The sequence below is a fragment of the Prolixibacter sp. NT017 genome (assembly GCF_009617875.1).
Taxonomy (GTDB): domain Bacteria; phylum Bacteroidota; class Bacteroidia; order Bacteroidales; family Prolixibacteraceae; genus Prolixibacter.
The window spans coordinates 1,960,833-2,422,205 of the sequence record NZ_BLAV01000001.1 but is presented as its reverse complement, the minus strand read 5'-3'; the positions used below and the strand labels follow the sequence as shown (position 1 = coordinate 2,422,205).

Sequence of the window (461,373 nt, the reverse complement as noted above, 5' to 3'; positions counted from 1 at the left end):
TAGAAATATCATTAAACACTGTGAATGTTGATAATGGTAATTTTAAATGGACAACCAACTTCAACTTTGCCAGTAACAAAAACAAAATCGACAAATTATACGGTAACCTTGATGAAATTCAGTTTAATGTTCAAGGAACTAACCTGATTAACAAAGTAGGCGAACCTATTGGTTCAATTTACGATTATGTGTACGACGGAATTTGGCAATCAAATCAGGCTGCAGAGGCTGCCAAGTATGGACAAAAACCCGGACAGGTAAGGGTAAAAGACCTGAATGGCGACGGGCATATTACTCCCGGGAAAGACCGTAAAGTAATTGGTCAGGTAACTCCAAAATGGACCGGAGGTATGACCAGTTCCATGAATTACAAAAATTTTGATTTCTCCTTTTCGGTAATTACCAGCCAGGGAAATAAAATCTCGAGTACGTTCTACTCAAACACGGTATTCCCTTACGATGAAAATCCGTCAAGATTGTTTAATGCTGCAAAAGTAAACTACTGGACTCCAAATAACCCGACGAACGACTGGTATCAACCAGGAAATGGCGGGCCTTATTCCTGGGTATCTAAATACAAAGACATTTCTTATACAAAAATCGGTTACATAACTTTAGGCTATAAAATTCCTGACGACATTTTGAAACGTGCCCACATTGCTGGCTTAAGAGTTTATACAACCGTTCAAAATCCATTTATCTTCACGAACTACGGGGGATGGGATCCGGAGAATGCCGGTAGAAATTCATGGGGTGAAGCATTTATGTCCCGCACATATATGGCAGGTATCAACTTAAGTTTCTAAACACTAAACGATTCTAAAAATGAAACATACAAATTATAAAATACTATTGTTACTACTGGCTTTGAGTTTTTTCACAGCCAGCTGTACCAGTTTCCTTAATGAGAAGAATTACACCTCGCTATCACTGGAAACTGCAGCATCCAATCCGGAGACATTTGATCAGTTGGTAGCGCGTGTGTATGAATTATCACGTGAATATACTACTTACTATACTTCCGACATGTATTATAGCCTGGAGGATCTGGGTACGGACGTCGTAACACGCGGATCGCTAATTTTAGGAACCAGTGATTTAAACGATTATGTCAACCTTAACTCTACGAACTGGACAGTTAGCGTTTACTGGACTGACCAATATGCAATAATCGCAGCGGCCAATACGGCAATTGATAATGCCGACGTAATTGAAGGGATTGACGATAGCACAAAAACAGTTGGCATTGGAGACGCTAAGTTTTTCAGAGCTATGTCCTATTTTAATTTAGTGGTCAATTACGGAGGTGTTCCGTTAGTGGTTAACCAGGTTACAAGTGCCCAAAAAAAATATGTCAGGGCTACCGAAGAACAAGTCTACGCACAAATAATCAGCGACCTTACCGATGCATTATCGGCAGTACCGGAAGATCCTGCTCAATACGGAAGGGTTTCAAAAGATGCAGTAAGACATCTTCTGTCAAAAGTATATTTAACAAGAGCTTACAAATCATACGCTGCAAGTGACGATTTTTCAAATGCGGCCAAGTTAGCCAAAATAGTGATCGCCAATCACCCGCTGGTCCCTTCTTTTTCAAGTTTGGTTAGCATTAATAATCAACGTAATTCGGAAGTGGTATTTGCGTACCTGTTCGGTACCAACTCGGTAAGCAGAGGTTGGGGTAACTCAAAGCACATGATGTATAAATTCAGGTTTTACGATTATCCCGGCCTGTCAAGAACCGTGCAAGGCCTTGGCCCGATGCCCACTCCATTTTATTATTCCCTGTTTGACGACGCCGACCAACGTGCTGCAGCGACCTTTTCCAGGGTGCTGTATGCTACTAAAGAAGCAACAACTACATTAAACGGAGAAACGGTTAACATTCAAGTCGGAGACACTGCAATGTATTTCCCCAAAGTAGCCTGGAGTGATGCCCAAAGAGCCGCGGTACCTTATAAGGTTATCAATCCGGATGAATACTTCACAAGTGACGGAATTACCAATGTACACTATCCGATATTTAGAAAATTCGACGACCCGGATGTAGCGTTTACACAACCTGACCAACCTTCCAACGGAGAAAGGGACATGGTTATCATGAGAAGTGGTGAAGCTTATCTGATTGCTGCGGAAGCTTACCTTGGTATGAACGACAAGGCAACTGCAGCTGGTTATCTTACCACACTGCGGGCAAGGGCCGGTTTAACAACTCCTGTTTCTCCTGATGATGTTAATCTTGACTTTATCCTGGATGAAAGAGCTCGTGAATTAACCGGAGAAGTAAACCGGTGGATGGACCTGAAAAGAACCGGCAAACTGATAGAACGTGCTTTGGCACATAATCCACACGTTGCTTTTAACCATGCAATCGACGAACACGATTTGCTCAGGCCGATACCTCAGACCGAAATTGATAATAGCGGTGGTTCTATTACCCAAAATCCGGGTTATGAATAATATCTCGAATAACAATAAGCATTAAGTGTTATGAGAATATAGGCGAAGTATTTTTCACTTGCCTGTATTCTCTTTTAATTCGCTATTGCGAGACTTGTAGTCTTCCTGTCTAATAAAGCCAGCATGTATTTCAGTAAAACAAACTTTTTAATACGAAGCAAACTTCTGTTCTTAAGTTTATTTGCATTGGCATGCAATGAAAAAATACCGGAAACTGCTTCTAACGAATTTGTTGATAAAGTATATCCGCTACTCGACACTAGAAATTCGAGGTGGTTCTTCTTCTCATCAGCCTGCCGTCCGTTTGGCATGGTGAATCTGAGCCCCGACACTGAAATTAATGGAGCATGGAACAGTGGATACCGGTATCAAACCGATACCATTAAAGGATTCAGCCACATACATGCCTGGCAGATGTCTGGTTTATCAGTCATGCCCGTAACATTAGATAAAACAGAAAACACAAAAATATTTTCAGATTTTTACTCTCCTTTTTCTCATAAAACTGAGATCGTTACTCCGGGATATCATTCTGTTGTGTTAAACCGATATAACATCAAAGCCGGGTTAACCAGTACCAATCGAGTTGGTTTTCATAAATATACCTTTCCTGAAAAAGATATTCAAAAAGCGATTTTATTCAACCTGAATACCCTTTTAGGCCCATGTAAGAACACTGCCGGATATCTAAAAAAAGATAACAACAAGGAACTTTCCGGCAGCCTGGTAATGGCTCCGACACACCGACGTATAAAGCCCCTTACCCTGTATTTTAAAATTAAACTGGACAGCCCGATCACTCGAATTGAACAAGATAGTGCAACACACAATTACCTGGTTCTGTTGAAACCTTCAGTACAAAATGTACTCATGAAAGTAGGTATTTCATATACCTCTGCCGAAAATGCATCGCTTAATTTACAAACAGAACTGCCGGGCTGGGATTTTTCTGAAATTGTGAAACAATCTCAACAGGTATGGAACAAAATGTTGGGAAGAATTCAGATTGAAGGAGGAACAGCAACCGATCAAAGGAGATTTTACACGGACCTTTGGCATGCTTTGCAAGGACGAAGAATAATAAGTGATGTAAACGGGGCCTATCCGGATAATACGCAGAAACAATTCCGCATTGGGCAAATACCACCGGACAAGAACGGGCACCCCCAATTTAACATGTACAATTCCGATGCCTTTTGGGGTGCGCAATGGACACTTAACACGCTCTGGGGACTTGTTTATCCTGAAATCATGGAAGACTTCGTTCATTCGCTCATGCAATATTATAAAGATGGGGGACTGGTTCCACGGGGACCTTCCGGTGGCAATTATACGTTTGTTATGACGGGAGCTCCGGCAACACCATTCATTGTAAGTGCCATCCAAAAAGGAATTGTAAAAGACAGTTTAGAATTTATTTATCAGGCACTAAAGAAGAATCATCTGCCGGGAGGAATCATGGGCAAATCCGGTTACGAACATAAAACGGATAAGGGCGGAGGACTGAGTTTTTACATTGAAAAAGGCTATGTGCCTTACCCGCTTCCCTATAAAGAAAATTTTGGTGCTCATGAAGACGGGGCCGGACAGACTCTGGAATATGCGTATCAGGACTGGACTTTGGCGCAACTGGCAAAAAAACTTCATAAAGACGACGATTATAACTATTTTCTGAAACGCTCCTTCAATTTCAAAAATATCTTCAATCCATTGTTAGGATGGATCGTTCCGAAAGATGTAAATGGAACGTGGAAAGAAGACTTTGATCCTTACCAGTACGAAAATAGCTTCGTAGAATCCAACTCAGCCCAGTCAACCTGGTTTATACCTCACCATCTGAAAGAATTAGCCCGTTTAATGGGCGGCGATTCAATTGCGGTAAGAAAACTGAATACCCAATTTATGGAAGCCCAAAAGCTCGGATTTACTTCAGGAACTTCCCATGCGGCAGAACTTCATCCGGAATACAGCCATATTCCGATAAATTACGGCAATCAGCCTTCTATGCAAACGGCTTTTATTTTTGATGAATTGAACCGCCCCGATTTAACCCAGTTCTGGTCGCGGCAGGTTGTAAAAAGAGTTTTTTTCCGGTTTATCAGAAAATGTTGGATACAATGGCGACGAGGATCAGGGACTAATGGGAAGTCTGGCTGTGTTAATGAAAATTGGATTGTTTCAAATGAACGGCGGAACAGAAGAAAACCCGGCATACCAGATTGGAAGCCCCATTTTCGACAAAGTCATCATTCATCTGAATCCGGAATATTATCCGGGAAAAACCTTTGAGATCGAATGCAACAACAATACCCCTGACAATGTATTTGTGAGGACGATTCAGTTAAATAATGCGCCTGTAAAATTGTATGCAATAACACATGAGGATATTGTAAACGGAGGGATATTAAAACTGGAAATGGCTAATAGCAGGCCGCCAACGGAACTTGTACATAATTGACTTTATAACTGTGTGAAACAAGGTTATGAAAAATATAAAATACATTCTTTTAATTTGCTTTATCGCGCTTTTACAATTGGAGGCAAGAAGCCAAAACCATCAATTTGTAAATCCTCTGATTGGCTCTGAAGGGCCGGGAAATGTGTTCATTGGACCTTCGTGTCCTTTTGGAATGATTAAGCCCGGGCCCGACAACGATGTACATGCCAACAGTGGTTATTCAGCCGATACAACCAAAGCCATTTACGGATTCAGCCAGGTGCATGTAAGTGGCACGGGCGGAGGAGCCAAATACGGCAATGTTTCGGTAATGCCCATTTCCGGTAATTTCGAATCGGTTAAGCAGGAATCGTTTCGCGACGATGAAAAAGTTCAGTTGGGTTATTACGCTGTCCGGCTAAAAAAATGGAATATCAAAACCGAAATTACGACGTCCGACAGAGCCGCCTTTTACAAATTCAAATACAGCTCGGAAGGGAAGAATGCCGTAAAAATAGATTTGGGAAGATACCTGGATGAAACCGACATAAAAAATGGCCGCGAAACGCAGCAATTTGTCGGTTCCGAAGTGGAAGTAGTTTCCGATACCGAAGTGCGGGGCTACACAAAAGTCAGGGGCGGATGGAACAACGGCAGCGCCTATACCGTTTATTTTGCAGCTGTTTTCGACCAGCCATTCAGCAGTTTTTCTACCTGGAAACAGCAGAAATTCTTTCCCAATCAGGCAACGCAGGTTGACGACGGAAGCAAAACCGGGGCAATGCTCTTTTTCAATCATCTAAAAAACAAATCGCTGAATATGAAAATTGGCATTTCATTTATCAGCAGCCTGAAAGCGAAACAAAACATTGATAACGAAATTGCGGATTGGCAATTCGATAAAGTACTCACCGAAACGCAACAAAAGTGGGATAAGATTTTGCAACGTGTAGAGGTCGATAAAGATGCTTCGCCGGAAAAGAAAACCATGCTTTATACAGCATTGTACCATACTATGTTAATGCCGGTTGACCGCACGGGAGAGAATCCTCTTTGGGAAAACGATGGCCCGTATTACGACGACTTTTACGCTATTTGGGACACTTACCGGTCTTCGAGCCCGCTGATAACCTTGCTTGATCCGAAACGCCAGGTAGCTATTATTAACGCGCTGATAGATATATACAAACACGTTGGTTACATGCCCGACGCCCGAAGTGGAAATTGCAACGGAAGAACGCAGGGCGGCTCTAATGCCGAAATTGTGATTGCCGATGCTTTTGTAAAAGGACTGAAAGGCATCAACTACAAAGAGGCACTCAATGCCATGTTGAAAGATGCCATGTATCCTCCGGGTGGCAATGAGGAAAAAGAAGGCCGGGGTGGTTTGGTCGACTACAACCGCCTGGGCTATGTTTCCACTGACTATGTACGCTCCGGAAACCGCACGGTGGAATACTCTTACGACGATTACTGCTTAGCCATGGTTGCGAAAGGAATCAAGCGAAACGGTGAATACTGGCGTTTCATTAAGCAGTCGGACAACTGGCAAAACCTGTGGCGAGATATTGAGAACAATGGTTCGCGAGGCTTTATTATGCCGAAAGATGCGCAAGGTAAGTGGGTGGATAGTATTCAGTGTCGTGTTAATAATGGCCGTATTAATTATTTGAAATATACGCCTTTGTCGCAAGACTGGCCCAATTGTGTATGCTGGTGGTGTGGTATTTTTTACGAAGCCAGTTCATGGGAATATTCCCTTTCAATTCCGCACGATGTGGCTACGCTCATCAAAAAATCGGGAGGAAAAGAGGCTTTCTTAAAACGATTGAATACGTTTTTCGACAACGGGTATTATAATGTTGGCAACGAACCATCTTTTTTAAGTCCCGATTTATACCATTGGATTGGCAGACCGGACTTAAGCAACGAACGCATTCATCAGATTATCGATGCAAATTACAACAGCAGAAGAGACGGAATTCCCGGGAATGATGACTCCGGTGCCATGTCGTCGTGGCTGGCATTTCATATGATGGGCCTATATCCCAATGCCGGGCAATCGTATTACCTCATTAACGCTCCTTATTTTAAAGAAACAACGCTGCACCTACCTGATGGGAAAGATTTTACTATCAAAGCAAAAAACCTGTCGGATAAAAACAAATACATAAAAGCAGTAACACTTAACGGGAAACCTTACGAGAAAGCATGGATTGAACACAGCGATATTATAGCCGGTGGCACTTTGGTTATTGAAATGGGACGAACACCATCAGAAACATGGGGAAAGAACCAACTTCCGCCATCGAAACCGGATGACAACAAAATTTAAAGCAAACACTATGGTTAACAAATCTTTTCCTGTAAAAAAACGGCTGTTACGTGTTTTGCTGTTTCTTGCAATTATTAGCGGAACATCAGGATGTAAAAAAGATACTCCGACACAACGTGATTTGTCGCCTGCAGAAGCACTTATCAAGCGCGTTATTCCGAAATATGCTTCCGATTTCATTGCTGAAACGAAGGCGTCAAAAGGTGAAGAAGATTGGTTTGAAATTCAATCAAAAAACGATAAAATCGTTTTGCGGGGCAATAACGATGGTTCTGTCGCTTCTGCTCTTTATTATTACCTGAAGAATTATTGTCATTGCCAGGTAACCTGGAACGGGACCAACCTAAACTTGCCCGCTAAGTTGCCGAAGGTTGAAGGAACTATCCATAAGGATACGCCTTACGAGTACCGGTATTATTTGAACTATTGTACGTTCAATTACAGTATGAGCTGGTGGAACTGGGCTCGATGGGAAAAAGAGATCGACTGGATGGCTTTGCACGGAATCAACATGCCGTTGGCAATAACCGGCGAAGCCTATGTTTGGGACGAAGTTTATCGTTCGTATGGATTTACCGATGAAGATTTGAATCCGTTTTTTAGTGGGCCGGCCTATTTTTCTTGGTTCTGGATGGGCAACCTCGATGGCTGGGACGGACCATTACCCATGAGCTGGAAAGAAAGTCACCACGACTTGCAAAAGAAAATACTGCAACGCGAACGCGAACTGGGCATGAAACCCGTACTTCCGGCATTTACCGGCCATGTTCCGGCTTCATTTAAAAAACATTTTCCGCATGCAAAGCTAAAGCGTACCAACTGGGGAAACGGTTTCGGCGATACCTACATTTTGAATGCCAACGATCCGCTATTTGCTGAAATCGGGAAAGAATTCCTGGAAGCGCAACAAAAAATATACGGAACCAACCATTTATATTCTGCCGATACGTTTAACGAAAACGAACCACCTTCAGACAAGCCTCAATACCTTTCGGAATTAAGCAGTAAAGTTTTTGAAGGAATGAAAGAAGCCGATCCCGACGCCGTTTGGGTGATGCAGGGTTGGTTGTTTTACAGTCATCGCCAGTTTTGGAAAGCTCCGCAAATAAAAGCATTGCTTGAAGCTGTTCCCAACAATAAGATGATCATTCTGGACCTGGCTGCCGAAATTGAGCCGGTATGGAAGCGCACCCATGCATTTTACGGCAAGCAATGGATTTGGAACATGTTGCACAATTTCGGAGGTAATATCAGCATGTTTGGCCGTATCGAAAATGTAGCCACGCACCCTGCTGAAGCACTAAACGATACAACTTCGGGACAAATGAAAGGGATTGGCTTAACCATGGAAGGCATTGAGCAAAATCCGGTTTTGTATGAATTAATGATGGATAATACCTGGCGAAACACACCGATTGACCTGCAATACTGGCTGAAAAGCTATATCCGAAATCGTTATGGTGAGACGAACGCCGAACTGGAGAATGCCTGGAATATTTTAGTGAAAACGGTTTATAACGGAAAAGTAATACGCGACGGAGCCGAATCAATCATTGTAGCGCGGCCTACATTTGCAGGCTATCGTCGCTGGGCACGAACCAAACTGAATTATGCTCCGGAAGATCTACTTCCTGCCTGGGACTTATTCGTGAAACAAATTCCGGAATGCAAAAATTCCGACGGATTTCGATACGATTTGGTAGATGTCACGCGTCAGGTTCTGGCGAACTTTGCCTTGCCTGTACAACAGCAAATGGCGCTTGCGTACAGACACAACGACAAACAAAGTTTCAGGAAATACAGCATTCAGTTTCTGGATTTGATCGATGATATGGATCGCCTGCTTGCCACCCGCAAAGACTTTTTGCTGGGCCCCTGGCTTGCCGACGCCCGAAGCTGCGGACAAACTCCCGAAGAAAAAGCACTGTACGAAAAGAATGCCCGCGACCTGATTACACTCTGGGGAGACGACAACAGCCCGTTGCACGAATACAGCAACCGACAATGGAGCGGATTGTTAAGCGATTTTTATAAACCGCGCTGGATACAATTTATCGACAGTGTAACTAAAAACTGGGGACATTTCGACCAAAAGAAATTTGATGACGACATAAAACAATGGGAATGGAACTGGGTACAAAGTCACAAAGACTTTCCAACAGAAGCTCAGGGAAATGCAACCCAGGTTGTGAAAGAGTTATACAAAAAGTACCGCGCTCAAATTATTCCTTTAACAAAAATTCAACCTAAAATAGATTACAACTATTAATATGGAAAATACTATCACACAAAAACCGCAACGTTTCCTCTCGCTTGACGTTTTCAGGGGAATCACTATTTTTTTGATGATTATTGTTAATACTCCCGGAACAGGAGCCCATTTGTATCCATACCTCGTTCATGCCCATTGGTTTGGTTTTACTCTTGCCGATTTGGTGTTCCCATCCTTTTTATTTGCGGTTGGAAATGCCATGAGCTTTTCGATGCTGAAGATGCAAAAAATGGAGCCGTCGCAGGTATGGGCAAAAATTGTAAAACGAACTGTAATTATTTTCCTGTTGGGTTATCTCATGTACTGGTTCCCGTTTTTCACTTTTGGTGCCGATGGGCATTTTATGTGGAAACCCATTGACCAAACCCGTATAATGGGCGTCCTTCAGCGCATTGCACTGGCCTATTTCTTTGCATCAATTATATTTTATTACCTGTCAGAAAAAACGGCCTTAATTATTTCGGGCGTTATTTTGCTGGCGTATTGGGCTATCCTTTACATTTTCGGGCAACCCGGCGCCCAACTCGAAATGGCTTCCAATGCCGTTACCCGCTTCGATATGTCGGTTCTGGGATTGGGGCATATTTATAAAAAGGACAGCATTCCGTTCGATCCTGAAGGTTTATTGAGTACCCTGCCTGCTATTGTAAATGTAATTGGTGGTTATATCGCCGGTGTTTTCATTCAAAAGAAAGGGAAATCGTTTGAAGGTATTTCTAAACTTCTGATGGTTGCTTTCGGCCTGATTGCACTTGCCTTTTGGTGGAACCTGGTTTTCCCATTTGCTAAAAAATTATGGACCAGTTCATTTGTGCTTTACACCATCGGCTGGGATCTGGCGATTATGGCTGTTTTGGTTTATGCTATCGAAATCAGGAAAATCAAATTTGGTATTGAATACTTTACAATTTTTGGTAAGAACCCGTTATTCATTTACCTGTTCTCGGAGCTATTTTATGTCGTGCTGCGTATGATCCCGGTTAATGCGCATCAGGATGCATTTGAGTGGGTAAGTGAACAGATCTTTCAGCAAATTTTCCCCGGTCCGTTTGGAGCCCTGGTAACCGCGTTCGCTTATGTAATGGTATGTTGGTTATTAGGTTGGTGGCTGAATAAGAAACGCATCTACATTAAAATTTAATGTATTTGAAGTTTTTAAATTCCTTATGGAAATACATGTCGTGTGATTAGAAGATACCTCATATTCAGACATAATTAACCGGAACAAATGAGCTAAAATAATACTGAACCATGCAAAACATTTCAAAGTTCTATTTCATAATCATCCCGTTTTTACTTTTTCATACAGGCATTTATGCTTCTGATATTTCGGTACAATTATCAAATTCCAACAAGGGGTTTTCACTTTATCGTTCCGGGAAAAAGCTCGTTGAAGTTGAAAATATTCAATTCGATTTCAGAAATGCTGATTCGGTAAAGGTGATAAGTAAGACAGAGCAACAAATTGAACTGCTTACCTACTATCCGTGGATAAGCCCGAGAGGAACGGAAGAAACAGTTCAAAAGCAGGACACACTTTGGATGAACATTGATACGAACTTTATCCATGTTTTTGCAGCTCCGAAATGGGCACGAGAGGTTCAGATCGTTTTAAAGGATCTAGGCGGAAATTACTATGGTTTGCAGGAAACACTTTATCCCGACAATAAAAAATCGCCCAATCTGCGTCATACGACTATGGATGTGGAGATACAGCCGGAATCGTATCGTTACCACGAAAACTGCGCTTCAGTTCATTCTGCCTTTTTTTTCAATTCACTGGGATATGCCTCCTTTTTCGACTCGTTCAGTTCCGGGCAATACCGTCTGGCTCAGGAAGGAAAAACCGTTCTCACGCATAACACAGGAAAATTGAACTGGTACATTTTTACGGGCAATTACAAAACTATTTACAACGATTACTATTCAATTATTGGTACACCCAAATATGTGCCCGACTGGTTTTGCGGTCCGGTAATTTGGAGAGATGAAAATACGGGGAGCAAGCAAATTCTGGATGATGCCAAACGATTTACAGAGCTACACATCCCGATTACAGCAATGTTTGTGGACCGTCCGTACAGCGATGGCGCCAATGGATGGTCGAAAATGGATTTCAGCGCTCATTATTCTCATCCCGAAAAATGGATTAGCGAACTAAATAACAAATACGGAGTTGAGTTGATGACCTGGGTCGCATCTGCCACATTTGGAGATACAGATTTCCCCGGCTTGCTGGCAGGAAAAATGTGCTATTTCGATTTGACAAATAAAGACGCAGTTGCCGAATTTCACCGCAGGTTAGAAAGCAATCAGTATGAATACGGGGTAAAAGGACACAAATTAGACCGTGCGGACGAAACTTTTCCGCTTCCGGAAGATTGGGCTGACAAAACCGATGATTATTCAAAACGAAATAAATATCCCTATTTGTATGCAAGAGTTACCGATAGCCTGCTCAATCAGGCCTGGGGCCGCGACAATGCAAATTTTGCGCGTGCGGCTTATCAGCGGAGCCAGCCTTACCTGACAGCCGTTTGGGGTGGTGATGTACGGGCAAACTGGGACGGACTGGCATCGAACATATCCAATGCCATGCGCTGTAGCTTCATGGGATTTCCTGATTGGGGAACCGATGTGGGCGGTTATCTTGGCGAAGGATATATTTCGCCGGAGCTTTACACACGCTGGCTTCAGTTTGGTTTATGGACAGGATTTTACGAAATAAAACTTGACGGATCGGGTGGCAGAGGCCGGGAGCGTACACCCTGGCAATACGATGAGGCATTTCAAAAACGCTACGCGCAAATCCTGACTGAACGTATGAAACTTATTCCATACATCTATTCCATGCTGAATAATTCTGCTGAAACAGGCCCGCTAATGAAACCCATGGCCATGGTTTATCCCGAAGACAAACGTTTCACAAATACCTGGGATCAATACATTTTTGGGGAAGCTTTTTTGGTGGCCCCCTTGTATTCTGCCCAAAATAGCCGCAAAGTTATTTTACCCGAAGGCAATTGGTATGACTTTTACTCCCACAAAAAATACACCGGCGGGCAAACGATTGAAGTTACCAAATCCATGGAAGAATTTCCGGTATTTATGAAAGCGGGCTCAATACATGCCGAAGGCCAAATTATTGCGGGAAACAGTAAAAACTGGCAGAAAACAAAAAACTACGTTGATCTTTATGTTGTTGCCGGAGGTAGTTGTTCGTTCGACCTTCTCGACCCGGCGTCAAATACAAAAACGCACATTAGGGTAATAAAAAGTGGCGACAAAAATTACGAAGTTCACATTCCTGCAAATGCGTTAATTCAAAACCTGTACGTAATATCAAGCGATAAACTTAGCAGGGTAACCAAAAACGGGGAAAAGAATAAATTTGAACTGGCTGGTACAGCAAGTTACTGCATAAAAAATGTTTCCGGCTCTTCGCTTGTTTTAACGTTTGAATAAAACGAATGCACTGACTTTGTTATTGGCTAATTTTAAAACCACATTTATCGGGGATCGATATATTAGACAACCATGAAAAATAGCATTGATAAAATAAGACCATTCAACTTTCTGCTGACATTTCTATTCACTCTTAGTTTTATACCTGCCACGGTTAAAGGAAACGAAAAACAAGCTTTCCCAATTGTATCGAAGGGCAACACCACAAGTTTAGTTGTATTTGGGAATGAGCCCCAAGTGGTGCATATTGCGGCCCATATGTTTGCCGGAGATGTTCATAACATAACGGGAAAACACCCCGAAATCATTCATGATATACCACAAAAAGAGAACCGGATAATTATTGCAGGAACCATCGATAAAAGTAAATGGATTAACAAGCTGGTTACCGAAAAGAAAGTAGACATTTCGACAATTAAAGGCAAATGGGAAAGCTGGACAATGCAGGTGCTTGAGAAACCGTTTCCCGGGGTCAAACAGGCTTTGGTAATTATCGGTAGCGACCGTCGTGCCACGGCCTACGGAATCCTGGAGTTATCGCGAATGATGGGCGTTTCGGCCTGGGAATGGTGGGCCGATGTAACTCCAATCCATAAAAAAGAGATTGTACTGAACATGTCAAACAAAACCTACGGTTCACCATCAGTAAAATACCGTGGTTTGTTTTTAAACGACGAAGATTGGGGACTACAACCCTGGGCTGCCAAAACCCTTGAGCCTGAAACAGGCGATATCGGGCCAAAAACCTATGCCAAAATATTTCAGCTAATGCTCCGCCTCCGCGCCAACACAATTTGGCCGGCCATGCACAGTTGTACCAAAGCATTTTATACAATACCGGGGAATGCAAAAACGGCCGACGATTATGCCGTTGTTGTCGGAACATCACACTGCGAACCCATGCTTTGCAATATTAACGAAGAATGGAACAGCGAGAGAATGGGAGAGTGGCGCTACGATACAAATGCAGATGCCATTCGAAAACTGTTTAACCGCCGGGTTGAGCAAACTGAAAATTACGAAAGCATTTACACTATCGGGATGCGTGGCAAACATGATTCGCCGATGGATGCTAAGAATTTATCCGAGCAGGACCGGATTAAGCTGCTGGAAAAAGTAATTGCCGACCAACGAAACATGCTTGAAAAAGACAAGCACGAAAAAGCATCTTCCATACCGCAAGTATTTATTCCGTACAAAGAAGTGCTTGACTATTACCAACACGGGCTAAAAGTACCGGACGACGTAACAATTATGTGGACCGACGATAATTACGGTTACATCCGCCAATTGAGTACGCCCGGGGAACAGAAACGTGCCGGGGGAGCAGGAATTTACTACCATGCCTCGTACTGGGGGCGTCCGCACGATTATTTGTGGCTCAGTACCACACATCCGCTGCTTATTTGGGAAGAAATGCACAAAGCTTACCAAACGAATGACAACAATATGTGGATCTTAAATTGTGGCGATATAAAACCGATGGAGTACAATATTGAGTTATTCATGGATATGGCATGGAATATGAAAGCCTTTTCCCGTCCCGATTCTGTTGTAAACCATCTGGAAAAGTGGTTAGGAGATATATTTGCTCCGAAAAACGAAAAAGAGCTAACACAAATTATGCTCGATTATTATCATTTGTGTTTTATGCGCCGTCCTGAATTTATGGCGTGGAGCCAAACCGAACCGGTTACGAAGCCACAGGAAACGGAATTCACGCAAATAAGATATGGTGACGAATTAACCCGGCGTTTAAATGCCTGGACACAGCTGGCTGACAAAGTAAAGGAATTAAAATCGACGATTCCGGCCGACAGGCAGAATGCTTTTTTCGAATTGGTCGATTATCCGGTAACCGGAGCTTCATTGATGAACCAGAAATGGCTATACCACTACAAGAACGAGTTTGCAGCTCAACAGGGAAGAACAAGTGCAGGGCAATTCGCGAAAGCGTCAGGCAATGCTTATAAACAAATCAAAACGGAAACTGATTATTACAACAAAGGCATTGAAAACGGGAAGTGGAATAAGATGATGAGCATGGCTCCCCGTAACTTACCGGTGTTTTCCGAGCCCTCGTTCTCACTGCCGCAACCCGACGCAAAAGCTAGCTTAGGCCTGGCACTGGAAGGTTATCAAATGGAAGTAAACCAGGATATTCCCAACGGTTATTCCAATGTTTTGCCGGTTTTAAACGAATATTTAAAAGATTCGGCGTTTGTTGATGTTTTCCTGAAAGGCAACGGAATAATAAACTGGAAGGCTGTTCCGCAACAACCATGGATCCATTTATCTGTCAGCAACGGAACATTGTCAGGCAATGACAATAAAGGGGAACAACGCATCTGGGTAAGTATTGACTGGAACAAAGTTCCTCAGGGAGAAAACACCGATGAACCACCACTGGGGCATGATTATCAGCTTATTCCACCGTCATATAAAGTAAACGGCAGCATTCAGTTTGTAACAAAAGATACGACACTTGCAATTGGTGTTTCTCTGTTCAATCCCGAATTCAAATCGCTGAACGATTATAAAGGGTTCGTTGAAGCCAATGGCTACGTTTCAATTAATGCCGGAGACTGGACTGCCCGTTACCCCGGGAAAAATGCCAACTGGAAACCCATAAAGCACCTTGGTTACTCCGGAGAAGTTATGCTTGCTCTGCCATACCAGGCGGCATCTGTCTCCAATCCGGTGCAAATAAAAGAACAAAGCCCTTGTTTGGAATACGACTTTTACACATTCAACAAAGGTGAAGCAAACATCCGGGTACAGGCTTTACCCACTCACTCGTTATACAAAGGCAAAAGTGTTCGCTGTGCCGTTGCTGTAGATGATCAGGAACCTGTAATAATTGATTTTAAAACGGTAGGGCGCAGTGAAGAGTGGAAGCAAAATGTGCTGAAAAATGCAGCCGTAAAATCGGCACCACAAATCATTAATCAGCCTGGGAAGCACAAACTCAGGATTTGGATGGTTGACCCGGGAGTTATGGTCGACAGAATTCTCATTGACCTTGGCGGATGGAAAGAAAGCTATACGTTTCCTCCCGAAACAAAATCCAGAAATTAGTTAGTTTTACAAATCAAGTTGTTATTATGCTGAAATGAGACTACGAAATTGTTTATTCCTTCTTTTGTTGCTCCCGACAACTGTTTTTGCCGACAGAATAAAATTGGAGCATTATTCTGATGACCAGGGTCTGTCTCAAAATTCAGTACGGCACATTGTTCAGGACAATACGGGTTTGTTATGGATTGGTACTTTTCTTGGGTTAAATAGTTTCGATGGGAATACATTTACTGCTTACACCAGCGAAACTTCAAAGCATAACAGTCTTGAAAATAATGACATTACGGCTTTGGTAATGGATTCCGTAGCAAATCAATTGTGGATTGGCACCCGCAAAGGATTAACCTGCCTTGATTTAAAAAAACAGGAATTCACGACATTTTTGCACAACGAAAATGACTCCAATAGTCTTCCGGACAATGAGGTGAGGGCTTTGTTCTATGACAAATTCAACAGAATGTGGGTTGGAACAAAAGATAGCGGTCTTTGCATATTGAACAGAAAAACAAATGCTTTTTCGAGAGTTGACATAGACGGATTCAATTATGTAAAGTCTATTTATGAAGATTCTTACGGGTGTTTATGGATTGGAAGTAACGGTACAGGTGGTGTGGCGCAAATTCGTTTTAATAAAGACGGTTCTATCAATAAAATTAAAACCTATACCTTAACAATTCCGGGCTCAACAGAGATCAATCCGTATGTCAATTTTATTTACCAGGACCGCAAATCAGATATATTCGTAGGAACACGTGAGGGCCTTTACAAATTGAATAAACTGGAAGATAAATTTTATAATCTTTGGATTCCGGATGCATCAGTCAGAAATATCCTGGGGCCTTATTTTAATTGTGTAGCTCAATCCCCGCAGGGAAAATACTGGCTGGGAACCCTGGGCGGATTGATTGTTTGCGACCATTTGGAAGATATTACTACCGGAAATTACAGATGGTATTATTCTGACCTGTCTGACAATTCATCATTGGTCGATAATTCCGTTTCATCATTGTTCTTCGACAAATCCGGGGTTCTGTGGATAGGGACCGAAAATGGTTTGGATAAATTTGACCGATACAAAAATCAATTCAAAAATATTAGAAATATTTCTTATCTGATTAATAATAAAATACCAAGAATAAGTGGTCTGGCAGAAACATATGATAATCATATTATTGTATCAACCCACGATAATGGATTGTTCATTGGCAAAAACAACAAATTTTCGGTTCTGAGCCAACAAAACAAAAGCATTGCCAGCATTTACACTCCCGATGGAAAAGTATTTTATTGCGGTCTGTGGAATGGTAATATAATGATTTATAATTATCCGAAGAATAGTTATCGCACGTTGGATTTAGGCTTGGGAGAAACCCTCACGCTGGCTTTTGTTAAGTTAAAAGATGGAACAATTTTTATTGGTTCACATGGCAATAAAGCTGTTTTGCTAAATCCACATACGCTAAAGTACAAAACAATACTTCCCACATATTTCTCAAAAGTTATTAGTAACCAAGCCGTTTCTGATAGCACTGGAATGATATGGATAGCAACCGAATCGGGAGTTGTCAGATATAATCCTTATGATAATAAAGTTCGTACCTATTCTGAAAGTAAATCACCTGACGGAGTACTTTTTCATGATATTGCCAAAGATATAGCGATTGACCGTAACGGAACGATTTGGGTTGCCACTACAACCGGGTTGTGTTATTACAAGCCTTCCGAAGACATTTTTATACACATTAATTCGCCCGAAGAATTACGTGATGAATGGATTACCGACATTCGATTTAGGAAGAACAATGAAATGTGGTTGAATTTCAACAATAATAAAGTCGGGAAATATGACATAAAAACAAAACAATTGAATGTTTACCGGATTAACAGCGGAAACAGACTGGATATTTTCAGTAACAGGGGATTCTTATTGTTTAACGACTCTCTGATTTATGTTCCGGGTAAAGAAGGTATTATATATTTCCCTACAAATATTACAAACGTATACAAAACCGCAGGATTACCTTTTATTAGCGAAGTGAAAATTCATGGCAAAGTTATACATCCGGGAGATACCATTAACGGCCATGTGATTGTAAAAGAGAACATAAATTACTCGAGGAAAATGGTCCTGGATTATAGCAACCGTAATTTCTCGCTTTCATTTTCTTCTCCGTCATATGTTGATGTAAAACTGAATAAATTTCAGTTCATGCTGGAAGGCTTCGATAACAGCTGGATTAATGCCAATAATAATTCCCGGAACATTCAATATACCAATTTATACCCGGGTAAATATGTGTTTAAAATAAAAACACAAAACAGTAATGGGATATGGAGTCCGGTTTCATCATACGAAATCAGAATTAAACCGCCGTTTTGGCTAACTTATAAAAGTCTTTTGTTGTACCTCGTCGTTCTTGTTCTGACTTTTTATTTGATTCGTTCACAGACAAAAAAGAGAATGCTTCTGAAACAGGAATTAGTTCTGGAAAAGGTAAAACGGGAAAGAGATGACAAGTTAAACAACGAGAAGCTCCGCTTTTTTACCAATATTTCGCACGAATTACGAACGCCTATATCTTTAATTCTTGGGCCTGTCAAGCATTTGCTCGAAGAAAATAACTTGACTGATGTTCAGCGTAACAAAGCAGAGTTAATCCTGAAAAATTCGAACAGGCTGATGTACCTGATTAATCAATTGCTCGATTTCAGAAAGGCTCAAAATGGTGAATTCAAACTAAAAGTCATACAAACCGAAATCCTGCGACCTACCCGTAACGCCTTTAATTCTTTTAAAGGATTGGCTTTGGAGAAGCAGATAAGCTATAATTTCACGTGCGAGAGGGGCGAGGTAATTGGTTGGATAGACGTTGACAAATACGAAAAAATATTGTACAACTTGTTGTCAAACGCGATTAAATTCACGAATAAATACGGAAGTATCGATCTGTTTGTCGATGTAAAAGACGATGAATCGCAGCATTTGATCGTTGAAATCAGCGATGATGGAATCGGAATTCCCAGGGAGAGTCAGACGAAAATATTTAAACGCTTTTACCAAACGGAACAAAACAAAATTGAGAATACCGGGTCAGGGATTGGCCTGTCGCTGGTTGACTCGTTAATAAAAGTGCATAAAGCAAAGATATTTGTAAAAAGCGAGCCGGGTGCGGGAAGTACATTTACTATTGAAATACCGATAAATAAAGATAATTACGATGCCAGTGAAAGGTTCGATGTACAAAAAGATTTTATTGACGAAAGCCCGGGTAAGGCAAAGAAAATCGTACAGACAACGGACATAAAGAAGAAAATTCTGGTGATTGAGGACAACAAGGAACTCCGGCAATTTATTAATGAATATTTATCCGACACCTATAAAGTTTACGAGGCCGAAAATGGAGAACAGGGGTTACAGCTTTGCCGGCAGATAAAGCCCATACTGTGTGTTTCAGACATAAAAATGCCGGTGATGGACGGTTACAAATTCTGTGTCAATTTGAAAAAGGATACTTCAATCAGCCATATTCCGGTCATCCTGTTAACCGCATTATCAGATAATGAAAACGTGATGACCGGCTACAAATTAGGTGCTGACGGGTACATTACCAAGCCATTCGATCCCGCATTGTTAAAAATAAGAATTCAAAACATTATAAAATCCAGGATAGAGCTTAAAACAAAGTTTTCGGGCGAAATCGAAAGCAACATTGCAGTCCTTTCTCACTCACCGGTTGACGAGGAATTTATCACCCAATTAAGCAATATAATTGAGGAAAATATCAATAACCCCGACCTCAAAGTGGATATGTTATGTGCAGAAATGGGAATCAGCTCTTCCAAACTTTACCGAAAAATTAAAGAACTTACTGATTTAAGCCCGAATGAATTTATTCGAACATTACGTCTGAAAAAGTCAGCGCAATTATTAAAAACCAGGAAATATAATGTGTCTGAAGTGTCATATTTAGTGGGGTTTAACGATCCACTTTATTTCAGTCGCTGTTTTAAGAAACAGTTTGGTTTTTCACCCAGGAAGTATTTATAGATGTACGCTTCACTTTTTATGACAGGCAAAAACGGAATGAAACCAGAAACTGACTGTCATCCCATTTTAGGTACAGCAAAGTCCGTATGGGGTGAGTAGATAAAAACCCTGGCCAATGATTGTCTTTCACGCTGACAGGTCTACCGAGGTTGTCAGGTGTGGAAAAACGACAGAGAACCGGTCGTTTTATCCTGGCGGAGCCAGTCATTGTGGCCCCTTCAAACGAGAAGCGTTTCTCATCTCCGAAAGATGAAGAACTTTGTGCGGAAAGATGAAGAACTATCCTGACGGAGATGAAGAACTTTCTGTGGAAAGTTGAAGAAGTTTCTGTGAAAAGTTGAAGAAGTTTCCTGACAAAGTTGAAGAACTTTCCCTCGTGAGATGAGGAAGAAAACCCAGCGAGATAAAGTTTTCGTTGTTGTGAGAAGCTCATCTTAAAACAGGGAGAGCAAAAACGCAATTTTTTTTACAACAGAAAAGGCATATCGTGTCTTTGTTAGTTAGGTAGATCCGGTGAAATATTTTGTTAATTTGATGAGGGGTGACGACCAACAAAGCGAAAAACTGAAAACAGCTGTAGACATAGAAACAGCAAAAGAATTGAAGAAGTGGTTGAACGAGAATTTCCGGATGAATTTTAAAAAAAAGTAAACGCAAAAATAGTTTATGATGAGTCAATAAAGCCACTTTTCCGAAGAACACGGTAGAATTTTATATTTTAGCGTTGTTCTATGACAAATGGTGGGAAATTGGTCAATTCCTGTACATTTGTATGACTCAGAGGGCAATATGGTAGATTTTGAACAGAGAATCATCGCTAATTTAAGGAAAGGAGACGAAAATAGTCTTCGTGAGTTATTTGATATGTATTACAAGCCCCTGTGTATGTTTGCCTTGAAGTTTGTTGATTCCATAGAACAAGCTGAGGATATTGTTCAGGATACCTTTATTAATTTATGGAACTCCCGTAGCTATAGTAACATTCATTCCAACATAAAGGCCTATTTATTCGGGGCAGTTAGAAATAATGCGCTGTACTTTATCAGGAAAGAAACCAAATTTAGGTTTGAAGAAATTGATAATCATGTTCAGAAGCTTACAGAAGACGAGTTACCGGAGGATGAACTAACCGAACTAAAGGATCGTCTTTTAAAACAAATTGAACAACTGCCACCAAAAGGAAGAGAAATTTTCGAAGCAATTGTCTTCAAGGGTATGAAATACAGCGATGTGGCAGAGTTGTATGGTATATCTGTGAATACTGTAAAGACGCAATATTCAAGATCTTTATCTAAATTAAGAGAATTTCTCCATATTCTTATCTTTTTGTTCTCTTAAGAAAAAATGATTATGCTAATTAGTAAAAAAGGTCTGCGAGCCTACTGCATAATTGTTTCCTTCTTTTGTTGGAAGTTGCTAATCTTCCTGGGACTTGCCCTAAATTAAGCCATACAACTAATTTGCCCAGGGGAGATACCTGCATTTAAGATAATTAATTTTCAAATAACTTACATTGTGTAACGTCGACTGGTTTAATGGTTCTAATTTGAAATGAACTACTTTGCAATAATGCTGTCGAGACATCTATTGAATTATCTTTCGAATCGATGCAAGCATCGGAGTATTGAACTCATTTGTCCCGATATACTCTGTAACCAGGATTAGTTTGAATATCAAGTTGCAGTCCGCCATATTCCCACAATTCTTGTTCCACGGAATAAAAATTCAAATTTCATCTAAAAAAAGTCATGTTTTTGTCACCCAATTACAAAAATGTTGCATCCCTATTAAAAACGCATAAAGATGGTTCGACCAGATTCAAATATTTATCTGTTGATAACTAAATACAGCGAGGGAGACATTGCTGAAGAGGAATACCATGTTTTGAAAGCATGGATGGAAGAAGATGCTGACAATAAGAAAATCTTTTCAGAATACCTGATTTTCCTTAAAAATGCACGAAGAGTCCGTTTTTCTGACAGAGTTGATAACGAAATAGCATGGGGAGTCATTCAATCTCAACTCAGGAAACGAAAATCATTCAACATAAAATTATATCTTAGGTACGCAGCTGTGTTTCTGATGATGGTTACACTAACCGTTTCCTACCTGAAGCTGAATCAAAAGAATGCAATGGAATCAAAGATTGCCGATAATTCCTCGATACAGCCAGGAAAACCAAAGGCGATACTCGAATTGGGAGATGGTCGCATTGTTAATCTGGAAGAAATTGGCGATTCTGCAGCCATACTGGCTGCGGGAACTAAAATTCAGAAAAGGGATGAAGTTGTCGATTACCGCAATGCAAAACCTGAAACTGAAATGATGAATACGATTCGTATCCCGAGAGGTGGTGAATATCATTTAGTTTTATCAGATGGAACAAGGGTTTGGCTTAATTCTGATTCAGAGCTTACTTTTCCGATGCGATTTTCGGGTAAAACACGCGAGATTTCATTAAAGGGAGAAGCATACCTGGAGGTCGCGAAAAATAAAAATTTTCCTTTTGTGGTTGATGTAAAGGGGATCTCGGTGACAGTCCTTGGCACTTCTTTTAACATAAAAGCGTATGACAAAATTGAAACGACTTTAGTTGAAGGAAAGGTCAGTATCCATACCGATGCCTCACAAGATGTTGTTCTGACGCCCAACGAGCAGGGAGTGGTGTCTGAAGATCACTCCAAGGTAATAGTTAAGCATGTGGACACCAGGCTTTTCACTGCATGGAAAGATGGGGTATTTGCATTCAGGAGCATGACACTTGAGGAAATAATGAGAACCTTTGAACGCTGGTACGATGTGAAAGTCACCTTCGAATCAGACGATTTGCGAAATCGCCGTTTTACCGGAAACCTAAAGCGATATGAAGACATCACGCCTCATCTTGACATGATTGGTATGACAACTGATGTCGACTTTAAGATTTCAGGTAATAAAATAGTAGTCGTTAAGAAGAAATAAACATATAATTCTAATCAAGAGAAACGGGAAATGTGTCAGCATTTCCCGCTAAATAAATGCATTAGATTTTCTAATACAAATTGTAAAAACATCACAAATTTATGAAAAAACGATGTGTAATCAGCCTTCTGGAATATATTTCAGGGGTTAAAAGGCTGTTTTTATTTATGAAGTTAACAGCAATTATGACGCTACTTTTCTCCGTTACCACTATGGCATCGGTGTATTCGCAGAGTACAAAATTGTCTGTAGAAGTGCATAATACCACACTTGCAGAAGTATTTGAGAAGCTCAGCGCTCAAAGCGATTTCCAATTTATCTATAATGATGAAGAAGTGGCAGTCGTGAAGAATATTACCGCAAATTTTAAAAACCTTACCGTTGAACAAATTCTGGATAAAGTTTTAAAAAACTACGACCTAAGCTACAAAATTGTCAATAATGTAGTGGTTATTACACCTGCTCCCGGGAAAAACAAATCAAACAATAACAGTGAACCGGATGAGCAGAAAAGAATTAAATTTTCGGGTAATGTAAGGGATATCGAGGGCAACCCCATTCCTTTTGCGGCGGTGGTAATCAAAAATACGAATATGGGTACGGCCACTAACGAAATGGGTAGATTTGAATTTGAGGCCAAAGAAGGTGATTACTCAACATTGGTTGTGTCAAGCGTTGGATATCTGAAAAAAGAAATTGCAATCGGTAATAAAACCAATTTCGATGTGGTTTTAATGCGGGATGTAGCTGGTTTAGATGAGGTTATGGTAACTGGTTACCAGACAATATCGAGAGAACGTGCAACAGGTTCCTTTGTCAAACTGAAAAGCGACGAAATCGAACAAAAACGTTTAAGCAATCTGGGCACGGTGTTGGAAGGAGAGATTGCCGGATATAATAATGGACTGATCAGGGGAGTAACTTCAATGCAAGGACTGACAACCCCTTTGTACGTGATTGATGGTTTTCCTGTTGAAAATACGCGTTACACATCGAATGGAACTTTGGTTGAAAACCTTCCTAATCTAAACCTGGAAGATATTGAAAGCATAACAGTACTTAAAGATGCCGCCGCAACTTCAATTTATGGTGCCCGTGCGGCTAATGGAGTGGTTGTAATTATGACCAGGAAAGCAAAAAAAGGAAAAACGAATGTGAGTTTTTCTTCGAGCCTTACTATATCTCCTTATCATTACTATACCACAACCCTCACAGATGCCAGCGATATAGTTGAGCTTGAAAAAGAATGGGCGGCAGGCAATCCGCAGTTGCAGGCCACTGATGGAAGTGCCGCGTCTTATGCCCAATCGCTACTTTCCAATGCTGTATTTACAAGTCGGGGCATGCAATCAATTTTGAATTATTATGCTGGAAACCAATCCCAGGCTGAAATGAACAGTCAGCTCAATGCTTTTAAAGGCATGGGCTACCAGTATTATAAGGATGTTGAAAAATATGCCAAACGAAACAGATTCTTCCAACAATACAACGTTAGCCTGGGTAAGGCTACGGAACAGAATAATTTCATGGCATCGGTAACCTATAAGAACAACAAGTACGAGGATATCTATTCGAATGATGAATCCGTCGGTATTGATTTACGGAACACCACCGAGGTTACGAAATGGTTGACGGTAGATTTTGGGCATTATTTTAATTATCGAAACGGCAAAACTCAAACCTACGACCCACTGAATCCGGGTTTTGTTTATCAACCATATAATCGTTTGGTTAACGATTCCGGCAATCCTTTTGTCTCGACTGCTGAATCCCGTTTGAGCGAATCAACGATTGATGCCATTAACACATATGGTTTGTACAATATGGATATTAAACCGTTGGATGAATTGGGAATGAATTTGCGGAAAAGTAAAAATTTCTCCAACCGCAGTTATGCAAAATTGAATATCAAGCTTACCGATTGGTTAAAGTATACTGCCATGTTTCAGTACGAGTACGGGGTTGATCGGACGAACCAGCTGAAGAATAAAGAGTCGTACGCTGTTCGAAACCTGGTTAATCAAATGGCATCTTTAAATTCCGGGACATTAGTTTACAATCTGCCTTACGGGGATATTTACAACGAAGTTCAGCAGTACTCCAATGCCTACAATTTCAGGCAACAGTTGGACTTCAACAAAACTTTCGCAAACAAACACGATTTGACGGTGATCGCTGGAACAGAAACCAGAAATTCGAAACTGGAATATCGGGGCAATACCTTGTATAATTATGATCCGGAAATTTTGAGTTTCACTCCGGTTGACCAAAATACGCTGACTAGTTTGACTGGTTCAATTTTAGGGGGGACTAACATGAATTACAGCGATTTTGCCGTAATACGCGAATTGGTAAATCGATTTGTTTCCATTTACGGAAATGCCGGATATACTTATGACGGGAAATATACAGCAACCGGTAGTTTGCGTTGGGACCGTTCGAATCTGTGGGGTACCGACAACAAATATCAAAATAAGCCAACCTGGTCGGTTGGAGCTGCCTGGAATATTTTTAAGGAAAATTTCTTTCATGTTTCCTCTGTCGATATGCTAAAGCTGCGTTTTTCGTATGGAATTGGTGGCAATATTGCCAAAAATTCCGCGCCTTACATGACTGCAAGCTATTTTCCCAGCTCAACAGTAGGGGGCATATATGGTTATGTAAGAAGTCGTCCGAATCCGCAGTTGTCTTGGGAAAAAACTGCTACAACAAATATCGGAGTTGATTTTGCAGTAATGAAACAGCGACTTTCGGGGACGATTGAATTCTATAACAAAAAAGGTTCCGATTTACTAGCGAATACCCAGGGCGTTCCAACCGAAGGTTGGGGATATTCAACCTACACCATTAATAATGGTGAAATGCAAAATCGAGGGGTTGAGGTTACGCTTAACGGGGAAATCATTCGGACCCGAGATTTTGGATGGAACGCAACGATTCGATATGGTTATAATAAGAACAAAGTTACTTATGTGAATGTAGAAGCCCCTGTTTATTTCCTCCAACTGGATTATCCAAGTGAGTTCCCAAGAATCGGAACGCCATATAATTCAATTTACGGATATGAGTGGGCAGGTTTGAGCGAAACCGGGCTGCCACAGGTTTATGATAGTGAAGGCAACGCAGTTACGAATCAACCTTCCGATTTGGAGTCGATTAAAAATTTGGGAACCACTGTACCAAAGCACAGCGGGTCGTTTAGCACATCGTTTCGCTACAAGAATTTCGATTTATCGGCATTGTTCATTTATCAGTTGGGGCACAAAATCCGCAACACCTACTTGCCAATGTTGAATAATAGTTACAGCAGTGCAGCCGGTGGATACATTACCAATATTTCTGTTGGGAATAATCGGATTAATGAACGTTGGCAGCAACCTGGCGATGAGTTGACAACCGATGTTCCACGCACCGTTTTCGAATATGATAGCGATTTTAGCTATGCATTGTACTCCATCTATTCGTATTCCAGTGTGAATATTTTGGATGCGTCAAACGTTCGTTTGAGCAATGTTTCACTAGCATACCATATTCCGGAAAGCTTACTGACAAAATTGAAATTACAGAGTGTTCGTCTGAATTTCAATGTGGAAAATGTATTCACGCTCGCGAAAAGTAAGGATGCCAAATATATGCTTGGTGGATACAGTTCGCCAAATTACGTGTTGGGTGTCAACGTAAATTTTTAACCCTAAATTGAATTAATCATGATAAAGATATTTCATAAAATAACCTTGCTGAGCGCTTTGCTCCTAACTTTAGGATTCACAGCATGTGACGACTATTTAGGAGTAATCCCTAAGGGAGAAAAAATTCCTGAAACCTTGGCCGACTTTGAAGCGATGATTCGTTATGAATACGGGAATCATCGGGTTGATGTAACTCAAGCTCTAATCCTGTTGAACGACCAGTGGGTATCTTCTTCTTCCTGGTCTTACTATCCGCTGTATAAAGCAAATTATTTTTGGGACGAAGCAGCTGACCGTGTTGCCTTAAACAACTCAGATGAAACAACTTATTATGCTAGTTACTCAGCTATTAATTCATTCAACTTAATCATTTCAAATGCATTAACTTCAACCGAAGCGACGGAAATTGAGAAACAAGAGGTTTGGGCCCAGGCAAAGGTTCTTCGTGCTATGACCTATTTCAATTTGGCAAATTATTATGCTGACACTTATGATGCGGCAACCGCATCCAATAAATTATCGGTACCATTGATCACCAGTGCTGATGTCAATGCCCCTTATACCCAGGTGTCGATCCAGGAGATGTACGATTTTATCCTGAAAGATATGGAGGAAGCACTTCCTTACCTGCCCAAAGTAGCCGCTACTGCTTTACACCCGAACCTCGGTACTGCTTACGCATTTTATGCCCGGGTGTATTTGCAAATGAATAATTACAACAAAGCATTGGAATTTGCCAATAAAGCGCTAGGCGAGAACGATGAACTTTACGACTGGACAACTTATTATGAGGAAAATAAGGATCAGATTACAAATCCTGAATCATATATTCGCACTGCATCACCGATGGGGTACGATTATGTCGAAAACTATTCTTTTCGTCATGGGAGCACGTACTATTCCTCTTCAGAAAAATCACTTACAACCGAGCGTGCAGCCACGTTTGAACAAGGTGATGCACGTTTTCTTTCACGCTGGAAATTGCGTACAGTTGGGACCGATACCTACTATTACGGAACTTTGCAGGGATACTTCAACTATGGCGGAATTACTACTGTCGAGGTCTATCTGATCAAAGCCGAATGCCTGGCCCGAGCCGGCGATATCGAGGGGGCAATGGCTGCGTTGAACACAGTCCGGAAAACCCGTATTTTGCCGGAATATTATGCCGACCTAACGGCCACAAGTGAGGCAGAAGCGATGGCAAATATCATTCAAACAAAACGGAATGAATTAATTCTCACACTCATCCCCTTTTGTGATATCCGACGTTTGAACCAAGAAGGGACTTATACCACAACACTGTCGAAAGTGGTTGATGGAGAAACCTTGACTTTGTCGCCCGATTCTCACATGTGGACTATGCCTTTTCCCCAGGGAGCGATTGACAATCCCGGAAATGGGAGTATTGTTCAAAATGTGGAAAAATAATAGAGTTATTAATTAAACAGCGCAAAAAAGTTGCCTAACAGGTAAGTTAATTGACTTCCTGTTGGGAACTTTTTGATGTTACTAAAGTAAAAAAAGATGAAAAATTCATTTATAAAGGTCTGGTGTATTGTATTGATCGCGTTCCTCGCATCATGTCAACAATCGAATACTGGTTATAAACTCAGTGGTGAGCTAACAGGTGCAGATAATGGTACAAAAATAGCTTTAGTCCCTTTTGCCATGTATGATGCAAAGGCTGAAGCAGAAACCACTATTGAAAATGGTAAATTTAGTTTTGAAGGCGAAGTTCCTGAACCACGTGAATACTACTTAGTATTGGGAAATAAAGAAGATTATTACCGGATAATGATTGAGAATACCTCAATAAAAATAAAAGGCAAGGTAGTAAAACACCCCGGAAAGGAAGGAGCTCCTGAAACTTCAGCCTTTAGTGAAATGGAGGTTTCAGGATCAAAAAGCAACGATTATTTGTACAGCCAGCTTGACGTAAGAAATGAGTTGGATAGCATGTATAACGCTATACATAAAGACTTTGCAGATGTTCAGGCACTTGTAGCTAAAGCTAGTAGAGCCAGAAATAAGGCTCTGATGGATTCAATTACGTCTCTTCCCCGGTATGCAGAGTTTGCTAAAGCTGATAAAAATTTCATAAATACGGTTGAAAAACGATATAACGAAGTGTTTGATGCCAACAAAGAGACTTCCTGGGGACCACTGCTGATGTTGAACCTGTATTCCTATCTTACTCCTGATGCACGTCCGACTTTCGAAAACATGTCAAAAGAGGCCCGGGAGAGCTACTATGGCAAAATGGTTGCTGAAGATTTGTATCCGGCCAACCGCACAGGTGAAAAAGTTCCTGGCTTTACGACCATCGATATCAATGGCAATCAAGTGAGTTTGAATGACCTCATTAAAGACAAAAAAGTAATCCTGATCGACTTTTGGGCATCTTGGTGTGCGCCTTGCCGCAAAGAGCTTCCGAACGTAAAAGCCAACTACGAAAAGTATGCTCCAAAAGGATTTGAAGTACTCAGCTTTTCAATCGATAAAGACCCGAAAGCGTGGAAAAAGGCAGTGGCAGAAGAAAACCTGAAGTGGCCCAACTTCAATGATCTTAATATTTCTACACTTTATAAAGTAAAAGCCGTCCCCACGATTTATTTGATTGACAACCAGGGACGTCTGATTGCTGAGGATATCCGCGGAGAAAAACTGGGCAAAAAATTGGAAGAACTCCTTGGAGACTAGATCCAATTAGTTGATTAACCGTCAATCAGGCGGACAGTATTGTTCGATCACCTTATAAATTGGCAACTGGAATTTTGTGCCTTTTTCACGATAGAAATGTCCCGAAGTACCATATGTATTTCAACTACTCTTTTTGAATAGCGTAAATCGAATAGGTGATTTGTCCCGTTCATTCATCTGGACGTGGTGCATATTATGAGGATCGTTGCCATGATGAAGGTGCTTGTAAGAATGCTGATATTCAGGTAAAAGTGTTGTGTAAATTACGAAACAAACAAAAAATGTCACAAACAGAATATTCAGAATTGTTAGAGCTACTGCATCAAGAGGTCGTGCCGGCCATTGGTTGTACTGAACCTGTAGCAGTAGCATTGGCTGTATCAAAAGCGAAAGAGGTTATCGATGAAAAAATTATTCGGTGCGAGGTTTATTTAAGCTCGAACATCATAAAAAATTCAATGGGAGTTGGCATTCCGGGTACTGGTATGATTGGACTGCCAATTGCAATCGCATTAGGTGTTGTTATTGGTAATTCGGAATATGGGCTTGAAGTATTAAAAGATTTGAATGCCGAGAAACTGGAAGAAGCCAAACAATTCGTTGACAGTAAACAAATCTTTGTCCACCTGAAAGAAGATGCTCCTGATAAATTATATATCGAAGCTTGTTGTTTTGGAGAGAATGCTCAATCCAAAGCAATTATTTGTGGTACGCACACCCATATTGCCTACGTCGAAGCAAATGACACTGTTCTTCTCGATGAATTGTCAGATAATGATCAACAACAGTTGGATACAAATCAGGTGGAGTTGAGCTTCAACAAGATTTATGATTTTGCGACAACAGCTCCTTTGGAAGATTTGGAATTTATACAGCAGGCTGCTGTATTGAATAAATTGGCCGCTGATGAATCCTCAAACGGCATTTTCGGACATTCTGTTGCACGGGTTATTCAGAGTAAATCGTACTTGAACATCATGGGCGACAGCGTTTACAATAAACTGGTGGCGGTAACAGCAGCCGCATGCGATGTTCGGATGGCGGGGGCTATGGTTCCGGTAATGAGTAATTCGGGAAGCGGAAACCAGGGAATTACAGCTACGTTGCCAGTTGTTGTGTTTGCCGAGGAGATGGATAAGCCCAAAGATCAGCTCATCCGGGCCCTGACGTTAAGTCATCTGATGGTTATTTATATCAAACGTGGCTTGGGTCGGTTATCCGGACTTTGCGGAGTGACAGTAGCTGGAATTGGTGCAGCATGTGGTATAACTTATTTAATGGGTGGAAATAGAGAACAGGTCGCTTTTTCAATTAAAAACATGATTGGCAATATTGCCGGCGTCATTTGTGATGGAGCTAAACCAAGCTGTGCGCTTAAAGTTTCGAACGCTGCATCATCAGCGACTTTTTCGGCCATGATGGCTATGGATAACAAGGTCGTCAGTTCACTGGAAGGAATTGCTGATGAGGACGTCGATAAAACGATAAATAACCTTAGTGCAATTGGTTCTGAAGGTATGACGGAAACCGACAAGATGGTACTCAATATTATGCTCAACAAAAAATAGGAAGATAAAATGAAGTTATTAAAGACAGTTTTGTTCTCATGTATAATGTTAATTATTGCATTGAGAGCAAGTTCTCAAATAGTAGAACCTGTAAAATGGACTTTTTCACAGACAAAGGTTTCTGAGGCAGAATATGATTTGCATCTGACTGCAAGAATTGACAATGGCTGGCATCTTTATGGCACCGAGTTACCTGGCGGGGGGCCAGTTAAGACATCATTCCATTTTGAGAACCTGGAAAATGTTGAATTGTCGGGTGATATTGTGCCTGACAAAGAATCCATTAACATGTTTGACCCTTCATTTCATCTTCAGGTAAACTATTATGAAACAGAGGTTACCTTCTCTCAGCGGGTAAAATTGACGGGCGGTTCAGGTTCTGTTAAAGGTTATGTTGAGTTTATGAGTTGTAACGATGAGACCTGCACTCCGCCAATGGATAAAGAGTTTTCTTTTAAACTAAAAAAAGAAAATACTTCGGAAGTAAAAACCACGAGCGATGATACAACAATCAGAACAGGCACGGAACAGGAGCGTAATTACTGGAACATTTTTATCCTCGCATTTTTGGGAGGTTTGGCCGCCTTGTTAACCCCGTGTGTTTTCCCAATGATTCCGATGACTGTAAGTTTTTTCACCAAACAAAGTAAAACCAAGGCGAAAGGCATCCGGAACGGAATCTGGTATGGAATCTCCATCATCATTATTTATGTGGTCTTAGGAACTGTTGTTACCGCAATTTTTGGAGCCGAAAGTTTGAACAATCTTTCTACCAATCCGTGGTTTAACCTGTTTTTTGCATTGCTGCTTTTTGTGTTTGCCTTCTCATTCATGGGGGCTTTCGAAATTATTTTACCCAGCAAATGGGTAAATACAATCGATCGTAAAGCCGACAAAGGTGGTTTGGCTGGAATTTTCTTTATGGCTTTTGCACTTGCTCTGGTTTCATTTTCGTGTACCGGTCCCATTGTAGGTGCATTAATAGTTGAGGCAGCACTTCGCGGTGGCATGGCGCCTGTTATTGGCATGATGGGGTTCTCGCTTGCACTGGCCGTCCCATTTGCCTTGTTTGCGGCTTTTCCCGGCTGGTTAAACACCTTACCAAAGTCAGGTAGCTGGCTGAATTCAGTGAAAGTCGTTCTTGGCTTCCTCGAATTTGCTTTTGCGTTTAAATTCCTGTCGATTGCTGATATGGTACTAAATCTTCATATTCTGGAACGCGAAGTTTTCATTTCGATTTGGATTGCCGTTTTTGTTGGACTGGGACTTTACCTCTGGGGAAAAATTCAGTTTCCTCACGATTCACCTACAACCAATCTTCCTGTTTCAAGATTTGTGTTAGGAACAATTGTTTTTGCATTTGTAATTTATATGATCCCGGGTTTGTGGGGGGCGCCGGTAAAACTGATAAGCGGTTTTCCACCTCCGGTTGACTATGCCGAATCGCCGCTTGGAGTTGGCAAGTTGCAGGTTCAGGGAGTAGCACAGTCGACAATAAACATTGACCCGGAAAAACATATTGGCCCTCATGGAATACCTCTTTACGAAGATTATGACAAAGCACTGGATGAAGCAGTAAAATCAGGGAAACCTTTGCTCATCGATTTTACCGGAAAAGGTTGCACAAATTGCCGGAAAATGGAAGATAATGTTTGGGTCGATCCTGAAGTGAAGAAACTGCTTCTTGAAGATTATGTTGTAGTTTCATTGTTCGTTGATTTGAGGGAACAATTACCCGAAAACGAGAAATACATTTCTGAAACAACAGGGAAGAAAATACGAACAGTTGGAAATAAGTGGTCCGATTTCCAGATATCGCATTTTCACCGGAATACTCAGCCGTACTATGTTATTTTAAATAAAGAGGAAGAACAATTGTCTGATGGATATAGTTATAATCCCGATCCACGAAAATTTGCTGCTTGGTTAAAAAACGGACTTCAGAAAAATTGAAAACAAATCATTGAAAAATCTGGTGGAATAAGAGTATTATCTGCCACATCTAATAAATCGTATATGGAATCATTGGATAACTATCTTAGCTATTGTTGCCATGATTTGTGTCGTAAAAGATAAATTGGGTCCTGCTATTCTTTTATGCGAAAATTGACTTGCAGTAAAAAGTGGCTTCCAATAACCGAATATCGGGAGGTAAATTAATGAGGACAAAGAGAGTGATTTCATCACAACGCGAAGCGCATCTCACCTTCGCGTGATGAAGAACTTTCCCTCGTGAGATGAAGTTGAAAATCCAGTGTTCGTGAGTTAAGCTTCCTGCAGTCCTGAGATACGCATCTCAGGACTGCGGGAAAAATCCTTTACTACTACCAGCCTCGTGAGGTTGTAATGTTCTGCTTCTGGTAGTACTAACTAACTGACTCCGGTAGTACTAAGTATTTTCCACTGGTAGTTATAAGGTCCTGTTCCGGGTAGTTACCTTATCCTTCCACTGGTAGTTGTAAGGTTGGGTTTTGGTTCAGAAGCCCCGGTTTTTTCCGGTCCTTCTCCAATCCCCTGCGGTAAAAAAATATTTCCCTGCGCACTCGTTTCTCATCCATTGCGCACTCGTTCCTAATCCGCTGCGGTAAGGATTTTTTTCTTCCCGCAGAAAACCATCACAACAGCTTTCCCATTGCCTGCATCCCTTTAAATTATTTTGTTAATTTATGATGACTAAACTACTGACCAGGTTAGAACTGACAGCGGGTTGCATTTTGATAACGAAGCCAGTTGGTGTTTGGTACGATTAAGTCGCATCCTAACCTGTCAGGTTTTTTGTTGCAGCATCCAAGACCACTGTCGGGGTCTCCGACCACCAACAGGGTAGCGGCCCATTTCCCATCAGGGGACACCAAACCCTGATGGTGGTAAAAGAACCGTTCGCAGTCCTGTCTGGTGAGGGAAAACAGGCTGAAAGCCTGAATTCCAAATCGGGTTTTCGATGACTTTTTACAAGGTTCGAATACTTCAGGGTGTTGCCCTGACTCGTCAGCACAAAGAGAAACCAATAGCGGAGCAAAAGTTTGCGGCTACGCTACAGTATAATGCTGCAGGCCGAAATAACCACGGTTTCGGCTACAACAATCATAGATCTGACTACATCCGTTTTCTGATTACTCTACAATTTTGTAGAAACCAAAAACAGTAATCATGAATATTGTAGTAACAGGGTCATTAGGACACATCAGTAAACCGCTTACCCGGGAGTTAGTAGAAAAGGGACATTCAGTTACCGTTGTCAGTAGTAATCCGGAAAGGCAAAAAGTCATCGGGGAGATTGGCGCTTCAGCAGCTATTGGCTCACTGGAAGATATCAACTTCCTGGTCAATACTTTTACAGGAGCCGATAGCGTATATACTATGGTTCCTCCTAACAATTACTTCGACCACAATCTCGATCTGCTGGCATACTATCGCCGGCTTGGTCATAATTATGCACAATCAATCGAACAGGCAGGAGTAAAACGTGTGGTCAACCTCAGTAGTATAGGAGCTCATACGGAAAAAGGCAATGGAATTTTACGTAATGCTCATGATGTCGAAGGTATTCTCAACAAATTGCCTTTGACAACAACCATTACACATATTCGCCCCACTTCTTTCTATTACAATCTGTATGCTTACGCAGATATGATAAAAAACCTGGACTACATCGCAGCCAATTATGGAGACGATGATATCGTTCCCTGGGTTTCGCCAGGAGATATCGCAAGTGCAGTTGTCGAAGAACTTTTGGCATTGCCTTCTGCCAGGAGCGTGCGTTATGTTTGCAGTGAAGAATTAACCTGCAACCAAACAGCTCAGGTTTTAGGCGAAGCGATTGGGAAGCCAGGATTAAAATGGATGACAATTACCGACGAACAAATGGAAAACGAGTTGGTAGCAGCAGGAATGAATCCGACCATTGCAGCCGGTCTGGTCGAAATGTATGCCGGTCTCCACAGCGGATTATTAGCAGAAGATTATTACCGTAACCGCCCCCGGTTGGGGAAAGTGAAATTGACCGATTTCGCGAAGGAATTTTCGAAAGCTTATTTTCAGAACAAATAACAAATACCGGAAAGACAAAACCATGAAGACAGTACTCATAACAGGAGCAAACAAAGGAATTGGTTATGAAACGGCAAAACAAATGGCACAGTTAGGGTACTTTGTTTATTTGGGTAGCAGGGACAGGACGAGAGGCTTAAAAGCGATAGCCAAATTGAATGAACAGGGGATTTCCAATGTAGATTTCGTCGAAATCGATGTAACCGATATGCATTCGGTAAAAAAAGCGAAACAAGAGTTGGAGACCCAAATTGAGGCTTTGGATGTTCTAATAAATAACGCGGGCATTGCCGGAAAGCAACCGCAAAATATATCTTCCGGCGATATGGATAATTTACGAAACGTATTCGAAACCAATTTTTTTGGTGCCGTACAAACAACACAACAATTCATTCATCTTTTAAGAAAATCAGATGAACCCGTCATAATAAACGTATCGAGTGAATTAGGGTCCTTAACACTTCATAATCGCGCGCAGGATAATCCCAATTATTTCATGTTCGATGCGTATAGTTGTTCCAAAACTGCCTTGAACGCGTTCACCGTGATGTTGGCGAATGAACTGAGAAGTACGGTTTTTACGATAAACAGTGTTTCTCCGGGTTATACAGCTACTGATCTGAACCAGCATCAGGGAATACAAACTGTTGAAGAAGGAGCCAAATCGATTGTAAGATTTGCCACCATGGGTAAGAATGGCACCACGGGCAAGTTTTTCAAAGACAAAGAAATACCCTGGTAACACAAGTGAACAAAACCATTGTGTTGAACGTAAACAGAAAATCAGATAGATGAAAAAGCTCAAATAAAAGATGAGTAAGAGCCAGGTATATAAAATTAAAACCATTAGTGAGTTTCATGAGCTGAGAGGGTTGCCTAAGCCAGAACATCCGCTTATCAGCGTGATTAACATGGAATCGGTGAGTCGTATTCACCGGAGCGAGCCGGAAAGTTTGATATTTGATTTCTATTCCATTGCGCTGAAGAGGAATTGTAACGCCAAATTCAAATATGGTCAGCAGCAATACGATTTTGACGAAGGCACCATGTTCTTCATGGCACCCAACCAGATTTTTGGCATTGAATCCCGTAAAAATGGAGTGCACAAAAGCTCAGGCTGGATGCTGCTTATTCATCCCGATTTCCTTTGGCACACGTCTCTGTCTAAAACCATTAAGCAATACGAATACTTCGGCTATTCTGTCCACGAAGCGCTTTTCCTCTCGGAGAAAGAGGAAGTCATCATCTCAGGCATTTTGCAAAGCATTCAGCAGGAATATCTGACCAACATCGATCAGTTTAGCCAGGACATCATCATCTCGCAAATAGAGGTATTGCTGAACTATGCCGACCGGTTTTATCACAGACAGTTCCTCACACGAAAAATTACCAATCACAAAATTCTGGGTCAGCTGGAGGAGATTCTTAACAACCATTTCAACAATGATGACCTGATGGAGAGTGGATTACCGACGGTTCAATCCATTGCCGAAACGTTAAATGTGTCGCCCAATTATTTAAGCGGGTTACTGAAGGTGCTGACCGGACAAAGCACACAGCAACACATCCACAACAAACTGATTGAAAAAGCAAAAGAGAAACTGTCGACTACCGATATGTCAGTCAGCGAAATTGCTTATGAATTAGGGTTTGAACACCCGCAGTCTTTCAGCAAATTGTTTAAAACAAAAACCAACTTTTCACCCCTTGAATTCAGGCACTCGTTCAACTAAAAAGGTGAATGGGATAGTAGGTATTTCATATTTTTTGTACGGATTTCGAATGACGGATTGGGAACAATACCTGTTCATCAGGACATACGAAAAATTACCTTACTACCGAAGCAATTTGTTAGCGGCATACTTGACGCTACTGACTAGATATATGTATAGTCCTATAATAAGTAAAGCCAATCTAAATGAATTTACTTCTGCAAACGATTTTTATAAGTCGAACAGATATATGGTTTATGACCATTATGATTATGGATTATTTAAAGACTCGATTGAGATCGGCTATAAAGGCAAAATGTATGTTTTAGTTTACCCGACAATGCATAAATACTCAATTTGCAATGGAAAGCTGACAATCGACTTTAGCAACAACCAATGCTACGGATTTTCGCCGCAAAAAATGGAATATAAAAAAGAAAAATAAAAAGCAGGCGATATGCGCAACGACTGGTCAAAGTAACCCGGGCGCAGGCCCCGTGAAAATAGTTACCTATTTCATATGGCAGGAAAGAGCTGAAATGGTCGTGTGCGAGGCAGGGATGTGGCGCGCAAAATCAGGAAGCGATAGAAGGAACAATCTGGTTGGACCCGACAACCGTCAGAATTGATCCTTTCGTACCCAAATAAAAGAATACACATAATAATTATCAGTACGATAGCTGCATATAAAACCCCTGAAACACTTGGCTTCAGGGGCTGAACTAGGATCGCAATATTCCATTGCGGGGCAAAGGTTGCTTTTGTGAGAGCACCTTCCATTTCTTTATCGGAACGAAAGCAGATATTTACCGACTTGATATTCTTGTCGATGCGCTCTGCTTTCGTATCGGACTCAGTACTGTTAAAGGTGATATTGAACGTACCCCGGTAACCCCATTCGGACAGTGTAGCTAACCAGTACAAAGTCTATAATAACCGCCTGCAGTTCATCGACGACCAGGAAACCGCAGCTCAGCACGGTATCTTGGGTTGTCATATTCCACTTTTGATACATAAAGTGTTTATTTGAAAAACTAAGTATGAATATGCAGCATGTTGAGATGGGGTTGGCGGTTGTCCATTTTACATTATCTTAAATAATTTGTGAATATATTCTGTACTTTTTCTGAAACATGAGTTTTTTTCACCGCCTCAGGGATTAGTGCGTAATTAGTATTGAATGTTTTTATCAGTTTGGCAAAGTTCTCCGGATGATAATTAATCTCTTGATCGGTCTGGTTTGTCAAAGAAATAATACCGGGAAGGGCATCCCAATTGTTCCAGTGGTTCTTTAAATACTCAACAGATAATTTCAACCGGTTCATTTTGCCAATCATTCCATTCAGGTTTACCTTCTCTTTAGGGCACTTGACCACTACTTCCAATTTCCGATCACAAGCGAAATCCGGCACACTGATATGGACAGTCAGATCATCCCCAGTATACCACCATGTATTTGCTTTCTTAACCGATGAGTAAACAACTTCGTTTCCATTAACCCAGACAGTATCGGGCATAACAGAACCAGGAAATCTAATCTCATAATCTCTGGATTCCTCCATCCCGGGAAAGGAGCCACTGCGAGGCATAACCGTTACTTTTATCCTGTCATCTGGCAAAGATTCCTTCTTCATCGCTGTGAATGCGTATTCTCCCTTTTGATATCCTAAATCATTTCCTGCATCCTCATAAAATTTGGTTTCAGAGTTCGCTTTGCCCGGGAAAACGTTGACGACTAGTTCATGTATCTTTTTTTCCAGATTATTGACTTTAGGATACATTGGAATAATCGAACCAGCTTTAACATAAACCGGATATTCACTTAATAAAAACTGCCGTTCAACGGTCTGACCACCTTTGAGCATTGTTCCTGTATTCCACTCATACCAATCATTTCCTTCCGGTAGCCAAACATTGACAGAGGAAAAGTCATTTTGGGCAGGTGTAGTGATAGGTTGAACAAGCAAATTATCCCCAAACATGTATTCATTTTGAAACGAATAGGCTTCAGATTTTTCAGGGTAGTCATAATACATTGGCCGGCACAAGGATATGCCGGTGTCATAATCCTTCCGGGCCATGGTATAAATGTATGGTACTAGGGTATAACGCAAATTGATCACGTTAGTTAAAGTACGACTGTATTTGTATGGGAAATTCCAAACTTCCTTTTTGATCCGGGCATCTTTTGACGAATGAGTCCTGAATATTGGGCTAAATGCACCGAACTGCATCCAACGGACATATAGTTCCGGGTTAACTTTTTGCTCGTCCTTTGGTAAACCAGCGAAATAATGTCCCCCCAAGTCATGACTCCAGTAACCGTACAGTACATTGGAGGCCGTAGCCGTGAAATAAGGCTGATAAGCCAATGACTCCCATGAGATAACTACATCTCCGGAGAAGCCAATCTGATAACGATGGTTACCCAGACCTCCCCAGCGGTGATAAAGCATAGGACGTTTTTCTCCTTTTCGTTCCATGTCCGTAAAAAAGCAGTAGTTGAGCCACCATGTATTACTCAAACCATCATATTTTTTGGAATACGGCCATTGCTGCCAGTCCAGCCACCAGAAACTCACCCCTTTCTTTTCCAGGGGGTGCAGGACGATGTTGAACAAATTGGTCATGTACTTTTTGCTGGCCGCTTCGAAAGGGATTGGCTTGTGTGCTGTAGTATCAAAGTCCATGGCTTTGGCAAAAGCAGGATACTGTTTTTCATCGGCAGGTATTCCGGAAGCAGGATGCAGGTTCAATGTAACTTTCAAATTCTGCTTTTTAACCCAGTTCAAAAATTTGCCAGGTTCCGGGAACAGGCTTTTTTCCCAGGTATACCCTGTCCAACCCGCCATTTGGCCAAACTCATCTTTGTGATCCAAACCTTTGGTTTTATGCCAGTCCATGTCAATCACCAAAACGTCCAAAGGGATATGGTAATAATGAAAATTCCCTACCAATTTCCGTAGTTCATCATCGGAATAGTTCCAGTAACGGGACCACCAATAACCGAAAGCATAATGTGGGGGAACCGGAACCTTGCCAGCTATTTTAGTAAACTCTAACAGGGCTTTTTTATAATTTTTCCCATAACCGATAAAATATAAATCCTGCTCCTTATTCCGGCGTGGTTCAACCCAATTCCAATCACTGTTGTCAAATAAAAAATTGTTCGAGTCATCGATCACCGTCCATCCCTCAGTCGAAAGTAGTCCATTCTCGATGGGGAGAGCTTTTCCGGTATTCACGTTGTATTTTCCTTTGTATCCGTCCAGTGTCCGGTAAGTTCCTTTCAGATTACCTGTGTTTTTCATGCCCGGATGCCAAACTGTTTTGCTTTTCCCGTCCAGATACGTAATCTCAAGATTATCTGCTGTGAACCGTCCCGTCTCTTTTTTGTATTTCAGGATCAGTTTACCGGTTGTTATTGTTATGTATTTGCCTTTTTCTCTTTTCTTGAATTGAGGAACAGGTAAATTCCGGTTGACAATAAAGAGAGTTGCTTGATCCGTAAATTGCCCGGTGCTGTCCCATTCCATACGGATCAGTTCAGGGGTCAATACGGTGAAACGTGCATTTCCTGTTTGAACGACAGCTTGACGATTCGCCTTCGAATTCCAGGCTTCATGTCCATATAGCTGAATGCTTAAAAAAATAAATAAAGTGAATAGTGCTTTCTTCATTGGTTGAGTTGTTTTCCGTTTTAAAATATTTTATCGAAAAATATGCCTTTAATTATGTTCGTCATAGAATTTAAATTGAAAATGCTGAAGCCCCACGTCGTGTAAAGTGTTTAATTTAACACACCGAACCTTTATCTATACCAGGATTTTCTCTTTATGAACTAGCGACAACGTTGAATTTCCTAAACTGATGTTCGAAAATTTCTTGTCAATTACTAGTTGACTATCAGTTGATTTTAAATGGTTTTCTTCAATGTCAATTAAAAGAGATATCCCTCAAAAATAAATGTGACATACCAATTAAATCGATTAATTTTGCCGATTAAACATGGGGTATGTGTTTCGTATTCAATTGTTCTCGAGAGTTTTTACCTTGATCTGATTTTCATTTTTCCAGTTCGAATAGACAATCCCTTTCTCTGTAACTAACCCAATTCGATAAAAACGTTTGTTTTCGTGCATCTTGCCTTCCACTTTTGCACAAGTTACTGTTACTTCGTTGTTCCCTGTTTTTTCAGCTGAAAACGAATCGACCGCATACTGACCGTTTTTATATTCAAATCCATCTCCTGCATCATTGTATAGCGTTCCCTTTGCTTTCATCTCTTTATTTAAGCATACTAAAAGAGTTAGTGAATCCGTGTTGTATTCCACTGTTGACTGGATCACTTTCCCGACAGGGATGATCGTACCTCCACGTTGTTTCAAGTCAGGCTGATATTCGTTTTTTGCCGAATTTTCGCCGACTAAATCAATAGTCCGCCAAATCCCTCTTGGCAGCTTTGGATCATTAGCCCATTTAGGCACTACCAAAAGATCGGCCCCCAAGAGAAATGCCTGGTCTTCCCGACGCAGATTCAGGTCACGCACATCGGCAAAGAAGACAGGGCGCATCACTGGCATCCCATCAATTGAAGCTTCGTGAAACAGCGTGTACAGGTAAGGAAGCAAACAATACCTTCTTTGTAGGGCTGTGCGGGATACCTTTTCTATTTCCTCACCAAAAGCCCAGGGTTCCTGGTTTTTACTGCCATCAACGGTATGTGCCCTGCTAAAAGGATAAAATGCACCCGTGGCAATCCATTGTCCAAAAAGTTCAGGAGTAGCATTTCCCAGGAAACCGCCAATATCAGGTCCGCTGAATGGCTGACCGGACAACCCCAGGTTCAGAACCATTGGGACAGACATTCGCAAGTGCTCCCAGGAAGCACTGTTATCGCCCGTCCACGCCGCCGCATAACGTTGTCCACCCAGGTAATTGGCCCTACTTAAAACAAAAGGACGCTTATCAGGATTGGCTGCTAAAATACCTTCACGCGAGGCTTTGGCCATCATCATGCCATACACATCATGATAGCGTAGGTGTATATCCGCGGGGTGTTCCTTTCCCCCGCGGTGAACATTGTTCACGGGCATTGTCCCGTTTGGCCCTCCAAAGACGGAAGGTTCGTTCATATCATTCCAGACACCGTCAACACCATTAGCCATATAGTTTTTGTACAACGATGACCACCACTTTTGCGTTCGTTCCATCGTAAAATCAGGGAAAACGCAGTCGCCAGGCCAAACCTTCCCGACATAGTTTTTGCCGGTGGCCGTTTTCACCCAAACGTCCCGTTTTGTCCCGGAGTCATAAACGAAGTACCCTTCCTCTTTTTTTACGCCAGGATCGATCATCCAGACTGATTTAAACCCTTTTTGGTGAAGGTAATCATTGGTCTCCCCGGGATTGGGAAAACGGTTCGGCGAAAACGTAAAAATCCTGTACCCATCCATGTAGTGGATGTCCATCCAGATAACATCACAGGGGATTTGTTTAACCCGAAAGGTATCAGCAATCTCTTTTACCCTGCTATCGGGATAATATGAAAAGCGACATTGCTGGTAGCCCAGACTCCAAAGCGGTGGCAGCTCCATCGTACCGATAAGTTTGGCCAAGGACTTCATAACTTTCTGTGGTGTTTTTCCTTCAATCACCAGTACCCGAAAAGCAGGTCCCTCAGATGAGAATAGAATACCCTCTCCTAGAGAGATTTCCTGTTTCCAGGTATTGTCGGCCAGTACACCAAAGGCCGTCCCATCCTGACGGACGCCCAACACCCATGGCTGGGTCTGATACATCCGTTGATTGAGATCCCTATTACTATAGGCATTATCTGTATTCCACAACACCTTTGTCAATCCATTCTTTAATAAAGAGCCTGTTGATTCGCCTGTTCCGTACAAATAGGTATGAGGATCTGTTTTGATGTAAGCCATGGACTTACCAAATCCCTCACTAAATTCAACTCTGACCTTCCAACTGTCAGGCAACGTATCTTGCTCTTCTGGCTCCTTTACCAATGCAAACGATGGCAAGTTAGCTTTCGGGTTGAAATCGTCGGGGTAAAACACTGCCACATTGGGATTAATAAGGGCTGCCCGTTCTTGGCCATATACGGAATTTGTCAAAAGGAAAAATCCAATCGTCACCAATTTCCAATAATTTATTTTCATCATATTGCCATTCTATTTGTTTTTTATCAAAAAATGCATTGAAAAGCTCACCAATTACTCTAGCTGATTTATTAAAGATGAGGGGCGATACAATTTATTTGTTCCACCCGATAATGTATAGAACACAGGAAAAAGGCCGATTTTATTCAATCTTTTTCCCAACGAATGTTTTTATTGAAGGCAACAATATTACCATGTCATTGTAACCAACCTAACCTCCCTGCAATTCTGGTTTTGCAAACGACGCGTTGAAATATGTTCGCGGCCTCTATCTCTGAATCAAACCTCAAAGGAGAGGGCATTAACCAAGAAATCTCAATGTATTCAGTATTAGGGATATTGCTCTGTTTCCGGTTAACTTGTCCTTAGTGAACCTCGTCTTCAATCATAGTGTTGAAAAACTTTAATGTTCCTATTTCCTGTTCGCTAAGCTAAGTGTACTAAAATCAATGAAAGCCATAACGCATATATGATCATCTCATTGGATTTTTTGAGCAGAATGAGAATAATAGAACGTTTAGGCCGCAATCAGTTAAAAAATTCAGGACCGGACAACCAGCCCTGAATTTTGTTTAGCGTATTTATTGCTTTTCGAACATAATCGTATATGGCCCCGGGTCCAGAATATTGACCGCTATTTTATAATTGCCAGCTTCAGTAATCTTCCATTTTTTATCAGGATTTCCACCTTTTACCAGCTCAAGGGTAGTTTTTGAAAGGTCGGTTTCTCCATCTACAACCGGCATAAAATAATCACAGCCCCAGTTTCCTGTAGCGGTTGCGATCTTAAATTCTCCAACAGTTAATGGCCCGATCCATGTAAATACAAATGGATCATTCGGATCGACAGTCATTGGAGTGGGATTGTCAATATCCCAACCGGCAGGCGAAGCATCACCAACCAAATAGAGATTTTCATATAACGGGATGTTATACACTGGGATATCTTTGGATTTCTCGCATGCTGAAAAACCAATAACCATGAACAAAAGCATTGTCAGTGTCAATATTTTATTTCTCATATGAATAACGTTATCTATTAGACTTCAATAATCTTCATTACTTATTGATCGTACCCAGGATTCTGCTTTAGTTGAGGTGAAACACCCAATACAGTCAGACCAATAGGATATATTTCTGTATGATTATCTGGGTCTGCAGATTTATCCCACCAGGTCGAATTAAACTTACCGAAGCGAATCAGGTCAGTGCGACGACGCCCTTCTCCCAGAAACTCACGCCCCCACTCATCAAGCAATTCCGACTCCGTTAATTTGCTTCCATCTTCAGGATATAAACTAGCAGAACCTGCCGGATAATAACGTTTACGTACCACATTCAGAAGCTTTTCAGCTCCGGCTTTGTCTCCTTTCCTGAATTTACACTCGGCCAGGTCATAATAAATCTCAGCTAAACGAATTACTGCGTAATCAGATTCGATTTTATGAGAATCGGTTGTTTTATAGAATGGATATTTTGCGAAACAAATGCCTGAATTTTGATCGGCATGATTCATATTTGAAGTTAAATCTGCAGGAACTACCCCGGGTTTCAGATCATTAAACCAGCCAACCTGATCCCGAATGTAAAGGTTATAACCTTGGGATGTTGTGACAGTATCTTGTCCTTCATTATATGTTAGATAGCCATACAAAAACATCCCTTCACGGGTGTTATTTCCCAGATTTTTGTATAGTTTCAGGCGGACATCATCCGGGTAGGCCTGAAATTTCATAAAAGGCTGTCCCAGGTTCGATGTAAAGTCGTAAGGGACCCCGGATACATCGCGACCCGGTTGCAGCGTATACTTTGGATTGGAAGTTCCAAAATCTGTGAATTCAAAATATTTGTTAACATTATATGGGAACGCCCACCAATACATTCCTCCGTCGTATTGCCAGTGTGTACGACCAAATGACCCAGGGAAAGCAAAAATTGTCTCGTCACACAAATCATTGTTCCAGTCGTAAGGAGCATCCCATCGGTCTGCAATTGCATATGTTCCGTATTTGCCATCAATTATATCCTGGCAAACTTTCGCACAATCGTCAAAGTGATCAACTCCGATATAGACTTTTGCATTCAGGTAAAGACGTGCAAGTAAGGCCATCGCTCCTGCCTGGGTCCACCGGCTGGTAACGATCTCAGGATAGCCTTTTTTGCCTAAATCAGTTACCGACTCCTTAAGTTCTTTCTCGATGAAGGTGAAGGTCTCTTGAGGTGTGGCCTGCATAGGAGCCTGATCTGCACCTTTAGTTGTTTCGACAATGGGAATATTTCTGTAAAGATCGAACAACCTCAGATAATACCATGCCCGCATCGTTCGAAGTTCAGCAATCAGGCTTTTTTGTTCTGTGTTACTCATGTTGAATCGAGAGACATCCAATGCCTTTATATCTTCAAGGGAGTTATTCGCCAAAGAAATTCCAATAAAGAGGTTATTCCAGGCGTCGTTGCAGAAATCGTCCTGTGAAGTCCATGTGTGATTGTGTAGACGAATGTATTTACCTCCATCGTACCAATCTCCTTGTCGGTTAGGAGTCATAATCTGATCTGCAGGATTCTCCTGCATAAAATATTGAGTTCCTTGTATCGTCCAGTATCCATGTTCAAAACTCCTAAGGAATGAGCGGTAAACGTCATCCTTTGTCTGGTAAAAATTATCGGAAATAATTTTATCATAAGGTGTCTCCACCAGATCGGTACAGCTATTTATTAATATGCCCCCAAGCAGGAAAGCCAATAGCATATATGTGAATTGATTCTTCTTCATCTGTTTAAATATTAGTTGAGTTTAGAATGAGATTTGAGCTCCCAGCAATAACTGCATTGTTGTGGGATAATAGGATTTTGATGTGTTAACTCCTGGAGTTAGTCCATTGACCGGATAAATTTCCGGATCAATGCCGGAAAAGCCGGTGATTTTGGCAAGATTTTTTCCAGAAGCATACAACCGTATCGAATTAAAGTATTTTGAATTCGATTTTATGGTATATCCAATATTTACAATATCCAGCTTCACATAATCCCCTTTTTCAAGAAAATAGTCACACAACACTTTATCACCTTTGATTGCATCATTTTTTCCATAAGCCGATGGCAGTACGTTCGTATTAGGTGATGATTGGAGACCGTAGTAGAATTCGTGGATATTAAAAATATCGTATCCGAATGCGCCACGGAAGTAAAGGTTCAAATCCCAATTTTTATATCTAAAGGAATGATTCATGCTCGCCGTAAAATGTGGCAATCCATTTCCAACAACCTGTTTGTCATCATTGGTTGCTTTATTGGCCTGAATGATTTCGCCGTCTTCGCTGTAAACCAGCATATTTCCGTTTTGGTCAACGCCGGCAAATTTCCACATATAAAAATTACCGATTCGTTTACCTTCTTGCAATCTTTGTGCCGCGCCGGGGGTTCCAGGAGCCGGCAAACCTGCCATATCAACATAATCCTGTCCCTGAAAAATATTGTTGGAAAATGAGAGGAATTTATTATCGTTGGTTGCTCCAACGAGTCCTATACGGTAGCTAAAGTTCTTTTTGCTGATGGCTTTAACATTCAAATCAATTTCCAGACCGGTATTGCGCATGGAACCAACATTCGCATAAGTTTGGGCCTGCGGGTTGGGAGGTACCGGTGCATTATACCAGCCCAAAAGATCCTGTTGCGTTCTTCTGTAGTAATTAATACTTCCCTGAACGACGTTGTTAACTAAGGCAAAATCGAGGCCGATGTTCATATTTTTACCTTTTTCCCACTTTAAATCGTTATTGGTATTGTTTGCTGGCCCCCATACCTGGTAATATGAGCCGTTAAATAAATAATAACCATACCCGCCATAAGTTGATAAAGAAAGGTAATTGCCAAAATTTTGGTTTCCGGTAACTCCATAATCTCCTCGCAATTTGAGATCATCAATCCAGTCAATACCATCCATAAAAGGCTCTTTGCTGATTCTCCATCCTAAAGATATTGCGGGAAAATTTCCCCATTTATTGTTGATCCCGAATTTTGAAGAACCTTCACGACGCAGACTTGCTGTCAATAGATATTTGTCGGCGAAAGAATAACTGATACGACCAAAAAAAGCGATTAACTTCGAATCTTCCTTATAACTCCCCATGCCGTTACGGCCTTCAACCTGTTGGTAAAGCCCGTCACCCAGATTGTTGTAAGTAGTTGCATTTGACGTGAAATTCTTGTTATCAGCCGACATCCCCTCTTTCATGAAGTACTGGTAAGAATAACCCACCATCGCTTTTAATGAATGCTGATTTGCAGTGAAAGAATAATTTGTCAGCCATTCCAGGCTTCTTTGGTCATATTTGTTATAATTGCGACTGGCTTCTCCTTGATACCCATTCTGTATCTCAGTTGTCATGTTCGACGGTTTAAACCAAAAATCGAAGTAGTCTTTAGTGCTTTGGGCCAACGTAACTTGAGAGTTAAGTGTTTGTGTAATATTTAGTTTAAATGTTCCATCCCAGTCTAAAAATTTCGCTTCGGAGCCACTTTGTTCCAGTTTTTGTAATTCGACTGGGTTAAACTGTCCATCACTACCGGTAATTGAATAGTACATCGTTGGATCATCAGGATCTTTAACCGGGTAAGTTGGATTCAACGTTAAACCTTGGGTAAAAACATCGTTGTTTGCATTGTCAAATTTGACATAGCGAGGAGCTATGTTAAAAGAAATTTTGTAAAGGTTGTTTGGATTCATAAAGTTCAATGCAAGACGTGCTCCATATTCTTCACGGTCTGAACGAAGATCCAGTCCGTTGGCTTTACGATAATCTACTGTTCCCCGGTAGTTGGTATGATTGTTTCCACCGGATACAGACAGTGTATGACTTTGCGTAAATGAAAAATCCCGGGATACCTCTTTCAGCCAATCCGTACTTCCTCCATAATCAGGGCCTCGGTTATTTTTCAGGTAGTCTGCTGTTGTCAACGGTTTTAGCTGATTATTAGGCAGACCAATAGAACTATATCCATCGTAAGTTGTAGTTATGGCACCACTGTGACCTTTTTTGGTTGTCACCAAAATTACACCGGCACTACCCCTGGTTCCATAAATGGCGGATGCCGCTCCGTCTTTTAATACATCAATTGAGGCAATGTCATTTTGATTAATATTCTCCAGGTTTCCTCCTGGAACTCCATCAATTACAATAAGCGGGTCACTTCCTGCGTCACGTGACGAAACACCTCGAAGTTGTATGCTTGGATTAGCATTGGGATTGCCGTCTTGTGTGTTTGTAATCGAAAGCCCTGAAACCAATCCTTGAATAGACATGAGTGGATTGATATTTCCGCTTTGAAGCAACTCTGCACTATTCACATGGGATACAGCACTGGTCAGTTCTTTTTTGCTTATTGTACCGTAACCAATGGCTACAACTTCATCCAATCCAACGGTTTCTTCTGTCATTACTACATCGATGGTTTTCCTGCCGGAGACCGGTATTTCCTGAGCTTTCATCCCAATAAAAGAAAAGACCAGAGTCGCATCAGGTGAAACACTGGCAAACGAATAATTCCCATTAACATCGGTAATCGTGCCCTGAGTGGTGCCTTTAATGACAATGGTAACGCCGGGAAGAGGAGTATGAGAAGAGTCGGTTACTCGGCCAGAAATAGAAGTGTATTGCTGAACAGTCGCAGTTCGGGCATTTGAAAGTACAATGTTATTCCCGAAAAAAGTGTAATTAACGTTTTTACCTTGAAACAGGATATCAAGTACTTCTTTTACCGACTTATCTTGTAATCGTATATTCACACGAGAATCAAGATCGACCTTTTCCTTGTTATAAATAAATCGAAAATCAGACTGTTTTTCGATGTCCTGAAGTATGGATTCAATACTTGAATTTTGGACATCCAGAGACAGTTTTGTTGTTTGCGCGAGCGAATTACCCGCTAATGCCTGCATAAATCCTAAAAAGAACAAGAATATAGTTAGCTTCATGGTTTGCAAAATTTTCCTGGAGGGATTTGCATAACAATTCTCCCTCATCGGTGTTTTTTTCATAGATTTGAATCTTAGTTGAGTAAATAAATTCAGAATTTGGAACTCGCTAAAAGTTGGGGAAGTGGTTGTGACACTTCCCTTTTTTTTAGTTCTAATAATCTAGATTTAGTTTTAGTGATTTGTTACATAGGCAATTATTTATTTTGCTTTTGTGATAATAACCTTACGCTTGGATAAATGACCATCCTGGTCTATTTTCCTTTCCTGGATTGTGTAATCAATGCCCATTGTGAGTTTCATATAGCGAAGTATTTCATCCAGGTTCTCGTTTTCTAAAACAGCTCTGAATAACTGGTTTTTGTTTACATTATCATTAACTTCGAAATCAACGTTGTAAAATCTGGATAACTTCCGTATTACTTCATCGAACCTGTCGTTCATGAATATAAGTTTCCCCGATTTCCATGATATATAGTCCAGAACATTTACTGTAGACTTGATATAGGTGTTGCTTACCGTATTTAATGCTAATCTATCCGACGGAAGTAAAATCTCTTTTAATTTATGATCTTTCGCAGTGACTTCAACTTTGCCTCTGGCAACGATTACCTCGGCTATCGAATCGTTTTTGTAGGATATCACATCAAAAGCAGTCCCTAATACTTTTACTTTTATTTTGTTGGCGTCAATAACAAAAGGAGAATTTGGGTTTCTCGCTACATCGAAATAAGCTTCCCCGCTTAATGTAACATTTCTCTTGGCTCCAAACCGGACAGGATACTTAATCACTGAGCCGCCATTTAACCAGCCAATTGTTCCATCAGGAAGAGAAAACTGTGTTCTGGCACCCAACGGAGAATGGACTTCTACCCAAGCTCCATTGAGAATAATGTTGTTCGAGCTGAAATAGTACAGAGTAAAAAGTAATACCGGTAAGAGTAAAATAGCTGCCACTCTTGAATACAAATGCCATAATTTCTTCATCCGGCTCTGTTTGTTCAAATCGAGTAGGATGTGATGATTGATTCGATCTAATATAGGATCAAGATTTTGGGCGTTTGGGGGTGGTTTTGAGATTGTCTCGTCCCAAAATTCTTTTAGCGTTTCATTTAACCCGGAAGCATAGTGTATGTCGTCAAAAAACTCATCTACACGGATCTTGTCGTTTAATGAAAAACTTCCACTTAAATACTTTTTTAATACGTCAGCGTCGAACTTCACTGTTTTTTGTGTTTTCTTATAATATCCACAAACACAAAAAAAGTACTATTCGTGAATAAAATTAAAGGCGATAAAATAAAAGAAAGAACAAAAAACCAAGCTCTCCATTACTTTTAGCTGCTTCGGAACGGAGGAACTTCATAGCAGAAACGAGTTGGTTCTTTACTGTTTGCTCTGAAATATTGAGGAGTTTTGCAATTTCCGCATTCTTCAAACCGTCCTTCTTACTCATGATAAATATTTTACGGCGGGAAAGCGGCAGTTTTTCAATAATCCCGTCAACATATTCGAGCAGGTTCTGATATTCAAGAACGCTAAGAGCTGATGTGTGATTGGTATGGAACTCCAATACAATATCTTGTTTGTATTTCTCCTCCTGGAGTCTTTTCCGATAAATTTTCTTCGTTGTATTCAGTGCAATCGTATATAGGTAAGATTTAATAGACAGGGTCGGGTCCAGCTCTTTTCTTTTTTCCCATATTTTTAGAAAAACATCTTGTACAGCTTCTTCGGTCTGGTGTTCTTCTTTCAGTATACTAATGATGAATGAAAACAGAGAAGGACTATATTTTCGGAATAGCTCGTCAAAAGCATAATGGTCATCTTTTCTGATGGCAGCAACAAGCTTTGCATCTAATATGTGAGTTTTGTTTTGCAGGTTGGTTTACTATTGCTTTAAGTAGAGTTACTTGCGCGAAAGTACAAAAAAAAGTGGATCAATGATAATTTTTAAAATTTTACTTCAAGGTATAGTCTCTCCTCCAACGCATCCATATACTCACAAGTTCTTGAGTCAACAATCCTTGTATAAATTGGGATGTCTTGATTGAAATTTTTCTCAATAATAATATCATTTTCGCTGCCTTGTGGTTAAAAAGGATTTTTCTCTCGATTGTTTCCCGCGTATCACTATCGGGAAGTAATTGCTGATGTTTCCGGGGCCTTGTAGGATTCTTTGCCTTATTATTCATTCACTAAGTATTAAATACAGGCTTAGGGAATGAGTAATCATACTCCATTGTGAATTATACTGATGGATTGACAGCCCTTTCATCCATTTCGTCACACGGAGAGACACCTCTAGCGTGACAATACCATAGTGATGCGGTACCAATTCCTGAAATTTCCGGTTGATGCTAGGCCCAGATAAGGAACAATAAGCAAAATCTGCAATTTTCAAAGTTTTGTTTTCCAGTTTATTATACATATGTGCAGGTTTTTTGCACATACGGTAAGGTCGCGGTGGAGTAAAATGGACTAATTCGTTCAAGCTTGTTCTTTTACGCCGATTCAGCTGTAGAAAACTTGAAGATGAGAAATTCCGCGGTTCATCTCAAAACATTTCCTTAGTCCGAATCGGACCTTAGGACGGGGGTAGGGAAAATGATTTACAGTTATAGTGGAACTAAATTAGTAAGCGAAGATTAATCCTTCAGTTCAGTCCGGGAAGCGTACCCGAAGGTGATCGTGTAGGGCATTCTCCAACCGATGTCCGAGCAGGATAACAGAAGGATATAGTTCAAGCAGCAGTCCCGGGAATTTACCTTTTGGCAGAATGCAGGGACCGCAATGGTTCGTTTTATTTTACCTGTCGATCGTTGACCTGAGCGATGAATGTATGAAGCGCTTATTATGCTGTTGTGCTTTTCCGATAGACAGCTACCGGCATACAGAACCTGATTTTATGAAACATGTAACCTATTAAATTAACGATTCCATGAAGAACAAAGGAAGAAGATGCTCCCGTATCCGGGGGACTTTTATGCTTGTATTTTTACTGGCTTTCCTGGGGGTTGCACCCCTGCAGGCTGGAACTCCCGGTCAAATGGGGGAAAATGCTCAACAATCAGTCCAGACCGTTAGAGGGAAAGTGACTGATGCAAAAGGACAGCCACTCCCGGGGGTGACGATTGTGATACAAGGAACGACAACCGGGACAACGACCGACATCGATGGGAAATACGAACTGAAAGATGTTCCGGCTGATGCCGTTCTGGTTTTCTCGTTTATTGGAATGAAAACACAAAAACTTGCCTTGAACGGAAAGAGTCAGCTTGACGCCATGATGTCGGAGGATACTATTGGTCTGGATGAGGTTGTGGCTATTGGTTATGGTAGCGTTAAAAAAGGAGATGTTACCAGTGCTATTGCATCTGTAAAATCTGACGACTTTGTCAAAGGTGCGGTGAACGATGCCGCCCAGCTTATCCAGGGTAAAGTGGCCGGATTGACTATTACTACCCCATCAGGCGATCCAACCGAAGGCGCTGTTATCATGCTTCGCGGTAATGCTTCGCTATTGGGAACTTCCGATCCGCTGGTTTTGATTGACGGTGTTCCCGGAAGTCTGTCTACTGTTGCCCCCGAAGATATAGAGTCCATTGATGTATTGAAAGACGGCTCCTCCACGGCCATCTATGGAACGAGAGGAACCAACGGGGTGATTATTGTGACGACGAAAGAGAGTCACAAGGAAATGGCTCCAACTATTGAGTATTCTGGTTATGTATCCCTTTCAACAATTAGCCGTAAACTCGATTTTCTCAACGCTGATCAGCTCAGAGAGAAATGGAAAGAAGGCTATACGTTCACGGGAGCGAACCTGCAAGATTATGGTGCAAATACCGACTGGTTGGATCAAATTACGCGGAAGGGTATCAGCAATGTACACAACGTCATTTTCAGAGGTGGTAGCAAGAATACCAGCCTGACAGCATCGATAAATTACCGACACAATGAGGGAATTTTTATCCGGTCTGACAACGACAAATACACAGGACGAATTGCGGTCAACCATAGCATGTTTGACGGTAAACTGCAGGCCAACATTGAAACGATTGTAAGTGAACAAAAATACTGGACCGGAGGAGACGGTTACAGCTTTAATAAATACGTCTACCGTCAGGCACTGATCAGGAACCCTACCGAACCCGTAAAGAATGAAGATGGTACCTGGTTTGAAAGGGATGTTTATTTCTATGATAATCCGGTTGGTTATATTGAAGAGTCAGACGGTGAGAACCGATACCGAAATGCCCGGTTTACGGCAGGGCTGACATTCAAGCCGATCGATGGATTAGCACTTAAAGGAATGTATACGCGGAAAGGAAACTACAATATCCGTGGGTACTATGAGACGAAAAATCACGTGTCGAACACCAAGTATGGTGCCGGCGGTTATGCTTCCAGGGGAACAGACAACTATGTGGGCAATTATGCTGAGTTAACAGCTAATTACAAGAAGATTTTAGGCCTTCATACTTTTTCGGTTCTCGCCGGATATAACTATGAGGACAATATGAATGAAGGTTTCTGGGCTAACAATAAATATTTCCCAACCGATTCGTATACCTATAACAACCTGGGTATTGGTAGTGGATTGCCCAAAGGTGAAGCCGGAATGGGGTCGTACAAAAACTCAGATAAGCTGATTGCCCTTTTTTCGCGTGCAAGTTATAACTTCAATAACAAGTATCTGGTGATGGCCAGCATACGAAGAGAAGGATCTTCTAAATTCGGAAAGGACCACAAGTGGGGAAATTTTCCGGGCGTTTCAGTCGGTTGGAGATTAACAGAAGAAAGTTTCCTGAAAGACGTTACCTGGCTTAGCAATCTTAAGCTACGTGCCGGATATGGTATTACTGGTACCAATGTACTCGATTCATACAACTCGTTGAGTAGTTTGAACTATAGCGACTATTTCTATAATAATGGTCAGTGGGTACGCAAGCTGGTTCCTGTTCGGAATGCCAATCCAGATCTGCGGTGGGAGAAGAAAGAAGAGATAAATGTAGGTCTCGATTTTGCTTTGTTTAATGGTCGTGTTAGCGGTGCACTCGACTATTATCACCGTCTGACCAAGGATGCTTTGTGGGACTACAGTGTTCCAACACCTCCTTACCTTTACGGCACCATCACAGCAAACGTGGGAGAAATCGAAAACCAGGGATTTGAAGCGCTGGTTAACGTGATTCCCATTAAAACCAAAGGATTTAATTGGACTGCCGGTCTTACTTTTTCAACAAACAAGAATAAATTGGTTTCACTATCGAATGATAAATTCCAGACGACGAATGATTTCTTCTATGCTGGATATACAGGTGAGCCTATTCAGATTGAGACACACCGGATAAAAATCGGTGGTCCCATTGGTGATTTCTATGGATTGAAGAGTGTCGGCATTACCGACGATGGTATCTGGATTATTGAAAAACCTGATGGGACGCGTATTCCGGCAACCGAATCGTCCACTGACGACCGGCAAGTGCTTGGAAACGGTATTCCAAAGTATTATGCCAGTTGGAACAATACATTCAAAATTGGTCATTTCGACATTAGCGTGAACATGCGCGGTGCTTTCGGTTTCCAGATTCTGAATTTCTCCCGCATGTTCTATGAAAATCCGACCATCGGTTACAACACCCTGACTTCAGCTTACGATAAAGTATATGGAAAAGCAGTGTTGCAGGATGTCCAGCGATTTGTCAGCTATTATGTGGAAGATGGTGATTATTGGAAAATTGATAACGCGACATTGGGATATACCTTTAATCTGCACAACAAGAACGTAGTCAAGAATTTACGGGTTTATGTCTCCGGACTTAACTTATTGACCATAACCGGATATAAGGGGGTTGATCCGGAAGTGAAACAGACAGGCTTGTATCCCGGGGATGATGACAGGGACAAATATCCAACAACCCGAACCTATACTTTTGGTCTAAATCTTACTTTCTAATTCGAGTGTTATGAAGTATAAATATACAAAGTCAGAAAAATATCTGAGAAGAGGTGTCATCCTGTTCTCTTTAAGCCTGCTGCTCTTCACCAGTGGATGCTTCAATCTGGATGAGCAGGTTTATGACGAAGTAACAGAATCCACGTTTAGTGCAACAGACGATGACATCATCGCCCTAATGGCGTCGGGATATACCCCTCTTCGTTATATCATGGGGTGGCAGGGACTATTTGACCTACAGGAAGAGCCTGGCGATGTAATGGTCACGCCGACCCGTCCCAATGGATGGGATGATGGAGGAACCTATAAACGTATGCATTTTCATACATGGGATAATCAACAGTGGCAATGCCGGAATACCTGGTTGACTTCCTACGAGGCCATTAATAATATTAACCGGGTAATGATGCAGATCGACGGTGGTTCACTTCCTGTGACCGAAGCGCAAGCCGTTACTATCAAGGCAGAACTAAGAGCTTTGCGTGCATTGTGGTATTCTATCCTGTGCGATACCCATGGTAATGTCCCTCTTGTGATTACTTACAGTGATGAAGTGCCTGAACAGAAGAGTCGCAAGGAGGTTTACAATTTTATTATTAGCGAATTGAAGGAGGTTATTCCCAATTTGCCATCAGAAGTGAACCAAAGCACTTATGGACGCATGACGCAGTGGGCGGCCTGGCAATTGCTGGCCCGCATGTACCTCAACGCAGAGGTATATACCGGTACCGCTGAATGGGACAAGTGTATTGAGGCCTGTGACAAAATTATCGCCAGTGGAAATTTCGAATTGGAATCTGATTACCGAAATGTATTCAAGGTGGATAATGAAAATTCCAAAGAGATCGTTTTTGCTGTTCCGTATGACGACATCTATGGAACTGGTTGGAACCAACATATGAAGCAGTTGCTTCCAGTTCACCGATATGTATTCAACATGACGGCACAACCATGGGGTGGTTCCAGCGCCAATCCTCAGTTCATCAACAGCTACGAACCGGGCGATAAGCGTTTCGACGATACCTGGCTACATGGCGACCAGATCAATGCAACCGATGGTAGCGTCGTAATTACCCTGGTCAATAAAATGCCCAGTATTTATTATTGTGAATTCAATGAAGGATACCGTGTTTGTAAATATGAAATTGCTAACGGCTGTAAAAGCAATATGAGTAATGATTTCCCATATTTCCGTTATGCCGATGTATTGATGATGAAAGCCGAATGCTTACTGAGGACCGGAAAGAGCGATCAGGCAGCAACCATTGTTTCTGAAGTACGAGCACGTGATTTCGACGATCCGGAAAAAGCAACAGTTACCGGAGCCGAATTGGAAGGAAATACAACCATACAATATGGCACACTGGATGAAAACGGAAATATCGATAATCCGGGTGATCAAACACCGGTTCAGTATGGTCGTTTTCTGGATGAGCTGGGATGGGAGTTTGCAGCTGAGGCACGACGTCGTACCGATATGATTCGCTTTAGTGTGTTTACGACCAAAAGCTGGTACAATCACACTCCCCAGGGCGATTATACCAAGTTGTTCCCGATAGGTTTGGAAGAACTGAATACCAATCCGAACCTCAAACAAAACCCGGGATACTAAAAGAAATTCGTTGGATGTTTTTATAGGTTGGATGATTAGAGCAGATGAAATTGACCTGGTACCGGAATTCTGTGTATTAAATAGTACTTTTCATAAGTATCAGCCCATATTATTTTAGGAATAGCATCAATCATGTTAAGCTAAAAACTCAATAGCGTTTAATCGTTTGTTTTAGTTCTTTCCGGGCCAGGTCTTTTCTCTGTTTTAACTGTCCAATCGAAGCTTATTGTATTATAAGCGGATGATTATTAATTGTTTTGACGGGTACCTCTTAAGTAAGAGTAATTTTTAGGTTTATAACAATTTTCAAGAAGAACGGGAGCACAAGGCATATCCCGTCATTACTTACTTTGATGATCCAACTCACCTGATTTATTCAGATGGGTTGGCTGAATCAGCAACTAAAAATCTGTAGCATAATGAAGCAAAGACTAAGTCTGTATGTCGTTCTGGGATTTATCCTGGCATTGACTAGCCCGGGATATACACAAACCTATGTTCCTGAGGGGAATGACGGGAATGTGATGAAAATAAAGCCGGAGGTAGAAATCAAGGCTTATGCGTTTGATTTGAGAGATGTACAGCTCAAAGAGAGTATTTTCATGGATGCCATGAAAGCAGATGTAGCCTATCTGAAGGAACTGGATCCGGACCGCTTTTTATCTCAGTTCAGGACACATGCAGGCTTGAAGCCCAAAGCGGAAAAATATGGTGGTTGGGAAGATGCCGGATTGGCTGGTCATTCACTGGGACATTATCTGTCGGCATGTTCCATGTATTACGCCCTTTCGAAAGATTCGGTGTTCCTGAATCGGGTAAATTATATCGTCAGGGAGTTAGCGGCTTGCCAGAGAGCTCGCGGAACCGGCTATGTTGGAGCTGTTCCAAATGAGGACATGGTATTCTACAAGGTTGCGCTGGGCGAAATCAAAACCGGTGGCTTCGATTTAAACGGAGCCTGGGCACCTTGGTATACACTCCATAAAATAATGGCCGGATTGATGGATGCCTATATCTATTGTGGCAATCAGCAGGCAATGGATGTGGACGAGAAAATAGCAGACTGGACTCACCGGGTGTTGAGAGGACTGACAGAAGCAGAGCGTCAGAAAATGTTGCGGTGCGAGTACGGCGGAATGAGCGAGGCGCTGGTTAATCTTTATGCCTTAACAGGAAAAAAAGAGTATCTGGATCTTTCATACAAATTTCATGACAATTTTGTGCTGGATTCCCTTGAGGCGAAAGTGAATGTCATCCCAGGGAAACACTCCAACACCAATATCCCCAAAGTAATTGGTTCTATTCGACGTTACGAGTTGACCGGAGACAAAAAAGATAGCATCGCAGCTGGTTTTTTCTGGAATATGGTTGTACATCACCACACCTATGCTCCGGGAGGAAATGGAAATTATGAATATTTCGGTCCGGATGATGTACTACCGTTGACTGATAATACCATGGAAACTTGTTCGACATACAATATGTTGAAATTAACCCGGCACCTGTTCTCCCTTCGACCGACCGCAAGGTACATGGACTATTACGAACGAGCCCTGTATAATCATATCCTTTCTTCGCAAAACAGGAAAGATGGCATGACTTGTTACTTCACTCCGTTGAGGATGGGAACCAAAAAGGAATTTAGTGATGAATTCAACACGTTTACCTGCTGTGTGGGTACCAGTATGGAGAATCACGTTAAGTATGAAGGCGCGATCTACAGCCATGGTTCCGATGGGAGTCTGTTTGTCAATTTGTTTATTCCGTCAGTTCTTAACTGGAAAGAGAAAGATGCCCGGATCACGTTGAATACACGCTTTCCCTATTCCGACCAGTTTTCATTGACAATACAGACGAAGAAGAAACAGAATTTTCCGCTAAGGATAAGAAAACCGTATTGGGTGAAAGGTCAATATACCGTGAAAGTTAATCATCGAACACTGAAAAATCCGGTAGTTGACAAAGACGGATATATAACGATTACCCGAAACTGGAAAAACAACGATCAAATAACGGTAACCTATCCAATGGGAATTCATGCGATGTCACTTCCGGATAACCCGAAACGGGAAGCTTTTTTCTATGGTCCCATCCTTTTGGCAGGTGACCTGGGAAAGAATGAGCCCAATCCAACCGATGGAACTCCCGTGTTCCTATCGGGAAATGAGTCCCCGGCACAATGGATAAAGCCAAAGGACATCAATGACCTCACTTTTGTCAGTACAGGAACTGGGGAGCCTCACGATGTGACATTTAAGCCGCTGTACGATTTTACCAATGATTATTACAGCGTTTACTGGGATGTGTTTTCTCCTTCGGAGTGGGAAAAGCAAAAGAAAATATATAAACAGCAGGAACGTCATGCGCGCGAATTGGATGAGCGGACAATAGACTTATTCCGGGTAGGAGAGATGCAGCCGGAACGCGATCATCATTTCTCCGGCGAGCATATTTTTACGGGAGAGAATCATACTCGTAAATTCCGTCTTGCTCATAGTGGCGGTAACATGCGCTTTACCATGAAAGTAGATGATAAGCTTCCCAATCAGATTGTTCTGACCTACTGGGGTATGGATAATCGTTCCCGCCATTTCGATATTCTCGTTAACAATGAAAAAATTGCGACTGTCGATTTGAATAAATATAAGAAGAGCCAATTTTATGACATACCGTATGATATTCCCGAGGAACTGACGAAAGGGAAAAAGTCGGTGGAAGTTATGCTACAGGCCCATCCTAAACAGCAGGCGGGTCCGGTTTATGGAGTGCGAACTGTGAGAATGGAGTAATGATTTATCCATAAATCAAATACCTCAAATTTATTTATCCAATCATGGTGGGTAATCCAGGTGATTACTCATCATGATTTTGAATTTACCAGTAATTAGGGATGAATACCGAACATCAATATGCTTTTCGGCGAAGATTAGTCAACTACCAAATAAAGTAATGAAAAGTGCTATCCTTTACATAGAATTGGTTGCCATTTTCTTTCTCATTTCTGGTGGGACTGAGCCAGTTTCTTGGAGTAAGGGGATTACTACCGACACAGGCAATCCGTTGCTCCCCGGTTATTTTGCCGATCCGACAGTGAAGAAGTTCGGAGATACGTATTATATCTATGCCACCACTGATGGTATCAAACTTGCTTCAGGAGAACCCCAGGTTTGGATTAGTAAAGACTTTGTCAACTGGTACAACTATGAGATGGATATTCGGCTGCCGAAAGGACTGACAAACTGTTGGGCGCCGGATGTGGTAAAGGCGAAGGACGGACGGTACTATTATTTTATGGGAAACTGTCAACTCGGCTGTAATATTTACGGCTATGTGTCGGATTTGCCCGTTGGACCATGGAAACCGGTCAACCATGGCAAACCGGTTATTCCGATTGGTACGGGCTTAAAGAATCTGCCGGCACTGGATGCTCAGTTTCTGAGAAATGAAAATGGAAGTATTTCTGCCTTTTTCGGAACCTGGTGTAGTTCATTTGGTGGCATGGGCTGGGCTGACATTGATGCCACTACGATGGATTCAGTCTGCTCTGCGGGCTATATACCAATGAAGCAAATTCCCCACGCATTTGAAGCGGCGTGCCCGTTGAAGCGTGATAGTATCTGGTTTCTGATGTATTCTTCCGGCGATTGTCGTTTGAGCAGTTATGCTGTTCATTATGCATGGGCCCGTCACCCTCACGGACCCTATATCTATGGTCAGAATAATCCGATCTTGTCCACAAATGAAAAGAAGATGGTTGACGGACCAGGACATCATTCCGTATTAAAGGAGAACGGACACTATTATATTGTCTATCATCGGCACGATAACCCTCACAGCACCGGTGGAGAGTTTCGGCAGGTGTGCGCTGACAAATTGAATTTCACTGGCACCCATAGAATAGCAAAAGTAATACCTACTTCTGGCGGAGTTGGTTATTTGGGAAAAAATCAAGTTCCTTTTGCCAATTTGGCTAAGGGAGCTCGTGCTTCAGCGTCCTCTTTTTGTCATTTGGTCTCCCGCCCTACACGATACATGCCCGGGGGAGTTGATTACTCTTTCCGTCCCCAATATGCTATCGATGACAATAATGGAACAATATGGAAAGCTGGTAACGGGAAATTGCCTCAATCGCTGGTCATTGATTTAGGACGTGAGAAGCAGGTCAAACGAGTTATGACACAGTTTGAATATCCTACCTACTACTATCAGTATAGGCTTGAGGTTTCTTCAGACAGTATGGAGTGGAAGGTCTTTGCAGACCGGACCGACAACCGACAAAGCGGTTCACCGATGATTGATGACAATGATGAAAATGCCCGTTATATCAGGATGACTGTGACGGGAACAGAAAAAACAGGAATGTATGCTGCCATTTGGAATATAAAAGTATACGATCATCTTTTTGCTGTGCCGCCTTGTCAAAATGCGGAGAGCAAAGAAGGACCTGGAGTTGTCGGCAAAGGTGAGTTGCTGGTAAATCTTAGTGCAAACGGGGAAAAGCGAGGTGTACTTAAGTCCCCAATCAAAAATAAGGGAACTCTGTCCGGTCGATTTGAATGTGTCGGCCAACCTGAGGTTCGGAATATTGATGGAGTTAAGGCTTTTTTCCTGGACGGGGAAAGCTGGTTTACTCTTTCCCGCGAGGCTCCTGAGAGTTTGAATTGGAATGCACCTTTTACGGCCTCTGTTTGGATGAATAGTCCAGACATCGGTTTTGGAGAATGCCTTTTAACCTGGACCTCGCGCCGCAATATGTTACAGGCGTCATATGCTGCTTTGATGTATGGAAAAGGTTCTTGTGGTGCTGCGGCTCATGGTGACGGAGCTGTGGATTTGCCGTTTGATTCAGTTCCGGCCCGGGGAAAATGGCACAATTTGGTATTGACTTTCGACGGAATGTGCGAGTATGAATATGTGGACGGAAAGCTGAATAATCAGCAACCGATCTCACTGTTTGTCCGGAGCAGCAAGATTCTGATTGGTGCATCCGGAGATCCCGTTGAAAATTTTACCGGTGCAATGACCAACATTCGGTTGTACGACCAGTATTTTACGCCTAAAGAAATTGGCGCATTGATGGAGGAATCGAGACCTGGCGGTGTGAAGACTCGTTTTTCGGAGGCAGAAGACAATAATATTTAACCATAGTAAAGCAAACGACATGATTAAACCACGAATCAACAGGATGTTATTAATAGCTCAGGGGGTGGCGCTTTTTTCGCTTCTGGCAATAGGATGCTCTCAGGCGAAGAAAGAAAAGGAAAAAGCCGGTACATTAGGTTTGAAAGACGGATTTCTCGAGTATACAACGCCCACAATTAATTTTGAGTTGGTCAAGTCTTCTCAAACGATTTCAGAATTGAAGTCAGCAGGAGCAGAAGGTTTTGACTTCACTCCGCACGATCGACTGAAATCAAGAAACGGCGATGGTTTTTATCATTTGGGAGATATTACATTGCGGGTAAAATCAGATAGCTCAGCAACGTGGAACACGTATTCGTCAGCGTCGAGAAGAAAGCCGGTTGAGGCATTCACTACTTCGGATAAAAATATATTGGCTGCAGCCGATTTGAAAAAGAGCTTTCCGGCCGATTTCCCGCTAACCGTTGATCGTCTGTGGGAAAAGAAAGGTGACCACCTGTTGCTTCGGTTCGACTTGAAGAACAAAACAGACAGAGCTATCGAAATCGGAGCGCTCGGATTACCCATGATTTTTAATAATGATTTGACAAAGAAAACATTGGAGCAGGCTCATGCCGAAAATGTCTTCTACGATCCCTATATCGGAGAGGATGCCGGATATCTTCAGGTCACCCGTCTCAATGGCAAAGGGCCGGTATTGCTGGTTTTACCGTGGAAGAAGTCGCCGTTTGAGGCCTATCGTCCCTTATTGGATGACCCGACGCCCCGGGGAACAACCTTTGAGGGGTTTTATGAATGGACAATTCATAGCAAGGCTTATGCTGAAAAAGAATGGAAGAATGCTAAGCAGTGGAATCATCCTACATCAAAAGTTTTGAAACCCGGTGAATCGTATAGTGTCGGAGTAGAGTTTGTCCTGGCAAAATCGATTGAACATATAGAAGATGCTTTGCAGCACTATCAACGTCCGGTAGCCGTTGGGATTCCCGGTTATGTCATTCCGGAGGATGTGAAGGCCGAATTGTTCCTTAAAGCGAATGCAAAGGTGCAAGAAATTAATGTGGAGCCAGCCAATGCATTGGAGGTGAGATATGTGTCTACAACTTACGCCGGTTGGAAGAAATACAGCGTTCAGGGAAGAAAATGGGGGAGAGCCCGGTTGACGTTGACGTATGATAACGGAACCCGGCAGACCATTAATTATAAGGTTATTCAACCGGAATCTGAGCTGGTGGCTAATAACGGCCATTTTTTGATGACGAAACAATGGTACGAAAATAAAGATGACCTGTTTGGCCGAAGTCCTTCCGTTATAAGCTATGATAATGAAGCGCATCATCAGGTAACGCAAAACAGCCGGGCCTGGATTGCCGGCCTCAGCGATGAGGGCGGAGCGGGAAGCTGGCTGAATGCCATCATGAAGCAGCTGGTGGAGCCCGATCCTCAGCAGATTGCCAGGCTGGAGAATTTCGTAGATCATACCATATGGGGAGGAATTCAATATAGTCAAGAAAAACACAAGTATGGAGTACGAAAAAGCATGTTCTATTACCAGCCCGATTCCACGCCCGCCGGAACGTACAGTGATACGATTAACTACACAACCTGGGCTGCCTGGCCGAAGAAAGAAGCGGAGTCGGTAGGACGGTCGTATAATTATCCTCATGTCACTGCTGCTTATTGGGGCATGTATCGGTTGGCCCGAAATTATCAGGGGCTGGTAACGCAGAGAAGCTGGAACTGGTATCTGGAGCATGCATTTCATACCGCGATGGCGATGGTGGAACAGGCTCCCTACTATGCACAGTTCGGCCAAATGGAAGGAACGGTGTTTTTACTAGTGTTGCATGACCTGAAGGCTGAAGGAATGATGTCTGAGGCAGGTGAGTTGGAAAAGGTGATGAAAGCCCGCGCGGTACACTGGGATTCGTTGCAATATCCTTTCGGTAGTGAGATGCCATGGGATTCGACCGGGCAGGAAGAGGTATATATGTGGTCCAGTTATTTTGGTTTTACAAAGAAGGCCGTGGTGACCATCGACGCCATTCTGGCCTATATGCCTACGATTCCGCATTGGGCGTACAACGGTAATGCGCGTCGTTACTGGGATTTTCTTTACGCGGGAAAACTACAACGCATTGAGCGAATGATTCACCATTATGGTTCCGAATTGAACGCGATTCCCGTGTTGCATGAGTACCGGAAAGAACCTGACAACTTATACCTCCTGCGCGTTGGCTATGGCGGTTTGATGGGAGGAATTTCTAATATTACACAAGAGGGATTTGCTCCCTGCGCTTTCCACTCATATCCTTCAACTTTGAAGAATGACGGGCTTTCCGGTGATTACGGTTCTGGATTTTTCGGATATGCCGTGAATACAGGAACCTATATTGTCAACGATCAAAAATTTGGATGGCTTGCCTTCGGCGGAAATCTGGAGAAAAAAGACGACTGGATCACAACCGAAATTACAACAGCAGCGAAATCCCGAATTTTTATTGCTCCAGCAAAGCTGTGGTTGACGCTTGATGCGGGAACCTTCCGTAGCGTAAGCTACAACGTCAAAACCGGAACCGTTAAAGCAGAACTGGATGCTGCCAATGGCTTCACTCCAAAAGCATTTTTACGCGTTGAAGGTTCGAATGGAGAAAGGCGTAATGTGGGGAGATTCAACAAAAACAGTCGGGGAGCTTATGTTATTCCATTAAAAAATAACCCACTGGAAATTAGTCTGTAAACGGATGGAATAAATATGGAACAATGAAAAAGAACAATCTTAACTCAGGTTTGATATACGCTTTGGTATTGATACTGGCAATTGTCTCATCGGTTCATGCCCAGGATTCACAACCCGGAAAGCTGGCACTTACTCCACCTATGGGATGGAACAGTTGGAATAAATTCGGATGCAATGTCAGTGAAAATCTGATCATGGAGATGGCTGATGCAATGGTTTAGACAGGCATGCGGGATGCCGGTTATCAGTACATCGTTATTGACGATTGCTGGCAGGTAGGCCGTGACAGTGCGGGAAACATCATTCCCGACCCGAAGCGTTTCCCGTCCGGGATGAAAGCGCTGGCTGATTACATTCACATGAAGGGATTGAAGTTCGGAATTTATTCCTGTGCGGGATCTTTGACCTGCCAGGGGCGTCCTGGTAGCCGCGGTTATCAGTTTCAGGATGCTCGTCAGTATGCTGTTTGGGGGGTGGACTATCTGAAATACGACTGGTGTTCGAATGACGGTCAGGATCCGAAAGCTGCCTATAAAACAATGAGTGATGCGCTGAAGGCATCGGGAAGGTCCATCGTTTTTTCCATTTGCGAATGGGGCGAAGGTAAACCCTGGAAATGGGGAGAAGGAATAGGAAATCTTTGGCGTACAACAGCTGATATACGTGATTGTTACCACTGTACCTTCGACTGGGGAGGCCTGGGCGTGCTCGATATCATCGATAAACAGGCAGACTTGTGGCGGTATGCCGGCCCTGGGCACTGGAATGATCCTGATATGCTGGAGGTCGGGAATGGAGGAATGACTTACGATGAATACAAAACGCATTTTTCCATGTGGGCCATGTTGGCAGCTCCGTTGATGGCTGGTAACGATTTGACAAAGATGGATAAACAGACGCGGGAAATACTGACCAATTCCGATGTTATTGCTGTCGATCAGGATTCGAAAGGCGAACAAGCCCGCAAGTTTATGGATTTGGGTGAATATGAGATATGGGCTAAGCCGCTTAGCAACGGAGAGATTGCTGTTTGTTTTCTCAACCGGACTAACCAGCCCTGGAAACTCAATTACGACTGGACAAAGCAGACCATGTACTTTGTGCGGGACGTAGATTTACATCAGCGTGTATATGGCGTCTATGACCTTTGGGAGCACAAGACAATTGGGCAAACCAACCAGCGGCTAAAAAGAGAGATTCCTGCCCATGGGGTACTAATGGTGCGTCTTTCTCTAATGAAAAAATAAGTTACTTATTCGGATGATAAACAAACGATTAAATGAAAATATAATGAAATATTTACTGCTTGCTATTCTACTCGGCTTTTTATCTCTCGTGCCTGCAAAAGCTCAGGTAACAAAGGCCGATTATGCACGTGCTGATTCTGTTCGGGAATTTGCTCATATGGTCTACAATTCACCAACTGATGGAGGGTGGATAGGCAAATCGAACGTCTATTGGTACCGGGTAAGAACTAAAAACGGAATCGAATATAAACGGGTCGATGCTGAACATGCAGAAGTGTCTCCGGCTTTCGATCGTGCCCAACTTTGCGAGAAAATCAATGAGCTTTCTGATAAGTCTCATCACCCGGATTCGTTGGATCTCAGAAGGCTGAAGTTTGATGATGCCGGCAAATCTGTTTCTTTCCATCTGGATGGCTATACCTGGGAGTACAATTTGGACGATTATATGCTGAAGAAAACAGGAAAAGTTGAGACTCCGGAATCTCGTTACTGGGGGAATACCGATGGTGAGTTTAAGGCTGATCCAATTATTTCTCCTGATAGTAGCAAGGTGGCTTATATCAAAGAGTATAATTTGTATGTGAAAGACCGGAATACCGGGACGGAAGAGCAGTTAAGTTTTGATGGTTCTGCCGGCGAATTCTATTCAGAACACCTGGTATGGTCTCCCGATTCAAAGAAAATTGCAGTAAATAAGGTGCGTCCCAACAAGAAGCACTATATCTATTTTGTAGAATCTTCTCCGAAGAACCAGCTTCAGCCTATTCTGCATAAGCGGGAATATCTGAAAGCAGGTGACGCACTTCCCATCCGGAAACCTTGTCTCTTCAATGTTGAAAAAGGTCGGAAAATTCCGGTTAATTCGCAGCCATTCGAGAATCAATTCTCCATATCCAATTTAAAATGGTGGCCCGACAGTAAGGCGTTTACCTTTGAATTCAACCAGCGCGGACACCAGGTTTATCAGGTGGTGGAAGTCAATGCCGAAACCGGCGGCATAAAGGTTCTCATTAATGAGCAAAGCAAAACCTTTATTGACTACAGCGGTAAACACTATCTGTACGATTTGGACGGAACGAAGGAGATCGTCTGGGCTTCTGAACGAGACGGATGGAATCATCTTTACCTCATCGATGCAAATACGGGAAAGGTAAAGAACAAAATAACCAGTGGAGACTGGGTTGTGCGAGGCGTGGTCAGTGTGGACGAGAAGAACCGGAAAATTATTTTCGAAGGTAGTGGTAAAAATGAAGGAGAGGATCCCTATTTCATCCATTACTATTCGGTTAATCTTGACGGAAAAAAACTTAAGGATTTGACTCCGGAGAAATTGAACCATCATGCATCGTTTTCGTCGGATAATAAATTTTTAATTGATACCTATTCGACGGTTGATACTCCACCGGAAACGGTTCTTCGGAGGGCGTCCGATGGAAAGATTTTGAAGGTACTCGAAAAAGCTGATATCTCTGAATTGTTGGCGCACGACTGGAAAGCGCCGGAAGTATTTGTGGCCAAGGCACGTGATGGTAAAACCGACATCTGGGGAAATATTTATTATCCGACGAACTTCGATTCGACTAAAACATATCCGGTCATCGAATATATTTATGCCGGCCCTCAGGGATCGTTTGCGCAGAAAAGCTTTCGTCCATACATGTACGCATTCTCTGGTTTGGCTGAACTGGGATTCATTGTGGTGCAAATGGACGGTATGGGAACATCCAATCGGTCTAAAGCTTTTCAGGATGTTTGCTTTAAGAATCTGAAAGATGCCGGTTTTCCTGATCGGATTAGATGGATTAAAGCTGCCGCTGAGAAGCATCATTTCATGGATACAACTCGTGTTGGGATCTTCGGTGGTTCGGCGGGCGGTCAGAATGCGATGGCTGGTGTGCTTTTTCATCCCGAATTTTACAAAGCGGCTTCCTCATCCTGCGGATGCCACGATAACAGGATGGATAAGATGTGGTGGAACGAGCAGTGGATGGGCTATCCGATAGGAAAAGAGTACGGGCAGTGTTCGAATGTAGCCAATGCTTACCGTTTGAAAGGCAAGCTTTTACTGATTGTTGGGGAAATGGACGATAACGTTGATCCAGCCACAACCATGCAGGTTGCAGATGCATTGATCAAAGCCAACAAAGAATTTGAATTGGTTGTCCTGCCGGGAAGCAATCATACATTGGGAGGTGATTTCGGAGAACGGAAGCGGAGAGAGTTTTTTGTTAAAGCTTTTTATGGGGAACTACCACCCGATTGGAACCATGACTAAAATAGAGAATAAGGCGATGCTAACTCTTCTCAGGGAACCGGTCGTCTTATTCCACTTACGAACCTTTTTATAAATCAAATAGCATGAAAACAGATAAAAAACAAATGGGACGCAAACTCATATTCTTCATTCTTGTAATCGGGTTGGGTGGAATGTTATACGCAGCTGAAGGATGCCAGCAAAAGCAAGGTGACATGCCGGTAATTACCGCCCCTCCGAAATCATTAAAACTGGATCCATTTTATAAAAAATACATGGATGCCAATGGTATTCCCGTTATCAGTTCCTGGCGTGTGCCGGATTCAGCCTTGGTACAGGCATGGAATATCGTCAGGTTCATGACCAACGATTTACCCCCGGCTGTGCTAAAACAGATGCAAAAAGTTGGAGCCAGGGTAGGAGTGATGGCCCGGTATGAAGGGACAACCGATATTCCGGAACATACCCACTTGGCAAAAGATACAACACTTAACTGGGACTTGAGGGCACGTGGCCTTGGAGGTGATATGAATCTGCCGCTAACGACTTGTGCTGAAGAGAATTTATTATGCTACCAGATTGATAAATACCATGCTGAAGATATCTTAATCCATGAGTTTGCCCACGCCATTCACCTGATTGGTATCGCACCGGTTGACAGCACATTCAATAAAAAACTCCATAAATACCTGGACAATGCAGTCGCAGAAGGTCGGTTTGATAACACATATGCACAAACCGATATTTATGAATACTGGGCTGAGGGCGTTCAGGATTGGTTCAATGTAAACGCTGAGGTTGAGAAGCCGGATGGAAAACATAACCAGGTGAATACCCGGGAAGAATTGAGGTCATACGATCCGGATTTATACAACCTGATTCATCAGTATTTTTCTGATTTCAAAGGAAGTCCTTCCTGTCATGTGGCGCAAGATAAGTACCACGTGGAATAAGGTGTTAAAAGAACCGGGCCGGTTGAGTTTACTAGCAAATACAACGGGAGTGTTATCCGAAACAAATACGTGGTAATTCAGAATTGTTTTTACCGTGTTGATGATATTAAATTTTAATTTTGGTACTGAACAACGGCATTCCACTCAACTTAGGGGAGTAATACCGTCTTCACACGCAGTAGCATAAACTGAACTAACAGATGATACGCTTTTCCACATGGAGTGAAATGAACATTCGGAGGAAGAAAGGAAGAGTCTTTTTCAAAGGGCTCGTTTCTCTCTGTTGGTTAGCGTATGGGGTTTTTAGTTCCCTCAATGTTGTTGGAAACGATGAAACTCTGGATTTTTATCATTACACCAACGAGGATGGCCTGCCTTCCTCGTATGTAAAGAGCATTGTACAGGATGCAGATGGATTCATCTGGTTGGCAACGCGTATATCCATTTCCCGTTTCGATGGAAAGCACTTTCAGGAATTTCCGGCTTTTGACGAAAATGGGAAGCCGGTAAAGATTTTCAGTGACAAGCTTTTTCTTTCACCTGATTCCGTTTTAATTGCCCGGACTCTTCAAGGGCTGTATTACTATTACCATGAAGACAAAGAATTTTTCAGTCCTTGCCCGTTGTTGAATGATTTGGGAAGTACTCAGGCGCTGACTCCCGGAGTTTGCGGATACTGGTTCTGTCAGAACAACCAGGCCTTTTTCCTCGATCAGCGGACTGGAATGAAGGAGGCTTTGAGTGAAAAGATTCCTTATTTCCATCCGGACAAAAATACTGGGTTCTTGAATGTTTTCGTTCGAGGAAAGCGACTGGTTTTAATGTCGAATCAAGGATTGTTATATATCATCGATACGAATAAGCACCTTGTTCGCAGCCTCAAAATTCCCAAAGAACTAGGCCCTTACCAAACTAACTTGCTCTATGTCGATGCGGAATTAAATGCCTGGATAGGAGAGTCGGATTATGGCCTGATACGTATGAATCTGAAAAGCGGCGAGTCGTTCTTCTACTCTCAGCAAGAGAAAGGACAGCATCACTTACCTCACAATCTGGTTCATTGTGTTGCACAGGATCGGATGGGAAAAGTTTGGATTGGAACGGAGGCTGGTCTGGCGATTCATAATCCAAACAAGGATAAACTTAGCCTTTACAACTTCAATATATCTGATCCCAACGGATTAAATACCGATCCGATTTATGATGCCTTTTGCGATAGAAATGGAAATATGTGGTTGGGAACTTACTTTGGTGGCATCAATTTTTGGAGTGGTGAAAATAATTTCTTTCGTACCTGGAGTTCCGGACTAAACAGGTGGCAGCTTAATGGTAATGTGGTAAGTTGTTTAACAGAGGACTCAGAGCATAATCTTTGGATTGGGTTGGAAGATAAAGGACTGGATAAGTTGGACGTTTCGACTGGCGAGGTGACTCATTATTCGAAGAACAATGGTTTGTCGTATGAAAACCTACATGATCTGATCTTCCTGTCAGAGCATGAGCTTTGGATTGCTTCTTATACTGGCGGGATTAATATTTTGAACACCAAAACAAATCAATTCCGATACCTAAACCGAAACAACACGCCGGGACTACCTTCTGATGCGGTATATGCCTTTATGCGGGTCAGGGATTCATTGTATATCGGAACCTCCGAAGGCATTGTTATTTATGATATCCGAAATAAGAAGTTTTCACGACTAAAGCCCCGGATACTTGGGAGTATACAGTTTGAGAGTTTGGCACAAACCAACCATAAGCTGTGGTTTTCATCTAGCCAGGGTGTTTATTGTTATGAACCGTCACGGGATTCGCTTTATAAATTTGATAAGATCCCGGAAATGCAATATATCAACTTTGTGAAGACCGATTCGGAAGGGAGAGTATGGTTCGGCGATTGTTATCAGGGACTTTGCATGTATAATGAAAAAGATGGAGGAGTTACCTACTTCAATAAAGACACCGGTTTTCCGGTTTCGTGGATTTTTAGTCTGGAAGAAGGCAGGGACGGATGGTTCTGGGCAAGCAGTGACAACGGATTAGTCCGTTTTTCGCCGGAAAGAAATGAAAGTATTCTTTACGATAGTAATTCAGGAATTCCATTCAACCAATTCAATTACAGGGCATCTTTCAAAGACGGGGCTGGGAATATTTATTTCGGAGGTAACAACGGCATGGTTTCTTTTAACGAAAAGAACGATACCCGGGCGAATAGACCACTGCATGTTGTTTTTACTGGTATGCAATTATTCAACAAGCCTGTTCGTCCAAAAGAAGGCGGTGTTCTGGAGGAATCGATAAATAAAGTGCGTCGCCTTGTCCTGGATTATGATCAGAATGTCTTTACGCTGGAATACTCTGCATTCTGTTATTCTTCGGGAGGAAGCTGTCAATATGCCTATTATCTGGAAGGTTTTGAGAATGAATGGAATTATGTAGAAGGGCGAAACTTTGCAACTTATACCAACCTTAGTCCCGGAACTTACACTTTTCATGTAAAAGGGTCGCTCGATAATATCAAAGCTGCAACCAACGAACGAACATTGCAAATTATCGTTCGACCTCCCTTTTGGTTGACCAACTGGGCCTTCTTCGTGTATTTTCTACTTGCCATACTGTTTTCTTTTCTGGTATTCAAAGTTGGTAAGAACCTCGAGAAGTCAAGGGCAATGGTGGTGATGGAGCGTCGTGAAAAAGAACATGCCGATGAGATACATAAAGTCAAACTGGAATTCTTTACTAACATTTCACATGAACTGAAGACGCCGTTAACGCTGATTCTGGGGCCGCTTAATCGTATTATGGAGGAAGAGAAACTGAGTCCTGCGTTCCGGAAACGACTTATCGGCATTGAGAGGAATGCTAACCGGCTGTTCCAACTCATCAACCAACTTCTGGAATTTAGAAAAATCGAAAACGGGAAAGAAGCGTTAAAAGTAGCTCAGTGCGACATCCGGCATTTGATGGACGAGATTTCAAGTTCGTTTGATAGCACTGTCGAGTCCCGGGATATCGATTTTGTTGTCCTTCATCCGGAAAAGGAGGTGCCGGTTTGGATTGATGCGGAAAAAGTAGATAAGATTATTTTCAACCTTCTTTCCAATGCTTTCAAATTCACTAAAGAGGGAGGGAGGATTGAGTTTTCGGCCACGTTGAGAAAGCGTGGCAATCGGATGACTTCTCCGGATTATGACATGGTTCTATCGGTTTCGGATTCAGGCAAAGGTATTCCTCCCGGGATGTTAGACAGTGTATTCGATCGTTTCTTTCATGTCGATGGAGAGCATGTGGAACACGAAGGTTCCGGCATTGGTCTGGCGTTTGTGAAAAGTTTGGTTCTGTTGCATAAAGGCGAAATTCAAGTCGATAGTGAGTTGGGGAAAGGAACTGTATTCACTGTCAGGATTCCGATAATGAGATCGGACTACAGCGAAGCGGAAATTGTAACCTGTGAGCCGCAATATATTCCTCCGCATGGAGTTCAAATCAGCGTAAACGATAATCAACTGGAAAAAGATTTTCCCGGTGAAGAAGGTGGCAACCGGAAACCATTGATTCTCTTGGTTGAGGATAACATCGAGCTAATCAATTTTATGAAGGAAAGTCTCGAAATAAATTACCGTGTTATCACGGCTCTAAATGGTCGGGTTGCTATCAAACGGCTGGAAAGTACGACTCCGGATTTGATCATCAGTGATGTGATGATGCCCGAAATGGACGGTTTTGAATTTACTCACAGGCTAAAGACCAATCTGGCGACTTCACATATTCCTGTAATCCTTCTTACCTCGAAAAGTGGAACGGAAAACCGGCTAGCAGGATTAAAAACGGGAGCGGACTACTATATTGAAAAACCATTTTATCCGGCTATTCTCGAGCAAAATATCGGGAATATTTTAAGTACCCGGAAAAGGCTGATAGAGCGGTTTAAAGACGATGCCTATATTCAGGCCGGAGAGATGGTTCATTCGGAGTCAGACAAGATTTTTATCGAAAAACTGACCTCCATAATAAAGGCCAACCTTGGTGAGTCGTCTCTTGATGTATCGTTTCTGGTGAAAGAAATGGGGGTAAGTCGTTCGTTACTTCACATGAAGTTAAAAGGCTTGGTGGGGTGTTCTTCAACCGAATTTATCCGTGCGGTACGCTTAAAAGAGGCAGTCAAATTGATTGCCAGTGGAAAATGCAATATCTCGGAAGCGGCATACGAGACTGGATTTTCTAGTCCGACGTACTTTACCCGACGTTTCAGGGAGTTCTTCGGAAAGTCGCCAAGGGAATATTTCAATAGCTGACGGGGGGAGGAGAGCCGGAGGTTTAGGGATGCAAATTATTCGTCTTTTTATTTCCGATGTACTGGAGAAATATTTATCTTAAAAGCGCTTATTCATCGTGTAAATGAATGTACTAAAGATATATTCCACACTTTACCACAATTCAGGCAAATGCCTTTATGAATGTTGGATCAATTAGTCTCCCCGGCTAATCAATGATAGACATTTGTCTATTCTTCTGCTTCTTTATTTACCTGTAACGATCTAACATTCGACTCCAATGAAGGGGATCATTTTTGATATCAAGCGTTTTGCTGTGCATGACGGCCCCGGTATTCGTACAACTGTTTTTTTTAAAGGTTGTCCGCTGCGATGCCTGTGGTGCCATAATCCTGAGAGTATCGATCCGAATCCGGTTTGCGTCAGAACTACGGCCTTATTAAACGGACATGAGTTTACTGACGAAAAAATGGTGGGCTATGAAATTTCTGTAGATGAGCTATTCATTGAATTGCAAAAGGAACAGGTATTCATGGACGAATCGGGAGGTGGAGTGACATTTTCCGGCGGAGAACCACTGCTGCAAAATCGGTTTTTGGAAGAGGCGCTGCAACAATGCAAGAATCATGAAATGCGCACTGCTGTTGATACTACTCTATTTGCGCCGTGGAAGGTCGTAGAACCGGTTGCTCGTTTAGCTGACTTGTTTTTAGTCGATTTGAAACACATGAATGCTCGCGTTCATCAGGAATTTACGGGTGTATCCAATCGGCTGATATTGGAGAATATCAGAAAACTGTCAGCATTAAATGTACCGGTTCGCATTCGTATTCCGATGATACCTGAAATCAGCAATACAACTGAGAATATAGCACAGTGCATTGATTTCCTGAAAGCGCTGCCTCATCCGGTTGAAGCAGTCGATTTGTTGCCGTTTCACAATACAGCTAAAGAAAAGTATAAGCGATTTCATCTGGATAATCATTTTGTCGATAGTCCATCGATGCAGAAAGAGGAATTGTTCGATATCAGAAATCAGTTTGAGAAAGCTGGTTTTGAGGTAAAAATAGGAGGATAAAAACCGGACTCATCACCCGGTTCGATGAACGATTTAAAAACGTCTTATTTCCGAAAATAATTAAAACCGAATTTCATGACACCGAGAATAAAGAAATTACGAGAACAAAGTCTGAATGCCGTTAACCGAATTTCAGCCGAGCGTGCTTTGCTCATCACTGAGTTTTATCAAAGTCATCAGTCGTTGGGCGATTCCGTCCCGATGGAGAGAGCAAAGGCATTTCGTTATATTATGCAACGCAAGGCGGTCTGCATTAATGAGGACGAACTGATTGTTGGCGAACGGGGACCTGCGCCCAAGGCCACACCAACCTATCCGGAAATTACCGTTCACTCATTGCAGGATCTGGATATTCTGGACACCCGGGAAAAAGTGTGGTTTCGGGTGGATGAGGAAACGCGGGAGGCGTACAAAAACATCATCATTCCTTTCTGGGAAGGGAAATCGAATCGCGATCGCATCATGCAAAATATGCGCCCGGAATGGCATGATGCATTCAATGCCGGAATTTTCACAGAGTTCATGGAGCAGCGCGCTCCGGGCCATACAGTAGCGGGCGATAAGATCTACCACAAGGGAATGCTGGATATCATTCTGGATGTGAAAGAGAGTCTTGCGAAACTCGATTTCATGAATGATCCGAAAGCATTTGATAAACAGGAAGAGCTGAAGGCGATGCAGCATACCGCCGAAACCATTATAATTTATGCCCGGCGTCATGCCGATAAGCTGGAAGAGTTGTCGAAAGCAGAGACGAATGCGGTGCGAAAAGCAGAGCTGAAAGAGCTGGCCGGGATTTGTCGCAACGTACCGGCCAACGCCCCGCAAACATTTCACGAAGCGTTGCAATACTATTGGTTTGTTCACCTCGGAGTGGTAACCGAACTGAATCCATGGGATTCCTTTAATCCAGGACGTCTGGATCAGCATCTTTATCCCTTCTACCAAAAGGATTTGGCGGAAGGTCGTCTGACGAAAGACCGCGCGATTGAAATACTGGAATCGTTCTGGGTGAAATTCAATAATCATCCGGCTCCGCCTAAAGTGGGCGTAACAGCCCAGGAAAGTAATACATACACCGACTTTGCCCTCATTAATCTTGGCGGGGTAAAAGCAGACGGTTCCGATGCCGTGAATGAGCTCTCCTATATTCTCCTCGACGTCATCGAAGAGATGCGTATCCTTCAGCCGAGTTCGATGGTACAATTGAGTAAGAAGAATCCGGAGAGCTTCATCAACAGGGCGGTGAAGATTGTGAAAACGGGATTTGGACAACCTTCGATCTTTAATACCGACGCCATTATTCAGGAACTTACGCGGCAGGGGAAAGATTTGATTGATGCCCGGAATGGAGGCGCCAGCGGTTGTGTCGAGACAGGAGCCTTTGGAACCGAGAGTTATATTCTGACAGGATATTTCAACCTGCCGAAAATATTAGAGATTACCCTGCACAACGGTTTCGATCCGCGGACCCAAAAACAGATTGGTTTGCAAACCGGCGAGCCGCGCGAATTTCGCTCCATGGACGATTTAATGCAAGCCTTTGGCAAACAGGTTAACCATTTTGTCGATATCAAGGTCAAAGGGAGCAATATTATCGAGAAGATCTTCGCTACTCATATTCCCACGCCTTTCCTATCTCTGATTATCGACGATTGCGTGTCTTCCGGAACGGACTACATCAACGGAGGTGCCCGTTACAACACCAATTATATTCAGGGCGTTGGAATGGGAACCATTACCGACTCGCTGACCGCAATTAAAAAATATGTGTTTGAAGAGAAGACCTGTTCGATGGAGTATTTTCTTTCGGCATTAGAAAATAATTTCGGGGGAACCGAAGATTTCCACTATCAGTTGGTGTATAAGACACCGAAATACGGTAATGACGATGACGAAGCCGATGCCCAGCTGCGACAGGTATTCGAAATATATTACGGTGCGGTAAATGGACGCAAAAGTCCGCGTGGCGCTGATTACCGCATCAATTTATTGCCTACAACGTGCCACGTCTACTTCGGTAGCGTGATGCAGGCCAGCGCCGATGGCCGTATGGCCGGAACACCTGTTTCCGAAGGTATCTCACCGGTACAGGGGGCTGATCAAAAAGGCCCGACATCCGTGATCAAATCAGCGGCTAAAATCGACCATCTGCGAACCGGTGGTACCCTGTTGAATCAGAAATTTGCGCCTTCTTTTTTCGAAGATGAGGCGGCAATTCAAAAAGTATCGAGCCTGGTGCGTAGTTATTTCCGAATGGACGGACACCATATCCAGTTCAACGTAGTAAACGCCGATACTTTGCGCGATGCCCAAAAGCACCCGGAGAATTACCGCGATCTTATCGTGCGCGTTGCCGGGTACAGCGATTATTTCAATGACCTGGGAGAAGATCTGCAGAATGAGATCATCCGGAGAACAGAACATGAAACATTTTAATAACTAAAAATAGTAAGCGTATGACATTTCCCATTAAAACGTACACAAACAGACGAAAAGAGCTGGCCCGAAAGGTCGGTTCCGGTATTATCCTTTTATTGGGCAACGAAGAATCGCCCATGAACTACACCGATAATACCTTCCCATTCAGACAGGACAGCACCTTTCTGTACTATTTTGGTATTGACTTTCCCGGCTTAGCTGCAGTTATTGACATCGAAGCACAGCAGGAAATCGTTTTTGGGGATGATTATACGATTGACGATATTGTTTGGCGAGGGCCGCAGCCCACTATTGCCGACAGGTTGAGCAAGGCTGGCGTAAAACAAACATTGCCTTTGGCGAAGTTAGCCGGAGTGGTCGACGCAGCCATGAAGAAAAACAGAAAAGTCCACTTTCTTCCTCCTTACCGGCCGGAAAACAGGATAAAGCTGATGCAATTGCTTGGTTTGCCGGTGGCAGAACAGGAGGCCAACGCTTCTGTCGATTTGATTCGAGCCGTGGTTAGTCAGCGGGAGATTAAAACAGAAGAAGAAATTGGACAGCTGGAGCATGCGGTAAACATTTCGGTCGATATGCACATCGAGGCCATGCGAATAGCCAGGCCGGGCATGCAGGAGGCTGAAGTGGCTGCCCGTTGTCACGAGGTGGCTTTGGCGGCCGGAGGAGATATCGGTTTCCCAATCATTGCTACTATCAACGGGCAAACGCTTCACAATCACTATCACGGCAATACCATTAAAGAAGGCGACCTGTTGCTGCTTGATGCCGGAGCCGAAAATACCATGCACTACAATGGCGACCTGTCGAGTACTTTCCCGGTGAGCACCACATTTTCAGCTGAGCAGAAAGATATCTACCTGGCTTCATTGCTGGCATACGAAGCCGCGATTGCCGCGATTGCACCGGGCACTCCATTCCGTGACGTGCACCTGGCAGCTTGTCGTTCCATTGTCGATTCATTGAAACAGATGGGGCTCATGAAAGGCGACGTCGATGAAGCCGTTGAAGCAGGTGCTCATGCGCTGTTCTTCCCGTGCGGTACCGGTCACATGATGGGACTCGATGTGCACGACATGGAAGATTTAGGTGAAGTGTGGGTCGGATACGATGGTCAGCCAAAATCTACTCAATTTGGATTGAAATCGTTGCGATTGGCCAAACCGTTGCAGGCTGGTCATGTATTTACCATCGAACCGGGTATCTATTTTATTCCTGAATTGATGGACTGGTGGCAGGCGAGCGGAAACTGCAAGGAATATATCAACTGGGACATCGTTGGTAAATTCAGGCACGCCGGTGGTTACCGAAATGAAGAGAATTTCGTGGTAACTGAAGATGGATTCAGGCGGCTGGGGAAAGCCAAGCCGAAAACGATAGAGGAAATCGAGATGCTGCGGTATCAGTATTGAAAAGAAATTTTGATTGGAAGAAGGCTGTCTCAAAAGGGCGGCCTTTTTTTTGCAGCATACCTGTTTCTACTTGTGGCGCAAAGCATCTGCCGCTCGCAGATTGCTCCCGCATGGTGGCGGCATCCATCTGCCGCTCGCAGATTGCTCCCGCATGGTGGCGGCATCCATCTGCCGTTCGCAGATTGCTCCCGCATGGTGGCGGCATCCATCTGCCGTTCGCAGATTGCTCCCGCATGGTGGCGGCATCCATCTGCCGTTCGCAGATTGTTCCCGCATGGTGGCGGCATCCATCTGCCGTTCGCAGATTGCTCTCTCATGGTGGCGGCGTTCATCTACCGTTTGTAGATTGCTTTAGCATGGTTGCGGCGTTCATCTACCGTTTGTAGATTGCTCTTGCATCATTGCGGCGTTCATCTACCGCTTGTAGATTGCTCTTGCATGGCTGCGGCACCCATCTACCATTTGTAGATTACTCCCGCATGGTTACGGCGCCCATCTACCATTTGTAGATTGCTCTTTCATCGTTGCGCGAAGCATCTACCATTTGTAGATTACTCTCGTCTCTTCTGTATTTAACTAAAATGATTCGTTTTTACTAAAAAATGATGCGCATCTATGTTCGAAAATTCGTTGGTGAGCCTTAACATGAAAAATGGGTTATCCGTTGGAGCCGGCTTGTTGGTTTCGGAATTCGGTAGGCGTGCATTTTTTTATTTCCTTAAACTTCCGGTTAAAATTGGACAGATTGCTAAAGCCAACTTCCAGTCCGACCTGGGAAATGCTGGTATCTTTCTGTTGCAATAGTTTACATGCCTGGGCAATTCGCAACTCATTCAGGAACCTGATGTAAGATTTTCGCGTTCGTTTTTTAAAATATCGGCAGAATGAATTGACCGTCATATTCGATACTGCTGCCACCTCATCGAGGCCGATTTTCCGATGGTATTCGTTAATCGTAAAACGGTAAATCGCATCTAATCTTCTCCCGTCGTCTTCGTCGAAATCATGAAAGGTGCCGGCTGAAGCCAGGGATGCGTGGCCGGAGGAAAGTGACAGGACATCCAGTATTTTTAGCAAGATAATCAGTCGATCCACATTGTTGACCGTAAACAGCTCCTTCATCAATTTGGACACGGCCGTGCGGGCATCTCCTTTTATTCGCAAACCATTTTCAGATTCTTTGAAAAATTCATTGATGTTGCTCATTTCGGGAAGCGATAGAAACTTCTCGCCCCAAAATCCCCAGTCAAAAAATACCGAAATGGAATGCGCTTCCCGGATGCTGTTCGTGCGATAGTATTGCGGGTCACAACGAAATACATGAGGTAGATCGGGCCCTATCAGGAATAAATCACCAGGCTCGAAGGGGCCAATATAATCACCAACGATTAGTTCTCCTTCTCCTTTGAAAATTAACGTCAGCTGAAATTCAGGATGCTGATGAAGATTGTCGTAGAAATAAGGTTGACGATCGGTTTGTAACCGAAAGGATTCATGAACTGTTTTGGGAATTTTAAAAGGAAGAATCTTCATTGCCTGTAATATAAAATATTCCTTTAAATATACCCGATGTATTGGTAATTGCAAAAATAGTATTGATAGTGGTTAAGATATGTCTCACAAATCGGCTGATTGACGTCTAAGTTTGTGATAGATATAAATACCAATCAATTATGGAAGTTTCATGGAAAGGAGTTTATCCTGCGATTACGACAAAATTTGCCGGTAACGATGAGCTGGATAAAGACAGCTATCTGAAGAATCTCGAATTTCAACTGGAAGCCGGGATTGACGGAATCATTCTGGGCGGCTCTCTGGGAGAAGCCAGCACATTGACAAATGAAGAGAAAGATCAGCTGATTCGCTGGACCAAAGATGCGGTGGGTGACCGTATTCCGGTTATCATGAATATAGCGGAACAGTCTACCCGGGAAGCGATGAATGCGGCGGCCCGTGCAGAGGCGCTGGGAGCAGACGGTTTGATGTTGCTTCCTCCGATGCGCTATAAAGCCGATGGAATGGAAACTGTCCGGTACTTCAAACAGGTTGCTCATTCCATCACGTTACCCATCGTGCTATATAATAATCCGGTTGATTACGGCATTCTGATTACCATCGATATGTTCAGAGAGCTGGAGGAAGTGGAAAATATCAAGGCCGTGAAGGAATCGACCCGGGACATTTCCAATGTTACCCGCATGCGCAATGCTTTTGGTAACAGGTTCAATGTCCTCACCGGTGTAGACCCGTTGGCACTGGAAAGTCTTCTGATGGGGGCCGATGGCTGGATTGCCGGTTTAGTTTGTGCTTTTCCTCGTGAAACGGTCGCCATTTACCGGTTGGTGCAAGCCGGCCGATACGATGAGGCCCGAACCATTTACCAATGGTTTTTGCCCTTGTTGGAACTGGATATTTCACCCAAGCTGGTTCAAAACATCAAACTGGCAGAGTCGATGGTTGGGCTGGGCAGTGAATATGTTCGGGAACCCCGTTTACCGTTGACCGGAGATGAACGCAAGACCGTTATATCCGTAATCGAAAAGGCGTTGGAAGCAAGACCTGTGTTGCCAGACTACCTGAATCTTTAACCCATAAAAAAGTGATTATGTTGGATGGAAAAAACCGAATCGGCTTTCAGGCTTCTGCCGAAGGAGATCAAACATTCAAAGTATTTAGTCCGGTAAAAGGCGACCTGCTTCCGCAGCTTTTCTATGCTGCTACCGCGGAAGAGCTGAACAAAGCGGTTCGTAAGGCTAAACAGGCTCAAAGAGTTTATCGTACAAAATCGAACGAAGAGAAAGCTTCTTTTCTACGTGCTATCGCCGATGAAATAGATAATCGCGCAGAAGGAATTATTAATACCGCAGCATTGGAGTCAGGACTAACCAGAGGTCGACTAACCGGAGAGTGCATGCGGACCACGAACCAGTTAAAGTTGTTTGCACAGGTGGTTGAAGAAGGATCCTGGGTGGAAGCTACCATCGATCCGGCTGATCCGAAACGAGCAGCACCTAAGCCAGATATCAGGAAAATGTTGGTCCCGTTAGGAATTGTTGGGGTTTTTACCGCCAGTAATTTCCCTTTGGCATTTTCAACGGCGGGAGGCGATACGGCATCGGCTTTGGCTTCAGGAAACGCTGTTATTGTCAAAGCGCATCCGTATCACGCCGGAACCAATGAGTTGGTTGCCAATGCCATTTTGGAGGCTGCCAAAAAAACAGGCATGCCCGACGGAATTTTCTCGTCGCTAAACGCTGTGGATTTTTCTATCGGACAGGCTTTAGTTACTCATCCCGATATAAATGCGATTTCTTTCACCGGGTCTTTCAGAGGAGGAAGAGCATTATATGATTTAGCCCAAACCAGGAAAGATCTTATCCCGGTTTTTACAGAAATGGGAAGTATCAACCCGGTTGTTATTCTGCCGGAACAGCTGGAAAAGAAACCATTGGAACTGGCCCAAACCCTGGCTTCGTCCATTGTGCTGGGTTCCGGACAATTTTGCACAAATCCCGGTTTTATGGTAGTCATGAAAGGGAAAGGACTGGATGAACTGAAATTAAAGTTGAAAGAATCCATCGAAGCATGTATACCCCAGTTGATGTTGCATCCGAATATTCGTGTAGCTTATGGGGAAGGGCTGGATAAATTCAATGCTTTCGCGAATTTCAAAACATTGGCAACAGCGAAGACTGAACCAAAGGAAAACGAATCGGGTGCAGCGATAGGCTACATGGCTGCTAAAGATTTTATCCTCAAGCCTGCACTGGCAGAAGAGGTATTCGGTCCGTTTTCATTATTGGTCGAGTGTGATGATGAAGATGAAGTTCTGGAAGTCCTTGAGAGCCTAAAAGGTCAGTTAACGACTACCGTGATGGGGACGGACAATGATGTAAAGACATATCAGGATATTGTTGACCGTCTCAGAGATATTGGCGGACGATTGATCTTTAATGGAGTTCCAACCGGTGTTGAAGTTGGGTATGCCATGCATCATGGTGGCCCGTATCCTGCCACAACGGATGGCCGCTTTACTTCTGTTGGAGTGGATGCGGTTAAACGGTTTGCCAGGCCGGTGGCTTTTCAGGACGCCCCGGATGAATACCTACCTCCGGAGCTAAAGAACCGGAATGAGAGAAATATTTGGAGGAAGATCGACGGGCAATTGTCCCGGGAGTCCATTACATAACCCGTAAATTGTCTGTTATGGTTTCGAAAACCTTTTTTTGTGTGGATGCTCATACCTGCGGTAATCCCGTTAGGGTGGTAGCAGGTGGCGGCCCGGTATTGTCGGGAAAGAATATGTTTGAAAAACGTCAGCATTTTCTGGACGAGTTTGATTGGATACGTCAGGGACTGATGTTCGAACCCAGAGGCCATGATATGATGTCGGGCAGTATTTTATATCCTCCGTCAGATCCGGAAAACGATGGGGGGGTGTTATTCATTGAAACGAGCGGTTGTTTGCCGATGTGCGGACACGGAACCATTGGAACCGTTACGGTTGCGATTGAACAGGGACTGATTATTCCGAAACATCCGGGAAACCTTAACCTGGAAACTCCTGCCGGCCTTGTGAAGGTACTTTATACAATGGAAGGGAAAAAAGTACAAACAGTAAAGCTTGTTAACATACCATCTTTTCTGGCTGCTGAAAATCTGAAAGTATACTCTTCACATTTAGGAGAACTAACATTTGATGTAGCGTATGGCGGGAATTTTTATGCCATAGTTGATAGTCAGGAGAATTTTTCCGGGATACAAAACTTTTCTGCGGGAGAATTAATAACTATGGGAAGAGAAATCCGAAAAAGAATTAACGAAAGCTACCAATTTTATCACCCTGAGAATCCGCAAATATCAGGTGTATCGCACATTCAGTGGACCGGGCAAACGTTGACTGAAGAAGCTCACGGAAGGAACGCCGTATTTTACGGAGACAAGGCTATTGACCGCTCACCGTGCGGTACCGGCACTTCTGCCCGAATGGCACAGTGGTATGCCAAAGGAAAACTGGAGGAGGGAGACACGTTTATTCACGAGAGTATAATCGGCAGCAGGTTTATAGGAAAAGTTGAAGGTCTGTCTCAGGTAGGAGGCTTTTCGGCCATTATTCCATCAATCGAGGGGTGGGCCAGGATTACAGGCTTCAACACCATTACAATTGATGAGGATGATGATCCGTATGCGCTCGGCTTTCAGGTTATATAATCGAAGTTATCTTATCAGTTATAAATGAAGGGAAAAGTAATTGTTGCCGGTGGAGGAATTATTGGACTGTTTTCCGCCTATTATCTTCATCAGTCAGGTTACCAGGTTACTGTTGTGGACAAAAGAGACCTGTCCGATAGTTGTTCCTATGGTAATGCCGGTTTGATTGTGCCCAGTCACGTTATTCCGTTGGCATCGCCCGGAATGGTTTCTGCTGCCGTGAGATACTTGTTAAAACCGAATGCACCTGTGGGGGTGAAGATGCCCCCCTCAATGGATTTTTTGCAATGGTCGTGGCGCTTTCTGCTAACAGCGAACAAGCATTCCGTGAGAGAATCGTCGGTAGTTTTAAATGAGCTTACAACCTTCAGTCAGTCGTTGTATCAGCAGTTGTTCGACGAGAAAGCATTTCCTTTCCAAATGAATGAGAAAGGAGTGCTGATGATTTGTCAAACCCGGCGGGCATTAAAAGAAGAGACTGAAGTTGCTGAAGTTGCCAACGGACTTGGAGTAGTTGCAAACAAGCTGTCGGGTGAGGAGCTCCGAAGCATGGAGCCGTCGTTGTCTGTAAACATTCCGGGAGGAATATACTATCCCGGCGATGGAAATATTGTTCCTGGCGAGTTGATGAAAAGCCTGATTGCCTGTCTGGAACAGGCCGGTGTAACCTTTCTGCGTAATGCCAGCATAACCTCTATTGGGAGCGACCATGCCGCAGTAATCAACGGCGAGAAGCATGCATTTGATGCGTTGGTTATTTCAGCCGGTATTTGGAGTAACGAGCTGTTAGAGTTAATAGGTAGCAAAGTTCCGCTTCAGCCCGGCCGTGGCTATAGTTTTGACTTTCCCCATGATGCTGAAGTTGGTCATCCGGCCTTGTTGGTCGATAGCCGTATTTCTGTAACACCATTTCAGGGAAACATTACAAGATTCGGAGGTGTAATGGAATTGGGGTATTGGAATCACCGTGTCGTAAAAAGAAGATTTAGTGAGATGGTCCGTTCGATTCAACGTTGCTATCCTTCGTTACCTCCCATTGCCCCGGAGACGATTGATGTTTGGAGCGGACACCGCCCCTGTTCATTTGATGGATTACCATACATTGGGCGCATACCGGGAAATGAATGCGTCTTTTTAGCAACCGGTCATTCCATGTTAGGCATTACTTTGGCTCCGGCAACAGGTAAATTGATCAGCGAATTGGTCGATGGACAACAGCTTTCTTTAAATCTGTATCCATTTCGTGTTGGTCGGTAGACCACCGTTAAAGCTGTATTTATCAATCTTCCATTTTAATGTTGATTTTTATTGGAGTCCGATTGCGAATGGCATGTCTTTGATATGCGTTGTACAATTTTTGTTCTGTTGTAGTGAGTCGAGCGCAACCATAGATGAAAGTGAATTTGTAAGTGCTTGAACGATAGTTTTTTCTTTTTTTTCTTTGAGAGGGTGTCCATACGAAAGCCTCTTTGTTTGTCTTGCGCATCTTTTCGCGGTTTTCTGCCATGAAAAAATATTTTTCTAAGCACTTGTTTAAATTTTCACGCCAGGAAATTTACATCCTCTGGATTTTTTTGTCAGGGAAAACTACAAACTACACTATCATACACTGTGTCATGGTATGAACCTGATTAAATTGTCTGCTCAGAGAAGGTGGTATTCAAAAGTGCGCTAAGATTCTCTAAAAAATATTTCTATTTTTAAAGCTCAACTCATTCCAATCTTGAAATTCGGGGCTTTAGCAATGGTGCAAAGAATAAGGAACAAAGACTACTTTTTATGGAAACGGTTCAAGGATGGAGATGATGAAGCTTTTTACTGGCTTTATGATCAGAATATCGATGCGCTTTATTCCTTCGGCACCCGCATTTCGAAAGACACCGAGTTTGTCAAAGATTGCATCCACGATTTATTCCTCGATTTATACAAGTACAGACACCAGCTTTCCGATACCGATTCCATCCGGTTTTACCTTTTCCGCTCCCTAAAGCGGAAGATTCATAAAAAAGGAAAGAAGCTCCTCTCCATCATGTACAATGAAGATATTATTCCGACACGGGAACAGTTTGTCCCGGGTGCCGAGAAAAACATAGTCGAACAGGAGACAAAGGACGAAAACCACATGATACTGGGAAAGGCCATGGAGAAACTGACCCAACATCAGAAAGAAGCTCTTTTCCTTAAGTTCGATCAAAACCTCTCGTATCCCGAAATTGCCGATCTGTTGGGGATATCGGTCGAATCGGTGCGGACCAATATTTATCGGGCCTTGAAAACCCTTCGGGAATGTATTCAAAAGGAGAATCCTTCCTTTTACCTCATTCTTTTTGGAAAATTTTTCCCGTGTTAAAATATTGATATGTAATTGTTTGTTGGTGAACTTTTTGAAAAAGTTACATTTTTGTGTCTATGTTTTTGAGATTTCCTCCTTTGATTAAGTAAAGGACGAATATAAATGAAGGAAAAATCAAAAATAAAGGCAGAAGACATCCTGATGCAGGATGGCGAGCCTTCCGATGTACTTTACGGTAAAAACGCAGATGAAAGTGAGGAGGATGTTCGTGAGCGACAGCTGGCTCGACGGATATATCATTACCTCGTCAGTCATTCGAAAACATCGTTGCCGAACGATGAAAAAACTGTTTTAAAAAGTCAGATTGTTGATTCGGTCAACCGGTATCGCCGGTCCAGACGGGTTCGGGTTTGGTCGGCTGTAGCGGCCGTATTAATAATCGGTTTTGGAGGAGTGTTGTGGTACAATCAGGGAAATGAAACACCTGCTGTTGTCAAATTTGCTGAAAATACTTCGGTTACCCGGCCGGTAGGAGATACCCGTCTGATTTTGCAGAATGGTCAGGAAATTCGCATCGACAAAAAACAGTCGAAAATCCAGTATGGTCAAAACGGTAAGGATATTAGTATCGATGCCAGTCAAAATGTTAAGCAATCGCTGGAATCGAAAAAAATTGTGTACAACACCGTTGTTGTCCCGTATGGAAAAAGAACAGAAATCACCTTATCGGATGGCACCAATGTTTGGTTGAACTCCGGCACCCGATTGGTGTACCCGGCTGTTTTTGCCGAAAACAAGAGAGAGGTTTACATTGACGGAGAAGCTGTTTTTGAAGTGAAACATTCCGATGTGAAGCCATTTTTAGTGAACTCCCGTGACTTTACTGTAAGAGTGATGGGAACAGTATTTAATGTCAGTGCCTATTCAGATGACCAGTATTCAAGCGCTGTTTTAGAGCGCGGAAAGATCGAACTCAGTTACAAAGGAAGTTCCATTCTGCACAAGGAAAAGGCTCAACTTGCTCCAGGTGATATGGCGATTTACGATCCGAGTAAAAAGGAAATATCAGAAAAACGTGTGAACCCGGCCGATTATTTGTCATGGCGAATGGGATATTATGTATTTAGAAGTGAAAGGCTCGATAATATACTGAAGAAGCTGGCCCGATATTACGATGTGAAAATTATGCTCCAAAATACGGAGTTGGGAGAGCAAACATTCTCAGGTAGTTTGGACTTGAAAAAGACACCTGAGGACGTTTTGAAAGTAATCCAAAAAACGACTCCGATAACCTTTTCATGTACAAAAGATCAGATAATTATTAACTAAAAACTATATCGTATGACTTGATGAAATCAGAAAAAAAAGTTTGCGGATGCGCCAACACCCGCAAACTAGTAACTAACATCGCATAAGTAGATTAGCAATATTAATTTAATTCAAGGAGGTTAAATCTATGAAAAAAAACCACAACTGTGCGCATTTTTCTCATTTATGTGTACACGCATTTAGAGTTATGAAACTAACGATATTTATTCTTCTGTTTGGGATAGGAAATATTTATGCATCCAGCTCGTATGCACAAAATACGACACTATCGCTCCATTTGGAGAATAGTACAGTAGGTCAGGTGTTTGACCGAATCCAACAACAGAGTGAGTTTATTATTTTCTATAAGGATAATCAAGTTGATGTCAACCGAAAAGTTAATGTTAACACGGAAAATAGCTCAGTCAATAAAATACTGAACCAGGTTCTTGCCGGAACCGATTTAACCTATCATATTTTCGACAGGCAGATTGTCATTGGTCCCCGGGATGAGATGAAATCGAAGAGCGGAAACGAAGATATGCAATCGCCGCAACCTGAAAATAAAACCATTACCGGGAAAGTAAACGATGTAAAAGGTAAACCAATTCCCGGGGTAACCATTATTGTAAAAGGAACGACGCACGGAACAATTACAGATGCGGACGGAAACTATAGTTTGACCAATGTGCCGGTCGGTTCTACGTTGACTTTTTCTTTCGTTGGGATGAAGACAGTTGATGCAGCCCTGAACGGAAAAACCTCGCTGGATGTTGTGATGAAGGAAGAATCTGTAGGGCTGAATGAGATAGTTGCCGTTGGTTATGGTGTACAGAAAAAAGTAGATGTAACAGGAGCACTTTCCACAGTAGATGGTGATAATATTGTGAAAAAGCCGGTTGCGCAGGTGTCGAATGCGCTGCAGGGAGTTGCACCGGGTATTACCGTAACGCAAAGTAGCGGACAGCCGGGTGCCGATGCCGGTACCATCCGTATCCGGGGAGTTGGTACATTGAATAACAACGACCCATTGGTTTTGGTCGATGGGATGGAATACAACATCAATGATATTGACGCTAATGATATTGCTTCTGTATCAGTATTAAAAGATGCTGCGGCTTCATCTATTTACGGTGTGCGCGCCGCAAACGGGGTGATTTTAATTACAACCAAAAGAGGGAAAGACAACCAGATTAAAGTTTCCTACAATGGATATGTTGGGGTACAGAAGCCAACTAAGTTGCCGAATTTTGTAGGGGCACAGGACTACATGAAGTTGGTCAACCAATTAAGTTTGAACTCGGGTGGAAGTGCCAAGTTTACCGATGCAGATATTGCTGCTTACAATGATCCGAATCGAAATAAGGATCAATATCCGGATGTGTACTGGATGGATGAAATTTTACAAGGATCCGGAATTCAGGAGCAGCATAGCGTAGCGATTAGCGGTGGTAGCGATAAGGCGAAATTCCGTTTTTCGACCAACTACTTAAATCAAAAAGGCTTGGTGAAAAAGGCCAATTTTGAACGTGTAACGGTTCGCCTGAATTCGGATGTGACTATCAGCGATAAACTGAAATTCAATGCGGATGTATCAGGTAATTTCTCTGATCGTAGTGAGCCGCAGGGAAATACCGGAAATACCGGTGACGGTATTTGGTTCCAGTTTAGCCAGGCTATCATGTCCAATCCGACACTTCCGGTTAAATATTCTGACGGAACCTGGGGTGTAGCCCGAGGTGACGGCAACCCGGTTCGCCTTCAATCCGACGGAGGTTCTTATAAATACAATGATGATGTATTTAGTGGCAATTTCCGCTTGAGTTATAAGATATTGAAGGGGCTGGAGCTTTCCGGTAGTGCAATGCTGAATTATGACGTTACGAATAATACATACAACGATAAGGCATTAACCTACATTAATTTCTTTACCAAAAATGAAATCGTAAAAGGTTCAAACCAGATTAGCAAAAAAAACTATGGAGACTTTTACTATAATCTGCAGTCGCTGCTACGGTACAATGTTTCAGTTGGAAAAAGCAATATAGGATTGTTAGGTGGTATCTCCAAAATAGACGATAACACCAATTATCTGTACGGATACCGTAATAACGGCTCGTTGAATGTACTCTCCGAACTGGCGGGTGGCGATCCGGCTTCGCAAAAAAACAACGGGTATTCATATGGCTATGGCCTGCTTTCCTATTTTGGGCGAGTGAATTATTCGTATAATGATAAGTATTTGTTTGAGGCCAATATACGTCGCGATGGCTCATCCCGTTTTTCGAAGTCAAACCGGTGGGGAACATTTCCATCTTTTTCAGCTGGTTGGCAATTGTTGAAAGAGCCTTTCATGGATGGTATTAATTTCATGAGTGAGCTGAAACTCCGAGCATCGTGGGGACAATTAGGAAACCAGGAAATTGGTAATTATCCGTACCAATCAGTAATGGTCCTGGGATATGATTACCCGTTTGGCGGTAGTCTGAATCCGGGAGCCCGGATAGAAACAGCTGCCAATAGTAACATTAGCTGGGAAACAACAGAGATGAGCGATGTTGGTTTGGATGCCATGTTCATGAAGGGAAAAATGAATCTCACCTTTGATTACTATGTGAAGAATACTAACAATATTCTGTTAGAGCTACCGATTCCCCAAACGGTTGGTCAAAATGCACCATACCAGAATGCGGGTAGTGTACAAAACAAGGGTTGGGAATTCTCTCTCGGATACAAAGGTGCTATACAGCAGAAGTTTAAATACAATGTGCAGTTCAATATTTCTGATGTAAAGAATAAGATTACCGATCTGAAAAATGCAGATTGGGAAAGTTCGAACAATGACAATGTGATCCGGGCGTTTCATGTTGGTGAGCCTATTGGAGCATTCTACGGATATGTTTGTGATGGTATTTTCCAAAGCCAGGATCAGATCGATAGTCATGCCACCCAGCCGGGTAATGTTGCTCCCGGTGATTTGATTTATCGGGACCTGAACCACGATGGAAAAATCGATGCTTCTGATCGTACCGTTATTGGAAGTGATATTCCACGGTACACTTATGGATTGAACATCAATGCAACCTACAAGAATTTCGATCTTTCTGCCTTTTTCCAGGGAGTAGGAAAAGTCGATGTGACAACGGTTCAATCTAACAGAGCGCCCATCAGTCAGGACGGTAATTTCAAAAAGTTGCATCTCGACAGCTGGACACCGGGCAACACGAGTGCTTCATTTCCAAGGTTAACATCCTATTCTCATAACTATGTTTCTTCCTCATTCTGGATTAAAAGTGGAGCATACTTAAGACTAAAGAATCTGCAGGTTGGCTACTCTCTTCCGAAATCGTTCGACCGAACCGTAGGTATTGACAGATGCCGTTTTTATGTGTCAGGCCAGAATTTGCTTACCTGGTCGAAGCTGAACAAGTACGGCATCGACCCGGAGAATCCTGATGACAGTCGCTACTACCCTCAGGTAAAGGTATTTTCTTTAGGCGTTAATGTGGACTTTTAAAATTGACAATCATGAAATTGAATATATATAAATACAGCTTCATTCTGCTGAGCCTCTTTTTACTGGTTGCCTGTGATGAAAGTTTTCTGAACAAACAACCAACCGATTCTCTAACCACCGACACCTACTGGGTCAACTCCGATAATGCCGTGCAGGCTGTTACAGGCTGTTACCGCTTCCTGGGAGGTGACGATTGGTGGAGGACTTTTCTGACCTGTGCAACCGATGATAGCTATGCCTGGTCCAACTGGCCATGTGATATCATGTATGCCGGAAACGGAAGTGCAACAACAACGTTAGGTACTTTCGACCATTTTTGGAAATTCATGTATCAAAGCATTGCCAATACCAATAACGTTCTGGCCAATATCGGCAAAGTACCGGATATGAATGCGGACTTGAGAAATCAACTGATTGGCGAGGCCACTTTTATTCGCGCCTGGTCATATCAGCAATTGGTAGGTCTCTATGGTGACGTTCCGTGGATTACATCACCGCAAACCAACCCAGATCAATATGACGTCAGCCGAACCAGTGCCAGCGTTGTGATGGATTCAATCTCTGCGCAACTCGCGAAGATTGCAGACTATTTGCCGGTTTCTTATTCCAGCGATCAGTTCGGGCGGGCTACAAAAGGCGCAGCACTGGCATTGAAAGCGAGAATTGATTTGTATAATGGTAACTATTCCGATGCTGCAGCTACTGCCAAGAAGGTGATGGACATGAACGTGTATACGGTTGACCCGGACTACACGAGTCTGTTTAGCGGAACGAATGAGCATAGTTCGGAAATCATCCTTTCGGCCCAGTATACCGATAATTACAAGAGTGCTTTGGCCACATGGATTGGAGGCCCGACAATCGGAGGTTGGTCAGAAATCGTTCCATTACAGTCATTAGTAGATGCTTACGAATGTACCGACGGAAAAACGATCGATCAATCATCACTGTATGATCCTCAGCATCCGTTTGAAAATCGTGATCCCCGTTTGAAAATGACTATTGTGGTGCCCGGTGGCGTGCTGAACGGCGATACCATTGATATTACGGATCCGAATTCAGCCGATGGGCTGGGTAAGAACAATGCTTCCTATACCGGTTACTATTACAAAAAATATATTCCGGCAACGGTTGATGGCGGTTGGAGCGGAAACTCAACCAACGATATGATCATTCTTCGTTATCCGGAAGTATTGCTTACTTATGCCGAAGCAAAGATTGAGATGAACGACATCGATCAATCGGTTTATGATGCCATCGACCAGGTCCGGGGACGTGCCGATGTTAATTTGCCGCCGATTCCAACCGGCCAGTCGCAGACGGCGATGCGACAAATCGTTCGACAGGAGCGCAGAGTTGAATTTGCGGAAGAAGAACAACGTTTGTTCGATATTCGTCGTTGGAAAATTGCCGAAAACGTTATGCCTGGTGATGTGTATGGAATTTTGAACTACTGGAACAGTGCTCGTAGTGACTACCAAAAACATGTATTGGTAGAGAACCGGCAGTTCAATCCGCAACGCGATTATCTATGGCCGATTCCGCAAAGTGAAGTCGATTTGAATAAGAATCTGACGCAGAATCCTAACTGGTAATTTTTCTTTTTAGCATAACAACTGGTTCATCTCTGTTGCAAAACGGAGATGAGCCAATTGTCTTCACCGAAATGATTTAAAGTGAACAAGATGAGAAGACAATCTTCAAAAGAAAAGAACAAGCTCTCTTTCATATTTAGCCAATTAGCTGTCTCATTATTGCTGTTGGCATTGTTTTCCTGTCAGCAGGAAAAAGTAGTTCCACCCAAACCGGTGCTCCCGGTGCCGACTGAACGGCAACTGCAATGGCAGGAAATGGAGGTAAATGCTTTCATTCACTTTTCAATCAATACGTTTACCGATAAAGAGTGGGGATACGGAAACGAATCACCGAAGTTATTCAATCCGGTTGGTTTTAATCCCGACCAGTGGATGAAGGTGTTGAAAGAAGCAGGCTTCAAGGGAGTTATTTTGACGTGTAAACATCATGACGGTTTCTGTTTGTGGCCATCGAAGTATACCGACAGAAGTGTTAAGAATAGTCCGTTTATGGGAGGACACGGTGACGTTGTCAAAGCCGTCTCGGATGCTTGCAGGAAATACGGATTGAAGTTTGGTGTTTACGTGTCTCCCTGGGACAGGAGTAGAGCTGACTACGGGAAGCCCTCATATATCCAATATTATCGAAACCAACTAAAAGAACTCTTCACCAATTATGGCCCAATTTATGAGATGTGGTTCGATGGGGCCAACGGCGGTACGGGATATTATGGTGGTGCTAACGAGAAACGGGAAATTGATCGGGCTACCTATTATCATTGGCCCACTACTTTGAAGATGATTCGTGCCATCCAACCGAATGTGCTTTTCTTTAGTGATGCCGGGCCGGATATTCGCTGGTGCGGAAATGAACAGGGATTCATGGACACGACGAACTGGAATACCATCACCACAGATACCTTGTATGCCGGGAAAGCCGGTACAAGTAAGTTGTTGGAAACCGGTTCCCCGGATGGGACCAGTTGGGTTCCGGGCGAAGTGGATACATCGATTCGTCCCGGGTGGTTCTATCATCCGAAAGAAGATTCGTTGGTAAAAACACCAGAGCAACTGTTTCATATTTACCTGACATCCGTGGGGAGAGGTTCTAACCTGTTGCTGAATGTTCCGCCAGACAGGGACGGCTTGTTCAGTAAAAATGATGTTAAATCGCTTTTAGGCTGGAAGAAATTGATTGACCAAACGTTTGCCAACGACCTGGCTTTAAACTGCAAAGTAAAGGCATCAGAGGTGCGGGGCAACTCGTCGGAATATGCCGGCAAAAATGTAGTCGACGGAAATAAAGATACCTATTGGGCTACTGACGATGGAATAAAAACAGGAACGCTTACCCTCGATTTAGGCAAACCGAAAACAATCGGTTATGTCACGTTGCAGGAATACATTAAATTGGGGCAGCGGGTTAAATCGTTTACTGTTTCAGCATGGACTGACGGACAATGGAAGCAAATAGCTGAGGGAACAACCATCGGGTACAAGCGGATATTGAAATTCAAACCGGTAACGACAGACAAGGTGAAAGTCACTATCCTCGACTCGAAAGCTTGTCCGGTCATCTCCAGGGTAAGTGTTTACTAATATTACTCAGGTACCGGAACAGATAATTTTATGAAAATGAAAAATATAAGTCTTGCAGGTCTCATTGCGCTTCTCCTGCTATTAAGCAATTTCACTCGTGCCAGCGCCCAGGATGCCACGGTGACTATTCGTGGAGGGGAATTTATGCAGAATGGCCAGGTACTGAAGATTCATTCCGGAGAGATGCATTATTCCAGAATTCCGAAGCCCTACTGGCGACACCGGTTACAGATGCTGAAAGCGATGGGAATGAACACCGTTGCGACCTATGTTTTCTGGAATTACCATGAAACATCGCCTGGTGTGTGGGATTTTAAAACCGGAAATCATGATTTGGCAGGATTTATCAAATTGGCAGGTGAAGAAGGCTTGAATGTCATTCTTCGTCCCGGTCCGTATATCTGTGGCGAATGGGAGAACGGAGGTTTTCCCTGGTGGTTGCAGAATAATCCTGAATTGCAACTGCGTACCAATAATAAAGCGTTCCTTGATTCGTGTAAAACCTATTTTACGCATTTGCATGCGGCGCTAAACGGGCTGTTTGCCGATCAGGGCGGTCCCATTATTTTGGTACAAACGGAGAATGAGTTTGGTTCCTATGTTGCACAGCAAAAAGATGTGTCCGCAGCCGATCATAAAGCCTATAAGATGGCGATCTTTCATTTGCTGAAGGAGAGTGGTTTTCCTGCGCCTTATTTTACGGCTGATGGTGACTGGTTGTTCGAAGGCGGTGCCATTCCGGGTGTTTTACCGGCCGCCAACGGGGAGAATGATGTTGCTAATCTCAAAAAGGCTGTCAACAAATATCACGACGGTAAAGGTCCGTACATGGTCGCAGAGTTTTATCCCGGTTGGTTGGACCATTGGGGTGAACCGTTTGTCCGTGTTGCCACGACGAAGATTGTCGAGCAGACAAAGAAATACCTCGATGCAGGTGTGAGTTTTAACTTTTATATGGTTCACGGGGGAACAAACTTTGGATTTACCTCCGGGGCCAACTACAATGATAAGCATGACATTCAGCCGGATCTGACCAGTTATGACTATGGTGCACCGATTAGTGAAACGGGTTGGGCGACTCCGAAATACATGGCTATCAGGCAAACCATGCAGCAATATTTGCATCAAGCTTTGCCTCCGGTACCTGAAAGAATACCAGTAATGAAGTATGCTTCTCAGCCATTAAAGGCCCACATGGATGCTCTGAACTGGTTGACACAACAACAACCGGTTGTTGCCAATCAGCCCAAAACCTTCGAGGAATTGGGACAGGGGTACGGCTATGTTCTTTACCGAAAGAAATTCTCAGATGCTGCATCAGGGACACTGAAGGTAGATGGCTTGCGTGATTTTGGGGTGGTTTATGTAAACGGGAAGAAAGTAGGAGAGTTGAATCGCGTATTCAATAAATATGCGCTGCCTGTTCAGATTCCAGCTAATGGAACACTGGATTTATTAGTCGAAAACCTGGGGCGTATCAATTACGGCGCCGAACTGATTCATAATAAGAAAGGAATTATTTCACCGGTCAGTTTAAACGGCTCCGAGTTAACCGGACATTGGGAAATGTTTAAAATGCCACTGAACACTACTCCGAAGGTAGCAAACGAGCGGGTGGAAACAGGAAAACCGGCTTTTTATCGAACGACATTCAAAGTGGATAAACCGGCAGATACGTTTCTGGATATGTCCGACTGGGGGAAAGGTGTGGTATTTGTAAACGGTCATAATTTGGGACGCTATTGGCATATTGGCCCACAGCATACTCTTTATGTTCCCGGATGTTGGTTGAAAAAGGGAGCCAATCGAATTGTCATTTTTGAACAATTGGGCAAGAAGCCTCATTCAACTATTTCATTCACCGATAAGCCCATTTTAGGTGAGAAGCAGTGATGGGAATTCTGCCCCAATAGTGTGTGTGGTTAAAAAATAAAATATAAACAGATGAAGTTGATGATAAGGATGGTCTGGCTATTCGTAGTGGTAGCGGCGTTGAACGGATGTAGCACGAAAGAAGCTCCGCAGCCGGAAATAAACATTGTTCCCAAGCCTGCCAAGATGGTTCAGGAGAAAGGTGTTTTTGAGCTGAACGCAGAGACACCAATCGTGGTGAATGAAGACAGTGCAGAAATAAAGCAAATAGCTGGATTTCTGCAGACACATCTCATTGATTTTTACGGGTTAAAGAATAAAGTTGAGGTAGGAGATCTTCCGGTTGACAAAACTGTTTTCATTAGCCTGGATAAAAGTCTGAATTTGGGCAAAGAGGCCTATACACTTTCCATCAATCCAAAGGGCATCGTTTTGAAAGCGTCCGCGCCGAACGGTCTGTTCTATGGCGTTCAGACGCTCATTCAGCTTTTGCCGCATTCAAAAAAACAGTTGGCTCAGGTAACGTTCCCGGCGGTGCAGATTGACGATTCACCACGTTTTTCGTGGCGAGGTATGCATCTCGACGTTTCGCGTCATTTTATGCCGGTCTCATTTATCAAAAAGTACATCGATTATATAGCGATGAACAAGATGAATGTATTTCACTGGCATCTTACCGATGATCAGGGGTGGCGGATTGAAATCAAGAAGTATCCGAAACTGACACAGGTAGGAGCGTGGCGAAAAGAAACGCTGATCGGACATCCCGGAAAAAACAATAAATATGACGGAAAACGTTACGGCGGTTTCTACACGCAGGACCAGATTAAGGAGATTGTAGCTTACGCGAAGGCACGCTATGTAACGGTCGTTCCGGAAATAGAAATGCCGGGACATGCTATGGCCGCACTTGCTGCCTATCCTGAATTGGGATGTACCGGAGGTCCGTACCAGGTGGGGACCCGGTGGGGAGTGTATGATGACGTTTACTGTGCCGGTAAGGAGAAGACATTCAAATTTCTGGAAAATGTGCTAACCGAAGTAATGGCACTGTTCCCCAGTCAATACATTCATATTGGTGGCGATGAGTGTCCGAAAACACGTTGGAAAGCGTGTCCTTATGATCAGGCCCGGATGAAAAAGCTGGGGCTCAAAAATGAGGAAGAGCTGCAAAGCTATTTTGTGCAACGCATTGAGAAATTCCTGAATGCCCACGGGCGGAAGATGATTGGCTGGGACGAAATTTTGGAAGGAGGTCTGGCGCCCAATGCGGTGATTATGTCGTGGAGAGGTGAAAAAGGCGGAATTGCCGCAGCTCAGGCACACCACAGCGTGATTATGACCCCCGGCGGGTATTGTTATTTCGACCACTACCAAGGAAAGCCGGAATCGGAACCGATTGCTTTCGGTGGTTTTACGCCACTGAAGAAGGTGTACAACTATGAGCCGGTGCCCAAAGAACTGGCTCCCGATGAAGACAAATATATTTTAGGTTCGCAGGGGAATGTGTGGACCGAATACATGAAGACGCCGGCAAAAGTGGAATACATGATATTTCCTCGTATGGCAGCGTTGGCCGAAGTCCTTTGGTCGCCAAAGGCAAGCCGCAACTACGATGATTTCCTCAAGCGTATGCGGTCCGAGGTTAAGCTTTATGATGCCTATGGAATTAATTATTGTAAAGATGCTTTCAAGTAAAGCAGTTTACTTATTCGGATTTAAAAAATTATTCTTTCGCATAGAGTAATTACGATAGTATCGTAAACCAAACAGGCCCGTCAGGTTATTAATCTGGCGGGTTTTTTGTTGAAATAGGCGACTGTGTTTTTGGGGATTTGCCATTTAAAAACAACCAACTCAGGACGACAATCACGGAAAAATCAAACTTGGACTATTTATTTTCTTTTAGGATGATATCAGAAAAACGCACAAGAGCGAATTTTGATGCAATAGTACGTATATGAGTGTTATCTTTTTGTCTAATAATGCGGTAGGATGTAGGTCGTATGTTTCGCGAATGGCGAAAAGTTTCCCGTTCAAATAATTTCTCCACCCATTGAAAACATTTGTACTCCCTGTTTCTGCCTTTTTCTTGAGAATTTAGCTGGCCGAATATTCTTTTAAAAACCTAATTGACGATGAAAGGGAAAAACATATATCTAAGCCTGCTACTTGCACTTTTATTCGCTTCGTGTTCTTCTACACAGTATCAAAAGTTGAACGATGGCATTGTCGTGAATCTAAAACAGAACGGAAAAACAGCCACCCACAAGGTTCGTTTGCAGGTTCTGGGAGATGAGTTGATTCACGTTTCCGCTACTCCGGATAAAAACTTTCCAAAGGATTCGAGCCTGATTATTGTTCCCGGCTTGCATACTGTTCCTTTTACGGTGGACGATGAAGGGGATTCCATCCGGTTAAGCACGAAGAAATTAAATGTCATGGTCTCCAAAGCAGATGGGGGAATCAAATTCAAAGATAAAGAAGGCAAGCTTATTCTGGCCGAAAAGAAGGGGGGAGGCCGAACCTTTACCCCGATTGACGTCGATGGAACAAAAGGCTACACCATCCGGCAACTGTTTGATTCGCCGGCTGACGAAGCTTTTTATGGTCTGGGACAACATCAGTCCGACGAGTTTAATTACAAAGGGAAAAGCGAACAACTGTTTCAGTACAATACGAAGGTTTCGGTGCCTTTTATCGTTTCCAACAAGAATTATGGATTGTTGTGGGACAGCTATTCACTGAGCCGGTTTGGTGACAGTCGCGCTTACCAGCAGCTGAACCGGGCTTTTAAGTTATACGATGAAAATGGAAAGCCGGGAGGATTGACCGGAACCTATGTTTCGCTGACTAAAGCCAGACCCAACCTGGTACGCACAGAAGATTCCCTTTATTTCGAGGACATAAAAACCGTCAGGAATTTGCCGGAGAATTTCCCTTTAAAAAATGCCCATGTAACCTATGCCGGGGAAATTGAAGCACCACATAGCGGACCATATCGCCTCATATTATATTATGCAGGGTATGTAAAAGTGTACGTGGATAATAAATTGGAGGTGCCGGAGCGTTGGCGCACCGCATGGAACCCCAATAGTTACAAATTCACAGTCAACCTGGAAGCCGGAAAACGTGTTCCGATTCGTGTTGACTGGAGACCTGACGGAGGTAAATCGTATTGCGGGTTACAGGTGGAAACCCCACTTCCGAAAGATGAGCAAAACAGCCAGGTTTGGTGGAGCGAAATGAACAAGAAAATGGATTACTATTTTGTATATGGCAAATCCATGGACGAAGTCATCAAAGGCTACCGCACGCTAACCGGAAAATCACAGATCATGCCAAAATGGGCCATGGGCTTCTGGCAAAGTCGCGAAAGATATAAAACCCAAAATCAAATACTCAGTACCCTGAAAGAATTCAGGAAGCTCAAATTTCCTATTGACAACATTGTACTCGACTGGTTTTACTGGCCGGAAACAAAATGGGGAAGTCACCAATTTGATAAGAACCGTTTCCCGGATCCGAAGGCGATGGTCGACTCCATTCATGCCATGAACGCCCATATGATGATTTCCGTATGGCCCAAGTTTTATGCGACGACCAAGCATTTCAAGGAATTCGAGAAGCATGGTTGGATGTACATGCAGGCCGTAAAAGATAGTATTCGAGACTGGGTTGGCTCCGGTTATGTGGGGTCATTTTATGATGCTTATTCGGCCGGAGCCCGGAAATTGTTCTGGAAACAGATGTACGACAATTTATACCCGTTGGGGATTGATGCCTGGTGGATGGATGCCAGCGAGCCAAATATTCTCGATTGTACCGATATGAGGTACCGGAAAGAATTGTGTGGCCCGACGGCTTTGGGACCTTCCACCGAGTATTTCAATGCATATGCGTTGATGAACGCCGAAGCGATTTATAACGGACAACGCGGTGTCGCTCCCAACAAACGTGTTTTCTTGTTAACCCGTTCTGGTTTTGCCGGATTGCAGCATTACTCTACGGCTACCTGGAGCGGGGATATTGCTACCCGCTGGGAGGATATGAAAGCACAGATTGCAGCCGGAATGAATTTCTCCATCAGCGGTATTCCGTATTGGACGATGGACATTGGTGGTTTCTGTGTCGAAGACCGGTACGTAAAAGGTCAGATGGTGTACAACCGGACAGGCAAAGTAGATGCTGATTACAAAGAATGGCGGGAGCTGAATACCCGTTGGTACCAGTTCGGCGCTTTTGCTCCTTTATACCGGGCACATGGGCAATACCCTTATCGTGAACCCTGGAACATTGCTCCGAAAGGTACCCCTACCTACAATTCCATTTTATATTACACCCAGTTGCGTTACCGGTTGATGCCTTACATCTATACCCTGGCCGGGATGACCTGGTTCGATGATTACACCATCATGCGACCGTTGGTTATGGATTTTCCCGGCGACAAAAACGTTGAAAACATTGGCGACCAGTATATGTTTGGGCCGGCATTTATGGTCTGTCCTGTTTATACTTACCAGGCACGCAGCCGCAAGGTTTATTTCCCGAAAGGCACCAACTGGTACAATTTCTATACGGGAAAAATGATTCAGGGCGGGCAGTCTTTAACCGTGGATGCTCCGTACAACCGTATGCCTTTGTTTGTACATGAAGGGGCTATCATCACGGTCGGGCCTGCACTTCAATACAGCAATGAGACGCTGCCCAAAAAGATTGTCCTGTATGTTTATCGCGGGCAGGATGGACAGTTTACCCTTTACGAAGACGAAGGTGTCAACTATGATTACGAAAAAGGTGCTTATTCGAACATTTCGTTCAGCTACAACGATGCAGACGGAATCCTGACCATTGGAGAACGAGAAGGTCAATTCAAGGGAATGCTGAAGGAGCGGACATTCGTTATTGTCCCGATAGGAAAAGAGACCCCAAAAGCTTTTGACCCTGATGCTAAGGGAATAGAAGTAAACTACGACGGACACGAGCAAACCATCCAATTGTAGTGGGAGTCCGGTATTGAAATGAAAATTTAAAAGTCTTGATAGAATGAAAAAATTGATAGGGTTGAGTATTATCGGCTTCCTGGTGGTAATGTCTTCATGTACCCAAAAAGTAACCCGGGTAGTCTGCGTAGGCGATAGCATTACGGAAGGTTACGGACTGGCGGTTCAAAGTAAAACAGGATATCCGGTGGAACTCGACAGCATTCTTGGTCCCGGATATACGGTACTGAATTCGGGGCGAAGTGCTACTACGTTGCAGAAGAAGGGCGATTTCCCGTACTGGATTTGCAAGGAGTTTTCAAATGACTTTGTTTTTCGACCCAACATCATGGTCATTATGCTGGGGACAAATGACACGAAACCTCAAAATTGGAATGCCGTTCGTTACGAAAAGGATTACCAGGCTTTGATTGATACGTTCAGAACGATACCGACCCATCCGAAGATGTATTTGTGTTTGCCGGTTCCCGTGTTTAAAACGAAGTGGGGAATTAACGATTCGACCGTTGTGAACGGAGTGATTCCCATTGTTAAGAAGCTGGCCAAAACCAATCATCTGCCGGTGATTGACCTGTATCATGACATGTTGAATCAGGGGGCGAACTTTACTGATAGCATTCACCCGAACGAGCACGCAGCCAAAGTGATGGCCGGATTCATTGCAAAAGAGATTGAAAAGTAAAATTCCAAATTTACTTGTTGCGCAGAGGCCCGGAGAAATTTCATGTTTCTTCGGGCCTCTCTGTTAAGTCTCGTGTCCGACGAAACAGAAGAAATTGTTAAAGATGAATAACATCTGATGACAAAATCCGGTGAAATCAGATATTCAAATAACTTTGTGAGCCATCCGACGCTATGCAGGTATACTGTTGTAGCAGCCTGAGAAATATACTGCAAAACGAATTAAAAAAACGGCACCATGAAGTTGAAATACGGAATGAATCCTTACCAGGATTATGCGGAAGTTATTGATCAGTCAAACGCACTAAGCTTATTGAACGGAAATCCAAGTGTCATCAATGTGTTGGATGCCTTGAATTCCTGGCAACTGGTGAAAGAAGTCAGCCAGACACTGAATGTTGAGTGCAGCACTTCTTTTAAGCATGTAACGCCCTCCGGTGTGGCTATTTTTAAAGACTTAAGTGACAACGAGAAAAAAGCTTACCTGATCAGGAAACCTTTATCGAAACTGGCTGCGGCATATGCCCGGGCAAGAGGAACCGACCGGTTAGCTTCGTTTGGCGATTTTATTGCTTTGAGTCATTGTGTCGATAAAGAGACAGCGCAATTGGTCAAATCAGAAGTCTCCGATGGACTTATTGCACCGGAATTCACAGATGAAGCGCTGGAAATTCTGCGTTCGAAGAAGAAAGGCAATTATGTGATCTTCCAGATAGACAAAGATTTTGAACCCAGCGAAATAGAGTCACGGGAGATATTTGGAATCACCATCAAACAAAAGCGAAATAATCTAAAAATCAACGACGAGCAACTTTCCAACGTAGTAACCGAAAATAAGGACATTCCGTCGGATATTCTCACCGACTTAAAACTCGGAATGCTGACGTTGAAATATACGCAGTCGAATTCGATTTGCGTGGTGTCGAATGGTCATGTCATTGGTATCGGTTCCGGTCAGCAGTCCAGAATTCTCTGTTCAGGACTGGCATTGACGAAAGCAAATGTCTGGTACCAGAAGAGTAAAATTGATTATTCGTTTTTAGAGCAATTTGAAAACAAGAAACGAACGGATCTGGACCAATTGATTGAGCAGGAGAGGCAAGAGCGATTTGTAGATAAAATCCTGTTGAACGAACTGCCAAACACCTGTTTGCTTTCCGATGGATTCTTCCCGCAAAAAGACAATATCGAGCTGGCCCACCAGTATGGCATCAAATACATTGCTACTCCTATGGGCTCCATCCGGGACGAGGAAATCATTGAGACAGCCAACAAATACGGCATGACCATTATCAATACCGGGGTAAGATTGTTTCATCATTGATGGTTGACTGTAAAACCTTAAGGAGCAATAAGATACAGCGAATTCGCTAACTGAGACGGGGTACATCGAATGATGTTGACCCCGTTTTTTATTTTCTGAACTGTCGCAAACGATTGCTCTTGTATTGCAATGCATAGCGGTAATGGTCCCACGTTTTAGGAAACTTAAGGGCCTAACGGGAATTAATCATGTTAAATACCGGTTTTAACACAACTCTTTCGTCCCCTCTGCTGTTATCAAGAACAAGTATAAATAGCCAAGACCATTTTTCTTCAGTATTCTGAATGACCCCGTATTTTTCAAAGACTAGCCTAACGATAGGAACATTTAAAAACAGAGTTATGACAAGAAGAAAGATTTTAGTTTCGTTGATGACAGTCTCATTGGGCTTGTTTATTTCGATGAATGTGGCGAAAGCCCAGGTGGTCAGTAAAACAAAGATGGCAGGAAAGGTCTCTGTGACAATGAGGGTTTTACCGGCTGAAACCTATCAAGGCGCCAACGCGGAGATGAAATGGGATGGTGGTGCCAGTGCGGTAACTATGAATAGTACTCCAAAGCCCAATCACCATCTGGTTGCCTTTTTAAAAGAAGGGGGCAAACCTGTTGAAAACGCTTCGGTGATGATTAGTTACCGCGAGCTTTCTCCTAAGAAAAGTGATTGGAAATCATTACCGGTGTGTCGCATGCATGTGGCCGGAAAAGGGATGGAGACCGCGCATTTTGGTAATAACCTTTGGCTGGCAAAGGGCGAGTACGAAGCCCGTGTAACGGTCAACAAGAATCCGACGGTGACATTCCGTTTCGATTTAACAAAATAAAATTCGCGTGCATTCCACCCGGGGATGTAATTAACTTCGGATCGAGCATCTTCCAATATTTTTTCCAATCGCTTTACAGTTGAATATTGAGGTGGATTTGAAAAAGTGGTAGTCTGATTGATTTAAATACAAGGAAAGCTCCGACCAGTCATCTAGGTTGGAGCTTTTTTTATGCCAAAACATCACATTCATTTGCATTCGTGAAAAAAACTTGCCATTAACTGTTTTAGCAATTGTTTTCAGCAAAACAGAGATGGGGGGCAGAGGGCTCACTTTGAATTTGCTCATATCAGAATCATTGATTATACGGTCTTTTCGGCTTCGAGGTATGTGGCAAATGCCTCAATAATTTATCGGAACCGGGCCATCTATCTAAACACGATGTCACCCAAACACACGAAATGTGTTGTTGCCTCTACCTGTTAAAGGTGACTGTTTTTCAGTATTTTTTCTGGAGATAAAACCTGCTACCGCTCCCTATTTTCAAAACGTCTTGTCTCTAATTCGGAATAGAATACAATTCAGCAAGCAATTTTTACAGTTGAAAGGGTAAAATGCCGCTTCACGGAAATTCACTTTTGGATCTGTCTGGTGCACGATATTTTAGCGATGGAAACTGTAAACAAATGAATAATGGTTATTCCCAAAACAGTCTTTTTTATGGTGTTCCTGTGTTTATGCACAGAATTGTCGGCGGCTGATAGAAATAAAGACATGGGAGGCTGGAAACTTTCACGGGAAACAGAAGGCATCTCCATATATTATCGATGGCTGAATACCGATTCATTGAGAACACGTGAAATGCGTGCACAATTTTTTATTCACGCTAAAATTCCGGCGATTCTGCGGCAATTCACCAAAGTAGAAAATTATCTCTCCTGGGCCGTTGGAATTAAAGAGTGCCGGATAAAAATAATCAACGATTCAAGCTGGGTGACCTATGCATTAATGGACTATCCATGGCCGATGAAACAAAAAGATTTGGTGACACGGCACGTTGTTAAAAAAAGCAGGTCAGAAACTGAGATCATTATTTATGCTGAACCTAAGGCTTTTCCTCCCAAAGAGGGAATCGAGCGGATGCAGAATTATACCGGCGAATGGAAATTCGTTTCGGCAGGTGAGGGGAATACCCTAATTGACTACAGGGCTGTATCGTTCACTAAACCTGTTTTCCCAAGGTTTATACTGGATCCGGTTATTCAGAAACTTTTCATCGATTCTTTTCATGAATTAAAATATTTGGCTGAGACACAATGAAGATTCAAATGCTAAAAATAGATGGGTTAAAACGGTTGTTCGTTTTAGAGGGCGATCCTAAGGTTGTTGCGCGTGGTTTTGCACTTGGTTCATTTGTCGGGATGTTACCATTTCCCGGATTTCAAATGTTGATTTCGGCTGTATTGGCTTCTCTTTTGCGTTTCCATAAGGGGGCAGCTATTGTTGGGGTTTTTAATACAAATGTTGTTACCGGTGTATTTGTTTTTGCTTTCAATTATTGGTTAGGCAAGAAAATTCTCGGAATCGATTCTTCCTTTCACATTCCGAAGCATATAAATATAGGTTTTGCAAAAACAGTAATTGAAGCCGGTTCTGATGTATTTCTTTCACTCCTTCTGGGTGGGTTTATCACCGGTATTTTGGCCATGTTTTTAGGTTATTATGTTTCACTTTCCATTTTAACAAGAAAGATAAAATCCAAAAATGAAGATTGAAAAATATACGCTTATTACCGGTGCTAGCACAGGCCTGGGAAAAGAATTAGCCCTGGAGTGTGCCCGGTTGCGGAAGAACCTGATATTAACGGCACTCCCCGGTGAAGAAATTAATCAGATGGGACCGGATTTAGCCAGGAAGTACCAGGTACAGGTGAAAACGTTTGAACTGGATTTAACGCAAATTGGGGCAGTTGAATTTTTGGTGGATAGAATAGACGATCTCGAGATTGAGATCTTAATTAACAATGCCGGCGTTGGTGGAACACAATCGTTTTTGGAGGCGACACCTGAGTATATCGACCAAATTGTTATGCTGAATATGCGGGCGTTGGTTTTGTTAAGCCGGTTGCTTTTACCGGTTCTAAAACGACAACGGAAAGCGTACATTTTAAACATCGCAAGTATGGCTTCATTTGGGCCGATGCCGTTTAAAACGGTATATCCTGCATCGAAAGCGTTTGTATATTCTTTTTCACGTGGATTGGGAGCCGAACTAAAGGGAACGGGAATAACGGTAAGTGTGGCGCATCCCGGCGGAATGCGAACCAACGCCGAAGTTACTCGCCGGATAGACAGCCATAACCGGTTTATTCGTAGCACAGCGCTATCCACTGCAAAAGTTGCGCAAATATGTATACGGCAGCTGCTTAAAGATGATGAGTTAATAATTCCGGGGTTCATGAATAAATTAAGTTGGCTAATGTTCAAAATTGTTCCGGTTTGGATGCGTTTGAAAATAATGCGTATTTCACTACAAAATGAGATAAAAAGCACGAAACAAATTGCTGGAAATATTTGTAAATGAATGTACTTGTAACAGGAGCAAATGGATTACTTGGGGCACATGTTGTAAGGAAACTGGCCGAACAGAAATTTGTTGTGCGTGCGATGGTGCGTGAAGGCAGTAATCGTAAAGCGTTGGAAGGAGTAACCTGTATACTCTTTGAAGGTAAGATAACCGATAAGGGCGATGTGGAACGAGCGGTTAGTGGTTGCGATTATGTTATACATGTGGCCGCTAAAACTTCCCAGTCACCTTCAAATGTAGAGGCCTTTTACAAAACCAACATTGAAAGTACCCGCTACCTGATTGACGCCTGTTTGAGGTGCAAAGTGAAACGTTTTGTTTTTGTTAGTTCGGCCAATTGTTTTGGTAACGGTGCTAAAAGTGCGCCGGGTAATGAGCAAAAACCCTTTATGCCCTGGCTAAAAAAATCGGGCTATGCTTATAGCAAATTACTGGCACAGCAAATGGTTTTACAGGAAGCAAAGCAACAACTGAACGCAGTGGTGGTTAATCCAACTTTTATGATTGGAGATAATGATACAAAACCAAGTAGTGGCCGAATATTTTTCCATGTGCTAAAAAAGCCTGTAATCTTTTATCCTCCCGGAGGGAAGAATTTTGTAGACGTGGAGGCAGCGGCACAAGGAGTGGTGAATGCTATGCTTAATGGAAAAAGGGGAGAGTGTTATTTGCTGGCCGGCGAAAATCTTTCCTATCTTGATTTTTTTAAAATGGTTAAGGGTATCGTAAATCAAAAATCTGTTTTTATTCAGATTCCTTCCTGGGTACTTAAAACTGCCGGTTTTGTTGGAGATATTTTGGAACATGTATTTCATATCCCTAATCAACTTACCGGCGTTAACGCAAAGATGTTGTGTGAAGATAATTTTTACACCGCTCAAAAAGCGATGAATGAAATTGATTTTGAAATAACTCCAATACATCAATCAATAGAAAAGGCTATCTTGTGGTTCAGAGAAAATAACTATATCAAATAAATGAAAGGGATAAGGAAGTTTTGGCTTCGTTTTTGGGTGGTTTTTCTTATTCAAACCATTATAAAAAGTTTTGATGAGTCTTTCCCGTATGGACCCTTCGAATTGAATTTTCGCAGCCTGGTGTTTACCCTTTTTTTTGTGTTTTATGGCCTGATAATTTGGAAGATTGCCGATTATTTCAATGGCTTTTTTCAACACTGGACAAGAAATATAAAAAGAGTGGGGCTTAAAATAGTTATTATTACCTGTTTACATGCTGTTCTTGGTTTTATTCTTGTTGCTTCGTTAAACCATTTCTACCGCTTGGGTGATGTTTACTTCTTTGGAAATGCGGAGGTCTGGAGCAAAAACTCATTTCTGAATCCTGAACTAACTGTTCCGTTGACGAGTATTTACCTGTTAATTCTTGCATTCGATGGGTATTACGAAATGCAAAAAAACCTTCAGAATGAAATACTAAAAGCAAAAGAACTGGAGAAAGAAAATATTCTGGCCCAATACAAAGCATTGAAGGCGCAGATTGAACCTCATTTTTTATTTAACAGCTTAAGCGTGCTTTCATCACTCGTTTATGAAGATGCCGACCTTTCAGCCGATTTTATTGTGAGAATGTCCAGAACACTTCGTTATATTATTGAAAAGAATGAGTTTCATTTGGTAAAACTGTCAGAGGAATTGATGTTTTTGGAAGCCTATTTTTTTCTTATTAAAACACGGCTCGATGATGGTGTTTTTTTGGAAAACAGGCTGGACAAATCCTTTGCTGAAAATACTTTTCTTCCTCCCGTTACACTGCAGCTTTTGGTGGAAAATGCCATTAATCATAACAAATATAATCCTGAAAATCCGTTGAGAATTACGATTAGCAAAGAGAATGATTTTATTGTGGTAAGGAACAATTTGAATCCGCGCGATGCGAAAAGACTTTCCACACAAACGGGATTAAAAAATCTTTCAAAAAGATACGAATTGGTATCACAAAAGAGAGTAATCGTTAACAAAACCAACGGTGAATTTGAAGTTAAAATACCGGTGTTAAATTATTCCGATTATGAACGTTTTAATATTTGAGGATGAAAAACATACAGCACTCCGATTAATTCAATTGCTTGGGAAATATGATTCGGAAATAAAAGTGCTCGATGTAATCGGTTCGGTCAAAGAAGGTATACAATGGTACCGGAATAATGCTTTTCCGGACCTGGTTTTTCAGGATATTCTTTTAAACGATGGCGATTGCTTTGATATTTTTGAAGAGGTAAAAGTGAAAACACCAATAATTTTTACAACCGCGTACAATGAATATGCGTTGCGTTCCTTTAAGATGAATAGCATCGATTATATTGTAAAACCTTATGATTACGATGAAGTTAAAGATGCGATGGATAAGTTTCGGAATTTCAGGGAAATGTTTCTGCCGCCTGAAAGCGAACTGATTAAAAGGATCGTTCTCAATGAAAAACCGGAAATAAAAAAGAGGTTTTTGGTAAAACTTGGCGATCGCTACCGGTCGATAAAAAGCGAAGATATAGCCTGGTTTATTTATGATGATGGATTGACTTTTGCAGTTACTTTCGATAATACCCGTTTCCCGGTTAATTATTCCATCGACCAGCTTTCATCACTACTCGATCCTGCACTGTTTTACCAGGTAAACCGGAAATACATGGTAAATATTGAAAGCATCCGAAATATTCACACATGGTTTAACAGTCGCTTCAAAATCGAAATAACTCCCAATTCGGAGGAGGATGTTATTGTAAGCCGCGAGCGTGCTAAAGATTTTAAACTTTGGCTCGATCGTTGATTTTTTATTGAGAACCCTTCCCGCTCTTTCAATTATCCACATCATTTTTCATTCTCCCACATCGCCGGAGGCGATAAGTGTGAGAGACCATTTCCGGTTTCCATCAGAGGGCGTTCTTCCGGAACAGGCTAGAAGAAAGAGCAAAAACTTCCAACAATGAGCATACATACAACCAGATTTCAGTTCCGGTTCGCTATTTCTAGTTCATGTTTATTAGTTTTCGGGACCACGGTTGGCGGTATGCTGATAACAATGGTTCGGGTCAAGAACCTGCAACATTTTCATACCCTTTTCAGTCGAATAAAAGGTCAATCTCTTAAATAAAGACAGTCTGTAAAGATTGTTGTTATAGTACTGTAATAAAGGATAAGATCATGAATAGAAAATCATACTTTTTGTTGCTGGTGACAGTGTTTCTGATGAATGTTCACGGTTATTGTCAATATCATTTCCCGTTTAGGAATGACAAATCTTCGATATTAGCCTATTGGTACAATTGCAAGACCGATTCCGTTACAATATCAGCATTAAATGCAACTGGGTATTTTAATTCAACACTTCAGGTTTATGGCCCTGCAATGGCCGATTCATTTCAGGTGAGGGTAGACGTTTTTCTTTCCGATAGTACCGTGGCTTACACACATACTTTTCAGATAAAGGAGAATCTTTCGGCTATAGAAACAGGTTATAAAGTTGATTTCATAAATGGGCATTTCCGAATTATGTCTTCTGTAAAACAGCTGAAATCCCTACCTGCTTTGATCAAGGTTCGCATTTATTCATCTCGCACTACCCTGGAGAAAAATATATTTCCCTGTTATCATAAGGTGTATGGACATATAACAGATTTTAATGATAAACCTTTAAAATCATTTATCTTGATTAAACCTGATGCATTTGAAGATGCGTGTGGGGTTTGGAGTGACAAAAATGGGTATTACGAAATTGAGTTGCCGGAGAGGGTTTATAATGCGTTTTATATTAACGATGGAAATTATAAGTCAACTACGTTGGAAGCCTGGTCCTGGCATATGGTTATTGATAACGAACAACAACTGGACTACAAGATCGGAACCGGCGAAGTATATAATCTACATGTCTGGCCAAATAATGGCGGGTATAACTCACTTTTTTTATCCTTTCGGCCAATGGTTCTGAAAAGTAAAGACCCTTCGCATTTAAGCCAAATGGTAAATGAAAAGGAATTTAATTGTATCGATATTGCTCCTGAATTGAGTATAAAGGATTTTAAGATTACCATAAACGGGGAAGAAACAGAGATTTTCTCATTACAAAAATATTTTGAAACAGGTAAAAATATAGCAATGCCTGCTTATCTTATTCAGGTGAAAAGACTTAAACCTACTTTTGGGAAACAAACGATTTGCGTTGAGTACAATAAGCCACCAATAGAGAGCAATGGAAAAAAAGCAGTGCAAAACAGCATGGGGTACTTCCAGTTTTATCCTAATTATTCCGGAATGTCTGCTTATTATTAATTCAATATTCTTCATTGTGTTGACGCCCAGCATTACCGCGAAGAGATGAATGTGGCTCTCGTCAAAGTCGCCCGGGTAGGCCCTGTGAAATCAGTTGCATATTTCACTGGGCAGGAGCGAGCGGGAATGGTTTTGTGCAGGGATTAAGGCATGTGTGCCCGAAAAGACCAAACCATGACATGGGTAGAAGGAGCACTTTGATTTGTGTCCCAACGACCGTCGGGATCATTCTTTTGAAACAATTGTTCTCTTTCGTAATGTTCCGGTTGTATAATGAGAGAATACGCCCACGACGCTACTCCGGTTATCCGGTATTCGGCGCCGGTAGTTGTAACTACCCGTGTCAGGTACTTATAACTACCGGTCGAGGGATAAGGTAACTACCCGTGGCTGGTTGTTAGTACTACCGGAAGCAGATACTGGTAACTACCTACGGCTGGTAGTTAGTACTATCCACTGCAGATCCTTATAACGATTTTCCTCTGATCCTTATAACCTTTTTCGGAAAAGGGTTACTACCATCTGTTGCCGATCCTTATAAGGATCTTCATCTGATCCCTATAAGGGTTTTTTATGGGGGGGTTGTAAGCAGTTTAATGACCGGGATGCAAATTTGTTGTGCCGGATGTTGCCAAAAATGAAATTTTAATACCTTTGCCTTATCTCGTTAGGGGTGTCTGCCGGAGAAATGGCAGTCTGAGATTATACCCTTTAAACCTGAAATGTATCATAACAGCGGAGGGAAACGAGGATTGTATTTGTCGATTCATTTGATAGAATAGATACAAGCCGTTTCGCAGTTCTGCGGAGCGGCTTTTTTATTGAATGGATGGAGAGCAGACGTGCTCGGTTCAAATGCATTTTCCTGAATCCGGTTGTTAATGGTGCTCAAAAATTAAGAACTATGATTGATGCAAAATCCATTAGCACTGATTTGAAAGCGGTACGGGAGCAATCGCCCCTGGTACACAACATCACCAATTACGTGGTGATGAATAACACGGCCAATGCCTTACTGGCCGTAGGGGCTTCCCCGGTGATGGCCCATGCGCCGGAGGAGGTAGCCGATATGGTCCGAATCGCCTCGGCGTTGGTGATCAACATGGGAACACTTAGCCGGCACTGGGTCGACGCGATGCTGTTGGCGGGAAAAGCAGCCAGGGAAAAAGGTATCCCTGTTGTTTTCGATCCGGTTGGAGTAGGGGCTACACCTTACCGGAATGAAGTAGCCGCCCAAATCCTGGAACAATGCCGGCCGGATTTTATCCGGGGCAATGGCTCCGAAATTATGGCTTTGGCCCATGCCAAAGCACGGACGAAAGGGGTGGATAGTACAGCGACTAGTCGTTCGGCGCTCGATAGTGCCAACGAACTGGCCAGCCGGAATGGAGCAGTCGTGGTGATCAGCGGTCCGGAGGATTTCATCACGGATGGAATCCGTGTTCACACCATTAAAAACGGCTCCCTTCTCATGCCGAAAGTGACCGGGATGGGATGTACGGCAACAGCTGTGATCGGCGCTTTTGCAGCAGTTAACAGCGACGCATTGAAAGCGGCCACGCATGCCATGGCCGTGATGGGAATTGCCGGCGAACTGGCCACTGATAAGTCCTCCGGTCCGGGTTCATTACAGCTTCAATTTATCGATACGCTTTACCAGCTATCGGAAGCCGATATCGCACAAACTTTCCGGTTATGACTTCCTTCGACTTAAGTCTGTACCTGGTAACCGATCGGGAACTGTCCAACGGTCGCTCGCTTAGCTATATCGTGGAGGAAGCGGTAAAGGGAGGCGTGACCATGGTTCAGCTACGGGAAAAGGATGGCACGACCCGCGAATTCTATGAACTGGGAATTCGCATGAAAGCTTTGCTCGATCCTCTACACATCCCGTTAGTTATCAACGACCGGCTGGATATTGCCCTGGCCGTAGATGCAGATGGATTACACATTGGGCAAAGCGACATGCCCTGGCAGGTGGCCCGCGGGATTTTGGGTAAGAATAAAATCCTGGGCTTATCGGTCGAAACGATGCAACAGGTAGAGAAAGCCAACCGGATGGATGTGGATTATATCGGGATTTCACCGGTGTTTGCCACATTGACCAAAACCGATACGCTGCAGCCGTTTGGTTTGGAGGGGTTAAAAGAAGCGACCTCCCTGTCCCGGCATCCGGCAGTAGCCATCGGAGGGATCAATCTGCAAAATGCAGCGCAGGTAATGGATAGCAGAGCCGACGGTATTGCGGTTGTTTCAGCCATTTCGTCTGCCGATAATCCCCAACAAGCTGCCAGAGAACTAAAATTAGCCATTAAAAAAAGAGTACCCAATGAAATGGAGTGAACAGGCCTGGAAGGCCAGTGAAGAAGTATATGCAGCCATTTTAAAGCTGCCCTTTTTGCACGAATTGATGAACGGCACGCTGCCGAAAGAGAAATTCTTTTTCTACCTGCAGCAGGATGCGCTCTACCTGGCTGAATATGGTAAAATACTGGCGGGCATCGCGGCCCGGTTGGACCGGAAGGAATGGCGGGAAGCCTTTTTGCATTTCTCATCCGATACGGTAGCCATAGAACAAGCCCTGCATCAGCTTTACCTTAACGGGACAACCAATCATACCGAACCGACTCCCTCTTGCCAGCTCTATACCGGATTTATGTACGGGCAACTGACCGGGGCTTCCATCGAAGAAGTGGTGGCATCGGTCCTGCCTTGTTTTTTGGTATACAAGAAGGTTGGAGATTATATCCTGGTGAATCAAACGGCCGGGGATAACCCGTACCAGTCATGGATTGATACGTACGGAGGTGAGGATTTTGCCCTGGCGGTGGAACAGGCCCTTTCGATAGGAGACGAATTGGCTGTTCGGAGTACGGAAGAACGCAGGGTTGGTATGACAAGAGCGTTTATGAAAGGATGTCAGCTGGAGTGGATGTTTTGGGACAGTGCCTGGAGACAGGAAGCATGGCCCGTTTAGTGAATCATGAAAACCCATGAAAAATGAAACTCAGGGAAATAGGTGAATTCGGTTTTATTGAACGATTTTCACCGGAATTCAAATCATTGCTCACACAGAATGTCACCGGGATTGGTGACGACTGTGCCGTTCTGCCCATGAACGAATCGGAGGACCTCCTGGTCACGACGGATATGTTGGTGGAAGACATTCATTTTCTTCGGGAAGGGATCACTCCCCGGCAACTGGGATATAAATCGGTAGCCGTTAACCTGAGCGATATTGCCGCGATGGGAGGTGAACCGCTGGGAACATTTCTTTCCATTGCTATTCCTCCGGAAATAGAGGTCGAATACCTGGATGAACTCATGAAAGGGTATCGTGAAATATCGGCAAAATACAAGGTCCCGTTACTGGGGGGAGACACCACCCAGTCAGTCAAACACCTGGCGATTAATGTCAGTGTACTGGGCAAGTGTCCAAAGGGAATGGCGCGTCTTCGTTCGATCGCACAAACCGGTGATGTGATTTGCACCACCGGGTACCTGGGCGATTCGGGAGGCGGCCTGAAGGTTTTGTTGGAGAAGGTAGCACCGACTACTGACAGCAACTATTTACTGAACCGGCACCATTTGCCCGAACCACGTCTGCCCGAAGGGCGCTTCCTGCAAGATTTTCCCGGCGTACATGCCATGATGGATGTATCCGACGGGATTGCATCCGATTTGAAGCATATCTTAAAAGCTTCCGGTAAAACAGCCCGGGTTCATCTTGACAAGCTTCCTGTTTCCGAGAGTTTGAGGAAGGTTTGTGAAGATCAACGCTGGAATGTTGAGGAGCTGGCTACCGGTGGAGGAGAGGATTATGAATTGCTTTTTACGGTTGAGGGGGGACAGTTGGAAGAGTTGCAGGAAGAATTCCTCCGGAAATTTAATCAACCGGTTTACCCGGTCGGAACCATCGAAGAGGGAGAACCGGCTGTTCAATGGTTCCGGAATGGACAAGCAGTCACCTTTGCCAAAGGCGGGTTTAATCATTTTTTGTAATCCAACGTATGTGAAAACATGGAGTAACCTATGCAATACAAACGAGTTTTAACCATTGCCGGAAGCGACCCCAGTGGCGGGGCCGGCATTCAGGCCGATCTGAAAACCATGTCGGCCTGCGGATGTTTTGGTACGACAGCCATAACAGCTATCGTTGATGAGAATACAGTAGGTGTTTACGGAGTCCATCCGGTGCCCATCGATTTTGTGAAAGGGCAAATCAAATCGGTGGTGGATGATATCGGTGTGGATGCAGTTAAAATCGGGATGCTGCACTCTTCCGAGTTGATTTTAGCCGTGAAAGAAATGTTAGTCCGTTACGGGATCGCGAACATCGTCCTTGACCCGGTGATGGTGGCCACATCCGGAGATAAGCTTTTGCAGGATGAAGCCATATCGACTTTGCAAAACGAACTGATTCCCATGGTACGGGTGATAACGCCCAATATTCCGGAAGCAGAGATTCTATCCGGCAGAACCATTCGAAAACAATCGGACCTGCCGGAAGTCATTAAAACTCTTTCCTGTAACGGAACGGTTTCGGTCCTGCTCAAAGCGGGGCACCTGAGTGAGGAAGAGTTGGTCGACGTGTTTTATAATGCCGAAACGGATGAAATCATTGAGCTACGTTCGAAGCGCATTATGACCCGGAATACACATGGAACCGGATGTACTTTCTCCTCAGCTATTGCCTCTTTTTTGGCACAGCAGCTTCCACTGAACGAGGCCATAAAAGAAGCGAAGAATTACATGAACCAGGCCATTGCGGAAGGTTCAAAATACGAAATAGGGAAGGGACATGGTCCGGTTCACCATTTTTATCATTTTTGGAAATGAGTTATGAAGCAGAAAATTGAGGCAGTAATTTTTGATATGGATGGAGTCATCATTGATTCCGAAGCCATCTGGAAAAGGGCGGAACAGGAAGTCTTTTCATCGGTTGGCGTGGAATTGTCACCGGAGTTGTGTGAGTTCACCGAAGCAATGACCACGGCTGCTGTTACTCAGTTTTGGTACGAGCGGTTTCCCTGGAAGGAAAAGTCGTTGGCAGAGGTCGAGAACAAGGTCATTGAACGAGTGGCCGGTTTAATAAGGCAAGAAGGTAAGGCGATTGATGGTGTGGAGCGTTTTATCAGGAAAATAAAGCAACAGGGATACAAAATCGGGCTGGCGACCAATTCGCCTGCTCTATTAATCCCGGTTGTCCTGGAAAAGCTGGGGATCAGCGATTATTTCGATGCAATTGCCTCTGCCGAACATGAGCAGGAAGGGAAACCCAGCCCCGCGGTTTATTTATCAGTCATTGAGAAATTGGGACTAACACCGGACGCTTGTGTGGCCATTGAAGATTCCCCATCAGGACTGATGGCGGCGAGGAAGGCAGGAATGAAAACTATCGCCATTGTCAATGATGCCCATGCAAAAGCGGAGTTCGGAATAGCCGATTTGATTGTCAATCATTACGGTGAACTGGATTTAAAAACTGAAAATTATTGATTAGGAAGTCGAAGTCTCAGGTTCAAACCGTTTTTGTTGTTGGCAGTTTACCCGGTTGATAATTTTAACAGCATTTCTCCAACGTGAGTCTTGCTGAAACTTGTACAAGTTCGATAACGTAATTTAGAAAACCAGCACAGGCAAATGAACGTACTCGAATTTCCGGAACAGAAAATCCTCGACAGACTTACCAATGTGGTTCAAAATCAGAAGCGGGATATTGAGTGGCCGAATGTGGTGGCAACTTCGTCAAAGAAGCAATACGAGAAATCGGTATTTGAAAGTTCACTCAGCATTTTGGCTAACAAGAGAGGTACAGCAAATATTTATACAAACAGACGGAGTCTTAAGGTTTGCGAACAAACCTTTTATGTGTGTAATCCATTCGAATCGTTCGATTACAAGATTGACTCGGAAGAGCTTGTTGAAACATTTAATGTGCATCTGAATTATGATTTCTATACGGAGGCCATGCATGCTCTCTTGAGTTCAGACGAACAACTGCTGGATTGCCCTTTTGGGGAGAATACATCTTATCGGTTTATTAATCACCTGCATTTCAAAACTCCGCATATGAATCGGATGATTGATTCTTATCGGGAAGAGGAAGAAGAGACTTTCCTTGTCAACATTCTGTCGGGTTGCCTGCATTCGGACCATAAAGAGCGAAGCAAAAACGTCAATATTCCGGTAGCCAAAAAATCGACAAGAGAAGAGTTGTTCCGACGAATGCTTATTGCGAAAGACTATATCTACAGTCATTACAACAACCCTGGATTATCAGTAAATCACATCTCCAAATTAGTGGCGATGTCGGAATTTCATTTCTTGAGAACCTTTAAAAGCGTACATGGAATTTCTCCTTATCAATACATCAGGGGAATCAGAATCGAGAAAGCCCGGTATTTAATCCGGGAAACCGATATGCCCATTGCCGAAATAGCCTACTCTGTTGGTTTTCGCGAACCTAACGCCATATACCCGGTCCTAAAAAAGGAGTTGTCGAAAACACCGCAAAAATACAGGAGAGAAAATAGCAATTCTCAATAGCTACTTTGTTCTGGTCCGGCTTTACATTCGTGGAAAACAATGTAATTATGGATATTCAACTGATAAGAAATGCCACCGTAAAAATTAAATTTGGCGAAAAAACCTGGCTGGTCGATCCGTTCCTGGGCGATATGGGCAGTCTTCCTCCCTTTGCCGGGAAATCTCCTAACCCTGTAGTGCCTTTGCCTGTACCGATATCAGAAATACTGGAAGATGTCGATTATGTATTGCTCACTCATTTACATCCTGACCATTTTGATGAGAGGGCACGGCAGGCAGTTCCAACGTCAGTTCCGTTTGTTGTTCAGCCAGCTGATGCGGAAGCGATAAAAGAAATGGGATTTTCGAAGATAAACGTCATTGACCAGGAAGATCAATTGGGGATGGTAAAGATTTCGAGGGTAGGAGCTCAACACGGTGATGGCGAGATTTTAAAGGTAATGGGAGCAGTTTCGGGGTATATCCTGGAAACAAGAGATGAACCGCCATTATACATTACCGGCGACACCGTTTGGTGCGATTCGGTTAAAGAAACGTTGGACAGGTATAATCCGGGTGTGGTTATCTGCAATGCAGGAGGAAATGTTTTTTTACCCGAGGACAACCCGTTCAGAGAACAAATTTCCCTGAAACATATTCACCAGGTTATTATGGATGAAAAACAGGTATTGAAACTACTGACCTACAGGGAACAAATATCGGTAGTGGCTGTTCACATAGGAGCCCTGGATCATGAAACCGTTTCGCGGAAGAGTCTGAAGGAATACCTGCGGACCAGTGGAATAGATATGAGGCAGGTTTATGTGCCGGAAGACGGGGAAATGATTAAACTTAATTAGTATTTATGGATAACAAAAAAATATACATCATCGGAGCCGGAGCAATAGGAAAAGCTCTGGCTGTTTTTTTGCAGAGTGAGAACAGGGATGTGGCGCTTATCAGGGGGCGTGAAGATAATATACCTGCCAAAGTAGAACTCATCACAGTAACCAACGGGGAAAATCAGACGTTTCAGCAGCAAATAACCACCACCACCTTTAGCAACCTGTCTGCTATCGATGGTATTGTACTGGTTACAACCAAAGCTTTTGCCAATGAAATGCTTGCCGCGAAACTGAAGAACAAGAAGGGCCGTTTTTCGATTGTTTTGCTTCAGAACGGGTTGAATGTCGAAAAGCCTTTCGAAGATTTCGACCAACTCTATCGGTGTGTGCTGTTTTCTACCAGTCAGATCGTCAGTACCAATCAGGTGTCGTTTAAGTCGGTTACAGCTTCTCCTGTTGGAATCATCAATGGAAAGGAAACAGTTCTGAATTCCATCGTCGGGCAAATTAGTACTGTTCATTTTGCATTTAGAAGCGAATTCAATATTGTGAAATATGTATGGGATAAGGCCATTATAAATTGTGCCTTCAATTCAATTTGTCCACTGCTTGAAGTTGACAACGGAATCTTTCACACGAATCCGGAAGCCCTGGAATTGGCGGAAAGCATCATTGGTGAATGCGTAGCGCTGGCGGATAAATTGGGTATCGTAGTTCATTCGGGAGAGATAAAAGAAAAGCTGTTGCAGATAAGCCAGCGGGCAGAAGGACAACTTATTTCAACTTACGAGGATATCAGAAATAACAGGAGAACTGAAATTGAGAGCCTGAATCTTGAAATGGCAAGACTGGCTGACGAAGCAGGCGTACCCGGTCTGGTGACGAATACCAGGCTGCTGGGAGAAATGATACGCATAAAATCAAAAATCCGAATTGAACAGATAAAGACTATCTGAAGCGATGACCGTTGTGGTGGTACTCTGGGGACGAGGAAAAAGGACATATAAAAGTCCCTGAAAACGCTCTTCAGGGGCTGAATTAAGACCACGATACACTATTTCGGATGGTGATGGATATTTACCCTTACATTTTTCATGTGTTTATTGATAACAACGCAAATGTTCACGCATTTGGCATTTCCTGTAATAGTTCAATCTTTCTGTTTTTGTGCGGGAATCCGGGAAGTGGGCTGGAAAGAACAAAACCGTGAAGCGGACGGAAGGGGCACTTTGACCTGCCGTTTGTCAGGAGGACAGAAAACGAATTTATTACTGTTTTTTTTGCAGATATCGGGATTCAGAGTACCTAAATCCCGATATTTTTAGAGTTAAAATCTCTGCGGCTTCATGGCGAGGACTTCACGAGGTTTTGAAATTTTTCGGGTTTCGTTGTTTATGTATGGAATCCTTGCGTCTAGATAGTGTAGTAGTTTTGGCACATTCGACGTTGATGCCGCAAAATGGTGGTAGTAAATCAAAAAAAAGTATCGAACTGAGCATATTAATTAGTTTTTACTATTTTTGTATCGAATATTACAATAATAGATGAAAGGGAGACCGAGTATATTTCGAGACAAAGATATAATTCTGAAGGCCCAGGAAGTGTTCTGGGAACGAGGTTTTTGCGCCACTTCGTTATCGGACCTAAGTAAAGCGACGGGGGCTGGGGCAGGGAGTTTATATAATACGTTCAAGGGAGGGAAAAAAGAGCTTTTTAAAAAATCACTTCAACAACGGAGAGAAGATTTTAATGATTTCAAAACCAAGCTTGAAAACAGCGACACCCCGATTGAGCTAATCAAAGACTTTTTTCTTAGTGTGGCAGTGGCTTCCGAAAAGTCCCATTTAAAAGGATGTATCGTGGCAAATACAATTGTTGAAATGACTTTCGTTGACGATGAATTGGAAGATGAAGCAATTGGGATTTTGAGAGAAACGGAGGAGTTGTATACAGCTATTATTTGTGCGGAACAGAAGAAGGGAAATATCAAATCAAAATTACCGGCAGATTCTTTGGGAAAATTTTTAATTACGCTTTGGTGTGGAATTAATTCATTGAGAAGAATTTATCCGGACCAGGAGATACTAAGGCGACAAATTGAATTGCAATTACAACTAATCGAATAAAATTTTTTTATTTATTTTTTTAACAATCATTACAAAAGAAGAGATGGATTTACAACTTGAAGGGAAAAGGGCTTTTATTAGTGGCTCGACACAAGGCATTGGATTTGCGATAGCACAACAATTATTAAATGAAGGTGTTTCCGTAACAATTAACGGACGACAAGAATCTAAAACTGAACAAGCAAGGGAAAAACTACAGAAGCAATATCCCAATGCAAGTATTTCAGCGCTATCAGCAGACTTTTCAAAGAAAAATGAAGTTGAGAAATTACTCCAGGAACTGACCGGTGTCGATATCTTAATAAACAACGTGGGCATATTTGATGTGAGAAATTTTGAAAATATATTGGATGAAGACTGGTACAACGTTTTTGAAGTAAACGTAATGAGCAGTGTGCGTTTATCGAGACATCTGCTACCACAGATGCTCAGTAAAAAATGGGGGCGAATCATCTTCATCAGCAGTGAATCGGGTGTGAATGTACCTGAAAATATGATTCATTACGGAATGACAAAATCTGCAATGGCAGCTATCGCCAACGGACTTTCAAAACTGACGAAAGGAACAGAAATTACAGTTAATACGATTTTGGGAGGACCGACTTATTCCGATGGGGTAGCAGAAGTCGTTGAACAGATAGCAGAAGCTCAGAATATTGAGCTTGAACAAATGAAAAATGTAATTTTAGAACAATCAAATTCGCACATTTTGTTACAACGGTTTATTGACTCAACTGAAATAGCAAATTTGGCCACCTATTTATCGAGCCCTTTATCAATTGCTACAAACGGGGCAACTCTAAGAGCAGATTCGGGAGTGCTAAAAACAATATAACCCCGACCGCTAACATCCGTAAATAGCAAATAACAGGGGGGGAATAGTCGGAAACTGATAAGCACCGGATTGAACAGGGAAGGAGAAGGGCCCGCGCATTTATTGAAAACTGTGTTGGGTTTTTCCTTCCGACAAAGCTTCCCGGTATAACTGAGCCCCCGAGAGCGCCGTTAGACGAAAAATGAGTGGGCTCGTTCCCGATGCACACCGGGATAGACCGGGCAGCCCCTGTGAAATCAATCACATATTTCACAGGGCAGGAGTGCGCGGGAATGGTTTTGTGCGGGGATTCCTGGAAGTGGGCCGGAAAAGACAAAAACAATAAACATCACCATTTCGGCTTATAATTTTTGGCCTCGAAGTGTATGGCGGCAACGCCCCGAGACTTCGAGGAAAGCGGATTTTACTACCAAGGCCTGTAGAGCGATACCTGTTTTGAAGCCCACGGTAGGAGGCAAGTCGGCTTCGTAAACCTAAGGGATGTACATCGGAGGTAATTCTTTTTGTTGGAAAAACGAAAAGAATCGGATTAATTCATAAGAGATGGCCTGGACAATGTAATTAAGATTATATTAGAAAACCGGACATTGTTGAATGGGTAGAAAAGATTAAGTCGAAGTAGTAATCTTGAAATAACTCTAAATCGGACACTAAATCAATGCAAGAGATTTTAATTCATTACTTACAAGAGAGCTTTGAGTTGTCGGCGGATGAAACAGATGCCATCCAATCCTTGTTTACCCCTTTGAGCGTAAGTGAGGGAAGCATTTTATTGGATAAAGGGCAAATTGCAGATTTTATTGTCTTTGTTGCAGAGGGCGTCATGAGGATGCATGAATTTGATCAGAAGGGGAATGATGTAACGAAGTTCTTCTTCAAAGAAAACCAATTCGTTACCAACCTGGATAGCTATCATACCGGAAGGCCTTCAGAATTCTGTATACAAACCCTCACGCCATGCAGGCTTTTCATCATTAAAAAGAACGATACATTGAAAATCGCCAGATGGCCGGAAATTTTTAACAAACTCGTTCAGAAAGAGCTTCATAAAAAGGTTCAGGATCAATATTACCTGCGAAATCATAATGCCCGGGAAAAATATGAACGTTTCATCCGGCAAGACGGCGATATTGTGAACCGGGTTCCGCTACAGTATATCGCTTCCTACCTTGGTATCGTTCCCCAGTCTTTAAGCCGAATCAGACGGTCCGTTTGATTACTTCACATTTGTTCAGTAAGAAGGTTCAGCTGTTCTCTACTTTCGATAAAAACAATTGAAATTATGAAAGCAGCAATTTTGAAATCATTTGGTACACCTCTCTCTGTTGAACAAAGCGAAACACCAAAACCAGGAACCGGCGAAGTCATCGTAAAGGTCGTAGCAGCTCCTGTTCCGCATTACGCAAAAGAAGTTTTTAGCGGAGAACGCAGGTATTTATTAGGCCTGCCACTGGTTCCCGGAGCCGGAGCTGTAGGAAAGGTACTGGCTGTGGGGCCGGACTCTACCAGGTTGAAACCCGGAGACTGGGTTATATGCGACCCCACTGTTCGTTCCAGGGACGATGCTATTTCTCCTGATATTACATTGCAGGGCTTAAGTGCGCGGGGTGAAGGAGGCCTGAAGTTACAGCAATACTATCGTAATGGTTCATTCGCCGAGGAAATGATGGTTCCTACCGAAAATGCCATTAAAATTGGGGAAATAGCGCCTGACGAAGCTTCTGAATGGTGTGCGATCAACACGTTCCTTGTACCATTTGGCGGCTTGTTATCTATCGGGCTGAAGGCCGGAGAGACCATTGTGATTAGCGGGGCAACAGGCTATTTTGGAAGTGCTGCTGTGACATTGGCGTTGGCCATGGGAGCGGGGGCCGTGATAGCGCCCGGACGAAATCAGGCTGTTTTAGATGAATTGGTTACACGTTTTGGCAAAAGAGTAAAACCAGTTACCCTTACCGGGGAGGAAAGTTTGGACATCGGAAATATTCAGAAGGCTTCACCAAATCCAATTGATTGTGTGCTGGATATTCTGCCTCCTTTTGCTGATGCTAAAGCCGTTCGGACAGCAATAATGACCGTCAGGGAATATGGCCGGATTTCTCTGATGGGCGGAGTGGGTATGCTTGGTGGTGACGGATTAAATTTGTCCTACCCGTGGATAATGCGGAATTCAATCACAATAAAAGGGCAATGGATGTATCCGCGAGAAGCTCCGCAGCAATTAATTGCTATTGTCAAATCGGGTTTACTCTCCCTGGGGCTGTTTACCATATCCGAATTTAATCTGGACAATATTAATGAAGCGATTGAACACGCAGCAAATGAAAAAGGAGCATTCAGATTAACGGTCGTAAGGCCTTAAATTATATCGTATTTGGACTTTCGAATATTGTCAGAGCTCGATTTCATTTTCCGATGTTTGTATCATACCGTTGCGGTCGAAATCCAGGATGACATTCATTCCATCCTTTACAGCCTTACCAATTTCTCGATGATTCTTCGATGGCTAAATCGACTACCGGTGGATGTGAAACAAATAGGGATAGAAGCCGTTTAACTTGAGTAATAGTAACAATTGACCAATAGTCATCGACATAGAAAGGTCGCCATGGGAAGCAATCTTTGCTGGTTCCTTTAGTACAACCATTTTTATGTTAGCCGTTATTTACGGATTTAAGTGAAAGGAAGCTATTTTGAGATATATACGCTTGTCGACATTCATTTTTTGTATGGTGCCAGCCATGGGCCCCGCTATTGTCATTCGCCCGAATGTTCCGGACTCCAGGTATCTCATTCCCGAAAGCGTATTCCCGGCACTGGCCGATTTGCTTGGTGAGGGGCAGGGAACGCTGATCGCACCGCACTGGGTAGTGACTGCTGCACACGCTACGCAGGGATATTCCCTGAGCATGGTAAGGATAGATGGGAAATGGAGGGAGGTCTCTCATGTTTTTTTGTATCCAGGTTTTAAGGAAGAATACCACAAGGCTAATCAAGCAGCAGAGCATCCGACCCTGGAGAATTGGCCGGTCATCAGGTCGGCAATGGAGTCGATGCATAACATTGCTCTCATCGAGCTGTCGAAGCCTGTTGAGGATGTTGAGCCAGTAGCACTATACCTGGCTCCGGATGAAGAGGGTAAGATTGTCGAGATTATTGGCAAGGGTGCAACGGGGAACGGCAACGTGGGTGAATATCCGCACTCTCCAGATCGGGGGAAGTTACGTCGGGCCTACAATCGGATTACGAAGGCACACGGCCAGTTTTTGGACTATCGATTCGACTGCGACCCCGAGGCTCTGCCGCTTGAGGGCGTATTGGGCGATGGTGACAGCGGTGGTCCGGTTCTTATTCAGGCAGACGGAGAGTGAAAATTGGCCGGCTTGTCAGACTGGAAACACTGGCCTAAGGGCCATTCCACATTCGTAGCCGGTGTTTGGGGGGCAGGTCTTCTCAAATTCCCGCATTTCCTACTATGTAAAATGGATTAAGCGCATCATGAAAGCTCATTCAGACCATACAAGAAACAAAGATGTGAGTGATAAAGGCTAATGTTTAGCTGTGGAGTCAGGAATCATCAAATCATCAGTTCGAGGAAAATAAGGAGTCGATAAGGCAGACGAATGCCGTTGAAATGGTGCAAGGCCCTAATTGTTGAAGCGGGTTGAAAAGCAAAACAAGAATTAAAGATTTGGAAAGATGACAAAAATTACCGTGGGTGCTGATTGCGGAAATGCTCCGAAACGAGAGTTTCTTAAGGAGATAAATATCGCCTTTGCAAAAGGGAATGAAGATTTTCTAATAGATAGTGTAACCGACACGATTGTTTGGAACATGATTGGCGACAGAATAATTGAAGGAAAAGAAACTTTTAAGAAGGAATTAGAGAAAATGAAGGCGGAGAAAGTGTCAGAACTAATCCTCGATCGGATTCTGACACACGGGAAAGAAGGTGCTGTTAGTGGAGTTATGAAGATGCAGAACGGAAAAACATATGCTTTTTCGGATTTTTATGAATTTAGCGGAGCGAAAGGTGTCAGAGTAAAATCAATAAGCTCATACATAATTGAGATTTAATAAGAAAAGAATAAGAGTATGAACCCCAAAGGAATCTGGGCGTAAGGTCTCTTCACTCGTATCATAGTTTTGTGAGTGGATTAGACTGAAAAGCAATTCTTTTCAGTCCTTTAAAAGGAATAAGCGCATTACATTTACATCTGCGCAATGGGTAATTAAAGTAGAACTGTTATATATTAGAAAATTATGAGAGACATGATGAATTGGATTTTAGAAAACAGTTTTGATTTTGAAGGAAGAGAAGTCCGGTGGGGAGTAAAGGGAAAAGGGAATCCAATCATCTTTGTTCATGGCACCCCATGGTCATCCTTCAATTTGAGACATTTGATTAAAGGATTAGCAGAAAAATATCAAGTTTATTATTTTGATTTGTTGGGTTATGGACAGTCAGACAAGTCAAATGGTGATGTTTCCTTAGGTATACAGAACGAAGTTTTGACTAAATTAATTGATTTTTGGAAGCTCGAGAGCCCTATCGTAATTGGACATGATTTTGGAGGGACTACAGCATTGAGAGCTCATTTAATAAATAACAAACACTACGAAAAACTAGTAGTTATAGACCCTGTCGCGATTTCTCCGTGGGGTTCTCCTTTTTTTAAGCATGTAAATAAGTACGAGCAGGCTTTTGCCGGGATGCCTGACTATATTCACGAGGTTATTGTTGAGACTTACATCAAAACCGCTGCATATAATGATTTGAATAAAGAGACTATCAAAGGGATTGTGGAGCCCTGGCATGGCGAAAAAGGAAAAGCTGCATTTTACAGACAAATTGCTCAGGCCGATTCAAAATATACTGATGAAATACAAAATAAGTACAAGAACATAAAGATTCCGACTCTGATCTTATGGGGTGAAAATGATACATGGATACCTGTGGAAAAGGGCATAGAATTGAGCCGATTAATACCGAATAGTCAGCTAAAGACAATTGCTGAAAGTGGTCATCTTGTCATTGAAGAAAAGTATGAGGATTTGATCACAGAAATTATAAAATTTATCGATTAATGTTCCATGGCATTGGTTTATAAGAGATTTCGGGTGAATGCTCAACGCTAAGTTTGGTAATCCGCTCAAGCATCATCTCAGATTGAAAAGTAATACTCCTGCAAACCGCTACTCCTTGTAGCCTGGATTGTAGTCAATACCGAAAACTATTTCGAAATGAAGAATTTCATTATTATGACTAAAAAAATTAAGCGTTATGCCTACAAATGATGAAAAAACATATGTATTTATTCCTGGCGGATGGCATGGTGGATGGGCATTTGATCCAATTACTGAAAGATTAAGAGAGTTAAAAAAGAAATGCTATTCGTTGACGTTACCTGGACTCGAATTGGAACCGATTGAACAAAATAGGATTATTAATCTAACTACACATATTCAATTCGTAGCCGACTTTTTATTAAAAGAGAATATCAGTAATGTAATATTATGCGGGCATAGCTATGCAGGAATGGTTATTACCGGGGTCGCAGATAGAATTCCTGAAAGGATATATGCGCTTGTTTATATTGACGCGTATGTCCCTAAAAATGGAGATTCTTGCTGGAGTCTTACGAGTGAAGTATACCGACAAAGTTTTATAACTGGAGCGGCCAATGATGGCTTCACTGTTGCAGATCGACCGGGCGTAGATAATCGAAGAAGACCACATCCCTTGGCAACATTCATGCAGGGTTTACATTTGAATGGGAATTACGAACGAATTATTAATCGTACATTTATTTATCTCAGTGGGTGGGAAGGTACACCTTTTACAAAACAGTACGAATCTCTGAAAGATTCTCCAGATTGGCATGTCGAGACAATTAATTGTAGCCATAATGTGATGAAGGAGCGTCCTGACAGATTAACAGATATTTTATGCAAATTGGACGATGAAGGTGAGAATAGAAGTATTAGAAATCCTTGAAATAGAATACAACAAACCGCTAACAATGGTGTAGTGCATGCGGGTTTTAGCGTTAGCGAGCGATTAGTGCTCTATAAAAAATTGGTCTAACCAGATCGGAAATTACTTCGCACTCCTGCAGACACCATAATATAAAAGTGTCAGACTGTGCAAAAGCTTAATAGACTAATCAAACATAGTATGTTTAAAACAATTCCTGATAGCGGACATCTTGTCATTGAAGAAAAATACAATGAACTGCTCACAGCGATCAATGAATTTATAAAATAAGACCCTATAGCATTGAATCACGCAATATGCCTTCCGCAAGAGATAGACATATTTTCTTCCAACAGAAGCTCCCTGCGAACATCATTCAATCACGACAAAAGAAAAATAAAAGCACTACGGTTATAACCACGTTGGCATTATTGTGAACTAACAGGAATCAATAAGACCCAATAATGAAACGATATGTAACTTCCGATATGAACAAACGTATATTGTTCGTAAACGGTGCGGATGAGGTGTTTTTGTTGTGTGTAAATGTTGATAGTTAGAATTTAATTTGGTGCTGGCGGGGCTGCATATTCATTGCCCAACTATACCGGGATTTGCATACTTAGTGCCCGTTTGAGGGCGGCGAGAATTGGCTGTCGAAGGTTATGAGAGCCTGATGTTGCCAAAGGATACCGTCATAAGGTTCCCAATGCAGGCTAGGATCTTTCTTTGCATACCCGTGATGATGAAACAGTGCCTTTCGGTCATTCGACCCTACATAAAAGACTCCTTCCACAATCCACCTGAGAAAAATCGATAAGGGAGGTCATCAGACAAACAAAGCAATATTGCTCGTAGCTAAGGATATTGAGTTACTATGAAAATTAAAGCTTACGCTATAAGAAAGAAGAACGGAAAGGCAGAACCCTTTTACTATGAAAAGACAGTTGGTAAATATGAAGTTCTGGTTCGAATCACGTATTGCGGTATGGCAAGAGGTGATATTCAATCCATAAACGATGACTGGGGTGATACCAAATTTCCTTTGGTTCCGGGGCACGAAATTATTGGTGCAATTGAAGAGACCGGTGAGGAAGTAACAGGTTTAAAAAATGGCGACCGGGTTGGCATTGGTTATCAGCAAGCGGCCTGCTTTGAATGTGAATTCTGTAGACAAGGAAACGAGCAATTTTGTTCGAAGCAGAAAGTAATAGCAGTGGATTGCTACGGTGGCTTAGCTGAGCATATTATTGTTGACAGCCGGTTTGCGTTTAAACTTCCGTCAAAACTTGTTTCGGCAAAATCCGTCCCCTTGATGTCTTCAGGGCTGACAGTCTACTCGGGAATTGCCAAAGCTAAATTATCAGACAAATCAAAAGTTGCTGTTCTGGGAGTTGGCGGACTCGGTCATCTGGCAATTCAGTTTCTTTATAAAATGGGACATACCGTTTCAGCATTTTCCCACTCTCCCGGAAAAAAAGAGATGATAAACCGGCTCGGAGCGGAATATATCGATAGTTCGAACAAAGGAAGTTTATCAGATTATGATAAAAGTTTTGACTTCATCCTCTCAACATTAAACGTTGATTTTAATCCGGATACCTATTTGAGGATGCTCAAACCAACAGGAAAAATGTGTCTGGTTTCCCAACCTCCAAATAGACTTTCAATTAATGCGGGTTTATTATACGATTACGCCCAACGCACTGTTTACGGAAGTTATATCGGCAGTCGCAAAGAAACGATGGATATGTTAGCCTTTTCAGAAAATAACAATATCGAAAGCGTAGTCGATGTTATGCCGTTCTCAAGAATGAATGAAGCCATAGAAATGATTAAGAAGGGTAACGTTTCGATGAGATTAGTACTGGAAAATTGGAAATGAAGATGCAATCAAGGGAGAAGATAATAAAGTGCTATAATGGTACGGCGGATAACTATGCAGCTGAACGCATTGACGAGCTATCAAAAAAACATCTCGATCGTTTGTTGTTGCGTGAGTTTGCGTCGAAAAACAAAGATAAGGGGCCATGTGCCGACTTTGGCTGCGGACCAGGACAAACAACAAAATTTCTGTATGATTATGGCCTAAAAGATATCATTGGCATCGACATTTCCTCCGGAATGAATAACGTTGCCCGGGAACTTTTTCCGGAAATCAAATTCGAAATTGGAGATCTTTTGAACATTTCTTACCCTTCAAACTATTTTGGAAGTGCTCTCGCATTCTATTCGATTGTACATTTCGCCTATGACCAGGTCCGGATTGCGTTCAGTGAAGTTAACCGGGTGCTGAAAGAGAGAGGACAATTTTTATTCTCTTTTCATGTGGGAAACGAGACGGTACATTTTGATAAGGCAGGAGATGTGGAGGTGGATGTTGATCTGTTCCTCTTTCCGATCGAACAGATCATCGAATTACTCCATCAAACCGGATTCAACATTATTGACGCTTTGGAACGCCATCCCTACGAAGGAACAGAATGGGCAACCAGGAGAGCATATATCTGGACTGAAAAAAAGTGAAAAATAATCATTCAAAATGTCCAATCCGGAAAAGTGAGTCGTTACAAGGTTAAACAAGTTGTTCAACTTTAAAATTCAAAAAAGATGAAAAATTTCTTATTAGTGTTCAGGTACGATACTAAGGCATTGCCCAAAGGCTCACCGGAAGAAATGCAAGCCATGACAAAAAAATGGATGGATTGGATTGGCGGAATTGCGGCCCAAAACAAACTGGTCGACAGAGGCAACCGGCTGACGTTTGAGGGCAAGGTATTAAAGCCTAACAACGTAGTTACCGATGGTCCATATACCGAGGTCAAGGAACTGATTGGTGGTTACACCATTATCAAATCAGATTCGCTTAATGAAGCCACAAAACTAGCATCGGGATGCCCGATTTTAACGATTGGTGGCAGCGTAGAAATAAGGCCGATCAACGAATTATAGTATTTATAAAGTCGTAGCAAACCCAAAGCCTTTGTATTTCTACTTAGGCTTTATTCAATTATGGAACAGCAAGAATTAATACCACATCTGTTTCGGACAGAATACAAAAAAATCATTGCAGTACTCTGCAAACATTTTGGTATGGATCATATCGGGATGGCCGAAGATATTGCAAGCGATACATTTTTAACGGCATCCGAAATATGGAGTTTGAAAGGCTTGCCCGAAAATCCAACTGCCTGGTTGTACATGGTCGCCAAAAATAAAACCAGGGATCATTTTAAACATATGGCAGTTTTTACGACTAAAATTATTCCCGAAATAGGAAACACAAAATCCCAGCAAGGAACCAATGTTGATTTATCCCACAAAAACATAAGTGATAGCCAATTGGCCATGATTTTTTCCGTCTGTAATCCAATAATTTCAACGGAAGCACAAATCGGTCTGGCATTAAACCTTCTTTGTGGGTTTGGCGTGAAAGAAATAGCCAACGCATTCCTTACCAATAAAGAAGTAATCTATAAGCGACTTCAAAGGGCAAAGGAAAAGCTCAAAAGTGAGAATGTAAAAATTGAGGAACCGGCGTTGACAGAAATTGATGAGCGATTGGATACGGTTTTAACCACGCTGTACCTGCTTTTTAATGAAGGGTATTATTCGGCATCGCAAGACACCTCGATTCGGGCGGAATTTTGTGCCGAAGCGATGCAACTGAATAAGATGCTTTTGGAAAATGACATTTCAAATACCCCACCGGTAAATGCACTGTTTTCCCTAATGTGCTTCCAGGCATCGAGATTGGAGGCAAGAACAAATAAGAACGGTGAATCTGTTTTATATGAAGACCAGGACACTTCGCTTTGGGATGAAGCATTGATTGAAAAGGGCAAATATTATTTGAATGAAGCATTAAAAGGCAATCGATTATCGAAATACCAGTTAGAGGCTGCCATTGCTTTTTGGCATACCCACAAAGAGGACACACTGGAAAAGTGGGAAAATATTTTACAGCTTTACAACAAATTGCTTTTAATTGAATATTCGCCCATTGCGGCCTTGAACCGTACTTTTGCGCTTGCCAAAGCCAATGGAAAAGAAGAAGCCATAATAGAGGCTGAAAAGATAAAACTTACGGAAAATCATTTGTACCATTCTTTATTGGGCAATCTCTATACGGATATTGACCATTCAAAAGCATTAGAACATTATCAAACCGCTCTCAAATTGGCAAAATCAACTTCCGACCGAAAAACGATCGCAAAAAAGATTACCCAGTTGACCGGAACAAAAAATAACGACGATTACCAAAAATGATACAATGATGGCAAAAATGACAGTGATTTACAAAACACCAAAGAACATTGAATCTTTTGAACGCCATTATTTTGATGTGCATATTCCATTGGCAAAACAATTGCCTGGTCTCATAAAATATGAAATAAATGATGGAGCGATTTTCTCAACTACAGGACATTCGTCCTATCGAATTGCCAACTTGTATTTCGACTCAATGGAAGCAATGAAAAAAGCTTTTAGCTCAGAGGTTGGACAAAGGTGTGCAGCTGACAGAAAGGTTTTAGCGCCCAGTGGTGATGATGTTCAAATTTATGTTTACAATACAGTTGACGTATAATATATTCCTGCAGGTTATATAGTAAATAGTGGATTACAGACTAACAGAAGGGTTCCCAATGATAAGTATTCCAAATTCAAAAGAAGAAACGCTGCACTCGAAAGATAATACCATTATTAGTTACCGAACAATAGGCACAGGTCCTGCGGTTATTGTTATTCCAGGCGCGTTGGCTCTTGCTAAAGACTTTGATAAGTTTGCTTACGAGTTATCTCATCATTTTACGGTACATACTATCGACAGACGGGGCCGGGCCGAAAGTGGCCCCAGGGGAGAAGATTACAGTATTATCAAAGAATGTGAAGATATCGAGGCTTTACGGGAGCAAACTCAGGCTAAATATATTTTTGGTCACAGCTTTGGCGGATTTATTGCGCTGGAAGCTGCCAGAAATAACAAATACATACAAAAAGTGGCTGTTTATGAGCCTGGTGTGTCAATCGACCAATCGGTAGATATGAATTGGGCTTCAGAATGCGAAACCCAATTATCTCAGCAAAAATACCTGGATGCATTTATTTCGTTTGCACAGGGGATAAACCCCGAAACAACAGGCAAAGCACCAAGGTGGCTTCTTAAGATAATCCTGCCAATTGCCATAAAAAAAGCGGAACGACAACAAAAATATCATCTTCTAGCAGGTACTATTCTTGAGCATGGAGAAGCCGCCCGATTAGATAATACTTATGAGAATTACCAGGAAATTGGAGCAGACGTATTACTTATTTCGGGCAAAGATGGCAATGCAACTGGTGCCGGGCGTTCTGTTTCTCATTTAGCTACAGTCGTGCCCTCAGCAAAGATGGAATTATTTCCTAAACTTGACCATTTTGGCCCCGAGAAGAAGCCCAAAGAAGTTGCAAAAAGTGTTTCGTCATTCTTTTTGGGAATTTAGTGATACTGGTAATAAATGTAAAAGCCGTTTAGAAGCAGCATGAAAGATCGCTGGCAGACACTAAAAATGGAATTAATACAATTAAAAAAACGACCATATGCGAAGAATTGTTCCTAATATTTATTCAAACGACATAGAAAGAAGTAAGGAATTCTATAGCGGGTTCTTAGAGATGAAATTGGCGATGGATATGGGGTGGATTTTAACATTTGTATCCAAAGAAAATGCGACTGCCCAAATTTCCATTTTCCGAAATGATGAGAACAAGGCTTTAAATAACGAGGCAATATTTCTGTCAATTGAAGTTTCAGATATTGACGTGTGGTATGAAAAAGCCAGAAAACAAAAAGTAGAAATTGTATATCCGATTACGAACGAAAGTTGGGGAGTGAGGCGATTCTTTGTAAAAGACCCCAATGGAGTAACTATTAATTTACTAAGCCATATTAACACAAATTAGTAAGAGGCTTGAAAACAGGACGTAAATGAGTAAAATTAATTATGGAATAGATGCCCCTAAAGTGATTGCGAGACTTATTATTATTGGTGTTTTAATAATACTTATATCCATTTTATTCCCGGCTATCGACATTAATGGAATTAAAATCTTTACGCCCGGATTTATCTGGTGGGGAATTTCATTAGTCCTGACAGGGATATTAATGGTTTTGTACTCAAAATTTGGGAAGTTCAAGCATCGGGACCGTATCCTGAACAAGATAAAATGGAACGGAAACGAAAAGGTATTGGACGTTGGCACTGGCCGGGGATTATTGATGATCGGTGCGGCCAAAAAACTGACATCGGGCAAATCAATCGGTATCGATATATTTGATACAAAGGATCTGACCAAAAATTCCATTGAACGGACAAAAGCCAATGCGCAACTTGAAAGGGTGGATAAAAAAGTTGAAATCCTAAAGATGGATATTCTCAAAACTGATTTTCCGAATGACTATTTTGACGTAATTGTTTCAAACTTGTGTTTGCATAACGTTAAGAAATCCAGGGACAGGAAGGCAACCTGTGCTGAAATTTACAGGATTATCAAGCCAAAAGGAACAGTGATCATTTCAGATTTTATACACACCAGGGAATACACGAGAAAGTTTCGGAGTCTCGGTATGCACGTTCAAAAAGAAGGTCTCTATGTTTTTGACACCTTTCCACCTTTGACAATTATCAGAGCAAGTAAAAACTGAGTAGCAGCGTTAATACTTTGACAACGAGTTGATCAAATGACAATTCAATAAACAATAAATCAAAAATGGAAACAAAAATGAAATTAGAATTGATAGAACAAAACAGAAAAGTGGTTGACAATTTCTTTGTAGCACTCGAAACACAACAATTTGAAATGCTCAGGGATGTATTTGCTGAAAATGGAAGACAAATTAATCCCTATTCACCTGAGGGATTCTCCAAAAGTTTTGATGGCATAGATGCTATCTATAAACAATATAGCGGACTTGTTGCCAACTTTGGACAAATGCAGTTTCCCAGGCAAATTTTTGCTACGGAAGACCCGAATTTCTTTTTTGTACAATTTAAAGGCGTGATTGAAATTAAAGCTGGAGGTAAATATGAAAACGATTACCTGGGAACTTTCAAACTCGAAAATGGAAAAGTAATGGAATACACAGAGTATTTCAACCAGATAGTTATGGCAAAAGCTTTTCACATCGACCTTAAATAATAAAATTTTAAAAGTGAAGAGCAGGCACTAACAAGTTCTAAATTGAAAAGAGTAGACGAGTGGACAGCACCTTTGTAAAAACTGTTCTGATTTTGTTCTTTAAAGAACGGTTTTGTGTGAGGTGTCGGGGATTTGGGCAGGAAAGAGCAAAACCGTGGCGCGGGCAAAAGTACATGTAAAACCATATGTAACACCTTTCTACCAGAACATAGAAAAATTTAACCATGACAGTTCCAACTGCGTTACAGGCCATATTAAAAGACTGAATAGCCCGACTTTTTACCAAATGGTAAATCTTTACAAATAATGCTTGCTAACTTTGTATCAATGAAAGAATTGATAGACTATATATTGCAGTTTGGTACCTTGAACAAACAGCAGATCGAACTGATTTCAAGAAAAGCAACGGAAAAGGAACTTCCCAAAAATGAATATTTGGTAGAAGCAGGAAAGATGTTTAACGAGGTTGTCTACATTCGGGAAGGTATTGTGCGTATTTGTTATTACAACAATAAAGGCGATGAAATCACCAAGTATTTTATCGACGAAAATCACCTGTTTGCCAACCCGTACAAGGGCGAACCTATGACGGAATACATTCAAGCCATTACAGATTGTAAACTCATAATATTTTCTCAACCCGATTGGAACGAACTTTCCAATACAATAGTCGGTTGGGATGAGATTGTGAATAAGATACGTCAAAAAGGGTTAACGGAGAAATTGGATCGAAGAAGTTCCTTAGTTGCCCAAGATGCCACAACACGTTACCTGACATTTTTAGAGAAATTTCCCACGCTGACCAATCGTGTCCCGCTTTCATACATTGCTTCCTACCTGGGAATTACACAACAGTCATTGAGTAGAATAAGAAAGAATATCCACTAACATCGCTTTTTACCAAATGGTAAATGCTTTCATGATGAGCTGTGGCAACTTTGCGGTATCGAATTTTAAAACAAAATGAAATGAAGAAAGCATTCATAACAGGAGCGAATAAAGGCATAGGCTTTGAAACGGCCAGACAGCTATTACAAAAAGGATATTACGTTTACCTGGGAAGCCGAAGTTTTGAAAACGGACAGAAGGCCCTGGAACGACTAAAATCTGAAGGATTAACGAATGCAGAAGTTATTCCAATAGACGTGACCGACGAAGATTCAGTAAAGAATGCACGGTTAGAAGTCGGCAAAAAAAGCGAGATATTGGATGTTTTAATCAACAATGCAGGAATTAGCGGAGGCATGCCACAAACAGCGCTCAAAGCAAGCATCGACCAATTTAAAGCTGCATACGAAGTTAATGTTTATGGTGTTGTTAGAGTTACACAGGCTTTTATGGATTTATTGCAAAATTCGCATGAACCACGTATCGTAAATGTGAGTTCAAGTCAAGGTTCTCTTACCTTACATACCGACCCCAACTACAAATATTACACGTTTAAGGGCGCCGTATATCTTTCTTCAAAAGCAGCTCTGAATATGTATACCATCAATCTTGCTTATGAGTTGCGTGACACCAACTTTAAAGTAAATGCGGTAAGCCCGGGATTTACCAAAACCGATTTTAATAACAATCGGGGAATTGGCACTGTTGAAGATGCAGCAAAGCGAATTGTAAAATTTGCTGTGATTGACCAGGACGGACCGACAGGCAAATTTTTCTGCGAAGAAACAAATCCGGAAACAGGCGAAATTCCCTGGTAATTTAACATTAAACAATGTCTTAAGGGGAGACTACCTTTAGCGGAAAGGACGAATGGTTTACCTCCTGTAGTGCCCGGTACTTTTGGGCTTGTTCCAAAAGTACCGGGTATCCGCCTGCATCAGCTTCTCGCTCATCGTACTTTCCTAACAAATTTTTTTGCTAACTTGCTGGGACTGATAAAATGATGAAGTAAAATACTAATCCTTTAGTGAAAAATGGACAACGGACTCTGAATATAATGCTTTATAAATGTTATATACACGATCGTTGGCAAGCATTTAAAAGAGAACGCTGAGATGAGTAAAAAGAAGTTACCGGCAGGTCAGTCTTATCTGCTTATGTTGGGCTCGGCTGCTTTAATTGCTGTGCGATTTCAGGAAAGAGACTACAATGAGTGGGGAAGCTTTGATTATCTTATCGTAGCGGTGTGTACATTAACAATCATTTTCTCCATCATCTCGCTACTTGAGAAAAAGAATGAGCCCAGGGACTATTAAGAAAGCTGAACGGAGATTATCTAGCCGAAGAAAGCCAGTAATTAATAGGATTACATCTTGTAGGAAACAAAATATTTGCTCGCCTCCTACACGATCATTCTAAATTCTCTACGGTGCAAAATCAATCTTCAAGTACCGGTTGCTCATTTTCATGTTAGGAAATCCTCATCCTCTCGCGCAAGGATTTTTCCCACTTCAGGGGAACTTGTATTTATCTTTTGTGGAACTCAGGAATCAGATTCGTTCCCTGGTTTTTTGAAACCTATGGGATTGCGGGGGCCAGCTGCAAGTTTTTGTTTCATGGCCAGTTGGGTTAAGGCAATATAGATGTCATCGAACTTCTCTTCATTTTCTTCACTGATCTCTTCCAGGGCCTTTATACGTTCCTTAAATTCTGCCAATTCATGGGAAAGGGATGAAGGAGAAGCCTGGAGTATATATTGTCGGACAGAAACAAAGGCGCGCATTATGCCCATATTTATCTGAATTGCCATTTTTGAGTTGAGTACACTACTTAACATGGCTACTCCTAATTCTGTAAAAGCGTAAGGTTTACGTCTTAACCCCATATTAACAGAATTGGTTATCACAATTTGTGATTTCCAATTCATAAATTCTTCATCCGTTAATTGAAACATAAAATCTTCAGGAAACCTTTCGATATTGCGCTTAACGGCCTGATTTAGTACACGTGTTTCTACGCCATACATTTCAGCGAGACCTCTATCCAACATGACCTGTTGGCCGCGTATTTCGTATATTTTACTTTGAATAGCCTGTAATTCCATCTCTCAAAATTTTCCGCAGGCAATTGGGGGCCTCCGTCATGTTATATAGGGTGATTTGTCTCAAGTGTCTGTCTGTCAGTGGATGCTAATTTAACAAAAACTTTTAAATTTCAGTGTTTCCATTTGTGATTTTGCCTGAAACATATTAAGGTTCTGTATTTCTCCGGAACATGCTTTCTGAACTCAGCAATTCCCTACGGTAAAAAAAATCCCTGGTATCTCTTTCCAATCAATCTCCCTAAATCACCATAAGACGATAAGTGTGTGATCCTGTTCCCGAAGTCTCGGGATTGACAGGGCAGACCCCGTGAAATCAGTTGCATATTTCACAGGGCAGGAGAAAGCGGGAATGGTTTTGTGCGGGGATTTTGGAAAGCGGGCCGGAAAAAACAAAACCATGACGCGGGTAGCAGGAGCACTTTGACTTGTCTCTGCATAGGTCGGAAGAGCAGGGAACTATTTTATTAGAGTTTCTTATTTTGATGCAAATATTGGGATGCTGAATACCTAAATCTAAATATTTTTAAAGTTAAAATCCCTGCAGCTTAGTGACGAGTGCTTCAAAAAGACATCACGGACTAATAAAAATCAGAAATACAAGCTTGCTGTTTTATTCCGTTGTCGTTATCTATTCGAATAATGTTTTGATAAAGAATAAACCCAAATTATGGGGGTTTTTAATGAATAAAAGTATAATGGCGGGAAACATGTTAATAGGGAGCAAGTTTGCTTTTATGCTGTCGCTGGAGATTGTGAGAGTACAAACAATAACAGATGAAGCGTCATCCAAATGGAAACAATAAGTTTTACCAGGCAGTTACCTTGAATAGTTGATTGCCTCATTGGTGAAAAAATCATTTATTTTCTCAATGGCCAGGCTTTCATATCTTATTTGCCGGCCATTCCCTGCCTTATCCTGGTAAGTGTTTCTCTCGAAAGTCCAAGATAAGAAGCGACCATGTGTAGGGGAATCCGTTGGTAAATGTCGGGATGGGTTTCGATGAAGTGCAGGTATTTCTCCTCGGATGTTCCGCTAATAGTCATGTGCAATTGGTCTTGCAGTGTCAGAACACTCTCCTTAAAGAGGTCCTGATTATACTTGCCCAGGTGGGGAATTTGTTCGTTCAGATAATGAAAATCCGCGCGGTGAAACAATACTACCTGGGTGGGTTCAATTGCATCAATGTTGTATTTTGCCGGTTGTTCTTTGAAGTAGCTTTCCGGGTCGATGAGCCAGTTGCCGGCATCGATAAAACGCAGGATATGTTCGGCCCCGTTTTCTCCTACACTAAATGTACGGAACAGCCCTTTCGTCACGAATGCTTTTTCATTACATATTTCGCCTTCGCGCAACAGGAACTCTTTTCTGCGGAGCTTCCGAACGGAACATCGGCTTTCCATTAGCCGTATTTCGTCTTCCGTCAATTCCGGGATGGTTTTCTTAATGTATTGCTCAAACAGTTCAAACATAAACGCAGAAATGAAGGTGAAATATAAATTTTAATCCGATGGGAGCAAAATTGCGTCATATGACCTTGCTCCGAGGACCGGTAAAAAGGGAAATTTGTCTGTAGATTTCATTAACTAAAAAACAAAAGTATGAAAGTATTTGTAACCGGGGCATCCGGATTTATTGGTTCAGCCGTTGTGAAAGAATTGCTGGACGCAGGCCACGAAGTTTTGGGACTGGCCCGTTCGGCAGAATCGGCCCGGATGGTAGAGGAGGCAGGTGCCACCGTTTTGAGGGGGGCGTTGGAAGATCTGGATATTTTAAAAGAGGGAGCAACGCAAAGCGACGGAGTGATACACACTGCTTTTAGTCATGATTTTACCCAATTTGATAAATCGGCTGCAGCTGACAAGGCGGCCATCGAAGCAATGGGAAACGCCCTTAAAGGAACGGATAAACCGATTGTTATAACTGGCGGAACGTTAGGCTTACCACTAATTGACGGGTGGATTACTGAAGATTCAGTTGCGCCGAAAGAGTCGCCCCGTTTCTCCGAAAGTGCGATGATGTCGCTGGCCGAAGCCGGCGTTCATGCATCAATTGTGCGGTTGGCTCCGAGTGTACACGGCACTTATGACAGGGGATTTCGGGCAGGCTTTGGATTAATCATCGTTGAAACGGCTAAACAGAAAGGATTTGCAGCTTATGTGGGAGACGGAAGTAATCGTTGGTCGGCTGTACATCGGTTGGATGCCGCCCGGTTATTTCGTCTGGCACTCGAACAGTCGGCAGTCGGCGCCCGTTACAACGCAGCCGGCGATGCAGGAATCACGATGCGCGAACTGGCGCAACTGACTGGCGAAAAACTTGACCTTCCGGTAAAATCGATTTCACCCGAAGAAGCAAAAGAATACTACAGTTGGATGAGTTATTTTATCTCTTTTGAAAGTGCCGTAAAGATAGATGAAACACGCGAACAATTGGGATGGGAACCTGGCCATCCAGGTCTGTTGGAGGACTTGCGAAAAAACTATTTTTAGTTTTTCGTTGAATTTGATTAAAAAAGCCATACCAGATTTTAGGTATGGCTTTTTCAGTTTATAAAGCTTTTCGGGAATCAGAATTTATCGTGATTTCATTGCCAACCATCCGTGGAGACAGATATGACGAATCTGATTTGTAAAAAAGCCTCCCGGAAAAACACATAGAGCGCCTCCGTACGCCGGGTACATTCGTTGGAATATTTTGTTAATTTAGTCGAACTTAACGACAGTAGAAAGAACACCTTTCCATAACGATCTATAAAAAATATGTGCATTGCATTTACAGCTGCGTTACAACTCGTTGTGAAAGCAACATTATATAGAATGTGGATCTTTGAAAAAAGGTGAGAAATGAAAAATTTAACAAATTCAACTATTGATAGACAGAATATCCTGAATAACAGATTTGCACTTGGAAAAATTCAGGAATATATCGGTATTCCAGGAATGCTATTTGAAGGTGAATATAGATTTACTATCCAAATGGTTGCTGAATTTTATGGAGTTGATGAAAGAACTGTTAAAAGATATCTTGAAAATTTTGACCAGGAATTAAAGCACAATGGATATATTTTAAGTAAGGGTAAACAGCTAAAAGAATTAAAGTTACAATTTGATCATGTCATAAATGTCCCGAGCAAAACAACTCAATTAGGACTTTTTAATTTTAGAGCATTCTTAAACCTTGGAATGCAATTGACTGAAAGCGAAAATGCCAAACTTCTTAGGTCAAAGATATTGGATATTGTAATAGAAACTATCAATGACTGGACCGACAGGCACATTTTTCTGCGAAGAAACAAATCCGGAAACAGGCGAAATTTGTACCTGGCAATTCAATCAATGTTTTATTTAAAAGTTTATCGTAATGAAAGTCGTTAATAAGATTTATGTGAATGGAAAGTTTGTTGCCCCTCAGGGCAAAGAGACCATACAAAATGCCATACAATTATAGAATAAAACTGTCGACATTTAATAATAACTATATATCTCTAGGCCGATTTATCTGTATTCATTGGTAACATTAACAAACTCATCAATAGCATTAGAACTATCCTAAGCAAAACTGTTTCTCATCCGTAATACAAAGCCGTTATTTAATTAAGAGAGGAATTACAGAAATTCATTTCTTCTTTATTAGCTCTCTGTGCTGCTTTCCCCAGCTCTCCATTGCTTCCAATACTTCGGTAACACTAAGGCAGTAATCCGTAAGCGTGTATTCTATTCTTGCCGGATAGTCGTCATAAACCTTTCGGGAAATCAGTTCATTTTCTTCTAAATGTTTTAATTCTTTCGACAGCACCCGATTTGTTATTCTCGGAATAGATGACAGATTTTGAATAAATCCTGTATTTGAACACAATCCCATGAGATTGTGACACAGCCATGCTTTTTAAATGCCCCAACTTTGTTTCATAATTTAAAAACAATGAATATGAACAATCATCAGGAAGTTTTGGCTGTGGATTATCAGCAGCTAAAGGAAGGAAGAAACAGGGTTTATTTTATGAGCCAGGGGTATAAACTGGCCGGGGATTTGTATCTGCCAAAAGAATTTGACAGCGAACAAAAGTATCCTACCGTTATATACACACGTGTTGGCACACAGGTAAAAGAGCAAACCGGGGCAACTTATGGCAATAAACTCGCGGCAAAAGGTTATGCCTTTTTTGTTTTCGATCCCAGGAATTTTGGTGATAGCGAGGGCGAAATCAGAAACTACGAATCAATTCACAACATGGTTCCAAACACCACTGATGCGATAAGCTTTCTGCGAACTTTAAAATTTGTTGACAGAGACCGGTTTTATGGTCTGGGAGCCTGTGCCGGCGCGCCTTACATCTGCAATGTGGCCATTGGTGATGCCCGCATAAAAGCAGTGGCCACACTTGTAGGTAATTTTGATGCAGCAGCCAGTTTGTTTGGCGCTTACCCGAAAGAAGTACTTGATAAAATGCTTCAAACAGCAGCCGAAGCAAAACAGAAATATTACGAAACCGGTGAATATGAAACCGCGCCTATTTTTGGCGGAATGCCTTTACCTCCGCCTGAAAATGCACCAAAAGCAATGAAAGACGGATATGAGTATTATTTCCTTAGGGCAGGACAAGACAAATGCCCTAACTATTCGACTGATTATCCGACCGTAGGTTTGCCTGTGGACCCGTCAAGAGTATTCATGAATCAGGCAAAGTTCTTTACTACACCGTTTCTGGTTATTGCGGGCAGTGAAGCGTTTACGCGCGACATGGACAAAGAGGTGTATGACATGGCCGCAGGTGAAAAGGAATGGATGGTAATTGAAGGAGCATCACACATGGATTTGTATGATGTTGACAAGTACCTTGATCCTGCGATGGACAAAGTGGACGAATTTTTCAAAAAATACTGATAATGTAAAGAGCGGATTGTTTATACGAAATAATCCGCTCTCCAGTCATTGTTGCCACAATCATAAATTTCACACAAAAAATGAATTAATTGATATGAATAATCAAAGAGTATGGTTTGTCACCGGAGCTTCAAAAGGAATGGGATTATTACTAACAAAATTATTATTACAAAAGGGCTATAAGGTTGCGGCAACATCAAGAAACTTACCTTCCTTAAGGTCAAACGTCGGTATAGAAAGCGATCATTTTCTTCCCTTGAAATTAGATATTACGAATAGTGACGAAACGAAGCATGCAATTGATCGCACAGTTAAATATTTTGGTGGATTAGATGTTATCGTTAACAATGCTGGTTTCTCATATATCGGCAGTTTGGAAGAATTGACAGATGAAGAGTTTAGAAAAGCATTGGATGTGAACTTGTTTGGAACAGTAAACGTAATAAGAGCATCGATGGCACAATTCAGGAAACAGCGTTCCGGTCGTATTATAAATATAGCTTCTGCCGCGGGATATATTGCCGGACCCAATATCGGGAGTTATGTTGCATCTAAATTTGCAATGGTAGGGCTCACAGAGGCATTGGCTTTGGAAGCAAAGCATCTTAATGTCAAGCCTACAGTCGTATTGACAGGTTCTTTCAGAACGAACTTTTTAGACGAGGGTTCTTTGAATTATGCAAAAAATCCGATTCCTGAATATGAAAGTGGAAATACTTATAAAAGTTATGCTGAAAGAGCAGGGAGACAACCAGGTGATCCGGAAAAATTGGTTGGAGAATTAGTAAATCTGGCAAACATGGAGAACCCTCCGGTTCATTTAATTCTGGGACCCGACAGTTTTCAAATGATCATGAATAAGCGGGAAAATGATTTAGAGGAATTCGAGGCCTTTAAGGAAGTATCATTATCGACAAATTTAAAGTAACTTACCTACCCAAAGCCACGTTTTGGTTACCTACATTAAGCAATATGAAAATTGATAAACCATATAAAATAAAATCAATATCCGAATATTACCGGTTGTTAGGCGTTGGCAAGCCTCAGCATCCTTTAATCGGGCTGATTAACCATGAAGATATTCAGAATTATGCTGATGAAAAACTCAAAAATAAAACCTACGATTTTTTTACCATAAGCCGGAAAATTAATTATACAGGTACCATGAAATATGGCCAGCATTACTATGATTTTCAGGAAGGAGCAATGGTTTTTCATGGGCCTAACCAGGTAATTGTTTCTGAGTTGGCGGAAGATGTGAACCTACAGGGCTGGACGATGCTGATACATCCGGATTTTATAAGAACTTCACCATTAGCTGCGAAGATTACTAAGTTTGGCTTTTTTTCCTATATGGCCAATGAAGCGCTTCATCTCTCTGACAAAGAAGCAACGACTATTGAGGAGGTAATGGATACAATACGAAAAGAATACAGTTCAACGATAGACATTTACAGTCAGGACATACTTATCTCACAAATAGAATTGCTGTTGAATTACTGTAGTCGTTTTTACAACCGACAGTTTATTACAAGAAAAGCAGTAAACAATGAATTGCTGATCAAGTTTGAAAAACTGGTCAATGATTATTTTGAAGGTGACAACCTTTCTTTAAAAGGAGTGCCATCGGTTCAGTACTTTTCCAGCCAATTAAATATGTCTGCCAATTATCTGAGTGATATGCTTAGAAATCTGACAGGTCAAAGTACACAACAGCACATCCAGGATAAACTAATCGAGAAAGCGAAACAACTACTTACCACTACCAACATGACCATTAGTGAGATTGCTTATGAATTGGGTTTTGAATATTCGCAGTCGTTCAGTAAACTGTTTAAGGCAAAGACAAAACTTTCGCCTTCAGAATTCAGGCAGTCATTTAACTGACAATTGGGAAGTCCCGATTTTAATATGTTCGGTTCTAAAAACTAAGTTATTCCTGTCCATCAGCCGGAATACCCGCCAAAAACCGCTCCCACAACCCCTTCCCGGGTGACTTTGACGGGCCCACGCACTTTTCGCCTGCCGGGGCGTTCCGACCGCATCGGGGTGAGGTGTTCCATCGCATAAGGTGAGCATATAAGATATGCCGCATGGTGGACGCTCCACTTTTGCAGTTTTCCATCTTCACATTTTCCCGCCAACTGATTATGAAATCCTACATTACTTTGGGAGTAGGGGAAGGGCCTGACACTTTCGCCAACCTGCGGAGATCTCTCCCCAATTCCCTGCCGTGAAAAAATAATTCTCTAAGCACCGGTTGCTCATTTTCACATTAGGAAATTTACATCCCCTGCGGCAAGGATTTTCTTCCAGTAGAAAACAGTATATAGTCAGTATTTTAAACCCTTCGAATTCGAGGGGTTTAAAAAGGAGCCCGGCCTGTGAGTTGGCGTCGCGGGACAAAATACGGTTTGGGTACCCGTCGCCATACAATTCGCAAGCCTTGACCTGCCATATGTCGGGATTGGTACTTTTATGACAAGTCCCCGGAAGATTAGCATCTTCCAACAGAAGAAGGAAACAATTATGCGGTAGGCCCACAGGCCTATTTTTACTAATTAGCATAATCATTGTTTCTTAAGAGGTAAAAGGACAAGGAAGAGTAATAGTTTTCCGATGTTCGTGTCAAACCGTTGCGGTCGAAACCCAGAATGCTCTTCAATCATCAACATCACACGACCGCTGGAGGCACCCGGACCTTCATATCTAAAATGTCCATGTATTTGATATTTCCCGTAATAGTTTACTCTCCCTGTTTTTGTGCGTGAATTCAGTCGACGAGATGGAAAGAACACCTTTGCGTTCCGATATAAGAGAAATAAACACGCTACATATACAACTACGTTAGCTGCTGTACAGACAAGTCCATTGCAAATACAATACAGTTTTATATATTTGCACCTCGATAAAAATAAAAGGTATAATAAAAATGTGATTAATAATTTCTTTCAGACAAATTAAAACCAATAAGTCATAGACGGTTTGCTTATTTGCTTCATTCTTAAAGAAAGAAATTATGTTATACCTACAAAGCATTTCATATATACATCCTAATAAGGATTTACTTTTTGAGAATATATCTTTCTCAATTAACAGTCTTGAAAAAATCGCATTGATTGGCAACAATGGGGTTGGTAAATCAACATTGCTAAAAATAATTGCGGGTAATCTACAAGCCTCCGAAGGTCAGTTTAAAGTCGAGACTGAACCGTATTACATACCTCAAATATTTGGACAATTTAATCATCTGACTATTGCTCAGGCGTTAGGTGTTGAAAAAAAGGTTACTGCTTTTAGAGAAATCCTGAACGGAAATGTGTCGGAAGAAAACTATGCATTGCTTAATGATGACTGGACTGTTGAGGACCGTTGCAATCAGGCCTTGGAATACTGGCAACTAAACAATTTAGACCTGGACCAAAAAATGGAATCCCTAAGCGGAGGACAAAAAACAAAGGTTTTTTTGGCAGGTATTTCTATTCATCAGCCAGAATTGGTCTTAATGGATGAACCGAGCAATCATTTAGATATTATAGGAAGGCAACTATTATACGACTTCATTCAATCTTCAAAATGTGCTATGATTATTGTAAGCCATGATAGGAAGCTGCTTAATCTTTTGGGTTCGATTTATGAATTGAGTAAAAAGGGGATTGTTGTTTACGGAGGTAATTATGATTTTTATGTTCATCAAAAACAAATAGAAAACAATGCTTTGAACCAAGATATTCAAAGCAAAGAGAAAGCGTTGCGAAAAGCGAAAGAAAAGGAACGTGACACCATAGAAAGGCAACAAAAATTAGATTCGCGAGGAAAGAAAAAACAGACTAAGGCTGGCATGGGTAAGTCAATGATGGACAAGATGAAAAACGATGCCGAAAATAGTAGTTCCAGGCAAAAAAATGTCCATGCTGAGAAAATCGGTGGTATTTCTCATGAATTACATGAATTACGTTCGTCTGTTCCCGAGATTGACAAGATGAAATTTGGGTTTGATAACTCGAATTTGCATAAAGGTAAGATATTGATTACCGCTACGAACATTAATTATGGCTACGGGTCTAAATTCTTATGGGCAGAGGATCTGAATTTACAGATAACCAGTGGTGAGCGCATTGTGCTACATGGATTGAATGGTTCGGGTAAAACAACCTTAATCAAATTGATTTTAGGAGGTTTAGAACCTCAGACGGGGACAATTTACAGGGCAGACAGCAAGGCTGTATATATAGACCAGGATTATTCTTTAATAAATAATAGTCTGAATATTTACGAACAAGCCCAGGAATTTAACACCACTGCATTGCAAGAGCATGAAATAAAAATAAGACTTAATCGATTTCTGTTCTCAGCAGAGACCTGGAATAAATCATGCGGAGCGTTAAGTGGCGGAGAAAGAATGCGTTTAATGATTTGTTGTTTGACCATTGCAAACCAATCACCAGATATTATTGTTTTAGACGAACCAACTAATAATCTTGATATTCAGAATATAAAAATTTTAACCGCTGCAATCAATGAATATGAAGGTACGTTGATTGTTGTTTCTCATGACGAAACATTTTTGGAAGAAGCGAATATCCAATATACCATTTCATTGAGATAGATATTTTCCTTGCTTTCGGCGAGCCCCTAAATGGATACTCCTGGAGAATGGACTTTTGAATAAATCAGATTGGACTTTTTAGAAAACCGCATCGGCTAAAAGCACGCGAAATTTGTATCTGACAATTCAATCAATGTTTTACTTAAAAGTTTATCGTAATGAAAGTAGTTAATAAGATCTATGTGAATGGAAAGTTTGTTGTTCCTCAGGGCGAAGAGACCATGGATTTATTTAATCCGACAAATAACGAAGTAATCGGGAAAGTAATTTTGGGGAATGAGGATGATGCATTAAGTGCAATTGCTGCAGCCAAAGAAGCCTTTCCGGCTTTTGCAGCATCAACGGTTGAAACCCGGATGGATTACCTGCAAAAATTGCATGATGCAGTAATGTACAGGGTTTCTGATTTGCAAAAGGCAACCATCGAGGAGTATGGTGCCAATGTTGTTCGCGCTCATTGGTCGAATCATTATGCCGCGCAGATATTTCTTGAATTCAAAAGACTCCTGGAGACATTTGAATTTGAGCGGACCGTGGGAGAATCGAAAGTGGTTTTGGAACCGTTGGGAGTCACTGCCATCCTTACTGCATGGAATTCGAATTCGGGATCAATAGCCGTGAAACTAGCCGCAGCAATTGCTGCCGGGTGCACTACGGTGATCAAACCAAGTGAAATGAGTGCTTTGCAAACGCAGGTGTTGATGGAGTGTTTCCATGAAGCAGGATTGCCGGCGGGAATCATTAATGTAATAAACGGGCGCGGAGAAATTCTCGGACCTGTCTTATCGACGCATAAGGATATCGCCAAAATTGCCTTTACCGGATCGACCCAGGTTGGTAAGATTATCGCAAGAAACGCAGTTGACACGATGAAGCGTCTGACATTGGAATTAAGCGGGAAATGTCCATACATTATTCTGGATGATGCTGACTTGTCTTCTGCTGTGCCAATGGCTGTAAATGCCTGTTTTAATAACAATGGGCAGGCTTGTATCTCGGCCTCAAGATTGCTCGTTCCGGAAAAACAATTAGAGCAGGTAAAGAAACTGGTTTTGGAAACGGTAAAGGGTATGAAGGTGGGTGACCCCAATGACGAAACGACAGCGCTTGGGCCGCTTGCAAATGAGAAACAATATCAGAGGGTTCAGCATTATATTCGAGGCGGTCTGTCTTCCGGAGCGGAAATGCTTATTGGGGGCCTGGGCAAACCTGAAGGACTCGAGGTTGGAAATTTTGCTAAACCAACTGTTTTTTACAATGTTTCTAAAGATATGGAAATAGCAAAAGATGAAATTTTTGGTCCTGTACTTTCCATTATCGCGTATGCGACAGAGGAAGAGGCTATAGATATCGCGAATGACACAGACTTTGGCTTGTTGTCCTATATTAACTCATCGGATGCGGGACGAGCGTCGTTAGTGGCATCAAAATTAAAAGCAGGGAGAGTGCTGATTAATACGTTGAAGCATGATCCAAATGCTCCGTTTGGTGGTTTTAAACAATCGGGCCTTAACCGGGAAGGAGGTATTTACGGTTTGGAAGCCCAATTGGAACCCAAAGCAATCATAAGTTGAAGCTAATATGAATAGAGATGTAAAAACAGGTCAGCATAGCCGGCAGATACTTTATGCCTGTTATGCTGACCGCCATATTGAAGGCGAAAATTTCATTTCGGACCATGTTTTTAGCTATATCATTAGCGGAGAACAGGAAATGTGGATCGGCAATAAGACTTACCATTTCAAAACCGGAGATATTCGGTTTTTTGCTAAAAATCAGCTCGCCAGGTACGTTAAAAAGTCAGTTAATGAAGAATATCGGGCGCTCTCGGTTTATATTGATGAGTTCACACTCAGGGAACTTGCTGTCGAAAATAGTTTTGAAATCAACGCTGAAAGTTTAGGTAAAAAGCTTTGGCTACTGAAGCCAAATAATTACCTCAAAGCGTATATCAAGTCACTTAGCCCTTATATCGATGGGAATTTGCAGAACAGCGAAAACATAACCCGCCTGAAGGTTAAGGAACTGGTAAATCTTTTAGTCCTTTTTTATCCCGATATAAAGGCAACTTTGTTCAATTTTAGTGATCCGGGAAAACTTGATCTGGAAGGTTTTATGAATGAACATTACAGATATAATGTGGATATTGGACGGTTTGCCTATCTAACAGGACGAAGTTTATCCGGTTTTAAAAGGGATTTTAAGAAAATCTTTAATCAGACGCCTGGCAGGTGGCTCGTTGAAAAGAGGCTTAAAGAAGCAAGGTATCTCATTCAGGAAAAGAACAAAAGGCCCGGTGAAATATATCTCGGTCTGGGATTTGAGAATTTGTCACACTTTTCGACTGCTTACAGGAAAGCGTATGGGGGTGCCCCTACCAAAATCGATTAATAAAAAATGTATAGTTCAGGCTCCGATGAATTCCAATATGTTAGATCATACGATTGATTTCTTGTCTGAAGAGTTTGTTCGACTTTGGAGTGCGACCTGGTATTGTTGAATAGAGAAGACTTTGCTGGGGGCTTCTCTATCCTTTTTATATAGCAGGATTACCTTCCTACTATCAGCCCACATGAGGTTGTCAGGTTTCTTCAAAAATGGTACTAAGGATCTTCTGCTGGCAGTGATGAGGTATTGTTCCTTGAAATTTCTATTCAGGGTGCCTGGGGCAATCAAAATTTCTCATTCCCTCTATCGCCTCAAGGCGATAAGTGCGTAGGCCGGTTCCCGACGGTTATTCGGGATAGCCCGGGCAGAAGGATCGCTTTGACTTGTCCTTTTGGAACAGATCAAAAGAACATATAAAATAGCCATGAGTTAAATTGAGGTCCATAAAAAGCCCCTGAAAACTAGTTCCAGGGGCTGAATAAGGATAGTGCTATCCTAACGCGGAGCGAAAGTTGCTTTTGCCAGGGCCTCCTTCATTTCCTTACCGGGACGGAAGCGGATATTCACCGACTTGATATTCTCGGCGGTACAATCCGCTTCGGTGTCGGCACCGGCGCTGCTCAGGGTAATGTTAAACGTACCCCAGTCGCCCATGCGGACCGAGTAGCCGTCCAGCAGAAAGCCAATAATGACCGACTGCAGTTCGTAAATGACCAGGGAAGCCTCGCCACGACTCAGCGTGGTGTTTTTGGTGAGCGCTTCGGCGATGGTTTTCTCATCTTTCAGTTCAACGCGGCTGGGCACGATGTACCACTTCTTCGCCGCTTCGGTATCCCGCGGGTTGACCCGCTGGATCTTCGAATATAATATAGACATTGAATCTGCTTTTTAAATGTTCAAATAAGCGCGTCCTACCTTAACAGGGAAGATGGCGCAAATAATAATTGATAGTAGAATCGGAGTTTCCTCTTGCAGCAGTGGGGGAACTTCAATAAGGAGATTGGTTATAGAACCGGGGCTGTCCCGGTGTGCAGGAAGGGGCCTTTGTGCGATTAGCAGGCCCGTGAGTCCGTCTCCGGAAATCCACTCACGAAGAACAGGTACCTGCACGGATGGGGGCAGTGTGATCGCAAGTGGATGACGATTTTTAGTATAGGTCTCATCATCTGGTGGTCTGAATCAGGAAGAAAATTAGTGAATTTCATCCATATTCTACTCCTGAAATGCAGAAAAGTGTATCAAAATATTAAGATAACGACGAGATAAAGAACTCGCCGAATTGAGAAGCTTATCTCACCTCCGTGCGATGAAGAACTTTCTTCCGTGAGATGAAGAAGATTCCTCACAATATGCAGAACGTTCATTTGCTAAATAGCTATTTTGTTTATTCTGATATTGAAGGAGCAAGTCATCTGATAATAACTTTACTGCAGAAAATTTTACCAAGGTAGTTTACTTGTAGAAAATAAATGCCATTTAAATTGCTTGGCAAATTAAGTCTCATAACGTTCGATAAATTGACATCTTTTATTAACACAACCTTCCCGGTAATATCAAACAATTGAAGTTTTGCCATTCCATTGAGTGAATTGTTCTCTATTCGGATGTATAGAAAATCGGAACACGGGTTAGGATAAATTTTGAGAAGCTCATTTTGTACCACATTTCCAATTCCTGTACTGGAATTCCCTTCAAGAATTACATTAATCGTTGCAATAGATGATAGTTTCCCTATTCCATTATCGGTTACTTCTATTTTTAAATTAATTGTGTCAATTTCACTCTTATTTAAATTTATTGAATCATTCACGAAAAGATCACCAGTTAAATTATTCATGACTAATAAATTTCTTTCATTACCTGAAAGTATTTTATATTGTAAGCTGTCACCTTCAGTGTCGGATGCAACAATTTCGCCAACTAATGTGCCAATTGGTGAGTGTTCAATGACCGAAAATGTTTGATCCTCGAATACTGGAGGAGTATTGCTAAGAATTATAAAGTCTTGATTGAATTTATTTTCAGACAATTGGGTAAACACCAATGTGTCAGGAAGGATAGTTTTCCCATTTTCTTTAGGAATAAGAGAATAATCTCCAGCCTTAAGACCAGTAATGTCATAACTTCCATCACTTCTTACTGAAATTGTATTCTCAATATCTCCTATAACCTGCAATGTTACAGGAATATTAATTTCAGCGCTCTTTGAGTTATCTTCTTGACTGAGCATATTCCCGGCAATGCTGTAATTCACCATTGAAGCATCATCCAAAACTTTCAAATACCAACTTTGCTCATCTTTTCCTGCATCATTTTGTGCTTGGATAGTAAATAGATAAGGATTTTGAGATTTCATAGGATTAAGCCAGGTAACAACTCCGGTCTGATTATTAATAGTCGCACCAGTTGGAGCGTCAAGTAATGTCCAAGTAACTGGCAAGGAACCAGAACTTAATACAGGAACAGGACTGACATAGGTAGATCGTGCTAACTGATCATGGTCAATGATATCCATAATTTGTGGAGCAATTATGGAGTTTTGACCTTCTCCTTTTAGTAGACATGAATAATTGTCTAGTCCCGAGAAATTAACATCTTTGACAAAACTTCCACTTGTATTGGGCTGAAATTTAACTTCAATCTCTTCTTTTTCACCGGGGTTCAAGTTAATATCTTTGCCGTTCACAATAAAAAAGGGACTACTAACATTCAAATTGCAATTAACCAACGAATTGCCGTCATTTAGAACAACGAATTTTTTATCTGAAGTCCCACCAATACTTATCCGACCAAAATCAATAACTGATGGTGTGACTACTAGTTTTGGTGTATCATTATCGATAAAAAAAGTCATGCTGTCGGAAACGATCTCATTCTGTATTCCATTATCATAGGAAATTGCTTGAGCATATATTTTGTATTTGCCAGGCACTGTTGGTAGTTTGATTATTCCTGTGAATATACCATCTCCTGCCTTGGAATCGCCTTCATTTCCTCCATCATTAAATGTCGAAAATTCAAAATCTTCATTTCCTTTAATATATACTTTAATATTTGCATTTTGCCAGGGGGCTCCATCTGAATACGCATGTACTTCGACCAGTTGGCTTGAATTTGGTTTGAAATGTTCATTAGTACCAGCTTGAATAGTCAGTTTTCTTGATAAACTAAACTTGGAATATGTACCTCCCAATTCCATTAGCTCAGAACTCGTCTTTTCAATTCTGTTTACAGTATTTTTCAATAAGTCTACAATGCATAACTCATATTCTTTGCCAACATCTCCAAAAGAACGATTACTGGAAAAACCAATAAATCTACCAGAAATTGCAAACGGGTCAGAATCGTCTTTGTCGCTATTAAACAAACATTTAAAATTTTCTGAACTTTTCAGTGAATAGAAATATATATCATCACCTAGATTTGAATTGACATACATGATTGTATCCTTATTTTTCCATATAGGATAATAATTGTTATCTGATTCATTGCCTTTTACCAGGGTGGATATGTTTCTGCCATTTTCCATAGTGCAAATATCTCCAGTTGTGTCTCCTCCAATAGTGTATGTTTTCCAATAGGTTATGATATTATTTGAAATATCAGGAGAGAAATTTGGGCCTGAATATTCAAAACTATCATGTAATATTTCTCTCCTTGATGTGGTATCTCCATTACTTGAAATAATCCAAATGCCCCTGTTTTTTTTGTAAATTATTGAATCACCCAGCAGATTAAATTTTGGATCCTGACCTTGGTCAATACATCTGAGAGTATTATCTGCTAAATCATACACATAAACATGCATATTTCCCCATTTCAAATTATCTCCTTTGGGGATAGCCATAAAAGTCAAACATGAGCCATCTGGATTAAATGAAGGATTCATTGCGTTACCTAGGCTCAAACCATTTTGCGTTAAATTGAGTTTTTTCTTTTCTTTTTTCTCCAAATCAACGATGTATATCTGTCCATCATTCTCATCTACTGGAGTATGCAAGGAGCGATTATCACTATCAACATGATATGCAACTCTTCCCTTTATTTTATTAAAAGCCAAATTTTCATCACTTATTTCAAATCCAGTTTGCCAGTTGTAGGTATCTGTTGGTATATACTTATTTGCACCATCATTGAAGGTAAGGACTCGTGTTTTCCAATAATATGTACCTGCAGATGTGGGAGTGAAATTGAAACTAAATGTCACTTTCCCATTGCTTCCAATGTTCTGTGAGGTACTGATTTTGTGCCAGCCATTAGAGGACTCATTTTTATCAACATAAAGCTCTACCTCCACATCCCGTGAAAAGGATAAATTGTTTTTTACGGTTACCTCCATCGTAACCGGTTGGTTCAACAATGCATTGGACATGGGAAAATTATTGGAATACATATAGGGCCAATTACGCATGAAAGTAACTGATGTAGCGGCAGAATTTAATTTAACACTGTCGTTACCCCAGAACTCATTCAATTTCTCATCACTGTATACTTCGTATTTGTAAGTACCGTAATTTAATCCTGTGAAACTGGCTATGCCTGAGGTATTGGTTAATTTCACAATCGTATTGCTCCCGTTATATAATTTTACCAAGGCGTTTTCAATGTCCGCCCCGCTAATATTCTTCACCCTGATATCGAGGTTACCGGTTTGTTCATTTGCTGTAAATCCGGTTTGCCAGTTGTATGAATCTGTTGGAATATATTTGTTTGAGCCATCATTGAAGGTAGAGACTCGTGCTTTCCAATAATATGTACCTGTAGTTGTAGGGGTGAAATCAAAATTAAATGTCGCTTTCCCATTACTCCCAATATTCTGTGAGGTACTGACTTTATGCCATCCATCCGAGGATTTATTTTGATCGACATACAGTTCTACCTCCACATCCCGTGAAAAGGATAAATTGTTTTTTACGGTTATCTCCATCGTAACCGGTTGGTTCAACAATACACTGGATATGGGAAAATTATTGGAATACATATAGGGCCAATTACGTGTGAAAGTAACTGATGTAGCGGCAGAATTTATTTGAACATTGTCGTTGCCCCAGAACTCGTTCGATTCCCCATCGTAGTACACTTCATAATTGTATGTATCGTAATTTAATCCAGTAAAACTGGCTATGCCTGAGGCATTAGTTACTTTTGTAATTGCACTGCTCCCGATATATAATTTTACCGAGGCATTTCCAATGTCCGCCCCATTAATATTTTTCACCCTGATATCAAGGTTCCCAGTTTGTTCATTTGCTGTAAATCCGGTTTGCCAGTTGTATGAATCTGTTGGAATATATTTATTTGAGCCATTATTGAAGGTAAGGACTCGTGCTTTCCAATAATATGTACCTGTAGTTGTAGGGGTGAAATCAAAATTAAATGTCGCTTTCCCGTTGCTCCCAATGTTCTGTGAGGTACTGACTTTATGCCATCCATCCGAGGATTTATTCTGATCGACATACAGTTCTACCTCCACATCCCGTGAAAAGGATAAATTGTTTTTTACGGTTACCTCCATCGTAACCGGTTGGTTTACCAATGCATCGGATATGGGAAAATTGTCTGAGTACTTATAGGGCCAGTCTCTCGTAAAATTTCGTGTAAGAGTTGGTTCTCCTAGATAGAATCTTTCATCACTTCCCCAAAACTCTTTTGTTTCTCCAGTGTAATATACTTCATAAGAATAAGTACCATAATCCAATAATGCAAAAGTCACTTGTCCAGTACTATCGGTATATCCGGTTTTTATAGGATTTCCGTTATTATCATAAAGAATGACATATGCATTTGACACAGTAGAACCGTTTATATTGTGGACATTTACATATATTGTTGCAGCAAAAGTCTTAGCCAGTACTAAGTTCAAAAATAGCAGTAGTATAACCTTTGTTTTCATTTGTGGCGCATTTAGAAGAGCTATTTAGCAATGTTTCATATACAGAATATCATATTTCCATGTAAAGGAAGTAAGAGAGCTATCGTGACAAAAAATTAAGATATAGGGAAAGAATACTCCCCGTATCAGTACAGTTCTTAGATCTCTTATAGTAACCTAATTATTGTTTCAGCCAATAAAATAACGCAAAAATAAATGAAGTTGATATGTTGTTGAAACATATTACTTTAATTTTTATGTTAGTAAAATCTTGATCCCATTCATAGATATCCTATAGGTTCAATACAATTTAATATTGTAATTAATCCTTGTGTTGTGAGACTTTTGAAGACTCACTTGAAAATAAAAGCAGCATTAACAAAAAACATGAGTCCAAACCAAAACGCATCTTACCTCCGCGAGATGAAGAACTTTGCACAGAAAGATGAAGAACTTTCTTCCGTGAGATGAAGAAGAAGTTGCACAAAGATGAAGAACTTTCCCTGGCGAGATGAAGAAGAAAACCCAGCGAGATAAAGTTCCCGCTGCCGTGAGAAGCACATCTCAAACCAGGAAGAACAAAAATGCATTTTTCCCTTATCGAAAACCACCGACAATAGCTTCCCCCTTTGCCTACACCCCTTTAAATTATTTTGTTAACTTAGTGAGAATTAACGACCAATGAGATGAGCGTAAAGCAGTTAATGTATCGGAACGGCTAACCATTTTTTAGCCGTTCAATTGAAAAAAATGATTCTCCATGGCAAAAATCAACGTAAAAAATACAGCTGTAACGGTTGTTTCGATAGATGATACCGATTATATATCGCTTACCGATATTGCCAAGTACAAAACAAATGACACGAGCGCAGTAATTGGTAACTGGATGCGGAACCGGAATACGATAGAGTTTCTCGGGATATGGGAAACATTATACAATCCCGGTTTTAAACCCCTCGAATTCGAGGGGTTTAAAAAAGAGGTCGGGTTGAATGCCTTTCAACCCTTGCTTTTACTCTAAACCTACCGTGATCTTGACACAAACCACGTGTGCTTTTACGGGAAACCATACCTGGTCTTGGGTGTAATCTGTTCTGGTTTTGTTTTCTCTCCAAAAGTTCCCGTCGCCGTGAGAAGCGCATTTCAAAACAGGGGAAAGACAAAATTATTTTTCTGTCCGTGTGATAAAAGTAATTCGATGAGTGAGTTTGAACCTGTTAATTCTGTTTAGTTCTCTTTGCATGGAACGAAATATAATTTCCGGTGTATGACTCCGGCTTACTAATTAGGTTCCGGGAATTTGACCTTCATTTTCCATGGCAGTTGATTGATTCTGTTTTTGGTAAAATCTTCGATCTCATTAATCATTGCTGTAAAGGCGGGAGAATCGCCATAAATCATTTGTTCCTGCATCGTTTTATAATCTTCCTCCCATGCACTCATAAACTTCGGGATCGGGACCGGATTAAGTGTTTGCGGCTGGTGGAGATTGTAATTGATGCCACCTATTCTTGTATGCAGGTACCTGTGTCTTACAATGGTTTCATAAAGTTCTTTGTTATTGATGGCTTCCAAAGCAAATTCACTTTGTATAATCTGGTACACATCGTATAAATGGCGGCTTAATCGTTCGACCCGGATTCTGTCATGCGGCCTGTGGAATTCCTCATGCAACAAAAAGAGTTTTTCAAGAAAAGTTCTTTCGGGAATAGCCGTAGGAATTTGAATGGGAACTTCGGCAAATTCCGAACCACGATAATGATGGTCCAGCAGCGAATCAAAAGCCTGGGTTTTATTTGGCTCCTTCAATGAACTACAGCTGATTTCGAGTAATATTCTCGGTTGTATATATCCCGGATAATCGATGACATTTGGGTAGTAAATTTCCACCTGGGCCGGGTCGGCGTCACTTGCCTCCGGTTTAATATACTGTAACGTTATATCTGTCAATCCATTTTCTGTAAACCGGGTTTTCAGGTCGTGAATGAATTCGTCTGAAATATACTGTCCGGTTTTCTTTCTTAACATCTTTACCCCGCTTCTTGTCAACCCGCCATCAAATCCTAAATAAGTTCTGTCAAATGCCAGATCGATATCTTCAGAGAACCGTTCAATTAGCCCCCAGGCTTTGCTTAATGAGGTGCCACCTTTAAAAATCAGATAACTGCCAACCGGCATGCTGAAAACGGTTGACAATGTTTGCACGACCCACCAGTCTTTTTCTACTGCATATGGAGCCATGCCAGTCTCTTCGGCAATTTGCGTATAGGCCCTTATTTTAGTCTGTTTAGGTATGTTGTACCAGGTAGTACTCATTCGGTTTTCTGTTTGGTCATATTATAAGGCTTGTCGCATAATTGTTCGTATCCATTCGGGCGCTAAACGAATATCGTGTTCTAAGCGATATTTATCTTCGTTTTTGAGATGTGTCAATACGATTTGTTTCTCTTCTTCAGTTATATTGTCTTTGCCTATTTCTTTGAGGGCTTGTATAACCAGGCTGCTAATCGGGCCAATGGCAGACAAATTTTTTGGGCTCGACTTCTTAAATATAATTTTGCGCTTTCCCAATACAATTTTCCGGGCAGCGCCATCTGTCAGGTAAACTACGTTCATAGGAACTTGTGTCGATAGCCCTAATGCATTTAAGGCTAAGATGCCTGTTGGGACAATGCGTGCCCTATCTCGTTTGGCGATGGCTTTGGCAATTGTTTCAGTACCGGGTTTTACCGGGCCCAAAACAGGATCTTTTTCCAACCGGGCATAAATGCCATGCGCAACACGCGAAATTTCTTCTTTCTTAACAAGACGTTCCAATGCTTTTGCAACGGTTCTGGTGCTACCAAAACGCAAAAAGTCTTCGATGAAAAAAAGCGAACCCCTCCTCGCTTTTTTTATTTTTGTTAATATCTGTATTTCAGTGTTTGTTGGCATGTTCTTGTGTGATATCTGTCGTAAATTTAGTAAATATTTACGACATTTCTGGAGAGTAAATTAGGGCAAAGGCAGAAGCGTAAGTTGCTAACGTCTTTCAATAGAGACATCACTCCAGAGAGATAAAGTTCCCGCCGCCGAGAGATACGCTTCTCAAACCAGGGAGAACTAAAATGCATTTTTACTGCAGAAAACAGTGTACTACAATTTTTTCCCAGGATACGCATTTCAAATATTTTGTTAACTTAGTGAGCATTAACGACCAACTAAATGAAGATGAAACAAATTACCAGGCTAAAGCAACTCATATAAAGGTTTTTTTCCATGCTAGTATGGGCTGTAAATAACACCTTTTTTATCACGATATAAGAAAAATAAACGTATTGCATTTTCAACTACATTATAGCCAATTATGAAAAAGATGATAACATATATTCTTTTCTCTTTTCTTGTTTTAAATGTAATGGGACAAGAAATTGAATTCTTATCAATTGAGGAGGATATTTGTAAACCACTTTTATTTAGTAATGACATAGTTTTCAGTTATCGTACTAAATCATGTGGCTACATAAGTGCTTATTTAAAAAGTACAAATTATGACTTTGTCTTATTTACAAATAAAAAAGAATATTTTGGAGAAGGTAAAATTCATATTTCGCCAAATGATTTGACAAGATGGATTCGAAAAAGCAGTTTATATAATACCAGATTATTATTAACTCATACTTCATGTAGAAACAATAGAAACACAGAAAACTCAACCCCATTAAATATAAAAGTTAATGCACCATATGGAACATCACTTTTGGAATATCCACAAAAACCAAATTTGTTAAATACAAATTTAAAAATAAGGATAAAAAAAGTTAATCCTGCATCATACCTGTATTTTACTATTGGGATTGGATTGTGCATTGGGAGTATAGCTTATGCAGTTGAAAATAAAATATTTGAAACAGATGATGATAATATTGCTGTCAATACAGGATTACTTCTTGGGGGAGGAATCGGTCTTATATCTTTAGGAGGAAGTTCATATTACAAATACAGATATATACCAGACGTACAGCAAAATGATTTAAATGAAAGAAGAAATAGATACCTTATATCAGAATGGGAAATGCAATATAAACAAGTTGAAAGACAAAATAAATTAATAAAAAATACATTTACGATAAGAATATTACTCAAATGAATGAAACTTGGTTCAATATCGCTGAAGCTGCTGTTTCCCCAAGCAATATTTTGGGGACATTTCTAATTACATTAATTTCTTCTGCTATCATTGGTGGTATTTTCTATAGATCTATTAGAAAAGCAACAAGGGATGCTGTGCTTGGATTCTTAATATCTGAGATTATTCTTCTTTTCATTCTTTTTTCTGTAAAGGATGAAGTCAAATCCGAGAGATTAAAATTCATAAATGAATCGATGCTTAGTATTGACCCCAATTCTTTTAAATGTGAATATACAGACGTTTATATTTCAAATTGGAAAACCGGCATGAAATGCATTTTAAAATGCCCCAAGGAAATAGGATACTATATTAAAACTTGTGAAATGCTTGAAAAGGAGAATGATATAGAATCAGCAGCAACGTTAATTGAGCTGGGAATGGACTTTATCAAAATATCACCACCGCCAACACAACTTTGTGAAAAATTACAACGGTATTACGATAAATTACCAGATAGGCCAAAATTAAATAAAGATTGTATAAAAATTCACTATTAAATAACTGGTTATAACACGTGGTATTAGGCATGGCTGGGTTTGGCCCTATTCGACACGGTTGAATCTTGTGTCTGCCTCAGTTTTGATCGGACAATCAGACTCTCGTTTGACCGCGACGCCATCATACCACTACCGTTATATGCACAAATGTTAGCATTTAAGCGCCTACTGAAGAATTAACGATGTCAATAGAATTTCCTAAAGAATTTTCAATACCGGTTCAACCTTCACATTGGTTTTTGCAGAAGTGCTGAAAACACCTCCACAATTCTCCTTGACGAGGCATTGGTTACACTCATCAGCGTAATGTCTTTTCCAGTCGGAAATGCTGTTGGCGGCAAACGGCCATAGGCGAGGGGACAGGTTGCAGAGAGGGACATTGTAAATGCTCACCGGAATGTTCCAGTTGGAAAGGAATTCCACGCTTTCTTCCATCTCTTGCATTGTTAGGGAATAATCAATGGTTAGTTGATTCCAGTTGTGCAATGCATTGCCGATGCCTTCCAGGCCCATAAAAGCAACGTGTGAAACAAAAGGCAGGTTCTTGTATATGTACGACGATAATTGCTTCAATCGTCCAACCGTCGTTGCATTGAGTAGTACCCTGATTTCGATTTTGGCTTCGGTGGTGGCCAGGTTGTACAAACCGTTCATGGTTCGGTAAAAACCTCCTTTAAAATTAACCATCCGGTCGTGGTCGTCCGGGAAATCGGAGTACAACGGCACACCAAACAAATAACGTTTGTCTACCAATTCTTTCAGTGATTCAAAATAGCGCTCATTCCCCAGAAGTATACCGTTAGTCAGCACCTGAACATTTGTTTGAGGAAGCTTTTCATTCAAGAGCTGGAGTGTATGAAAGAAATATTTCTCTGCCAGTAACGGCTCACCACCGGTAATACCTATTGATTCACAGCTGTCATCGAGGCATTCGATGATTTGTTGGTTAATCCAAAAAAAGTAATCGAAATCACGGCTTTTGACCGGTGGTTGCGGACATGATATACAGTTGCAGTTACAGTTTTCTGTAATGAATAGAGCATTGTCGTTTCGGCCCTTGCTGTGGTGTATTTCAACACGACCGGCTTTGTTCACCCGCACCACATCGCCTGTCCGGAATTCAGGTAATGTTCGTTGCTTAATTTGTACCTGGTGGTGATATTCCGTTATCGTCTCCCCGGAATGCACGCAAACCTTGCCATCGTACAACGGATTTTCCAAAATGGCGCAATTTCCTTCCTTGTCAATGCTGGTTACTTTGCCTACGAATTCATCATAGGGCAGGGAAATATCTGTTCCGGTGAAGACTCTTTCCATAATAGTTTAGTTTGCTAGCCATGATTGAAATATCCGGTAATTCTCCGGGTCGAGTGTTTTCTCGATGAGGTACTTAATCAGGGTTTTGTTCTTATGGCAAAACTCCGATTCCGGACGGTATCCTTCCATGTCACCGGTTTTCAGGTAATTTCTTACCGGGTCTGCACCACAATATACCTGGTAGGCACAGTCAGAGCATCTGGCCAGCGATTCATTCGACCAGTGTTTGGCTATCTCGGCGACTTTAGGCCCCGAGATAATCTTTTTGAGTCCATCGTTTACATGACCAATTCTGAAGAAGTGGTCGCCTTTCTCCACCATCATACGGGCCTCGTCGGAAACATATACATAGCCGTCGTAATTGTAAACCAACACGCTGTTGATGATTCCGGCCGGCGATTGCAAATCGACAAAACCGGTACTGAAGGGTGTCAGAATTTTCCGAAGTAGTATTGCGGCATAATCTTCAATAAAGACTTCACCGGCCCGATTGAGTTCAAGGATGTACTCAAAACCTTCCTTATATAAGCGAATGAAGTCGTCGGTGCTGTAATCGGCTATATGGTTGTTTACAGCATACCCAAAAGGATTGATTTCCCGGAAAAAGATGTTTCGGAATCCCTGTTTCCTGTATTCATCAATAATTTCTTTCGGGTGTGGTAGCGAATGAATGGTTGTTGTCATCAAAGCCGAAACGTTTTCCTCACCCAAAATCGATTTTGATAGGTTAATGCCCTTGATGACTTCCCGGTAGCTGGCATCGGTATGGAACTTTCGGTTCCGGTTGTGAATAGCTCCCGGACCATCCAGTGAGGTGGAAAGCAACACATGATGTTGTTTCATGTATTCCAATTTCACTTCATTCATCCCGATGGCATTGGAGCAAATGACAAAGGAGATGTTCTTTTGGTGTTGCTTATTCAGCAATTCGGCGTATTCAATGGCCGATTTTACCTTGTCGAATGCCAATAGCGGTTCGCCTCCCTGGAACTCAATAGTGATATGCTGGGACGGAGATTCAAAAATCATCTCCACCGATTTTTTTACATCCTCCCAACTGATATCACAGGTATTTTTGGTTGAATTGATACTGCTGACCTGGCAATAGGTACAAGCCTGATTACAGTTCAGGGTAACGACGATAATGTGCAAGGCCGTGAATTCTTCCAGGAAAGATTTCTTGGTTCTGTAGCGTGTAGCCAGGATATCCATATCAGCCGGATACTTGCTTTCCGAGATAAAATGATTTGAAACGAGGTCTTTAATCAGCGATTCATCCGTTAATTCCCGGTATACAATTTTCTCAGCTGTTCCTTGTTCAGTAATCAGGAAATCGCCAAACAGGTTAACGAGTATCTCTTTATCGTTGAATTGGTCGAAATGAAACGGCAGAAGATGATAATCGGTTGTTTTCACAATTCGGAAGTTAAAAGCTCATCAAAATTGATTTCCTCATTGGAGAAATGAAAGAATGCCTTCATGATAATCAAATCCCTGACGTTTTTTGTTTCGGAGAGAACCACCGAACGGGTTTTGTAATCGACCAACGATTGGCGAAATTTTGCTTCCGTTGAACGTAGTTCGTCTTCTGTGAATAGCTCTCCATTTCGTTTGGTGAGTTTCACTTCATAAATTCCGTTATGGTGAGTCACTTCCGAAATGAAATCTTTCCCCAGCCAGTACAATGCTTTATGAAGGACTACTTCGTCATAGACTGAAGCATCTATTTGAATAATCATGACTTATTTCTTTAGTGCTTTAACGGTTTTCGGGCCGACTATTCCATCTTTGGGCAATCCATAGTCACCCTGGAATTCACGAACAGCCTTAATTAAGACACCTTCGTATTTCAATTCGCCTGTGGGCGTTGTATCACCTTCGATGGTGATGTATCCCTTCTTTTTCAGAATGATAACCAGTTCAGTGACATCGTGTCCTTCAAAATTGGGTTCAATGGTTCGATCTCCGAGCGAATAGTGAGGATGAGATAATGTAATTCCACTGGTCCCTGACACGTTTGAGGAACTACTTCCTCTGATAATTGGTGTATAGTTGTATTTGTAAACCGTTTTGGTAGAGTAGGAATTACCGGTGCTGTAAGATGAAGAGCTTGAACCGGAACTTGACGGAGAGGAGTAGGAGCTGGAATAGTGGGAGCGGTGTGAGGCGTGGGACGCATGTGACCGGTGACTGTAATGTCCCGAAAAATCCCAGCTGCTTCCATCAGAAGATGGTTTTAATAACAGCATAGGAGACTTACTCCGGGTTGTTGTGGCATTGGCGAGTATATCCGATTCATTTATGTTATCAGGTTGCGTGTTGTTCGGCGTAGCCGTTTTAGTGGTTACCAAGGGCGAAACAACCGCTAAGAACACATTGCGCAGTGCTTTGATGTAGTTTGTATTCATGACCTTTTGGTTAGGTTGTGAGACTTCATAATTCTGTCGTCTGCCGTGAGACGAAACTCGTAACAGTTTTTGGTTCCCTAAAATAACGATTTTGACTTGCTCTTTAGTATATTGTGATGATTTTATGATGATTAGTTGTGAACAGTCAAATGTTTATACTCATCAATCAAAATACCAAGAGGTTAGATGTTTTAAGTCCTACATTAACAGTAACCTGACAATTTCTTGTCACGAAATGTTACTAATATATCATTTTGATAATTATTACTAAATTAATAGTCAGAAATAAACGAACTAGCTGATGATATAATAGAACCAATGCAGAGCATTTATGATCGTATTCCAAGAATAGTTCAATGGATATCCAAAAATTATAAGGCATAATTTAAGGATCTGGTGAATACAATTTTTGAATGCTCATTTTATGTGGGTTGGAGCTTAGTCTTGATTCAATTAATTAAACATTTTAGCTATGAGTATGAACCTCCTTTTTCAAGAACAACAGGTTGATTTGGATTTCGATCAGTCTTTTAATCAATCACTGTATAAGAATAAGTTAATTTACCACATTGGTAAGGAGAGGGGAGTTCTGCATAAGTACGATCACCGTGATTACAAAGGGTATGAGTTTGTTTCCATAAGCGGATGCAAATACTTCCTTTCAACATTAAAAAGTAAATATCCGGACAATTATGATGCTGTTTTCTTTGTAGATGTAGAGAAGTATCCAAGACTTACTTTGGATGTATTATCTACCTGTGAAAAGAAGATTCTAAAAGCCAAATTTCCCGAACCATCACAAGTGCAGACTTCATGGGACGAAGTTTTTAGCTACAAAAAAGAAGATGTTAATACACTGGGCGAAGCAATTAAAGGACTACGTCCACCACAAATAGGTGCATTACATGCTGTTCAGGCTCATTGGAGTATTTCTAAAAGTGCTGCAATTGTAGTTATGCCAACAGGTACAGGCAAAACCGAGACTATGCTTTGTCTTACAATTGCTGAAAAATTAAATAAAGTTTTGGTAATTGTTCCTTCTGATTCTTTGAGAACTCAAATATCAGACAAATTCAGCAAACTTGGGATATTGAAAGATGATGATTTTAAAATTGTATCAAAAGACGCTTTGAATCCGGTAGTTGGAATTTTGTCTTCAGCTTTTAAGGATTTAAATCAGGCACAGAAATTTTATCGGAAGTGTAATATCTTAATTGCAACTAACTCAGTACTCACTAAATGCAAAAAGAATGATCCGCAAATTTTTGATTTTATCACGAATACCTCGAACTGTTTGTTTGTTGATGAGGCACATCATTGTGAGGCGACTACCTGGGACAATATAGCATTGAAGTTTGTCCATCAAAGGAAACCTGTTTTAAAATTTACAGCTACACCTTTTAGAAATGATAAGAAAAGGCTTAAGGGAACAACCATCTATAACTATCCATTGTCATTGGCACAACGAGACGGTTCTTTTAAAGAGATAAACTTTGTCCCGGTGATTGAATTCAATGACAAAAAAGTACATCAATTAATCGCAACCAGAGCCGTAGATCAGTTAAAGAAAGACATTCAAGAGAAATACGATCACGTATTAATGGCAAGAGTTGATGATATTAAAAAAGCTGAAGAGGTATTTGAAATTTACAAGCAGTACTATGAATTTAATCCGGTCTTGATACATAGTAAAACCGAAAAGAAAGATGAAATACTGGAAAGAATCAAATCAGGGCAGCACAAAATAATTGTTTGTGTTAACATGCTTGGCGAAGGTTTTGACTTACCTGAGCTAAAAATTTGTGCTTTACATGTCATACACAAAAACATTACAACATCAATACAATTCTTTGGTCGATTTACCCGAAGCTCAAATAAGAATGTTGGTACTGCAACCATAATTGCCAATATTGGAGACAATAAACTAAAAGATAATCTGCTTAAAAAGTTATATGCAAAAGATGCAGACTGGAACAGAATTTTAAGAATATCAAACGAAGGAAATGTTGAAGACTTAAATAAGGAAGAAACATTCTTCCAAAAATTCATCGAAAATGAAATCCCATATAAAATTCCACTGCGCAATATTACTCCTGCATTAAGCACTGTTGTATATCAGGTTAATTACACTAGTCCATCATGGAGACCGGAAAGACACAAAGAATTTTTTGAAAAGAAAAAATCTCAATCAGTATTCGCTCTGCACGAAGAAAAGAACCTTCTAGTAATAATCAGTCGAAGTCAGACATCTGTAAAATGGGGAATTATTGACGACTTAATCAATAACATTTATGACTTATTTATTGTATATTTTAATCCCGCACAAAAATTATTATTTATAAACAGTTCCAATAACAGTAGTCTTTACGAAGAGCTGGCAAAACGAATAATTGGTGAGCAGATAAATCTTATCAATGAAGCTGATATTTATAAATCACTTCATGAGGTTGAGCAATTGGAATTATTTAATCTGGGTGTAAAACCCATTTCGGAAGAGTCAATAAGTTATACGCAACTTTTCGGTAGAAATGTGGGCGAAGCTCTAGATGATATTACACGTAAAACAAAATCAAGCGCAAACCTTTTTGGGAAAGGATTCTCTGATGGGGAGAGAATGACGATTGGATGCTCCTCAAAAGGTCGAGTTTGGTCCAGAATGATTAAAACAATACCTGAATTTTGTGATTGGTGTGACGGTATTGGACAAAAATTAATCAACTCAGATATTAATGTTGAAAATATATTTCAGTTCATTGCAAAACCTTTAAGAGTACCACCATTCCCAAAGGAAGCAAAGCCAATTTCTATTATGTGGAATGATGAAATGTTCTATAGTGATTCTGATTTTTATATCAATGGACATTCTTTTCATAACTATAAAATCAATCTTGATGTTGATAAATCCCAAAGCAATGAACTATACTTTTCAATCTCTGACTCATTAGGTTTGTCTTCCGAATACAAGTTGGTTTTAGAGGAAAATAAAAGGACAAAGGGATATTATTACAACAAGATAGCTGGATACGATTTGACCTTTTCATTTGGCAGAAATGAAAGTTTAAGCGTTCAAGACTTTTTTGGTGATTTTCCACCAATTATTCGATTTGCCGATTCTTCGAAAATGTACAACGATATTTTCTTTGAATTTAAATATCAAAATGAAGCATTTAACATCGAACGAATTGTTACTAAAGATTGGATTGCAATGGGTGTTGATATTACCAAAGAGTCACAATTCAACAAGTCAAAAACAGTTTTACGGGAAGATTCAATCCAGTATCGGATGATTAAGGAGTTAGAAAATGATGAGGACTACAAAATAATTTTTGACGATGACGATAAGGACGAGGTAAGTGATATTATTGGCATCAAATATTTTGAGAATAGTTATTCAAAAATAATTTTCGATCTATATCATTGTAAATTTTCAAAGAAGGATACGCCGGGAGCGAGGATTGATGATTTATATACTGTCTGTGGTCAAGCACAACGTAGCTTCCATTGGAAGCACAAAATAGAGAATCTGGTTCATCATATTCAAGAACGGGAAAATCATAGAATAAATAAAGACAAACCAACTCGTTTTTCCAAAGGTGGTTATGATGAGTTGTTCATAGTCCAAAAAATGGTTGAATCAGGAATGTGCAATATTCAATTCAATATTTTTATTGTTCAGCCGGGGGTATCCAAGATGAAGATTTCTGAAGAGCAGTTAAAGTTATTAGGAGCAACAGATATGTTACTTAAAAATACTGGAAATGAATTCAGTGTAATTATTAGTGAATAAGATTAAAATTGGAGAACAATACACTAAAACAGCAAAGTGAGATTAGAAAAATAAAAAGCCGTTAGAGAAGATTTTTTCTTCGTCTATTTTGATTATTATATTTTAATGACACGGGAAAGTGTTGATTGTTTTATTCTCTCAAGTATTTACAATCTGTTTTTGTATTTAATAAATCGATAAGTTGTTCCTCTGCAGACTCTGAGTGTAGACCAAGTTTAAATGTTGCGTTGCTTGAGTAAAATACATCAAAATGATTTAATGGATGTTTATGTTCTTCTCCCTTTTCCTTTGCCTCTTGATAGCTCTTTTCGTCTCTATCATAACGTATGTATCCATCTTCGTTTAAAAGTAATTCTCTAAGGAATATCCAAAAATTATCATCAAATTCATTCTCATAATCATAAATTGGTTCAATAAAGTCGAGACTGCACTTGTCTTTGAAAGAGTCGCAACTGATAGTTGAAATAGTATTGGAGATTAGTTGAGAATCAACTTCTAGATTATTTTGAAACGAAAAATGTAATGTTCCCTCAATTTCACTGACTAAAAAAGGGAAAACAATTGAATAATGCTTTCCCTCCTTAAAGAAAAATAATCTACTCATCCTATCTACTAATAAAACCAATTTACCTGTAATATTTGTTTTTGCAATAGTAGGATTCGCAAGCATATATCTTGTCGCCTCCATCAGAATATCTATAACTTGCAACTTAGTTTTTACTCTTTCTTCAGGAAAGAAGAGTTTTTGAGCAGATAAACTTAGATCGAATTCATATCTTTTCATTTACAATAAAACTCTTTATTTGCATTGATAAACTTTATCGTTTTGTCTTTGTCAAATTTTTCTATTTCAGCTTGGAGTAATGCTTTTTCGAGCTTTTCCCTACAACTGGTTTTAATCTTTAACTCTCTAAAAATGAGATTTAAGAATTCCTTATAAGACATACTGGATTCACTGTGCAGAGTAATTAACGTCTTTCTTATTTCTTCTTTTTCCTCACCGGTCGGTTCAATAGTCTTTATGTACCTTTTTTCGTTTATTGTTTCTAAACCTTCTTGTTGGAATTTAAGTCCATGATTATTCTCGACAAGGAGGTAGGACTGAATAAATGATCTTGTAAGCATTGTGTATAATATATTCCTATATCTATAACTATCCTTGATATATGCAGTAACACAAATCACAAAGGGAAACTCCAAGCCTTTCACATTATTAGGATTTGTTATGTATAACGAGTTTTCTTCTTTTGTCTTTGATTCATAAGCTCTATTCACCTTCCAGCCTAATTGTTCATTAATGCTGTAACATAAGGAATCGATATATTCATAAATTCTCCTGTTATCATCTAGAATGATGATGGCAATATCGCTTGGAGAAACGGTGGGGTTTTCGCTTTGTATATTTTTAAGAATACGTAATATATGTGTAGTGTGAGTCGAACCTTGACCTTCAATGATCATACTTTGTGTGTTTGATAAGTCTAAATCCTCAAACCTTCTTATTGGCTCACGAGATAGGTGTAACTCTCTTCCCTTATGTCTGGTCATATTATAACCTATTGCTTCCCAGTATTTATCTTCAAACCAATTCAATTTTTTTTCTTCAAAAAGCCCCATGCCAATCGCATGGGCAAACATAAGCGTTCTTGGATCTGTCCTATAGCACCTATTTAAGATGACATCTACTTCTAGTTCTGTGTCTTTTGTATTTTCAAAAATATCTTGAAAAATATCTCCAGCGACATATACCTTTTCTCTTGCAATTTTCTCACATAATTCAAAAAATACTTTTGGAAAATCTTGCCTCTCATCAATCAGGATGTAATCAAATGCAAACTCAAACTCATCTTCTTCAATTTGATTTATATGCTCGAATACTTGGTTGAAGATTCTTTCGTAATCAGTAATTGGGCTATATCTAAGAAAAGGGACATTGTAAAAATGACATAAATAGCTGTATAGGCCTGAATTCTTATCTTTTTGTGTACCCCAGGCTCTGTCAACCCATAATCTTGAATTCCATTCTATTTGTTTTTCGACTTTCATGAAATTGAAAAAGGAGGGAATTCTTTCTTTTAAGGTGTTGGCTAATGCAATGTTGTGACAAGTAAAAAATATTTTAGAATTGTCATCTGATATATAAAGTTCTTTTAGTTTATGTAGTAATAATTCTGTTTTTCCCGTTCCAGACAGACCTTGTATTGCGACTGTTTTATTGTGAAAATCTTTATAAATAAATCTTGTTTGATCTCCATCAAACAAGATGATGTTCCTTTTTACCTTTTCAAGAAGAGTTGCTGGAACTTCAGCACCAATTTTTTCTATGTCATTTATGCTTCCAATCAATAATGAGATCAATAGTTCGCATTTTCTTTGTAAGTCATTACTTAATTTGTGCTTCTCAAATAAATCATCAACATCAAATTCAGTATTAATTACTTCTTTAGCTGTTATTTCCCTTTTCCAATCTCGTGGCCTACCAATATGTTCTTTATAATTATACTTATCAGAAATAGAATTCAAATCCTCAACAAAATCTTCATAGAAGATCTCAAAATCTTTTCCATTATTTGACAAGTCAAGAAATATTATTTTATGCTTAGGAGAGAGTATTACAATGACATCTTTCTCATATTGGTAATGATACTTTTCTCCCAAAGGTGCAGTTAAAAGGTAAATTTGCTGATGGCGATTTTCTTCTGCGTATTTTGCGATTTCATTAATAACCTGTCTGTTAATGTCGTTTTCTTCAATGTGATTATAAAACAAGCTGTTATTGTTCATTCTTATTAGTTTAATTTTAGTGCACCAGTTTGATATCTTTATGAGCGACAGTTGTTTGTAAACACCATTAATAATATGGTTTCTTCTCGAATTTATTTTTTGCCGACCAGCTCCAATAACTGGTCAATCTTGTCTTTTAAGTATTTGATTTCCTCTTTTAGGGTTGCAATTTCACCATCTTTCGCAGCAAATAGTTTCTCTAACGTTTCTTTTTCAATTCCGTAGTTATAGATATTACCAGTGCCAAAGCCTGAACCACTACCTGCCTCTTTAACTTCCTGATGTATAAAGATGCCGTCTTGTCTTATTAGTTCTTCCATTGGCGTTTCTAATATTTCTGCAATTTGAGCCAATCGTTCCAGATCGAGTTTGGTTTCGCCGTTTTCCAGGTTTTGGTAAGTCCGGATGTTCATGCTCAGCTTGTCGGCCATATCCTGTTGGCGCAAGCCTTTCAGTTCGCGGTGCTTTTTGATGTTGTAGCGGGCAGTATCCATAATATCCATAGCAGTCAGAATTTTGTGTTCAGTAATGACTTATTTAATTTTCTACTGTTTTCAGCCAGTGTCCGGGTAATTATATTTTTATCGAAAGGTCGAGGTGTCCTCCCAGCCCTTGCTCGATAATTCTCCGTAATGTCGAGAGCCGGACATCTTTCACATCATTTTCTACTTTCGATATATATCCCTTGTTGGTACCGGCTCTCTCTGCCAGTTGTTCCTGCGTAAGTCCTTTCTCGAGCCTAATTTGCCGGATAAGAACTCCCAGTTTGAATTCTTCGAAACCGCGTTCAAACTTCTCTCTTTTTTCCGTTCCTTTTTTGCCGTATTGTTCATCGACAAACTGGTCGAGTGACTTCATGCTACTTTTTTCCTCTTTCTTTTTCATACTCGGCTTTTATCCTTAATGCTCTCTCTATTTCCTTTCTCGGCGTCTTTCTTGTTTTCTTCTGAAATCCATGAAAGAGCACAATGAGTTGTCCTTCATCAAAACAACAGAATATACGGAAGATATTGCTTCCCTGTTTTACCCTTATTTCATAAAGTCCGTCTGTATCTTCCAGGTACTTTAAATAATCTTCCGGAACTTGCTGGATCGTTTCGATCAGTTTTAATGTCCAGAGAATTTTCTCCTTTACCTTGCGTCGCTGTTTTTCATAAAAATCAGTAAAATAATCTTTGAATAAGAAGACCGACCTTACTTTGGGACTTTCCATAACTTCAACTACAAATTAATAAAAAGTTGTCCAATAAAGCAACATTTGTTTTAATCAACTAAGGAGGTTAACTCTGAATCGTGGTTATATCGGCACTGCGATCAAATCTCCTTATCTTTTTCTGTATTGGCTTATTGGCTCTGTTTGCATTCTATTTGATTGATTTCATATGATTGACCATCCATTATGTATACGACCGGGTCTGTTTTTGAAATGATAAGCCATTCTGAACTACCCGTAGCAGTACGTAAGGAATTCTTACATACTGATTCCTCATATAACCTCTTTTTATCATTTGTTCCGTGTATGACGATTTTTCCCTGGTTCATGTAATGGTTTAGTTGTTAGTTGATACGAAGAAAAGTTTCGTATCGCACGAATCAAACGTGTTAGCTACTTCGCTGATTAACAGGTATTGTCTTGTTATCTTTGAAAAATTAAAATTAGTAAATGTTATTATAAGAATGAAGGAAAAACCACACCGGATGCAAAATTTCCGGTTTGGGAAATAAAACATAACTTTGCGAAAGCTAACATAGATTGTTAAGGCATTCGCACTTGGTGTCTCAAACCGAAAACTGGTAATTTTCAATAGGAGAGACGATAAGTGAAAATGCCCGCGTCATATCTTCACGGTATTGGCGTGGGCCTGCTTATCTCCTATGGGTATACCAGTACCTCGGTTTGGTAAGTCAGGTTCCACGCCTTTTCTTTTGGCCTTACCCGTACTTACCGTTTTCCGGAATGCTGCCTGCCGCAGCATCTTCCCGCAACGAGACACGAATGAGTTGTAAAACCATAAATGAATCGTGTCATGAACCCTTTTTATCTTAATCATACTTTTATTAGGAAACCGCCACCTGCAAGGCGGTCAGTTCAACTCAAAGCCCGCCTGCCGGGGCGCTGGCTCCGGCAGGTTCTTGGGGCGGCTTTTTTGCCCCACCTAACCTCCCCAAGTCGGGGAGGGACAGCTTCGTTCAGAGTCTCAGCAAAAAAAGAGAGCATTTACTCCTTGAGGTAGCAGAATGGTAAGGCAAAATATTTGAACATCTGCGATGAATAATATCACCGGCCCAAAGTCTCCCCGGGTGGGAGCTCCGAGGCTTCGGAGAGAGGGGCAAAAAGGAAACCACTGTCAGGGTTTGCAACCACTGACAGGGTGAATGAAATTAAATTAAATACACCAAACCATGAATCCTGTAAACCAAGCATATATCCAACCCAATCGGCCGCCCCCGCCAGGGCGGTGACTTCAGAATTCAGATTGCCTGCCGGTGTGTTGCTCCTCCGGCAGGCCCTACCTGGAAAGCTGTTGGTACACGAAACCTGTCAGGTTTTTGGAATCCTGACAGGTTGAAACAATCACCCCTAAATCCCCTAAAGGGGACTTTGGGCCGCTGTTTCAAACATGGTTACTGTTGACTTGGTACTTCCGGTTTGTCAAACAGCTGAAAAATATCACTGCCCTAACGCCTCGCTACGAACTTCAAGTCCCCTTTAGGGGAGACAGGGGTGGTAAATGGGTAAACTATGTCCTTTTGCTAAACAATTCAATAACCGAATCATCCAAACTAAACAACCATGTTCCTAATCAATCATCAACTAACCAATCCAGAGCGATGGCCACCTGTAACCGGGTGGCCGTAGTCAGCCCGCCTGCCGGGATTTCGGTTCCGGCAGGCTTTTTTTCACCCCTATCCCGAAGTATCGGGACCCTGAAGGGGACTTTGGGCCGCTGTTTCAAACAGAATTACCGTTGACTTGGTGCTTCCGGTTTGTCAAAACAGCTGAAAAATATCACTGCCTAATGCGCACTACGAACTTCAAGTCCCCTGGGTCCCGAAGATTCGGGATAGGGGTGGCAATTGAGAAAACCACTGTCAGGGTTTACAACCACTGACAGGGTGGAAGAAACACCAACTATTCAAACATAAAACCAAACGAATGAAAAAGAAAAGAAAATTACACGCCTTGTTATGGCGAACCGTCCTGCTGGTGCTGTTTTTCCCGGCAGCCGGTTTTAGCCCGTTGCCGGCCTTGGCGCAGGAGAATAACCTAAGCGGGGTACTGGGCATCATCAGCCGGGAAGGGTACCGGAGTATCACCGGTACGGTAACCGATACCCAGGGGCAGTCCCTGCCCGGCGTGAGTATCCAAATAAAAAATACGGCCATCGGGACCATCACTGATGCCGAAGGGAATTACCGCTTCGCTCATGTCCCTGAGAATAGCGTATTGGTCTTCTCGTTTATTGGGATGCAGAAACAGGAGATTCCTGTGAAGGGAAAAACCGTTGTGAATGTCGCCATGCGCGAAGGCACGGTCGACCTCGAAGAGATTGTGGCCGTGGGGTACGGTACCATGAAGCGGTCGGATATCGCCACCGCCATCACCTCTCTGAAACCGGCTGAGTTCAACCGGGCTGGAAACCGCGATGTGCGCTCGCTGCTCGAAGGCAAGATTGCCGGCCTGACCGTTACCCGGACCGGCGGCAGTTCACCCACCGAGGGCGTGGCCATCCAGCTGCGGGGCGTTGTTTCGGTGAACGGAAGCCGGTCGCCACTGGTGGTCATCGACGGGATTCCGGGCGGCAATGTCGATCTGCTGCGGCCCGAAGACATCGAATCGATAGAGGTGCTGAAGGACGGTTCGGCTGCTGCCATCTACGGTTCGAGCGCCAATGCAGGCGTCATCCTGATCACTACCAAAAAGGGAACACAGGGCGCGACCCGGGTGGAGTACGCTACGTTTGTTACGCGGTACTATCAAAAGAACACCCCCGATTTCCTGGATGCCGGCCAGTTCCGGGCAGCCATGGCCGGCCTGGGGTACGATGAATCGGCCTACGACCGGGGCGGCAACACCGACATGTACAACGCCATCATCGACGACGAGAACCTGTCGCAAAGCCATAACCTGTCGGTTTCGGGCGGAAATAACAATACCGTGTACCGGGCATCGGTGTATTACAACAACCTGAACGGCATTGCGCTGGACAACGAGCGGGAACAGTACGGCGCCAGGATGTCGCTGCAGACAAAGGGGTTTGGCGATATGCTGACTTTCCAGTCGAACCTGGCCACTAACTACAACAACATGAATATGCTGGGTAACGAAGGATGGGAAGCGGCCGCCAGGGCCAACCCGACCAACCCGATGTACAACCCCGATGGCACCTTTTACGAAGACATGGCGTCGGACGAGAATAAATATGCCCGGTTGCACCAGCAGAAGTACAAACGCCTGCAGGAAACCACTTCGCTGGACGCCAAAGTCATCCTCGAACCGCTGACCGATCTGAAACTCTCGGCTTTCGTCAGTATCCAACGCGACAACTATAATAATAATGTATACTACGACAAGGCTTCCCGGGTGTCGGTCAACAGTTTCAACGGCGACGGGTACGCTTACAAAAGCTCGTATGTGAACACCCAACAGGCTTTCGAACCAACGGTTGAATACACCACTGTGCTGTCCGACTGGCACAAGTTGAACGCCGTCGGCGGGTACAGTTACCGTTACCGGGTGGAAGAAAGCTTCGATGCCTCCAACAAAGGGTTCCTGAACGATGCCAGCCAGGAGAACGACCTGGGCGCGGGGAGTTACCTGGTGGACGGAAAAGCCGGCATGGGCAGCTACAAGGGAGACGAAACACTGGTTGCCTTTTTCGGACGTATCAATTATGTGTTCGCCGACCGCTATGTGGCGCAGGTTTCCTACCGCCGGGAGGGTTCATCCAAGTTCGGGGCCAATAACAAATGGGGAAATTTCCCGGCCGCGTCGGTTGCCTGGAACGTGACCAACGAAGAGTTTATGAAGAATGTGCCGGTGCTGTCGAACCTGAAACTGCGGCTGGGGTATGGCGTTACCGGGAATTCGGGCATCGGTCCCTACCAGTCGCTGGCCACCATCGGTACCGGTGGTTATTACCTGAGCGACGACGGCTCGTGGATACAGACGTACGGGCCCAGCCGGAACCCCAATGCCAACCTGAAATGGGAAACCAAGAAGGAGTGGAACCTGGGCGTCGATGCCGGGGTGTTGAATAACCGGGTGACCGCCGCGGTCGACCTGTACAAACGGAAGACGGACGATTTGCTGATGACCGGGGTCACTTCGGCCATCCCGGCCAACATCCACTCTACTTATACCACCAACATCGGGGTTATTTCCAGTAAGGGGATAGAGGTGACACTCAATACCATTCCGGTTTCCGGGAAAGATTTCACCTGGAAAGCCGACCTGGCGGGGAGCCACACCTTCTCGAACACCCTCGACAAGTTCTCGAGCAATGCAGCCGACTACATCGAGTTTGGCGGCATTGGCGGGTACGGTGCCCTGGGGAATGCCGTGCGCCTGTATGAAGGATCGGACGTGGGCGATTTCTACGGGAAACGTTTTGCCGGCTTCGACGAAAGCGGCGAGTGGCTGTTCCGGAACAAGGAAGGAGAGAAAGTGAGCGGAGGGGAAATCACCGAAGAGGATAAAACGGTGATTGGAAACGGAATGCCGAAGTATTACCTCTCTTTCTCCAACTACTTTACCTACAAAAACTTTGACCTGTCGGTTTCCTTCATGGGAAAATTCGGGTTCGACATCCTGAACCGGCAGAAGCTGGCCTATGGGAACCTGAAAACGCTGGCTTCGGGGTATAATGTACTGACCGAAGCGGTCGAATCGGGCTTCAATGCCTCTTACCAGTATTCCGATTACTACCTGGAGAACGGGAGCTACGTAAAGCTCGACAACATCACGCTCGGGTATTCTTTCCGGGGCCATCGCCCCAACGTTCCGTCGCTGAGAGTGTATGCGACGGCAAGGGACCTGTTTACCATCACCGGGTACTCCGGTGAAACGCCCGAGCTGAACGATACGGGCCTGTCACCCGGTATGGCCGCCTATGTCGGTACCCCGGTTACCCGGAGTTTCACACTCGGTTTAAATGTTCAATTTTAATCAGTAACCAGATGAAGAGAAATAACCTGTTCATATGGTTGGTGCTGGGGCTGCTGGCCGCGTGTACCAACCTGGATGAAACCGTATACAGCGACCTGACCACGACCAACTTTTATACCACCCGCGATGAAGTAATGTCGGCGGTTCTGCGTCCCTACACCCACAGCCGGGCGGTATTTGCCTGCCAGTCGCGGGAAAACTGCTGGCGGTTAAACGAGTTTTCGGCCGACCAGCTGGCCTGGCCCCAAAAAGGCATCCACGGATACGATGATGCCAAATGGATACAGTTTCATTACCACACCTGGGACTATACCCATTCCTCGCTGAAAGATTGCTGGAACCTGATTTTCCAGGGGCTGGGCTATTGCAACAGCGGCATCGAAGGGTTGGAGGCCCGCGAGGCGGAAGCCATGGGGATAACCGAAAACGAAAAGGCGGCCTTCGTCGCCGAGCTGCGGGCCAACCGGGCTTATTATTACCTGGGGGCCATCAACACCTTTGGCAATGTGCCCATTGTGACCAAAGTGGCCGAGCCGGAATACCCGGCAACGAACACCCGGCAGGAAGTATTCGATTTTATTGAAACGGAAATGCTGGCGGTTATCGATGACCTTCCGGAGATGACCAGTGCCAATTCCGGCCGTTTCACCCAAATTGCCGGCTACGCGGTTCTGGCCGATTTGTACCTGAATGCGGAAGTGTGGACCGGTACGCCCCGTTGGGATGACTGCATCACCTGGTGCAACAAGATACTGGCCGGGGAAGGAGGCGCCCAGCATGGAACACTGGAGCTGGACAACGACCTGCTGACCCCTTTCTGTAACCAGAATACAGAAAAGTCGAAAGAGAACATCCTGGTGTTGTCGTATGACTACCAGGCGTCGGACAACCGGTGCAACTGGGCCAGCGACTTTTACCATTTCGCCCAGAAATACATCAATGGGGGAGACCGGAACGGGAACAACGGTGTGGTAGTCATCCCGTCGGCTTACGATGCTTTTGACGACCATGACCTGAGGAAACAGGAGTGGATGCTGATAGGCACCCAGTATAGCTATGATGACCCGGCAACCCCCGTGAACGGGACGGTTGAATATGCCGGGGAGCCCCTGGTGTTCGTTAACAACATCCGGCTGAATAAGTCGGGCGGAACGGAATCGAGCATGATTACCGGCGAAGAGAACAGCGGTGCCCGGTTCAACAAGTACCGTCCGGGCGCTTACGAGGACGAACACTATTGGAGCAACGACTGGGTACTGTACCGGTTGACGGAGTTTTATTTCATGAAAGCCGAAGCGTTGATGCGTAGGAACAACGGGGTGGCCACAGCAGAGGCGGTGGAACTGATCAACAAGGTACGCCAGCGGGCATTTACCGCGGAAGACTGGGCCACGGGTGATTATGCCTATACGCCCACGACCCTGACCCTGGATGAGCTGCTGGCCGAGAAAGGGCGTGAGTTTATTTTCGAAGGAAAACGGCGGACCGATTTGATTCGGTTTGGCAAGTTCCTGACCGGGACCTGGTGGGACCACGAACCCACCAACAGTAAGCATCTGGAATTGTATCCCATTCCGTTTGCCCAGTTGTCGGTGAACCCGAACCTGGTTCAGAATGAGGGTTACCAGGTGGCCAACTAAGGAACATCTGATTAAAAATAGTGCAAGGGGCCGCGAACCCCTGGCAGCAGGGAAGCGCAAGCCGGTTCGCTTTTGGGACTTGTAATGGAGGTGGCTTGTCAAGGGGTTCGGCTTTTTTGGGGAAAAGCCGGCCTCTGCTTCCCGTTTGCTGCAGATTGGTGGTAGCATTTAAAAAGGAGAAAACAGAAAGTGGGGACAGGAGGGATGATAGGCCGTTCGGCTTATTTGGACAAGTAGTAGTGAAGCTTGAATGGCAGGGGGCCGTTCCCCGAGGTTGGAGCGGTCCCCGTTTCTCCTTGCCAACAACCATCCTCATAACAACATCAACGGAATTGCCCGTAGGGCATCTGGTATTGTAGCCAGGGTATTGCATCCCACGCCATTACACCGTAGGTGTTATTCAATACAACTCATTGAACCGGATGGAAGAAAGTATATCCCCTACGGGGAAAACGCCCCGGCTCAATGACCCGATGCTACAATACAATAACCGCTACGCGGTATTCGGCTTCTACATGATGGAGACCATTGGCAAAAACCACGGAATAATTGAGTGCCATCCAATCGGGGTGGTGGCGTAACATCTGGCAGCACTCTGAAGGAGTTCAAGCTCCATAGCCCGGGGGCAGAAACCGTTAGGTCTGACCACCCCGGATTGGAAAGTACGCCCAGAGCGGTCGCGTGATGACGTGGATTGAAAAAGAGAATGTTATTTCGACCGCAATGGCGATGCCGTTATCCTCCTCCAGCGGAAGACACGTAGCGAGGTGCGGCATTTTTAAACAAATGTATTGGTTCTTTTCGGTAAGAATACGGGAGCACCATTCTGCACTAAACCACTTAATCCTGCTGTTGGTTGGCGAACTTTCCCCCTTTGGAGGGGGAATTAAAGGGGGAGGAAGTTTTCGACCGCGATGGCTCTGTCGTTGACAAGAGCTCAACGACAGAAACAACAGAAACCAAAACACGTCAAAGGTAGCAAGTAGCGCAACCTGAAACTAGAAATTTTGAAACCTTTAAATCAATTAACAATGAATAATGTGTAATGAATAATTAAGAGGTGAAAGGTTCAGGTCCGCAGTCCAACGTCTTTCCTTCAGCCATTCATGTGCGGCGCAACAATGTATCCATTCCAATCGTAGCCGGAATGTGCGCCTCTGGTCGCTTCGGACCATCTAACCCGGGGCGGCGTCATCCCGGTTCCACCGTGATTCCTTCCCCCGGGCTTTGTGCTTTCAGGCCTTCAGCCTGATCACGACAGAAACGTGGATGCCATTACAAGGCCAACGGTCTTGCAGCAGTAACCCCTGGCAACGCTATGGGCCAGGGACGTCACCTGCCACCACAACGCGGTCGCGCGATAACGTGGATTGAAAAAGAGAATATTGTTTCGCCCGCAATGGCTCTGTCGTTGATAAGAGCTCAACAACAGAAACAATCGTAACGATAGTAACGACAGTAACCACAGAAACCAACAACCGTCCTCATAACAACATCAACGGAATTGCCCGTAGGGCATCAGGTATTGTAGCCAGGGTATTGCATCCCACGCCATTACACCGTAGGTGTTATTCAATACAACTCATTGAACCGGATGGAAGAAAGTATATCCCCTACGGGGAAAACGCCCCGGCTCAATGACCCGATGCTACAATACAATAACCGCTACGTGGTATTCGACTTCTACATGATGGAGACCATTGGCAAAAACCACGGAATAATTGAGTGCCATCCAATCGGGGTGGTGGCGTAACATCTGGCAGCACTCTGAAGGAGTTCAAGCTCCATAGCCCGGGGGCAGAAACCGTTAGGTCTGACCACCCCGGGTTGGCAAGTACGCACGGTCAGAGCGGTCGCGTGATGGTGCAGATTGAAACGGGAAGGTTGTTCTGACCGCAACAACGGAGGCGTTAATGAGAGCGCAACCTGAAACCCTTAAATCAATTAACAATAAATAATGTGTAGTGAATAATTAAGAGGTGAAAGGTTCAGGTCCGCAGTCCAACGTCTTTCGCCTTTCCTTCAACCATTCATGTGCGGCGCAACAATGTATCCATTCCAATCGTAGCCGGAATGTGCGCCTCTGGTCGCTTCGGACCATCTAACCCGGGGCGGCGTCATCCCGGTTCCACCGTGATTCCTTCCCCCGGGCTTTGTGCTTTCAGGCCTTCAGCCTGATCACGACAGAAACGTGGATGCCATTACAAGGCCAACGGTCTTACAGCAGTAACCCCTGGCAACGCTATGGGCCAGGAAGTCACCTGCCACCACAACGCGGTCGTGAGGTGGTGCGGATTGAAAAGCAAAGGTTGTTCCGACCGCAACAACGGAGGCGTTAATGAGAGCGCAACCTGAAACCCTTAAATCAATTAACAATAAATAATGTGTAGTGAATAATTAAGAGGTCAAAGGTTCAGGTTTGCAGTCTCGGGTCTGTCGTCTTTCTTAACACTTAAAACTTGACACTTCTTCCAACAACAGAAACAACAGTAACCATCAAAATGCAAGGGCTTTCACCTGGCCGCGAAGAACCGGAACAAAAAAGGCATGCCTGTTGGTTCAGTTAGTTTTTAGGGTTAAAGACGGGCATGTACCTTAAAGGTTGTAGTGAGACTTTTCCGGGAATGATGCTTTCGACACGCATCCATTCATCTCTTCCGGTTGGGTGAGGCCCTCTTTTAATGAATGCCAACCAAGCTTCCAGCTCTGAGGTTTATGTAATAGTGACTTGTCTTAGTCAATACCTATTTTTTTTGAAAAATCTGTTAAGCGGGTGAAAGAGGAAGCACCTGAAAACGACTAGTAAAACAGATATTGATTAGTTTTGCTAAAAAAATGTTGCTTAAGGTTGCCCTCCTGTTGTCGATGATGATTCAAATCGGTGCTGCTGTTATCGCCATTGGTTTGATTCGTCGCACCCGTTATAATGTATCCTGGATATTAATATCGGCAGGATTCGTTTTAATGGCCCTTCGGCGATTATTTGATTTCTCGACCCTTTTCTGGGAAAACCACCTGTTTTCCGGAGCTGATGTGAACAGTTGGATGGGAATTCTGATATCGTTGCTGATGTTTATTGGGGTGATATTCATCCGGCAAATATTCAATTTTCAGCAGCGGATTGATGAACTACGAAAAGTGAGCGAAATGAGGGTGTTGTCGGCTGTTATTGAGGGAGAGGAAAAAGCCCGCCAGAATTTTGCCCGTGACCTGCACGATGGTCTGGGACCTCTGTTATCCTCTATTAAAATGACAGCCAGTGCCATTGATATAACGAAGCTGGATGAAGCAAACCGGCGGATTGTGGAACGTACCTGTCAGACTTCGGATGATGCCATTGTTTCGCTGATGGAAATATCCAATCATTTGAGTCCGCACTTGCTGAAGAATTATGGCTTGACCAAGGCCCTGGAGACTTTTGCAGCCGGCCTTTTGGAAGGAACTTCCATTGCGTTTGCCATGGATTCGGAAATTCGGGAAAAACGATATGCCTATAAAATTGAAATTACCCTTTACCGAATTGTATCGGAGTTACTGAACAACAGTCTGAAACATGCGGCTCCCTGCAGGATAGCGCTTGAAATTAAGGAACGCGGTGGCAAGTTGTTCCTGTCTTACCAGGATGACGGGATTGGATTTGATCCTGCAGCGTTGGCGATTGAGCCGGATTCCGATAAAATGGGACTCGACAATATCGGTTCACGCATAAAATCGCTTAATGGTGAGATGGATATTCATTCTCGTTCCGGAGAGGGATTTAACCTGACACTTCAAATACCTGTGAAATGAAAAAACTGAATATATACCTGGTTGATGATCATGCTTTGTTTCGTGAAGGACTACGCTTTTTGTTGTCGGATATGAGGGCGGTCGGAACGATATATGAAGCGGAGAACGGGGAGCAGTTTATTCGGATGTTGCTTGATAATCCTGCAGATTTAGTATTGCTGGATATTGAAATGCCGGAGATGGGAGGAATTGAGGCGGCGCAAAAAGCTTTAGCCATTCAGCCGGATTTGAAGATCATTGCGTTGTCGATGTATTCGGACGAGAATTACTATTTGAGCATGGTTGATGCCGGGGCCCAGGGATTTCTGCTGAAGAATTCGAGCTTTGATGAAGTGAAGCGGGCCATCACCGAAGTAGCCGCGGGAAAGACGTATTTCTCAACTGAAATATTACAGTCCATTTTGCAAAGCATGAAAAGCAGGAAGGATGAATCGAAGGACAATGAACTGACCGGGCGGGAAGCAGAGATTCTTCGCCAAATTTGCAATGGATTGTCGAATAGTGAAATTGGTGAATTGTTATCCATTAGCAAGCGAACCGTCGATAAACACCGGGAAAATTTACTGCAGAAAACACAGTCGCGGAATACGGCCAATCTGGTCATCTATGCAATCAAAAATGGTTATTACAATGTGTAAATACGTATAAAGACGTAGTATCTTAAATACGTATTTGTACTGTTTCAGTAGTACAAAGGGCACGGTAATTTTGACATCGATTACCAAACCCGCAAAGCATGTACAGGAATAGTAACGCCGGCTGTTTGAAAAATATCAGCCGGTTATCGGTCAAAAGTTCCCTTTTTCTTTCAATCATTTTATTTACCAAATCTTTTGCATGGGGCCAATTGCAGGTAGATGCACAGTACCGGAACCGTTTCGAAGTGAGAGATGGTTACCGCCTGCTGACATCTGATGGAATGACCCCAGCGGTTTTTATTTCGCAACGAACCCGGCTGTCGGTTCACTATGCAACTGACGGCTTAAAAGTGACGTTCACCCCCCAGGATGTCCGCGTCTGGGGTGATGAACAACTTGCCAGCTCCACCGGCGTATATGGCGATGCGGCTTCGCTCGATCTGTTCGAAGCTTTTGTTGAGATTCGAACCGGAAGTGCTGCCTGGTTTTCCATCGGCCGCCAGCCGTTGGTTTATGACAATCAACGTATCCTGGCAGCCCGCAACTGGAACCAGAACGGATTGGCCTACGATGCCATGGTCTGGAAATGGCAGTCCAATAGCTGGAAGGTTCATGTGGGAACAAGCTGGAACTCTACCGGCGAAAATATTTCGGATAATTATTATCCTTCTAATCGAATAAAATCGTTGAGTTTTCTCTGGCTGCAACGTATTGTGTCAAAAGATTGGCAGATCTCGTTTTCTCATGTAGCCTCAGGTGTCACCCGGTCGGATGCAGATAATCACCTTTATTTCCGGCAGACAACCGGTGTTTATTCGACCTGGGGGAAAGAGAATTGGCAAGCGAAGGGCAATCTCTATTACCAGTTCGGAAAAAATCGGACCGGGACTAATGTAAGTGCTCTGTTGATGGATGCCGAAGTTACTTACCGGACAAGTCAGCTGATCCCGGGAATCAGGTTGAGCTATTTGTCTGGGAACAGCCAAACCGGGAGCGGACAGAAAACGGATCACCTGTTTGATATTTTGTACGGAGCCCGTCACCGTTTTTTCGGAGAGATGGACTATTACAGGAGTTTCACCACACAAACGCAGCAGGGGGGCCTGGTCGATTATCATTTCTTCATCAATGGCAAACTTTCAGCCAAAACAAGCCTGACCAATACCTTCCACTATTTCCGGCTGGCCCAAACCAATCAGGATACTCCAACAAACAAGAACCTGGGGTGCGAAAACGATTTCGTAATCAAACATCAACTGACGGAGTGGGGGGCTTTGGAAGGAGGATACCTGTTTTACTGTCCTTCTCAATCGCTGAAGACCCTGCAGGGAATTTCCAATGGCCGGTTTTCACAATTCTTTTACCTGCAACTGACCCTTACTCCGACACTTTTTCGAAACCAACAATCCAATATATAAGCATGATGAAAGCAGAAAAACTGAGTGTACTACTGGTTGTAATTATTTTGCTGTCGGCTTGTTCTTCCGGTAGGAAAAAAGAGCAAACGATTAGCTTGTCAGGTGCTTTTGCCCTGTACCCGCTGGTGGTTAAATGGAGCGAAGAATACCAGAAGGAGCATCCCGGTATCCGGTTTAATATCTCGGCCGGAGGAGCCGGGAAGGGGATGGCCGATGCCCTGTCGGGAACAGTTGATTTGGGTATGTTTTCACGGGCGATTTCGCCGGAGGAGAAAGCTAAGGGTGTTTGGTGGGTCGCGGTGACCAAAGATGCTGTGATACCTACCGTGAATGTTGCGAACCCTGTTTGGCCCGTTATTCAAAAGCGGGGGCTGACCCATGATGAACTTCGCCGGATTTATGTAACCGGCGAAATTACCCGCTGGAATCAATTGCCCGGCATTTCCATCGATGAAGCCATTAATGTCTACACCCGTTCCGATGCCTGTGGGGCGGCCGGTACCTGGGCGGCTTATCTGGGGGGCCGTCAGGAGGACCTGAAAGGAATTGGTGTGTTTGGCGATCCGGGTCTGGCGGATGCCGTGGTGAAAGATGAAAAAGGGGTGGGGTACAACAATACCATTTACCTGTACAATGTAAAGACGGGTCGTAAGAACCCCGGTATTGAGGTTATTCCCATCGATGTGAACGGGAATGGAATAATCGATGCCAATGAGAATTTCTACGATACGTTCAATCAGGTTTTGGAGGCTATTGGAAATGGAGCATATCCTTCGCCGCCGGCGAGAGATCTTTACCTGGTAACGAAGGGCAAACCTCAAAAGCAGGCGACGCTCGACTTTTTGAAATGGATTGTGACCAAAGGACAGGTTTTCGTATCGGAAGCTGGGTATGTGCCATTGCCGAATGAAGTGCTGGATGAACAGGTATCAAAACTTCAACAGTAATCTCCGGATTTGGGTAAGGGAAAAATAGCACAGGTGAATCAAAGAGGAAGAATGCCATGAACAGGATCAGACGAATTAGCGATTTATTGGTTAATATATGGATGCGTGCCGGACTTTATTTGCTGCTGGCAATCCCCGTATTGATTGGTGTGGGGCTTTATTGGAAGGCAGCACCGATAATTGGTGGACATTCGTTGAGCGATCTGTTATTCTCGCGGCAATGGTTCCCGATGAAAGGGGAATTCGGATTCATGCCCTTTATCTACAGTTCCGCTTATGTCACGGTTCTGGCATTTATTCTCTCAGCCCCGTTATGTCTGTTTGCCGCCATCTATCTGACCCAGTTCGGGAAACATCGTTTGCTGCAGGTGATGCTGCCGGTAATTGATATTTTGGCGGGCATTCCTTCGGTGGTGTACGGAGTGTGGGGCGTGCTGGTGATTGTTCCCGCTGTCGCGGAATATCTGGCTCCTTTGTTCGGAGTGGTCAGTTCGGGTTATTCTCTTCTTTCGGGGGGAATCGTGCTGGCGGTGATGTGCATTCCGTATATGTTGAATATGCTCATCGAAGTATTTCAGACTATCCCGGTAGGAATGAAAGAGGCATCGTTGTCGCTGGGAGCAACGCACTGGGAGATGGTGAAACATGTGATCATCAGGAAAGGTTTCCCGGGAATTCTCTCTGCATTTGGCCTTGGGATAGCTAAAGCTTTTGGCGAAACCATTGCCGTGCTGATGGTGGTAGGAAACACCCTGGATATTTCGGTTTCACCGTTTAGTTCGGGGTATCCGTTACCGGCATTAATTGCCAATAATTACGGCGAAATGATGTCGATTCCTGATTATGATTCGGCATTGATGTTTGCCGCGCTACTGCTGTTTGTGATTATTCTGATCATCAACCTGTTTTTCAGGTATTTTATTCATAAAACGGAAGAGATATGAGAACGTGGAAAGTTTGGGAGCAACGGCTTGTCAGGGGAATTTCATTTCTGGCGGCTTACTCCGTTATCTTCATTCTGTTGTTTCTTCTCTTTGTGGTATTTAGCAAAGGGCTCAAAGCACTTTCGTGGGAAACGATTTTTCGTTTGCCAAAAGGGGGATATTATTTCGGTGGCGAAGGAGGGATTCTGAATGCGATTGTTGGCTCATTTTATCTTTCGGTGGGGGCAACAGTTCTGGCTGTGATTATCGGCGTGCCGGCGGCGCTGTTCATTAATGTGCAGCTCATCCGGCTGAAAAGAACGCAAAATACCATCCGTTACCTGCTCGATGCCTTGTGGGGAATCCCTTCCATTGTTTACGGAGCTTTTGGCTTTACATTGATGTTGCTGTTGGGCCTGCATGCTTCTTTGCTTGCCGGAATTATCACCGTTGCCCTGCTGATAACGCCTATCCTGGTCAGAGCCTTCGACGAGGTGCTGAAAACGATTCCGGTGGAACTACAGGAGGCCTCTTTTTCCTTAGGTTCTACTAAAACGGAAACAGCGCTGCGGGTCATCTTTAAGCAAGGGCTGGCTGGATTTATCACGGCTTTGCTACTGGCGTTCGGCCGGGGAATCGGCGACGCTGCTTCGGTGCTCTTCACAGCCGGTTATACCGACAATATTCCGGTTACGCTCGATGAGCCGGTGGCAACATTGCCGCTTTCCATCTTCTTTCAGCTCAGTTCCCCGATTGAGGAGGTCAGGGAAAGAGCCTATGCTGCAGCGGTGGTGCTGACATTTTTCATCCTGCTGATTAGTGTTTCTGCCCGGTTTTTATCGAAACGGTATGCTAAAAACATCATCAAATAGAAAGGCCATGATTACTTATCCTGTTTTTAGTTATCAAAAAGCGAAAAGAATGGTCAACCACCAGGAGAAACAGACGCCTATCATCGAGGTGAAGGGATTAAATGTCCGTACCCGGGAAGGGGAAATACTGAAGAATATTAATCTGAAAATTCCCCGGAATAAAATCGTGGTACTATTGGGCCCCTCCGGTTGTGGGAAAACCACTTTACTGAAAAGTCTGAACCGGTTAACCGACTTACACAAGGAATTGCAGGTAAGTGGCGAGGTATTGATTGACGGAGTCGATATTCTGAAGGTTTCCCGCGACTTGCCGGCTATGCGACAAAAGATGGGCCTGCTTTCGCAACGGCCGTTCCCATTGCCGGTTTCCATCTATCGGAATGTAGCCTATGGACTAAAACTGAAAGGGATTCGTGATAAGGAGTTGATCGCTCACAGCGTCGAAACCAACCTGAAACGTGTCGGGTTGTGGGATGAGGTGAAGGACCGGCTTAACAGTCCGGCCAACAGTTTATCTATCGGGCAGCAGCAGCGTCTGTGCCTGGCAAGGGGACTGGCGGTCAAACCTGCCATCGTTTTGGCTGACGAACCGACCTCGGCGCTGGACCCGATTTCGACCAGGATTATCGAGAACCTGTTCAAAGAACTGAAAGAGCATTACACCATTATTTTGGTGACGCATGTTCTCAGGCAGGCATTACGTTTGGCCGATCATGTGGTGTTTATGTATTACGGCGACATCATCGAGCAGGGCCATCCCGACGATATTTTGAAGCATCCCAAAACCGAAGTATTAGAGAAGTATTTGGTTGATGGGAACTAGCTGATGACTAAATTCCTCAAGGAATCTAATTGTCAATTACGAACAAAAAAATCCGAAAAACAGACCGCTCTGTCATTCGGATTTTCCATCGAAAGATTCGATAACGACGTATTACTCACACCCTGAAGCGCCACGGGCTTCCACCAGCAGCTTGTCGGTAACGGCGGTTAGTTGTGCTTTCAGTTTGGCCAGGTCTGCGTCGTTTTGAATGCTGACACTCTTGGTGGAAGAGACACAGGCGCTGGTGATGATTTGGTCCAATACGTCACCGCAGTCGGTGCCGTTGCACTGGTATTTCGTGTTGTCGTAGGTCCAGTAACAGCTTTGGTCGGTACAGCAGGCGCTGGCGTCAATGGCTGTGTCGTCGGGACAGGTGGCACCGGGATTGCTGCAATACTCGTTTGAGTCAGAGGTGCTGCAGGCCGTGAAGGCCAGTGTTCCGAGCAGGGCAATTGCGAATAGTTTAGTTTTCATATGATTGTTGATTTGGTATTACAATTGAAATTCTTTCTCCAGTATCTTTTTAAAATTTTCGTACGAATAGTATCCTTTGTAGGCCCGGTTGTTCATTACAAACGTTGGTGTCCCGGTTAATTTGTTGGCCCGGAATTCGCTCACGTTGCCCCGCAAGTAGGCGTAGTTGTCGTTGTCCAGAATACACTCGGCAATCACCGGGTTGTGCTCCATGATGGTATCCAGCAGGTCGTCGAACTTTGGGGTAAATACCACTCCCGGATTGACGACCAACAGTTCATGGAACTTGTCGTAAATGCCATAACGACTGATACAACTGGCAGCTTGCAGCGCATTCAACATCTTCGGTCGTTCGCCAAAATCGAGCCATTTCACCACCAGTTTCAATTTGCCTGTGTCCAAGTAGTTCTTCTTTAATTCCGGATACGTCCGGGCGAAAAAATACCGGCAATAGGTACACTGGTAACTGGCATACATAAAAACGGTTGCCGGAGCAGCTTTATTGCCAAAAACCACATCTTCGGGCTTCTCTGTCACGGTATTTTTCAGCGTCACCGGTTGGGGAGCTTTGCTGTTGTGGCAAGCCGCGAACAGGAGCAAGCTTAAACTCAACACCAGGTATCTCTTCGCTATTTTGTTCATCTGTCTATTCATCTGTATGGTATGTCACCAGGGCCGGGTGGAACCGCATGTTCACCATTTGTTCCTGCAGGTTTACTTTAGCCACCATATTGGTTCGGTCTCTTCTGTTGTCTAAACCGGCCTTCTCTTTACCATTCTCGTATTTCGAAACCAGGTAAATCGAAGTCCGTCCCTTCGTTATATCGTCCGGATCGTCTTCGAACCCGCTATCCCGGGCCTGTTTCCGCAGATGTGCCCTCGATTTACTGGAAAGCACTTCACCCAGGAACATCCGGATATGATACGCATAATCTCCGCCAAAACTATACATTCCTAAGAACATGGCATCGAATGACGAGCTACGGATTTCCGTTTTGGGAACATACAGTTTATTTTTGAACAGGAAGATGCTGCTCTTCAGGGTACTAAAATAGAGTTGGTCCATATGCTTCAAACCGACGCCGGGAATCTTCTCTACTTCCATCACCGGTTTCACGTTCAGCAATGCCCCTTTTTCAATGGTCAGGTCGCCTTTCAGCATGAGCGAATGATAGATCGGCTCGAAGTTTTTATCCAGCACAATCTTTCCATCCATTTGGGTCGAAATGATTCCTTTCACGTGGTCGGAGGTGAAATCTTCAATCTGGATATAGTTGTGCAGTCCGTCGGCCATTTGCGAAACATTCATCTGGTCGACGTTGGTCTTGAAGTACATATCCATTTCGCCGTCCGGATTCAACTCAATTTTCAGGGAAGTCAACGCTCTGCCGCTGTAGGCATCCATGGCCATGCTGTCGAGGACATAGTAGTTTTCCTTCACCAGGAATTTGGTGTCGACGTTGGTGAACAGGTTCGTTCCGTATTTTAACTGGTTGGCATGAAAGGTACCATTCACCTTGTAGGTAAACTTCATGGTGTCGGCAGGCTGTTCCGGTTGCGTTGAAGATGCATTGAGTGAATCGCTCTTCAGGAAGCTGTCGATTAAAGCGTAATCGAGCGAATCGACACGGAAATCTCCGTGAACAGTTAATTCTTTTGGGGTATTCAGGATGGCTGCCGTATAGATATTTGAAACCGTTGTGGCTTGTGCTCCAAAATTTAATCCCAGGTATTTCCCGTTTAGTTGACCAATCCTCAGGGTGTCGTTTTTATAGTTCAAGTTTCCCGACAGGCTTTGAACACACATCAACGAATCGGGCATATCAACGATAACATTTCCGAGGGCCAGTGAAAAGTTGCTGCGGTCAAAAAGTACATCATTGAGCTGGCTGGTGATGGAATCCAGGTTGAGTTTGGCTGCCGAATGAATGTTCGCCGAAACCGTTCCGGACAATCCGTTGGCCAGTGAATCGGGCAACATCGAATACACTTCGGCCAGGTTCAGCCTGAGCTTTCCATCGAGCGAATAATCCGGTTTCATTGGATTACTCAGGGTACCTTGCAGTTGAACATCGCTGCTGTCTGTTTGCAAATGCAATTGATGAATGGCCAGTTGAAGGCTGTCGGGTTGGGTGAACTCACCTGTTATATCGGAATTCAGGTCCAGATATTTCAATTTCAGATGATAAGCAGGAACCTGTGCGGACAAGCTGTCCAACCGCAGGCTCCCTGGTTGGTAGTGCAACCTGCCGATCAGATTTCGAACCGACAACAGGCTGTCAACCGCTACATTGACATTGGAAGCCTGCAGATCAAGTGTGGTGTTGGCCGCAACCGAGTTGATAAACGGGGCGGTTAAGGAATCGGGCAATGTGCCGTGACTCGAAAGACTGGCCCGAACATTTCCGTCGATTCCCTGAACGATCGAGTCCGGTATAAAAGGTTTCCAGTCGCTCATCGCAAGGTCCAGCTTCGAGTGGAAGGAATAGGACAGGCGCTCCAGGTTTTCAACCGTACCCGTGAGACTGGCTGCGCTGTTGGCGGCCCGGAAACTGAGAGAATGGATGTTCAGCCGGGTTGTCCGGTTATTGTTTGCCGATCCGTTGGTTACATTCGCATTCAACGCAATGTTGTTTATCTCCGGGTATTCGCCGTATTGCACCCGCCCGTTGTAAAGTTGGAGGGTGGCATCGACATGCGGCAGTTGGACGGAGTCGGTTAAGTTGCCGGTGACATGGGCATCCAAATTGAGTTTTCCACCCGGTTCCTGAATACCATATTCTTTTAAATAGTTGGAAGGCAAATATTGAGTCAATCCTGCGATATTCACATTCCGGGCCTGAACAGCCAGGTCGGCCATCAGGCTTTTGCTGATGTTGATATAGCCTTTCAACGCCATTTGCGCGTTATCATCCACATCGATGTCGGCCTGCTGAACAGTCAGCGTGTCATCCTTGTAGTTCATATTGAATTGAATGGATGCGCTCTTCATTCGCTCTAGCCGGGTTTCCCGAGCATAACCGTTCGTCAGGTGGGCCAATCCGGTAATTTGTCCTGAATACTGCTGATTGTCAATCAATCCTGATAAGTTCAATTCATTCACCAGCAGGTTGCCCCCGGCTTTCAGATGGTCATCACGGTAATGGCATCTTACATTTTGAAGTTGAAGAGTTTCAACATTCAGGTAAATAGAATTGGACGATGTATCGATTGCTTCTGTTTGAGTGGTGTCTATCAGAAAATCATAATTGCTCTTTCCCAGACTATCCACCCGGTAGAATGCATCAGCGTTTTGTATTTCCACCTTTTTTACCTCGAAAATACCTTTCAACAGAGGTTTCACCTCGAACGAAACATACAGGTTTCCAGCATTGAGCAAGGTATCCCGGGAATTTTCCAGTGTATCGGGGGAGCTAATCAACAGATTTTTACACTCGAGGGTAGCTAACGGAAATCGTTGAATCAGGGAGAACTGGATATCTCCAACCTGGATGGGAATATCGGTCGTTTTACTGACCTGATCCAAAGCCAATCTAACGATTCGATTCTGGGCCAACCCGGCCACAACAACCAGCAGGATGACGAACAGAAAGATCGAAAGCAACGTATATAAAAAAATCTTACCGGCCTTTTTCATATTGGGACGAGGTTAGGCAGATGACGATAGGTAAATCAATCAATTCGATTAACAATCATGTGTTTTTTGAACGACTTACTACAAATGTAAGGAATTCGGGTAGAACATATGTTAATTAAATTGCGGTGTTTGTGGCTAATGGTAATTTAAGGTTTCTGAGGCGTTCAGCTCTTCACGACAGACATTTGTTTTATTCGTGGTATCCTTTGATGATTCCTCTTTCTGATTGCCTGATGAAATCCAGAATCTTATCCCTTTCTACGGTCTGCTTGAAATTGTTTTCGATAAAGCTAATCGCATAAGAAGTATTCCGTTTTTGCTGAAAAATAATTCGGTAAATTTCTTTTAGCTCATCCAGTTTAGCCAATGTAAATCCCTTTCGTTTTAAGCCGACCAGATTGATGCCAGCGTAGTAAAGTGGTTCCCGGGCCGCGATGATGTAAGGAGGAATATCCTTGTTGACCTTGCTCAGTCCGCTGACCATGCAGTGTTCACCGATTTTCGAAAACTGGTGAATTCCGGTTAGCCCGCTGATGTTGGCAAAGTCATCCACAATTACTTCTCCTGCCATTCCCACGCTAAATCCGATGATGCAATGGTTTCCGATTTCACAGTCGTGACCGATGTGGGCATTGGCCATTATCATGTTGTTGTGCCCGATTCGTGTCACTTTCTTGGTATTTGTGCCTTTGTTGATGGTTACCGATTCCCGGATAATATTCCGGTCGCCGATCTCTACGGTGGTATATTCTCCCTTGTATTTCATGTCTTGCGGCAGGCCTGCTAATACAGCCCCGGAGTGAATGTGACAATGCTGCCCGATTCTGGCACCATTCAGGATGGATACATTGTTTTCGATGATGGTATGGTCGCCGATTATCACATCATCCTCAATAGTTGTGTAATTACCTATCGTGACATTTTTACCGATGATGCTTTTTTTACCGATGGTTGCATTCGTTGAAATCATTGCTCTTTATTTGCGTTAATAAGAGCAAAGGTGGCATGAATGCATCTTAATTTTCTTGATCTCAGGTCAATTAATGGAGGCCCTTATCCGGCTCAGCGTCTCCTGGCTGACATTCATAAGTGAGGCGATATGCTTTTGTTTGGCTTTTTGGATCATCAATGGGAACTTCTCCAGTATGTAGCGATATTTTGCCTGGGCCGACATGGAACCAAACACGAAATGAAATTCATCAAAAGCGGCGATTGAAATTCGGAGGAATTTGACATGAAAGGCTAAGAATAAGGGGTGCTTCAGCAGCTTTTGTTCGTTTTTATATGACAGGGAATAAATGATTGTTTCTTCACATGCCTGCAGGAATTCAACCGAAGGTTCCTGCCTGAAATAGCTGAACAACGAAGCGACCCAGTGGGTGTCATAATAGAGCCATTTGGTCAATTCAACACCGTCGTTGATGGAAAAGCGTCGCACCAGTCCGGAAGAGATAAAGCAGATTTTGGAACATACCTTTCCTTCTTCGAGAAGAAATTCATTCTTCCGGTAGGTTTCTTTCACGAAAGCATTTTGAATGGCTTCCTCAGTTTCCGGGTCCAGTTCCTGGTATTGGTTGATGAATCGGATGAGTTCTTTCATTGTTCCTGTTGGTTGCCTTTAAAATGCCGGTTATCGATATCTGTTTTCAAAAGTATTTAAATCGGGAACAAAAATGAAAAGGTAGCTGATTGCAACGGAGGATACGCAAAAATACATACCGGTATTTTGTAAATTGCCGGTATGAACCCCGAAATGAGTAAACTAATCGACACCATCCGGAACGTTGCCTCACTGGATGATAATACGGAATCAGCTATCCTTGAGAAATTCAAAGTTGAAGAATTGAAGAAAGGGCAAATTCTGTTAAAGGAGGGCCGTATTTGCAACAAACTCTGGTTCATTAACTCCGGAACGATTCGGCAATATATGATCATCGATGGGGTGGAGGTAACCAAATGGTTTTATATCGACCATCAGTGGGCAACGTCGCACTATAGTTATTTTGAGCAGGAACCGGCATTCGACTATCTGGAGGTTTACGAAGACTCCATCGTCTGTTCCATTACCTATGAAGATGAAATGGAACTGTTGAACCATCCGCCTTATCAGAAGTACCATGTTGTATTGCTGAGACATTACCTGGCCAGTCTGAACTATTTCATGAAAAACTACAAGCAAATGACTGCCGACGATAAATACCGGTTCTTCATGGAGAATCACCCGGAGGTGTTGCAACGGATCAAACTGAAGGATCTGGCATCGTTGATAGGAATCTCCCAGGAGACGTTAAGTCGGGTGAGGGCAAAGCTTTAATAAAGTTTAGTTGTCTCTAAATACTACTTGAAATCTCTTGACGGGAAAAGTTGTCCCTGGATAGCCTTTCCGGGAGGAGCTTCTTTTGTTGATATCCGCTTATGAACCGATCCGATATCGCGTCCCTCGGTGTCCAGACTCATCAATTCATTCAGGTTATAGCAAGTGTTGACCACCACATGGATGACTTCACCTTCGATCTGTAGTTTCCCTGACACCATAAGCAGCCGGGATTGAAGAATCTGTTTGCGGTATTTCTCGAATGTTTTCGACCAGACAACGAGGTTGGCAAATCCGGTTTCATCTTCGATGGTGATAAACAGCACGCCTTTGGCTGTACCGGGACGTTGCCGGACAGTGATCAAACCACAAACTTTCACCAATTGCCCGTTCTTCATCGAGCTTAATCCTGCCGTAGGCGTAACCTGCAATTCATTTAGCTTTCGCCGAAGAAAACTGACCGGATGGGCTTTCAGCGAAAGCGAGGTGCTGGCATAATCCTGCATTACGTGTTCTCCGAGTGTCATACGGGGCAGTTCTGTAGCGTCCTCTTCGGTGCTTTGCGAAGGTGTTCCTTTAAATACCCCGGTGGGATGGTCATGCAGGGCCGAAACTTCCCACAATGCCTGCCTCCGGTCGAGTCCAATGGAGCGGAAAGCGTCAGCATCGGCAAGCCTTTCCAATGCGGATGGCGGGACATCTGCATTCATCAAATCGTTGACGTTTTGGTAGGGAATGTGTCTTCCGGATACAAGTGCCTGCATATCGTCTTCGTGTAAGCCTTTCACCTGACGGAATCCCAGCCGGACCGTACGGTATTGTCCTGATTGCTCTTCCAGTGTATTGTCCCAATCCGAATGATTGATATCCACCGGTCTTACCTTTACGCCGTGCTTGCGGGCATCCATCACAATCTGTGCCGGCCGGTAGAAGCCCATCGGCTGGCTGTTGAGCAGTGCGGTGGCGAATACGTCGGGGTAATAGCACTTGAGCCAGGAGGACACATACACCAACAACGCAAAGCTGGCTGCGTGACTTTCCGGGAAACCGTAACTTCCGAAGCCTTCAATTTGCTTGAATACGCGGTTGGCAAATTCGAGGGTATAGCCGTTCTTTATCATGCCATTGATGAGTTTTTCGCGATAACGGCTCACTTTACCTTTGGCTTTAAATGTGGCCATGGCTCTGCGCAAACCATCGGCCTCGTCGGGAGTAAAACCGGCTGCAACAATGGCTATTTCCATCGCCTGTTCCTGGAATAGCGGAACACCCAACGTTCTTCCCAGGATACCTTCCAGCTCTTTCGATGGATATTCTACAGGTTCCTCACCATTTCGTCGTTTTAAATAGGGATGCACCATGTCGCCTTGTATCGGACCGGGCCTGACGATGGCCACTTCGATGACGAGGTCATAGAAATTACGCGGTTTCAACCGGGGAAGCATGGACATCTGCGCCCGGCTTTCAATCTGGAATACACCAAGTGTATCGGCATGGCCAATCATTTCGTACACCTTCGGATCGTCCTGTGGAATGTTGGCCAACGTCAGATCCAAATCGTAATGTTGCTTCGCCAGGTCGAATGCTTTGCGAATACAGGTCAGCATGCCCAACGCCAGCACATCTACTTTCATGAAGCCCAGTGCCTCGATATCGTCTTTGTTCCATTCAATGTTGGTACGGTCCTGCATGCGGGCATTCAGAATAGGGCACAGCTCGTGCAGCTTACCCCGCGTGATAACAAATCCGCCTGTATGTTGTCCCAACTGTCGCGGAAAGCCAATGTACTGGTCGGTTATCTCCAACACCTTTCGCAAGTGTGGATCATTGTGGTTAAAACTATTGGTGGGGATGGCTTTCCCCGTGAACCAATCTTCGGTGAACTCGTGTGCCGATTTGGAAAGAACGTTGATGGCATCGGTGGAGAGCCCCATGGCTTTTCCCACATCCCGTACGGCTCCTTTCCAATGTACCTGCGTTACCGTTGCGACAATGCCGGCCCGGTCGCGGCCGTATTTTTCATAGATGTACTGCATAATTTCCTCCCGGCGCTCGTGCTCGAAGTCCACATCGATATCGGGGGGCTCATTACGCGCGTCACTCATAAACCGGGCGAACAGCAACTTGAATTTGGAAGGATTCACCGATGTGATACCCAGGCAATAGCAAACGACTGAGTTAGCGGCTGAACCGCGTCCCTGGCACAGGATGTTCCTGGATCTGGCTTCGCGCACATAATCATATACCGTCAGAAAATAAGAGGCATAATCCTTCCGCCCGATAAACTCCAGCTCCATTTCAATGGTCTCCTTGATCTTCTCAGGAATCGTTCCGTCGAAACGCTCTTTGGCTCCTTCCCAGGTGAGGTGAACCAATTCTTCCATCGGTGTTCGTCCCTCGCTGGTAATTTCTTCCGGATAGAGATATTTTAATTCATCCAGCGAAAAACGACAGGCATTGGTTATTTCCTGGGTGCGCTTTATGGCTTCGGGGTACTGCCGGAAAAGGCGCTGCATCTCTTCGACAGGCTTCAGGTATCGTTCTGCATTTTGATGAAGCCGGAAACCTGCCGTGTGGATGGTGCATTTCTCCCGGACGCAAGTCAGAATATCCTGTAGTTCCCTGCGTTCCGGCGAATGGTAATGTACATCGTTGGTTGCCACCATCGGGATTCCGAACCGGGCTTCCAGCTGGGAGAGGCGGAACAATCTCTTTTGATCATCCCCCGTGTAAGTGAAACTAGCTGCAAGATACAAGTCGTTTCCCAGCGCTTCTTTATATTCTTCCAACGCCTTGACAAATTCCGGTTCGAAATCAAAATCCTCATTGAGCGATGCCGGCGGTATCACGATGAATTTCATATCCCGGGTGTATTGGAAGATATCGGCTTTGTACAGATGACATTTCCCTTTTTCTGCACGAAGGTTTCCTACTGAAAGAAGTTCGGATAAACGGGCGTAAGCCGAAATGCTCGTCGGATAAACCAGAAGGCTCGGTCCATCCAACAAGTCGAGACGGCAGGCGGGAATGAACCGGATATGTTTCCCCCGGGCTTCTGCATGAGCGCGAACGATTCCCGCCAGGGTATTGCGGTCGGTAATAGCAATCCCTTTATAGCCCAGTTCTTCCGCCTTTTCAATCAGCTCCTCCGGATGCGAACCTCCCCGCAGAAAGGTAAAGTTCGAAGTCACCTGTAGTTCCGTATAATTCATCATCTTGTACTTTCCTTAGGCGAAAAATCCGTGAAGAAACCATCGGGGTTCTCCATTGCCATATGTTCCAAGTCTGAACAGCCAGTAGCGTGCGCCATTTTCATCTTCAACGTAGTAGTAATCTCTTGGCGGTCCCGTTTGGAGCCACCATTCCTGTTCGATCCTTTCGGGTCCGTCGGCTTTGGCCACTTTGATGAGGTTGCCTTTGTACCGGAAATGTAGTGGCGGATAATCGGGGAGGGCCACCATCACCTCGATAGGTTCGGGATGGGGCAAAAGATGAAGCGGTCTGGGGCGATCAGTTCTCCATGCTGTCTCTGGTTCTTCCACCAGGGAGGAAACTTCCTTTATCGAAGCTTCCGGCCAATGGTGTTCCTGCGGAAGATAGCGGTGAATAGATTTCATTCCTACCTTGCCGGCAATATTGTCCAGCAATTCAGCAATGGCTGCATGGTCGCTATTTCCCATGCTCCATAAAGCTTCCTGCGTTTCGCTGACCTCTTCCACCAACGTTGCTTCCAGCACAAACAGTTCGATTCCGAGAGCCGGTTCTATTTCCGGTATTTTAAGTTCGAATAACTTGAAGAGGTGGGCCGCATTGCGCGATGCCCGGTTTGTTCCGATGCTAATTTGCTCGATTTTACCGTCAACGCGATAACCTTTGAAGGTACCGGTTCGCATGCCTTTCCCTTCGTTGAAAAAGCGTTCACATAAGGTGTCCAGTAAGCGTTGAAGGGCAATCTCAATTCCTTTGGCCGTTCGAATCGGTTCCAGGGTAGGCAGCCACTCCTGATAGAGTGGGGGAGACTTAACCGGATTCAGAAGCTCCGGTTCGGTTCCCAACGCCTGTCCCAGCCGGGTAAGTAGAACATCACCAAAACGTCTGCGCAGATTGGTCCGGGGGATGCGGTTCAGCTGCCCGATTTGTCTGAAGCCAAGCTTTTCCAGACGTTGCAGAATGGAGTTATCCAGTCGTAAAGCCGCTGGGGGAAGTGAGCGAAGAGCTTCGGATTGCCTTCCGGGTTCAACGATGGCACCGTTTTTACCAAATCGTGCCATGGCCCATGCGGTACCGATGGTATCAGCGATGGCTGCCTTTACATCGTATCCACCTTTGCGGAGGCGAATGACGATCGACTTCAGATAGGACAGTTCTCCTCCCCATAAGTGCGTGCAACCGGTTATATCCAGCATCAGGCCGTCGGGCGGATCGATGGCAGGCACGGGTGTATAGCGGAGAAACCATTCTGCCAGATCCTTTAGCAGTTTATCGGTTGTTGCCGGATCGTCGGGGAATACTTCCACCGAAGGGAGTATGGCCCGCACGTCAGCTACGACCATGCCGGGAGCAATGCCTTCCTTATCTAAAGCCCGGCTGGAAGTTCTGACCAACATCCGGCCGTGTTCGGGAGCATACAGCAGAAAAGGCTTGTCCCGAAGTTCCGGATGGAGCCTGACCATCCGGTCCGTGGTCAGATGACGAAACCATATGGACAGATACCGTTTAGGCATAGTGTCTTTCCTTTCGTGGTAATCCGGGCTCCGAAACAGCTCGCATGGGAACAGTGATATGCCTGAATACGCCATTTTTCCATTCGAACTGCCAGCTACCGGGCTGACCGTTGCGAATCTTTTCCAGTTCTACTTCCCAGCGGGGAAATCCTACTCCGGGAAGTCCGTCAATTACCAGGCTGGGTAGCGGTTTGATTCTCCAACGGGATACCGTGGCCAGTGTATTCTCCTTGCGGGGAAAATAGTGGTGCAAAAAGCCGGTGACCCGACTATCTTCCACGGCCAGTTGTAATCGCCTCGACTCCGCAAAACTGATGTCTCTCAATTCGGCCACTACCGCTGCAAGTGATTTGCATTTCAACGCTTGCTCCATGACCCATAGAGCATCTTTATCCCGTCTGACGTCGATAAAGATGATTCGATGCGGTTCGATTCCGAAAAATTTCAATGTTGACGGAAACAATCTTCGCCCGGAGCTCACCCACAGGCAAATTCCGTCCTGCTTCATGAGTGTGCTCAATAGTCCGGAAATAAAGCCGTTGGTTGCAGAGAAACTGGTCTGGGTAGGACTAATGAACTCGTGCACCGCCCCAACAGGAAAAGTACCTCCCGGAAATGCCGCATTCATCGGTCCCAGGCCGAAATCAAACTGGTGACTATCCGGCCCCGAGCTGAACCCCTCCATTGCAAGTATCTTCTCTTTCAGCTGCTTGATAATTTCTTTTTTCCCAGCCAACTCTTTCATAATTAAAAATAATTACTAAATTTGTTATTATTAATAACAAATCACTGTTTCTAAATATAACAAATGAGAAGCAGATCGCAAAAAATATTTTTCGCCGGAAATATCAAATTTCTCCGGGAACGGAAGAAAATGAGTCAGGAAGCTCTTGCTGCGGAACTGGGATTAACCCGGGCCAAACTGGCGGCCATCGAGGCCGGTAACACGAAGTCACCGCAGCCCGAAGATTACCTGAATTTTTCGGAGTTTTTCAAGATAAGCATCGACACGTTATTAAAAATTAACCTTTCTACTTTGGGAGAAATAAAGCTTCGGGAACTGGAGGCCGGAAATGATGTGTACATCCGGGGAGGTAACCTGCGGGTATTGGCCATCTCGGTAGACCCATCCAATAATGAAAATGTGGAGTATGTTCCGGTAAAAGCCAAGGCAGGATACATGGCGGGGTACAACGACCCGGAGTTCATCGCATCGCTGCCGAAATATTCCCTCCCAAACCTGCCGGCCCAGGGAACGTTTCGTGTTTTCCCGTCTACCGGCGATTCCATGCTGCCGGTTCCGGAGAATAGTGACATTATTACGCAATATGTGGAGGACTGGACAGTCATCAAGCCGGATACGCCTTGTATCGTCATCCTGAAAGGGCAGCAGGATTTTGTGTTTAAGATGGTGACAGTAAATAAGGAAGGTACAATCCTGTTGAAGTCACTTAACTCGATGTATGAGCCTTACACTGTCGATGCCAGCGATGTGATGGAAATATGGCGGTTCTATGCCTATACCAGCAAGGAGTTTCCGGAAGCCCGGTCAGAAATGACAACGGTATTAACGGCCATCCGAAATCTGGAGGAGAAAATCGAACAGCTGCCGGGTAAGCCTAAAGAAGACGCGAAATAGGAAAAGCGCAACAGGTAACAAAGGCATTTCTGTGAAAGAAAAAGCCTGATACATCCCGGTATTGGGCAACTTAAAACTGAACTGTTATTTATGTAAGTCGCTTATTTTTCCGTAAATTTAATAGGGAGTCAGGCCACAGAGCACACTTCTGAAAGCGATATTTATTCTTCCGGGAAAGATTACAAGCGGTAATACATCCTCTATCACCACCCTCTCAGGGGATACTTCAGGTAATTTCTCAATCAAATCGATACTGCTATGAATAAAGATCAAATAGCCACCATGGAAATGTTTCTGGCTGTGGAGAAGGTTTGCAGTGAGTATCATTCCCTTTGGCGTAACCACTACGGGTTCCGTTCGGCTTTTCATCTTTTTTCCGGGCGTTTGCTTTACATCCGGCAAATTGTCCATAAAATGGAATCGCTGTATGTTTTGCCGAAAAAAGATTCAGCTATTTTCAGGAAACGGCTGGAGGAACTGACCATCAGGATTTCCAAGAATCTGCTGGTGTATGCATTAACGCAGGATGATCACAAGTTGATTGACAAACTGGACTATCTTTCGTCTGATTTTAGTGAAATTACCTGTGACGATTTGTTGCGTAAAAGCCAGGATATATTGGATATCAGTGTGCAGCATTATAGTGAACTTCGTACTTATTTTATTACACTGGCGCATTTGGCTGAAATGGAAGAGAACATCGAGAAACTGCGTTATTGCACCGGAGGGGAATCAATCACTATTCAGACCCGGGAAAAGCTTTACGATAAACTCGATGATTTGATTCTGGAGGCCAAGAAAGTGTTAAAAGAACATCTGGATGCCCAGTCGATGATGTTTCGCTGGGTGAATAAAGACTTTTACGAAGCTTACAAAAAAGCCCGGGGAATACGAACGGCTTATTCTATCCCGTTGCAGGGAACTGTTATTGACGATGCCACGCATCTTCCGGTAGGAAATGCGGATATCACCATACGGGAATTGAAATTAACCCGGCATATATCACCACTCGGGCATTTCCGGTTCTATAATTTACCTCCCGGACAATACCATGCAAAGATTCATAAGTATGGCTATGAAGACAGTGAGGTAGAAGTAGAGGTACAGAAAGACGAAGGAACCAGCGTGGATATTTTGGTTCACCACATCTGATTCCTCCGTTAAAATCTTTACTAACTGAACTTATTTCTGGTATTTCAGCAGTTTTTCCAGTAAATCACCGGCGGTGTTCACATCCAACCGTTTGGCAATGATTTTTTTGTTCTTATCGAGAATGTATAATGTAGGAGTGCTGTGTACATCATACAGTGCGTGAAAGTTGGAAATCATATCCGGATCCCAAACATTAATCCAGTCGTACAATCCGTGATCGTCGATGAATTTCTGCCAGTCAGCCTTTTCGTCCGGTTGAGTTAAAACGGCATACACTTCCACTCCTTTCGGATGCAATTCCTTGTAAACCTTGTCGTACAAAACCGGGGTTTGTTCTTTACAGTGGTTACAATCGGGTTCCCAGAAATAAAGAATCGTGTATTTGGCGTCCACCTGGTGCAGACTGAAATACTGACCTTCAGCATTGGGAAGTTTTAATTCGGGCGCCGTATTTCCAATCAGATTGGGGCGTGTGACATATACTTTATTCCTGATTTTGGCCATCATGGTCGAATCGGCCCAGCTTGCTTTTCCATTCAGGAAATAAGCATCGGCAATCTTCACAAAAACCTTGTCCATTCCCATCACCTGGGAATTAGCACTATGTGTCAACACGTAATCGGCCATGAACCGGAACACATTATCGTTGGCTTTTGATTTGTCAATCAACTTTTTGGCCGGACCAATAATCGAATCGGGATTTTGTATCAGTACTTTGTCGAAATAGGTGTCCAGCCTGTTTTTAATCAAAGGCGTGCGGATCAGGCCTTCCTGAGCAAAGTTGAAGTTGTCCCAGAAGTGGTCCCTGCGGAACGCATATTCTTTTGCCCACTTCACGGAATCGGGATTGGAAACCCTGGCGGGAACATTGATTTTTCCCGGTCGGGGAATAACCATGAAGCGCATGAAATCAGCATAAAATGTTCCTTTGTACTTATCGGCTTGTTTGTCCCAGTAGTTTTGCATTTGATCATTCAAGGCCATCATCCTGTTGCGAATTTGCTTCGCAGAATCGGGATTGGAATGGTATTTCTGCATTTCCTGTTGCAGGTTCATCTGTATTTTACGCTGTTGTGCCAGAAAGCGCTGATACTCCTGAAATGCTTCTGTTTCCGGGGCACCGGAAAAATTTTGACTTTCGCCGTTTTGAAAACCACCCGAGATAGAGAAGGTCTGATCGTTTCCTACCAGAAAATCGAAATAATGATCTTTATCGAGATACAGCAGGTAAAAGCCTTTGTCCAATGGCGAATCTCCGGCTAACGTAGCACGACCCTGTGCGTCGGTTTCAGTGGAATCGACCCGGAAAATCCGGTCCCCATAATAGCTGGCCAAATAAATACGTGTATCTTTCTGCTCAGGTAGCGAAAGTTTTATTTGGTAACCTTCGGCAACTACCACTTTGGCAGCCAATAAAAATGCCACGAGTGTGAGTGGCAGATATTTTTTTATGTGAAACATTTCAGTTAATTTTTGCATGATTGCGAATCGGATTTCGGATTTGCAACTTAGTAAAAACAATTGCAATTCCCATGATTTCAATATTGATTCCAAGCTTTCAGAACAATTGTCTCCTGCTGATTAAAACGTTGCATGAGCAGGGTGTATTGTGTGGAATCCCGTTCGAAATCATTGTTAGGGAAGATAGCCCTGTTCCGGCTTTCAAACTCAACGAGGAATTTTGGTTTGCCCGAATAGAAACCTCATCCGTAAATTTAGGCCGGGCTGCTAATCGTAATCGCCTGGCAGAGATGGCACAATATCCCTACTTGCTTTTTCTAGATGCCGATGCGGAGATTTTCAACCCAGAGTTTTTGAAGAATTATATCGCTTACGCCGATGATATGGATGTGGTATGCGGCGGAACAGCTTATTTTTATGAGCCGCCGGCCGAAAAGGACAAGCGACTACGGTGGAAATATGGGATACACAGGGAGCAGGTATCTTCAGCAGAACGAAACCAGCGGCCTTTCGATTCGTTTTCGGCCTTCAATTTCCTGATAAGAAAAGAGCGGTTTAAGACGATTCGTTTTTCAGAAAAAATATCCCGTTACGGGCACGAGGACACACTCTTAGGTCAGGAACTGAAAAAATCGGGAGCAAGTGTTCTTCATATTGACAATCCGGCTTTTCATACGGGAATTGACGATGCGGCTACGTTTCTTGCGAAAACCCGGGAAGGAGTTGAAAATCTTGCCGAACTGATGAAGGCCAATATTGATTTCGATTCATTAGGTGTAAAGATTCTGCGGTACTTCCGTTTTCTGAAAAGATTGGGATTGCATAAGTTGATGGCAAACCTGTACCAGAATTTTCATGTAAAATGGGAAAAGCAATTATCCCGGAAAGGTGGACCGTTATGGTTGTTCGACTTATACAAGCTCACCTATTTGTTCTTCATAAAAAAAGCCGGTCGGAAACCGGCCGGCTGAAAAAGTTTGCATTCGAATTTATTGCATTAAGGAAATACTTCCGTAGCGGCTGGAAATATCAACCTTCGCTTTGGGAGCACTGTCATTTCCTATGACTCCATCTACTTCGTAACTGGTATTCTCTTTCATCCGGTTCAACCGGTTACTGTCGGGGTGTTTCAGGTTGCAATACTGGACCTCTCCGTGAAGGTAATACGAGGCATCGGGAGCAATACCCAACTTGATGCTGGCATATTTGTTGGTCACGTGGATGCTGTCAAATCCGGCCGGTATTTCGCCAATTTTTATGGCTCCGTAGCCGTTGTCCAATTGCAAAGTAGAATTCAGTTTGTCTGCTTTGATATTGGTGTACATCGATTCGGCAATCAAGGTATTGAGTTCACCCAATTCGAAATCGTCGTAACGGGAATCGGCTTTCAGGTAATCACAATTGTCCACTTTCACGACTGAGTAACGACTGTCGACTGTCAGTTTCTTTCCTTTAGTAAGGAATAATTTGGAATAGCGCAAATCCGTATTCAAGTCGTCGGTTTCGTCAACCTGAGCTTTGCTATAAGCAAAATCGAAGCTGAGCGATGGCGAATTCAGTTTTTTAGCAGTAAGATTACCATACTTGATTTCGAATTCACCTTTCCCGGTCAGGTTATTCATCGCAACATTTCCGTAGCGTTGCTCAACCTTCAGGTCACGGTCGGCCGGAATGGAAATATGGTAATCGATGCTGAATGTTTGCCGGGTTTTAAAATCCGACGTAATATCCGTTTCAGCATACACCGTTCCGCCGTCCTGATGAATGGAGACATCGATTTTATTCAACAACGCTTTGGCTTTGTCTTCCGACAGACCTTCGACCCAGATATCGACATCGACTACAACCGAGTCGCTACGAACATCGTCGATGTAGATATTGCCAAATTTATTGTTGATATTCAACGCCTTTACCGAGTTAATATCAAAACTCTGGTACACTTTCTTGGTTGTTTTCTCGGCAAAAGCCTGACTCGCAAAGAGAATAGCTACCAGAAACAGTAAGTTATATTTGAACGTTTTCATGAGATGATGATTTTTTTTGTATTGATGCGTTTTTTAAATCGTTGAGTATCGTATTAATAATTGCCAGTTTGGTTTGGTAGTGCTCAATCATGGCATTTAAAATTCTCTCGTCTCCCGGATTGACTTTCAGCTCTTTTTGCAAATTCCGGTAAAGGCTGTCCATTTCGGTCAGTTCTTTTTGAATCTCTTTTACTTCCTTGGGTGACTCAACCCCCTGGTTGGCCATTTTTTGCAACTGACTGATGCCGTCGTTAATTCGGGCCGTGTAATACAACTGGGCCTCATTGAATTCCCCCGGAACTTCTTCCGTTTGGTTCACGGCCTGGCTTTGGTCTTGCGCCGGATGGAACCAATACATTACCAGGTTGGCCGATAGCAACAGGATGATGGCAACTGCTGCCACCCGGCTAAACCGCGAAACAAATAACTTCTTCCGTTTGGTTTTTCCTTCGGCTTGTGCCAGTCGGTTCTGGAAGCGTTCGAAATGGCCTTCTGCAGGTTCTTCCAGAAAATCGTCCCTTCTATCCTTTATTATTTTCTCCAGATTGTCCATAATCAGATGATTGCCACGTTATTTTTACTTCTTCTGTTTATCAAAATCTCTTTTAGTTTATTGCGTGCCCGCAGAAATTGCGAACGGCTGGTAGCGTTTTTAATTCCCAAAATCTCGCTCACTTCCTCGTGGTCGTATCCTTCAAACAGAATGAGTGAAAGCACCAACCGGTAGCCATGTGAGAGTTCGTTCATCGCCTTCTTTATTTCGTCGACCGAAATATTTTCTTCCACTTCGGGTTCGCTGCCATTATCTGGTAACCTGTTTTCGTTGGCCGAAAGTTCATTGAAGACCATCTTCCTTTTTTTCAGGTAATCGATGGAATGATTAATGACAATTCGTTTCAGCCAGGCTCCGAAGCTTACTTCGCCCTCATAAGAATTTATTTTTCTGAACGCTTTAAGAAAAGCTTCCTGCATGACATCTTCCGCATCTTCTACATTGCCGACGATTCGCAAACTGGTATTGTACATTGCCTTGTAGTACAGTTTGTAAATCTCGAACTGAGCTTTGGCATCGTTAAGCAGGCAGCGGTCAATCAGGTGCTGATGAATATTTATCGCTTTTCTTTTCAATTTACTTTATCCTTCTGTTTGAATGACGAGACGATTTCAATTGTGTTGCATGGTGGAAACATAAAATTCATATTTTGAAACAGGGTATGCAAGAATTACCGCGAATATAACAGGAGAAATGGCTATTTTTGTTTTAAATAGACTAACTAATGAAAGATTACGATCACCGGATGCATACGGCCGAGCATATTCTGAATCAGACGATGATGCGCATGTTTGGTTGTAACCGGGCCTTTGCCAGTCACATAGAGCGCCGGAAATCGAAATGTGATTACCGGTTTAACCGGACGCTCACCACGGATGAAGAAAAAGATCTTGAACTTCGGGTGAATGAGGTTATTGCCTGGAATTTGGCAGTAGCATACGAAATGGTCACATACGATGAAGCGGCGGAGCGCTATAACCTGGACCGGTTGCCGGATGAAGCCATTGATGAGGAACATTTGCGCATTGTGCATGTTGGCGAATACGATGCCTGTCCCTGTATTGGTGACCATGTTAATGAGACAAACGAAATTGGTACGTTTCATCTAATCTCCACATCTTTTGACGATGGTGTGCTTCGGGTTCGGTTTAAACTCAGCTAACGAATGGGTTCGTTTTCAATTTGTACTTTCCTGAAACGTGATAAGTCGCTTGTATTTGTTGATAATATTTTTCATTAAATTAAGAAATGGGGTTCAAATTTTTTAAATTTGGTTCAGACCCTTAATAAATATTGAGAAGAAACCATTTTACGTTGTTATTGCAACTAACCTTGATAAAAATGAGAAGACACTTTACTCTGCCGGGATTACTTCGTGCCACGATGATGCTTTTATTGTTTTCTGTTTCGGTCGGTGCGGCTGCCCAGGAGCAGGACAGTACGCAGGCAAAGCCGGAAAAGTATCATATCAGTCAACCCTGGTCTTTTTACATTAACGGAGGAGCCACCAATTATTTTAAAGCGATAAATAATGAATTGGATCCTTACTTCAATGCCTATTTTAACGAAATCACTCCGTTTGTGGGAGCAGGGATTCAACGAAAAATAAACGATGTATTTTCTATCGAAACGGAATATGAGTTTGGTTTTGCCCGTGCAATTGGCAACGATTATTCTTATTATCACGATATCAATCTGAACGGGTTAATCAATTTTACCAACCTGCAGGCAAAAGATGTTTCGCAAAAACGATATGCGTTTTATGGCAAAGTAGGAGGTGGTGTCAATTTATTCGAGCCTTCTCCAAACATTGTTAAGCCTAAGGACAAATACAAGATTTCGTATCAGGTTGGTTTGCTGTTCGATTATAACCTGACGCATCACCTGGGATTCCGTTTGGGAGCATCCTGGCGCGGACTGGATTCTCAGTATTATGAAGGAGGAAACGATAAAGATTACAAGTGGTTGAGAAATCCGAATTACCTGGTCGGTGAAGTCGGCATCGTTTACAAGTTTGGGAAAAGAAGAGGAGAGAAGACAGCGGAGTATATGCTTGATTTAGATAAGAAATTTGGTTTGAAGGAGGTTCCACTCGCTGTGAATTCGGAGAAGAAACTCTTACCGGGACACGAGTATCATTTGGATATCAAAATTCAGAAGGGTGATTTGAGTACGCCGGGTATGTTGAATATTCCGCTGCCGAAAGGTATATACGCATGGGATGATTCGACAAAGAGTTACACCAAGACAGATATTCACGTAGATTATCCGCAACTGCCCAAAGGTTCAATCATGATGTTGAGCTATAAGATTCTTCCGCTGAAAGATTATAACGGGGCTCAACAGATTGATGGGCATTTCGGCTTTTACCGCACCGGCGACGATAACGTAAAAATAAGTGGTCATTTGTATAAGGACGCTGTTTATCGTTTTGCTGTTCAGGTTGGCGCTTTTGCCCAGTACCATTACACGGCCGAGGAATTGGCGAGAATACTTCATCTGACAGAACCAATTAAGAGCGAAGAGCAGGACGGTTACCTGAAATTTACGTTAGGAACTTTCGATACTTATCCGGAGGCTGAGGCTTTCAAGAAGCGCATCCGGAGAGATACGAAGATAAAAGATGCCTTTGTGGTTGGATATAAGAATGGCGTTCGCTTACGTTCCATTTCTGGCGAGTTCCACGGGGTCTACGATGATGAATAGTTATTACATCTGGTTCGGGTCGTTAAGCAGTGAAATACTTTCTCCGAAAAACGGGTAATTCTTCCCGTGGGGGCTCTGAACCGATAATTATGAGATCCATAAGATTAAAAGAGGCTGTCTCGTTTGGGACAGCCTCTTTTTTCTTGAATCATTACTCGTTTTTTAGGGAGTATATACCTTACCGGGGAAAAGGTCCGACAGGATTGAAAGAAAGTCTTGACCTTTTTTAAAAAAGTCCGGACTTTTTAAAATTACGTCTTGACCTTTTTCGAAAAACATCAAGATCTTTTAGAAGAAATGTCTAAATGTTTTGTTTAAAATGTCTTGACGTTTTTAAATTATGTCTTGATATTTTAAAATAAAGTCTTGACAAAAATTATTTATCTCTTGATGTTTTGTTGACCCGACGAATGCTAAAGAAAAAAGTCTGTCCACTTGCTTTTTGGACAGACTCTTTCTTGAATATTTGCCTTTTTATTCGATAAAACAAATTTCCTATTATCGTATGACGATTTTACGTGTCACAATCTTTGGATTTTCTTTGAAGAATATTTTAACAAAATACACTCCTTTAGGCGAATTGGTAAAGTCATATTCATGAATTCCCTGGTCGATTTGGCCGGAGTATAATAGCTGACCAGCCATGTTGGTGAATTGCATATCCATCATTCCTTCGGCAGGAGCAATGACTTTAATGGAGAAAGCACCATTATTTGGGTTCGGGAAGACAATTACATCGGAGAAGTCAGAAGTACCCAAATCGCCAGCGGTGAATTTTCCAAAATCACTGGTCGTGAAGGTGAAACTATGAGTCACCGGGTTGAGTTCACCATCGAAACGCGGCCACATTTGTCCGTTATTCTCAAAGAAACGCATGGCGTAAATTTGAGTTGAATCACCAAAAACTTCTTCCGGTGCATAGTGAAATGTGAGGTCAGCTTTGGGATTATCTACTCCGCTTACCTGCACATCCCAGTATTTTTCCAAGTAGTTTTGCGGACTGGTATTAGCGTCCAGTTTTTCCGGTTTAACCGAAAGCATAACGATACTACTGCTGTAAAAAGTACCCGATTCCCAGGCAACATCTACCGGAGAATAATGTGCGCCTTTTGATGTACTTCCTACCGGGAAAGTAATATCCTCTTGCTGCGCCATACTTTTAATCATCCGGCCGGTTCCCGAAGTGACGACCATTGACTGATCTCCCGGTGTTCCGGAGGTAACCGCATTTTTGTACAGGACTAAGTCCTGGTCGCCGACATCGATGTATCCTTGTTGAAAATTCAAATCGTTGATAATACGAACATTGGTTTGCAGAAGCGTTGTTCCTGTTCCGTTAAGCTCCAGGTTGTATACCAGAAACGGGTTGGATGAATTGCTGCTGATAACCTGTGTTCCTGCTCCTGTCAAAATCAGGTATCCTTCGGATATACGGAACAGATTGTCGGAATGATTAATGATGTCACCCGAAATGCTGAGATTTCCGTTTAGCTGAATTTTGGGAGCGATATTATTGGACGGCTCACTAAGCATGGAACCCTGTATATTCACGTCAGCGCCTTTGGTAATCACAATCTGTGCACCACTGTTATGAAAAACAGCTTGCTGTGCATCTGCTTGTGTTCTCACAAGAAGTGAACAGGCAAAGAGGAGTGTTATGTAGATGAGTCGACTCATTACTGAATAACGAATTTCCGGATTGCGTAAAACTGGTATTTGCTTGATTTCAATTGACCTGCAGTGATAGCTGTTCCGGTTGAACCATCGAATGCTACGGCTTTAGATGCATCAACTTCTGTTGAAGTCCAGTAATAAGCTGACTGGATAAATCCTGAGGGCAATTGGGCTTGTGCCGCATATAATAAAGCCATTTCCTCTTGAGAGGGTAGGTACCAGTCTGTTTTTAGTTCGTACGTATAACTTGCACAGAATGGTGCAGCATAGGTCGTATTACTTGCCAGCGCTGTATTGATCAGTGATGTATTGGATGATCCGTCAATGCTGGTTGCACCAATCATCTGGTCGATCGGTCCCCATTCAAGGCCATTAAATACCTGTTCTGCGACAACATAAACCTCATTGGTCGAGTTGTTGATATAGAAGATAATACCACCTTCCAGTTTATTTCCAACTTTGATTTCGGCAGGTCTGCCGGTATAGGTCATCCAGTGAGAACCGTTATAGTAAAGAGGTTGGTGTAGCGAAGTACAATATACCATCAAACCTTCAGCGGGTGAGGCTATGGCATCAATTTGCGCCAGCGTCATTCGCGGAGGAAGAAAACCTTGCGTAGTGGAATTTACTTCCATAATGGCTGATGCTTCCGGCTGAGTTGTTGCTCCGACCGTTACTTTACCATCTGTAGATATTTTGTTAAAGCCGCTAACGGACTTATCGCTTCCGGCAACGATTGCTTTATTCGCTTCTACGGTACCGGCAGCGCCAAAGTCAGCACTGGAAACCGAATTGTTTTCCAATGTCTGTACACGAGTGTCCAAACTGGAAATATTAGACTGATTGGTTTGAGCCGTTGTAGTAACCGCTGTTACAGCCTGATCGAGCAAAACGTCAGCGTTATTCAGGTCAGTTGCACTGGTGATAACGTTAGTTCCGGCATTGGCGGTATAACTACCGTCGGTTCCCAATCCAGCGCCGGCCTGAGTATTATCCAACTCCGCTTGAATGTTTGTAGTCTGTTGCTGTACATTAGCTACATCTTGAGAGAGTTGTGATACATCCTGATTGTTGGTTTGGACATCAGCCATTACTGAGCTGATAGCCTGGTCCAATAGATTATCAGCGTTATTCAAGCTGGTGGCGGTTCCAATATAAGTTGCGCCACTGTTAGCCGAATAGGTCCCATCGGCATTCAAGCCGGCTCCGGCTTCAACCGCGTCTATTTCGGTTTGTGTGGATGTATTAGAAGCAAGATTATTGACCTGCGTTTGCAGATTCGAAATGTCAGATGTATTTGTTGAAATATTGGACGTATTTGTGGCAATCGCATTTGTATTGTTGGTAACCCGTGTGTTTAAGTTGACAAGGGCTGCACTGTTTGTCGCGGTGGAATTGGTAACCGTAGTCAATTGATTATCCAACAGTGAATCTGCTTCATTCAGTGAAGTAGCTGTCGAAATATACGTAGCAGTCGGATGATTAAGGTAGGCGCCATCAGTTTGGTTCAAACCTGCCCCCTGACGAGTCGCAATTATATTTACCATATAATTGGCATTGGTACCGGGTTGCTGGGCTATCGCTGTAAAAAGATCATCTATAACTTTCAAGTTTTTATCCAATATAGAGTCGGCACTCTTGTATGATGTTGCCTTGTCTATATAATAAGCGGAAGTCTGCGGAACATATTCCGTCGATGAAATACTTTTCCAATCAGCAGCAGCAGCATCCCAATAATATAATCCAATGTTGGGGTAAAGCGCCGAAGCGGTTTTGTTCCATACCAACAATCCTGTGGGTTTCGTTCCAGCAACCGGATCGTTTGGAGCAACCAGGTCTACACGGGGGATAAGCAGACCTTTGGTGTTGGAATAAATATCCAGAACTGCTGTTGAGTCCGGACTATGAGGTTCATCACTTACTGAAACATTTTGAGCCACAGTGATACCGGGGGTGAAAAATAGAAGTAACCCGAACAACAACAAGTAACTTACTTTCTCAGAATTTAGGATTTTCATGCTTCCGTATTTGTGAATTGGGTTAGTCAAACTGTGAAACTTCTCGAATTTTGAGCTTGCTAACATAACATTTTTTTGGTAATTCAGAATTACCCTTTGCCTTTAATAACGTACCATAATGTCAAAAATTATGTAATTATGACGCGAATTAATAAAAAGCAAGATTTAACAGGTTAGCCATTGGAGATAATCTGGTCAGCTCAGTAATCAGAACCTCAGTTGTTTCGCGGTGTGCAGAGAAAGCAATAGTCATAAAATGGATAAATGCGAAGTGTGTAAAAAAAATTTCCGGAGATGTTTTCTACTTTTACAGAAGTGAACTGAAAGTTGTCATTCTTCATCAATAATAATGGTTTTGAGGACAGTTTGACTCCTTAAATGAAGCAAAATTCTGTTGAAATAATGTCTAATTTGAAAATATATAAAGCGTCGGCCGGGTCAGGAAAAACGTTTCAGATAACACGTGAATATCTGAAGCTTATTTTTCAGGAATCAACAGCGTACCGGCATATTTTGGCCGTAACATTTACCAATAAGGCTACGGCCGAAATGAAGGGCAGGATACTTAGTGAACTGTATCTATTGGCTAGCGGACAACCTTCGCAGCATCTGGATACATTGACGACGGTTTCCGGAAAGACGGAAGAAGCTATTCGAAAAAACGCTAATCAAATCTTAAAATCGGTTTTGCATGATTACTCGCGTTTTTCTGTCAGCACCATCGATAGTTTCTTTCAGCGGGTAGTACGCGCTTTTACACGGGAAATCAGGCTGCATGCCTCGTTTCGAACCGAATTGGATCACCGGGCAATTTTAGAAGAAGCAGTAGAACGTCTGTTTCTCGGTATCGATGACAACGAACTGCTTCGGGAGTGGTTCCTCGATTTTGCCGAGCAGACGCTGCAAGTTGGTCAGAACTGGAATTTTAAGCAGCACATTCTCGAGCGGGGAAGCGAAATCTTCGGTGAAGCGTTCCGAACATTTGATGACGAACTGATTACCCGAATGGAAGACAAGGAATTTTTGGCTGATTATGGAAAGAAGCTGAAGAAGATTACCGAGGAGTTTGATGAGCGAATGGCAGACATCGGCCGGAAAGGGATCGCTTTGATGACCCGTCTTGGTTTGAGGCCGGAGTCCTTCAAATATGGCAAAACTTCATTTGCTTCTTATTTTCCAAAATTAACGGAAGGGAAATACGAACCAGGTGCCCGGGTCTTAAAAGCTGTTGACAATCTCGATGATTGGTCGACCAAAACGACAGAGTCGGCTGTGAAGAATGCCATTGATGCAGTATATGATGAAGGATTGAACAGTCTGCTAAAAGAAGCATTGCAATACTACAAGGATGAATTTCCGAAAGTAGAGTCGGCAAATGCTGTTCTTCCCAACTTATATACATTAGGTGTTTTAACCGATTTGGCCTCCAAAGTCAAGGAAATATCGCTGGAGAAAAATATCCTCATTTTGAGTGATACTGCTCAGTTGCTAAACAAGGTAATAGCAGGTAGCGATACGCCGTTTGTTTACGAAAAGATGGGGTCGGTTTACCAGCATTTTATGCTTGACGAGTTTCAGGATACGTCGCGAATGCAATGGCATAACCTGAATCCGCTGGTGGAGAATTCCCTGGCGGAAGGCGGACAGAATATGGTGGTAGGGGATGTGAAGCAGTCGATTTACCGTTGGCGGAATGGAGATTGGAATCTGCTGGCTAACCAATTGGAACACGATTTTCAACACTACGGGCTCGATAAAGTAACACTCGGCACCAACTGGCGAAGCACCAAAAATGTTATCGACTTTAATAACATCATCTTCCGGCAGGCCGCTGAGTTCCTGCAGGAAGATGTAAACACTCAACTGGAATCTGCCGGTGATATTCTTGAGAATAAAGGAGATTTTGAAGATTTGATAGCCAAAGCCTATGCCGATCATTTTCAGAAGTGTGCCAGAAGTAAAGGTGATGAGGGATATGTGCGCATCGACTTAATGGAGAATGAAGGAAACAAGGAAGATTTTCGGCAAATGGCCATCGAGAGAACTATTTCAGACATCGAGAATATGCAGGAGCTTGGTTATGAGCCCGGCGATATGGCTATTCTCGTCCGGAATAAACGGGAAGGTGCAGAAATAGCCCGGGCTTTGCTGGAGAAAAAGCTGGCCAATCCCAATACATCTTACAGTTACGACGTGATTTCAAATGATTCACTGTTTGTGGGTAATGCTGCTACCGTGAAGTTTGTATTGAATTATTTTCATATTCTGGCCGGGCCGAAAAATAAAATCCGGGAAGCGGAGATGATACACGAGTTTTTCTTCTACCTGCTTCCTTCCATGTCACAGCAAGAACAGGCGTTGTTAAAAAACGAAGGAAAACCACAGCTGGATTTATTTGGAGCGTCCAATTCGGAGCAGGATGAAATGGCTGCTTGGTATTTCGATTACATGAATAACATGCCGGCACTGTTTAAGCCCTGGCTGGGAGATGAAGAAAGTGTTGCTTTGAAGAATGAACTGAGGGGATTGCCGCTGTACAACCTGGCCGAACGGTTGATTCGTGAGTTCCGATTGAATGCTATTTCAGGGGAATGGCCGTATTTACAGGCGTTCCTGGATATTTTGCTGGATTATACGCGAACAGAATCGGCCGATATCAACTCATTTATCGATTGGTGGGAGAGTACTGGGTTTAGTAAAACGATTAGTGTAGCGGAAGAACAGAATGCCATTCGGGTGTTAACCATTCACAAATCGAAGGGATTGGAGTTTCCGGTGGTCTTTATTCCGTTCTGCGACTGGCCGGTTTATCCCGACCCAAAACACGCTCCGCATTTGTGGTGTAAGCCTAAAAGCGAGCCCTTGAATGAACTGGCACTCGTTCCGGTGAAGTATAAAAAGAATCTGACCAATTCGTTGTTTGCGGAAGAGTACTTTACCGAGATGTTGTATAGTGCAGTCGACAATCTCAATTTGCTTTATGTGGCGTTTACCCGTGCCAGAAATGCTTTGGTTGTTTATGGAGCGTATAATCCCAAACTCACGAAAGGAGTGGGGAATTCGATGTCAGGACTACTGCAGCGTATTTTCGAAAACCCGCCGTTGCTCGATTCGGAAGACCGGCAGCATTATATCGATATTGCTGATTTTTGGAATATGGAAACCAAGTCTTTCGAGTTGGGAGTGCTCCAACCATCTGCACAGGAGAAGTCAACCACTGATTCGTTTGCCCTAACTAATTTTCAGTTGGGCGGAAAAGGAGATAGTCTGAAAATCCGGTTGCATAGTCAGGATTACTTTGAAATAAAGCCCAGCAATAAGTTAGAGAAAGTGAACTATGGGCAGTTGATGCACGAGATTTTTGAAAATATCATCACGGCAAAAGATATCGACAAAGCGTTGAGTCGAATGTTGTTCGAAGGAAAGATCGAGCAAGCCGAATTGGAACAGCTAAGAAGTGAGATTACTGAGAAGCTGGAAGATGATACCGTTCATTCGTGGTTTGATGGTAGTTGGAAAGTTCTTGCAGAGCGGGATATCCTTCGGGGAAAAGAACGGACCCATCGTCCCGACAGGGTAATGATGAAAGAGAACCAGTTAGTCGTAGTTGATTATAAGACCGGAAGCGAGAATGAAAAGAACCGGAAACAAGTAGCAGGCTATCTGATGGATATTCGTAAAATGGGATACACCCAGACGAAGGGATACGTATGGTATATTCAGGAAAATAAATTGGTTGAAGTTGATTGAATTTCCGACAAAAATTAAAACGTTCAAATAAAACTCATGATACAGATATGAAAAAAATTGTCAACCCATACGCGAAGGATACTTCCGGTGAATATCATTGTTTCGGCTGTTCACCCAGCAATCCGATTGGTTTGAAAATGCATTTTCACGAAGTGGAAGAGGGAGAAGTGATGTCGAAATGGATTCCTGAAAAGAAGTATGAGGGCTACCTCAATGTTTTGCACGGCGGAATCCAGGCAACCATGCTGGACGAAATTGCCAGCTGGGTGGTGTACACGCAATGTGGAACAGCCGGTGTTACTGCATCGATGGAAGTAAAATATCAGCAACCGGTGCTGATTGATAAAGGTGAAATCACGTTGAAGGCGAAATTGGTCGACCAGAACCGACGGTTGGCTACCATTCATGCGCAAATTATCAATCACGAAGGAAAGGTCGGCAGCGAAGGTACCATCAGGTATTTCCTTTTTCCGGTTGAAAAGGCAAAGGAATCGATGAATTATCCCGGTAAGGAAGCCTTCTTTGAGGATGAGGAGAAGTAGCTGTTTTAAGGAATTTTAGGAAAACTTTTATCGGCTTAACACCTTTATCGACCATCTTTGTAAGTAAAGAGAGGAAAATTTTTTTTTCATACATTTTGGTCAGGCTTGGTTAAAGGAGGCAGGGAATTGCAGGCAGCAATTCCCTTATTTTTTGCCATCTTTTTCAATAGTTGAATTCCCAAAAATATTCTTGTCCCGCTCTTCTTTTTCATTGTTGGTGTTCATTACCTTTGTGATTAGGTTATTACCGAAAAAATGGTGTAATTATAACGAAGAAAAAATAGCGTTGTGAAAAAGGGGTTTTTGCTTTTTATCACGATGATTTTGCTGGCGGGCTGTCATCGGGGAAACAGGCTGCTTTATAAAGCAGAGAATTATAAAGTTTATGGTAATCGCGTTGTACAGGGTAAGTACAAGGCTAAAGTTGTTTCGCCTACGAAAATGACATCTGATTACCAGAGTCCGGCCAATGAGAATTTCCCTAATTTCATTGAATTCAAGTTTGCGGTAAACGGAAAAGATAACGAGTTGCCGGTAGGGGTGAACCATACTTTTTTGTTGACTCCCGACAAAAACGGCGTGGTTAAGCTGCCCATGATTGAATTTGGCCAGAAAGGCAAGGATGAGACGCAATCGAATCCAACGGGTAGTTTGCCTGCCAACACCAAAATGGAAATCAGGCTCGATGCGCGAAACCTGATGAAGGATTTCAAAGAGAAAGGATTCCATGAATTTTCGAACGGTAGTCGCATTTACAAGGATGATTTTAAGGGGATTTTCATAGCGGGAAATTTATCGCCGTTAAGCTGGGATTTCGATAACCTGGCAACCCGCAAGCAGTTTCAGCTAACCGATCCGGATGGCGACGGCATCTATACCATCACGGTAGTGATGAATCCTTACGAACCTGAAAATTTTACGGCAAAGAAATGGAGTCTTGAGAATGATATTTCCGACTATCCTCAGTTGCACTCCGATATTCCCTTAGTCGATGCCATGTATAACCTGTCGCTCGATGAGACGGTAAAAGATATCGAGTCTGACGGAACGTTCCGAACCGGTGAATCGTGGCCGGGCGTATGGACGCGCGATGTGAGTTACAGCATTATTTTGGCGTATGCTTATCTGGAGCCGGAAGTAGCTAAAACCAGTTTGATGCGAAAAGTCAAAAACGGCCGGATTATTCAGGACACCGGAACAGGAGGTGCGTGGCCTGTGTCTTCCGATCGGAGCATTTGGGCAACAGCTGCCTGGGAAATTTACAAGGTTACCGGCGATCAGGAATGGCTGAAAGCGATTTATCCGATTATAAAAAACAGCGTTGACGACGACATTAAAACTCTGCTGAATAACCGGAATCACCTGATGATGGGGGAATCGTCGTTTCTCGATTGGCGCAAACAGACTTATCCTATTTGGATGAATGGTGTGGACATTTCTCAATCACGATGTCTCGGAACCAATGCAGTGCACTATCATACGCTGACGCTTCTTTCCCGCATGGCAACGATGATGGGTGATACAACGAATCGTTATGAGCAGTTGCCTGATTCCATCAAAGCAGATATGAATAGCCAACTGTGGATTCCGGAAAGAGGATATTACGGCCAGTATCTTTATGGTCGGAATAATTTCTCACTTTCGACCAGAAGTGAAGCGCTCGGGGAAGCCTTGTCCGTTCTGTTTGGTGTAGCTGATACGGCCCGGGTGCGGTCTGTTTTAGAAAAGACGCCTGTCGTCGAATATGGAATCCCAACCATTTACCCGCAAATACCCGGAATTCCTCCGTACCACAATAACAGTATCTGGCCGTTTGTGCAGGCATACTGGAACTGGGCGAATGCCCGTTTCGGGAATATGGCCGGGGTGGAACAGGGGCTTGCTGCACTTTACCGACCGGCGGCCCTCTTCCTGACCAACAAGGAAAATATGGTGGCCGGAAATGGTGATTTCAGAGATACACAGGTTAATTCCAACCGACAGTTGTGGAGTATTGCCGGCAATCTGGCGACGGTTTACCGTATTTTCCTGGGAATGAATTTTCAGGTAGACGGGATAAAGTTTACTCCCGTTGTTCCCAAAGCCTACCGGGGAAGTTTCGAAGTGTCGAATTTCCACTACAGGAACATGGATCTTTCCTTTAAAGTCAAAGGTTTTGGTGACGAAATCAGCCATTTTTCCATTGATGGGAAAGAAAGGAAAGAGCATTTTCTATCGGGAAACCTGAGCGGGAAGCATCAGGTTGTCATTGAAATGAACAATGAGATTCAACATGAAGGACGCATCAACCTCGTTACCAATCGGTTTTCACCGGCTGCACCAGCGCAGGTGAAACTAACGGGAGAGTATCTCACCTGGCGACCGGTAAAAGGAGCAGACAGCTATACAGTTTACCGGAACGGAAAATTCTTTCAGATGGTTAGTGATACTTCGGTACGAATTCCATTAACAACCCGGTTAGCAGAATACCAGGTGGAAACGCGCGGAAAAGCAGACAATTCATTTTTAAGCCAGCCAGTTGACGTTATTTCGCCACGAAGAGTGGTTAAAGTTGAGGCCGAAACAGTCGCATCAAAATCATCGCTCGATTATCATGGTTACAGCGGAAATGGTTTTGTAGAGCTAACGAAAAGTAAAAGCCGGAAACTCGTTTTCCACTTCACCGTAAGCCACACCGGAAAATACACCATCGATTTTAGGTATTCAAACGGTTCAGGACCGGATAATACCGATAACAAATGTGCCATTCGTTCGGTAAACGTCGATAATCATTTTGCTGGAGTAGCCGTTTTCGCGCAACGAGGGAAGGATGAATGGTCGAATTGGGGATGGAGCAATCCGATTCAGGTAGAACTGAAAGCCGGCAAAAATACGTTGACGCTATCGCTGGAAGATTTCAATGAAAATATGAATGGAGAAGTTAACAAGGCCATGCTCGATTATATGCGGGTGCGTCCTCTGTAGAGGAGACAAGAATTTCAGGAATCATAAACTAAAATTAAATCATAATCAATGAAGAAGTTGTTGCTATTACTGGTGTTGCTGGCATTTCAGGTTGTGGCATTTGCTCAGCAGGGCACTGTAGTGGAGAGTCTTTCGATGAAAAGTGACCTCCTGAACCGTGATGTAAAATATTCTATTTACCTGCCGCCGGGCTACGATGATTCACAGCGTGATTATCCGGTTCTTTATCTTCTACACGGATACTCTGATGACGAAACCGGCTGGATTCAGTTTGGCGAGGTTAATCGGATAGCAGATGAAGCCATTGACAGCGGTTCGTGTTCGCCGATGGTCATTGTTATGCCGGATGCCAAAGTAACGTGGTATTGCAACGACTATCAGGGAAAAGATCCGTACGAGGATATGTTTATCAAAGAGTTTATTCCGTTTATCGAATCGCAGTATCGCATTCGTTCAAAGAAAGAATTCAGAGCGGTTGCCGGATTATCGATGGGCGGCTATGGTGCACTGATGTATGCCATGAAGTATAATGATCTGTTTTCTTCGTGTGTCGCGTTCTCTTCCGGAACCTTCACCGATAAGGAGATTGTGAATATGCCCGATAAGAATTACACCATGTTCTTCGGCGATATCTTCGGAAAGAATCTGGAAGGTCAGGCCCGTATCAGCAAAAACTGGATTGAGCACAGCCCGCTGCATCTGGCTAAAGATATTCCGGCTGAAAAACTTCGCTCGGTAAGGTATTACATTGATTGTGGCGATGACGATTTCCTGTATAAAGGAAATTCAGCACTGCACGTATTATTGCGCGATTTGAAAATTCAACACGAATACCGCGTTCGCGACGGCTCGCACAGTTGGACATACTGGCGTACCGGATTACCGGCCGGACTGAAATTCATTAGTGAGTCTTTTCATCGATAGAGAAAAAGTTTTAACATATTATGGCCGCTGATAAGTTGTAACAACTTAAGCGGCTTTTTTTTGCTTTGTCGCCAGGCGTTTAATTTCTGTTAATTATTATTAAATTTGAGAAGATCGGACTGCCCATCTTCCATGAATTTTTACCGCTCAACAGGTAACCATTTGATAGAGAGCAGGATTAAATGTTAGAGCAATGAAGGTGAACCTATTAACGGGAATGTTGATATTTCTCTTCCTTATATTGGTAGGAGAAAAGCTTTATGCCGACGGCGATGCAAAAAAGGATTTGCCGGAGCTGACTGATAAATCAGCACTGACCGACCGGGATAAAATTGACATGTTGTTGAATTCGTGTGATGAAAATCTTTATTCCGATCCGCAGACAGTTAGGTTGCAGCTTCCCGGAATTTTGAGCTACGCCACGCGTGTAGGTTACGAAAAAGGTATTGCTGATGCCCGGCAATACTACGGTATTCTATATCAGCAGGACGGCGAATTGAGTCAGGCAATGTCTTCATACGAAGAGGCTCTGGCTATTTATGAAAAAATTGGTGATGAGCATGGTGCGGCACATGCGCATAATAACATCGGAAGCATTTTTCACCGAAAAGGAAAATACGTCAAAGCACTCCAGAATTATCAGGCAGCACTATATTACTACGATGCACATCACGTTATCCATCCGCTGATTACGACTTTGACTAACATTGCGAGTACTTACATCACTATTGGTTTGATTAATGAGGCTGAAGACTATAATAAGCGCGCCCTGGATTTAGCTGAGAAAAATGGATTTAAAGACAAGCTAGCAACTAGTTTGGTGAACATGGGCGTAATTTCGTCGAAGCGGCATAAGCTGACTGAAGCGAAACAATATTATGCACGAGCGCTCAATGTATACGACGAACTAGATAATCAAAGAGGTGTTGCCAACTGTTTGCTGAACATTGGGGTCATTTGGCAAAAACAGGGTAAGATGCCGATTGCGTTTGAACATACTCTTCAGGCAATGGCCTTATTTAAAGAGATGAATGATCATAGCCGTATTTCTCAGTGTATCAATAATATTGGTGTTATTCTTGAAAAAGTAGGTTCCTACGAAAAAGCCATTAATTATTATTCGGCTGCTCTCAAGATTGTTGGTGACATGGGGGTGAGCAATGAAGTAGCCCGGATTTATAAGAATCTATCGAAGGCTTATGCCGGTTTAGAGAATTACAAGGAAGCTCTGTATTACCACGAAAAATACAAGTCGTACAGTGACTCGGTTATCAGTCTGGCGAAGTCGCAGCAAATTGCCGAATTGCAGACGAAATACGAGACTCAGAAGAAAGAGCAGCTGATAGAACTTCAGCAAGCTAAATTGGAAAGGCAAAAACTGTTGGGGAATACTTTGCTGGGACTAACTATTTCTATCCTTCTCGTTGCCGGATTGATTATTTACGCTTACGTTCAGAAGCGTTTGGATAATGAGAAAATCACGCAACAGAATACCGAGATTGCCCGGCAGAATCAAATGTTGGCGATGCAGAAAAATATACTCGAGGAACTGAACCAAACCAAAGACAAGCTTTTCTCGGTCATTGGTCACGACCTGAGGGGACCGATCGCTAATATGCGCTCTATCTTCGATATGGTTCTCGAAGATGAGTTTACCGACAGGGAAGAGCTCTTCGATGTGATGAAGGTGTTGCGCGACAAAACCTGTGACACGCACAATCTGCTGGAGAATTTGCTCTATTGGTCTCGTTCGCAACAGGGACGAATAACACCCAATCACGGAGTTGTTGACCTGAGTGAGTTAGTTGAGGATTCACTTGACCTGATTAAAGCCGATGCCAAAGTAAAAGGCATCGATTTGGAAATTAAGATGGAAGGAGCTGTACTTTCGTATTGCGATGCGGATATGATAAATCTGGTAATGCGAAACCTGCTCAGCAACGCTATCAAATTTACGCCGTCGGGTGGCCGCATTATTCTGGAAATAGAACAGAGTGACCAGAATATTAAGGTGGCCGTAAGAGATACCGGCGTTGGTATTCCGAAAGAAAATATTCCCAAGTTATTTGATAAAGAAACCTATTTCACGACGTATGGAACCAACAAGGAGAAAGGCTCTGGCCTGGGCCTGAATCTCTGCCGTGAATTTGTGGAAGCCAATAACGGAAACATTGCTGTCGATAGTCAGCAAGGGAAAGGTTCGGTTTTCTACTTTACCTTACCATTGGCAGGTTCACGTCAGTTAGCCGACAGACAGTTTTCGGACGTTTAGTTCTCCGAAACTTACAGGCTTCTATGCAGAATAAATGTAATGATTACCGGCACCAATATCGTCAAAACAATTCCGCTGAAAAGCGATATGATGGCATAATCTTTTCCTGAATAGCGGGTAATAATTGGCAAGGTTGTATCCATCGCGGTAGCGCCACCACTCATAATGCCGGCCAGTTTTCCAAAATACTTGACAAACAAAGGTGTCAGCAACAACGTAGCTACTTCGCGGATGATATTTGAAAGCAAGGCCATCACGCCAAGTGTTTCGCCGTGCATTTGTGTAATGAAAATACTGGACAGGCTGTAATAGCCGTAGCCGGCACCAACCGCCATCGCTTCTCTGATAGTTAAGTTGGGAAGAAACAGCGAAACAAGCGTAACCCCGATAGCTGTTCCCACCATAACTCCGAGCGGTACCAGGAAGATTTTTAAATTGATGGTCTGGATAACCTTCCAGGATTTTCGATCGGCACCAATGCCAATTCCCACCAGAAACATCAGTATGTACAAAGCATACATGCTGAAATCTGTTTTTAGTAGAATCTCCGGAAGTGAATCCGTGACACCCAAAATAACTCCCAGTGCGAAGAAAGAAAGAATGATAAGACTGCCTTTCATGGTTTAGTTGTTATCGAGGTGAAAAAATACACGGTAAATTATCCATCCTGTGGCGATACTTCCAGCCAAAGCACCAACAGTTAGAAGAAGCGCTTGCAGGCCAATGGAATCGAGGCTTTGTATGACTTTTTCATTCGTCCCTACACTGACACCGAGTAAAAACAACAACAGATAGATGGCCCACGATATGAGTCTGTCGTTGACTTTCATTATCGATGGAAATTTCCCCAACCACAGTCCGGCCAAGATACCGGCAACCATTAAGAGTAAAACTGTAATCATTTGCTCTTTTTTCAATTTCGACCGGAGGCAAAGATAATACAAATCAATCCTTCCGGGAAAACGCAGTAATTCACAACGGCTTTGAAGGTAACGTTGTATGCTGTCACGAAAATATTTTTGAGTTTTTCACCGGAAGGTGAACCTTTTAAAATAGCCTTTGTTAACCTGTTATCCACGATTAATTAAGCGTTGTTGATTTATTTTTTGATGATTGAAAGTACAAGAAGTCATTAAAATGATGTGTACGATCTAACCATGGTATTCCGCCTTTAACCAGATTGGAAACCATGGTTTTTTTTATTTGCTTCTGTCATTATTTCCAGTTAGTAAAATCCCTTTATTTACGGCCTTTCTCATTCCTTTTTTGTACCTTTTGCGTCGGATTAGTTCTCGGGTAATCTCAAACGATTCGGCTAAAATCTATCAATGATGAAGAGGATGAAGTTATTTTTTACGGTGATATTAAGTCTGGCAACCCTGGTTGCTTTTGGACAGGAGAAACGCCCCGGTGTTTTTTATGGTGACGCGCAATATGGTACCAATCACTATATTCTGGATTTGAGTTGGGAGGGATTGCACAATTTTCCTGTTCAGGCACTTTCACCGAGCATTCGGGTACTGATTCTCGATCACAATAATCTGACGGAAATTCCCAATAACATTACTGCAATGAAGAATCTCAGGGCGTTGTCGTTGAGGGATAATGATTTGCGGTCGGTGAACAAGGTGCTTGAACTATGTGAGAACCTGGAAGAACTGTATCTGAATGATAATCCGAATTTGACGGAATTGCCTTATACGCTTTCCAATTGTAAAAAACTGAAATTAATCGATGTCAGCAATACAGGCATTCATCAACCACCTGCCTGGCTAAGGGGAATGAAACAGCTCTATTACTTTAAGTACACAAAAGTAGAAAGTGGGGATAAAAAGAAATAGCTACCGATTTAGATACTGCAAAACCAATAAATACCAAACGTCACAACCTATGAAATGGATACTTACGTTCCTGGTTTGGACCAGTTTATGTATAACTGGATTCGGTCAGGAAGTTGCCCTGAATGAGATTAATCCTTCCTTATTAAATCGGCCATGGAGTGCAGGTTGGATAAGTCATCCGACAGCTTCGCCAGTGGATTATGGCGTTTATCATTTCCGAAAGAGTTTCGATTTAGCCAATGTTCCCGGTAAGTTTATTGTAAATATTTCCGGCGATAACCGGTATCGCTTTTTTGTCAACGGAACCCCGGTTTGCGAAGGTCCATCGAGAGGAGACATCGAGCATTGGCGTTTCGAGTCGGTCGATATAGCTCCTTATCTCAGGAAAGGAAAAAATGTTTTGGCTGCCGAAGTCTGGAACTTTGCACTAAAAAGACCGGTAGCGCAGTTTTCGCTGATGACAGGATTCATCGTGCAGGGAAATTCTTCGAAAGAAGAGATGGTGAATACTAATTCATCGTGGAAAGTGATGCAGGATAAAGCGTATAGTCCGGGAGAAGATCCGGGAAGGTTGCTCCACGCGTATATTGTCGTTGGTCCGACCGATGTGGTTGACGGCTCCCAATATCCATGGGGTTGGGAGAACATTGACTATGACGATTCCGCGTGGAAACAGGCTAGCCAGATGAATAACGGTCAACCCAAAGGAATCGGAACGGAAACTTCCTGGACTTTGACTCCACGGGAAATTCCATTCATGGAAAAGAAACAGGAGCGCATGAAATCGGTGAGGAGAAGTGAGGGCATAAGTGTCCCGGATAATTGGCTTCAGGGAAAGGCACCTTTAACCATTCCGGCTAATCACAAAGTTTCGATTTTGATTGACAACGGTGTTTTGACGACGGCTTATCCTCAGTTATTTGTAACAAAGGGAAAAGGAGCGACTATCAAAGTCAGCTATGCCGAAGCACTCGTCGACGAAAATGGACAAAAGGGTAACCGCGACGATATTAAAGGGAAAAAGCTGCTGGGATATACCGATGTTTTTCTTCCCGATGGCGGAACGAATCGCATGTTCCGGCCGTTATGGTTTCGGACTTACCGCTACATCCGGATGGATATTCAAACAGGCGACAAACCGCTGACCATTAACGATTATTACGGAATGTTTGCGGCCTATCCGCTGGTCGAAAAAGCAGCATTCGCTTCCAGTGATTCGACATTAAAACAAATTTGGAAAGTCGGTTGGCGAACAGCGCGTTTGTGTGCCAACGAAACCTATTTCGATTGTCCGTATTACGAACAATTGCAGTATGTGGGCGACACGAGGATACAAGCTCTGATTTCGTTGTATGTGTCGGGTGATGACCGGCTAATGCGCAAAGCGATTCAACTGTTTAACGATTCCCGCTTTTCAGAAGGCTTGACAAGAAGCCGTTACCCTTCATATTTGCCGCAAGTTATTCCACCGTACTCACTGTTTTGGGTCGATATGGTCAATGACTATCGGATGCTTCGCAACGATCCGGCTTTTGTTCGAAGCAATCTCTGGGGAGTCGAAAATGTAATGCATTGGTTTGAGCAGCGAATCGATCCGAAAACCGGTTTATTAGGGAAAGTCGAATATTGGAATTTTGTTGACTGGGCTAAAGAGTGGGGCTGGAGCAGAGAGTCGCAGATGGGAGGAATGCCGGCCGGTGGTTTTTCTGGCCAGAGTGCCATGTTGACGTTGCAGTTTGCCTACAGCGCACAACACGCTGCCAAAATTTTCAAGCAATTCAATGACACTTGCCTTTCTCAGAAATATCAGGAATTAGCGGATAACCTTGTGAAAGCAGTCCGCCAAAACTGTTGGGACGAATCTCGGGGATATTTTGCAGACACGCCGGAGAAGAAAGAGTTCAGTATGCATACCAACATCTTTGCTGTGCTGACCGGTGTGATTGAAAAAGGCGATGCGAATAGCTTTACTCGAAAGTTGATGAGCGACACTTCGCTGATTCAGCCGACGATGTATTTCCGGTTTTATCTGACGAAGGCGATGAAGAAAGCAGGTTTGGCTGATGAATACCTGAATACGCTTGGTTTGTGGCGTGACATGTTAGCAAAAGGATTAACCACCTTTGCAGAGAAGCCCGATCCGACGCGCTCCGACTGTCACGCATGGAGCGCCAGTCCTGATTACGATTTGCTGGCGACGGTCGCTGGTATCGAGCCAGCTTCTCCCGGCTTTCAAACAGTGAAAATAGAGCCGGCGTTGGGCCCATTGCAGTTTGTCAAAGGTAAATTCCCTCATCCGGACGGAATGATTGAATTTAATTTGCATAGGAAGGGGAAAGAAGGAATTACCGGACAGATTGTTCTGCCGGCAAACCTTACCGGTTTTTTCCGTTGGAACGGAAAAGAAATAAAGTTGCATTCAGGAAGTCAGGAGATCAATCTGTAAGAATTAGCAGATCAGAAAGAGTAGTAGACAGCAAGGTTCACGGCATTAATTCGGGGATTGTAGCCGGAGTATTCGTAGATTATCTCTGCATCGATGCCGAGCCAACGTTGCTTTATCTGAACGAGGTCGAGGTGAAATCCGCCACTGAAGCCGGGGCGCAATTTGGTCGATTCTTCGAGATAGTCACTGGTTCGTTGCATCAAATCATTTTCGTTAGTCGAATGGAATTTGGAGAAGAGCACTTCGGCCAGAATACCTGTCTGCAAATGCAAGCGCGATAATTTTCCCGGTAGGGGAGTAACAACCAGATTGACGCGTGGCACCACCCGAAGGTCTTTGCTATCAAAGGTTGAACGCCAGTATGTCGTTACATTTTTCCAAGTCGAATGTCGGTAAGAAAGCCAGATGCCGGGTGATATTCCTATCACTGTACTGATCTCCCGCGTGTAATCGGCCATCAGGTAAGGGCCGCGGCGGTCGATACTCCGCTCGAACAATACACCGGCACCTATCCTGAACCTATTTCTTCCCTCTGGAGTTGTTTGAGCACTCAATCTTGCCGAAAATATGATTAAGATGATGGTTGTCAGATAAATGGTTAGTTTCGAGCGATTCATAAGCTACAATTAAGCCAATTGATCAAAAAGTAATCCGGATTAAAAATAACGAAATCGTTGAAATTACCTGCTAAGCAAACAAAACAAGGCCTAAACCGTTATAGATCGATAGAGAAAAGAGTAAGATAGTGTCTTCACAAATCAATTGAAATTAAACTGTAAACACATGAAAAAGTTATTTCTTTTATCTGCATTATTCATTGCAGGACTAACCATGTCGGCTAATGCGCAGGTTGTAAAGGACCATGCAATTGGTTTGCGTTTTGGAGGCGGAAATGGTTTTGGCACTGAAGTGTCCTACCAGCACGGTTTATCTAATTTGAATCGACTGGAATTTGATTTGGGTTTGATTTCGCACAGCGATTACACAGCCTGGGGACTCACCGGAATTTATCAGTGGGTATGGCCTTTGGGCGATGGTTTCAACTGGTATGTTGGTCCGGGTGTTAAAGTTGGCTCGTGGGATTACAAAAACAGTTATACCGGAAGCGGTAGCAGTGGATTTTATCTGGCTGCAGCCGGAAATGTCGGAATTGAATATGCATGGCCGTTTGGCTTGCAACTTGGATTGGATATGAGACCGGAACTGGGATTGGTAAATCATGGCGATAATTTTGATTTTAACCTGGGACTTGGAGTCCGTTACCAGTTCTGACGTTGTAGAAAATAATAGCATGACAAAAGAGAGAGATGCCGTTTTAAACAGCATCTCTCTTTTTTATTTCATCCAGTGTTTTCAGGAATTTTCAATCATATAAATCAACTCCTTCACAATATTATCGGTTCCTTCGGCTATTTGCGCAATCGTTGCATCGAGCATGTAGCAGGGCGTTGTGACCAGTTTGTACTTTTCGTCGATAATGATTTCCCCGTGGTCGGTGATGTGGTGGGCACCTCCCATTTTACTGATAGCTTCAGCGGTTTCCTGGTCTTCGCCAATCGTAACGTCAACCTCGGGTAGGACACGTGCCATCAAAACCGGAGAGATACACAATGCTCCGATAGCGAGGCCTTCGTCGACAGAAGCTTTGATGACTTTTTCAACTTCCGGATCCACACTACACTCCGGACCATCGAATGCAAAAGTGCAAAGGTTCTTGGCTACTCCGAATCCTCCGGGAAAAACAATCGCGTCGAAATCGTCGGGAGAGAACTCCGTTAGTGGTTTGATGTCGCCCCGGGCAATTCGTGCTGCTTCCACCAAAACATTGCGTTTTTCCGGCATTTTTTCACCGGTTAGGTGATTAACAACCTGGGCTTGTTGCTTATCCGGAGCAAAACATTGATAGGTCCCGCCGGCTTTGGCAATGGAAAGCATCGTCAACGTGGATTCATGGATTTCGGCACCATCAAACACCCCGGAACCGGCTAGAACTACCGCAAACCTTTTTGTCTTCATTGAATATAGATTCTGGTTTTTCAGTAAAGTTAGTCTATCAGGGCTAAGTATGAAAGAGATATGGCTTACAAACGGCGGTTTCTGGTTTCATCTTTTCTTCTTATTTGTATAATTATGTGGGTTTACGGGTATAAACAAACAAATTTAACCCGGATGTATTTCTTGCATCGAACATTTTAATCTAATTTCGGTTTATCTAGTGGTACTTTGAAGTATCATAAAAAATAATGAATTAAAGAATGTTCCCGGTTTAATAGGGATCGTGTGAAAATCAAAATAATCAATACACATGAAAGAGAACGCTGAGAAAGTAACGTTTGCCGGAAATCCGGTGACACTTGTAGGAGATGAAATAAAAGTTGGACAGAAAGCTCCTGAATTTACCGTTGTCGGAGCCGATTTAAGTCCGGTTAAATTAAGTGATTATGCAGGGAAAGTGGTGGTAATCGCCGTTTATCCTTCCATCGATACCGGTGTTTGTGCCGCACAAAATCGTCGTTTCAACGCCGAAGCAGACAAGTTGGGTGATGCGGTTGTTCTGTCGGTATCCTGCGATTTACCTTTTGCTCAGAAGCGCTTTTGCGGAGCAGAAGGATTAGATAATATCGTAACCCTGTCGGATCACCGCGATACAGACTTTGGTCTGAAATACGGATATCTGATCAAGGAACTGCGTTTGCTGGCCCGTGGAACAGTTATTATTGACAAAGACGGAACCGTTAAATACGTAGAATTCGTTTCGGAAATTACGAATGAACCCGATTATGATGCAGCTCTGAATGTGGTGAAAGAACTACTTTAATTGCTGAATTGATAAGAGATAAAAGCTGGTTGGGCATGAAGAAAAAACTTCAGCCAACCAGCTTTTTTATACCTGTTGTTACTTCTTTGCTACACCTATTCCTGGTATTTCATCGGAAAGAGCATAAACCGGTTCCAAAAATTCGGGACCTCCGATAAATGGGTCCTGTGCCGGTTCTAAATGCGGGTCCAGATCAACAAATCGAAAGCCGCCAAGCCCGGCAGCCAAATGTACTGCACATCCCAGTCCCAGCCGCGATTCAATCATACAGCCAATCATTAGTTCCATATTGGCACTTCGAGCAATTGCGGCAATATCCAACGCCTCTACGATTCCTGATTTCATCAGTTTGATGTTAATCAGGTCGGCGCATCCGGCCCGCACCACTCTAATCGCATCGGCTGCCGTAAAGACCGATTCGTCTGCAGCAATTGGAACTGAGGTGTGGTCCTTGACGAACTTCATCCCACGCAAATCATCCTTCCTCACTGGTTGTTCGAATAGCTCCGGTCGAATATCGTTCTTTTTCAATTCGCCAAGAAAGTAAACTGCATCGGCCGGAGAATATCCCTGGTTGGCATCCAGCATGAGGCGGCAGTTCGGGGCACCGTCTTTTATCGCCAGTAACCGGTCGATATCTTCTACCAGGTTTTTACCAACTTTCGTTTTTAGCGTATTGTATCCTTTGCCGGCGAGTTTGGCAGCATTTTTCCGGGCCGTTTCCGGCGAAACGATATCGATAGTATAGTCGGTTTCAATTTTGTTTTCGGCTTTGCCCAGAAAAGTATACAGCGGCGTATTCAGTGATTTGGTAAAAGCATCGATTAAAGCCATTTCGATGGCGCTGCGAGCTGTTACCTGGACGCCATACACACTTTTCAGGTGTTTCGATATTTGCCGGAAATCGGCCACATCTTTCCCGATAAGGAAGTTTTGACAACTGTTGAGCGTGGCCAGCGCAGTAGCCTGGTTTTCTCCGTTTACCGGTTCCAGTGGAGCCGCTTCTCCATAACCTTCCATGCCGTTTTCGAGGCGGACGATGATGAGCACATTTTCCATTTCGTATTTCACTCCGGTAGCTATTGTAAAAGGTGCATCCAGCGGGATGTTGATGGTTTCGATGAAAACCTCTTTGATCGTCGTGGGTGTCATATTTTTTCTCTCCATTCTTTTAATGTGTGTAAAAGATGATGAATTTGTTCTCCGGTATGCGTGCTCGATATGGTAATTCGCACAATGAACTGGCTTGTTTTTACCGGGTAATCAACCGCAGGGGCAACAATTCCGTTTTCTTCGAGGTATTGAGATAAAGTATTCGCAGTTTGCTTTTCGCTGAAATAAAGAGGAATAATAGGCGTTATTCCTTTCGTTGTCGAAAACGCCAGTTCTTCAATTCCCTTGCGGAGAATTCTGGTATTTTCCATCAAACGGGTTCGCAGTTCCGGGCGACTCATGATTTGCTTTATTGAAGATAACCCTGCGGCAACGACAGGTGGTGGCAAGGCGGTAGAAGCGCCGTAGAAAGTTGATTTCTTCCGGATGTTGTCACTGAGGTCTTTGCTACCGGAAATAAAACCGCCATAAGAGCCTATCGCTTTGCTCATCGTTTCACTTTGAAACAAGCCAGGCGCAGAATCCAAATGAAAGTGCTCAGGGGTACCCCTGCCATTTTTGCCAAGAACGCCGGTCGCATGAGCATCATCTACAATCAGCAGCGCTCCGTACTTTTGCGCCAGCGAATAGAGTTGGTCGACAGGAGCGATTTCTCCCGTAAGGGCAAATACACCGTCGGTTATAATCAAGGACTTCTTTTTCGACGAAGATTTCAATAATTTCTCCAGGTGGTTGGGATTGGCATGCTCATAATATTCCACACATGAGACGTCTCGTGGAATACCGTCTGTGATGCTGGAATGAGCCATCGAATCGACGAAGATGGAATCGTAACGTTCCCTCAGCACATGAAGCAGAATTTTATTTCCCATGTATCCGGAGGCAAATACTACCGCATCTTGCCGAGATTTGAATTCAGCCAGCGTTTTTTCCAGTTCCAGGTGAATATCCGACGTGCCGGTCGTTTGCCGGGAAGCGGCGAAGTTTACCCCATATTTTTTGAGAGCATCAATTGCGTCATTTACCAGTGTCGGATCATTGGCAAGTCCCAGGTAATTGTTTCCGGCAAAATATGACAACGTCCTGTCATTTAACCTGATCGTTTGACCAACTCCGCCGTTTAAAATATTCATGTGTCGAATTTTAGATGTAATACGATGACCGGAAAACAATTCAGTTTGCACTGGTATGAATGTAAGTTATCATACCAATATGATGAAGTCAAATATAGGAAAAAGAAGCCAACATCTTAGTGTAATGCAGGTTTTCTTACCAGGAAGCAGCTCTTTTCCTGAGCAGGAACAAAAGAAGTAAGAAAGATTACTTTTCCAGTAAATCGCGGATAACGATCGAACCGATAAAACAACCAAATGCGGGTGGCATGTAAGAGATAGTTCCGACAGTCGATTTCTTGTTCTGCGATTCCTCGATGATGAGCTTTGTTTTGTCGACGTCCTCGGGCGAAAACACGACTTTGATTCCTTTATTGATGTTTAGTTTTCGCAGTCTTTTGCGAATCATTTTGGCCAGGGCACAATTATACGATTTCGAGATATCGGCAACCCGAATTTGAGTCGGATCCAATTTACCGCCGGCACCCATGGAACTCACAACCTGAAACTGTCGTTCTTTTGCCAGGTGCAGTAAATGCACCTTTGGCGACAATGTATCGATGCAATCAACGACATAATCATACGGATGGGCATCGAGTACCTCTTCCATTCGTTCTTCTTTCAGGTACTCGTTGATAATTTCCAGTTCAACATCCGGATTAATGTCCCGAAAACGAATCCCCATAACTTCAGCTTTGGGCTTTCCTTCGTTGGAAACAAGCGCCGGTAGCTGACGATTCCGGTTGGTCATTTCCACAGAATCTCCATCCACAATGGTCATTCGCCCCACACCTGCACGGCAAATGGTTTCAGCAGCGTAAGCACCAACTCCACCTAATCCAACAACTAACACATGTGCTCTCTGTAGCTTTTCAATTCCAGAACTTCCAACGAGAAGCTCTGTCCGTTTGTACCATTTCATTTCAGGAAAAAATTATGCCCGGACAATGGGTCCGAAGATTTTTTTTAGGTTGCCAAAGATATGTATTTTCAAATCTTCGGGAGGCATATTATTAAGAAGAGCAACTTCGTTGTAAATCTCTCTGATATCGACGTTAGTATCATCGGTTTCAATGAACAGATTCTCTATCGGAATGATTTCAATCGACTCGCGAAGTTTAGCCCGGCGGTCGAGTAGGCGGGAGCCAATGGAAAAGATGAAATTCTTTTTTAAAAGTTGTTGCGTGGTTTGGAGATTGCCTGTATAACCGTGCAATATCCATGGAGTTGAGGTGTTTTTTTTTAATCGCATCACATCCTGCCAGCATCTTACACAGTGAATGATCAGAGGCTTTCCTATTTTTTCAGCCGCTTCGATGTGAAGTTGGAAAATCTCTTCCTGAATAGCAAGCGAAGTGTGAATGGAACGGTCGAGGCCAGTTTCACCAATGCCGACAATATATGGATTTCCGATGTTGCGCTCCAGCATTTCGCGCGCTTCGTCCGGCGTGAACAGATGGGCATGCCACGGGTGTATGCCTGCAGTTACAGGATAATTCAGCGATGGATTCTGCTCGAAGTCCTGTAAGAACAAGCTTTGCAGCTGAAATAGGTCTTCCTGTTCAACCGCGTCGTGTGTATGGATGTCGATATAGGGAACAGGCACAACTATGCTTTTTATCAAATGTAATGATTATTTTCGGATAGAATTAACCAGAAAAGTAGATTAGGGATGACTAAAATTGAAATTTCCGTTGATTTGAAATCGCGTGTACCTGAGATGGTTCTGGGATGCATTGAATGTGATGTACAAATCGAACCGTCGGGAGAGGAGCTGTTGAACAGGATGAAGGAAACGGAAAACAGGATTAAGGAGGACCTTCCATTAAACAAAATCAGTCAGAAGAGTGCGATTCAGGCATCACGAAAAGCTTACAAAGCATGCGGTAAAGACCCGGCACGTTACCGCCTTTCGGCCGAAGCTTTGACACGACGGGTTGTTCGTGGCCTGGGACTTTATCACATCAATAATATTGTCGATCTGGTTAACCAGATTTCACTCGAAACAGGCATATCCATCGGAGGTTACGATGCAGAAAAAATCGAAGGTGACATCCAAATGGGAATTGGAGAAAACAACGAACCGTATCAGGCAATTGGACGGGGAGAACTGAACATCGAATTTTTACCGGTTTTCCGTGATGAGGAATCGGCGTTTGGAAGTCCGACAAGCGATTCAGAGCGAACTTCAGTTACCGATGCAACCAGGCGTTTCCTGATGGTGATCATCGGCTTTTCAGGTAGGGAAGAAACTGAAAAAGCGATGGAACTAGCTGCTGAGCTATTGACTCGTTACGGCAAGGCTGAAAATCTCGAACGCTGGATTGTTCAATAAGGGTGTGCAAAGAAGATAAAAGGACTATTTTTGCGTGAAACAATATAGATAGACTAAAGCAAAAAAATGAAGAAACTTACCGCATTTATATTACGTCTCCTGGGATGGAAAGCGATGAGCGGAGTGGCTCCGGAATCGAAGTGTATTATTCTGGGAGCACCGCATACCTCAGCACTTGACTTCGTCATTTCGTGGCTCTACTATACCAGTGTGGGGGGAAAAGCTTATGTAATGGTGAAGAAGGAATTTTTCTTCTGGCCAGTGGGATACATTGTACGGTGGATGGGAGGTATTCCGGTTGACCGAAAAAAAGGGGCTAACGTTCTGAAGCAGGTTGTGGATGAATTTAAAACACGCGATTACCTTCATCTGGCGATTGCCCCCGAAGGAACCCGAAAGCCTACAGCGCGCTGGAAAGGCGGATTTCATACGATGGCCCGTTTGGCTGGTGTTCCGGTTTATTTGGGCTATTTTGATTGGGGCAAAAAAGAAATAGGCTTCAATGAAAAATTTGAACTATCCGATGACCTGAACGCCGATCTGAAACGGGTACGTCAGTGGTACAAGGACAAAGGTGTGCAGGGAAAACATCCGGAGATGTTTAATACCGGAGACGATTTGGAATAAAAAAAGCAGCTTATGAAAAACGGAAACGACCTTCGTATTACACTCATACAACCCAACCTTTACTGGGAATCGCCACAGGAAAACCGGAACCATTTAGAGGAAATGATCGATTCGATTGAGGGACCGACCGACCTGGTTGTCCTTCCGGAGATGTTCATCACCGGTTTTTCGATGAATGCCCTGACTTTGGCTGAACCGATGGATGGTGACACTATGCAATGGATGAAGAAGAAAGCTGCCGAATTGGATGCAGCGGTATGTGGAAGTGTTATCACGGAAGATGCCGGAGGTCGTTACAACCGTTTGCTGTTTGTTCAACCCGATGGAAGTTATGCCACTTACGATAAAAGGCATTTGTTCCTCATTGAGGGGGAAATAGGTGTTTTCGAACCGGGGAAAGAGCGGGTGATAGTTAATTTCAGAGGATGGCGAATTGCTTTGTACATATGTTACGATGTGCGGTTTCCCGTTTGGTCGCGTAACCGGAAAGATACCGATTTAGCCCTTTACGTAGCCAATTGGCCGGCTTCTCGGACGCAGGTGTGGAAAACACTGCTAAAAGCCCGCGCTATCGAAAACCAGATTTATGTGGCCGGTGTGAACCGGGTTGGCACTGACGGAAATGAAATTGATTACTGTGGCGATTCGCTGCTGGTAAATCCTCGGGGAGAAGTGATGCATCGACTGGAGAACCGGGAAGAAGTTGTTACAGACACATTATCAATGGAAAGCCTGGAAAACTTCCGGATAAAATTCCCGGTAGGAAATGATGCTGACGATTTTCGGTTGCTTTGATTTAGATAGAACTGGTTAGCAACAACCGGATAATAACGACCGAAATAAACGCCAGGGCAACAATCATCAGTGTTCCCAGCTGCTCAATGGTACGACGGTGAAGCATGATTTCGTTGGGAAGTAAAGTTACTTCTTCTCCGGTTAACGCGCCCAATGTCGCCCGGGACAGCTTGTAGAAAAAGAAATTAGGAATAAAGTACACCAAGCCGGGAACCAGCAGGAATATAGCTTTAAATTCAGCTGCATAATGATGCGCGAAGGCCGGAAAATCTGCAGGCAATTGAATAAAGCGACTCGAGTAAATGGCCACGGCCATATACATGCCTGTAAAAGCAAAGCCAATTATTGACAGAAATACGCCCCATTTTGCCGTCGCATGCAAATCGCGCAAAACATAATCGGCCTGTTGATAATCCTGAATTTCCATGAGAAATAATTTGGTTTAGAGGAATTAATCTAAACTTACAGAAACGCAGGGTAATAGTCAATATCACCTGCTCAAAAAACGCACGTTATCAACAGCTTGTTAACAAGTTTTTAACGAGATTTCAACGAACGATCGCTGGCGAACACCACACAATGATCTTCGCTGAATTTTTATATAAATTCCTTCCTTTTGTTTTTCCGAAATCTGCTGAATGATTTGAGGTTGAAGTAGGAGAGTTTGCACTTAAAACGATTCGTAGCCCAAAATATTTTTGAGATGGCTGTTTTCTCTTCGCAGTATACTTCTACTTATAAAAACTAATCATTTAGTTGCAAAACTAAAATATTAGTTTTACTATTGTGAATAGATTTCCATGCGCAGGAAACAGGTTATAGAAAAAATCGAAAAACTGGATAATATGAAAAAGGAAAAGAGATGGGGCATACCGCCCTGATTTTTTTATCTCGACTAACTAAAAAAATAGTTTGAAATAAATAACGACTTCGGTACCTTTAGCCGAAGGAATAAATGTTATTGAATAATAGTCAACTTACAATGAAAGAACTGACAAGAGCAGAAGAACAGGTGATGCAACTACTGTGGGATATGGACAAGGCGTTCGTACGCGATATCATCGACGAAATGCCGGATCCTAAACCAGCCTACAATACCGTTTCCACCATCGTCAGGATACTGGAGAAAAAGGGTTTTGTCGATCACAAGGCATACGGTAAATCGCACCAGTATTTTCCCATCGTCAGTAAAAAGGAGTACACCCGTTCGTTTGGGAAGCGTTTTATGCGGAACTATTTCGATGGTTCATTCAAGGAGATGGTTTCCTTTTTTGCCCGGGAGGACAAACTGGATATTCACGACCTGGATGACTTGCTGGAAGAAGTCCGGCGCGAGATAGATAACAATGATGAAAAGACATCATGAAGTAATAAATGATTGACAACTGACTTTAACTACTATGAATACGTATATTAACTTCATAACAGAATCGGGAATAAGCCTCGGCTTACTTACCCTTGTCTATTTCTTTTTTCTCCGCAAAGAGACGTTTTTCCGGTTAAACCGCGTGTATCTTATCGTATCAGCTATCTTTTCCGGTATACTTCCATTGCTTCACATTCCGGTATTCCTGAATTCGGCATCGTCCAATCTGGCATTAATTGCCAGTGGACCGCGCGTACTCGAAGCCGTAGATGTGTACGGTGGAGCCGGAACCGATACATCCGGGATATTTCTTTCATTGCCTCTCATCGGTCTGATATATTTTAGTGGCATTCTCTTTTTCACGCTGCGTTTTACCTGGAAGCTGGGCCAGATGGTCTTGTTGGTTCGCAGTGGCGAAAAACGCAAATACAAGGGCCTGACCATTGTCCGTCTGGGATTTGAAACATCAGCTTTTTCGTTTTTTCGCTGGCTTTTTGTTGGCCGCGATTTCAAATTCGGAACTGAGGAAAGCAATCATATCCTGAAACACGAGATGGTGCATATCCGGCAACGGCATTCCGTCGATGTTTTATTACTCGAATTGGTCGTTCTGGTACAATGGTTTAATCCATTCATCTGGTATTTGCGCCGAGCTGTTAGGGAAAACCACGAATTTCTGGCCGATGCGCTGGTGGTTAACAAGGGCATTTCGCCTGTACGTTACAAAGCCATGCTGATTGAACAGGTGACCGGCATTCAGCTTCAGGTTGCCAATAACTTCAATTATTCCTTACTAAAAAGCAGAATGAAGATGATTTCAAAAATAAAGTCCCCTCGTTGGGCCGGATATAAATACTTAATTGGATTAATGACCATGCTGTTGCTGGTTGTGGTTTTTGCTTGCGAAAAAACGTCAGAGCCATCCACTGAGCAAGTTGCTATAAAATCGGCGAAAGTTGATAGCCAGCCGTTGATGATATTGGACGAAGTTACAGTTACAAAAGCTGTGATGGATACTCTGAATCCAAAATCAATTTCTCATATTGATGTGGTCAAGAGCAAAGAATCTTTGACTCCATACGCAAAAAAATACGGTCAGGATCGGGTGAAAGATGGTGTTATCCTTATTTATACAAAAGGTTTTTTGAATGAACCCACTGAAACCGCTGTAGAGAAAAATGCCAGTATAACCGGGCAAAATGCCAGTGATAATAATGCAGAATACAAGGGAGATCCTGTATTCTTCATCGTAGACAAAATGCCTGAATTTCCCGGTGGTGATTTGGCACTTAGAAAATATATTGCTGCCAATATTCACTATCCGAAAGATGCTCAGGAGAAAGGAGTTCAAGGCAAGGTTTACGTCAACTTCATCGTTACCAAAACAGGAGCTGTGGGAGGAGCAAAGATCGCTCGTGGCATTTCTCCTTCGCTGGATGCTGAAGCATTGCGGGTTGTAAACAATTTGCCCCAATGGACACCCGGAACCCAAAGAGGAGAACCCGTGAACGTACAGTTCACAGTGCCAATCAATTTTGTATTACAGTGAATAGCCGGGCATCCCATACCCGAATTTAGGGTGGTGGTATCGCAATTTCACTTGCGTTGAAAAACAGTTGAATAAGATAAGAGGAGATGCCGGAGCGATTAGTTGATCAACGGCATCTCTTTTTTCTTTAAATCCCCCGATATGAATGAGAAACTGAAACAAGCAGCTTTGTGTCTTATTTTTCTCCTTGCTTTTTACCTACCGGCTACAGGACAAAATGACGACCTGGCTTATCTCCTTTATCAGGGAAAAACAGAACAGGTGATTAACCGCTTACAGCCAAAGCTTGAGGCGGGAAAGTTGGCTCCGGAGTCATTGCTTTTGTTGGCGCAAGCCTACCAGAAAGAAAAGCGATATAGCGACGTTTTAGACGTTTTGAAGAAGGGACCGGAAACTGTTCAATCTTTATCGTTGCAGGCCGAAGCCTATAGTATGCTCGGAAATCTTCCGGCAGCGGTTACCGTTTACACAAAAATGCTCACGACCGATCCTGACAACAGCGAAGCTCAGGTGGATTTAGGAAAACTCTACCTGCAACTCGATCGTGATTTGGATGCATTATACATATTCAAAGATTTAGCGACCCGCGATTCGACAAACTTTCTTTTTCGCCGGCTGTATGCATTAAGCTGTTACCGGACTGACCGGATTACGGATGCCGTTGACAACTATAAGTGGGTTATTGAGAAAAATCCCGATGATCTGGCTTCCTTGTTGAATTTAGTCAATATTCTGCAACAGCATAAGTTTTATGGGCCTGCCATTGATTACATTGAGAATGCGCTGGAACATTTCCCGGATAATCTTCTTTTGAAGAAGAAAGCAGGAGAGCTGAATTTTTTGGCAAAGAATTACGAAAAAGCGGTAGACTACTACCAGTATGTATTGCCCGCTGATTCTTCCTATATCGTGAAAAAGTATTATGGCATTAGCCTGTTTTTCGAGCGAAAAGAAGATCAGTCTTTAGAGCTTCTTCAAAGGTGTTACCAGAAAGTGAAAACCGACGACATGGTGGCCTTTTACATCGGGTTATGCCTAAAGAGAAAAGCCGAATACAAACAGAGCGCCCATTTCCTGGAAACAGCCATCAAACTGGCCACGCCCGGCTACCTGTCGGATTTTTATCATCATTTGGCCGATGTGTACGACCGCGACCGGCGTTTTCAGGATGCTATTGATGGTTATAAGAAGGCACTCGAATACGACTCAACGCGCACACTGGTATTGTTCGACATGGCTACCACGTATGAGGAGTTCAATAACAACAAAACCATTGCGTTAGGATATTACCAGGCATACCTCAAACGCATGGGCGATTCCGACAATCCCAATGTCGATTATGCTTTGAAGCGTATCCGGAGAATCAAAGAAGATCTTTTTATGGATCAGTAAGAAAGGGCTTTTGAAAAGTATTTTTCAGCTGGTAAAAAATTAGTAGCTTTCGAACAGCTGGCGGGGTGAAGGATTGGACAGACTCTTTCTTTCCCCCGTTTTAGTACACAGCGAATGCACAAACTAATCAAACCTTTTATTTCTATGAAAAAATCACTTGTTCTGATCGCCTTTGGTATCGGCCTGATCTTCGCCGGATGCCAGTCAACTCAAAAGAAGCAAACAAAGACCGAAAACGTCGAGGTTGAGGAAACTACCTGTGCCGGTCAAGCCGGATGTGCGTCTGATTGCCTTTCGAAACACGAAACCGAAGCCTTGAATACACTGACCGCTCAGGAGAAAGCCGATGGTTGGCAATTGCTCTTCGACGGAAAGACGTTGAATGGATGGAAAGGTTTTGCCGGCAACGATATTTCCCAGGGATGGGTGGTTCGTGATGGTAGCCTGATGTCGCTTGGGAAAGGCGGCGATATTGGTGGTGACATCATTACCGATAAGCAATACGAAAACTTCGAACTCAAGCTTGAATGGCGAATTTCTCACGGTGGCAATAGCGGTATTTTGTATGGTGTGATTGACGATCCAAAGTATGGCGCCGTGTATTATACCGGTCCCGAATACCAACTGCTCGATGATGTCGGTTTCCCGGAAAAAGTGGAAGAGTGGCAGCTGACCGGCGCTAATTACGGAATGTACACGGCTGATAAATCGAAAAAGAAACTGCAGATGGTTGGGGGTCCTGCTTTCAATACGGCCCGTATTATCGTGAACGGCAATCATGTGGAGCAGTGGCTGAATGGTGAGAAGGTAGTCGAGTTTGAGCGTTGGACCGATGATTGGAACAAACGCAAGAACGAAGGGAAATGGAAAGATTATCCGGATTACGGAATGGCGAAAGTCGGCCATATTTCTTTGCAGGATCACGGTAGTTACATCTGGTTCCGGAATATTAAAATCCGCGAACTTTAATCTGCTAATCAAACTAAACGTAAGATGAAAAAAATAGGAATACTACTGGCAGCGGTAGCGCTGTTCAGCGGATTTATGCTGCCTTCCAAAAGCATTTCTCTTTTCAACGGGAAAGACCTGACCGGATGGACGGTTTACGGAACCGAAAAATGGTATGTCGATAACGGCGAGCTGGTTTGCGAAAGCGGTCCCGATAAGGAATACGGTTACCTGGCCACCGATAAGCATTACAAGAATTTCGATTTGACGCTTCAGTTTTTGCAGGAGAGCAACGGCAACAGCGGCGTTTTTTTCCGGTCGACCATTGAAGGAACCAAGATAACCGGCTGGCAGTGCGAAGTTGCTCCTCCGGGACACGATACAGGTGGAATATACGAATCCTACGGACGTGGATGGCTGGAGAAAATTCCGGATGAAAAGGAAGATATTCTGAAAATGGGAGAGTGGAACACGTTGCGTTTGCGCGTGGTTGGCCCAACAGTGGAAACCTGGCTCAACGGAAAGAAAATGGTGAAACTGACAGATGAAAAAATCGGGAAAGCCAACGGTTCCATTGCGTTGCAGATTCACGCCGGTGGCGGAATCAAAGTGCGTTGGAAAAATATCGAATTAAAAGAACTACCATAAAAGAAAAGGGGCTGTTGAGGCCCCTTTCTTATTTTCTGGTTTCCCGGAAGGAAAACTTATTTCAAATCGCGGGTACTTTCCATCAGGAATTTAACACTGTCCTGGCAGAAGCCGTGTTTTTCCCGTTCGATGAATTCATAAATGATGCCGGTAAAGGGCGTGGGTTTGGTGAAAACCTGTGTCAGGCCTTCGCAGCGGATGGGCTCATCGGTTGTAAATTCCATCAGCCCCTTCTCCTTGAACTCTTTCATCTTAGCTTCCACCGATTCCACCTGGTAGGCGATGTGGTGAACGCCGCCAATTCCACCATTCTTCGAGGCTACCCACTCTTCAACCACCGAATGGTTTTGGCCGTCGGAAATGAAGATTTCGGGTGCCATATGGTATTCCAACCCATCACCTCCGGGAATATCCCAGGGGATGCCACTTTTCAATTTTTCGGGTGGCAGCAGCACCAGGCACTTGGCAGTCGAGCCATCGTCAAACTTAATTTCGAAACCGTCCGGTAATTCCGGATCGATTGTGTAACCGAATCCTTCCGTAAAGAATCGTGCTGTCTCAAAGCGGTCGCGAACGCGATAAGCAATGTGATCAATTCTCATGATAATGCTCTTTTTGTTTGCAAGGAAGTTACAAAATACAAAACCAGCATAACAGGGGATTTGTCAGGTATAGTGGATTTTTTTATCCGAAATAAAACCTCTCAAAGAATCCGGTACCCAAGAATAAAAGACAGTTTGCTGTATTTGGTATCCCAGGACATAGAGCTACTTAAAATATCGCGGTTCCCATAATACCGAAATTCAGAACTCAGTCGTTTGTATTGCGCACCTAAGCCTACGGTAAAACTATTTCCCGAAAGGATTTTGTAGAGGCGGTCCTGATTGGTATACGTAATGGTGGAATTGAACGGAATATCGACAACCATACCTCCCCGGAGGAAAAGAAACGACTTTTTGTTTAGTTGGAAGCTGTATTTTAAACCCATCGGTATTTCCAGCGATTTGTATTCAGCATCTACATCTCTCGGCAGGTAGTAGGTTCTTTCAATTACTTCGTGACCTGAATAATGTTGATAGGTCGGTTCCATGAAAATACTCCACTTATTATGACTAAATGGGAGGAGCATATTCAATTCCAGTCCAATCCGGTAGTTGAATTTGCTTCCAAAGTTCACATCAATCAGGTTCGTCTCGCGGCTGTCAATTGACATGGTTGCCATCTCAATGCCAGGTGTAATCGTCAGGGAGAAAAGTTTTTTCTTTTCCGATAGCGTATAATCGGTATAAGACTTGTTTACACACTCATTGTAATTACGGAAATAGTCGATCAGGTCTTTTGCCTTATATTGGATGGTTTTAATGATATTAATAGAAGTTTCAGGACACCTGACATTCTTCCATAGCTGTGCCGTAAAATCTCTGTTCCTGAAAATTCCTTTGTCACCGTTGATATATTCCTTGTAGATTAATTGCTCTATCGGCTTGCTTGACGTGCTGTAAAAATAACGGATAAGACTACTGTTTTCATAGTAGTAGAGCGATGCTTCTCCCTTAACCAGGATTTTTAAGAATACGGTATCGGTCTTTAATTCAGGTTCCCGTTTTCCGGATAATGTCGAAACATCGCCGGAGGAGTAATCGATATCGACGACAGCTCTTATATAGGCTACCTTATTATCAATTCCAAAAGCTTTGGTATTCTTTAAGTCTGCGATTTTCGTTTCATCATTCTCACCGACTCTATACTTCACTTCTGTAGGGTTATTCTTCCAATCATTGTCTTTAATGTAACAATTAATCCTTTGTTCATTGAGATTAATGAGATATCCTTTTTCGAATTTTGTTTGGCTGAAACTGCTTATTGAAATTGTGGTAAGCAAAAGAAAGACGATAGTTTTCATGGGTCATAGTTTTACGGGTTATGGGTTAGTTTTATTGATGAATGAGTAAAAAATTGTCATTCGATGATGCACTGATCTTGACTCGGTTTTTGCGGAAAATACGCAGATTTCAGTCGGTTCAAAAAGTATACTGTCTTAAAGCAACTAGTTTGAGATATGCGTAACGATTAAGTTCCATATTTTTGAGTAAAATAAAAATGACTTATGTCAAATTTTAGTCACCGGTTTTCCTGCGTATAAGTTTTCAAATCGCTATAATCATCTTAATTTTGATGGTAGCCGAACGAAATCTGAATCTATGGATACCCTTCTGATTACCGGAATCATTTTATTAAGTGGTTATGTTTTCGGTCAGGTGTTTCACCGGATTGGCCTGCCAAGGGTAACCGGCTATATTGTTGCCGGAATTGTATTGAATCCAAGAATATTTTTCATTGTACCTGATGTTTTCCCGCTGCATGTACGGCCGATAACCGATCTCTGTCTCGCTTTCATTACGATGGAAGTGGGAACCTCATTGACCATGCCCAAATTGCAACAATTGGGACGTTCGATTATTTCCATCGCTTTCGCCGAATCGATAATGGCTTTTTTGTTGGTTGGGACGGTGCTGTATCTTTTCCTCTATCTCACCGGTTTTGATATGGGTGCGGCGTATTTGTTGTCGTTTAGTGTGCTGGTTGCTTCACTGGCCGCCCCCACCGATCCTACCGCTACGTTGGCTGTAATGCATGAATACAAAGCCCGGGGAAAAGTGACTGATACCATCATGGGCGTTGCGGCATTGGATGATGCCATTTGTATCATCATCTATTCGGTAGCCATTAATATGACTTCTTCCATGCTGGGCGACACTTCGGCCAACTTAGGAACCGGGTTGCTGACATCGTTGAAAGAAATTATTTTCAGTGTAGGAGTGGGCGTTGTATTTGGTTGGATCTTCAATTTCCTGGCGTATAGACTAAAGATTGTCTCCGAAGGGGCCTACATTATTCTCATTATTGGTGGCCTGGCATTTTGTTTTGGAACTGCCCGTACGTTGGAAATCGACGGGTTGCTTTCGGCCATGGCATTGGGGCTGATGATTGCCAATTTCAATCCGCACCGGCATATTATCAAGAAAGTAATGCAACGATACACCGAAGAGCTCATCTTTCTTTTCTTTTTCACCGTTAGCGGAATGTATCTGGAGTTTTCCGTCGTATCCGGCGTTTTATCTCTTATTTTATTGTTTGTGGTCAGCCGGGGTGTTGGGAAATTTGCCGGCGTATACGTGGCATCACGCCTCACACACCGGTCGGCAAATGTGCGCCGTTTCACTATCGGAGGTCTGATCCCGCAAGGAGGGATTGTGATTGGATTGGCATTGGCCGTTCATGCCACACCCGAATTCGAACCTTTCGCGAAAGCACTGTTGGGGACGATTATGGGCGCAACCATTATTCACGAGATTGTTGGCCCGTTGCTTTCCCGCTTCTCGTTAAGAAAGGCAGGTGAAACCAGACCGGCCCAATAGGTATAAAGCGTTTTCTGACCGTTTGGTAATCGTTTGTATGTTGCGTAGCAAAAAGAGTGGAAAAAGAATATATAATGGGCTGGCAATTTGGCTGGAAGCATTCCGGATTGTAAACGCCGACCGGAAAAGGCGACTCCCTTTGGAAAAAAAACTTATTTTTGCCCCATAAATGAGATATTCCTATGGCCAACTTTACCAAAACAGAGTATTATCTTGAATCGTTGTGTTGCGGCACCCGGTTCAATGATGGTAACTGGGAATTGAGCTGTCCTGAGAACGAAACTCCATCCCTGATTAGGGCAATATATGCGCAAAAACAATTACGTGTACGTGAAGAACTTCCCGGCTTGTACAAATACGCCGACTGGTTACCCATTAACCGGGTACTGGATGGTTCCGGGGCACCTGTAACGTACAAAAGCGAAGGATTTGCACGTGAGCTCGGATTGGAGAACCTCTATATCACCTTCAACGGTTACTGGCCGGAGAAAGGTGCAGTGATGAATACCGGCAGTTTCAAAGAGTGTGAGGCATATTCGGTGTGCGCCCGGACCAATTACAACGAAGACAAGACCATGGTTGTGGCTTCCGCCGGAAATACAGCCCGTGCATTTGCCCGTGTTTGTTCGGAAAATAAAATCCCGTTGTTATTGTGTGTCCCTTCCGATAACATGAAGGCGCTTTGGTTCAACGAACCGATTGACCCGTGTGTGAAGCTGATTGCTACCGAATCGGGAGGCGATTATTTCGATGCGATTCATCTGTCGAACATTGCCTGCGAGATGGACATTTTCTTCCCGGAAGGAGGAGCGAAGAATGTCGCCCGTCGTGATGGAATGGGAACAACAGTTCTTTCAGCCGTTACCACTATCGGGCAAATACCGGATTACTATTTTCAGGCAGTGGGAAGCGGAACCGGAGCTATTGCAGCATGGGAAGCCAACCTGCGTTTCATCGAAGACGGACGTTTTGGTTCGAACAAGATGAAGCTGATGGTTTCGCAGAATGCACCGTTTACCCCGATAAAAGATGCGTGGGAAGCCGGTTCGCGGAAAATGCTGCCGATGGACGACGTTGTTGCCCGAAAACAGGTGGAAGAGATTGACGCGAAAGTGTTGTCGAACCGGAAACCTCCGTACGGAATTTCAGGTGGCTTGTATGACGCCATGAAAGACGCCGGAGGCGAGGTACTGGCTGTGACGAATGAAGAAGCTGATTTAGCCAGTACATTATTTGAACTGAATGAAGGTATCGATCTGGAACCGGCTGCAGCAGTAGCGGCAGCCTCACTCATTCAGGCCGTTGAGGCAGGGAAATTGGAGAAAGATGCGATCATTATGCTGAATATCACCGGTGGTGGTATTCAGAAATTCCAGAAGGAGAATAAAATTCAGTTTATGAAACCGGATTTGGTTTTCCCGGTTGACCCGGACCCAAGAATGGTGAAGGAACAACTTCAGGAACTGTTCTTGCAGGTTTGAAGAAAACATACTTAATATCGATATAAAGCCGTTGCCATCGCAGCGGCTTTTTTTATGGAAATTGAAACCTACCGATGTACGACCGGCAGCATCAAAGAGTTTTTCCGGCAACGCCGGATAGATATTCTTCACCCCCAATCAATTTTGGGGCGGGGAGCTCCACCCTTTCGAACAACCCCGAAGCGGGTTGAATTCATTACTGCTTAGAAATCACATTTTACGAATCGAAATCTTCCTGTTAGCCCCCTCCGAGTGTGTTATTCTCCTATATTCAACTCCTTTCAGAGTTGCTTTATTTTTTGGGCTTAAATCCTCCGGTTTCGCCGGAGGTGATGAATATTTATCCCTGACGGGAATTCCTTTGCAACACGGCCACAATATATCGTGGTCCTACCAGGCCAGGCACTAACGCAATATCGAAGCAAAACAACAGTAACGACAGAAACAACAGTAACTAGAGTAACCTCAAAACCGAATCAGCAACCACAAGTGTGGTGCTACGCATTCACTTCCTGTTGTGAGTTGTGGTGAATCAGGTTTTGGTACGGGTACGGAATTTCGATGCCCTCCTGGTCGAAACGCTCCTTGACTCTTTTCAGCATATCGCATTTCATCACAAAGGCTTTGCCGTTGTCTTCGGCCCACAAGTAAGCACGCAATCGTACGTACCAGTTTCCTAATTCAATGACACGGACACGCACCTCGGGTTCTCCATCCTCTTTCTCTTCGTCTGTCCGGTTGTCGAACAGATTGGGATGTTTCATCGCTTCGTCCTGAATCAATGCAATAGCATCATCAATATTCGAATGGTAAGCAATGTCAAATTCTACCTGCGAGCAGATTTTAGCATCGGCAATACTCGAGTTGAGGATGGTTTCCGAGCTAATCACGGAATTGGGAATAATGACGCGCCGGTTCTCCGGATTCCGGATAACGGTATGCCGCAACGTAATATCTTCGACGGTGCCATAGTGGGTATCGCTGAGTTTGATAAAATCGCCAACACCAAACGGTCTGAAAATAACAATGAAAATGCCACTCACGATATTGGAGAATGCCTGCTGCGATGCAAAACCCATGGCCGCCGCAAAAATACCGGCACCGGCCAGCATGGTACTTCCCAATGTGCGTAAACCGGGAATGATGAAGAAGATACCGATAACCGCCAGCAGAAAGATGAGGAAGCTAATTCCGTTCTTCAGGAAGTTATAGTTGGTCGGATCGAGTTGGATGCGTTTAGCAGCCCGCTTAAACGAACGGGTGATCAGCATCCGGACAATCTTCGAAAACAATACAGCCCCCACCAGGATGGCCGCAGAGATCAGGAAGTACTCAATGGGTTTCATATCATTCTTATAATGGTCGCTAAAAATCCGGAAAATATCCCGATTCTGCAATACGGCGACGATAATGAGAGAAAAAATAATTTGCTGTATGAAACTATCCCATCAGCGCAATCGGTAACCCTTAAGTCAATGAGTAATTAGAAATGAAAAATGAACAATTAAAGAACGAATGAACTACCCCGCTGCAAGCAGACGGGGTATCAGAAGAGAGCCAACTGCTGAGCTTTGTGCAATGCCTTGTACTCCTTTTCAACACCTTGTTCTCTGACATATTTCGAGATAATGTCTTCATTGCCATGTTTTCCTACTGTACTTACATAATAACCATCAGTCCAAAACTCCCCTCCCCATAATTGTTTCTTTACTTCAGGATGTTGTCGGAATATTTCTCTTGCTGTGATGCTTTTCAATATCTTGATTATCTGTGTTGGACTCTGAGTCGGAACTGATTGAACCAAAAAATGTACATGGTCATTGTCGGTTCCTATTTCCAAAAAGTATATTGAATAACGTTTTTCTATCTCCAAACAAATATTTTTCAGACTTTGATCAACCTCATCACTAAATACGACTCGTCGGTATTTTGCTGGGCATACAAAATGATACATCAAAACCGATACATTATGGGATTTGTGGATGTATGTACTTTCACGCATACACAAACTTACTAAATTTACGCTGCAAGCAGCGGGGAACTAACCCCTAAGAGATTAGACTGAACCTTAGGGTTCGACCTGAAGCCAATCTTCACACTTAAAACTCTCCTAACAACAGAAACTTTTTTAACAATTTAACCACAGTAACCGCGAAGCGCGACCTGAAACGTGTAATGTCTATCGTCTGCAATCTAATCTCTATTGTCTTGAGTCCGGTATATTTCTTGCTCAAAAACAGGGAAAAAAGCACGCTTTATTTCGTAAATTGAGTAGAGATTAAATTCAGACACAACAAACGCCAATAAAAAACGTCTCGTATGAAAAAAATGATGAAAGCGCTTTCGCTGATAATTTTTCTCTGTTTTCTGATTTCAGGTATGGGAGGAATGAATCAGGCGAAAGCCCAACAAAAGAACGACAGAAAGTCGTTAAAAGAGTCGACGCAGGCCGGACAGAAAGAGAACGCTTTGGAGGAGAAGTGGGAATTAACCGAAATGGATGGAGAAGCGGTTGATGAGATTTTCCCGCACAATCATCCGACCATCGAATTTAAAGTGAAGGAGAACCAGGTAGCCGGATTTGCCGGTTGTAACCAGTTTAAAGGGCAGCTGGTGCTTGATGAGTCATATATCAAGATCGTGGGAGTTGTTGCGACCAAAAAGGCCTGTCCGGCGTTGGATGAAGAGGAGGAATTCCTGGCTATTCTACAGGAAATCGAGCGGTATGAACTCTCCGGAAAGGAACTATCACTGTGGAGCAATGGCCAGCTATTGCTCAAATTCAGGAAAGCTGAGTGATTTTATGGCAGGATGAGCTGGACCCTTATTCATGTTTCTTGAAAAACGATAGTCGTCGGGAGAGGAGAGAAGCGGCGACTTGGCTTAGTACGTATGTGTTTGTAGTTAGTCAGACACTTTGGTCTATAATACCACTAACAACTTTTCCCTGAAGTTTAACTTTCTTTAATAGCTATTCAAATCAGTTAACAGAAAAAACGGACATCTTTGTAAACAGGAAAAGCAAGTTTTTTTCATAGGAATCTTTAAGTTAGGTTAGTTTGGTTTAGTTAGGTTAGGTTAGTTTATTAAAGTCGGGTTCCCAGCCCGACTTTTTTATGTTTTTGCGTTTCATCTCCGGTGCTAATTCGTGATAATCAAAATACTTTTACAGGAACCTGAATTCTCTGTGACCGTTCTTAGTCCAAAACAACAAATGGGAAATGAATAGGGATTTCCAACCGATATTTTTGTGCCAATAAACCGATTTCGGATAATTGCATTTGGATGGTGTTTGTAAAGACGCCCGATTCGGGCACAAGTGCCCAATTTGGGCGTCTCTACCGTCTATTTAATTATCTGTTGGAAACCGTTCGAATTTCTTAAACGTATGCAGCGATTCATCCCAATTCGCTTTCTTTGAAATGAAGATATGACCATCCGGTATTTTGTCCAGTTTAGTATCCAAACTTCCTGCAGGTACCACTAACAGCTTGCCTCCCATTTGTAAATTAGGAAGTGCCGAACCACAAGTTGTGCAAAATGCTTTTACATGGTCGGTGTCCGCTAGTTGAAAAGTCTTAACTTCGTCTTCACCTTTTATCCATTCAAGCTTTGCTGTTGTTGAAAACAGATTGGCTGCATGAGCGGAACCCGTATCTTTCCGGCAATATCCACAATGGCATAAATAAAAATCTTCGAAATCGCCTAGTACCCTAAATTGAACAGTCCGACATAAACATGAACCTAAATATTCCATCGGTTAATACCTCCTTTTTTTAATTTCCTAATCCAATAAAATGGTTCCCCACTGGTAACCTGACTAGTGGTAAAAATACAGTAACCATAAAAATCGTTAGCACAGCAAAAAATGATATCGTTTTGGTTATGGTGTTATTTCTTTAAATAGATTTTACTTTCAAAATTTTCAATAACCAATTTTGTTTTTGAAAGTTTGAGAATTTTATAATGCGCATCCTGTTGCCCGACATTTAGTGTTATCAGGTTTTCGTTTTCGTCAAAAGACCATGTTCCGCTTTGAACCAGGTCGCCTTTACCTGCCTCGAATACACCATCTTGCTTAAAAGACATTCTATCAATGGTATGGTCCTGTTTCCTGGTTTTCGTATTGATGATTTTTGAAATTTTCCAGCTTCCCAGTAATTCTGTTGGAGGTGTGGAAGACGTTAATGTGAAAAAGCTGATCAGGAGAAGTAAAAGTAATTTTTTCATAGAGATAGTTGATTACAGTTTTCGGTAACTAATATAGAAAATAAAGACAGAATAGAGAATCCGCCGTGGAGACGCCCCCGAACCGGGCGTCTCTAACAATTTGGGCGTTTCTACATCCAACCCGTCGCCCGCGTTTCATCATTCACCACATCCCCGAAATAACATTCCCGGTTTTCGTACAAATCGTCACGAAATACATGGCATTCGAACCATAATCCCAATGGGACAAACGTGTCGAGGGGATTCGGTATCTGTTCCGGAATTTTTCGGTCATGGCAGGTTGAAAAATGGGTTTCAATACACAGCATTGGCTGAATGTAACCTCTAATTTTCCTTCATAATTTTATTCAGCCGGGGTTGTATAATCCAGACACCAATTACCATGTAGAGCATCAAAATAAATTCAGTTAAGTAATCTGAAAACCTTTGTTCTCTTTGTTTTTCTTTTTCCTTTAATGATTTAGCCGAAATGATGCATATTTTGATGCCGGCGATCAGGCCGGGAATTGCGCTCAAAAAAAGAACCAATCCGTTTAGGGTTCTTGAAGATGAAGAACGGGTTAGCATCTCATGGTATTCGATTGCATATGGTACAGCTGAAATCAGGAAAATAACAGACCAGATATTTAGTTTTTTAACCGTTCCGGAATCATTTTCATTTAATACTTTTCCAATGGCGTAGAGCCAGCCGAATATAGGTCCGAAGTAAATGACAAAAGAGAGAATCCAGAAATCTGAATTCACGAAAAGCAATGCTTGAATTGAACCTAGAATCCAAATCAAAAAAATCTGCCAATGTTTAAGTTTCAAAAATAGTTTCATTCTTTGTTTTCTTGTGCGACGAATTTATAGAGAAGCAATATAGGAGATGACAAATATTCCAATCATTAAAAGTCCAAAGAATACATATCCTATAATTGTTCTGGTTTTGTTTTCGGGTAATTTCAATTCATATTTAATAGCAATCAGATTATACTCCCGGTCGGTTAGATTTCGTATTTCAGGTTTTTTCTTAAATCGTTTTTCAGATACCTGCATAAATCCGAATAGAAGAATTCCGGTCATTAGGAATCCGATTGCAAAGACATAAGGAAAAGCCAACCTGGTTTGCAAATAAACAGAAAGTGCTACTCCTCCAAAGAAGAGTGGCAGACCAATCCAATGTAACTTACTTTTAACTTTTGAGAATAACATCATTATCTCAACAACCGAATCATCGTCTTTTAGAATACGCTCAATTTCTGTTTTAAACCTGTCATCTCCGGTTTTAATCTTTTTGTCTGAAAAGAATGCAACTGATTCGTTGATTTCTTTTGGTGAAGTATATAAGTTGGTTAAGTCAATGCTTTCAGTTGTGCTTTGACATTTAACAACTAATTTGAAAGAGCTGCTTGAATTAAAATTGATTTCAACATCCCGAATGCTATCCCATTTGTAAACCTTTTGTTTCCGTTTGTCATGTATGCCAATCTCGTCGATGATTAATCGGGGCTTCCTGGCGATGACTCTTTTAACAACCAGGGAGAGTAGGAATAGAAGAACAGCGACCGGAATAAGCAACCATAACTTTGGCTCTTTTAATTGTGTGGAAACAACAATTGTCAAAACAACGATATACATTGTTTCTCGTTCTCGGGTAATTGACTCTTTTATTTCAAGTTTTTTCATAACCTGGTCGATATGCTTAATCGCTTTTCCATTTGGCGCCTGATGGTCACTTATATATGTTCAGGCAGCATCTATCCAGGGGCTCAAAATTGCAAAAGCGAAACAGATAATGCATCTCTGAATTAATACTACTCTCTTTTTTTAGATTCTTTTTCTATCCATAATACAAGTAATGTCAAGGCCAGGCAAATCAATGCCATTAGCGGGGCAGCATGTATTGCTTCACGCCATGTTAGCGGTTCAAAACTTCGCATTGAACCACGATAATTTGGGCCCCAGATTATCGACGAAAAGAAAAAGATGAAAAACAAAAAGAAAAAGTAAGCAATATTTTTGATTAACTCTCTGGAATTAGGCAACTTCATCATAACTTCAATTGGAATAACTAATGGTAATCATCGGGTTAAATATATTTCAACTGCTTCAAATGACTTTTTATTTTTTTTCTTGTCGAAGCTTTCAGTTATAAGAAAGTTTACTTTTTTACCTACTCGAATTAACTCTTTTCTCGCTTTTACAGAATTAAACCTAAAAAAGTATGAGTCCTTACCATTTTCTGCTTTGATGAAACCAGATTTGCCGTTTGGTAGAATTTTGTTTATAGTTCCTTTTAATTTCTCTTGGGTACCATAAATGATTTCGTTCCAAATTTTTTCAACTGAACGTTTTTGATTTCTTAAATCAATTGTTTCTTCCGTGTTTAATTTAAAGAATGAAGCAAGCTTTTGCTGTCCCGCATCAAGTCTTGAATCATTTGCTTGTTTTATTGCAATAACTAATTCTGCGTGAGATTTGGCGTGTTCAAGCTTATTTTGTTTATATAATATTCTTGTCAAATGAGTGTATAGATTGACTTTCATTAAATCATCGCCAAAATTCTTTGCTGCTTTAAGCGCAAAATCTAATGATTTTTCAAAATTTTCTTGCTCAAAATATATCTTGGATAATTCATATTCAATAAACCACTTTTCACCTTTGCCTTTATCCAACGATTTTAAAATCTCCTCCGCTTTTTCTGAATCGCCTAATTCAACATGACACAAGGCAATTCGTCTTTTAAACCAAATTGAATTATCGTAATGAAGCTGATTTATATTTTCAAGTGCATATTCAGCTTTCTCCATACATTCTGAATATTTCCCTTCATTAAATAGTAAAGTAATCATCAAGGAATAGTAGTTTTCGAAATCGGAAGCTAATTTTCTTTCTTTGCCTTTTAGGTCAATAACCTGTTCTCGTTGGGATAATTTCTCAGGATCTATCTTATCAATCCAATAGCGAATTTTTAATGTATTAAAGTTTGGTCTTTTATAATGCTTTAAAACCTTAAAAACACCTATTGTAAAAGGACATGGGATTGTGTTTTGTTCAGTAATATCCTGCTGACCATTTATTTCAAAAATTCGGTCTAATGCTCCTTCAATACTATCTATATCAGATGATTCAAAAGTGCGAATGTATTTGTCAAAATATGCCCATGTAAGATTATTTGCTAAATTTTCAAAATCATTGTATTCTGATATATGTTTCTCAGATATTTCAATTGACTTATCCAAATTACCAGTCTTTTTTAACGAATGCACATAGCCCCAGATATCCCATTTGTTCAACACAGTGTCAGGGTCATTATATGCCACGTCATAATGAGGAATAGCTTCCTCAAATTTCATTTGTTTTCTTAATTCATTCGCCTGCTGCAAGTGGTTTTCCATGCTTTTCAATAAACTGGTTAAAAATATCTTTTATTAAATCGTAGATTTCCGGATTATTACATTTTATGGGATAAACAGTTGTAATAAAGCCTTCCGAATTTAAAAATATATCAAAAATAAGAATTGCTTCTTCTTTTTTCAGAACAACTCTATCAGCATAATTTTGGGGCGTTACAGAAACAACAGATATACCTTTTTCTTTTAATGTATCGTCTAAAATATCAAAAAGTTCTTTTATTATAGAATCGCTAAATTCAGAAGTTCCAGAATTTGTTGCAATGATTTCACCGGATTTTAGATTGTTCAAAAAATCATCAATTTGAGTTCCAAATTCTTTGGGACTATATGTTGCAACATTGTGTTTTTTGAAGCGGTTTTGTTTGTCATACCAAATAATGACTTTTGCTTCCTCGCTGTTTTTCCCAGTAAGTTGATAATGTTCTGCGTAATTTTTATGGTCAACTTTTTTCACGGAAACATTTAAGGCATCAAGTTCAGAAGATAACCAACAATAAAAGTTAAATAGAAAATCTGAGACGGATTCAAAGGAAATAGGTTTATCACGTAATTCAATTGGTGTATCGTCTGTAAATGGGAAAAACTCTTTTTTATCGTCTGTCTTAACTACACTCGCATGATTATCCTTCCAAACCATTTTGATATAAGGCGTAATCTGTGGCGTATTCACTAGATATAATCGTTTCTTAGCACACCCAATTCCGGAATAAACCCACTTGAAATAACCTTTATTGTCGGTACCCCTATCATCGCCTTGATTCAGATTGAAAAAAATGTGATTCCATTTATACGATTGTGCCCTATGAACTGTAATTGCGTAACCATATCTTAAATTAACAGCGTTGACATATTTGTCGTGATAAACGATATCTCTGTGTATTTCAATTCGACGATTACGCCAGAAGTTATTTTCAACTTTTCGTAAGCTCTTTTTACTTGTTTCAAGTTTTGTTTTTACTTTTTCACCGCTGGCAAGTTGTTGTTGAAGTTTATCAATCTGGTGTTGTAAAGTTTTGTATTGTTCTGAGGCAATAAATTCCTGCCATTCTTTCGAGGTTATTTTTTCTTCCTTAATTTGAGAACTGACTTTTTTATTTATATAGGCTTGAATTGCAATGTATTCTTCTCGATTGATTTCATTGGCAGTGGAATTCCAGTAATTCTCAAATGACAGAACATTGACTTCAAGATTTCTTTCAACCAATTTCAATTTAAGCTCCCTGAAAAATAACTGAATTGTTTTTTTGCCTTTGAATGGTTGTGAAATATTTACTGTATCATTCGACACTGTTAAAACCTCTGCAAATTCACCCTTGAAAATTTTCTGTGGTACAGCAAATGGATTGTCTGGTGCAACGATTACATTGTTATTTATAATTACTATATCACCCTTTTCAAGTTCAGCATTTCTATTGAGAACTTTTGATCTAACCCAGTTATTCGATTCCAGAATATTTTCATTAGAAAAAGCCAAAATTTTTGTGTTATACAATTCTTCACTGAAATGTTTTCGCATTGCTTGAGCAAGATTACCATCAGATTTAGCGACTTTAACAACATCTGAATCGACTAGGTTAAGTTGATTGTATTGGTCTTTTATTATTTGATTTCGAACACTAAAAGCTTGTTTAAGAATATTTGTATTTGTGGGTGGGTATGGTTGTATTTCAATTTCTCTGCAATTTAAAGAATATTCACTTTGCAAGTAGGAAGCACAAAGTGCTGATTCTTCATAACTGCCAATCCCTAAACGATATTTATCACCGATGAATAAAATTTTTCGATTTGTCTTCTCTGTGTTAACATAGGTAAGTAAGTCTGCAAGTAATTGTCCTGTTCCAAATTGAATTGTAGGGCTTATAAAACTTGCATCGGAGATATGATGTGCTTCATCGATGATGTATAGAAAATTCTCCGAATCGTTATTCTCCCTTATATTAAAAACTAATTTGGTGTCAACTAATTCAGGTTCTTCCTCACTCGAATTTTCTTCTAAATCGTCTTCGTCTTCGTTTTCAATTGGAACTTCGATTTGTTCAGAAAATTTGAATATATGACTGTAAAGACTCCCTACGGATTCAATCTGCTTGCGTACATTACGTGCTATACGATTATTCGGAGCTAGTACCTGCCAGCCATTTACCGTGTCTTTGGGAATGTTTTTTATCAGATGATTAATTAAAAATGTTTTTCCACATGAATATGAACCAGAAAGGACTAATGCGTTTTCTTCTTTGTTATTTAAGAAATTTTGAATTTCAGCGAATATTCTTGACTGCTCATCAGTTAAATGATATTGCTGTTCCCTAGACTGTTCTTCAGATTCATCTGATATCGAAGTTGCCTCTTCTGGATTCCATAAGGTTGTACTAAATAAGTGCGCTAAACGCTCTAAATCACCATCGCTTAAATTTATTCTTGTTGTGGTAATGTCTTCAAGTGCAGATGTAATAGAATTTTTGTCTTTAATAAAAAACCAATTTCGTTCTAGTTCTGGAATATCACCTCTCAACTGAACTGGGTTTATGAAACAGACAATACAATCAATAAATTTTGTGTGAAATTTTGAAGCCGTTGAAAGGAATTTAGATTTATGATAATTCAGGTAATCACCAAGCTTTAGTTTATGATTTTTAAGTTGCACATAGGGATTAACTTGATTACCACCTTTAACAACGATATTTCCCCTTTTCCAACTCTCAATCTCAAAATTATTTGATGCTGGTAACTTTATTTCACCCTCGAAGTTTTTAAAATCGATAATATTAAATGAACTCCCCGTAAGAAACAAAGCATCGGGAGCAACCCTGTTGCCATCTTCATCAAGTATTACAGGATTTCCTATTAAAACAGCATGTTCTTTTCGGTTATTATAAAGCTTTGTTAATTCAAGTGCCAATTGCCTGAAAAAAATATTTTCATGAACGTGTTCAAATTTATTTCTATAGATTTTAATGGGCATATCTTTTTTTCTAAATTACACAATATCAATTAGAATGGTTAATGTGCGTTGGCTTTCCTTATTTGTTTTTTGTTTTAGTAGCAAATTGTCAGTCGTTTTTCTGTCTTTTATTTGGCGGTAACTAGTATTTATCAATATTGTTGTTATATATCCATGCCGGGAGGTATTGTGTACATTATTACGTTGAATCTTCGAAGGCTCAACTACAGAACTCTTTATCTTTTTCATTTGATGCTTTGACGCATGGGTGTAAGTTTCTGCTGTCTTACTCGATTTGAGTTTCATATGGTCTGGTCTGTTTTCATTTTGTTGGTTATTAAGGCACTTCAAGTTATTATTTTTTTTGAAAAAACTTATTGTTCACCAAATAAAACCTGCATATAATATCATACCAAAAGCCCCGCACTCCGCGGGGCTTCTCGGTAGCTTAATTTTTGGTGAGAGCAATGGTAAGGTCGGTGGTTTCGCCGGAGTTCACTACAATGTCGAGCAGTTTCTCGGTGTAACCGTACTTACCGGCTTTCACCTGGTACATGCCGGGCTGCAGCTGGCGAAGTCCGTTCACCACATAGCGAACACTCCCCACCAGATAGCGGAGGCTGCCCACCACTTAGCGGACGGTCCCCACCAGTTAGCGGAGTCTGCCCACCGCTCAGCGGATAGTCAGCACCAGTCAGCGAAGTCCGCCCACCACATAGCGAGCACTCCCCACCAGTCAGCGAAGTCCGCCCACAGCCGTTTTTATTCAACGGTGTCAGGGCTGAAAATAATGATGTCCCGGTTTGTTTTGAATGGTTTGCGGAGGCATCGAAAAATCATGCGCACGAAATAAAAAATGATGCCTATGAAATTTGAACAGGGTAGAATCCTAACTATCCCTGCATTATAGTTGGCCTTCGTGTTTGAACTTGGTTCCCGGTCTGGTAGGGCCACGATATATCGTGGCCGTGCGGTATCTTGGTTTCAGGTTGGGGGGTGTGGTTAGGAGAGATTCTGCTGTCAGTAGTTTAAATTGAATTTAACGTAACGATTCCTTAGATTCGTTAAGGCATTTTGACCGATGCGAGATTACATTACTGTGATGAACCTGGCTAATGACCGACAAAAATGATAAAGGAGTTTTTTCGTTACCTAAAACATCCTTCGTATATCAGGAAAGAGCCTGTTGATGGATTGTACTTTTTCCTGCTGATTTTCTTGTATTTTCTACTTGTCATTCCGGCAGCTATTCCTGCGCATATCTGTGTGCAGTTGGAGGGCTTAAGCAGGTCGGAATTCGACGATCCTTTCTGGCAGCTGTTTATCACGGTCGTATTCCTGGCGCCGCTTTTCGAAGAAACCCTTTTTCGGATGTTGCTGCGTCCGCTGAAACAAAACCTTTGGGTTTTTTCCATTATCATCATCGGGCTTTCTGTTTTGCGCTTGATCAAGGGCGACATGATTCTGGGGATCATCTTTGCCGTTTTGGGAGTCGGTGTCATTCCTTTCTTCTCATCGCCGGTTTACCGGAAGAAGCTGCAGCGCTTTATCGTTCGTTATTTTCCCTGGTTCTTCTATGCGAGTGTGATGGCATTCGGATTTATCCATGTCACGAACTTTCATCCCCTGAGTCTGGAAGTGCTGTTGCTGGCACCGTTTCTTACGCTACCGCAGCTCATCATGGGAACCTTGTTGGGGTTTGTCCGGATGAAATACGGCATCATCTATTCTATGCTGTTTCACTCCACCATCAATCTGATTGGGTTTATGCTTTCCGGTGCGCATTTGTAGCTTCGCGGTTACTCTTGTTACTATCGTTTCTATTGTTAGAGAGTTACAGGTTTCGAAAGAGCCTGTTCCGGCAAACGTCGGAGACAAAGCAATCTCTCGAAAGCAGCATCCAACAATGGCTATCTTTAACTGTTATAACTACCTGGATTCATTGAGTAATCCTTCTTCGAAGGAGGACACACGCGGGCTAGAGTTCCCCAGTTAACAGTTGAGCCCCCAAATTTGCCGTCAGGCAAAGCGTGCGTTGGCCAGTCAAAGTAGGCCGGGCAGGAGGGAGCGGGAATGATCTTGTGCGGGTATTCAGGGATGTGGGTTAGAAAAGACAAAATCATGACGCGGGCAGAAGGATCACTTTGACTTGTCCTTTTCGTTCTTTTGGGGCAAGCCAAAAGGACAAACAGAAAATGAAATAAACTATCAGGTACCCTTGATACCAAAGATTGTTTCGTCACTCCTATGTCATTCCTCGCAATGACGAGAAGAAGATCATTCCCAATTTGTTGGGAGGAACATAAAACAAAAAAAGAGGCCTCGTTTCCCTGACCTCTTTATTGTTCTTTTCTCATTGTTCATTACTCATTGATTTGAGCTTTAGAACCATTTCCGTTTCCGGAACATAACGATGCCGATGTAGGCAGCCAGGCCGGAGAAGAACAGGATGGCCGGGAACGCCCAGGCCGAGTTCTCCATGAAGTTGGGTACGTTCATCCCGTACAAGCTCGCAATCAAGGTCGGGATCATCAGGATGATGGAGATGGAGGTCAGCTGCTTCATCACCACGTTCAGGTTGTTGGAGATAACCGAAGCGAAGGCGTCCATCATGCCGCTCTGAATGTCGGAGTATATTTGCGCCATGTCGATGGCCTGTTTGTTTTCAATCACCGCGTCTTCCAGCAAGTCTTCATTAATCTCGGTGAGGGTATTGCGTCGAGAGTTTCGCAGCTTGGTCAACACAATTTCGTTTGAGCGGAGGGAGGTGATAAAGAAGACCAAACATTTCTCCATCTTCAGCAACTTGGTCAACTCCTTGTTCCGGATCGATTTCTCCAGGTCCGTTTCAATCAACGAAGTCTGCTGATTGATGTATTTCAGGTAACGTAAATAGGTGGTAGCCGACCGCAGGAACAGTTTCAGAATGAAATTCAGTTCGTCGTTCACCTGCTGGTAAGGCTCGCGGTAGAGCGACGGTTGGTGCGAAGGCAACACCTCGTTCTGCACCGAGCAGAGGGTGATGGTGACGTCCTGTGTCATGAAAACACCCAGCGGAACCGTGTGAAAAGGCACACCGTTGTTCTGATTCTCGATGGGGATACGCAAAATCACCAGCGACCAGTCGTCGTCGTTTTCCAAACGCGGACGCTCGTCCTGGTCGAGAATATCCTTAACAATGTCATCGGGCATGTTGTACTGGTCACGCAGCGCAGTAATTTCGTCGGGAGTGGGATTGGTCACGTTAATCCAGCATCCTTTTTCTGCCTGGGGTAGTTCTACGTAACCACCAAAGCTTCTGAAGATTTTAATCATTTTTCGTGCCTCCTTATTTTTTTCATTAAGAAAGGCACACGACGTCCGGCCTCTCCTAATGCGAGGTTATACCAAGTTCCTGTCTATGATACGGGCCATCGTCCATATGATACTTGTTGCTTTGTTTTGCGCTGCAAAGGTAGGAAACTATTCGGCATGAGCCCTATTCCCGGTAGGAAATATCTTGTTTGGCAACAAAAAACGGGGTAACCGACTGTGGCGGAGTCGTGAGCAAACAATCCTTCTTTATGGATGACCGGGCGCGTGTGGAATAATGAAAATATCGGTTGCTATCGTCGAAAAAAGAGTGTCAGGTTGTAAAAAACCGGTGAATTTAAATTATAAATAACGAAAAAAAGGGGGTGTAAACTGACAATATGTTTATTTTTGCTGGCAATATTCTTGAAAATGGATCGGAAAACCTCTTCGGTTCAGTAAAGCACGAAAGCAAAATTGATTAGTTATGGATAGGAATCCCTTGTTTCGCAAAAAACCGATAGCACTCATCATGAAGGATGCTGCCGGGAGCGGAGAAGAGACACACATGCGGCGTAATTTGTCGGTAGCCGACCTAACGGCTTTTGGTATTGCCGCCATTGTAGGAGCCGGAATTTTCAGTACGATTGGTACCGCAGCAGCGCAGGGCGGACCCGCCGTTTCGCTGTTGTTTGTTTTTACGGCGGTGGCCTGTGGTTTCAGTGCCATGGCCTATGCTGAGTTTGCGTCGTCCATTCCCATCAGCGGAAGTGCTTATACGTATGCATATGCCAGCTTTGGCGAACTGGTGGCCTGGATTATCGGCTGGGATTTGATTATGGAATATGCCGTGGGAAACATCGCCGTGGCCATTTCATGGTCGGGTTACTTCACCGGGCTGGTGCGGGGGCTGGGCATTCATATTCCCGAATTTCTGAGTGTCGATTACCTGAGTGCCATGCGCGGTCATGCCGAAGCAGTGAAAGCATTGGCGGGCGGTCAAACGCTCGATCAGTTGAGTTTCCATCTGCAGGAAACCTACCTGGCCTGGATGCATGCACCGCAGATAGGAGACTTCCGTCTGATTGCCGATATCCCGGCGTTGGGCATCGTGCTGTTCATTTCGTACATGGTGTACCGCGGAATTCGTGAAGCGAAGATTACAAGTAACCTGCTTGTTTTGCTGAAGCTGTTGATTCTGATGGTGGTCATCGGCGTCGGTGCTTTCTATGTGAAACCGGACAACTGGAGCCCGTTTGCTCCCAACGGAGTCGGAGGGGTGCTGAAAGGAATTGCGGGTGTCTTTTTCGCCTACATTGGTTTCGATGCGATTTCGACCACGGCCGAAGAGTGTAAGAATCCGCGCCGCGATTTGCCCCGTTCCATGATTTATGCCTTAGTCATTACTACCATATTATATGTAACGCTCAGCCTGGTGATTACCGGGATGGTTTCGTACAAGAACCTGGCCGTGAGTGACCCGTTGGCCTATGTGTTCCATAAAAATCACCTGGAAGCCCTGTCGGGTATTATAGCTTTGGGAGCTGTGATTGCCATGGGAAGTGTAATGCTGGTATTCCAGGTAGGGCAGCCACGCATCTGGATGAGCATGAGCCGTGACGGTTTGCTGCCTCCGCGCTTCTCGAAACTGCACAAACGGTTCCGCACACCGGGATTTGCAACCATTGTTGCTGCGACCATTGTGGCCGTGCCGGCGTTGTTTATGAATCTCACGGAAGTGACCGATTTGACCAGTATCGGAACCTTGTTTGCTTTTGTGCTCGTATCGGGCGGTATTCTGATTATGAACCCGCGTGGAAAAGACAAGGGACAGGGCGGTTTCCGGATTCCTTATGTCAACAGCCGCTGGTTTCTGTTGCCGGTTTGGGCTTTTGTTTTGGTGGTGATGTTCGTTTCGGAAGATATCGCTTTCAGCTTTGCGTCTTTAGCAGAGGTCGAATGGCCTGTCTGGATTTTTATCGTGGTTGCGGTGGTCCTCACCATAGCCGCCATCGTGAGGCAATGGTCCATTATTCCGGTTATCGGGTTGTTGATTAACCTCTTCCTGATGTCGGAACTGGGTGTGACCAACTGGCTGCGCTTTGTGATTTGGTTGATTATCGGTCTGGTACTCTATTTTTCTTACGGAACAAAGAAAAGCCGCTTACGTAACATGGATATTCAGGAAACTGTGAAAGAATCCTGATTTTCAATCGACAGTTGCTACGTGTTCGGTAAATTTTCGGTTACTTATGATGACTAAAATCGGTAGCTATGAAATTGATTCGTTTTGGAGAGCGGGGCAAAGAAAAGCCGGGCGTCCTGATTGACGGTGAACGGTACGATTGTTCCGCGAGGTTTAATGATTGGGATCACACTTTTTTTCAGCATGGCGGACTCAACCTGTTGCAGAAGCTGGTTGACGAAGAAGGCGATAAGTTGCCCGAAGTGAATCCGCACGAGCGATGGGCGAGTCCGGTGGCCCGTCCCGGAGCTATCGTTTGTGCCGGCCTGAATTATGGGGATCATGCGAAAGAGGCCGATATGGAGGTCCCCTCCGAACCGATCATTTTCACGAAAGCGACCAATACCTTATCAGGACCTTTTGACCCGGTGGTGATCCCACCCAACAGCATCAAGACGGACTACGAAATTGAACTGGCGATTGTCATCGGAAAGAACGCGCTCTATCTGAAAGATGAAGCGGCCGCCTTTGAATGCATTGCCGGATATACCATTGCCAACGATGTGTCGGAAAGGGAATTTCAGCTCGAAAGAGGAGGGCAGTGGGTGAAAGGAAAATCCTCGCCGGGATTCACGCCGTTGGGGCCTTTCCTGGTCACTCGCGACGACATTGCCGAGCCCCGTAACATGGATTTACAACTCACCGTGAATAATAGTATTCGCCAGATAGGGAATACCCAAACGATGATATTTCATCCGTCGAGCCTGATTTGGTACATGTCGCAGTATATGAAGCTGGAGGCTGGTGATGTAATCCTGACCGGAACGCCGCCCGGCGTGGGAATGGGAATGAAACCGCCTCAATACCTGAGAAACGGTGATAAAGTGGAATTGACCATTGAAGGCCTCGGAACACAGGAGCAGGTGTTTGTCGATTACAAGCCGTAATACTTGTGCCCGTTATCAACGGAAAATCAGGAAGAGAATAAAACAGAGCAGCGCCACATTGATGGACAGGAGCCAGGAATAGAATAATTTACCTGTCTTTCTGGTTTCTTCGCGCGTCGTTTTTTTGTAATGCTTCACGTACGAGTAGATGAACAGGTTGATGAAGACGAAGTGCCTCCGTTTGTGAATTCGCTCGTTCACGTAGTCGAAAATTAAAATGGCTGAAGCGATGTAGACGATAACACCTGCCAAACCGATGACTAATAGAATTATTTCCATGACGTTTATGGTTAATCAGACGAAAGTTTCAAACCGGTTTGATAAGAGAGAGTTACGCATGTTTTTAGTCTTTTGTCAAGAAAAGAGGTAGGTTGCTGGAAGGCATTTGTCGTGGTTGCTGCAAAAGTACCGGGAAGCCTTGTATACCGTCCAAATAACATCACCAATTATACTGCACCTTATCTTTTTCGTACCACATTAGTTTGGGACTGGATGGCTGCTTGGGGGCAGGCGGCGCGTTGTTTTTGGAGGGAACGTATTTTTGTTCCATTTCGTGAAGGTATTGCATGGTGGTCGACGAAAACGGGGGATAGTGTTTCTTGTCCTTCAAGGCAACCCGTTGATAGAGGCGGAAAAAAGCAAAGGGATTGGCCGTTTGTTTGATTAGCGTGCGTTTGCCCATCTTTTGCATAATGGCGTTGGCCATGAAGTACCCGGTGGGATGACCGTTCATGGGAATTAAATCCTGTATGATTTTGCGGTCGCTGTTGGGAACTGTGGCCATTTGGGTAAAGTACCTGTCAAGCTGACGAATGGTTCCCGGAGCTTTATCCAGGTAGTACTGATAGGACTTAGCCCAGTCGCAATTGGAGAACAATCCCTTCTTGAGGAAAAACTTCTTTTTATCGATCAGGTCGGCAATGCCTTCGGTTTCTAGTTGGGTGAGCATCTGCACCATCGGGTAGTCAGTTTCATCCTTATCGGGATAATGGGCATTTTTGATTTTGTCGCGGTAGATATGATACGCTTCGTGGGCCAGCAGATAGGGGAGATACGAATCAAAATCCATGCTGAATACCAGGTCGATGATAATCCCGGTAGGTGCACGCGTTGTGGTGTTCTCAAAAACAGCAAACGACACGGGGGGTAAGGAGTTGTCCAGTTGGAAGCTGTCGGGCAGGAAACTCCGGGCCATCGACAGGGCGGTTTCAATGAGCTGTTCTTTCTGTAACTTGATTTGTAACTCCTTCAATTTCTTTTCTTTTCCCTTGATTTGCAGGTAGTGTTCCAGGAATTCCGACTGTTGGTCATTCTTTTTCAGCGCTTTGTTAAGAGCCGAATCCATCGAAGGCATAAGGGCTAGCCGCAATTGATGTTCAAAATTCTTTTGTGAAAATCCTCCCGCAAATAGTATCTGGTAAGCCGGGCTATTGAAGAGGGCGTTCCACTCTCCGGGAGGAGGTTCTTTATCTTTTATCAACGAGGATTCGATTTGCCAGAATGGCTTCATTCCCGAGAAATCGATAGAATTATTTCCGATGATTTGGGCGTATAGCGATGCACTGAACAATAGAAAGGTGAAAAGAAAAAGAATTCGAATTTTCATTATTCCCTCATTATAGTCGCTGCAGGATGGCGTTGTTCAATGCTTCTCAAAAGAAGTTCTCAGTATTGATCTACCAAATATTTTATTTGATGATGTAAATATGATAAATTATATTGGTTTAGGGAATGATTACGATACGAAAAGCCTTCAATTTTAACTTAAGGTGAATATAAAACAGCAACCGGATTTATTCAAAGATGTCAATACCCGTTTATTTTGTGCGATATCATGGTGAAGTTAACCGGGCGTTATCATTTTATCAAGACGACTCCGTTCGTATCAGGTTCCGTTTTCGATTTCATATTTTTGCGGCAGAATTGCTGGAAAATAGATATATTCAATTGGTTTTACTTCGATTAGCAAAATGTGGCAAGAGCTAAAAAATAAAATTTGGTACGAATCGGTTCGGCAAACTTTCTGGCGCTATCCCGATCGGCTGATGGCGATGAAAGCTACCATTGCGATGGCCTTACTGTCGGTGCCTTTTGTTCTGACCGGTTATGCCTATTTCGGAGTAACGCTGGCGTTGGGTGCATTGGCAGGAGCTTTAGCCGAAACTGATGACCATCCCAAAGGCCGCATCAAAGCGTTGGTATTGACGGTGCTTAGTTTTGCCTTGTCCAGTGCTTCCGTTGAGATTTTACGTCCCACTCCCTGGTTGTTTGCGGTTGGTTTGGCAGGTTCCACCGTGCTGTTCATTTTGCTTGGTGGCTTAGGCGAGCGTTACCGTGGCGTTAGCTTCGGTGCGGTACTGATTGCCATCTATACGATGCTGGGAGATTCGCTGCGGCCTGCACCTTACTGGCAGCCCATTCTCTTACCAGCGGGTGCGTTAGGGTATGGTTTGCTATCACTGGCATTGTTGTACCGTCATCCCTGGCGGTTACTGGAAGAACAGTTGGCGCGTGGTTATTTAGCCCTTTCTGCGTACCTGGAAGAGAAAGCCCGCCTGTTTCCCAGCAATGCCGAAAAGCAGACGACTATCCGCCATCGGTTGGCTTTGCTGAATATCGAAATGGTGAATGCATTGGAGCGCACCAAGGAGGTGTTGAACAGTTATGCCGATGCCCTGGACGACCAAACGGAACTGGTGCCGTACCTTCGCCGGTTCATGTTGTTGCAGAGTTTGCACGAACGGGCTGCTTCTAGCCATGAGCGGTATGAACTGTTGAGCAGCACCCCGGATAACCAGGCTTTGATGGAAGGCTTCGGGCAGTTGTTGCTGCAACTGGCACAGGCAACCCGGCGATTGGCAGATACACTGCTCACCGGCGTTCCCTACCGGCATCCTGTTTCGCTGAACTGGATTGTCAATGCCCTGAATGAGCAGTTGAAACAGCGCCCCGAATCAGGAAAGCAGGGACTTTCGCTGTTGTTGCATAACCTCACGCAATCGCACCGTTCGCTCCTGAACCTGAGTGATATCTCTCAACGAAAATACATTCCCCGGCTGGCCCGGGATACCCGTTCATTGTGGGAGCGCCTGAAAGCACAGTTGCACTGGCGTCATCCCCGGTTACGCCATGCTGTTCGGCTGAGCACCTGTTTTGTGATTGGCTTCGGATTGATGCAGTGGCTGCATATCGAGAAGGGCGAGTGGATTTTGCTGACCAGCCTATTTGTCTGTCAGCCCAGTTACAGCGAAACCCGTCGTAGGCTGTTTCAGCGTATTCTGGGAACGTTTATGGGCGTGGCAGCCGGGGTAGCGATTGTGCAGATTCTTCCCACACAAATGGGGCAACTGGTTTTGATGCTACTGGCCGCTTTTTACTTCTTCTTCTGGTTACGGAAGCGTTATTACATTGCCGTTATCTTTATCACGATGTTTGTTTTGGGCGCTTTTAATCTCCTGTCGGGAAAAGGCGTTGCCATGATGGGCCCGCGGATGCTGGACACAGTGTTGGGGGCAGCTCTGGCAATTATTTCCGTCAGGATACTCTGGCCCGACTGGCAATACAAGCGGCTACCGGCTTTGATTTCCGAAGCATTGTCGAAAAACACCGCTTATTTCAAAGCCATTCTAAAAGAATACCGTCTGTCGGAAGAAGATGATTTGGACTACCGCATCGCCCGAAGGCAAGCTCACCAGGCAGATAACGCGTTGGCGATGGCGTGGCAGGATATGCAGATGGAACCCCGTAAGCAACAACGTTTCCGGCAGCAGGCCTTCCGGCTCACGTACCTGAATCATGCGTTGCTGTCCTATCTTTCGGCGTTGGGTGCGCACCGCGATATTCAGCAGTTCATTCATCCGGAAATGGAAGAGTTTTCTGCCAACATTGAAGAAGCGCTGGTGGAAGCCAGTCAAATGCTGGCCGGTTCGTTAAAGGGTGAACCCACCTGTCATATGGAGCCCATACTGGTTCGTCTTCGCGAACGGCTTTCCGAGATGGAAGACGGGACCAACCGGCAACAACTGGTTCTGCTGTTCAACGTGGCAGAAGTTACCGACCAGCTGCTACAAACTTCGACTGATATTTCCCGTTAGGCAGGAGGCAGGAATATTTCCAGACTTTCTTCGTAAAAGCGGGTCAGAAGTTCCTGCTGATTTTCAGCTTTAACAACATCTGAGAGCAATAGTACCCGGTGTGTCTGATGGTCCGTCAGCCACTGTCCCGGCGCATCGGTATGCCGGTCTGGCACTACGTCTGGTTGGTCTTTTCGCAAAATCACGTAGAAGTGCGGTTCTTTGATTTCTTTCCCCGGTGCCGCCAATCCAATGGAAATGGAGCGCAGCAGTTCGCCGTGTGATTCACGTCGCATGGGAATCATGGCTTCGGTGTTGAAATGCTGCGGCCACGTCCTGATTTCGCCGGTATGCTCGAACTTTTCCATCACTTTTTCCAGCACCAGGACGGTGTTATTGCGCAAGGCGATATTCTGCCAGAGCGCATGCCCGGAATGCTGGCCAAACGTAAACTCATCATCCAGTTTAGTTGGGTGCTCCCGGTCTACCGGAAACTGAATGACCTCGTCGTCCAGCTGATGATGGTGTAACATCGCTTTGAAGCGTTTGAGTACCTCCGTTTTGGTTAACTCGGTCAGCGGAACCTTTTTCAGGATATGCAAGTATTCATCCAGAAAGATGAGGGTAAAGCTGGTGACGTCGAGCCCCACATGAAAATACTCGTGATGTTGTTTGATTTTGTCGCCGTAGAAGAAGCCATCGTGGTGCCATGACATGCTGCGGTGTTCGTGGTGGTGATGTTTCTCGATCAGGTGTTCGCCGGCCAGGGCAATGAACTGAACAGCATGGTGCAGCTGGTACATGGCTTCCAGTTCGTCTTTTCCAAAGGGTTTTAATATCGTCCAGTTGCTCATAGTTTCAATGTTTTAGTGTGGGTGCTACGACCGGAGGCTGTTTTTCCGGTTAAACCGGGAAAGTGAGGGGAATCTCCGGCCGGTAAATATCAATCGGACCTTTTAAGTGTCCCGGATATATATAATAGTAACGTTTTCAGGATATTAATTGTTGATGAATCGGGCGGCTAATTATCGGCGCTCTTCTTCAGTTTTCATGATTTATTTTTTATTTCATGATGTGGGTGATTACATTTGTCAGGTTATCAATTAGCATGAATTCTATGCGTACCACTTATCGTTTTCTGATGTATGTACTGACGCTCGTATTTATCAGTGGCTGGGCAGGATGCAAACCGACGCCGAATGGCTTTGAAATCCGTACCGGTGATATTCTGTTTCGGGGAGCTGCCGACGCTAATTTGTCTCAGGCCATCGACAAGGTAACGCAAACCGGAAAGGCAACGCATTTTAGCCACATGGGAATTGCCGAAGTGGCGCCGGATGGCATTTATGTGTTGAATTCGGAGCCGAAGCACGGCGTGTTCCGTCAACCGCTCGATTCTTTTTTACATTCTGACGGGGAAAAATCAGAAGTGGTAGCGTACCGGTTGAAAGCTCCGTTCCGGAAGTTCATTCCGGAAGCGATGAAACGGGCAGAGCAATTGCTCGGACAACCTTACAACTACACGTATATTCTTCCGGATACGGGATATTACTGCTCTGAATTTGTGTATACGATATTCGCTCCCGATTCGGTTTTCAAACTGAATCCCATGACTTTTAAGAACCCGAAAACCGGGCAATTCGATTCGACCTGGGTAGCTCATTATCAAAAACTGGACATTGCTGTTCCGGAAGGAAAACCCGGTTGCAACCCAAACGGAATGGCCGCTTCTGATAAACTGGAACGATTGGGTGAGGTTAAACTAAGCAATGTAAAAGCAACTAACTAACCAATAAAACATCATGACGAAACTGAAGGAACTGGCGAAAATGATCGATCACTCCATTTTACACCCCACTTTAACGGATGACGACCTGAAGCGGGAGTGCGAAGTGGCCGCGAAATATGATGTGGCCTCGGTCTGTGTGAAGCCATACATGGTAAAACAAGCTGTTGAATTGCTCAAGGATACCGGTGTACTGGTCGGCTGTGTCATCGGTTTTCCTGCCGGGAATTCCACCATTGAGGTGAAGCGCTTTGAAACTGAACTGGCCTGTTCTGACGGGGCTGTGGAAATTGACATGGTCGTCAATATTGGAAAGGCTTTGCAGGGCGACTGGGATTATATCCGGAAGGAAATCCAGACTGTTACCGATGAATGTCACTACCACGGCGCGATTGTGAAGGTGATTTTCGAAACCGATTTTGTTGCCAAAGAAGAAGACATCAAACGGTTGTGTGAAATTTGTACCGAAGCAGGTGCTGATTACGTGAAGACGTCGACCGGCTTTGGCTTTGTGAAAGGAGCCGATGGAAAATACAGCTATGAAGGGGCAACGTTGAAGAACCTGGAGCTGATGCGAACATATTCCGGGCCGAATGTGAAAATCAAAGCGGCGGGCGGTGTTCGAACACTCGATCAACTGTTAGCAGTGAAGGAAGCCGGCTGTACCCGTTGCGGAGCAACTGCGACGATTTCTATGCTGGAGGAAGCCAAAGAACGGTTTGGAGCCTGAAACAAAATAAGAAAATCCCTGAAGTAATTTACCTCAGGGATTTTGGGTGTACAGCGATTAATTGATTATTTCTTTTTAATCGACCAGCCGGTTTTTAGTCCGAAAATGAACCATACCAAGACAAATGCGCCGGCAGTAAAGACTGTGTCGCCAATCACGCGCAACCAACGGAGGGTTTGCATGGGCGGATGATTCAGGAATTGGGGTGAACGGGCATACCAAAGACCGTACTTCACACTGGCCCAGGTTTGCATCAATCCAACCGGGAGAAGACTGATAAGCACCATCAGCAGCAGCCCGATGTTGAGTGTCCAAAAGGCAAACTTCAGTTGCTTTTCCTTCCACTCCGGTTGAAGATTCATATCACGCAAAACGAACAACATCAGACCGATACCCAGCATGCCGTAAACACCGAACAGAGCAGCGTGGGCATGAACCGCCGTCGTGTTTAGTCCCTGCATGTAATACAGTGCGATGGGAGGATTGATGACAAATCCAAAGATTCCTGCTCCGACGAGATTCCAGAACGCCACTGCCACAAAGAAATTAATCGGCCATTTATAGGTCTGAATCCAACCGCTGGCTTTGCTCATTCGGATATTATGATAAGCCTCGAAACCTACAAGAACCAGCGGCACGACCTCCAGGGCGCTGAATGTCGCTCCAATAGCCAGAACGGCCGTAGGAGTTCCGGCGAAATAGAGGTGGTGGAATGTTCCGAGAATACCTCCTGAGAGGAAAATAATGGTGGAGAACAGCACCGTCGCCGTAGCCAGCTTCGGTTTGATCAGTTGCATGCGGACAAAAAGGAAAGCAATAACAACTGTAGCAAATACTTCGAAGAATCCTTCCACCCAAAGGTGAACCACCCACCAGCGCCAGTATTCGGCAATGGAAAGATTGGTTTGTCGTCCCCACATCAGTCCGGCACCATAGAATGCCGCGATAGCAATAGACGAGATTAGGAAGAGGATCAGCAGCTGTCGGTTATCCGATTTCTTGGTAATGGCTGGCCAGAGGGCGCGTCCCAGCAGAAAGAGCCAGATAAAAAGTCCGGCGAAAAGGAATATCTGCCAGAAACGGCCCAGGTCGACATATTCGTATCCCTGGTGACCGAACCAGAAGTTTTCGACCAGACCAAGCCGTTGCATGATTCCCAGCCATTGTCCAACCAGTGAGCCGACGACAATTACCAGCAGCGCAATGAAAAGAATGTTAACACCGAGTTTTTGGTATTTCGGCTCGTGCCCCGACACGGCTGGTGCCATGAATAATCCGGTAGCCAGCCAGGAAGTTGCAATCCAGAAGATAGCCAGCTGCAGGTGCCATGTTCTGGATATGCTGTACGGTAATACTTTATCGAGGGGGAGTCCGTAAAAGCCCAATCCTTCCACACCATAGTGAGCCGTGATGATTCCCATGGCAATTTGTACCAGGATGAGGAGGGATACAACCCAAAAGTATTTCAGTGTTGCCCGCATCGAGGGTGTAATGTGTTGTCCCGAGAGGGGATTGACTTTCGGAACTTCCGTGAAATCTTCTTCCTCGCGATTCGAAGCATAATACCAGGCAAGCAGACCAATTCCTGCCAGCAGTAGTATCACACTGAATCCGGTCCAGATAATCAATGAACTGGTCGGTTTATTGTCAATTAGTTTTTCGGGCGGCCAGTTGTTGGTATACGTGATTTCCATTCCCGGGCGGTCTGTCGATGTGGCCCAGGTAGCCCAGAAAAAGAAAGCATTCATTTCGTGCATCCTTTCCGGGTCTTTGACAGTTCCGGGTGGAATACTGTAATCTTCGCGGAGTTTTTGGTATTGAGGACCATCCATAAACAGACCGGTGTATTCTTTGCTGATTGCTTTAACTGCTTCGGCCTGAACGTCAGGAATGGTTAGCACTCCGGTATTTTCATCATACCGGTTTTTCCTTATCAGGTTTTTCAGCCGGGCTTTAAGTGCCGCTTTGTTTTCATCGTTCAGAGCGGCATAGCCTTTTCCATAGTCGGTTTCGGCCCATTTATTCAGAATAAAAACAGCCTCTTTGTGTAGCCAATCGGCCGTCCAGTCAGGCGCTTTGTAGGCGCCGTGTCCCCAAACGGTACCCAGTTCTTGTCCACCAATGGATTGCCACACATTTTGCCCATTCTTAATGTCCTGGCCGGAAAAAAGAGTTTCTCCACTTTGCGTAACAACTTTTTCAGGTTCGGGAGGTGCCTTGCGATAAATTTCTTCACCGTAGTAGAGTAATACACCAAATGAAATTACCATGACAAGGATAAATCCTGCCCATAATCGTTTTGTGTTCATTGCAACAAGTTTTATGAGTTGGTGTGAACAAATGTAAAAATATAAAAAGACCTTTTAATCCTTTTAGAAGAAAAATACATATTTTTGTGTCGTAAATAATTCTGAACGATATGAAGATAACGAGTGATTCAAACGTAGGAGAGATTGTACGTGAGAACTTTAAAGCAGCCCAGGTGTTTGCTTCTCACCATATTGATTTTTGTTGTAACGGCAATCGTCCATTGAACGAAGCAAGCCGGAAGGCTGGTGTAGAACCGGAAATTTTGCTGGAAGAGTTAAATGCAGCACTGCTGGAAAACGATCCGGATGCTGAATATTTAAATGCACTGGCGTTGGATAAACTGATTGACTATATTGTCGACCGGCATCATACGTATGTGAGGAAACACATTCCGGTTTTATTGGAGAATCTGGAGAAGATAGAGCGAAAGCACAGTGAACACCATCCCGAGATAATTGAGATCAAAAAATTATTCGAAGGTTCAGCTGGCGATTTGACGATGCACTTACAAAAGGAAGAAATGGTTCTTTTTCCTCATATTAAGCGTCTGGAAGCGGTAAAAAAGGGAGAAGTTCCTTATCAGGCGCCGTCATTCGGGCAGGTAGAAAATCCGGTTGCAATGATGATGCAGGAACATCAAAACGAAGGAGAACGTTTTGAAAAGATTGCTAAATTATCGGCCGGATACAGTATTCCGGATGACGCCTGCAATACCTTTCGGGTAACTTATCAGCAGTTGGCCGACTTTGAAAAGGATTTGCATCGGCACATTCATCTGGAAAATAACATACTTTTTCCGAAAGCCATTGAACTGGAACAGAAGATGGCGGTTAAATAGATGAACTTTTATATTAAAAAATGGTAGGAAAAGCAGCTGAATACGCCATCAGGGCCTTGGTTTACATCTGTATGAAAAATCTGGAAGGGAAAACGCCCGGCTTTCGTGAAGTAGCAAAAGAAATTGAAAGTCCGGAACCCTACACCGCCAAAATCTTGCAGACGTTAGCCCGATCGCGTGTACTTTCTTCGGTGAAAGGCCGGGGAGGAGGATTCTTTTTCAAAGAGCTTACCCCCGAGGCCTCACCTACTCTGTATGATGTCATCAGCCAAATGGGAGATGCCCATATATTTACCAGTTGCGGATTCGGATTAAAGCATTGCGACGACACACATCCTTGTCCGATGCATGAAGAGTTTCTTCCTATCCGGGACGGATTTTATCGCCTGGTACGCAAGGAGACAATTTATTCCCTGGCTCAAAAGGTGATGAAGCGGGAGGCCGTCATTAATCGATTAATGAATTAACTATATGATGAATAAACGCATTGCATTTGCACCCATCATCATTCTGATGTTTTGGGCTGGCTTCGTATGTGCGATCAGTTTTATGGAAGCCTGGCTGAAATTCCAGGCGCCGGGTGTTACTCTCCCCATTGGATTGGGCATCGGAAAACTGGTTTTTACGGGATTAAACCGGGTGGAGATTGTGCTTACCCTGTTGTTACTATTCTTTGTTAAGCGGAACTTCGGATTTTTAAAGGACAAGTTGACTTTTATGGTTGCAGGACTTGCAGTGATTGTTGCCGTCCAGACGTTTGTTCTTTTGCCCGTTTTGACACACCGTGCGGTTGAAATTATTAATGGCGCGCAGCCCACCTCAGATCCGGCACATTTTGTTTATATCGGGCTGGAGGTCATTAAAGTTATTCTCTTGTTTTCAACCACTTTTGGTGTGGTTCGGAAACTGAAGCTGGAAATTCACAGCAGTTAGCTGTTTACACAATATTTATTTCGAAAGCCATCCGTAGTGATGGCTTTTTTTGTTTGTTGGAGAGCAACTGCGGCATAGTATAAGGTGTGTGTACTGGTGTTGTTTCCGGGCGCTTGTGTTGTGGTAGAAGGATACAATAACTTTCAAATGAGAATTAGTTAGTCTATTCTTTAACATGTTCTCCAAAAAAATTAAAAATTTATTTGTAAATAATAAATGTAAATATGACATTTGTTGCACCAATAAAGCTCAACTATGCCATATACTGATAAGGAAAGGTTTCATTTGGCCGTCGACTGTGTCATCTTTGGTTTCGACGGCGAACATCTCAATCTACTTCTGTATAAACGTGATTTTGAGCCTGAAAAGGGTGGTTGGTCACTCATGGGGGGATTCCTCCAGAAAGAAGAGACTCTGGATGACGCCGCTTATCGGGTACTTGCCCGTATTACAGGTATGCGTGACATTTATATGGAGCAGTTGAGTGCATTTTCTGAAATCGATCGTGACCCCGCAGCCCGTGTCGTTAGTATGGCTTATTACTCTTTGATTAATATTCAGGATTACCGCGAAGACCTTTTGAAAAAGCATGGTGCTCAGTGGTTCTCCATCAATGAGATTCCCAACCTGGTATTCGACCACTCGGAGATTGTTGATAAAGCATTGAGGCGTCTGAAAAGGAGGGCAAAATACCAACCCATTGGATTTGAGTTGCTTCCTGAAACATTTACGATTACTCAGTTGCGTTTGTTATATGAAGCCATTTACCAGGAAAAACTGGAACCAGCCAATTTTCGGCGGAAAATTATTTCCATGAACTTACTGGACCGATTGCCAATAAAAGATATGAGCAATTCGAAGAAAGGCGCTTACCTGTACGCTTTTAACAAAGAGCGATACGAAGAGTATGAAGCAAACGGCTTTTCGTTTGAACTCTAACGGAAATTATTTTTTAATCTGGATAAAAGTCAAAACGACCTATAATATCATCTAAAAGTAAATTGAACCAATTAAACAATTAAATCGTAGATTATGGCTTTATTAGACTGGCTCGTATTGGGAGGATTCTTCCTGTTGATGATAGGGATTATCGTCTGGGTGATTAGACAAAAGGACGATACCTCATCTGATTACTTTTTGGCAGGTCGCGATGCTACCTGGATCGCGATTGGTGCATCCATTTTTGCATCCAATATCGGTTCTGAACACCTGGTAGGACTGGCCGGCGCCGGTGCTGAAAGTGGAATGGCAATGGCATCGTGGGAGATGCAGGGATGGCTAATTCTAATGCTGGGATGGTTGTTCGTTCCGCTTTATGCACGTAGCGGTGTGTATACCATGCCTGAATTCCTGGAGAGACGTTACAATTCCAAATCACGCTCTTTTCTGTCCATCATCTCACTGGTAAGTTACGTGTTGACAAAAGTGGCCGTAACGGTTTATGCCGGAGGTGTGGTTTTCAAAAGTGTGTTCAATATTCAGTACATAACTTTATTGGGCTATCACGTCGATTTCTTCTGGGTGAGTGCCATTGGACTGGTGGTGATAACCGGTTTGTATACCACCTTTGGCGGAATGAAAGCCGTGCTGTATACATCGGTGTTACAGACACCCATCCTGTTAATCGGTTCCATAGTGATTCTGGTTACCGGTTTGCACATGCTGGGAGGCTGGGATCAGCTGATGGAGATTACCCGCGCAGCCAAAACGGCTACCGGCGACAGTATGGCCAGTGTGATTCGCTCGGCCAACGACCCGGAATTCCCATGGACCGGGGTGATATTAGGGTCGGCTATTATTGGTTTCTGGTATTGGAATACTGACCAGTATATTGTGCAACGTGTCCTTTCGGGAAGAGACCAGACTCAGGCCCGCCGCGGTTCTATTTTTGGTGCCTACCTGAAGCTGACTCCTGTATTCCTTTTCCTGATTCCGGGTATGATTGCTTTTGCATTGAATCAGAAAGGATTGATTGACCTGAAAAGTAGTGATGCAGCATTTTCGACGCTGGTGAGAGTATTATTGCCCGCTGGTTTTCGTGGTGTGGTAGTAGGAGGTATCCTGGCGGCTCTGATGAGTTCCCTGGCATCGCTTTTCAACTCTTCAGCTATGCTCTTCACGGTAGACTTTTATAAAAAATACCGTCCGAATGCCCCGGAAAAACAGTTGGTACGTGTGGGACGAATTGCCACGGCAGTGATTGTGGTTCTGGGTATCCTCTGGATTCCGGTTATGAAAGGTATGGGGCAGGTGCTTTATCAGTATCTGCAGGATGTTCAGTCGTTGCTGGCTCCGGGTATCGCCGCCGTATTCCTGTTGGGGGTTGTTTCCAAAAAGACCACTCCGGCCGCTGGTTACTGGGGATTGGTTATTGGCTTTTTCCTTGGAATGATGCGTTTGGCTATGAAGATATTTGCCAGCTCATTCGATCCGAATAACTTCTTCTTCAAGTTCATTGTAGCGCCAAACTGGTTGCACTATGAGATTGCCCTGTTTATTGTTATTATTCTCCTGATGGTGATCATCAGTTACTTCACTGAAGGTAAAGATCCGGCAAAAATCAAAGGACTTTATTTCCGTTCTGCTACTGCCGAGGAGGTTGCTTTGACCCGTGCCAGCTGGAATAAGTGGGACGTCATCAATTCATTAATAGTAATTGCCTTTATTATTGGATTTTATATCTATTTCTGGTAAGAAATAATTTTTCAAAACAAGTAATATTATCATGAAAGAACTCAATCAAAAAGTTGTTTGGTTCGTCACCGGAAGCCAGCATTTGTACGGCCCGGAGACGCTCAAGCAAGTTGATACAGACTCCGAAACAATTGTAAAAGGTTTGAATGCCTCCGGGAAATTGCCTGTAGAAGTGGTTTTCAAACCGGTGGTAAAAACCCCTGACGAAATACTGAATATTTGTGTAGAAGCGAATTCAGATGCATCGTGTATTGGTGTAATTACCTGGATGCACACCTTCTCACCCGCAAAAATGTGGATTGCTGGCCTGAAGACATTGAATAAGCCTTACATGCATTTGCACACGCAGTTCAACCGTGACATTCCGTGGGATGAAATCGACATGGATTTCATGAACCTGAACCAGAGTGCACATGGTGGTCGCGAGTACGGTTTCATCAATGCGCGTATGCGAAAGAACCGGAAAGTGGTTGTTGGTCACTGGCAGGATGAAAAAGTGCAGGAGAAAGTAGGAGCGTGGTGCCGTACTGCCATTGGCTGGGCCGATTCGCAGGGACTGAAGGTAGCCCGTTTTGGTGATAACATGCGTGAGGTAGCTGTTACCGAAGGCGACAAAGTGGAAGCACAAATTAAATTCGGTTGGCAGATCTCAGCTTTTGGTGTCGGTGATTTAGTAAAATACGTCGATGCAGTAAGCGATGCTGATGTGGATGCATTGGTGGAAGAGTACAACGAGTTGTATGATTTAGCGGACAACTGCAAAAAAGGCGGTGAGTATTACGAGAATGTTCGCGTACAGGCCCGTTACGAAATTGCGTTGAAACGTTTCATGGAAGACGGTGATTTCAAGGCATTCACCACGAACTTTGAGAATCTGACCGGACTTTCACAGTTACCGGGACTGGCTTCTCAGCGTCTGATGGCTGCCGGATATGGTTTCGGTGCCGAAGGTGACTGGAAACAGGCTGCTATGCTGCGCATCATTAAAACGATGTCAACCGGACTGAAGGGCGGTAGCTCGTTCATGGAAGATTATACCTACCATCTCGATCCGGCAGCTCCGGCCGTTCTCGGTTCGCACATGCTGGAAATCTGTCCGTCGATTGCTGTTAAAAAGCCAAAGCTGGAAGTACATCCGTTGGGAATTGGCGGTAAAGATGCTCCGGCCCGTCTGGTGTTCGATAGCGAAACAGGCGATGCCATGAACGTGACGCTTATCGATATGGGCAACCGTTTCCGGGTAATCGTTAATACGCTGGATGTAATCGAACCTTACCAGGATTTGCCCAAGCTTCCGGTAGCCCGTGCGCTGTGGAAGACACATCCAAACCTGGAAGATGGTGCAGCTGCCTGGATTTATGCCGGCGGTACTCATCACTCGGTTTTCACCTTGGCACTCACGCCTGAATTTGTGGAAGATTTTGCTGAGCTGGCCGATGTGGAATATATCCTGATTGACAAGGATACCAAAGTGTCGGAACTGAAGAAAGAACTTCGCTGGAACGAAGTGTACTACATGCTGAAAGGCGGAATCAACTGATTTAGCGCAAAGCGGATAAAATTAAAGTAGCGGTCCGGAGGCTCTGGCTTTCTGGTTTTTGAGGTTTTACGCTCCGGACCGTTTTCTCAACCTTAAAAAAGTTGAATCATGTTAGAGCAGTTAAAAGAAGAGGTTTTTCAGGCGAATCTGGATCTGGTAAAACACGGTCTCGTGATTTTTACATGGGGAAACGTGAGTGGCATCGACCGGGAGAAAGGGCTGTTCGTTATCAAGCCGAGCGGTGTGGATTATTCGGTGATGAAAGCCTCTGATATGGTCGTTGTGGATATGGATGGCAATGTGGTGGAAGGAAATCTGAAACCGTCGTCGGATATGCCCACGCATCTGGTGCTTTATAAGGAATTTCCGGAAATAGGTGGGGTAGTGCACACCCATTCCACCTATTCAACTGCCTGGGCGCAGTCGGGAAAAGCACTCCCAATTATCGGTACAACACACGCCGATTACTTTGCCAACGACATTCCTTGTACACGCGATATGACCGAAGGAGAAGTTTTTGGTGAGTATGAAAAAGAAACCGGCAATGTGATTGTGGAGACATTTGCCCGGCTGAAGCCGATGGAAATTCCCGGTGTGCTGGTGAAGAACCACGGACCGTTTTCGTGGGGAAAAGATGCGCACAACGCGGTTCATAATGCAGTGGTCATGGAAGAGATTTCCAAGATGGCAACCTTTGCCTTCATGAATAATCCTGATCTGACCATGAATCCGCATTTGGTGAAGAAGCACTACGAGCGGAAGCACGGTAAAAACGCTTATTACGGCCAATAAATCATTTCCGGTTTAACCGGAGGACGAACCTTTAGAAAATCGTTACATCATGACAAAATACGTTATAGGGATTGATTACGGAAGTGACTCGTGCCGTGCGTTGGTAGTGGATGCCAGCAACGGAAAAGAGTTGGCGGCTGCCGTAAGAAACTATCCCCGCTGGATGGAAGGCAAATATTGCGATCCGGCGAAGAATCAATATCGTCAACATCCGCTCGATTACATTGAAGTTCTGGAAGCATCGGTAAAGGAAGCGCTGGCCAAATGTCCGGCTGGTGTGGCTGAAAACGTGGTGGGTATTTCGTTCGATACCACCGGAAGTACGCCCGCTTTGACTGACGAGAACGGTACTCCGTTGGCACTGCTACCGGGTTTCGAAGAAAATCCGAATGCGATGTTCATTCTCTGGAAAGATCATACAGCCGTAAAAGAGGCTGATGAAATCAACAAGCTTTCGAAAGAGTGGGACATTGATTACGTGAAATACGAAGGCGGTATTTATTCATCGGAATGGGTGTGGGCGAAGGTGCTGCACGTACTTCGCGAAGATGAAGCGGTAAAAGCCAAAGCTACTTCATGGGTGGAGTACTGCGACTGGCTTCCGGCATTGATTACCGGTACTACTGGATTAAAAGACCTGAAACGCGGTCGTTGTGCCGCTGGCCACAAAGCGATGTGGGATCCGGAATGGAATGGTCTACCTGACGAGAAGTTCCTGACCACACTAGGACCGGAACTGGCCGGTTTACGTGATAATCTTTTCGATGAAACCTATACTTCCGATGCGGCCGCCGGAACGCTTTCTCCCGAATGGGCAGAAAAACTCGGTTTGTCAACCGATGTTGTCGTTGGCGTGAGTGCCTTCGACTGCCACATGGGAGCGGTTGGCGCTGAGATAACGCCGAACACATTGGTTCGTGCCATTGGTACTTCGACTTGTGATATCCTGGTGGCTCCGTACGAAGAGATGAAAGACAAGCTCATTCCGGGTATTTGCGGACAAGTTGATGGTTCCGTTATTCCGGGAATGGTTGGTCTGGAAGCAGGTCAATCGGGATTTGGCGACATTTACGCGTGGTTTAAAAATGTATTGAGCTGGCCGCTGCAATTCCTCGATGATGAGGAACAGCGGAAAGCTATCGAAGATAAAATCCTGCCGGTGTTGTCGGAAGAAGCTGCGAAGATTCCGGTAGAGGAATCGACCATTGTGGCTACCGACTGGCTCAACGGTCGTCGTACACCGGATGCCGACCAGACCGTTACCGGAACCATTGCCGGTTTGAACCTGGGCTCATCAGCTCCGCGTATTTTCCGTGCGCTGGTAGAAGCAACAGCCTTTGGTTCACGTGCCATTACCGATCGGTTTGCTGAGCATGGAATCGAAATCAAAGAAGTAGTTGGTATTGGCGGTGTGGCCAAAAAATCGCCCTTCGTTATGCAGACCATGGCCGATGTGCTGAATATGCCGATAAAGGTGTCGGTATCGGAGCAGGCGATGGCGCTGGGAGCTGCTATGTTTGCTGCGGTTGCCGCGGGAGTTTATTCTTCAGTGGAAGAAGCGCAGGCGGCTATGGGACAAGGTTTCGAAAAGACCTATTATCCGATTGCTGAAAATGCAGCGCAATACAACGAGATTTACAAAAAGTATATTGAATTAGGAAAACTTTAATCTTTCGCAATAGAAACCGTTTTGAGATTAGAAAGGTCCGGTAGCGGGTTTTCCCGTGCCGGACCATACTATCAGAACTGGTTCAACCAGACAAAATCAAACGCAATCCAATTAGTTAAAACTAAAAACGAATTAAACATCCAACCATGAAGCATTTAAAATTTGGGGTAGTTGCCCTGCTTTTGTTGTTCTCAGCAAAACTGATGGCCCAGGAAAACCGGCTAACGGTATATCCTGACGAAGCTAAGACAAAAATCAATAAAGAAATTTACGGCCAGTTTGCCGAGCATCTCGGTCATGGTATCTATGGTGGAATTTATGTAGGAGAGAATTCGGATATCCCGAACATTGACGGGTATCGTACCGATGTGGTGAATGCACTGAAAGCCATGAAGGTTTCGGTTATTCGCTGGCCCGGCGGTTGTTTTGCCGACACGTACCACTGGAAAGATGGAATCGGACCGAAAGATAAGCGCCCATCCATTGTGAATGTGAACTGGGGTGGAGTAACCGAAGATAACAGCTTTGGTACGAATGAATTCCTCGACTTCTGTGAGCTGGTAGGAGCTGAGCCATATATCAGCGTGAACGTTGGTTCCGGAACTGTGGAGGAGGCCTCTCAGTGGGTTGAATATACAACTTCGAACAACGATAGCCCGATGACCCGCCTTCGCAAGAAAAACGGACGTCAGGATCCCTGGCTGGTGAAATACTGGGGCGTAGGAAACGAATCGTGGGGATGTGGTGGCAACATGACGCCCGATTATTATGCCGATCTGTTTAACCAGTTTTCGACTTACATGTGGGGAGCTCAATATAAAATTGCAAGCGGTCCCAATTCCAATGACTACAACTGGACAGAAACTGTGATGAAGAAAGCGATGCGCCACCCTAACCTCATTCAGGGCCTTTCGCTACATTACTATACGATTGCTCATACCTGGAGTAATAAAGGCGATGCGACCGGTTTCAACGAAGATGACTGGTTCGCCTCAATGAAGAAAACGCTTTACATGGACGAGCTGATTCGCCGTCACTCTGCCATCATGGATCGCTACGATCCGCAAAAAAGGGTTGGCTTAATTGTCGACGAATGGGGAAACTGGTTCAATGTAGAACCCGGAACAAACCCCGGCTTCCTGTTCCAGCAGAATACCATGCGTGACGCGGTGGTTGCAGGTGTGAACCTGAACATCTTTAACGAACATGCCGATCGCGTAAAGATGGCTAACATTGCCCAGATGATAAATGTACTGCAGGCAGTTATCCTGACCAAAGACAAGCAGATGGTACTGACGCCCACTTACTACGTATACAAAATGTACAGTGTACATCAGGATGCACGCCTGGTACCGATGAACCTGAAAAGCGCTTCTTATACTTACAAAGGCGACAGTATTCCGGCCATTAGCTCTTCTGCATCGGTAAAAAATGGTGTATTGAGCATAACTCTTTGTAACTTGGATCCGGAAAAGGCCGAGTCGCTGGAATGTGATATTCCTGGTGTGACATACAAGGAAGCATCCGGAAAAATTGTCGATGGTCAGTCTATGGATTCATACAACGATTTCGGTAAGAAACCGGAAGTAACCATGAAGGACTTCGCGGTAGCAAAACCAAAAAACGGTAAGCTGAGCATTACGCTGCCGGCGCATTCCGTTGTATTGGTCCAGTTGAAATAAGTATAACGCATTTCTAAAATATAGCACCATGAAAACGAGTTTAACAATTCTTTCTCTGGTTTTGACGGTTGTGATGATGAGTTGTCAGCCGCAATCGAAACCATCGGTATTTACGCCGGCCGTCCAAAAAATTAATCCCGAAAAATTCGATCAAACGGTCGATGGTAAGCAGGTCAAGCTGTATACCCTTGTTGGACAGAATGGCATTGGACTGAAAGTGACCAACTACGGTGCCCGTATTGTTGCACTTTGTGTGCCCGATAAAAATGGAAAACCGACGGATGTGGTTCTGGGTTACGATAACCTGAATGACTACATCAACCGTCCGCAAACCTATTTCGGAGCGGCGGTTGGTCGTTATGCCAACCGTATTGGTGATGCAAAATTTACGCTCGACGGCGTAAACTACAATCTCGTTGCCAACGATGGTATGAATAGTCTGCATGGTGGTCCGAAAGGCTACTTTGCCGTGGTTTGGAATGCCAGGAAACTGAGCGATTCCAAAATTCAGTTTACCTATCATTCTCCCGATATGGAAGAAGGTTACCCGGGTGATTTGGATGTTACGGTAACGTACGAACTGACTCCGCAAAATGGACTGAAGATTGATTACAAGGCAACCACCGACAAGACAACGGTGCTGAACCTGACCAATCATTCGTATTTTAACCTTTCGGGAGAAGGTTCCAAAACCATTCTCGACCATGTGATGATGTTGAACGCCGACAGCATTACGCCGGTTGATTCTACGTTGATTCCGACAGGCATCATCGAATCGGTTACCGGAACTCCGTTTGATTTTACAAAACCGACGCCGATTGGCGAGCGCATCAATGCCGATAATACGCAGCTGAAGTATGGGAAAGGTTACGACCACAACTGGGTGCTGAATAACAAAAGCAGCAATGTCGCATTGGCCGCAACCGTATATTCTCCGGTATCGGGGATCAAAATGGATGTGTTAACCGACCAGCCCGGTATTCAGTTCTACACCGGAAACTTCCTGAACGGTCAGGAGATTGGCAAATCAGGAAAGCCCTACGAGCATCGCAGTGCTTTCTGTCTCGAAGTGCAGCACTATCCCGATTCTCCGAACAAACCACAGTTCCCGACTACAACATTAAAGCCGGGGCAAACCTATCAGCATGAGTGTATCTACCGTTTTTCGGTAATGAAATAAAAAATTGTGTTTTAGTGGAAGTCTGATAAGACTTCGGTATTCAGTTAGTGATTATAATTTATAATCATCAGGTTTAGATTAGGCAGGTTGGAACTTTCCGGTTTCAACCTGTTTTTTTTATCTCTTTCAATACCTCCGGTGTTGGTTTTTCGTTTTCCGTTTTCCCGGAAAGCAATTCTTTTATCTCTGTCAGCATTCCTGTTTCATTTTTCGTCTGTCCGGCTGGCTTTCGCGGCCTTCCTGCCCGGCAGGAAGGCCTCCTGAGCTGCAAAGGCCCCCCAAAAGGGTCTATTCAATGAACTGTGTCAGTCTTAAATTTTTCTTTTTCAAAGCCCTTCAGTTAAAAACAGGGTTTTGGAAAAGAAAAAATTATTCAGGATTCATTCTCTCTTCATATAGTATTGAAAGTTGAGCTAACGTATTTTTCCAGTTCTTAATTGGCCTCGACCATTTTTCTGTTATTCTTATTGTTATCAGGTACAGCAGCTTTAACAGAGCTGCGTCGTTTGGAAATATTCTCTTGCTTTTGGTGATTTTACGTAACTGGCTGTGATAACTTTCGATGATGTTGGTGGTGTACATGAGCCTGCGGAGCTCATAGGGGTAGTGGAAAAAAGTACTGAGTCCGTCCCAGTTATTCCTCCATGAACGAATGACAGCAGGGTATTGCTTCCCCCATTTTTCATCAAACTTGTCCAGATTCCTTTCCCCTTCCTGGTAATTTAGAGCGGTATAAATTAATCGCAGGTCAGCTACAAACTCCTTGTAATCTTTTTTACGTAAATATTTAAAGGAATTACGGATTTGGTGAATCACACATAGTTGAACATCGGTTTTGGGAAAGATACTTTCGATAGCTTCTTTAAAGCCAGTCAGGTTATCAATGCAGGCAATCAGGATGTCTTTGACTCCCCGGTTCTGAAGGTCGCTCAGCACCTGTAACCAAAATTTAGCTCCCTCTTTCTCACCGATATACATCCCCAGTATTTCTTTTATGCCATCCTGACCGACTCCGAGAACATGATAAACTGCTTTGTGAACAATCCTTCCTTCACTACGCACTTTGTAATGGACTGCATCGAGCCATACAATCGGATATAAAGCCTCCAACGGACGGTTTTGCCACTGGTAAACCTCGGGCATAATACGGTCGGTTATTGCGCTTAATGTGGCCGGAGAAAGTGTGATGCCATATAAATCTTCCAGGTGTTCACAAATGCTCTCATAACTCATCCCTTTGGCATAAAGAGAAATCACTTTGTGATCGATTCCATCTCCCAGGGTCAGCTGCCGTTTGCGGACAATCTGCGGTGAGAAGCTGCTTTCACGATCCCGGGGTGAATCGATTTCGATTTCGCCAAAACTTGTTTTTACCTTCTTTGTCCCCTTGCCGTTACGGCGATTTTGCGTTTCACCTTCCTGTAGATGGGCGTCAAGTTCTCCATGAAGGCTTGCATTTAGCAGCCGTTGCAATAACGGAGCCAACACCCCGCCTTTCCCTTCAAGCTTCTTTCCCTTTTTCAGTTGCTCGATAGCTTCCTTCTCAAAGGCTTCATAGTCAAATTTCTGTTCCTCCATAATGCTACAAGTTATAATTTGTTATTCAATTATTCCTTGACACAGTTGGCTGAACAGACTCCCCCAAAATCCTGCAAAGACTACAAAAATAGCAGCAAAGACCTCCCTAGAGGTTGCAAAGACAGCAAAAATAGCTGCAAAGAGGGGTAAAACCCCTGCAAGAGATGACAAATTGTTTGGCAGGGAAATAAATAATTGAGCAAGGAACATAAAAATTGAGCAGGGCAAATAAATTGAACGGCAGTGCTACGGAAAAGTAGCAAAATGTCAAATTTTGATGTTTGGCTACTAAAAAGTTAACCTGACAGGCTTTTGAAACCTGTCAGGTTTGTGTTGTATCGTTATAGAAAAACTTCTCTTTTTATTCCGGATAAATGGGCGGAAATCGCTTATTCGGCATTCGAAATTAGCCTTCAGAGAAGGTCTTCATCTGGTTTCACTGTTTTACTTACCGAAAACTGAATACGAGAAGGTCAAAGTCAGCATTCTGTTTTTGTAAATCTGGCCATAATCATTTTTATTGCCCATTCCCTGGTCTTTAAAGCCCCTTATATAACAGAGAGAAGCATCTAATTTTTGAGTCAGGTGGTAGCCTGCACCCAGTAGCCCGTTAAATTCCGGTTTCTCATTCACATAGTCATAATTGAGTAACCAGGATGTTTCTATTCCTCCTTCGATAAAGAACTTTTGTACGGGAGTAAATTTAACTTTCAACGGAACGACAAGGTAATGCTGTGGGTATGTTTCTTCAACGGTTTTATAAGCATAACCAGTTGTGGGATTCGATTCATCTGGTATTTCAAAAGCCGTTTTGTTGGTTTTGTATCTGTAACCAACGCCGAGCGAAGCGGAGAACAATTTTCCTATTGGATAGGAGGCATAGGCTCCTCCTCCGGTTGAAAAACCATTTTTTTTGACAGATGTTCCTTCAGGAAAAAATTGGCTTCCTTCGACGTATATTCCTGCCCTGAATTTCGACTGCGAAAAGGAGACAAGACTAATCAAAAGGAAAACTGTTGTAATTGCTAATCGTTTCATGGTAATAATATTAGTACGTTAATATGTGAATCATCTGGCGGTGATAGCCGGCAAAAATTCCAACGCCGTTATTGATGTTGGAATAAACCTCAACAGGCCCGGAATAGGGATTGAGTCGTTGACTTATTTGCAAAATATAGGTACGGTAGTACTCGTAATAATCGATGCTTCCTTGTGTTACTTCGAGCCAGTACTCAATACCGGGTTTGGATCCGTAGTTGTACTGCATATCGTATTTGAGGTTCGGGTCGGCATAAAGCAATCCTGCTTCTACAACTTGCTGTCCCTGGCCAAAAACCGTATTGGTATCGTATGAGATATTACTTGTCCGGTTGTCGTTGGCAAAGCATTGGGTAGGCTCGAATGCGGCATATTCTCTTTGCTTGACAGTTTTCTTTCGGAGTTTTTCCCTAAGCATGTTGTAGTGGTTTGTTATTTCTGTGTATGCTTCTGTACCATTGAAGCATTTTTCAAATACATCCCGGGATATTTGCCATTGGTCTGCAACCTGCCGCAGACGTGTGGCCGCAAGTGGAGGTATGCCCTGCTGTTCCAGCTCTTTTACAGCAGAAGAGGGGAGAAGATAACGGTTGTAGCCTGACTCAGGATTAAATTTTTTGGCGCGAAAGACCATATTTGCATCGGGTACCGGCTTTTCAAAACGGACTGTAAGGGGGAATACATCGTAGTCCAGCAAGTCATTCGGATACATGTAGGTGAGCCAGTTAATTGTGAAATCGTCCACTTTTGCTTTTACCGGAAGTGGGATACTGCTTTGAGCGTTTATTTGATCATATCCCGGTACATCTATTTTTAGTGTATATACTTTACCGGCGACCGGTTTTTGTTCCGACTGGTAATGTCCAAATTTTGTATAATGTAAGCGAATGATTGGATCGGTTCCAGATGCTATCTCCACAGTGGCATTTTTTATATAGGTATCAATATTTTGGGTCATATTCTTTGTTGTAAGCAGAACAATGTCCCAACCTTTCTCGTCGGAGAATAATCCCTGTACAACAATTTTTTTTTCGTTGTTTTTTATGTGAACATCCATATCGCGGGTACACGAAAAGAACAGGAGTATGATAACCGTAATAATTGATGAGACTCTTATATACGTACAACACTTTTTCATGAGACTAGAATTGAATATGGTAACTGATGGATGGGAGAAACGGAAAAATGCTTATTTGCCTGTATTTTTGGTAGCCATTGGGCGCAGTATATGGATAATACATATACGGATTTTGACGAGCATATACATTGTATACTCCAATTTTCCATTCGCGTTCGTATGATGTTCGTTGTTTTTTGAATGTCAATCCGATGTCGAGGTGGTGAAAAGCGGGAAGCCTGCTTCCGTTGTAATTATCGATGTATTGAATGCGAGCGGGATCTTCCACATCTTTACCGGTGATAAAATCGGTAATTGTATAGTTTACCGGTCCGGCAGCCTGATAATTTATCTGAGGTATAGTAGCAGCTGTTCCGGATTGGAAAGTCCATACAGCCGATAATTCAGTTTTTTCTGATAGTTTGTAAATCAGACCAACATTGATGTCATGCCGGCGGTCGAATTTGAACGGAAATGGTTGGCCATTGTTGATGGAGGCAAATTTGCGTCTGTTCCACGAAAGAGTATAGTTTAACCATCCTTTCAGTTGATTTTTTTCGTAGTTTAGATGTTGCTCGAAACCCCATGCTCTTCCGGTACCGGTTTCAACCAGGCTTCCCCAGTCTTTGTATATGTCCATAAAGCTGTATCCTGCCTTATAATTAATTACACCTTTCATTGTTTTGTAGTATGAGTCGAAAGAGTAGTTCAGGTGATTATTTACAGAAGTATTGATTCCTAAGGCAATTTGCGTGGAATATTCGGGCGGTACATTTTTGATGGCAGGTACCCATATGTCGGAGGGGAGACCGATACTGCTGTTCGTGAGCAAGTGGATGGGTTGTGCCATTTCATCGTACGACAGGTTTATACTGTACTTTGGCGATGGGGCAAAACAAAGGCTTACGCGGGGCTGTAAATAGGTAAACCATTCTCCCTGCAATAAATAGAAGTCGTATCTCAGTCCTCCGTAAATCGTTAGTTTTTCATCCGGCGTCCAATGGTCGTCAGCAAACAGGGCCAGCGCTTTGTTTGAAGTCCATCCGTTTCCTCTTTTGAAGGGAGTTTCGTCGTTCCTCGAAATTTCCTGTTTGCCGGGGACAAACCCGTTGACCTCAGCATTGCTGCCAAATTGTATCTTATGTTGATTGGTTAGGTACCAGTCGAAAAGGAACTGAAGTTTGTTGTTATTAACAAGTGTGTTGTATCTAATATCGGTTTGTTGTTTCTCGTTCTTATTTGCTTCTGTTCGAATCTGCCTGTAATTATTGTGAATGGTATATTGAAATAAGCCCGAAGAGAGCGTGGTGTTGAGGAACAATTTATTTCCAACCTGGCTATTCCACCGAATAGCCCCGATCTTATTTCCCCATCGGAGATCTACCTTTGTCCGCTGTTCGGATGTGATTTCCCGGCCCTCCTGACCTGTAAAAGTTTCATCTTGGAAAAAACGGGAAAACATCCGGTCACCACCGGTATAAAAGCTAAAGTAAAGCCTGTTTTTCTTGTTGAGATCAAAATTAAATTTCAGGTTGAAGTCGTAAAAGTTGAGTCCCGGAACAACGGCACCGTCATCAGACGATTGTTTGTTTATTTTGGCTGCACCCGTGACCAGTACATCAAGAAGAGTTCTTCGGGCAGAGATTAAATACGATGATTTTCCTTTTTTTATGGGACCTTCGTGTGTGAATTTTGATGAAATAATGCCGAAAGTGAGATTGGTTTTCTGCTTATTTTTATTGCCTTCTTTCATCCGTACATCAATCACCGATGATAAACGGCCTCCGTAGCGTACGGGGAAGCCTCCCTTATAAAAATCGACGCTTTGCAGTGCTTCGGGAGTGAAAACAGAAACAAAGCCGAACAGATGAGATGCGTTGAATACGGGTACTCCGTCTAATAAAATAAGATTCTGGTCAGGACTTCCGCCGCGCACAAATATACCGGCGCTTCCTTCGTGCCCTTGTTGCACTCCTGGTAATATAGTCAGGCTTTTTAATACATCCTGTTCGCCAAGAAATCCGGGGAGTGCCTCAATGGATTGCATGGTGATGTGTTGGTGTCCTGGCAACGAGGAATCAAGATTTTTGTTTTTTGCCGAAACCTTGATCTGCTGTATTTCATTTTGGCTGCTCAACCTGAAATCGATGGTTGTATCTTTTTGAACAGCTAGGTTCAGATGTTGTGGCTGGTACCCAACATACGAGATGAAGAGGCTAACTTTCCCGGTAGGAACTCTCAGGGAATAGAAGCCATAATTGTTGCTTAGGGTACCCTGCAGTGAAGACAGGTTGTAAATGGTGGCGCTATTTAAATTCTCAGAAGATATGGAATCGCGGATATAGCCTGAAATGGTTGCATATTTCTGAGCATCGACCTGTTGGTAAAAGAAAAGTAGAATTAGCAGAATGTTGCGAAGATGGCTCATATGATAAACCTGAAGAGAATACCGGAACAAATTGAAATAGGTGCCCCGGTATTCCATATTTTAATCGATGTTACTTATTGAACAACAAATTTTATTGGATCGTTTTCCGTTCCAGTCTTCCTCGTCCATATTTTAAAATTAATGAGTTCTACAGTCGGCGCGATTGGTGCTGCCGGCGGATTATCACTAACTATCCGGAAAGGATACTGGGCTGCATACAGTTTTATGAAATGATTGGAAAGAGCCTCTGAAGGCTGTTTCAAGGTGGGGTTTGAATCGGAATAATTTACTTTTGGGTAAGTGAAATTTTCTTCCGCAATATGATTCCCTCCTATTTTTACTGCATAGTCTTTGTATGATAAGTGGGTCTGATAATCTCTCCATCCGAAAATTCCTTTCTTCTGTTGGTGGCAGTATATTTCATATTTTACTCCATCGGGTAAATCGACCCATTTAAAATCATGAGCATCGGGAATATAGACACGTTTGGGAACTTTAACGACATCGTAGCTTAAAGAAACCGACAATTTATATTTACCACTTCTTTTTTCCGTCTTAAAATATTTCCCATAACCATCTACGGAAGCAGATTTCAGAAGATTCCCAAATTGAATGTATTCAACATCTGCCGGTGATGCTTCACCTTTTCTTACCAAGGAAAGAAGTTCGGGAGTTCCTTCGTATATAGCAATTCCTCCGGCTTTATTAAAGGCATAGAGAATGTCTCCAATTTTTACAATGCCATCTTTGTTAAGAACGGATGCCCAGCTGTAGTTAAAAAAAGGATAATCCATGCATGAATCTCTTTTACTAAAGTAACCCTCAGAGGCAGCTGCATTAGCTTTCTTTATGAACGAAGAGTAGTCGTTAGTGTCGAAAATTTCATCATTCAGTTTAGCGCGGTAGGTTCTGGCTGATTCAAAGTGCATGTATTCTTCCCATGATATTTGCGATGAAGCATCTTCCTGATTCTTTATTTGTGCGATACTATCTAGTGTTTCTACGTTCTTGAATGCCAGATAGCCATTTTCTGAGTACACATTGGGTTCCATAGCGTTTTTCTGTAGTAGTTCACCAGGGAGTTGACTGTCTACGTCATCCTTTTGGCAACCAGTGAAAAAGGTCGATAGTGCAGCTGCCATGCACAACAAAACAAATTTTTTCATTTCTTTGTAGAGTTTTAATGGAGATGGAAGCAGGAACTTCCGACTCCGGATTATTAAAATACCTGTTGTAACCCGGTTCTTGTTATAAGGGCTGGGTTACTTTTTACCCTTGTTTTTATAATAGAGAAGTAATATGAATACTGAATGGTATAACATATCTAACTCTTTATAATAGTTTTTGTTTTATTTCAGAAAATGTCTATTCTTGGTTGAGATTCATTTAGGATGAATTGATAGAGCTAAGGTAGTTATTATTTCCAAGCATACAAGGTTTGTTCAAAAAAATGAACTTTTTTTTGGTGCTATTTTATAAAATTCGATAAGTATATATATGAGGTCTTTCGAATAGTTGTATATAATTATTTTCATATATAGTTTAAGTATAATTGTAAAACCATATTTATATCCTTCTGTTTTGTGGGAAAAACGATATAGCAAAAGATATGACAGAAAAAGCTTCCTAAGACTGCCAAATTCTTCAGTGAGAAAAAGCCTTGTAGAAACTAGTGAATTGTTTTGAAAGGAAGCAAAAATGAGAGTCGGACGTAATAAATCTCGCTAAGACGAACAAAATGAATGAGGACTAGTAAGGTGTGACAAAATGTTCGTTTTTTACTTTTGAACAAAGAAAAGCCTGACAGGTACTGAAAACCTATCAGGCATGTGTGTTTATCGTTAGCGGAATACTTCCGTTACTCAGGATAAATGGGCGGAAACTGTTTGGGGTCGGTTTCACTCATCATCTCGTATACAGCGTCAAACACATCTTCGGCATTCGGGTTGGAGAAGTAATCACCGTCGGTTGAATAGGCCGGTCGGTGTGATTCGGCGGTAATGGTCTTCGGAGCTGAGTCGAGCTGGAAATATCCGCGCTGTTTTTCCATTACGTGCTGCATCATGAAAGCCGTGGTCCCTCCCGGTACATCCTCGTCGAAGAAGACGATGCGGTTGGTCTTCGAAAGCGACTTACCAATAACGCCGGTTGTATCGAACGGTAACAGCGTTTGCACATCAATCAGTTCTACACTAATGCCAAAGTCATCGAGTTGTTTTACTGCTTCCTGAGCAATGCGTACACAAGAACCATAAGTTACCAAAGTCACGTCGGTTCCTTCATGTATAATTTCCGGAATACCGAGTGGCACTTTAAACTCACCGAGGTTCTCCGGACATTTCTCGCGAATGCGGTAACCGTTGAGTGACTCGATCACCAGTGCCGGGTCATCCGATTCCAGCAGCGTGTTGTACATGCCGGCTGCCTGGGTCATATCGCGCGGAACGCAAACATGAATACCGCGAATGGAGTTGATGATCATGCTGAGTGGTGAACCGGAGTGCCAGATACCAATCAATCGGTGACCACGGGTACGGACAATCACCGGTGCTTTTTGAGCGCCGGCGGTACGCCAGTGCAGCGTGGCCAAATCGTCGCTAAGCGTTTGCAGCGCATACAGGATATAGTCGAAATACTGAATCTCGACAATGGGACGCATTCCGCGCAAAGCGAGGCCGATTCCCTGTCCCAGGATAGTCGTTTCGCGGATACCGGTGTCGGTTACCCGGAGTTCGCCATACTTGGCCTGCATGCCTTCCAGTCCTTTGTTCACATCACCCAATGCGCCGGTATCTTCGCCAAAGGTGACCAGCAGCGGGTATTTGGCAAAGAGTTTATCGAAGTTGCGCAGCAGTACTTCACGGCCCGGAATGGTTTCCGATTTATCGGTAAAAACCGGCGGAACTGCAGTCGATTTAACGGCTGCAAAATCCGTTTCACTGTATAGTTTGCTGCTGTATCGTTCGTGGTTTTGTACGCCTTGTTCTTTCAGCCAGTTGGAAAGCTGATGCTGAAGGCTCCGTTTGGCCGGGCACGTGCGGCAAACATTCCGCATGATTTTCCGCGCCGAGCTAACCGTATCCCTGCGGATGGGATACTTTAGCTTTTTGAGCGAATTGGTGATGGAATCCACTACATCGCTTCGGGAGTCGACACAGCTACAGGAGCGGCCTTCAACGATGCGAACCAGTTCGTCGCGTTCTTTCTGCACCGGTGTTTTGATGTTTTTCCAGGCTTTGTCTTTCGCTTTCCGTGCAATATCTTCTGCCTCTTTCTCGAGCGATTTTAGTTCTTCTTCAGTGGCAATGCCTTCCACCAGCAACCACTCTTTCATCTTTACAATCGCATCGAACTCGGTTTCCCATTTCAGGCGTTCCTTCGGCTTGTAACGCTCGTGAGAACCCGATGATGAGTGTCCCATCGGCTGAGTCAGCTCATTCACATGAAAAAGAACCGGAATGTGTTTTTCTCGGCAACGGGCAACGCCTTCTCCGTACATTTCAAGCAGGCGGGGATAATCCCATCCTTTTGCACGGTAAATCAGGATTCCGTTCTCGTCGTTGTTTCGTTTTTCAAAACCACTCAACACTTCCGAGATATTGGCTTTGGCAATCTGGTATTTTCCGGGTACGGAAATACCGTAGCCATCGTCCCACACCGAGAGTGCCAGCGGAACCTGCAACACTGCCGAAGCATTGATCGTTTCCCAAAAATGTCCTTCGGCCGAGCTCGCGTCGCCAATGGTACCAAAAACCACTTCGTTACCTAAATCCGAAAACTGCGTGTAATCGTGTAGTTCTTTGTTGTTCCGGTAAAGTTTCGATGCGTAGGCCAGTCCGACCATGCGAGGCATTTGACCGGCAGTGGGAGCGATGTCGGAGGAAGTGTTTTTTTGTTCGACCAGGTTGAGCCACTGGCCGTCGGGAGTTACATTGGGTGTACCATAGTGGTTAACCATGGAGCGACCGGCATTGCCCGGATTGGCTTCAGCATCCGTGTCGCCGTACAATTGTGCAAATAGTTCTTCGGGAGTGGTCATCCCGGTAGCCAGCATAAACGTCTGGTCGCGATAATAACCTGAACGCCAGTCGCCCTCTCTGAAAAAATGGGCGGCTGCCAACTGAGCGATCTCTTTTCCATCTCCAAAGATTCCGAATTCGGCGTTACCCCTTAACACCTCCTTGCGTCCGATAACACTGATTTGCCGGCTAAGGTGGGCCAGCTTGTAGTCATTCAGGATATCTTCTTTGGACAAATTTTTAAGAACTTTCCCATAAGGGATTTCTAATGTTGACATATGAGCTTGCTTAGTATTTTCTTTCGACGTGAAAATTATAAAGATTTAATCTTAATAAAAGAGACAAATATCACGCTGCCCCATTTTTTTCAGGTTTAACCTATATTCTTCACTTAATATTCGACTCAATCGTACCATAAATACAAGAATTGATTAAGCTTTTTCCAATCTGAAAACAACGAATGTTTCATTTCGTTCATTTGTCCGAAGCAATTTCTTTCGCGCAGACAGGGTAATTACCAGCAGGGAAATGTTTTATTAAAAGCAGAATTAAGAACGAATTCAGTTTTGGGAGTATAAAGGGGAAGTCTGTTCCGACTCATCGGATTCCGAAATAGGTGAACAGGTAGGAGGCAAATTCTTCCGGAGAATTGACGGGCTTTTCTTCTGTTGCCTGGCCGCTTTGAGAGATTTTGAGTGTGTCGTCTGTCAGTGTAATGCGGCCGTTGTTGGTCGGTTTTGTAATCAGGCGGCTTTTTGTGAAAGGCGACTCCGGGCTGGTTTGATGATACTGGCACATGGCTTCAAATTCCTTGAGTTCCCGCTGTCTGTTTTCGAATATGTACACTGGTTGCCAAACATTACCTTCCTGCTTGCTCACCCGGTAGTAAATTTCTTCATACCGGTCGATCCGGAAGGTACCTCTCTCATCGTTTTGTGGTTTCGTTGTGTCGAGCTGCAAGGGCGAAAAAGTGAACTCACCGAAACCGACATCGGCCAGGTAGTTTTTTCCATCGATGGTGGCTACAATTGCCAGGTGGTCGTACTCGGGAGCGTATTCATTGTCGTGGTAAACACGGGCAGAAATTCGTCGGACTTTGAAGCCTAAATGCTTCAGCAATTCATAAAACAAGCTGTTCAATTCGTAACAGAATCCTCCCCGGTGTTGATCTATGACTTTGTTATAAATATGATCGATGTTAAGTTCGATAGGGACGTTTTGATGAATGTCCAGGTTTTCGAAAGGAATATGGAGTAAGTGCATCTTTTGCAATTGCGACAAAACAAGTACCGACGGTGTTAGCCGCTCATTGTATCTTATTCGCTCCAGATACGAATCGGGGATAATTGTCATGTGTTGTTAGTTATTTATCGTATCGGAAATATAGCAATTAAATTTGTGCTGCAGTTGCTGGAAGCCTGGATGGAGGCACGTCAGAAGTTCTGGAGAATTTATTCTATCGTTTGACGAACTTTTATTAACTTTCAAAAAGTTTTTGAAACCAAAATTGTATCCAAACCATACAAAAATTACAGTTCATTTGAATGAGTTGTGATTATCTGTCAGTTTTTTAAGGTTGATATTCTCTTTTTTGAGTAAACTAACTGCCGCTCATGAGATTATTGCTGAAAAATAGGTTTTTAATCGTTTTTCTTCCGGTTTTCGCTATCCTGTATATGCTGGTGGGGGCAATCACGTGGTATGTTTATGTTGATCAAAAGGAGCGAATATTAAAAAATACAGTTGCCAACTATTCTTACTATCTGGAGCAGCGAAATAACCTGATTCTCGCTTTACTGTCGCCTACTGTATCTGATATTAGTTACTTAGCGCGGCAACGCTCGGTACGAAAATATTCGGGGGAAAAGAGGGACATCGAATTGCTGAAGGAAGACATGCAGTTAATGGCAATGAGCAACCAGGACTACAAACAGGTAAGATTTATTGGACCAGATGGGAGAGAGCGAATTCGCTTTAACTGGATCGAGGGAAAGCTACAGAGTGTACCGGATAGTGTTCTTCAGGATAAGAGTGACCGCTATTATTATCGGAATGCACTGGAATTAAAGCCCGGTGAGATCTATGTTTCCCCCATCGATCTGAATATAGAGGGCGGTCAAATTGAAGTGCCATATGAGCGCGTTATTCGTTTTGCTACGCCGGTGTACAGTTTGAAACAAAAGCTGTTAGGTATTATCGTTATCAACCAGTATTTAAACGGATATTTCAGCCAGTTGTCAGGCGAGAATAAAAAAGTGAATAAGCATTTCATGTTTTTGAATACTGACGGGTATTGGCTGATGGGCCCTCCGAACTTTCCTGTTTTCGGTTTCATGTTCAACAATCTGGCGAATCAGAATTTTGCACATTATTTTCCGAATGCGTGGGGCACCATATCTTCACAAGCTGCCGGCTCGGTGTACAATGATAACGGGCTTTTTGTTTTCCGGCATGTTTCGATCGCCAATGATTTCATCAATGGAAAGCAAAATAACCTGAATAATCTGATTTCAGATCCTCAGAATGATTGGGTATTCGTGGCTCATTTAAAAAAGACAGATATAGCCCAGCTATTACATCTGCGTGTGCTGCTGTGGAGCGCACTTTTGCTATCGGCCCTTGTTCTTTTCTTTATCACCTACTTTATCAGCCGGTATCGATATAAAGAACAGCTGTATATCGCCGAATTAAATTCGCTGAATGAAGTGCTGGAGGACAAGATTGACGAGCGCACCCGGGAGCTAACCGAGGCTAATCGTGAGCTTCAGAGTGTCAATGAAGAATTGGAATCTTTTTCCTATTCGGTTTCACATGATTTACGTGCCCCCTTACGGCATATTTCCGGATTTGTTGATTTACTGGTAAAGAAGAATCAGGAGGAACTGAACGAAAAGGGAAAAACGTATTTACGGTATATCAAAGAGGCGAGCAGTGAGATGGCAAAGTTGATTGATGACCTGTTGAATTTTTCCCGTATGGGAAGAGCCGAAATGAAAATGGTTCGGTTCGATATGAGCTCTTTGGTCGGAGAAGTTCAAAAAGCAATAGAGCGTGATAATAAAGAGCGCGATATTCGTTGGCATATTGAATCGATGCCGGAAGTGAAGGGCGATTACGCGTTGCTTCGGCAGGTTTGGTATAACCTGATCAATAATGCAGTTAAATATTCTTCGAAAAAAGAATACACTCAAATCGATATAACCTGTGAGGTGGACGAGAACCAATATGTGTTTTCAATCAGGGATAATGGAATTGGGTTTGATATGAAGTATATACATAAACTGTTTGGTACTTTTCAGCGACTTCATTCGGATGCCGAATATGAAGGGACAGGTATTGGCCTGGCCATTGTACGGAGGATTGTTAACCGGCATGGAGGTCTGACCCGTGCAGAAGGAGCCCCCGGCGAAGGAGCTGTTTTTTCATTCAGTTTGCCTAAAGCATAAACCAACAAAAAGATGGAAATTAAAACGGTTTTATTGGCAGAAGATAATCCCCGGGATGCCGAGTTGACCCTGGAGGCTCTGAAGGAGAATAATCTGGCAAATGACATCATTTGGGTGCAGGATGGTGAAATGGTAATGAATTACCTGTTGAAGGAAGGCGAGTTTGCTGACCGGAATCCGGGACTTCCCGCCGTTGTTATTTTGGATTTGAAAATGCCCAAGATGGACGGAATTGAAACTTTAGCCGCTATTCGGAGTAATGAAAAACTGAAATCAATTCCTGTCGTGATGTTAACGTCATCGCAGCAGGAGGAAGATTTGGTGAAAAGCTATGATCTTGGAGTAAATGCCTATGTTGTAAAACCGGTCGATTTGGCTGATTTTATGGAGGCTATCAAACAGCTGGGAATGTTCTGGGTTGTTGTGAATCAATCACCTAAAATTTGAATGGCTGGCTATGGATGTAAACGAACCAAAAGATAAGCTAAAGGTGCTCTATCTGGAAGATGACGCTTACGATGTTGAGATTATGCGTGAGATTCTGGACGATTCATTCGATGCGGAAATGTACAATGTTGATAATCGCGATGACTTTTTAGCAGCACTGCGTCACGATGAGAGATTCGATCTCATTCTTTCAGATTATAACCTTCCCGATTTCGATGCCACTGGAGCATTGGACGTTGCGTCTGAAATTTCTCCGATGGTACCGTTTATTTGTGTTTCCGGAACGGTTGGGGAGGAGAAAGCTGTTGAGCTTTTAAAGCAAGGTGCTACCGATTATGTGTTGAAAGACAGAATGGTCCGGTTGGTTCCGGCTATCCGGCGGGCATTGAAAGAAACAGAGGAAAAGCGGAAACTAGCGGAAGCGCACGAGAGGTTAAAGAGACAAAATGAAGAGTTGTATCTTGCTAAGATAAAAGCCGAGGAAAGCGACCGCTTGAAATCAGCTTTTCTGGCCAACATGAGCCACGAGATCAGAACACCGATGAACGGAATTCTTGGTTTTTCAGAGTTATTGCTTGCCAACGATGATCCCAAAGAACATGAAACTTATGCCGGGATTATCCGGGAATCGTGTGACCAACTTCTCTACTTGATCGATAACATACTCGATTTATCATTGATTGAAGCGAACCAAATCCAGGTGAAGAAAGGGTTAGTCGATCTGGAGAAGTTGTTTATCTATCTCTTTTCGATGTTTGAACTGAAGTGCAAGAAGAAAAATATCAAACTGAAAATGGTTCCGGTTCCGGAAGAAAGCCGGTATATCACTTCCGATATTTCGAAGCTCAAACAAATTCTGACCAATTTGGTAGGAAACGCTGTGAAGTTTACACACGACGGCTCTGTTGAGTTTGGTTTGAAAGGCGACATGCATAGCCTGATATTCTATGTGAAAGATACGGGAATCGGAATTCACGAAGATCATCATCAGTTGGTATTTGAACGCTTCAGGCAGGTGGAAGAAGGAACTACCCGTACTTACGGCGGAACAGGTCTCGGCCTGTCGATTGCTAAATCGTTGGCTGAATCGCTGGGAGGATATATGTGGTTCGAGTCGGTACCCGACGATGGTTCGGTTTTCTATTTTTCACATCCGTTAAAGAACAGGCAGATCAAGGATAAAATCAGGCTGGCTAAAAATCCGGAAGTCGACTACAGTGATCTCACTTTTTTAGTTGTTGAGGATGAACGGAATAATTTTATTTACATCAATGAATTACTGAAAGACACAGGGGGACGGGTAACGCATGCATCGAATGGTCAGAAAGCAGTGGAGCTTTGTCGTACCCGCTATCCGTCCTTCGATTTGATTATCATGGATATTCGTATGCCGGTGATGGATGGTTTGGAAGCAACACAGCGTATTAAGAAACAGAACGATGTTCCGGTCCTGGCTTTGACAGCCTACGCGCTGAATACTGATCGGGAACGTATTTTGGCTGCCGGATGTGATGATTATCTATCCAAGCCTTTCAAAAAGAAGGATTTATTGGAGGCCATAAATAAACTGGTTAAACAGTCGTAAACCGGAAGAAATGTGCAATAGAAGATTTGAATCAGTTAAGAAACGATTGATTTGATGGAATTCTCTTTAAGGTAAGCTAAATCTGTACTTCGTAAACTCCCAGTTTGTTGCGTATAATATTCTTTACCACAAATGCTCCTTTTTCAGGAATATCCTCTACTAAATCGAACTGTTTGCAATCATTGTGAAGGGCCGAGAAAATCAGCGTTATCCGGTGAATCTTCTTCCGGTCGGGAACGGAATGCCAATCGGGATAAAGCGCAATATTCCAGGCATCAATCAATTGACTCCTGTGGTTATTTTCACGATCGACAAGGTAAGTAGTTGGCCAGATACGCACCGGACCAATGACGCCGGAGAGTGTCCCGGGAAGGATGGTACATTGCAGAATAATCTGTCTCTCCTTTTCCGTCTGCTTCAGAAGTTTCAGGGAGTGAGGCCTCGATATCAACCGGAAACTATCCAGTTCTTCGTTAGCGACCCGCGTTTCCTGCTGGTGGCTGTTATGGGGGGAGAATTCCTTCATATCCTAAAGCTAAGGAATTTAGATCAGGAATGGAAGAGCTACAGGTCAGGAAATGCCATAATATCCTGAAAAAAGACCATCTTTTAACAATTGGATACCTGTTCTGTCTCGAAATTTTCAGTTTTACTCTAGAAAGGAAATGCTTTTAAATGGTACGTAAGCCCGATTGATACCAGCATGTAAGACTGTGGAGAAACTGGTAGTCACTTCTTAAATTGGCAATCTCCCCGGCTATTTTTCCCTGCCGGTGCGGTAAGAGTCAATTGCGGTAATGTGTTTGATATTGAATGATATGCTAATAATTCTTTCGCTGTCTCTATTCAGCAGCAAGCTTTATAAATAGTGGCAATGATGTTCTGCGTCAGCAAGTGAACCATTGTTTATCTGTAACAATTTTGCGTTCTTTACCCTGGAAAAGGGAAAACTAATTTGGTAACTACAGCATGTCTCTATCCGGAATGGAAAGGATTCATATTTTATGGGAGCAAATTGTCCAAAAGGATGATAAAGAAGCTTTTGCTGAACTTTATAACCTTTTTATCGACGATCTGTATCGCTATGGAAGCAAGTTGAGTCCGGATGAAGGCATGGTCAAAGATTCCATCCAGGAAGTTTTTCTCGATCTGTACGACAAGCGTAAGAAATCCAACATCACCAGAAACCTGCGGCTCTATCTGATTGTCGCATTGAAAAGAGTACTGATAAGAAAACTGCAAAAGTATCGCCGACTGGAAAAGCGTGATATTAACGATGTGGACATGTTCGAAGTGCAATACAGCTTCGAAGAGCAGTATATGGAGGAGGAGGCTAGTACCCTGGTGTTGGAAAAGGTGAAGAAGATTATTACCGACTTACCAGCCAAACAAAAAGAGATTATTTATCTGAGATTCAATCTGAGTCTCGAGTATGCTGAAATTTCCTTGATGCTGGGAATTTCTGTGGAATCTGTCAGAAAGCAGGTCTACCGTGCTATTAAGTCGGTTCGCGAGAGCATCGATTACCCCGATTTACTTCTGCTCCTCTTTCTCTCCTATCATACGAATGGTTCTCCCCATACGGCCTGAAATGACTGCTATATTAACTCAATGTTTCGAAGGGGGTGTGTTGTGTCTTTTCGAATTTTCATGTTGTTCTGCTGTTGATTTTCTGAGGTGCTAGCCAAACAGTGTTTGTTTTTTTCCTGATCTGAACGCTTTTAACCGGGGGGAAATGAAATACTCCATGATATCCCATAATTTTTCTCTCTTTTTATTGTTTTTAAAATACACATGTAATCAGTGTGTTATGGTTGGATTATGAAAAAAGTATTTAGTTTCTTAAAAAAAAGTTAAAAAATCCTGTCCATAAAATGAAGTTGGCTGTCCCTTCTATTAAAAGCATAAAAGTTAATGGACAAGATTGGTCAGTTTTTAGAAGATAAACGCTTTATCGATTGGGTATTTCATCCCGATGAAGACATCGAACGCTATTGGGAGAATTACCTTCGGGAGCATCCGGAAGAGAAAACCAATCTTCTATTGGCCCGAAAAGTGGTTGGAAAGTTTCGCACCATCGACAGTGACCTTTCCGAAAGTCAAAAGATTATGCTTTTCTCCGGTATTCTTAAGGAAATAGAACGGAGACAATCTGGTCGCCGGACAATTAAGCTGTTTACTGTTATTTCGCGTTACGCGGCAGTAGCATTGCTGTTCTTCTCCATTGGTGCATTACTCTTTTACCGCAAGGATAACCGGGATCAACGCTTTCTTACCGAGGAAATTTCAGGTCAACCCTCGGGACCGATGACAACACTGATTCGCCCTAATGGGCAACACATCAAATTGGCAGAAGATAAGTCGACTTTTGCCTATCAGGCTGGCAATAAAAAGCTGGTGATTAACGATTCCATCCAGGTGGCATCATCGGAAAGCACGCCAGGCAAAAAGAACAATGAGATGAATCAACTCATTGTTCCTTACGGGAAAACATCCGAAATGCTGTTATCCGACGGAACGAAGATTTACCTGAACGCTGGCAGTCGCCTCATTTATCCTGATGTATTCGAAGGAAAGCATCGGGAAGTATTTCTCGTTGGTGAGGCATATTTCGAGGTACATAAAGATCCCAAACATCCGTTTATCGTACAAACGACCGATATCAACGTCGAAGTTTTGGGAACTCACTTTAATGTCTCAGCCTATCCTTCTGATAATGTATACGAAACAACACTGGCTGAAGGAAAAGTGCGCATTCGCCAAAACAACGCCGGGCTGTTTGATAAGTCGATTGATTTGGTTCCGAACCAGATGGCGGCCTACAATCGCGATAACAAGGAAACGAAAGTCCGGCATGTGGATGTGGAAAACTACATCCTTTGGAAAGACGGCATGCTGAAGTTTGCCAGTTCCGACTTTAACCGGGTAACCCGAAAACTCGAACGCTTTTATAATATCCGTATCACTTTCCAGGATCCGATGGTCGGCATGCTGAAGATTTCAGGAAAGCTGATGTTAACGGAAAAGAAAAACGAAGTGATGGATGTGTTGTCACAAACCGCTTCAGTGAAAATAGTTCAAATAGGAAAAGATAATTATGAGATAATGAAAAATTAGGCTGGTGAGGCGGCATCCTCATCCAGCCTAAGATTAGCAAATTCTGTGTATAACCTACTAATTGTACAAAATTATGAAAAAAACGCGATTAGGGCATATCTTATGCCTGAAAAGTAATCGTACAACTTTTCGAAAGATGAAATTAACCTTACTACTAACTTTTCTTGTAGTTGTGGCTTTCGGAAAAAGCTTTTCGCAGGAAAGCAATCTGACATTCAATTTCAGAAATGCTAATATACGGGAAGTTCTCAAAGCCATAGAACAATCAACCGACTATGTTTTTATTTACAAGGACGATTTGTTCGATTACTCCAAAAAGTATTCCCTGAACATTGAAAATAAAAATATCTATGATGTTTTGGAGCAAATCTGCGCTGAGACCGGCGTCGCTTATGATATTCGCGACCATCAGGTGATTCTCAGGGAGAGAGAAGCTCCTCTACAGCAGTCTGCCCAGCCGCAGGAAAGGAAGGTATCGGGTGTCGTACTGGACAGTAACGGAGAACCCATACCCGGTGTCAACGTACGGGTGGTTGGAACCACTACTGGTACAATAACCGATGCAAACGGGAATTTCAGTATCAATGTGCCTTCAAAAACCAGGATGCTGCAATTCTCCTTTGTTGGGATGAAGACCAAAGAGGTGGACATCACCGGGAAGAACATGCTGAATGTTGTGTTGGAAGATTCGGCTGTATCGCTGAACGAGATTGTGGCGGTTGGATATGGTATCCAGAAAAAGCGCGACCTGACCGGTTCGATTGTATCGGTAAATATGGGGGCGGTCGAGAATTCAAAAGTAAAAGATGTGATGTCGGCATTGCAAGGCCGCGCAGCCGGTGTTCAGGTGGTTTCCAATTCTGGAGCTCCCGGTGATGGAATCACCGTAACTGTTCGTGGGCAATCTTCCCTGAACTCGGGAAACAGTCCGCTCTATGTTATCGACGGAGTGCCCGTTGAGACCAATTCATTATCCCAGTTAAACGGATGGAATTCACACGGATTAAATCCACTGGCCGATATCAACCCGGCCGATATTCAGTCAATAGAAGTGTTAAAAGATGCCGCTTCCACTTCTATCTACGGTGCCCGAGCTGCTAACGGTGTAATTTTGATTACTACCAAGCGCGGACAAGCAGGTAAAGCGCAAGTAAGTGTCAACGCTTCTATGGGGTACAGTAAAATTACCCGCTTCCTCAGTGTCTTGAATGCGACGCAATGGCGTCAGGTTGTTACCGATGCATATCGTAACCTGGACTATTACAACGGGGCAACAACTCCGACAGAACCAAGCTGGACGGTCATCGATTCACTCAGCCCTCGCAACAACGGCGATGTTGACTGGCAAGATGTAATGTATCGTACTGCTAAACAAAGTCAGGTAGATTTTTCGGTTGCCGGAGGAAGCAAAACTTCGAAGTATGCCTTCAGTACATCAGTATTGGATCAGGATGGTATTTTCCTGGCTTCAAATTACAAACGAATTACTTCCAGGTTGAACACCGATTTTACGGTTTCCGATAAAATGAAAATCGGTCAGAGTGTTTCCTATACGCATGGTGTTAACAATCGTATTAATGCCGGTGGTACCGGGAACAACAGCCTGGTGGTCTCTATTTTGGTCAGGCCTCCGACATATTCGTTGACCTTCCCCGATGGTTCACCCATTAACTATTTCTTTGGAAAACGTAACCCGGTGGCATTGGCCGAAGAGGTTACGCACCTGAATACGACAAACCGTATCATTGGTAACCAGTATTTGGAATACGAACTTCTCAAGGGATTGAAATTCCGGGCTAACCTGAGTCTCGATTTCATTAATATGAAAGAGGACGAATTCTATCCGACAACCGTCGATTACCGGGCAGGATACAACCGCGGAGCTGTTCGCTCTACCAATAACCTGACCTGGGCAAACGACGACTATCTGACCTATACCAAGTCGTTCAACGATGTGCATCACCTTTCGGCCATGGCCGGATTTAGCACGCAGGAATGGAAAACAGAGGTAACCGGTCTGGACGGAATGTACTTTGCCAGTGATAACATTCATACGCTGAATGGTGCCGGTACCATTTCCAATCAGGCCGTCAACGTAGCCTATGGACATAGTCTGGCTTCCTATTTCGGTCGTTTGACTTATGACTATAAAAGCAAATATCTCTTCGAAGCAAACTTCAGGGCCGACGGTTCATCCCGTTTTGGTAAAGACAACCGTTTCGGTTATTTCCCATCAGCCTCAACTGCGTGGCGCTTTTCGGATGAGCCGTTTGTAAAGGATCTGAACTTCTTTGACGATGGTAAATTGCGTTTCAGTGTTGGACAAACCGGTAACGAAGCCATCGGAAACTATACTTCGCAGGGAGAGTTTGCTATTGGGACCAATTATCTCGATAATTCCGGTGCATCTCCAACCGTGATGCCTAACTCAGCTCTGCACTGGGAAACTACGACACAGTATGACGCCGGTATAGATTTGACGATGCTGAACAACCGGGTATCCTTCGTCGGCGATGTCTATATCAAAAATACATCCAACCTGTTGTTCGCTGTTCCGATTCCGGAAACGACCGGGTTTAACTACATCACTAAGAACATTGGTAAAATTCAGAACAAGGGGCTGGAACTTTCGCTGACGACCTACAACTTTGTGAAAGCCTTTAAATGGAATACAAGTTTCAATATCAGCTTCAACCGAAACAAAGTTGTCAGTCTTCCCGAGGATATATTGACGAATGGTTTTATTCAAAACGGTTCATACCATATTCTGAAGGAAGGCGAACCCATCGGTGTTTTCTACGGATGGAAATCAATGGGCGTTTATTCCAGGGATGAAGACAATGTTGACCATGTACGAATGGGATCGTCCAACGGAAAAGAATTTATGGGCGGCGATGTAATTTGGGAAGATCTGAATGGTGATCACATCATCGATGATAACGATCGGCAAATTATCGGAAACGCGCAACCCAAATTTACGGGTGGTCTGAACAACGAGTTAAGTTATAAGAATTTCAGTTTGAATGTTTTCTTCCAGTTCTCTTACGGAAATGACATTTACAGTAACCTGAATTTCATGAGGAACTGGGTAAATTCATATAACAACGTTTCGACCGATGCATTGAATCGCTGGAGAGAACAGGGTGATGTAACCAATTACCCGAAACCTACCCGCGGCGACCCAATGAGAAATACCAACCGGGTGTCCAATCGTTGGATCGAAGATGGTTCTTACATCCGTTTGAAAAACGTTAACCTGGCTTACGATTTTCCTAACGTGATTACCGACAAGTTGAAAATTAGTGGCTTACGTCTTTATGTAACCGGACAAAACCTGGTGACATGGACGCATTATACCGGATACGACCCGGAAGTGAGCTCATATAGTGGTTTGCAGTTAGGCATCGATGATGGAGCTTACCCACAGAGCCGCACATTTATTATGGGTTTAAATGTTAAATTTTAATTCCGGAGGCAATGAAAATGAAATATATCAAATTAACTGTCGCAATTATACTTCTGTTCCAGGTGGTAGCCTGTACAGATAATATACTAGATAAAAGCCCGGTTAGTAGTTTTTCTGCTGAGGGATTTTATAAAACAAAAAGTGATGCACAGGCTGGAGTCTATGGAATCTACAACGCTGCCCAATCCGTTTTTAGAGTTAATTTCGCTTACTGGGGCGAAGGACGGGCAGACAATGTGCAAACTGACCAATCCGGAGAAGGATTGATTTTGATGCAGAATAACCTAAGTGAGTCAGCGAGCTCTGCTGATTGGTCAACATTATATAGAATGATTAGTCGGGCAAACTATGCCATTAAATACATTCCCGATGTATACAAAGACGATCCGGGTGGTGGTACACAATTAATTGGTCAGGCGAAAGCTTTACGTGCACTCGCATACTTCTATCTGGTTCGCGTATGGGGGGACGTCCCGTTAATCACCGAACCTTATACCTCTACTGATCAGGATATTTTCGTGACAAAAACGGATAAAGAACAGGTTCTTGATCAGATTGAACAGGATCTGACGTATGCCGCTACCAATTGCGTTGAAAAATTCAATAACGAAAAGGACCGGATCATGGTTACGCAGGGAACGGCGAATGCCTTGCTTACAGAGGTCTATATGTGGAGACACAAATATAGCGAAGCAGTTGCTTCATCTCAGTTGGTGCTGAATAACCCTTTGTATTCATTAGTCTCGAATATGGATGACTGGGGAAAGATTTTCACCGACGGCTATTCAAAAGAAAGCATTTTTGAAGTTGGCTATAACGATGAGCAAACGAATCTGCTGCGTGTTCTTTATGCACTTGGATCGTACGCCATTTATACGCCTTCCGAAAAATTTAAAGCTTCTTACGAATCGGGTGATCGGCGTATTCCCTATGTGTATGATACAACCCTTTCCGATCCGAAAGCAATTTGGAAGTTTTTGGGTAAAGGAGTGAACGATGAAGATCCTTCCAAGTCACATCAGGATATTGTTCTTATCAGGCTGGCCGATATCATGTTGCTCCGCGCCGAGGCTTTAACGCAACTCGGAGGTGCAGAGAATATAAATGAAGCTCTGAATCTGCTAAATAAAATTCGGACCAGGGCAGGATTGCCAGCTTTTAATACGGAACAGGAAGCTGCTGACAAATATGGTGACTTGGAGTCTGCCATTTTGCACGAAAGATCAATCGAACTATGTTTTGAAGGTCACCGTTGGTTCGATCTTGTCAGAACCGGACGAGCTATTTCTACCATGCAACCTATAAACGGGTTGAGTGATGAAGGAAACCTGGTTTGGCCTATCAGTACGAGCGTTTTGAATAAGAATCCGAATATGGAGCAAAACGACTATTACAAGTAGGTCTTTGTTAGGCAAATAACAGTTCATGAAAGTTAAAAATGAGTATAATGAATAAAAATAAGATATATTTCTTTGGGGCTTACCTGGTAAGAATAATGGTGGCTTCAAGCTTGCTCATGCTGGTTCTTACACGATGCGAAATTCAACCAGACTTTGAGTATCAGCACAGTTATACGGATCCGAATTTGAACATGACAGCCTGGGAGTATATTCAGCAACAAGATTCCCTGTCATTCTTGAAGGAAGCCATTACAGCTACCGGATTGCAGGATATGTATTCCGGAGCAGATAAAAAAACATTTATCGCTCCTCGCAACAGTGCATTCAGAGATTATCTGACAACCAATAATTATAGCAGTATCAGTGATATCCCGGTACCGATATTGAAAAACATCTTGTTGTATCATATTATTCCTCAAAAGATACTGTTTACGGATAGTACATTTTATACGGTGAATTTTCCGGTTGCTTTTGAGACCGAGAACGGTCAACAAATGTATTTATCCCGGAATAACAATTATCAGGGAGTGATCAACCAGGGAACAAACCAGAGCTGGACGATTGTAACCTCTAACCTGGAACCCACGAACGGAGCTATCCATATTTCTCCTGCTCTTGTTTACTATTCGGCGGTAACCGGTACGACGGATATTACAAATCCGTCGCTGGAAACCGATACCATTTATGCTACGCAAGACACGTATATCAATGGCGGTACAAAAGCCGATCAGAACTTTGGTTCCGATATTCTCATTAAAGTGAAAGATGTAGATGGCGCCGGAGATTACGACAGAAGAACGTTCCTGATGTTCGATTTGAAGGACATTACTAAAACCGGCAATTTAAGACAGGCTTTCGTCGATGTGGGTGTGAACTTCACGCATGGAAAAGGATTACGTTTGAGTTTGTATGATGTTCCGGATACAACATGGTCTGAGACTTCGATGACCTGGAACAATGCTCCCGCTTCCGACCCGAATGAGATATCACATCTGATCACAAGCAAGGTTTCAGTGTTTAGCTGGGATTGCTCCGATTATGTGGCCGGAAAACTGCAGAATCCCGGAAAAATTTCAATTAAAATTGATGGTGAACCAGGAGGAAACGAAACCAACGATCTCATTTCGAAAGAAAATCCCAAAAATGTACCACCGATGCTGATTTGTGTTTTCTCTTCGGGTAACAGTAACCTCGCAATGGGCACAAATACCGGGTTCTCGGTTGAAAACGGAGGTTCCGCAGTTCTGAAAAGCAGCGAACTTGAGATGAGTGGAGCCGCTCCGGCCGACATTATCTATACACTTGAGTCTGCTCCTTCAAACGGATGGTTGATAATGGGAACACAAACATTGACCGACGGCAGTAAATTCACTCAGTTAGACATTGACACCGGTAACATTGTGTATGTACATTCCGGTACCAGTTCGGCTGATGATAGCTTTACCGTATCTGTTGAAGATAGGGATGGAGGTAGCATTAATCCGTTCGATGTCGCAATTACTGTTCAATAATTAATAAAATTAGACTACAGGAGCTGAAGAGCTCTTGTAGTCTAATCCTAAATTCTTGTAACATGGTAAAGTACATGCTACTTATATTTCTGTTCGCCTTTGTTTCATGCAAAAAGGAAACGTCCGGTGATTTACCTGTCCAACAAGGAGCAAGGATAATCTCATTTGCGGGATACGACTGGGTGGTTGAAGACTCGAACGATAATACAGTAGGGCCTGGGCCTAACTATTTTTCGAATTCCGAAGACAATGTTTGGGTCGACGATCAGGGACGGATGCATCTAAAAATAACTCAACGTGACGGAAAATGGTATTGTGCAAAAGTCTCGCTTTGGAATACCTATGGTTATCACAAATATGTTTTTTTCCTGGATAGTCGCGTAGACCAACTCGACAAAAATGTAGTCGCCGGTTTATTTGCGTACAAGACTGATGTGCAGGAAATCGATATTGAAGTTTCCAAATGGGGAGATGCGAACAACGATAATTGTCAGTTCGCCGTTCAGCCCTCTACAACTGCGGGTAACAAAGTGAGATTCAATCTGCAGTTGAAAGACGATTACTCAACGCACTTTTTCGACTGGCAGAAAGATTCAATCAAATTTGGCTCATACCTCGGTGAAAGCTTAACGCCCCCGCAAGAAGATGTGGTAAAAACCTGGACTTATACCGGAGAAGATATTCCAACATCTCAGGACCTGAGATTAAAAATCAACCTTTGGTTATTTCGCGGAAAATATCCCAGCGACAATCAAAACAACGAATTGATTGTGAGTGATTTTAAAATATTATGATGAAGGTAGATAATCACGGTCACTTCGAATCCGGCGCCTGTCGACGGTGCGATTCATAAGACGAAGGACGTGGTCTGTCTCGACGAGTAAACTCTGAAATGGAATCTTTCGCATAGAGCCAGTTAAACAGAGGTTTATAAGTATCCGGGGAGGCATCTGTCGAAACCATTGTATACGAATTGACAGTTAGCTTGTTGGATGGTGATGTTTTCTTCCTGATGATAACCGATTGAAAATTAGGTTGACAGTAGCAAAAACATACGAAAGACGGAACGTCTTTCCCGGTACTTTTTTTATTATCTGTTTGGGCTTAGCTCCTTTGGTATTGACTAACAGCATGGTTCATCATGCAAAAAACCACCAATCATTGTAACTTACCGGTTGGTGACAAACCATTGGAAATGATTCCTGTAAAAGTTAAATCATTTGATTTTTCAATATGAAAGAATTTGAAAACCTGGACGTGCATGTTTATCCTTCACGGGAAGAGATGGGACAGGCTGCCGGGGCTGATGTGGAGAAGCAAATTGTTGCTTTGCTGGAGAAAAAGGAATCCATTCGCATGGTATTTGCTGCCGCTCCGTCGCAAAACGAGGTGCTGGCTTCGCTGGTTCGTTCCACAAAGATTGATTGGCAGCGAATTACCGCATTCCACATGGATGAATACATTGGGCTGGATTCGGCAGATTCTCGCTCGTTTGCCGGCTTTTTGAACGAAAGGATATTTCAGCAGGTACCCTTCCGGGAAGTACATTTGCTCGATGGCAATAACCCGGAGGAGACCATTGCCCGCTATTCGAAGCTACTGAATGAAGCGCCCATCGACATTGTTTGTCTGGGCATTGGCGAGAACGGGCACATTGCCTTTAACGACCCCCCGGTAGCCGATTTTAATGATTTGAAGCTGGTGAAACGGGTGACACTCGATTGGGCTTGCCGGAATCAGCAGGTGAACGACGGCTGTTTTCCCACGTTGGAAGAAGTGCCCACTGAGGCGATTACGTTAACCATTCCGGCATTGATGCGGGCAGACTATTTATTCTGTGTGGTTCCGGGAAAAACCAAGCGTCAGGCGGTGTATGATACCCTAAATGGTCTGATTACAGAAGAGTGTCCTGCTTCGGTTCTCCGAACGCATACCCATTGTAAGTTTTACTTCGATGAGGATTCGTTTGGCCGCGAGCAGTACAACTGATAGTTCAAAAGCCGAACGTGAATCGTTTTCACTTTGGCAGCCAATAACAAGGTACTAACCTGATACAATTATAAATATGCGGCCGGGTTCAATCCGGTCGCTTTAACTGACTCAATCCGTCGTATGGATAACAGGCGAAGACGATTTATCAAAAATATGACAGCTGCTGCGGCTGGTGTGACGTTGGGAAGTATGGCATACGGAAATTCTTCCACGAATGCTTTCAGCCGGAAGGCAAATGGTGATAAGGATAAGCAGCCGGAAGCACAATTCCCGTTCTACCCATACGTGAAGAAATACAATTTTGGCGATTACTTGCCGAAAGATCAGGGTGGAAAGTTTATTCAAATGCAATTAATCGATTCGGAGAATGACCACGTGATTGTGGAAGCCATCCGGAACGGCCTGCTGCAGCGAGTATATGGGGATCCCATTGGTTGGGGAAAGCTGGAAAAGACGGAGCTGGAGAAAAGTGTGTGGCTCAACCGCTTTTACTACCTGCCGTCTTTTGCCCGGCTTTATTATTTGTCGGGAGATCAGAGTTACCTGGAGGATATGATGAAGTTGATTCGCGTGTGGATACATGACAATCCGCGGGTAACCGATCATCCTACTTCGAAATACAACTGGTACGATATGCAGGTGGCCTGGCGTTCCATTCATCTTTCGTGGTGCTATTACCTGGGAGGTGAGGGATTGTCCGATGCCGATAAACAACTGATTGAAGATACGCTGAAAGAGCATGCCCTTGTTTTGGCGGAAGGTTTTGGTCAACAGAAGCTCAATGAATTCAACCACCAGGCGCACGGAGCTTTGGCAATGATTTACCTGGGGATTTTATTTCCCGGGTTACAGCAGGCGGAAGAGTTGAGAACCGGTGCGCTTCGGATTCTGGAACATCATATCAATTTTGCCTTCTATCCCGATGGCGGGAATGTAGAGCAGATGTTCGGATACTATCCGTTCGAAGCTTCCATTTTCAGAGATACGTATTTGTTGTGTCGTGACAACGGCGTGACGCCGCCTAAAAATATTTTGCCGCTTCTGCACAAGATGGCCGACTATCTTTTCGAGGTAGCACAGCCCGATGGCACCATGCCTCCGGTGAATGATTCTTACCCGATGCCGGTGAATCCTACCGAGACCATCATTCGCGAAGTCCTGAATGAAAAGGCGAACGCAGATAAAAAGCCGGGTTCCTATTATCTTCCCGAAACGCAAATCGGGGTGATGCGTGCGGACGGTTCCGGTTTAACGCCCTGGTATTTGCTGGCCAATCCGGCCAGGACAATTGGTTCGCACGACCATGCCGGGCGACTGGGCTTTGTGCTTTGGTATGGTGAAGAACCTGTACTGATTGACAGTGGGTGCAGTAACTACGATAATCCGTTGATCGTGAAATGGTATCGTACATCGAGAGCACATAACACCGTACTGATTGACGGAAAACAGGATGCTGCGACTTCGAGTGATAGACAGTGGGTCGGAAAACGGCAGACGAAGAACCGGATTACCGATTGGGAAGAAAAGCCTGACTATAAGTTAGTGAGAATGGTTTCCCCGGCCAGCGACCCGACTAATCCGAACGTACAGTGGACCCGTAGTCTGGCCTTTGTCCGGAATAAATACATGTTGATTCACGATCATTTCAAAGCAGTAGAAAAACATAACTACGAGCTACTGCTTCATTTGTTGCCGGCGGAAGTGGAAACTCACGGTGCCCGGAAAAGTGTGTTGCTGAAAACCGATCAGCCGATGGCTATCATTCCGGCGAATGCAGATTCCTACGATGATTTGAGTGTAGGCAAAGGGTATGTCAACATCGAAGGGATGGACAAATTCGCACCCATAGTCTCGTATTCTACTTCCGGTGCCGATACCCACTCGGTATTGCTGGTGGTTCCGGGAAAGGAGAATGCTACGGAATGGAACGTGAAGCAGGAACTGCTGGCCGATGGTTTGGCGTTGACAGTGGAAGGTCCTTCGGGCGAAAAAGACACCATTTTATTCCGGAAGCCGGGCGCTTCGTCCGTTAGCTACAAAGGACATCAAACGTCCGACTGGATGGCCGTCTTTTAGACTTCGTTGAACACCGATTGAAATGATAAATACCAAAACATAAAAGTTCGTAAACTAAACAACGACTGATGAAACGCTTGAAACAAAAACCGATTTCCGCAGCTGCGCTCTTTGCATGGCTGACCATCATTATTCTTTTCTTCCCCGGGGCGTTCGCTTCCGCGGAAACGCAAAAAATTGCCGATAAGGCGAAAACGGAAGCTGTTAAACCTTTCCCGATAAGGGGATTTCACATCGATTTGCGGATTGAAGTGATGACCATGCCCGCTTTGAAGGCTTTCGCCAAAGAGTTGGCCGGGATGGGCATCAACACCCTGGTGATGGAATGGGAAGCTTCCTATCCGTATGAAAAGCACGCAACGATTTCCAGCAAGTACGCTTACACGCGCGAGCAGGTCAAGTCGTTTGTGTCCTACTGTGATAGCCTGGGTATCGATGTCATCCCGTTGCAGCAATGTTTCGGGCACGTGGAATACATTTTACGGCATGCGCGGTACAGTGAGCTGAGGGAATCAAAAAAGGATATCTCGCAGGTATGCCCATCGCAGATAGAAGGTGACAAGAAGCTGTTCACCGATCTGTTTGCTGATATGGCATCGCTGCACAAGTCAAAATACATTCACATTGGTGGCGACGAAACCCGGTTGTTGGGGCATTGTCCCATCTGCTCGGCCAAGGCTGCAGAAGAGGGGAAGGGCAAATTGTTTGCCGATTACATCGCCGAGATGTGCAAAATTGTGGTAAGCCTGGGGAAAATCCCGGTGCTATGGTCCGATATCGTGTTGAAGTACCCCGAAGCCGTCAAACAGCTGCCCAAACAAACCGTGTATGTGGATTGGAACTACGGTTGGAAAATCAATCACTTCGGCGATATTGGCAAGTTACTCGACCAGGGACTCACGTTCTGGGGCTCGCCGGCCATTCGCAGCCATCCCGATAACTGGTACACCACCGATTGGCAAAAGCATTTCAATAATCAGCACGATTTCATCCCGTATGCCCGAAAAGCCGGTTACCAGGGAATGGTCATGACCTCCTGGTCCACTTCAGGCGTTTATGGTTTTACCTGGGATACCAATTACGAGGTGATTGATATGCATGCGATTCGTAATGTCTATCCGTTGTCCGGCTTCCACATCCTGGTTGCTGCCTATGCGCAGTCGTTGAAGCAGGCCGAGCCGCTCAATCCGGAGAAGTTTGTGGTGCAGTATGCACAGGACCGCTTTGGTTTGACCGCAGCAGAGGGAGAGAAGCTTTGGAAAATACTGCTCGTCTCCCCGAATTTAGTAAAAGTGGATACGCCGGAAGATGTGGCGAAGCTTGACTCCATCAGGAAGAGTGTTGACGCGGCGAAAGCGATGATGGCAACACTGACTCCGAAAGATCATCAGAAAGAGTTCGCTCATTTGCGGCTGATGCTCGACTTAAGGGACTTTTATCTGGCCTTTAAACAAGTGGAATCAGTCTATGAATCGGATCAGTATAACCGGGAGATGGGAAAAGTGATATTGCCGAAGCTGAAGAAGCTGTTGGATGAATCGAAAGACCTGAATGCCCGCTTCGCCGAGTTGAACAAAGGTTTCCTGTATCCCGATGAAATCAAACAACAGAATCATATCCGGAACGAAAAACTAAAAAACATATACGAAGCCGTAGCGAACGTACGGTAATTATAAAACGTTAAATATGAAGAGATACCTGGTATTGCTGATGGCCGGAATGGCCTTGTGGATGAATGGAATGGCGCAGAGCAAGACGGCCAATTTCCCGAAGAAGGTAGTGTATCCGAAAGAGATGCCTGCGAAGAAGAACTTTTGGATCTTTATCATGGCCGGTCAGTCGAACATGGCGGGGCGTGGCGTAGTGGAGCCGCAGGATACCGTTCCGAATCCACGCATTTTAGCGATGAACCTGCAGGATAAATGGGTCGTGGCAAAAGAGCCGTTACACCTGTATCAGCCCAAGGTAACGGGAATGGATTCCGGCCTTTCGTTTGCACGCGAATTACTGAAACATGTGGGCGATTCCATCACGATCGGGCTGGTTCCAACGGCAGTGGGCGGCAGTTCCATTCAATACTGGATGGATGATTCCATATTCAATGGCGTCCACCTCTGGAGCAATTTCAAGGATAAGACCGGAACGGCGATGAAATACGGCGTGGTCAAGGGGATTCTCTGGCATCAGGGCGAAAGCGATGCCTTCCCGGCCAAAATACCGGTATACAAAAAGAAAGTAGAGACGGTGCTGACCCGTTTCCGCACATTCATCGGCGATGATTCCCTGCCCATCATTATGGGAGAGCTGGGATCATATACGCGTCCACCCTTACGGGCGAAAAGATGGGCGGAGATCAATGAAATTGTCAAGACCGTACCGAATGATCTGAAAAACTGCTACGTAGTTCCTACGAGCGATTTGACCTGCAACCCCGATTACATCCATTTCAACAACAAGTCGCAACGAATATTGGGGAAACGGTACGCTGACAAATACCTTCAGATTAGCTCCGGGAAGCAGGAGACAAAATGATGCTTCGTTCACGATAGTAAAAACAACCATAAAAGCATAATAACAGAAAGGCTAACCCATGCAATTGATTGACTGGATCGTTTTGGCGATGTATTTTTTGGTGCTGGTGGTGATCGGCTTGAGCGCTTACCGCAAAGTGAAGAATTCGGCCGATTTCTTTACCGCCGGCGGAAAACTGCCCTGGTGGCTTTCGGGTGTTTCGCACCATGTGTCGGGATACAGTGGGGCGGTGTTTGTGGCTTACGCCGGAATCGCCTATACGCACGGATTTAACCTTTATATCTGGTGGGCCTGCGGTGTGGGCCTGGCTACATTGATGGCTGCCTTGTGGGTAGCGCCGCGTTGGGCCAAGCTACGCATCAAGACCGGTATTCAGTCGCCTACGGAATACCTGCTGGCCCGGTATAACCTCACCACGCAGCAAATCATCGCCTGGAGCGGAGCCATTATCAAGGTATTTGATGTGGGAGGCAAGCTGGCTGCGATCGCTGTATTATTGAATGTATTTACCGGCACTTCGCTGACGGTTGGAATTATTCTGGCCGGAGGTGTGTCATTGATGTACATTACCATTGGCGGCTTGTGGGCGGATGTGTGGAACGACTTTGCCCAGTTCATGATTCAACTGGCGGCCGGAATCACCATGTTTGTGATGATTCTCGGAAAACTGGGCGACGGGTTTTCGGGAGTGTTTACGCTGTGGCACCGGTTGCCGGAAGCGAACTCGCATTTGTTTAACGATCCCTACACACCCGCGTTCGCTATGGCGATGCTGGTCATCGATTTCTTCAGCTATAGCGGCGGAACCTGGAACCTGGCGACCCGTTTCATCTCCTCTTCTTCGGGAGGTGAGGCCCGTAAAGCCGGTGTTTTGTCGTCGGTCCTCTATTTTGTGTGGCCGTTGATTCTGTTATTCCCGATGTTTGCGGCACCGCTCTTTTTTAAAGATTTGGCTGACCCAACGTTATCCTATGGTATGATGGCCATGAAGTTCCTTCCGGCCGGATTGCTCGGATTGGTACTCGCTTCGATGTTTGCCAACACGTTATCGATGACTTCTTCCGATTCGAATACCGTTTCAGCGGTGATTACCCGTGATATTTTGCCCGTGGCTGTTCCGCGTGTACGGAATTTTACTCCGAAACAGGCGCTTATCATGGCACGAATCACCACCTTTTCGTTTACCTTGTTTACGATCATCGTGGCGATCAACTTCCGGCACTTTGGCGGAGTATTCGGCCTGATTGTTTCCTGGTTTGCCTCGTTGTTGGGGCCGATTGCTATCCCGATGATTCTGGGATTGCTGCCGGTGTTCAGACGGAGCGGAAGTACCGCAGCCATTGTGTCTATCATTGGCGGATTGCTGGCTTTTGTGGTCACGAAACTGCTGCCTGATTTCTCCCTGGCGGGAGAAGTGGCGACACCCATGCTCACCTCGTTGGTGTTGTATGTGGTAACCGGATTTCTGATTCCCGGTGACGAGTCGGCGAAAGCGGATGAACTGTTGTCGGCACTGAATGACGAAGCGAAATAAAAAGATGACAATGAATGGATAGATAAACCAGCTGTTTAGCTAACGATAATACCATGAACCAATCAAACGACAACCACATGTACCTCGAAGGCCTCGATTACCGGAGCGGAAAACTGGTGCACATCGGTATTCGCGACGGAAAGATAGCCGAAGTGATTCAACTTCCGGAAGGGAAGGGGAAACACCCTTTTATCGCGCCCGGTTTAGTGGACTTGCAGGTAAACGGTTACGGCGGTGTCGATTTCAATACCGCTCCGTTACTGGCGTCCGATGTTTATCGTGCGGTTCAGTTGCTGGCGGAGCAAGGCGTAACGACCTTCTTCCCGACCTTGATCACGAATACCCCGCAAGCGATTTCCGAAGCGCTGAAAGTGATTGTCTCCGCCTGTCATTCGTACCCCGATGTCGATGCAGCCATTGGCGGTATTCACCTCGAAGGGCCGTTTCTATCGAAAGAAGAAGGCGCTCGCGGGGCACATGACCCGGAGTTAGTGCGAAAACCCGACTGGGACTTGTTTCAGCAGTGGCAGGAAGCCGCTGAGGGACGAATTAAAATTATCACCCTTTCGCCGGAATGGGAAGGATCGGAAGAGTTCATCTCCCGTTGCAGCGAAAGCGGCGTTGTGGTGTCCATAGGCCATACGGGGGCGACACCGGAACAGATTGCCGGAGCGGTTGCCACTGGTGCACGGTTGTCGACGCACCTGGGGAATGCCGCTCACCTGATGTTGCCACGCCATCCCAACTACATTTGGGAACAGTTGGCACAGGATGCGTTGTGGACCACCGTCATTGGGGACGGTTTTCACCTGCCCGAGTCCTTTCTCAAGGTTGTTTTCAAGGTGAAGCCCGAAACCTCCATCCTGATAAGTGATTGTACCCATTTTGCCGGTTTGCCGCCGGGGAACTACCATAGTCATATCGGCGGAGATGTGATTCTCAGCCCGGAAGGCCGTCTTTGCATGGCCGATCAACCGAAATTGCTGGCCGGTTCGGCGCAATCGCTGCTGTGGTGCGTTAATCAGATGGCAGGGAAGGAATTACTGACGTTGGAAACGGCATGGAACAAAGCCTCGCTCAAGCCGATGGAGCTGTTGCAGGGAGAATCGCAAATACCTTTCCGCAAAGGTTCGCCTGCTGACCTGGTGCTGTACGAACAAACCGAAAAAGGGATGGAGATTGTACAAACCATCCGGGCCGGAAAGGTCGTGTTTAACCAAACAAAAAATGAAAAAGATGAAAACTAACTGGATTTTTCTGGTCGTAGCTGTCCTGTTTCTTGCCGGATGCGGGAACAAAACCAAAAAGACTGTAAATAACGACCGGATGGTCGACGGTACGCGTATTATTCACTTCTCCGGCTACGACTGGCGGGTGGGGAACAGCAAAGATACAAGGCAGGGACCGGGTCCCAACTACTTTTCTGATTCCAAAGAGAACGTATGGCTAGATGACAGCGGGAATTTGCACCTGAAAATTACCCACCGCGACGGACGGTGGAACTGCGCCAAGATTTCCCTGCTGGAATCGCATGGTTACGGAACGTACATCTTTCATGTAGCCAGCCGGGTAGATGGTTTCGACAAGAATGTAGTTGGAGGGCTGTTCACCTATGCCAATGATAGCTCCGAAATTGATATCGAGTTTTCGAAGTGGGCCAAAGACACCACCGAAGATTCGCAGTTTGTGATTCAGCCAGGGTGGCATCCGGGCAATCATCACCGCTATTATCTCGATCAAACCGGGGAGCAGTCGACGCATTGGTTTAACTGGCAACCTGACAGCGTGGTGTTTGCCAGCTATCAGGGGAACGTCGGCGATAATCCACCGGTGGATCAGCTGATGACACAATGGACTTATACCGGCGCCGACAATCCGAAGCCCGGCAAGGAGGCTGCGAAGATCAACCTGTGGCTGTACCGCGGAAATCCTCCGACCGATGGCAAAGAGGTAGAAATGGTCCTCTCCGGCTTCGAATTCCGGAAGTAAATCCAACCGATAAACGCTATGCACATGAAAGAGATGAACGGTACACCGAAGCGGCAGCGCCTGTTGTCGCTTGATGCACTTCGTGGGTTCGATATGTTTTGGATTACCGGTGGGCAGCGGGTCATACATGCCCTGGCAACCCTGACCGGATGGCCGCTGTTTAAATATTTACACGGGCAGATGGATCATGTGAAGTGGGAGGGTTTCCAATTCTACGATTTGATATTCCCGCTCTTCCTGTTTCTCGCTGGTGTTTCCATGCCTTTCTCCTTTGGGAAACGGCTGGCCCGCGGTGATTCGAAAGTAAGCATCTATAAACACGCGTTTAAACGGATGATGTGGCTGATTGTCCTCGGAATGCTATACAACCGCATTCTCAATCTCGACGCTGAGCATTTCCGGGTGGGAAGTGTGCTGGGACGCATCGGGATTGCCTGGTTCTTTGCCGCCATTATCTACCTGAATACGAACCTGCGCGCGCAGATCATCTGGTTCTGGGGCCTGTTGCTGGCGTATTGTCTCATGATGCTGTACATTCCCGTTCCGGGATTCGGTGCAGGCGTGCTCACACCGGAAGGAAACCTCGCAGGCCTTATCGATCGTCTGCTGATTCCGGGTACGTTATACATGAAAGTGATGGAGCCAGAAGGTGTTTTGAGCACCATCCCCTCAATAAGTACGGCGTTATTGGGTGTTTTTGCCGGGAGGTTGCTTATTTCAGAAGATGTTCGTTTGAGCAAGCTGCGGAAAGGGCTCATCCTGATTGGTGCGGGCATTGTATCGCTGGGACTCGGTGAATTGTGGGGATTGTGGTTTCCCATTATCAAGAAATTGTGGACCAGTTCATTCATGCTCTATGCCGGCGGATGGAGTCTCATCCTGTTGGGGGTGTTTTACCTCATCATCGACGTGTGGGGCTTCAAAAAGTGGGCATTCTTCTTCGTGGTGATTGGATTGAACCCCATCACCATCTATTTAGTGCAGTACAAAATCGTCGATTTCGGCAACATGCGCAACTTCTTCTTCGGCGGATTGATGCATCTCACGCCCCATCATATCGCGGGGCTCATCGGTGCCGTCGGGTACGTAGCCTGCGTGTGGGCGTTCCTGTACATTTTGTACCGGAAAAAGATATTCCTGAAAGTATAAAGGGAAAAGAAAAAAGATGTTTGGTTAGTAGTAAGCAGTGAATCATGTAACGTGTTCAACACCTGTAGTTGCCCTAGCCTCCCGTTCAGGGGAGCCCCGAGAAATCGGGGGGTGGGGGTGATTGTTACGGTGGGCTTTCTATCCGAATTCACCATTTGTATTCTCTTCCCCATCAACCCATAAAAAACAAAACGGTTATGAAAACAATGAAATTCATACTGGCCTTTTTCATCCTCGCGGGCGTTGCTGTTTCCGCGCAGGCGGAGATCAACATCATTCCGCGTCCGGTGAGCGTGGTGCCCGGCAACGGTACCTACACCCTGACGGAGAAGACGGCCATTGTTTCGGGCGAGGCAACCCAATCCGAAGCCGCTTACCTGGCAGGTATCCTGGCGAAAGCCTTCGGCGAAAAGCCGCACATTAAAGCGAAAGGCAAAGGCATCGAGCTGAAGCTGAATGCAACCCTGAAAGACTCGCTGGGCGACGAAGGTTACCTGCTGAAGGTAGAGCCCAAACGGATTGTCATCGAAGGGGCGACCCGTACCGGCGTATTTTACGGCATCCAGTCGTTGCGGCAGCTGTTGCCACCCGCATTTGAGTTCCATCCCGAAAAGGGAAAAAACGCTGCCGTTCCGGTGGTGGCCATTGCCGATAAGCCGCGGTTTGCATGGCGGGGATTTATGCTCGATGTATCGCGTCATTTCAAAGGTGTGGATGTGGTGAAGAGTATGCTCGACCAGATGGCGCTGATGAAAATGAACGTCTTCCACTGGCACCTGACCGATGACCAGGGATGGCGCATCGAAATCAAGAAGTATCCGAAACTGACGTCGGTGGGCGGCTACCGGAAAGACACGCAGGCAGCCCGCCACAGCGACAAACGCGAAGGGAAGCCACACAGCGGTTTCTATACGCAGGAGCAAATCAAGGATATCATCGCCTACGCCACCGCTCGGCACATTCGCATCGTTCCGGAGATTGAAATGCCCGGTCATGCTTCGGCGGCCATTGCGGCTTATCCGTGGCTCGGGGTGTTGGGAACCACGAAAGAGGTTCCGGTGAGATTTGGCAAGCTGCCCGACTCGTTTAACATTGCCGATCCGCGCGTTATTCAATTCCTCGAGGATGTGCTTACCGAAGTTTTCAACCTGTTTCCCGGTAAGGTGGTCCATATCGGGGGTGATGAAGTGATGTACGACGCGTGGAAGAAATCGAAAGCCATGCAGGCGTTGATGAAGAAGGAGGGACTGACGTCTCCCGCCGATTTGCAAATCTGGTTCACCAACCGCATCTCGCAGTTCGTCGATAGCACGGGTCATCGCATGATGGGATGGAACGAAATCCTCGGCGATAACGTGCATGAGTGGCAGGATTCGGCCGATACGCAGGTAAAACAGACGCTCGCCAAATCGGCTATCATCGAATTCTGGAAAGGGAGCCTCGATTTGATCAACAAGGCGGTTTCGAATGGCTACGATGTGGTGAATGCTTACCACCGGATGACATATCTCGATTATAACTATAAAATGATTCGGCTTTCGAAAGCCTATTCATTCAATCCCATTCCTGAAGGACTCGACCCGAAGTACGATTCGAAGATATTAGGCTTCGGTTGCCAGATGTGGAGCGAATGGATTCCCACCACAAAGTCGATGGATCTGAAAGTATTCCCCCGGTTAGCCGCTTACGCTGAAGTAGGCTGGACGCCGCTGCCCGATAAAAACTATCAACGCTTTCTCGACGCCCTGCACAACATGGAACAACGCTGGCAGCTGGATGGTATCGATTACCACAAAGGAGAGGAATAGCGAATATTCAACGATATAAAATGCAAAACACGCAGAGCCGGGTAATTTCCCCGGCTTTGCTGTTATGGTACGTTGGTTGATGACCGTTTTTCCCGCAGGGTCACGACATGTCGTGACCGTTACCACGCGCTATCCCCAGATATTTCCGGTGTTTGTCATTCGGCCACGATGTATCGTGGCCCTACAGCGTTTGTGATATAGGGTATGTGCGTTTGCATTGTAGGGGCAGGATATATCTCATTCCAGCAACCAAATACCATCCATCCGTCAGTACCCGGCTTACAACTGGTAAGTTAGTTCCGTTGTTTTGCCCGAATGAATTTGAAACAGTACCTGCTTCGAGTAGTACCTGTCGGCAATGGTATAGTGATAATTTAAGTAGTAGTTACCCGGGTTCAGGTCTTTGACGGTAAGCACTCCCTCGAACAGGTTTTTATCGAGACCGGATATCGCCGTCGACGTGTTGTTCTCGAGGGTAATGGTATAGTCAATAACCGGGAGATAGTTGTTATTGGGTTTGAAGTTCACTTTTAATGCGCCGGTTCTTAGGCTTACTTCGTCTTTTTTGCAACTGCTGAAGGTAGCCAGGATAGCTACGAAAATCAGCATCATCTTTAAGGTCGTCTTGTTGGTCATTTTATTTTTGTTTTTATAGTTGATGTGATGCAACGATGCGTTCATCCGCTTAAAATCCTGTTATGCAGGAATCGACGGAAAACGATATCGCTAAAAACCTAAGTTAGTTCGCTGCCTGGTAATCGTAATGGGTTACCGGTAATGCGGTTTACCCAAATATAATAAATATTTATCCGGTTAACGAAGAGATACAAAAGTTTTAGGACGTATCCCGTAGAGGCACGACATGTCGTGACCGTTGCAACGCGCTACCCCCAAACATTTCCGGTGTTTGTCATGCGGCCACGATGTATCGTGGCTCTACAGCGCTTGCGATATAGGGTATGTGCGTTTGCATTGTAGGGTCAGGATATATCCTGACCGATTCACTGCCCGATTGCCGGTAATTTTAGAAGTTGGGTGCCCGGCCACGATATATCGTGGCCCTACATCGTTATTAGGTTGCCTTTGTAGCGTTCAGTTCGTCATTTGCAGCGGCCCCAAATCCCCTTTAGGGGACAGAGGGGTGAATACCACGATATATCCTGGCGCTATTGCGACACGACGTTGAAAGCTGCTGTCATTTATAACGCTAATCACATCTATCCACGATAATCATCGAAGCCTTTAATGGAATGGGGACCTAAGCCTCCCCGTTTGGGGAGGTTGGGTGGGGCAATGAAGCACCGACAAATCATTGACCAGCACCTGTCCCAACCTTACACCAACCTATTCATAGTGATACAAAATAGCAGAGACAAGGCATTGCCTTGTCTCTGCAGTTATCGAATATTGTTTGATGTCTTCCTAGCTTGCCGGCGGATACTGATCAATCAGTTTGTTCTGTTTGGCGGCAGCTTTCAGGAAATCCTTTACCGTCATGGGTTTGTACCCGCGCGAACGGTTCAGGTGACCTACTTTGAAGAGCAGGCTCTGTGATTTGAACAACGCTTTGTACAGTTTGAAGATGGAAACCTCGGGGTCCCAGCCGCTGATGGCTTCCGAGCCGGCACCGTTGATTTCGATGATGGAAAATCCTTCGCCTTTTTGCAGCAGCTCGGTCGATTCGAAGCGCACATCGAAGCGGCCAAAGTAGAACTCCGGCATGCTTTGCGCGATGGCATCGATGCGGGCGCTCAGCTCCGGCGTAATCAAATGACTGGCATCGCGGTAGAGGCCGCCTACGCGGATACTCCCGATAAACGATAACCGAATCAGTTCACCGTCGGCCGGTACCATGTCGAGGTACTGCTTCTCGAGGCTCATGTGCTCGGTTTTTCCGCCCAGGTAATAATCGGCATGGGTTTTCATCCGCGGGTTGTTGCGGATGAGGTCGCGCAGGGTCGATGTTCCGTCGCCATACACATACGGGAAATAGCGCAGCGTCACCGAAATCACCTTACCGTGTTCCTCGCCGGGGTACCGGACGTAGAAGATACCCGCTTCGCCGTCGTGTTGCACCGGACGCTGCAGTAGCAGTTTTTCCCCGGTAGGGTATTCATTCAGGTAATGAAGCAGGTGTGCATCCTCTTCCACGAGGCGCACGCCGTATCCCTGCCAGCCCACGTCGGGCTTCACCACGACCGGGAACTCCAGGCCTTTTTTCTTCATCAGCGAAAGCGCGTCCTGCAAATCGGCATCCACGCCCTTGCCGTTTCGTTCGAAGGTCACAAACTCGGCCACCCATTGCTGGTGTTCGTCGCCAACCTGTTCCATGATATCGCTCTTCGACTCGCCCCAGAAACCACCGGTTTCAATCATGGGGTTCGATACCGTGGGCAGGGTCAGTGAGCGATAGCGCGCCGAGAGGAATAACCAGCGTAATCCGACCGGTAAATAAAATAATCCGTTGGGGAGGCGTTCAGCCAGCGAGACGAACCTTTTCAGTCCGTCGGGTGACGGCATCCCGGTATGCCTGTTTTTCCGTCCGGGCTTATATGTTTTCAGCATTTTCAAAAATGAGGGAGCTTCGTCGTCGTCGAGGGCCCGTTCGGTAACCTTGGCGAACTTCGGTTTCAGCAGGCTGGTGGAGGCGAATACAATAACGATGATGGCGACGAGTATCCACGCCCAGTAGTTCAGGTGCACCAGCACCAAATCGCCGAAGACAATCACCAGCGTGAGGGCGATGGAGGTATACACGCCACCGGTGATGGCCGACAGAAGGGTGAACCGTCCCAGTGGAATTTTAAACCAACCACAGGCCACGAAAGTAGGGAAGAGGAGGCCCGGTGTAAGGCGGCACATGATGAGTACCTTTGTCAGGTTCGATTCAATCCAGTTGTGGAGGCGTTCGACCTTGGGGCCAATGATTTTGCGACGCAGCCAGGCGTTCTTTTGGGCAAACCGTCCGAGGAGATAAATGAATACATCGCCGGCGACAATTCCTGTGAAAACGGCAGTATAGACCAACACGAGCGGTACGTGATGTTCGACACGCGAGAACCCCGCCGCCAGTATGGCAGCATCCTCGTGGATGAAGGTCAGGAAGAATATCGCGAGAAAATGCTTCAACCATGTGAGGTTAAAAAGCGTCATCGTCATATCTGTATCGTTAAGGTAAACCCTTTTAGTTGGTTGGTCGCCGCCAAAAGCGCGACTTCCACCGGAACTAAAATACTCAATTTGTTTTATTATTTAACAGGTAAAAGTTGAAAAATGCAGTAGGCCCGCTGGCCCTTCATTACTTGCCTGTTACCCCATTAGACAGCCGGAGCCGATGTTTTGTTACAGTTTGGCAATACATTCTTCCACAGTTTTTTCGGCCGGATGCTGATGGAAACCTGTTTTAGGGAAAATTCCATGATGACACTGATTAATGTGATTACGCAGATGGGTTGCATTGCGTCTCTACGGGCGCTTTGTTCTGAGGTGCTGCAAATCATTTTAGATTTCATTCCACTTCTTGAAATCAAGGATTTTGTTATCCTCATTGTTCTTTAATTCATCTTCCGGGTTTTTCGTCAGGTAGATAACTTCGTTGTCTTCGAGAACTAAAAGCTCATTTCCCTCGAAAATGTCTGTCAACAAGTGAATCAAGGTTCTTAATTCATCATCTATTTCATAAGCTCCGTACAGACTCATATGGGTATGCCAACTGCAATCACCATTTGCATTATCAAAACCGATTGTTATTTCCATATCCTGCGTTGAAATCCAGAACAACTGCGTCTTCATTGGACTTGGTATCTCGATAATGAGTACATCATCGACATACCTAACGAACCTTTTGAATTCCGGGAATCGAGTTAGCAATCCGGTTTTAATAATATCTGAATATTCCTGTTGGCTTAATTTATTCATTTGGCAATGATGAGGTTTCTAAGCTGATTTCTAGTCCTGATATTCACGACCAATGCACGTTTCAAATTCTTCAATCAACTGTTTTAGGACTTCAAGGGGTAATTGGCAATCGGTTGAGTTAAACTGAATTTTTCTCAATTTATCATTTCGAAATATCTCAGCGATGAATTGATTTTTGTCGGCATTGTGCAGCTCAATTCCAATCCCATCTCGTTGAAGATCGCTTGCAATAATGGCTTTGTAATTGACATTATCTATTGTGACTTGCATAGGCTATGATGTATGTATGTCTGTTGATGCTTCTTTTCAAATTTAACAAAATGAATCAATCCCTGTCGCGGACATTTCATGTTTTTCAGAATGGAGTAACTGTCTGAACCGGGATTACGCTGATTAACCAGATTGCGCAGATTGGGGGCGGTGGTTTTTCATTTGCGTCATTATGATTCAAACAAGAGAGGCGCAAAGCATTGCGTCTCTACGGGCACTTTGTTCGGAGGTGCTGCAAATTAATGGGGGGTGTGTCGCTTATGTGTGCTTCTTCATCTGTGCAATCCAATAATCTGCGTAATCCAGGTTCAGATAAATGAGCCGCAAAGCATTGCGTCTCTACGAACGCCTTGTTCGAAGCTGCTGCAAAATCATTGGAGCTGCTGCAGCTTATGTGCAGTGTCTTTTAATCTGTGTAATCCTTCAATCTGGTTAATCCGGGTTCAGACGATTTCATCAGCATAATCCATTAATCTGTGTCATCGAGGTTCAGACAGAGAGCCGCAAAGCATTGCGTCTCTACGGGCGCTTTGTTCGGAGGTGCTGCAAAATCATTGGAGCTGGTGCAGCTTATGTGCAGTGTCTTTTCATCTGTGTAATCCATTAATCTGGTTAATCCGGGTTCAGACAATTTCATCTGTGTAATCCGGGTTCAGACAGTTTCGTTGTATTTCGAATTAAGCAATCTTTTAAACTGCAAACTTTTGCTGCCAAAATTAATGAGTAATCCTACCTCGATACGATAAGCTTCCAGGTAGTTTTTAGCTTGCGCCAGATGAACGTCTTCCAATTGAGTGATAGCTTTTAATTCGACTGAAATTTGTTCTTCCACCAGGAAATCGACACGGCGGGTCCCGATGTGTTCCTTCTTATAATAGATAGGCATTTCAAATTCCCGGTGAAAGTTCAATCCCATGTTATGCATTTCGATTTCCAGCGCCCGTTGATAGATGACTTCCTGAAAACCGTTTCCCAATGTCTTGTGTACTTCCATGGCAGCGCCGATAATGTCTCGGGTAATTTCCTTGTATTTGTAGGTTTTGGTCATGGTTATTGGGTTTGTGGTTAATTGTTGATTTATAAATTTAACAAAATCAGCTGCTTCAAGCGTACTGCTATGGTTGCCTATTCAGATATTCATCTTCTTTATTCGTTTATCCCTTCCCGTTAGGTAGACGAAACTAACCACGGCGAGGATTAAGCTGATACTAATCATTTCCGGTGAGCCCAGAAACATATTGAAGCGTTCGGGCTCGGTTATGCTGGTGTTCGTTTCGACAAAATACAGCCGGTTCCCGAACATCACCATCATCCATCCGAAATGCAAGGCCCACGAGTACCCGATATGCCCGTTGAGAACGATTAGGCAGTTCCGCACGAAGGCTACCAGGAACAAGGTGGTTAGTGTTGTTAGTTCGAGCGTTCCCCGTTGCAGGAATATCCATCGGTAGAAGGCGAAATGAGCGACAGCAAAGAAAAGGGCCAGGCCGCCAGTGGCTAATAGCGAATTGATTTTCCATTTGCGAACAAGCAGATAGAATGGAATCGCGCCCAGGATGACCTCTTCGTTGAGAATGTAGAAGATATCGTGGAAATAGTTTCGGCAGTCGGCAAACATAATGGCCGCCATATGTCGGCTACCGATGTGTTGAATGAGTAGGATGGAGGCGACAATCACGATGAACGTCAGCAGAACTGTTTTGTGGAAGGTGGTGTGAGATATTTTGGTACCGGTCACCCGGCGAAACTGTTTACCCCAAAGGAGGTAACTGAAAAACAGGATAAGCGCCGTCCCGATGGAGGAGTACCACCAACCGTTGAAATAATAATAGGAAAAGAGCAGGTAAGAGCTCAATAGCAGGATGGTCAATATGGAATTCTTTATCCACTTCATCAGGACAGAATTGGTTTTATCTGTTTGGTCAGTTTGTTTCGTCAGGCGCGTTGGCCATCAGCCTGTCGATGAAATTATCCAGGCTGTACTGTTCATGGTTTTTCTGAGCAGCCTTTAATGCTTCCTGGCCCGCCTCTTTCAGTGCCTCGATATTGGCCGGCGATGCGTCAGCCATATCTTTTGCATAGTTTCTTTTATCCTGCGGAACATCGACGCGTTTGTAGTTGTACTGATGTTCTTCGGCCAGCGAGCCAAACAACCGTTTCATCTGGTAGTCCACTGTATCAAAGCTGCCGTCCATCATGATGTCGGGCATCGATTTGGCCCACTTGAGCAGTCCCCAGTTGCCGCTTTTCTCCGATGCCGGGAAATCGACCTGTCCGCCGCCCGTCCCGATGGAGAGTATCAGCATCTGGTCGGCTGAGGGATAAGTCACCTGCGGGAAGACGGAATTCCGGCATTCGGCGTACCCGCACATGGTCGGGTTGTTGGCATACACACCGCCGTCGATGTTCACCATCTCCTTACCGGTGACGAGATTTTTAATCAAGGCTGAGGGAAAGTACGTAGGAGCGGCAGAGGTGGAACGGGCCACATCTTTCACATAGAACTCCCGTTGTTTGTGTTCCGGTTCGCGGCTACTGAAGAAGAAAGATGATTTGGCAGCCAGGTCGTACGTGGTCACGAGACACGGCTTCACTAGTTCACTCATCTTCAGCTCACCAAACTCTTCGGCAAAGATGGACTCCAGGTTCCGGGCGGTATATTTGCTGGCGTTGTACAACTGACGCAAACCAAACCACGGATAGTGTTTGGAGGCATTGAAGATGCGATAGCCTTTTTCGGAATAAAACTCCAGAGCCTGTGACGCCTTGTATTTGGTCTTCGGCTGGTCTTCTCCTTTTTCCGGATTGGGCGTCAGGTAAAAGCAGGTGAGGATTCCCCCGGTGCTGGTCCCGATAATAAAATCGAAGAGGTCGGCCAGGCGGGCATTCGGATTACCGCTCTTTTCGATGTATTGGTTTTCGATGTATTCCAGAACCGTAGCCGGAATCATGCCGCGGATACCGCCGCCATCGAGCGATAGGATGCGCACTTTTTTCATGATAAGGTTAATTGGTTGGAGAGTAAATTTATTGAATTAATGCTACTAAACCAACTTGCCTCTTTTGTTATTATAATTAGAAAATGAATAGAAAGTCTAAAGTTTAGTCCTTATGCCGGAGATACCTGATATGTCCCGGCAGGATAAAAGCCACCAGCCAGCCAATGGCCTCCACCAGCAGTTGGTCGGTTAACGACATCATGGATGCGACATATGCCAGAATGCCAAAGATGATGCCTCCTGCAAGAAGTAAGGGATACTTTAGAATGCTTCCGCTAACCACAATCGCAAAGGCAATAATGACCATGAAGATGGGATGCTGCAGTTCGAAATTGATCTGTTGCAGTACGTTATACTGAATGAGGTTAATGAGCACCAGGCTGACAAACAGGGAAACCCAAACGTACCGGATGTAAATTCCCTGCCTGGCTACTGGTTTAGCCTGACGCAGTAAGTAAAAGATCGTGATGATGAAAGCGACCGCTCCCAATACGATGCCCAGGTTTCCCAACAACGATTGTGTTCGGGAAGCCATCAGAATCTTTTGGGTGAGGTAATTCATCGCATAACTATAAAACATCACCCAACCCCAAAGGATGAGTAGCGCTCCGGGGCGGAATACAAAATGTTGAATAAGTCGTGATAATCCGGAAAAAACTTCAATGGGCTGCTCTTCCTGATGTTGTTCTGATTTCATGGTTTGCTGATTTAGTTGTTTGTTGATCAAAGAACTAAGTTAGCTATTTTCCTGATATGACGTAGCTATAACAAAGAGAAAGCCCTTCCCGTTTGCCAGAGGCGGGGAAAGGCTTTTATCTTGTTTTTTTCGTTCTGTTACGAATTTCTTTTCTGCGAATAAACCCGTTTCCGTTTGGGGCGGTCGTTTCTTCCTTCGTTGTTGTTCCGGTTGGTTTGCCGCTGGCGCTGAAACGAGCGTTGCGATTTGGCCGGTTGTATGGCCGGCGCTTCGCCTTCCTCACTCAAATACGGATGTTCTGCTACCACCGGAATTTGCTGTGCAATCAGTTTCTGAATGTCGCGCAGGTACGCTTTCTCTTCGGTATCGCAAAACGACATGGCCATACCACTGGCGCTGGCCCGTCCGGTCCGGCCAATGCGGTGAACGTAGGTTTCGGGAATGTTCGGCAGGTCGTAATTGATAACCAGCGATAATTCTTCCACATCGATGCCGCGGGCGGCAATGTCGGTCGCCACCAAAACGCCCATCTGGCCGCTTTTGAAACTCCCCAGCGCCCGTTGACGCTGACCCTGTGATTTATTCCCGTGAATGGCTCCTGCATCAATGCCTGCTTTCCCCAGTAACCTGACAATCTTATCCGCTCCGTGTTTGGTTCGGGTAAAAATCAGGGCCGAGTCAACCGGTTCATTTTTGAGCAGGTGCACCAGCAATTTGGGTTTGCCCTGTTTGTTGACGAAGTATACCGACTGTTCTACCTTTTCGGCCGTAGTTTGTTTGGGCCGAATAGTGACCTTCTGCGGATTGCCCAGCAGTTTGTTCGACAACTTGACAATATCCGGTGGCATGGTGGCCGAGAAGAACAGCGACTGCCGTTTCGCCGGCAATTGAGCAATAATCTTTTTAATATCGTGGATGAAGCCCATGTCCAGCATTTGGTCGGCCTCATCCAGCACCGAGTATTCAATATCTTTTAAGGAAATAAATCCCTGGTTCATCAGGTCGAGCAACCGACCGGGCGTGGCGACCAAAATATCGACGCCTCTTTTGAGCGTTTGAACCTGCGGGCCTTGTTTTACGCCGCCAAAAATGACTGCATTCCGGATACCGGTATATCGGCCATATGTCGAAAAGCTTTCTGCAATCTGAATGGCAAGTTCCCGCGTGGGAGTAACAATGAGCGCTTTAATTTTGCGCTGTCCGTTATGTTGTTTCCTTTTTTGATATAGATGCTGCAGGATGGGAATGGCGAAAGCGGCAGTTTTGCCGGTGCCGGTCTGTGCACAACCGAGCAGGTCTCTTCCTTTCAATAAAATGGGGATGGATTGTTCCTGAATCGGGGTGGGTTTCGAATATCCCTCAGCAGCAAGCGCTTTCAGGATAGGTTCAATAATCTCTAATTCTTTAAATGTCATATATTTTCTGTAGATCAAGGTGGCTAAGGTAGTGTAATTAATCGGATTTAATGTAACCAGTAGATTAAGGTAGGAAATTGGTGAAGTCTGCTGTTTAAAATTGCTAGAGACGGGAAAGGTGAAAAACGGGGAGTAGGTGAATAGTCACAAGGTTTTCACAAAAGTGCACAAAGCCATTTATGTTTTTGATATATTCTCTGAGCGTTCAGTGGCTAATAATTTTGACGTATACCACACCCATCGTCATTAAAAATATGATTGTGGCTTTCAGAAAAAAACAGCTTTCAGAAATAATACGTTTCTCTTCTTGTCTTTATACGGTTCTCTTCAAATCTTTATACGGTTCTCCATACTACCTTTATACGGTTCTCGTCGAAGCTTTATACGGTTCTCATTGAAGCTTTATACGGTTCTCATTCGAGCGTTATAGTTTCCCGGCAGAAATTGCATATGATCCATCGTCATTATAAGGACTAGATTGAGAATTTCAGGAAAAAAGCCGGGATGAAGTGTCCCGGCTTTTGTGTGTTTTATGCTAATGCGTCGTACATGACTTCGATAGGGTGAATGGCTTTTCGGCCTGTGCCGTCTTTGATGTGGTGGCGGCAACTGGTTCCGGGAGCGGAGATGATGGTTTCGCCGGCTGATTTCCGTACTTCCGGGAAGAGCACCATTTCGCCAATCTGCATTGATAGCTCGTAGTGTTCTTTTTCGTAACCGAATGAACCGGCCATTCCGCAGCACCCCGATTTGATTTCGCTCACCTGGTAATTGGGCGGCAGCGAAAGCATCTGCTTGGTTGGCGTGGTTGAGGCCACCGCTTTTTGCTGGCAGTGTCCGTGCAGTTTGATGTCGCGCTGGGCCGTGGTAAACTGCTCTGCCGTGATGTTGCCTTTTTCCATTTCACGCACGAAGAACTCTTCGAATAACAGGGCATTCTCTCCCAATGAAACCGCAGCCTCGCGCAATGACTCTTCTACCAGTTCGGGGTATTCGTCCCGGAAGGTAAGGATAGTCGACGGCTCGATACCAATCATTGGGGTTTTCACCGAAATCTTATCCTTCAGCATGCGCACGTTGTCGTTGGCAATTTTCTTTGACTCACGCATGAATCCTTTCGACAGGAACGTCCGGCCGCTTTCACGATGTTTCGGAATCTCTACTGAATAACCCAGTTTTGTCAGCAACAGAATAGTTTTAATACCGATGTCCGATTCTTGGTAATTGGTGAATTCATCGGCGAAGAGATATACTTTTCCTTTCGAGCCTTCCGGTTGCCGGTTTTTGTTGGCCCAGCCCTTTAATGTTTTGCTGGTGAAGGCAGGCATCGAACGTTTCGGATGAAAACCGATGAGCCTTTTGGTGAGGCCCATGTTCATGTTCCAGTTGGCCAGCGGCGCAACCGCTGAGGCCAAACCGCTCATACGGGGTAACCAGGCGATCAGTTTCGAGCGAAGCGGCGCTCCATGCTCGTCATAATAATATTGTAGGAATTCGGCTTTGAATTTCGCCATGTCGACGTTGGAAGGACATTCTGCTTTACAGGCCTTACACGAGATACACAAATCGAGCACCTGGTATATCTCCGGATGGTCGAGCGGCTTATCGTTTTCGGAATGGTGCAGGAATTCCCGCAGAATGTTGGCGCGTCCGCGCGTTGACTTGTCTTCGTCGCGGGTAGCCATGAACGTTGGACACATGGTTCCACCTACGACTTCCGATTTACGGCAATCACCCGAACCGTTACATTTCTCTACTGCCCGCAGGAAGCCTTTCGTCGACGAGAAGTCACTCACGGTTTCCACTTCCGGGTAATGGTTGTTGAGGTTATACCGAAGGTTCTGCGTAATCGGCGGCACATCCGTAATTTTTCCCGGGTTGAGAATATTCCACGGGTCCCAGGTTTTCTTCAATTCCTTGAACAAGCCGTAAATTTCGTCACCGAACATGAATGGGATGAACGAACCACGCAGGCGGCCATCGCCATGTTCTCCCGAAAGGGAACCCCGGTATTTCTTCACCAATTCGGCTACATCCTGTGCCAGTGTGGAATACAGCTCCTGATCGTTTTTGTCTTTTAAATTGAGCAACGGACGCAGATGGATTTCCCCGGTAGCGATGTGCGCATAGAAAACGCATTGCAATCCGTGACCGTCGAGCACCTGCTGGAACTCGGCCATGTATTCAGGTAGTTTGTCGGGACTAACCGCTGTGTCTTCAATGACGGTCGTACTTTTCCGGTCGCCCGGAATATTGGAAAGCAATCCAAGACCCGCCGTACGCAGGTTCCAGACCCGCTGAATCTGCTCGTCACCAAAGATGAGTGGAAAGTGATAACCATAACCGGCGTCTTCCATATCTTTCACAAGCGCCTTGTGGATGGCTTCGATCTCTTCTTTGGTTTCCCGCGCAAATTCAATTACCAGCACGGCTTTCGGTTCGCCTTGCAGGAAGAACCTATTCTTGCGTTGCTCGATGTTCTCTTTGGTACACTCAATAATAATATCGTCCATCATTTCGATGGCACCCGGCTGGTGTTTCAGCGCTACAATATTTCCGCGGAAAGCATCTTCCAGTGAAGAAAAGTGAGCGGCAATCACGCCTTTTACTTTCGGTGGAAGCGGAATTAAATTCAGCTTGATAGAGGTTGAGAACGCTAGTGTTCCTTCGGAGCCGGCCAGCAGTTTCGCTATATTAAATGGTACACCGTTACCGATAAACGGGTCGGTATCCATCAGAATATCGATGGCATAACCCATGTTTCGGCGGGTCACACTCTTCTCCGGGTACACTTCTTCTATTTTCCTGCGGGTATCTTCTTTCTCCAACATCTCTTTTAACTGGAGGTAGATCTTCGTTTCCAGTTTTTCAGGGTTACCGGCACACTTGGCTTCAAATTCTTCTTTGCTCAGCGGACCGAAAGTAACTTCGGAACCATCCGCTAAAAAGGCTTCCACTTCCAGGATATGGTCGCGCACACTTCCGTAGATGAGTGAGTGGAGGCCGCAGGAGTTATTGCCCAACATACCACCGATACGGCAGCGATTGGCCGTTGAAGTCTCCGGTCCGAATTGCAACCCGTAAGGTTTCAGATAGAGATTCAATTCCGCCAGGTTAACACCCGGTTCTACACGCACCCACTTTTCGTCCTGGTTAAATTCCAGGATGCGGTCCATGTGCTTTGAAATATCCATCACGATGCCGCTGCCCACGACCTGTCCGGCCAAAGATGTTCCGGCAGCGCGGGGAATGACAGAGAGCTGATTCTCCCGGGCGTATTTCAAAATTCGACTGATATCGGATTTATTCTTCGGTATGGTAACAGCTATCGGCTTTTCCCGGTAGGAGGAAGCATCGGTTGCATATATGACGCGATGTACCTGATCGGTAAATAGTTCGCCCTCCAATTCACGGGCCAGTGATTCGAATGGTTCGGTACTTGACATGTTTTAATGATTTGGTGAAGCTAAGATACAAAAGATCGGACACGCGTGGTTTAAATTATTTATACTCATTAAACGCTTTGAAAATTAGGGATAAGAGTGTGGTTTTGGTAGTTTTGTTTTAGAATTGAAGTTGTCATACAACCTACCAAAACGTCGTGAAATTGAATATTTAACGAGACCATTTCTAAAACATGACGAACAAACCTGACGATGTGAAAAAAACGAAGTAGCTTGAATCAAATGAGAATGAGATGGTAAAAACCCAACATTCGTTTGAATAAGTTACCATTCATTAACGAAAACATGACTTTGTTACATTTTAAGGACAGGCTATTTTCTGTAATTTTGCAGTAATTTTTGAAGATTGAAGTCAAAAGTTTTAAACGACATATAGTAAATGGAATTATTGAATCAGATTAAAGAGCAGGCCCGGAAGTTGAACCGGACAATTGTCCTGCCGGAAGGAGAGGAGATTAGAACGCTAAAAGCCACTGACATTATCCTGAAAGAAGGAATTGCCAAAATCGTGTTGTTGGGCGATCCGGGTAAGATTGCACACGAGGCGGAAAAGTGTGGCGCGAAAATCGAAGGAGCCGAAGTCATCAATCCGAAGACGAGCGGCAAACGCGATATTTATGCCGATATGATGGTGGAAATCCGGAAGAAAAAAGGTTTGACCAAGGAAGAGGCGTTGGAAATGCTGAATGATCCGTTGGTGTATGGTCCGATGATGATCAAAGCAGGCGATGCTGACGGCGAGATTGCCGGTGCTATTAACGCAACCGGCGATGTGTTGCGGCCGGCGTTTCAGTTCGTAAAAACCATGCCCGGTGTGAGTGTGGTATCCGGAGCTTTCATGATGTTTTTGAAAGACAAATCATTTGGTCACGATGGCGTGCTGGTATTTGCCGATTGTGCCGTAATGCCTGATCCGGATGCGCAACAGCTGGCTGAAATTGCGGTAACGACAGCCAAAACTGCCAAAGCCATTGTTGGATTGGACCCCAAAGTTGCCATGCTTTCATTCTCGACCAAAGGAAGTGCCAAACATGACCTGGTGGACAAAGTTGCCCAGGCAACCAAACTGGCACAGTCGATGGCACCCGACCTGAAAATTGACGGTGAGATGCAGTTGGATGCTGCCCTGGTGAAAGAGGTAGGCGAACTGAAAGCTCCGGGAAGTGAAGTGGCTGGTCAGGCCAACGTGCTGGTATTCCCGGGACTGGAAGCCGGAAACATTGGTTACAAGCTGGTGCAGCGTTTGGCTGGTGCCGAAGCGGTTGGACCGGTATTGCAGGGAATGGCTGCTCCCATCAACGATTTGTCACGCGGTTGTTCGGTAAGCGATATTGTGAACATGGTGGCCATAACTGCTAATCAGGCACAATAATTAAGTAGTAGTTCGGATTTCCCGGAAGGGGAAAGTCTACATAGATATTTCATATTTGATTTCGATATAAAATGGCAGAAATTCAGGTCGAGCCCATTGAACTTTATGGACTCAGTCAAAAACAGCAGATTAAGACACTGTTTTCGAAAATTGGAATTGTTGGATGCGGCAGTGTAGGGCAGAACATTGCCCGGATTGCCAGTGTGTACGGCATTGAAGTAGTTTTCATCGAGCTTTCGGAAGAAAAGATTCGGGAAGCGTATGATCAGATGAGCAAGGTGCTCGATCAGCGTATCAATAACTGGGGGATGACCCAAGGCGAGAAGAAGGCAATCATGGCTCGCATCAAGGGAACCCTGGATTACAAAGAATTGGCTGATTGTGACTTTGTCATCGAAGCGATTCGTTCTCAGTCTCATGAGGAACGTAAAGTGGATGAGCGCAAAGAAGTTTTCCGTCGTATCGAGGAAGTGGTGAGTCCGGAGTGTATCATTGGTACCAACTCGACGACCATTATTATTACCGAGCTTTCCTCGGAACTGAAATACCGCGAGCGTTGTGTGAGTCTGCACTTCTTTGTGCAGTCGCCTGAAGCCCGTGTATGTGAGGTGGTAAAAGGGTTATACACGTCGGAAGATGTGTATGAGAAAGTGAAGAAGTTTGTTACAATGGTGAATCGACTGGTGATTCCGGTAGAAGAAGCTGCCGGCTTGATTTCGATTCGTCTCTTTTCATCGTTGCTGAACGAAGCTTGCGAGGTACTGATGGAAGGCGTCGGAGAACTTCCCGACATTGACAAGGTGATGAAAATTGGTTTTGGAATGCGGTTCGGTCCGTTCGAACTGGCCGATATTCTCGGACTGGATAAGATGGTTCGCTGGATGGACAACCTGTACAGCGAATTTGGCAGGACCAAATACAAACCTTCTCCCATTTTGAAACGATTGGTCCGTGCCAAGCGCATGGGCCGTGAGGTCGGTGCAGGATTCTATACCTACGACGAGGATGGGAATATTATCGATAACGGGCATTTCAAAACATTCAATGTTTAATTCGCTGCGGCGGAGTTTTACCGGTAACCAGGCATGAATCCCGTGCTGCCGGAACAAAAAGAAAACAATCAAATGAAGATATTAGTACTTAATTGCGGAAGTTCATCCATCAAATACCAGCTCTTCAACATGGCTGATCAACTTGTGCTGGCCAAAGGTGTTGTAGAAAAGATTGGTATGCAGGGCTCTTTCCTGAAACATGAGAAGGAGTCGGGCGATAAGGTCAAGTTTGAAGGTGAAATTCTCGATCACAAAATCGGGATTGAATATGTGCTGGGTGTTTTAACTAGCCAGAAACACGGATGTCTGGCGGGTCTCGAGGAAATCAATGCGGTAGGCCACCGTGTGGTTCACGGAGGAGAGGCCTTCAAAGGCAGTGTTTTCATCAACGATGAGGTGATTGAAGAAATGGAGCGATGCGTAGAGCTGGCTCCGTTGCACAATCCGCCTAACCTGAAAGGTATTTACGCCATGCAGGCGCTGTTGCCCGAAGTTCCTCAGGTGGGCGTATTCGATACGGCTTTCCATCAAACCATGCCGCAGCACGCTTACATGTACGGAATTCCATATGCGTTGTACACGAAATATGGTATTCGTCGTTACGGTTTCCACGGAACCAGTCACCGCTATGTGGCACGACGCGCTGCTGAGATTTTAGGTCTCGATCAGGAGAACTCGAAGATTATCAGCTGTCACCTTGGAAACGGAGCATCAGTTTGTGCCGTGAAAAACGGAGAATCAGTCGATACTTCCATGGGATTCACGCCGGTCGAAGGTTTAATTATGGGAACCCGAAGCGGAGATATCGATTTGGGAGCTGTCACGTTTATCATGGACAAAGAGAAAATCGGCACCAAGTCGGCTTCAACCTTGTTTAATAAACATGCAGGAATGTTAGGAATCAGCGGCGTTTCGTCCGACGCCCGCGATATCGAAATTGCTGCATTGGAAAATGGTAATGAACGTGCCCAGCTGGCCATGAAGATGTATGATTACCGTATCCGGAAGTACATCGGTTCGTATGCGGCAGCCATGGGAGGCGTTGATGCCCTGGTGTTCACCGGAGGAATCGGCGAAAATGCTGACGTCACCCGTGCAGGAGTTTGTGAAGATTTGGAATTCCTCGGCATCGAAATCGATGAAAACCTGAACAACGGTCTTCGCGGAAAGGAACAGGTCATCAGCAAAGAAGGCTCACGTGTAAAAGTGATTGTCGTCCCAACCAACGAAGAGCTTGTGATTGCTATGGATACCGAAACTATCGTCAAGAATCATTGATGAAGCTAAATATAAAAGCGTCGGTTTAAAAATGCCGGCGCTTTTTTCAAACCAATAAATCAAACCAAAATGAACATCCTTGTCCTGAACTGTGGAAGTTCGTCTATCAAATACCAGCTGCTTTCGGTTCGCGGAAGCGACAACTTGATGGCCAAAGGCATTCTCGACCGCATTGGTATCGAAGGAAGCTGTTTGCTGCACAAGGTTCCGAACCAGGAAGATTACCTGGTGAAGACCGAAATCAAAAATCACAAAACCGGTATAGGGCTTATCCTGAAGACGCTTACCGATCCGGAGGTCGGTGTTTTGAATAAGCTGGAAGATATTGAAGCGGTAGGGCATCGCGTAGCGCACGGAGGTGAAACATTTACCGAGGCCCGCATCATCGATGAGGATGTGAAAAAAGGCATCCGCGACTGTTTCGAACTGGCTCCGTTGCACAATCCTGGCAATTACGATGGAATCAAAGCCATGGAAGAGTTGCTCCCCGGAGTTCCGCAGGTAGCTGTTTTCGACACGGCGTTCCACCAAACCATGACGCCGGATGTTTACCTTTATTCATTGCCCTACGATTATTACGAGCGGTTGCGCGTTCGTCGTTACGGTTTTCACGGAACCAGTCATAAATACGTGGCAGAGAAAGCCTGTAAATTTCTGAACCGCGATATCAGAAATCAGAAAATCATTACCTGCCATTTGGGAAATGGAGCTTCTATCACAGCGATCAACGGAGGCAAGTCAGTTGATACCTCCATGGGATTTACTCCCAACGAAGGGTTGATGATGGGAACACGAAGCGGTTCCATCGATCCGGGCGCGCTGTTGTATATCGGCTGCCGCGAAGGAATGGACAGCAACGAGTTGAATGACATGCTGAACAAGGAGAGTGGCGTGAAAGGTGTTTCGCAACTTTCGTCCGACATGCGCGACTTGGCTACAGCTGCCCGCGAAGGAAACGACCGGGCGCGACTCGCATTGAAAATGTATGCTAACCGGGTGAAGCAGTACATTGGTGCTTATGCTGCCGAGTTGAACGGTCTCGATATTCTGGTATTTACCGGGGGAATTGGCGAGAACAACGATTATGTACGGGATTTGGTCTGTCGGGATATGCAATACCTCGGGGTTATTTTTGATGAGGAAAAGAATATAGGGCTGCATGGACAGGATGAAATCATTTCCATTCCGGGTTCTCATGTGACGGTGATGACCGTGACCACAAACGAAGAACTGGTGATTGCCCGGGAAACATACAACCTTGTTAATGTAGAATGATTTTAAATTAAGGATATTTCCTTTCGAGATTTTCAACGAAAGTTTTGAATTGTAAAGCCCTGCCACGGCATAAGAGAAATTTTCTTATCCGGCCGGGGCTTTTCTATCATCCTGAAAGAAATAGTTTAACAGCATGTCAGGTCAGGCGAAATCCTAACATTTCATAGGTTTTGAGATGTTTTCATTTCGTAATTTCAACATGTGTAAACGGATAGATAAGTTCTGAAGTCATTTTGTGTAGTTGATTGTTATGATACGTAGGAGATAATGACAAAAGCTGTCGCCGTTTCGATGCGAACTCGTTTAATGAAATTTGCTAAACAGATTATTCTATGGTAATTAATCGACTGGAAGATCTTTTTGAGGCCGTAAAAGGCCGTCCACGGCGCAAGTTAATTGCGGCATACGCCAATGACCAACACACGATTGTAGCCATCAGTAAAGCCATCGATCTGGGATTGATTGACGGCATTTTAGTGGGAGATAAGGAAGTTATCCAAGAAGTTTGTCGTCACGAAAATATTTACCCGGCCAAGTTTACCATTGTTCATCAGCCCAACGATCAGCTGGCTGCTACTGAGTCGGTGACAATGATTAACAACGGTGAAGGCGACATTATCATGAAAGGCCTGGTGAGCACTGATAAATTCATGCGCGCCATTCTCAACAAGGAAAATGGACTGTTGCCTCCGGGTGCGGTTTTGAGTCACGTAACTGCAATGGAAATTCCTAATCATCCCAAACTGCTTATTGCCAGTGATGTGGCGATTATTCCCGAGCCGGATTTGAAGCAGAAAGTACAGATGATTAACTATATGGTACAAACGGCTACTGCTCTGGGAATAGAGAATCCGAAAGTAGCTGCTATTGCACCAACTGAATTGGTATTACCTGGTTTGCAGTCCTGCTCCGAGGCAGCGCTTCTGTCGAAAATGAATGAACGCGGCCAGATTAAAGGCTGCGTGGTTGATGGTCCGTTGGCTTTGGATGCAGCTGTTGATGAGGAAGCAGCGCAAATAAAAGGAATCAAAAGTCCCGTTGCCGGGAAGGCTGATTGTCTTCTGTTCCCCGACCTGAATTCCGGTAACGTATTCTATAAAACCAATACCAAACTGGCTGGCGCCGAATCGGCTGCTTCATTAGTTGGTGCAAAAGTGCCCGCTGTGTTGGCTTCCCGCGGCGATTCCATCGAAACCAAGTTATATTCGATTGCTTTGGCAGCCATGTTGGCTAAGTAAATTATACAGAACATGAGAGATATAAATATTTTGGTCATTAATCCCGGTTCAACCTCTACTAAAATTGCGGTGTACGAGGACGTCCGGTGTATTTTCCTGAAAACACTTCGTCATTCAAAAGAAGAGCTCGACCAGTATAAAACGGTAACCGAACAGTACGAATTCCGGAAAAACGCTATTCTGGAAGAACTGAAAGCTGACCGCATTGACTTGAACAATATGGCAGCGATTATTGGTCGGGGAGGACTGACCTATCCGCTGGAGTCCGGCGTATACGAAATTAACGAACGGATGGTGGAGCATTGCAAAGTCGGCATTAGCGGAATGCACGCTTCGAACCTGGGTTCGATGATTGCCTACGAGTTGGCGCAGGAAATTCCGAATGCCATGGCACTGACTGCTGATCCGGTAGTGACTGACGAGATGAATGACATTGCGCGGGTAAGTGGACATCCCAACTTCGAGCGTCGGTCCATATTTCATGCCTTGAACCAGAAAGCGGTTGCTCGTCAGCATGCGGCCAAGCTGGGCAGACTTTACAGCGACATGAATCTTATTGTAGTTCATTTGGGCGGAGGCGTTTCTATCGGTGCGCACAACAACGGTCGCGTCATTGATGCCAACAACGCGCTCGACGGTGAAGGACCGTTTTCTCCGGAAAGAAGTGGCACGTTGCCGGCCGGTCAGTTGGTCGATATGTGTTTCAGTAATAAGTACTCGAAAGACGAGATCAAGAAAATGATTACCGGTGAAGCTGGTTTTGTCGCTTACCTTGGAACTAACGATGCACGCGATGTGGAGATGGCCGTGAACGAAGGCGATGAGCGTGCTATTTTCTACCACAATGCAATGGCTTACCAGGTTTCAAAAGCGATTGGAGAAATGGCTACGGTACTGAAAGGTCGTGTGGATGGTATCCTGATCACCGGTGGAATGGCTTACGATAAAACTCTGATGTCGCTGATTCGCGAACGCGTCGACTTCATTACTCAGGTTTACATTTACCCGGGACAGGATGAAATGAAGGCATTAGCCATGAATGCGCTGAACGTGGTACGGGGTGAAGCAAAAGTAAGGGTTTACGCCCGCTAGGTTAAGGAAAACCTACGATACATTAAAAAAAGGTTGTCGCTGCGTTAATAGGTGACAACCTTTTTTATATTTAATGGTTTCATATTATTTTAGAACCAAACGATATTTCTGCCAACATGGATACCTATCATCTTATCATAGTCATTTGTCTGATTGTCATTACCTCATTCATTTTTAATGTATTGAGTAATAAAACCAATATTCCCAGTGTTTTGATGCTGATTGGACTGGGAATGGTGATGAAATATTTCTTCGACTTGTCTGATTTTCAGGAATCATTCATGCCAACGTTGGAACTATTGGGTGTCGTCGGTTTGATTATGATTGTGTTGGAAGCGGCATTGGATTTAAAGCTTTCGCCCGAACGGTGGCCGGTTATCTGGAAATCGACCTTAGTGGCCTTCCTCACATTGAATATAACTACTTTCGGTTTTGCCGGAATGATGATGTTTGTTATTCAGGGACTTGAACTCACCGTAGCCCTTTTGTATTCACTCCCGTTGGCTATCATTAGCTCAGCCATTGTTATTCCCAGTGTACACAAAATGACGCGTACGCGTAGGGAATTCATGATATATGAAAGTACGCTTTCCGATATTTTCGGTATTATGGCTTTCTATATTTTACTGGAGAATGCCAATGCGAACGGTTTCTGGGAAATAGTCGGAAATGTGACGGCTAACCTGAGTCTTACCGTGTTGATTGCTTTCATCGGTAGTTTTATCCTGCTTTATATTTTTCAGAAGTTGGTGGTCATCAAAACGAAATTCTTTTTGTTTTTATCGCTGCTGATCCTGCTGTATGCCGAAGGAAAAATTTTTCACCTTTCTTCGTTGCTCATCATTCTGGTATTCGGGCTGGTATTGCGCAACCAGTTTCTGTTTATCCGCGGAAAATTGTCGAAGTACTTCGATCACCAGGCCATTGGTGTCCTGTTCGACAGTTTTAAGATGATCACGGAAGAAACCTCCTTCTTGGTCCGGTCATTCTTCTTTGTGGTGTTCGGTATGGCTATTTCCATTGGCGATGTGCTGAGCTGGCAAGTGCTGTTGCTTAGTTTCGCCTTCCTGTTCATCCTCTACATGATCCGTTTTGTCATATTCCGGACCGTTGTCGGCAAAAATATTCTTCCCGAAGTTTTTATCGCTCCTCGTGGATTGATTTCCATCCTTCTTTTCTTCGATATCCCGGAAGCATTCAAAGTACATGAGATAGAAAGCGGAATCCTGGGAATCGCCATTCTGGTTACCAGCCTGGTGATGGGGTGGGCGCTGGCACAATGGCGCACCCGGATGAGCACAAGCACTGAAGATTAAATCCCGTTTATTGAAGATAATTTATTGTTTGGTTGGTGGTTAGCGACTCTTTTTCTAAATTGGTTGCTGAAAAGGACGAGACAATGCAGTTATGAGGTGCTTTATCGTGACCCAATATCCCGGGTCGGATATCTATACACCCATATACAGTAATTTAAAAGTGACGCGTTTAGCGGAAGAAATTTTCGCCTGTGAACTCATTCTGCATGAAGATGATAAGGCATGTGAGAGACAGGGAAGAGTGAGTTCAAAGTTTATTTCGTTCGTTTCACAGGAATGACAGGTAGAAGCCAATAGACCATTTTCGAAGGTTACAAAGACCGGAAATTGAGACAATAATTCAGATATTTTTCAGGTTATTATACTAAATAAGTATTATATCGTATGAGGAGAATATTCTTGCTTTACCTGGCAATTGCTGTGTTTTCGCTGACAAGCTGCCACCACCATCGCGAACCTGCTGTGAAAGTTACCGGGCAGTTAAAACAATGGCATACTGTTACTTTAATGGTCACAGGACCGTTAGTTGCTGAGTTTTCAGCCGACAATCCATTTCTTGACTACTGTCTGGAAGCCACTTTTACCAATGGAAACAAAACGTATGTAGTACCGGGCTTTTTTGCAGCCGATGGGAATGCTGCCGAATCAGGAGCGGTGTATGGGAACAAATGGGAAGTTCGGTTTTGCCCCGATAAAACCGGCACGTGGAATTACAAAATTTCGTTTGTAAAAGGCCGAAACGTCGCCATTGCCGATAAAGCGGATGTGAAAGGGGAAATGGTCAATCCCAACGGGTTTGAGGGTAGTTTTGAAGTTGCCCCGACAGATAAAACCGGACGCGACTTCCGGGCACAGGGACGTCTTGAATACACCGGCGGACATTACCTTCGTTTTGCGGGTTCAGGAAAATACTTTCTGAAGGCAGGTGCGGATAGTCCTGAAAATTTTCTGGCATACGCAGGATTTGACGATACCTACAAGCCGGGACAGAAAGAGACCAAGACGGGAGAAGCGGACTCCGGTTCTGCGTTGCATGAATATGAACCGCATGTGAAAGATTGGCATGCCGGCGATCCCGTTTGGCACGGCGACAAAGGAAAAGGAATTATCGGTGCATTGAACTATCTCGCTTCGCAGGGAATGAATTCTGTCTATTTCCTGACCATGAATGTGCAGGGTGACGGTGATGACGTGTGGCCCTGGTCGCGCAGAAACGAGCGTTACCGCTTCGACTGCTCCAAACTCGACCAATGGGAAATCGTTTTCAATCATATGGATTCGCTGGGGATTTCGCAACATCTGGTGACGCAGGAAACAGAGAATGAGACCTTGCTCGATAACGGAAATACCGATGCGCAACGAAAGTTATACTACCGTGAACTGGTTGCCCGCTTCGGTCATCATCCGGCTTTGATTTGGAATTTAGGCGAGGAAAACGGCCCGGCAGACTGGACGCCGAATGGGCAAAATGATGCTCAGCGCAAGGCGATGGCGTCTTACCTGGCTCAAATTGATCCTTATCATCATCCGATTGTGATTCATACTCATTCCGATAATACCAACCGGGACAAAGTATTGATTCCCATGCTCGGATTTAAATCTTTGGACGGCGTTTCGTTGCAGGTAGGTAACCCGTATGACGTTCACCAGGTGACAAAGAAATGGTGGCAGAATTCCGATACAACCCAACACAAATGGGTGCTTACCATGGATGAAGTTGGTCCTGCGTGGAAAGGCGCTTTACCTGACCGCAACGACGCACAGCATGATACGTTACGTCACCAATGTTTGTGGGGGAGCCTGATGGCTGGCGGAGCAGGAGTGGAGTGGTACTTCGGATACAAGTTCCCGAATAACGACCTGAACTGCGAAAACTGGCGCTCGCGTGAGAACCTGTGGAAGCAGACGAAAATCGCTATGGACTTTTTCCAGCAATATGTTCCGTTCCAGAACATGCAGCCAGCCGATAACCTGATTATTACCAACGACCGGGAGCAATCCTATTGTCTGGCTGATGCCGGAAAAACATACGTGATTTACCTTGGTGAAGGAACAACCTGGTCACGCTTTAAGGTGAGCCATCCGGGAGAAATCTATAATGTCTCATGGTTCAATCCGCGTACCGGCGGTGCCTTGCAAAAGGGAACAATGGAAACGACCACCGGAGACGGTTGGATTGATTTCGGACGTGCTCCTTCCGACGGCGATAAGGATTGGGTAGTGTTGCTCCGAAGAAAAAGTTAATCTTACAACGTAGCCCAGATGCGTGCCAGTGAGTGGCCCGGGGCTTTGATATCCAAATCGAGGAAGTAGCCGAAAGGCGTTTGCGCTGTTTGGTATTCAGCATTCTGCAGACGTTTTTCGGCTGCGTCGAAAATGGCCTTGGTAAATTCGGGCGAAGCTTTGGATTCCGACAAGTGAGCAAATGAGTGCAGAACAATATACTGCGTGTCATTTTTGCGGGCGGTCCATTTCAAATGGTTCACCAGTTTTTTCTCACGGCTGGCCACGGTTTTCTCTTCGTCGCTTTCTTCCATCTGGATGAAAGCAACAATACAATTTTCGTGGGCTGCACCTTTTTCAATGGTTTCCACTTCTTCCAGATTCTTAATGGCAGGCTCGTAAGCGAACCGGTCGGCATAAATAACCAAGACTTTCATAATAAATAATTTGCGCTTTTCACTACCGGTGAAGAAATATCACCAGCAAGTACGATTTGGTGGATAAAATTAACGATTCCGGTAAACAAAATAGCTATGTGCGTGAAAAGCGACCGTTTTTGATTAACGAAGTTTCTTATATTTACTTTTATAAATACTTCCCCTTCTATGAACAGGCATGTGATTCTCATTTTACTGGCTTTTGGATTGGCTCTTTCCCCGGAGGTCATGACGGCACAGATTTCCTATGGAGGTCAGCCCGCTTCCTTTTCTTTAAAAGAAAAAGCGGCTGCCATGGTTCCGGTGGTTCAGATGGAGCATGTTTCCAACCAGCAATTGATGAGAGCTGAGCCCAAAAGTGGATTACGGCTGAAGCCCTACAAGTTTGCTCATACTTTCAACGTCGATATCACTCCTAAAAATTCTGGAAACTGGACGGTTGCCAGTGACGGCACAAAAATCTGGAGGGTAAAGATTTTATCGCAGGGAGCTTATTCACTGAATCTCATTTTCGATCGGTTTAAGTTGCCCGATCACGCTAAACTCTTTATTTATAGTCCCAATCATCAAAAAGTGTTGGGGGCCTTTACGGCGAACAATGAGTCGGGATACGGAACATTCGCTGTTCGTCCGTTGGCCGGCGATGAAATGGTGGTAGAGTACGATGAACCGGCAGACGCCGAGTTTTCGGGTGAACTGCGTATTACCAAGGTTAATCACGATTACAAGAATGCATTTGGCGACCGGCCGCTGGGACAAGCAGGTTTGTGTAACGTCGATGTTTATTGTACCGAAGCCGATGCGGATTATATCGCAACGCAAAAGCAATCCGAGGTTCGTTTAATTATTGCCGGAAGTGAACTCTGTTCCGGAACCATGGTGAACAATACGTCCGGGGATGGAACCCCTTACTTGATAACGGCGGGCCATTGCATTGGCTCAAAATCCGATGCTGAGCAAACCGTATTCTATTTTAATTATGAAAGTCCCGATTGTGGTCTGAGTCGGGGAAGCATTGACGGGTATGTCGATCAAACCGTTTCTGGTTCTATACTAAGAGCGCGCTCTGATTCGCTGGACTTTGCTTTGGTTGAAATGCAAACCATGCCTCCGGCTAATTACCGGCCCTATTTTTCGGGTTGGAATAACAGCGCTTTACCTCCTTCACGGACTTTTGTCATTCATCATCCCAATGGAGATGTGAAGAAGATATCGCGTGACTATAATGCTCCGGGCGTCGGCTCCTTTTCGACTAAATACATTTCCAATGCTTTTTGGCTCATTCATCGCTGGGATGTAGGAACGACCGAGGCCGGTTCTTCCGGAAGTGGATTAATAATTGATAATACCGATCATCAGTTGATAGGAACATTGACAGGAGGTGCAGCTACCTGTGCTGATCCGGTAAATGACTATTTTGCCATGCTGAATAAGCAATGGAGTTATTATAGTGCCGACACCATGCGACTGGCTACCTGGCTGGACCCGAACAATACCGGTAAAACGTTTGTCGATGGTTTGGACCCTTATGCAACAAATCCCAATCCGTGCGGGCTGTTTTCCAATGTTCAGTACGGCGAAAAGTATGTAAAGCAAAAGTTGTCAGACAATTCAGGGTATATAACCGGGAAAAATTCATTGGGGATTACCGCTTACGCTGAAAAGTTTGATCAATCGACCCAGGCTGAATTGCAGGCGGTGGCTATCGCTTTCAGTCAGGCAGCTACCAGTCCGATATCCTCGGGACGATATTTCAATCTGAATATGTATGATGCCGATCCGGCAACAGGTTTGCCCAATCATGTCATTGCAACACAGGTGGTTTCGATAAATACTTTGCAGGATTCATCGATGAATTACATTCCGTTGACAAATCCAGTAACAACCACCGGTACGTTTTACGTAGGTTACGATCTCGATTACAATAATATTCAAGACAGTATTGCTGTTTTCAATGCACCAGCCCGTGATGCTGTGACGAATGGGGTAAACACGGCTTATGCTTTCTATAACGGGGCGTGGGTTCCCTTCAATCAGATTTCGTCCATTGGCATTAACACTTCTCTTCTAATTAAAGCACACGCTTGTTCAGTGCTTGGGCTGGATGTCGTAGATACGAATCTTCATGATAAACAGTTCGAGGTTTATTACCCGACCGGTGGATTGAATAATTATGTGTATTTGCAGAACAACGGACCGGAAGGAAATGCTGTGGTATCGATTATGGACATGATGGGAAGAACGTTACATCAGGAGGTTCGCTACCTGACGAACGAACCGGTCAGGGTTTCCATTGGTGATCACAATTCAGGAATTTACTTTATCGCTGTAAAAACCGACAAAGTCAGAGAAGTGATGAAAGTCCGGTTAAGAACCGGACGATGATTTTTCGTTAACGAAAGTTAGGCTTACCTTTGGGAAAATTTTCACCGGATGCTTCGTAAACTCTTATTTCTGGCCTTATCCATTTCATTTTTATTTTATGGATGTAAATCGAAAAAACACCCTTCACCGGAAGGGAAAAGTACATTTGTTTCTACGTCAGCGAAATATGCCCGGGGATTTACGATTGAAGATTTTAATACCTACGAAAAGCTGACGGTTCTGAATCCCTGGCAGAAGTCGTCCGGTGTTTCCTACAGTTATTATCTGGTACCCCGAAATCGAAAAATACCGGCTTCATTGCAAGGCAAGAATGTTGTTCGCACGCCCGTTCGGCGGGTTGTGTGTCTTTCTACTACGCAGCTGGGCTTTCTCGAAGCGCTGAACGAAACTTCCTCGCTGGTCGGAATTCCCGATATTAACCTGGTTTCCGATTCGTCTATCATTCAACGATATCACAATAAGCAGTTATCGGAAGTTGGCTATGCGCAGGGACTGAACTACGAACTGTTACTAAGCCTGAAGCCTGATTTGGTGTTAACTTACGGAGTAGACGGCGAAGTAAGTGCCCAACTGAATAAATTGAAAGATTTGGGCGTTCCGGTGATGTTGGTGGGAGAGTACCTGGAAAGTACTCCGCTGGCCAAATGCGAATGGATAAAGTTCATTGGAGCGATATACGGAAAAGAGGCAAAGGCAAATAAATGGTTTAACCGGATTGACAAGAATTATCAGCAGATTAAGAAGAAAATGGCTGATGTAGATTATCGTCCGAAGGTGTTGACGGGTTTGCCCTGGAAAGATAACTGGTGGATGGCCGGAGGAAAATCCAATTTGGCCAATCTGATTCACGATGCCGGCGGCGAATATCTTTGGCATGAAAACACCTCGCGAAATGCTTTTGTGGTGTCTATCGAAGATGTGTTCATGAAAGCCAAATCGGCTGACTTCTGGATTAACAGCGGAACAGCCAACTCGATGAAGGACTTGCTATCTGTCGATAGTCGTTTTTCGTCGTTACCACCGGTAAAAAAGCACAATGTTTATAACAACAATGCCCGGGTGAGTGCCGGAGGCGGAAACGATTATTGGGAAAAAGGCGTTGTCAGGCCCGACTTGATTCTTAGGGATTTGGTCCGCATTTTCCATCCCGATAAAGAGAACGACGGAAAATTGTATTTTTACCGGCAATTAAACTAACTGATGGAGCAAGCAAAAGAAACAAAGATGAAACGGAGTTTTCGTCCGGACGGGGGCCTTTTTCTTCTGGCTGTTCTGGTGATTGTATTCTTTGTGCTCGATCTCTTCATCGGTTCGTATCATATTTCCCTAAGTAATATAATAAAGGCGCTTTTTGCTCCCGGTCAGGTTGATTCGCAACTTGTGACCATCGTTCGTCAATTTCGTCTTCCCAAAGCATTGACCGCTTTACTGGCGGGAGCAGCACTGTCCGTTGCCGGTCTGCAAATGCAGACGGTCTTCCGGAATCCATTGGCCGGACCGTATGTGTTGGGCATCAGCTCCGGAGCGAGTTTAGGTGTCGCTTTACTGGTGTTGGGCGCCGGAAGCTTGTTTGCAACCGGAGCTTTTAGTGTCATGGGAGCGTGGTCGGTTGCCGGAGCAGCCTGGATTGGTGCAGCGGTGATACTCATGCTGATTCTGGCCGTTTCAGCCCGGGTAAAAGACATTATGACCATTCTGATATTGGGTATTCTTTTCTCCGCTGCGACTTCGGCGATCGTGAACATCATGCAGTATTTCAGTAGCGAATCGATGTTGAAATCGTTCGTGGTTTGGACCATGGGAAGTTTGGGTAGCGTAACCAATGCACAGCTTCAGGTATTGTTACCCGGAGTTTTGTTGGGACTGTTTCTGGCCATTATTTCTGCCAAGCTACTCGATGCTTTTTTGCTGGGTGAAGATTATGCCCGCAGCATGGGCATGAATGTGCAACTGGCCCGCGTATTGATTTTTATTTCGACTTGTATTTTGGCCGGAAGTATCACAGCATTCTGTGGCCCCATTGGCTTCATCGGTATCGCCGTGCCGCATATCGTGCGGATGGCTTTAAAAACGGCTCGCCACCAACGCTTGATTCCAGGTACGATTTTGCTCGGTTCAGCAACCATGCTTTTCAGCGATATCGTCTCACAGCTTCCCGGTTCGGAATCGACATTGCCTATCAACTCGGTGACGGCACTACTTGGAATTCCGGTGGTCATCTGGATTATCTTAAGAAATAAAACAGTAGGAGCCCTGAGTTAATGAGTGACAGCAAGACCATAAAACTGAACCGGGTATCGGTTGGTTACCGCGATTCGCGTGGCAAAGAGCGTGTTGTCAAGAGCCACATCTCGCTTGGCGCTGAAAGGGGAGAGCTGGTGGCACTCATTGGAGGTAACGGCATTGGCAAGAGTACGTTACTTAGAACATTAGCCGGTTTCCAGCCGCCTATATCCGGCGATATTTCCGTTTCCGGAAAATCCATCGCTTCCTACCGGGAAAAAGAACTGGCTACGATGCTGAGTTTTGTTTCCACCGAAATCATTCGGGTTGCCAATCTTTCCGTGTTTGAAATGGTAGCTTTAGGACGGTTTCCTCATACGAACTGGTTTGGAAAGCTAACCGAAGAGGATCGTCAAATAGTTAACGAGTCCATTCGAATGGTTGGACTGAATGGATATCAGTCTCGGCCCATCAATCAAATTTCCGACGGCGAAAGGCAACGGGCCATGATTGCCCGTACCCTGGCTCAGGATACCGATATCATCGTGCTCGACGAGCCAACCGCATTCCTGGATGTACCAAACAAATATGAAGTTGTCAGCATCCTTCACCACCTGGCACGGGAGAAAAATACGACCATTATTTTCTCAACCCACGATTTGAACATCGCTGTCAGTGAGGTTGATATGATTTGGCTGATGCTGCAGGATGATGTGGTTCAAGGAGCACCGGAAGACTTGATTTTAAACGGACAATTTCCATTGCTGTTCCAAAAATCGGATCTGGTTTTCGACATGGAAAAAGGCGATTTTCGTATCAAACGGCATCCAAAACTGACAGCCCGATTGAGAGGAACGGGGACCGAGTTGTTGTGGACACAGAAGGCGCTGGAAAGAAACGGGCTGGAAGTGAACAATGATGCGGATACCGAAATAGAAATCACCGTCCGGTCAGAACCGCCTTGCTGGCAGGTTCGAACAACAGACGGTGAAAAAACATTCTACTCGGTTTATCATCTATGCCGGTATTTACGTGAACTGTAATTGGTTCACTTTTGCGCCAGCAAGGGAGCAGTAGCTTCCAGTGGTTGGTCCTGCATATTGGATGCATGTTCCATCAGCAACAGCACGCCATGTTTCTCCCATCTCAAACGCAGATATTCCAATTGTCTCAAATCGGTGGCATAGTAAGCTCCCTGACGGAAATCGACTTTTTCGAAGGGAGTATTGGTTTCTTCGTTGATGGCCGTATTCCAATCATTGGCCATGTGCCTGAGAAAGTCTGAACGGCGGAACATCGTTTGCAGGGCGCCATCGTTATAACAGCGGCGTGTATCGAGGAATCGTACCTCATCCGGCTGTGAACCGTATCCGTATTCCATCCGCAGAAACGAAGCCATCAGCAGTTGCTGACCGTCGATGAAATACGACTGTTTCATCATACCTCCCTCTTCGGAACTGGACTCCTCGATCAGGAATAGTTTATCATGGTAATACCAGGCTGTAATGTAACCTTCGGTATCTCCAATCAGCCAGTGCTTAACCAGTCGTTGGGTGGCAGGGCTGTTTTTAAGGGATGTCTCGATTTCGATCAGCTTTTCAGGGGAATTTTGGGGGGAAGAATAATCATCCACAACACCGGCTTTCCCGGGGTAAGCAAAAAGAAATATAAAGACCATCATCCCGGTTATGGCTCTTTTTTTCATCATTGGGGTTTTAAAAGATGCCCGTTAGAATGATTGGCTTGAATGAGTATAGCCACTTAGTTTCCTTAGGTTTGAAAAAAGTTACGGCAAAAAGGAGGCACAATGCCAGAAAATCATTTAACAGTTATTAACAATTTCGGCAATTGTTAGAAATATATTGTTCAATTGCAAGGAAATCAAGTGATAGCGACGAGGTGATTGTTAATTACTTTTCGGAGTTGGAAGAAGAATATTGCATTATTATGTCAATAAATTCACTTGGATTGAAGCGTCCGGTCTGACGAAATTTCTCCCAGCCGTCCATTCCGACAATGATATACATCGACTGGTTTGCCTCTGTCTTAAAACGTTTTCTGATGGTTTCGAGTGCTTCAGGAGTTAGTTGTGCATGTAATTTCCCCGTATTTTTTCCTGTTAAGTCAATGAATACCAGTTTGTCCTGCTTGAACCGCTGAAAATTTTTGTCGATGGTTTGCTGGAAAGCCGATTCTTCTTTTACCGGATCGGCTTTTAACTGATAGAGCACGACCACATTTTTCCACAAGTAAGGTTTTAAAGGATTGGAAGCCACAGTTGTGCTGGGGCGAAAAATGAAGAACACAGTAAAGGCAAGGAGTAAAAGGAAAGGCTTATTCGGCATAACAGGTGTTGTTCAATTATTTTGAAAAGATACTAAATTCGGCAGATATTGTATCCGACGAATGTGTATTTTAACGATTGAAACGGAATCGTCATCATATTGCGGTAGTTGTTTGATATGGCGAACTGTTTCAACGAAAGAATCAATCAACCTCTAAACTAAGCTTATGTCGAACCGATTGTTTGTACTCTCATTTATTATTTCGATGTCTGTTTCGGGATGTTATCAACGGAAGAATACGACCATTACCGAAAGCAAATCTCCAACATTCAAAAAAGAATTAAAGCAGCTAGTACACCAGCCCAAAACTAATAGATCAGGTATGGTTCACTTTCTTGGCGGAACGTTTATGATGGGCTCGGGAAAAGGCTTGTCGAATGAAAAGTCCGTTCATCAGGTAACGGTCAAATCCTTTTATATGGATAGAACGCCGGTAACGGTTGCTGAATTCAGGCGGTTTATAAAAAGCACCGGTTACATTACCGATGCTCAGAATTTTGGAAATGCGGGTGTATTTAATTTTCAGAAAGGTCAGTGGGAACTGGTTCGGGGAGCTATCTGGGAATATCCTTTTGGACCCGATGGCCCGAAGGCTCCCGACAATCATCCGGTGACACAGGTTAGTTGGAACGATGCTTTGGCTTATGCCGAATGGGCCGGAAAGCGATTGCCGTCAGAAGCGGAATGGGAATATGCAGCACGCTGTGGCGGAGAAAATAAATCGACGTACAGCTGGGGTGACAAATTGATTGTCGATGGTAAATATCAGGCCAATGTGTGGCAGGGAAACCAAATAACAGATCGACAGGGAGCTGATGGTTTCGTTTATACTTCACCGGTAGGTTATTATGGTGAAACTGCTTGCGGCCTGACTGATATGGGCGGTAATGTATGGAACTGGTGTGCCGATGTTTATGAAGCTTATCCAGGCGGTGGGTATACCGTTCAGCCCAATCAGAATGTGCGCGTCATTCGGGGTGGTTCATTCTTTTTCGATGTCAATGGTGCCTACAGCTATACCGTTTCGGCACGGTCGATGAACTCGATTGAAACTTCGTTATTCAATATGGGGTTCCGGTGCGCACTGAGTGACGATTGAGAGTTAGCAGAATAGAAGAGCAAATTATCTATACGTCTTATTTGATAGAAACATGTCTTTAGAGGTATATAACTTATTAAAATCCTTGTGCAGCTCCGGCTATATTCCTATCTTGCCCATGGTGTGAAAAGGGAGAGCTACCTGATAATCAGGCGAGCTGTCCTTTTTGTGTTTGTTAGAGGTAATGTTTAAACAATTGCTCGTCCGATGGTTTAAAGTTACTTTATAATTTAAATTATTGTTGTATAAATAGTATTAGACTCAGATCCGAAAAACAATCGACCATGAAGATTAAACGAGTAACACCACGCGAATTATTATTTTTTCTGGCAGGAGTGCTGATTGTATTCCTGTTGGTGATTGCGTGGGAATGGAATGACATCAAGGATGTGATATCCAGTAAAGGAACGACCGATATCGAAAACATTCATTACAGAGAATAATTTTTCATTTAGAGAACATTTTTCCTCCCAAAAAAACTGGCAGCGAGTTGCCTGGAAGTTTGGACACGTTTTATGTATACCTTCCCCGGATGTATCCCTCCCGATATGGTACCTCTTTGTTTCCTTAAGGAGTACTCCATTGTCTTGTAGGTATATTAATGGATTTTTGTTAGGTATGGACACAAATGATAAAGTCGGGCTGACGTCTGTCTGTGCCGGGAGGAAAATATTTGTTCTTCCGGTAAACAATCGTTATTTTCCATTTATAATCTGCTGTTAGAAATCATTGAACCTGGCTGAATGGAAAAAATTCTGTTTGTCATGAATCCTGTTTCCGGAGGAATTGATAAGGATGAAACAATCCTCCGCATTCACTGGCTTTCGGTGAAGGAGAAATTTGACTTCAAGTTTCGGTACACAACCGGCGAGAATGATGATGAAACGTTGCAAGCCGAAATAGACTGGTACCGTCCTGACAGAGTTGTTGCCTGTGGTGGTGATGGGACGGTTTTGCTGGTCGCCAGAAACCTGATAAACACTGACATTCCGATAGGTATTTTGCCGTTGGGGTCGGCTAACGGATTGGCGACCGAGTTGACGATTCCTGAAATTCTTCCTGAAGCGTTGGAACTGGCCGTAAAGGGGCAGGTTTCACGACCGGTTGATCTCCTTCGCTTTAATGAAAAATATCTGGGAATTCACCTGGGGGATATTGGCGTTAATGCGCTCATCGTGAAAAACTATGCTCAGTCGGGCGACCGCCGGATGGTCGGATATGCCAGGCATCTTTTCCGGGCTTTTCAGGAGAGCGAGCAGATGCAGTATACTATCAAAACGCCCGGGGAAACCTTCCGGAAAGAGGGCTATATGCTGGCGTTTGCCAATGCCCGGAGGTTTGGAACCGGTGTTTATTTGTCGCTGAATGGCTCGATGTCTGATGGGCGCTTCGAAATATGTAATTTTCAGGAAATACAGCTCGAGGAGCTGATCAATCTCGGACTAACCAAGTTTGAGCTGTTTCTCGACGAAGAGATGTATTCTGATGTAATCAGCTGCAAAGAGGCGGAAATTGAAATCGATCGGGAAGTTGATTTTCAGATTGACGGAGAGTACATCGGGAAAGTAGACCACTTAACTATATCGACGATAGAGTCAGCTGTCAGGATAATTGTACCAGGAGGTGAAGATGAGGAAGAAGAAACCGGTATTGCTTAGTTTTCATGCCATTTCAAACGGTAGCACAACCCTTGTGTTCGGTCAGCTTATCTATAGTTATTACCGGAAGTTTTCGTTTACGGACTATTCCCGGATGGAAACCTTTCGCCGAATTGCTGCATTGTATCTGGCTAACCGCTGTCAGGGATGCAAAGTGCAGTTAGTATTCGACTCGGCCACAATTGAAATGAAAACAGACCGGAATGGACTTTTCTTTGGTAAACGGAAATTCAGGAAAACACCAACATGCCTGAAGGAGGTCCACATTCTGGGAAATACCGAAGTATATATTCCGGAGAATTTATTCACCCGGCAGGTTCGTCATCTCGATACACATACCCTGGTGATTTCAGACATTGACGATACGTTGATTCACTCCTTTATTTCAAAAAAGCTTTTGAAATTTAAGACCTTAATGCTGACCAGGGTCGAAAAGCGGAAAACCGTGGATAACGTGGTTCGATTGATCAACCGTTTGCACGAAAATGGGGCAGCACTGTTTTACCTATCGAATAGCGAACAGAATCTGTATCCGTTGATTTACCGTTTTCTGCGGCAGAATAACTTGCCACCCGGTCCCGTTTTTCTGAAACATTTCCGGAAAATGCGTCATGTGTTGACGGGTAGAAAACTGCCACGAAAAGATTTGCATAAGCTGGAAATTCTGGAGGAGATCATTCAGCTTTTTCCGGCAAAAAAATTCATACTCGTAGGAGATAACACGCAAAACGATTTAAGCATTTATATGCAGGCCGCTACCGATTACCCAAAGCAAATCGACGAGATTATCATTCGCCGGGCGGTGGAAAGTGAACGAAACCAACGGATTGTCGATCGGGTAAGTAAAGAGTTGAAAGCGCGGGGAATTGGCTTACATTATGCCGGAAGCTTTCCCGAAAACCTGTTGCAGTAACCCCGCACTTCGATGAATTGTATTAATTTCCTATCTTTCACTGGTCATTGATAAATGGCCACCTAAACGGAAACTAAACCGGCACTCTCCTTGCCAGCGATGCGTGCCAAACTTTCTCGGGTATGCGAAAATTATTCCTTTTCCTTGTATTGATGAGCTTCATTTCCGGTTGCGAAAGAGAAGAGGAGTTTTCACTTGAGTGGACGCCCGGTCCATTTACAGTAAATCCCGATGCTTCGCCTGAGGCAAAACAGTTGCTGCAGCTGTTATACGATGTTAGTGGAAAATATACGTTGACGGGACAACACAATCACCCGGTGTTTATTTCCGGACGAACAGAGGAAGCCAAAATGCTGACCGGTTATTATCCGGCCGTGTGGGGACAGGAATTTGGCCAAAGTCTTCCCAATTCACTCGATGGCATTAATTTCCGGCAGCGAAACATGGAAGAAGCCATTCGTAAATATCACGAAGGTTTCGTGATTACCCTGATGTGGCATGCCATCCGTCCGATTGATGACGAGCCCGGAACTTTTGATGATAATGTGATGGCCAAAATGACCGATGCACAGTGGAATAAACTCTTAACGCCCGGAACCAGGTTGCACAAGCGCTGGTGCCATCAGGTTGATGTTATTGCGGGTTATCTGGCCGAACTTCGCGACGCTGGTGTCCCGGTTTTATGGCGCCCGTATCACGAACCGAATGGTGACTGGTTTTGGTGGTGTGGCAATCCCGAGAGATACAAAAAGCTTTATCGGATGTTGTTCGACCGCTTCGTCAATGTACATCATCTGAATAACCTGATTTGGGTTTTCAACGGAACCGAAATCAGAAACAACGTGAAGCCGTATACCGATTTTTATCCCGGCGACGATGTGGTAGATGTATTGGCAACCGATGTGTACAGCGAAAACTTTCAACGCTCCGATTACGACAATTTACTGAAGCTGGCAAACGGAAAGCCTATTGGTTTAGGCGAAGTGGGGAAGTTGCCGCCACCAGATACATTGGCTAATCAGCCGAAGTACTGCTGGTTTATGTGCTGGAGTGGTTACCTGGCCGAAAAGAATAAAGCGGCCGACATCGATGCGGTGTACGATGCTCCCAACACGCTTACGCTGACCGAATGGAAAGAATTTGTCCGGGAACATTCTGCACCAAACTAGCCTTGCTCTTTTTTAACGATACTCAATCCCAGCCGGATCTTATGGTAAGGAATCTCACCGTTTAATTGCTCATAAACCGGTTTCAATTCATGTTTCAAGCCAGGCGTGAGCAAGGCTTCTTCAATCTGCTGCAACTCCTTCCTGTCGAGAAACTCATGCAACGAAATATCGTAATCGCTCTCGTACAAATAGGCCAGATGGGAGCAAACCGTTACAATATTCAGGTTTAATCGTTCGGCTATTTCTTCCGGCGTATATCCCTTTTGCAGGAAGTCATACGTTTTTTGATAACGGTTGGTCGACTGCTTTTCATTGGTTTTGCCAAACTGGTTGAAATCCATGATGGCGCGAATGAAGATGACTCCAAACTGCTCGTACTTGAATTCACCAACACCCGAAATCTGCCGCATAGCAAATTCAGTAGTCGGTTTGGATGTTGCCATTTGTTTCAGCGTAACATCGGAGAAGATGATGTAGGGCGGAACATTTCGTTCGGCAGCCAACTCTTTCCGGACGGTTCGCAAGTGTTCAAACAATGCATTGTTCAGCTCTTCCACTTTCGTTTGAACCTGTTGTTTTCCCTGTTGCTGTTGCCAGCGGTTTTCCGCTTCTTCGGGGGAAACGAGGTTGATTTTCTTTCCGTCGAAAAGAACATCGCGGCTAAGCAGCGTTAATTTCAATTTGTTACTGTCGTTATAAGCTACTTCGAACAAGCCCATGTTGAGCATTTGAAGCAGGTATTCCTGCCAATCCCGGTAGGAAATATCGCGGCCGGCGCCATACGTTTTGATTTCAGCCCAGCCGTTTTCAATCAGTTCTTTTCGGGCTGACCCCCGAAGAATATCAATTAACAAGCCGGAGGAGACTTGCTCTTTTACCCTGGCAATGGCAGAAAGTGCTTTCTGTGCAATGACCGTACCGTCGAAAACAGCAGGCGGATTCTGACACACATCGCAATTGCCACAGTCCTTATCATACGCTTCGTTGAAATAATTGAGCAGAACTCTTCGCCGGCAGGTTCGCGCATCGGCGAACTGTTGCATGCGTTCCAGTTTCTGCGTCAACAAATCCTTTTGCTTGCTCTCTTCGATGAACTGCTTCAGCGTAAGCACATCCCGGTAGGAGTAAAACAACAGCGTATCTGCCGGAAGTCCGTCGCGCCCCGCGCGTCCGATTTCCTGGTAATAGCTTTCGAGGTTTTTCGGGAGATTGTAATGAATCACCCAGCGAACATTCGGTTTGTCGATGCCCATGCCAAAAGCGACTGTAGCACATACAATTTGTACCCGGTCGTTGATAAAATCATCCTGGGCTGTTTGGCGCGCTATGTCGGTCATGCCGGCGTGATAACTCACCGCATTCAACCCCTCACCATTGAGTTTGTTCGCCAGCTGCTCCGTTTGTTTCCGGCTCAGACAATAGATAATGCCGGCCTGGTTCTTTCGTTGTGAAATGAACCGTTTGATGTTGGCAAATTTCTCCCTTCCGGGAAGAACGGAAATGCTCAGATTTTCGCGGTCGAACGAACTAATGAATGTTTCCGGGTTTCGCAGGCCCAGTTGCTGCACAATGTCGCTTCGAGTGATGCGATCAGCGGTGGCAGTTAAGGCAATGATGGGCGCTTTGAATTCGCGCGAAAGAAAGCTCAGCTGCGTATATTCCGGGCGAAAATCGTGTCCCCACTGCGAAATACAATGCGCTTCGTCGACAGCAAAGAGGTTGATGTCGATGGTTTTGATTTGGCGGTAAAAATCCTGCGAAAGCAGTTTTTCCGGCGAAACATACAGTAACTTGATTTTCCCGGAAATCACATCCTTGAAAATTTGAACCGATTCAGTGGCCGAAATCGTTGAGTTCAGGTAAGCTGCTCCAATACCATTGGCGCGCAAAGCGTCTACCTGGTCCTTCATCAGGGAGATGAGTGGTGAGACTACAATGGCTGTTCCTTTTTTGACCAGTGCCGGCAGCTGGAAGCAGAGCGATTTTCCACCGCCAGTGGGCATAATGGCAAGGCAATCGCGACCATCGATCAACGACTGAATAATCTCTTCCTGTAAAGGCCTGAAGGTTTCGTAGCCAAAGTATTTCCTGAGGGTTTCGTATATCATGGATGTGAAAAATTCCCAAAGATACAATTCCTGATCTGTCTGGAAATGCCTTCGCCTGTTTTTCTCGAAAGTGAGTTTTGTTAATCGTCGTAACGTCCGGCAGAGAAGTCAATCATCGCCTTCATTACCCCGTCTTCATAATTGGCAACGGTGGCGTAAGCTTTGTCGGTTTCTTCAAACGGAAAATGATGGGTAACCATGGGGGTAACGTCCATGGTACTATCGGCAATCAGGTCGAGCGCCGGGCGGGTAAAGCCATTCTGGCGGCGAACATTCTGAATAGTAATTTCCTTACGGCGAAGTTCATCGACCGGAAAGGACCAGTGACTAAATTCCGGGATTCCAACAATCAGCAATGTTCCTCCGGGCTTTAAAAGCTGAATCGCCTGGTCAACGGCTTCTTGTTTTCCACAACATTCAACGACGTAGTCCAGCTGTAACGGTTCCAGTCGGATGATTTCGCTCACGATATTCGTTTCATCCGGATTGCCCGTCCAGTTGGCACCGGTTTCATGGGCAATTTTCAGTCGGTGTTCCAGTTTGTCGGTCACATATACTTTTGCTGGTTCCTGAACCTGAGCTGGTAGCAATACACTCATCCCGATAGGTCCAAAGCCCAGAATTCCAATGGATTTTCCTCTTAAATCACCAGCTAACTTGGTTGCGTAGTAACCGATAGCCAGCGGCTCAGAAATAACGGCTTCATCGAATCCCAGGCGGTTGTTGATGGGAAAACACGAGCCTTCAGGAATGACGATATATTCAGACAGGCAACCTTCAGCCTGACCGGGATTGCCCAAAAATTTAAGATTGCGGCAGGTATGCGGTCGTCCGGCTTCACATTGATCGCAATGCCCGCATGGCATCGCCGGGTCGATAGCAACCCGATCGCCAACAGCAACATGCTTCACACCTTTGCCAACGGCAGCAACAATGCCAGCGCCCTCGTGACCGGGGGTAAACGGATAGGAGATAACCTGACTTCCGATACCGCCTTCTTTGTAATAGTGCATATCGGAACCGCAAACTCCCACGCGTATCATTCGTATCAAAACGTCTGTATCATTGGCAATCTCCGGCATTGGCCGTTCCTGTATTTCCATCTTTTCTTTACCGGTCAATGCAAAGGTCTTCATGTATTTATTCATGGCGATAATATTTCGGTTTTCATTATTGCCTCTCTTAAAAAAGATATTTTTACCTGTACCGGAAGAAGAGTTGAAAACTCCATTTGCCGGATATCAGCAAAAAATATATTTCTCGAAAAAGGCGTCTTGATGTATTTGGTACCTGTCAATCTTAATCGTTATGATTAGGATAAGGTATGAAAAAAGACGCAATATCAAAGCATCCGGCCTTGAAAATTGCGTCTTGAAATATTATCTGTTATAGGAAATCATGAAGAAACCCGCTTGCCAATCGTTTCCATTTCCAGTTCTTCCAGCGATTTGCCTTTGGTTTCGACTAACGCGAAGTGATAGAACAGGAGGCTCAGCAACGTAGCGGCGAAGAAGAAGGCGAACACCCATCCGACGCCAATTTTGGCCGATATAACCGGGAAAAGCAGTGCAATCACAAAGTTGAAGAACCAGTGTGAGAAAGAGCCGATAGCCGCACCTCTTGAGCGGACATTGTTCGGAAACATCTCCGATAGGATAACCCAGATAACAGCTCCCTGCGAGAAGGCAAAGAAGGCAATGTATCCAACGAGGTAAGCCAGCAATTGGTATCCCGCATAGTTACCGGTGATATACGACCAGGCAAATAATCCGAGGAATACCGACATACCTGTTGCTCCGACATAAAGCAAAAACTTACGTCCGAAACGATCGATGAATATCATCGCGATGATGGTAAATGCCAGGTTCGTGACGCCAATCAGTACCGACTGGAACATCGCGGACTCACCGGAGAAACCAGCCACCCGGAAAATATCGGTCGAGTAATACATGATGACATTGATTCCGGCCATTTGGTTAAACATCCCAACGGCAATTCCAATGAGGACCAACTTCAGGTACGGAGGTTTAAACATGAACGAGTATTTCTTCATGACCTCCTGGTTCAGCGAATCCTTGATTTGATGCATCAGGGTTTCTGGATTTTCGTGCGGATTAACCCTCCGAATAACGTGAAGTGCTTCTTCAACACGTTCCATTTTGACCAGCCAGCGGGGACTTCTTTCGATGAAGAACAACAGCAGGAAGTAAACGCCTGACGGAATGGTTCCGGCCAGGAACATCCAGCGCCAATTGGCAGCACCTATGCTATCGATGATGTAATTGGAGAAGAACGCCAACAAAATTCCGGATACGATAGCCAGCTGGTTGGTGGCCACCAAACGACCGCGCAATTTGGGTGGCGCAATTTCCGAAATGTACATGGGAGTCAGTACCGATGCACCTCCAACGGCAATTCCCCCGATTAAGCGGGCCGTAATGAAGACGGTGAGATTGGTCGCCAGGCCGGCTCCAATCATCGATAGCAGGAACATCACAGCCATCAGTTTCATCATTTGGCGCCGGCCGAAAATATCGCCCGGTTTTCCGATGAACAGCGCGCCAATGATACAGCCAACCAGTGCCGTACTGACGACCACACCTTTCATGGCTTCGGAAAAACCAAAGAACTGCTGCACGTAAAAGATGGTTCCGTTAATGACGGCAGTTTCGAATCCGAACATTAGTCCGCCCAGGGCCGCCACAAAGGTGACGAAGTACAAGTGATTTCTCATGATTTGGGTAAGTCTATTGATTAAGCGCTTTCAATATAATGATTTTCGGAACAATGGGCAGAACACTTTGGGAGATATGATTTTCAGTAAGATGAATATTTATTCAAAATAAAAACCTGCTTCCAGTGAAAACAGGTTTTAGTAAACGCGTAAGAACAATTATTTTATTGCGGGTACTCTTGAACGTCTTCGTCACAATGCCATTCTTCGGGACAGAATCTTTCGGTTTCCGAAAAGAAAAAGGCAGCTTCTTTCATCGCATTATCGTCACTATCGGAGCCATGAACTGCATTGTGCGAAAGCGACTCGGCAAATAATTTCCGGATGGTACCTTCGTCTGCTTTTTCCGGGTCGGTGTTGCCGATGAGCTCCCGGAATTCGGTTACAGCGTTATCTTTTCTGAGAATGGCAGCCACAATCGGACCAGATGACATGTAGGTAACCAGTCCGTCGTAAAAAGGCTTTCCCCGGTGAACTTCGTAAAATTTGGCAGCCTGCCGGGCCGATAATTTCGTTAGTTTAAGCGCTTCCACCTTGAAACCGTGTTCAGTAATCATTCCGAGGATAGGACCAATTAAATTCCGGCGAACGGCCCCCGGCTTAATCATTGTTAGCGTAGTATTTCCAGCCATGTTGATAAATTTAGTTGCGAATAGAAACATCCGTATCACCGATGAGTTCACCGGACACATTTATTTAGAACGGATGACAAGCGATATTTTTGCGAGAAAATCACTCCGATTTCTCTTCAATCAAAATTAGGAAATTGCGGAAACTGACCGTCAATAATGAGTTGCTGTTAAACATAGTATCGATAAGTTGAAGAAATGATTTTATCCGAATTTTTAAAGGTCAATCCGGAGAACGTCCACTGAAATATTTCAAAATGTGCAGGTACGAAACAACCAATATTCCTATCTTTGCGTCTTACGTTTAAAAAGAGGTCAATTTTGAAGAGATTATCCCCTGAAACAATAGCGAAAGTTAAGAAAGTGTTGAGTGAAAATGTCCGGGACATCGTGATTATTCCACATGTAAATCCGGACGGTGATGCTGTTGGTTCCTGTTTGGGATTGTGGCGCGTTTTAAAGAACGCGGGTTATGCTCCGACGGTCATTTCGCCGACTGATTATCCTGCCTTTTTGAAGTGGGTGAGCGGTACAAATGAAGTGAAGGTATATGAGCATGAACCGGATGTCAGTCAGCAAATTCTTGAAAAAGCTGATTTGGTGTTCCTGCTCGATTTCAATGCTCCCGACCGGGCCGGAAAACTGGGACCACTCATTGAGAAAGTGACCAGCCCGATTGTGTTGATTGACCATCATCCCGATCCTGCTGATGTGACGGAGTTGATGTTTTCGCATACCGAAGCCAGTTCGACCGCCGAGTTGGTTTACCGCTTTGTCGAAAGTCTCGATTTATGCGAATACCTCGACAAAGATGCAGCGGAAGCGTTGTTTACTGGTTTGTCTACCGATACCGGCTCTTTCAGTTATAACGCTTCGTCACCGGATATGTACGAAGTGGTGAGCCGCTTGCTGGAAAAAGGAGTGGATAAGGACCGGATTCACGATTTGATATACAACAATTTCTCGGCCGACCGGATGAGACTTTTGGGATACAGTCTGGACCAGAAAATGAAAGTATTCCCGGAATACCATGCAGCGTACATTTCGTTGAGCATGGAAGAGCTGGAGCGTTACAATTTTGTGCCCGGGGATACGGAAGGATTTGTCAATTATCCGCTGTCGATTAAAGGCGTTATTTTCACCGCGTTGTTCACCGAAAAGGAGGACATGGTAAAAATATCGTTTCGTTCGAAAGGAGGTTTTCCCACCAACGAATTCTCCAACCTGCACTTTAACGGTGGAGGTCATATGAACGCCTCAGGAGGAGAATCGAAGTTATCGCTGGCCGAGACCGTTCAGAAGTTCGAAGAGTTGTTACCTGAATTTTCTGCTAAATTGAAAGATGAGCACAGGAAACTGGGAAATTGAAATCGGGGAAAGGAAATGGGCTAGATGCACCGAATTTTAATAAATTAGCGCTGAATTTTTAAATCGGTCGGAAAGGAAATTGGAAAGACCGTTAAGCGGAAGTTTGAATAGTTAACGAATGAAATATATGAAACGTAGGGGTTTAAAGTTTTTATTGCTGGCTGTTGTATTGGGTGTAGGGTTTGTTTCCTGTAGCAAGACAAGCCGTCAGAAAGCCAGGGAACTGGAATTGGAATTGCGGGATAAGTACGTAGCCAAGTATTATCCGGATGCACAGCCTACTCCCTCGGGACTTTATGTCATCAAAGAGCAGGATGCTCCTGCCGGGGCGGATTCCATCGCCGTTGGTGACCAGGTGAAAGTATTCTATACCGGAAATTTGATCGAGAGTACCGATTCTACCGGAGTTCAGGACGGGTATGTTTTTGACTCTTCAGGTGATTACGAACCATTTACTTTTACGGTAGGTGCCGGATCGGTAATTACAGGCTGGGAAGAGGCTATTCTGCAAATGAAAGAAGGCGAAAAAGCCGTATGGATTATTCCATCTACGTTGGGGTACGGAGGAACGCCGCAGTCAGGTGTCCCCGCGTATTCGACACTCGTGTTTCATGTCACGGTCTACAAAGTGATAAAGAGTACCTCCAATCCGGTGATAATCGAACGACAATTTTAAATACTGACCGCGGAACTTCACCGCGGTTTTTTTCAATCCATAAACTGACGACGTGACGCGCACGGATCTCATCAAAAAATTGCTGCCGGGTTTCATTCCGCTTTTTGTTTTTATTCTTGCGGATGAAATCTGGGGAACGAAAATCGGTATTGCGGTGGCGGTAGGCGTTGGACTGATCGAGCTAATCGTAACCGGAATCAAGGAGCGCAGGCTCGAAAAGTTTGTACTGATTGACACCGCTTTGCTGGTCGTGCTTTCGCTGATATCCATTCTGCTCGATAACGACATCTTTTTCAAGTTGAAGCCGGCTTTGATTGAATTGATTCTTTGTGCCGTTTTGGGTGTTTCGGCCTTTGGGAAACTGAACATCGTACAGATGATGGCCGGCCGTTACATGAAGGATGTCTCTTTCAACGAACAACAACAGGCGCAGTTTCAGCGGAATCTCCGGAATATGTTTTGGATTTTCCTGGCACACACCGGTCTGATTATTTTCTCAGCCTTTTACATGAGCGAAGCAGCCTGGGCGTTCATTAGCGGCGGATTGTTTTACATTATTTTCGCGGTCTATTTTGTGATTGAATGGTTTCGCAATAAGCGGCAGCAGAGAAAAATGCCGGTGGTTGCTGACGACGAAGAGTGGTTGCCGGTAGTCGATGAGGAAGGGAAAGTCATTGGGAAAGCGCCCCGATCAGCTTGTCATAATGGTCAGAAGATTTTGCATCCGGTAGTGCATCTTCATGTTTTCAATCCCAAAGGACATATCTATTTGCAAAAGCGGCCGGAAGACAAGCTGGTACAGCCCGGTAAATGGGATACAGCCGTTGGCGGACACATCTCGTTTGGCGAATCGGTTGAAACGGCTTTGAAGCGTGAAGCTTACGAGGAAATTGGTTTGACTGACTTTCAGGCACGCCCGATGGCCAGTTACAAATGGGAGACCGACGTGGAAGCCGAGTTGGTGTACAGTTATACTTCTTACGATTACAAAAAAATCCGATTACACTCGGACGAAGTTACCGAAGGAAAATTCTGGAGCCGTTCACAGATCGAGAAGAATCTGGGCAAAGATGTATTTACACCTAACTTCGAATTCGAGTTTAAGATGATGGAACAGTTGCGCGATCAGAACAGCGCATTGGCTTGATTTTATTGGCTTTGTGCGGGAAATGCCTTTTGACAAAAGGAGATAATCTCTTGTCGGCTATCCAACAGCAACTTTTGTTTCTCTTTCGGTAGTCCAAATCGTAAACGAAGCCGGTTTCGAAAAATCTTCCATCTACGAATGAGCCGGTAAGCAAAAACACCGCTCAGCGGCATCGCGATAAGATAAAGCACTTTCCACCATCCGGGAAACAGTCGTCCCAAAGTCAATAATCCAACCACATACATGGCCGAAAATGCCAGCATTCCCAACACGAAGTAGAAAGAACTGCGCATCTGCGAATCTTCAATTTTGTTGTTTACGTGATTTTTTAGAAGATAATGGGGAAGTGCATGGTGCAACCAACCAAAAGCAATGACCGGAGATGTCAGCAGAAAGCCAACAGCAGTGAAAATTGCCTGAGCCGGCGTGAGCAAGTTTTTATTCAGTGCATCTTCTTTTATTTTTTGCTTGTGCTGTAACCTTTCGTATTTCTGTACTTTATCCGTAAGCAACTGAAGAAAAGAATTGTCTTCTTTGGCAGCGGTTTCCAGTTTCTGAATGGTCAGTTGGTCCGCCCGAAAAAGATTTTCCCATACATCAGGCAAAAGATTTTCTTCTTTGAGCATAGTTGTCCGGTACAAACGACGAATCGTTTCATACAGTTCGTAATGTTCGGTGTCCCGGATGTCAATCATCAACGGCGACAATTTAGCCCGGAGAGCGTCCCGAAATTCCAGTTGCGCCCGTTGCGGATTTTCCCGGTAGGAAGACAGAAACTCATTTATCTGTAACGGTTTTCCGTAGTTGATTTGAAGAATGGATTGAGGCTCCTGGTAATTGCTGTAGTATATACCTACCGGGATGATGACCAAATCTTTTCCTAATCCACCACTTTCTTCTGCCTGAAAAGCGATACGGGGAACCGCTTTTTTGAGGGGAAGCAAAGTCCGCTTATCGGTGTGCCGTGCTTCCGGAAAAAGGCAAAGAGGCGTGTTGTGCCGGAGAATCTCGATGGTTTGCCGGAATGTTTTTTCATTTTTTCCGAGGTTCTCTACTCCGTCACGAATCCGGTAAACCGGGATAATCTTCAGAAAACGAAGAAAGGGACGGTTTGTGGCGCTTTTAAATATATCCGCCCTTGCCAGATAAATAATCTGCGAGGGAAGCGTGCAAACCAACGCCAGTGGGTCCATTAATGCGTTCTGGTGGTTTGGAGCAAAAATGATGGGTTTGTCTTTAGGGATATTTTCTTTTCCGGTTACGATAACCTTCCGGTAGAAGAGACGATGGGCCGTTTTGACAAATCCTCTGACCATATCATAACCGATGGAATAGCGATAAATCTTACCCATAATTTACCTATTTTCCTTCCGCGTGGCTGTGATGGTGAACATTTACCAACTGTTCTGTCTCTGCTTCGTCGGTCACCGGCTTTCGCGACCAGAACCACGACAGGCTCAAACCGGAGACAATGTGCCAGATGCCCCACCACGCAGCAATGATGGCCATTCCGCCAAGTTCCATGTCGGGTGGAAATATTTTGGGATTGAAGATGAGTGCCAGTCCCAGTCCGGAATTTTGAATCCCTGTTTCGATGGCAATGGTTCGCCGGTCGGTCTGCGGCAGTTTCATCAGGCTGCTGGCGCTGTATCCTGTCACCAAAGCCAGAGCATTGTGAATTAATACGATGATGAAAATGAGATGAATGAACTGAATGAAGAATTCGAAATTCTTGGCCAGCGCAATCACCACAAAAGCGATGAAAATACCAACACTCAGCTTCCGGATAGGACCGCGTATTTTAACCGTTAAACGCGGGAAACGGCGGGCGAAAATGAGTCCCAGTACCAGTGGAATACCCAATAGAATGAAAACGGTTTGGAACATTTGCCCGGAGTCGATGTGCAACGGACGCAGTAGCGCCTCGGCATCGTGGCGGTTGTAAAAGTGCGTATAAAGGCTTCCCCAGAAGGCAAAGTTCAATGGCGTCATAAAAGTAGCTGAAAGGGTCGCAATAGCTGATAAACCGATAGACAGCGTCGTATTTCCCTTTGCCAGCGAAGAGATGAAATTGGAAATGTTTCCACCGGGGCAGGATGCTACGAGAATCATTCCCAGGGCCACGGTTGGGGTAGGATGCAAAAAGAGAACCAGCAAATAGGTCAGTGCCGGCAACAGCAAGAACTGAGAGACGATTCCTGTTAAAGTCGACTTCGGTCGGGTAATAATTTTGCGGAAATCGGAAATATGAATATCCAGCGCTATACCAAACATGATAAAGGCGAGTGCGATATTTAGTGCCAGAATGCCGGCCGGACTAAAATGCAATCGCACATGATCCAGAACTTCCAGAGAATCTTCAAACATTGGCTTAGACTTTCAGTGCCCAAATATATTGATTTGTGGCCAAAATCAAACGGCTGTTGTTAAGCAGGTACAACTATCGTATTTGAAATCAGTCTTTATGGAGCAGAAAAATCGCCGGTCGTTTATGCAGTTCAGGCAATCCTTTTCTCCATTGTGCCACCGTCTGCGTTTTGATGTATTCACTTTCCAGTGTGATGTCGGCGGCAATGCAAAGCCGTGTTTGGTCGTGACAAGCCTGCAGGATATCTTCCAGCAATTTCATGTTCCGGTAAGGCGCTTCAATGAAAATCTGCGTTTGGTGTTCGGTGGCCGAACGGCGCTCCAAATCTTTGATAGCCCGCTGCCGTTCTCCTTTCGGGATGGGAAGGTAGCCCACAAAGGCAAAGTTCTGTCCGTTCATTCCGGACGCCATCAGCGAAAGCAAAATAGAAGAAGGTCCAACCATCGGAACTATCCGGATATCTTTTTCGTGCGCCAGTTTCACCACGTCGGCGCCCGGATCGGCTACACCGGGACAGCCGGCTTCCGAAATAATGCCGGTATCGTTTCCGTTTAAAACGGGATGCAGAAAGCGTTCAAGCTGTTTCCGATCGGTGTGTTTGTTCAGCTCCATGAACTCCAGCGCGTCGATGTCGATATCGCGGTCCAGCTTCTTCAGGTAGCGGCGGGCAGTACGCACGTTCTCTACGATAAAAAAGCGAAGTGAACGCACAGTGTCCACCAATGTGGCGGGGACAACATGGCCTGGCTCAGTATCGCCAAGCGTAGTTGGTATAAGGTACAGATTAGCCATTTTCTTCATGGGCGCAAAGGTAGCGAAAAACAATATTTTCGCCGGCTTGTTTGTATGGATTGAAGTCGGTAACCGAATTTATGAAATACGTTCTCCGCTTTTTGTTTCTCCGCAATACCCAATTTTCTCTCGCAGTTATTGTCGGTTTACTCGCTCCGGCGGGTGCGGAAACATTACGACCGTTGGTTTTACCGCTTCTGGCCATTGTGCTGGCTTTTTCCCTTACGGGGATAACCCTCAAGGAATTTTTCCCGCTGCGCAATCTCATTCGTCCCATGCTGTTTGGTATCTCAGCCAGTTATTTGGTGTTGGGAACGCTCATTATTTTGCTGGCCTGGTTATTTACGCCCGACAAGGAACTCTTCTGGGGATTTGTGATCATTGCAGCTGCACCGGCCGGAACAGGCGTTATTCCGTTTGCGTTTATTCTTCGCGGCGATGTGGCATTTGCCGTGTTCGGTGTACTGGGCAGCTACCTGGCGTCGTTCATCCTGATTCCGGTGATGCTGATGGTTTTCGCTCCGGGCGTTTCTGTTTCCCCCGAAATTATTGGTCGTATTTTGGTCATCCTGCTCGTTATTCCCATGGTGGCTTCCCGCTTCCTGCTGGCGAAACCCATTCAAAAGCCGGTGTTTTACCTTCGCGGGAAGGTTGTCAACCTCGGATTTGCCCTGGTCATTTATACGGTCATTGGCTCCAACCAGGATGTTTTCTTAACCGATCCAATGTTGCTTTTACCCGTGGCTGCCGTCACTTTTTTTGCTACTTTTGGAATCAGCCTTGCGGCAGATTGGGCTTTGAAACGCTGGGCAAAGAGTTTTAACGGACCGAAGCAAATCAGTGGAATGTTGCTGGCTTCGCTCAAAAATAACGGATTTGCCATTGCTGTCAGCCTCACCTTGCTGCCGCCGAGGGGCGGAATTCCTCCGGCCGTTATGGGGATGATGATGGTGCCTTACCTGATGTACCTGTCATTCCGCTACCGCGAAAAGTCGGGAGGAGCGTAAAACGTAAAATTCAACATGAAAATAACATTACTGGGAACAGGAACTTCGCAGGGAGTGCCGGTAATCGCCTGCAATTGCGAAGTTTGCCGTTCAACCGATTCGCGCGATAAGCGCTTACGAAGTTCGATAATGATTGAAGACAACGGCACCTGCATAGTGGTGGATGCCGGCCCCGATTTTCGTCAGCAGATGTTGCGGGAGAAAGTGCAGAATATCGATGCTATCTTGCTAACACACGAGCACGCTGACCACATCTTCGGTCTCGATGATATCCGTAGTTTTAACTGGGTTCGGAAGGCACCCATTGATATTTACTGCGAAGCGCGCGTTGATAAGAACCTGCGCTCCATCTTCGACTACGTTTTCTCGGAAGAAAAATATCCCGGCACGCCTCAGATGAACCTGGTGCCCATCGATGGTTCAGTTTTGACCGTTGGTTCGCTCGACATCATTCCCATTCGGGTGATGCACCACCGGTTGCCGGTTTATGGTTTTCGGGTGGGGAAATTTGCCTACCTCACCGATTTTAGCACGATTGCTGACGAGGAGTTGGAGAAGCTGAAGGGAGTAGAGGTGGTAGTGATTGACGCCTTGCGGAAAGAATCGCACATTTCGCACCTGAGCCTGAGTGAAGCCATCGAGATCGTTGGGAAAATTCGTCCGCGCAAAGCATACATCACGCACATCAGTCACCAAATGGGATTACACAAAGATGTATCAGAAGAGTTGCCCGATGGTGTGGAGCTGGGATTCGACGGCGAGATACTGGAATTTGATTGAGGTTACCGGTTATTTGTTCGCTTTATGCGGATACGGTTTTGCAGGAACGGTAGCAGAACGACAAATCCGGCGGTGAAGAAGACCATGCCGGCAATGGCCAGTGCGGAACCCAGTGAGAACTGGTCGGTGTACCAACCCAGGAATGGTCCGACTCCTGCAAAAATGATTCGAATGATAAAGCTGCGTACAGACAGCACGGTGGCCCGGTTGGCCGATGTGGTGTACTGAATGATGTAGTTCTTTAGGATGGGCGTGGCAATTCCCCTCACAAAGTAGAAGACCACCAGAATAGCGATACCCCAGGCCGTCATGTTCTGACTGATGGCGATATACGAACCGGTAATAAATATGAGGATGAGAAATACCGTATTTTTCCGCCCTAGCGCATTCTCAAACTTGTAAGCAATCATCGAAACCAGTCCGGCCAACAGGTTCAGAACCGTCCAAAGCACACCAAACATCGAGAGCGGCAGTGCTATTTCCTTAAAGAAAGGCTGCACGAACCAGGCCATGGTGAGGGTAGCGGTGCCAATAACCGAAGAGTAGAGGATGGCTGTCCGCAGCGGTTTGTTTTCGATCAGCGAATGATTGACCACCTGGAAAATATCTTTCCAACCGGGTTTCGCGTGACGGTCGTCGCGCGGAGGTTCTCTTAGCGAAATGGCCGCCGGAACGCCTGCAAAAGCTACCAACGTTTGGGCATAATAAGGGTAACGCAAACTGAGTGTAGCCAGCAATCCGCCCAACACGCCGGCAATGGCTTCGGCAAAGTTCCCGATGGAGGTTACACGTCCTTCCAGTTTCAGGTATTCCGATTCCCGTTTTTCGGCTTTCAATGAGTCATACAACAAAGCTGAATCGGAACCGGAGATAAGACTTTGTCCAACGCCCAGAACCATTTCGGCCACTAAAAATTCGCCAAAACGGTACGAGAAGCTGTAAATGCCAAAGCCAATGGCACCCATGACTGTACCGGCTACCAGCGTGGTTTTTCGTCCCCACACATCGGCAAAGTAACCGGAAGGTATTTCGAGCAGAACGATGGCAACCGAATAAATGGCCCGCAGGAAAAACACGTCGTGCATGCTGAGGCCGTTGCTTTGGTAGAAGGGGACGACAATGGGCATCACCAGCATGAACCATTTGGCGCACTTGATGATGTAAAGCCGGAAAATATTTTGGCTGTACGAGCTCCCCATGACGCGTGCAAAAATAACGAAGCTTCCGGTATGGCCAATTAAATTAGTATGATCATTCCCGGGGGGCTATGTTGACTATTTTCGTTCATACATATCGCCTGGCTCTGGCCAGGCAGTTCTTTTAGTCTGGAGAACGTACCTGGCTGGCTACAGGCTGTTCATTTGAATTAAATGGAGCATCTGGCTGCCGCCAGGTTGTTCATTTGAATTGAGTGGAGTATCTGGCTGTCGCCAGGTCGCTCATTTAAATTAAAAGGGGCATCTGGCTGTCGGCAGGTCGCTCATTTAAATTAAAAGGGGCATCTGGCTGACCACAGGCCATTCATTTGGGTTGGATGTAATACTTGGCTGGCGGGAAGCAATTCATTCACGCTGCAATGAGCTGCCTCAGTTTCGGGGAGTACCAAATTTGTTCCTGAGTTGGCTCCTCAGTTTCCGGAGGTATGAAATCAGCTTGCATATTTTACGCCTCAGTTCCGGGGAGGTGTTCATCACACTGCAATGAGTTGCCTCAGTTCCGGGGAGGTGCTCATCACGCTGCAATGAGCTGCCTCAGTTTCGGGGAGTACCAAATTTGTTCGTGAGTTGGCTCCTCAGTTTCCGGAGGTATGAAATCAGCTTGCATATTTTACGCCTCAGTTCCGGGGAGGTGTTCATCACACTGCAATGAGTTGCCTCAGTTCCCGGGAGGTGCTCATCACGCTGCAATGAGCTGCCTCAGTTTCGGGGAGTACCAAATTTGTTCCTGAGTTGGCTCCTTAGTTTTCGGAGATATGAAATCAGCGGTGTAAGCGGGGATATTTGTTATGAAAACGAAAACCAATGCCCAGCATCAGGTAGTTGGGCTCATGGAAATCTTTCAGGTTGTATCCAATGTGAATAAATGAGCTGCGGGTAACAGCAATTTTGAGTGCCAGCACCTGGTAAACCGATTTGAGGTCCCCCACATTGTTCAGTACGTTCACGCCTGTGCCCAGGTTGATGGAGAAGTAGGGCATTACATATTCCACCCGTCCGGAAATTCCCACCGACCATTGCCGGCTGAAGGAGGGAGTGATGAATACGAACCGTGGGGGCGGTGGCTCGGGACGAAACAGTGTGGCACCAGACGAGAAATTGTTAGCGACATCTTTGGCATACACATTGGCACTGCCATCGTACACACCGTCGACCGATAACCCGGCCCTGAGTTTGTATCCGAAATTGTACATGGGGGCAAAACTGAAGCCCAGTACCGTGTATTTACGCGGTACGAGAACCTCCATATCAGCCGCTGCTACTCCTTTCCAGCGCCAGGCCCCAAACAAAACCATATCATAACTAACATGGCGGGGGAATGTGGGAATAAGGGGTTGATATGGTTCAGGAAGTGAAAGAGAATGCTCCCTGTTTACACGATAAACCAGTCCCATTTTCAACCCGATGGTATTCAGTCCGGCGTTGGGATACTGTGTGTTTCCGTTGGAAAAATGAGTAAACGAGACCCCGCTGGTCAGATCGAATTTTGGAGAAAGTATCCAGTTCAGGTACACACCTGCGTTGATGTAGGCATTGAGTTTTGAGCCAATCATGGTGTTGTACGGATTGCTTTCCTTGTTGTAAGGTTGCCACCCGAATGATAACCCGAAATTCCATTCGTAGTTAAGTGAGAGCTTCGGGGTGAACTGACTTATCTGCGCACCCTGAAACAGGTATAGTGCCATGGGGTTTCCCAAATATTTCTTATCGCCAAAAGTATACCATGACAATCCGGCTCCCTGGTAGGGTTTTCCGAAAATCCGGCTGTAAGCCGAATGGGAATCGAACTGGAATGAATATTTCAGATGGGCCGAGAATGATTTTTGGTAGCGGGTGCCCTTCACATTTTCGCCATTCAGAAACGAGTTGGTGAGGAAAATATAATTCGGGTCAACTTCAATGCCAATTTGATGAATAAGACTATGTGGTTTTTGGGGAACGCTGCGAAGGTGAGCAGTTGTATCGGTGGTATCGGCTTTGCAAACCGGGTGCGAATTGCGGCTCCATCCTTCGGCCGATGCCCTGTCAGACAAGAAGAGTGTGATGCTAAAAAGAGCGATTGTCTTCCACCAGTATATTTTACGCGTTACACACCGTCTCATGTCTTCTGTTTACCGTTGATTGTCGACGGCTTTGTGATCTTAATGCGTCCAATCAGTCCATTTAGTCATTTTAAAGATATAATATGTAAAACGCAAAAATAAGCTATCATTCTTTGACCGAGGAATAATATGAGCGCAAATTTGTTAAAAGATCACAATTATTTCTTGAAGAACACGATCAAGGCAGGTATTTGCATCCGATATGTCCGGGGGATGTTGGATTGGTAAGAAAAAAAGAATGCCATACCTCTTCGGCATAGCATCTCTTCTTATTTCTGTTCAAACCGGACCGGTTACCTTTCGGCTTTCCAGCCCACATGTTTTTCAATGGCGGCAATCATTTTCCCAGCGATGTCCTTGTTAGTCGCCGACTCGATGCCTTCCAGTCCGGGCGACGAATTGATCTCCAGCAAGAGCGGTCCCTTTGCCGAACGGATGATGTCTACACCCGCCACTTTCAGGTTCATGGTTTTGGCCGCCTTGATGGCGATGCGTTTTTCTTCAGGCGTCACTTTCACCACCGAAGCCGTTCCGCCCTGGTGCAGGTTGGCCCGGAATTCGCCGGGAGCAGCTTCCCGCTGGATAGACGCCACCACTTTGCCATCGATGACAAAACAGCGGATATCTTTTCCGTTGGCTTCCTTGACAAACTCCTGAACGAGAATGTTGGCATGCAAGCTCTTGAAGGCATTGATGACACTCTCGGCTGCCTTTTTGGTTTCGGTCAGCACAACGCCTTTCCCCTGCGTACCTTCCAGCAACTTCACAATCAAGGGCGAACCACCTACCATCTTAATCAAATCAGAGGTATCGAGCGGCGAGTTGGCAAAACCGGTCGTCGGAATTTCCAGACCATTTTGCAGCAACAACTGCAGCGAGAAAAGCTTGTCGCGCGACTGACTGATGGCTGCCGCCGAATTGAGCGTAAATATCTTAAGCGCCTCGAACTGGCGGGTCAACGCACATCCGTAGAAAGTCTGGCTGGGCCGGATGCGTGGAATAACCGCATCCAAATCATTCAAAATCCGTCCTCCCCTGTAGTGAATTTCCGGATTGGTGGCATCGAGCTTCATATAACAGTGCCGAATGTTCAGGAAATGCATCTCGTGGCCACGCGCTTCGCCGGCTTCCATGATGCGCTGATTGCTGTAGAGGTTGGGATCAGAAGCCAAAAGCCCGATCTTCAAACCTTGTCGAGCCGGCTGATTTGGCTGGTATAACTCGTTCAGGTGTGCCGTTGATTTCTGACCAAACAAAAAGCGGGCTTCGGGGTCGACCAGCATACGGCCGCTCATTGCCTCACGTCCGAGCAACATGCGGTAACCCATTGAGTCGCGGTTGGCCAGCGTCAGTTCAATCTCCCACGATGCCTCACCCAACGCTACAGATGTTTTAATCACATATCTGCGCTCGCTGATGCCGCTGGAACTCTTCACCGTACGGCGGTCGACGATTTCTGCCTCACAATGAACGGAGGTCTTTCCGTCATTCTGAATAGGAGGAATGTCGAAATTCACCCACGGTATACCCTCTTTCTTGAAAGGCTGAATGTTGATGGCATGAATGGAAGAGGTTTTAGCACCGGAATCAACCCGGGCTTTAATGGCCGGAATGTTTAAATCAGGAAGAGAACACCACTCTTCGCTTCCAACAATAATCTTGTTTTCGTTTATCATGTTAAATCTTCATTCGATATTCAATTCATATATAGTCTGTAAATTCAGATTTTTTGCCTGAATATCGCTCGTCATCATATTGATAATTGGTTTTTTATAGTCGTTTCCCAACGACTGATTTGCAGGTGCAAATAAATCTTTTTTTTGGATTTCATGCGTGTTTTACGTTACCCTTACCATAAAAATGCTTAATTTTTTTCGCGCTTTTTCGTTTTTTCCCTTTACGGGAAACCAGGCGAGAAGTTCATCATCCGGACAATTCATTTGATTTAACCGATATAAACCTTCAGATAATGAGAAAATTATTTTTGCTTCTTCTGTTTCTTTCCAGTTTTATGAATATGTCAAAAGCTCAAACACCGGTGGTGCCGGAACTCACAAAAGAAAAGGCAGCGCAGTTTGCCGATCTGGTCCTGAAGAATGTCGATAAGATTTATCCGAATAAAATCAGTCATACCATGAACGGGCCCCAGGATGCGCAAACGCCTAACCGGTTGCATCCTGCTTTTTATGGTTGTTTCGACTGGCACTCAGCTGTGCACGGTCATTGGTTACTTGTTCGTTTGTTGAAAATGTATCCCGACTTACCACAGCGAAAGCAGATCATCGATGTGTTGAACCGGCATTTTACGAAAGAGAATATACAAACCGAGGTTGCCTATTTTCAGGCACCGGGGCGTGAAAGTTTCGAACGGCCCTACGGATGGGGATGGCTGCTCAAGCTTCAGGCCGAATTGTTGACCTGGGACAATCCAAACGGAAAAGAGTGGGCGAATATACTGGCGCCATTGGCGCAGGAGATCGTTCAACGTTACCATTTTTACCTGCCGGGATTGTACTATCCCATTCGGAGAGGTGTTCATGAAAACACGGCACTGGGATTGTTGCTGGCGCTCGATTATGCCAAAGTAACCCGGGATTCGATATTCGAAAACTTACTGAAAGAAAGAGCGCTGTTTTATTATGAGAACGATAAAAATATACCAGCGGCCTGGGAACCGGGAGGTGATGATTTCCTCTCGCCATCACTTATCGAAGCCGATTTGATGCTGCGCGTTCTCGATCGGGAAGCTTTTCAAAAGTGGTTCTGGACTTTCCTGCCACAAATCCCCGAATCGTTGCAGCATCCGGCAGTCGTCAGCGATCGGGCCGATCCCAAAGGAGTACATCTCGATGGTTTGAATCTGAGCCGTGCCTGGTGCATGTTCGACATAGCGAAGGAATTTCCGCCGGAGAGTGTGATGGCTCGTCAGTTGATTCAAATGGCCCATCAACACGCCGCCGATGCCTTGCCACATGTGTTGTCGGAAAACTATGTTGGTTCGCACTGGCTGGCTACCTTCGCCGTTTACATGTACGATTCGATGGGGAAGATGGATTGATTTAGTGTTTGTCGGAAAAGTTTTCTGATAATAAGCAAATGTCACAACATGTTTTTGAAACTCATATTTTGAGACGGCTGAATATTCAAATCTGTTACATTTGCCGATGTTAAACTAATAAATCCAAAGGCATGAATCTATATTTTCCTGAAAACTACAAGCCACTTCTCGATTTGAAGAACACGGAGAAGGCTATCAAGTTTGTGAAAGATTTTTTCCAGGAGAACCTGTCTGCAGAACTGAGACTACGGAGGGTGACGGCGCCGCTTTTTGTTTTGAAGGGAACCGGCGTAAATGATGATCTAAACGGCGTTGAACGACCTGTTTCGTTTCCGGTAAAGGAATTCGACGATAAAGAGGCGGAGGTTGTCCAATCACTCGCCAAATGGAAGCGCATGATGCTGGCGAAATACGGCATCCCGGTAGGTTATGGAATTTATACCGACATGAATGCCATCCGGGCAGATGAAGAACTCTCGAATATGCATTCACTGTATGTCGATCAGTGGGATTGGGAGAAAGTGATTACCTCGGAACAGCGGTCGCTGAATTTTCTGAAAAAAGTGGTTCGGCAGATTTATGCTGTGTTGCTGCGGACGGAGTTTATGGTTTATGAAAATTATCCCAAACTGAAGCCGTCGCTACCCGAAGAGATTACGTTTATTCATGCAGAAGAACTGGCGGAGCGTTACCCAGATTTGACTCCCAAAGAGAGGGAAGACGAAGCCGCCAAATCCTACGGAGCGGTTTTCATTATCGGGATTGGCGGAACCATGGCGAATGGTGAAGTTCACGATGGAAGAGCACCGGATTATGATGACTGGTCCACGTCCAATGAAGACGGATATAAAGGACTAAATGGTGACATCATTGTTTGGAACAGTATACTCAACCGTTCCTTCGAATTGTCGTCGATGGGAATTCGGGTCGATAAGAAAGCACTTGAAAAACAGCTAAAGCTGACAGGCACGGAAGACCGCAAGCAACTATTATTTCATCAAAAACTGCTGAAGGGTGGATTGCCACTTTCCATTGGCGGCGGAATCGGGCAGTCGCGGTTGTGCATGTATTTCCTCCGGAAAGCGCATATCGGTGAGGTGCAGGCCAGTTTGTGGCCGGAAGATATGGTGCAGCAGTGTGCTGAGCATAATATTGTATTGGTTTAAGGAATAAAATCAGACAAAATATCCCTGTTTCCCTTTAGAGAACGGGGATATTTTATATATTTGCAGCGCAAAATAAAGGATGGTCTGGTAGCTCAACTGGATAGAGCAGCAGCCTTCTAAGCTGCCGGTTGCGGGTTCGAGTCCCGCCTGGATCACAGAAACCTAAGAACTTCGCAACTTAATTGATGCGGAGTTTTTGTTTTTTATCAGCCTAGATGTAAAATTCGACCGGGAGCATTAAAATAGGTTTGATATCTGTATTCCAAAGAACCACCCACTCCAAAAGCTGTTTTTGCCGTTCTGAAGCGCTCTTTCAATGTGGTTGGTATTGCTTGCGATCAGAATTTCTCCTGTTGTTTTTTTCAATGATTTTTGAGGGATGAAATAGTTCTTGGAAATACCACCTCTGAGACTGATATGTTTAAACAGGTCATAATTTAATCCATATCTCATGGTTAGTTTAAGCCCTTGAGTTGTCAGTTTTTTAGAATCGTGTATTGAGGTACTGCTGGCATCAGTCCAAAATGTAAATTTCTTGTTCAATGGAAAATTGCTTCCCAGCCCATATCCAAATCCGAGCCTGTTATTTCCTGCTGACAGATTAATGATTGAGTATAGTCTGGGATTTCCGGTCTTAAAATTGAAATCGATTGGGAAGGTTTCGTTGTGTGAGAATTCAAGTGAATATTTACCGTGTTTCACAATGTTTATCAAACCTACCTGAAAGCCCGTGTTGATAGTATCAGCGATATTAACCAGCCCCAATTGCAGACCGTTTAAAGCTTTCGTTGTGTTTAGAATCGTCGTTATCTGAACTCCCTGGGTTTTATTTCGGTTTAGGTTAATTAGCGAGGAAAGCTGCAAACCGTTTATCTCTGAACTCTCATTGTATAGTCCTGCGAGTTGTAATCCTCTGACCGTTTTTTTCGAAATGTTGGCTACCCCTGTAATTTCAACTCCTGCTACATCATCCTTGTCGATGTTAATCACACCGCTTACCTGAGCTCCGGTCACTTTTCCTTTGGCTACATTAAAAACACCGGCAACCTGGGCTCCATTGACGGTCTTCATAGCAGTGTTTGAAACGCCACTGATTTGCCCCCCGGAAATAGTACCCCGCAGGGAGTTATATACACCACTTACCTGGAAACCGTCGACATTGCTGAGGTCCATGGTATAAATTCCCGAAAATTGTGTTCCATGTACATCACCCAAAACAACGTTGGCAATGCCCGCAGCCTGGAAACCCTTGGCTTCTTTCTGGATAATATTGGCAATTCCACCAAACTCCGCCCCGCTTAGCCCTTTTGAATAACCGGCCAGGATATTGAAAGAAGCATGGTTGACTCTTAATCCTTTGACAAAAGAATTGGTTCCGGCTTTGGGTAAAAAAGAAAACTGCACCGGCATTATTTTCTCGGTATTAAGATTGGAGGAGGCATAAATTGCTTCCGGAGGTACGAGTCTTTGCACCAGTGATAAGTTTTCGAAGTCTTTCAGTTTCAGTTCTGCATCTTCCGTTCCGATGGGAGTCAGGGCGGTGGGAGAAGGTTCCCTTCGTTGCAATCTCAAATCGATTCTCTGGTTTCCCGGGGTAACATATATAATCGTGTCTTTATACGAGCGAAGTCTAACAAAAAGGCTGATGTTTTTATCATTTGTGTCAAAATCAAAGGCAAATGAGCCGTCTTTTTGGCTAATGACCAGCTTTTCATTTTCCGGGTCATAAACAATGGCAGAGTCCAGCGGAGCGTCTGAGCTATTGGCGATGTGACCAGTGATTTGGAATGAATTTTTCGCTTCGCTTTTTGGTGTACTGTTGATGATGATATGATTCTCGACTTGCTGGAACGTTGCCTCGTGTTGAAACAGCTCCTTTAGCGCATCGCGGACTTTGATATCCCGGGCTGAGAGAGACACCGTTTTGGTTTGGTCGATATTGTCGGGATTGTAAGCAAAAAAAAAGTTTCCCTGTTTTTCAATGTCTTTGAGTATCTCGCCAACGGTTGTGTTCTGAACATTAATAGTAATCCTAAGATTCAGCAGATTTTGCGTTTTTGCCACTTGACTGATAAGCAAAAAACTCAGAAAGAACAGAATGAAATGCTTAATCTTCACTTTTTTAGGGTAATATAATATTCATGATTCGATTTTTCATACCTCAATCCGTAGGTTTGCCCAATTACATTCAGAATTTCGTTAATGCTGTTGTCTTTAAACTGAGACGTAAAGCGCAAATTTGTATTCACTCCTTCATCAATACGAAAGCGGACTGGGTAACATTCTTCAAGATTTGAAAACACTTTATTCAGCGGCACATTATTAAAAATAAGTGTTTTGTCGATGCTGAAGAATTCGGAAGGATTTTGCTTGGTTTCTCTAATCCGGTAATCATTGGCAGGGATAAAGCCACTTTCACCTTTTCGGAGAGTTATGAAATTGACCTTAGGTTTCGTAAGCTTCACAACACCGGAGAGGACGTCAACATAAACGCCGTCATTTCTTACTACATTTACCTTAAACTGTGTCCCAAGAACCTCTACCTGGCCATAAAGAGTTTCAACGATAAACGCATGCATCGTATCTCTTTTTACATGAAAGAAGGCCTTTCCGCTCAGGCGGGCTGTTCGGATATTTGATTTTTTATTAAAAAAGTAGTCAAGCTTTGAGCCAGGATTGAGAATGACCTCCGTTCCGTCCGGCAGAACTTCCTTTTGAGACTGATTGTCGGCTGTAAATGTTACTTTGTCAGACTTTTCCGGAGTGAAGAGGAAAAGAGCAACAATTAGGATGGCAGCGACCGCTCCCACGTAAGGCAGAATGATTTTGTACATCGGTGTACGAAGCCTGGATTCTACATTCTCCCATGCAACATCGGGGTTTGGACGCTTTCTTTCATCAGTCGTGCTGTTCAACCAAATGGTCGCGAAACTTTCAAAATAAGCCCGGTTCTGCTCCGATTCTTCCATCCATACGGAAACCATTTCCTTTTCGGTCAAAGTTGCTTCGCCCGACAGAAATTTGGCTAATAAAGCATCATCGATATGTTTCGGCGTGTTATTCACATTTTTGGCTATGTAATGTTTTTTCAATTGTGGGTTGCGCCCCGTAAAACAAGGCAAATAAAACCAACGGAGATTCTCCTGCCAGTTCCGTTCTTAAACTGGAAAGTGCTTTCCCCATTTGGTTCTCGACGGTTTTTATCGATATTTCGAGCTTTTCAGCAATTTCCTTATACTTCAATCCATCCATCCTGCTCAGTAAAAAAACTTTCCGGCGTTCGGGCGGTAATTTCTCAATCGCTGCTTGAATTTTAGCATTCAATTCTTTTCCGATCAGCAGTTCATCCAGGCTCTCTCCAACATAATTTATCTCATCTTTATTAGCTATTTCATAATGTCTTATAACGTTTTTGTGTTTTAGATAATTAAGAGCCGTATTACGTACCATTTGATACAGATAAGCCTTAACGGAGGTTGCTATGGTAATTCTCTTTTTGTCAGTCCACAACTTGAAAAACACTTCCTGGACAATATCCTCACTCAGACTGTAGTCCGTTACAAAACCATACGCATAGGCACACAGAATTGAATAGTGTTTTTTAAACAATATTTCGAAACCAGATTTTGTTTGCCAATTAGTACCGGTAGCTTCCATTCAAAAGGATTGTAGCTGCGAATCGATCTCAATATTGAAACATAGCAATTGTTGTATAAAAATATGAGAAAAACCGATCCGCAGCAACAATGATGATTTTGGTTTTTATAACTTGATTACTACTCCCGCGTTTGCGCCAATCCATAAGGAGGTTGTGTGATAACGGCCTTTGCCTTCAATAATCGAATAGGGGATCCGGAACGGATCGGTCGTCTTTTTGCTGTTCTTTTCAATATAACAGTTGAATGTCGGTCCGATTTTTAGCGCGATGTGTTTGGTCAAATCGTATTGATAATCCAGATTAGCTTGATTCAGGAAATCAGGTATGTATTTAAAATCATGCTCAAAGAACTGAGTAGTAATGAGCTCGAGATTGATTTTGTGCTTAGATGTGATATTAAAGATGGTTCCAAGGCCCGCCCCAGCACTGTAAAACTGCGTACTGTTACGAAAGTTAACGCCAAACTGAAAAATGGTATATAGCTTTTCGACTCCCATTTTGTAAGAAATCTGGCTGAACAATCTTTCATCTGTCGACAATTCGAAAGCATAATAACCATCCCTAAAAATGTTAATCACCCCGAGAGGTATAATGGAGTCACTCACTGCCTGTCCAATATTGACAACGCCTAACTGGAATCCCTTTCCTCTTGGTGTAATATTCACCACTCCAATTTGAGCTCCTTTTACACGTTTCGTAGCAATATTAATGGTCGATAGCTGCAACCCTTTTAACGTTCTGGCGGAATTGAATACACCCGAAACCATTGCTCCGTTTACATCTTTCCGGGTGATGTTTGAAAGGCCCGAAACGACAACGCCGGAACTGTTTTCGGTAGTTGTGTTGCAAACTCCGGCTATTTGCCATCCTTTTTGGTTTCCCTTCACCATATTACTTACTCCGGCAAGTTGCACTCCATTCATTGTTTGGCTGGTGTCCGCCGTGGCCTGGATTATTCCAGTCGTACTTTTAGCAGCAACGATGTTGAAAACCCCGGCCAATTGAAAGCCGTTCACATTACCTTTAACAATATTCCCAACAGAACCTAATTCGAAGCCGTTCACACCACCAGTCATTCCATAGATAGTATTGAATGAAAATTTATAATTGTGGTCAGTTGAACTGAGGCCAGAGGAGCCAATGGGGTAGAAGAATGTCAATTGAGCTTTCTTTTCGGTCTGAGCTTCAGATTTTTTTGCAACGATCAAAAAGAACAGCATCGTGGCTAATAAGAAATAAATCTTGTTCATTTTTTCCCTTTTACGTTTTTAATTCTTTTGTCGATGCTGTGACAACTTCCTTTTAAAATCCCCCTATCGAAAAGGAATTTTTTTGTTTATGGAAAAGATAATATGTGCGGTAAGTGTAATGTGTTGTTCTTCAGGGCGAAGTTTAGCGACGTTTTAGAGTATCTTAAGTATTAGAATGAAAATTTCATCGCAAATCGGTCTGCGCTTCTGGATTTGGCTCAAGAAAAGTCCAAGTTTTATAACTCGGACTTTTTTTGTATATTTTTATGTTATCTTGAATTGATAGTTTGAAGTGAATAACGCTAACTGCCATTAAATGAGAAAGGATTCAAAAAAAAATCCTGAAAACTAAACAATAAAACATTCAAATAAACGTAATATCTTTGAGAGAAATTAAAATCCTTCTTCGCCGAAAAACCATTCGATTATGAAAAAAATTCAGTTTAAAATAGCTCTCATCACTTTATTTCTGGGGTTAAGTGGCTTGCTAAAAGCTCAGGAAGTGGATGTTGCACAACTTCAGCGCAAGGCTGTTTCCAACGATCCGGTAGCACAATTTACACTGGCTACGTATTACGAAGCGGGGCATGGAGTAAATCGAAATGCGAAAGCAGCCCGGTATTGGTATTTCAAATCGGCGGAAGCCGGTTACGAAAAAGCGGAGTACCGGCTGAGCCAGTTGTACCAGTTCGGTAAACTTGGTCTTTCGCAAAATATCGACAGTTCAAGGTACTGGCAGAAGAAAGCCGGATACGATGGGAACCTGGATGCCCAGAAGGAGCTGTTTCATCATTTTGATAAAGTACAGCCGGAACAGGAAGCCGCTCTTTACTGGATGCGCAGATGTGCCGAGAACGGCGACAGCGTATACATGTACCTGTTGGCGAAAGCATACGCTGACAAAAAGTTTGGGGAAAAGGATGCGGATGCTGAATCGTATAACTGGTATCTGAAGTCGGCAGAAGCCGGGTACCGGTTGGCGCAGACCGAAATGGGAAATATATACCTGATGGGAATCGGCCGGAAAAAAGATTTCGGACAGGCGATGGACTGGTTCAAGAAGGCTGCGGAGCAAAACGAACATGCTGCCTTGTACAACATAGGTACAATGTATGAAAAAGGGGAGGGCGTAGAGAAGAATCATCGGCGGGCCTTTAGCTATTATAGAAAAGCCAGTGAAAATGGAGATGTAGTAGCCAAATTTTATATTGGTGTGAATTACGTGTTGGGTGACGTTGTCCGTCGGAACCTGAAGCAAGCAGCGAAATATTTCAATGAGTATTATGGGGAAAGTGATGATGAATTCCTCAAAAGTGAAGCGTTGAGATATTGGAAGCGATATAAACTGGATGACTTCCTGAGTAAGAATGATGAGCGTTACATCGATTTAAAAAAGGAAAAAAGGGCAGACAAACCACGAAAGAATTCGCTTTTTTAGATATTATTGGTTAATAAATCTTCAAGGACGGCTTTTGCCGTCCTTTTTTTGTTTTTCCGGATTCCGTTGACCGAACCTCAGTTTTTATAATGATTCTAACCGGATATCTGTGTTTTAATCATTAACTTAAGCCTATTCAAACCAAAAAAAACAGATTGAAATCATGGGAAAACGTGGAATTGACATCCTTAATCTGGATGTAGAAAAACTCATTAAAACATTAAATGAAGCATTAAGTGAAGAATGGCTGGCATATTATCAGTATTGGATTGGAGCCCGGGTGATAGAAGGTCCCATGCGTAGCGAGGTAGAACCGGAGCTGATGATTCATGCCGACCAGGAATTGAATCATGCTGTTATGGTGGCCGACCGTATTGTGCAATTAGGCGGAACACCGGTGCTGAACCCGGCGGAGTGGGTGAAGCTAAGCAAATGCAAATATGAAGAACCGACCGATCCGTATATCGAATTGGTGCTCAATCAGAACCTCGATGCTGAGCGTTGCGCCATTCAGCGGTATAAGGACATAGCCGATTTTACATACGGGAAGGACCATACAACCTATCAAATGGCCACCACGATTTTGAATGAAGAGTTGGAGCACGAGCAGGAGATTGAGGATTGGCTGGCCGATTTGGAAAGAATGAAACAAGATTTTCTCAAGTTACGTAAATAGCTGAAAACACTTCCCAAACTTGAGATAGTGGTCATTTTCCTACGGGAGAGTGACCATTTTTCTTTTACGTCATCCTGGTATGAGTAGTTCTTGTCAGGAAATTCGGTGGTAGCCAGTCAGTTCGAACCGGAAATAATCCAAATCTCCTTCCGGAAGTTTCCACGAAACGGTTCCTTTAAACGGTATCATAAAACCCGCTGCATCGCGGTATTCTTCCATCTGAGCCATCCATTTATCCAGCTCGAAGTGACCGTGTATTTCGCGGTAGCGTTTGGCAGTAAACATTTCTACCTGCCCCAATGCATTAATATGAAATACGCCCTCCGCAGTTGTATTACCTGCTTTGATCACTGCCATGGCTGAATTCTCGTCCATTGGGTGCCAGGTTATTTTGTCGCTCAAAAAAGCTGTGGGATACCAAACCATTTCACCCAGGTAGCGCATAAGCGAACCCTGATCGATTTCGCGGGTTTCGGCAATGGCCAGATTGCGCAAGCCCAAGAAATTGATGCGCATACTTCCTTTTTTACCATCGAACATATCTCTTACCAGGATGGGAAATGTATTGGCCCGCCACAGAAATCCGGGCTTCGTTGTTGAGACAAATTGCTCCGCTCTGAACGGCATCCATTTCTGTTCTTTGTCCGTCCTGATTTCGCCCTTCTGGCTGATGCGCAGACGCAGCAACTCTCTTTTATTCACAACTCCGGCATAATTCAGATAGCGTTTGACAGGTTCGGGAAGCCCATTAAGTTTGTCGGCCCGAATCACTCCTGGAAGTGAGCTTTCATCGGCTGACATCAAGCGGTTTACTTCCCGCGATATTTTTCCTCTGAACACCAGCGAACCGGTGAGAATAACCAACAGTGACAAAACAACAATTCCGGCAAGAATCATTAATACAATGCTCATACTTATCGGGTATTTAAGTTCGACCCGATCAAAGTTAAAAGGAATATAAGGAAAGGCAAAAAGAGTGACGAGTCTTTGTTAAAATAGTTTTTGATTGAATCTGATTCTTTTCGGGTTAAAATTTTCAATTCAGGATAAAAAGGAACCCTCTGTAAGTCTCCAGTTATCTTACAGAGGGTTTTAGGTATAATAATATAATAATGGGGTAGCAACTTAATGGCTGAAAATTGAATTTCAGCTTATTTTACACCGATTAACCGAATTACATTGGCACATCCGTTATGGAACGGCCCTTCCTGCAATTCGATTTCTTCTTTCCATGTTTTCAATTCGCCTAATTCCTGAAAATCATTTCTCAATTCTTCTTCCGAAAAAAGCATCTCGATATCTCGCGGACCACCTGTGCGGTTATGAATCTGTTCTTTCGAGAAACCTTCCAGAATAAATGTGCCACCAGGTTTCAGAAAACTCAGCATTCGTCTGTGCCTTTGCGTTCTGTCAGCAGCTGAAGCGTGGGCATACACCATGGCAACGCAGTCGAAATGCTCTTCGGGCATCAAAACCTGGTTGTATCCGGCAAGTTGGTATTGAATATGAACACCCTGCTGTTCGGCTAACCGCATTGCCTTTTTCCGGCCTTCGGTACTGGTGTCGAATGCAGTTACTTTCCATCCCTGCGATGCGGCATAAACCGAATTCCTTCCTTCACCTTCAGCCGGCAATAAAAGTTTTCCCGGGGTTAGCTTTTCCAGTGCTGCCCTGAAAAACTCATTGGGGCTGGTTCCATAAACATATTCTTCAGCTGCATATCGCTGATCCCACATCGTACTGCTCATCTTTCCGTTATTAATCGTAGAGTGATATTATAGTAACCTGAAGCTTTCAAAAAGGTTGACCGGAATTCGTTAAAAAAGGTGAAGGAATGAGCACAAAAAAGCGGGCAAGAATTTTTCCCGCCCGCAGTCAATTCAATGGGATTATATTTCCGGAAATTACAGAATATTTCCCGCTTCGTCCATTTCAGCTTTGGGGTTATATACAATTTCGATCATGAATCCATTCGGATCACTAACGTACCCACGGTAGCCGCCCCAAAAAACGGTCTCGGCCTCCCTGACTACTTTGACTCCGTGCTTCTCGAGTTTGAATATCACATCGTCAACTTCGGCTTTTGTGCGGGTATTATACGATATGGTAAAATTACTGAAACATTTTGCACCGGGTACCGTCTCAGCATCGCTGGCCAGTGCTTCAACCGGGTACAACGCCAGGATGAGGCCGTTCAGTTTATAAAAAATAATATTTCCGGTACTTTCTTCTGTTTTCTTCCATCCCAGCAGATTGCTGTAAAAATTCTCTGATTCTTTCAGATTTCTAACGCCGAGCGTTATATACGAGATTCTTTGTTCCATGATATGTGTTATGATTTAGTGTAATATTGGTTGTTTCAAATATCTTCAGCTTTCGCTTTCATCTCATATGTGGTCGGGTTTTTCCACGGTTAGCTGGTTGCGTACTTCGCCGGTATTGACAATTGTTCCGGGCTCGAAAAGCAGAATGCTGACTTCTTCTTTTGCTATTGGTCGGTGTTCAACTCCACGCGGGATGATAATCAGTTCTCCTTCATGAACCTCAATTGTTTTATCCCGAAGCTCCATGGTAAACGAGCCGTTGATGACCATGAAAAGCTCATCTTCGTTTTCATGGCTATGCCACACGAAATCTCCCTGGAATTTAACCACCTTCACCTGTTGGTGATTAAGTTGACCGATTACCTTTGGGCTCCAATGGTCGCTAAACTTGGCGAATTTTTCTTCTAAATTGATTTTTTCGATTTGAGACATTCCCAAATTTTTTATTTTCACCTATCCTCAATTTACATACACCCAATAATTCCATCAGAGGGGTATTCTCATCACAAATAGTCCGATTAATATAATAAATACGCGTGAGATTAAAAATCGGAAATCGCATATTGCGAAGATATCTTTTACTAAAGACGCTTCCTTGGCAGGAAAAAAACGAAAAACCCGGCTCAATGGAACCGGGTCTTAACTTCGTATATCGTAATGAGTTTAATCGAGTAATCCCCGGTTCTTCAGCAGCGGTTCAATTCCCGGTTCTTTTCCACGGAAGTTGACGTAGAGATTCATCGCTTCGTCCGTTCCTCCACGTTCGAGAATTTGTGTGCGGAAGGCAGTCGCAACTGTCTGGTCAAAAATGTTACCAGCCTCTTTGTATGCTTCAAAAGCGTCTGCATCGAGCACTTCGGCCCAGATGTAGCTGTAGTAGCCGCTTGAATATCCGCCTGAGAAAATGTGAGCGAAGTACGTTGACTTATAACGCGGAATGATTTCACCAATCAAACCAATTTTATTCATCGACTTCGTCTGGAAACTATTGACATCAATATCCTGTGGCTCCGTAATGGTATGATAATCCATGTCGAGGAAAGAAGCAGCCAGGTACTCAACCGTAGCAAATCCCTGGTTGAATTTACCGGCTTTCACCAGTTTGTCAACCAGTTCCTGCGGAATCACTTCTCCGGTTTTGTAATGACGGGCATACATCTTCAGCACTTCGGGTTGCGGTGCCCAATGCTCCATAACCTGCGATGGAAGTTCAACGAAATCGCGTGCAACGGCTGTTCCGGACAACGAATTGTAATGTGAATGTGACAAGAGTCCGTGCAAAGCGTGACCAAATTCGTGGAAAAGCGTCTCAACCTCATCGTAAGTCAACAATGCCGGCTTATCACCCGTTGGTTTCGAGAAGTTGGTAACAATCGAGATAACCGGACGAACGTCTTTACCTTCCTCGTTAAAGTGTTGTTTCCGGTAGCTGGTCATCCAGGCACCACCGCGTTTGGAAGCACGCGGATAGAAATCCATATAGAGAACGCCAATTTCAGAATTGTCTCTGTCTTTTACTTCGAATACCTTGCAATCAGTATGATAAAGCGGCATGTCGGTAAGCTCGGTAAATGTCAGACCATACAGCTTGTTTGCTACCGCGAAAGCTCCTTCACGAACATTATTCAGTTCGAAATAGGGACGCAACTGCTCTTCATCCAGGTTGTATTTGGCTTTTCTTACTTTTTCGGAGTAATACCACCAATCCCAACTCTGCAGCTTGAAATCGTCACCTTCTTTGTTGATCATGGCCTGCATATCGGCACGTTCTTCTTCAGCGCGTTTCAGTGCCGGTGTCCATACTTTTTCGAGCAAAGTATAAACATTCTCCGGTTTCTTAGCCATGCGGTCGTCCAACAAAAAGGCCGACCAGTTGTCGTAGCCCATCAGGTTCGCTTTCTGCAGGCGCAGATTCACCATTTTATTGATGATGGCCTTGTTGTCGTGCTCGTTGTCATTGTTTCCGCGGTTGTACATGGCTTTGTACAATTTTTCGCGCAAATCACGACGCTCTGAATAGGTGAGGAAAGGTATCCAACTCGGCTTCTGTAGGGTAAATACCCACTTACCATCCATGCCGGCTGCATTAGCTTCTTCCGCTGCAGCGGAAATAACCGATTCCGGTAATCCGGCCAGGTCGTCCTGGTTGTCGATGACCAGTTGGAAGTTGTTTGTTTCAGCCAGCAGGTTTTCACCGAACTGCAGCGAAAGGAGTGACAATTCCTCATTGATTTTCTTCAGCTGCTCTTTCTGTTCGCGTTCCAGGTTGGCACCGCCTCTGACAAAACCTTTGTATGTTTCTTCTAGAAGTTTCTTCTGTTCCGGCGACAAATCGAGTTCATCTTTCTGGCCGTAAACACTCTTGATGCGGGCAAAAAGCTTTTCGTTCAGGTTGATTGCATCGCCGTGTTGTGAGAGCAACGGAGCGACTTCTTTGGCAATTGCCTGAATCGAATCGTTGGTGTTCGCGCCCTTCACATTGAAAAATACATTGGCAACTTTGTTCAATAGCTGGCCGCTGTATTCAAATGCCTCGATGGTGTTGGCAAAAGTTGGTGCTTCAGAATTGTTGACAATCAAATCTATCTCGGCATTTTGCTCTTCCATTCCTTTTTTGAAAGCAGGCAGATAATCGGCATTGGTAATCTGCTCGAAAGGAGGAACCTGGAAAGGCGTATCGAATGTTTTGAAAAATGGATTCACTCGCTGCACGGGTTGTTTGTTTGCTGAGCACGACAACAGGAATACTGCTGACGCAAGCAGAATTAGCGTTTTACGTTTCACGTTAGTTAAGGTTAATTTGTTAATACTGTTAATTTGCCCGAAAAATAGCAAAATACCCTTATTCGTACAATGTGTTTTAGAGGCACTGGAGCAAAGCATTGCCTGTACCGGGGAAGTTCACAGAACCTTTTGGGATAGATAACCAGACGGTTCGAAATGGTTCATCTCTTTCTCCAGGTAAAAAACAGTTGTCGTTAATAAACATTTTGTACAGGAAAATCATTTTATTAAGCAGGAAGTCATCAGATTTATTGGTCGAAAACGTAAAACCAGTTATTTTCAGCCCAAATTTAATGGTAGAAGCTAATTGGTCTTTCGACGGAATTTTGTTGAAGTAATATTTGCCCGAATGGACATTTTCAGGCGCATTCATATCCACCGGTTTTTGGCATCGCTTTTTTTGATGTTGATAATTGCGTTCAGCTTTGGTTTGGACACAAGTTATGGCATGTTACCCACGACTGCCGGAGGTATTGTAAAATCCGGCTCATCGGTCAGTGAGGCGCCTTTAAGTTTTCTTGGTCTTGCGAATCTTGACAGACAGCAGCTATACGACACGTTGATTGTCGTTATTTTCCTGCTTCTGTTTTTCATTCTGCTTACGCTATGGTTGCATAAACAGCGGCGTAAGCTGAAGGCGATGAACATTGTTCTAGCGGAACAGCGTTCGGAACAGGAAATGTTACTGGCTGATAAGCAGAAAAAACAACGTGAATTGAGCCATTTGAACCAGGTTCAGAACCGGATTCTTTCCATCATTGGTCACGATTTACGAGGGCCGTTGTCCAGCATGTACGAAATCTTTCGAGCCTATGCCACCGGTGACATGAAGCTCGACAAACAGGAGTTGGACGTTTTCATCGAGGAGTGTTACCAGCAAATGGGATCGGTGTATTTTCTGGCAGAGAATTTACTCTTCTGGGCAAAGAATCAGCATGATGGGATTGAGTCGTTTCCGGGGAATTATTCATTGCATAGCATGGGAGAAGAAGCCATTAGTTTGCTGCAGCAGGTTGCGAATGCAAAAGATATCAAAGTTGAATTGGATATCGACAGGAATGCCCGCGTGCATTGCGATTACAATCAGATTAGTTCTGTTTTGCGAAATCTTGTCAGCAACTCTATCAAATTTACGAACCGCGGTGGAACCATAGCTGTATCCAGTCGCGAAATAAAAGATGAGCATATCGTAACGGTCAGCGACAATGGTGTGGGGATGGAGCAGGACAAGCTCGATTTGATGCTCAAACAGCACATGGCATACACAACAAAAGGCACCGATAACGAATCAGGAACTGGTCTGGGTATTAGTCTGATATCGGAGTTCATTGAAAAAAACGGAGGAAAATTAATAGGTTCAAGTCGTCCCGGTCACGGAACTTCTTTTTCCTTTTCGTTACCCATTGCTACCACAGAGAATGTCGATGAAGTCGAACTTCCCAACGAGGGGTAAGAATCTCTCTTTTCGAAAATTTACGTTATTAACTTGTTACTTTTCATAATAAGCCTGTTAACACTTTCTCCGGGTCATCCGAATTTTATATCTTGAATAAAAATTCAGAACGACCATCAACCAAATTATGAAAAAGAATACACTGTTTTTCCTCATCCTGATAGCAATCCTTCCGGTACGCGGCCAGCAGGTCCGGAATGGTATTAATGCAGATCAGTTCGGAATCGCCGGAAAGAAAGATGCCACACCGGTTATTCTGAAGGCCCTGGATGCTTGTTACGAATCGGGTGCTTCTCGATTAACCATTCCGAAAGGAACTTATCATTTTTATCCCGATTATGCGCTGGAAGAGTATCTGACTTTGACGGGCTCTTCTAACGGACTGAGACGAATTGCTTTCCCGCTGTTCAACTTCGAAGACCTGATTATTGATGGTTCGGGTTCAACTTTTATTATCCATGGGATGATGTTGCCCTTCGAGCTTCAGGAATGTAAGAATATCAGTATCCGGAATATAAATATTCGGTTTGTGTCCTCTGTTTGGGGCGAAGGAACAGTCAACGAAGTAAACACGGAAGGGCATTTCTTCACTGTCGAAACCAGCCGGGACGACAGTCTGGAAATAGCGAAAGGAAGGCTTTCGATGAAAAGAAACGGAGAAAACCTGCCTGTTAAAGTTGTGGGGTGGCTCCGGACTGATGCTTCCTGTCACTGCTCGTTTTGGCCATCTGACTTGGGAACATCGGCTAATGTGTCAATAAAACCGTTGCGTTACGGGAACTTTTGGATAGAAGTCCCTCCGAATCAAATGCCCAAAGAAGGATGGAAAGTAATTTGGAAAGCGGATAGCGAGCGATTGGAAACTGAAATCTCGCCTGCATTTCATCTGACTGGTTCCAATGGTGTTACCTTATCTAATGTTTCGGTAGTTCACGCGCCAGGTAAAATAATGGTTGCTGAGCAGTCGGGAAATATTATGCTGGACAGGCTGAATGTGCTACCCGATAGCCTGGCTGGACAGAGATTGTCGTCACTGGCCGGAGGTATCCGTTTTATTGGGTGCCAAAAGGAGATTGCCGTAACCAATAGCCGTTTTTCGGGAATGATGGGAGCCGCCATATCGGTATCCGGACCGACGTTGAAAATTATTAAACGAATAAGCAACAGTGTTTTTGGTGTCCGGCAGGTAAATGAAAAGCAATGGGGCAGTCAGTTTGCACAGGTTGGAGACACTATTCGGTTTGTTAATCCAGCCGATCTCACTATTCGCGATAAGCGAGTTATAACACGGATTCGAGACCTGAATGAGCAATACCAGGAATTATGGTTCGACCGGGCGCTTCCGGAAACGGTAAAGCAAGGAATGTTACTGACGAATATTTCGCGACAGCCGGAAGTTATTCTGCGAGGGAACCGGTTGAATAATATGATAGAAGACGGTGTTCGGTTGCAGACTTCGGGGAAAATTACGGTAGAGGGCAATCACATTCGGTCGGGAAGACATGGCATTCAACTGGGAGGCGAACTGGCGTCGACATTTCAGCCGGTGACATTGAACCAGGTGTTTATTAAAAACAATACGTTGAGACGATGCAATTCAGCAAAGGGCAATAGGGCCATGATTTTGATTGGTCCGGTTCTCTCAGATGCATCGGCTGACACTACCTTTGTCCACCAGGATGTCACCCTGGAGGGAAATACATTTTATAGCGAAGGCATAAGTATTTTAGATGCTACTTCCACAGCCGGGTTGGTCATTCGTCAAAATACGGTATTCGATCCAAAATCAGTGAAGATGAATTATCCGGTAATACGCTTACTGCATTGCAAGAAGGTCGGCGTTGTCGGGAACCGGTATCTGAACAAGCAAGAAGCGTTTATACAAGCTGAAGAGGTGACGGATTTACTATTCTTCAATAATGAAGGAATTAAGTCTCCATAATCATATGTTTCTGTAAGCTTATTTCTAACTAACGAATCAACCAAACCATGAAAACAAACCGACGAAACTTCCTATCGGTCGCCGGACTGGCATCCGTAGGATTGTTATTGCCATCCATGAAGCCGGGAATGCCTTCCATTCCGCAGAAAACAAGAGTTAAACTGGCGGTGTCGACCTATTCGTACTGGCACTTTAAAGAGCCAAAAGTGTCAGTCGATACGGTGATCGACAAGGCGACCCGGTTAGGAATTGAAGGTGTCGACGTGCTGCACCGGCAAATGGACAGTGAATCCAAATCCTATCTCAATAAGCTGAAACGCCATGCGTTTGTCAACGGAATCGATTTGGTTTGTTTGTCCATCCATCAGGATTTTGTTTCACCCGACGAAGAAGAGCGGGAAGAGAATATTCAACATACACTTCGCTGTCTTGAAATTGCTGCCGATATGGGAATTCCCAGTATCCGGCTGAATTCCGGAAGGTGGGGAACGCGTAAGTCATTCGACGATTTGATGGCTCACCGGGGGCATGAAGAACCGATTCCGGGCTATGATGAAGACAATGCATTTGGCTGGGCAATTGATAGCATTGAAAAGTGTTTGCCTCGGGCCGAAGAATTGGGCGTAGTGATGGCGCTGGAAAATCACTGGGGCTTGTCCAGTACTCCGGAAGGCATGTTGCACATTAAGAAAGCGATTGATTCACCGTGGCTGGGATTGTTAATGGACACCGGTAATTTTTTGGAAGACCCTTATCAGAAACTGGAAATGATAGCACCTTACACTGTTTTTGTTCAGGCTAAAACATATTTCGGGGGAGGCGAGTGGTACACTCTCGATTTAAACTACAAACGGATTGCCGAGATATTGGAAAATGTCGGTTATCAGGGATATGTTTCGCTCGAATTCGAAGGAAAAGAGCCTGCAGACGAAGGGGTTTCAAAGAGTATCTACTTACTTCGGGAAGCATTTCACTCCTGACATTTTGTGTGAGTAAAAAGCAAAAAGGGTGCGACTCCCGAAGAAGCAGCACCCCAAAAAAATGGTAGAATTATTTGTAGAAGCATAGGTAAAACGTGTACCTATCCTTCAATATTGTCTTAGTATGCTTTCTTATGTGATTTTTTATTAACAAAATACATTGAGTCGATACCAAACTGCCTGTTAATGTGTTAAATTGAACGGAAATATTTTTTCATTCAAATTTTCCATCCCTTACGATAAGTGTGCTTTACCCATTCATTTGCCATTTCAGCAGCTGATAATTCGTCCGTCCAGTCCGTGTGAAACTGCGGTTGTCCGTCAATCTTTTTGTACTGATGGGATGTGATGATCTTAAATTTATCGTCAGGTGAGATATTGGTAAACTTCATTTCATCACCATCCCAATGAAGTGGTCGGTTGAGTGCCTGCAACCGGATGGCGAGGTTCCCCATCAAAACCATTTCCGAAAGGGGGCCGGCGTATTCAAAATTCGATGATGTTAGTTCAGCACCATCTTTGCCTTTCATACACGCACGTACCCATTGCATTTCGTGCCTACCTCCGCCGAGCGGGTCGTCAGCGTATCGCGGAAGATCAACCTTTGTAATCGGTTTCTCATTTCCCGGTAATAACAGTTTCCAGTCGCGGCCGTAATAATCGCACACCAGTTTGCCTTTGGAGCCGATGAACAAATTGCCACCGCCCCAGCCACCCATGGGCTTGCCGTCAGGTAGCTCTTTTGGTCGGGGAGGCATTAATCCACCGTCGTGCCAGGTTACTTTCACTTCCGGGAAGTTGCAGTATTCTGTGTTTTCCCTTGCGGGAAAAGTATACTCAACCCGCGACGCTTCCGGTGCGCTTTCCGTATTACAAATGGTTGAACTGGCTTCAACGACAACAGGATATTTTAGCTTAAGAGCATAAAACGGTACATCCAGAATATGACAGCCCATGTCGCCCAGGGCGCCGGTTCCAAAATCCCACCAGGCACGCCAACTCCATGGCGTATATTCAGAATGATAGGGACGAAAAGCTGCCGGTCCAATAAATAAATCCCAGTCGAGCGTTTCCGGAATCTTTTCTGCCTGTTTGGGGCGTTCCAGTCCCTGCGGCCAGATAGGGCGGTTGGTCCAGGCATGTGCTTCCCGGATATCTCCCAGAATTCCACTTTGTATAATCTCAGCCACTTCGTAAACGGTATCATCAGAATGGCCCTCATTTCCCATTTGAGTCACTACTCCTGTTTGCCGGGCCGTTTCTGTTAGTAAACGAGACTCGCTGACGGAATGCGTCAACGGTTTTTGCACATAGACGTGTTTCCCTGCTTTCATCGCTGCCATTGCCGCAATTGCGTGTGTATGGTCAGGCGTGGCTACAACGACAGCATCAATATTCTTCTGCTGTTCCAGCATTTTTCGGAAATCCTTAAAACGTTTGGCTTTCGGATACTTTTCGAAAACCGGAGTGGCATAATCCCAATCGACATCGCACAAGGCTACAACGTTTTGTCCGACCATGTTTTCCAGGTTCACCTTTCCTTTTCCCCCGATACCTATGCCGGCAATATTCAATTTATCGCTGGGCGCGATGTGGCCAAGACCGGAAATAGCATGACTAGGTACAATTGTGAATGCAGCAGCTGATCCGACAGCCGTTCCAATAAATTTTCTTCGCGTAACATCATTGGATTTTTTCATGGTTTAGTGTTGTTCGTTTAGCACATTAAATATAAAGATTTCAAATTGAATGATATCGGTTTCGCGTAAAAGACCGGGTGGTACCGTATTAGAGTTTTGCTAAAATTAAGGTTTGTAATCGTAAGTGTTACACTTAAACAGGAGCATAAAGCTTAAGAGTGATGTAACATTCAGGAACTTTAAGTATCATAAATTTGTCATGTGATTATGATTCGTTACCGGCAACATCATCCGGTAGCGCAGGCAGATGATGCAAGAACTTATGAAAGAGGATGCCAGCTACGTTATTCAAAGAATTAGAAAATGAGTAGAAACTCAGTGACCATATTGTTTACGGTTGCTTTGGTTTTCGTATATACCACTGCTTTCGGACAAAATCCGGATATCGATATATTGAAGGTTGTCAATCTTAACCGAAATACCGCGTTGGATTGGCCATTTAAAATTATTTCTGCAGCAGCTTTCCCGGTTTCTTATGGAATTCCGTTGATGATCTTGATGGCGGGCTACCGGGTAAAGAAACGGATTTTAAAGCAGAAAGGTTGGTACATGGCAGGAAGCATGCTCCTGTCAGCCATTGTTGTTAATATTCTCAAATATACATTTCAGCGGCCGCGCCCCTTTATTAGTTATCCGTTTATTGAAAAACTGTCGGCTGGCGGAAGTCCGTCGTTTCCATCGGGCCATACGTCCGATGCTATGGCCATGGCAATGGCTCTCAGCCTGATATTTCCGCGCTGGTACGTCATTGTTCCTTCGTTTGTTTGGGCAGGTTTGGTTGGTTATTCACGGATGGATCTGGGGGTGCATTATCCTTCGGATGTATTGGCGGGTGCCATTGTCGGAATCGGTTGTTCTCTGGTAGTTTACTGGGCTTTTAAAAAGTGTTCGGCGAAAGCCGGACAACCCGTTTGGGCATAAAAAAGACTGCCCGATCTGGACAGTCTGAACTCAATATTGTGTAGCCAAGCTTTTATTCTTCTTCATCATCTTCGAGTGGCTCCAGATCGTCAGATTGGTCTTCATCTGCTTCATTATTAGATGCCAGTAGCTCATCGTCATTCAGCGGGCGAAGATTATCCGGGATTTCCTCTTCCTGTCCAAAATAGGGGAATACATCCATGATGGGGCTTTCATTGACTGCGTTGATTTCAAAATCAGCCATCATTCCCTGCATGTTTTCCACGACCTTTTCGTAGGCATCCCTAACGGTTTTGGCTAAAATCAGAACGTATTGTGCAGTCCGTTTTTCTTTACCTTTCTCTTCATCGATGGTAATGAACGATACTTTTGCTTTAAACCATCGGTCGCCGTCTTCCGACGGAATAATTTCAGCGATATTGGTCTTGGCAATTTTCGTAACCGTGAATTCACCACTCACCATCGTCTCCAGCTCTTTATAAATGCGGCTTTCTGCTTCACTAAACGATACAGCATCCAGAAGATAGGCTTCGTTGACCTTTTTCTCCCGGCCGTTTTCGTCAATCTTTACATATTTTGCTTTACACTCGAACCACGTATTCATATGCTCAAAATTTTACCCAACAAAAGTAACTTTTTCAATTCATCAGACCGTATGCTTTGATGAATAAATATCTGATTACCGGATAATGAGCAGTAAGCATGTTGGTTAACCGGTTTTCTGTCGCATATGCGCGCCGTTAGGTTCAGTGTTTCTGTGGTATACCCAATAATTGACGATAGTTATATATTTATCTTAATTGTTGGTTTTCAGATAAACAAGTGTTAATTTTATTAACACTCAACCAAAAAATAAACCAATTTAAATCGAGATTTAGCAATGAAAAAAACATGGATTTTACTTTTAGTTATTGCCGGAGCCCTTTGTTTTTCGCAGCCAACGCAGGCACAGGGCTTTCTAAAAAAAATGGCTAACAAGGCCTTGAAAAAGACTCAGGAAAAGGCCGAGCAGCGTGCTGAAGATAAAATGGATGAACAAATTGACAAAGGGCTGGATAGGGTAGAGGATTCGTTGGAAAAAAATAAAACAGATAGTGCTGCCAACGAAGAAGGGGAGATGTCGCGGGAAGCCAGGCAACAGCAGCGAATGCAACGGGTGATGAAGAGTCTGGGAATGTCAGGTGAACCGGTTCCAATAGAGAAAGCGTATGATTTTCAGTATTCTACTACGATGGTCGTTAAATCATATAAAAAGGACGGATCTTTGGAAAGCGATGCTACGCTGGTCACTTTTATGAATCCCGGCAGGCATAACTTTGCTTATGAATTTGAAGGCGGCGACATGGGGGAAGACTCAAAAGGAAAAGGGATATACATTTTCGACTACAAGAATAAAGCTACCATTATTCTTTCCGATCAGGACGGAAAACATACCGGAATAGTGTATGGGCTTGATTTGATGACGAACATCGATTCATTATATAATGCCAGTTCGGATATGGAGACAGCGCCGGCAGATATGTCTGCAATGAATCCTAACCTGAAGAAAACAGGACGTACAAAAACCATTGCAGGATACAAATGCGAGGAATACGTGTATGAAGATGAAATGGATAAAGCCGACTTCTGGATCTCGCGGGATGTAAAGTTGCAGACACGTGATTTGATGTCCTCGGTATTCAAGTCGTCGATGTATGCCAACGGTATGCCCTGGGGATTCCTGATGGAGAGTAATTCGCTCGATAAAGAGACCGGTGAACGTACATCTTTGAAGGTGACAGAGGTGAACAAAAACCGAGATAAGAAATTTGTGATGTCGCAATACCAGATAACAAATATGGGGTCATTCAAAATGCCTCAGACTGAAGAGAACGAGGAGAAATGATTATGTAATATTTTTAACTTTTTTTATGATAAAATCCTTACCTGATGCTTTCGGGTAGGGATTTTTTCTTTTTGCTTTGCTGCATATGGATTGTCAATTCCAAATAATATCGGAAACTCCTGAACAAAGAGTCGACAATTCAGTTTCCTAATAAAATCAAAATTCCTGTCATGAAACTAATACATTTAACGCTAGTCCTGTTGTTCCTGATGGCTGCCCCGGCGTGGAGCCAGACCGTGGTGCAAGGGAAAAAAGTCGATGAGTCGGGTAACGATGTTCTTCCCTGGAACAGAATACTCAGGCCAGCCGGAAAGCAGATTTACTTTGGCGATAAAGGTCTGGAAAATCACGCGCTCGATGCAGCCCTGTCACCGGATGGTAAATGGCTGGCAGTTGAAGAACGGTATAGCGTGGTTTTTATCGACACAAAAACTGATGAAATAGTTGATACATTGCCCATAAAATCGCGGTCGGAATTAGCCGGGGCCATGAGTACGTATTCAGGTATTATTTGGCATCAAACAGGCAACTCACTGGAGGTATTTTGGAGTGCAGCGACAAGTGGAGGAAAGTCTTATGTCATTCGGGCAAGCTGGAAAAACGGGAAGGCCGGAATTACAGACTATTTCTCATATGATCCGTTACCACCGGCAAAAACCGCTTTGCCTAACGAACTGTTGATTCGGAAAGAAAACGGAAGAGACTACCTGTATGTCGTGCTGGACGGTAATAACGAACTGGTAAAGCAGGACCTGGAGACCGGAAACATCATATGGCGAAGAGATACCGGAGTAGCACCTTATGGTATTGCTGAGGCCAAAGGCAAACTCTTTGTGACCAACTGGGGAGGCCGATTGCCGCTGGGAGACGAGGATGTTGTGGCCGGTGTGCCATGGGGAGAAGCAAAAGTAACATTGAATACCGGAGCAACGCGCGAAGGAAGTATCTCTGTGTTCGATCCGAATAGCGGCCAGTTGATACGTGAAATAGTTACCGGCCTTCATCCTAATGAAATTGTTGCTGCTCCGAGAGGAAAATATATTTACGTCACCAATTCCAACAGCGATGACGTGTCAGTTATCGATCCGGTTGCCGATAAAGTGACTGAAAGCATTATGGTTCGGTTGCAGCCCGGCCTCAATAAATATTGGGGCGATTCGCCGGAAGGTATAGCCGTATCGAAAAACGGAAAATACATGTACGTGGCAAACGGTATGGACAATGCGGTAGCAGTTGTACACCTGGGAAAACATGCATCAGCGCGTGGTATCGATCAGAAGAGCAAAGTCGTTGGATTTATTCCGACAGGCGCTTATCCTTCATCAATTACCATTTCCGACAAGAAAAAAATGTACGTCACCAATATTGAGGCGATGGGAGCTCATGTGGGATTGGAGCAGGGACCAGAGAAAACGCTGGCGTATAATTCGCACCATATGCTGGCGTCGGTTTCTGTAATTCCTATGCCGGACAAGAAGGAGCTGGCAGAGCACACCAACACGGTAATTGCAGTTAACGATTTGGCAAGAGTTAAGTTAGCGGAATTACCGCCCCGTAAAGGTGTTGAGCCGAAGCCTGTCCCTGACCGAATTGGAGAACCATCGGTATTTAAGCATGTCCTCTATATTATCAAGGAGAACCGGACCTACGATCAGGTATTAGGTGATGTAAAGAAGGGTAGAGGTGATTCGACACTCTGTATATACGGACGTAAGATAACACCGAATATGCACCGGCTGGTCAACGATTTTGTTCTGATGGACAATTACATGGCTTCCGGAAAATGTTCAGCCGAAGGGCACCAGTGGACGGATGCATCGATTGTAACCGATTATGTGGAGAAAAATGTGCGGGCCTGGTTCCGGAGCTATCCGCATGTTCAATATGACGCGTTAGTTTATGCTCCCACCGGATTTATTTGGGATAACGCGATGAAACACGGAGTATCAGTAAAGATATACGGTGAAGCAGCTGTTCCCGAATTCGATAAGTCACTTGGCTGGAAAGACATATATCAGAAGTTTGTGAATGGCGAACCATTCCATTTCACCAATAAGACCACGGTAGGACCGGTTGAACCGATTTTGAGCAAAACCTATCCAGGATATGACCATCATGCCATACCGGATGTGATGCGTGCTGATGCCTTCATTGAAGATTTGAAGAAGTACGAGAACATGGAAGGAGACTCTCTTCCGCAATTGATGGTAATGGCACTTCCGGCCGATCATACTGCTGGAACTCGTCCCGGATATCCAACGCCCAGGGCTATGGTTGCGGACAATGACCTGGCGTTGGGCCAGATTGTAGAGGCGTTGAGTCATAGTCGGTTCTGGTCGAATACCGTTATTTTCGTTACCGAAGATGACAGTCAGACTGGTTGGGACCACATTTCAGCTTACCGGACAGTAGGAACGGTTATTAGTCCGTATTCCCACAAAGATGAAGCAGTTCATGCAGCATATAACCAACCTGCAATGGTTCGAACCATTGAACAGATACTGGGACTTCCACCGATGAATATTCAGGATGCCATAGCTCCGACAATGGATGCCTGTTTCGATCAAACGCCCGATTACACTCCATACAAATCGGTGAAAAACCAGATTCCGCTTGACGAGATGAATGCAGCACTTTCTTCCCTGAGAGGAAAAGCGTTGCACTACGCCAATATCAGTATGGAGCCACAATATGATCATATCGATGGGGGAGATGATGACCTGTTGAATCGCATTTTATGGTTCAGTGCAAAAGGAAAAGTTCCCTATCCCGCCCAATTGGCCGGGGAGGATAATGACGATGACGATTAATGTGAAGAATATTATATAGTGTAAAGGAGGCAATTAGCCTCCTTTCTTTTTTACGAAAAGCGAGTTAACGTAAACTTTATATAAAAATATTTAATCGAGTATGCTCAGTTCTCAGAAGTGTTGTACATTTGTTAGTGAGTATTAACTAACAAATCATGTATACCGAGAGACAGTTGGAGATTATACACACGGGAATCAAGCTGATTGCCGAAAAAGGCCTGCAGGGTTTGACCATCAAAAACCTTTCGAACGCTATTGGTATTTCGGAGCCGGCCATTTATCGGCATTACAAAAACAAGAAAGAAATCCTGGTGAATATCATCGACTTTTTTTCAGGGTCAACAGAATCAAGCATTACCAGGATTGCGCAAAGTGATTTATCGAGCTTTGATAAGTTGCGGCAGGCCTTTGAATTTCAGTTTAGCCGGCTGCAGAAGAATCCGGCTTTGATTTCAGTTATTTCCTCCGAGGAGATTTACCATGGCGAAGATTACCTGAAAGAAAAAATTAGAGACATCAAGCTTTTGGTCGCAGAAAAGTTGGAAGAAATCGTCAAAGAGGGGCAGATGAAGAAAGAAATCCGGGACGATGTGCCTTCTTCACAAATAACCATCATGATAATGGGCGCGATGCGGATGATGATGATGAAGTGGCAGTTGTTTGAGCAAAAAATAAACCTCATAGAGGAAGGCTCAAAGATTCTGGAAAACGTGTTGATGCTCATTTCAAGAAAAGAATGTTGAAATAACAATTGGATGAATTAACCAAGTGATGGATTGGTTTAAAAGTAACAGGGATGAAAATAGTACATCGAAATCCGTGGCTCAGGTCCATTAGCGGAAAAGAAGTGGACTTGCAATATCTATATGAGAACAAATCGCTGCAAATTCTGCAGTTTGATTTACAGCCAGGCGAAAGCATGGGGCCGAAAATTCTATCATGCGACATGCTCTACTACGTTGTAGAAGGAAATCCTACCATCCGGTTAGCCGAAGACAAAATGATTGGAACCAAGGGGATGTTGGTCGAATGTCCGGCACACCTGGTACATAGTATCAGCAGCAACGTGGGCGATACTATCCAGGTGCTGGGAATCAAGGTACCGAAGGGAGAAGAGAAGGAGCATTTCCGGAATCGGTTTTTTTATGAAATGTAAGTTAGTTAGTATTAACTAATGTTAAAATATAAGAAGTTCCAGACAGAACAGGACGAAGAGATTGTGTGATGAAAAGTCTGTTTAAAAGCTGGTTGATTGCGTTCGGTTTTATCGGAATCGCGTTCATGCTGACTAATTCAAAAGTATTGGCACAGGAATCGCCATCGCCGCAAAAATTAATGTCGGAATATATCGGAATGGCCCATTCGCCTAGTTATATAACATTTAAGCAGGGAATTGGAAACCTGAATTCGCTGTTGTTCGAAGCGGTAATCGCTCCGTACTACCTGGTGAATTTGTCACACGACGGCAAGTGGGCAATGGATATTTCTTTCAAAGGAGTTATCCGGATGAGGGATGAGCGTTCCTATCCGATAACCACGCCGAGTTATATGCCCAGTATGACAGTATACCGTAATTTGGGGAACCCCGATGTATATAAAGGTGAATTGCTTTCGTATTTAACTCTCGGCCATCATTCCAACGGGCAAAGCGGACCAGTGTATAATTCTGACGGGACCTACAACACTGAAAACGGCAATTTTGCAACGAATTTTGTCAAGGCCGGATGGATACTGATCGACGACCAGTCGAGGGGCAACCAATTGGTCCCGGAATATTTCAAGTTTGGATTTGAGACTCATTTGCTTAATTCCGAAGGACTGGTAGACGGTTACGGTCTCTTCCGGCTCAATTTCGACTCCGAACTGAAGAATTATCTGGGAGCAGTTAGAAGCCTGATTTCTGGCAACGACTACCGTGAAAGCAAACCGGATAGTTATTTCTCTCAGAGCCAATTAAGGTACCACATGCATTTCACGTGGATCATTGACAATCGTTCACCGGAAAAGAGGTACGATTTATCAAAGCAATTTGATTTTTCGTTTCGGGTGGCTTATCATCCCAAATTGCTGAATGATATATCATTGTTTGCTGAATATTACTACGGACAGGATTATTACAACATCTATTTCAATCACGAAATATCGGTTTTTAGAATTGGCCTGATGGCGTCGAATTTTCGTATTCGATAAGCAGGCAGAAATTGCAACCGGAAATAAAAAATTAAAGCAGATACAAACTAGTAACTTGGTATGAAAAACTTTATTTGGGATAACAAATATTTCCTTGCACCACTACTAATGTTTTGGATAATATTGGGCTTTTTGTTACTCGCTTATGGCTATCATGACAGTTTTCTCGTTATGAACGGTGTTTATTTCAAATGGCTCGATTACCCTATGCTGATTTTGACATGGCTGGGAGATTCCTTTTTCCTTTCAGCACTAATGTTGCTGCTTTTTATGCGAAAGGATATGAATATGGTACTTGTTGCCATTGCCAGTGTGATTATTACCGGCTTCATTGCGCAGCTCCTGAAGCATTGGGTGTTTTCCGAATGGGACAGACCTTTAACAGTTTTTGAAGGAAGGGATATGGTGCATTACGTGGGGAATTACATATTGCATAAGTACAGTTTTCCATCAGGGCACAGTACTACCACAGCAGCTGCCTTCACAGTAATTGCGTGGCACATCAGAAAAAGAAAGGTTATGCCCTTTATTTTAGGGGGGCTGACCGTTGTTGTATCCTATACCCGGATTTATCTTGGAGCTCATTTCCCGGGCGATGTATTGGCCGGGAATCTCCTTGGTTTCGTTGGTGCCTATTTCACAATCCGGTATATGGGGCCAGTTATACGACATTATTTCAACCGGATTTCGAAAAACAAACGCCAACGCTGGGAGCGGTCATTGTGGTTCGCTGCGGTAATTGTAATGGTTGTTATGTTTATCCATCCTTTTAAATAGTTGTTGGCGTTTTCATCGCTACTTTATCTGTAGGATAAAAAAAGGCAGCCTGATAAACAGGCTGCCGACAATCCGTATTGGATTAAGGAATAAAAAGGCAAAAATTGGATCGAATTTAGGAGCATGATCCAATGTCTTCATAAATATTTTCACTTGATTATGCCTTGGTCCGGTTATTCAATTCTGGCAAATTGCAATAACCATCATAAAAGTAATGAAATATCTCGGAATATACAATAATCTTTTTCTTTATTCGTTAATAAATATTATGTAATATCGATCGATTTATGTATCGTGAGTATTACCGGTCATAAATACCTATATTTAATTGTAGATATTTGTATTAGTGGTTAAAAAACGTTAAATTTCAGTTGATTGCTAATAAATTATGCAGTTTCATCGTTATAAGTTAATGAGGAATTTGCATTTTTGCTTAGAGAAAGCAACTACTCAAAACCTTAAGAATTATTGACGGAGCATTTTGTTTAGCAGGCTTGAGTCATTCCGGAACCCCACCATTATCCTGAATGCATACGAGTCAGTGATTCATTAATGCATCTGTTTCTTTTTTTTAATAGCAAAATCCCCTTTGTATTAAAAATAATCACTTGTAAACAAAATCTTATGGTTATGAAAAATCGGATATTTTTGTCCGCAATTGTTGCATTGGCAGCTGTAGGAATGTGGAGTTGCACTCAGAATTCCGGCGGAGGGGCTACTGACGTCGCTAATCAATCATTAAAGGAAGCCATCAACAACAGTGCAGATCAGGTCAGTACTGCCATGAATGACATTAGTAGTTCTGATGGCTACAAAGTAATTACCTCAGGGAACAGTAACTTGAAATCAGCAGACGCTTCAGTTAGTGATGACGAAATGTTTTCAGACAGCATCACGTTGGCTGATGTAGCCGGAGTTTACGAATACCAGGATTCTGTGCTGAATGAAATGCACTGGGGCTATAGCTCGTACATGTACAATCACTTCAAAATGACGGCCGATACTTCTTTGTTTATTATTAAACTTCCTGAAAAATTGGCCCTCCATCATCCGGAATATTGCTTCTATAAAACGAAGCAGGACACGGATTCTTTAGGAAACAACTTTGTCATTACGACATCAAAATATAAGTATAAATACGCCTATCCAGGTGGCTTGAACTACAGCCTCGGAAGTGACATTGCCGTTTCTGATACTGCTGTTGGTAATCTCGACATTGAGTGGTCGATGAATGGCATGCACAGACATCCGTACAATTACGCGTCGACTTTTACTTTCGCCAGCGGTTATGCAGTAAGTATGCAGGCTGAGAGGACCGATACCACTAAGCTTTATGATTATAACCTGTCAGACGGAGATCAGACGATTTATGACGAAATGGTTAAGTGGAGTAAAGACACAGGTGCCGACACGTACACGAAGGTACACTCTCTGACGATTGGAGATGTGCAGATTGTGCATACCCGCACAGCTGGCTCTGATTCGCTGGAAGTATACAAAGGCGGAGAGCTTCAGCAGAATGCTACAGTGACTGTTGTAGACAATAACAGTAGCGAGAATGACAGTGACGCTGAATACACCACTTTCTGTAACAAGTATCGCGATTACCAGATTACTTTCGACGACAGCACAACAGTACTGTTATCTGACTTGCTCGGTCCAACGCGAGACACCATGAGTCAGTTGTTCACATCTATGCACGAAATGAAGTTTGCCACACACCTGGTAAATTACATCGCATGGAATGTTTACTTCCGCGATAAGATGAAAATGGAAGACAATTAATATCCAATAAAATAGATACTGAAAGATCCGGCTTTGATGCCGGATTTTTTTTTGCTCAGGATATTCATCAAGTACACTTTATCAATCGAATTTTAGAAGCTTGAATCAACTACCGGAATGCGGATGAACAAACTGAGATTTGAGTGGTTTGTTATCAGTAGATTAAATTCTTTCTAAATAAAGATGCTTCTAACAAATATTACACTAATTTTGAGGCATTATTAATAAGCGGTTTCCGGACGTTGACAGATGCATCATTGCTGGTTGTGAAAAGTGTTAATAACCAGCAGAATGAATCTCTAATGAGCATCCTTATCTGATTGTCTGGAGAACCGGAAAATTAAAAAGGTCATTGCTTGCAAGACCTTAATTGTCAAGTTAAAGATACTATGAGTAATACATTTGGTTCGGAAATGAAAAATGAGTTTCGGGCTGTGAATAGTGAGAGTGTCACACAGCAAAAGAAACAGCTGGACTGGATAAACAACCACTTAAAAGGGGAAAGTTTTATTCCCGGAAAATACTTCGTGCATGCCGAGCAGCAACAAAAAGGCTCAGGCGATGGAAAAATATCGGTGACCATCCTGTATGGAACCCATACGGGACATAGCGAGGATATTGCATACCGTCTTTTCGACGTGGCGGAAGCTTCAGGCTTCGAAGCGGAAATTTTCCTGATGGAAGAGTATAGCTACCCGGAAGTAGCCAATGCCCAAAATGTGCTAATGATTCTTCCCACGCATGGTGAAGGCGATCCGCCGGTGAACTCGGTTGATATGCTGGCGTACCTGAGAAGCGATGAATGTCCATCACTGGATGGTGTTAACTATGCTGTGTTGGCATTGGGCGACAAAATTTATAAAAGCTACTGCAAGGCCGGAGTCGATTTCGATGAGGTGATGAAAGAGCGGGGTGCCAACAACATTTTGCCCATCGTAAAGTGTGATGTGGATTATGAAGAAGACGCCTCTAATTGGATTAATACAGTATTGCAGGTTGTCAGGGAGGTTAACGGTGCATCAGGTGGAGAGTCTGTGGCCGAAGTAGCCGAGGATACCAACGCAAAAGATACAGGATATTCAAGGCAGAACCCTTATTTCGCCCGTGTGAAGCGGAAAGTACGCTTAACAGGCGAAGACTCGCTGAAGGACGTTTATCACGTAGAGCTCGATATTGCCGATTCCGGATTCACATACGAGCCAGGTGATAATGTTGGGGTCTTTGGAAATAATCCGGCTGAATTGGTAAAAGGTATTCTGGAGCATACCGGTCTGGATGGTCAGACAGAGGTCGCTTTAAAAGACTGGTCGCTTCCGCTGGAAACAGCGTTGCGCAATCGGTTGGAGATAAATGTTCTCACAAGTCACATGCTGGCCAGCTATCATGAGCTGACCAACAATAAAGCGTTAGGTGATTTGCTGGCTGATGAGAATGAGCTGGATGAATATTTATATGGCCATGATGTGCTGGATATGTTGATGGATTTCCCGGCCAAGCTAACCGCAAGTCAGCTGGTGAGTGTTTTGCCCGAGTTGTCAGCTCGTTTGTACTCCATTGCATCTAGTCAGAAAGTTTATCCGGATGAAGTCCATATTACGGTAGTAGCGGTCCGTTACCGAAACCGTGATCGCGACCGGAAGGGAACGTGTTCAACATTCCTGACCGACCGGATTGAAGAAGGAAGCTGGATCCCGATTTTCATCGATCGCAATCTTGGCTTCAAAATGCCGGAAGAGTTGGATGCACCGATGATCATGGTGGGAGCAGGAACCGGAGTTGCACCGTATCGAAGCTTTATTCAGCAGCGAAATGGTGACCATGCGCCTGGTGATTCCTGGTTATTCTTTGGCGATCAACACAAGAAAACTGATTATCTGTATCGCGAAGATTGGGAAAACTACAGACAGCAAGGGATTCTGACAGAGCTTTCACTGGCGTTCTCACGCGATCAGGAGCAGAAAGTGTACGTTCAGCATCGAATGATAGAAAAGAGCAAAGAGCTATACGATTGGCTGCAAAAAGGTGCTTATCTGTACGTTTGTGGTGATAAAACGCACATGGCCCATGATGTTCACGAAACACTTAAAGCAATAGTGGCTTCAGAAGGCGGTCTCGAGCCCGAAAAGGCAGAAGACTTCCTAAAGGAACTGAAGAAACAGAAGAGATACCAAATTGATGTTTATTGATTGATATTTTGCTGCCAGCCTGGTGCTGGTCTTGAAAAGGAGAGTCGTTTGGCTCTCCTTTTTTTATGCCGCGATATTTTCAAGGATGGAAGTTGTATCTTTTCATCTTCATGAAAATGAACTAATTTAGATTGACTGGAGTGTGTATTCGTTGTTGTAATTCGGTCCTGAAACCTAAAAAACGCCGAAATGAAACATCCACTCAAGCATTGGTTCGCGCTTATTTTCCTTGCAGGGTTCTTTCTTATTCCTCAGCAATTAAGTGGCCAGGGATTATACACAGAACCCGAAAATGAACTGGACCGGAAAGTCCAGGAGTTTCTCATTGCGCACAAGAATAGTTGGCGCGATATGACGGAAAACTGCTTTTCAAACTCATTGTCGACAATAACTATAAAAATGCTGTCGAAATAGGAACTTCCACCGGCCATTCCGGAATATGGATTGCCTGGGCTTTGAGTAAGACAGGAGGAAAGCTGATTACTTTCGAAATTGATGAACGAAGATATCGGCAGGCACTCGAGAATTTTAAGGCTGCGGGTTTATCAGACTATGTTGAAGCCCGGTTGGGGAATGCGCGGGAATTGGTGCCCAAACTAAAAGGCGAATATGATTTCGTTTTTAGCGATGCCGATAAAAACTGGTATACCAATTATTTCAAGGTGATGGCGCCAAAGCTGAAAATTGGCGGTTGTTTTACTGCACACAACATCAGTAAGCATGGTGGATATTACGGCACAGGCGAATTTCTCCACTATGTAGAAAGCCTCCCCAATTTCAAAACTTCGGTAGACGATGGCGGAGGAGGTGTTTCCATCAGTTACAAAACAGCAAAACCTTAAATAGTGCTTTCGCAGGAAAATCATTTGCTACGACGGAAACTGGGATTGTTGGCCTTATTGAGTATGGTGGTCGCTAATATGATTGGTGCCGGGATATTTACGACTTCCGGAATCATAATGGCCCAATTGCGAAACCCTTATCTTCTCATCCTGCTGTGGGCATTCGGAGGATTTATTGCTTTGTGTGGAGCTTTGGTGTATAGCGAACTCGGCGCGGCCATGCCCGAAGCCGGAGGCGAATACGTCTTTATTTCCCGTCTTTACCACCCGTTGCCCGGATTTCTCAGCGGCTGGATTTCGTTTGTTGTTGGTTTTTCGGCCCCGATAGCCGCTTCTGCTATTGGTTTTAGCGAATATATCGTAGAAGCAATCCCGGCGGAATGGGCGGTAGCACAGTATCTGTCACAGCTGCTTTTTCTAAAAGCAGTTGCTGTTGCGGTCATTCTTCTTTTCACATTGGTTCATATCCGGGGAATAGAAGGCAGTGCGCACTGGCAAAACTTTTTGACTAGTCTGAAAGTCATATTGATTGCCGCGTTGATTTTGGCTGGCTTCATCTGGGGAAAGGGGAGTTGGAGTCATTTTTCACTGGAACAAACAGCAGGAGATAGTCCCGGTTGGCGAAGTATCGGTCTTTCGCTTGTATGGATTATGTTCGCCTATAGCGGATGGAACGCCGCCACCTATCTGGGAGGCGAAGCATTTCATCCGCAGAAAAACATACCGCGTTCGCTGATTTTTGGAACGATTATCGTCATTTTACTGTACCTTTCCCTGAACACACTTTTCATATATGCCATCCCTCTCGAAAATTTCCAGGGAGAGGTAACCGTTGGAGCAACGGCTGTCATCCATCTTTTTGGCAATAGTGCCAAATACATTCTATCAATTCTGATTGCCTTCGCTTTGTTTTCATCCATTAGCGCCTTCATTGTTCTAGGGCCACGTGTTTACTATGCTATGGCAAAAGAGGGCTACTTTTTCCGCTTTGCAGCCCGTGTGAGTCCCAAATACCATGTGTCGGTACGCTCTGTCATTCTGCAGAGCAGTGTATCGGTAATAATGGTTTTAACCGGTACATTCGACCAAATACTAACCTTTATGGGATTTGCCCTCGGAATCTTTCCGATAATTGCTGTATTAGGCGTATTCCGTTTACGTAAAACGAAGCAACCCGATTACCGACATCCCGGTTATCCCTTTATTCCCGTCTTTTATGCTTTGGCAGCCTTGTGTATGCTCGTTCTGACTGCTATCGAACGTCCTCTAGAATCCTTTATAGCCATAGCAGTCGTTCTTATCGGCATCCCAGCTTTTTTCCTTTTCAGGAGAAAGGAAATCTGAATCTGTTGAGGTTTTGTGCAGCAGTGGAAATAATTCTGTTAGTATGCTATTGTGCAGTTATATAGTTGGTTGCAATTGGTGTTAAGTAGTTTATTCATAATTATTGAAGAATCAGGCGATAATAATAATTATGAATGGATACCTGTTTAGTTCTGTAAATCAATCATTAATATTTGTATTGTTGTGTTTTCAGGTATTTGCCGAGGTAACAATACAGAATTCCTTCAGCCAACCTGCGCTAAAGAGATTTGTTGTATTAAACAGATAAGAAATTATTGTATAAATATAAGAATTTCAATATGTTAAAGTTTTAACAGAATTGATCGATTTTGGGAATAATCCATTTTTTTTGGTGTGGAAATGGCATACATTTCATTGTTATTTAAACCAAATAAAAATAGTTATGAAAAAGTACATGTTCATTTCAATGTTCCTTTGTTTTCTACTAGCAGCTCTGAATCTGCCGGCTGAAGATTCAGTAAGGATTCCTCTGATAGGGGAGAAAGCACCGTCTTTTACGGCACAGTCAACACAGGGATTGATCGAGTTCCCACGCGATTTTGGGAGAAACTGGAAGATTATCTTCAGCCATCCCCGGGATTTTACCCCGGTTTGCTCTTCGGAGATTATGGTTCTGGCCCAGATGCAAAAGGATTTTGAGGATTTGGGTGTCAAGTTGATGGTGATTTCATCCGACACGCTCATGCAGCACCATAATTGGGTGGAAGCTATGAATGAGCTTCGGTATAAAGACCAGGCCCCGGCCAAAATCAACTTTCCGTTGATTGAAGACAATCGCTATGTCATTGCCCGGAAGTACGGGATGTTGCATCGACCTGTCAGTACTTCGGAATTTGTGCGCGGTGTGTTTGTTATCGACGGAAAGAATATTGTTCGCGCTGTGTTCTTTTATCCTCATAGTATAGGTCGTAATATGGACGAAATCAAACGCACCGTTATGGCCCTCCAGACAACCGATAAAGAGAAGGTGTACACTCCGGCCAATTGGCACCCCGGTGATGACGTTCTCGTTCCTTATTTTCCGTATACAGATAAGGAGTTAAAGGAGAACCCAAGTATTGCCGACAGGTTTTACAACGTTGGTCATCTGATGCATTTCAGAAAGGAATAAATATATTAAATCAAACCGGTGAAAATTCGAATCTTTTCACCGTTATCTCTCCCCTCAAAAAACTCCCACTATCCCTGACAATACCGGTTTTTAAGGAGTTTGTTTTCCAGGACAGGAAAATATCCGGTGATTCCCACAGCAAAACTTTTGGCATTTCATTTCAATTAATCCCTGTGACGGTCTTGATAGAGAGATTACAGGTAAACTATGTATCGACCTAAAACACTCCTTGTGTGCCCGGGAGCCCTGCTGAATAGGCGGGCTCCCTTTTGTTTTACGGCTTTTGCTCATTAAGCGGATAATTGCTGCTTTCTGTTATTTTTGTGTTGAGAAAGGAACCTAAACTCTTTCTGCCACGCACTAAACAGAATGAAAAAAAATCTTACGGGAGACCGCTTCACAACGTCTCAACATAATTTCACCGCTTTTCTTTGGCATGCGGCGTTTCTGGCGTTCGCCCAAAATTTTATGGACATCGACACGGTAATTCCCGCCATGCTGATTGAAGCAGGTGGAAATTCGGTCCATGTCGGTATCATGTCGGCCATTTTGCTCGGAGGTTCGAGCTTTACGCAGATTATTTTCGCCCCTTACCTGAGCAATCAAGCACACAAGAAGAAGTTTCTGCTGTTAGGAATCAACTCGCGAATATTGTCATTGCTGGGGCTGGGCCTGATACTTTACTTCTGGCAAGCGGGCAGTGGTTTTCCCATTTTATGGATGATATTCCTTTTCATTACGTTGTTCGCGTTGGGTGGAGCTTTTGCCAACATTAGTTACACCGATATTCTGGGCAAATCCATCGAACCGGTTGCCCGAAAGTCTTTCTTTTCATCCAAGCAAATCATCAACGGGACCATTGTACTCTTATCGGTTGTGGCGGCCCGGCAAGTGCTCGTGTCGAGGCCATACCCGGTAAACTATGCGTTTATGTTTTTCATTGGATTTGCAGCGCTGTTTATCGCTTCGCTGGGATTCTGGTCGATCCGTGAAACAGTTCCCTCACAAACACGGATATCAGGAGTACGTGAGTTTATTGATGTAATGAAGCAGGAACTGAAGACCAATCCACGGTTAAAGTACTTTCTCGGTTTCATCAATACACAAGGCATTGCCATTGGTTTTCTCCCTTTTGTCATTCTGTACGCAAAAGATATTTACGGTACCGAAAGCAGCGATACCGGCTTCTTTTTAATTAGTAAAGTGCTGGGCAGCGTGGCTGTCTCGATGCTGGTATTTGCTTTCCGGAAACACGTTCGTTACCGGTATCTGCTCTATTCCAATGTTATCCTGGCTCTAGTGATGCCATTGCTCATCATGCTGCCTGGTGGAAGACCGTCATTCTTCCCGGTATTTATCATCGGCGGGGTAGTGTACGCCATGTATTCCATTGCCATGAATGGCGTATTGCTGGAAGTATCGGGCAATGATAACCGGGCGTTGTATGCAGGATTTGCCGGTGCTGGTAATATCATTCCCGCTTTGTTTCCCATAGTTGGCGGGTGGCTCATCAGTCAATTCGGATTCACGGTATTCTTCAGTTTGTTTATGGCCATTGTTTTTTTCTCGCTCTTCTTTGTTTACAAGATTAACTGTCAGAAATAGTAGTACAGTAGGAGCGATTACAAGTGTTTTTAAACAAGGTTGAAACTCCAACGAAGTACATTACTTTTGTCCCCCGGACATAATTTGACGATTATGAAATATCATCGTTCGGTTGGCGGATTCATCAGTATTTGACAACGGGCTTTTCTGTTTTATCTTCAGCGCAAATTGAAGATTTTTCGATTGCCTGATAGCCAGTTACAGGAACCTTATTTCATTCCGCAGGATGAACGTGTGCTCCAGGTTCAAACTTATCAAAATAGAATAATATGCTTTATTTCATGATTGAAGGGACGTTTTGCGACCCGCTTCCGGTTGAACAGGAAGAGTTGCAAAAGTTAATCAAAGAACACCTGGCTTATTTGCGAAAAGGATTCGACCAAGGCTGGATACTTTTCTCGGGACCCAAAGTGCATTCCGGCGGAGGCGTTATTCTGATGAAAGCGGAATCGAGGACGGAAGTCGATGATTTTCTGGAAGGTGATCCGTTTGTCAAAGCAGGAGTACAAGAATATGATGTAGTCGAGTTTCGCTTTCACGACGGCCAGGAAGGGGTGAAATCCTGGTTCAGCTAGTTCTTTGGAAGAATTTAAAATTCAGAACAGATTTATGACGATCCACAAATCAAGCAAATACTTCATCGCTGTCACCTCTGTGTTACTGGCTTTCCTGACAGCTCTCTCTCCATTTGGTATTGATACATATTTGTCTGCCATGCCGGTCATGGCCAAATCGTTTGGTGTTAGCATTCACCTGATTGAGATTACGCTGACGGTATACTTTCTGGGATTTGCTACCGGGAATGTATTCGGTGGACCCTTGTCTGATTCTTTCGGTCGAAAAAAAATAGCGTTAACCGGCGTTTTACTATACGGATTATCATCAGCCGGCATACCGTTCGCTCCCAATGTTGAGATGGTATGGCTGTTAAGAGCAACACAGGCATTCGGTGGAGGTTTTGCCTCGGTGACTGCCATGGTTTTTGTGCGCGACTGGTTTGAGGGAAAGCAAGTGGCTAAGCTGGCGACTCTTATAGGGATGATCATGATGCTGGCTCCGTTGTTTGCTCCCGTCATTGGTTCGTTTCTGCTCGACTGGGGAGGCTGGCATTCCATCTTTTTCTTCCTGGCCAGTTATGCGTTGGTATTGTTTTTCATTTTCCTCGCGGTGATGCCCGAATCACGTCATCATACCCATTTGACACACAGGGTAACCAAAGAACAATTGATCGGGAAATACCGGATATTCTTCAGCCATCGGCGGCCGGTTCTGATGCTCATGACCATTAGTTTTGCTACGGCAGGTATGTTCACCTTCATTACCAGTTCGTCATTTATTTATATTGAATACTACGGTTTCACCCATCGTGTGTTTCCGCTGCTTTTTGGTTCGAATGTGGTTTTGTACATCGCGTTGTCGTTGCTCAATAATTGGCGGTTAAAAAATAAGGAGCCCGAGCAAATGATGAAGTTGGGGCTGGTCATTCAATTAGTTGGCGGTGTTCTGATGCTGGTTGGTGTTTCGCTTCATCATCCGCCTTTCGCGCTTGTTTTCGGAGCTATTGTTTTGTTTGTGGGCAGCCTGGGATTGATATTCGGTAATGGTACGGCAGTAATTCTAAATCTGATGCCGGAGATTAGCGGCTCGGCCAATGCCACCATTGGGGTGTCCCGGTTCATTTTGAGTTTCATAGCAGGAACCATTCCGGCGTTATTTCAATCCGGAGACCTGGTTCCTATCGGCGTGGTCATGTTTAGCTTGTCACTACTGGCCAACTTGTTTTACCTGTTGTTTAAGCGAAGCTGAATCCCTTCTGTTCTACTTCCCGCAAGTGGAAACAAAAGGTTTGGCCGACTGTTTTAACGATGACTACCTGAATAAACGACCCAAAAAAAAGTACACTATGAAATACAGAAAACTCGGAAAAACAGAAGAGAAACTATCGGCAGTGGGACTGGGCTGCATGGGAATGAGCTTTGCCTACGGACCTGCCAATGAAAAAGAGAGTTTGGCTACGCTGGACAGGGCATTGGAATTAGGAATCAACTTCCTGGACACGGCCGATGTATACGGCAACGGGGCCAATGAAGAATTGCTTTCTAAATTATTGAAGAATAAGCGTGACAAAGTCTTTTTAGCGACCAAGTTCGGATTTCGTTTTCCGGAAGGAACCGGCTATGTGCCGAATGCCAACGGAGCCTACATCGATTGTTCCCCAAGGTGGATCAAGCAGGCGGTAGAGAAAAGCCTGACAAGACTGGGCATCGACACCATCGATTTGTACTATGCGCACCGGGTCGATCCGAATGTGCCCGTCGAAGAGACGGTAGGAGCAATGGCTGAGCTGGTGAAAGAGGGAAAGGTCCGTTACCTCGGTCTTAGTGAAGCTTCCGCTGAATCGATACGCAAGGCGAACGCAGTACATCCCATTCAGGCGCTGCAAAGCGAATATTCACTGTTAACCCGCGATGTGGAGAAAGAGATATTACCGACTATTCGTGAATTAGGAATCTCGTTGATTCCCTTCTCGCCGCTGGCCCGTGGACTGATGACTAACAAACTGGATGTTTCCGGTTTGACCGATACCGACTTCCGGAAGTCATTGCCCCGCTATAGCGGAAAGCACTGGGACAACAACCAGAAACTGGCAGCAGCTTTTGCCGAATTGGCTGGAGAGAAGGGATGTACGCCTGCTCAGCTGGCGCTTGCCTGGGTGTTGGCTCAGGGCGACGATATCATCCCGATTCCGGGAACGAAACGTATCAAATACCTGGAAGACAATGCCGGTGCCGTGGATGTCGAACTTTCCGGCGCTGATTTAAACGCGATTGAAGCACTGCTGAAACAGTATCCCGATATTGGTGCCCGGTACAGCAAAAAACTGGCCGACCAGGCATCGAAATAAGCCAGTAACGGTAAAACAATTGCATGTCGCCTGTCGGTTCTTTAATAAGCGGCAGGCGATATCTTTGATATTTCGGGTAGGCTGACTTTAAAAATCGTACCCTTTTTCAGATTGCTCTCCACTGAAATAGTTCCGCCATGGCGTTTAACCAGCTCCTTGCACAGCAATAGTCCCAGGCCTTTGTTTCCTGTGTGCCGGCTATTCTCATTATTTTGGGGGAGAGAAAACAATGTAGAGAGTTTTTCCGGAGGTATTCCTGCTCCTGTATCTTTGACATGAATTTCCAGAAAACCATAATTCTTCCTGGCGGAAATGGTGATAGAATCATCCTTACTGGTAAACTTCATGGCATTGGAAACCAAGTTCCTTATTACAGTTTCAAGCATATACGGGTCAGCGGTCCATTTTACATCGTCTTCTACCTGGTTGGATAGAAGGATGCCTTTTTCACTCGCGACACTTTGATAAACCGAGTAAACTTTTTCTACCATTGGGTGAACTTCAACCTCTTCCGGGTGAAATGGCATTGTTCCTGACTCTACTTTTGACCACTGTAGCACATTATTCAGAAGCGAAATAAGATTTTGAGCCGTTTCGTAGATGGTTTTTGCATAGGGATGGTCGGTCTCTTCGACCAGTAAGTCGGCAAAACCAATCACCGAACTCAGCGGAGACCGAATGTCGTGTGAAAGGATAGAAATAAAACGATCTTTTGCAGCGAGTGTATCCTGTAGTTTCTCCCGGGATTTTTTAAGCTCTTTCTCATATAGCTTACGGGGTGTAATATCGAGCAGAGTGTGTAGTATCAGTTTTTCACCCGATATATTTATCGGTATTCCTTTATAGAGGAAGCAATAGCGTTTTTCATTTTCTATTTCGTAGCAATGTTCCGTCGCTTTCTCTTCGTAGTCCCCATTAGTGGGTGCTGAACTGTTTATGCGTAATTTTTCAAGTATTGACCTGGCCTCGTTGGGGAGCAAAATACCAAATTGACGGCGGAACGTTTGATTGACATAGGTAATCTCACCTGTGTGCGGGACTGCGAGAGCCACTGCCGACGGTATATTCTCCAGGATGACCTTGTAACTCTCCTTCCGGCGGGCTAACTCCTCATTTGCATTTTGGCGTTCCAGAATTTTCCTCCGGACTTGCCAGGCAAAAAAGAAAATCAGGAATAAGTTGGTCAGTAAAACCAGGATACTTACCGCCATCGCGCGATGGAAGGTTCTGGTAAAAATCTCCAGACGGCCTTGCAGGATCTCTTTTTCCCGGCTGTGAAACGCAACGATGCTATCATCCAGCATTTTCAGGTATCTCAATTCCGGAATGACAATATGCAGTTGGTTTCCGTTCAACTGGCCGGGCTGGTATCCATCCGGCAATGATGCTTTTTTGAGCGAATCGTTTAATAGCACAGTAATATCCTGCAGCCTTCGAATCTGTTCCGAATCTTTCGCCATCCGACGGACGCTGTTCAGTAGCTGTTCAAAGTTCGCGATGTGTTCGGCGGCGGAATCGCGTGCGAGTGAATCCTTCGAGAGGTAAAATTCGAAATAATGATTCCGGGCAGCCGTTAATTGCGATTGCGCGCGAGCCATGGATGCCATAATATGATGTGTATAAGGCTCAAGCTTCGAGGCCTCCACGTAGTCGCGTGTGGTAAATATCCAGTAGATGTCGATTAGTAAGAAGACGATCAATGTCAGACCGGTTTTTCCTAAAGCGAAGAAATTAAACCGTTTTTTAAGTCCGGGGGGACGCAAATTCATTTTTCTACAAGCTAATGAGTGGGCCGTTAATAGTTGAAAATGTATGGAGGCTAAATAATTGGGGCTACATCTAAATTTTAAGTCGGCTGCAAAGGAAAAATATTTTTTGTAAAAAAACGCTGATTTGTGACAAATATTTTAGTTACCTATAGCACTTGGTGGATATCGCTGAACAAAGAAAAGAAGGGGGCCCGGGAAGGTATTGAAATTCAGTAGATATTGAGGAGCAAAAAGGTTTCAATATTTCCGAATATTCATGCGGTAATGCTGGGCCCCCATGGAAATAAAAGGCAATTAGGAGCACGTTAACCCATCGAAAAACAAAATTGCAATCGGGATGATCACATGCTACCTGAAAAAACAACGGACAGTTTGAAAGAATATTGCCGTTGTTTACCAGTCAAAGCCCCCCAGAAATATCGTCGCTGTTGTAACTTTCTTGTGGCAATTGTGTTACGCTGTGAAAAAAAAAGCATTTTTCTGTAATGTTCCTTCGTTTCCCGGTCAGGTTCGAAAGGGAAGGGTGAAGGTAACGGTCGTTCCCTTCTTAAATTCCGATTCCAGTTCAATTGTTCCACCGAGTTTTTCGACATACCCCTTGGCGATTACCAGGCCCAGTCCAAGCCCTTCGTAACTGCGGGTATAAGTGCCGTCCGTCTGTACGAAGGGACGAAAAATCTTCCGGCACGCACTTTCATTCATGCCAATGCCGGTATCTTCTACAAAAAAATGAAGCATTTTGCCATTCGGGCGGTAACCAAATCGCACCGAACCGCTATGGGTATATTTAAAGGCATTGTTGAGCAAATATCTGACCACGGTTTCCAGCTTCTCTTCATCGGTTTGCACCAATGCCTGTTCATCAGACAAGCCGGGTTCGAGCGATAGAGCAAGTTGTCTTTCCGATGCGCGTTTTTTAAACCGTTGCTCCAGCTTTCGAAGCATTAAATTAACGGGGACTGTTGAAGCAACTAATTCAACCTGGTTGGTGTCGAGCCGGGAAATCTCCACGATTTTCGTGATGGTCTTCAACATCCGTTTGCCGCTTTGCTCGATGATATCGAAAAACTCCTCTTTCTCTTCCCTGGATAAATCGGACGATTGCAGCAATTCGGAAAATCCAAGAATGCTGTTCATCGGGGTACGGATTTCGTGACTGATGTTGGCCAGAAAAGCACTTTTCAGGCGGTTACTTTCTTCCGCCTTCTCCTTGGCTTCTACCAATTCGTCAAACATCCGCTTTTTCTCGGTGATGTCTTCTTTAATGGAAACGAAATGTGTTATTTGGTTAAGGTCATCCTTAACCGGTGATATCAGTACTTTATCCCAAAACAGCTCGCCGCTTTTTTTCCGGTTTTGAATCTCCCCGTTCCAGACTTTCCCGCTTTTGATGGTTTCCCACATCTCACGGTAGAACTGATTGGTATGAGCACCCGATTTGATAATACGCATCGTTTTGCCCACCGCTTCGTTGGATAGATATCCTGTTTTCCGGGTGAAGTTCGGGTTGACAAATTCGATCACTCCTTCTGGATCGGTAATGACGATACTAATCGGACTCTGTTCGATGGAGGTGTTGAGTAACTTTAACCGTTCCAGAATTTGTTTCCGTTCGGTAATATCGATATTGACCCCTTTCAGACGGGCCAGTTGACCATCTTTAAAGTAGGGAACGATATTATTGGATAACCAAATTGTTTGTCCGTCTTTATCGGTTATTCTAAAATCAAAATCTGTGGGTTGATGGGTTTCCATCATTTCCTGATTGGCCAATTCAACCAGTTTCCGGTCTTCCGGATGCATTCGATTCATGAAATATTCAAACGTAGGCGCTATTTCTCCCGGAACTAAATCGAACAAGCGGAAATTGTTTTCCGACCAGGTCGTTTTGTTCTTTACCATATCGTATTCCCAGTCGCCCATACGGGCAATTTCCTGCGCTTTGTTTAGAGATTTTTCACTTTCCTCGACCTGCTGTTGCGCTTTTAACCGTTCTGTTACATCGTTGATGAGGGCGAGCTTGGCATTGCGGTTGTTGTATTTGACTTGATGATTGGTTATATCAACATCGATAATCTCTCCGTTTTTCTTTCGGTGACGCCAGATCCCAGCTTTGTTGTATCTCTGGTGCTGGTTCTTCACTGCTTCAATGACATTTTCGATATCTGCTTCCGGCCGAATATCTGCAATAGTCATGTTCAGAAGCTCTTCCCGGGAGTAACCATACTGGCGGACGATGGCTTCGTTCACTTCCAGGAAGCGGAGGGTTTCTTCATCAAAAATGACCATCGGTTGGGGATTGTTCTGAAAAAGATATCTGTACTGTTTTTCCCTTTGGCGAATTTCCTGCTGAGCGTTTTTCTGATGGGTAATGTCGGTAATGGTACCGACAAAACTTAAAAGCTTCCCGTGACTATCACATTCAGGAACGGCATCGCCCAAAACCCATACCACCTGTCCGTCAGGCCGCAGAAAACGGTATTCGGCAACCGACTCATGCGAGGATTCACTATCGTCCGACCAGCGGCGCAACAACCAGTCGCGATCATCAGGATGAACGGCTTCCATCCAGCCGTATCCGGTAGCTTGATTTAACGGCAGCCCGGAAAGTTCGCTCCATTTAGGGTTTACATAGGTGGTATAGCCATCCGGACGGGTGCGGAAGATTCCAACGGTAGCCGCCTGCGCCATCGAATGGAAGCGCTCCTCACTACGTTTAAGTTCTTCTTCTGTTTGTTTTCGCTGGGTAATATTGGTTGCGGTGATAATCAGTGCATCCCGGTCGTTCCAGACAATGGGTACTGATGTGTAAGTAAACCATACCGTTTGACCATCGATGGAGGTGTAGCGAAATTCGGATGGAGTGTTGGTTGTCCTGCCGGGTTCTTTCAGTTCTTCAATCCATTGATCCAGGAGCCGGTTCAGGTCACCTCCGGTGGTAATCGACGCCATCACGGGGTTTTGATAGAGGAATTGTCCATCCTGGTAGATTAGTATCGCTGAGGTGGTGGTTTCAGTCAGCTTCGCAAACCGGCTTTCGGAGGCCTTCAGTTTGCGGGTCCGTTGCCGCACCTTCTTTTGCAGAATCAGGTTAAAGGCTAGTATGGTCAATGCGATGCACCCAATAACCAATGCTACCTGACTGTAATAATGGGGGCCACGCTGTGTGATTTGTAAATCGTCTTTATTGCGGGGGAGTATCTGGTACACATCATCGGGTTCAGAGCGGCTATCGAACTGAGAAAGCAGGCCTGTGACCTCGATTACCTCTCCAGCTTTGTACTTGTCGAACAACGATGTATCGCGATGTTTCCAGTCTTTGAAAACAAATAGGGTATTGTTGCTTCCCTCACCGGGGGCGATGAGCAAATAATGTCCCGCGTCGTTCACGCCTGTATTAATGATTCGTCCTGAAATTTTTACCAGGCTTCCTTCCAGCTGTTCATAAGTAGCACTTTGCAGAGAAACGGCTTTGGGTACTCGTCGGTTAATGGTATCGCAAAAGGTAAATATTGGATGGATTATCTCCGTGAGCCCGTGATATTGGTAAATACGCCCGGTTACCCGGAGGCTGTCGCCGGCATGAATCTTCGGGCCATTGTATTCTGGTTGGTAGATAAAAATACCTGCCGAATGGTCCTGAAGGGCAATAAACAGGTCTTGGGTACGCAACACTCCGGAGCCAACCGTTACCCGTCCGGCTACGGTGACCACATTCCCCAAACGGTCGGGTATGTAATTACTATCGATGTCAATTTTGGCGTTTGCGATGGAAATCAAGCCCCGGTTTTGCGTGTTGTCCGCAACGCTATTCAATGGTACCAAACATACCAGGTAAAGCACAACATATACCCCCAGCCACATCCTCCTACTCATAAACACTCCACTTTTCTACTTCTCAATATTTTTATGTTCTCTCTTAAAACAGAACGCAAAGCCACCGCTTTTTATTACAATTTCATTGCACCTCTTATCACGTTAGCAGCAATCACAACTATTACGTCGATAGCCGAATTTACCGGCGGTGCTTTGGAAACAATTTTTCTGTTGGGGTAATTACTACGTTACCGCAAACGGCTAAAAATACACGGTGAAGGCTCAACGTCCTTAAAATAGCTCCAAAAATGAAGTGGCAAAACTAAAGAAAAATCAATAAATCAGTGTGTTTAGTTATTATTGGTCGAAATAGCGAAGAGGTGCAGCTTAAACTTTACAAGCAGCAATCGCTCTGTTTTTCGACGGTATGAAGGTGAATGGCAGGGCGTGTTTTTATTTTAAAAATAATCTTTCTAAATAAGGAGCCTGGGATTGACAAACGAATAACTATTCAATGTGTTCGGTTGCTGATGTCTGGAAGTCTCCTCCTTCGGAGCAATACGATAGAAAAAGAAAGCCGCAGCGGGTAACTCGTTGCGGCTTTTTATTAACCTTAAATCCATATGGCATATGGCAATGCCAAAACAACAACAATTTTACACATCAGGCTTCTTCTGCCTCGGCTTCATCCTTTTGACTGCGGCCGCTGCGAATGGCCAGGGTATTCTGGTAGTACCTGATTTTTTCGTTCAACTCGCTCACAAACTTTTCCACGCCATCGGCAGCTATCTCCAGCGTAATAGCTGCGTTAATGCGGTCGACGATTTTGTCGTACAGCGGGTCCAGTTCCTGACGTACTGATTTAACATTACCATTGGGGCGGCCGGCCATTTCGCTGTTACGCAGATTGAAAGTCGTGGCAAATTCCTCATTTTGAGTCTTCAGTGCTTCCACCCAAGAGGTCAGTCCGATTTGGGCTACATGGGGTGCATACGTTTCACCCTGCAAATCATTCACGAGACTTTGCACAGCAGCGGTTTCTTCGTTGTAGGGAAGTTCGCGCACATTTCCGTGCTGGTTCATCAGCCGTTCCAGTAAGGCCGCGCTTTCCACCTCTTCATCGATGGGGCTCGTCAACGTCGACTTGATACGGAAGTTAATGGCGCTCCAGGTATTATCGCGGCGAATATCCAGCAGGCTCATCTTTTTTGACAGGCTGCTGCCGTCTTCAACCCCGATAGCGATAGCCTCTTTACTTAGCACGTCAGTAAAAGCGGGAAACTGGTTAACCACGCCAAGGGCTTCGGGAGTGGTCGCCGTAATCATTTTACTCAAATCGGACATGAACTGGAAGTGTTCCTTGTTGCGCAGGTAGCGCAACGTAAAATCAATAATTTGTTCCATAATTTTTGTTCTTGGTGATAAAATAAGATAGAAGTTACGGCTATCTGTTTTATGAGGCAACAGAAAAAAACATGTTTATGATCATATAATAAGGTATAAAAGAGCATGCAGGCGTTGAATATCCATTTTGTGGCTGTGATTTAGACATAATCTAAATAATTTTTAGATGCAACGGGATTATCGTTGTCGAATGAAAAACCACAGTGACGAGCCAGCTTACCCCGTGGTAATTCGCAAAAAACGAGCGCGGATTTTGGCGCCCGCGCGCCAGGGCACAAGAGAACGCGCTTGTTTTTTGGTGCCAGCGCGCCAGGGCATGAGAGAACGCACGCGTTTTTTGGTGCCCGTGCGTCAGGGCGTGAGAGAACGTAGGCGGATTTTGGTGCCCGTGTGGCAGGGCATGAGAGAACGTACGCGTTTTTTGACGCCCGCGCTCCCGGACATGAGAGAACGCGCCCGGTTTTTTGCTCCGGTACAACGTATGTTGGTAATTTGATGCGAGACCAGTGAAATGCCGGCAGTGGCATTCGAATACCGCGTAGCGGTTGCCGTATTGTAGAGAGCAGAATAGAAACGGATGAATCTTCCCCGTAGGGGATACATGGATATACGGATGCCTGGCGGTTTACGAATCAATTTGTGTAACACCTACGGCGTAAAAATATCGCTGGTGGCAATGTTAAGCTACAATACTGTATGCCCTACGGGCAATGGTTACAAACAAATCGGGGCAGATACGTATCGACAAAAACAATCCGAAGCTTTTGCTGATAAACGTGCTGCCGGTGGCGAAAAAACAACGCCGTCACCCTTGCGGTCGGAACCTGGTTGGCTTTTCAATCTGCTGCATTGCGCCGCCGCTTTTTCGCTTCGCATGTAGCACCGGGTTACACCCGGCGTTATTGAACTTCAACCCCCTTCGGGGTTTGGAACGCTTTTCTTTCTTATCTATTCTACAATAGTGTATGCCTTACGGGCAATGGTTCGCGTAGGTAGGTAATCCGATGAAACCCGAATGAAATGCTAACAATGGCGTTCGAATACCGCGTAGCGGTTCCAGTATTGTAGAGAGCAGAATAGAAACGGATGAATTTCCCCGTAGGGGTTACACGGATATACGGATGCCTGGCGGTTTACGAATCAATTTGTGTAACGCCTACGGCGTAAAAATATCGCTGGTGGCAATGTTAAGCTACAATAGTGTATGCCCTACGGGCAATGGTTACAAACAAATCGGGGCAGATACGTATCGACAAAAACAATCCGGAGCTTTTGCTGATAAACGTGCTGCCGGTGGCGAAAAAAACAACGCCGTCACCCTTGCGGTCGGAACCTGGTTGGCTTTTCAATTTGCTGCATTGCGCCGCCGCTTTTTCGCTTCGCATGTAGCACCGGGTTACACCCGGCGTTATTGAACTTCAACCCCCTTCGGGGTTTGGAACGCTTTTCTCTCTTATCTATTCTACAATACTGGGTGCCCTACGGGCAATGGTTACAAACAAATCGGGGCAGATACGTATCGACAAAAACAATCCGGAGCTTTTGCTGATAAACGTGCTGCCGGTGGCGAAAAAAAGACGCCGTCACCCTTGCGGTCGGAACCTGATTGGCTTTTCAATCTGCTGCATTGCGCCGCCGCTTTTTCGCTTCGCATGTAGCACCGGGTTACACCCGGCGTTATTGAACTTCAACCCCCTTCGGGGTTTGGGACGCTTTTCTCTCTTATCTATTCTGCAATAGTGGATGCCCTACGGGCAATGGTTCGCGTTCGTTGGAGATTTAGTGAAAATTGAATGAAATGCTAACAATGAGATTCGAATACCGCGTAGCGGTTGTAGTATTGTAGAACGGAATGTAGTCAAGATAACATTTTCCCCGTAGGGGATATACCCATATTTCCGGTGGAAACGGATAAAAAGTGTAGCGAACAGGAATATATTGTAAAATGAAATAGCTATTTTCGATAAAGTTAAAAAAACAAGAGAGCTAAATTGTTCCCTTTTACCATGTTATTGCAACCCTTAAAATCACAGGCTAGAACAGCAGGAGATAGGTCAGATGTGTTGTTGATGACTGACTTGTTTATGGTAATATATTGGAACGAACAAAAACGAACTTACTTATGAAATCTTTTCGCAAAATCATCATCATTACTTTTTTCATATACTGGGGCGGATACATCGGTGCGATATATCTGTTCAGCCTGTTTGGTCATATGACGTTTGATAAATCGGTCGTTTGGACCGGTTTGGTTTCGGCGGTATTTTTCGAGGTGATATACTGGGGCCTGCTCTGGTTTACCTTCAAACCGAAACTCAGGTACATCGAGGCGGCTTCCAATGCCAAGCCGGAGTTCCGGGATACCCAAACCCTGGAAGTGGCGGTGCCGGATGCCGGTTTCAGTGTGACGCGTTTGCGCGAAATCCTGCCGCCACATGTGCATGTGACGCATATGGACGAAGAAGCCGGAGTGATGAAGTTCCGGACACCGTATAACCGTAAGGCCTGGGGAATTCTGACCCATGTAGCCTGGCAGCAGGGGAGTGGTACGGTGGTTCTGTCCAGTTTTCCGATGTCGGGATACACAAAGACTGCCACACGGAAAGCAAAAGAACAAAACGAAGCGCTCGCTCAATTGGTTCAGGTATTAGATGAGCAGGAAGACGTGTAACGCCTACGGCGTAAATGTGGCGCCCGCGGTCACTGTTGCTACAATACCGGATGCCCTACGGGCAAAGGTTCCCATAGGTAGGTAATCCGATGAACCCCGAGTGAAATGCTAATAATAGCGCCCGAATACCGCGTAGCGGTTGCCGTATTGTAGAGAACAGAATAGAAAAGGATGAATTTCTCCATAGGGGATATACAATAACAAATCATAACTAACCGAATGAAACCTTATGTGAAACTAATTGTGACCTACTTCTTTGTGCTGCTGGGAATGTTTCTCCTGCTGCGCCTGTTGGCTGTGTGGCTGCTTGGGCGGCCGATGGACGCGCCGGTGCTGGTCACCGGGATTGTTTGGATTATCCTGTTCAGTTTGATTTACTGGGGAGTCCTTATCCGGGAATTTAAACCGCGGTTGGATTACATTCAAAGCCCCGGGACACAACCACCTGTTTTCAAGGCAACGGTTACCAAAGAGGTCGAAATCTCCAATAACAGTTTTTCATTTCAAAAGCTTCATAAAGAACTGGTTCGTTTTTACGAAGTAACGTACGTTGATGAAGGAGAGCGAATCATGAAGCTTCGGGATCGTTTTTCCATGTCGTCGTGGGGGGCCTGTACATTTATTCATTATCAAGAGAATGAAGGAATTTTGCTACTAGCCAGCTACCCGATGTCGAACCGGACAATGAAACAGGGAGGAGCCGGACGAAAGCAGAATGAGTCCATTGCATTGCTCATTCGCGATATGAACCTGTAGCCTGGGTCATTCGTTGCCATGTAGAAACAGCGGGGAAGTATGCTAAAACCTTATCGAAAACTCATTGTTGTCTACTTCCTTATCCTGTGGGGAATTTTTGTGGTCTATCGGATATTGAGAGCTGCGTTCACCGGTGAAGTGGTCGATTTTTCGGTGTTGGCAACCGGTACCCTTTGGATCATCGTTTTCACTGCCGTTTATTGGGCGTACCTGGTCAAGCGATTTAAACCCCGTTTGGATTATATCGAAGGGCCGGAAACGGAATTTCCGAACTTTCCTGAAGTAATGATGAACGAGGTGGAATGGAAGAAGGAAGGTTTTCCGCTTGAGCGGCTGCGGGATGAATTGGCGGCCCGGTACGTGGTGACTTATATAGGAAAACAGGACCATATCATTAAAATCCGTTCCCGGTTTACAATGCGTTCGTGGGGCGCTTGTTCGGTTATTCGCTGGCAGCCGGAACGGGAAGTCGTTAAGGTGGCCAGCTACCCAATGGCGAATCACACTGTTCGGCAGGGGCGAGAGGGGAAGAAGCAAAATGGCGATATTACCCGGATACTGCAATGGATGCAGACGAAAAGAGAGGAATCAAAGGGTTTTTGACTCCTCTCTCTTAAAAAACTGTCCTGAAAAATTGATTCTCTTTCGTTTGTTCCATTATTCGTTTATTATTTCCATCATTTCGGCGTAACCTGGCATTTCACAGTAATTTTCAACCCAACCATCAGCCTCAATACCTCCAAGAGATTTAATGCGGTTCCAATCCCGGCAAGCACCTTCGTCGTCTCCCAGTTGATAACGGGTCAAACCGCGCAGGAATAACAAGGGTTTGCTATCTGGTACGTAAACCAGGCCCTGGTCAAAATGCTGAAGGGCTCTCTTAGGTCTCTCTTTAATCAACAGCAACTTATTTCCACGTTTAAACTGGACGGTGGCCTTGGTCATCAAGTCATTTGTTTCCATAAGTTTGAATACCATACTGAATTCTTTATCCATCGGCACAATGTTTTCGTTGTTGTATCCCGGTTTCCACATGCCGTCGGTACTTTTCAGTGCATTGATAACCTCGCCATCGATGCTGGCAGACACGCTGTTGACTACCTTGAAATTGGTGAGTGAACCGTCTGGCTGTACAGTAAACCGGACGATTTCTTTTCCCTCTCTGAAAGCCTCGATATCCGCTGCCGGGTACTCGACACGATTCTTCACATATTCTGAAAGTAGAGAGGCTCCGATAGTTTTGTCACTATTGAAGTAGAGAGTGGCGCTTTGAACGCCCATAAACTCTGGAGGTGAAACTTCCACCTCTTCCAGCGTCTTGCGGCCTTTTTCGTTTTGACTGAAAGTCAGCCCGGAAATGGCCAGACATAGAATTAAAAGCAGAAATTTTTTCATAAAAAACGGTTTAATGAATACTAGGAATTGGAGTTTACTCTGTGCTCTGTCGCGATACAAATTTCTGACGAAAAAAATCGGGAGAAATAGCACTTATTTGTCATTGTGTTGTCTATTTCTGTCCCATAATACGAGTTAAAAAGGGATGAAAAGTATTGGATGTTCGGAATAGACAGGTTAAAACTAAATGAATCTAAATAACCTATTGTGGACAACCGTACTATTTTTTTGGGAAAATTATGTCGAACAAAAAAGAGGACTCAAATAGGCTTTGAATCCTCTTTAACTCTGTCCTGGTTAATTGATTTTTATTTGTGTGTTTCATCATTCATTAACGGTTTTCAACATTTCGGCATAGCCTTCCATTTCACTATATTTATCGAGCCATCCGTCGGCTTCAATTCCTCCCAGTGATTTTACCCGTTTCCAATCCAGGTAAGCACCGTCTTTGTCGCCTAGTTCATAACGGGTCAAACCGCGCAGGAATAGCAGTGGTTTGCTTTCCGGAACATAAACCAGCCCTTGATCGAAATGCTGAAGAGCCCGCTTCGGTTTCTCTTTAATCAACAGCAATTTATTTCCGCGTTTGAACTGCACGGTTGCCCTGCTAAACAAATCATTGGTGCCAATAATTTTGAAGACCATGCTGAACTCTTTTTCCATCGGCACAATGTTTTCGTTGTTGTATCCCGGTTTCCACATGCCGTCAGTTGTTTTCAATGCATTAATCACCTCGGCATCGATACTTGATGATACGCTGTTGATTACTTTAAAATTGCTCAGTGTACCGTCTCGATTAACAACAAACCGGATGATTTCTTTCCCTTCATTGGTACGGTCAATATCAATTGCCGGGTACTGAACTTTTGTTTTCATGTAATCCATCAGCAGCGAGGAATGGGTAGTTTTTTCATTAAGAAAGATAGCTGCGTTATGAACGCCAACAAACTCAGGAGGTGCAACTTCCACCTGGTTCAGAGTTTTGTGGTCTTTTTCTTGCTGACTGTAGGCAAGTCCCGAAATGACCAGACACAATACTAAAAGCAGAAACTTTTTCATAGTAAATGGTTTTAATGAATACTAAGAATAGGAATGTTTTATCTGTCACTAGGCAAATTTCTGACGAAATACCTACGGAGAAATAGCACGCATCTTTCAATATCTGGTGAATTTCTCCCTTCGGAAATTCAAGTTTGGAGGGACTAATTAATTGTAATAACTTCAAAAGGTTGTTATCTGTTTCTATTTTAAATTGGTCTAAATAGTGTTAAAACTAAGGCGAGACGTAGATTGATCAGAAAAATTAGGGATGAACGGTTCGAAAAAAGAACAGGTTTTTCATCACTTTTATCAGAATTTGCTTGACTTTGGAAAAAGCAAAGTCAATGGTGGTAGGAACCAATGTGTTTCAAGTCACCGACAAGTCGACGGCGAATCCGGGTTTGTTTTGAGTCGGGCTTTCCTGCCATTGGGGAGAACGATTGTTTCGGGTAAGTAGGATGGATAGAGCAGCAATAAAAATAAGAGCGAGAACGATGACAATGTTTCTTTGCTTCTTGTTCATTCGGAACAATTTTAACGAGCGTTTTCGTTTGTTTCTGAGATTTCTTTTTCGGAATTCTCCGGGGGCATAGCCAAAATAATTGTGAAAGCATTTACTGAAATAGGTTGGACTTCCAAAGCCAACCCGGTACGCTACTTCCGATGCGGTAATATCTTCTTGTAAAAGAATTTCATTGGCCTTTTTCAGACGAATTTCCCGCACAAACTGGCTGACGGTTTTGTGTGTATTTCCCTTAAGCTGACGGTAGAGTGTGGCATAACTCATCCCCATCGCGTTGGCAAGCTCCTCTACGCTAAACTGCTCGTTCGTCAGGTTTTCTTCTGTTATACGAGTTACCCGCTCGATGAAGGTTGGTTCCATATTGACCTGGTGAGATTCCAAATCTGTCTTTTATGTCACATGCTATTATTTAAAATTAATCAAACCAATACCCAAATTCAATCTTTTCGAACCTAATAGCAATTTTAAAGCAATTTAGTGATGAACAGCGGCTTGAAATAATCTTTCATCATACGCGGATCGTCAATAAAAACAATGCCTCCGGAACATGATGTTGTATTAGTTCCGGAGGCACTGTTTTTTCGAATATTTAGAAAAAGTTTGAGCTTTTGCTGAAATATTACCTGCTTTTTTTGCAAATCGATTGAGAGTCTGACAAAATAGGCTGCAGGTGAAGAGCCTTTTAAATTGAATTCACGTCCGGTATTCAAGTAGATAGAAACCAGCACTTTCCGGTAGCTTTCAAATACATTTCTTTTCGGTTTAGGTAACGATTAATAGAGGAATCTGAATAGTATGCCTTAGGGAATCAACGGTGGTACCATACACCATGTCTTTAACTCTTTTGTGTCCATGTGAACCTACCACCAGAAAATCGATATCGTTTTTGGTGATTAGTTTGCTGATCTCCGATGCCGGATCACCAAATCCGATTTGTGAATCGGCGTTGTAGCCCAGTTCTTCCAGGCTCTTCTGGTAGGCTTCCAGGTTGGCAGCATCCAGCTGTGTTTCATAGTCCATCGACTTATCGCCATGGTAACGGGCCGCAGCACTCTCCACTACGTGAATAAGCGTATAGGAAGCTGATTTGCCTCCCTGAGACAATGCATTCTGAATAATCTTTTGCTCATTACCGGAAAAGTCGATGGCAATACCGATGTGCTGATATTTGACGGGCTCTGTCAGTTTAAATACTTCGGCTTTGCCATGTGGCCACTGTTTCTTCTTTTTCTTGGAAGAGGTAAAGAGCGGGTAGGCGAAGATAAAAATCAAGAGAGCCAAAACTGCAACTGCCAATGGGACTACAATCAGATAAATGTATATTTTATCGTTTCCGGAATTGGCAACCCATTTAGCAATCTCGTCAATGACCATTTTGATGTTCAGGTAAACGATCACTGCAGCACTTATCCAGGCCAGGACTTTAACCCACAATTTGATGGTGAACTCCTTCATTGTTTTCCTGTCTGAGGTGAAGTGGATGAGCGGAATCACAGCAAACCCCAGTTGAAGACTCAATACAACCTGGCTTAATATCAGAAGGCTTCCCAGTGCATCGCCTCCGAAATATATAATGGTGAAAAGTGCAGGTATAATTGCCAGTAAGCGGGTGATTAACCTTCGCAACCACGGCTGAATCCGCAGATTCAGGTGTCCTTCCATCACAATCTGTCCGGCCAGTGTGCCCGTAATGGTCGAGCTCTGTCCCGCTGCAATCAGTGCGATACCGAAAAAGGTGGGAGCTGTTTTTCCAAACAGATGGTCCAATAATTTAGAGGCATCTTGTATTTCAGCAATATGGAAATAACCATTTACATAAAAAGCTGCAGCCGCCAGAACCAGGATCGCCGAGTTAACCAGAAAGGCCATGTTGAGAGCAATCGCTGAGTCGACGAAGTTGAATTTTAAGGCCGCTTTCAATCCCTTTTTCGACCGGTCGATTTGTCGGGTTTGCACCAACGAGGAGTGCAGATACAAATTGTGCGGCATCACAGTCGCTCCGATAATTCCAATAGCGATGTACAGCGCGTCACCACTTAGTTTGGAAGGAACGAAGCCTTTCATTACATCGCTGTATACCGGGGAAACGATAAACATTTCAACCAAAAATGAGAGTCCTATGACAGAAACCAGCGCAACGATAAACGCTTCCATGGTTCGCATACCTTTATTCATCAAAAAGAGCAGCAGAACAGTATCGAGGGCTGTCAGACCGACGCCCCAAATCAGTGGCAGTCCGAAGAGCAAATTAAGACCAATGGCCATTCCGACAATCTCCGCCAGGTCGCAGGCAGCGATGGCAATTTCGGCCAGTATATATAGCGGAATATTGGCCCATTTAGGGTACAAATTTTTCGAAGCCTGCGCTAAATCCATTCCCCTGACAACTCCCAACCGGGCACTAAGCGATTGCAAAAGGAGGGCAATTAAGTTCGACATCAGCAAAACCCAAATCAGTTTGTACCCAAATTCCGAACCTCCTGCGATATCGGTAGCCCAGTTCCCCGGGTCCATATAACCCACACTAACCAGGTATGCAGGCCCGATAAACGCTAAAATTTTTCTCCACCCTTTCTTATCGGTTCTGACCGTTGAATGTACTTCACTTAGTGATTCCGTTCTCATATATTGCTTGGTGTAATTGCATGTTATTTGGAAGACAAAAGTATAGAGTTAGATTATTCTAACAAAATTATTTTAATCTTTTTATTACTTTTGTTTCGAATATTGAAGAACTATGGCCTCTGTAACCGAAGAAAATTATCTGAAAGCTTTGTTCATACTTGTCACAGAACAAGGAATGGCGACGATTTCTGACCTGAGTAAATTGCTGAAGGTAAGCCTTCCCACAGCGAACAGTATGATTAAGAATCTGAAGAAGCAGGAGTTGGTAAATTACGAAAAATACAAGCCACTTTCGCTAACTGAAAAGGGAAAGAAAGAGGCGGCTCTGGTTCTCCGTAAGCACCGGCTGACGGAAATGTTCTTGGTAAATGAGATGGGATTTGGCTGGGAAGAAGTCCACGAAATTGCGGAACAAATAGAGCATATTAACTCACCTATTTTTTTCGACCGAATGGATAAATTGATGGGGCATCCAACCATCGATCCCCATGGCTCTCCGATTCCAGACAAGGACGGGCATATTGCCGAGGAGGTTTATGAGCAGCTCAGCAATTGCGAGCCAGGAGAGAAAGTTCGATTAATAGCGTTGGCCCATTCTGCTTCTGATTTTCTAAAATACCTGAACAATCGTGATTTGTCGTTGGGGGTGGAGATGAGAATAGTTTCGATTGAAGCCTATGACGGAAGCATGGTGGTTAGCTACGATAATCATCCTGCAGAAACATTAACTCACCCGGTTTGCGAAAAGCTGAGAGTTGAAAAGGTGGGCTAATTGATTTCGCAGCCTAAACAACGGTTTGGTATTCTCTTGAATTAGCAAACAAAGAGGAGCCGACAAATAATGGCGACTCCTCTTCCCGTGGCTGTTGTTTAAAACCGAAATCTCCCATATTATGCTCAATTTATTCCTCCATAATTTCTTGCATTTCGGCATACCCCTTCATTTGGCAGAGGTTATCCAGCCATCCGTCGGCGTCGATGCCACCCAGTTCTTTAACCCGGTTCCAGTCCCGGCAGGCGGCGTCTTTTTCACCGAGCTGGTACTGCGCAAAGCCGTGCATAAAAAGTAATGGCTTGCTTTTTGGCACATATACCAATCCTTGTTCGAAGTGACGAAGAGCTCTTTTCGGTTTATACTTTAACAATAGTAATTTATTTCCCCTTCTGTACTGTGTAGTAGCTTGAGCAGTTAAGTCGCGTGTGGTCGCGAGCTTGAAAACCATACTAAATTCTTTTTCCATCGGTACCAGTTTTTCATTGTTAAAGCCAGGTTTCCACATTCCTTCTGTGGTTTTCAATGCATTAACAACTTCTTCATCAATAGCCTCTGAAACACTATTAATTACAGTAAAATCAGTTAAGGTACCGTCGGGTTGAACAACAAACCGGATAATTTCTTTTCCTTCCCGGTTGCGTTCAATATCGGTTTCCGGGTACTTAACATGGTTCAATATGTATTCGCTTAACAGTGTTGGGTGGGATGTTTCGCCATTCAAAAGATTTGTAGAACCTTTTATGCCAGTGAATTCAGGTGGAGATACTTCCACTTGTTCCAGTTCCGTATGGCCTTTCTCGTGTTGACTGTATACCAAAGCCGAAACGAGCAGGCACATAAATAGCAGCAGAATCTTTTTCATGATAGCAGAGTTTTGGTGAATACTAAAGTGGAGTGATTAGACTATACAAATGTCCGACAGGAATCGGGATTGGGAATAGCAAATAACGGGCTGAACATGGCCAATTATGTGCTTCCATTGTGATAATCGGTCAAAAATTTAACGAATTAGGCAGACCGTATTGTCTTCGGGATATCTATTAAAACCTTTGGATGAAATGATTACTTTGTTATGAGAATGGCTCTTTTCAGGATCGGAATTATCGTGATTTATTAAAGCAAAAAAGAAAAGGGCAGCTATTATTGCCAAAGCTATGATAATTAGAAAATAGTGTATTTTGCTTTTCAGTTTTCGGGATAAAGAAGAAACGAAGCCGTATCTTTTTTGTATCTCACGCTTCTTGAATTCAAGAGGAGAATAGCCATAATATTCGTGGAAACACTTATTGAAATATGTAGGACTTCCAAAACCTGTCCGGTAAGCAATTTCTGACGCAGTGACGTCTTCGTTTAACAATATCTCCTGTGCTTTTCGCAATCTGATTTCGCGGATGAACTGGCTAATCGTTTGATGTGATAAGGATTTCAGCTTTCGATAGAGTTTGGTATGGCTCATATTCATAGCGCTGGCAAGGTCGTTGACATTAAAATGCTCGTTTGTCAGATTCTCTTCGGTAATTTCTGTCAGTCGTTGAAGGAATATTTGGTTCATATTATGATGATGACCGTTCATACATTCCTTGCACAAAAATTGTAATGGGATAGAAGTTAGCTAATACATCGTTAAATATCAATGTTTTATGAGTATGTATTTTGCTTTTGAAGGAAATAGTGATAAACAGCCGATTAAAAAAAATCGACAAAATCGGCATCCCAATCAGGCAAATAAACCTTACCGAAGGTGTTCACTGAAGATTGTAGTATTCGATGCTTTTTTGAAATTGGTCACTGCGTGAGAATAAAAAAAGCCAGCTTGTAAAACACAAACTGGCTTTTGTTGTCGGGGTGAAAGGATTCGAACCTTCGACCTCGTCGTCCCGAACGACGCGCGCTAACCGGGCTGCGCTACACCCCGAACTTTTTGTCAGGTGACTGATGTCGTTTGACGGCTGCAAATGTAAGGGATTTTCGGTTTTTCGCAATACCTTTTTTCGAAAAAAAAACATGCTATTCCGCACTACATTGATATTGCAGGAAATAGATAACATAAAATTTTCTAATCGGAATATTTGCAAGAAGAAGTCGGTGGTGAGTAAAAGAGCCTGAACCGCTCAGCTAAATTTTTCACGGTAGTAATCTACTTTGAAGTCTTGAAGCGGAGTGGGGGAGTCAACATACTTGTGTTGATTATCTTTCCATATCTGCGTTTGCGCCCAGGCACGGTTGGCCGCTCCCGAAGGAGAGTAAAGAACGGTTAGTTTCACTGGTCTGCCAAATATATGGGGAGAAAGCATCACCTCACGATTTTTTCGAATCTCTTTGGTGATTTTCATCCCCAGGATATCGACATAGAAAAGTTTGAAAGCATTGTTTTTCTGAAACCCGCTGGTAAAGAAGATTTCACGAATTTGAGATTGCCGGATTTGGTCGATTAATTCCCAATTCAACCGGGTAGGAATTAAATCCTGATCCAGCGCCGAATCATTTGTCCGGACACATTCCCGGATGGTATCGCTCATGGCAATTCGATGTTTCTGTAAAAAGTTAAGAATGGAGTTGAGTGTTAGTTCCGGTCCGAAATCATCCGGAAAAGCTTGCTGCAATAGTTTCCATAAACTAAGCCGGTTGCCATAGAAGAAAGGGAGTTGGAATTGCGACTTGTCGTGCGGATGGATGGTACCCACGATCAACTTCTCAGCTTCCGGCTTCACCGGATATTTGTCGAGGTACAAATGTCGCGTTATTCTTTTCATTTCGGTCTTTTGGGGCTTTAGCTGAAGAAGGCAAGGTAGTTAAAATCAATAAAACAGTGACATATTGTATTGTGCACATTTATTGGCTCCATCCTTTCGGAATTATTGGAATTATGCTTAATATTGGAAAGCTTCCGGCCGATGAATTCTCAGGTTCTTTGCTTAATTCATTCAGACTATATGACTAATAAATCTAAAATAACAAACCGATGAAGCGATTTATGTTATTGATTCCCATCATTGCTCTTTTTTCCTGCTCAACGCCCCCGGCCAATGTTGCCGATATTGGCGTGTTCAATCAGGCTACCGACATTGGTAAGGTAAAAATAAAAGGAAGTACGGTTTACAATGCGGAAACGCAAACCTATACCTTAACAGGAAGTGGAACCAACATTTGGGGAACCAGCGATGAATTTCAGTTTGCCCGCAAAAAACTGGGCGGCGATTTCATCATGACCTGTATGGCTCATTTTAAGGGTGAAGGTGTTGATCCACACCGAAAAATGGGATTGATGTTTCGCAGTGATTTAACCGGTGGTTCGGTCTATGCCGACGCTGCAATTCACGGGGATGGGCTTACTTCGCTGCAATATCGCCCCGAAGCAAATGCCGAAACAAAAGAAGTAAAAGCGGAACTTTCTGCTCCTGATGTGATTCAACTGGAACGCCAGGGAGACACAATTATCATGCGGGCAGCGAAATTTGGAAATTTGTTGCAGGAAACCGGCCGCGTTGAGCTGCAATTGCCCGATACGGTATACGCCGGCTTGTTTATTGGCTCCCATAATCCCGATGTGTCGGAAACTGCTGTGTTCGAGAATTTCCGAATTGATGTTCCGGCTGCGGACGGAGTCGACGGATACCAGAATCTTTCGCCTAGCCGTTTGGAATTGTTGGATGTGGAGACAGGTCACCGCAAGGTTATTTATACAACGAATACCCATATCGAAGCACCTAACTGGTCACGTGATGGCAAATTCCTTCTGTATAACTCGGATGGCAAAATCATCAAATTTCCGTTAGATACCCTTAATCCACAGGTTTTAAATACCGGTGTGGCACAGAGTTGCAATAACGACCATGGTATTTCATTTAACGGAACCATGCTGGCCGTTTCCAGTCAGACCGATTTAGGTGACGGAAAATCAGGTTCTATCATATACACTATTCCCATCGAAGGGGGAGACGCTTTCCGGGTAACCGATAAGGCGCCTTCGTACTGGCATGGTTGGTCGCCCGACGGAAAAACACTGGTATACTGCGCCGAACGAAATGGCAATTACGATGTATATAGCATCCCGGCCACCGGCGGAAAAGAAGTCCGTTTGACAACTGCGGAAGGGCTGGATGACGGACCGGAATATTCACCGGATGGAAAATACATCTACTTCAACTCGGTGCGTTCGGGCCTGATGAAAATCTGGCGTATGAAACCGGATGGAAGTGATCAGGAACAGGTGAGTTTTGGTCCGTATAACGATTGGTTTGCACACATTTCACCGGATGGTAAGCGTATGGTATATGTTTCGTATCCACCAACGGTGGCACCGGGCAATCATCCGCACAACAAGCGGGTGATGATCCAGATGCAGGATACAGATAGCAAGGAATCGAAAGTGATTGCTTACCTTTACGGCGGACAAGGTACCATGAACGTGCCTTCGTGGAGTCCCGACGGAAAACGTTTGGCTTTCGTTTCGTTTACTTACGGCGATCCGGAAGAATAATCTTCACGATATTTATTAATGAAGTACCCTGTCCGTGAATAAATCCGGACAGGGTATTTTTGTAGATAGCCCATGAAACAGCATAGTATATTTTCACTCCTTTTTATTGGTTTGTTTTTGAGTATTTGGCCACTGATAAGTGTCGCTCAGAACTCGGATGACGTGAATGCGATAATTAATATTGGCGCCAGTCATTTCCTGCCAGGACAAGCCGTCAAAGTAGACATCAACCTGAATAATCATTCTTCCGGTTTGATTAGAAGCCGGACACAATTGAAGATTGTGAACCAGGGCGGCATGGAGAGTTGGAGTACGTTGTTGCGGATTCCGTTGAAAGCTAACCAGCCTTTCCATATTCCCATGATGGTGAAAGTTCCCGAAGAGGAAGGAAAGTATGTTTTACGTGCCTGTGAAGAGGAAAGTGGTGATAAGCTGTGTGAAGATATTCCTTTCGACGTTTTCAAGCCGGAGAAGTCCCAAAAGATGTCGAAGATTATGGTCTATGTTCCCGAATACGAAACTTCTTTGAAGCAGTTTGTGGAAGAACAGAACATCAAAGCGCCGTCGTTTAGCTGGGGGCAATGCATGCTTTGCTCATACCGGACCTGGCAACGCCTGAAAAACGGTGATTCGGATGTGAGTGCTGAAATAGAACGGGCTTTACGTCGCAACATGTCGGTTATTTTTCTCGATTTTGGGCCGGCAGAAATGCCTGATGTAGATCAGCAGGAGATCGATTTACCGTTCCGGATTTCCGCCTATTTTTCAGGCGAGGCAAAACCGGAAACCAGCTTTTCTATTATTTCGAAGAGCAAGGAGCTTAATTACCATTTGCAAGGTATGGAAAGTGGTAACTGGAACGGATTTGATAAAGTTACTGTTCCTCCGGTGCGCATGTTTCTGAAGGTAAAAGGCGGTACCACAAAGCATCTCATTCAGGCTGGAACCAATCCATACAGATTCCCCGTTGTTTCGATCTCTACCGGCAGAGGTCATGGAAAAGTCATTCTCTCTCAATTATTGACGGACGGGCGGCTGCTCAATCTCGCAGGAAAAATACAAGGGCTGAAAGGTGAATTTCACTATGACCCATTGACGGTGCAGCTGGTGCTGAATCTCATTTCGATGTCAGTTGATAATAGTTTATTGCAGGGAGCCAGCAATTAAGTCATTGCCTAATAGTTAAAATGTTGAGTCATTTCTCCTGAAAAGGAAATAGATAAATGTGCCTACCGGGAAGAGAAAAAGAATGACAATGGCCCAAAAAACGCGGGTATTGTAACGAGGTGTTCTGGTAAGTAAATCTCTGATGGCTGAAATAGTTAAAGTCAGGAAGAACAGAAGGAGTAATATGGCGATTAGGGTAGTCATTTCATTCAGTCGACTTTAACTGTAGCGTAAACAAGCAAAGGAAAGTAAGGTTTGCTTTGGTAAACGTAATGTCGTCACTTCTATCTTATTTATTATCAGTCTTATTAAGCTAAGGGGTATTTTCCTTGCGGAGGCTTGCTTAGCAGAATGTAAACCTGCAAACGTGCTGCGGGGATCATGTTTTTTCCGATTGGAAAAAGGAATGGCGGTGCTGATGTCCAGTGTTAATATGGCCACACAAATCCGGAACAAACGGAGTGTACTTTCCTTTCAGTGAAACGAATTAAAACTTATTCCAGTGAATGATTTCGGAAGCTTCTTTCCGCTTTTTTGTCGGAATAACCTGGCGTTCTACAGGATAACCTACCGGAATTAAAGCAATGGGCTCCAAATGGCTTGGGAGCTCGAAAAAATCAGTTACCTGCGATACGTGAAAATTGCAGACCCAGCAGGTTCCCAGTCCGAGTTCAGTTGCAGCCAGTGTGATATGGTCGACTGCTATCGCGACATCAATATCGGTATGGTCCTTTCCATCTTCCTTTCGGTGCCAGCCCTGATGATGGTCGCCCAGAACAACAATCACAGCGGGAGCCGTGCGGAACCAGTCGCGGTGATACACGGGATAAAATTTCTCGAGAACGTCCTTATCGGTTAGCACGATGAAATGCCAGGGTTGGAAGTTAACAGCTGACGGAGCCATTCGCGCTGCTTCCAGGATAGCTTCCAGCTTTTCTTTTTCAACAGGAGTTGCTGAAAATTTCCTCACAGAATGACGTTGTTCTACCAATTCGATAAATTGCATATCCAGTCGTTTTTGGGCGTGATGTGAACAAATATACAAAGAAAAGTTTCCGTCAGCTATTCCTGACCGTCATGTATCAGGTTGTCTGCATCCGATAATAATTTCATTCGGCGGTAAACTCTAAATAACATATAGATGATAAACGGAACGAAAAGAGCTAAAAGGATCTGATTACCTGACATCAGGATAAAATCGTATAATCCGTGAAAAGTAAAGGGAATTAAAAAAGCATATCCAAGGAAAAGGCGACGGGCCTGAGGATAAAATTTAGCCAGGCTGAGGTGAAATCCCATTAATACGCCAAACATAGCATGAGCCGGAACTGCAGTTAGTGCTCTGGTTAACCCGACAGAAAGTCCATCAGAGCTGCTGAAAACGTAAAGCAGGTTCTCGACTAAGGCAAAGCCCATGGAAACGAATACGGCGTAAACAATCCCGTCGAATCGTTGATTGAACTCCCGGCTGTGCCACACCAATAAGAAAGAAGCAATAAACTTGAATCCTTCTTCGGTAGCTCCGGCTACGACAAATGCCTGGTAAAACGTGTTCCAATAACCGGTGAATAGCGGACCGAACATCATCAATACTCCTTCTACCAATGTAACCGGCAGTACGCTGATAACCCCAAGCAGAAGTCCTCTGGCTAACAGATAGAAAGGCTCTTTCTCGTATTTGTCGCGCCAATAGATGTAAAACAGAATAATGATTACCGGCGCGATGGCCAGAAGTATCAGGTGCATGGCTAAGTTTTAATTGAAAACGGAAAATACGCATAAATGAAAAAAGGACGGCAAAGCTGCCATCCTTTTCTTCTATAATCAAGTCAATCTTTATTGAAATTCGACCTTACAATAATTGATGCCCAGCGCATCGTAGCGTTTCACTTCGTCCTGCATGCGGTTCATGAAATCGTCGTAATTGCGGGTGTCTTTGGGTGACCAAACCACTTCGGCCAGAGCAGCAATCCGTGGGAAAACCATGTATTCAACACGCTCCGGAGTTTTCATGTACTCGGTCCAAACATTTCCCTGGGCGCCCAGAATGTATTTCCCTTCTTCTGCAGACAACTCTTTGGGAATCGGTTCATACTCATAAACCTCTTTAAGCGGAGTGAGACCGCCAATTGCCAAAGGCTGTGTTTTGGGATCGGCCTGGTAGTGGTCGAAGTAGCAGTAGTTCCCGGGGGTCATTACTGCATTATGATGTGCCTGGGCTGCAGCGATACCGCCCTCTTCGCCACGCCACGACATGACCGTTGCATTAGGAGCCAATCCGCCTTCAAGAATTTCGTCCCAACCGATCATCTTTTTGCCATGTTCATTCAGGAATTTTTCGATACGTTGCACGAAATAACTTTGCAGCTCATGCTCGTTCTTCAGTCCTTCCTTTTTCATGCGGGCCTGGCAGTAGGGACACTTCTTCCATTGTGTTTTTGGACATTCATCGCCACCAATGTGGAAATATTCGCCCGGGAACAAAGGCATAACCTCTGAAATAACATCTTCGAGGAATTTGAAGGTGTTTTCCTTTCCGGCACAATATACATCGTCGAAAACGCCCCAGGTTGTTGCTACTTCATAAGGACCACCGGTACATCCCAACTCGGGATACGACGCCAGCGCTGCTAAAGCGTGTCCGGGAAGTTCGATTTCAGGAACGACGGTTACATAACGGGCTTTGGCGTATGCTACCACATCTTTAATCTCATCCTGGGTGTAAAATCCACCGTAAGGTGTTCCATCGTATTCGTTCGATTCGTGGGCATGCCCGATGAGCGTTTCTTTCCGCTTCGAACCAATTTCTGTCAGTTTCGGATATTTCTTGATTTCGATACGCCATCCCTGATCTTCGGTGAGATGCCAGTGAAACACATTCATTTTGTTCATGGCAATGTAATCGATGTACTTTTTCACGAAATCAACCGGCATAAAATGACGGCCAACATCAAGGTGCATGCCTCGCCAGCTGAATCGTGGTGCATCTTCAATTTCAACGGCAGGAAATACAGCTTCCGATAGCTGTTGACGAGAAGGTGGCAACAACTGGATCAGGGTCTGAACGCCATAAAACAGGCCATTCGGCGCAGAAGCCTTCAGCACAATTTGTTTTGGAGTTACCGATAGATTGTAAGCTTCTTTCCCCAGGTTGAGACTTTTGTCGATGCCGATAAAGATCGCTCTCTTTTGTGGCGAGTCCGCTACATCGACAGAGGCCTTTAATCCATAGAAATCGGAAAGATGATCCGTCAGAAACCCTGCAATCTGCTTCAGTTCCGGGTTGTCTTCGTTAACCAGAATAGGCGTTTTCTCATTCAGGACAAACACGCCATCCGCATTGACAACCTTGGCCGGTTCCGGTACAATTTTAACTTCAGACCGCGCGTGTTGTTTGGTTGAACATCCAACCATCGCAGCAAGAATAACCAGCATAAAGAATCCTTTTTTAAGTTTCATCTGTCTGTTGTTTAGTTTCCAGTTTTAATAAATGTGGGATATCATTCGGAAGTTAATACATGTAGGTATTTTGGATTAATGCAAAGGGAGCATTTCATCGTCGTCAGGTTTTGTGTTAGTTGTGGGTTAAAGCTACAAAGAAGATTTTTTATGTCATAATATGTGTGACCAGTTTCAGAAAATATATTGAATGCCAATATTAAGCCGGTTTTAAAAAATAGGAATTTGTCCGATTTTTATGTTGAGATGTTTGCATTTTTGAAATCATGTCCATATGTTTGTCAACACATCATACATATTCTTGGGCAAAGAAGATGTTTGATATTATGAAGAAGAGTGGAGAGATTAGGCTCTGTGAAGCTCTGGCAACCGGAAACATCTATGGTGCCAAAACCTAATCATAATAAACAGCAGAAAAATGAAAAAAGAACAAATCATTACACCAAAATTTATTGCCGAGGTAACCATTTACACCTCTGGATTGATGACTGCTTCTTCTATGATGCCCAACATGACTATGGCCATGCGATAGCCTTCAGGCATATCCGTGCTTGGAGGCATTTCCGACCGGTCCATTCCGGACCATTTATCATCTGAAACATTTTATTTTCTTACACCTTTTATTAAGGATATCTATGCCGAAGATTGTCGTAAAATTCGGCGGATCGAACCTTAAAAGCAAGAGTGACGTACGCCGCGTGGCGAACGTTATCACGAACTACGATGAGCCTCTTGTGGTTGTAGTGTCCGCCTTCTATGGAGTTACCAACTATCTGATTGAATCGTTGGAGAAAGCCCGCCAGAATGAAAAAGTGGCTGGCGAAGTAAGTCGTTTTCTTTTTCAGCTGAAGAAAGAAGCGTTGGAAGAGCACCCGATTGAAAAGGATTTGCTTGAGCGCATAGAGAACCACATCCGGGAATTGCTGGATGAGCTGGAAAATTACCTGCAGGGAATCGCCCTGACAGGCGATGCTTCTCCGGCACTAGAAGATTTGATTCTAGCATTTGGCGAGCGTTTGTCTGCCGTGTTTCTGCAGGGCGTACTCGAAGGTTACGGCGTTGATGCCGCGTATGCGTCGCCCGAAGATATCGGGTTGGTTACGGACGGAGAATTTGGAAGCGCTTCCATTGATTTTCAGAAAGCCACGACGCAGGTAAGAGAAGCCCTTTCGGGAAACCGGATTTATGTGGTTCCCGGATTTTATGGCGTTTCAGATGAAGGAAAAGTGACACTGCTGGGGCGTGGTGGAAGTGATTATTCGGCAGCAGCGCTTGCTCGTTGCGTCGGCGCATCGTCGTTGGATATCTGGAAAGATGTAGATGGCTTTTTAAGCGCCGATCCGAAGCTGGTTGACGAGCCGGTACGAATTGAGCGATTGGCCTACGCAGAAGCAGCAGAATTGGCCTATTTCGGTGCAAAGATTCTGCATCCGCGCACTGTCGAGCCATTGGTCGACCCGCATATTCCTATCCGGGTATTCAATATCTATGGTGATTTGGACGTAGAAAAGCCGCTTTCTATCGTGAACTCTGACCAAACTATTCGCGAAGGTGTAGTGAAGAGTGTCACTTACAGCGATGAATTCGGAGTATTGAAACTAAAAGGTCCCGGAGTCGGATTAAAACCAGGTATTCTGGCTAGAGTAACAACGGCTTTGCATTTGGCTGGTATCAACATCAGTTCCGTTATTACGTCGCAAATCTCCATCAATATTCTTTTAGCTAAAAAAGACTTGCGCAACGCGTATGCGGTTGTTAGTGCTGAGGAGTTGCCCGCTGTTAATGAGTTGTTGATCATCGAGAGAATATCGGTTATCGCAGCTGTTGGCGACGGTTTAATCGATAATTACGGAATTGCGGCACGAATCTTTTCATCCATGGCAAGTAAAGGAATCAATGTTGTGATGAGTTGTTCGGGGGCATCGCCCGTTGTCAGTTATTTTTTGGTCAACCGCGATGACCGTTCCAAAGCGGTGAAGGCCGTTCACCAGGAATTTTTCGAATCAAAATATATTACAGTTTAAAATCATTTCCCGGCCGGGAAATTGACACAATACGACTTGTCGGTGTCATACGAAATAGTGATAAATCAATTATTAATTATAAAAATGAGCATTATGAGTCAGGGAAGTAAACACTTCGAAACATTACAAATTCACGCAGGGCACGAGCCGGATGAATCATCTTTATCGCGGGCTGTGCCCATTTATCAAACCACATCCTACGTTTTCAACGATTCGGAGCATGCCGCCAACTTATTTGGTTTGCAGGAATTCGGGAACATTTATACCCGAATCAATAATCCGACAACGGATGTGTTTGAACAACGCATGGCTGCCCTCGAAGGGGGAGTAGCAGCTCTGGGACTTTCATCCGGGCATGCGGCCCAGTTTGTTACCATTACCACCTTGTTGGAGCAGGGCGATAACTTTGTGACTTCACCGTTCCTTTATGGAGGTTCGTTCAACCAGTTCAAAGTATCGTTGAAAAAACTGGGTATTGATGCGCGATTTACGAAAGATTTGAAACCGGAGAGTTTTGAAGCGTTGATTGATGAAAACACCAAAGCGCTTTATTTCGAAACCATAGGTAATCCTAGCTTTGCCATCCCGGATTTTGAAGCGGTTGCAGCTGTTGCCAAAAAGCACGATATTCCGGTGATTGTCGACAACACCTTTGGCTGCGCCGGAAAGCTGTTCCGCCCGTTGGAGCACGGCGCTAATATAGTTGTTGAATCTGCGACCAAGTGGATTGGAGGCCACGGAACTTCTATCGGTGGAGTGATTGTCGATGGTGGAAATTTCAACTGGAACAACGGCAAGTTCCCCGGGTTGACAGAACCTTCAGAAGGATATCATGGTTTGCGCTACTGGGAAACGTTCCAGAACATTGCGTTCATCATCAAAGCTCGCGTGGAAGCGCTTCGTGATTTTGGACCGGCACTGAGTCCGTTTAACGCATTCCTGCTATTGCAGGGACTAGAAACATTGTCACTTCGGGTCGAGCGTCACGTTGAGAATACGCAGAAACTGGCTAAATGGTTGTCGAATCATCCGCAAGTGGAATCAATTAGCTATCCTGGTTTGGAGAGCCATCCGGACCATGGTTTGGCGAAAAAGTATCTGCCTAACGGTGCCGGTGCTGTGCTTTCATTCATCGTAAAAGGTGGAAAAGAAAAAGCCCGCCAGTTTGTCGACAAACTTGAGTTGGTTAGTCACCTGGCGAATGTGGGTGATGCGAAAACACTCATCATCCAGCCTGCTGCTACAACTCACCAACAGTTGAGTGACGAAGAACAACTGGCAGCAGGAGTATTACCCGCGTTGTTGCGTGTGTCGGTTGGTATCGAACATATCGACGACATCATTGCTGACTTTGAACAGGCGTTCCAGTCACTTTGATTTGGAAGCGGCCGAATAGGAATATATTGCAGGATTCGTTATTTTCGAGTCCTGCAATTTTAACAACAAAAACAGAGTGAAATGCCTTTAAATTTGCCCGATAAACTGCCAGCCATCAAAATGCTCAAGAAAGAGAACATCTTTGTCATGAGCAAGAGCAGGGCTGCGCATCAGGATATCAGGCCGCTTAGAATTGCGATTGTTAACCTGATGCCGCTGAAGGTGAACACAGAGACGGATTTAATCCGACTGCTGTCAAATACTCCTTTGCAGGTAGAAATTGATTTGCTGCAGCTTGGCGGGCATACTCCGAAGCATACTCCGGCGGAGCACATGCAGGCATTTTACCAGCGTTTCGATGCGGTTTCGCAAAACAACTACGACGGTATGATCATTACCGGCGCTCCGGTGGAATTGTTGCCGTTTGAAGAAGTTGATTACTGGAATGAACTGAAAGCAGTAATGGATTGGTCGGTTCATCATGTGACCTCTACTTTGTTTATTTGCTGGGGAGCACAGGCCGGTCTTTATCATTTTTACGGAGTACCGAAGCATCTACTCGAAAAGAAGATGTTCGGTGTTTTTGAGCACACGATGACCAGCAATAAATTGCCGATATTCCGTGGTTTTGACGATATATTTTATGTTCCCCATTCACGGCATACCGAAACCCGCCGGGGGGATATTGAGAAGATTCCTGATTTGAAGATTGTTTCGTCGTCAAAAGAATCAGGCGTGTATATGGTAATGGCGCGCAAAGGGAAGCAGATTTTTGTGACCGGTCACTCCGAATATGCTCGTATCAATCTCGACTTGGAATACAAACGGGATTTGGCCAAGAATTTGCCCATTGAAGTCCCAAAGAATTACTACCCGAACAATGACACCTCAAAAAAGCCGTTGATGTTGTGGCGTGCGCATTCCAACCTGTTGTTTTCCAACTGGCTTAATTACTACGTATACCAGGAAACACCGTTCAACCTGAAGGATATCAAATAACGGTTAATCCTCTTTTCTGGATAGGCTCTTGATTTCTTCGGCGAACTTCTCCGGTCGGCTGATGATCCGCGTATTTCTCGGATGTTTGCGTTTGTAGTGTTGCGCTTCTTTTCCCGTGACAAACAACGTAGACGTGCTCACCCTATGGGAAAAATCTCCCAGAAACTGTTCGAAATCACTTTTAGGCGTCGAAGTTATGATCGCGGTAAAGTAGTAATCGAAGTGGAACGATTCGGCAATGGTAAGAATGTCGGAAAGTGGAACAGACTGTCCCAAATATAGGGTGTGATGCCCGTTTTTCCGCGCCAGGTAATTGTAAAAGAGTAAACTGAATTCGTGATTTTCGCCTTCCGGCAGAAAGAAAATTCCGGAAAGCTTTGCTTTACCATCAGCCTTAGGAAGCTTGTCCGTTTCAATAATTAACTTCTGGCGTAAGAAATTAAACATGAAATGCTCTTGTGCAGGAACAATGCTGTTGGCCTGCCACAAGGCACCAATTTTCTCCATTAAGGGAAATATGTATTGGTAAATAGCCCTTTCTACACCGGCTTCCTGTATCAACGATTCCACTTCCTGCTCCAAACTGTTGATGTCGAGCGAAAGCATATGAAAGATCAACTTCTCAATGCGGTCGTTGGTATCCTCGGGTTTCGAACTGGCCTTCAGTGCATGATTATACAGTTCCTCTTCGGAAAGTGCTGCAATTTTCGAGATTTTAAAGCCACGGTTGACCAGCAGCGAAATGTTGATGATTTTCTTCAAATCATCGTCTGTATATCGACGAATATTGGTATCTGTTCGTTGCGGAATCAGAAGACCGTACCTTTTCTCCCAGATGCGAATGGTATGTGCTTTAATTCCGGAGAGATTCTCCAAATCTTTTATCGTATAAGTTCCAGGCATTGCTTTCAAAATGAGGTTAGGCTAAAGATAAGCATTTTGAATAAAAAGGCCGGAAGAGATTTCCGACCCTTACATTTGATCAACCAAACGTTTATATATTAAGGAACGATAACTTTATCGATAACGTGAATGACGCCGTTTGTGGCTTGCACATCGGTGGCCACTACGTTGATGTCTCCATCGATGGTTACTCCGCTTTCTGCGACAGCAATATCCAGCGACTTGTTCGAATTAAGAGTGGGCACTGAGCCTGATGTGAGTGTGCCGGAGAGTACATTACCGTTTACCGCATGAGCTGTAAGAATCGGAGTCAAATCTTCAGCAGTGAGGTCAGTTGCTCCGGAAATACCCAGCTGGGAATAAAGCGCGTCAAAAGCTGCGTTTACCGGGGCAAAAACCGTATAAACATCGGAACCGTTAAATGCGTCGACGAGATTTGCCTGTGAAAGCGCAGCAACCAGCTGTGAAAATGCGGGATTGGAAACAGCGAAGTCTGCGATTGTCTGAGGCAAAAGAACCTTGTCAATGACGTGTATCACTCCGTTGGTTCCAAATACATCGGTTGCTACCACGTTCGATTGGCCATTCAGCATCACATTTCCATCTATCAGCCGGATGTACAAACTCAAATTGTTATCATTGGCCATTGATAAGGTAGGAACGTATCCTTCTGCTACACTGGCCGCAGGAACGCCTGTTCCGAGAACATGATAAAGCAAAATGGGAGTTAAATCTTCAGCTGTCAGGTCATCAAGGCTTGACAATCCCAAGTCCGACAGAAGCGATGCAAATGCACCGTCAACTGGTGCAAATACGGTAAGATTGTCACCATCTTTCAGTGCATCAACCAAGTTGGCTTTGGTAACAGCAGCAACCAGCGATGAAAAAGAAGAATTCATAACAGCATGGTCAACGACCGTTGGAGGCGTCAGCACTTTATCGACGATGTGAATCACACCATTGCTGGCCTCAATATCAGCTGTTGTTACATTCGAGTATCCATTAATTCGCGTAACATTTCCTTCCGGGAAATATAAACTTACGTAATTGTCCTCGGATGCAGGCAACATGGATGGTGAGTATCCGGCCGATAAATCAGACGACATCACGCGCGAGTTAACTACATGGTAGAGTAGTACATTGGCGAGTACTTCTTTAGGTACTTCACTCAAAGAGGCAAAGTTGTTGTCAGTCAAAAATTGGGCAAACGCTTCGTTAGTAGGTGCAAAAACGGTATAGTTTCCCGATTTGGTGAAAGGATCAACTAAGTCGGCAGCCTGAAGTGCTGCAACGAGGCTACTTAAGTTTTCAGTTCCGATTGCCTTTTCAGCAATGGTTTGTTCCATTTGTGGTTGCTCTACCGTGGTGGTATTATCATCATCGTCTTTACAGGACATAAAGACAAAACCTAAAACCAACATCGTGACTAAAAGTCTTGAAATTTTAATTGTTTTCATAACATGCAGTGTTTGATTAGACGTAAATCGTTTTCATTCTGCATGTAATACGCACAGAGGAATAAAAATGTTTAAGGAATAATGAAAAAAATTAAACAAAAATATATAATATTCTGAAAATCAGTAATTAAAATTTTTATTTATTTCTCGAATTATGTTTTCTAATCCGTTGAATTTGATTTCAAGCATCAACTCAAGCATTTTACCCAATTTTCCTTTCGGGAAACCTTTTTGCTTAAACCAAACCAAATAAGGCTCGGGTAAATCAACCAGCAAACGTTCTTTATATTTTCCAAAAGGCATGCGGGTACGGGCCAGCTCAAGCAGTTCCCGGCGCTGCTGTTCAGAGTTAATTTCCATGGCTTTCATGATGTTTGGGCAATCGGGGCAGGGACCAGTTAAAGCGCACACTTAAAATGCGGATGGCAATGATCACCAGTATCGTCGATAGCACGGTAAATGATTCGGAAAGTGAAGTGAATTTGTACAGAATAATGAAGAGAACTCCACCAGCAAAACAAGCGGTAGCATATATCTCTTTATGAAAAATGAGGGGAATCTCGTTACTGAAAACATCGCGGAGTATGCCACCGGCTACAGCTGAAGCCACGCCCATCATAATAGCCATAGGGATTGGAATTCCAATCATAAGCGCCTTTTCAAGTCCGATGACCGTAAATACACCAATTCCGATGGTATCGAAAAGAAATAACGTTTTTCTGAGCTTTTGGACAAAGTTCCTGAAAAGGATGGTGAAAATAACTGCTGCTACAATGATATAGAAGTAGTTGATGTCCTTCATCCATGATACGGGAGTAATTCCAATCAAAATATCCCGAAGCGTTCCGCCACCAACTGCTGTAACAAAGCCAATAAAAAGGGCCCCAAAGAGATCAAATCGTTTCTGCATAGCAGTATGGGTTCCGCTCACAGCAAATACGAATGTACCGGCTAAATCGAGAAAATTAATCATGGTAAGTTAGTATCAGATGCAACCGCAGACGAATCCGTCGGCCAATCCTTCCAGCAGTTCGTCAACTTTTTGTTTTTCAGCATCTGTATTGTGACAATCCAGACATACGGGTAACATCACCTGGGGATGAATCAGCAGTAGTTTTTCTTCCTCCGATGCCTGACAAACAAAACAGTCTTTAGAGCTTTTATTAGGCATATGGATTAGTTTATTCCAAATGAAATATCGTCAGAAGAGCCGGAAGTCTGGACGTTAATCCGTTCCATAACAAATCTGCCGGTGGTTCCTTCTTCGTCGATGCTATTCCCGGTAATTTTCCCTTCATCGGTAATTTTTCCTTTCCAGGAATCCAGCTCATAAGTTATATCCTGGTTATTGAAGAGAATCTCACATGACTTGGACTTCATTGAAACGATACGGCCGGTAACGGTTCCATAAATTTCCTGTCGGACAATAAATGTCTCTTCACCTTCAATCTGCTCGGCAAACTGAAGTGTCCCCGATAATCTGGAACCTTTTTGTTCCAAATCAACGTATCCGCTATCGGTACCGTAGCCAAAATCTTCCGAGAACAGCCATCGTCCTGTTATATCAATCGTATCCGACATACTTTCCTAATTAATTCGTGAAAATAAGCAAATTTTCGATTCGAGCTAAAGTCAGATTTCCGGCATAGCTTATAACAACATGAAGAATATTTCGTTTGTAGTAAAATTCGGAGCTATTGAAAACGCAAAATTGTGCTTTTATTTTGCTGTGTTTTTAGGACGAAAGGGATGCCCTCAATGATTGAATTTAACGATATTTTGTAGTAACTTGAAGCCAGATAACCCCCAGATGTGTTATGAAGAAAGAACTCACAAAATATTTTCATCTCGCAGCATTTTTCTTGCTGATAGTAAATTTTCAGGCCAAGTCTCAGACATTATTATCAGGTAATTTATCTGCAGGAATTACTACTCCTCAGGTTGTCGATCAAGATAGTACTGTTGATGGGGCTTCCCGTTCTGCACTATACAAAGTTCCGGATACTTATGGCGCTGATTGGAAAAAACATGTTGATGAAATTCTAAACAAAAGGCCTTATCCTGACACGATTTATGTTGATGGGGTAAAAGTGCTTCTTGCCTTAAAGCCTATTCCTTCAGTGCCGTCAAAGCGATTGTCAGCCACGCCTGATTCAGTCCTGAATAAATTAGGCAATTTGACATTTCGCAAGAAAGCTTTTCAAAAAATGATGCTTGAAAAACTGGTGTCTTTGATAAATGAGCAGAAGCAAAAAGAGAGTGAAGAAGCACTGAGTGTCGAAATTGATGGATTGGTTGTTGATGAGACGCTCTCGAAGGTAGGACGCGATTTCTATGAGTCTTTTTATTCCAAATGGGTGGCACCAGTAGATGCCAAAGATTATACTCTTTTTATCAAAGAAAGTCCACCCCGAATGAATCGGGTGATGGTGTCTATTTATGTGAATGACGATGAAGTGTTTTCTTCATATCTGTCGCCACGTGAGGAAATCATAAATGCCTATGCCGATTATGCAGTTGGACAAGTTCAAAGTTACCTTAAGCAGAGAGAAAATGTTTCGCAGACATTAGAAGATCCGGATATGATGGGGAACGGAATATATTGATATTTTCAATTTACCATTGAGATTTTTCCCACATACGGATAGTTGAATAAGCTTCGAAAAAAGCTCTTTAAAATTTCGATTTCTGGATTTATTCTAAGTTTTATAAGGGGCAACAAAAATATTTGAAAACATTCGTGTTTTTTTTGAAAAGCACACAGCCACAATGTTTAAGGTTCTATAATAGGTTTATACTGAGCCTGAACTATCAACAAAAAAGGGAACTACCAATTAATTAGTTCCCTTTTTTGTTGTGTTTTTTCCTAGATATTAAACATTATCTTACTGCCTCTAACCCAATTACCAATCAGGCATGTCTCCCTGAATAATTTGTTCAGTGGCACCGGAAATGGAGCCATCTGTATTTGTTTGCAAGTAGGCTGTATAGATGTTCCGAGGGCCAATCGTTCCTATACCTACTGAATACGTAAGACCGACCCCTGCCGCTAAAATTCTGGGGTTGAATACACATTCTCCTGCACTAAGCCCAAGGTCAATTTCCTGTTCTCCTGTACCATCAATGTTGATTTGATATAGATGAGCATCAATCTGGGTTCCATCTGCGAAATCTTTAGTGGAGTGGGTAAAGTAAACCGTTTGGCCATCAAAGGAGAAAGTGGGAGAGTCTGTTCTTCCTGGCTCGTTTCCGACCAACAAATGCATATTGCTGCCGTCATCATCCATGACATATATCTCCGAATCATAAATGTTGTCGCCAACGGTCTGAACGACAATTTTATGTCCATAACGAGACCAATCGCAATACCAAAAATTGCGCCCGGCAGGAGCTGTAGCAATCACTGTGGCATCATAACCTTCCTTGTTAACCTTAATTAACTGGTTATTGTGAGGATAAATAATGTAACCACCATCTGGTGACCAGGCAAAACCAGTACCGTTGTTGTTGTAGCCTGTTACAGGCTTGTCTTTTGGCGATACCTGTGTTAGATTTCTGCCATCAAGTGTCATCGTATATATCAGATTCTCCGTACTCCGGTTCGAAACAAAGGCCACTTTGTCCTCTGTCGGAGACTTTCTGGGATACCAATCCTTTGCAGGGAAATCTGTTATTTGATAGTTGATCTGTGTGGTACTATCGTACGAGAATATCTCATAATTATTATTGAAAACTTTCGCATAGACCAGAAGGTTCTTAGGTACAGCCTGAGTTTGAAATCTCCGGTTGCTTGTTTTCCCAATATAAGTACCTTCTGCTTCAACTTTTAGATACCACAAGTATGATGTGTTGTATTTCAGTCCATTTACTGTATACGAAGTATCTCTGGTATTGGCTACCCATGTTTTCTCTTCCAGCGTTGCAGCATTGATTGTTACTAAACTAACATCAATAGGCGAGTTTTTATAGGTTGTATCATTAAATTGCCAGGTGAACGTCAAATTTACCGGTTGATCTACAACACCATCTGACGGATTTTTTAATGTAATGGCATCATCAGCTGGATTAGTGATAGCATCTTTGGGCAGATACATACTAATAGTGCTTGTCTCCTTTTCCGTTACAGTTAGCTTTTCGGTGGTACTTGTATATCCATCCTTCGAAGCAGTTACTGTTACATCTCCAGACGGAACTTCCTCGATGGAAAAATGCCCTACAGAGTCAGTATAAACAGTTTCTGAGGTTGGAGAAGTCGTTATCTTGACATTTCTAATAGGTGCATTATCATATTCGCTAATAATGGTTCCTTCCAGCGAACCATAAAGAACGACATCATATGGCTGTTCTTTACATTGCCATAAACCAAGCGAAACTAGTATTAATAGAAGGAATTTAACAAAAGAGTGTCTTTTCATCGCCTATCCGGGGGTTAGATGTTACTTGTTAGATAATAAGCCATTATATTTAGCATTCAAAATCCGCCGTTTTTTAATTGAAGTGTCATCGGACCGTTAATCTTTATAGACATGCCGTTGAGTTGATTATAGCCATTCTCCTGAATTTGCAGGTTGCTGCCACTTCCTGTTTGGGTTATGTTGTAAGTGCTTCTAAGCATGCTATAGTCGGATAACGAGGCGTTAAGCGTATGCTGGTTTCCTTTTTGCAAAATATTTCCCTCGATATTATTGCCCTGAAGATTCAGCTTCAGTGTATTGCTGTTCCCTTGCTGAGTAGCATTGGTCGTCAACCCTGAGCCGTTAATATAGAGGGCGGCATTATTGTAATCACCATATTGATTAACGGTTGTATTATTTAGGTAAGATTCAACGGACTGATCTTTTATTAAAGCATTATTGTAGTTTCCTTTCTGATTAACTTGAGCCTGAACCGACATTCCCTGAAGTGCCATCTGTTCGTTAATGAACAATTGCTGTTGGGCCAATTGCTGATGAATTCCATCATCCTGTCCTTGGGGAACATTGTTCCGATTGCTCTGAGCCCAGCTTGTTCCGGATATAAATAAAAACACCAGAATAATGAATATTTTATCTAAGTTTTTCATGGCTCTCATTTTTACATAAGTTACAAAAACTCCGGCTTAATATCAATCAAACTTATTTTCTTTTCTTATTGAAATCAAGGTACAAGTTAAGTCCTAGTTTGCCTCCAATAAAGTAGTCATTGTAGTAACCGTGATTGATTCCGTCCAGGTTGTCATTCAGTAAGTAGTTACTGTTAACTTCCATAAAAAGTCCAATATCATTCCTCAATAAATACTCCATTCCTAGTCCGCCTTTCACATAAGGGTAAAACTTATCGGTATAAGCAACACCCGTTCCAACAGTAAAATATGGAGAAAAAGAGCGCTGTGGAAAAATATTGATACCATAATTCAGTTCGGTATTGACCATCGTTGTTTCAAAATATGGTCCGCTTTTAAGTTTTCCAATTCCTGCTGTAAGCGACAGAAAAGAAGCGTGTTTTTTGGGCAAATAGTATAGTCCGAAGCTACCACCACCATTCAGCCCCGTTTTCCCCCAATCACTTTGGAAGCTGTAAGCATTGGCCGAAAAGTTTAAGGCAAGTTTATTGCGTCTTTGCTGCAATTTATTTCCCCAAAAGTTTTCATCGTCACGTTGATCTTTTTCTTTTAAATATTCAGTAAAAATCGGAGCCTCTACATCTTCCGGATTCTTTAATTTCCAAAGGCCATCAAATACTCCCTCCATGATCAAATCCAATACAGCTTTCTCAATAGCTTCCTGTACAGCGATATCCGTTGGTTCATTGTAGGTAAAACCAGACTCTGCTTCCAGTAGCTTATTCGTTGCAACATATTTAAAAACACCGGCACTTATTTCTTGCGATAAGATCCTTTTGGAAACATTAACAGACTTCAATATCCGACCACTATTGGTCGAAATAGCCCGGAGATATATGGATACTCTGTCTTCTCGATATTGTGTATTCGCTCCAATACCCAGGTATCTGGCTCCAGCTCCGCCTGTAAGAATATTGTAGTCGTAAGAAATAATGCCACCCTCCAAAATGACACCTGCAAACAAAAGAGGGGGAAGAGAAGGCTCATTACTCCCGGTCTGCTGTGAGTAGTTCATTCGACTCGAGTTAATAATTTTACGTTCGTTTAACAAGTTTGCTAAACCTTCTCGTTCGATAGGGACAAACCACTTCGAATCTTCTAACGCTTTCAATAAAATGGATGTGGCACCTTGCGTGATTGCAGTAGACCAGGAAGAACCATAATCCGTAGCCTTATATTGTCCTGTCTGATCTCTGAATTTATATACAGCCGCTACAATTGGTTCTTCAGGTGCTGGCAGTTCGGCAAATTTTGATGAGATCCTCGTATCCTGACCTATCCGGGCAGGAGTAGGAGCCATGGGTTGATTAAAATAAGCGTTACACGAGCTGAGAACAAAGCTGGCAGTGAGTACTATGACTAGTTGTACTTTTTTCATGGGGGAAGATTCGGTTAAAACTTTTATTATTGCACTTATTGGTTTGGAATTGTAATACTGGATTGTCCCCCGGATTGAGTATCCAAAATATTAATATCGACTCCTTGTGCCCCTTGTGTTATATTTATTTGATAGTTACCTACAGTATATTGTCCATTTTGAAGACTAAAATTACTGCCAAACTGTTCCTGCAGAATCTTGCTCGCAAGTTGGTTTAATATTTGGTTGTTAAGATTGTTGGTGAAGTTATCGAGTGTTGTCTGTGAACTGGCAGCACTAGTGGCCGTTGCCTGTTTTTTCTGCGCGTCAGCAGAATTTAATAACCAGCTGTAATTGTATGTGTTGCCACCGAATGCCGGATTAACAGGTGTATAAACAAAATCCTGTGCACTTACTATGAACGGCATGAAGCAGAGCCATATGAATATTATTCTCTTCATAACATTTGACTTAATAATCAGTATATACTAAAATAACTAAATTTATTTGACTTTAGTGTATGTAATACTAAAGTTGTCAGAATAATTATTTCGCTCAAATTTCATGGTATGAATCGCTTGGGTCACCCACTGAGATTGTGTATTGTATCTAAAATCAACAGAATCTGTGTAGGCGAAATCCATATTCATGTAACCATTCGGTTTAATTCTCCACTTATCAAATGGCAATGGGCGTTGAGTTGAGAATAGGTGGTAGGTGTCTTTGGCTCCCTGTTCTAAAACTGTGTGAGTCTCAATAGGAACAGCAAAGCTCATAGTTGGCAAGGTTTTATATTGCGTTATTTTTTGGTCTTGATCTTGAAAGAATGTCTTCCCATAGAAAGGGAAAAGCATATTTAGATTATTCAGAAAAATTTTGGGAAACACATCCGATGGAATTATTACCGTTCTTAGATTTTCCAGCGATTTCTTTACATTGGTCTTGTTCAACGGCGCAACATTGCGGGTCGGGAGTGCATTTAAAAACTCATCAATCATCGAAATATAATATGCCCTGATGGTTGCAATATTGACAATGGATGCCGGAACACCTAAGTTGCTGAAGCGGATAAGTAATTTAACTTCTTTCCCTTTATTCCATTCCTGAAACCAGTCAACCATCGGCCCGGGGAAATCCTGAAAAATATTAACGGGATACCCCGTTGCATCCCATTGTAATGTAAAACTCGAATCAGTCTTTGCTATTACGGTTAACTTTTCAATATCACTATATTGACCACTCCATGAGAAATCGTTGCTCCTGAACATCCGCTGAAAATCAGTCTGATATGCTACGGTTGTATTAACGTTCCATTGAGGCGTAAAAAGAATAGTTGGTCTTTTTTCTTTTTGTGCATATGTTTGATTAATAGCAAACAACAGAAAAATAACTGCTCCTGTAAACCTTATTTGACCCAATGTTATTTTCATTGCTCTGTTTTTAATTAAAGAAAGCTGCCTGCCGAAGCAGGCAGCTAAGACCCAAAATCAGTTATGATTTATCAATATAAATAATTCGTATGAAAATTGGATCGAAAACTAAGTACTAAAGAAAAAAGGTGATTCAATTATTGGAGAACAACTGATTGGTTCATCAATCCCATTTGGGTAACAACAGAGTTGTGATTCATACCGCTGGTTTCCTGTACGCTTTTGTTACCAAATCCGTACTGCTCGAGAAGGACTGCGTTGTTATCACCACAAACTTTCTGGATTGCTTCGTTGTATGAAGAGAGTCCGAAAAGACCCTGGCGAGCAATAACTGTGTTGTTATCACCATGAACTTTCTGTGCCAATTTGTTAGCGTAACCTACCTGATGACCTGCAACTGTATTGTTGTCTCCGTCAACCTGGGCCATTGCTTTGTTTCCAACACCATACTGTGCAACGATTGCTTTGTTGCCGTTACCGTCGATGTTTAAGAATGCAGCATTGTAAGCACCAAAAGCCTGAGTGATAGAAGCAGTGTTGCCGTGACCTTCGATTTTAATACCGGCAAGCATGTAGTCACCATACTGGCTGATAGATGCTTTGTTAAAACTACCATCTACATAGATACCAGCCATCACCGGTGCGAAATCTACATTATAAGAACCGGCATCAATTGACTGACAGCATGCCAAATCAATAGCACAAGTGTTGATTGTGAAACAACCTCCGGCAGGATCACCTACATTAGAAATATCAAAGAATCCCATGCAAGCACTTGCCCAGTCAACATGGATATCCTGACCTGCAACATTCTTTTCACCAACTTGAGTAATGGCAGTATTGTTAAAGCTACCATAAACTTTGATTGTTGCGTCGGTACCACTACCTTGTTCATAGTACCAACCACCACCGGTTGCGCCAGTTTGGTCAATCAAGGATTTGTTGAACATACCTACTTGAACCACGGTAGCATCACCGTAGGAGTTCTTCTTGTTTTGAGGACCATTTCCTTTTTTAGCAAATGAAACGCTCGCGATCATTACCGCAACTAAGAGTAAAATTACTTTTTTCATAATTTTCAATTTTAAGATTGGTTTATAAAAAGGAGATTTTGGGTTTTAAGTATTTTTATTAAGATTTAATCTATATTAACGTAATACAATTTATGAACATCAATTCTAAAAAGCAATAGCTCGAAAGAATTTTTTAACTTATTTATTTTTTAGTAAAAGAGTTGTAGTGTTCACTAGCAGAGACAGGCCGTTAATTACAAAGTAGGCAATGGCATCTTCAATTCTCTCTAATGTAGTCGGATTGTTTTTCCCACCATAAAAATGGTTGGAGGGTGGACCCTCGGAACCTTCATTTTCAAACTGGTTTCCATACTGGGCAATTTCCTGGGGGAAGGAGGAAGTTTTGACCAAGAATTTAGGAACCAGCACCGTTAGATGCTTTGTCATAACCTGGTTTTAAAATTGGTTTTTGTTTTGTATTTGGTAACGCCAAGTTACGAAAGTCTAACCTTACGTGTCAAGATCTTTGACAAGAAATTTTATAAAAAAGTGGCTATCGGACATCGAGGGATAGGCTATAACCCAATAAAATCGCCACTTTGGGAAATGTAAAAAAAAAATCATTTTTTGCAAAATATTTTTCAAAAACATACGTTAGTAAGAGTGACGAGGACTGTTTGATCGATTTTCAATAAGCGAAATAATGCTTGTTTTGGGGTAGAGAATTGCTCAAAATTTGTTGTTTTTTTCGTCAGGGTTTACCAATATTGCAATTGAATCCACGACAGTCGTTTTCGGTTTTAAGATTGGTTTTTTGTATTTGGGTTTTAAAAGATCATTTGGTTTTAAACTGACTTCAATCTTGTCGTGGATTCTTTCGTTTGTAAATTTCCTCTCACTTTTCCATAAAATTTCTGTTTCTATTCTTTTTGAGAAACTCGCCTTTTATGAATTTCTGATGCCGGTATGTATTATATTTACATGACGAATGGAAATTTCAATCTAATAAAACGATATGAAGAGAATTATTGCTACTTCGGATGCCCCCGAAGCAATTGGCCCGTATAGTCAGGCTATTGAAGTAAACGGGACGCTATATATTTCCGGGCAGATACCGCTTAATCCTTTAACGAAGGAAATACCTGAAGGCATTACCGCGCAAACCGAACAGGTAATGGAGAACATTGAAGCCGTTTTAAAAGCCGCTGGTTATGGCTTTGATAATGTAGTGAAGTCGACTTGTTTTTTATCGGACATGGCCAATTTTAAAGCCATGAATGAGGTGTATGGAAAGTACTATGAAACAAATCCGCCGGCAAGAGCAGCTTTTGCCGTAAAAGAATTGCCGCTTGGTGTGCTGGTCGAGATTGAGACCATTGCCGTAAAATCGTAAAATGTTTCAGCAACGAAGAAGATTTCAGTACACAAAATAGATATTCAATAAAAAAAGCCGTCAAAATTTTGACGGCTTTTATGTTGTTTGAAAATGTAATGTTCGGAAAGAATTTAATCAATAATAATGTTTTATAAGTTATATAAACTTACTCGGAAACAACTTCAAATTCGAGTTCGAAGTATACTTCGCGGTGCAGTTTAATTTTCGCAACATGCTTACCGACTTCTTTAATAGCGTCTTGTTTGATGGTAATCTGTTTGCGATCGATGTCGAAGCCATTTTCTTTAAGAGCTTCAGCAATCTGAATATTGTTAACTGAACCGAAGATTTTTCCGGTGGTACTTGTTTTGGCACCAATGCTGATCTTCAAGCCTTCGAGTTTGGCAGCAACTGCCTGAGCTTCTTCTTTCAGTTTCGCTTCTTTGTGAGCGCGCTGACGTTGATTTTCACTCAGTACTTTTTTTGCCGATTCGGTGGCTACAACAGCGTGTCTTTGCGGAATGAGGAAGTTACGTGCATAACCGTCCTTTACATTCACAATATCATCTTTGCTACCCAGGCGGGGTACGTCTTGAAGCAGAATGATTTCCATAGTCTTACCTCCTCCTTTTTTATTTCAACAAATCGGTTACATAAGGCAGCAAAGCAATCTGACGGGCTCTTTTTACGGCCTGCGCTACTTTACGCTGGTATTTCAGAGAAGTTCCGGTGATACGACGGGGAAGAATTTTACCCTGCTCGTTCAGGAATTTCTTCAGGAATTCCGGATCCTTGTAATCTACATACTTGATTCCGTTCTTTTTGAAACGGCAGTATTTTTTCTTTTTGATTTCGACTGACGGCGGGGTCAGATACCTGATTTCGCTTGTATTACCTGCCATAGTTTAGTTCTCCTTTTCTTTTTTCGCGTTTACTTTGTTTCTTCTCTTTTCGCTGTACTCTGCGGCATATTTTTCCAATTTTACTGTCTGGAAACGAATGACACGCTCGTCGCGACGAAACTCAGTTTCGAGCTTGTTGATAAAAGCCGGGTCGGCCTTAAATTCGAAAAGGTGATAGAACCCAGTCGATTTTTTCTGAATGGGGTAAGCCAGTTTTTTTAATCCCCAGTGTTCTTCGTGGAGCAGTTCACCGTTGTTACCGGTAATCAGCTCTCTGAACTTTTCAACCGCTTCCTTTATCTGGGCTTCAGATAAAACGGGAGTTGCAATGAAAACGGTTTCATACTGATTCAACATACTGTTTCAGTTTTATTAATAATATTTGTTTTAAAACCGCGCAAATATAGGAACTATTTAGATGAAATCAAAGATTGTATTGGTTGATTTCGCTTCCGTTTTGGGCTAATGAAAGCCACTTGAGTTTATTCAGCAAAGTGTCGTACTTTTGAGGCCGAAATCAAAGAGTCCTATGTTCCGGAATTACCGCTCATACTATAAGAATATATTGCACCTTGCATTTCCTCTGATGCTTTCGCAGGCAGGACAGGTGGTGGTACAGCTGGCCGATTCGGTGATGGTCGGTCATGTCGGCACTCCGGACCTGGCCGCTGCGTCGTTCGCCAGCAACCTTTTTTACCTGGTGATGATGTTGGGGATGGGAATAACATTTGGTCTTACGCCATTGGTGGGGCAATCGTTTGGTCGTAACCATTTCCGCGAAGTGGCGATATATTTTAAAAACAGTCTGTGGTTGAATTTTGCTTTCACGGTAGTGTTGACTTCTGCTTCGTGGGGAGTTTCTTATTTGATGCAATACATGGGACAGCCCGCCAACGTGGTTGCCCTGGCGATTCCGTATTTTAGGGTGCTGACTATCTCCATGTTGCCGTTTTTGTTGTTCTTCACGTTTAAGCAATTCGCCGAAGGGCTCGGAAATACCCACATTGCGATGGTGGTAACGCTTACTGCCAATGCTTTAAACATTTTTCTGAACTATATCTTGATTTATGGTAAGGTAGGATTCCCGGCATTGGGCTTGCTGGGAGCCGGTTACGCTACGTTAATCGCCCGAATGGCTATGCCGGTCATGATGGCTTTGTTACTGTATTTTAAGGGGAATTTCAGAAAGTACTTGTTGTTTTTTCCTTCGGTTCAAACGAGTACACAGAAGATGCTCGAGTTGCTTAAAATCGGTTTGCCAATTGGCATACAACTGGTACTCGAAATCGTTGCATTCAATTTTGGCGGAATCATGATGGGATGGTTGGGAGCCGTT

362 protein-coding genes, 2 tRNA genes, 2 pseudogenes and 2 riboswitches (2 of these 368 running past the window's edge) are annotated in these 461,373 nt (G+C 43.8%); of the genes and pseudogenes, 227 read left to right on the top strand and 139 right to left on the bottom strand.

Features of this window, described 5'->3' with window-relative positions:
- The 20 genes and pseudogenes from GJU87_RS09985 to GJU87_RS09895 form a co-directional block, all read left to right on the top strand.
- On the top strand, nucleotides 1-806 hold the end of the coding sequence (locus GJU87_RS09985) for a TonB-dependent receptor (protein ID WP_153639390.1). The gene continues 2,260 nt to the left of window position 1, outside the view; the window shows 806 of its 3,066 coding nt (coding positions 2,261-3,066); the start codon falls outside the window, past its left edge; it ends in the stop codon at nucleotides 804-806.
- Nucleotides 807-825: 19 nt separating this feature from the next.
- On the top strand, nucleotides 826-2,460 hold the full coding sequence (locus GJU87_RS09980; protein WP_153639389.1) for a RagB/SusD family nutrient uptake outer membrane protein: 1,635 nt from the start codon (nucleotides 826-828) through the stop codon (nucleotides 2,458-2,460).
- Nucleotides 2,461-2,583: 123 nt separating this feature from the next.
- Nucleotides 2,584-4,488 (top strand): annotated as a pseudogene (locus tag GJU87_RS09975) (GH92 family glycosyl hydrolase); the annotation flags it as partial.
- 112 nt (nucleotides 4,489-4,600) lie between these two features.
- Entirely contained in the window at nucleotides 4,601-4,918 is a 318-nt protein-coding gene (locus GJU87_RS21575; RefSeq protein WP_308788940.1) for a glycoside hydrolase domain-containing protein, read from the top strand.
- A gap of 25 nt (nucleotides 4,919-4,943) precedes the next feature.
- Entirely contained in the window at nucleotides 4,944-7,232 is a 2,289-nt protein-coding gene (locus GJU87_RS09970) for a GH92 family glycosyl hydrolase (RefSeq protein ID WP_153639388.1), read from the top strand.
- Nucleotides 7,233-7,242: 10 nt separating this feature from the next.
- Complete coding sequence (locus GJU87_RS09965; protein WP_153639387.1) at nucleotides 7,243-9,501, top strand: alpha-N-acetylglucosaminidase; 2,259 nt, start codon at nucleotides 7,243-7,245, stop codon at nucleotides 9,499-9,501.
- Between the two features lies 1 nt (nucleotide 9,502).
- Entirely contained in the window at nucleotides 9,503-10,645 is a 1,143-nt protein-coding gene (locus GJU87_RS09960) for an acyltransferase family protein (protein ID WP_153639386.1), read from the top strand.
- 110 nt (nucleotides 10,646-10,755) lie between these two features.
- Nucleotides 10,756-12,969 carry a TIM-barrel domain-containing protein gene (locus GJU87_RS09955; RefSeq protein WP_153639385.1) on the top strand — a complete coding sequence of 738 codons (2,214 nt, stop codon included), beginning with the start codon at nucleotides 10,756-10,758 and terminating at the stop codon, nucleotides 12,967-12,969.
- Between the two features lie 72 nt (nucleotides 12,970-13,041).
- Entirely contained in the window at nucleotides 13,042-16,047 is a 3,006-nt protein-coding gene (locus GJU87_RS09950) for a glycosyl hydrolase 115 family protein (RefSeq protein WP_153639384.1), read from the top strand.
- Between the two features lie 34 nt (nucleotides 16,048-16,081).
- Nucleotides 16,082-20,095 (top strand): two-component regulator propeller domain-containing protein, encoded by a 4,014-nt coding sequence (locus GJU87_RS09945; RefSeq protein ID WP_153639383.1) that lies wholly within the window; start codon nucleotides 16,082-16,084, stop codon nucleotides 20,093-20,095.
- A 789-nt stretch (nucleotides 20,096-20,884) separates the two neighbouring features.
- Nucleotides 20,885-21,433, top strand: a complete 549-nt coding sequence (locus GJU87_RS09940; RefSeq protein ID WP_194831500.1) for an RNA polymerase sigma-70 factor — start codon at nucleotides 20,885-20,887, stop codon at nucleotides 21,431-21,433.
- A gap of 465 nt (nucleotides 21,434-21,898) precedes the next feature.
- Nucleotides 21,899-23,056, top strand: coding sequence for a FecR family protein (locus tag GJU87_RS09935; RefSeq protein WP_153639381.1), 1,158 nt, complete (start codon nucleotides 21,899-21,901; stop codon nucleotides 23,054-23,056).
- Between the two features lie 167 nt (nucleotides 23,057-23,223).
- Entirely contained in the window at nucleotides 23,224-26,745 is a 3,522-nt protein-coding gene (locus tag GJU87_RS09930; RefSeq protein ID WP_228491944.1) for a SusC/RagA family TonB-linked outer membrane protein, read from the top strand.
- Nucleotides 26,746-26,763: 18 nt separating this feature from the next.
- Nucleotides 26,764-28,176 (top strand): RagB/SusD family nutrient uptake outer membrane protein, encoded by a 1,413-nt coding sequence (locus GJU87_RS09925; protein ID WP_153639379.1) that lies wholly within the window; start codon nucleotides 26,764-26,766, stop codon nucleotides 28,174-28,176.
- Between the two features lie 96 nt (nucleotides 28,177-28,272).
- Nucleotides 28,273-29,448: a TlpA disulfide reductase family protein gene (locus GJU87_RS09920; protein WP_153639378.1), complete on the top strand. Its 1,176-nt coding sequence runs from the start codon at nucleotides 28,273-28,275 to the stop codon at nucleotides 29,446-29,448.
- Nucleotides 29,449-29,729: 281 nt separating this feature from the next.
- Entirely contained in the window at nucleotides 29,730-31,016 is a 1,287-nt protein-coding gene (locus GJU87_RS09915; RefSeq protein ID WP_153639377.1) for a serine dehydratase subunit alpha family protein, read from the top strand.
- A 9-nt stretch (nucleotides 31,017-31,025) separates the two neighbouring features.
- On the top strand, nucleotides 31,026-32,969 hold the full coding sequence (locus tag GJU87_RS09910; RefSeq protein ID WP_153639376.1) for a thioredoxin family protein: 1,944 nt from the start codon (nucleotides 31,026-31,028) through the stop codon (nucleotides 32,967-32,969).
- Nucleotides 32,970-34,166: 1,197 nt separating this feature from the next.
- On the top strand, nucleotides 34,167-35,066 hold the full coding sequence (locus GJU87_RS09905) for an NAD(P)H-binding protein (protein ID WP_153639375.1): 900 nt from the start codon (nucleotides 34,167-34,169) through the stop codon (nucleotides 35,064-35,066).
- A 22-nt stretch (nucleotides 35,067-35,088) separates the two neighbouring features.
- On the top strand, nucleotides 35,089-35,808 hold the full coding sequence (locus GJU87_RS09900; RefSeq protein ID WP_153639374.1) for an SDR family oxidoreductase: 720 nt from the start codon (nucleotides 35,089-35,091) through the stop codon (nucleotides 35,806-35,808).
- Nucleotides 35,809-35,878: 70 nt separating this feature from the next.
- Nucleotides 35,879-36,799, top strand: a complete 921-nt coding sequence (locus GJU87_RS09895; protein WP_153639373.1) for an AraC family transcriptional regulator — start codon at nucleotides 35,879-35,881, stop codon at nucleotides 36,797-36,799.
- An 841-nt stretch (nucleotides 36,800-37,640) separates the two neighbouring features.
- Here the strand turns inward: GJU87_RS09895 and GJU87_RS21570 are convergent.
- The 8 genes from GJU87_RS21570 to GJU87_RS09860 form a co-directional block, all read right to left on the bottom strand.
- Nucleotides 37,641-37,775: a hypothetical protein gene (locus tag GJU87_RS21570; protein ID WP_255454201.1), complete on the bottom strand. Its 135-nt coding sequence runs from the start codon at nucleotides 37,773-37,775 to the stop codon at nucleotides 37,641-37,643.
- A gap of 91 nt (nucleotides 37,776-37,866) precedes the next feature.
- On the bottom strand, nucleotides 37,867-40,458 hold the full coding sequence (locus GJU87_RS09890) for a TIM-barrel domain-containing protein (RefSeq protein ID WP_153639372.1): 2,592 nt from the start codon (nucleotides 40,456-40,458) through the stop codon (nucleotides 37,867-37,869).
- Nucleotides 40,459-40,806: 348 nt separating this feature from the next.
- On the bottom strand, nucleotides 40,807-42,957 hold the full coding sequence (locus GJU87_RS09885; RefSeq protein WP_228491943.1) for a TIM-barrel domain-containing protein: 2,151 nt from the start codon (nucleotides 42,955-42,957) through the stop codon (nucleotides 40,807-40,809).
- Nucleotides 42,958-43,535: 578 nt separating this feature from the next.
- Nucleotides 43,536-43,937, bottom strand: a complete 402-nt coding sequence (locus tag GJU87_RS09880) for a SusF/SusE family outer membrane protein (protein ID WP_194831499.1) — start codon at nucleotides 43,935-43,937, stop codon at nucleotides 43,536-43,538.
- A gap of 80 nt (nucleotides 43,938-44,017) precedes the next feature.
- Nucleotides 44,018-45,727, bottom strand: a complete 1,710-nt coding sequence (locus tag GJU87_RS09875) for a RagB/SusD family nutrient uptake outer membrane protein (RefSeq protein WP_153639370.1) — start codon at nucleotides 45,725-45,727, stop codon at nucleotides 44,018-44,020.
- 21 nt (nucleotides 45,728-45,748) lie between these two features.
- Nucleotides 45,749-48,991, bottom strand: coding sequence for a SusC/RagA family TonB-linked outer membrane protein (locus GJU87_RS09870; protein WP_153639369.1), 3,243 nt, complete (start codon nucleotides 48,989-48,991; stop codon nucleotides 45,749-45,751).
- Between the two features lie 138 nt (nucleotides 48,992-49,129).
- A complete protein-coding gene (locus tag GJU87_RS09865; protein WP_153639368.1) occupies nucleotides 49,130-50,152 on the bottom strand; it encodes a FecR family protein in 1,023 nt (340 codons plus the stop codon).
- Nucleotides 50,153-50,213: 61 nt separating this feature from the next.
- Nucleotides 50,214-50,792 (bottom strand): RNA polymerase sigma factor, encoded by a 579-nt coding sequence (locus tag GJU87_RS09860; RefSeq protein WP_228492092.1) that lies wholly within the window; start codon nucleotides 50,790-50,792, stop codon nucleotides 50,214-50,216.
- 1,077 nt (nucleotides 50,793-51,869) lie between these two features.
- On the opposite strand from GJU87_RS09860, the gene GJU87_RS09855 reads away from it, so the two are divergent.
- From GJU87_RS09855 to GJU87_RS09800, 13 genes are all read left to right on the top strand, one after another.
- The gene (locus GJU87_RS09855) at nucleotides 51,870-54,890 is read left to right on the top strand and encodes a TonB-dependent receptor (protein ID WP_153639366.1); all 3,021 of its coding nucleotides are present in this window, start codon (nucleotides 51,870-51,872) and stop codon (nucleotides 54,888-54,890) included.
- 10 nt (nucleotides 54,891-54,900) lie between these two features.
- Entirely contained in the window at nucleotides 54,901-56,502 is a 1,602-nt protein-coding gene (locus tag GJU87_RS09850; protein ID WP_153639365.1) for a RagB/SusD family nutrient uptake outer membrane protein, read from the top strand.
- Nucleotides 56,503-56,921: 419 nt separating this feature from the next.
- A complete protein-coding gene (locus GJU87_RS09845; RefSeq protein ID WP_153639364.1) occupies nucleotides 56,922-59,291 on the top strand; it encodes a glycoside hydrolase family 127 protein in 2,370 nt (789 codons plus the stop codon).
- A 160-nt stretch (nucleotides 59,292-59,451) separates the two neighbouring features.
- Nucleotides 59,452-61,644, top strand: a complete 2,193-nt coding sequence (locus GJU87_RS09840; RefSeq protein ID WP_194831498.1) for a family 43 glycosylhydrolase — start codon at nucleotides 59,452-59,454, stop codon at nucleotides 61,642-61,644.
- Between the two features lie 19 nt (nucleotides 61,645-61,663).
- Nucleotides 61,664-64,384: a DUF5695 domain-containing protein gene (locus GJU87_RS09835; RefSeq protein WP_153639362.1), complete on the top strand. Its 2,721-nt coding sequence runs from the start codon at nucleotides 61,664-61,666 to the stop codon at nucleotides 64,382-64,384.
- Between the two features lie 23 nt (nucleotides 64,385-64,407).
- Entirely contained in the window at nucleotides 64,408-64,605 is a 198-nt protein-coding gene (locus GJU87_RS21445; RefSeq protein WP_228491942.1) for a hypothetical protein, read from the top strand.
- A gap of 6 nt (nucleotides 64,606-64,611) precedes the next feature.
- On the top strand, nucleotides 64,612-65,631 hold the full coding sequence (locus GJU87_RS09830) for a glycoside hydrolase family 27 protein (RefSeq protein ID WP_228491941.1): 1,020 nt from the start codon (nucleotides 64,612-64,614) through the stop codon (nucleotides 65,629-65,631).
- Nucleotides 65,632-65,674: 43 nt separating this feature from the next.
- Nucleotides 65,675-67,906 carry a S9 family peptidase gene (locus GJU87_RS09825; protein WP_153639361.1) on the top strand — a complete coding sequence of 744 codons (2,232 nt, stop codon included), beginning with the start codon at nucleotides 65,675-65,677 and terminating at the stop codon, nucleotides 67,904-67,906.
- 83 nt (nucleotides 67,907-67,989) lie between these two features.
- Complete coding sequence (locus GJU87_RS09820) at nucleotides 67,990-68,838, top strand: hypothetical protein (RefSeq protein ID WP_153639360.1); 849 nt, start codon at nucleotides 67,990-67,992, stop codon at nucleotides 68,836-68,838.
- Between the two features lie 200 nt (nucleotides 68,839-69,038).
- The gene (locus GJU87_RS09815; RefSeq protein WP_228491940.1) at nucleotides 69,039-73,133 is read left to right on the top strand and encodes a hybrid sensor histidine kinase/response regulator transcription factor; all 4,095 of its coding nucleotides are present in this window, start codon (nucleotides 69,039-69,041) and stop codon (nucleotides 73,131-73,133) included.
- A gap of 259 nt (nucleotides 73,134-73,392) precedes the next feature.
- Complete coding sequence (locus GJU87_RS09810; protein WP_153639359.1) at nucleotides 73,393-74,190, top strand: glycyl-radical enzyme activating protein; 798 nt, start codon at nucleotides 73,393-73,395, stop codon at nucleotides 74,188-74,190.
- Between the two features lie 75 nt (nucleotides 74,191-74,265).
- Nucleotides 74,266-76,629, top strand: coding sequence for a trans-4-hydroxy-L-proline dehydratase (gene hypD, locus GJU87_RS09805; RefSeq protein ID WP_153639358.1), 2,364 nt, complete (start codon nucleotides 74,266-74,268; stop codon nucleotides 76,627-76,629).
- A 20-nt stretch (nucleotides 76,630-76,649) separates the two neighbouring features.
- A complete protein-coding gene (locus GJU87_RS09800) occupies nucleotides 76,650-78,041 on the top strand; it encodes an aminopeptidase P family protein (protein ID WP_153639357.1) in 1,392 nt (463 codons plus the stop codon).
- A 657-nt stretch (nucleotides 78,042-78,698) separates the two neighbouring features.
- Here GJU87_RS09800 and GJU87_RS09795 read toward each other — a convergent pair.
- Entirely contained in the window at nucleotides 78,699-79,574 is an 876-nt protein-coding gene (locus GJU87_RS09795; RefSeq protein ID WP_153639356.1) for an AraC family transcriptional regulator, read from the bottom strand.
- Nucleotides 79,575-79,714: 140 nt separating this feature from the next.
- Between GJU87_RS09795 and GJU87_RS09790 the strand changes: the two genes are divergently transcribed.
- Genes GJU87_RS09790 through GJU87_RS09775 form a run of 4 tightly spaced genes read left to right on the top strand, consistent with a single transcriptional unit; the run spans nucleotide 79,715 to nucleotide 84,509 of the window.
- Complete coding sequence (locus tag GJU87_RS09790) at nucleotides 79,715-80,629, top strand: dihydrodipicolinate synthase family protein (RefSeq protein ID WP_153639355.1); 915 nt, start codon at nucleotides 79,715-79,717, stop codon at nucleotides 80,627-80,629.
- A 17-nt stretch (nucleotides 80,630-80,646) separates the two neighbouring features.
- Nucleotides 80,647-82,230, top strand: coding sequence for an aldehyde dehydrogenase (NADP(+)) (locus tag GJU87_RS09785; RefSeq protein WP_153639354.1), 1,584 nt, complete (start codon nucleotides 80,647-80,649; stop codon nucleotides 82,228-82,230).
- Nucleotides 82,231-82,247: 17 nt separating this feature from the next.
- Nucleotides 82,248-83,252, top strand: coding sequence for a 4-hydroxyproline epimerase (locus GJU87_RS09780; protein WP_153639353.1), 1,005 nt, complete (start codon nucleotides 82,248-82,250; stop codon nucleotides 83,250-83,252).
- Nucleotides 83,253-83,276: 24 nt separating this feature from the next.
- Nucleotides 83,277-84,509: an FAD-binding oxidoreductase gene (locus tag GJU87_RS09775; protein ID WP_153639352.1), complete on the top strand. Its 1,233-nt coding sequence runs from the start codon at nucleotides 83,277-83,279 to the stop codon at nucleotides 84,507-84,509.
- A 22-nt stretch (nucleotides 84,510-84,531) separates the two neighbouring features.
- Here the strand turns inward: GJU87_RS09775 and GJU87_RS21340 are convergent, their stop codons facing one another.
- The gene (locus tag GJU87_RS21340; RefSeq protein ID WP_194831497.1) at nucleotides 84,532-84,759 is read right to left on the bottom strand and encodes a hypothetical protein; all 228 of its coding nucleotides are present in this window, start codon (nucleotides 84,757-84,759) and stop codon (nucleotides 84,532-84,534) included.
- Nucleotides 84,760-84,996: 237 nt separating this feature from the next.
- On the opposite strand from GJU87_RS21340, the gene GJU87_RS09770 reads away from it, so the two are divergent.
- From GJU87_RS09770 to GJU87_RS09540, 47 genes are all read left to right on the top strand, one after another.
- Nucleotides 84,997-85,602: an RNA polymerase sigma factor gene (locus tag GJU87_RS09770; protein ID WP_153639351.1), complete on the top strand. Its 606-nt coding sequence runs from the start codon at nucleotides 84,997-84,999 to the stop codon at nucleotides 85,600-85,602.
- Nucleotides 85,603-85,707: 105 nt separating this feature from the next.
- Entirely contained in the window at nucleotides 85,708-86,874 is a 1,167-nt protein-coding gene (locus GJU87_RS09765) for a FecR family protein (protein WP_153639350.1), read from the top strand.
- Between the two features lie 187 nt (nucleotides 86,875-87,061).
- On the top strand, nucleotides 87,062-90,370 hold the full coding sequence (locus tag GJU87_RS09760) for a TonB-dependent receptor (RefSeq protein WP_194831496.1): 3,309 nt from the start codon (nucleotides 87,062-87,064) through the stop codon (nucleotides 90,368-90,370).
- Nucleotides 90,371-90,381: 11 nt separating this feature from the next.
- Nucleotides 90,382-91,965, top strand: coding sequence for a RagB/SusD family nutrient uptake outer membrane protein (locus GJU87_RS09755; protein WP_228491939.1), 1,584 nt, complete (start codon nucleotides 90,382-90,384; stop codon nucleotides 91,963-91,965).
- A gap of 90 nt (nucleotides 91,966-92,055) precedes the next feature.
- The gene (locus GJU87_RS09750) at nucleotides 92,056-93,543 is read left to right on the top strand and encodes an alpha-L-fucosidase (protein ID WP_153639348.1); all 1,488 of its coding nucleotides are present in this window, start codon (nucleotides 92,056-92,058) and stop codon (nucleotides 93,541-93,543) included.
- A gap of 36 nt (nucleotides 93,544-93,579) precedes the next feature.
- Nucleotides 93,580-95,436: a beta-galactosidase gene (locus GJU87_RS09745; protein WP_153639347.1), complete on the top strand. Its 1,857-nt coding sequence runs from the start codon at nucleotides 93,580-93,582 to the stop codon at nucleotides 95,434-95,436.
- A 51-nt stretch (nucleotides 95,437-95,487) separates the two neighbouring features.
- Nucleotides 95,488-97,113, top strand: a complete 1,626-nt coding sequence (locus tag GJU87_RS09740) for a beta-N-acetylhexosaminidase (protein WP_228491938.1) — start codon at nucleotides 95,488-95,490, stop codon at nucleotides 97,111-97,113.
- Between the two features lie 440 nt (nucleotides 97,114-97,553).
- Nucleotides 97,554-100,418, top strand: a complete 2,865-nt coding sequence (locus GJU87_RS09735; protein ID WP_153639346.1) for a TIM-barrel domain-containing protein — start codon at nucleotides 97,554-97,556, stop codon at nucleotides 100,416-100,418.
- Nucleotides 100,419-100,461: 43 nt separating this feature from the next.
- A complete protein-coding gene (locus GJU87_RS09730; RefSeq protein ID WP_153639345.1) occupies nucleotides 100,462-101,100 on the top strand; it encodes a GDSL-type esterase/lipase family protein in 639 nt (212 codons plus the stop codon).
- 237 nt (nucleotides 101,101-101,337) lie between these two features.
- Nucleotides 101,338-102,423, top strand: coding sequence for a 5-aminoimidazole-4-carboxamide ribonucleotide transformylase (locus tag GJU87_RS09725; protein ID WP_153639344.1), 1,086 nt, complete (start codon nucleotides 101,338-101,340; stop codon nucleotides 102,421-102,423).
- A 341-nt stretch (nucleotides 102,424-102,764) separates the two neighbouring features.
- The gene (locus GJU87_RS09720) at nucleotides 102,765-103,244 is read left to right on the top strand and encodes a hypothetical protein (protein ID WP_153639343.1); all 480 of its coding nucleotides are present in this window, start codon (nucleotides 102,765-102,767) and stop codon (nucleotides 103,242-103,244) included.
- 660 nt (nucleotides 103,245-103,904) lie between these two features.
- On the top strand, nucleotides 103,905-104,504 hold the full coding sequence (locus GJU87_RS09715; protein WP_194831494.1) for a hypothetical protein: 600 nt from the start codon (nucleotides 103,905-103,907) through the stop codon (nucleotides 104,502-104,504).
- On the top strand, nucleotides 104,501-104,959 hold the full coding sequence (locus GJU87_RS09710) for a DUF2062 domain-containing protein (RefSeq protein ID WP_153639341.1): 459 nt from the start codon (nucleotides 104,501-104,503) through the stop codon (nucleotides 104,957-104,959). The genes GJU87_RS09715 and GJU87_RS09710 overlap by 4 nt, the downstream gene beginning before the upstream one ends.
- Nucleotides 104,949-105,767 carry an SDR family oxidoreductase gene (locus GJU87_RS09705; protein WP_153639340.1) on the top strand — a complete coding sequence of 273 codons (819 nt, stop codon included), beginning with the start codon at nucleotides 104,949-104,951 and terminating at the stop codon, nucleotides 105,765-105,767. Before GJU87_RS09710 ends, GJU87_RS09705 begins: the two co-directional genes overlap by 11 nt.
- Nucleotides 105,764-106,747: an NAD-dependent epimerase/dehydratase family protein gene (locus tag GJU87_RS09700; protein WP_153639339.1), complete on the top strand. Its 984-nt coding sequence runs from the start codon at nucleotides 105,764-105,766 to the stop codon at nucleotides 106,745-106,747. The genes GJU87_RS09705 and GJU87_RS09700 overlap by 4 nt, the downstream gene beginning before the upstream one ends.
- A gap of 219 nt (nucleotides 106,748-106,966) precedes the next feature.
- Nucleotides 106,967-107,818 carry a sensor histidine kinase gene (locus GJU87_RS09695; RefSeq protein ID WP_194831493.1) on the top strand — a complete coding sequence of 284 codons (852 nt, stop codon included), beginning with the start codon at nucleotides 106,967-106,969 and terminating at the stop codon, nucleotides 107,816-107,818.
- On the top strand, nucleotides 107,799-108,554 hold the full coding sequence (locus tag GJU87_RS09690) for a LytTR family DNA-binding domain-containing protein (protein ID WP_153639337.1): 756 nt from the start codon (nucleotides 107,799-107,801) through the stop codon (nucleotides 108,552-108,554). The genes GJU87_RS09695 and GJU87_RS09690 overlap by 20 nt, the downstream gene beginning before the upstream one ends.
- A gap of 374 nt (nucleotides 108,555-108,928) precedes the next feature.
- Complete coding sequence (locus GJU87_RS09685; protein ID WP_153639336.1) at nucleotides 108,929-110,053, top strand: hypothetical protein; 1,125 nt, start codon at nucleotides 108,929-108,931, stop codon at nucleotides 110,051-110,053.
- A 659-nt stretch (nucleotides 110,054-110,712) separates the two neighbouring features.
- A riboswitch (TPP riboswitch) is annotated at nucleotides 110,713-110,814 on the top strand.
- Nucleotides 110,815-110,957: 143 nt separating this feature from the next.
- Nucleotides 110,958-111,752 carry a hydroxyethylthiazole kinase gene (thiM, locus tag GJU87_RS09680; protein WP_153639335.1) on the top strand — a complete coding sequence of 265 codons (795 nt, stop codon included), beginning with the start codon at nucleotides 110,958-110,960 and terminating at the stop codon, nucleotides 111,750-111,752.
- Nucleotides 111,749-112,396 carry a thiamine phosphate synthase gene (thiE, locus tag GJU87_RS09675; RefSeq protein WP_153639334.1) on the top strand — a complete coding sequence of 216 codons (648 nt, stop codon included), beginning with the start codon at nucleotides 111,749-111,751 and terminating at the stop codon, nucleotides 112,394-112,396. The genes thiM and thiE overlap by 4 nt, the downstream gene beginning before the upstream one ends.
- Nucleotides 112,383-113,030 carry a TenA family protein gene (locus GJU87_RS09670; RefSeq protein WP_153639333.1) on the top strand — a complete coding sequence of 216 codons (648 nt, stop codon included), beginning with the start codon at nucleotides 112,383-112,385 and terminating at the stop codon, nucleotides 113,028-113,030. Before thiE ends, GJU87_RS09670 begins: the two co-directional genes overlap by 14 nt.
- Before the next feature lie 23 nt (nucleotides 113,031-113,053).
- A complete protein-coding gene (gene thiL, locus GJU87_RS09665; protein ID WP_153639332.1) occupies nucleotides 113,054-114,055 on the top strand; it encodes a thiamine-phosphate kinase in 1,002 nt (333 codons plus the stop codon).
- 30 nt (nucleotides 114,056-114,085) lie between these two features.
- Nucleotides 114,086-114,892 (top strand): bifunctional hydroxymethylpyrimidine kinase/phosphomethylpyrimidine kinase, encoded by an 807-nt coding sequence (thiD, locus tag GJU87_RS09660; RefSeq protein WP_153639331.1) that lies wholly within the window; start codon nucleotides 114,086-114,088, stop codon nucleotides 114,890-114,892.
- Between the two features lie 3 nt (nucleotides 114,893-114,895).
- Nucleotides 114,896-115,552: a hexitol phosphatase HxpB gene (hxpB, locus tag GJU87_RS09655; protein WP_153639330.1), complete on the top strand. Its 657-nt coding sequence runs from the start codon at nucleotides 114,896-114,898 to the stop codon at nucleotides 115,550-115,552.
- Between the two features lie 144 nt (nucleotides 115,553-115,696).
- The gene (locus tag GJU87_RS09650; protein ID WP_153639329.1) at nucleotides 115,697-116,602 is read left to right on the top strand and encodes an AraC family transcriptional regulator; all 906 of its coding nucleotides are present in this window, start codon (nucleotides 115,697-115,699) and stop codon (nucleotides 116,600-116,602) included.
- A 47-nt stretch (nucleotides 116,603-116,649) separates the two neighbouring features.
- Nucleotides 116,650-117,441, top strand: coding sequence for an MBL fold metallo-hydrolase (locus GJU87_RS09645; RefSeq protein ID WP_153639328.1), 792 nt, complete (start codon nucleotides 116,650-116,652; stop codon nucleotides 117,439-117,441).
- Nucleotides 117,442-117,446: 5 nt separating this feature from the next.
- Nucleotides 117,447-118,382 (top strand): ketopantoate reductase family protein, encoded by a 936-nt coding sequence (locus GJU87_RS09640; protein ID WP_153639327.1) that lies wholly within the window; start codon nucleotides 117,447-117,449, stop codon nucleotides 118,380-118,382.
- Between the two features lie 588 nt (nucleotides 118,383-118,970).
- The gene (locus tag GJU87_RS09635) at nucleotides 118,971-119,552 is read left to right on the top strand and encodes a TetR/AcrR family transcriptional regulator (protein ID WP_153639326.1); all 582 of its coding nucleotides are present in this window, start codon (nucleotides 118,971-118,973) and stop codon (nucleotides 119,550-119,552) included.
- A gap of 43 nt (nucleotides 119,553-119,595) precedes the next feature.
- The gene (locus GJU87_RS09630; RefSeq protein ID WP_153639325.1) at nucleotides 119,596-120,387 is read left to right on the top strand and encodes an SDR family NAD(P)-dependent oxidoreductase; all 792 of its coding nucleotides are present in this window, start codon (nucleotides 119,596-119,598) and stop codon (nucleotides 120,385-120,387) included.
- Nucleotides 120,388-121,045: 658 nt separating this feature from the next.
- The gene (locus tag GJU87_RS09625; protein ID WP_153639324.1) at nucleotides 121,046-121,603 is read left to right on the top strand and encodes a Crp/Fnr family transcriptional regulator; all 558 of its coding nucleotides are present in this window, start codon (nucleotides 121,046-121,048) and stop codon (nucleotides 121,601-121,603) included.
- 66 nt (nucleotides 121,604-121,669) lie between these two features.
- Nucleotides 121,670-122,749: an alcohol dehydrogenase catalytic domain-containing protein gene (locus GJU87_RS09620; protein ID WP_153639323.1), complete on the top strand. Its 1,080-nt coding sequence runs from the start codon at nucleotides 121,670-121,672 to the stop codon at nucleotides 122,747-122,749.
- A gap of 331 nt (nucleotides 122,750-123,080) precedes the next feature.
- Nucleotides 123,081-123,758 (top strand): trypsin-like serine protease, encoded by a 678-nt coding sequence (locus tag GJU87_RS09615; protein WP_228491937.1) that lies wholly within the window; start codon nucleotides 123,081-123,083, stop codon nucleotides 123,756-123,758.
- Nucleotides 123,759-124,086: 328 nt separating this feature from the next.
- The gene (locus GJU87_RS09610) at nucleotides 124,087-124,464 is read left to right on the top strand and encodes a nuclear transport factor 2 family protein (RefSeq protein WP_153639322.1); all 378 of its coding nucleotides are present in this window, start codon (nucleotides 124,087-124,089) and stop codon (nucleotides 124,462-124,464) included.
- Nucleotides 124,465-124,659: 195 nt separating this feature from the next.
- Nucleotides 124,660-125,475: an alpha/beta fold hydrolase gene (locus GJU87_RS09605; protein WP_153639321.1), complete on the top strand. Its 816-nt coding sequence runs from the start codon at nucleotides 124,660-124,662 to the stop codon at nucleotides 125,473-125,475.
- A gap of 196 nt (nucleotides 125,476-125,671) precedes the next feature.
- Entirely contained in the window at nucleotides 125,672-126,385 is a 714-nt protein-coding gene (locus tag GJU87_RS09600) for an alpha/beta fold hydrolase (RefSeq protein WP_153639320.1), read from the top strand.
- Nucleotides 126,386-127,241: 856 nt separating this feature from the next.
- Nucleotides 127,242-128,249, top strand: coding sequence for an NAD(P)-dependent alcohol dehydrogenase (locus GJU87_RS09595; protein ID WP_153639319.1), 1,008 nt, complete (start codon nucleotides 127,242-127,244; stop codon nucleotides 128,247-128,249).
- Nucleotides 128,250-128,251: 2 nt separating this feature from the next.
- Nucleotides 128,252-128,890, top strand: a complete 639-nt coding sequence (locus GJU87_RS09590) for a class I SAM-dependent methyltransferase (RefSeq protein ID WP_194831492.1) — start codon at nucleotides 128,252-128,254, stop codon at nucleotides 128,888-128,890.
- A gap of 84 nt (nucleotides 128,891-128,974) precedes the next feature.
- On the top strand, nucleotides 128,975-129,316 hold the full coding sequence (locus tag GJU87_RS09585; RefSeq protein WP_153639317.1) for a YciI family protein: 342 nt from the start codon (nucleotides 128,975-128,977) through the stop codon (nucleotides 129,314-129,316).
- Between the two features lie 60 nt (nucleotides 129,317-129,376).
- A complete protein-coding gene (locus GJU87_RS09580) occupies nucleotides 129,377-130,633 on the top strand; it encodes an RNA polymerase sigma factor (protein ID WP_153639316.1) in 1,257 nt (418 codons plus the stop codon).
- 4 nt (nucleotides 130,634-130,637) lie between these two features.
- The gene (locus GJU87_RS09575; RefSeq protein ID WP_228491936.1) at nucleotides 130,638-130,952 is read left to right on the top strand and encodes an EthD family reductase; all 315 of its coding nucleotides are present in this window, start codon (nucleotides 130,638-130,640) and stop codon (nucleotides 130,950-130,952) included.
- A gap of 58 nt (nucleotides 130,953-131,010) precedes the next feature.
- On the top strand, nucleotides 131,011-131,847 hold the full coding sequence (locus GJU87_RS09570; protein ID WP_153639315.1) for an alpha/beta fold hydrolase: 837 nt from the start codon (nucleotides 131,011-131,013) through the stop codon (nucleotides 131,845-131,847).
- Between the two features lie 97 nt (nucleotides 131,848-131,944).
- Nucleotides 131,945-132,307: a VOC family protein gene (locus GJU87_RS09565; RefSeq protein WP_153639314.1), complete on the top strand. Its 363-nt coding sequence runs from the start codon at nucleotides 131,945-131,947 to the stop codon at nucleotides 132,305-132,307.
- A gap of 25 nt (nucleotides 132,308-132,332) precedes the next feature.
- Entirely contained in the window at nucleotides 132,333-133,049 is a 717-nt protein-coding gene (locus GJU87_RS09560) for a class I SAM-dependent methyltransferase (RefSeq protein ID WP_153639313.1), read from the top strand.
- 65 nt (nucleotides 133,050-133,114) lie between these two features.
- Nucleotides 133,115-133,543 (top strand): nuclear transport factor 2 family protein, encoded by a 429-nt coding sequence (locus tag GJU87_RS09555; protein ID WP_153639312.1) that lies wholly within the window; start codon nucleotides 133,115-133,117, stop codon nucleotides 133,541-133,543.
- Between the two features lie 327 nt (nucleotides 133,544-133,870).
- Entirely contained in the window at nucleotides 133,871-134,431 is a 561-nt protein-coding gene (locus tag GJU87_RS09550) for a Crp/Fnr family transcriptional regulator (RefSeq protein ID WP_153639311.1), read from the top strand.
- An 80-nt stretch (nucleotides 134,432-134,511) separates the two neighbouring features.
- Complete coding sequence (locus GJU87_RS09545; RefSeq protein WP_153639310.1) at nucleotides 134,512-135,249, top strand: SDR family oxidoreductase; 738 nt, start codon at nucleotides 134,512-134,514, stop codon at nucleotides 135,247-135,249.
- A 297-nt stretch (nucleotides 135,250-135,546) separates the two neighbouring features.
- The gene (locus GJU87_RS09540; protein WP_153639309.1) at nucleotides 135,547-135,747 is read left to right on the top strand and encodes a hypothetical protein; all 201 of its coding nucleotides are present in this window, start codon (nucleotides 135,547-135,549) and stop codon (nucleotides 135,745-135,747) included.
- A 227-nt stretch (nucleotides 135,748-135,974) separates the two neighbouring features.
- Here the strand turns inward: GJU87_RS09540 and GJU87_RS09535 are convergent, their stop codons facing one another.
- Nucleotides 135,975-136,535, bottom strand: coding sequence for an ORF6N domain-containing protein (locus tag GJU87_RS09535; protein ID WP_153639308.1), 561 nt, complete (start codon nucleotides 136,533-136,535; stop codon nucleotides 135,975-135,977).
- Between the two features lie 888 nt (nucleotides 136,536-137,423).
- Complete coding sequence (locus GJU87_RS09530) at nucleotides 137,424-138,005, bottom strand: Crp/Fnr family transcriptional regulator (protein WP_153639307.1); 582 nt, start codon at nucleotides 138,003-138,005, stop codon at nucleotides 137,424-137,426.
- Between the two features lie 129 nt (nucleotides 138,006-138,134).
- On the opposite strand from GJU87_RS09530, the gene GJU87_RS09525 reads away from it, so the two are divergent.
- Together GJU87_RS09525 and GJU87_RS09520 are read left to right on the top strand one after the other, a co-directional pair.
- On the top strand, nucleotides 138,135-139,025 hold the full coding sequence (locus tag GJU87_RS09525; protein WP_153639306.1) for an SDR family oxidoreductase: 891 nt from the start codon (nucleotides 138,135-138,137) through the stop codon (nucleotides 139,023-139,025).
- 354 nt (nucleotides 139,026-139,379) lie between these two features.
- A complete protein-coding gene (locus GJU87_RS09520; protein ID WP_194831491.1) occupies nucleotides 139,380-139,910 on the top strand; it encodes a hypothetical protein in 531 nt (176 codons plus the stop codon).
- Nucleotides 139,911-140,151: 241 nt separating this feature from the next.
- On the opposite strand, the gene GJU87_RS21815 is transcribed toward GJU87_RS09520, so the two are convergent.
- Nucleotides 140,152-140,397 (bottom strand): helix-turn-helix domain-containing protein, encoded by a 246-nt coding sequence (locus GJU87_RS21815; protein WP_153639305.1) that lies wholly within the window; start codon nucleotides 140,395-140,397, stop codon nucleotides 140,152-140,154.
- Between the two features lie 66 nt (nucleotides 140,398-140,463).
- Between GJU87_RS21815 and GJU87_RS09510 the strand changes: the two genes are divergently transcribed.
- The 6 genes from GJU87_RS09510 (at nucleotide 140,464) to GJU87_RS09485 (ending at nucleotide 148,420) form a co-directional block, all read left to right on the top strand.
- Nucleotides 140,464-141,420, top strand: coding sequence for an alpha/beta hydrolase (locus tag GJU87_RS09510; protein ID WP_153639304.1), 957 nt, complete (start codon nucleotides 140,464-140,466; stop codon nucleotides 141,418-141,420).
- A gap of 94 nt (nucleotides 141,421-141,514) precedes the next feature.
- Nucleotides 141,515-142,348 (top strand): SDR family NAD(P)-dependent oxidoreductase, encoded by an 834-nt coding sequence (locus GJU87_RS09505; protein WP_153639303.1) that lies wholly within the window; start codon nucleotides 141,515-141,517, stop codon nucleotides 142,346-142,348.
- Between the two features lie 44 nt (nucleotides 142,349-142,392).
- Nucleotides 142,393-143,307 (top strand): AraC family transcriptional regulator, encoded by a 915-nt coding sequence (locus GJU87_RS09500; protein WP_153639302.1) that lies wholly within the window; start codon nucleotides 142,393-142,395, stop codon nucleotides 143,305-143,307.
- 1,132 nt (nucleotides 143,308-144,439) lie between these two features.
- Nucleotides 144,440-146,029, top strand: a complete 1,590-nt coding sequence (locus tag GJU87_RS09495) for an ABC-F family ATP-binding cassette domain-containing protein (RefSeq protein ID WP_153639301.1) — start codon at nucleotides 144,440-144,442, stop codon at nucleotides 146,027-146,029.
- A 158-nt stretch (nucleotides 146,030-146,187) separates the two neighbouring features.
- Nucleotides 146,188-147,603 carry an aldehyde dehydrogenase family protein gene (locus tag GJU87_RS09490; RefSeq protein ID WP_153639300.1) on the top strand — a complete coding sequence of 472 codons (1,416 nt, stop codon included), beginning with the start codon at nucleotides 146,188-146,190 and terminating at the stop codon, nucleotides 147,601-147,603.
- A gap of 7 nt (nucleotides 147,604-147,610) precedes the next feature.
- The gene (locus tag GJU87_RS09485) at nucleotides 147,611-148,420 is read left to right on the top strand and encodes an AraC family transcriptional regulator (RefSeq protein ID WP_153639299.1); all 810 of its coding nucleotides are present in this window, start codon (nucleotides 147,611-147,613) and stop codon (nucleotides 148,418-148,420) included.
- 492 nt (nucleotides 148,421-148,912) lie between these two features.
- On the opposite strand, the gene GJU87_RS09480 is transcribed toward GJU87_RS09485, so the two are convergent.
- Together GJU87_RS09480 and GJU87_RS09475 are read right to left on the bottom strand one after the other, a co-directional pair.
- Nucleotides 148,913-149,293: an HU family DNA-binding protein gene (locus GJU87_RS09480; protein ID WP_153639298.1), complete on the bottom strand. Its 381-nt coding sequence runs from the start codon at nucleotides 149,291-149,293 to the stop codon at nucleotides 148,913-148,915.
- 532 nt (nucleotides 149,294-149,825) lie between these two features.
- Nucleotides 149,826-154,310, bottom strand: a complete 4,485-nt coding sequence (locus GJU87_RS09475) for a choice-of-anchor D domain-containing protein (RefSeq protein ID WP_153639297.1) — start codon at nucleotides 154,308-154,310, stop codon at nucleotides 149,826-149,828.
- Between the two features lie 739 nt (nucleotides 154,311-155,049).
- Between GJU87_RS09475 and GJU87_RS09470 the strand changes: the two genes are divergently transcribed.
- Complete coding sequence (locus GJU87_RS09470; RefSeq protein ID WP_153639296.1) at nucleotides 155,050-155,310, top strand: KilA-N domain-containing protein; 261 nt, start codon at nucleotides 155,050-155,052, stop codon at nucleotides 155,308-155,310.
- Nucleotides 155,311-155,570: 260 nt separating this feature from the next.
- Here the strand turns inward: GJU87_RS09470 and GJU87_RS09465 are convergent, their stop codons facing one another.
- Nucleotides 155,571-156,605, bottom strand: coding sequence for a nucleotidyl transferase AbiEii/AbiGii toxin family protein (locus GJU87_RS09465; RefSeq protein WP_153639295.1), 1,035 nt, complete (start codon nucleotides 156,603-156,605; stop codon nucleotides 155,571-155,573).
- A gap of 21 nt (nucleotides 156,606-156,626) precedes the next feature.
- Entirely contained in the window at nucleotides 156,627-157,223 is a 597-nt protein-coding gene (locus GJU87_RS09460) for a DUF6088 family protein (RefSeq protein ID WP_153639294.1), read from the bottom strand.
- Nucleotides 157,224-157,635: 412 nt separating this feature from the next.
- Between GJU87_RS09460 and GJU87_RS09455 the strand changes: the two genes are divergently transcribed.
- Both GJU87_RS09455 and GJU87_RS09450 read left to right on the top strand, forming a co-directional pair.
- Nucleotides 157,636-158,418, top strand: a complete 783-nt coding sequence (locus GJU87_RS09455) for a hypothetical protein (protein ID WP_153639293.1) — start codon at nucleotides 157,636-157,638, stop codon at nucleotides 158,416-158,418.
- Complete coding sequence (locus GJU87_RS09450) at nucleotides 158,415-158,957, top strand: hypothetical protein (protein WP_153639292.1); 543 nt, start codon at nucleotides 158,415-158,417, stop codon at nucleotides 158,955-158,957. The genes GJU87_RS09455 and GJU87_RS09450 overlap by 4 nt, the downstream gene beginning before the upstream one ends.
- 198 nt (nucleotides 158,958-159,155) lie before the next feature.
- Here GJU87_RS09450 and hxsC read toward each other — a convergent pair whose 3' ends face one another.
- From hxsC to GJU87_RS09430, 4 genes are read right to left on the bottom strand one after another with little or no spacing between them, the layout of a single operon-like run.
- Nucleotides 159,156-160,274, bottom strand: coding sequence for a His-Xaa-Ser system radical SAM maturase HxsC (gene hxsC, locus GJU87_RS09445; RefSeq protein WP_153639291.1), 1,119 nt, complete (start codon nucleotides 160,272-160,274; stop codon nucleotides 159,156-159,158).
- 6 nt (nucleotides 160,275-160,280) lie between these two features.
- Nucleotides 160,281-161,690 carry a His-Xaa-Ser system radical SAM maturase HxsB gene (hxsB, locus tag GJU87_RS09440; protein ID WP_228491935.1) on the bottom strand — a complete coding sequence of 470 codons (1,410 nt, stop codon included), beginning with the start codon at nucleotides 161,688-161,690 and terminating at the stop codon, nucleotides 160,281-160,283.
- On the bottom strand, nucleotides 161,687-162,013 hold the full coding sequence (gene hxsD / locus GJU87_RS09435; RefSeq protein WP_153639289.1) for a His-Xaa-Ser system protein HxsD: 327 nt from the start codon (nucleotides 162,011-162,013) through the stop codon (nucleotides 161,687-161,689). The genes hxsB and hxsD overlap by 4 nt, the downstream gene beginning before the upstream one ends.
- 3 nt (nucleotides 162,014-162,016) lie before the next feature.
- Nucleotides 162,017-162,682, bottom strand: coding sequence for a peptidoglycan-binding protein (locus tag GJU87_RS09430; protein WP_153639288.1), 666 nt, complete (start codon nucleotides 162,680-162,682; stop codon nucleotides 162,017-162,019).
- A 472-nt stretch (nucleotides 162,683-163,154) separates the two neighbouring features.
- Here GJU87_RS09430 and GJU87_RS09425 point away from each other — a divergent pair, with 472 nt between their 5' ends.
- On the top strand, nucleotides 163,155-166,469 hold the full coding sequence (locus GJU87_RS09425; RefSeq protein ID WP_228491934.1) for a DEAD/DEAH box helicase: 3,315 nt from the start codon (nucleotides 163,155-163,157) through the stop codon (nucleotides 166,467-166,469).
- Between the two features lie 130 nt (nucleotides 166,470-166,599).
- On the opposite strand, the gene GJU87_RS09420 is transcribed toward GJU87_RS09425, so the two are convergent.
- From GJU87_RS09420 to GJU87_RS09400, 5 genes are all read right to left on the bottom strand, one after another.
- The gene (locus tag GJU87_RS09420) at nucleotides 166,600-167,253 is read right to left on the bottom strand and encodes a hypothetical protein (RefSeq protein WP_153639287.1); all 654 of its coding nucleotides are present in this window, start codon (nucleotides 167,251-167,253) and stop codon (nucleotides 166,600-166,602) included.
- Nucleotides 167,250-169,253 (bottom strand): DEAD/DEAH box helicase, encoded by a 2,004-nt coding sequence (locus tag GJU87_RS09415; protein WP_153639286.1) that lies wholly within the window; start codon nucleotides 169,251-169,253, stop codon nucleotides 167,250-167,252. The genes GJU87_RS09420 and GJU87_RS09415 overlap by 4 nt, the downstream gene beginning before the upstream one ends.
- Before the next feature lie 92 nt (nucleotides 169,254-169,345).
- A complete protein-coding gene (locus GJU87_RS09410) occupies nucleotides 169,346-169,756 on the bottom strand; it encodes a helix-turn-helix domain-containing protein (protein WP_153639285.1) in 411 nt (136 codons plus the stop codon).
- A gap of 70 nt (nucleotides 169,757-169,826) precedes the next feature.
- Complete coding sequence (locus GJU87_RS09405) at nucleotides 169,827-170,138, bottom strand: helix-turn-helix domain-containing protein (RefSeq protein WP_153639284.1); 312 nt, start codon at nucleotides 170,136-170,138, stop codon at nucleotides 169,827-169,829.
- On the bottom strand, nucleotides 170,113-170,466 hold the full coding sequence (locus GJU87_RS09400) for a type II toxin-antitoxin system RelE/ParE family toxin (protein ID WP_153639283.1): 354 nt from the start codon (nucleotides 170,464-170,466) through the stop codon (nucleotides 170,113-170,115). The genes GJU87_RS09405 and GJU87_RS09400 overlap by 26 nt, the downstream gene beginning before the upstream one ends.
- A 1,944-nt stretch (nucleotides 170,467-172,410) precedes the next feature.
- On the opposite strand from GJU87_RS09400, the gene GJU87_RS09395 reads away from it, so the two are divergent.
- The 11 genes from GJU87_RS09395 to GJU87_RS09345 all read left to right on the top strand — a co-directional run bounded on the left by GJU87_RS09395 (nucleotide 172,411) and on the right by GJU87_RS09345 (nucleotide 186,472).
- Nucleotides 172,411-175,422: a SusC/RagA family TonB-linked outer membrane protein gene (locus GJU87_RS09395; RefSeq protein WP_153639282.1), complete on the top strand. Its 3,012-nt coding sequence runs from the start codon at nucleotides 172,411-172,413 to the stop codon at nucleotides 175,420-175,422.
- An 11-nt stretch (nucleotides 175,423-175,433) separates the two neighbouring features.
- The gene (locus GJU87_RS09390; protein WP_153639281.1) at nucleotides 175,434-177,062 is read left to right on the top strand and encodes a RagB/SusD family nutrient uptake outer membrane protein; all 1,629 of its coding nucleotides are present in this window, start codon (nucleotides 175,434-175,436) and stop codon (nucleotides 177,060-177,062) included.
- A gap of 422 nt (nucleotides 177,063-177,484) precedes the next feature.
- Nucleotides 177,485-177,643, top strand: a complete 159-nt coding sequence (locus GJU87_RS09385) for a hypothetical protein (RefSeq protein ID WP_153639280.1) — start codon at nucleotides 177,485-177,487, stop codon at nucleotides 177,641-177,643.
- Between the two features lie 1,013 nt (nucleotides 177,644-178,656).
- Nucleotides 178,657-178,815 (top strand): hypothetical protein, encoded by a 159-nt coding sequence (locus GJU87_RS09380; RefSeq protein WP_153639279.1) that lies wholly within the window; start codon nucleotides 178,657-178,659, stop codon nucleotides 178,813-178,815.
- A gap of 1,082 nt (nucleotides 178,816-179,897) precedes the next feature.
- Nucleotides 179,898-180,851 (top strand): sensor histidine kinase, encoded by a 954-nt coding sequence (locus GJU87_RS09375; protein ID WP_153639278.1) that lies wholly within the window; start codon nucleotides 179,898-179,900, stop codon nucleotides 180,849-180,851.
- Nucleotides 180,848-181,489, top strand: a complete 642-nt coding sequence (locus tag GJU87_RS09370; protein ID WP_194831490.1) for a response regulator transcription factor — start codon at nucleotides 180,848-180,850, stop codon at nucleotides 181,487-181,489. The genes GJU87_RS09375 and GJU87_RS09370 overlap by 4 nt, the downstream gene beginning before the upstream one ends.
- Nucleotides 181,490-181,587: 98 nt before the next feature.
- Nucleotides 181,588-182,907, top strand: a complete 1,320-nt coding sequence (locus GJU87_RS09365; protein WP_228491933.1) for an alginate export family protein — start codon at nucleotides 181,588-181,590, stop codon at nucleotides 182,905-182,907.
- A gap of 2 nt (nucleotides 182,908-182,909) precedes the next feature.
- On the top strand, nucleotides 182,910-183,854 hold the full coding sequence (locus GJU87_RS09360; protein WP_153639277.1) for a PstS family phosphate ABC transporter substrate-binding protein: 945 nt from the start codon (nucleotides 182,910-182,912) through the stop codon (nucleotides 183,852-183,854).
- A gap of 56 nt (nucleotides 183,855-183,910) precedes the next feature.
- Entirely contained in the window at nucleotides 183,911-184,798 is an 888-nt protein-coding gene (gene pstC / locus GJU87_RS09355) for a phosphate ABC transporter permease subunit PstC (RefSeq protein WP_228491932.1), read from the top strand.
- Complete coding sequence (pstA, locus tag GJU87_RS09350) at nucleotides 184,795-185,649, top strand: phosphate ABC transporter permease PstA (protein WP_153639276.1); 855 nt, start codon at nucleotides 184,795-184,797, stop codon at nucleotides 185,647-185,649. The genes pstC and pstA overlap by 4 nt, the downstream gene beginning before the upstream one ends.
- Nucleotides 185,650-185,656: 7 nt before the next feature.
- Nucleotides 185,657-186,472: a phosphate ABC transporter ATP-binding protein gene (locus tag GJU87_RS09345; protein WP_228491931.1), complete on the top strand. Its 816-nt coding sequence runs from the start codon at nucleotides 185,657-185,659 to the stop codon at nucleotides 186,470-186,472.
- 111 nt (nucleotides 186,473-186,583) lie between these two features.
- On the opposite strand, the gene GJU87_RS09340 is transcribed toward GJU87_RS09345, so the two are convergent.
- The 5 genes from GJU87_RS09340 to GJU87_RS09320 form a co-directional block, all read right to left on the bottom strand.
- Entirely contained in the window at nucleotides 186,584-186,946 is a 363-nt protein-coding gene (locus tag GJU87_RS09340) for a hypothetical protein (protein WP_153639275.1), read from the bottom strand.
- Nucleotides 186,947-186,964: 18 nt separating this feature from the next.
- The gene (locus tag GJU87_RS09335) at nucleotides 186,965-187,588 is read right to left on the bottom strand and encodes a thioredoxin domain-containing protein (protein ID WP_228491930.1); all 624 of its coding nucleotides are present in this window, start codon (nucleotides 187,586-187,588) and stop codon (nucleotides 186,965-186,967) included.
- A 4-nt stretch (nucleotides 187,589-187,592) separates the two neighbouring features.
- Nucleotides 187,593-190,583: an AsmA-like C-terminal region-containing protein gene (locus GJU87_RS09330; RefSeq protein ID WP_153639273.1), complete on the bottom strand. Its 2,991-nt coding sequence runs from the start codon at nucleotides 190,581-190,583 to the stop codon at nucleotides 187,593-187,595.
- A gap of 190 nt (nucleotides 190,584-190,773) precedes the next feature.
- Nucleotides 190,774-191,553, bottom strand: coding sequence for an acyl-ACP--UDP-N-acetylglucosamine O-acyltransferase (gene lpxA, locus GJU87_RS09325; protein ID WP_153639272.1), 780 nt, complete (start codon nucleotides 191,551-191,553; stop codon nucleotides 190,774-190,776).
- A 66-nt stretch (nucleotides 191,554-191,619) separates the two neighbouring features.
- Complete coding sequence (locus tag GJU87_RS09320; protein ID WP_153639271.1) at nucleotides 191,620-192,183, bottom strand: Crp/Fnr family transcriptional regulator; 564 nt, start codon at nucleotides 192,181-192,183, stop codon at nucleotides 191,620-191,622.
- 141 nt (nucleotides 192,184-192,324) lie between these two features.
- On the opposite strand from GJU87_RS09320, the gene GJU87_RS09315 reads away from it, so the two are divergent.
- Nucleotides 192,325-192,897: a Crp/Fnr family transcriptional regulator gene (locus GJU87_RS09315; protein WP_153639270.1), complete on the top strand. Its 573-nt coding sequence runs from the start codon at nucleotides 192,325-192,327 to the stop codon at nucleotides 192,895-192,897.
- Nucleotides 192,898-192,920: 23 nt separating this feature from the next.
- Here GJU87_RS09315 and GJU87_RS09310 read toward each other — a convergent pair whose 3' ends face one another.
- From GJU87_RS09310 to GJU87_RS09300, 3 genes are read right to left on the bottom strand one after another with little or no spacing between them, the layout of a single operon-like run.
- A complete protein-coding gene (locus GJU87_RS09310) occupies nucleotides 192,921-196,112 on the bottom strand; it encodes an error-prone DNA polymerase (protein ID WP_228491929.1) in 3,192 nt (1,063 codons plus the stop codon).
- 12 nt (nucleotides 196,113-196,124) lie between these two features.
- Nucleotides 196,125-197,621: a DNA polymerase Y family protein gene (locus GJU87_RS09305; protein WP_153639269.1), complete on the bottom strand. Its 1,497-nt coding sequence runs from the start codon at nucleotides 197,619-197,621 to the stop codon at nucleotides 196,125-196,127.
- On the bottom strand, nucleotides 197,614-198,366 hold the full coding sequence (locus tag GJU87_RS09300) for an ImuA family protein (protein WP_153639268.1): 753 nt from the start codon (nucleotides 198,364-198,366) through the stop codon (nucleotides 197,614-197,616). The genes GJU87_RS09305 and GJU87_RS09300 overlap by 8 nt, the downstream gene beginning before the upstream one ends.
- 63 nt (nucleotides 198,367-198,429) lie before the next feature.
- On the opposite strand from GJU87_RS09300, the gene GJU87_RS09295 reads away from it, so the two are divergent.
- Nucleotides 198,430-199,260 (top strand): helix-turn-helix domain-containing protein, encoded by an 831-nt coding sequence (locus tag GJU87_RS09295; protein WP_153639267.1) that lies wholly within the window; start codon nucleotides 198,430-198,432, stop codon nucleotides 199,258-199,260.
- A 258-nt stretch (nucleotides 199,261-199,518) separates the two neighbouring features.
- Nucleotides 199,519-200,412 carry a carboxypeptidase regulatory-like domain-containing protein gene (locus tag GJU87_RS09290; RefSeq protein WP_153639266.1) on the top strand — a complete coding sequence of 298 codons (894 nt, stop codon included), beginning with the start codon at nucleotides 199,519-199,521 and terminating at the stop codon, nucleotides 200,410-200,412.
- 30 nt (nucleotides 200,413-200,442) lie between these two features.
- On the opposite strand, the gene GJU87_RS09285 is transcribed toward GJU87_RS09290, so the two are convergent.
- Nucleotides 200,443-201,873, bottom strand: coding sequence for a TlpA family protein disulfide reductase (locus GJU87_RS09285; RefSeq protein WP_194831488.1), 1,431 nt, complete (start codon nucleotides 201,871-201,873; stop codon nucleotides 200,443-200,445).
- Nucleotides 201,874-201,944: 71 nt separating this feature from the next.
- Between GJU87_RS09285 and GJU87_RS09280 the strand changes: the two genes are divergently transcribed.
- A complete protein-coding gene (locus GJU87_RS09280) occupies nucleotides 201,945-202,844 on the top strand; it encodes a glycosyltransferase (RefSeq protein WP_153639264.1) in 900 nt (299 codons plus the stop codon).
- Nucleotides 202,845-202,862: 18 nt separating this feature from the next.
- Here the strand turns inward: GJU87_RS09280 and GJU87_RS09275 are convergent, their stop codons facing one another.
- Genes GJU87_RS09275 through GJU87_RS09265 form a run of 3 tightly spaced genes read right to left on the bottom strand, consistent with a single transcriptional unit; the run spans nucleotide 202,863 to nucleotide 205,025 of the window.
- Nucleotides 202,863-203,897: a hypothetical protein gene (locus GJU87_RS09275; RefSeq protein WP_153639263.1), complete on the bottom strand. Its 1,035-nt coding sequence runs from the start codon at nucleotides 203,895-203,897 to the stop codon at nucleotides 202,863-202,865.
- Nucleotides 203,878-204,450 (bottom strand): hypothetical protein, encoded by a 573-nt coding sequence (locus tag GJU87_RS09270; RefSeq protein ID WP_153639262.1) that lies wholly within the window; start codon nucleotides 204,448-204,450, stop codon nucleotides 203,878-203,880. The genes GJU87_RS09275 and GJU87_RS09270 overlap by 20 nt, the downstream gene beginning before the upstream one ends.
- Before the next feature lie 2 nt (nucleotides 204,451-204,452).
- Entirely contained in the window at nucleotides 204,453-205,025 is a 573-nt protein-coding gene (locus tag GJU87_RS09265; RefSeq protein WP_228491928.1) for an RNA polymerase sigma factor, read from the bottom strand.
- Between the two features lie 149 nt (nucleotides 205,026-205,174).
- On the opposite strand from GJU87_RS09265, the gene GJU87_RS09260 reads away from it, so the two are divergent.
- Nucleotides 205,175-205,612: a hypothetical protein gene (locus GJU87_RS09260; protein WP_153639261.1), complete on the top strand. Its 438-nt coding sequence runs from the start codon at nucleotides 205,175-205,177 to the stop codon at nucleotides 205,610-205,612.
- Nucleotides 205,613-205,791: 179 nt separating this feature from the next.
- Nucleotides 205,792-207,156, top strand: coding sequence for an SPOR domain-containing protein (locus GJU87_RS09255; protein WP_153639260.1), 1,365 nt, complete (start codon nucleotides 205,792-205,794; stop codon nucleotides 207,154-207,156).
- 498 nt (nucleotides 207,157-207,654) lie between these two features.
- Here GJU87_RS09255 and GJU87_RS09250 read toward each other — a convergent pair whose 3' ends face one another.
- Both GJU87_RS09250 and GJU87_RS09245 read right to left on the bottom strand, forming a co-directional pair.
- A complete protein-coding gene (locus GJU87_RS09250; RefSeq protein ID WP_153639259.1) occupies nucleotides 207,655-208,833 on the bottom strand; it encodes a T9SS type A sorting domain-containing protein in 1,179 nt (392 codons plus the stop codon).
- Entirely contained in the window at nucleotides 208,833-210,848 is a 2,016-nt protein-coding gene (locus GJU87_RS09245; protein WP_153639258.1) for a hypothetical protein, read from the bottom strand. The genes GJU87_RS09250 and GJU87_RS09245 overlap by 1 nt, the downstream gene beginning before the upstream one ends.
- A gap of 402 nt (nucleotides 210,849-211,250) precedes the next feature.
- Between GJU87_RS09245 and GJU87_RS09240 the strand changes: the two genes are divergently transcribed.
- The 5 genes from GJU87_RS09240 (at nucleotide 211,251) to GJU87_RS09220 (ending at nucleotide 221,300) form a co-directional block, all read left to right on the top strand.
- Entirely contained in the window at nucleotides 211,251-214,598 is a 3,348-nt protein-coding gene (locus GJU87_RS09240; RefSeq protein ID WP_255454198.1) for an exodeoxyribonuclease V subunit beta, read from the top strand.
- Between the two features lie 47 nt (nucleotides 214,599-214,645).
- Complete coding sequence (locus GJU87_RS09235) at nucleotides 214,646-215,140, top strand: PaaI family thioesterase (RefSeq protein WP_153639256.1); 495 nt, start codon at nucleotides 214,646-214,648, stop codon at nucleotides 215,138-215,140.
- Nucleotides 215,141-215,428: 288 nt separating this feature from the next.
- A complete protein-coding gene (locus GJU87_RS09230; RefSeq protein ID WP_228491927.1) occupies nucleotides 215,429-218,104 on the top strand; it encodes a hypothetical protein in 2,676 nt (891 codons plus the stop codon).
- Between the two features lie 48 nt (nucleotides 218,105-218,152).
- Complete coding sequence (locus tag GJU87_RS09225; RefSeq protein WP_153639255.1) at nucleotides 218,153-219,028, top strand: esterase family protein; 876 nt, start codon at nucleotides 218,153-218,155, stop codon at nucleotides 219,026-219,028.
- Between the two features lie 193 nt (nucleotides 219,029-219,221).
- Nucleotides 219,222-221,300 carry a tetratricopeptide repeat protein gene (locus GJU87_RS09220; protein ID WP_153639254.1) on the top strand — a complete coding sequence of 693 codons (2,079 nt, stop codon included), beginning with the start codon at nucleotides 219,222-219,224 and terminating at the stop codon, nucleotides 221,298-221,300.
- A gap of 11 nt (nucleotides 221,301-221,311) precedes the next feature.
- On the opposite strand, the gene GJU87_RS09215 is transcribed toward GJU87_RS09220, so the two are convergent.
- Nucleotides 221,312-221,920, bottom strand: a complete 609-nt coding sequence (locus GJU87_RS09215; protein WP_153639253.1) for a lysine exporter LysO family protein — start codon at nucleotides 221,918-221,920, stop codon at nucleotides 221,312-221,314.
- A 3-nt stretch (nucleotides 221,921-221,923) separates the two neighbouring features.
- Entirely contained in the window at nucleotides 221,924-222,202 is a 279-nt protein-coding gene (locus GJU87_RS09210) for a LysO family transporter (RefSeq protein ID WP_153639252.1), read from the bottom strand.
- Nucleotides 222,203-222,640: 438 nt separating this feature from the next.
- On the opposite strand from GJU87_RS09210, the gene GJU87_RS09205 reads away from it, so the two are divergent.
- Nucleotides 222,641-223,141 (top strand): hypothetical protein, encoded by a 501-nt coding sequence (locus GJU87_RS09205; protein WP_194831486.1) that lies wholly within the window; start codon nucleotides 222,641-222,643, stop codon nucleotides 223,139-223,141.
- 49 nt (nucleotides 223,142-223,190) lie between these two features.
- Entirely contained in the window at nucleotides 223,191-225,587 is a 2,397-nt protein-coding gene (locus tag GJU87_RS09200; protein WP_153639250.1) for an alpha-L-rhamnosidase C-terminal domain-containing protein, read from the top strand.
- Between the two features lie 11 nt (nucleotides 225,588-225,598).
- Here the strand turns inward: GJU87_RS09200 and GJU87_RS09195 are convergent, their stop codons facing one another.
- Nucleotides 225,599-226,204: a hypothetical protein gene (locus tag GJU87_RS09195; protein ID WP_153639249.1), complete on the bottom strand. Its 606-nt coding sequence runs from the start codon at nucleotides 226,202-226,204 to the stop codon at nucleotides 225,599-225,601.
- Between the two features lie 166 nt (nucleotides 226,205-226,370).
- Here GJU87_RS09195 and GJU87_RS09190 point away from each other — a divergent pair, with 166 nt between their 5' ends.
- Nucleotides 226,371-226,859: a hypothetical protein gene (locus GJU87_RS09190; RefSeq protein WP_106542656.1), complete on the top strand. Its 489-nt coding sequence runs from the start codon at nucleotides 226,371-226,373 to the stop codon at nucleotides 226,857-226,859.
- Between the two features lie 81 nt (nucleotides 226,860-226,940).
- On the opposite strand, the gene elbB is transcribed toward GJU87_RS09190, so the two are convergent.
- Entirely contained in the window at nucleotides 226,941-227,603 is a 663-nt protein-coding gene (gene elbB, locus GJU87_RS09185) for an isoprenoid biosynthesis glyoxalase ElbB (RefSeq protein WP_153639248.1), read from the bottom strand.
- Nucleotides 227,604-227,892: 289 nt separating this feature from the next.
- Between elbB and tpx the strand changes: the two genes are divergently transcribed.
- Nucleotides 227,893-228,405 carry a thiol peroxidase gene (gene tpx, locus GJU87_RS09180; protein ID WP_153639247.1) on the top strand — a complete coding sequence of 171 codons (513 nt, stop codon included), beginning with the start codon at nucleotides 227,893-227,895 and terminating at the stop codon, nucleotides 228,403-228,405.
- Nucleotides 228,406-228,483: 78 nt separating this feature from the next.
- Here tpx and GJU87_RS09175 read toward each other — a convergent pair whose 3' ends face one another.
- From GJU87_RS09175 to GJU87_RS09160, 4 genes are all read right to left on the bottom strand, one after another.
- Nucleotides 228,484-229,572, bottom strand: coding sequence for a dipeptide epimerase (locus tag GJU87_RS09175; protein ID WP_153639246.1), 1,089 nt, complete (start codon nucleotides 229,570-229,572; stop codon nucleotides 228,484-228,486).
- A complete protein-coding gene (locus GJU87_RS09170; protein WP_153639245.1) occupies nucleotides 229,554-230,651 on the bottom strand; it encodes a pyridoxal phosphate-dependent aminotransferase family protein in 1,098 nt (365 codons plus the stop codon). Before GJU87_RS09170 ends, GJU87_RS09175 begins: the two co-directional genes overlap by 19 nt.
- 187 nt (nucleotides 230,652-230,838) lie before the next feature.
- Entirely contained in the window at nucleotides 230,839-231,552 is a 714-nt protein-coding gene (locus GJU87_RS09165) for a ThiF family adenylyltransferase (protein ID WP_153639244.1), read from the bottom strand.
- Between the two features lie 12 nt (nucleotides 231,553-231,564).
- On the bottom strand, nucleotides 231,565-232,236 hold the full coding sequence (locus tag GJU87_RS09160) for a TatD family hydrolase (protein ID WP_194831485.1): 672 nt from the start codon (nucleotides 232,234-232,236) through the stop codon (nucleotides 231,565-231,567).
- Nucleotides 232,237-232,302: 66 nt separating this feature from the next.
- On the opposite strand from GJU87_RS09160, the gene GJU87_RS09155 reads away from it, so the two are divergent.
- The 3 genes from GJU87_RS09155 to GJU87_RS09145 all read left to right on the top strand — a co-directional run bounded on the left by GJU87_RS09155 (nucleotide 232,303) and on the right by GJU87_RS09145 (nucleotide 234,387).
- Nucleotides 232,303-232,965: a B3/4 domain-containing protein gene (locus GJU87_RS09155; protein WP_153639242.1), complete on the top strand. Its 663-nt coding sequence runs from the start codon at nucleotides 232,303-232,305 to the stop codon at nucleotides 232,963-232,965.
- 66 nt (nucleotides 232,966-233,031) lie between these two features.
- Entirely contained in the window at nucleotides 233,032-233,592 is a 561-nt protein-coding gene (locus GJU87_RS09150) for a 1-acyl-sn-glycerol-3-phosphate acyltransferase (protein ID WP_153639241.1), read from the top strand.
- 12 nt (nucleotides 233,593-233,604) lie between these two features.
- Complete coding sequence (locus GJU87_RS09145; protein WP_153639240.1) at nucleotides 233,605-234,387, top strand: amidohydrolase; 783 nt, start codon at nucleotides 233,605-233,607, stop codon at nucleotides 234,385-234,387.
- A 1-nt stretch (nucleotide 234,388) separates the two neighbouring features.
- Here the strand turns inward: GJU87_RS09145 and GJU87_RS09140 are convergent, their stop codons facing one another.
- Nucleotides 234,389-234,814, bottom strand: a complete 426-nt coding sequence (locus GJU87_RS09140; protein WP_153639239.1) for a hypothetical protein — start codon at nucleotides 234,812-234,814, stop codon at nucleotides 234,389-234,391.
- Nucleotides 234,815-235,369: 555 nt separating this feature from the next.
- Between GJU87_RS09140 and GJU87_RS09135 the strand changes: the two genes are divergently transcribed.
- The 5 genes from GJU87_RS09135 to GJU87_RS21435 all read left to right on the top strand — a co-directional run bounded on the left by GJU87_RS09135 (nucleotide 235,370) and on the right by GJU87_RS21435 (nucleotide 240,290).
- Nucleotides 235,370-235,753, top strand: a complete 384-nt coding sequence (locus GJU87_RS09135) for a BlaI/MecI/CopY family transcriptional regulator (protein WP_153639238.1) — start codon at nucleotides 235,370-235,372, stop codon at nucleotides 235,751-235,753.
- Nucleotides 235,754-235,787: 34 nt separating this feature from the next.
- A complete protein-coding gene (locus tag GJU87_RS09130; RefSeq protein WP_153639237.1) occupies nucleotides 235,788-237,302 on the top strand; it encodes a M56 family metallopeptidase in 1,515 nt (504 codons plus the stop codon).
- A 141-nt stretch (nucleotides 237,303-237,443) separates the two neighbouring features.
- Nucleotides 237,444-238,694, top strand: a complete 1,251-nt coding sequence (locus GJU87_RS09125) for a lipopolysaccharide assembly protein LapB (RefSeq protein WP_153639236.1) — start codon at nucleotides 237,444-237,446, stop codon at nucleotides 238,692-238,694.
- 144 nt (nucleotides 238,695-238,838) lie between these two features.
- Nucleotides 238,839-239,663: a DUF1080 domain-containing protein gene (locus GJU87_RS21440; RefSeq protein WP_228491926.1), complete on the top strand. Its 825-nt coding sequence runs from the start codon at nucleotides 238,839-238,841 to the stop codon at nucleotides 239,661-239,663.
- A 24-nt stretch (nucleotides 239,664-239,687) separates the two neighbouring features.
- Nucleotides 239,688-240,290, top strand: a complete 603-nt coding sequence (locus GJU87_RS21435; RefSeq protein ID WP_228491925.1) for a DUF1080 domain-containing protein — start codon at nucleotides 239,688-239,690, stop codon at nucleotides 240,288-240,290.
- Nucleotides 240,291-240,346: 56 nt separating this feature from the next.
- Here the strand turns inward: GJU87_RS21435 and GJU87_RS09115 are convergent, their stop codons facing one another.
- Nucleotides 240,347-240,892: a VOC family protein gene (locus tag GJU87_RS09115; protein WP_106542672.1), complete on the bottom strand. Its 546-nt coding sequence runs from the start codon at nucleotides 240,890-240,892 to the stop codon at nucleotides 240,347-240,349.
- A gap of 101 nt (nucleotides 240,893-240,993) precedes the next feature.
- The gene (locus GJU87_RS09110; RefSeq protein ID WP_153639235.1) at nucleotides 240,994-242,043 is read right to left on the bottom strand and encodes an outer membrane beta-barrel protein; all 1,050 of its coding nucleotides are present in this window, start codon (nucleotides 242,041-242,043) and stop codon (nucleotides 240,994-240,996) included.
- Between the two features lie 448 nt (nucleotides 242,044-242,491).
- On the opposite strand from GJU87_RS09110, the gene GJU87_RS09105 reads away from it, so the two are divergent.
- Both GJU87_RS09105 and GJU87_RS09100 read left to right on the top strand, forming a co-directional pair.
- Nucleotides 242,492-243,709, top strand: a complete 1,218-nt coding sequence (locus GJU87_RS09105) for a cation:proton antiporter (protein ID WP_153639234.1) — start codon at nucleotides 242,492-242,494, stop codon at nucleotides 243,707-243,709.
- Nucleotides 243,710-243,891: 182 nt separating this feature from the next.
- Complete coding sequence (locus tag GJU87_RS09100) at nucleotides 243,892-245,190, top strand: cysteate synthase (RefSeq protein ID WP_153639233.1); 1,299 nt, start codon at nucleotides 243,892-243,894, stop codon at nucleotides 245,188-245,190.
- A 497-nt stretch (nucleotides 245,191-245,687) separates the two neighbouring features.
- Here the strand turns inward: GJU87_RS09100 and GJU87_RS09095 are convergent, their stop codons facing one another.
- Together GJU87_RS09095 and tnpA are read right to left on the bottom strand one after the other, a co-directional pair.
- On the bottom strand, nucleotides 245,688-246,536 hold the full coding sequence (locus GJU87_RS09095) for a mechanosensitive ion channel family protein (RefSeq protein WP_153639232.1): 849 nt from the start codon (nucleotides 246,534-246,536) through the stop codon (nucleotides 245,688-245,690).
- Nucleotides 246,537-246,736: 200 nt separating this feature from the next.
- Nucleotides 246,737-247,192, bottom strand: coding sequence for an IS200/IS605 family transposase (gene tnpA, locus GJU87_RS09090; RefSeq protein ID WP_153639231.1), 456 nt, complete (start codon nucleotides 247,190-247,192; stop codon nucleotides 246,737-246,739).
- 317 nt (nucleotides 247,193-247,509) lie between these two features.
- Between tnpA and GJU87_RS09085 the strand changes: the two genes are divergently transcribed.
- Nucleotides 247,510-247,989 (top strand): META domain-containing protein, encoded by a 480-nt coding sequence (locus GJU87_RS09085; RefSeq protein WP_153639230.1) that lies wholly within the window; start codon nucleotides 247,510-247,512, stop codon nucleotides 247,987-247,989.
- 550 nt (nucleotides 247,990-248,539) lie between these two features.
- Here GJU87_RS09085 and GJU87_RS09080 read toward each other — a convergent pair.
- The 7 genes from GJU87_RS09080 to GJU87_RS09050 all read right to left on the bottom strand — a co-directional run bounded on the left by GJU87_RS09080 (nucleotide 248,540) and on the right by GJU87_RS09050 (nucleotide 256,390).
- Nucleotides 248,540-248,947 carry a GFA family protein gene (locus GJU87_RS09080; protein WP_153639229.1) on the bottom strand — a complete coding sequence of 136 codons (408 nt, stop codon included), beginning with the start codon at nucleotides 248,945-248,947 and terminating at the stop codon, nucleotides 248,540-248,542.
- 134 nt (nucleotides 248,948-249,081) lie between these two features.
- The gene (locus GJU87_RS09075) at nucleotides 249,082-249,420 is read right to left on the bottom strand and encodes a lipocalin family protein (protein ID WP_153639228.1); all 339 of its coding nucleotides are present in this window, start codon (nucleotides 249,418-249,420) and stop codon (nucleotides 249,082-249,084) included.
- Nucleotides 249,421-249,744: 324 nt separating this feature from the next.
- Complete coding sequence (locus GJU87_RS09070) at nucleotides 249,745-250,242, bottom strand: hypothetical protein (protein WP_153639227.1); 498 nt, start codon at nucleotides 250,240-250,242, stop codon at nucleotides 249,745-249,747.
- A 24-nt stretch (nucleotides 250,243-250,266) separates the two neighbouring features.
- Nucleotides 250,267-251,088 (bottom strand): hypothetical protein, encoded by an 822-nt coding sequence (locus tag GJU87_RS09065; protein ID WP_153639226.1) that lies wholly within the window; start codon nucleotides 251,086-251,088, stop codon nucleotides 250,267-250,269.
- A 395-nt stretch (nucleotides 251,089-251,483) separates the two neighbouring features.
- On the bottom strand, nucleotides 251,484-252,800 hold the full coding sequence (locus tag GJU87_RS09060; RefSeq protein WP_153639225.1) for a lipopolysaccharide assembly protein LapB: 1,317 nt from the start codon (nucleotides 252,798-252,800) through the stop codon (nucleotides 251,484-251,486).
- Nucleotides 252,772-255,780, bottom strand: coding sequence for a DEAD/DEAH box helicase family protein (locus GJU87_RS09055; protein WP_153639224.1), 3,009 nt, complete (start codon nucleotides 255,778-255,780; stop codon nucleotides 252,772-252,774). The genes GJU87_RS09060 and GJU87_RS09055 overlap by 29 nt, the downstream gene beginning before the upstream one ends.
- 427 nt (nucleotides 255,781-256,207) lie before the next feature.
- Entirely contained in the window at nucleotides 256,208-256,390 is a 183-nt protein-coding gene (locus GJU87_RS09050) for a hypothetical protein (RefSeq protein WP_153639223.1), read from the bottom strand.
- Nucleotides 256,391-256,887: 497 nt separating this feature from the next.
- Between GJU87_RS09050 and GJU87_RS09045 the strand changes: the two genes are divergently transcribed.
- Entirely contained in the window at nucleotides 256,888-257,550 is a 663-nt protein-coding gene (locus GJU87_RS09045) for a type II CAAX prenyl endopeptidase Rce1 family protein (RefSeq protein WP_153639222.1), read from the top strand.
- Between the two features lie 591 nt (nucleotides 257,551-258,141).
- Here GJU87_RS09045 and GJU87_RS09040 read toward each other — a convergent pair.
- The gene (locus GJU87_RS09040) at nucleotides 258,142-259,074 is read right to left on the bottom strand and encodes a magnesium transporter CorA family protein (RefSeq protein ID WP_153639221.1); all 933 of its coding nucleotides are present in this window, start codon (nucleotides 259,072-259,074) and stop codon (nucleotides 258,142-258,144) included.
- Nucleotides 259,075-259,537: 463 nt separating this feature from the next.
- Between GJU87_RS09040 and GJU87_RS09035 the strand changes: the two genes are divergently transcribed.
- Nucleotides 259,538-261,256: an amino acid permease gene (locus tag GJU87_RS09035; RefSeq protein ID WP_153639220.1), complete on the top strand. Its 1,719-nt coding sequence runs from the start codon at nucleotides 259,538-259,540 to the stop codon at nucleotides 261,254-261,256.
- A 68-nt stretch (nucleotides 261,257-261,324) separates the two neighbouring features.
- Nucleotides 261,325-262,182: a fumarylacetoacetate hydrolase family protein gene (locus tag GJU87_RS09030; protein ID WP_153639219.1), complete on the top strand. Its 858-nt coding sequence runs from the start codon at nucleotides 261,325-261,327 to the stop codon at nucleotides 262,180-262,182.
- A 15-nt stretch (nucleotides 262,183-262,197) separates the two neighbouring features.
- Here GJU87_RS09030 and GJU87_RS09025 read toward each other — a convergent pair whose 3' ends face one another.
- Both GJU87_RS09025 and GJU87_RS09020 read right to left on the bottom strand, forming a co-directional pair.
- Entirely contained in the window at nucleotides 262,198-262,461 is a 264-nt protein-coding gene (locus tag GJU87_RS09025) for a hypothetical protein (RefSeq protein ID WP_153639218.1), read from the bottom strand.
- Between the two features lie 160 nt (nucleotides 262,462-262,621).
- Nucleotides 262,622-263,788: a DUF5700 domain-containing putative Zn-dependent protease gene (locus GJU87_RS09020; RefSeq protein WP_153639217.1), complete on the bottom strand. Its 1,167-nt coding sequence runs from the start codon at nucleotides 263,786-263,788 to the stop codon at nucleotides 262,622-262,624.
- A gap of 364 nt (nucleotides 263,789-264,152) precedes the next feature.
- On the opposite strand from GJU87_RS09020, the gene yccS reads away from it, so the two are divergent.
- Nucleotides 264,153-266,276, top strand: coding sequence for a YccS family putative transporter (gene yccS / locus GJU87_RS09015; RefSeq protein WP_153639216.1), 2,124 nt, complete (start codon nucleotides 264,153-264,155; stop codon nucleotides 266,274-266,276).
- Here the strand turns inward: yccS and GJU87_RS09010 are convergent.
- Nucleotides 266,273-267,109: a hypothetical protein gene (locus GJU87_RS09010; protein WP_153639215.1), complete on the bottom strand. Its 837-nt coding sequence runs from the start codon at nucleotides 267,107-267,109 to the stop codon at nucleotides 266,273-266,275. The genes yccS and GJU87_RS09010 overlap by 4 nt on opposite strands.
- A gap of 263 nt (nucleotides 267,110-267,372) precedes the next feature.
- Between GJU87_RS09010 and GJU87_RS09005 the strand changes: the two genes are divergently transcribed.
- Together GJU87_RS09005 and deoC are read left to right on the top strand one after the other, a co-directional pair.
- Nucleotides 267,373-268,044: a YiiX/YebB-like N1pC/P60 family cysteine hydrolase gene (locus tag GJU87_RS09005; protein WP_194831484.1), complete on the top strand. Its 672-nt coding sequence runs from the start codon at nucleotides 267,373-267,375 to the stop codon at nucleotides 268,042-268,044.
- A 13-nt stretch (nucleotides 268,045-268,057) separates the two neighbouring features.
- Nucleotides 268,058-268,771, top strand: a complete 714-nt coding sequence (gene deoC / locus GJU87_RS09000) for a deoxyribose-phosphate aldolase (protein ID WP_153639214.1) — start codon at nucleotides 268,058-268,060, stop codon at nucleotides 268,769-268,771.
- A 65-nt stretch (nucleotides 268,772-268,836) separates the two neighbouring features.
- Here deoC and GJU87_RS08995 read toward each other — a convergent pair whose 3' ends face one another.
- A complete protein-coding gene (locus GJU87_RS08995; protein ID WP_153639213.1) occupies nucleotides 268,837-271,080 on the bottom strand; it encodes a nitric-oxide reductase large subunit in 2,244 nt (747 codons plus the stop codon).
- Between the two features lie 110 nt (nucleotides 271,081-271,190).
- Here GJU87_RS08995 and ric point away from each other — a divergent pair, with 110 nt between their 5' ends.
- The 10 genes from ric (at nucleotide 271,191) to GJU87_RS08945 (ending at nucleotide 282,409) form a co-directional block, all read left to right on the top strand.
- Nucleotides 271,191-271,919: an iron-sulfur cluster repair di-iron protein gene (gene ric / locus GJU87_RS08990; RefSeq protein ID WP_153639212.1), complete on the top strand. Its 729-nt coding sequence runs from the start codon at nucleotides 271,191-271,193 to the stop codon at nucleotides 271,917-271,919.
- A gap of 20 nt (nucleotides 271,920-271,939) precedes the next feature.
- Nucleotides 271,940-272,386 (top strand): Rrf2 family transcriptional regulator, encoded by a 447-nt coding sequence (locus tag GJU87_RS08985; RefSeq protein ID WP_153639211.1) that lies wholly within the window; start codon nucleotides 271,940-271,942, stop codon nucleotides 272,384-272,386.
- A gap of 4 nt (nucleotides 272,387-272,390) precedes the next feature.
- On the top strand, nucleotides 272,391-272,852 hold the full coding sequence (locus GJU87_RS08980; protein ID WP_228491924.1) for a hypothetical protein: 462 nt from the start codon (nucleotides 272,391-272,393) through the stop codon (nucleotides 272,850-272,852).
- A 255-nt stretch (nucleotides 272,853-273,107) separates the two neighbouring features.
- Nucleotides 273,108-273,791, top strand: a complete 684-nt coding sequence (locus tag GJU87_RS08975) for an NUDIX domain-containing protein (RefSeq protein ID WP_153639210.1) — start codon at nucleotides 273,108-273,110, stop codon at nucleotides 273,789-273,791.
- A gap of 93 nt (nucleotides 273,792-273,884) precedes the next feature.
- The gene (locus GJU87_RS08970) at nucleotides 273,885-275,546 is read left to right on the top strand and encodes a sodium:solute symporter (RefSeq protein WP_153639209.1); all 1,662 of its coding nucleotides are present in this window, start codon (nucleotides 273,885-273,887) and stop codon (nucleotides 275,544-275,546) included.
- A gap of 31 nt (nucleotides 275,547-275,577) precedes the next feature.
- A complete protein-coding gene (araA, locus tag GJU87_RS08965; protein ID WP_153639208.1) occupies nucleotides 275,578-277,086 on the top strand; it encodes an L-arabinose isomerase in 1,509 nt (502 codons plus the stop codon).
- A 108-nt stretch (nucleotides 277,087-277,194) separates the two neighbouring features.
- Nucleotides 277,195-277,878, top strand: a complete 684-nt coding sequence (locus tag GJU87_RS08960; protein ID WP_153639207.1) for an L-ribulose-5-phosphate 4-epimerase — start codon at nucleotides 277,195-277,197, stop codon at nucleotides 277,876-277,878.
- A 49-nt stretch (nucleotides 277,879-277,927) separates the two neighbouring features.
- Nucleotides 277,928-279,547: a ribulokinase gene (locus GJU87_RS08955; RefSeq protein WP_153639206.1), complete on the top strand. Its 1,620-nt coding sequence runs from the start codon at nucleotides 277,928-277,930 to the stop codon at nucleotides 279,545-279,547.
- A 146-nt stretch (nucleotides 279,548-279,693) separates the two neighbouring features.
- Nucleotides 279,694-281,229, top strand: a complete 1,536-nt coding sequence (locus GJU87_RS08950; protein WP_153639205.1) for an alpha-N-arabinofuranosidase — start codon at nucleotides 279,694-279,696, stop codon at nucleotides 281,227-281,229.
- A gap of 28 nt (nucleotides 281,230-281,257) precedes the next feature.
- Complete coding sequence (locus tag GJU87_RS08945; protein WP_153639204.1) at nucleotides 281,258-282,409, top strand: aldose epimerase family protein; 1,152 nt, start codon at nucleotides 281,258-281,260, stop codon at nucleotides 282,407-282,409.
- Nucleotides 282,410-282,778: 369 nt separating this feature from the next.
- On the opposite strand, the gene GJU87_RS08940 is transcribed toward GJU87_RS08945, so the two are convergent.
- From GJU87_RS08940 to GJU87_RS08910, 7 genes are all read right to left on the bottom strand, one after another.
- Nucleotides 282,779-283,987 (bottom strand): IS256 family transposase, encoded by a 1,209-nt coding sequence (locus GJU87_RS08940; RefSeq protein ID WP_153638082.1) that lies wholly within the window; start codon nucleotides 283,985-283,987, stop codon nucleotides 282,779-282,781.
- 444 nt (nucleotides 283,988-284,431) lie between these two features.
- Nucleotides 284,432-285,025 (bottom strand): outer membrane beta-barrel protein, encoded by a 594-nt coding sequence (locus GJU87_RS08935; RefSeq protein ID WP_153639203.1) that lies wholly within the window; start codon nucleotides 285,023-285,025, stop codon nucleotides 284,432-284,434.
- Nucleotides 285,026-285,035: 10 nt separating this feature from the next.
- A complete protein-coding gene (locus GJU87_RS08930) occupies nucleotides 285,036-286,163 on the bottom strand; it encodes a DUF4249 family protein (protein ID WP_153639202.1) in 1,128 nt (375 codons plus the stop codon).
- A 4-nt stretch (nucleotides 286,164-286,167) separates the two neighbouring features.
- On the bottom strand, nucleotides 286,168-288,627 hold the full coding sequence (locus tag GJU87_RS08925) for a TonB-dependent receptor domain-containing protein (protein ID WP_153639201.1): 2,460 nt from the start codon (nucleotides 288,625-288,627) through the stop codon (nucleotides 286,168-286,170).
- A 17-nt stretch (nucleotides 288,628-288,644) separates the two neighbouring features.
- The gene (locus GJU87_RS08920; protein ID WP_153639200.1) at nucleotides 288,645-289,736 is read right to left on the bottom strand and encodes a hypothetical protein; all 1,092 of its coding nucleotides are present in this window, start codon (nucleotides 289,734-289,736) and stop codon (nucleotides 288,645-288,647) included.
- A 692-nt stretch (nucleotides 289,737-290,428) separates the two neighbouring features.
- On the bottom strand, nucleotides 290,429-292,867 hold the full coding sequence (locus tag GJU87_RS08915) for a thiamine pyrophosphate-dependent enzyme (protein WP_153639199.1): 2,439 nt from the start codon (nucleotides 292,865-292,867) through the stop codon (nucleotides 290,429-290,431).
- Between the two features lie 319 nt (nucleotides 292,868-293,186).
- The gene (locus GJU87_RS08910; RefSeq protein WP_228491923.1) at nucleotides 293,187-293,942 is read right to left on the bottom strand and encodes an arylamine N-acetyltransferase; all 756 of its coding nucleotides are present in this window, start codon (nucleotides 293,940-293,942) and stop codon (nucleotides 293,187-293,189) included.
- A 260-nt stretch (nucleotides 293,943-294,202) separates the two neighbouring features.
- On the opposite strand from GJU87_RS08910, the gene GJU87_RS08905 reads away from it, so the two are divergent.
- From GJU87_RS08905 to GJU87_RS08895, 3 genes are read left to right on the top strand one after another with little or no spacing between them, the layout of a single operon-like run.
- Entirely contained in the window at nucleotides 294,203-296,035 is a 1,833-nt protein-coding gene (locus GJU87_RS08905; protein WP_153639198.1) for a sensor histidine kinase, read from the top strand.
- Between the two features lie 12 nt (nucleotides 296,036-296,047).
- Entirely contained in the window at nucleotides 296,048-296,482 is a 435-nt protein-coding gene (locus tag GJU87_RS08900) for a response regulator (RefSeq protein WP_153639197.1), read from the top strand.
- 10 nt (nucleotides 296,483-296,492) lie between these two features.
- Nucleotides 296,493-298,067: a response regulator gene (locus GJU87_RS08895; protein WP_153639196.1), complete on the top strand. Its 1,575-nt coding sequence runs from the start codon at nucleotides 296,493-296,495 to the stop codon at nucleotides 298,065-298,067.
- A gap of 76 nt (nucleotides 298,068-298,143) precedes the next feature.
- Here the strand turns inward: GJU87_RS08895 and GJU87_RS08890 are convergent, their stop codons facing one another.
- Complete coding sequence (locus GJU87_RS08890) at nucleotides 298,144-298,593, bottom strand: hypothetical protein (protein WP_153639195.1); 450 nt, start codon at nucleotides 298,591-298,593, stop codon at nucleotides 298,144-298,146.
- A 458-nt stretch (nucleotides 298,594-299,051) separates the two neighbouring features.
- Here GJU87_RS08890 and GJU87_RS08885 point away from each other — a divergent pair, with 458 nt between their 5' ends.
- The 15 genes from GJU87_RS08885 (at nucleotide 299,052) to GJU87_RS08815 (ending at nucleotide 320,641) form a co-directional block, all read left to right on the top strand.
- The gene (locus GJU87_RS08885; protein ID WP_194831483.1) at nucleotides 299,052-299,657 is read left to right on the top strand and encodes an RNA polymerase sigma factor; all 606 of its coding nucleotides are present in this window, start codon (nucleotides 299,052-299,054) and stop codon (nucleotides 299,655-299,657) included.
- Between the two features lie 324 nt (nucleotides 299,658-299,981).
- Entirely contained in the window at nucleotides 299,982-301,184 is a 1,203-nt protein-coding gene (locus GJU87_RS08880) for a FecR family protein (protein WP_153639193.1), read from the top strand.
- 136 nt (nucleotides 301,185-301,320) lie between these two features.
- Nucleotides 301,321-304,650: a SusC/RagA family TonB-linked outer membrane protein gene (locus GJU87_RS08875; RefSeq protein ID WP_153639192.1), complete on the top strand. Its 3,330-nt coding sequence runs from the start codon at nucleotides 301,321-301,323 to the stop codon at nucleotides 304,648-304,650.
- Between the two features lie 11 nt (nucleotides 304,651-304,661).
- Nucleotides 304,662-306,050, top strand: a complete 1,389-nt coding sequence (locus GJU87_RS08870; RefSeq protein WP_228491922.1) for a RagB/SusD family nutrient uptake outer membrane protein — start codon at nucleotides 304,662-304,664, stop codon at nucleotides 306,048-306,050.
- Nucleotides 306,051-306,097: 47 nt separating this feature from the next.
- Nucleotides 306,098-307,561, top strand: a complete 1,464-nt coding sequence (locus GJU87_RS08865; protein ID WP_194831482.1) for a DNRLRE domain-containing protein — start codon at nucleotides 306,098-306,100, stop codon at nucleotides 307,559-307,561.
- A gap of 62 nt (nucleotides 307,562-307,623) precedes the next feature.
- Nucleotides 307,624-308,355, top strand: coding sequence for a glycoside hydrolase family 16 protein (locus GJU87_RS08860; protein ID WP_153639190.1), 732 nt, complete (start codon nucleotides 307,624-307,626; stop codon nucleotides 308,353-308,355).
- Nucleotides 308,356-308,794: 439 nt separating this feature from the next.
- The gene (locus GJU87_RS08855) at nucleotides 308,795-309,550 is read left to right on the top strand and encodes a glucosamine-6-phosphate deaminase (protein ID WP_153639189.1); all 756 of its coding nucleotides are present in this window, start codon (nucleotides 308,795-308,797) and stop codon (nucleotides 309,548-309,550) included.
- A gap of 156 nt (nucleotides 309,551-309,706) precedes the next feature.
- The gene (locus GJU87_RS08850) at nucleotides 309,707-311,629 is read left to right on the top strand and encodes a heparinase II/III family protein (RefSeq protein WP_194831481.1); all 1,923 of its coding nucleotides are present in this window, start codon (nucleotides 309,707-309,709) and stop codon (nucleotides 311,627-311,629) included.
- Between the two features lie 68 nt (nucleotides 311,630-311,697).
- Nucleotides 311,698-313,299, top strand: a complete 1,602-nt coding sequence (locus GJU87_RS08845) for a family 20 glycosylhydrolase (RefSeq protein ID WP_153639187.1) — start codon at nucleotides 311,698-311,700, stop codon at nucleotides 313,297-313,299.
- 16 nt (nucleotides 313,300-313,315) lie between these two features.
- Nucleotides 313,316-314,161, top strand: coding sequence for a sialate O-acetylesterase (locus tag GJU87_RS08840; RefSeq protein ID WP_153639186.1), 846 nt, complete (start codon nucleotides 313,316-313,318; stop codon nucleotides 314,159-314,161).
- Nucleotides 314,162-314,219: 58 nt separating this feature from the next.
- On the top strand, nucleotides 314,220-315,695 hold the full coding sequence (locus GJU87_RS08835; RefSeq protein ID WP_153639185.1) for a sodium:solute symporter family protein: 1,476 nt from the start codon (nucleotides 314,220-314,222) through the stop codon (nucleotides 315,693-315,695).
- A 53-nt stretch (nucleotides 315,696-315,748) separates the two neighbouring features.
- Nucleotides 315,749-316,942, top strand: a complete 1,194-nt coding sequence (locus GJU87_RS08830; protein WP_228491921.1) for an N-acetylglucosamine-6-phosphate deacetylase — start codon at nucleotides 315,749-315,751, stop codon at nucleotides 316,940-316,942.
- On the top strand, nucleotides 316,923-317,684 hold the full coding sequence (locus GJU87_RS08825) for a hypothetical protein (protein ID WP_153639184.1): 762 nt from the start codon (nucleotides 316,923-316,925) through the stop codon (nucleotides 317,682-317,684). Before GJU87_RS08830 ends, GJU87_RS08825 begins: the two co-directional genes overlap by 20 nt.
- A 24-nt stretch (nucleotides 317,685-317,708) precedes the next feature.
- The gene (locus GJU87_RS08820; RefSeq protein ID WP_228491920.1) at nucleotides 317,709-318,833 is read left to right on the top strand and encodes an acyltransferase family protein; all 1,125 of its coding nucleotides are present in this window, start codon (nucleotides 317,709-317,711) and stop codon (nucleotides 318,831-318,833) included.
- A 197-nt stretch (nucleotides 318,834-319,030) separates the two neighbouring features.
- On the top strand, nucleotides 319,031-320,641 hold the full coding sequence (locus tag GJU87_RS08815; protein WP_228491919.1) for a beta-N-acetylhexosaminidase: 1,611 nt from the start codon (nucleotides 319,031-319,033) through the stop codon (nucleotides 320,639-320,641).
- A 279-nt stretch (nucleotides 320,642-320,920) separates the two neighbouring features.
- Here the strand turns inward: GJU87_RS08815 and GJU87_RS08810 are convergent, their stop codons facing one another.
- From GJU87_RS08810 to GJU87_RS08765, 10 genes are all read right to left on the bottom strand, one after another.
- A complete protein-coding gene (locus tag GJU87_RS08810; RefSeq protein ID WP_153639182.1) occupies nucleotides 320,921-321,277 on the bottom strand; it encodes a hypothetical protein in 357 nt (118 codons plus the stop codon).
- A 786-nt stretch (nucleotides 321,278-322,063) separates the two neighbouring features.
- Nucleotides 322,064-323,800 carry a VTT domain-containing protein gene (locus tag GJU87_RS08805; RefSeq protein WP_153639181.1) on the bottom strand — a complete coding sequence of 579 codons (1,737 nt, stop codon included), beginning with the start codon at nucleotides 323,798-323,800 and terminating at the stop codon, nucleotides 322,064-322,066.
- A gap of 342 nt (nucleotides 323,801-324,142) precedes the next feature.
- Complete coding sequence (locus GJU87_RS08800) at nucleotides 324,143-324,559, bottom strand: hypothetical protein (protein ID WP_153639180.1); 417 nt, start codon at nucleotides 324,557-324,559, stop codon at nucleotides 324,143-324,145.
- 30 nt (nucleotides 324,560-324,589) lie between these two features.
- A complete protein-coding gene (locus tag GJU87_RS08795; RefSeq protein WP_153639179.1) occupies nucleotides 324,590-324,829 on the bottom strand; it encodes a hypothetical protein in 240 nt (79 codons plus the stop codon).
- Nucleotides 324,830-325,481: 652 nt separating this feature from the next.
- Nucleotides 325,482-325,877 (bottom strand): GxxExxY protein, encoded by a 396-nt coding sequence (locus tag GJU87_RS08790; protein WP_153639178.1) that lies wholly within the window; start codon nucleotides 325,875-325,877, stop codon nucleotides 325,482-325,484.
- Nucleotides 325,878-325,958: 81 nt separating this feature from the next.
- Complete coding sequence (locus GJU87_RS08785) at nucleotides 325,959-326,723, bottom strand: hypothetical protein (protein WP_153639177.1); 765 nt, start codon at nucleotides 326,721-326,723, stop codon at nucleotides 325,959-325,961.
- 28 nt (nucleotides 326,724-326,751) lie between these two features.
- Entirely contained in the window at nucleotides 326,752-327,828 is a 1,077-nt protein-coding gene (locus GJU87_RS08780; protein WP_153639176.1) for a patatin-like phospholipase family protein, read from the bottom strand.
- Between the two features lie 103 nt (nucleotides 327,829-327,931).
- A complete protein-coding gene (locus GJU87_RS08775) occupies nucleotides 327,932-328,525 on the bottom strand; it encodes a hypothetical protein (protein ID WP_153639175.1) in 594 nt (197 codons plus the stop codon).
- A gap of 137 nt (nucleotides 328,526-328,662) precedes the next feature.
- Nucleotides 328,663-329,940, bottom strand: coding sequence for a DEAD/DEAH box helicase (locus GJU87_RS08770; RefSeq protein ID WP_153639174.1), 1,278 nt, complete (start codon nucleotides 329,938-329,940; stop codon nucleotides 328,663-328,665).
- Nucleotides 329,941-330,470: 530 nt separating this feature from the next.
- Nucleotides 330,471-333,386 (bottom strand): FAD-binding and (Fe-S)-binding domain-containing protein, encoded by a 2,916-nt coding sequence (locus GJU87_RS08765; protein ID WP_153639173.1) that lies wholly within the window; start codon nucleotides 333,384-333,386, stop codon nucleotides 330,471-330,473.
- 397 nt (nucleotides 333,387-333,783) lie between these two features.
- On the opposite strand from GJU87_RS08765, the gene pta reads away from it, so the two are divergent.
- The 8 genes from pta to GJU87_RS08725 all read left to right on the top strand — a co-directional run bounded on the left by pta (nucleotide 333,784) and on the right by GJU87_RS08725 (nucleotide 344,271).
- Nucleotides 333,784-334,776: a phosphate acetyltransferase gene (gene pta / locus GJU87_RS08760; protein WP_153639172.1), complete on the top strand. Its 993-nt coding sequence runs from the start codon at nucleotides 333,784-333,786 to the stop codon at nucleotides 334,774-334,776.
- Nucleotides 334,777-334,847: 71 nt separating this feature from the next.
- Nucleotides 334,848-335,828: a 3-hydroxyacyl-CoA dehydrogenase family protein gene (locus GJU87_RS08755; RefSeq protein ID WP_153639171.1), complete on the top strand. Its 981-nt coding sequence runs from the start codon at nucleotides 334,848-334,850 to the stop codon at nucleotides 335,826-335,828.
- A gap of 72 nt (nucleotides 335,829-335,900) precedes the next feature.
- Complete coding sequence (locus GJU87_RS08750; RefSeq protein WP_153639170.1) at nucleotides 335,901-337,106, top strand: acetate/propionate family kinase; 1,206 nt, start codon at nucleotides 335,901-335,903, stop codon at nucleotides 337,104-337,106.
- A gap of 69 nt (nucleotides 337,107-337,175) precedes the next feature.
- Nucleotides 337,176-338,381, top strand: a complete 1,206-nt coding sequence (locus GJU87_RS08745) for an acetate/propionate family kinase (protein ID WP_153639169.1) — start codon at nucleotides 337,176-337,178, stop codon at nucleotides 338,379-338,381.
- Between the two features lie 332 nt (nucleotides 338,382-338,713).
- Complete coding sequence (locus GJU87_RS08740; protein ID WP_153639168.1) at nucleotides 338,714-339,619, top strand: phosphate acyltransferase; 906 nt, start codon at nucleotides 338,714-338,716, stop codon at nucleotides 339,617-339,619.
- A 12-nt stretch (nucleotides 339,620-339,631) separates the two neighbouring features.
- Complete coding sequence (gene buk, locus GJU87_RS08735; protein WP_153639167.1) at nucleotides 339,632-340,711, top strand: butyrate kinase; 1,080 nt, start codon at nucleotides 339,632-339,634, stop codon at nucleotides 340,709-340,711.
- A 116-nt stretch (nucleotides 340,712-340,827) separates the two neighbouring features.
- Entirely contained in the window at nucleotides 340,828-342,027 is a 1,200-nt protein-coding gene (locus GJU87_RS08730; protein ID WP_153639166.1) for a cation:proton antiporter, read from the top strand.
- 384 nt (nucleotides 342,028-342,411) lie between these two features.
- Entirely contained in the window at nucleotides 342,412-344,271 is a 1,860-nt protein-coding gene (locus GJU87_RS08725) for a DUF5060 domain-containing protein (RefSeq protein WP_153639165.1), read from the top strand.
- A 2-nt stretch (nucleotides 344,272-344,273) separates the two neighbouring features.
- Here the strand turns inward: GJU87_RS08725 and GJU87_RS08720 are convergent, their stop codons facing one another.
- Nucleotides 344,274-344,687: a threonyl-tRNA synthetase editing domain-containing protein gene (locus tag GJU87_RS08720; RefSeq protein ID WP_153639164.1), complete on the bottom strand. Its 414-nt coding sequence runs from the start codon at nucleotides 344,685-344,687 to the stop codon at nucleotides 344,274-344,276.
- Between the two features lie 168 nt (nucleotides 344,688-344,855).
- Between GJU87_RS08720 and GJU87_RS08715 the strand changes: the two genes are divergently transcribed.
- From GJU87_RS08715 to GJU87_RS08700, 4 genes are read left to right on the top strand one after another with little or no spacing between them, the layout of a single operon-like run.
- Nucleotides 344,856-347,072 (top strand): T9SS type A sorting domain-containing protein, encoded by a 2,217-nt coding sequence (locus tag GJU87_RS08715; protein WP_153639163.1) that lies wholly within the window; start codon nucleotides 344,856-344,858, stop codon nucleotides 347,070-347,072.
- A gap of 48 nt (nucleotides 347,073-347,120) precedes the next feature.
- Nucleotides 347,121-348,269, top strand: coding sequence for an ABC transporter substrate-binding protein (locus GJU87_RS08710; protein ID WP_153639162.1), 1,149 nt, complete (start codon nucleotides 347,121-347,123; stop codon nucleotides 348,267-348,269).
- A gap of 27 nt (nucleotides 348,270-348,296) precedes the next feature.
- Nucleotides 348,297-349,334: an iron ABC transporter permease gene (locus GJU87_RS08705; RefSeq protein ID WP_153639161.1), complete on the top strand. Its 1,038-nt coding sequence runs from the start codon at nucleotides 348,297-348,299 to the stop codon at nucleotides 349,332-349,334.
- Nucleotides 349,334-350,338 (top strand): ABC transporter ATP-binding protein, encoded by a 1,005-nt coding sequence (locus tag GJU87_RS08700; RefSeq protein ID WP_153639160.1) that lies wholly within the window; start codon nucleotides 349,334-349,336, stop codon nucleotides 350,336-350,338. Before GJU87_RS08705 ends, GJU87_RS08700 begins: the two co-directional genes overlap by 1 nt.
- 5 nt (nucleotides 350,339-350,343) lie before the next feature.
- Here the strand turns inward: GJU87_RS08700 and GJU87_RS08695 are convergent, their stop codons facing one another.
- Together GJU87_RS08695 and GJU87_RS08690 are read right to left on the bottom strand one after the other, a co-directional pair.
- On the bottom strand, nucleotides 350,344-351,003 hold the full coding sequence (locus GJU87_RS08695; RefSeq protein ID WP_153639159.1) for a hypothetical protein: 660 nt from the start codon (nucleotides 351,001-351,003) through the stop codon (nucleotides 350,344-350,346).
- Nucleotides 351,004-351,205: 202 nt separating this feature from the next.
- Entirely contained in the window at nucleotides 351,206-351,640 is a 435-nt protein-coding gene (locus GJU87_RS08690; protein ID WP_153639158.1) for a DUF4174 domain-containing protein, read from the bottom strand.
- Between the two features lie 322 nt (nucleotides 351,641-351,962).
- On the opposite strand from GJU87_RS08690, the gene GJU87_RS08685 reads away from it, so the two are divergent.
- The 5 genes from GJU87_RS08685 (at nucleotide 351,963) to GJU87_RS08665 (ending at nucleotide 356,479) form a co-directional block, all read left to right on the top strand.
- Complete coding sequence (locus tag GJU87_RS08685; protein WP_194831480.1) at nucleotides 351,963-352,739, top strand: formylglycine-generating enzyme family protein; 777 nt, start codon at nucleotides 351,963-351,965, stop codon at nucleotides 352,737-352,739.
- Nucleotides 352,740-353,023: 284 nt separating this feature from the next.
- Entirely contained in the window at nucleotides 353,024-353,182 is a 159-nt protein-coding gene (locus GJU87_RS08680; RefSeq protein ID WP_153639156.1) for a hypothetical protein, read from the top strand.
- 300 nt (nucleotides 353,183-353,482) lie between these two features.
- Entirely contained in the window at nucleotides 353,483-354,397 is a 915-nt protein-coding gene (locus GJU87_RS08675) for a diacylglycerol kinase family protein (protein WP_153639155.1), read from the top strand.
- Nucleotides 354,369-355,310 (top strand): App1 family protein, encoded by a 942-nt coding sequence (locus GJU87_RS08670; RefSeq protein WP_153639154.1) that lies wholly within the window; start codon nucleotides 354,369-354,371, stop codon nucleotides 355,308-355,310. The genes GJU87_RS08675 and GJU87_RS08670 overlap by 29 nt, the downstream gene beginning before the upstream one ends.
- Before the next feature lie 122 nt (nucleotides 355,311-355,432).
- Complete coding sequence (locus GJU87_RS08665; RefSeq protein ID WP_153639153.1) at nucleotides 355,433-356,479, top strand: glycosyl hydrolase; 1,047 nt, start codon at nucleotides 355,433-355,435, stop codon at nucleotides 356,477-356,479.
- On the opposite strand, the gene recQ is transcribed toward GJU87_RS08665, so the two are convergent.
- From recQ to ndk, 4 genes are all read right to left on the bottom strand, one after another.
- Nucleotides 356,476-358,587 carry a DNA helicase RecQ gene (gene recQ / locus GJU87_RS08660; RefSeq protein ID WP_153639152.1) on the bottom strand — a complete coding sequence of 704 codons (2,112 nt, stop codon included), beginning with the start codon at nucleotides 358,585-358,587 and terminating at the stop codon, nucleotides 356,476-356,478. The genes GJU87_RS08665 and recQ overlap by 4 nt on opposite strands.
- Before the next feature lie 80 nt (nucleotides 358,588-358,667).
- A complete protein-coding gene (locus tag GJU87_RS08655) occupies nucleotides 358,668-359,735 on the bottom strand; it encodes a zinc-binding dehydrogenase (protein WP_228491918.1) in 1,068 nt (355 codons plus the stop codon).
- A 248-nt stretch (nucleotides 359,736-359,983) separates the two neighbouring features.
- Entirely contained in the window at nucleotides 359,984-361,321 is a 1,338-nt protein-coding gene (locus GJU87_RS08650; RefSeq protein ID WP_153639151.1) for a sugar porter family MFS transporter, read from the bottom strand.
- Between the two features lie 164 nt (nucleotides 361,322-361,485).
- Complete coding sequence (gene ndk / locus GJU87_RS08645) at nucleotides 361,486-361,953, bottom strand: nucleoside-diphosphate kinase (RefSeq protein WP_153639150.1); 468 nt, start codon at nucleotides 361,951-361,953, stop codon at nucleotides 361,486-361,488.
- Nucleotides 361,954-362,271: 318 nt separating this feature from the next.
- Between ndk and GJU87_RS08640 the strand changes: the two genes are divergently transcribed.
- The 3 genes from GJU87_RS08640 (at nucleotide 362,272) to GJU87_RS08630 (ending at nucleotide 365,141) form a co-directional block, all read left to right on the top strand.
- Nucleotides 362,272-363,318 (top strand): bifunctional oligoribonuclease/PAP phosphatase NrnA, encoded by a 1,047-nt coding sequence (locus GJU87_RS08640; RefSeq protein WP_153639149.1) that lies wholly within the window; start codon nucleotides 362,272-362,274, stop codon nucleotides 363,316-363,318.
- Nucleotides 363,319-363,445: 127 nt separating this feature from the next.
- A complete protein-coding gene (locus GJU87_RS08635) occupies nucleotides 363,446-363,994 on the top strand; it encodes an FKBP-type peptidyl-prolyl cis-trans isomerase (RefSeq protein ID WP_194831478.1) in 549 nt (182 codons plus the stop codon).
- Nucleotides 363,995-364,046: 52 nt separating this feature from the next.
- On the top strand, nucleotides 364,047-365,141 hold the full coding sequence (locus GJU87_RS08630; protein WP_153639147.1) for an NUDIX domain-containing protein: 1,095 nt from the start codon (nucleotides 364,047-364,049) through the stop codon (nucleotides 365,139-365,141).
- Between the two features lie 2 nt (nucleotides 365,142-365,143).
- Here the strand turns inward: GJU87_RS08630 and GJU87_RS08625 are convergent, their stop codons facing one another.
- The 3 genes from GJU87_RS08625 to GJU87_RS08615 form a co-directional block, all read right to left on the bottom strand.
- Nucleotides 365,144-366,493, bottom strand: coding sequence for a 1-acyl-sn-glycerol-3-phosphate acyltransferase (locus GJU87_RS08625; protein WP_153639146.1), 1,350 nt, complete (start codon nucleotides 366,491-366,493; stop codon nucleotides 365,144-365,146).
- A 7-nt stretch (nucleotides 366,494-366,500) separates the two neighbouring features.
- The gene (locus GJU87_RS08620; protein WP_228491917.1) at nucleotides 366,501-367,508 is read right to left on the bottom strand and encodes a bile acid:sodium symporter family protein; all 1,008 of its coding nucleotides are present in this window, start codon (nucleotides 367,506-367,508) and stop codon (nucleotides 366,501-366,503) included.
- A gap of 88 nt (nucleotides 367,509-367,596) precedes the next feature.
- Nucleotides 367,597-368,310 (bottom strand): SAM-dependent methyltransferase, encoded by a 714-nt coding sequence (locus GJU87_RS08615; protein WP_228491916.1) that lies wholly within the window; start codon nucleotides 368,308-368,310, stop codon nucleotides 367,597-367,599.
- A 71-nt stretch (nucleotides 368,311-368,381) separates the two neighbouring features.
- On the opposite strand from GJU87_RS08615, the gene GJU87_RS08610 reads away from it, so the two are divergent.
- Together GJU87_RS08610 and GJU87_RS08605 are read left to right on the top strand one after the other, a co-directional pair.
- The gene (locus GJU87_RS08610; protein ID WP_153639145.1) at nucleotides 368,382-369,308 is read left to right on the top strand and encodes a bile acid:sodium symporter family protein; all 927 of its coding nucleotides are present in this window, start codon (nucleotides 368,382-368,384) and stop codon (nucleotides 369,306-369,308) included.
- A gap of 15 nt (nucleotides 369,309-369,323) precedes the next feature.
- On the top strand, nucleotides 369,324-370,088 hold the full coding sequence (locus GJU87_RS08605) for an MBL fold metallo-hydrolase (RefSeq protein WP_153639144.1): 765 nt from the start codon (nucleotides 369,324-369,326) through the stop codon (nucleotides 370,086-370,088).
- Between the two features lie 2 nt (nucleotides 370,089-370,090).
- On the opposite strand, the gene GJU87_RS08600 is transcribed toward GJU87_RS08605, so the two are convergent.
- The 4 genes and pseudogenes from GJU87_RS08600 to GJU87_RS21805 all read right to left on the bottom strand — a co-directional run.
- Nucleotides 370,091-371,287, bottom strand: coding sequence for an MFS transporter (locus GJU87_RS08600; RefSeq protein ID WP_153639143.1), 1,197 nt, complete (start codon nucleotides 371,285-371,287; stop codon nucleotides 370,091-370,093).
- Between the two features lie 779 nt (nucleotides 371,288-372,066).
- Nucleotides 372,067-373,407, bottom strand: coding sequence for an acyloxyacyl hydrolase (locus tag GJU87_RS08595; RefSeq protein ID WP_153639142.1), 1,341 nt, complete (start codon nucleotides 373,405-373,407; stop codon nucleotides 372,067-372,069).
- A gap of 293 nt (nucleotides 373,408-373,700) precedes the next feature.
- Complete coding sequence (rimK, locus tag GJU87_RS21810; RefSeq protein WP_373921488.1) at nucleotides 373,701-374,594, bottom strand: 30S ribosomal protein S6--L-glutamate ligase; 894 nt, start codon at nucleotides 374,592-374,594, stop codon at nucleotides 373,701-373,703.
- Nucleotides 374,595-374,672: 78 nt separating this feature from the next.
- Nucleotides 374,673-375,083, bottom strand: a pseudogene (locus GJU87_RS21805) (ATP-dependent zinc protease); the annotation flags it as partial.
- A gap of 293 nt (nucleotides 375,084-375,376) precedes the next feature.
- Between GJU87_RS21805 and GJU87_RS08585 the strand changes: the two are divergent.
- From GJU87_RS08585 to GJU87_RS08575, 3 genes are all read left to right on the top strand, one after another.
- Complete coding sequence (locus GJU87_RS08585) at nucleotides 375,377-376,465, top strand: DUF2891 domain-containing protein (RefSeq protein ID WP_228491915.1); 1,089 nt, start codon at nucleotides 375,377-375,379, stop codon at nucleotides 376,463-376,465.
- Nucleotides 376,466-376,596: 131 nt separating this feature from the next.
- Nucleotides 376,597-377,631, top strand: coding sequence for an aspartate--ammonia ligase (asnA, locus tag GJU87_RS08580; protein WP_153639141.1), 1,035 nt, complete (start codon nucleotides 376,597-376,599; stop codon nucleotides 377,629-377,631).
- Nucleotides 377,632-377,712: 81 nt separating this feature from the next.
- Nucleotides 377,713-377,786, top strand: a tRNA-Arg gene (locus GJU87_RS08575).
- A gap of 82 nt (nucleotides 377,787-377,868) precedes the next feature.
- On the opposite strand, the gene GJU87_RS08570 is transcribed toward GJU87_RS08575, so the two are convergent.
- The 4 genes from GJU87_RS08570 to GJU87_RS08555 all read right to left on the bottom strand — a co-directional run bounded on the left by GJU87_RS08570 (nucleotide 377,869) and on the right by GJU87_RS08555 (nucleotide 382,539).
- Entirely contained in the window at nucleotides 377,869-379,749 is a 1,881-nt protein-coding gene (locus GJU87_RS08570) for an STN domain-containing protein (protein ID WP_153639140.1), read from the bottom strand.
- Nucleotides 379,746-380,696, bottom strand: a complete 951-nt coding sequence (locus GJU87_RS08565) for a FecR family protein (RefSeq protein WP_153639139.1) — start codon at nucleotides 380,694-380,696, stop codon at nucleotides 379,746-379,748. Before GJU87_RS08565 ends, GJU87_RS08570 begins: the two co-directional genes overlap by 4 nt.
- Entirely contained in the window at nucleotides 380,689-381,288 is a 600-nt protein-coding gene (locus GJU87_RS08560) for an RNA polymerase sigma-70 factor (protein WP_153639138.1), read from the bottom strand. Before GJU87_RS08560 ends, GJU87_RS08565 begins: the two co-directional genes overlap by 8 nt.
- A gap of 105 nt (nucleotides 381,289-381,393) precedes the next feature.
- Nucleotides 381,394-382,539: an LA_2272 family surface repeat-containing protein gene (locus GJU87_RS08555; protein WP_153639137.1), complete on the bottom strand. Its 1,146-nt coding sequence runs from the start codon at nucleotides 382,537-382,539 to the stop codon at nucleotides 381,394-381,396.
- Nucleotides 382,540-382,966: 427 nt separating this feature from the next.
- On the opposite strand from GJU87_RS08555, the gene GJU87_RS08550 reads away from it, so the two are divergent.
- Nucleotides 382,967-383,977, top strand: a complete 1,011-nt coding sequence (locus GJU87_RS08550) for a tetratricopeptide repeat protein (protein WP_153639136.1) — start codon at nucleotides 382,967-382,969, stop codon at nucleotides 383,975-383,977.
- A 163-nt stretch (nucleotides 383,978-384,140) separates the two neighbouring features.
- Nucleotides 384,141-384,653, top strand: a complete 513-nt coding sequence (locus GJU87_RS08545; protein WP_106542863.1) for a ferritin-like domain-containing protein — start codon at nucleotides 384,141-384,143, stop codon at nucleotides 384,651-384,653.
- A 93-nt stretch (nucleotides 384,654-384,746) separates the two neighbouring features.
- On the opposite strand, the gene GJU87_RS08540 is transcribed toward GJU87_RS08545, so the two are convergent.
- From GJU87_RS08540 to GJU87_RS08515, 5 genes are all read right to left on the bottom strand, one after another.
- A complete protein-coding gene (locus GJU87_RS08540) occupies nucleotides 384,747-385,565 on the bottom strand; it encodes a DUF6544 family protein (RefSeq protein WP_153639135.1) in 819 nt (272 codons plus the stop codon).
- 239 nt (nucleotides 385,566-385,804) lie between these two features.
- On the bottom strand, nucleotides 385,805-386,401 hold the full coding sequence (locus GJU87_RS08535; RefSeq protein WP_153639134.1) for a class I SAM-dependent methyltransferase: 597 nt from the start codon (nucleotides 386,399-386,401) through the stop codon (nucleotides 385,805-385,807).
- A 156-nt stretch (nucleotides 386,402-386,557) separates the two neighbouring features.
- Entirely contained in the window at nucleotides 386,558-386,977 is a 420-nt protein-coding gene (locus tag GJU87_RS08525) for a VOC family protein (RefSeq protein WP_106542856.1), read from the bottom strand.
- Between the two features lie 63 nt (nucleotides 386,978-387,040).
- Nucleotides 387,041-387,409 (bottom strand): cupin domain-containing protein, encoded by a 369-nt coding sequence (locus GJU87_RS08520; RefSeq protein WP_153639133.1) that lies wholly within the window; start codon nucleotides 387,407-387,409, stop codon nucleotides 387,041-387,043.
- A gap of 231 nt (nucleotides 387,410-387,640) precedes the next feature.
- The gene (locus GJU87_RS08515; protein ID WP_228491914.1) at nucleotides 387,641-389,761 is read right to left on the bottom strand and encodes a M3 family metallopeptidase; all 2,121 of its coding nucleotides are present in this window, start codon (nucleotides 389,759-389,761) and stop codon (nucleotides 387,641-387,643) included.
- A 349-nt stretch (nucleotides 389,762-390,110) separates the two neighbouring features.
- On the opposite strand from GJU87_RS08515, the gene GJU87_RS08510 reads away from it, so the two are divergent.
- From GJU87_RS08510 to GJU87_RS08500, 3 genes are all read left to right on the top strand, one after another.
- The gene (locus GJU87_RS08510) at nucleotides 390,111-391,214 is read left to right on the top strand and encodes a sensor histidine kinase KdpD (RefSeq protein ID WP_153639131.1); all 1,104 of its coding nucleotides are present in this window, start codon (nucleotides 390,111-390,113) and stop codon (nucleotides 391,212-391,214) included.
- Nucleotides 391,215-391,341: 127 nt separating this feature from the next.
- Entirely contained in the window at nucleotides 391,342-393,156 is a 1,815-nt protein-coding gene (locus GJU87_RS08505) for a right-handed parallel beta-helix repeat-containing protein (protein WP_153639130.1), read from the top strand.
- A gap of 47 nt (nucleotides 393,157-393,203) precedes the next feature.
- Complete coding sequence (locus GJU87_RS08500) at nucleotides 393,204-394,136, top strand: sugar phosphate isomerase/epimerase (RefSeq protein WP_153639129.1); 933 nt, start codon at nucleotides 393,204-393,206, stop codon at nucleotides 394,134-394,136.
- Between the two features lie 218 nt (nucleotides 394,137-394,354).
- On the opposite strand, the gene GJU87_RS08495 is transcribed toward GJU87_RS08500, so the two are convergent.
- Nucleotides 394,355-395,836, bottom strand: a complete 1,482-nt coding sequence (locus tag GJU87_RS08495) for a Gfo/Idh/MocA family protein (RefSeq protein WP_153639128.1) — start codon at nucleotides 395,834-395,836, stop codon at nucleotides 394,355-394,357.
- Nucleotides 395,837-396,139: 303 nt separating this feature from the next.
- On the opposite strand from GJU87_RS08495, the gene GJU87_RS08490 reads away from it, so the two are divergent.
- Nucleotides 396,140-396,757 carry a phosphatase PAP2 family protein gene (locus GJU87_RS08490; protein ID WP_228491913.1) on the top strand — a complete coding sequence of 206 codons (618 nt, stop codon included), beginning with the start codon at nucleotides 396,140-396,142 and terminating at the stop codon, nucleotides 396,755-396,757.
- A gap of 52 nt (nucleotides 396,758-396,809) precedes the next feature.
- Here the strand turns inward: GJU87_RS08490 and GJU87_RS08485 are convergent, their stop codons facing one another.
- Entirely contained in the window at nucleotides 396,810-397,361 is a 552-nt protein-coding gene (locus GJU87_RS08485) for a DUF4494 domain-containing protein (protein WP_153639127.1), read from the bottom strand.
- 276 nt (nucleotides 397,362-397,637) lie between these two features.
- Here GJU87_RS08485 and GJU87_RS08480 point away from each other — a divergent pair, with 276 nt between their 5' ends.
- From GJU87_RS08480 to GJU87_RS08410, 15 genes are all read left to right on the top strand, one after another.
- The gene (locus GJU87_RS08480) at nucleotides 397,638-398,642 is read left to right on the top strand and encodes a DUF4412 domain-containing protein (RefSeq protein ID WP_153639126.1); all 1,005 of its coding nucleotides are present in this window, start codon (nucleotides 397,638-397,640) and stop codon (nucleotides 398,640-398,642) included.
- Nucleotides 398,643-398,812: 170 nt separating this feature from the next.
- Entirely contained in the window at nucleotides 398,813-401,452 is a 2,640-nt protein-coding gene (locus tag GJU87_RS08475; protein WP_228491912.1) for a bifunctional YncE family protein/alkaline phosphatase family protein, read from the top strand.
- A gap of 155 nt (nucleotides 401,453-401,607) precedes the next feature.
- Complete coding sequence (locus GJU87_RS08470) at nucleotides 401,608-402,195, top strand: TetR/AcrR family transcriptional regulator (RefSeq protein ID WP_153639125.1); 588 nt, start codon at nucleotides 401,608-401,610, stop codon at nucleotides 402,193-402,195.
- 53 nt (nucleotides 402,196-402,248) lie between these two features.
- Nucleotides 402,249-402,608, top strand: a complete 360-nt coding sequence (locus GJU87_RS08465) for a hypothetical protein (protein ID WP_153639124.1) — start codon at nucleotides 402,249-402,251, stop codon at nucleotides 402,606-402,608.
- Between the two features lie 68 nt (nucleotides 402,609-402,676).
- A complete protein-coding gene (locus GJU87_RS08460) occupies nucleotides 402,677-403,642 on the top strand; it encodes a hypothetical protein (RefSeq protein ID WP_153639123.1) in 966 nt (321 codons plus the stop codon).
- Nucleotides 403,643-403,702: 60 nt separating this feature from the next.
- Nucleotides 403,703-404,419 (top strand): phosphatase PAP2 family protein, encoded by a 717-nt coding sequence (locus GJU87_RS08455; protein WP_153639122.1) that lies wholly within the window; start codon nucleotides 403,703-403,705, stop codon nucleotides 404,417-404,419.
- 630 nt (nucleotides 404,420-405,049) lie between these two features.
- Entirely contained in the window at nucleotides 405,050-406,204 is a 1,155-nt protein-coding gene (locus GJU87_RS08450; protein ID WP_153639121.1) for a hypothetical protein, read from the top strand.
- Nucleotides 406,205-406,593: 389 nt separating this feature from the next.
- Nucleotides 406,594-408,390, top strand: a complete 1,797-nt coding sequence (locus GJU87_RS08445) for a sulfite reductase flavoprotein subunit alpha (protein ID WP_153639120.1) — start codon at nucleotides 406,594-406,596, stop codon at nucleotides 408,388-408,390.
- Between the two features lie 341 nt (nucleotides 408,391-408,731).
- Nucleotides 408,732-409,232, top strand: coding sequence for an O-methyltransferase (locus tag GJU87_RS08440; RefSeq protein WP_228491911.1), 501 nt, complete (start codon nucleotides 408,732-408,734; stop codon nucleotides 409,230-409,232).
- 3 nt (nucleotides 409,233-409,235) lie between these two features.
- Entirely contained in the window at nucleotides 409,236-410,576 is a 1,341-nt protein-coding gene (locus GJU87_RS08435; RefSeq protein ID WP_153639119.1) for an APC family permease, read from the top strand.
- 403 nt (nucleotides 410,577-410,979) lie between these two features.
- Nucleotides 410,980-411,708, top strand: coding sequence for a peroxiredoxin (locus tag GJU87_RS08430; RefSeq protein WP_153639118.1), 729 nt, complete (start codon nucleotides 410,980-410,982; stop codon nucleotides 411,706-411,708).
- 369 nt (nucleotides 411,709-412,077) lie between these two features.
- A complete protein-coding gene (locus GJU87_RS08425; RefSeq protein ID WP_153639117.1) occupies nucleotides 412,078-413,313 on the top strand; it encodes an MFS transporter in 1,236 nt (411 codons plus the stop codon).
- Nucleotides 413,314-413,582: 269 nt separating this feature from the next.
- On the top strand, nucleotides 413,583-413,888 hold the full coding sequence (locus tag GJU87_RS08420) for a YciI family protein (RefSeq protein WP_153639116.1): 306 nt from the start codon (nucleotides 413,583-413,585) through the stop codon (nucleotides 413,886-413,888).
- 34 nt (nucleotides 413,889-413,922) lie between these two features.
- The gene (locus GJU87_RS08415) at nucleotides 413,923-415,119 is read left to right on the top strand and encodes a multidrug effflux MFS transporter (RefSeq protein ID WP_153639115.1); all 1,197 of its coding nucleotides are present in this window, start codon (nucleotides 413,923-413,925) and stop codon (nucleotides 415,117-415,119) included.
- A gap of 97 nt (nucleotides 415,120-415,216) precedes the next feature.
- Entirely contained in the window at nucleotides 415,217-416,218 is a 1,002-nt protein-coding gene (locus GJU87_RS08410) for an aldo/keto reductase (protein WP_153639114.1), read from the top strand.
- A gap of 41 nt (nucleotides 416,219-416,259) precedes the next feature.
- Here GJU87_RS08410 and GJU87_RS08405 read toward each other — a convergent pair whose 3' ends face one another.
- The 3 genes from GJU87_RS08405 to GJU87_RS08395 all read right to left on the bottom strand — a co-directional run bounded on the left by GJU87_RS08405 (nucleotide 416,260) and on the right by GJU87_RS08395 (nucleotide 423,207).
- Nucleotides 416,260-417,987: a PAS domain-containing sensor histidine kinase gene (locus GJU87_RS08405; protein ID WP_153639113.1), complete on the bottom strand. Its 1,728-nt coding sequence runs from the start codon at nucleotides 417,985-417,987 to the stop codon at nucleotides 416,260-416,262.
- A gap of 504 nt (nucleotides 417,988-418,491) precedes the next feature.
- The gene (locus tag GJU87_RS08400; protein WP_153639112.1) at nucleotides 418,492-421,863 is read right to left on the bottom strand and encodes a PAS domain S-box protein; all 3,372 of its coding nucleotides are present in this window, start codon (nucleotides 421,861-421,863) and stop codon (nucleotides 418,492-418,494) included.
- Nucleotides 421,864-422,466: 603 nt separating this feature from the next.
- Nucleotides 422,467-423,207, bottom strand: coding sequence for a DUF6261 family protein (locus GJU87_RS08395; protein ID WP_153639111.1), 741 nt, complete (start codon nucleotides 423,205-423,207; stop codon nucleotides 422,467-422,469).
- A 577-nt stretch (nucleotides 423,208-423,784) separates the two neighbouring features.
- Here GJU87_RS08395 and GJU87_RS08390 point away from each other — a divergent pair.
- The 5 genes from GJU87_RS08390 to GJU87_RS08370 all read left to right on the top strand — a co-directional run bounded on the left by GJU87_RS08390 (nucleotide 423,785) and on the right by GJU87_RS08370 (nucleotide 427,237).
- Nucleotides 423,785-424,087, top strand: a complete 303-nt coding sequence (locus tag GJU87_RS08390) for a hypothetical protein (protein ID WP_153639110.1) — start codon at nucleotides 423,785-423,787, stop codon at nucleotides 424,085-424,087.
- Nucleotides 424,088-424,328: 241 nt separating this feature from the next.
- A complete protein-coding gene (locus tag GJU87_RS08385; RefSeq protein ID WP_153639109.1) occupies nucleotides 424,329-424,622 on the top strand; it encodes a hypothetical protein in 294 nt (97 codons plus the stop codon).
- Nucleotides 424,623-425,329: 707 nt separating this feature from the next.
- Nucleotides 425,330-425,878 (top strand): hypothetical protein, encoded by a 549-nt coding sequence (locus GJU87_RS08380; RefSeq protein ID WP_153639108.1) that lies wholly within the window; start codon nucleotides 425,330-425,332, stop codon nucleotides 425,876-425,878.
- Between the two features lie 219 nt (nucleotides 425,879-426,097).
- The gene (locus GJU87_RS08375; RefSeq protein WP_153639107.1) at nucleotides 426,098-426,634 is read left to right on the top strand and encodes a hypothetical protein; all 537 of its coding nucleotides are present in this window, start codon (nucleotides 426,098-426,100) and stop codon (nucleotides 426,632-426,634) included.
- A 39-nt stretch (nucleotides 426,635-426,673) separates the two neighbouring features.
- Nucleotides 426,674-427,237, top strand: a complete 564-nt coding sequence (locus GJU87_RS08370) for a hypothetical protein (RefSeq protein WP_153639106.1) — start codon at nucleotides 426,674-426,676, stop codon at nucleotides 427,235-427,237.
- A gap of 54 nt (nucleotides 427,238-427,291) precedes the next feature.
- On the opposite strand, the gene GJU87_RS08365 is transcribed toward GJU87_RS08370, so the two are convergent.
- From GJU87_RS08365 to GJU87_RS08350, 4 genes are all read right to left on the bottom strand, one after another.
- Nucleotides 427,292-428,029 carry an energy transducer TonB gene (locus GJU87_RS08365; protein WP_153639105.1) on the bottom strand — a complete coding sequence of 246 codons (738 nt, stop codon included), beginning with the start codon at nucleotides 428,027-428,029 and terminating at the stop codon, nucleotides 427,292-427,294.
- A 324-nt stretch (nucleotides 428,030-428,353) separates the two neighbouring features.
- A complete protein-coding gene (locus tag GJU87_RS08360; RefSeq protein WP_153639104.1) occupies nucleotides 428,354-429,088 on the bottom strand; it encodes an energy transducer TonB in 735 nt (244 codons plus the stop codon).
- A 349-nt stretch (nucleotides 429,089-429,437) separates the two neighbouring features.
- Nucleotides 429,438-429,953 (bottom strand): AraC family transcriptional regulator, encoded by a 516-nt coding sequence (locus tag GJU87_RS08355; RefSeq protein ID WP_153639103.1) that lies wholly within the window; start codon nucleotides 429,951-429,953, stop codon nucleotides 429,438-429,440.
- 402 nt (nucleotides 429,954-430,355) lie between these two features.
- A complete protein-coding gene (locus GJU87_RS08350) occupies nucleotides 430,356-432,218 on the bottom strand; it encodes an Nramp family divalent metal transporter (RefSeq protein ID WP_153639102.1) in 1,863 nt (620 codons plus the stop codon).
- A 112-nt stretch (nucleotides 432,219-432,330) separates the two neighbouring features.
- Here GJU87_RS08350 and GJU87_RS08345 point away from each other — a divergent pair, with 112 nt between their 5' ends.
- Complete coding sequence (locus GJU87_RS08345) at nucleotides 432,331-432,990, top strand: metal-dependent transcriptional regulator (RefSeq protein WP_153639101.1); 660 nt, start codon at nucleotides 432,331-432,333, stop codon at nucleotides 432,988-432,990.
- Between the two features lie 130 nt (nucleotides 432,991-433,120).
- On the opposite strand, the gene GJU87_RS08340 is transcribed toward GJU87_RS08345, so the two are convergent.
- The 4 genes from GJU87_RS08340 to GJU87_RS08325 all read right to left on the bottom strand — a co-directional run bounded on the left by GJU87_RS08340 (nucleotide 433,121) and on the right by GJU87_RS08325 (nucleotide 435,746).
- Nucleotides 433,121-433,855, bottom strand: a complete 735-nt coding sequence (locus tag GJU87_RS08340) for an energy transducer TonB (protein ID WP_153639100.1) — start codon at nucleotides 433,853-433,855, stop codon at nucleotides 433,121-433,123.
- Nucleotides 433,856-433,993: 138 nt separating this feature from the next.
- Entirely contained in the window at nucleotides 433,994-434,545 is a 552-nt protein-coding gene (locus tag GJU87_RS08335; protein WP_194831476.1) for an AraC family transcriptional regulator, read from the bottom strand.
- A 288-nt stretch (nucleotides 434,546-434,833) separates the two neighbouring features.
- Nucleotides 434,834-434,908, bottom strand: a tRNA-Pro gene (locus tag GJU87_RS08330).
- 196 nt (nucleotides 434,909-435,104) lie between these two features.
- The gene (locus GJU87_RS08325; protein WP_153639098.1) at nucleotides 435,105-435,746 is read right to left on the bottom strand and encodes a hypothetical protein; all 642 of its coding nucleotides are present in this window, start codon (nucleotides 435,744-435,746) and stop codon (nucleotides 435,105-435,107) included.
- Nucleotides 435,747-435,955: 209 nt separating this feature from the next.
- Between GJU87_RS08325 and GJU87_RS08320 the strand changes: the two genes are divergently transcribed.
- Both GJU87_RS08320 and GJU87_RS08315 read left to right on the top strand, forming a co-directional pair.
- Nucleotides 435,956-437,473: a biopolymer transporter TolR gene (locus GJU87_RS08320; RefSeq protein WP_228491910.1), complete on the top strand. Its 1,518-nt coding sequence runs from the start codon at nucleotides 435,956-435,958 to the stop codon at nucleotides 437,471-437,473.
- A gap of 162 nt (nucleotides 437,474-437,635) precedes the next feature.
- On the top strand, nucleotides 437,636-438,640 hold the full coding sequence (locus GJU87_RS08315; RefSeq protein ID WP_153639097.1) for a hypothetical protein: 1,005 nt from the start codon (nucleotides 437,636-437,638) through the stop codon (nucleotides 438,638-438,640).
- A 15-nt stretch (nucleotides 438,641-438,655) separates the two neighbouring features.
- Here the strand turns inward: GJU87_RS08315 and GJU87_RS08310 are convergent, their stop codons facing one another.
- The 4 genes from GJU87_RS08310 to GJU87_RS08295 all read right to left on the bottom strand — a co-directional run bounded on the left by GJU87_RS08310 (nucleotide 438,656) and on the right by GJU87_RS08295 (nucleotide 442,099).
- Complete coding sequence (locus tag GJU87_RS08310) at nucleotides 438,656-438,844, bottom strand: PLDc N-terminal domain-containing protein (protein ID WP_153639096.1); 189 nt, start codon at nucleotides 438,842-438,844, stop codon at nucleotides 438,656-438,658.
- 283 nt (nucleotides 438,845-439,127) lie between these two features.
- Entirely contained in the window at nucleotides 439,128-439,646 is a 519-nt protein-coding gene (locus GJU87_RS08305; protein ID WP_153639095.1) for a nitroreductase family protein, read from the bottom strand.
- 56 nt (nucleotides 439,647-439,702) lie between these two features.
- Nucleotides 439,703-440,386: a PrsW family glutamic-type intramembrane protease gene (locus tag GJU87_RS08300; RefSeq protein WP_153639094.1), complete on the bottom strand. Its 684-nt coding sequence runs from the start codon at nucleotides 440,384-440,386 to the stop codon at nucleotides 439,703-439,705.
- 90 nt (nucleotides 440,387-440,476) lie between these two features.
- Nucleotides 440,477-442,099: a beta-N-acetylhexosaminidase gene (locus GJU87_RS08295; protein ID WP_153639093.1), complete on the bottom strand. Its 1,623-nt coding sequence runs from the start codon at nucleotides 442,097-442,099 to the stop codon at nucleotides 440,477-440,479.
- A gap of 321 nt (nucleotides 442,100-442,420) precedes the next feature.
- Nucleotides 442,421-442,506, top strand: a riboswitch (SAM riboswitch).
- 228 nt (nucleotides 442,507-442,734) lie between these two features.
- Between GJU87_RS08295 and GJU87_RS08290 the strand changes: the two genes are divergently transcribed.
- From GJU87_RS08290 to metA, 3 genes are all read left to right on the top strand, one after another.
- A complete protein-coding gene (locus GJU87_RS08290; protein WP_153639092.1) occupies nucleotides 442,735-444,123 on the top strand; it encodes an aspartate kinase in 1,389 nt (462 codons plus the stop codon).
- Between the two features lie 93 nt (nucleotides 444,124-444,216).
- A complete protein-coding gene (locus GJU87_RS08285; protein ID WP_153639091.1) occupies nucleotides 444,217-445,500 on the top strand; it encodes an O-acetylhomoserine aminocarboxypropyltransferase/cysteine synthase family protein in 1,284 nt (427 codons plus the stop codon).
- 81 nt (nucleotides 445,501-445,581) lie between these two features.
- Entirely contained in the window at nucleotides 445,582-446,499 is a 918-nt protein-coding gene (metA, locus tag GJU87_RS08280; protein ID WP_153639090.1) for a homoserine O-succinyltransferase, read from the top strand.
- A gap of 3 nt (nucleotides 446,500-446,502) precedes the next feature.
- Here metA and GJU87_RS08275 read toward each other — a convergent pair whose 3' ends face one another.
- From GJU87_RS08275 to GJU87_RS08250, 6 genes are all read right to left on the bottom strand, one after another.
- On the bottom strand, nucleotides 446,503-447,402 hold the full coding sequence (locus GJU87_RS08275) for a MerR family transcriptional regulator (RefSeq protein ID WP_153639089.1): 900 nt from the start codon (nucleotides 447,400-447,402) through the stop codon (nucleotides 446,503-446,505).
- 98 nt (nucleotides 447,403-447,500) lie between these two features.
- Nucleotides 447,501-448,859: a fasciclin domain-containing protein gene (locus tag GJU87_RS08270; RefSeq protein WP_153639088.1), complete on the bottom strand. Its 1,359-nt coding sequence runs from the start codon at nucleotides 448,857-448,859 to the stop codon at nucleotides 447,501-447,503.
- A gap of 120 nt (nucleotides 448,860-448,979) precedes the next feature.
- A complete protein-coding gene (locus tag GJU87_RS08265) occupies nucleotides 448,980-449,228 on the bottom strand; it encodes a DUF3820 family protein (RefSeq protein WP_228491909.1) in 249 nt (82 codons plus the stop codon).
- Nucleotides 449,209-449,832, bottom strand: a complete 624-nt coding sequence (locus GJU87_RS08260) for a trimeric intracellular cation channel family protein (protein WP_153639087.1) — start codon at nucleotides 449,830-449,832, stop codon at nucleotides 449,209-449,211. Before GJU87_RS08260 ends, GJU87_RS08265 begins: the two co-directional genes overlap by 20 nt.
- 12 nt (nucleotides 449,833-449,844) lie before the next feature.
- Complete coding sequence (locus tag GJU87_RS08255; RefSeq protein ID WP_153639086.1) at nucleotides 449,845-450,030, bottom strand: hypothetical protein; 186 nt, start codon at nucleotides 450,028-450,030, stop codon at nucleotides 449,845-449,847.
- A gap of 5 nt (nucleotides 450,031-450,035) precedes the next feature.
- The gene (locus GJU87_RS08250; protein ID WP_153639085.1) at nucleotides 450,036-450,440 is read right to left on the bottom strand and encodes a hypothetical protein; all 405 of its coding nucleotides are present in this window, start codon (nucleotides 450,438-450,440) and stop codon (nucleotides 450,036-450,038) included.
- A 236-nt stretch (nucleotides 450,441-450,676) separates the two neighbouring features.
- On the opposite strand from GJU87_RS08250, the gene GJU87_RS08245 reads away from it, so the two are divergent.
- Nucleotides 450,677-451,465, top strand: coding sequence for a CsgE family curli-type amyloid fiber assembly protein (locus GJU87_RS08245; protein ID WP_153639084.1), 789 nt, complete (start codon nucleotides 450,677-450,679; stop codon nucleotides 451,463-451,465).
- 297 nt (nucleotides 451,466-451,762) lie between these two features.
- Here the strand turns inward: GJU87_RS08245 and GJU87_RS08240 are convergent, their stop codons facing one another.
- The 7 genes from GJU87_RS08240 to GJU87_RS08210 all read right to left on the bottom strand — a co-directional run bounded on the left by GJU87_RS08240 (nucleotide 451,763) and on the right by GJU87_RS08210 (nucleotide 458,207).
- Nucleotides 451,763-453,274, bottom strand: coding sequence for a carboxypeptidase regulatory-like domain-containing protein (locus GJU87_RS08240; RefSeq protein WP_153639083.1), 1,512 nt, complete (start codon nucleotides 453,272-453,274; stop codon nucleotides 451,763-451,765).
- Between the two features lie 56 nt (nucleotides 453,275-453,330).
- Entirely contained in the window at nucleotides 453,331-453,921 is a 591-nt protein-coding gene (locus tag GJU87_RS08235; protein ID WP_153639082.1) for a hypothetical protein, read from the bottom strand.
- Nucleotides 453,922-453,973: 52 nt separating this feature from the next.
- Complete coding sequence (locus GJU87_RS08230) at nucleotides 453,974-455,338, bottom strand: CsgG/HfaB family protein (RefSeq protein ID WP_153639081.1); 1,365 nt, start codon at nucleotides 455,336-455,338, stop codon at nucleotides 453,974-453,976.
- A gap of 35 nt (nucleotides 455,339-455,373) precedes the next feature.
- Nucleotides 455,374-455,778 (bottom strand): curli assembly protein CsgF, encoded by a 405-nt coding sequence (locus GJU87_RS08225; protein ID WP_153639080.1) that lies wholly within the window; start codon nucleotides 455,776-455,778, stop codon nucleotides 455,374-455,376.
- Between the two features lie 42 nt (nucleotides 455,779-455,820).
- On the bottom strand, nucleotides 455,821-456,747 hold the full coding sequence (locus tag GJU87_RS08220; RefSeq protein ID WP_153639079.1) for a hypothetical protein: 927 nt from the start codon (nucleotides 456,745-456,747) through the stop codon (nucleotides 455,821-455,823).
- 137 nt (nucleotides 456,748-456,884) lie between these two features.
- Nucleotides 456,885-457,820, bottom strand: a complete 936-nt coding sequence (locus tag GJU87_RS08215) for a hypothetical protein (protein WP_153639078.1) — start codon at nucleotides 457,818-457,820, stop codon at nucleotides 456,885-456,887.
- A gap of 138 nt (nucleotides 457,821-457,958) precedes the next feature.
- On the bottom strand, nucleotides 457,959-458,207 hold the full coding sequence (locus GJU87_RS08210; RefSeq protein WP_153639077.1) for a hypothetical protein: 249 nt from the start codon (nucleotides 458,205-458,207) through the stop codon (nucleotides 457,959-457,961).
- 568 nt (nucleotides 458,208-458,775) lie between these two features.
- Between GJU87_RS08210 and GJU87_RS08205 the strand changes: the two genes are divergently transcribed.
- Complete coding sequence (locus GJU87_RS08205) at nucleotides 458,776-459,153, top strand: RidA family protein (RefSeq protein WP_153639076.1); 378 nt, start codon at nucleotides 458,776-458,778, stop codon at nucleotides 459,151-459,153.
- Between the two features lie 148 nt (nucleotides 459,154-459,301).
- Here GJU87_RS08205 and rplI read toward each other — a convergent pair whose 3' ends face one another.
- The 3 genes from rplI to rpsF are packed head-to-tail and all read right to left on the bottom strand — an operon-like array spanning nucleotide 459,302 to nucleotide 460,394.
- Nucleotides 459,302-459,748, bottom strand: coding sequence for a 50S ribosomal protein L9 (rplI, locus tag GJU87_RS08200; RefSeq protein ID WP_153639075.1), 447 nt, complete (start codon nucleotides 459,746-459,748; stop codon nucleotides 459,302-459,304).
- A 19-nt stretch (nucleotides 459,749-459,767) separates the two neighbouring features.
- On the bottom strand, nucleotides 459,768-460,037 hold the full coding sequence (rpsR, locus tag GJU87_RS08195) for a 30S ribosomal protein S18 (RefSeq protein WP_025866281.1): 270 nt from the start codon (nucleotides 460,035-460,037) through the stop codon (nucleotides 459,768-459,770).
- A gap of 3 nt (nucleotides 460,038-460,040) precedes the next feature.
- A complete protein-coding gene (rpsF, locus tag GJU87_RS08190) occupies nucleotides 460,041-460,394 on the bottom strand; it encodes a 30S ribosomal protein S6 (protein WP_211297849.1) in 354 nt (117 codons plus the stop codon).
- A gap of 172 nt (nucleotides 460,395-460,566) precedes the next feature.
- On the opposite strand from rpsF, the gene GJU87_RS08185 reads away from it, so the two are divergent.
- Nucleotides 460,567-461,373, top strand: the 5' portion of a protein-coding gene (locus tag GJU87_RS08185) for an MATE family efflux transporter (RefSeq protein WP_153639074.1). The gene runs 531 nt beyond the window's last position; only the first 807 of its 1,338 coding nucleotides appear in the window; its start codon is at nucleotides 460,567-460,569; the stop codon falls past the right edge of the window.

Coding starts and splice junctions, on each gene's coding strand:
- GJU87_RS09980 (WP_153639389.1), top strand. CDS start 826: ATGAAACATACAAATTATAAAATACTATTGTTACTACTGGCTTTGAGT.
- GJU87_RS21575 (WP_308788940.1), top strand. CDS start 4,601: ATGGGAAGTCTGGCTGTGTTAATGAAAATTGGATTGTTTCAAATGAAC.
- GJU87_RS09970 (WP_153639388.1), top strand. CDS start 4,944: ATGAAAAATATAAAATACATTCTTTTAATTTGCTTTATCGCGCTTTTA.
- GJU87_RS09965 (WP_153639387.1), top strand. CDS start 7,243: ATGGTTAACAAATCTTTTCCTGTAAAAAAACGGCTGTTACGTGTTTTG.
- GJU87_RS09960 (WP_153639386.1), top strand. CDS start 9,503: ATGGAAAATACTATCACACAAAAACCGCAACGTTTCCTCTCGCTTGAC.
- GJU87_RS09955 (WP_153639385.1), top strand. CDS start 10,756: ATGCAAAACATTTCAAAGTTCTATTTCATAATCATCCCGTTTTTACTT.
- GJU87_RS09950 (WP_153639384.1), top strand. CDS start 13,042: ATGAAAAATAGCATTGATAAAATAAGACCATTCAACTTTCTGCTGACA.
- GJU87_RS09945 (WP_153639383.1), top strand. CDS start 16,082: ATGAGACTACGAAATTGTTTATTCCTTCTTTTGTTGCTCCCGACAACT.
- GJU87_RS09940 (WP_194831500.1), top strand. CDS start 20,885: ATGGTAGATTTTGAACAGAGAATCATCGCTAATTTAAGGAAAGGAGAC.
- GJU87_RS09935 (WP_153639381.1), top strand. CDS start 21,899: ATGGTTCGACCAGATTCAAATATTTATCTGTTGATAACTAAATACAGC.
- GJU87_RS09930 (WP_228491944.1), top strand. CDS start 23,224: ATGAAGTTAACAGCAATTATGACGCTACTTTTCTCCGTTACCACTATG.
- GJU87_RS09925 (WP_153639379.1), top strand. CDS start 26,764: ATGATAAAGATATTTCATAAAATAACCTTGCTGAGCGCTTTGCTCCTA.
- GJU87_RS09920 (WP_153639378.1), top strand. CDS start 28,273: ATGAAAAATTCATTTATAAAGGTCTGGTGTATTGTATTGATCGCGTTC.
- GJU87_RS09915 (WP_153639377.1), top strand. CDS start 29,730: ATGTCACAAACAGAATATTCAGAATTGTTAGAGCTACTGCATCAAGAG.
- GJU87_RS09910 (WP_153639376.1), top strand. CDS start 31,026: ATGAAGTTATTAAAGACAGTTTTGTTCTCATGTATAATGTTAATTATT.
- GJU87_RS09905 (WP_153639375.1), top strand. CDS start 34,167: ATGAATATTGTAGTAACAGGGTCATTAGGACACATCAGTAAACCGCTT.
- GJU87_RS09900 (WP_153639374.1), top strand. CDS start 35,089: ATGAAGACAGTACTCATAACAGGAGCAAACAAAGGAATTGGTTATGAA.
- GJU87_RS09895 (WP_153639373.1), top strand. CDS start 35,879: ATGAGTAAGAGCCAGGTATATAAAATTAAAACCATTAGTGAGTTTCAT.
- GJU87_RS21570 (WP_255454201.1), bottom strand. CDS start 37,775: ATGACAACCCAAGATACCGTGCTGAGCTGCGGTTTCCTGGTCGTCGAT.
- GJU87_RS09890 (WP_153639372.1), bottom strand. CDS start 40,458: ATGAAGAAAGCACTATTCACTTTATTTATTTTTTTAAGCATTCAGCTA.
- GJU87_RS09885 (WP_228491943.1), bottom strand. CDS start 42,957: ATGATGAAAATAAATTATTGGAAATTGGTGACGATTGGATTTTTCCTT.
- GJU87_RS09880 (WP_194831499.1), bottom strand. CDS start 43,937: ATGGTTATTGGTTTTTCAGCATGCGAGAAATCCAAAGATATCCCAGTG.
- GJU87_RS09875 (WP_153639370.1), bottom strand. CDS start 45,727: ATGAAGAAGAATCAATTCACATATATGCTATTGGCTTTCCTGCTTGGG.
- GJU87_RS09870 (WP_153639369.1), bottom strand. CDS start 48,991: ATGAAAAAAACACCGATGAGGGAGAATTGTTATGCAAATCCCTCCAGG.
- GJU87_RS09855 (WP_153639366.1), top strand. CDS start 51,870: ATGAAGAACAAAGGAAGAAGATGCTCCCGTATCCGGGGGACTTTTATG.
- GJU87_RS09850 (WP_153639365.1), top strand. CDS start 54,901: ATGAAGTATAAATATACAAAGTCAGAAAAATATCTGAGAAGAGGTGTC.
- GJU87_RS09845 (WP_153639364.1), top strand. CDS start 56,922: ATGAAGCAAAGACTAAGTCTGTATGTCGTTCTGGGATTTATCCTGGCA.
- GJU87_RS09840 (WP_194831498.1), top strand. CDS start 59,452: ATGAAAAGTGCTATCCTTTACATAGAATTGGTTGCCATTTTCTTTCTC.
- GJU87_RS09835 (WP_153639362.1), top strand. CDS start 61,664: ATGATTAAACCACGAATCAACAGGATGTTATTAATAGCTCAGGGGGTG.
- GJU87_RS21445 (WP_228491942.1), top strand. CDS start 64,408: ATGAAAAAGAACAATCTTAACTCAGGTTTGATATACGCTTTGGTATTG.
- GJU87_RS09830 (WP_228491941.1), top strand. CDS start 64,612: ATGCGGGATGCCGGTTATCAGTACATCGTTATTGACGATTGCTGGCAG.
- GJU87_RS09825 (WP_153639361.1), top strand. CDS start 65,675: ATGAAATATTTACTGCTTGCTATTCTACTCGGCTTTTTATCTCTCGTG.
- GJU87_RS09820 (WP_153639360.1), top strand. CDS start 67,990: ATGAAAACAGATAAAAAACAAATGGGACGCAAACTCATATTCTTCATT.
- GJU87_RS09815 (WP_228491940.1), top strand. CDS start 69,039: ATGATACGCTTTTCCACATGGAGTGAAATGAACATTCGGAGGAAGAAA.
- GJU87_RS09810 (WP_153639359.1), top strand. CDS start 73,393: ATGAAGGGGATCATTTTTGATATCAAGCGTTTTGCTGTGCATGACGGC.
- hypD (WP_153639358.1), top strand. CDS start 74,266: ATGACACCGAGAATAAAGAAATTACGAGAACAAAGTCTGAATGCCGTT.
- GJU87_RS09800 (WP_153639357.1), top strand. CDS start 76,650: ATGACATTTCCCATTAAAACGTACACAAACAGACGAAAAGAGCTGGCC.
- GJU87_RS09795 (WP_153639356.1), bottom strand. CDS start 79,574: ATGAAGATTCTTCCTTTTAAAATTCCCAAAACAGTTCATGAATCCTTT.
- GJU87_RS09790 (WP_153639355.1), top strand. CDS start 79,715: ATGGAAGTTTCATGGAAAGGAGTTTATCCTGCGATTACGACAAAATTT.
- GJU87_RS09785 (WP_153639354.1), top strand. CDS start 80,647: ATGTTGGATGGAAAAAACCGAATCGGCTTTCAGGCTTCTGCCGAAGGA.
- GJU87_RS09780 (WP_153639353.1), top strand. CDS start 82,248: ATGGTTTCGAAAACCTTTTTTTGTGTGGATGCTCATACCTGCGGTAAT.
- GJU87_RS09775 (WP_153639352.1), top strand. CDS start 83,277: ATGAAGGGAAAAGTAATTGTTGCCGGTGGAGGAATTATTGGACTGTTT.
- GJU87_RS21340 (WP_194831497.1), bottom strand. CDS start 84,759: ATGGCAGAAAACCGCGAAAAGATGCGCAAGACAAACAAAGAGGCTTTC.
- GJU87_RS09770 (WP_153639351.1), top strand. CDS start 84,997: ATGGTGCAAAGAATAAGGAACAAAGACTACTTTTTATGGAAACGGTTC.
- GJU87_RS09765 (WP_153639350.1), top strand. CDS start 85,708: ATGAAGGAAAAATCAAAAATAAAGGCAGAAGACATCCTGATGCAGGAT.
- GJU87_RS09760 (WP_194831496.1), top strand. CDS start 87,062: ATGAAACTAACGATATTTATTCTTCTGTTTGGGATAGGAAATATTTAT.
- GJU87_RS09755 (WP_228491939.1), top strand. CDS start 90,382: ATGAAATTGAATATATATAAATACAGCTTCATTCTGCTGAGCCTCTTT.
- GJU87_RS09750 (WP_153639348.1), top strand. CDS start 92,056: ATGAGAAGACAATCTTCAAAAGAAAAGAACAAGCTCTCTTTCATATTT.
- GJU87_RS09745 (WP_153639347.1), top strand. CDS start 93,580: ATGAAAAATATAAGTCTTGCAGGTCTCATTGCGCTTCTCCTGCTATTA.
- GJU87_RS09740 (WP_228491938.1), top strand. CDS start 95,488: ATGAAGTTGATGATAAGGATGGTCTGGCTATTCGTAGTGGTAGCGGCG.
- GJU87_RS09735 (WP_153639346.1), top strand. CDS start 97,554: ATGAAAGGGAAAAACATATATCTAAGCCTGCTACTTGCACTTTTATTC.
- GJU87_RS09730 (WP_153639345.1), top strand. CDS start 100,462: ATGAAAAAATTGATAGGGTTGAGTATTATCGGCTTCCTGGTGGTAATG.
- GJU87_RS09725 (WP_153639344.1), top strand. CDS start 101,338: ATGAAGTTGAAATACGGAATGAATCCTTACCAGGATTATGCGGAAGTT.
- GJU87_RS09720 (WP_153639343.1), top strand. CDS start 102,765: ATGACAAGAAGAAAGATTTTAGTTTCGTTGATGACAGTCTCATTGGGC.
- GJU87_RS09715 (WP_194831494.1), top strand. CDS start 103,905: ATGGTGTTCCTGTGTTTATGCACAGAATTGTCGGCGGCTGATAGAAAT.
- GJU87_RS09710 (WP_153639341.1), top strand. CDS start 104,501: ATGAAGATTCAAATGCTAAAAATAGATGGGTTAAAACGGTTGTTCGTT.
- GJU87_RS09705 (WP_153639340.1), top strand. CDS start 104,949: ATGAAGATTGAAAAATATACGCTTATTACCGGTGCTAGCACAGGCCTG.
- GJU87_RS09700 (WP_153639339.1), top strand. CDS start 105,764: ATGAATGTACTTGTAACAGGAGCAAATGGATTACTTGGGGCACATGTT.
- GJU87_RS09690 (WP_153639337.1), top strand. CDS start 107,799: ATGAACGTTTTAATATTTGAGGATGAAAAACATACAGCACTCCGATTA.
- GJU87_RS09685 (WP_153639336.1), top strand. CDS start 108,929: ATGAATAGAAAATCATACTTTTTGTTGCTGGTGACAGTGTTTCTGATG.
- thiM (WP_153639335.1), top strand. CDS start 110,958: ATGATTGATGCAAAATCCATTAGCACTGATTTGAAAGCGGTACGGGAG.
- thiE (WP_153639334.1), top strand. CDS start 111,749: ATGACTTCCTTCGACTTAAGTCTGTACCTGGTAACCGATCGGGAACTG.
- GJU87_RS09670 (WP_153639333.1), top strand. CDS start 112,383: ATGAAATGGAGTGAACAGGCCTGGAAGGCCAGTGAAGAAGTATATGCA.
- thiL (WP_153639332.1), top strand. CDS start 113,054: ATGAAACTCAGGGAAATAGGTGAATTCGGTTTTATTGAACGATTTTCA.
- thiD (WP_153639331.1), top strand. CDS start 114,086: ATGCAATACAAACGAGTTTTAACCATTGCCGGAAGCGACCCCAGTGGC.
- hxpB (WP_153639330.1), top strand. CDS start 114,896: ATGAAGCAGAAAATTGAGGCAGTAATTTTTGATATGGATGGAGTCATC.
- GJU87_RS09650 (WP_153639329.1), top strand. CDS start 115,697: ATGAACGTACTCGAATTTCCGGAACAGAAAATCCTCGACAGACTTACC.
- GJU87_RS09645 (WP_153639328.1), top strand. CDS start 116,650: ATGGATATTCAACTGATAAGAAATGCCACCGTAAAAATTAAATTTGGC.
- GJU87_RS09640 (WP_153639327.1), top strand. CDS start 117,447: ATGGATAACAAAAAAATATACATCATCGGAGCCGGAGCAATAGGAAAA.
- GJU87_RS09635 (WP_153639326.1), top strand. CDS start 118,971: ATGAAAGGGAGACCGAGTATATTTCGAGACAAAGATATAATTCTGAAG.
- GJU87_RS09630 (WP_153639325.1), top strand. CDS start 119,596: ATGGATTTACAACTTGAAGGGAAAAGGGCTTTTATTAGTGGCTCGACA.
- GJU87_RS09625 (WP_153639324.1), top strand. CDS start 121,046: ATGCAAGAGATTTTAATTCATTACTTACAAGAGAGCTTTGAGTTGTCG.
- GJU87_RS09620 (WP_153639323.1), top strand. CDS start 121,670: ATGAAAGCAGCAATTTTGAAATCATTTGGTACACCTCTCTCTGTTGAA.
- GJU87_RS09610 (WP_153639322.1), top strand. CDS start 124,087: ATGACAAAAATTACCGTGGGTGCTGATTGCGGAAATGCTCCGAAACGA.
- GJU87_RS09605 (WP_153639321.1), top strand. CDS start 124,660: ATGATGAATTGGATTTTAGAAAACAGTTTTGATTTTGAAGGAAGAGAA.
- GJU87_RS09600 (WP_153639320.1), top strand. CDS start 125,672: ATGCCTACAAATGATGAAAAAACATATGTATTTATTCCTGGCGGATGG.
- GJU87_RS09595 (WP_153639319.1), top strand. CDS start 127,242: ATGAAAATTAAAGCTTACGCTATAAGAAAGAAGAACGGAAAGGCAGAA.
- GJU87_RS09590 (WP_194831492.1), top strand. CDS start 128,252: ATGCAATCAAGGGAGAAGATAATAAAGTGCTATAATGGTACGGCGGAT.
- GJU87_RS09585 (WP_153639317.1), top strand. CDS start 128,975: ATGAAAAATTTCTTATTAGTGTTCAGGTACGATACTAAGGCATTGCCC.
- GJU87_RS09580 (WP_153639316.1), top strand. CDS start 129,377: ATGGAACAGCAAGAATTAATACCACATCTGTTTCGGACAGAATACAAA.
- GJU87_RS09575 (WP_228491936.1), top strand. CDS start 130,638: ATGATGGCAAAAATGACAGTGATTTACAAAACACCAAAGAACATTGAA.
- GJU87_RS09570 (WP_153639315.1), top strand. CDS start 131,011: ATGATAAGTATTCCAAATTCAAAAGAAGAAACGCTGCACTCGAAAGAT.
- GJU87_RS09565 (WP_153639314.1), top strand. CDS start 131,945: ATGCGAAGAATTGTTCCTAATATTTATTCAAACGACATAGAAAGAAGT.
- GJU87_RS09560 (WP_153639313.1), top strand. CDS start 132,333: ATGAGTAAAATTAATTATGGAATAGATGCCCCTAAAGTGATTGCGAGA.
- GJU87_RS09555 (WP_153639312.1), top strand. CDS start 133,115: ATGGAAACAAAAATGAAATTAGAATTGATAGAACAAAACAGAAAAGTG.
- GJU87_RS09550 (WP_153639311.1), top strand. CDS start 133,871: ATGAAAGAATTGATAGACTATATATTGCAGTTTGGTACCTTGAACAAA.
- GJU87_RS09545 (WP_153639310.1), top strand. CDS start 134,512: ATGAAGAAAGCATTCATAACAGGAGCGAATAAAGGCATAGGCTTTGAA.
- GJU87_RS09540 (WP_153639309.1), top strand. CDS start 135,547: ATGAGTAAAAAGAAGTTACCGGCAGGTCAGTCTTATCTGCTTATGTTG.
- GJU87_RS09535 (WP_153639308.1), bottom strand. CDS start 136,535: ATGGAATTACAGGCTATTCAAAGTAAAATATACGAAATACGCGGCCAA.
- GJU87_RS09530 (WP_153639307.1), bottom strand. CDS start 138,005: ATGTTTGAACTGTTTGAGCAATACATTAAGAAAACCATCCCGGAATTG.
- GJU87_RS09525 (WP_153639306.1), top strand. CDS start 138,135: ATGAAAGTATTTGTAACCGGGGCATCCGGATTTATTGGTTCAGCCGTT.
- GJU87_RS09520 (WP_194831491.1), top strand. CDS start 139,380: ATGAAAAATTTAACAAATTCAACTATTGATAGACAGAATATCCTGAAT.
- GJU87_RS21815 (WP_153639305.1), bottom strand. CDS start 140,397: ATGGGATTGTGTTCAAATACAGGATTTATTCAAAATCTGTCATCTATT.
- GJU87_RS09510 (WP_153639304.1), top strand. CDS start 140,464: ATGAACAATCATCAGGAAGTTTTGGCTGTGGATTATCAGCAGCTAAAG.
- GJU87_RS09505 (WP_153639303.1), top strand. CDS start 141,515: ATGAATAATCAAAGAGTATGGTTTGTCACCGGAGCTTCAAAAGGAATG.
- GJU87_RS09500 (WP_153639302.1), top strand. CDS start 142,393: ATGAAAATTGATAAACCATATAAAATAAAATCAATATCCGAATATTAC.
- GJU87_RS09495 (WP_153639301.1), top strand. CDS start 144,440: ATGTTATACCTACAAAGCATTTCATATATACATCCTAATAAGGATTTA.
- GJU87_RS09490 (WP_153639300.1), top strand. CDS start 146,188: ATGAAAGTAGTTAATAAGATCTATGTGAATGGAAAGTTTGTTGTTCCT.
- GJU87_RS09485 (WP_153639299.1), top strand. CDS start 147,611: ATGAATAGAGATGTAAAAACAGGTCAGCATAGCCGGCAGATACTTTAT.
- GJU87_RS09480 (WP_153639298.1), bottom strand. CDS start 149,293: ATGTCTATATTATATTCGAAGATCCAGCGGGTCAACCCGCGGGATACC.
- GJU87_RS09475 (WP_153639297.1), bottom strand. CDS start 154,310: ATGAAAACAAAGGTTATACTACTGCTATTTTTGAACTTAGTACTGGCT.
- GJU87_RS09470 (WP_153639296.1), top strand. CDS start 155,050: ATGGCAAAAATCAACGTAAAAAATACAGCTGTAACGGTTGTTTCGATA.
- GJU87_RS09465 (WP_153639295.1), bottom strand. CDS start 156,605: ATGAGTACTACCTGGTACAACATACCTAAACAGACTAAAATAAGGGCC.
- GJU87_RS09460 (WP_153639294.1), bottom strand. CDS start 157,223: ATGCCAACAAACACTGAAATACAGATATTAACAAAAATAAAAAAAGCG.
- GJU87_RS09455 (WP_153639293.1), top strand. CDS start 157,636: ATGAAAAAGATGATAACATATATTCTTTTCTCTTTTCTTGTTTTAAAT.
- GJU87_RS09450 (WP_153639292.1), top strand. CDS start 158,415: ATGAATGAAACTTGGTTCAATATCGCTGAAGCTGCTGTTTCCCCAAGC.
- hxsC (WP_153639291.1), bottom strand. CDS start 160,274: ATGGAAAGAGTCTTCACCGGAACAGATATTTCCCTGCCCTATGATGAA.
- hxsD (WP_153639289.1), bottom strand. CDS start 162,013: ATGATTATTCAAATAGATGCTTCAGTCTATGACGAAGTAGTCCTTCAT.
- GJU87_RS09430 (WP_153639288.1), bottom strand. CDS start 162,682: ATGAATACAAACTACATCAAAGCACTGCGCAATGTGTTCTTAGCGGTT.
- GJU87_RS09425 (WP_228491934.1), top strand. CDS start 163,155: ATGAGTATGAACCTCCTTTTTCAAGAACAACAGGTTGATTTGGATTTC.
- GJU87_RS09420 (WP_153639287.1), bottom strand. CDS start 167,253: ATGAAAAGATATGAATTCGATCTAAGTTTATCTGCTCAAAAACTCTTC.
- GJU87_RS09415 (WP_153639286.1), bottom strand. CDS start 169,253: ATGAACAATAACAGCTTGTTTTATAATCACATTGAAGAAAACGACATT.
- GJU87_RS09410 (WP_153639285.1), bottom strand. CDS start 169,756: ATGGATATTATGGATACTGCCCGCTACAACATCAAAAAGCACCGCGAA.
- GJU87_RS09405 (WP_153639284.1), bottom strand. CDS start 170,138: ATGAAAAAGAAAGAGGAAAAAAGTAGCATGAAGTCACTCGACCAGTTT.
- GJU87_RS09400 (WP_153639283.1), bottom strand. CDS start 170,466: ATGGAAAGTCCCAAAGTAAGGTCGGTCTTCTTATTCAAAGATTATTTT.
- GJU87_RS09395 (WP_153639282.1), top strand. CDS start 172,411: ATGAAAAAGAAAAGAAAATTACACGCCTTGTTATGGCGAACCGTCCTG.
- GJU87_RS09390 (WP_153639281.1), top strand. CDS start 175,434: ATGAAGAGAAATAACCTGTTCATATGGTTGGTGCTGGGGCTGCTGGCC.
- GJU87_RS09385 (WP_153639280.1), top strand. CDS start 177,485: ATGGAAGAAAGTATATCCCCTACGGGGAAAACGCCCCGGCTCAATGAC.
- GJU87_RS09380 (WP_153639279.1), top strand. CDS start 178,657: ATGGAAGAAAGTATATCCCCTACGGGGAAAACGCCCCGGCTCAATGAC.
- GJU87_RS09375 (WP_153639278.1), top strand. CDS start 179,898: ATGTTGCTTAAGGTTGCCCTCCTGTTGTCGATGATGATTCAAATCGGT.
- GJU87_RS09370 (WP_194831490.1), top strand. CDS start 180,848: ATGAAAAAACTGAATATATACCTGGTTGATGATCATGCTTTGTTTCGT.
- GJU87_RS09365 (WP_228491933.1), top strand. CDS start 181,588: ATGTACAGGAATAGTAACGCCGGCTGTTTGAAAAATATCAGCCGGTTA.
- GJU87_RS09360 (WP_153639277.1), top strand. CDS start 182,910: ATGATGAAAGCAGAAAAACTGAGTGTACTACTGGTTGTAATTATTTTG.
- pstC (WP_228491932.1), top strand. CDS start 183,911: ATGAACAGGATCAGACGAATTAGCGATTTATTGGTTAATATATGGATG.
- pstA (WP_153639276.1), top strand. CDS start 184,795: ATGAGAACGTGGAAAGTTTGGGAGCAACGGCTTGTCAGGGGAATTTCA.
- GJU87_RS09345 (WP_228491931.1), top strand. CDS start 185,657: ATGATTACTTATCCTGTTTTTAGTTATCAAAAAGCGAAAAGAATGGTC.
- GJU87_RS09340 (WP_153639275.1), bottom strand. CDS start 186,946: ATGAAAACTAAACTATTCGCAATTGCCCTGCTCGGAACACTGGCCTTC.
- GJU87_RS09335 (WP_228491930.1), bottom strand. CDS start 187,588: ATGAACAAAATAGCGAAGAGATACCTGGTGTTGAGTTTAAGCTTGCTC.
- GJU87_RS09330 (WP_153639273.1), bottom strand. CDS start 190,583: ATGAAAAAGGCCGGTAAGATTTTTTTATATACGTTGCTTTCGATCTTT.
- lpxA (WP_153639272.1), bottom strand. CDS start 191,553: ATGATTTCAACGAATGCAACCATCGGTAAAAAAAGCATCATCGGTAAA.
- GJU87_RS09320 (WP_153639271.1), bottom strand. CDS start 192,183: ATGAAAGAACTCATCCGATTCATCAACCAATACCAGGAACTGGACCCG.
- GJU87_RS09315 (WP_153639270.1), top strand. CDS start 192,325: ATGAACCCCGAAATGAGTAAACTAATCGACACCATCCGGAACGTTGCC.
- GJU87_RS09310 (WP_228491929.1), bottom strand. CDS start 196,112: ATGATGAATTATACGGAACTACAGGTGACTTCGAACTTTACCTTTCTG.
- GJU87_RS09305 (WP_153639269.1), bottom strand. CDS start 197,621: ATGCCTAAACGGTATCTGTCCATATGGTTTCGTCATCTGACCACGGAC.
- GJU87_RS09300 (WP_153639268.1), bottom strand. CDS start 198,366: ATGAAAGAGTTGGCTGGGAAAAAAGAAATTATCAAGCAGCTGAAAGAG.
- GJU87_RS09295 (WP_153639267.1), top strand. CDS start 198,430: ATGAGAAGCAGATCGCAAAAAATATTTTTCGCCGGAAATATCAAATTT.
- GJU87_RS09290 (WP_153639266.1), top strand. CDS start 199,519: ATGAATAAAGATCAAATAGCCACCATGGAAATGTTTCTGGCTGTGGAG.
- GJU87_RS09285 (WP_194831488.1), bottom strand. CDS start 201,873: ATGTTTCACATAAAAAAATATCTGCCACTCACACTCGTGGCATTTTTA.
- GJU87_RS09280 (WP_153639264.1), top strand. CDS start 201,945: ATGATTTCAATATTGATTCCAAGCTTTCAGAACAATTGTCTCCTGCTG.
- GJU87_RS09275 (WP_153639263.1), bottom strand. CDS start 203,897: ATGAAAACGTTCAAATATAACTTACTGTTTCTGGTAGCTATTCTCTTT.
- GJU87_RS09270 (WP_153639262.1), bottom strand. CDS start 204,450: ATGGACAATCTGGAGAAAATAATAAAGGATAGAAGGGACGATTTTCTG.
- GJU87_RS09260 (WP_153639261.1), top strand. CDS start 205,175: ATGAAAGATTACGATCACCGGATGCATACGGCCGAGCATATTCTGAAT.
- GJU87_RS09255 (WP_153639260.1), top strand. CDS start 205,792: ATGAGAAGACACTTTACTCTGCCGGGATTACTTCGTGCCACGATGATG.
- GJU87_RS09250 (WP_153639259.1), bottom strand. CDS start 208,833: ATGAGTCGACTCATCTACATAACACTCCTCTTTGCCTGTTCACTTCTT.
- GJU87_RS09245 (WP_153639258.1), bottom strand. CDS start 210,848: ATGAAAATCCTAAATTCTGAGAAAGTAAGTTACTTGTTGTTGTTCGGG.
- GJU87_RS09240 (WP_255454198.1), top strand. CDS start 211,251: ATGTCTAATTTGAAAATATATAAAGCGTCGGCCGGGTCAGGAAAAACG.
- GJU87_RS09235 (WP_153639256.1), top strand. CDS start 214,646: ATGAAAAAAATTGTCAACCCATACGCGAAGGATACTTCCGGTGAATAT.
- GJU87_RS09225 (WP_153639255.1), top strand. CDS start 218,153: ATGAAGAAGTTGTTGCTATTACTGGTGTTGCTGGCATTTCAGGTTGTG.
- GJU87_RS09220 (WP_153639254.1), top strand. CDS start 219,222: ATGAAGGTGAACCTATTAACGGGAATGTTGATATTTCTCTTCCTTATA.
- GJU87_RS09215 (WP_153639253.1), bottom strand. CDS start 221,920: ATGAAAGGCAGTCTTATCATTCTTTCTTTCTTCGCACTGGGAGTTATT.
- GJU87_RS09210 (WP_153639252.1), bottom strand. CDS start 222,202: ATGATTACAGTTTTACTCTTAATGGTTGCCGGTATCTTGGCCGGACTG.
- GJU87_RS09205 (WP_194831486.1), top strand. CDS start 222,641: ATGAAGTTATTTTTTACGGTGATATTAAGTCTGGCAACCCTGGTTGCT.
- GJU87_RS09200 (WP_153639250.1), top strand. CDS start 223,191: ATGAAATGGATACTTACGTTCCTGGTTTGGACCAGTTTATGTATAACT.
- GJU87_RS09195 (WP_153639249.1), bottom strand. CDS start 226,204: ATGAATCGCTCGAAACTAACCATTTATCTGACAACCATCATCTTAATC.
- GJU87_RS09190 (WP_106542656.1), top strand. CDS start 226,371: ATGAAAAAGTTATTTCTTTTATCTGCATTATTCATTGCAGGACTAACC.
- elbB (WP_153639248.1), bottom strand. CDS start 227,603: ATGAAGACAAAAAGGTTTGCGGTAGTTCTAGCCGGTTCCGGGGTGTTT.
- tpx (WP_153639247.1), top strand. CDS start 227,893: ATGAAAGAGAACGCTGAGAAAGTAACGTTTGCCGGAAATCCGGTGACA.
- GJU87_RS09175 (WP_153639246.1), bottom strand. CDS start 229,572: ATGGAGAGAAAAAATATGACACCCACGACGATCAAAGAGGTTTTCATC.
- GJU87_RS09170 (WP_153639245.1), bottom strand. CDS start 230,651: ATGAATATTTTAAACGGCGGAGTTGGTCAAACGATCAGGTTAAATGAC.
- GJU87_RS09165 (WP_153639244.1), bottom strand. CDS start 231,552: ATGAAATGGTACAAACGGACAGAGCTTCTCGTTGGAAGTTCTGGAATT.
- GJU87_RS09155 (WP_153639242.1), top strand. CDS start 232,303: ATGACTAAAATTGAAATTTCCGTTGATTTGAAATCGCGTGTACCTGAG.
- GJU87_RS09150 (WP_153639241.1), top strand. CDS start 233,032: ATGAAGAAACTTACCGCATTTATATTACGTCTCCTGGGATGGAAAGCG.
- GJU87_RS09145 (WP_153639240.1), top strand. CDS start 233,605: ATGAAAAACGGAAACGACCTTCGTATTACACTCATACAACCCAACCTT.
- GJU87_RS09140 (WP_153639239.1), bottom strand. CDS start 234,814: ATGGAAATTCAGGATTATCAACAGGCCGATTATGTTTTGCGCGATTTG.
- GJU87_RS09135 (WP_153639238.1), top strand. CDS start 235,370: ATGAAAGAACTGACAAGAGCAGAAGAACAGGTGATGCAACTACTGTGG.
- GJU87_RS09130 (WP_153639237.1), top strand. CDS start 235,788: ATGAATACGTATATTAACTTCATAACAGAATCGGGAATAAGCCTCGGC.
- GJU87_RS09125 (WP_153639236.1), top strand. CDS start 237,444: ATGAATGAGAAACTGAAACAAGCAGCTTTGTGTCTTATTTTTCTCCTT.
- GJU87_RS21440 (WP_228491926.1), top strand. CDS start 238,839: ATGAAAAAATCACTTGTTCTGATCGCCTTTGGTATCGGCCTGATCTTC.
- GJU87_RS21435 (WP_228491925.1), top strand. CDS start 239,688: ATGAAAAAAATAGGAATACTACTGGCAGCGGTAGCGCTGTTCAGCGGA.
- GJU87_RS09115 (WP_106542672.1), bottom strand. CDS start 240,892: ATGAGAATTGATCACATTGCTTATCGCGTTCGCGACCGCTTTGAGACA.
- GJU87_RS09105 (WP_153639234.1), top strand. CDS start 242,492: ATGGATACCCTTCTGATTACCGGAATCATTTTATTAAGTGGTTATGTT.
- GJU87_RS09100 (WP_153639233.1), top strand. CDS start 243,892: ATGGCCAACTTTACCAAAACAGAGTATTATCTTGAATCGTTGTGTTGC.
- GJU87_RS09095 (WP_153639232.1), bottom strand. CDS start 246,536: ATGAAACCCATTGAGTACTTCCTGATCTCTGCGGCCATCCTGGTGGGG.
- tnpA (WP_153639231.1), bottom strand. CDS start 247,192: ATGCGTGAAAGTACATACATCCACAAATCCCATAATGTATCGGTTTTG.
- GJU87_RS09085 (WP_153639230.1), top strand. CDS start 247,510: ATGAAAAAAATGATGAAAGCGCTTTCGCTGATAATTTTTCTCTGTTTT.
- GJU87_RS09080 (WP_153639229.1), bottom strand. CDS start 248,947: ATGGAATATTTAGGTTCATGTTTATGTCGGACTGTTCAATTTAGGGTA.
- GJU87_RS09075 (WP_153639228.1), bottom strand. CDS start 249,420: ATGAAAAAATTACTTTTACTTCTCCTGATCAGCTTTTTCACATTAACG.
- GJU87_RS09070 (WP_153639227.1), bottom strand. CDS start 250,242: ATGAAACTATTTTTGAAACTTAAACATTGGCAGATTTTTTTGATTTGG.
- GJU87_RS09065 (WP_153639226.1), bottom strand. CDS start 251,088: ATGAAAAAACTTGAAATAAAAGAGTCAATTACCCGAGAACGAGAAACA.
- GJU87_RS09060 (WP_153639225.1), bottom strand. CDS start 252,800: ATGGAAAACCACTTGCAGCAGGCGAATGAATTAAGAAAACAAATGAAA.
- GJU87_RS09055 (WP_153639224.1), bottom strand. CDS start 255,780: ATGCCCATTAAAATCTATAGAAATAAATTTGAACACGTTCATGAAAAT.
- GJU87_RS09045 (WP_153639222.1), top strand. CDS start 256,888: ATGATAAAGGAGTTTTTTCGTTACCTAAAACATCCTTCGTATATCAGG.
- GJU87_RS09040 (WP_153639221.1), bottom strand. CDS start 259,074: ATGATTAAAATCTTCAGAAGCTTTGGTGGTTACGTAGAACTACCCCAG.
- GJU87_RS09035 (WP_153639220.1), top strand. CDS start 259,538: ATGGATAGGAATCCCTTGTTTCGCAAAAAACCGATAGCACTCATCATG.
- GJU87_RS09030 (WP_153639219.1), top strand. CDS start 261,325: ATGAAATTGATTCGTTTTGGAGAGCGGGGCAAAGAAAAGCCGGGCGTC.
- GJU87_RS09025 (WP_153639218.1), bottom strand. CDS start 262,461: ATGGAAATAATTCTATTAGTCATCGGTTTGGCAGGTGTTATCGTCTAC.
- GJU87_RS09020 (WP_153639217.1), bottom strand. CDS start 263,788: ATGAAAATTCGAATTCTTTTTCTTTTCACCTTTCTATTGTTCAGTGCA.
- yccS (WP_153639216.1), top strand. CDS start 264,153: ATGTGGCAAGAGCTAAAAAATAAAATTTGGTACGAATCGGTTCGGCAA.
- GJU87_RS09010 (WP_153639215.1), bottom strand. CDS start 267,109: ATGAGCAACTGGACGATATTAAAACCCTTTGGAAAAGACGAACTGGAA.
- GJU87_RS09005 (WP_194831484.1), top strand. CDS start 267,373: ATGCGTACCACTTATCGTTTTCTGATGTATGTACTGACGCTCGTATTT.
- deoC (WP_153639214.1), top strand. CDS start 268,058: ATGACGAAACTGAAGGAACTGGCGAAAATGATCGATCACTCCATTTTA.
- GJU87_RS08995 (WP_153639213.1), bottom strand. CDS start 271,080: ATGAACACAAAACGATTATGGGCAGGATTTATCCTTGTCATGGTAATT.
- ric (WP_153639212.1), top strand. CDS start 271,191: ATGAAGATAACGAGTGATTCAAACGTAGGAGAGATTGTACGTGAGAAC.
- GJU87_RS08985 (WP_153639211.1), top strand. CDS start 271,940: ATGGTAGGAAAAGCAGCTGAATACGCCATCAGGGCCTTGGTTTACATC.
- GJU87_RS08980 (WP_228491924.1), top strand. CDS start 272,391: ATGATGAATAAACGCATTGCATTTGCACCCATCATCATTCTGATGTTT.
- GJU87_RS08975 (WP_153639210.1), top strand. CDS start 273,108: ATGCCATATACTGATAAGGAAAGGTTTCATTTGGCCGTCGACTGTGTC.
- GJU87_RS08970 (WP_153639209.1), top strand. CDS start 273,885: ATGGCTTTATTAGACTGGCTCGTATTGGGAGGATTCTTCCTGTTGATG.
- araA (WP_153639208.1), top strand. CDS start 275,578: ATGAAAGAACTCAATCAAAAAGTTGTTTGGTTCGTCACCGGAAGCCAG.
- GJU87_RS08960 (WP_153639207.1), top strand. CDS start 277,195: ATGTTAGAGCAGTTAAAAGAAGAGGTTTTTCAGGCGAATCTGGATCTG.
- GJU87_RS08955 (WP_153639206.1), top strand. CDS start 277,928: ATGACAAAATACGTTATAGGGATTGATTACGGAAGTGACTCGTGCCGT.
- GJU87_RS08950 (WP_153639205.1), top strand. CDS start 279,694: ATGAAGCATTTAAAATTTGGGGTAGTTGCCCTGCTTTTGTTGTTCTCA.
- GJU87_RS08945 (WP_153639204.1), top strand. CDS start 281,258: ATGAAAACGAGTTTAACAATTCTTTCTCTGGTTTTGACGGTTGTGATG.
- GJU87_RS08940 (WP_153638082.1), bottom strand. CDS start 283,987: ATGGAGGAACAGAAATTTGACTATGAAGCCTTTGAGAAGGAAGCTATC.
- GJU87_RS08935 (WP_153639203.1), bottom strand. CDS start 285,025: ATGAAACGATTAGCAATTACAACAGTTTTCCTTTTGATTAGTCTTGTC.
- GJU87_RS08930 (WP_153639202.1), bottom strand. CDS start 286,163: ATGAAAAAGTGTTGTACGTATATAAGAGTCTCATCAATTATTACGGTT.
- GJU87_RS08925 (WP_153639201.1), bottom strand. CDS start 288,627: ATGGAATACCGGGGCACCTATTTCAATTTGTTCCGGTATTCTCTTCAG.
- GJU87_RS08920 (WP_153639200.1), bottom strand. CDS start 289,736: ATGAAAAAATTTGTTTTGTTGTGCATGGCAGCTGCACTATCGACCTTT.
- GJU87_RS08915 (WP_153639199.1), bottom strand. CDS start 292,867: ATGTCAACATTAGAAATCCCTTATGGGAAAGTTCTTAAAAATTTGTCC.
- GJU87_RS08910 (WP_228491923.1), bottom strand. CDS start 293,942: ATGACAATTATCCCCGATTCGTATCTGGAGCGAATAAGATACAATGAG.
- GJU87_RS08905 (WP_153639198.1), top strand. CDS start 294,203: ATGAGATTATTGCTGAAAAATAGGTTTTTAATCGTTTTTCTTCCGGTT.
- GJU87_RS08900 (WP_153639197.1), top strand. CDS start 296,048: ATGGAAATTAAAACGGTTTTATTGGCAGAAGATAATCCCCGGGATGCC.
- GJU87_RS08895 (WP_153639196.1), top strand. CDS start 296,493: ATGGATGTAAACGAACCAAAAGATAAGCTAAAGGTGCTCTATCTGGAA.
- GJU87_RS08890 (WP_153639195.1), bottom strand. CDS start 298,593: ATGAAGGAATTCTCCCCCCATAACAGCCACCAGCAGGAAACGCGGGTC.
- GJU87_RS08885 (WP_194831483.1), top strand. CDS start 299,052: ATGGAAAGGATTCATATTTTATGGGAGCAAATTGTCCAAAAGGATGAT.
- GJU87_RS08880 (WP_153639193.1), top strand. CDS start 299,982: ATGGACAAGATTGGTCAGTTTTTAGAAGATAAACGCTTTATCGATTGG.
- GJU87_RS08875 (WP_153639192.1), top strand. CDS start 301,321: ATGAAATTAACCTTACTACTAACTTTTCTTGTAGTTGTGGCTTTCGGA.
- GJU87_RS08870 (WP_228491922.1), top strand. CDS start 304,662: ATGAAAATGAAATATATCAAATTAACTGTCGCAATTATACTTCTGTTC.
- GJU87_RS08865 (WP_194831482.1), top strand. CDS start 306,098: ATGAATAAAAATAAGATATATTTCTTTGGGGCTTACCTGGTAAGAATA.
- GJU87_RS08860 (WP_153639190.1), top strand. CDS start 307,624: ATGGTAAAGTACATGCTACTTATATTTCTGTTCGCCTTTGTTTCATGC.
- GJU87_RS08855 (WP_153639189.1), top strand. CDS start 308,795: ATGAAAGAATTTGAAAACCTGGACGTGCATGTTTATCCTTCACGGGAA.
- GJU87_RS08850 (WP_194831481.1), top strand. CDS start 309,707: ATGACAGCTGCTGCGGCTGGTGTGACGTTGGGAAGTATGGCATACGGA.
- GJU87_RS08845 (WP_153639187.1), top strand. CDS start 311,698: ATGAAACGCTTGAAACAAAAACCGATTTCCGCAGCTGCGCTCTTTGCA.
- GJU87_RS08840 (WP_153639186.1), top strand. CDS start 313,316: ATGAAGAGATACCTGGTATTGCTGATGGCCGGAATGGCCTTGTGGATG.
- GJU87_RS08835 (WP_153639185.1), top strand. CDS start 314,220: ATGCAATTGATTGACTGGATCGTTTTGGCGATGTATTTTTTGGTGCTG.
- GJU87_RS08830 (WP_228491921.1), top strand. CDS start 315,749: ATGAACCAATCAAACGACAACCACATGTACCTCGAAGGCCTCGATTAC.
- GJU87_RS08825 (WP_153639184.1), top strand. CDS start 316,923: ATGAAAAAGATGAAAACTAACTGGATTTTTCTGGTCGTAGCTGTCCTG.
- GJU87_RS08820 (WP_228491920.1), top strand. CDS start 317,709: ATGAAAGAGATGAACGGTACACCGAAGCGGCAGCGCCTGTTGTCGCTT.
- GJU87_RS08815 (WP_228491919.1), top strand. CDS start 319,031: ATGAAAACAATGAAATTCATACTGGCCTTTTTCATCCTCGCGGGCGTT.
- GJU87_RS08810 (WP_153639182.1), bottom strand. CDS start 321,277: ATGACCAACAAGACGACCTTAAAGATGATGCTGATTTTCGTAGCTATC.
- GJU87_RS08805 (WP_153639181.1), bottom strand. CDS start 323,800: ATGACGATGACGCTTTTTAACCTCACATGGTTGAAGCATTTTCTCGCG.
- GJU87_RS08800 (WP_153639180.1), bottom strand. CDS start 324,559: ATGAATAAATTAAGCCAACAGGAATATTCAGATATTATTAAAACCGGA.
- GJU87_RS08795 (WP_153639179.1), bottom strand. CDS start 324,829: ATGCAAGTCACAATAGATAATGTCAATTACAAAGCCATTATTGCAAGC.
- GJU87_RS08790 (WP_153639178.1), bottom strand. CDS start 325,877: ATGACCAAAACCTACAAATACAAGGAAATTACCCGAGACATTATCGGC.
- GJU87_RS08785 (WP_153639177.1), bottom strand. CDS start 326,723: ATGAAGTGGATAAAGAATTCCATATTGACCATCCTGCTATTGAGCTCT.
- GJU87_RS08780 (WP_153639176.1), bottom strand. CDS start 327,828: ATGAAAAAAGTGCGCATCCTATCGCTCGATGGCGGCGGTATCCGCGGC.
- GJU87_RS08775 (WP_153639175.1), bottom strand. CDS start 328,525: ATGAAATCAGAACAACATCAGGAAGAGCAGCCCATTGAAGTTTTTTCC.
- GJU87_RS08770 (WP_153639174.1), bottom strand. CDS start 329,940: ATGACATTTAAAGAATTAGAGATTATTGAACCTATCCTGAAAGCGCTT.
- GJU87_RS08765 (WP_153639173.1), bottom strand. CDS start 333,386: ATGTCAAGTACCGAACCATTCGAATCACTGGCCCGTGAATTGGAGGGC.
- pta (WP_153639172.1), top strand. CDS start 333,784: ATGGAATTATTGAATCAGATTAAAGAGCAGGCCCGGAAGTTGAACCGG.
- GJU87_RS08755 (WP_153639171.1), top strand. CDS start 334,848: ATGGCAGAAATTCAGGTCGAGCCCATTGAACTTTATGGACTCAGTCAA.
- GJU87_RS08750 (WP_153639170.1), top strand. CDS start 335,901: ATGAAGATATTAGTACTTAATTGCGGAAGTTCATCCATCAAATACCAG.
- GJU87_RS08745 (WP_153639169.1), top strand. CDS start 337,176: ATGAACATCCTTGTCCTGAACTGTGGAAGTTCGTCTATCAAATACCAG.
- GJU87_RS08740 (WP_153639168.1), top strand. CDS start 338,714: ATGGTAATTAATCGACTGGAAGATCTTTTTGAGGCCGTAAAAGGCCGT.
- buk (WP_153639167.1), top strand. CDS start 339,632: ATGAGAGATATAAATATTTTGGTCATTAATCCCGGTTCAACCTCTACT.
- GJU87_RS08730 (WP_153639166.1), top strand. CDS start 340,828: ATGGATACCTATCATCTTATCATAGTCATTTGTCTGATTGTCATTACC.
- GJU87_RS08725 (WP_153639165.1), top strand. CDS start 342,412: ATGAGGAGAATATTCTTGCTTTACCTGGCAATTGCTGTGTTTTCGCTG.
- GJU87_RS08720 (WP_153639164.1), bottom strand. CDS start 344,687: ATGAAAGTCTTGGTTATTTATGCCGACCGGTTCGCTTACGAGCCTGCC.
- GJU87_RS08715 (WP_153639163.1), top strand. CDS start 344,856: ATGAACAGGCATGTGATTCTCATTTTACTGGCTTTTGGATTGGCTCTT.
- GJU87_RS08710 (WP_153639162.1), top strand. CDS start 347,121: ATGCTTCGTAAACTCTTATTTCTGGCCTTATCCATTTCATTTTTATTT.
- GJU87_RS08705 (WP_153639161.1), top strand. CDS start 348,297: ATGAAACGGAGTTTTCGTCCGGACGGGGGCCTTTTTCTTCTGGCTGTT.
- GJU87_RS08700 (WP_153639160.1), top strand. CDS start 349,334: ATGAGTGACAGCAAGACCATAAAACTGAACCGGGTATCGGTTGGTTAC.
- GJU87_RS08695 (WP_153639159.1), bottom strand. CDS start 351,003: ATGATGAAAAAAAGAGCCATAACCGGGATGATGGTCTTTATATTTCTT.
- GJU87_RS08690 (WP_153639158.1), bottom strand. CDS start 351,640: ATGCCGAATAAGCCTTTCCTTTTACTCCTTGCCTTTACTGTGTTCTTC.
- GJU87_RS08685 (WP_194831480.1), top strand. CDS start 351,963: ATGGTTCACTTTCTTGGCGGAACGTTTATGATGGGCTCGGGAAAAGGC.
- GJU87_RS08680 (WP_153639156.1), top strand. CDS start 353,024: ATGAAGATTAAACGAGTAACACCACGCGAATTATTATTTTTTCTGGCA.
- GJU87_RS08675 (WP_153639155.1), top strand. CDS start 353,483: ATGGAAAAAATTCTGTTTGTCATGAATCCTGTTTCCGGAGGAATTGAT.
- GJU87_RS08670 (WP_153639154.1), top strand. CDS start 354,369: ATGAGGAAGAAGAAACCGGTATTGCTTAGTTTTCATGCCATTTCAAAC.
- GJU87_RS08665 (WP_153639153.1), top strand. CDS start 355,433: ATGCGAAAATTATTCCTTTTCCTTGTATTGATGAGCTTCATTTCCGGT.
- recQ (WP_153639152.1), bottom strand. CDS start 358,587: ATGATATACGAAACCCTCAGGAAATACTTTGGCTACGAAACCTTCAGG.
- GJU87_RS08655 (WP_228491918.1), bottom strand. CDS start 359,735: ATGAATAAATACATGAAGACCTTTGCATTGACCGGTAAAGAAAAGATG.
- GJU87_RS08650 (WP_153639151.1), bottom strand. CDS start 361,321: ATGAGAAATCACTTGTACTTCGTCACCTTTGTGGCGGCCCTGGGCGGA.
- ndk (WP_153639150.1), bottom strand. CDS start 361,953: ATGGCTGGAAATACTACGCTAACAATGATTAAGCCGGGGGCCGTTCGC.
- GJU87_RS08635 (WP_194831478.1), top strand. CDS start 363,446: ATGAAACGTAGGGGTTTAAAGTTTTTATTGCTGGCTGTTGTATTGGGT.
- GJU87_RS08625 (WP_153639146.1), bottom strand. CDS start 366,493: ATGGGTAAGATTTATCGCTATTCCATCGGTTATGATATGGTCAGAGGA.
- GJU87_RS08620 (WP_228491917.1), bottom strand. CDS start 367,508: ATGTTTGAAGATTCTCTGGAAGTTCTGGATCATGTGCGATTGCATTTT.
- GJU87_RS08615 (WP_228491916.1), bottom strand. CDS start 368,310: ATGAAGAAAATGGCTAATCTGTACCTTATACCAACTACGCTTGGCGAT.
- GJU87_RS08610 (WP_153639145.1), top strand. CDS start 368,382: ATGAAATACGTTCTCCGCTTTTTGTTTCTCCGCAATACCCAATTTTCT.
- GJU87_RS08605 (WP_153639144.1), top strand. CDS start 369,324: ATGAAAATAACATTACTGGGAACAGGAACTTCGCAGGGAGTGCCGGTA.
- GJU87_RS08600 (WP_153639143.1), bottom strand. CDS start 371,287: ATGGGGAGCTCGTACAGCCAAAATATTTTCCGGCTTTACATCATCAAG.
- GJU87_RS08595 (WP_153639142.1), bottom strand. CDS start 373,407: ATGAGACGGTGTGTAACGCGTAAAATATACTGGTGGAAGACAATCGCT.
- GJU87_RS08585 (WP_228491915.1), top strand. CDS start 375,377: ATGAGAAAATTATTTTTGCTTCTTCTGTTTCTTTCCAGTTTTATGAAT.
- asnA (WP_153639141.1), top strand. CDS start 376,597: ATGAATCTATATTTTCCTGAAAACTACAAGCCACTTCTCGATTTGAAG.
- GJU87_RS08560 (WP_153639138.1), bottom strand. CDS start 381,288: ATGGAAGCTACCGGTACTAATTGGCAAACAAAATCTGGTTTCGAAATA.
- GJU87_RS08555 (WP_153639137.1), bottom strand. CDS start 382,539: ATGAACAAGATTTATTTCTTATTAGCCACGATGCTGTTCTTTTTGATC.
- GJU87_RS08550 (WP_153639136.1), top strand. CDS start 382,967: ATGAAAAAAATTCAGTTTAAAATAGCTCTCATCACTTTATTTCTGGGG.
- GJU87_RS08545 (WP_106542863.1), top strand. CDS start 384,141: ATGGGAAAACGTGGAATTGACATCCTTAATCTGGATGTAGAAAAACTC.
- GJU87_RS08540 (WP_153639135.1), bottom strand. CDS start 385,565: ATGAGCATTGTATTAATGATTCTTGCCGGAATTGTTGTTTTGTCACTG.
- GJU87_RS08535 (WP_153639134.1), bottom strand. CDS start 386,401: ATGAGCAGTACGATGTGGGATCAGCGATATGCAGCTGAAGAATATGTT.
- GJU87_RS08525 (WP_106542856.1), bottom strand. CDS start 386,977: ATGGAACAAAGAATCTCGTATATAACGCTCGGCGTTAGAAATCTGAAA.
- GJU87_RS08520 (WP_153639133.1), bottom strand. CDS start 387,409: ATGTCTCAAATCGAAAAAATCAATTTAGAAGAAAAATTCGCCAAGTTT.
- GJU87_RS08510 (WP_153639131.1), top strand. CDS start 390,111: ATGGACATTTTCAGGCGCATTCATATCCACCGGTTTTTGGCATCGCTT.
- GJU87_RS08505 (WP_153639130.1), top strand. CDS start 391,342: ATGAAAAAGAATACACTGTTTTTCCTCATCCTGATAGCAATCCTTCCG.
- GJU87_RS08500 (WP_153639129.1), top strand. CDS start 393,204: ATGAAAACAAACCGACGAAACTTCCTATCGGTCGCCGGACTGGCATCC.
- GJU87_RS08495 (WP_153639128.1), bottom strand. CDS start 395,836: ATGAAAAAATCCAATGATGTTACGCGAAGAAAATTTATTGGAACGGCT.
- GJU87_RS08490 (WP_228491913.1), top strand. CDS start 396,140: ATGAGTAGAAACTCAGTGACCATATTGTTTACGGTTGCTTTGGTTTTC.
- GJU87_RS08485 (WP_153639127.1), bottom strand. CDS start 397,361: ATGAATACGTGGTTCGAGTGTAAAGCAAAATATGTAAAGATTGACGAA.
- GJU87_RS08480 (WP_153639126.1), top strand. CDS start 397,638: ATGAAAAAAACATGGATTTTACTTTTAGTTATTGCCGGAGCCCTTTGT.
- GJU87_RS08475 (WP_228491912.1), top strand. CDS start 398,813: ATGAAACTAATACATTTAACGCTAGTCCTGTTGTTCCTGATGGCTGCC.
- GJU87_RS08470 (WP_153639125.1), top strand. CDS start 401,608: ATGTATACCGAGAGACAGTTGGAGATTATACACACGGGAATCAAGCTG.
- GJU87_RS08465 (WP_153639124.1), top strand. CDS start 402,249: ATGAAAATAGTACATCGAAATCCGTGGCTCAGGTCCATTAGCGGAAAA.
- GJU87_RS08460 (WP_153639123.1), top strand. CDS start 402,677: ATGAAAAGTCTGTTTAAAAGCTGGTTGATTGCGTTCGGTTTTATCGGA.
- GJU87_RS08455 (WP_153639122.1), top strand. CDS start 403,703: ATGAAAAACTTTATTTGGGATAACAAATATTTCCTTGCACCACTACTA.
- GJU87_RS08450 (WP_153639121.1), top strand. CDS start 405,050: ATGAAAAATCGGATATTTTTGTCCGCAATTGTTGCATTGGCAGCTGTA.
- GJU87_RS08445 (WP_153639120.1), top strand. CDS start 406,594: ATGAGTAATACATTTGGTTCGGAAATGAAAAATGAGTTTCGGGCTGTG.
- GJU87_RS08430 (WP_153639118.1), top strand. CDS start 410,980: ATGAAAAAGTACATGTTCATTTCAATGTTCCTTTGTTTTCTACTAGCA.
- GJU87_RS08425 (WP_153639117.1), top strand. CDS start 412,078: ATGAAAAAAAATCTTACGGGAGACCGCTTCACAACGTCTCAACATAAT.
- GJU87_RS08420 (WP_153639116.1), top strand. CDS start 413,583: ATGCTTTATTTCATGATTGAAGGGACGTTTTGCGACCCGCTTCCGGTT.
- GJU87_RS08415 (WP_153639115.1), top strand. CDS start 413,923: ATGACGATCCACAAATCAAGCAAATACTTCATCGCTGTCACCTCTGTG.
- GJU87_RS08410 (WP_153639114.1), top strand. CDS start 415,217: ATGAAATACAGAAAACTCGGAAAAACAGAAGAGAAACTATCGGCAGTG.
- GJU87_RS08405 (WP_153639113.1), bottom strand. CDS start 417,987: ATGAATTTGCGTCCCCCCGGACTTAAAAAACGGTTTAATTTCTTCGCT.
- GJU87_RS08400 (WP_153639112.1), bottom strand. CDS start 421,863: ATGAGTAGGAGGATGTGGCTGGGGGTATATGTTGTGCTTTACCTGGTA.
- GJU87_RS08395 (WP_153639111.1), bottom strand. CDS start 423,207: ATGGAACAAATTATTGATTTTACGTTGCGCTACCTGCGCAACAAGGAA.
- GJU87_RS08390 (WP_153639110.1), top strand. CDS start 423,785: ATGAATCTTCCCCGTAGGGGATACATGGATATACGGATGCCTGGCGGT.
- GJU87_RS08385 (WP_153639109.1), top strand. CDS start 424,329: ATGCCTGGCGGTTTACGAATCAATTTGTGTAACGCCTACGGCGTAAAA.
- GJU87_RS08380 (WP_153639108.1), top strand. CDS start 425,330: ATGAAATCTTTTCGCAAAATCATCATCATTACTTTTTTCATATACTGG.
- GJU87_RS08375 (WP_153639107.1), top strand. CDS start 426,098: ATGAAACCTTATGTGAAACTAATTGTGACCTACTTCTTTGTGCTGCTG.
- GJU87_RS08370 (WP_153639106.1), top strand. CDS start 426,674: ATGCTAAAACCTTATCGAAAACTCATTGTTGTCTACTTCCTTATCCTG.
- GJU87_RS08365 (WP_153639105.1), bottom strand. CDS start 428,029: ATGAAAAAATTTCTGCTTTTAATTCTATGTCTGGCCATTTCCGGGCTG.
- GJU87_RS08360 (WP_153639104.1), bottom strand. CDS start 429,088: ATGAAAAAGTTTCTGCTTTTAGTATTGTGTCTGGTCATTTCGGGACTT.
- GJU87_RS08355 (WP_153639103.1), bottom strand. CDS start 429,953: ATGGAACCAACCTTCATCGAGCGGGTAACTCGTATAACAGAAGAAAAC.
- GJU87_RS08350 (WP_153639102.1), bottom strand. CDS start 432,218: ATGAGAACGGAATCACTAAGTGAAGTACATTCAACGGTCAGAACCGAT.
- GJU87_RS08345 (WP_153639101.1), top strand. CDS start 432,331: ATGGCCTCTGTAACCGAAGAAAATTATCTGAAAGCTTTGTTCATACTT.
- GJU87_RS08340 (WP_153639100.1), bottom strand. CDS start 433,855: ATGAAAAAGATTCTGCTGCTATTTATGTGCCTGCTCGTTTCGGCTTTG.
- GJU87_RS08335 (WP_194831476.1), bottom strand. CDS start 434,545: ATGAACCAAATATTCCTTCAACGACTGACAGAAATTACCGAAGAGAAT.
- GJU87_RS08325 (WP_153639098.1), bottom strand. CDS start 435,746: ATGAAAAGAATAACGCGACATTTGTACCTCGACAAATATCCGGTGAAG.
- GJU87_RS08320 (WP_228491910.1), top strand. CDS start 435,956: ATGAAGCGATTTATGTTATTGATTCCCATCATTGCTCTTTTTTCCTGC.
- GJU87_RS08310 (WP_153639096.1), bottom strand. CDS start 438,844: ATGACTACCCTAATCGCCATATTACTCCTTCTGTTCTTCCTGACTTTA.
- GJU87_RS08305 (WP_153639095.1), bottom strand. CDS start 439,646: ATGCAATTTATCGAATTGGTAGAACAACGTCATTCTGTGAGGAAATTT.
- GJU87_RS08300 (WP_153639094.1), bottom strand. CDS start 440,386: ATGCACCTGATACTTCTGGCCATCGCGCCGGTAATCATTATTCTGTTT.
- GJU87_RS08295 (WP_153639093.1), bottom strand. CDS start 442,099: ATGAAACTTAAAAAAGGATTCTTTATGCTGGTTATTCTTGCTGCGATG.
- GJU87_RS08290 (WP_153639092.1), top strand. CDS start 442,735: ATGCCGAAGATTGTCGTAAAATTCGGCGGATCGAACCTTAAAAGCAAG.
- GJU87_RS08285 (WP_153639091.1), top strand. CDS start 444,217: ATGAGTCAGGGAAGTAAACACTTCGAAACATTACAAATTCACGCAGGG.
- metA (WP_153639090.1), top strand. CDS start 445,582: ATGCCTTTAAATTTGCCCGATAAACTGCCAGCCATCAAAATGCTCAAG.
- GJU87_RS08275 (WP_153639089.1), bottom strand. CDS start 447,402: ATGCCTGGAACTTATACGATAAAAGATTTGGAGAATCTCTCCGGAATT.
- GJU87_RS08270 (WP_153639088.1), bottom strand. CDS start 448,859: ATGAAAACAATTAAAATTTCAAGACTTTTAGTCACGATGTTGGTTTTA.
- GJU87_RS08265 (WP_228491909.1), bottom strand. CDS start 449,228: ATGAAAGCCATGGAAATTAACTCTGAACAGCAGCGCCGGGAACTGCTT.
- GJU87_RS08260 (WP_153639087.1), bottom strand. CDS start 449,832: ATGATTAATTTTCTCGATTTAGCCGGTACATTCGTATTTGCTGTGAGC.
- GJU87_RS08255 (WP_153639086.1), bottom strand. CDS start 450,030: ATGCCTAATAAAAGCTCTAAAGACTGTTTTGTTTGTCAGGCATCGGAG.
- GJU87_RS08250 (WP_153639085.1), bottom strand. CDS start 450,440: ATGTCGGATACGATTGATATAACAGGACGATGGCTGTTCTCGGAAGAT.
- GJU87_RS08245 (WP_153639084.1), top strand. CDS start 450,677: ATGAAGAAAGAACTCACAAAATATTTTCATCTCGCAGCATTTTTCTTG.
- GJU87_RS08240 (WP_153639083.1), bottom strand. CDS start 453,274: ATGAAAAGACACTCTTTTGTTAAATTCCTTCTATTAATACTAGTTTCG.
- GJU87_RS08235 (WP_153639082.1), bottom strand. CDS start 453,921: ATGAAAAACTTAGATAAAATATTCATTATTCTGGTGTTTTTATTTATA.
- GJU87_RS08230 (WP_153639081.1), bottom strand. CDS start 455,338: ATGAAAAAAGTACAACTAGTCATAGTACTCACTGCCAGCTTTGTTCTC.
- GJU87_RS08225 (WP_153639080.1), bottom strand. CDS start 455,778: ATGAAGAGAATAATATTCATATGGCTCTGCTTCATGCCGTTCATAGTA.
- GJU87_RS08220 (WP_153639079.1), bottom strand. CDS start 456,747: ATGAAAATAACATTGGGTCAAATAAGGTTTACAGGAGCAGTTATTTTT.
- GJU87_RS08215 (WP_153639078.1), bottom strand. CDS start 457,820: ATGAAAAAAGTAATTTTACTCTTAGTTGCGGTAATGATCGCGAGCGTT.
- GJU87_RS08210 (WP_153639077.1), bottom strand. CDS start 458,207: ATGACAAAGCATCTAACGGTGCTGGTTCCTAAATTCTTGGTCAAAACT.
- GJU87_RS08205 (WP_153639076.1), top strand. CDS start 458,776: ATGAAGAGAATTATTGCTACTTCGGATGCCCCCGAAGCAATTGGCCCG.
- rplI (WP_153639075.1), bottom strand. CDS start 459,748: ATGGAAATCATTCTGCTTCAAGACGTACCCCGCCTGGGTAGCAAAGAT.
- rpsR (WP_025866281.1), bottom strand. CDS start 460,037: ATGGCAGGTAATACAAGCGAAATCAGGTATCTGACCCCGCCGTCAGTC.
- rpsF (WP_211297849.1), bottom strand. CDS start 460,394: ATGTTGAATCAGTATGAAACCGTTTTCATTGCAACTCCCGTTTTATCT.